Genomic DNA, 328,410 nt, shown 5'->3' on the forward strand with positions numbered 1-328,410 from the left:
TAATGATTCGTCATCATCAAGCTAGGTCGGCCATATTACTCTCTTTAAAAAGAAAGTCAACTAGTAATTCGAAATATTTTTAACTTATTTAATAATCATTCAATTCAGCACTTTGTGCTAACTTCCTGTTTATCAACAAGTTTTATTTCTCATCACCGCCGATGGATGTGCATTCTACAGCATTTCTAAACCAATACAATACCTTTTTTAAAGTATTTTCATTATTTTGCAACAAGTGAGTATTTTTTCATCAATTCAACCTATTTTTTGATGTTTTTCCTTTTAAACAAGCAAACTCAGGCGTTTTGTGTGTGATTTTAAACCTCTTTTTTTCATTTTTTTCTTGCCACTTCAGTGGGCGACAATCAGCATAGATACAAAAACCTGCTTTTCCTTGTTGTTCTTCGCCATTTATATGCACGCGATATTGAAAACTCCCCACAAATTCATTCCCTACCCCAGCTTTAAAATCACCTCTTGTATTTGCATTTAAATGTATTTGCTGTTTTTTATCTTCAAAACTCCAAACAAACTCTCGCGGCAAATACATCTCACCACCATTTTTACTTTTTATTTTTGGATAAACACGTAAAATATTCAAAATCACCTGATCTGTAAAACACTGTATATTTTCACCAATGTTAATAATAAGCTTACTTTGCATGATTTGATTAAATTGATTTCGAATCTGGATAAAGGTATATCTCGTTGAATCAAGTTCAATCATGCTAAAAAAGTAGAAATGACAGTGTAGGAATGGAAAATCCATCATTTTGCTGTAATACAACACCGCAGGTGCGGATAGGGTATATGTATTTTTTTTATAGTTTAGCTCACCTTTAATTTCACCTAAAATTTGCCATTTTTGATATATACCTACATTAAAAGAATGCAGTTTATGTATAGAAGATGAAAGTTGAAAGGTAAATTCAAGCGTAATCTCACGTTGATGACTACCAAAAAGTAATTGCGCTCCAACTTGTTCGAATAAAACGTGATTCAAACACGTTAAAATTTTGTCTTTGAGTTCACAATCGTCTTGTATTGATAAGTTTTGCAAGCCATCTGAATGTTGCGCACTGGTCGCAATTAAAATTTTAAAACTGTCCGATGTTGTAGTTTCAACATGACTGGTTCTAAAAATTGGGATATTGGGCGTTCCAATAAGAATTTGAACATTTAGAAAGTGAAAAGGCTCAGGTAAATTGAGCAGTATGAAATTCCAATGCAAGATGGAATGGTATGGCGTGGGCACCCACGTAAATTGAATGCCCGTTGAAAGTTGCAGTTTAGGTTTGCGAAGCGCTTTCCATACCATTGCAACCTCCAATTTTTCCTTTTTATTCGGTATTTTTTCTTGCTAAGAATGTAGTAACAAATCCAGATAAAACATACAACACCGAAATAGTTAAAATACCAATTGGAATATTATAAGTGATTGCCGCTAAAATAAGCACAACGGGTAACATGAAAACGAATGGCACACGTTTACGATCCATTTGTTTAAATGAATAATATTTCATGTTTGAGATCATCAGCAAGCCAACAATCACCATAAACGCAGCATAGAAAATTTCAACCGCATGGTCTGTTTTTGGAAAGATGTAGTTGTAGTCTCGACTCACCCAAACCATACAAATCACTAAAATTGCCGCTAATGGACTTGCGATACCAATAAAATAACGCTTATCGACCACGCCAATTTGTACATTAAAACGCGCTAAACGGAATGCTGCACATGCGGTATATACAAAGCAACACGCTAAGCCAATACGCCCAAGTCCATGCACACTCCAACTATACATTAAAATTGCAGGTGCCAAACCAAATGCAATTAAATCTGATAAAGAGTCAAATTGTTCACCAAAAGCACTTTGTGCACCAATGGCACGTGCAACGCGACCATCCAAACCATCTAACAATGCCGCCACGAAAATGGCATAAATCGCATGTAGATATTGACCGTCCATACTCGAAATAATCGAGTAAAAACCTGACAACAAAGCTGCCGTTGTAATAAGGTTTGGCCACAAATAAATACCACGGCGTTTCACACGTTGCCCTTCATGGGTATGTTCTTCTTCAACCACTTCAAACGTAATACCATCGTAAGCGTCGTCTAAACCATCTCCGTCATGCTTGGGGATATGGGTCATATTTGACTCCTCAGATTCTTTGATTTATAGATGATTATTCGCCAACAGTCCATTTTACTGCAATTGAGCCGCCATTTTCCTGCATTTTTAAATGAGGAAGCAACCAAGATAATGCTTGTTTAGCGTCTTCTGCAAATTTCCAAGGTGGATTAATCACCAATAAGCCACAACCATTTAGACCGACTGGGGTATCGTCAGGCCAAACACAAATTTCACAGACCAATTGACGACGAATGCCCGTTTTTGCCATTTTTTTGTAAAAACGATCGACCATAACGCGGTCTTTAATTGGATACCAGACTGCAAAAATACCTGTTGGCCATTTTATATAGGCATTCACCAAAAGCTCGACTAACTGTGGAAAGTCCTTACGCTCAATTTCGTAAGGTGGATCAATCATCACCAAACCACGTTTTTCTTTTGGTGGAATCACCCCGAGCAAACCTTCATAAGCATCGCGCTCATGTAAACCTGCACGGCGGTCACGAATATTCATATAAAGTTGCTGAAATACTTCGGGCTGCATTTCAAAAATAGTGGCTTTATCGGCTTCACGCATACCTTCTAAAGCAAACCAAGGCGAACCTGGATAGGCACCTTTTCCTGAAACAGCACGCATGTCTTCAACAATTTTTAAATATTGTTTAATCGCTTCAGGCGCATTTTTTTTCTCTGAAGCAGGCAAATTAATTAAACGATGAATGCCCGAAAGATATTCACCCGATTTTTGCGCAGCGGCTTGAGAAAGATCATATTTTCCTGCACCACCATGCGTGTCGATATAGCGATAGACTTTATCTTTTGCATTGAGACGGGTCAAAAGTTGCAGGAGCAAAACATGCTTCATAACATCTGCAAAGTTACCTGCATGAAAATGATGACGGTAGTTCATGTGATCTAAAATTCCTTAAATTAGCCCTTATCTTAACATGAAATGCCAATTCTTGATGTTGTCTGGCGGCGTGTTGCTTTAAAATAGCCAAATCTTTGCTTAAGCATTTTTATAAATCGAGCTGATATGTCAACTCTTGTTCATCCGCAGTGGGACTTAAATTTTATCATCGATGCCTTAGATCAACAGGGTTTTTGCTTGCTTGATGATGTTTATCCTACGGAATATTTTGATGCCGTACGTCAAGAATGTTTAGCCCAATTACATCAATTTAAACAGGCAGCAGTCCAAAATGGCGTGGTTTCAAGTATTCGCAGCGATCATATTTTGTGGATAAATTCAGATTTACCCACAGCAGAACAACATCGTCACCGATTACTTGATTTAGGCCAACAATTGAATCAAACCTTTTTCTTTGGCATAAAAGAAGTTGAAGCACATTTTGCTTGCTATAACGCAGGCGAGTTTTATGCACTCCACCGCGATAATCCACAGCAAAAAAATCATCGCGTGTTATCTAGTGTGTTTTATTTGCATGAACAATGGCAAGCAGACTGGGGTGGACAATTACGCTTACAAGATAAACACGGAAACTGGCATATTATTGAGCCTCGTCCAAATCGCTTGGCGCTATTTCAAAGCGATTTACTTCATGAAGTATTGGCAGCAAAACAACAACGCTTGTCAATTACTGCATGGTTACGCAGTCGTGCCGAACCCTTTATTTAAACATTGCAACGCTGCATTGCTATTTTAAACCCTTTAATATTCAACAAATGACCTGATATCGTCATACATGTTTTTGAGGATAAGCTCATGTTCAATACAAATACACAGATTATCGAACGCCTTGGTGCGACAGATCAACTTTATCTAACTGGAAACTCTCCTGAGCTTGCGTTAGAACGTGGCGATTTGCGCCTACAGCTGATTGCTGCTAGTAAAATGCGCCAAGAAAAATTGTATTTTTTGCATGAAGCAATTGCAATTTTAGAGTCGGGACGGGTTGAGTTTGAAGAAATGCCACAATCGCTTTATACAAATTTGTCGCTACATTTAGCCAAAGCGTATATGGTCTATTTTGAGCTCACACAGGAAAATAAATTTGCCACTATCACGCAGCAAATTTTAAAAACATTGGCATATTTGAACCATGCCGATATTTATTTCTTTTTAGCGTATGCCTGTGCAGCGAAACAAGAGCCAGCACTGACCCAACATTGGCTCAAGAAATACAGTAAAACTGAGGGCTTTGATAGCAAATTATTATCTGAGCATCCTACATTTACTGCATTTCATAGCCAAATATGGTTTCAGACATTACTGTAAAAACCAGTAAAACTTAAACACTTTTGAATCCCTTGCTCCACAAGGGATTTTTTATGGGCGTAATAACTCATTGAGTTGATCAATCACAAGTGACCATTCATCATCTTTTTCCCAATGGCTATGTAAAAACTGACGTTGTGCATCATTCCAAAATGGTGCTTGGTGCAAGAGTACATCCGCATTGAGTGAATGGTTTTGAAGGAATTGTTCAATTGCTGCCTCATCTGCATCTAAACCTAATTGCTCAAAGAGTAAAGCTAAGGTTGGGTGTCGTTCAAACATCGTTACACTCCTTATTTTGGTTATTTTATCACCACATCTTAATATAACCAAAATCTAGATGACTGTCAGTCAGTTCCGTTTATTTTTCTTATACACATAAAAAAGGCACTTCAAAAGAAGTGCCTTTTTTAACTTAAAGTCGCCGATCTTATTTGATCATGTCTGCAATCGCAGCACGTTCTTCTTCAAGTTCATTTAAAGTGAAGTTGATACGTTCACGGCTGAACTCATCAATTTCTAAACCTTGAACGATTTTGTACTCACCATTTTCAGTGGTTACAGGGAAACCGAACATCACACCTTCAGGAATACCATAAGATCCATCAGAAGGAATACCCATTGTTACCCATTTGCCATTTGTACCTAATGCCCAATCGCGCATGTGGTCAATTGCAGCATTGGCAGCAGAAGCCGCTGAAGATAAACCACGTGCTTCAATAATTGCTGCACCACGTTTACCTACAGTTGGTAAGAACACATCTTTGTTCCAAGCTGCATCATTGATTTTGTCTTTTAAGCTTTCGCCATTTACGTGTGCAAAACGGTAGTCTGCATACATCGTTGGAGAGTGGTTACCCCAAACAGTCATGTTTTCGATGTCAGCAACTGCAACACCTGCTTTTTGCGCAATTTGCGTTAAAGCACGGTTGTGGTCAAGACGTAACATTGCAGTGAAGTTTTTCGCTGGTAAATCTGGTGCAGATTTCATTGCGATATATGCGTTAGTGTTCGCAGGGTTACCTACAACCAAAACTTTAACATCACGGCTTGCAACTTCGTTAAGTGCTTGACCTTGACCAATGAAGATTTCACCATTTACTTTTAATAAGTCAGCACGTTCCATACCTGGACCACGTGGACGAGAACCGACTAATAATGCGTAGTCTGCATCTTTAAATGCAACTTTTGGATCATCTGTTCCAACCATGCCTTCCAACAAAGGGAATGCACAGTCGTCAAGTTCCATCATAACGCCTTTAAGCGCTTGTTGAGCTTTCTCAACTGGAATTTCAAGCAATTGCAAAATAACTGGTTGATCTTTCCCTAACATTTCACCGCTTGCGATACGGAATAGTAAGCTATATCCAATTTGACCTGCAGCACCAGTAACGGCAACACGAACAGCTTGTTTCATGTAATTATCTCCAATTGAGCACGTTAATATGATTAAACAGTTGTTCTATTTAATCCTTTAATCATAAACGGCCACAATTGTACTCCAATCGCATTAAATCTGCATGAAAAAGAGCGGCTTCTGCAACAAAAGTCTGATAGAGAGTTTCGGTTTTTATTCTACTTTTTGACTAAAAAAACGATTAAAGCGCATTTTTTCTATTTAAACTTAGTAAATCCCTTGAATGGTCAAATTACTCGGACAGTTTGAAACTAGTTTTGTTGTACAAGACTTGTAATCGCCATTATTTTTATAACAAATGCTGACATGGGTCAGTAACGTGGCTTTATGATTACTTTGACAGGTCAACACCATACCATCTATGGGTAAGCGTGGATTTAGACGTGAAATTTGTTGAATTAAAGCAGCCTTGCTCATCAAATGTGAACTTGGATCGTTCATCACAGTGGGAATTTTTAATTCTTGAGCATAATTTACAATGGTACGGAAATATTGTGCGGCGCTCATGGGTACACAACCACCGATACTTTTCCAAAGCTGAATACGTTCAGCTTCATCTGGAAGAATACGCGCCACCACTTTAGCTTGCAAAGGAGACAGAATTGCCGAAGTATTCGTTTCACAGCGATTATGTAGCGTCTCAGGCATTAAACCCGCCACTGTTAAAGCATAACCTTCTAAACATTTGCGTTGTTTTTTCCGCGCAGAATCCAAACTACAAACCGCAGGTGTCATTTGAATATGCAGAATATATCCTGTATTCACGATATTCTCTGCAAAAGCCGCACGCGTTGCAACCAAGCAAAATCCCAACAAACAGCCGCATGTAAGTAAGGAAAAGAGGCGTTGTATCTGTTCTATATCCATTCGCATAGTGTAAAACCAAATCACTATTTTTCGTTTGTACTTATAGATGGGTCGATACGTGTAGGAATATTCTGCATCCATTTTCCTATAGATTGAAATCCTTGTCCTAGTACCACCGCGTAATGAGTCGCATTGGTCATGACATTTTTGACATAATCTCGTGTTTCAGTGAGCGGTATACTTTCAACATATTGATCTGCTGGTAATAACTGCGCATCTGGTTGCCATCTTTTAGCACGATTGGGCCCTGCATTATATCCCGCTGTTGCAAGCACCGCATTACCACTCAACTGACTTTGAATCATGGACAAATAATAGGTTCCATAACGAATATTGGTATTCATGTCACTGAGTGCGGCAGGATTATACGATTCTCCCATTTGTTTTGCGACTAATTTTGCAGTATTTGGCATAATTTGCATTAAACCGCCCGCGCCTACGTTTGAACGTGCATGCGTCACAAAACGACTTTCTTGGCGCATTAAACCATACGCCCAAGCGGGATCAAGCCTAACCGTTTGGCTATGACTCACGACATTGTCTTTATGTGGGGTTAAATAACGCAAATTATCATTGTGCTGTTTAACAGTACGATCCGCTGCGTAAATCGCGCGATCATACCATCCCATATTCGCGGCCTTTTGTGCAGCAGCTAGAATCAAGCCATCATCTTGTTTTAAATAGGCTTGGCGTACCGCCCAATTCCACTCTCGATTGGTATAACTGTCTGGTGCTTGAATATTTTTTAACGCAAAGGCGCGTCTAAAATAAATATTTTGATCAAGTCTCTGATAATCGCTATTGGTTGGCTGTGCTTGATTGAATTTAGAATATTTTTGTCCTAAACGCTGCTGTGCCAATAAATTGTGATAACCATCACTACTGATCGCAAGCTTTTGATAAATCTGTTGTGCAATTTGCTGTGAACTGGCATCTGAACGTTGTTCGTAGGCGCGTGCCAACCAATATTGCCAACGATCATCTTGCTGCTGAGCCACACCCATGCTACCAATCGCCCGCGTCACACTCTCCCATGCACCAAAACGAATTGCTTGGCGTGCATAAATTTCAGCTTCTTCTGGGCTAAAAGCAATACCATAACTCGCATCAAAATAATTTAAAATAACGCGATTAAAATTATTTTTTAAAACCGTTGTTCCACCAATATAAGCAACAGTTCGATACAAATATTTCTTTACAGCCTCAGGTGTTCCTTCTGCCGCACGATTCACCGCACTTAAACCCGAATTTAAATCGCTATCAGTTAATCGCCCTAAAGCAAAAATTAAATAAGCATAATCGCTATCATTATTTTTTGGTGCCGACCACAAATATGTTAAAGGGTCTGCTTGAATTGAATTGAGCTGTGCTAAGGACAAATTCAACCCGAATGATTGCGCTGTGGAAAGTGCTGTGCCAATTTGACCTGCACGCAAAAAACTCCACAACCGTTGTTGTTTGTCTTGGCTACTCATAAGCGGGCTAGACAGCATCATCCGTGTTAAACCTGAGCACAGGTCAGGTAAATTACTGGTACTTAGCCAGAGGTCTTGATATTCAGCAAACACCAAAGGATCACCAGATTTTGCACGTACTTGCGCTACAGCACAGCTTTCAGCTTGATCGGGATTCGTCACATAAGGTACTACAGGTTGCGCACTGGCAAAGTCAGCTTGTTTAACTTTTTCTTCGACATAATCGGCTGCGAGCTTTTCAGCCATGGCGGACTGCGGATAGCGCTGTGCAAATTGCACAATATTGCCTGAAGGTTGTGTGCTTAAATTTAAGTTGAGTTTCCAATATTCAGGATAATAACCCAATGCATCTTGTTGCATTGCTTGGCTGTATTGATCGAGTAAAGCGCTATTGCCTTGATTGGCAGCGCGAAGCGCATCATTAAATTGTTGTTCTGCTGCATGCGAGATACTAATACAACTGGCGGTCAAAACTAAAACAACCATGTGTCGTATTTTAGATTGAGAAAATACCCGTAAATTGTCCATATCGCCCTGCTTTACTTTCAAAAACACCACCCCTATTTTAGAGATTAAGTTTAATATCTCTGCAAATTTTGAGCTGTTATGTTATGTAACACTTTGCTGAAATATCCAACATCAATAGGATGATGAAATAGCTACAAGTTTATTTTGAAACAATGCTAAAATACCGCTCCATTTCTTATTGCCGTAGTGTTTTTTAACACTTAGCCCATCTTTTTAGGAGCCTACATGACGGTTCAAACCTTCATTCCGCAACGTGCCGAAGCTGCCTCAGAAAACACTGTTCTCCAGCCTTTGCACACCTCTGCCGTTTCAGTGAAAAAGCTGTATATTGAAACGCAAGGGTGTCAAATGAATGAGTATGACAGTCACCGTATGGCCGACTTGTTGGGCGATTCGCACGGTTATGTGTTAACTAAAGACCCGAACGATGCCGATATTCTGCTGATGAATACCTGTTCGATTCGTGAAAAAGCCCAAGAAAAAGTCTTTAGTGAGCTTGGTCGTTGGCGCAAACTTAAAGAAAAAAACCCTGAATTAGTAATTGGTGTTGGCGGCTGTGTAGCATCTCAAGAAGGTGATACGATTCAAAAGCGTGCGCCTTATGTCGACATGGTCTTTGGCCCTCAAACTTTGCACCGCTTACCGCAAATGTTAGATCAACACGAAGCGCAAATTGCCAAGCCAAAACAAGACAAAATTAAATTGGTTGATATTTCATTTCCTGATATTGAAAAATTTGACTACTTGCCTGAACCTCGCGTAGAAGGCTATAAAGCCTTTGTTTCAATTATGGAAGGTTGTTCAAAATATTGTTCATTCTGTGTTGTACCGTATACGCGTGGCGAAGAGGTTTCTCGCCCATTAGATGACGTTCTTGCAGAAATTGCGACTTTGGCGGAAAAAGGCGTACGTGAAGTCAATTTGCTTGGACAAAACGTGAATGGCTACCGCGGAGAAACCTTTGAAGGTGAGATCTGTACTTTTGCCGATTTAATTCGCTTGGTTGCAGAAATTCCAGGTATTGGTCGTATTCGCTACACCACGTCACACCCACTTGAATTTTCTGAAGAACTGATTGAATGCTACCGTGACTTACCACAAATGGTGTCACATTTACACTTGCCAGTGCAAAGTGGTTCGAACGATGTTTTACAAGCGATGAAGCGCAACCACACCATCGATGTGTATATCGAAAAAATTGCCAAATTACGTAAAATTCGTCCAGACTTACATTTATCAAGCGACTTCATTATTGGTTTCCCAGGCGAAACAGATGAGAATTTTGCTGAAACCTATCAGTTTATTCAAGATTTAGATTTTGATCATTCATATAGCTTTATTTATTCAAAACGTCCAGGCACACCGGCTTCAGAACTTGAAGATCCAACCCCTGAAGATGTGAAAAAAGAGCGTTTAGCGAAAGTTCAAAAAGTCATTAAAGACTCTAGTATTGCCAAAACCGATGCCATGCAAGGTACCGTACAACGCGTGTTAATTGAAAATGTCTCTCAAAAAGATCCGAACCTTTTAGTGGGTACAGCAGACAACACTCGTTTGGTGACGTTTATTGGCGATTCAAGCTGGATTGGCCGTTTTGCCGAAATTGAAGTAACCGAGATTAAAACTTTGAATTTAGTCTATGGTGAGCTCTTGAATCTTGAGCCTGACGTGGCGTAATGTAGAGGGACACTTCCATAACACGAAAAGGAATGCCTTTGACTACAGCAATCCGACGTACAGTGTCTTTTCCTGGGATTTCAATCGCTCGTTTAAAAAGCATGCTCGGTGCTTATAACGGTCACTTGAAACAAATTGAACAACGTTTAGATGTCCAAATCAGCCATCGAGGAGATTTTTTCTATCTTGATGGGGACATCGAAGCGGTTGAGAGAGCAGAAAACTTATTACAACGGCTGCATGAAGAAGCCGAACTGTCCTCTGGAGTCACCGCAGACCAACTGCATGTGATGATTCAAGGAAGCCAAACCGAGCGAGACCTCATGGATGATGAAGGTCAGGAACATACGGGCTTGGATTGCGTCTGGTTACAAACCCCCAAAGGGCGAATTAACCCACGTGGCGCAAACCAAAAACGTTATGTACAACGTGTTTTACAAAGTGATATTTCTTTTGGGATTGGCCCTGCAGGAACAGGTAAAACCTATTTAGCGGTTGCGGCAGCAGTCGATATGCTTGAACGTAATGAAATCCAACGTATCCTCTTGGTTCGACCTGCGGTTGAAGCAGGAGAAAAATTAGGTTTCTTACCTGGGGATTTAAGCCAAAAAATCGACCCTTACCTTCGCCCGCTGTACGATGCACTATACGAGATGCTTGGCTTTGAAAAAGTCGCCAAACTGATCGAACGCCAAGTTATTGAAGTTGCCCCACTGGCCTATATGCGTGGGCGTACCTTAAACCATTCCTTTGTGATTTTAGATGAAGCACAAAACACCACCCCTGAACAAATGAAAATGTTTTTAACCCGTTTAGGTTTTGGTTCACGTGCAGTCATTACAGGTGACATCACCCAAGTCGATTTACCCCGTGGACAACAATCAGGTTTAGCGCATGCCTTACGCGTGCTTGAACCCGTGACCGAAATTCATATCACACGTTTTCACTCGCGTGATGTGGTACGCCACCAATTGGTACAAAAAATTGTCGAAGCCTATGAGGGCTGGGACAGTGAACAACAGCGTATTGGCGCAGAAGAACGTGCCGAACGCAAAGCCCGTCAAGATGCATTGGTACAAGCAAATGATCGTGCTGCCGATGCACAGCATCATGATATTTAAGGACTGTTTTTGAAACTTAATCTTTCCCTACAACAAGACGTTTTAGCACCTGAATTGGTGCTAAAACGTGCTCTGTTAAAAAAAATTATTGAAACGACACTACGCCATATCGATATGCAGCAAGACTGCGAAATTGGCGTGGCTTGTGTTGATCACGCCCAAAGCCACGAATTAAACTTACAATATCGCCAAAAAGACAAATCAACCAATGTGTTGTCTTTTCCAAGTGAAATTCCAGAAGAAGTTTTGCCGTTGCTTGATGCTTATCCACTGGGCGATTTAGTGATTTGTATCCCTGTGGTACTTGATGAAGCCAAGCAACAACAAAAACTGCCACTCGATCATTTTAGTCACATGCTCGTTCACGGCACACTACATTTGTTGGGTTATGACCATGAAACAAGTGAACAAGATGCTGAAGAAATGGAAGCGCTTGAAATCGAAATTTTAGCCAAACTAGGTTTAGATAATCCTTATCAAGATCAATAAATTTAAGGCGTGCCACTCAAATGTTTGTTGTGATTTTTAAAGCCAAAGTGGCACAACTTGATGCTGTATATGCCAAAACGGCGCAGCAACTGCGAGAAAAAGCCATAAATGAGTATGGCTGTCTCAAATTCGAATCTTTTCAAGAAAATAACCAAGAAATTGCCCTGTCTTATTGGCCAGATTTAGCCAACATTCAAGCATGGCAACGCGACAGTGAACACCTAATTGCCCAAAGAATGGGGCGAACATTATGGTATCAGCATTACAGCGTCGAAGTCTGCGAACTGTTACGCCACTACCAACACCCTTAAATTTATTTCACTTCAAATTCTGCTTCGGCAGGATCAAAACGCCATGTCCGCACAATGCGCAATTCGGAAATATCTTTCATTCCCGCATCGAAACGTCCAAACGGTGCACCACGGCGTACCGATGCTTTGGCAGCTTCATCTAACACACTAGAACCTGAACTTTGCAATAAATGGATGGCACGAATACCACCTTCGGCATTTAAAATCACCATTAAACGGACATTACCTGCCATATGTTGTTGCTTGGCTTGTTCAGGATAATAACGGTTACCATAGAGTTCGACTTTTTCACGAAATTTATTTAAATACGCCGCAGAAGCATCGCGTTTAGCTTGAATGCCATCGACCGTTTTAATTTTCTGCTGCCGACTAAACTCATGTTGGCGCTGCATATATTGGGCTTCAATACTGGCCACCATCGCAGCTTTAGCCTGATATTGACTTTGCAAATCTTGCGTGGCTTTTTGGTGTTGCTGATCTTCAGCTTGTTTTTGCCAACTGAGCACCGTCATTAAGACTTTTTCTTGAAATTTAAGTGCACGCTGCTGTTGTAAACTCTGTAATTGTTCTAACTGCTGCTCACCTGCGGTTTGTGTTGCCTCTGCCTCTCGAAGTTGGCTCGACATACGATATTGCTGATGAAACTGCCCTGATCCTTGTTGATCTGCCTGTGCTAAAAAATCCACCTCTTTAACTGGCTGTGCTGCTGGGCGTAACGTGATGGCAATTTCTTGTGGTGCATTCTCTGTATCATGTGGCATAGCAAAACGTATCGATAAAAAGATGACGTGTGCAAATAGTGCAACAATCAGCACACACATAAACAAGCGGTCTTGCCACCAAAAATCATTCAATTTACCGCGAATCAAGCGCTATACTCCCCATCATCCTTTTTCAAGGCTCAAAATTGACTAAAATACACACAATATCAATTTAAGATATGCTTTAATTCATTCATCTTTGTTATGCTCGTCATTATGGATACCAAGCATCTGTTATTTGATGTATTCATCCCCAAAATGGCTGCTCATTTTTTCTCTTATTGAATCAGATTGCAACCGAATAAGAGACTATTTTCTTTGGAATTCTTATATGCAAGCATTGATTGGTCATTTATCGCAATTTGCGCGTCAAGTTTACGAAAAAACCAGTGGATTTATTGAAGAAGAACGTGAAATTCCCGTCACAGAAGCATTTTTTAATGCAACCTTAAAACGCTATGTAACCGATAATGTTGGTCTACTCAAAGATTTACATGCCGATTTACATGAGGATTGGCTACGTTTATATGCCACAATTGATATTCAAGGCATTTATGCTGAAGTTTCTGTGGACTTAAAATTACTGCAAATGGAGCTCAATAAAAAAACGCAACTGTTAGTTTTTGAGCAAATTTCAGAGACTAAACTCATTAAAGCCGAGTTTAAGAGCAAGATGAAAAAATGGGGCGTTCATAGCGCATTGTTTTTTTATCAAAAAATCTTAAAACAAGATCCGTTGGGCAAAATTCTAGCGCATTTTAATATCGTTCAGGTTAAAGATGATTTGCTGTTTTTAGACTTAAATCGTTGGTTAGGGCAAAGTGCTTCTATTTTAGACATTTTAAATAAAGTCCATGTCAATCGCGCACAACTTGCCGAACAAAAAATGTTGGTCTTAGGTAACATTAATTTAGAAGCCATTTTTAGACGGTCACCAGACTTTGCACTTGAAGCAGCAGAAATCTCTAATGATGAAACAATAACACCGCAAAACAACGCATAATTAACGCTATAAAATACTCATGGGAGATTACAAAATAAGAAGACCAACTTCTTTTGTAAAATCTCCCCGTTAGGACACCAAATGAAAATCTTTCATTTTAATTTAAATAAACACTTGGCACTTTCAATCTGTGCAACAGCAGTAATGACGATGCTTTCAAGCCAATCTTTTGCACTCACCCCTTTTCAAGCGGCTTATCAATTTTCTTACAATGGTAAAAATTTAGGTACTGCAACACGCGCCCTCCAACAAACCGACGCTAGCCACTGGAACTATAGTTTTAGCGCTCAAGCAGGCATAATTGCCTCTGCCAATGAAAATAGCCAATTTAGTTTAAGCTCTGGACGTGTCAATTCAGCTCAGTTTAATCGTAACAGTAAAATACTGGTGCATAACAATCGCCTAAGCATTCAATTTACTCCAAGCACGAAACTAATTCACGCCCAAGAAGATGACACTGTGCGCACTTTTGCTTGGGAAACAGGTGCACTTGATGAACTTAATGCAGAAATTCAAGCTCGAGAGGACTTACAAAGCACAGGCTTAAAAAATAATTACTTGATTGCTGATGCCAAAGGTTTAGATGCGCGTAAATTTATCAAGGTCGGTACGGAAAATATCAACACACCTTATGGCACGTTTAATACCATTAAAGTTCGCTTAGACCATGGCAACTCCGATAAAAACACCATTTTCTGGCTCGCACCAAAACTTGATTATGCACCTGTCAAAGTAATGCATAATGATGGCAGTAATTCTTATGGATTACTGATCACCCAATACAAAGCAGGCAATAATTAGACGATTTGGTCAAATTTTTACTTGCATTTTTTAAGATGCTTTTTAAAATACGTCTTTGCTTAAAAAGCATCCATTCATTTGAGGTATTCTCCTGTGCAAGCTTTGGAACAGAAAATCTTAGCCGAAGGTATTGTTCTGTCTGATCGTGTTTTAAAAGTCGACTCTTTTCTCAATCATCAGATTGATCCCGTATTAATGCAGCAAGTTGGGCAAGAATTTGCACAGCGCTTCAAAGATCAAGGGATTACTAAAATTATTACCATCGAAGCATCGGGGATTGCCCCTGCGGTGATGACAGGTTTAATTTTGGGTGTGCCAGTCATTTTTGCACGTAAAACAACATCGCTCACTTTAAAAGATGATTTGTATCAAGCCAAGGTTTATTCTTTTACTAAACAAATTGAAAGCACGATTTCAATTTCAAATAAATACTTAAAAGCAGGCGATAAAGTTCTTGTAATTGATGACTTCTTAGCCAACGGTCAAGCAGCGCTTGGTTTAGCCGATTTGGCACATCAAGCACAAGCCGAAGTGGTTGGTATTGGTATTGTCATTGAAAAATCATTCCAAACCGGTCGTGAGCTATTAATTGAAAAAGGCTATCGTGTTGAATCTTTAGCACGCCTTGAATCGTTAAACGATGGCAAAGTAACATTTGTGACTGCTGAATAATTCACACAGTGCTTTGAAAGCCCAAAAGATGATTCCAAGTGAATCATCTTTTTTTTATTTAAATATCAGCCTAACTTCTGCACCATTTCAGCTAAACGCTTACCTTGTTCAAAACAAAGTGCTTTTTCCTCACTCGACAATTTTTTTTCATGCCGTGTTCCACTCACATGCGAAGCCCCATACGGCGTTCCACCCGATTGAGTATTGGATAGTGCAGGATGTGCATTGGTTAAGCCTAAGATCATCATACCATGATGAAAAAGTGGTGGTAACATACTTAGCAAGGTACTTTCTTGTCCGCCATGCATAGAACCTGATGCAGTAAATACACAAGCAGGCTTATTGTGTAAAGCACCACTTAACCAAAGTGGTGTGGTTTGATCCCAAAAATATTTTAAAGGGCTTGCCATATTGCCAAAACGGGTTGGTGAACCAACTGCCAAACCTGCACAATCAGCTAAATCTTCTAAACTACAATAAATATCGCCTTGTTCTGGAATACTGGCTGCTGCAACTTCAACCACGGTGGTAATTTCAGGTACAGTCCGAATTTTAGTTGGGATTCCGATAGCTTCTATCCCATCAGCAATCAGATGTGCCATTTCACGCGTTGCGCCAGATTTACTGTAATACAAAATAAGAATATAGGGTTGCATCACGATTCAATATTTACTTAAAACATTAACTATACGGTATTTTTACGTTTTTTTTGTTATAAAAAACCATTTACTCGCTCTAAATGCCAATTACAACTAGGATAGGCTATGCAAAATTTGCTTAAAAAACTACCTTTTTATAACAGCCAATGGTTTCAATTTATTCTTTTTCTGATTGCACGTTTTGAAAATGATCATTGTCGTGAAAAGGCAGCTTCCTTAACCTACACCACACTCTTTGCCGTTGTGCCCATGCTGACGGTATTTTTAGTGATCATCTCTTCCATTAAAGCGTTAGAACCCGCAAGGCAACAACTACAGCATTTAATTTACAGTAATTTCTTACCCCGCAGCAGTATTGCCTTTGATAAAGCCTTAAGTGCATTTACCGACAAATCGAGCAATTTAACAGTAATCGGCATTCTGTTCTTATTTGTTACCTCTGTACTGATGCTAACCAGTATTGAAAGCGTTTTTAATGGAATTTGGCGGGTTAAACGTCAACGAACAGGTATTTTGGCCTTTATGCGTTATTGGACCATTTTATCACTCGGGCCAATTCTACTGGGCAGTGCTTTTGTGATTTCATCTACAGTCGCATCGATGAATATTTTAAGCAATAACTTTGTTGGTTATGAACTAAATGGTGCATTGTTTCTCGATCTAATTTCATTCGTTTTAGTGATTTTAGGTTTCTTTATTCTATATTGGACACTACCCAATCGTACAATTCCCTTTAAATCTGCTGCAATTGCAGCACTAGTAAGCGGTAGTTTATTTGAATTACTCAAAAACTTTTTTGGCTCAATCATGGCTAATTTCACAAGCTATGAGCTGATTTATGGCGCCTTTGCTGCTGTACCTATTTTCTTACTGTGGATTTATTTGTCTTGGAATATTATTTTACTTGGAGTGGAACTCAGCTTTGCCATCACCTCTTTTGGCGCAGAAAATTCCCAAAAACGCCATCCAATGATTATGCTCTTAGATGTACTTGAACTTTTTTATCAAAAACAGAAACTTGGGACAACCGTACAAGAAAAAGAAGTACTCAAAATTTTGGGACGTGGTGAAATTGGACGTTGGCCCAGCTACGTTGAAATTCTAGAACAGCAACATCTGATTAAACGTACCCAACATGATGACGAATATGTATTAGTCCGAAATTTAAATGAAATTGATTTTTGGCAATTTTATAATGCAGTGCCTTTTACATTACCGTTACGACGTGACATTGAAAACATCCACAAAGATGACTTATGGGTCGACTATCTTGCACCCTATATTTTAGATGCCGACAATTACCTTAAAGCACATCTTGCGATTCCTTTAGCAGATATTTTTGAAGATAAACAAAATACAACACAAAGATAAGTCCAGTAAGGTTCCTAGATTTGAGATTGTAACAATCTAGGAACTAAGTAAGGTGATCATGCGATAGATCTACTTCTCTTAGCACAGTATCAATACTATATCTTGCAAATGCAGAAATCTGCTCAATAAAGGAATTCAATTGTGGTGATAAATACCGATCAATTTTTATAAACAAACCACTTCGCCAATAAAAAACCGATGTATCTAACATCGGTTTTTTATTTCAAGACTCAAATTTAGTCTGCTTGCACAAATGTCGTCCAAACAAAGTCTTGAGTTTTACCATTTAAAGTTAACGTAAGTTGATCATCACTATGTAACGCGCCTACACCTACAGGAGTTCCTGTCATCACTACATCGCCCGCGTCTAAAGTAAACGCTTGGCTCATATCACAGAGCATTTCAGCAATATTAAATAATAAGTAAGCAGTATCACCTTTTTGGCGAATTTCATCATTTACTGCAAAGGTATAGGTCGTATGCGTCCAATCTTCAATTTCAGCGACATCAATCCAATCACCCAGCATACATGAGCCATCAAACGCTTTAGCACGCTCCCACGGCTGACCTTTGTTTTTGAGTTCATTTTGCACATCACGTAAGGTCAAATCTAAGCCCAAAGTCACTGCACCAATCGCTTGTAAAGCTTTTACAGGGTCGGTTTCATTTTTAAGTGGCTGATCTATTCGTAATGACAATTCGCATTCATAATGGCAACTGCCCAACGCCTTGTTCCATGTAATGCCTTCGTGTAACCCAATTAAACTGCTAGATGGCTTAATGAATAACACAGGGCGATCAGGTACAGCATTGCCTAATTCTTTGGCATGGTCTGCATAACTACGCCCGACACACACAATTTTCGATGGACGATGGTTCATATTACTTCCTCTGTTTGTTGTTATTTCATTTTCAATTATTTTTTAAAGCTATGTTCGAATAAACGTTGCTGATCAATATTGGCAAAAGCACGTTTTGGCACAACAACCACATTGCGCGTTTTAAATTCCAACATATAACTGAGTTTACCTTCGGCAAAATGTTGGACTTCACTATAAGCGTAACGCTGCTGCCGTGCATTTGACCATAAATCAAAATGCTGCTGGTACAAGTCAAAGCCTTGCTCACTTTTTCCCAACTGATATTTTACAAATTGACGTTTAAATAACGTCGGCAACAACCAGTAACGCATTAATCCTTGCAACAACAAGAAAAATAATCCCAAGCCAATATAGTAACGCCCAACACCTGTTGCCCCAATGTAAAAGCCATACACCACCACCAACACACTAATCATTGGAGTTAAAAAACGTGTAATTTGCTTTTTACCAAAGGTCGCAAGTGCAAAACCGTCTTGAGATTCTTCTAAATTAAGCGAATAACGGACAGATAAAGCAGGCTTTTGATCAGTCATGTCAGGCGATACCATATTAAATTGAGCTGTATTAGACCACAAACGTCTCAAGATTTAAAAGGCATAGTATTTGGATTTAGCTGTCGAATTTAAATACAAATATATGTTATAGAAAGATTGGCAAATTTCAGACACAAAAAAACCGCAATTAAGCGGTTAATTCTTCAAGTGGTGCGCTCAGAGAGATTCGAACTCCCGACCCCTTAGTTCGTAGCCAAGTGCTCTATCCAGCTGAGCTATGAGCGCGTACTTGATGGAGCGCATTATACGTGATTTTTACATCTTGGCTAGTATTTTTAGAAAAATTAAATTCAAGTGCCCACTTATTAAACAAATATGCATTTAAATCACATTTTCACCTATCATCTCGCTCCATTGATAATACTTTTTATCTGCAAGATTGAGCATCGCCACATCGCTTGGGCTAGCCATGGCGCAAGATGTACAACGCCTATTATTTTTTGCGTAGAAGTAAAGAAAATGTTAGAGACACAGCAAAACTATCTTCAGAGGTAATCGTATGATCAAAATCAAAAAGCGCTAAGTTCAGTTCATGATAAGTGTCTATATTATTTTTCTACATTTTAGGCACAAAAAAACCGCAATTAAGCGGTTAATTCTTCAAGTTGGTGCGCTCAGAGAGATTCGAACTCCCGACCCCTTAGTTCGTAGCCAAGTGCTCTATCCAGCTGAGCTATGAGCGCATTACTTGTGTGCTTTGCAGCGTGTTACTTTTGCAACATATTTACTTACTTGGTGCGCTCAGAGAGATTCGAACTCCCGACCCCTTAGTTCGTAGCCAAGTGCTCTATCCAGCTGAGCTATGAGCGCGCATAAGTAAAATGGCGGTGAGAGAGGGATTCGAACCCTCGGTACAGTTACCCGTACGCATCCTTAGCAGGGATGTGGTTTCAGCCACTCACCCATCTCACCGTAACAGGACGCAATAATACAAGCTTCGCTAAAACTCATCAAGTCATGAACCAACTTTTTTTCACTTTTTTGATTCATTTACCTATTTTTTAAGCAATTTTGCAGATTTAAGCGCTATTTTGTACTGAACTATTGCTAAAATAGCCACTTGAATTCTCTCTTGATGTCTATATAGACTGAAAATCACACAATCTTGCAATGATTCTCGTGCAGTCTTTGTCTGCATGACTTATGCTTAACTCTATCTGCTGATAAGAAGCCAATCGATATGATGAAAAACTGGGTCGATCCTGAAGCGAATGCTGAAGCTGAACGTTATGACAACCCGATTCCAAGCCGTACACTCATTACCAGTACACTTGAACAACTACAACAACCACAATCGCATGCCGAATTGGTTGACCATTTTAATTTACAAGATCAAAAAAGTATTGATGCCCTAAGCCATCGTTTAAGCGCAATGGTGCGCGATGGTCAATTGGGTAAAGATAATTTCAAATTTAAACTCATTGCCGACCAACCGACTTTTGATGCAACGGTATATATCAATAATAAAGGTTTTGGTTCAGCCCATATTGATGGGCAAAATGATGTTTTGCTGCCAGAACGTGAATTACGTTTAGTCTTTAATGGCGACCGCGTTAAAGTCCGTCAAACCTCTGTAGACCGCAAAGGTAAACAATGGGGCGTGATTACCGAAGTGGTGCAGCACCGTGTGAAGCAACTGATTGGTCAAGTGGCAGAACATGAAGGTGAATACTTTATTCAACCTGCCACGCCAAATCAGCACCAACCAATTACACTTGAAAAAGAGTTGATTGCTCACGCCAAAGCCAATGTGGGCGAAATGTTCCGCATCAGCATCGACACCTATCCAACGCGTGAAGAATTTGCCACAGGTCATATCGTGCAATCGATGGCAGATAAAGCCGACACCGAAATCATCATCCCACAAACCATTTTAGAATTTGGTTTACCGTATGAATTTCCTGAAGATGTCGTTGCAGACGCTGAAAGCTTTAAAGAACCGTCAGCTAAAGACCGTAAAGGGCGCATCGACCTGCGTGATTTGCCTTTAGTCACCATTGATGGTGAAGATGCACGAGACTTTGACGATGCCGTTTATGCAGAAAAGCGTCCCGGTGGTGGTTATCGTGTGGTGGTTGCCATTGCCGATGTCAGCCATTATGTGCGTTTAGAAAAACCGCTTGATGATGAAGCACAAGAACGTGGTACTTCGGTGTATTTCCCACATTTTGTTTTACCGATGCTGCCTGAAGCACTTTCAAATGGATTGTGTTCGTTAAATCCACATGTTGACCGTTTATGTATGGTCTGTGATTTAACCTTGTCTCGTGCAGGGCGTGTTACAGGTTTTGAGTTTTACCCTTCGGTGATGCATTCAAAAGCGCGTTTAACCTACACCCAAGTTGGCGACTACCTTGAAGGCAATTCTCAAGCGATTCCTGAAGATCGCGAGATTCGTAAATCGGTCAATACCTTATTCCAATTGTATCAAACCTTAAAAGATTTACGCGCCAAACGTCATGCGATGGAGTTTGAAACTGTCGAAACCTACATGACTTTTGATGAATTGGGCGGTATTCAAGAAATTTTACCGCGTACACGCAATGACGCACATAAACTGATTGAAGAATGTATGTTACTTGCCAACGTGGCAGCGGCAGAATATGCACTTAAAAATGATATTCCAATGCTGTACCGTGTACATGAAGCACCTGAGTTTTCACGTATTCAGAAAGTCAAAGACTTTGTGAAACTGTTGGGTCTTCCCTTCCCTGACCAACCGACACAAGCCGATTATCAAAAAGTCATTGATGCCACCAAAGATCGTGTCGATGCACCGACCATTCATGCAGTGCTGTTACGCTCGATGATGCAGGCCTATTATGGCGCGAAAAATTTAGGTCACTATGGTTTGGCTTATGAAGCGTATACGCACTTTACATCGCCAATTCGTCGTTACCCTGACTTGTTGTTGCATCGTGCTATCAAAGCACATTTAGAACAGAAAAAATCACCGCTTTCTGGTGCAGCCCTCGATGATGCAGGTGAGCAATTCTCTAAAACCGAACGCCGTGCCGATGAAGCATCGCGTAGCGTGACCTCGTGGTTAAAATGCCACTACATGCAACAGCATTTAGGTGAGGAATTTATTGGCCAAATTAGTGCAGTTGCCGAATTTGGTTTGTTTGTTACGCTCAAAGATTTTTATATCGACGGCATGATTCATATTAGCCAATTAGGTGATGATTTCTTTGTTTACGATATTGCAAGCCAAACCTTAATTGGTCAAAACCGTGGGCAAATTTTTGGTTTAGGTGATGAACTGAAAATTAAAGTTGCAGGTGTGAATTTAGCAGAACGTAAAATCGATTTTGAATTGCTTAGCCAAGTCACGCATGCAGGCCGCCCTGTACGCAGTCGTGCGCCACGCGTTACCAAAGCACAAGCAGTTGAAGAAATCGTTTCAAATACTACGTCAAAACAAGAGGGTGAAAAACCACCGCGTAAAAAAGAAAAGCGTAAAGATAAGTCAAACGCTTATGCCAAGAAGCCCAATAAAAAGGCCTCAGCAAAAGCAACCGATAAATCTGAAAAAGCCAAGAAAAAAACAAAAGTGAAAAAGAAAAAGTCCAATGCCAAGGCAAAGAGTGACTAACCTTTTAATCAAAATAAAGAGAGCTTCGGCTCTCTTTATTTTTATGCAATAAACTTTAAATTACTAAATTATGACTAGAAAGACCATGCAATAAGGTCTCAATCCATTTTAGACTTGATTTCTACTGATACAAGACGCACATTAAAGTTAATCTTTTTAAAATTTCTGGCAATACGATGACTTTAAGCGCAGCAACACTTCCAATTCCACAATTTGACCAAATTAAACTTGAACAACTCAAGCAAGACATTGAAACCAGCATAGCTCAAGGTCAAGAGTTTTTAGCCACACTGACCCAAGCCCCTAGCGAATTTCAGCAACAACTACATATTTTGACCCAAATGGATACGCTCGAAAACAATATGAGTGAAGCATGGGGAATTTTATCGCATCTAAATTCAGTGATGAGTAATGCGCAAACCCGCGAACTTTATCAATCGTTATTGCCGGCGTTAAGCGAGTATTACACCCAATTGGGGCAACACACTGCGTTGTATCAAACCTACCAACACGTTCACGACAGTGCTGAATTTTCAAGCCTGAGTGAGGCACAGCAAAGTGCAATTTCGCTGGCTTTACGTGACTTTAAATTGTCGGGTGTGGCTTTAGAAGGTACAGCCAAAAAACGCTATGCTGAAATTTCAGCGCGTTTATCGCAACTGTCCTCTGAGTTTTCGAATCATGTATTAGATGCCACACAAGCCTATTTTAAACCATTAAGCGATGAAGAACTTACAGGCTTGCCACAAAGCAGCGTGGAATTGCTCAAGCAATATGGTCAACAGCGTGAATTAGAGCAACCTGTTGCGACGCTCGATTTTCCTTCGTATTTGGCGATTATGACCTATGCAGCACATCGACCACTACGTGAAGAAATTTATACAGCTTATACCACCCGCGCTTCAGAGCAATCTGCGCATATCGAATACGACAATACGCCTTTGATGGAAGAAATTTTAAGCTTACGTCAAGAAATGGCAATCTTGCTTGGCTTTGCCAATTTTGCTGAATATTCATTGGCAAGTAAAATGGCACCCAATGTGACAACGGTACATCAATTTTTGGTCGATTTAGCCGAACATGCACGTGCACCTGCAAAGCAAGAACTTGCTGAGCTTAAAGCAATTGCGCAAGCTGATGGCATTGATAATTTAAAACCGTGGGACAGTAGCTATTATTCAGAAAAGTTGAAACAGCAACAATTTAATTTATCTGAAGAAACGTTGAAAGCGTACTTCCCTGCACCAAAAATTGTAGATGGCTTATTTCAAATTGCACAGCGTCTATATGGTATTGAAATTATCGAACGTCAAGCGCCTGTATGGCAAGAGGATGTCCGTTATTTTGAAATTATGGAACAAGGCAAAGTATTGGGCGGATTTTATCTCGATTTATATGCCCGCACAGGTAAACGTGGTGGTGCATGGATGAGCGGCTTCCGTTCACGTATGCAAACCCAAAATGGACTCCAACTTCCCATTTGCTATTTAGTCTGTAATTTCACACCACCTGTGGCCAAACAAGCGGCGCTGCTTACGCACGATGAAGTACTCACCTTATTCCATGAATTTGGTCACGGTTTACATCACTTGCTTACCGAAGTTGATAATATTTCTGTGGCGGGCACACATGGTGTGGCATGGGATGCAGTTGAATTGCCGAGCCAATTCATGGAGTTTTGGACATGGGACAAAGAAAGTCTTGATTTACTCAGCTCACACATCGAAAACCAAAGTGCTTTACCACAAGATTTACTCAATGCCCTATTAGCTGCACGGTTCTTCCAATCAGGCATGCAAACGCTGCGCCAAGTCGAATTTGCATTATTCGATTTAGAAATTCATAGCCATACACCTGCACTGAATGCAAAAGGCATTCAAAACACCTTAGATTCTATTCGTCAAAAATATGCTGTTATGCCAGCCACAGCAAGCAACCGCTTCCAGCATAGCTTTAGCCATATTTTCGCAGGTGGCTATGCCGCAGGCTATTATTCGTATAAATGGGCGGAAGTCTTGGCAAGCGATGCATTTGATCGTTTCGAACAAGAAGGTATTTTTAATACCAAAACAGGGAGCGAATTTAGAAAAGCTATTTTAGCTGTTGGTGGGAAAAATTCCGCTTTAGATGCTTTTGTGCAATTTCGTGGTCGAGAACCAAAAATTGATGCCTTATTGCGTCACCAAGGTTGGACGAATGCTTAAAAAAGCTTAAACTAGCGGGGTTTTAGCTTATGCTCGGAGCAGACCACATGAAAAAACGTTTTATCGCAGGTGCAAAATGCCCAAAATGTGATGCGCTTGATCGCGTGGTCATGCTTACCGAACATGAGCATGAATGGATTGAATGTATTGAATGCGGCTATAATGAAAATCGACCGACCAAAGTTGATCTTGCAGCTGCACAAAGTGCCGTACCCGATGAAATCGGTGTCATTCAATTTCGTCCTCGTTCACCTCAATAGAATTCGCGAAAACATGCCAAATCATAAAAAACCCAATCGTTTATTATTTTGGATTGTCATTGCGATTTTAGTTGCAATGTGTGCAGCACTCTTTTTATGGCGAAGCTTTGCTACATCGAAGAGTAATACGCCAGCAACTCAAACACCACCACCTGCGGAAATTACAGCAGCACCAAAAGTAGTAGAAGCATCGGTACCTGTAGATCAGTCTGCATCAGTACCAGACAGTAGTGCCTCTATGCCTCAAAGCACAGCTGCTTTAGTCGATGATGGTATCGTAACGCAAGCTATGCCAAAGAATCAGTCACTTGTTCAAGAAGAGACAGACAAACTCAAAGATATTGAGAAACAACTTAAAACGCAGCAACAAACGTTACAAGCTCAGCATCAAGATGCCGACAAGCTGATTCAGTTAAAAGAAGAACAAATTAAGTTACTCGAACAACAATTGGCACAGCAAAAATAAACTTACCAACGTCCGTTAAAATTTAATCACCCCTTCTCGGCATCGAGAAGGGAAAATCATTTTAATTCAATTTCAAATTTTGAGTATGTAATTGCGCTAAAGTTTTTAAAATTTTCCATTGAGCTAAATCAAGCTGATCTTGCCAAATCACACTCGGTTTTTGCCGAGCATCTGTCCAATACAAAACCACATATAAACGATGATCAATCACTTGCTTCAATTGACCTGTAGTTGTCTGTGCTTGACCAATGAATTTTAATGTCCAATCCGTCCCATCTAAATATGCACACTCATCCAATTTAGGAAAAGTTCGGATAAACCCATACAGCGTCAATACAAACAACATAGTTAAAATCACAATTTGCCACCAAGGCATCAACTGAACGGCCGCATAAATCAAGATTAAACCAATGCCCATTTGAAAAAACCAAGCAATTTTGCTTGGTTTTAATTTAAATATGTGCCGATTGATAGACATCGTCTTTAAGCTTTTGAATCAGTTGTTTGAGTTCTTCACGTGGTGATTCACCAACCTCCATAAACCAATCCAATAAATCAGGGTCTTCTTGCTCGACCAACTCAGCAAATAATGCTTTTTCTGCTGCATTGGCACTCAAATAATTATTTTTTACATAAGGATCAAAATAAATGTCAATTTCCTTCAAGCCACGACGAGCGCGGTAAATGACTTTACGTTCCTCTAGGGTTAACTGTTCTGTTTCGCTCATGACCCATCCACATTATTGTAAAAATCATTGAATCAGTTTAGCAAGATTGTTTAAAAACACCATGCTTATTGTTTTATCTTAAGTATTTTCCATAAAAAAGGTCGGTTTAAAAAACCGACCTTTTTTGAATAACTGTTAATTATTCTGCAGAAGCGTTAACTTCACGATCTACTAGCTCAACGTAAGCCATCGGTGCAGCATCACCTGCACGAAAGCCCGCTTTAAGAACACGTAGATAACCGCCGTTACGTGATTTGTAACGAGGGCCAAGAACGGTAAATAATTTACCAACAGTTGCAGCTGAACGAGTACGAGCAAACGCTAAGCGACGGTTTGCTACAGTATCGTTTTTAGCTAAAGTGATTAAAGGCTCAGCAACACGACGAAGTTCTTTCGCCTTAGGAACCGTTGTTTTAATTAACTCGTGCTCTACTAAAGCATTTGTTAAGTTTTGAAACAACGCCTTACGGTGGCTGCTTGTACGGCCTAATTTCACACCACTATTACGATGACGCATGGTGATAGTCCTACTTAATTAACGGCTACGATAGGCGAAACGATCGTCCATGCGTAAACTAGCTGGTGGCCAGTTTTCTAAACGCATGCCGAGTTGCAAGCCTTTCGAAGCTAAAACATCTTTAATCTCAGTCAACGATTTTTTACCTAAGTTAGGAGTTTTTAACAACTCAACTTCAGTACGTTGCACAAGATCACCAATGTAGTAAATATTTTCTGCTTTCAAACAGTTAGCAGAACGAACAGTAAGCTCGAGATCATCTACTGGACGAAGCAAAATTGGATCAACTTCTTCACGTGGCTCTTGAGCTACTGGTGCTTGATCTTTCTGAAGATCAACAAAAATTGCAATTTGTTGTTGCAAAATTGTTGCTGCTTTGCGAATCGCTTCTTCAGGATCAACAGTACCGTTAGTTTCAAGATCAATGACGAGCTTATCAAGGTCAGTACGTTGTTCTACACGTGCATTTTCTACAGTGTAAGACACACGTTTGATCGGGCTATAAGATGCATCTAACTGTAGGCGACCTACAGGACGAGTTTCACCTTCAGGGAAACGCGAATCAGATGTTTCATAACCACGGCCTTGAGAAACTTTCAAGCGCATTTTTAATGAGCCAGAAGCACTTAAAGTACCAATCAAATGTTCAGGGTTAACCAACTCTACATTATGAGGTAAACGAAGGTCAGCAGCAGTAACATCGCCTGGACCTTGTTTTTCTAATGTAAGGTATGCTTCGTTTTGATCGAACAGCTTAATCGACAATCCTTTTAGGTTCAGCAAGAGCTCGACGATGTCCTGCTGCAAGCCTTCTAAAGTACTGTACTCGTGCTCGACGCCTTCTATCTCTACTTCAACCACAGCAGCGCCAGGTAAAGAAGACAATAGAATGCGACGTAAAGCATTACCAAGAGTATGGCCAAAACCACGCTCTAACGGTTCAAGAATCACTTTTGCCGAGGTCCCGCTCACCGCTTCGACCTTGATCGCTTGCGGAGTTAGAAACTCGTTTGCAGTACGCGTCATTTATTGCTACCTCAAGGATTATTTAGAATACAACTCTACGATTAAGCTTTCGTTGATTTCAGCAGGTAGATCTGAACGATCTGGTGCAGCTTTAAACGTACCTTCAAACTTAGAATGGTCAATTTCCATCCAAGAAGGAATGCCACGTTGAGTTGCTAATTCAATTGCGTTTTTAATACGTAATTGTGTTTTAGCACCTTCATGTACAGCAATCACATCACCAGCTTTTACTTGAATAGACGCAATGTTAACACGACGGCCATTTAAAGTAATAGAACGGTGAGAAACTAGCTGACGAGCTTCTGCACGTGTAGAACCGAAACCCATACGATAAACAACGTTATCAAGACGGCTTTCAAGCAATTTCAACAAGTTTTCACCTGTTGCGCCTTTAACACGAGCTGCTTCTTTATAGTAGTTACTAAATTGACGCTCTAACACACCGTACATACGACGTACTTTTTGTTTTTCACGTAATTGTAGTGAATACTCAGATTGCTTACCGCGAGCTTGGCCATGTTGACCAGGCGCTTTAGCATGCTTTTTAGTTTTGACGTCAAACGGTTTAACGCCAGATTTTAATTGCAGGTCTGTCCCTTCGCGGCGAGAGAGTTTGCATTTTGGACCAATATAACGAGCCATGAATGTTTCTCCTTACACGCGACGTTTTTTAGGTGGACGGCAACCGTTGTGAGGAATTGGTGTCACATCGGTAATGCTGTTGATCTTATAACCCACTGCGCCTAATGCACGAACCGCAGACTCACGACCTGGACCAGGACCTTTTACAAGGACGTCTAGGTTTTTCAAACCGTAATCCAAAGCTGCTTTACCAGCAACTTCAGCAGCTACCTGAGCAGCAAACGGAGTTGATTTACGTGAACCACGGAAGCCTTGTCCACCTGAGGTGGCCCAAGCCAATGCATTACCTTGACGATCGGTAATCGTTACAATGGTGTTATTAAAAGACGCGTGAATGTGTGCAACACCTTCAGAGACGGTACGAGTGACCTTCTTGCGTGTGCGAGTATCTTTAGCCATCTTTTAGCTTCCAGAAAATCTTACTTTTTAATCGGTTTGCGCGGACCTTTACGGGTACGTGCGTTAGTTTTGGTGCGTTGACCGCGGACAGGCAAGCTACGACGATGACGAAGACCACGGTAGCAGCCTAAATCCATTAAACGTTTAATGTTCATGGAAATTTCGCGGCGTAAGTCACCTTCGGTCGGAACCTTAGCAACTTCTGCACGAATCGCATCAAGCTGTGCATCGTCCAACTCACGTACTTTAGTAGTAGTGGCGATACCAACAGCAGCTAAGATGTTCTTAGCAGTGTGGCGACCAACACCAAAAATATACGTAAGGGAGATAACAGCATGCTTGTTATCCGGAATGTTTACACCGGCAATACGAGCCATTCACTTTCTCCAAAAAGGCAGCAGAGATAATCAACCGCCCCACAAAAATCTTGAGGGGCGGATAGTAACCTAATTTGCCTACTGAAATCAACAGGTCTAGGTTAAATAATTAACCTTGACGCTGCTTATGACGAGGTTCAGCGCTGCAAATTACGCGAATCACCCCATTACGACGGATAACTTTACAGCTACCACAAATTTTCTTTACAGAAGCTTGTACTTTCATGATGAAACCTCTAAGTACGCTTATCCCTTCGGATGAGCGGTCGTTTTTCTCATGAGCGTTTGATTGTCATATTGGTGTGAGGTTAAATGTGCCTGTAATTGGGCCATAAAATCCATCACTACGACAACAACAATTAACAATGATGTACCACCAACGTTTACCGTCATATTAAATGAACTTTGTAAGATCATTGGCATTAGGCAGATCAGTGTAATATAAATTGCCCCAATAAACGTCAAACGATTGAGAATATGATCTAAATAACGAGCCGTTTGCTCACCTGGACGAATACCAGGCACATACGCTCCGCTGCGTTTTAAATTCTCAGCTACTTCTTTCGGGCTAAATACAAGCGCGGTATAAAAATAACAGAAAAATATAATTAACGCACCGAAAAGCACCAAATACAAAGTGTGCCCAGGCGACAATACCAGTGCCAATTCTTGTAATGAACGCTTCAAGAATCCTGCATCTTTGTCAGCACCACCAACCCACTGTCCTAAACTTGCTGGAAACAGCAGTAAAGAACTCGCAAAGATTGCTGGAATTACCCCTGCCATATTAATTTTTAATGGCAAATGAGTTTGCTGAGCGGTAAAAATGCGACGACCTTGTTGCTTTTGGGCATAGTTAACAGTAATGCGACGCTGTGCCTTTTCAATATAGACAATTGCCACAAGAACTGCCAATGAGATCAAACCCATTACAGCTAAACCAATTACGCTTGTTTGACTATTTTCAACTGCCGAAACTTGTTGCAACACCATATTTGGTAAATTTGCTACAATCCCTGCAAAAATAATCATCGAGATACCATTACCAATCCCACGTTCGGTAATTTGCTCGCCAAGCCACATCAAGAACATCGTACCTGCAACCAATGAACTCACCGCAGGAATATAGAATGCTAAGCCATTGGTGAGGGTAATCCCTTGACCAATTAAACCTGCACACATACCTGTCGCTTGAACAAGAGCCAAGATTAATGTGCCCTGACGCGTATATTGATTAATTTTACGCTTTCCTTGCTCACCCTCTTTTTTCAAAGCTTCGAGTGATGGAATTACTGTAGACATTAGCTGCACAATAATTGATGCAGAAATATACGGCATAATCCCCAAGGCAAGAATTGACATTCGTTGTAATGCACCACCTGAGAACATGTTAAACAAACCAAGGATTGTACCTTGGTTTGCATTAAACAATTGCTCAAGCGCAGCATTATTAATGCCTGGTACTGGAATATGCGATCCTAGTCGAAAGACCAACAATGCGCCGATGAGAAACATCATACGACGAATAATTTCACGGTATTTCACATGAAACGGTTGACCTTTCATCATGTTCACATGACCTGAAGAACTAGGAGACATAGACACTCGTATTACTCCTCGACTTTACCGCCAGCAGCTTCGATTGCAGCTTTAGCGCCTTTAGTCAATGCAACACCTTGAACAGTGAATGCACGAGTAATTTCACCAGAAAGCACAACACGCGCACGAGTTTGGTCGCGACGTACAACGTTTGCAGCTTTTAAAGTTTCTAGGCTAACAATGTCGCCTTCCACTTTAGTCAACTCAGACAAACGTACTTCAGCAGTTTTCAAAGCGATTTGGCTAGTAAAGCCGAATTTAGGCAAACGACGATAAATCGCTGTTTGACCGCCTTCAAAACCTGGACGCGTACCACCACTTTTACGTGAGTTTTGGCCTTTAACACCACGGCCACCAGTCTTACCAACGCCAGAACCGATACCACGGCCTAGACGACGATTTTCACGTTTAGCACCTTCTGCAGGCGCAAGTTCATTTAAACGCAGAGTCATGGCTTATTCCTCTACACTAACCATATAGTAGACTTTATTGATCATACCACGGTTAGAAGGAGTATCTTGCACTTCTACAGTATGACCGATGCGACGCAGACCTAAACCTTGAAGGCAAAGTTTGTGATTTTTCAAACGATGCGAAGAAGATTTAGTCTGGGTAACTTTAATCGTTTTCATGATTGATTACCCTTGAATTTGTGCTACTGAAAGACCACGTTTCGCAGCGACTTTCTCAGGAGAAGTCATATCACGCAAACCTTTGAAAGTTGCGTTTACTACGTTAGCAGCATTTGTAGAACCGTAACATTTAGCAAGTACGTTATGTACACCAGCAGCTTCAAGAACAGCACGCATTGCGCCACCAGCGATTACGCCAGTACCTTCTGAAGCAGGTTGCATATATACACGGCTTGCACCATGACGAGCATTCACAGGATGCTGTAGAGTTGTACCAGCCAAATCTACAGTGATCATGTTGCGACGAGCAGCTTCAAGTGCTTTAGAAATAGCAGCTGGAACTTCACGTGCTTTACCACGACCAAAACCTACGCGACCATTACCATCACCCACAACAGTTAATGCTGTGAAAGAGAAGATACGACCACCCTTAACAACTTTGGCTACACGATCAACGGCAACCAGCTTTTCAACAAGACCTTCGTTTTGTTCAACTTTAGCCATGATTAGAACTCCAAGCCGTTTTCACGAGCAGCATCAGCCAAGGCTTTGATACGACCATGATATTTAAAACCAGAACGGTCAAATGCAACTTTCGTTACACCAGCAGCTTTCGCGCGTTCTGCGATTAAAGCACCTACTTTAGTAGCTGCATCTACGTTACCTGTAGAACCAGCACGTAAAGAGGCATCTAAAGTAGAAGCTTGCGCTAATACTTTGCCACCATCTGCTGAGATAACTTGCGCATAGATGTGACGCGGCGTGCGGTTTACACACAAACGAGTCGCACCCAATGCACGAATGTGCAAGCGTGTGCTTTTCGCACGACGCAAACGGGTTTGTTTCTTTTCGTTCATAAGAACCTCGCGCCTTATTTCTTCTTAGCTTCTTTACGAAGAACAACTTCATCCGAATAACGAACACCTTTACCTTTATACGGTTCAGGAGCACGGTAAGAACGGATATTTGCAGCTACTTGACCCAACATCTGTTTGTTTGCAGATTTCAAAACAATTTCAGTTGCAGTTGGAGTTTCAGCAGTTACACCTTCAGGCAATGTGTAGTCGATTGGATGCGAGAAACCAAGGTTCAAATGAACAATGTTTCCTTTAACCGCAGCTTTATAACCAACACCGATAAGTTGTAACTTACGTTCAAAGCCTTCGTTAACACCTTTTACAAGGTTGTTTAATACAGCGCGAGCAGTACCTGCCTGCATCCAAGCATCTTTCGACTCTTGAACCGGAGCAAGTTGAAGTTTACCTTCTTCCTGTTTTAGCTCGACCAGCGCATGCAGGTTGAAAGACAAAGTACCTTTGCTGCCTTTCACTTCGACCTGCCGGCCGTTCTGAGTAACTGTAACACCAGCGGGTACAGTTACTGGGGCTTTAGCCACACGAGACATGAGGAATCACCTATTAAGAAACAAAAGCAATAACTTCACCACCAACGCCTGCAGCACGTGCAGCGCGATCAGTCATGATGCCTTTGCTTGTAGAAACAATTGCAATACCTAAACCTTGCTTAACGCTTGGTAGTTTATCTTTACCGCGATATTGGCGTAGACCTGGACGGCTTACACGCTTCACAGTTTCGATAACTGGTTTGCCTTCGAAATATTTTAAAGTTAAAGTCAAAGTTGCTTTGGCTTCTTCTTGAGAAACTTCAACACCAGAGATATAACCTTCTTGCTCTAATACGTTTGCAATAGCAACTTTGAGCTTAGAGTTTGGCATAGAAACAGTTTGTTTTTTTGCCATTTGTGCGTTACGAACACGAGTTAACATGTCGGCAACGGTATCTTGCATACTCATTTATAGTGCTCCTTACCAGCTTGCCTTAACAACGCCAGGTACATCACCTTGCATTACGGTATCACGTAATTTGTTACGGCTTAAGCCGAACTTACGGAAGAAACCATGCGGACGACCAGTTAAACCACAACGGTTACGTAGACGTACAGGAGATGCATTGCGTGGTAACGCTTGTAACTTCATCATCGCATCGAAACGCTCTTCGTCGCTAGCATTTACATTTGCAATAACAGCTTTTAATTCAGCACGTTTTGCAGCAAATTTAGCAACAGTAGCTTCGCGTTTCAATTCGCGATTAATCATACTTTTCTTAGCCATATCGACCTCTTATTTGAACGGGAAGCCGAATGCACGCATAAGCGCACGGCCTTCGTCATCGGTGCGAGCAGTCGTAGTGATGGTAATATCCATACCACGAATACGATCAATCTTATCAAAATCGATTTCAGGGAACATGATTTGTTCCTTAAGACCCACTGAGTAGTTACCACGACCGTCAAATGATTTCGAAGAGAAACCACGGAAGTCACGGATACGAGGGATCGCGATTGAGATCAAACGGTCTAAGAATTCGTACATGCGTTCGCCGCGTAAAGTAACTTTACAACCGATCGGCCAACCATCACGGATTTTGAAACCAGCGATTGATTTACGAGCAAGCGTAAGAACTGGTTTTTGACCAGCAATTGCTTGCATATCAGCTAGAGCACCATCAAGGAGTTTTTTGTCAGCAGCAGCTGCGCCAACACCCATGTTGATCGTGATTTTTGTGATGCGAGGAATATCCATCACATTCTCAAGACCCAATACTTCTTTTAATTGAGCCTTAAGTTCGTCGTTGTAACGTGTTTTAAGTCTGGCCATTGCCTTTTTCAACCTATTACTTCGCTACCGCCACTGATTCACCATTTGATTTGTAAACGCGAGTTTTCACGCCTTCAATCACTTGGTAACCAACACGGTCAGCCTTTTGGGTTGTAGCATTAAAAACTGCCACGTTTGAGATATGAAGCGAAGCTTCTTGAGTAATGATAGCGCCTTCAGCACCCGTTGCACGGTTTGCTTTCTGGTGCTTCTTCACTAAGTTAAGGCCTTCAACCTTAACACGGTCTTCAGAAACAGACAAAACAACACCTTGTTTGCCTTTTTCTTTACCTGCGATCACGATAACCGTATCGCCTTTTTTAATCTTAGCCATGATTGCCTCTTATAGAACTTCAGGAGCCAATGAAATAATCTTCATAAACTGTTCAGTACGAAGTTCACGAGTCACTGGTCCAAAAATACGAGTTGCAATCGGTGCTTTGTTGTTGTTTAACAATACAGCAGCATTGTCATCAAAACGGATTACAGAACCGTCTGGACGACGAATACCAAACTTTGTACGTACTACAACTGCATTCATCACGTCGCCCTTTTTAACACGGCCACGTGGAATTGCTTCTTTTACAGTAACTTTAATAATGTCGCCAACAGAAGCATAACGACGATGTGAACCACCTAGTACTTTGATACATTGTACGCGGCGAGCACCACTATTGTCTGCTACGTCTAGCATACTTTCGGTTTGAATCATTGCCCTACTCCAAAACCGAGCATCACCGGTCGCAATTTCAAAGGCACAAAGAATACCCGAAATTGACCGATGATGCAACAGATACGTCTAATTACTCAGCAGCAGCTTCAACTACTTCCACTAAAGTCCAAGCTTTAGTTTTAGAAATTGGGCGGCTTTCTTTGATGGTTACGATATCGCCAGCTTTAGCGGTATTGTTCTCATCATGAGCGTGTAATTTTGTTGAACGGCGGATTGATTTGCCATACAACGGGTGTTGAACGCGGCGTTCAATAAGCACAACAATAGACTTGTCCATTTTGTCGCTTACGACTTTGCCGGTTAACGTGCGGACTGTTTTTTCACTCATTGCCCGTTCCCCTGTTTTTCGGTTAGGAGTGTCTTGATACGAGCAATTGCCTTACGAGCAACTTGCACTTCGTGCGATTTGCCCAATTGACCAGTTGCTTTTGCCATACGAAGACGGAATTGGTTAAGCTGTTGCTCATCAAGCAAAGCTTTCAACTCTTCTACCGACTTTTCACGTAGATCTTTAGTTTTCATTACATTACCGTCCGAGTCACGATAGTGGTTTTAAACGGAAGTTTAGCAGCAGCAAGCTTGAACGCTTCTGCAGCCAACTCATCGCTAACACCTTCAATTTCGTACAGGATCTTACCTGGTTGGATTTGACAAACCCAGTATTCCACTGAACCCTTACCTTTACCCATACGAACTTCTAATGGTTTTTCAGTAATTGGTTTGTCTGGGAATACGCGGATAAAGATCTTACCACCACGTTTAATACGACGGCTAATGGTACGACGCGCAGCTTCGATCTGACGCGCAGTCATACGACCACGTTCAGTCGCTTTAATTGCGATTGTACCAAATGATACTGTACTACCACGATGTGCTAGACCAGTGTTACGGCCTTTTTGCACTTTACGGAATTTGGTACGTTTAGGTTGCAACATGGATTATTCTCCCTTGTCAGCAGCACGGTCTGAACGACGACCACGACGCTCTTGACCTTCACCACGACCACGACCGCGTTTAGCTGGACGTTCTTCAGCAGGAGCAGGGTTCATGACTTGTTTCATGCCACCTAAGATCTCACCACGGAAAATCCAAACTTTAACACCAATCGTACCGTAAGTAGTTTCTGCACGCATAGTCGCGTAGTCGATGTCTGCACGAAGTGTATGCAAAGGTACACGACCTTCACGATACCACTCAGTACGCGCAATCTCTGCACCACCAAGACGACCTGAAACTTCAACTTTAATACCTTTCGCGCCAGCACGCATGGTGTTTTGAACCGCACGCTTCATAGCACGACGGAACATTACACGCTTTTCTAATTGAGAAGCGATTGCTTCAGCAACTAAACGCGCATCTAAGTCTGGACGATCGATTTCGTTGATGCTTACTTGCGCAGGAACACCCATAATAGTGGTAAGTTCACGCTGTAATTTCTCAATGTCTTCGCCTTTTTTACCGATAACGATACCAGGACGAGCAGTGCTAATTGTTACTTTAGCAGCGCCGGTAGGACGTTCGATAAGAATATTGCTGATCATCGCGTTTTTAAGTTTTTTAGTTAAAAACTCACGAACTTGAAGATCTTTAAGCAAGTATTCAGCGTATTGTTTCGGACTCGCATACCAGTTAGCGTTATGACGTTTCACAACACCTAGGCGGATACCGATTGGATGAACCTTCTGACCCATATCAAACCCCTACCTTAACGGTGATGTGACAAGTACGCTTAGTAATACGATCTGCACGGCCTTTAGCACGTGGCATAATACGTTTAAGGCTTACACCTTCATCAACGTAAATCGTAGAAACTTTAAGATCATCTACATCTAAACTGTTGTTATGTTCAGCGTTTGCAATCGCAGATTCTAAAGCTTTTTTAACAATCGCCGCAGCTTTTTTATTGCTGAAGTTCAAGATATTAAGCGCGTGAGCAACAGATTTGCCACGGATAAGATCTGCAACCAAACGTACCTTTTGTGCCGAGATAGCGGCACCGCGTAATTTAGCAGTTACTTCCATCAGGACACCTATTAACGTTTAGATTTCTTGTCAACACCGTGACCACGATAGGTACGAGTTGGCGCGAATTCACCGAGTTTATGACCAACCATATGCTCAGAAATAATTACTGGAACATGGTTACGACCATTGTGAACAGAAATTGTTAAACCAACAAAATCTGGAAGGATCATCGAGCGACGAGACCACGTTTTGATCGGCTTACGGTTGTTAGCAGCAATAGCAGCTTCAACTTTAGCGAACAAATGCGCGTCGACGAACGGACCTTTTTTTAATGAACGAGGCATTATTTAGATTCCTTACTTGACGCGACGATCGCGGATAATCATCTTAGTCGTACGCTTATTGGTACGAGTCTTGTACCCTTTCGCTTTTTGACCCCATGGGCTTACAGGTTGAATACCTTTGCTACGCCCTTCACCACCACCGTGTGGATGGTCTACTGGGTTCATCGCCATACCACGAACGGTAGGACGAACACCACGCCAGCGCGCAGCACCAGCTTTACCCAATGAACGAAGGTTGTTTTCTTGGTTAGAAACTTCACCAATTACAGCACGGCATTCAACATGGACTTTACGCATTTCGCCTGAACGTAGACGAACAATCGCGTAAGAACCATCACGACCCAACAACTGAACCGAAGTACCAGCAGAACGAGCTAATTGCGCGCCTTTACCGATTTTAAGTTCAAGGTTGTGAAGTGTAGAACCGATTGGCATGTTGCGAAGTGGCAAGCAGTTACCTGGACGAATTGGAGCATCGTTACCAGATTGTACTTTATCGCCAGCACGCAAGCCTTTAGGTGCGATGATATAACGACGCTCACCATCAGCATACAATACAAGTGCAATGTGTGCAGTACGGTTAGGATCGTATTCGATACGCTCTACAGTTGCAGGAATACCATCTTTGTTACGTTTAAAGTCAACAATACGGTAGTTCTGCTTATGACCGCCACCAACGTGACGAGTCGTAATATGACCGTTGTTATTACGGCCACCAGTACGTTTTTTAGCTTCTACCAACGCTGCAAAAGGCTTACCTTTGTGAAGGTGGCTATGAACCACTTTTTCAACAAAGCGACGTCCTGGAGACGTTGGCTTACATTTTTGAATAGGCATTAACTTCGTCCTTATTCCGCTGCGCTTTCAGCGGTATCGCCCAAGTCAGCCATTTCAACATCTTGGCCAGCTTTCAGGGTGACGTATGCTTTTTTAACATCAGAACGACGTCCTAATGTTTTACCAAAGCGCTTAGATTTACCTTTTGTAATAGTTGTGTTTACTTTTAACACATCTACACCAAAAAGCTGCTCAACTGCTTTTTTGATTTCAAGTTTAGTTGCATTGATGTCAACTTTGAAAACTTGAACGTTTGCAGTTTCGCCTAAAACTTGTGCTTTTTCTGAGAATACTGGTCCGCGTAGGACTTGATAGATACGTTCGTTGTTCATCCGAGTTCTACCTCAATTTTCTTAGCAGCAGCTACAGACATAACAACTTTATCAAACGCGATCAAGCTAACTGGATCAATTGCAGTAGCATCAACCACATCTACATGTGGAATGTTACGCGCTGCAAGATATAAGTTCTCATCTACAGCATCAGTTACGATCAATGCACGAGCAGCATTTAAGCCGTTAAGCTTAGCAAGCAATTCTTTAGTTTTAGGAGCTGCAACAGCAAACTCTTCAACTAATACAAGACGATCTTGGCGAACAAGTTCAGCTAAGATACATTGCATTGCACCACGGTACATTTTACGGTTTACTTTTTGAGACCAGTCTTGTGGACGTGCAGCAAAAGTTTTACCACCGCCAACCCAGATTGGGCTACGAATAGAACCAGCACGCGCACGGCCAGTACCTTTTTGACGGAATGGCTTACGACCACCACCAGATACTTCGCCACGTGATTTTTGTGCTTTAGAACCTTGACGACCGCCAGCTAAGTAAGCTGTAACTACTTGGTGTACAAGAGCTTCGTTGAATTCACGACCGAAAGCAACTTCAGACAATTCAACAGCAGAGCCAGAAACAGTATTTAAATTCATGCTATTTCCCCTCAAGCCTTGATAGTAGGACGAACGATAACGTCGCCACCTGTTGCACCAGGAATCGCACCTTTAACAACAAGAACTGAACGCTCTGTGTCGATAGAAACGATTTCAAGACCCTGTACAGTTACGCGTTCAGCACCTAAATGGCCAGCCATTTTTTTGCCCTTGAACACGCGACCAGGAGTCTGGTTTTGACCAGTAGAACCTAGAACACGGTGAGATACAGAGTTACCGTGAGTTGCATCTTGCGTACGGAAGTTCCAACGCTTAACACCACCTTGGAAACCTTTACCTTTAGATTGACCAGTTACGTCAACAACTTGACCCACTGTGAACAATTCAACGGTAAGCGTACCACCAACTTCACGACCTTCAAGATCAGCTTCTGTAGCACGGAATTCTTGAACTAAACGACCAGCAGCAACACCCGCTTTCGCGAAGTGACCTTTCTGAGCGTTAGTCACGCGAGATTCGCGACGTTCACCAGTAGTGATTTGAATCGCTTGATAACCATCAGTTTCAAGCGTTTTGATTTGAGTGATGCGGTTTGGATCAACCTCAATCACTGTTACAGGTACAGAAACACCAGCATCTGTAAAGATACGGGTCATACCGCACTTGCGACCGACTAAACCAATAGCCATGTGCATAAACCTCTAAAAAAGCGGCCGAATTAACGTGAGTGCGTTAATTAACCGAAAGCCTTAACCCAATGCGATCTGAACATCAACACCAGCTGCAAGATCTAACTTCATCAATGCATCAACAGTTTTATCTGTAGGTTGAACGATGTCGATCAAACGTTTGTAAGTACGGATCTCGTATTGGTCACGAGCATCTTTATTTACGTGTGGTGATGTTAAAACGTTAAAACGTTCGATGCGAGTAGGCATCGGGATTGGACCACACACTTGTGCGCCAGTACGTTTTGCAGTTTCTACGATTTCTTGAGCAGATTGATCAATTAAACGGTGATCAAAAGACTTCAAACGGATACGAATTCTCTGGTTAGACATACCAGTAAACTCCAAGCCAAATATATAAAGAATCACCCATGACGCATCTCACCATTTAAAAAGCAAGTGTCAAGGGCAGTGAAAATCACCAAGGTCGTGATCGATGCCACGACTGTAACGATTAATTACTCACGTGTTTCAGGAGTAATTGCTCTCTTATTGAGAGGTCGCTCATTATAAACATTGTTTAATGATTATGCAAACATCTTTTCCTATTTTATAGCATTTCAATCGATTTAATCACACTATAATTGAGTAATATTTGTTCTCACCCCTATACCCTACTATGACTTAAATCAAGTTAACCTACTCAGTCCCAAATGAAGTTATGCCTTTAATACAAATTGAATCGCACGATTTAAAAGGTCATTCCCCTGCATAAATTTCTGCAATCCTGAGGTTTTTAAGCTTTCAATACTATGAACACGCTCACCATCAAACAACGCCAATTCATCATCATTTTCTAGAAATAATTGTAAAACTTCAGGTGTCATTTCAGGGTGAAACTGAAAACCTAAAACGTTATCGCCCATTTGATAAATTTGATTACGACACACCTGCGTTTGCGCTAAATGCACTGCGCCTTTAGGTAAATCAAACGATTCCCGATGCCATTCTAAAACACTAAAGTGATCAGGCAATTCAAAGCATGATGCTGGTACATCATTCGTGCGATACACCGTTGTCCAACCAAGCTCTTGCTGCTGATTACAACTGACGGTCGCACCTAAAGCATTGGCAATCAACTGCCCACCCAAACACAGCCCAATGACAGGCTTTCCTGTTGCCAAATATCGACGCAACCACCGCTTTTCAATTTTCAACCAAGGATAATTGGCTTCATCATTAACACTCATGGTTCCACCCATAATAATTAATAAATCCACATCTTCCACCTGAGGTAGCGCCTCTATTTCAAGCGCAGTTTCGGCAGGTAATGCAAAAAATTCAGTTGCGGTAATTTTTGCCTGATGCTGTTTTAAAAATGTATAACAACTGCCAAATCCTTCGCCGGCAATGTGCTGAAAATAATGAACACGTAAATGGGGCTTCATATTTTTTATCCTATTCTCGCCTGCATATCACTTTGTATTTAGCAAGAATGAAGCCAATATTTTTACTTACTCTAATGCTTTAACATTTTTTTATAATCAGTTACTGTCCAAACACCATTCACACTCTTCTTTGTCCTATTTGAGTGCTTCATAATGAAAAAATCCTCTCAAACAGCACGTATCCACGCACCAAGACGTGCACCACAATATATTGAAACCATACAACCTCCTCTTTATCGCGCATCAAGTATCTTTTTTAAAAATACACAACAGCTTTATGAGCGAAAATGGAGCGACCCCTATGATTATAGTTATGGCACACACGGTACGCCCACAACCTACACGCTAGCCGACCAAATTGCTCAACTTGAACATGGTAAATTTTGCCTACTTGCACCCAGTGGCTTATCTGCCATTCAATTGGTCAATGCCACCTTTTTAACCAGCCATGACGAAGTTTGGATCCCCGATAATCTTTATGGCCCCAATGTAGAATATTTAAATTATTTACACAGCGCATTTACCATTGATGTTCGAATTTATAATCCGACTGATCTTCACAGCTTTCAGCCCTCTAAAAAAGCCAAGTTGCTTTGGATGGAAGCCGCAGGTTCAGTCACACTTGAATTCCCCGATCTTATTGGCTTAGTCAAAAAAGCGCAGCAACATCAAGTTTTAACGGTGTTAGATAACACTTGGGGCGCGGGACTGGCGTTTAATCCATTTGATTTTTCCGAGCAGCATCTTGCTGTTGATGTTTCGGTACACGCGCTGACAAAATACCCAAGCGGCGGCGGTGATATTTTAATGGGCAGTGTAGTTACGCAAGATCACGCATTGCATCTAAAATTGTTAAGAATGCATGCTTTACAAGGCATTTCTATTTCAGGCGATGATGCCGCGCAAATTATGCGAAGTTTGCCCCACATGCAATTACGCTACGAGCAGCAATCTCGTTCGGCGATACAAATCTTAGCATGGTTAAAACAACAACCTCATTTTACTCAAATATTACATCCTAGCGATGCTGAATCACCCGGACATCAACACTGGCAGCAAGTGTGCACGACACAACAAAGTGCAGGTTTGATCAGCATGATTTTTAACAAAAAGTATAGCTTTTCAGAAATCTGTCGCTTTTGTGATCAACTCAAGTTGTTTAAACTAGGCTTTAGCTGGGGAGGCCCAATCAGCCTAGTGATGCTTTACGATATTAAGAATATACGCCAACTGCCCACACCACACCTAAGCGAAGGTTATTTAGTTCGCTTGTGTATTGGCCTTGAAAGCACAGATGATCTGATACACGACATTCAACAGGCATTACAATCACTCGAATAATTGATATAAAGGACAAAAAATGGGAACAACAATTACAATTGCCAAAAATACAGCCAACATTCAAGAAGACATTGTATTGTATTCACAATTTGTCAATCGACATGGTTTAATTGCGGGTGCAACCGGTACCGGAAAAACGGTTACCCTAAAAGTATTGGCGGAACAATTCTCTAATATTGGCGTACCAGTGTTGTTGGCGGATGCCAAAGGTGACGTATCTAGCATTGCTAAAGCTGGCAGCACATCGGAAAAATTTGAGGCGCGCATACATACACTGGGTATAGACCATGTTGATTTTCAGGCATTTCCTGTCATCTTTTGGGATGTATTTGGTCAGCAAGGCCACCCTATTCGAGCCACCATTTCAGAAATTGGCCCACTTTTGCTCGCACAGATGCTGAACTTAAATGAAACCCAAGAAGGTGTGCTATCTGCTGTATTTCGTATTGCAGACGATCAAGGTTTGCTTTTAATTGATTTCAAAGATTTAAAAGCCATGCTCACCTACGTGACAGAAAATACTGCCGACTTTAAAGCCGAATATGGCAACCTTTCGCCGGCAAGTCTAGGCGCAATTCAACGTAATCTTTTAGCACTTGGCGATCAAGGCGCAGAACAATTCTTTGGAGAACCCAGTTTAAACATTCTCGATTTTATTCAAACTGACAGCGCAGGCAAAGGATATATCAACCTACTTGCAGCAGATCAACTCATGAATACCCCCAAGCTCTATGCAACCTTTTTGCTGTGGATGTTATCGGAACTATTTGAAAAACTGCCTGAAGTTGGCGATTTAGATAAACCCAAACTCGTGTTTTTCTTCGATGAAGCACATTTACTGTTTGACAACGCCAGCGATGCCTTACAAGAAAAAATTCAGCAAGTCATCCGCCTTATTCGATCCAAAGGAGTTGGCATTTATTTTATTAGCCAAAGCCCATTAGACATTCCTGAAAAAGTTTTAGGCCAACTAGGAAACCGCATTCAACATGCATTACGCGCATTCACGCCAAAAGATCAAAAAGCTGTTAAAACAGCAGCAGATACATTTCGTGCCAATCCTAATCTTCAGGTGAGTGATGTCATCACACAGCTTGGCGTAGGCGAAGCATTAATTAGCTGCCTAGACGAACAAGGCACGCCGCAAGTGGTCGCTCGCGGTTGGATCATGCCACCGCAATCCTCTTTTAGCCCACTCAGCCCTGAAGAACGCAAAACTTTAATAAGCCAAAGTATTGTTGCGGGTGCCTACGAAAATGCAGCCGATCGCGACAGTGCCTATGAAATGTTACAACGCAAAGTTAACGAAAGTGCGCAGCAACAGCAAATGCAAGTGGAGTCGGAACAACAAAGCAAAGAACAAGAGCGTTTAGCGCGTGAGCAGCAAAAAGCCCAAGAAAAAGCTCAGCGCGAGCGAGAAAAACTCACTCAAGATGTGATTGGTACTTTTGCAAAAAGCGCGGCACGCACCTTAGGTGGGCCAACAGGTCAAAAACTAGTTCGGGGATTACTGGGTTCATTATTCGGCAAAAAATAGCAACATAATTGATTGTAAATTAAGGGATAAACCACTATCCCTTAATTTTTTTATGGTTTTTCTAAATATATATTGCAAATACACCTTATAAAATGTATTTTAAATATATCTTATAAGTAATAGCCAAGAGAGATCAACCATGACTCCACAGCAAATTGACCTAGTAAAAGCAACTGTTCCTGTATTACGTGAAAATGGCGTTGCACTGACTGGTTATTTTTATAATCGTATGTTAGGCAATCATCCTGAATTAAAAGAAACCTTCAACTTAGGTCATCAACGTAGCGGAGCACAGGCCCAAGCATTAGCAGGTGCGGTTTTGGCTTATGCAGAAAATATCGAAGATCCTTCTGTGCTGTTGCCTGTGGTAGAAATGATTGCGCATAAGCATGTGAGCTTAAATATTCAATCGCCCGACTACGGCATCGTTGGTGAAAACCTGCTACATTCGATTAGTGAAGTCCTAAATATTTCAATGGAAGATCCATTGATTGGTGCATGGGCTGCTGCTTATGGTCAATTGGCCAATCTCTTTATTAGCACTGAAAAAGCCATTTATGATCAACATGAACAGACAAAAGGCAGCTGGTTAGGCTGGAGAAATTTCAAAATTGCCAAAAAAGTTGTTGAAAGTAATGAAATTACTTCATTCTATTTAACTCCTGTAGATGGCGGTGAATTACCAAAATATGAAGCGGGTCAATATATTTCCGTCCGCGTATTTGTACCCGAACTGAATTTAAGACAACCTCGCCAATACACACTTTCAACTAGCCCCCAAGCAGATTACCTACGCATCTCAGTCAAACGTGAAGATGAAAAAGCTGATTTGGCTAGTGGCTGGGTATCTAGTACGTTGCATAGTTTGGCCGAAGGTTCAGAAATTGAAGTGTCTGCACCAACAGGTAACTTCTATTTAATTGACAGCAGCAAACGTAATGTATTTATTAGTGGTGGTGTAGGTTTAACACCAATGATTGCGATGCTCAATCAATTAGTGACTCTAGATATGCCACAACCCGTCAACTTTATTCATGCCTGCCGTAGTAGCCAAGTGCATGCCATGAAAAAACATATACAAGAAACCAAAACCAAATATCCACGTTTAAGCACATTCACTGCTTATGAATTCCCACATCAAGATGACGTGTTAGGTCAAGATTATGATGCGATTGGCCGCTTAGATTTAGCATCAATAGATGCTGCATTCTTGCCAAGCAATGCCGACTATTATCTATGTGGACCAATGCCATTCATGGCAGCACAACATCAGGCTCTTGTTGCACGAGGTATTCCTGCGGCTAACATTCACAGCGAGGCCTTTGGTACAGGTGGTGTAAAACTCAGCTAATCAGTGCTGCGTTTTGCATAGGGCTAGTCTATGTTAGACTAGCTCTTTCTATTTACAGCATTAGATTGAGTGAAACTCATGCAACTCAATAAGTTTACAGATTATGCACTCAGAATTCTGATGTATGTTGCTCGCCCGAACGATGTACCTTATACGATTGCAGATATCGCTCAAGACTTGCATGTATCCCAAAATCACTTAGTCAAAATAGTTCATTTTATGGCTAAACAAGAATGGATTATCACCACACGTGGTAAAGGCGGTGGCTTAAAACTCAATCCCAAAACCCTAGATTTTAAATTAGGCACCATTGTTCGTATCTTACAAGGCGACCATCAGATTGTAGAATGTCATACTCCACCGTGCGTCTTACGTGCACATTGCGGTCTAAAAGGTATTTTAGATCAAGCACTTCAACAATTTTATCAATCTCTAGATCAATACCGACTTAAAGATGTTTTAAATACCCCTGCATCCCATTCAGCAATTGCCTTTCTCACACTGTAAATAAATCTAAAATATCCGATTCGCTTGATGTGACGACTTCCTTTATAATGCTCTGTGTATTTATTGATTAAAAAGTTAAGCTCTATGCATCGCTATGCGAAATCAAAAGACACCAAAGCCAAATTAGCGCCTAAAACCAAGATTAGCTATGAAAGAAAGGTGAATCCTGCGTTAACTGACTATGCGGTGCAAAGTCTAAACTGGCTGCGTCGAGCTGAGTTTTTAATGAGTGCGCCAAAACTTTCATTGTGCGTAGAAGACACAGGCTATGAAATTGCTTTTGCTGGTCGTTCTAATGCAGGTAAATCCAGTGCCATCAATGCCTTAACCAATCAAAAACAATTGGCACGTGCGTCTAAAAAACCGGGCCGCACCCAAATGATTAACTTCTTCAGCTTGGGCAACCCCGACCAACGCTTGGTTGACTTACCGGGTTATGGCTATGCTGCTGTACCTGAAGCAATGAAAATTGTTTGGCAAAAAGAGTTAGAGAATTATTTAATTCACCGTAAAAGCTTACAAGGCTTGGTGTTATTGATGGACATTCGCCATCCTTTACAACACTTCGACTTGATGATGCTAGAGTGGGCGCATTCACGTAATCTATTTGTGCACGTCTTACTCACCAAAGCTGACAAATTAAACCGTGGCCCTGCGAACCAAGTGTTAATTGAAGTTAAACAAGCTTTGAAAAAAATGAAGTTACAATTTTCAATGCAACTGTTTTCATCATTAAATAAACAAGGTTTGGAAGAACTCGCCTCGGTGATGGCAGGACGCTTACACTACACTTTAGATGACAACAACCAAGTTATCCCCCTACAAAACGATGCCATGGGAAATGATTTACTTGCAGGCATTGATCTTGATGCTATCCCAATCATCAGTGAAGAAGATGATCATATGCCCGAAGGAATCAATATGGATGATATTCCTGAAGCCAGCGCATTAGATGATGATTCATCAACCGACGAAAATCATTAAAGACAAAAAAGGCATGTTTTAAAACATGCCTTTTTATTATTCAATTCAAATGGCTTAGAACACGACAGTTTTATTGCCTTCTACAATAATACGGTCTTCTAAATGCCATTTTACCGCACGTGCCAACACATTACGCTCGACATCTTCACCCAACTCACGTAATTGCTCAACGCTGTAGTCATGGCTTACACGCTCTACATCTTGCTCAATGATTGGACCTTGGTCTAGCTCAGCAGTCACATAATGTGCCGTTGCACCAATCAATTTCACGCCTTTTTCATAAGCTTGTTTGTACGGATTAGCCCCCACAAACGCAGGCAAGAATGAATGATGAATGTTGATAATTTTCATTGGCCAATTTGCCACGAAATCTTCACTCAAAATTTGCATATAACGTGCAAGTACCAATAAGTCGTTGTCTTTCATCAATTCATGGATTTGTGCATAAGCTTCGGCTTTATTGTCTTTGCTGACTTTAATCACGGTAAATGGAATACCGAAGTTTTCAACCGACTCACGTAAATCTTCATGGTTAGAAATAACATGGGTAATTTCACATGCTAAACCACCACGCGCATGACGCCATAAAAGTTCAAGTAAAGCATGGTCAACTTTAGAGACCAAAATACCGACTTTTTTCACATCGCCCACAAAAGCCAAACGCCATTGCATTTCATAACGCGCAGCAACATTTTGCTCGAAGGTTTGAATTAAAGTATCTTTACGTGATTGCAAATGCTCAAGTTCAAATTCAACGCGCATGAAATAGCGTCCACCTTGCGCCTCTGTAGCGTATTGATCAAGTGCAGTAATATTTGCCCCTTGATGATACAAAAAACTCGATACAGCTTGCACAATACCCGGCTTGTCTTCACAAGTAATAAGTAAACGTGCAGTATTGGCAGTGGTCATATTCATGTCGCTATCAATCACTCGTCATTGAAAAATTTAGCAGAGCATTCTACCGCCTTTTTTCAAGAAGCACACTTATTTTTCATTCACATGCCATCCAAGTCCTATGCAAGTGGAAAAGCCACCCCTTGCTCAACATTTGCCAACAAGTTTTCGTAAACCACTCGACTTTCACCCATGAGGTAAGGTCCTTCCAAACACACCAATTGCCTTAATGCCTGTAAGCGCCATTTTTCATCTAAATGGTTTTGATCATCCAAATGCCCCGACATAAATAAGAAGTTAGTCCAATTAGTTAATACAATCCAAATATTAATAATCAAAGCTTCCGCTTCACTTGCATTCAAATGCATTAATCCAACTTCAACAAAGGCATGATAGATTTTTTTGACTTGTTGCATAACTTGCTGTGAATAGTCGGCATATAAACTTTTAAAGCTTTGATCATTTTCAACCAAATGAAAAATATCACGATGAATAAAGCGATAACGCCAAAGTTGACTACTCATGACATGAAAATAATGAATTTTATCATTCGGACTCACTGCTCGCCCTTCGGGTAATGCAAGCATTTGTAGCGTTTCTTGCTGATATTGCATAGTAATAGCTTTAATAATTTCTTGCTTATTTGAAAAATGATAATACAAATTCCCCGGACTCATATTTAACGCCGCAGCAATGTGATTGGTTGTCACCGCCCGCTCACCTTTTTCATTAAATAAGTTTAAGCTTAGCTCCAAAATACGTTGCTTGGTTTTACTTGCTTTTGGCTGTATCATTTTCCCTTACCACCCCATTATTTAGAGCAAAAACTCTAATTTATTTTAAATCATTTATTACCTTGCGGTAAAGTCCATTTCATTATCTAAACATGCAATTTATAACAAGCCTAAAAATATGCTAAAATCTGTGCTGCGTTCAAATATGCAAGTATGATTTAAGCTATCAATTCAGCGCTCAAACACAGGTAAAATACCGCCCTTTGAGCGATGAAAAAGCGTATTTTCACGACTAAAACAAGGTGCTTTTAGTCCAAAGTTAGATTTAAGCGAAATGTTTTCTCAAAGCGAAGCTTTAAAACGATCAAGGCATGAGCTATCACACAATTTAGCATGCGCTTTTGTGTAAATTCGCTTGTCTTTTAATCGTATTTTTGGTATAAAACGCCCCTTGAATAAATTCAATCTGTTTGTATTATGACTGGCCACAGGTTTGCTGTTGGCTAAATCAATGGAGTTCCACCATGTCTAAGGTTTGCCAAGTTACCGGCAAGCGTCCAGTCGTTGGTAACAACGTCTCACACGCAAACAACAAAACTAAACGCCGGTTCGAGCCGAACCTGCATCATCACCGTTTTTGGTTAGAAAGCGAAAAGCGTTTTGTACGTCTTCGTTTAACCACTAAAGGTATGCGTATTATCGACAAATTGGGCATTGAAAAGGTTGTTACTGATCTTCGTGCTCAAGGCCAAAAGATCTAAGGAGACCTTGCAATGCGTGACAAGATTCGCTTAGTTTCTTCAGCTGGTACTGGTTATTTCTACACTACCACTAAGAACAAACGTACTATGCCGGAAAAAATGGAAATCAAAAAATTTGATCCAAAAATCCGTCAACACGTGATTTTCAAAGAAGCTAAAATCAAATAATTTTAGCTTTTGGAAAGAACGACTCCTTTTGGGGTCGTTTTTTTTGCCTTTTTTTTATGCTTATTGTTAAGATCACCTATTACAATAAATTTTTCTGACACTGACCAAAACCTCCATTTAAGGAATGTGCCCGTGCCACATAATGTTGACCTGATTGTTCTTTTAGCCGTTGGCTTTGGGATTGCCTTATTCTTTGGTTATATCGCGGCTCGCCTGCGCCTGCCACCTTTGGTGGGCTATTTAATTGCAGGCATTATTATTAGCCCAAATACGCCGGGCGTAGTGGCCGACTTACAATTGGCGAATCAGTTGGCCGAACTCGGGGTGATGTTTTTAATGTTCGGCGTTGGTATGCATTTTTCTTTATCGGACTTATTACAAGTCCGTAGAATTGCAGTACCTGGCGCCATCTTACAAATTACAGCAGCCACCGTATTGGGTTTAGGCGTTGCTATGCTATGGGGATGGTCATTTGGTTCAGCGCTTGTTTTTGGTTTAAGTTTGTCTTGTGCCAGTACCGTTGTTTTACTTAAAGCCTTAGGTGATCGCGGCTTACTGGACTCAGTCAACGGTAAAATTGCCGTGGGTTGGTTGTTGGTTGAAGACCTTGTGATGGTTTTAGGCTTGGTCATTTTACCTGCAACTGCGGTGTTGTTAGGTGGTAAAGCACCTGAACATGGCGCAGCCGTTAGCCAAAATATTTGGCTCACTTTGGGATTAACCTTACTTAAAGTGGGTGGCTTTATTGCCTTCATGCTGATTATTGGCAAACGTCTTGTGCCGTTAATTATGCAATTTGTGGCACGTTTAGGTTCACGTGAACTCTTCACCTTAACTGTCGTTGCCTGCGCTGTGTCGATTGCCTATGGCTCGTATGCGGTTTTTGGTGTATCGATGGCACTCGGAGCCTTTTTTGCCGGGATGGTGGTCAAAGAATCTGACTTTAGCCACCGCGCTGAAGAAGAAACCCTGCCCTTACGCGAAGTTTTTTCGATTTTATTTTTCGTATCGGTGGGTATGCTGTTCGACCCACACATTTTAATTGAACAACCTTGGCATATTTTAGCGGTGGTTGGCATTATTATGCTCGGTAAAACAATTGCCGCAATTGCACTGGTATTGTTCTTCCGTTACCCCATTAATACCGCACTAACCGTTGGTGCAAGTTTAGCCCAAATTGGCGAGTTTTCATTTATTTTAGCCACACTGGGCATTTCTTTAGGATTACTCACCACAGAAGCGCAAAACCTGATTTTAGCAGGCGCTTTATTTTCGATTACCCTCAATTCATTTATCTTTTCTGCGATTGAACCAATACAACGTTGGATTCGTGAGCGCTCACATTTGGCACGCTTACTCGAACGCAGTGGCGATCCATTGGCCATGCTGCCCGATGAAGTCGATCAAAACTACTTGCGCGACCAAGTGGTCATGGTTGGTTATGGTGAAGTTGGGCGTCGAATTACCACATCACTGATGGCACAAAATATTAAAGTGGTGATTGCTGAAGAAAACCGCGAAATTGTTGAAAAACTGCGTGAAAAAGAAATTCCAGCCGTAAGTGGGATTGCAACTGAGCCAAGTGTACTGATCCAAGCGCATATTATGCATGCACGCATGCTGATTTTATCGCCCATGGATATTTTAGATATTCATCGAATTGTCGATATTGCTACGCAGCTTAATCCACATATTCAAGTTTTGATGTGTGCTGAAAGCAAACAAGAAGCTGATGCAATTCGCGATGAAGACATTGGAGAGGTATTTTATGCCAAAGAAGAAATGGCCAAAAACATGAGTACGCATATTTTAACCCATATTGAACAAGCGCATCAAAAAACCACACACTAAAGCAAAATCATCTTCATGCAACATACTGGACGTAAGTTGCATGATGTTTTAATTAACTTAAATATTGTGGTTGCTCATCGACCACTTCGGCATGCCATGCATTGGCTTGTTTTTCGAGTAATCCCAATAATGCCGCTTGTACCATTTGCTGTGCGACCATTGTGGTATTTTCACCCAATAAGTCACGCACTTCTTCATTAAACTGAATAGTCAGCAAAGGGGCTTTTTCCGATGCTGCACTACGCAATGCCACATCACCATTTTCAAGCTGCACAAGTTCTAGTGTTGCTTCTTGATTGCCAAATAACGCTTTGAGCTGTTGTATAGACATAAGACCTCCACAGATTGAAAAGCACGATATGCGCTCAATTCAGATTATCGTATATCGGTATCAGATTGCAAAATTTCAAGCTATTTTTCAGACTTTTGTATCAAAATTCTACCATTTCATTACGAAACCCATCGATCAATTGACTTAAATCTTTATGCCAGTCACGTAAAATTTTTACATCGGGTAACCACGATTGCGGCCCTTGCGTCACTTTAATAATTAAATTTGATGACGTTTCATCTTCAGGCGTAGGCGCAGTAGGCTCAGGCGCATACTGACACATTCTATAGGCATGTTTTAGTTCAGCAATGAAACCATCACGTGCCAATTGCTGCATCACCGCAACTTCAGGCGATACTTGACCTTTTTCTGCCATTTTATCTTCAATGGATTTTAACGTTGGCTGCGTGTCGCTTAAGCGATAATAACGCACCAATTCTTGTAAAAACGCCAAAATTGCACCATGGAGATGAAAAACCGCCGTTTCACGATAGGCTTGGACTTGTTGCACTGCATCTACTTGTTCAGCTTGCTGACAGGCTAAACGAGCAAAGTATAATTTTTGATTGGTTCGATCGGCATGGTAACGTGCAACACGAGTCATATTAATTCCCTAATTTCGCGTTAAGAACAGGTCGTTTTTTGCAGCTTAATACATAAATCATTTTTCAGCACTTCTTTTATATAAAACCTGCTGATTTTTAAAATATTTATATAAAAAGAAGAGAGCCAATGCTCTCTTCTATTCTGGTTATTCTGCGGCTTTAACGCGAATGCCAGCACCTTTCACCTTAAAGGTATTTAAAGCTTTAATGGCTTTAATTGCCTCACGCGGATTTGTCATTTCAACGAAACCAAAACCTTTGGATTTTCCGGTTGCTGCATCGGTTACAATCACACATGACTCAATAGCGCCATATGGTTTAAACAGTGCATTTAACTCTGCTTCGGTCACACTGCGCTCAAGATTACGAACTAAAATTTTCATCTAAAAAACCTGTATATCAAATAAGAAAATCCCAACACTTGATTGTGTTGAGTCTGTTTAATCAAAATCTAAACCAAATGTAATGCGTGTCGTGAGCTTTTTGTGTTGAAAGTTCGACCCAGATGCCATCGGCACGCGTTTATGTACCCTGACATCCACCAGCGTTGTCGGTAAATCATTTAAAAAATAGCTGCTGATTTTACGCCCTTGCTCATCGGTTTGTTCGTATGCCCAGCTATTTAAATCTTGCTTGGTTAAAATTAGCTCGTTTTGTGCCCGTGTAAACGCCACATACAACACACGGCGCTCTTCTTCAACGGCATCAAAGTCACCTTGCGCCCGCGCATGTGGATATTGATTCACCGTCACGTGCGGCACATAACACACCTGTTGCTCTGCACCTTTGGCTGAATGCACAGTAATTAAGGTGACAACATCTTGGTCTTTGGCACGCTCAACTTCAGAAATCGAAATCGGCTCTAAGACATATTCTTCTAAAAACTCGCCCAGACCAACATGTTTTTGTGCCAATTGTTTAACCAACTCAAAATCTTTGACGCGGCGTGACCAATCTTGATTTTTATAATTTTGTGAAAGCTGCTCGGTTAATGCATCTATCGCCAAATGAATACAGGCTTGCACTTCATTTTGCAGTACGGCCAATTGTTTTAAGATTAAAATGGCTTTCGGTGTCACTTTACCATGTTGTTCTAAACGATTACAGCGGGCATCCACGCTCTCTAAAAGCATCAGTTCGGCGGATAAACGACTTGCACCAACATCACCCACACCATCCCATAAAGTCAAAAAACGCATCCACGCCAAATCATCTTGCGGATTGGATGAAATTCGTAGCAAACTGAGCAAATCTTTGACATGTGCCGACTCAAGCAGTTTCGTGCCACCAATAAAACGATACGGAATATTAGATTTAATGAACGCACCTTCAATATGCCGCGCGGCATAAGATGAGCGTACCAAGACCATGTGCTTGTTCCACGGCGTATCTTGTTGATGGCGTTGCTGTAAATCTTGTGCAATCCAATTGGCTTCTTCAAACTCATTTGGAAAAATATTCAGACTGGGTTTTATTCCTGTTCCACGATATGCCGTGAGCTGTTTATTGTAGTCAATTGGACTGACTCGTAATAACCAGTTGGATAAATCCAAAATTTCTTGGGTAGAACGATAATTTTCTTGTAAGGTCAGCACTTCGGCATCGGGAACACGTTCTTTAAAATGATGTACATTTTCAAAATCTGCGCCGCGAAAACCATAAATCGACTGCGCATCATCACCAACACAAAATAATTCGACTCGACCAAGTAACGGTTCTAGAAGCGACCATTGCAACGGATTGGTGTCTTGCATTTCATCAACCAACATGACTGAACATAAACGAGCCACCCAATCGACCAACTCGGGCGATTGCTGCAAATTCACCGCAACAATCGACAAAATATCATCATAATCTAAATAATTGCGTTCTTGCTTGCGCTGTTCATATTGGCGCATGACTTCACTAATTTCAGTCTTAAACGGCAAAACTTCGGGTAGTACCTGAATAATGGCATCGGATAATTTAACTTGGGTGTTGCGCGCGAAGGAATAAATATCACAGAGCTGTGCTGCTTTGGGCAAATTACTTTCACGACCTTTTCCACGTAACAAGCGGAACATGAGCAACTGATCATCTCGATCAATAATACTAAATTGAGTTAAACCAAATGCTTGCGGATTACGCTTTAACAAATACATGCAAAAAGTATGAAAGGTCGAAGCACGTAAGCCTTTTGCCATGACACCCAAATGTTGCTCGACCCGAGTCACAATTTCGCTGGCAGCACGACGAGTGAAGGTTAAAATCTGAATCTGTTGTGCAGGTATGCCTTGATCAATTAAATAAGCAGCACGTGCCACAATGGTTTTGGTTTTGCCACACCCTGCCCCAGCCAAGATTAAACAATTTTGTGCCGTTGTGGTTGCCGCTTGTTTTTGCTGAGGGTTAAGTTCATCAATTAAGGTGTTTAGACTCATTCAATATCAAAATTCGATCAAATATAAGCACAGTTTAGCAAACTGACTTTGATCTTGCTGAAAAGTTAATTTAAAGCGCGCAATTGAACGTGGATAACTTAAAAGTTATCCACAATTAACGCAGCCACCCAATTTCTAGGGCTGTCGCTTGATTCATTTTAACTTGAGCTAATCCGTCTGCCATTTTGCTTTTTTGTGCAGAAATAGGAATATGCCCTGTCATAATTTCTGCATACTGCTGCGGATAAAGCGGTTGTTGCTGTGGGTTGACATAACCGACGGGGAAAATGGGCTGCCCTGTTGTGAGATCATATTTATCGCTTGCGCCAAAGGCATGTAATAATTCATGCGTAATCACAATTTGGTTTTGCTGCGCTTGTGTGTTCGATGCAAATACATTGACTGAACCAATCCGTCCTTTTTCTAGTGCAGTCGAGTGGATTAAAGTACTGGTATATTTGGGATCGTAATAGTTTAAATATAGCGTAACAGTTGCTGCACCATCTAAAGCCTGATGTTGTCGCCACGCATAAAAACGAAACTTTAAACTCCACCAGATGACCTGAAAAATATTGGCTTGCTCTGGCACAACTGGCGCTAAAGTTTGTAAAGTTCGCCCAAGCTGAAAATAAAAATAGACAGGTTGCTGCCGATAATGCCGTGCCGATTGGTCTAAGAATTGTCGTGCTTCGGCAAAGTCTGAGCTTTTAAGTTGTGCAATATAGCTTGCCGTAGTCGCTCGCCCATCGGCATTCACTGGATGCAATAAAACAAAAATCGGTTGCTTCCAATTTTGGTTTTGGTCACGCCACGCATTGATTGCGACTATCAATAAAATGATGAGTAGAATTAATACGCGAAGCGATTTCCATGAAATTTGTGCAGGATAATTAGGCATCTAAAGTAATTTTCAAAAGTTCAAATGGCTGTCGATCTATAAAGTTTTTCCAAACATGATCATATAATTTTCGCTGGCCTGAAAAACTGACCAAAGTTTTCGCTTCCTCAAGCGTACACCAACGATATTCCGTATGTTCATGATTTAAAGTCACGATTTGATCTTCTTGGCAAAAAACAACAAAGACAGGTACCAATTCAATATTGTTATTATTCGGCTCATAAAATTGCTCTATATAATCTGCACTATACATTTGCGTTACAACAATTGCCGTTTCCTCAAAACACTCTCGCACAATGGTTTGCTGTGCTGTTTCTTGGGCCTCAACTTTACCCGTAATATGCGACCAAAAGCCTTCCTTTGCTCTTTTCATTAGCAGTATTTTTGTTTCATGACCTATTTTTGCCAATGCAACGCCTGATACAGCAATTGAACGTACGGGAATCATGTAAAGCTCCTATTTTTTCATAAAAAATGCTAGCCTGAGCTAGCATTTAAAATTTTGAAATTTATTTCACATCGACCCATTTTCCATCTTGATAGACCAAACTCCACTTAGTTTGTTTACCTTCTGGTGTTTCTGAACCAATATATTGCACCTGATTTTTACGGCTAAACTTAATGAGCGTTGGATTGCCTTCAGGATCAACATCGGGTGCTTGCAATAAATATTGATACTTCGGATCAAGCTGTTCGGCCACACTACGTAACTCTGCCACTTTCGGTGCGCGTGTTTCACGAATTTTAGGGAACTTACTCGCAGCTAAAAATAATCCTGCTGCACCATCACGTAAAACGAAATAATCATCGTGCTTGGTCGAACGTAAATGTTCCATTTTAATTGGGTCTACACGTGGCGGCGCAGGCTGGCCACTTTTTAAAACTTTACGGGTATTGTCACAACTGGTGCAGGCAAAATAAGGCCCGAAACGCCCTGTTTTAAGCTGCATTTCGCCATCACACTTATCGCATGGAATACTCGGCCCGTCATAGCCCTTAATTTTAAATTCGCCTGCTTCGACCTCATAGCCATCACAATCAGGGTTATTACCACACACATGTAACTTACGCTGACCATCAAGTACGTAACTGTCCATTGCAGTGGCACATTTTGGACAACGATGCTTCGACATTAAGTCTGCGGTTTCTGCACCATCATCGTCAGACAGCATCGCCAACGATTCAACAGGTGCTAAATTTAAAGTGCCTTTACAGCGTTCTTTAGGTGGTAAGTTATAGCCTGAACAACCTAAAAACACCCCTGTTGTACCCGTGCGAATTTGCATTGGTCGGCTGCATTCAGGGCAGTGAACATTCGGCACTTCCACAGGCTGATTACGGCGCATGCCCGTTTCACCCTGTGCGGTATTCAAACGTTTTTTGAAATCGCCATAGAAATTATCCAGCAGTTTTTTCCAGTTCTGTTCGCCTGTTGCAACTTGGTCAAGCTGTCCCTCTAAATCTGCGGTAAAGGCATAATTCATCAGGTTATTAAAGCTTTCATCCAAACGGTCAGTGACAATCTCACCCATTTTTTCGGCAAATAAACGACGGTTTTCAAGCTTTACGTAACCACGGTCTTGAATGGTTGAAATAATCGCAGCATAGGTCGATGGACGACCAATCCCGCGTTTTTCAAGCTCTTTAACCAATGATGCTTCGGTAAAACGTGCAGGTGGTTTGGTAAAGTGCTGGCTTGGATCTAGCTTTTCAAGTTTCAGAATTTCCCCAACTTGAATAGCAGGCAATAAAACGTCATCGTCCGATTTATTTGCGCCACGAACACGGGTAAAACCATCAAACACCAAAGTACGGCCTTTGGCTTTTAGCTCTACGTCACCTGCGGTTACAGTTAACGTTGAAGATAAATATTCGGCAGGCATCATCTGACATGCCACAAACTGACGCCAAATCAAATCATACAAACGCTGTGCATCACGCTCTGTACCAACCAATTGGTCGCCTGTTAAAGCAACATTCGATGGACGAATTGCTTCATGCGCTTCTTGTGCACCCGCTTTGTTACCATAACGGTTCGGTTTAGTCGGGATATATTTTTCACCAAACTGCTGCTCAATATGGCTACGAACCATATTTACAGCATCATCACTTAAAAAAGTCGAGTCAGTACGCATATAGGTAATGAAACCACCTTCATACAAACGCTGCGCAAGCATCATGGTTTTTTTCACAGAAAAACCTAAACGCGTACTCGCCGCTTGCTGTAAGGTCGAGGTGATATAGGGCGCACTTGGATTGACCTTCGTCGGCTTATCTTCGCGCTGTGCAACTTTATATTCTGCATGGTTGAGAATATTCAAAACAGCATCAGTTTCAGCTTGGTTTTTTAGCTTTAATGTTTTGCCCGCTTGCTTGACCGCTTCTAAACGAATCTGATCTTTTTGTGCTTGGGTATCTGCAAAAATCTGCCAATATTCTTCAGGAATAAATGCCCGAATATCACGCTCACGTTCACAAACCAATTTCACCGCAACCGATTGCACCCGACCTGCCGATAAACCACGGGCAATTTTTTCCCACAGTAATGGCGAAATCATAAAGCCCACGACACGGTCTAAGAAACGGCGTGCTTGCTGTGCATTGACACGATCGATGTCTAAACGGGTTGGATGTTTAAAGGCTTCCTGAATGGCATTTTTGGTAATTTCGTTAAATACCACACGTTGATAACGGCTCTCATCACCACCAATCACTTCACGCAAATGCCAAGCAATTGCTTCCCCTTCACGGTCCAAATCCGTTGCAAGGTAAATTTCATCGACTTGAGACGCCAGCTTTTTGAGTTCTGCAACCACATGTTCTTTGCCCGGTAGCACTTCATAATGCGCCTTCCAGTCATGTTCAGGGTCAACCCCCATGCGGTTAATCAGTGCATTTTGAGCTTTTAATTCTTTTTCTTCGGCAGTTAATTTCGTACGCGTGGTCGTGGTCTTTTTTTCTGTCGATTTATTGCCACCACCTGTTGGCAAGTCACGTACGTGCCCCACCGATGATTTTACAATGTATTCATTGCCCAAATATTTATTAATGGTTTTGGCTTTAGCAGGTGACTCCACAATCACAAGTGCGCGTTTTTTCGCGCTACTTGGTGCTGTTTCTGTAGTCGTTTTTGCGCTAGACCGAGGAGCATTCGCCATATGGTATACGTTTCCTAATTAAATTTTAAAGCTGTGCTAAAGACGTGAGGTAGCTTTTCATTTCTTCAAGTTGGGTGGCATGAAGATCTGCATGTTCATCCCAATACACACCCACACAGTTTGCCTGCATATCAATAGCATAAATCCCCTTTAATGCAATGGGATAATCTTTAAATTTATCATCCCCATGCACCAATTCAAAACGATTGTCTTGAATTCGCGCACGCATCAGCGCTAATTTCGCCTCAGGGAGTAACACACTATAATAAGCAACCATACTGGCACGTGTTTCGGTGGCTTTTGGAATTTTAGTCCATTCGGGTGCGGCAATTAAACGTGGGTGCAAACCCATCTTACGTGCTTTATCACGCATAATACCCAATGCCTTTTCTCGTGGATTGACTCTCAGTCCTAACACTGACCCAAGTACAAACACCACAATAATTAGGGCAACCCAAAATCCCGTATGTTCCATAACATCACCTTTACTCTCTTTTTATAGATTTGCACAGGCAATGCTTAAAAGGCAAGTTATCGCGTGAAATTAATCAAATAACACAACAATCTTCAATTTCTCAATAATGTGGTGGACGATTGGTTAAAGGATCAAACGCTGCAATTCCTTCCGATAAATCAGCCGCTTCCACCCGTTGATATAAAAATTGCATTTGCTTTTTCAAAGCATCAATTTCTTGCCCTTGCACGACCAGTTGCTCATTTAATTGTTCAACTAAATCATCTAAAAACGCAATTCGGACTTGCAAATCTTCAATGGGTGCGGAAAATGACGCATAATCATCGTTATCTGTTGGTTTAGTCATTTAACTCTCTCATTTGGGATTTTGGAAAACATTATGGCCTATATTACTTTAAGGGATGTCCAACTGGCGTTTGGTGGACCCGCCCTGCTCGACGGCGCGAGCTTTGCACTAGATCGTGGCGAACGAGTGTGTTTAATCGGTCGTAATGGCGAAGGTAAGTCTACTTTACTTAAGCTGATTGAGGGAAGTCTATTGCCCGATCGTGGCGAAGTTTCTATTCAAAATGGTTTAACTGTATCGATGCTGGCTCAAGATGTGCCAATGGATTCGGGCAAAGTCGCCGATATTGTTGCCGATGGCGCAGGTGAAGCTGCAACGGTTCTTAGAGCCTACCATGAAGCCAGCGATGCGTGTGTACTGGGCGATATGGATGCCTGCGACCGCATGGGGAATTTACAGCATAAGCTTGACCAACTTGATGGCTGGGCTTTAGAAACCAAAGTCAACTCTATTTTAAGCAAAATGGGCTTAGACCCTGAAGCCGACTTGGCCGATTTATCGGGTGGTCGTAAACGCCGTGTACTTTTAGCGCGTGCTTTATTAACTCAACCTGATGTGCTTTTGCTTGACGAACCAACCAACCATTTAGATGTCGAAAGCATTGAATGGTTAGAAAAATTCTTGCTTGATCAAAACAATTTAACTTTGTTGTTTATTTCGCATGACCGTTCATTTGTCGATAGCATTGCAACGCGTATTGTCGAACTTGACCGTGGTACTTTGCGTAGTTACGAAGGCAACTATTCACGTTACCTCGAACTCAAAGCCATGCAAATGGAAGCCGAAGAAAAGCAAAATGCGCTGTTCGACAAACGCTTAGCCGAAGAAGAAGTGTGGATTCGCCAAGGCATTAAAGCCCGCCGTACCCGTAACGAAGGTCGTGTGCGTGCCTTAAAAGCCTTACGTGAAGAATCAAAAGCGCGCCGTTCGCAGCAAGGCAAAGTCAATATGTCGACCCAAGAAGCGCAGCGTTCGGGCAAGTTGGTGTTTGAAATTGACAATGTTAGCGTCAGCTACGATGATAAAAAGCTGATCAACAACTTCTCTGCTGTGGTCATGCGTGGCGACCGTATTGGTTTGGTGGGCGATAACGGTGTCGGTAAAACCACCTTAATTAAAGCCATTTTGGGTGAAATTGCCCATCAAGGTTCGGTTAAAACCGGTACACAATTAGAAGTAGCTTATTTTGACCAATTGCGTAATGCACTCGACTTAGAAAAGTCTGTGAAAGATAACGTTTCTGAAGGTTCAGACTTTGTCGATGTCAACGGTGGTCGCCGTCATATCTACAGCTACTTACAAGACTTTTTATTCTCGCCTGAACGTGCACGTACGCCTGTAAAAGCTTTGTCGGGTGGTGAGCGTAATCGCATTTTACTAGCAAAACTTTTGCTAAAACCATCCAACTTAATTGTGATGGACGAACCGACCAACGACTTAGATATGGTGACTTTAGAGTTGCTTGAAGAAATGTTGGGCGGCTATGGCGGCACATTGTTACTGATTAGCCATGACCGTGCCTTTATGGACAACGTGGTGACATCAACGTGGGTGTTCGATGGTAAAGGCGGTATTGCAGAATACATCGGCGGTTATCAAGATTACTTAATGCAACGCCCTGACGATAAAGTTGTTGACCAAAAGTCTGATGTAAAAAAAGCACAAGCCAAAGCGGAAGCACAAAAGCTAGCGGCGCAAGCAGCACCGAAAAAAGTCAAACTGAGCTTTAAAGATCAGCGTGAACTTGAGCAATTGCCTGCCGAAATTGAAACATTAGAAGCAGAACAATCAGAATTATCTGACAAACTTGCCGATGGCTCGTGGTTTGTAAAAGATGCCGATGCAGCAACCCAAGCCAGTCAGCGTTTAGCTGAAATTGAAGAGTTGTTGCTTGAAAAACTTGAGCGTTGGGATGTGCTTGAGAATATGAGCAAAGGTAACTAAACCCCGATTTATTGCCATTATCATTAAAAAACCACGCGCTTGCGTGGTTTTTTATTTCTTGCAGAATTAGCGAAATTTCTTATGCCCTTCGTCACGGATTTTATCGATGTTTGGCACCACTTGCGCCTGTGCTTGGGCTAAATTTCCCGCTTTAACCAAATCCATCGCTTGATTAATTTCACCTAGTAAATGGTCAAATGTTTGCTGATAATCTTGCATTTGCGGGCTATTGTCTGGCTGTCCAATCAGTTTCATAGGCACATTGGTTTTCGCATCAGTGGCCGCTTGCTGCATTTCAGTTAAAGCAGTGAGTGCAACAGGTGCTTCTTTGGCTTTTTTAAATGCACTATAGTTTTTATATAAATGCCACATATCTTGACCCAAACCTGCTGCAAAACTGCTATTCATCCAAAATGAAGCAACGAATGCGCTGGCCAATGCCCATTTAAATTTCATCGAGAGATTCCTTATTTTCGATTGTTCTTTTTGGATTATGTGGATCAAAACTTAAGCTAAGCTTTAAATCTATTTTTATAAAATAAAAAATCAATCTAGATCATTCTTCGCTAAGTCTAGGTTAAAGACACGTTCGGTTGAGGCAGGATATTGTTGCAACTTATTGGCCGGACGAATGGGGCGTTTAACTAACTCGCCCTCACAATTTGGACAAATAAAATTTAATTGTCGTTCAGCACAATTTTGGCAGAACGTACATTCAAATGAACAAATCAACGCATTCGCGGCATTGGGCGCTAAATCACAATTACAGCATTCACAGTTTGGGCGTAAGGCAAGCATGATGATTTCTTGTCCGCAACATAGTTTTATTCACATCATACAACGAATCACAAGCACGACACGCCAGAATTGTAGTAGATCGCAACAGTCTGCGCAGTTCATGTTAAACTGCTCAAAAAATTGATTTAATTATCCCAATGAGTAAACAGCAAGATTATCTTCCCGGAAAATTTGAATGGTCTTTTTTACTGCCTAAATATTGGACAGCTTGGATCAGCATTGTCTTTTTGATGTGTCTTGCCATTTTACCTTGGGCGCTTCAACGCCGTTTGGCTCATCTACTTGGCAATACATCATGGAAATTGCTGAAATCTCGCCGTAAAACCACACTGCGTAATTTAGAAGTTTGCTTTCCAGAATGGTCACAGCAAGAGCTTGAAGTGAATGCCAAACAAGTTTTTGTCGATATGATGCTAGGTGCATTTGAAACACTCAACGCATGGTATTGTCCAAAATGGTTTCAAGGCCGAGTCAGCATTGAAGGACTTGAACATATCACCCAAGCGCAGGCCGAAGGCAAAGGTGTATTGTTGTTGGGTACGCATAGCACATTACTAGATGCAGGCGGTTATCTTTGTGCGCAATATTTCGAACCTGATGTGGTCTATCGCCCACAAAATAATCCACTGCTCGATTTGCTGATTTATCGTGGTCGCGATACCATTTATAAACATCAAATTGACCATGATGATATGCGTGGCTTAATTCGTAAACTCAAAGATGGCGATGCGATTTGGTATAGTCCCGACCAAGACTTTGGCTTAAAACAAGGTGTCATGGCGCCGTTTTTTGGTGTGCCTGCGGCAACCGTTACCGCGCATCGCCGCCTACTTAAAATTTCAAAAGCGGTTGCGGTGCCGTTATATTTTTATCGTTATGGCGATGAAGCCAATCCACGTTATCGTGTCTTAATTGAACCTGCGCTAGACAATTTCCCATCTGAAGATGAAGTTGCAGATGCAACCCGCGTCAACACCGTTATTGAGCAACAGCTGCGCATTGCCCCGACTCAATATATGTGGTTCCATCGCCGGTTTAAAACCCGTCCTGAGGGTTATGAAAATATCTATTAAAATGAAAATTTCGAAAAAGCTTTTTTGGATCTGCCTTTTTTTCATCCTTGTGTTCGGTGGCGCATTCACCTATAAGTACTTTTTTGTGCAAAAAAAAGAGCACATTACGAGCTTAAATACAGCAGATCATCAAATAAAAGCTGCACCGCAAGCCATTAAAACCACAGCACCTACTCAAAAAACAATCACCACCACAGCCCCACCAACAATTGAAATTACGCCAAATTTATCCACTTGGGTATGGCGCGATTGGATTTCTGAAGATGGTTCATTGTTCTTAACCTTGCGCACTGGTGTTTGGAATCCGAACGGTACATTATTTTATTTAGATCGTCGCGGTGGTGTTTCCTTGGAAGGTTTTCAAAAAGGCTTAAATATTCAATTGAAGTCGTTTGATGCTGAAAAAGGCTTAGAAGCCCCGCCAGAATATAAAATTACAGGCACACTGAATCGAGAGCAAAATACTTTCAACGCCAGCATTATTCATTACCCCGATGAAACTGAACGTCAAATGCTGTTCAAACCAGCCATTGCCACAAGCAAAACACAGCCTGTATTTAAATTAAAATATTACGGCTTTGAAGACCCTGAATGGCACAATAAGAAAATTACGCAAGTGACCATCATTAACCCTAAAAATCAGACCATACAACGTTTAACAGGCTTTGAAGCGCAAGCATATTCGGTTGAATATCTCGACTTAAATTATGATGGTTATTTCGATATATTACTTGATGTAAGCAAACAGGTCGGTAATGGAGAACAACGCTATTTAGCTTTTACTTACAATCCTGAAACCGAAAAATTTGAAAAATACGACTTTATTAACAACACATTGGGGGATCTAACCCGCTATCCTCAAAAGAAGCAATTACATTTAGAGCAAGGTTTGTTTGAAATGCAAAATGGACAGTGGAAGGAAATTCCTTGTTGTTATGCAGATTAAGCGATATTTTACCAATAACTCCTTTTAAAACCGCCCTGCTGATCTTCAGCACGTTTTTTGGGTCATTTTTTAGTAGAACATAGGTTGAAAAGTACACATGAAAGTAATGCAATTATTGCCCGAATTAAATAGTGGCGGCGTAGAACGTGGCACACTTGAAATTGCGCGTGCTCTGGTTGCAGCAGGTCATCAATCTGTGGTGGTGTCGAACGGCGGGCGCTTAGTTCCTGAATTAGAAGCCGAAGGAACACAGCATATTCAACTGCCCATTCATAAAAAATCTTTGCTAAGTTTGTTGCAGGTCGGAGCTTTACGTAAAGCCATTTTGGCCGAACAACCCGATATTTTACATGTCCGTTCGCGTGTTCCAGCGTGGTTGACTCATTTTGCGTTAAAAGGTATTCCTCAACATTTACGCCCACATTTAATTAGCACGGTGCATGGCTTTTATTCGGTCAATCGTTATAGCGCGATTATGACCCAAGCCGAAAAAGTCATTGCTGTATCATCTAGCGTTGTAGATTACATCAGACAACATTATCCCGCTTGCCCACCCGAATCGATTGTGAAAATTTACCGCGGCATCGATCCAAAAGCCTTTCCACACGGTTATCAACCGCCGGCGCAGTGGTTTCATCAAGTCTTTTTAGATTATCCTGAACTTGAGAATAAATTTATTTTGTGTCTGCCGGGTCGTATTACTCGGCTAAAAGGACACGAAACTTTAATTGCACTCATGCAACAACTCAAACACTATCCGCAACTACATGCCGTGGTGGTGGGTGGGGCTGACCCAAAAAAACAGGCCTATTTAGATGAACTTGAACAAAATATTCAACAACAGCAATTAGCTGAACGCATCACTTTCGTTGGACATCGTTCAGATATTCGTGAATGGTTGGCTTTTAGCGATGTCGTACTGTCATTATCTAATCAAGCTGAAACTTTTGGCAGAACCGCGCTTGAAGCGTTATCAGTTGGCACACCTGTCATTGGTTGGAATCGTGGTGGGGTTGCCGAAATTTTATCGGCAATTTACCCACAAGGTTTAATTGAAGTCGACCATTCGCAACAACTTATAGAGACTGTTAAGCAACATATCGAACAACCACAGCATGTTAAAGCCGTCACACAATTTAGTTTAGAAAATATGTGTCAACGAACTTTAGCGTTGTATCAGTCAATCATCGATGAACCAAAGCGGACAACGATAGCTTAATGATAGACTTATCACTTTTGTATGTATCGAAAACAAGATATTTGATTCAAGTTTTTTAACGATTTCAGCATTGTAGTGCTTGCAGTTCAGACTACTTTTGCTACACTCGATATCCCTTTATTTTTTATCACAACACCGAGGCACAATGACATGAAAGTAGGTCTGGTCGGTTGGCGTGGGATGGTTGGTTCTGTCCTGATGCAACGTATGGTTGAAGAGAATGATTTTGCTCACTTTGAACCGTTCTATTTCTCTACCAGTAACGCAGGTGGTGAAGCGCCTGCATTTGGTGGAAAGACTGCCCCAGCACTTATGGATGCAACAGACATTAACAGTCTGAAGCAAATGGATGTCATTATTACCTGCCAAGGCGGTGATTATACCTCTGAGGTATTCCCAAAGCTCAAAGCTGAAAATTGGAATGGTTATTGGATTGATGCAGCATCGACTTTACGTATGGACGATGAAGCAATTATTGTACTTGATCCTGTTAACTTAAATGTCATTAAAGATGGTTTAGTCAACGGGACTAAAACCTTCGTTGGCGGCAACTGTACGGTTTCTTTAATGCTTATGGGCTTAGGTTCACTGTTCCAAAATAATTTGGTGGAATGGGCAACTTCTATGACCTACCAAGCCGCATCAGGTGCTGGCGCGCAAAATATGCGTGAATTGATTACTGGTATGGGGTATTTGTATAACAATACCAAAACCTTATTAGATGATCCAAAATCTGCCATTTTAGATATTGACCGTCAAATTGCAGACTTGCAACGCGGTGAAGGTTTCCCTTCTGCCAACTTTGGTGTGCCATTGGCAGGTTCTTTAATTCCATATATCGATAAACAGCTTGAAAGCGGTCAATCGAAAGAAGAATGGAAAGGCCAAGTTGAAACCAACAAAATTTTAGGCAATGCCCAAATTGTCCCAATTGATGGTCACTGTGTGCGCATTGGTGCCATGCGTTGTCACTCACAAGCAATTACGCTAAAGCTGAAAAAAGATGTGCCTTTAGACGAAATTGAAAGCATGATTGCAGCGTCAAGCCAATGGGCGAAAGTTGTGCCAAATACACGTGAAGCATCTATGACCGATTTAACGCCTGTGGCGGTAACAGGGACTTTAACCGTGCCTGTTGGACGCTTACGTAAGCTTAATATGGGCAAAGAGTACCTCGGTGCATTCACCGTAGGTGACCAATTGCTTTGGGGTGCAGCAGAACCGCTACGTCGTATGCTTCGTATTCTTATTGAATACAAAAATGCTTAATTATAACGTTATTACCAACCTGCCTCTCTGCGTTTGTTAATAACAAAATTAAAAAAGCAAGCTGAAAAATGTCAAAATAAAGCCGATCAATAATGATTGGCTTTATTTTTCCTTTTAAATTTTACAATACATGCACATATCGCTACATTATAATAAACACTGTCAGCGGCATGCCTTCATAAATAACATGATCAAATACAATAAGCTTTCTTGCTTTATTCTATTCAGCTTAGCGTCTCAATTTGGACACAGCTTAAGTTTTGATAGTGCTAATATTCAATCAACTCAGGGGCAACTGCTGTATGCAGAAATTCCTTATCGGAATGCCAATGGTAGTCAGCCTGTTCAAGTCAGTTTTGCATCCACTGATGACCTTAGCAATTTAGGTACAACAACAGCACCTGACGATAATTTAAATATTTTTGTGCGTCCAACCAGTGCCAGTACAGGTGTCATTGTCATTACTTCTAATCGCCCAATGACTAATGATCAAATCAATGTTGCCGTAAAAGTACAAGATGCGGATGGTACGTATATCCAACAGGTAAATAAAAACTTTTCATCTCTCAATATTAAAGCGATGCTGCCTACTGCACGCTCCGACCAACCGCTCATTCCACAATTGGTCACAGAAAAAGAAATTGCCCTAAACTTGCCAACCAGTACACGCTATAACCAAGCTGAAAGCGTACAAACCGCCACAAATGCAGATCAAGCTCTTGCGATACAAACAACATCGTTACCAAAGCCACAGGCATCGCAACCAATAAGCACAAATTCAACCAGCGTTTCCCCTCATACGGTTCAGGCTGTAGCAACAACACCGTCAAATCAAGCTCTAGCACAAAAGACTAAAAACGACTCGCCCGACCCAGCAGCTGCGAAAAAAACACAAAAAAAACCAGCAGCTTCAACAGAGAAACACTACACGGTAAAACACCAAGATTCTCTTTGGACAATTGCATCGAGGATTTCTGCTCAAACACATCAACCCATTCCTGTGGTCATGAAACAAATTCAAGCGCTCAATGAACATGCTTTTGTCTCAGGCAATATCAATCGAATCAAGCAAGGAACGCAGCTTAATTTAGATCTGCAACATACACCAGCGCCAACTAAAATTGCTCATCCAACCACACAAGCAGTCAATACCAAATACCGTCTCGATCAAGCACAAATGAGTTTAATCACCAATCAACCTGATCAACTCAGCAATCAATCGGCTGCGCAACAAGCACATCAACGTGCAGCCTTAGAACGTTCAATTGAGCATTTGAGTCTGACCCGACAAAAAACTTTAACCTTACAAAAACAAGTTTCACAACTCGACTTTGCTTTACAGCAAAAAGATCATAAACTCCAATTATTAAATGCACGTTTGGCACAGTTACAGCAACAGCTACAACAACGCCAAATGGCAAAAAAGCTACAACATCACTAAAGAGTCAGTCGCCTGAATGGCGAATACTCGATGCAAGGATAACAAAATGTTGATCTACATTATTCCATTTGTGCTTTTACTTGTGGTCGCAATTGTGCTGAAAAAACGTGAGTCAACTCAGCAACAGAACGAAAGCAAGAAACCACAAACTTTAAAGGGGAAAAAGAAAGCGAAGTCTGCCAAGGGGAGCAGCGCTTCGACTTCAAACGCAGTGAAAACAGCGGCAGCAGAAACACCTGTAACCGCTGAAGCTAGCCCAACCGCACCTGCGGAGATTAGTCCTGAGTTTCGTAGCCAAATTGAAGGCCTCATTCAGACACAAAATTTTGGAACAGCTGAGGCACTGATTAATCAGCAACTTAATCAAAATAAAGATCAATATGAGCTTTATTTCTTACTTGCTAATGTGCATATTGCCCAACAAGATACATTCGCTCTTGATCAATTACGTTCGCATCTACGAGCACTACAATTATCAGATGTTGTTCAATATATTGAAGACACCTTAAAAAAGGACAAAGACACACGAGATACAATTCAATATAAGCCTGCTCAATTATCGAATACTGCTGATTTTGAAAATAAAAGTTCTACTCAAGTAACACCAACAACTCCAGACTTAGTAAGTTTTGATGCTTTAAAACAAGATTCCTCGTCAACTGCACAAAGTTCAGAAGCTTTTGTTACGAATGAAGTAGATACAAATCTAGACCTCACATCTGAGGCTATTAAAGACACGACTACACTACCAACACTTAATTTCAGCCTTGAAACACCAAGTATTGAAACTAAAGGGCCATCATCAACCTCACCCACTAATGTGACAGCAACTGTTTTAGATTTTGATTTTGCAGATTCAAACATTCAAATTGAGCCTACAGCAAAAGAAACCAAAACAGCACAAGTTTCAGAAGATCTTGCTTCAAATCTGATGGAGTTTAACTTTCAATTAGAACCATCAGCCACAGAAACCAAAAGTGATGTACTTGTTTCTACACCAGAGCCTGAGCCTGCGTTATCGACCTTTAAACTTGAGCCATCAAGCAAAGAAATCATCATTGAACAAAGTGTAGAAGATTCCTTGACTGCACCATTTGCAGAGTTCAAATTTGAATTCGAAACGGCAGAAACCATTGCTCAAACGCAAGTTGATGTTGTTACTGAAGAAAAAGAAACAAAAGTTGAAGCACCCGCTTTAGATTTTGCGTTTGAACCTTTAGGTGAGCCAATTGTCACTGCTGTAACAGAAGTGCCTGCTGTGGAATTTGAAGCAACAGTGCCTACAGTTGAAGATGAAGTTGTGACAACAACACCTATTTTGGTGGAAAATATTGCAGCACATATTGATCCAATTTTACAACAGTTCCCTGAACTTGCAGCAATGAAGAGCACTGAACTTGATTTACGTTTGGCCGAGCAATATATCAAATTGGGTGCAACGGATGCTGCACGTGATTTATTAGCTGCCCAACCGCATTTTGATGCAGATGAGGCAGAACAAGCAAAAAATTTGCTAAATCAAATAGCTTCTTAATTCACTTCGTTCTACCATAAGCAGTCAAGTTTTGGCTGCTTTTTTATTTATGAAAACTATTGCTTTAATTTATATGGGTGGGACGTTTGGCTGTGTTGGCGAACCGTTAAGCCCAATGCCTGATCAAACCTTTTTACCACGTCTGCAAGCCACTTTGCCTGCAAATATCCAAACACAATGTTTTGCCGCACCTGTGATTAAAGACAGTAGTGCTTATACAGCAGCAGACTGGTTAGCACTGGTTCAATTTATTCAAAGCTTACAGTCACAATTTGAACATTTTGTGGTGATCCACGGTACCGACACTTTAAGCTATGCCAGCGCAGTTTTAGCACGTTTCTTAGGCACAAGTTGCAAGGTGATTTTAACCGGTAGCCAATTTCCATTGCTTAACACTGAAGCAACTGCTGTACGTTCTGAAACGGATGCCAAAGATAATTTAGACTTTGCACTTGAACAAGTCACTCAAGTGGCTTCGGGGGTCTATTTAGCTTTTCATCAGCAATTATTGCATGGACGTAGCGGATTAAAGGCACATACAACGCATTTAAATGCTTTCCAAGGCATCCCTGCAACAACTGAAATTATCCGTAGCGAAACAGCAACATTGGTTCAAAGCCAACATATTGAAAAAGCAAAAACATTAAATATTCTTAATTTAATGATGCAACCCATTACATTTGATGCACTTCAACAGAATCTGCAACTGATCTTAAAACAACCTCCACACTTTTTAGTGTTACAAGGTTTTGGCACAGGTAACCTAGTCACCAATCCTGAGATTGTGGCATTAATTAAACAATTGACTACACAAGGCTGCGTCCCTGTTTTAACCACTCAAGTGTCATTTGGTGGTATTGACCAACGTTATGCCGTGAGTGCTTGGGTGAAAGATGCCCGAATGATTGTGACCGACACGCTTGGCCATGCCGACCTATATGCCAAAGCCTTACAGCTCTACTTAAATTATGACCATGCTGAGGACTGGTTCAGTCATTGGCACGACTTAACGGTTTAAGGACAATTTATGCAACGATATGCAATTGGAATTGAATTTTGCGGTACTCGTTTTAAAGGTTGGCAAACCCAACAAGCAGGTGTTCGTAGCATTCAAGAAACCTTAGAAACGGTACTGAGTAAAATTGCGGACGAACCGATTATTGTACATGGTGCAGGACGAACCGATGCAGGGGTACATGCCACCAACATGGTTGCGCATTTTGAGACCAATGCTATTCGCCCTGAACGTGGTTGGCTGATGGGTGCAAATAGCCAATTGACTAAAGATATTGCACTGACATGGATTCAACCTGTAGGGCAAGATTTTCATGCTCGCTTTAAAGCCATTGCACGGCGTTATCGCTATGTGATTTACCATGCACCTATGCGCCCTGCTTTGCTATATAAGCAAGTAACACATGCGTATTATCCACTTGATATTGCCAAGATGATGCAAGCCGCGCAAAAGTTTGAAGGCACACATAACTTTGAAAGCTTCCGCGCAGCAGCATGCCAATCAAATCAACCTGTACGACATGTCAAACATTGCCGTTTAACTCAGCATGGCCCATTTTTAATTTTAGACATTCAAGCCGATGGTTTTTTACACCACATGGTACGCAACATTGTCGGCTGTTTGCTTGAGATTGGACAAGGACAATATGAGGTTGATCATATTGATAGCATTTTTGCTGCCCAAAATCGTAAGGCGGCAGGAATCACTGCCCCTGCCGATGGCTTGTATTTTATCCAAGCGTATTATCCTGAAGAGCTGCAAAACCAACTACCAAAAATCACACTAGGGCCGCAATGGCTAAATTGGCCTGAATAAGTACCTAACGTGATTGTTTACGTTTCCGATATTCTACGGGTGTTTGATTGGTCCACCGCTTAAACGCCCGATAGAAGGTACTCGGTTCAGAAAAACCAGTTAAATACACAATACGCTCAATACTTTCATGGGTATTGGATAATAATTTTTTTGCAAGCCGACAACGATAATCCGACAAAATATGTTGAAAGCTAGTGTGAGCATCACTTAGCTGCGAACGCAACCGTCGCGGAGTTAAACCTAATTGTAGAGCAACGGTTTCAAGCGTGGTTTCGCCTTGTTCTAAGGTTGCGCCTATCGCACGGCGTACATCACCAATTAAGTCATAACGCTCTAATTCTTGTAATTTTTCTAATGCCAATTGCTCATGCAATTGCAACAAGTCTGGGTCAGCTTGCCAAAGTGGATGATTTAAGATTTCAGCGTCAAAATATAAACGTGTTTCTTTTTGTCCTAAACTGACAGGACATTCATAGACACGCAAATATTCATCAATAGGTGCACCTTGACTAAAATCAAAATCGATAAAAATGGGTTGAAACGCACCTTCGGTTAAAAATTTAAAAAATCGTAAAATCCCCGAAACTGCACATTCTGAAAATTGGCGATTCACCACGCTATTGGCATTTTTTTGAATACCATTGCTTAAATAACACCGCCCTTCTTCAATCACCAATTTGGCATGAAATGCATCACTAATTAAGCGCTGATACGCCAAGGCACGCTTTAAACCATCACCAAAATTTTCACTACTCAAAAATAAATGTTCAATCACTTGCCCACGGTATAAGGGCAAGTGCTCTCCTAAATGCAAACCAATGTCCGGGTCTTGGCTGACTTCTGCTGCTGCTTGCCAAAAGGCATGCTGTGCGCTTATAGGCGTTCTTTGATTATTTTCAAGTTGATTGAGTGCTACACCTGCTTTGGTTAGAATTTTTTCGGGTGATAAACCCGCACGGCGCATCGCTTGATAGCCGAATCGTAACACCACTGAAGCATCGGTTAGCTGACCCACAAATTATTCATCCTTGTATGTTATTCATTTTGACTTAAAAATCTATTTTTAGATTAACCATGATTGACCAAACTGACAACGCCGATTCAGTAATTTTTGTGATAAAAGTTTAAGCGGCAGTTTTATTTTATGATGTTTAGCACACGACAACACCTCGTACTGACTTGTTTTTTCCAAGCTTTTGTATATAATTTGCACCTTCTCATTTTTATTCATTTAGGTAGGCTATGGCCAATAAAGAGGAACTGATAGAGTTCGAAGGCGTTGTCACCGAGACGCTTCCTAATACTATGTTTCGCGTACGTTTAGAAAACGGACACGAAGTGATTGCGCATATTTCAGGCAAAATGCGTAAACACTATATCCGTATTTTAACGGGCGATAATGTAAAGGTTGAAATGACCCCTTACGATTTAAGCAAAGGTCGTATTACTTACCGTGCACGTTAAGTATTAGAAGCAAAAAAAGCCACATCAGAATGTGGCTTTTTTTATGGCTTTTAATACATCAATTCAGTGCTGATGTTTTGCATCCGATGGTTTTACATTCACGTAAGCGTTCTTGTAGCCAATGGTTACGCTCTTGGGTTCGATGCAGATTACATTCCACATAAACCGTTTTTTCACCTTCATCAGAGCATTGCGAATCACGGGCTTTAATCCAAGCCACTTGCGAACGTTTTAAAATGGTTTTTTGCTGCGTATTGAGTTTACTGCGTAACAATTGATAATTTTTATTTAAATCTGCATCAGCACTCGCATAAATCTTATCGCTGCAATAAACGCTATCATATACATTGCGTGTTTTATCACAATTATCCGCCATTGCCCAAGATGACATCGCCGTAAGACAGCTCGCAATTAGTACTTTTTTCATTATTTTTTCTCTATAAAAAATCACACATCCACGGTAAGCGAATGTGTGATCAATGTCAATTTTTAATCAAATGGTCAAGTTAACTGGCTTGTAATGCACGCACAACAGCCGCACCCATTTCGCTTGTACCAACTTTGTTCATGCCATCCGACATAATATCGGCAGTACGTAATCCTTGGTCTAAAACACGGCCTACGGCATCTTCAATGGCTTTGGCAGCGACTTCTTCACGGAAGGTATAACGTAGCATCATTGCCACCGATAAAATAGTTGCTAATGGATTTGCCACATTCTGCCCTGCAATATCAGGTGCTGAACCATGGCACGGCTCATACATGCCTTTACCGTTTTCATCTAGCGATGCCGATGGCAACATCCCAATCGAACCTGTCAGCATTGCGGCTTCGTCCGATAAAATATCGCCAAACAAATTCCCCGTTACAATCACATCAAACTGTTTTGGCGCACGTACCAATTGCATCGCGGCATTGTCTACATACATATGCGATAAATTGATATTTGGATATTCGGCAGCTTTTAAATCGGTTACTGTTTGCTTCCAAAGCTCAGTCACTTCTAATACATTGGCTTTATCGACAGAACAGACTTTTCCACCACGTAAACTTGCCATTTCAAATGCAACTTTGGCAATACGCTTAATTTCAGACTCTGAGTAAACGTCGGTGTTGTAACCTTGCTTTTCGCCATTTTCAAGTTCGCGAATACCACGCGGTTGACCAAAATAAATGCCACCCGTCAGTTCACGTACAATCAAAATATCTAAGCCTGCAACCACTTCTGCTTTTAAACTTGAGGCATCGGCTAGTTGTGGATATAAAATTGCAGGGCGCAAATTTGCAAACAAACTTAATTCACTACGGATTTTTAATAGACCACGTTCAGGACGAATCGAACGTTCAATCGCATCCCATTTTGGCCCGCCAACCGCGCCTAATAAAATTGCATCGGCTTGTTTGGCTTGATTTGATGTCACTTCAGGATAAGGCGAACCATGCGCATCAATTGCAGCACCACCAAGTAACCCATGTTCCCATGTCAACCCAAGTTGGTACTGATTGTTCACCGCAGTTAAAACAGTTTCGGCTGCGTTGATAATTTCAGGGCCAATTCCATCACCGGCCAAAATTAAAATTTGCTTTGACATTATTTGTTCCATCAACATTTTCAAGTATTAAATTTCAGTGCAACTGCCATTAAATGCGTTGTTCTACAAATTCGCCCAAACCAGTTAAGACATTATATGGTTTACAAAACCGTCGTACCGCACGTTGATCTTCTAACAAGACCACACAAAGTGGATCGGGTACAGACACATTCAATAAGCTGCCCGAAGCGCTTCTATTACGGTTACGATACATGCTAAAGGTATAGTTATGATTCGCTTTAAAGTTATGAATCACAATAATTTTTTCAGCACGATCTTTTGAAATAGGATAAAATCGAATCGCCACTTCATGTTGCTGATCTGGTACTGTTAAGTACAACGCATTGGCATAGCCTATGGTTTTGGTATTTAAACGCACATAACCTTTTTTAATGGCTTCGTGACTCACCAAATGCGTGCTATCGTCCACAATTGGCGTATTTCCAAAACGCTCAAACTCACAGTCATGGGTACCATTACAATAAATTTTAACACTCGCTGCTTTTTGCTCAGGTGAAATATATTTAATTGCAATCGTATCAACGGCTTGCTGTGTATGTTGACATGCGCTTAATAAGACTACGCACATGCCCAATAAAACATTTCGAATGCTTTTGTTCTGCATATCTATCGCCCAACAATGCCCCATCAGATTCAATTGATGATTCAATAAACCGCCATGTTAGCAAGTGTTGAGCGATCACGCCATGTTCTACTGCAATTCTAAAGCATCCACTTAAAGTGCATTAAACACCCATGAACGGCTCTTTTGGCTCTTTTTCTCGTATTCACGAATTAAATCAGCATCTTGCAAAGTTAAGCCAATATCATCTAAACCATTTAACAAGCAATGCTTACGAAATGGATCGACCTCAAACTTAAAAACACTGCCCGCAGGTGTACGCACTTCTTGTGCAGCTAAATCTACCGTTAACTGATAGCCTTCTTCTGCAACACATTCTTTAAATAATTGATCAACTTCAACTTCAGTTAAAATTACAGGCAACATGCCATTTTTAAATGAGTTATTAAAGAAAATATCGGCATAACTTGGTGCAATCACGGTGCGAAAGCCATATTCATTCAATGCCCAAGGCGCATGCTCACGGCTCGAGCCACAACCAAAATTGGCACGCGCCAATAAAATGCTTGAGCCTTGATAACGCGGTTGATTCAATACGAATTCTGGATTTTTTGGGCGTTTAGTAATGTCTTGTCCCAAATAACCTTCATCTAAATAACGTAATTCATCAAATAAGTTATCACCAAAACCTGTGCGTTTAATCGACTTTAAAAATTGTTTTGGAATAATTAAGTCAGTGTCGACATTGGCACGATCTAAAGGTGCAACAATACCGTGTTCAACTGTATATTTTTTCATGCTTTTTATCCCTTAGAATGAACGTACATCAACAAAATGACCAGCAATTGCAGCCGCTGCTGCCATTGCTGGACTGACCAAATGGGTTCGTCCGCCGTTCCCTTGGCGACCTTCAAAGTTACGGTTTGAAGTCGAAGCACAATGCTCGCCCGGTTGTAATTTATCTGCGTTCATAGCCAAACACATCGAACAACCCGGTTCACGCCACTCAAAACCAGCAGCCAAAAATACTTGATCTAAACCTTCTTGTTCAGCTTGTTGTTTCACTAAGCCTGAGCCCGGCACAATCATGGCTTGCTTAATGGTATTGGCAACTTTACGCCCTTTAATCACTTCGGCAGCAGCACGAATATCTTCAATACGTGAGTTGGTACATGAACCAATAAAGACACGGTCAATTTGAATGTCTGCCAAGGCTTGACCGGCGTGTAACCCCATATATTGATAGGCACGTGTCCAATCGTTACGCTGCACTTCATCTTTAGCTTGTTCTAAGGTAGGTACAGCTTGCGATACGGGAATCACCATTTCAGGCGAGGTTCCCCACGACACTTGCGGCTCAATCTCTTCACCCTTTAACACCACAACCGTATCGAAATGTGCATCGACATCTGAATGCAACGTATTCCAATATTCTACCGCAGCATCCCATTGTTCGCCTTTTGGTGCATACGGACGGTTTTTAACATAGTCAATTGTGGTGTTATCTACCGCGACCATGCCAACACGTGCGCCTGCTTCAATGGCCATATTACACACGGTCATACGCCCTTCAATCGACATATCACGGAAGACTTGACCACCAAACTCAATTGCATGTCCCGTACCGCCAGCCGTACCAATTTGACCAATAATCGCTAAAACCACATCTTTAGATGTTACGCCTTGACCCAAAACGCCATCAACCCGCACCAACATATTCTTCATTTTCTTTTGAACCAAGCATTGGGTTGCCAATACATGCTCAACTTCTGATGTACCAATACCATGTGCTAAGCAACCAAATGCGCCATGCGTTGCAGTATGTGAATCACCGCACACCACCGTCATGCCCGGCAAAGTCAAACCTTGTTCAGGCCCAACCACATGTGCAATCCCTTGGCGAATATCATTGATGTCGAACTGCACCACATTAAAGGTTTTACAGTTGTCATCTAAGGTTTGTACTTGAATGCGTGAGGTAGCATCTTCAATGCCTGAAATCCCTTGTTCACGCTCTTGTTTAGAGGTTGGCACATTATGGTCAGGTGTTGCCACATTGGCACTTAAACGCCAAGGTTGACGCCCCGCAAGCTGCAAGCCTTCAAAGGCTTGTGGACTAGTCACTTCATGCAATAAATGGCGGTCGATATAAATCAAACTCGAACCATCATCACGTTGTTTTACCAAGTGATCGTCCCACAATTTGTCATATAAAGTCTTGCCTGCCATGTCGTCGCTCTCCATCGTGCTTGCCATTGGACTGGGTATTTTTGTCATTAAAATGATTATAACGCGCTTTAAACATAAAACTAATTTATCATTTTTATGAATTAAAAAACTTATAGGAATGAATTAAATTCCGTCTTCTCATCATTTTATACTGATGACCTTAACACATTATATGCTTTAAACCGCAAGTGATTGTCGAGCAAAAAATACATAGCTCTCACCCCAAACCCTCTTAGTTGATCAAAGCAATTCACAATCAAATACATCATTCACTTTGATTAATATTTAAAATTTATTAATAATACAAAATCAATAAAATTTGGTTATCGGTGCTGTTCAATGAATCTTGCTGCTTTTGATGCATTTATTAAAGTAATGGAAACAGGTTCAATTTCTTTGGCCGCCGATCAACTATTTATTACCCAACCTGCGGTTACCAAGCGGATTCACAGTTTAGAAGAATACTTTGGTACAACTTTATTTGAGTCGGCAGGACGTGGCATTCAACCCACCCACAGCGCACATTTGTTATTGCCCAAAATTAAAATGTGGATGAATGAACTAGGCGACATGCACCACACCTTAAGTCACCAACAACAAAAAGTACAAGGACGACTTAAAATTGGGACGAGTCACCACTTAGGTTTGCACTATTTACCGCACTATTTAAAACAGTATGTGCAAAATTATCCCGATGTGACCTTAGATGTGCATTTTGTTGATTCAGAACAAGCCCATGAACAAGTACTTGCGGGCGACTTAGAGTTTGCATTTTTGACTTTACCACCGATAGGTGATGAACGACTTCAATATCAGCAAATCTGGATTGATCCTTTAGTGTTTGTGGTTGCGCCCTTTCATCCATTGGCGCAGCAACCACAGTTACAATTGCAAGATTTAATGGCCTATCCTAGTCTATTGCCTGCTGCTAAAACCTATACCAGTCAAATCACCCTTGCGGCTTTTGAAAAACAGGGGCTTAAACCCAAAATCACCATGAGTAATAATCCTTTAGAATCCATTCGGATGTTGGTATCTATTGGCTTAGGTTGGTCGGTTTTACCTAAAACTTTGGTCAATCAAGACTTAGTGGTGTTGAACTTAGATTTACAATTACAACGCGAATTAGGCATGGTGTGGCATCCTGCACGCACGCAATCCCGTGCTATGCAAGCTTTAATTGATTTAATGATGCCATCAACTTGATGGCATTAGCAGTTTAAATTGACCAATCTTGAATTGCCCAATCCTGTTGTTTGGCTAATTCAGCTAAGCGCTCATCAGGATTCACAGCAATGGCATGGTCGGCATATTCCAATAAAAAGCGATCATTAATCGAATCTGAATAAGCCCAAGATTCAGCAACCGCACGACCCGCTAACCATTCATTTAAACGGACTAATTTACCTTGTTGATAACACGGTAAACCTGCTACTTTACCTGTGTAATGCCCATCCTTCATTTCAGCACGAGTCGCAATCACGTCATCAATACCAAAAGCTTTAAAAATTGGGGCAGTGATAAAATCGCTGGTTGCGGTAATTCCCACCAATTGATGACCTAACGCTTTGTGCTGTTCAATCGCTTTGAATCCTTCGGGGCGCATTTGCGGACGAATCACTTTTTGCATAAATAAATCATGCAATTGTTGTAAACGCTCATTTGAATTTTGAGTTAAGAATTCAAAAACAAATTCATTATATGCAATTGGATTTAATTGCCCTGCTTTATAATCTTCATAAAATTGATCATTGATTTGGCGATGACGTAACGCATCAACCAAGCCTTCATTGACTAAAAATTCACCCCAAGAATGGTCTGAGTCGGTATTTAACAAGGTGTGATCAAGATCAAATAAAGCCAATTTCATGAAAATTCTCGTTCAAACTGAAAATAAAGAAAAAAAATGTAAATCTATTCCCGCTAACGGCAAGAAATTCGTTAAGATCATAGCAATTTTTACCAATATTCTTCGCGCTTTTTTTGTGTTGGACGAACAAAATTTATAAGTCCCCAAAATCAAAGCCAGTAAGAGCAACAATTTAGGTAGCCAAATGATCGACTCTGAAGGTTTCCGACCCAATGTCGGGATCATTTTGGCAAACGATAACGGACAGGTTCTATGGGCAAAACGCATTGGTCACAATGCTTGGCAGTTTCCGCAAGGAGGAATCCAATACGGCGAAACCCCAGAGCAGGCGCTCTTCCGCGAACTCAAAGAAGAGATCGGTTTATCGCCTGAACATGTCCAAATTGTTGCGCAAACCACAGGTTGGTTGCGCTATCGTTTGCCAAACCGATACATTCGTTCAGGAAGTGAACCAGTATGTATTGGCCAAAAGCAAAAATGGTTTTTATTACGCTTGATTGTGCCTGCTCGGCATATTCAACTAGACCTGTCCGACCCTGCCGAATTCGACCAATGGCAGTGGGTCAGCTATTGGTATCCACTTGGGCAAGTGGTGAGTTTCAAACGCGATGTTTATCGCCGAGCAATGGCAGAATTATGTCCATATTTGCCCGCTTAACAACTTTCTTAAAAAAGACATTTTTAGTGAATGCTTTTCAGCTTTGGGACTGTTATAACTAAAGCTCCAAAATCTAAAATATAATGCTTGGGAGTATGCATTTATGTCGAACATGCAATTAGACACCCTCAGACGGATTGTTCAGGAAATCAATGCGTCTGCGAGTTTGCATGAATCTCTAGACATCATGGTCAATCAGGTTTCTGAGGCGATGGATGTCGATGTATGTTCGATTTATTTACTTGATGAACGTAATCAACGTTATATTTTAATGGCGACCAAAGGCTTAAATGCCGAAGCAGTCGGCACTGTGTCGTTACAAGTTGGCGAAGGCTTAGTGGGTTTGGTTGGACAACGTGAAGAAATTGTCAACTTAGACAACGCCGCGCAACATGAACGCTATGCGTATTTCCCCGAAACAGGCGAAGAACTTTATAATTCCTTTATGGGCGTTCCCGTCATGTATCGCCGTAAAGTAATGGGTGTTTTAGTCGTACAAAACCGTGAACCACAAGACTTTAGCGAAGCCGCCGAATCCTTTTTAGTGACGCTATGCGCACAATTATCGGGCGTGATTGCCCATGCCCATGCAGTCGGCAATATTGAAGTCTTTCGCAAACCCAACAGTTTATCGAACTACAAAACCTATCAAGGAGTTGCAGGTTCAGGCGGCATTGCTTTAGGTCGTGCAGTGGTACTCTATCCACCTGCCGACTTAGCTGCTGTTCCCGACCGTGATGCTGAAGACATTAGCGAAGAGCTCGAATTACTCGACCATGCCATTCACAGCGTACGTGAAGAAATTCAATCGCTTGACCACAAAATGCAAGACTCATTAATGTCGGAAGAACGCGCCCTGTTTAGCGTATTTTTGCGTATGTTAGATGAAAATGCATTACCTGCCGAAATTAAAGAAATTATTCGTGAGGGGCATTGGGCACAAGGTGCGGTGCGCCGTGTACTCGACAAACATATTGCTGTGTTTGCACAAATGGAAGATGACTATTTACGCGAACGCGTGTCTGACCTTAAAGATTTAGGTCGGCGTATTTTAGCATCTTTACAAGAAGCAGATTCAGGGCATCGCGAGCTTAGTTCAGACAGTATTTTAATTGGCGAAGAAATTAGTACAGCCGCATTGGTTGAATTACCTGTCGATAAAATTGCAGCGATTGTTACGACTGAAGGTGCAGCAAATTCACACATGGTGATTGTTGCCCGTGCACTCGGCATTCCAACAGTGGTGGGCGTCACTGAATTACCCATCACCACACTTGATGATGTCGAAATGATTGTCGATGCCTATCAAGGTCGGGTGTTTATTCATCCACCACGGCGTTTGCGTCAGCGTTATAAAGAGATTCAAAAAGAAGAAGAACAAATCGCCAAAGATTTAAAACAGTACGAAACCAAAGATGCTATTACCCCCGATGGTGTTGAAGTCAAACTTTTGGTCAATACAGGCTTGATGATTGACGTGGTTCGTGGTGTGCAACGTGGTGCGAAAGGCGTTGGTTTATATCGCAGTGAAATTCCATTTATGCTGCGTGACCGCTTCCCTGGCGAAGAAGAACAGCGTGCCATTTATCGTCAACAACTCAGTCATTTTGCCAATAAACCTGTCACAATGCGCACGCTGGATATTGGTGCGGACAAAGACTTGCCATATTTTAGTATTGAAGAAGAAAACTCGGCACTCGGTTGGCGTGGTTTACGCTTTACGCTTGATCATCCTGAAATTTTTTCGTCTCAAATCCGTGCCATGCTCAAAGCCAGCATTGGCTTAAATAATTTACATATTTTACTGCCGATGGTCACAAGCGTCAGTGAAGTTGAGGAAGTCTTATACCTCCTTGAACGCGACTGGGTTGCGGTACAAGAAGAAGAACAAGTCAAAATTAATAAGCCTAAAATTGGGATTATGGTCGAAGTGCCAAGTGTGTTGCTGCAAATTGATGAATTTGCACCCTTGGTCGACTTTTTCTCGGTGGGCTCAAACGACTTAATTCAATATTTATTGGCAGTCGATCGAAACAATCCACGGGTTTCAAGTGTCTATTCACACTTTCATCCTTCGGTTTTGCGTTCATTACAAAAACTTGTGAAAGATTGTCACCGTAATGACCGTCCTGTTAGTATTTGTGGTGAAATGGCAGGAGATCCATTGTCGGCAATTTTACTTATGGCGATGGGTTTTAATACCTTATCAATGAGTTCAAGTAATATTTTACGGGTGCGTAAAGCCATTTGTTTAACGCCAATGAGCGATGCCGAGGCCCTGCTTGAACATGTTGTTCATTTAAATAATCCGTTATTAATCAAAAGTTGGTTAGAGCATTATTTTAAAAATCATGGCTTAGCCGATATGGTCAAAAGTAACCGCATGGTGACAGCTTAAGGCAGTTAAGCCCATCCAATAGGTATAAAAAAAGAGCGATCTTCGCAAGAATATCGCTCTTTTTTGTGCTTGGTTTTACCTCGCTTTGAGTCTTTCTTTCGATCTACAAAAACATGACTCCGTTGAAACTCATACATATTTTTCGCCACCAAATTACGCATAATTTGCGTTTGCGGCGACTGTTTGTGATTCTTCATCAAACACCTCAAGCCAATTACAATCAATCTCTATTTTCAAGTTCAATTTGAAGTTAGAGTAAAAATTATACGCCTTTTATTTAGGGATGCAAATAACGCCAGTTCCATTTGACATAAAATGATGGTTATTGCCAAAAACAATCACAAATAGAGAATTAATCAATTTGATTAATAATAATCCACATTTTATGCTTAACCATATTGATGATGAAACATCCAGCGCCAGTACCTTATTTTTTCAATATAAATACCAGCTGTTAGGAGAACAAGATGTCTGAACAAGCAAAATGCCCTTTTTCGGGTAAACACACTCAACATGCAGCAGGTGAAGGCACAACCAATCAAGATTGGTGGCCCAATCACTTAAGAGTTGATTTACTTAGCCAACATTCCAATAAAACCAATCCGCTTCATTCAAATTTCAACTATAGCGAAGCGTTTAACAGCCTTGACTTAAATGCACTTAAACAAGATTTACACGCGCTCATGACCGATTCGCAAGATTGGTGGCCAGCAGATTTTGGCCACTATGGGCCACTCTTTATTCGTATGGCATGGCATAGTGCAGGGACATACAGAATTGAAGACGGTCGTGGTGGTGCGGGGCGTGGACAACAACGCTTTGCTCCTCTAAACAGTTGGCCCGATAATGTCAGCTTAGACAAAGCACGTCGTCTTTTGTGGCCAATTAAACAAAAATATGGTCAGCAAATTTCTTGGGCCGATTTAATGATTCTGACAGGAAATGTAGCCTTAGAATCTATGGGTTTTAAAACCTTTGGCTTTGCAGGTGGCCGTGAAGATGTTTGGGCACCTGATGAAGACGTGTATTGGGGTTCAGAAACGACATGGCTTGGTAGCGACAAACGCTTTTCAAGCAATCGCGACTTAGAAAAACCATTAGCTGCAACTCATATGGGCTTAATTTATGTGAATCCAGAAGGCCCCGAAGGTATTCCTGACCCTGTTGCAGCAGCACATGATATTCGTGAAACTTTTGCACGTATGGCAATGGATGATGAAGAAACTGTGGCATTGATTGTTGGCGGTCACACCTTCGGCAAAACACATGGTGCAGCACCTGATAGCCATGTTGCTACCAATCCAGAAGCGGCAGAGCTAGAAGCACAAGGTTTAGGCTGGCACAATAATTTTGGTACAGGCAAAGGTGCAGATACCATTACCAGTGGGCTTGAAGTCACTTGGACTTCTACGCCAACCCAATGGAGTCATGGTTTTTTAAATAATTTATTTGGTTACGAATGGGAACTCACCAAAAGCCCTGCGGGTGCACACCAATGGCAACCTAAAGACAATGCAGGTGCAGGTACTGTTCCCCATGCACACGACCCCAATAAGCGCATTGCCCCTGCCATGTTGACCACTGATTTATCACTACGTTTCGACCCTGCATATGAAAAAATTGCACGGCGTTTTCTTGAACAGCCCGAACAGTTAAAAGATGCATTTGCACGGGCATGGTTTAAATTGACCCATCGGGACATGGGGCCAAAATCACGCTATTTAGGCCCAGAAATACCAAGTGAAGATCTGATTTGGCAAGACCCATTGCCTAAAGCTAACCATCCTTTAATTGATGCAACCGATATTCACGCATTGAAACAACAAATTATCGACTCAGGACTTTCAATTTCAGAACGTGTTGCTACGGCTTGGGCATCAGCTTCGACCTTCAGAGGTTCAGACAAACGTGGTGGTGCAAATGGCGCACGTATTCGTCTTGCACCGCAAAAAGATTGGGAAGTGAATCAACCTGAACAGCTCAGCCGTGTTCTTGCAACTTTAGAACACATTCAACAGCAATTTAATGCCGCACATACAGATAAACAAGTCTCAATCGCCGATTTGATTATTTTGGCAGGCAATAGTGCTGTTGAACAAGCTGCACAGAATGCAGGTGTATCGATTGAGGTAAAATTCCATGCTGGCCGTACGGATGCAACCCAAGAACAAACTGATGTTGCATCTTTTGCACCGCTTGAACCAAGTGTCGACGGTTTCCGCAACTATGAAAAAACGGTATATCCAATTCCTGCTGAAGCTCTATTGATTGACCGTGCGCAATTACTCACGCTTACTGCACCAGAACTTACGGTATTGATTGGTGGATTGCGTGTTTTAAATATCAGCCATGAACAGCATGGCGTCTTTACCAAGCAAAAAGACATGTTAAGCAATGACTTCTTCGTAAATTTGCTTGATATGGATACCACATGGCAAGCGACGAGTCCGAAACGCCAAATTTTCAATGGCTATAATCGCAATACAGGCGAGCTCAAATGGACTGCAACACGTAGCGACTTGGTTTTTGGCTCAAATTCAATCTTACGTTCACTTGCAGAAGTGTATGCCAGTGACGATGCCAAAGAAAAATTCGTACATGATTTTGTTGATGCTTGGGGCAAAGTCACTGAACTTGACCGCTTTGATCTAAATAACTAAACAGCAACATAAGAAATGGGCGAATATTTTCGCCCATTTTTTTAAACCTTAAGCTTATGCCCTTCTTTAATACAATAAAAAGGGTTCATTAATTTTGAGGAATGTTTCATTGCATCATCTAACGCCCGTTCAGGTGCATCTTGTGCCTCATCGGTCAGTTGGAATGTTCGATAATGAATCGCAATTGAACGCTGTGCATGCAAATCTTGATGTGCCCGAAAAGCCTCTTGTGGATTCATATGCACATAACGCATTAATTCACGCGGTTCATAAGCTCCTATTGGAAGCAGTGCAAAGCGTGGTGCACCAAACCGTGAGTGAATCTCTTTAAAATGATTGGCATAAGCAGTATCACCCGCAAAGAATCCGTATTGCGAACCCAGTTTTATACAAAAACCGCCCCACAACGCTAAGTTTTGGTCACGCAGCCCACGCCCTGAACCATGCTGTGCAGGTGTGTAAACAATTTCGAAACCATGACACTCTGCTACTTGCCACCAATCCAGTTCAATCACATTCCAAGACTTCGGCAAATAAGCCCGATTACCCAGCCCTGTATAAATGGGCATGGCAAATTTTTTCTGCAACCATGTTAATGTTGCCAAATCCATATGGTCATAATGATTATGACTGAGTAATACCGCATGAATTTGCGGTAACTGCTCAAGTGCAAGACCCGCAGGGCACATGCGTCGTGGTCCAAATCCTTGTTTTGGCCCCGCATATTCAGCCCAAACGGGGTCTGTTAAAAAGTTAAATGGCCCAATTTGAATTAAAACTGTAGCGTGACCAATAAACCAAACCTTCCAATCATTTAAATCGGCATTTGGACGCGCTTGTGGAATTTCATGTACTAAAGCTTGCTGACGGGCAAAAATCTGTTCGCGATCAACAGCCCAGCTTGCATGCTTACGTGACAAAATCCACTTTAGCAGGCTCCATGTAAACCCTTGTGGCTTATTTGAAAATCCATTATGAAAACGTCCCGCATTAAATTGTGCTGAATAGACAAAATTGGTTTTTGGCTGTGTCACAACATGCGTCCAACAATTTTTGCTGGGTAATTGGTAATGTAATGTGGTTTTTTTCGGATCCATATTCAAATAATATCGTCTGTTTTATCACTAAAAGTTTTGCTAGCAAATGGTGCAGCCAATTTTGGCTAGAAACATGCAGCAACAATGCCAACTTGCAGCATTGTGCAAATTATCTGTGTCAATATGACGAAAAATAAAAACAAAAACATTAATGCTTTGGTAATTTTTTAATTCTTGTTCTTTTCAAGCTGAATTTCGTGTTTGGGACTATGCGTAGGTATGGTTTCGATTATACTTATGCTTCGATAAATCTTAAGTTTGTGTTGGATCGGTTTAATGGAACTACGCCACCTTCGATATTTTATAACAGTTGCAGAAGAACTTAATTTTAGTCGTGCTGCACTAAAGCTTTACACAGCTCAGCCCTCCTTAAGCCAACAAATTAAAGATTTAGAAGATGAAATTGGAGTTCGTCTTTTAAATCGAACTAAACGTAAAGTCGAACTCACAGAAGAAGGTGCAGTTTTTCTTGAACAAGCGCGCCTGACGTTAATGCAAGCAGAAAAAGCGGTACAAATGGCACGCCAAATTCATCTAAGAAAGCAAAAAACGTTACGAATTGGGTTTATTGCCACAGCAGAAGTGCGAGTGTTTCCAAAAGTTTTGCCACAACTTCGCTTACAAATACCAGATATTCATGTGGAGCTAGAACTCTTACAAGAACAGCGACAAGAACAGGAGCAACTTAAAGCACTCAAACGTGGTGATTTTGATATTATTTTTTCACGAGACAAACTCAGTGGCGATGACGATTTAATGAGTCATGTTGTCTTTAATGATACGCTTGCCATTATGTTAGCAGAGAATCATCCCCTTTCAGAATTAGATACGATTTCATTAGCACAATTGCAACAGCAAGACTTAATCATCGTCAATGCACCTTCGTATGTTGTGTTAAATCAAACCATTCTTCAATTTTTAGCGCGTAATAAACTAACCCCCAAAATAAATAAGAAGTATGAAACACTGAATGAAATCATTAGTGCGATCAAACGAGGGGAAGGCAGCTCAATTTTACCTGAATATCTTGACCCACTGATTAAGCTTGACCATATTGCCGTGCGTCAACTCGACTGCGAGCTACCAACGATAGACCTTTATGTCAATTATCGTAAACACAATAATAATATTGCAGTAGATAAGTTTTTATCGGTTTTAGCACAACAATTTGAACTTAAACTCGCAAAAGAAATGGGCTAAATTCGCCCATTTCCATCATCATTCAACGGTTATCTGACCGTTTAAAAACTGATGTAACGCTGCAATATCATCCACAATAGTCAGAGGTTGATATTGTTCTAGCGTTAAAGACGGATGTACACCATAACTCACCCCTACGCGCGGCATTGCAATATGCTGCGCCATTTGTAAGTCATAACTGGTGTCACCAACCATAATCGCATTCTGAGCCAGCACGCCCGTATGCGCTAAAATTTCTTGCAACATTTGTGGATGAGGCTTGGACTGTGTCTCACTTGCGGCCCGCGTAATCTCGAATAAATCGTGACTTTGAGTTTTCGTCAACACGCGATCTAAACCACGACGACTTTTTCCCGTAGCCACTGCTAACTTTACACCTTGCTGTTTTAAGTCGTGTAGCATTTCAGCTACACCATCAAACCAATGGTCATTCTTGGAATGCTCAACATAATGGCTCGCATAGGCATCCAAAATAGATTGATGCAACTCAGGCACATTCGGAAATAAACTTTGCATAACCTCAGGCAAGCCCAAACCGATAATATTTTTTGCAGCATCTTTCGTTAAAGGCTGAGAAAACTTAGCCGCAGCATGCATCAGGCTATGGACGATTTGCCCGACCGAATCAAATAAAGTGCCATCCCAATCAAAAATCAGCAGTTGTACAGGTGCAATTTTCATTTTTTAAGCTCAGCCAATACCTGTTGCATATCTTCAGGTAACGGCGCTTCAATTATTGGATAATCAGGAATTTCTAAACGCATTGCATGCAAACATAAGCGGCGCGCTGCGGGGCCTGCATAAGGGGTAGTATGCCCATATTTATCATCACCAATTAAGGGGTGACCAATACTTAAACCATGCACACGAATTTGATGTGTCCGCCCCGACAAAGGCGATGCATATACCAAAGTTGCTTGTTTAAAGCGTTTTGCAACTTTCCATTCAGTTTGGCTCGGCTTACCTTCTTTAGAAACACGAACACGACGCTCGCCATTGGCAAGTTCGTAGCGGTGTAGTGGTGCATCAATTAACTGTTGATCTAAACTGACCTGCCCTTTCACAATGGCCGCATAGGTTTTACGAATTTTATGCTCACGCAATAAATCTTGTAGATGTTTCAGCGTGCTACGTTTTTTACTGATCATCACCAAACCTGAGGTGTCACGGTCAATTCGATGAATCAGCTCTAAATATTTTTTACCTGTTGCCGCACGTAAGGCCTCAATCAGACCATAAGCCACACCGCTACCACCATGCACGGCAATTCCAGAAGGTTTATTGATCACTAACAAACCTTCATCTTCATAAACCACACGGCTGAGCAAGCTTTTGGCGACGCTGTCACTTACAGGTGCGGCTGTTTCATCTTTTTGCTCGTAACGGATGGGCGCTACGCGAATTTGGTCGCCAATATTTAAACGTGTTTCTGCTTTAATTCTTTTTTTATTGACCCGCACTTGGCTTTCACGGATCAGGCGATAAATTCGACTTTTTGGCACGCCTTTTAAACGTGTAAATAAAAAATTATCGATTCGCTGTCCGGCTTGATGCTCATCAACCTCAAACCATGTCACACTTTGCCACTGCTGGTCGCTATTCATACAACTTATTCAACCTTAAATTTGAATGATTTGGGCAAAATTTAATCACTTAGCCCTATTTTTTCACAATAATCTTCTGTTTAGCCCATAGGCAGATGCCATAAGGTTTGATATAGTCAGCGCACGGATACCGCCGTATGTGGATAAATTATCAGCCAATTCAAAATCATGAATGGTTAAGATCAAGATTATCCACCTTAAAGCTCGGAAAGGTCCCAAAAGAATATGCCGACGCCGAAGGCTTATTATATCGGCAAATTTGTAAGCTGTTGCGTAAATTTGCACTTTTGCATGCAAAACAGCTTACCCCAAACACATGTTGCTAGTTTAGGCTAGCTTTTTAATTGTAAACTGAAAACACATCGAACAAGTCTTTCCTGACCCCAACTACAGGCAAAAGCACAAGATGTATTGCCCCTGTTGCCATTAGATTTCGATACGATGAACATTCCGTATCGAACCTTTAAAAAATCTGTGGCACAGCATACACCGCGTTCGCCTCTAGGTCATCAGGACATTGTCGGGTAAGGATTAAAGCGCTGTTTTAAATCGAATCAAGTACCACGAACCAACGGTTACGTTGGAAAGTAAATCATATATGCCACCAAATGCATAAGAGTTACCCCGTCTTACTTGAGATTTACAGCGTAATAATAGACTTGTCGTTGTGCTTCAACGATTAGGTATATACCCATGAAACGTATGCTGATTAATGCAACACATGCCGAAGAAGTTCGTGTTGCACTTATCACAGGTCACCGCCTTTATGACTTTGACCTTGAAAACCGTACCCGTGAACAAAAAAAATCAAATATCTATAAAGGTCATGTCACCCGCGTAGAACCTTCTTTAGAAGCTGTCTTTGTTGAATATGGTGCACAGCGTCAAGGCTTTTTGTCGATGCGCGAAATTGCCCGCAACTACTTTAGCGCCGACCCACGCGAAACCACCAATATTCGTGAACTCATCACAGAAGGCACTGAGCTTTTAGTCCAAGTTGAAAAAGAAGAGCGTGGCAACAAAGGTGCTGCACTTTCAACGTATATTTCGCTTGCAGGCCGCTACTTGGTGCTCATGCCAAATAATCCGAAAGGCGGTGGCATTAGCCGTCAAATTTCAGGTTCGGTGCGTGAAGAACTCAAAGAAATGTTGGCGTCACTTAATGTTCCTCGTGGCATGAGCGTAATTGTGCGTACCGCAGGCATTGGTCGTAGCCAAGAAGAATTGCAACTCGACTTACAACACTTGTTGGATCTTTGGGCACAAATTCAAAACAGTGCCAATACAGGTCCATCGCCAATGTTGGTACATCAAGAAGCCGGTGTCGTAACACGCGCGATTCGTGACTATTTACGTGACGATGTTGCTGAAATTTTAATTGATAGCGAGCAAGCGTTTAACGAAGCCTATAACTTTGTTAAAGCAGTCATGCCAAATCAATTAGATAAACTTAAAACCTATACACTCAACGAACCGTTGTTTGCACACTTTGGTATTGAAAGCCAAATTCAAACTGCTTACGAACGTGAAGTAAAACTGCCTTCTGGTGGTTCAATTGTAATTGACCAAACCGAAGCTTTGGTTTCAATTGATATTAACTCGGCAAAATCGACCCGTGGTCATGATGTTGAAGAAACAGCATTAAATACCAACTTAGAAGCAGCCGAAGAAATTGCACGCCAATTACGTTTACGTGATATTGGCGGCTTGGTCGTGATCGACTTTATCGACATGAGCAAAGAACGCAACCAACGTATGGTTGAAGCCAAATTACGCGAAGCAACCCAAAGTGACCGCGCACGTATTCAGTTTGGTCAATTGTCACGTTTTGGTTTAATGGAAATGAGCCGCCAACGCTTACGCCCTTCTTTAGAAGAAGCAACAGGCTATGTTTGCCCACGTTGCCATGGCACAGGTATGGTACGTGATGTACGTTCATTGTCGTTATCGATTATGCGTAAAGTCGAAGAAATTGCACTACGTGAACGTCATGGCGAAGTGCAAGTTGAAGTTCCTGTTGAAATTGCAGCCTTCTTACTCAATGAAAAACGCCATAGTTTGGTGTATTTAGAACAAACGTCGAATGTACGTGTGACTGTACTGCCACATCCACATTTAGAAACACCACATTACGAAATTCAATATAACCCTGAAGGTTTTGCACCAACAAGTTATGAACGCACAGAAGCAACCCGTTCAAGCGAAAAAGAATTGGGTTATGAAGCCTCTGAATGGCATATTGAAGAACACGAAGCGCCTGCTGTAAATACACAGCAAAACCGTAACGTGAAAAAATCAGCACCAACTGCCGAAAAAGAAACGGTTGCGACAAATGCTCCTGTGGTCGCGAAACAAGCTGCTGCCACTCAGCCAAATAGCCCATGTGCATGGCTTGAAAACTTGTTTGTACAAAAACAAGCTCAAACCATCGATCAATCTCGCAGTGCAAACAATGCCGCAGCAGCCATTGAACAAATGGTGAATAACGGTGCAGTAAGCCGTGGACAATTTGGACAAGTCCCTACAACAACGGCTGTGGCACAACCACAACAGATTGAAGCACCACGTGCAGCACAGCAAAATGCCAACAACGCTTATCTTTCAGCGTCTTCTGTTGCGGTAAAAACAGAAAAACGTGATGAGAAAGACGATAAAAACCAACGTCAAAACAAAAAGCGTAACAACAAGCAACACCACCGTGAAAACCGTGAAGTTCAAACAGAACAAACCCACCAAGTTCACGAAGAAGTTGTGCAATTGTCACGCCATGAAATGCGTGAGTTAAAGCGTCAACAAAAACGTCAACAACCAGAAGTACCACAGTCTGAACAAAATCAAAACCATCAGACACAAACCGAAGCTGTTGCTGTACCACGTCGTGACCGTAATCAACAACGTCCACAACGTCCAAATCGCCACCGTGACCCAAGCGTGTTGCAAAACAATAATGAAGCAGCAACTGTTACTGCTCCAACGATTGAAGCACCTGTAACAGCTATCGCTGCGCCAGCGCCTGCCGCTATTAAAGTGGAATTGGTTGATGTGCCGCGTAATAGCGAAATGGCAACAGCATTAATTGTCAATGCTGACCAAGCAACACGTGAAATTGTTGCCTTAGCACCATCTGCACCGACACAACGTGAACGTCCTGCCAAAAAAGAGCAGCCAAAAGTGAACGCTGTAGCAGAAGAAACAGTGGTGGAAGCAAAACCTGAGCAAGTGAAACCAACTGCACCTGTGGAACAAGCACAAGTTGCGCAAGCGCCAAAACGTGCTGCAAATGATCCGCGTAGTCGCCGCCGTAACAAGCAGGCAGCACAACAAGCACCTGCTGTTGCCAACATTCGCCCAAGCCAAATTCCAGCTTTGGCAAATTACACAGTCGGCAGCCTGATCCGTCATGCCTATGGCGAAGATTGTTCGGTACTGATTGAGCAATTTGGCTTAATTCCAACCTTCAACCGCGCATTGGCAAAATTTAGTGCCAACTATGCAGCTGAAGCGGCAACATCACCTATCGCTCAAGCGGAAAAAGCACCTGTAACACGCGATTCTGTTGTACCAACCAAAGTTACAATTGAAGCAGAACCTGCACCTGTACTTGCTTTAACACCACCGCAAGAACCACAGGTACGTGTTGCGAACGACCCTCGTGAACGCCGCCGTTTAGCTAAACTTGCTGCCGAACAAGCGCATGAACAAGCCAAAGCACAGCATTTAAAAGATGAAGCGGCTCAAGCTCAGGCAACAACTGTTGAACCAAGCACAGCAGCAGTTTCTGTAGAAACAACACCTGCTGCCATCGTTGAAACGCCAACAACGCCTGTTGAGGTCGCAGCCGAACAGACTGTGGTGAATACAGATGCTGAATCAGAACAAGAAGTAAAAGTGGCTGACACCGCAGACAAACCTGCTCGTCCACGTCGTCCGCGTGGTCGCCCACCAAAAAAAGCAACTGCAACACCAACTGAATAATTTTCGGTTGCTGTAAAAAAACCGTCTTAGTCAAACTAAGACGGTTTTTTATTGGCTCACACCCTTCTCCTACACCCACCTGCTTCTCTAAAAAATCTCTAATCTTGCCGATATTTTAGACTAAAAGAACTATTTTGCATCTTTTATATACAGTTATTGCATTGTGATTGATTTTTTACTTGTCATTTTTTAATATCTTGCTACAATACGCACCATCAAGACGATATGGGTCGTTAGCTCAGCTGGTAGAGCAGCGGACTTTTAATCCGTTGGTCCCGCGTTCGAATCGCGGACGACCCACCATTTATTGTTTTGACCTGCTAAGGAAATTAAGGTTAATTAAAAATCTTAAATCAAGTAAAACATGGTTTTACTCTTCCTGACTCAGGGTCGTTAGCTCAGCTGGTAGAGCAGCGGACTTTTAATCCGTTGGTCCCGCGTTCGAATCGCGGACGACCCACCATATTTTAAAAACCCTCTTATTAGAGGGTTTTTTTATGGCTAAAATTCTTAATTTCTCCATATTATTACATCACTTAACATTTTTTCGAAAAATTCCCCTTTAAATCTATCCCTTCTTGCCCCAAATTAAATTAGAGAAAATTAAAATTAATGCTAATCTTTTAATTTAAGGAGAAGTTTATGTCCCAAGCAGGTTTATATCGCTCACGCCGTCAGCATGTCATTGCAGGGGTAATGGGTGGGATTGCCGAGCGTTTTGGGTGGAATGCCAATATCCTACGCATTTTGTTTGTACTCGTTTCAGTGATGAGTGCTGCATTTCCAGGAATTTTGGTCTATTTAATTTTATGGATGCTGATGCCAAAACAAAATATCAAAGTAGCAGCCGAACAGGTACAAGGCTACACACATCCTATTCGTACAGTCTATGAACGCCAATAAAACAGTAAAGTTTTAAAAATACGTTTTTTATAAAGGTTTTATATATGGTGTAGCATGGTCAATGCTCACCATATTGCTTGCGTTTATTTCTTACTCTCCATCACAGAACCTTTGCCACACCTCGCCAAAATCCTTATACTTAATACCAATTTTTTCGCATAAATTATGGATGCACCATGAGTCGCGCCATCTCTCATATTGATACATTTCAAGGCTTAATTCTTGCCTTACAAAACTACTGGGCTGAACAAGGTTGCGTCATTTTACAACCTTACGACATGGAAATGGGTGCAGGTACATTCCACACTGCAACCTTCCTCCGTGCACTTGGCCCTGAAACATGGAATGCTGCCTATGTGCAACCCTCACGCCGTCCTAAAGATGGGCGTTATGGTGAAAACCCAAACCGTTTACAGCACTATTATCAATTCCAAGTGGTGTTAAAACCAAATCCAGATAACATCCAACAGTTGTATTTGGATTCTTTAAAAGCGATTGGTATTGATACCTTAACTCACGATATTCGCTTTGTGGAAGACAACTGGGAATCACCAACATTAGGCGCATGGGGCTTAGGTTGGGAAGTTTGGTTAAATGGTATGGAAGTGACGCAGTTTACTTACTTCCAACAAGTCGGTGGTGTTGAGTGTTACCCTGTCACAGGTGAAATCACTTACGGTTTAGAACGTCTTGCGATGTATTTGCAAGGGGTTGATTCGGTATATGATTTGGTTTGGACGAAAGGTCAGTTTGGTACCGTGACCTATGGCGATGTGTTCCATCAAAATGAAGTGGAACAATCGACCTATAACTTTGAATATGCCAATGTCGAAAAACTATTTGAATTATTCGACTTTTATGAAGCTGAAGCAACCCGCTTAATTGAGGCGAAACTACCACTGCCTGCGTATGAGCAAGTGGTGAAAGCATCACATAGCTTTAACTTGTTAGATGCACGTGGTGCAATTTCAGTCACAGAACGTCAGCGTTATATTTTACGTGTGCGTACCCTTGCGCGTGCTATTGCACAAAGCTATGTACAAGCGCGTGCGGAACTCGGTTTCCCAATGGCTGAACCTGCGTTACGTGATGAAGTTTTGGCACAGCTCAAAGCACAAGTTGAAAGCGATGCAAAAGCGGAGAAAAACTAATGACCCAACATACCGTATTATTTGAATTGGGCTGTGAAGAACTTCCGCCTAAAAGCTTAAAAACCTTACGTGATGCCCTACAAGCAGAAACAGTAAAAGGTTTAAAAGATGCAGGCTTAAACTTTGCATCAATCGAAGCTTATGCTGCACCACGCCGTTTAGCGCTTAAAATTATTGATGTAGATGGCGCACAAGCCGATACACAAAAACGTTTTGACGGTCCTGCTGTGCAAACCGCTTACGATGCCGAAGGCAAGCCAACCAAAGCGCTTGAAGGCTTTATGCGTGGTCAAGGCATTACAGCCGATCAAGTATCGACGTTTCAAGCGGGTAAAGTTGAAAAAGTTTGCTATTTAAAAGATGTACAAGGTCAAAGCCTTGATGCGTTATTGCCACAAATTTTACAAACAGCTTTAGACAATTTACCGATTGCAAAACGTATGCGTTCTGCGGCAAGCCGTACCGAATTTGTACGTCCTGTAAAATGGGTGTTGTTACTGAAAGATGATCAAGTTGTCAATGCAACGATTCAAGATCATCAAGCATCTAACTTGAGCTATGGTCATCGTTTCCATGCCCCTAAAGCTATTCAAATCAGCCATCCTGATCAATATTTAGATGCGCTACGCAATGCTAAAGTTGTGGCGAATTTTGAAGAACGTCAAACCATCATCGACCAACAAGTCAAAGCGTTGGCAGATGAAGTGAATGCTATTGCGATTGTACCAAGCGACTTACGTGATGAAGTGACTGCATTGGTGGAATGGCCTGTTGCACTGCGTGCCAGTTTTGAAGAACGCTTCCTTGCTGTTCCGCAAGAAGCGTTAATTACCACCATGCAAGACAACCAAAAATATTTCTGCTTGGTGAACAGCGAGAATAAATTACAGCCGTATTTTATTACCGTGTCGAATATTGAATCGAAAGACCCTGCACAAATTATTGAAGGCAACGAAAAAGTGGTGCGTCCACGTTTGTCGGATGCTGAATTCTTCTTCTTGCAAGACCAAAAGCAACCACTGGCATCACGCTCAGAGAAGCTTGCCAATATGGTCTTCCAAGCGCAATTGGGTACACTTTGGGATAAATCACAGCGTATTGCCAAACTTGCGATTGCGTTGTCTTCAATCACTGGTGCAAATCCTGCTGATGCTGAAAAAGCAGCTTTACTAGCAAAATGCGATTTAACCTCTGAATTGGTCGGTGAATTTCCAGAACTTCAAGGCATTGCAGGAACTTACTATGCACGTCTTGAAGGTGAAAATGCTGAAGTCAGCGAAGCTTTAGGCGAGCAATATTTACCTAAATTTGCAGGCGATTTTTTGCCAAAAAGCAAAACAGGTACCACGCTTGCCCTTGCCGACCGTTTAGATACATTGGTCGGTATTTTTGGGATTGGACAAGCGCCTACAGGTTCAAAAGACCCGTTTGCTCTGCGCCGTTCTGCGATTGGTATTTTACGTTTGATCATTGAAAATGAATTGGACGTGACCATCGAAGCACTGGTGAATCTTGCACTTCAAGGTTATGGCGAGATCGTGAAAGATCACGACAAAACCCGTGCTGATGCGGTGACATTCCTAGAAGGTCGTTACCGTGCCAAGTATGAAGATCAAGGCGTTGCGGTAGATGTTTTACAAGCTGTGCAAGCACTTGCACCAAAATCGCCACTTGATTTTGACAAGCGTGTCAATGCTGTTAACCACTTCCGTACATTACCTGAAGCGGCTGCGCTTGCTGCTGCAAATAAACGTGTTGCGAATATTTTGGCAAAAGAAACATTGCCAGAAGGTGCTGTAGTTGAAGCCAATTTAGTTGAAGATGCTGAAAAAGCATTATTTGCTGAATTGTCTGCGGTCACACCTGTGGTAGAACCATTATTGGCAGCCAAAGATTATACGGCTGCGCTGTCTAAACTTGCTACATTGCGTGCGCCAATTGATGCCTTCTTTGAAGGTGTAATGGTGATGGCAGATGATGCAGAGTTGAAAGCCAATCGTTTACGCTTGTTGGCTCAGTTGCGTGCGTTGTTTATTGCTGTTGCTGATGTGAGTGTGTTGCAGGGTTAAACTTTGTAATTCATTGAATGAATTTAGAAACCCTGCTAATAATAGTGGGGTTTTCTTTATCTTAATTACCGTGAAAAAATGTCAAGATTATCACTACCACAACGAATGATTGAAATTTTAAAATCACAACCTAATAAGAAATTTATAGCTAGAGACTTAACATTAGAACTAATCCAGAAATTTCCTAATATTTATGCCGAAAAAAGAAACAACCCACGATTTAACAATGATCAGGATTTTATCCAGCAAGTTATTGCCGAATTAGGAAATGATCGTTTTGCTATGCTGAAATACTGTGAATACGTCCATTGGCAAGATCAACCTCGTCCACGGTTATTTTGGTACGATTCTTCAAAAATGAATGAGAATTTATCAACAACTCAAACAATAGATGAAACTGAAAAACTCGCAGAATTAACAAGCACTTGTTTAACATCAAACACTTATTCTGAACACAGTTTATATCCTCTGCTTGTCGAGTTTCTAAAATCAGAACTCAATTTATATTGTCTTAGAATTGATGAAAAACGCTCTAAAAATTCTCGAGGACAAAATGGTAATCAATGGTTACATCCTGATATTGTTGCCATGCAACCTTTAGACAAGCACTGGAATGATCTAGTTAAAAGTTGTGTTAAGCATAGTTCAGGACAAAATGTCCGCTTATGGTCATTTGAAGTCAAAAAAGAACTTAATAGTTCCAATATTCGTAGTAGCTTTTTCCAAGCGGTAAGTAATTCAAGCTGGGCAAACGAGGGATATTTAGTTGCTACCTCAATTTCTACGAGCGAAGTTGAAGATGAACTCCGCATGTTATCTGCATTACATGGTATTGGCGTCATATTATTAACCCCAGATAACCCAACTGAAAGTGAAATTCTATTACCAGCACGCAGACGCACCGAAGTTGATTGGCAATCCATTAATCGTATTGTGAATGAAAATGCGGACTTCAAAAACTTTATTGAGCTTGTATCGATATATTATCAAACGGGTCGTATTCGTACACAGGATTGGAATCATTAAGAATAGGGGATCTTTTATAGATCCCTTTATTTTTAACTTAAACCAACGCTTTAATTTCTTCTAAACTTTTCAATGCATCAAACCAAGCTTGTGCATTTATACTCTTTCGCTTTCAGCATCTTCTGAGGGAAAACTAGCCAAGCTACAATACTGCCAATAACGGCAAATAACATATCCTTATGTGCATCCCACATGTCGCCTTGTTGCCCATTATATTTCTCGGCTTCTTCGGCAGACATGCCAATTGCAATCCACCATTCTAGTAATTCATATAACATACTGCTTGCCATCACCCACATCATGCACACCAAAACTGTTTTTTTGTAGTGCTGTAGTGGCTTTAACCAAGCTTCAAAGACCTGATAAAAAAATGGAAAAAGCAACAAACCATAAGAAAAATGCACCAAGCGATCAAACATATTGCGTTGCCAACCAAAAACTTCATCAATATTGACCTTAAATAAAGTCTCCGTCCAAAGTTGGTAAGGCACATAGGAATACAAATAATGAGCCGCTAAAACATGCACAGCCAAGAACGCACAATACAGATTAAAAGCAAGCGTACTGATTTTAATCTTAGCATTCGCATAAAATAAACCGATCAGCATGACAAATGTTCCAAGCTGATGCAGTAAATAGGAGTGCATCTCGAGTGGATTAACAGATGCAATGCCAATCAGCAATAACAGCACACATATCGCAATCCATTTATTTTTATTCATATCATTCGGCTCTAGATTGTTAAAATTAAAATAATGCTTTTAGCTCATCCAACGCCTTTGATGGCTCAAACCGCATAAAATCATAATCAGCGAGATCATGCACATAAAATGGATCATTTTTCATGATTGCTTCAGCTTCTTGAATCGAGTTGCTCAATACTAAAATGACACCACCAACACGGTTTTCTCTACGTCCCGATGCTAAAAATTTCTTTTGGGCATAATAGGCATCTAAAAATGCAAGATGTGCGTTCAGTTGTGCATCTATTTCGGTCAATGGTTTTTTATAAGTGAGGGTGACAATAATCATTTTGGGTTCCTAATTTATTAGTTATGTTTTAAAAACTAGAGTATATAATTGTTTATCCTAAATTTTTATCCTATACAGCAAATATGCAATCTGCAATAAAAACACCCTCGAAAGGGTGTATTCATCAATACAGCTTTTATGCTAAAGGTGCGGTCATTTGCGCAAGCCATGCTTTGGCATCATCCACCACATGTGGCGACAATTTCTCCCAAACCAATGCATGATAGTCATTTAGCCATGCCAATTCAGATGCGCTCAACATCGTTAAATCAATACAACGATAATCGAATGGGCATAAGGTTAAGTTTTCAAAATACAAGAAATTACCATAGCCTGTGTTGGCATTTGGCATCGGCTGATTCACCACCAAGTTTTCGAGGCGAATGCCCCATTGCCCTTCACGGTACAATCCTGGTTCATTCGAAGTAATCATGCCTACTTTCATGCCTGAATGTGCAGTAATTGGGGCATAGTAAGACAATACCTGTGGCCCTTCATGTACGTTCAAAGCAAAACCAACTCCATGCCCTGTCCCGTGTCGATAATCTAATTGTGCCTGCCACAATTCTTTGCGGCAAATACTGTCTAGCAAGGGCGCAGCAATGCCTTCGGGGAATACCGTTTGTGCCAAAGCAATATGAGCTTTTAACACCAAGGTATAATCGCTGCGCTGTGCAGCCGTTGGCTCGCCAATGGGTATCACACGAGTAATGTCAGTCGTGCCTGTTTGATACTGCCCGCCTGAATCAATCAGCAATAACCCTTGCTCTTCAATCTGTGCAAAGGCATCGTTTGTGGCACGATAATGTGGCAATGCACCATTTTCATTAAAACCGGCAATGGTTGCAAAACTTAAACCTAAAAAGCCGTTTTGCTGCGCCCGATATGCCGTTAAGCGCTCATCAATGGTGAGTTCATTTATCCTTTCTTTAGCCGCCAAAGCCTGTTCTAACCATGCGAAAAACTGTGCCAACGCAATACCATCTTGCAACATGGTTTGGCGCATATTTTCAATTTCAAGTTCGCTCTTTTGCGACTTAAATAGCGTGGTTGGATTCACTTCACGCATGATATTGACTGTACTTGGGCAGGCTTGTAAATGTGCAATTGAAACCTTCGCCGCATCAATCCACAAGCTTGTAATATCTAATGTTTTTAAGATGTCTTTGCTTACATCATACGGCAAAATTTGAATACCATCTGCGGCTAAAGCTGCTTGAAGCTGTGCATCGAGTTTATCCACATCGACAAATAAAATTGCGGTTTGTGCCGTATCTAAATAAAAATGCGCCAAAAATACAGGATTAAATTCGACATCTGCCCCACGTAAATTGAGTAACCATGCAATGTCATCAAGCGCCGAAATAAAATGCCCCTGCATATTTTTTTGCTTTAAAGCATGGCGTAATTGGGCGAGCTTTTCATGGCGTGGGGTCGCAATTGCTTGTGAAGCCAAACTGTAAATAGTGGCTTTGGGCAATGCAGGACGATCTGACCAAATTAGATGAATTAAATCGAGGTCACAACGGAGTTGATAATTTGCAGAGAATTGTGCTGTTAGCTGCGTATAGAGCTGTGCCGAAATAACATCACCATCCATCGCAATCGTTGAATGTTGCGGTAAATTTTGGCTTAACCATGCCAAATAGGTGCTATTTGGGTCATGGGTTTGCTTTTGTAATTCAATGCCTGTCCCTGCAAGTTGTTTCGCGGCTTGTACCCAGTAGCGTCCATCTACCCAAAGTCCCGCTTCGGTTTGTGTGACCACTAAAGTACCGACAGAACCAGTAAAACCCGACAGCCAGCAGCGGCTTTGCCAGTATTCAGGTAAATATTCTGACATGTGTGGGTCGGCACTTGGAATAATGTAGGCATCAATGCCATTTTTTTGCATTTGTTCGCGTAGTTGTGCCAAGCGATCGACTGCATTAGCTTGTAAATTATGCATTGAATTAGCCTTGTTCATCTTGTGGATGTTGCATTAAACGTAACATAGGTTTGCGTAACAGTGCCAATATCACCGCACTAATCAGTAAGATGATGACGCATTTAAGAAATAAGGGTGGCAATTGGTTTAGTTGGCTACCCGAAACATGGCCGCCAATCCAACCTGCAACCAAGTTGCCTACCGCAGATGCGGTACACCAAATTCCCATCATCTGCCCGCTTAAACCTTTTGGTGCTAGTTTAGTCATGGCAGATAATCCAACAGGACTTAAACATAATTCACCAAAGGTCATTAACAATAAACAGCCCACCAACCATAAAGGTGAAACTAATCCACCATGAGTTAGAATTTGTTGCGCTGCTAAAATCATCACCAAAAAGCCGAGCGCACCAAAAACCAATGCAATACTAAATTTTGCTAAATAGCTTGGCTCACGGTTACGGCGTGCAAGGTACATCCATAGCCCCGCAATAATTGGCGAAAAACCAATAATAAAAATGGCATTAATCGACTGAAACCAAACGGTTGGAATTTCAAAACCACCGATATGTCGATTGGTATAATCTTGCGCAAATAGGTTTAATGAGGTTGGCTGTTGTTCAAATACCGCCCAAAACAAACTTGCCGCCGCAAATAAAATAAAGCACAGCAAAATTTGGTTTTTTTCGGTACGATTTAAACCTTTCAAGAAAAATAAATAGCCAAAATAAAGGGCGACAATACTAATAATCACCATCGCAAAATATTCAACAATGACAACAGGATTTAAGATGAACCAACCTTGATATACGGCTGTAATCAACACAGCTAAACCAAGCAATCCAACCATAACCCCACGTTTGATGTTTTGAGCTTGCTTCGGTGTGGCACGCTCATGCAACTGTTCATGGAACTGATGTGCTTTTAGGTATTCCACTTGCGGCATGGCAATGCTACGAAAAATGACAAGGGCAATTAACATGCCTATACCACCAATGCCAAAGCCCACATGCCAACCATATACTGGCAATAATGCACCTGTAATTAAGGGCGCAAAAAAAGCACCTGTATTGACCCCCATATAAAAAATAGAGAAGCCTGCATCACGGCGTTGGTCTTGTGCGTGGTACAAACTGCCCACCATCACAGAAATACAGGTTTTAAAAAGCCCCGAGCCAAGGACCAATAAAACTAAGCCAAAATAGAAGAAAGCATTACTAAAGACAGCAGAAAGTGCAATAGATAAATGCCCCAATGCCATAATAATCGAACCATACCAAACTGCACGTTCTTGACCCAGCCAACGGTCAGACAACCAGCCGCCAACTAACGTGAATAAATAAATACACCCTGCAAATAAACCTAAAATTGCCGATGCATTGGCACGGTCTAAGCCTAGACCACCTTGACTGACCATTGCAGTCATATATAAAACCAATAAAGGACGAATGCCGTAATAGGAAAAACGTTCCCATAATTCCGTGAGAAATAAACCTTGTAACGGTTTCGGATGCCCAAAAAAGCCTTGGTCTAATGATTTAATATCCTTATGCATTTTCTGCACCCTCAAATTCTGTATGCTTTAGCAGAAAAAGAGATTAGCATATCGAATTAAACGCTAAGCTTAATTTTGACTATTCAGTCTATCTATTTAATTGAATTTTAGTATAAAAAATAAACATTCAATTTTTTTAAAGTGCAATAATTCACCTTTAGGTTAAAATTTGGTTTTAAAAAATAAGAAGAACCCACCCAATCAGTCATTAAAACCAAGGTTGAATTGACGATTTTCGTTCATAAATCGTATTGTTTTGCATCTATAGCGACTTGAGTGTTCAAGAAGCTTTAAAATAGCTTTTTCAATCAAAATTCAGATGCTTCCAACATGAATAAAAAATATTTCGCGACCTTTTTAGCTACAGGCTTAATGTACTTAGCAACGCCTGCTTTTGCCGAAACAGCACATGTACCGCAAGTTGAAGCTAAAAATCAACTTCCCGACAATCCAAGCTTAGGACGTGTATTACTTTATAAAACAGGCAAAACCATTACCCGTATTGGCGATGCCACACAGCGCGGTGCTGAGAAAACTTCAAATGCGATTCAACGAAAATGGGATGATTCAAAAGTCTTAGGTAATGAGGCAGGACAAGCCATTGAGCAAAAAAGCCAACAAGTGCAAGATGCAACTGCACAGAAATGGCAACAAACCAAAGAAGTGGTCACGAGTACGCGCCCTGCAGGGACAAACGTACCCATTGAGCAAGGCAGCTTAAGTCAATAATGATTGTTTTAGTTCACTTGGCGTAAGCGTTCACCAGCTAAAAAAGCCGCTGCATTTTCAGCAAGCTGCTGCACAATTTTTTGTCGTGCCTGCACACTGCCCCATGCCGAATGTGGGGTAATGATTAAATTTGGCAAATGTTGTAGCAGCACATTGCCATTCTTAGGTGGCTCAATCGTTAACACATCGGTGGCAGCAGCAGCAATCGTGCCTTGCGTCAAAGCTTCATACAGCGCGGTTTCATTCACAACACCACCCCGTGCTACATTAATTAAAAACGCATTCGGTTTCATTTTTTTAAACTCGGCTGTATCAATTAAATTACGCGTTGCCTCGGTTAATGGGCAATGTAAACTCAGCACATCCGCTTGTGCCAACAATTCATCTAAAGCTAAACGATTTGGCTGCTCAGGACGATTCGGTAAGTTACCCACCACCACCTTCATGCCTAATGCTGTGGCAAGTCGCGCTACTTCCTGCCCCAATTCGCCATATCCCAAAATCCCCAAGGTTTTCCCCGACAACTCTATAATTGGATAATCTAAAAAGCAGAATTGTTCCGATTGCTGCCAACGCCCTTGCTGCACTGCATTGTGATAACGAACTACATTGGTAGCCAACGCCAACATTAATGCAATGGTATGCTGTGCCACCGAATTTGTACCGTAGCCCTGACAATTACACACCACAATACCCTGCTGCTTGGCCGTAGCTAAGTCAACATTATTGGTCCCCGTTGCAGAAATTAAAATCAATTTTAATTGTGGCAATTGTGCCAAAATGCTTTGGCTTAAATTTACTTTGTTCACAATCGCAATGGTGGCATCGCGTAAACGTTCCACCACCTGCTCGGCAGAAGTTACTGAATAAACTGTGATGTTCGGCAAAATTGTCTGTAATGGACTAAAATCTAAATCATGCTGATCTAAACTGGCATAATCTAAAAAAACAGCTTGATCGGTCATTATTGAGCATCCTTTATTGTTTCAGTATTTTTATTTACCATACAAGATTTTCAAATTTTTAAGTAAAAAAAAATAGAAGCATATTGCTTCTATTTTTATGTCTATTTCTACTGTGTGAGCGAAAGAGAAATTTAGACAATTTTAAATTTTTCTTGGTCTTGCAGTGGTGAGTCAACAAAATAACATAAGCCTAAGTCATCGCTGCTCAAGTTTTGCTGTTTATAACTAATCACATAATCATCGCTATATTTTTTTAAGATAATCGGGCTTAAATCTGAAGATAACGCATCGTCTTCTTTGATTAGTTTCATAACATTACGATCATTCATCGCCACCATATAACGCTCACCATTTAACTCAACTTTCAAAATACACGTGGCTTTGGTGAGTAATGGAATCAGATACTTATGGTTCAGTTGAATTGCATCTTGCGGATAACTTTCGATTTTATGACTAATTAAATTGAACACCAAAAAATTACCGTAATGATCTTGCAGCTGTGCACGCGCCGTATCAACGGGTAAATTCACTTTAATCCCAAGCTTTTGTAAATCCTGCTCAGTCACTTGACGTTTGCTTAGCATAATCCGCGTGATCATTTGCTTTAAGTTGGCATCAAAGTATTGATCGTCTAATTGCAAATTATTACTGCGTAAAATCCGCCCCAATGCGGCACTATGTCTGCCCAATAAGTTACGCACCACAGTGCGATAATAAAACTTACTGTTCTTTTTAACTCGGCGCATTTCTTGGTAGAAATAATTTTTATCCCAAGGATGACGAATAAAATCATTAAGTAAACTTGAACTTGCCAATACCGATAATGCATCGTGCCCTGTAAATGGCAAGTGTAAGGTATGTACACAGCCAAGCTGTGCTTTAATTTTTAAATAATGTTCACGGTCTTCGGCATAATACGGATCGTACACCATGATATATTCACTGTCTGGCAAAATATCATCGGCGGTAATTTGCATATCACGATGCAAAGCGACATCAAAAAACTCAGCATAACGACGGTCTTCGACTTGTTGCGGGTCAATGCTATATTGCGGCACAAAAGCAATAATGCGGTTCATTTTTAGCAATTTAGAATATTTAATTGCCGCATAGCCCCCCATAGAGCCGCCATAACCAATCACCTGCTCAAATTGGGCTAAAATGGGCTGTACCGCATCCATCATGTTATGCATGCTACTACTTGGAAACCAAGATTTTTGCTTTGGCATAATCCCAATGACGTTATATTCATATTTGACTAATGATTTTTCAGCATTAATGCTTAACCCTTTAGCGCGGGTAATCAGATCGCCAAACGAAAAAATCAATTCTTTGGAATTACCTTGCAAGAAAATAACTCTGATTTGTTCGTCTTCAAAAATAATTTGTTTATCCATTACCGTACCGAAAAATCAAAATGGGCGGTGCTGCAAGCCAAACTTGCACGAAACCGAAAATATGCCAAACGCTCTATTTTATAAAGCCTGTTCAGATTAAACAGGGCAAAAGATGACAGATTTGTCTAATTCAATCGGGCTATTGTTCATCAAAGCATAAAATAAGTCTATGCTTTATCGGTATGATTTGCGCTTGATGCCTGATTTTTCAAGACCATAAATCATACCTTTTCCAAGCCTTAAGTTAAAATTTACCTGTGGCTTACATGCGCTGTTCATAAAAATGTCATATTGCTTGGTTTGAATAATGCCATTCATTTTGTCCGCATTAGGATTTGGGAAATGGCTTATATTAAAACAACACTTGGAAGCACGGCCTTAGCACAGCGCGATCCACGACTTTCTTCCAAACAACGCCAATTGCTGTTTCTAATTGGCACCGAAGATTTTGGCAAATTAGCCCAACACTCTCAACAACGCCTTTTTAATGCCGAACTCATCCAAAGCTTAGAAGCATTAGGCTTTATTCAAAGCAACAACGCCGCATCTAATACCGTCATAAATCGCATTACGGAATCGTCTAATACTGAAATCCAAATCAGTCAAGTTGAAACCGAAGATTTAACGGACGTCAAAGAAGAAACTAAAACCGTATCGGTTCACTTTGCAACGCAACTTGAATTAAACGATGTACAAAATATGATGATCACCACCTTACAACAATATAGTGGTTTACTCGCACATAGTTTGATTCAACAAATTCAGCAGTGTCAAAACAAAGCTGAATTAAAAAGGTATCAAATGCCTTGGCTAACCTTATTACAAGAAACCCGCTTGCCTGCACAAGAATTACATCTGCAAATGAAACAACTACAATTTTTCTTTCAGCTACAGCCCAGTTGAGTCAACTTAAAAACTGATCTACAGTAACAAACCAATCTTTTGATTATGGGTGGTCAGATGTCAACTTTATGGCTCAAGCTCACAATTCTCATTGGCTGCACATTTACGCTTTGCAGTTGTATTGTCGTGCCTGAAAGTACCCAACAAAGTCAGTCCACAACACGTATTTATGTAAATGAGCGCGCAACTCAAACTCAGGTGGAAATTAACCGCCCACAAGTGATTGTGATACAACCGACATATTATCCACCACAGCCTTATCCACCTGCGCCCAAACCACGCTGTCATATGCAAAGCAATGGCTTATCCATGCCACCATTCCCTGTGGTGTGTGACTAAAACTTACGTTTAGATGTTAGTTTCTAATCATGCTTTAATTGCTCGAATAAATTTCACGACCCTATAAAGAAGATTTTAATATGCGTTATTTGCTTATTTCATGCAGCTTCGTTGTCAGTGTTGCCCTATTATCAGGCTGTCATAAAACCCCTGAATCACACGGCTCAGCAAATCCCACTGACACAACTGCATCAGCCCCCCAAACCAGTCATTTAGCAAGTTTTGCCATTACTCAAAATGATCCTTGGGATATTGCACAATTTGAGCAGTTTAATCAAACCTTTAACAGCATGTCACAAGACATGAAAACTGAACTTGAACAACTGAAACAACAAAATAAACTCAGCCCTGAGTTTTTGGCACAGCGCAAACGTGATCGGGTTTTATCGGCGTTAAATATGCTCAAAGATTTAGAACTAAAAACGGAACAAGGACGTTATATACAAGGCTTAATGGCAAGCTTTTGGGAACAAAAACGCCAAGCACTCGAGTCGAATACAACTGCCCCCAACACCGATTTAATGCTTCAAGCCGAACAACAGCTTGACGCATGGAAAGCCAAACAACCCAATCAGCCTTAAATACAGCAAATAAGACGACCTGTGCCAAAGGAAGCCCCTTTCGGCACAGATGAATCACACTGTAAATGATAAAAATTTGCCTTAGAAATCTTGAATAAATTCATCACTCGTGACACATCATCTAACTATAATGCGGCAAGACTCAAAGAAATAAAGAGACCTGAGACTAAAATAAAACATCCTATCGGTAAAATTAAAAACCAGAATATAGCCGCTCGATTTAAGCTAAAAAGTGTAGTAACACCTCGATAACTCACCCAACACGATAAAAATAAAGAAATTAAAAATATCCCTGAAATTGTGATCGACGCTGCATTATAAGCAGCTAAATATGTTGGGTAAAAAAGTGTTTGTACCATCGTTGTCACAATCACAGGAATTGCATACACCAAGTTTTGCAACACCATTACTTTTCGTGCGAGCACTTTATCTACATTCTTTGCACCAGACCATCGCAGGCGAATGCTGTACCACCAACCATATACCATCCATGCAATTGCACCGCAAATTACCCCTATTAATAGGACACTCAGCCAATACGCAGACCAAGACTCGGCAATCCTGCTCATCAGTTCATTATTTTTTCCCGATATTTCTAAATTCATCAACTTCTGATCGATACGGTCCATCGCCGTAAAAACACCCAATAAATACCCCGAAAAAACAATGCTCCATTGCGGATAATTCACTGATAAAGCAAAGAATTTTTTCGGCTGAAAAAACAAAGCGAAAAGATTTTTGGGCAAAAATGGATTAGTAACGTCTTGCTGATTGGGTTCGATACGCATGAAAACTCTTTATCAATATAAATTAAACAATTAAATTATGTTGTCACCCTCATCCTAGCGTTATCTCACCAACAATAAGGGATAAATGACTTTTATTTGTTTAAAAATTAGCATTATAAGACACTATGATCAACCCACTGAATCGAATCGACACGGAATAATTTGCATGCACCATCGCCAATATTGTAGTCATTGAGTGCTGAACGCCATACTAAATTATGGTCTTTAACTTCAACTAAATCACCTTTGAGTCGGACTAAATCACCACGTTTCACCTGTTGAATTTGCAATGCAATATCAGGATTGGCAGGAATAATGTGCATATTCGACACCATTGCCACCGCTTGCTGTGCAGGAACAGGTAATGTTTTCATCTTCCAATTTAAAAAACGGTCATATTGTCGAACATCAATTTGTCGGGCAATGTTTGGATCCGTAAACAGTCCTTTGGTTACGGCATAATCTATAGGGGAAAATTTGGCTTGTGCATCGTATTGATAGGTTTTTGCCGCCAAAATGCGAAACTCACCCTGATAGGGTTTGAGTACCTCAATAGATTGCCCTTGTGCTTTTGGCGCAAGTCCATTGGCAATATTGTATTCAACAGCATACTGATTCGAAGCAAAACTGCTAACGGCACTCAAGCTGAGTACAGCACCCAACAACATGCGATGTATTTTGGTCATCGGCATGTACTCCATTTAAATTCATGTTTTATTTTAAATGGATTCGTATTCAAACAATGCCAAAACACGTAACAGCAAAGCGTATCGTTGTTATATTTTTGTACTTAACTTAATCCTCATCCCAATCAATGCGGATGGTTTCAAAACGGACGCGTCCTTGTTGAATGGCTTGCGCAATTGCTTGCTGACCTTTACTTAAACGTGCTTGTCCACTTTTAATGTCAATTAAAACCAGCTCTAAATCTTGTGCTTTGGCATTGCCTTCTCGAAATTCACTATATCCATTAAACACCACGTAATCGACAGGATCACCCAAAAACTTGGCATCGCTTGGTAAATAGTTAAATCCGGGCAATACTGGCGCAAATTGTTCTGCCATTTTTCCTTTTAAAACTGCACGACTGGTATTGACACTTTTTTTCTGCGCCTCTTTTAGTGCATGTTGATGTGCCAATTGTAATTCAGCAATTTTCTGCTCATATTCCGCTTTGGTTTTGCCACTTCTTAAATTCGACAATAAAAAGGTCATCAGCAGCGCCCCCAAAATACCGCCAATCAACATTGCCACCCAAATCGACATGACATCTTCCATATTTTGGTTTATGCATGCATTTAAACAAGCTTCACCATTTTTGTCATGTTCGAGGTTGATGAAAAGTGCTACATTAAATCAAATGCCTACTCAAAGATTCTAAAAAACTGCTCATGAAAACGATTTTAATTGCAAACCAAAAAGGTGGATGTGGCAAAACCAATACCGCAATTAGTTTAGCAAGTGCTCTTGCTAGCAAAGGCTATAAGGTCGCCCTTGCCGATGCTGACAATCAAAAATCTGCCCTACAATGGTTAAAACAACGTCCAACGACCGCAGCACCAATTCAAAGTTTAGATTGGCGCAATGAAAAATCAATTGGGGATGTCCCTAAAAACATCGAATATTTAATTATTGATGCTCCGGGTGCATTATCTGGTGAGCATGCCGAACATTTAATTAGTGAAAGCCATGCCATTATTACCCCACTGCAACCCTCTTTTTTTGATATTGACAGTACTCGACGTTTCTTAAAGCATTTACAAGACATTAAACGCATTCGTAAAGGCAAAGTTGAAATTTTCTTATTGGCAAATCGGGTCAAAGCTAGTGCCGCAAGTCAAAAAGAATTACACGACTTCTTTAGCAAAATTGAACAACAACCTTTAGCGTGGATTTCTGAACGTAGCGCCTATGGTCAAATGGCTGTACAAGGTTTAAGTGTGTTTGATAAGAATCAAAAAGCCTATTTAAACATTCAACAACAATGGCAACCTTTGCTCAATGCTGTGATTGATGACCCAAGCGATTGGTTTTAAGTTAAAGGTTAGACAATGAAGTGTGCTTTACTGATTATTGATATGCAAATGTTTATTCAAGAACGAATAGACAGTGGACAAATTTTTTTATCCAACAAATACCATCGCAAATATGATTACTCCTGTAGAACATTTTAGGAAAAAATAATCATGCAGTGATTCATATTATGCATCAAACAGAAGCTTTAGAAAGTACACTGCATCCACATGCAAAATCCTATTCCATGCTGGATGCAACAAAAAATTTGCCAAGTCACACTCAAACTTTTAAAAACCGATTTTGCAGAGATAATATGTTGTGAAGTATTATAACGTTGCTGCTTGAAACAGGCATATCTCTCTAGAAATACAGATTTACTTGTATCCTTCAATTTTTCAATTAAGATGAAAAGAATAAAATTGAATCGATTTGAGGACGGACGTGCCAAGATCTGCCCCGCTTGAACTGCATCGTGTTTTACTTTTTATCCTATTTTTCATTTTATTGTATTTAAGTTTTAGTGTACTTAAATACTTTATGATTCCTGTGGTTTGGGCCATGATTATTACTTATATGACATGGCCCATCTATCAATGGATTTTACGTCAATGTGGTAGCACACGGCATAACCTTGCAGCCATGCTCATGCTGTGTCTGATTACCTTTATGATTGGTATGCCACTCGTTTTTGCCATTATGGTCTTGCAAGATGAAGGACGACATCTATATCTCCAATTACAACAACAGCTCTTTTCGGGTAATTTTACCCTACCTGAACTCATCACCGAGTTACCGCTTGTAGGACAAAACTTACAGCAAATGGTCAATGAAGTTAACAATCATCCTCAAGTTTTCACCCAGAATATTAGCGCGTGGATTCAGTCACATTTAAGTTATGGGCGTTTCGTATTAAGTGAAATTAGTCGTAATTTAATCAAACTCTCTTTGGTTTTATTTTCACTATTTTTCTTTTACCGCGATGGACGCAGTATTTTAGAACAAGTCCGTACAGCACTTGAAAAAGTGATTGGCCCACGCGTACATCACTATTTAAACACCATTTCAGAAACTACCCGTGCTGTGGTTTATGGTTTTGGTCTAACTGCCGTGGCACAAGCACTGCTTGCAGGTTTAAGTTATTTCGTTGCTGATGTTCCAAATCCAATGTTACTCACCCTCATCACTTTTTTATTGGCGCTCATTCCATTTGGTACCCCTATTTCTTACTGTGCTGTCGCACTTTGGCTATTTTCTCAGGGCAATATTATGGCTGCGGTTGGGGTACTGGCTTGGGGGGTATGTATTGTTAGCACATCTGACAATGTCATTCGGCCAATGGTAATTTCAGGGGCAACCCAAATTCCATTTTTAATTATTATGTTTGGGGTATTGGGGGGAATTGCCAGTTTTGGCTTGGTTGGTTTATTTATGGGGCCAGTCATTCTCGCTATTTTACTGGCAATTTGGCGTGAGTGGATTCATTCGGTTGGCAACAAAACCCAAGCAGCACCGAACGATTAAAAAATCGCGTGCCAAATGCATGATCCTATGCTCGCACAGGATCATGCACCAACATCACAAAACCGATCAATTTTTAATATGCTCTTATGGACAACTAAAATGTTATCCACAATACAGCCTAAAAAACCATTCCTCATGGTGTATATGGATTCCTCACAGAACAATTGACAGCACAGCAAAAAAAAGTCAGTCTTTTCACATCATTTGCCTGCATAAAAATAATATCGTGAGTAGCATTCTAACTACCTTTAAAAAATACCAATCCAATGCATTAATTATTTATTGCGTGCAAATGTTTATTGTCTTGTCCGGCACGACGCTCGGACTTTTTTATGCAGGCTTAGTGCATTTTATTGTTCCCATTACACTGGGCGCGATTGCTGCATCTCTAACAGACTTCGATGATCGTTTAAGCATTCGTTTAAGAAATTTTTTATATGTTGCCATTCTATTTTTCGCAACAAGTAGCATTTTAGAATATCTCGCACCACATAAACTTCTGTTTATTCTTTATTTATCAGTTTCAAGCATGCTATTGGTATTATTGGGCGGCTTAGGACAACGCTACGCCACAATCTCTTTTGGCACAATTTTACTCTCAATTTACAGTATGTTTGGCTTAGGAGAATATTCACCTTGGTATTTCCAACCGCTGTGCTTTGTTGCAGGTGCGCTGTGGTATAGCTTAAGTTCAATTATTTTTTATTTACTCAAACCAACGCTTGCGGTACAAGACACCTTAGCTAAAACTTTTGACCAACTTGCACAGCTACTTCAACAAAAAACCCAATTGTTTGACCCCGACAATAGCCCACAAACAGAAAAACTCCTGTTTGAATTATCGATTAAAAGTGGTGTGGTGGTACAACATCTCAATATGAGCAAGGCGTCATTACTGACACGTTTAAAGGCTTCACGTGCCAACAAGCACACTATTTATTGGCTACACCTATACTTTTTAGCCCAAGATATTCACGAAAAAGCCCTTTCAACTTATTTACACTACGAACACTTACAACAAAATTTTAGCCGCAGTGATTTAATTTTTCGGATTCAAAAAAATGTAAAATTTTTAGCTCGTGCATGCCAAGATTTATCACTGTGTATTTTACAACGTCAGCCGTATCAACCACGTGCAGAAGACCAACTTGCATTAGCTCAACTTGAAATCTCAGTACACGACTGGATTTCCCAACATCCCAACAACTTAGAAGTACGCAATTTACAACTTATTTTAAAAAATTTGCATAATTTTCACGAACAACTTAATGGACTGAATCAGCTACAACAGCAAAATACGTCCCTGACTCACAACAGCAATGATAACTTCAACTTACTTGACGATGATGTCCAAGATTGGCATGACTTGGTACTCAAATTTAGGGCACATTTAAGCCCTCAATCCGCATTATTCCGCCATGCGGTTCGCATTGCTTTTATTTTTATTGTCGGTTATGCCGTGTCGCTGCTGCCTTTTTCACAAAATGGCTATTGGATTTTACTGACAGGTTTATTTGTCTGCCAAAGTAGTTATTTTGCCACCAAAAGTCGTTTAAAAATGCGAACTTTGGGGACACTCCTTGGGGTACTCATTGGCATTCCATTGCTGTATTTTATTCCAAGTGTGGAAGGTCAGCTGATGCTCACCGTTATTTGTGGGGTCTATTTTTATTATTTAAGAGTCAAAAAATATTCAATTGCCACATTAATGGCAACCTTAATGGTCTTGCTCATTTTTAATATGAAAGGTGCAGGTTATGCGATCATTTTACCTAGAATCATCGACACACTGTTGGGCTGTGGCATTGCATGGTTAGCGGTCAGCTTTATTTGGCCCGACTGGAATTTTCGCAATATCTCGAAAAATATTGAAAATAATACCCAAGCAACCATTCACTATTTCAATGAAGTGGTACAGCAATACCAACATGGTAAAAATAACAGTGTGAATTATCGGATTGCACGGCGCAAAGCACACAATAAACAAACTGAATTGGCCAGTATGATTTCGAGTTTAAGTACTGAGCCACACCCCAACCCAGACCTAATTCATACTGCTTTTCGTTATTTGGTTTATAGCCATAGCCAACTCAGTTATATTTCTGCGCTTGGGGTACATCGTGACTATCTGCAAGACCCTGATATTTTAGCAGTGATGCAATGGTGTCAAACCACACTCAATGTCGTATTAATTCAGCAACAACCATTATCTGTATTTCAAATTCAACAAAAATGTGCAGACATTCAAATACTCAGCCAAGCTGCTAATCTATCTGACCAAGGCTTACTCATTTTAAAACAGATTAGTTTATTGCTTGAAACCTTGCCCGAACTGCTCAGCTTACGCAAGCAACTACTCGCCCAAGAAATTAGATAAAGGATCTGCTTTATGTTCAAAAATTACTTACAAGTCATCGTCATGGGTAGCATGATGGGGGCATTCACCAGTCAGGTACATGCCTTGAATCAAACCGAATTGAATCAAATGATTGAATGCAAAGCCAGTCATCAGCAATTTTCTAATTTAGGCGTTGACTATGAAAAACAATTGAAAAAATTGGGCTGGATGAGAATCACACTTCCCGATCAGCCATTCATTTATGTTTATAAAAATGCCAAACCCGTTACGCTATTTCATCGTCCAACCCATGAAATTGCACTCTCAGGCAATGCCATTTTGGCACTTTATCGGGATGAAAACGTTCAACAATTGGCTCAAGAGTTTAAGATTCCTGAATACACCGAATATGGAAAATTGCCTTTTTTCCGTGGCGTTAAAAAGTTACGTACCGAAGCGGGTGGAGATGGTGATATCAGTTATCACATCAATTTGAATCTTTCAGAAATGCAAGGGAAGAGCTCGTTTATCTTGCTTGGTTGTAGCTATGAACCCGACCGTGAAGAAATGGAGCGATTGCTCAATTCAAAATAACACCACCACCTAATGCAAAAAAAAACCGAGCAACATGGCTCGGTTTTTTACATCAAGAAAATTTAGAAGGTTCCCGCTTCACGGCGCTCTTTCATGACCTGCATTAAAAAAACGCGTGGATACAACAACCAAATCGCCAAAAATGCCAAACAACTGCATGCAAATGCCATTAAATGCCACTGCATATATAACCAACGTCCAACTTCAATAAACACAAAGAAGCTGAACATAATAAGCATTGAAAGTGAGGCCGCGACAGTACCTTTCGATACGTCCGATGACATTAATGCAAAACGATACAGCACAGAGAAGCACAAACCTTCACCGAAGCTAATAATGGTCATGCCAATTAAAATTAAAGCTAAAGCATGTGCAGGAACAAAAACCGCCGCCAGTAAAAATAATGCGCCAAAACACATCATTGGCACACCCACCAAAACAGTACGCCCCAATTCAAAACGATCCATAATTTTAATCAGGACGATATTACCGGCAATCAAACCAATAAATACGGGAAATTGTGACAAGCCATAGGCAAAGCTACTGAGCTTGAGTTCATCCACAAGCATGACAGGTGAAAGTGCAATCCAAAGCATCAGTGGCATATTTCCTAACGGCAATGCCAAACCTAAAGCTAAGAATTTTTTATTCGAAAATACCTGTTTAAAATCTTGGAATAACGTATTAAATGGTTTTTTAGTCACACTTTGTTGCTGCTTTGGCATGCTCTTATTTAAGCCAAACCAAGCAATTAACGTTACCACTGCAATACCAATAAAGCCCCAATGCCACGACACATAGTCAATTAAAAATGCGCCAACAACGGGCCCAAGCAAAGGTGCAAGTAAAGAAATGTTCGACATTAACGCCATCACTTTAATGGCATCGCGTTCGGCAAAGCTTTCCTGAATGGCTGCATACCCCACCGCAGAAACTACCGTTAGTCCAATGCCTTGTACAAGGCGCATGGTTAAAAACTGTTGCATATTTTGGGTGAATAAAATCAGAATACAGCACAGCGCAAAGAACAATGCGCCTGTTAGCAAGACACGGCGGCGACCAATTCGGTCAGACAATGGCCCAAGTAGCCATGCAACACATGCACCGCCAAATAAATAAAACGACATGGCAGATGGTGCCAAATTCGCGCCCACCCCAAAATCACGGGTAATTGCCAGCATGGCGGGCTGAATTAGGTCATTGCCCATATAAACGGCAAATTCAAATAAAACTAAAGCAAGAGGGAACATTAAAGTCGAACGACTTAATGTTTGTGGAGCTGGTGACATGAGGTCTTCTTCAATAGCAATAGCTACCGCGCTGTGTAAAACAGCCGATAACATAAAAGATAAAATTAAATCAATAAGATGGGCGATTTAAAAATCGTAAAGGATTTTAAATGGCAAAATGAATCTATCAGATGCCTGTAGCATAGCATTTTTTTAATCAGGGGTCGAATTCATGATCATTCTTCAATTAAGGGCAAAGTGCAGTCTGAAACTTCCCTGCTGTATTGCCACGTACGCATTGATAGGTTTGTTGCTTACTGTCTAGTTTCCACTGTGCTTCTTTGCGCTTAAATACATAATCGGTGCGAATTGCGCTCACCGAATCATCCATTAAACCCGTTTCTAAAACCTGAACATTGGCTATTGTTGGCGCTTCAGCAGCATTAAAACTTTGCTGAATCGAAACAGGATATAATTCATCTCCTTTGAATAAGTCAGGTTGCAATTTCAGTAGCTGTTGTAATGGTGCATCGGTTCTTGTTTGTTGATCTACAGAATAAAGTGTGCTGCAACCTGTGAGCAATACAACAGCAAATCCGCCCATAACATATAAAAATCGCATACTGACACCTAATAAAATAAAAAAGGTATCGCTTATAATGCGATACCTTTTAGATTTAAACCATAGTAATCATGTAGTCACATGCAATCATTAATCAAATAATTTACCCGGATTCATAATACCATTTGGGTCAAAAACCTGTTTCAACGCCTTCATATATTCAATTTCTTCTGGTGAACGAGAATAATCTAAATATGGCTTTTTGGTCATGCCTACGCCATGTTCTGCCGAAATTGAACCATCGTATTTTTTGACTGTTTCAAACACGTATTTGTTGACGACCTGACATTTGGCAAAGAATTCATCTTTACTTAAGTTTTCAGGTTTTAAGATATTTAAGTGCAAGTTACCGTCACCAATATGTCCAAACCAGCAAATTTCAAAGTCAGGATAATTTTGGGTCACAATCGCATCAATTTCGGCAATAAATGCAGGAACGTGGGTAATTAACACTGAAATGTCATTTTTGTATGGCGTGAATGGTGCGATTGACTCAGAAATATCTTCACGTAACCGCCATAAATTTTGTACTTGCTCTAGGCTTTGGCTTAACACCCCATCATAGACCCAACCTTGTTCCATGCAATGCTCAAAAATTTCCATTGCCTTGTCCATAATTGGCTCGTACGGCGCTTCAAATTCGAGTAATACATAAAATGGGCATTCGGTTTCAAACGGACGTTGTACATGACCATGATCCAACACTTTTTGCATGGCCAAGTCGCCAAAAAACTCAAATGCAGTCAAATCAATTTTGCTTTGGAAGGCATGTAAAATCGGCATAATTGCGTCAAAATCAGGTACACCCAACACCATGACTTGTAAGTCTTGTGGTTGACGCTCTAGCTTAATTTCAGCTTCAGTGACTAAACCTAATGTACCTTCGCCACCAATAAATAAATGCTGCATAGCATAACCAGTGGCATTTTTAATCATGCCTTTATTTAATCGAATCACATCGCCTTTACCTGTCACAACGGTGAGGCCTAAAATCCAATTACGAGTCATGCCGTATTTAATTACTTTAATACCGCCGGCATTGGTGGCAATATTACCCCCCATTTGGCTTGAACCTGCCGATGCAAAATCGACAGGATAGTACATCCCCTGTTGTTCGGCATAGTTTTGCAGTTGTTCAGTCACCACACCTGCTTGCACACGCACCATACGGTCTGCTGGGAAAAATTCCAAAATTTGGTTCATTTTATCCATGCTAACCACAATTTCACCATTGCTCGCTACGGCCCCTGCCGAAAGCCCTGTACGTCCACCGCTTGGTGTAATTGCAATATTAAATTGGTTGGCTAATTTCACAATCGCCTGAACTTGTTCGGTACTTGATGGGAAAAGAACCACCGACGGATTTGGATCAAAATGCTTAGTATGATCACGTCCCCAATTTTGGAGGCTATCTGCATCGGTTTTTATACGGTTTTCACCAACAATAGCAGTGAATTGGTTCAGTAACTCAGGTGTTAAAGCGATTGGAGCATTCATCGTTTACAGGCCTAGCAGAAATAAACAAGTTGGAGATATTGGCGCACGCCATTAAAGACATTACAGCATCAATATCGTGCAGCATTTTAGGAATACGCTGCAATTTAAACATTTTACATTGAACTCTGTGCAGGATAAAGCTTAACACTGCGCTAAAATGACGCTCATTTTTAAATCACCCCTAGATTAACCCATAAATAATTTGCCAATTCCCATACAATTCGTCTATGTTTAGGCACGATCAATTCTGATCGCCTCAGGTGCTAAGAAAATAAACAGCTTAGCTGACCTGTGCTATTCTATTGTGACTAAATTTGACCCTTGTAGCGGAGTCGTAATGAGCCAACATCTTTCACTACCTAAAGATAAAATTCGTTTCTTATTGTTAGAAGGCGTCCACCAAAATGCCATAGACACGCTAAACGCTGCGGGTTATACCAATATTGATGCACATAAAACTGCTTTAGAAGGCGAAGCCCTCAAAGAAGCAGTAAAAGATGCACATTTTATTGGCATTCGTTCGCGTACCCAACTGACCGAAGAAATCTTTGCATCGGCACAAAAACTGATTGCTGTGGGTTGCTTCTGTATTGGAACCAACCAAGTCGATTTAAATGCAGCAATGCTACGTGGTATTCCTGTATTTAACGCGCCATATTCAAACACCCGTTCAGTTGCAGAGTTAGTGCTTGCCGAAACTATTTTATTATTACGCGGCGTACCTGAAAAATCGGCAAGCTGTCATCGTGGTGGTTGGAACAAATCAGCAGTCGGTTCATTTGAAACTCGCGGCAAAACTTTAGGTATTGTAGGTTACGGCTCAATTGGTTCACAACTTTCTGTACTTGCAGAAAGCTTAGGTATGCACGTTATCTATTATGATGCAGTTACAAAATTACCGATGGGGAATGCGCGTCAAGTCGGTTCATTAGACGAATTATTAGCAACCGCAGATGTGGTATCTTTACACGTACCTGATGTTCCATCTACACGTAATTTCTTTAAGAAAGAACAGTTTGCCAAAATGAAAGCAGGTTCAATTTTCTTAAATGCAGCACGTGGAACTTGCGTGGTAATTGAAGATTTAGCCGATGCGATTAAATCAGGTCATATTGCAGGTGCAGCAGTTGACGTTTTCCCGAAAGAGCCAAAAGCCAATGGTGAAGAATTTGTGTCTGCGCTACGTGGTTTAGATAACGTCATCTTAACCCCTCACGTGGGTGGTTCAACCATGGAAGCGCAAGCCAACATTGGTTTAGAAGTTGCAGAGAAATTTGTTGCCTATTCAGATAAAGGTATGACTTTATCTGCGGTGAACTTCCCTGAAATTGCCTTGCCATTGACTGAAGGTAAGCATCGTTTACTGCATATTCACAAAAACATTCCAGGTGTGTTATCTAAAATTAATAACCTGTTTGCAGAACAAAATATTAATATTTCAGGTCAAAGCTTAATGACTAAAGGTGATGTAGGTTACTTGGTCATGGATGTAGATGCGTCAGCTTCTCAAGAAGCACTAGATATGATTGGTAATGTAGACGGAACCATTCGCGTTCGCGTCTTGTTCTAAGTCTATGCCACAAAAAGCCACACCTTCGGGTTGTGGCTTTTTTATTTTTCTGCCACGCTAAAACAACAAAGCCAAGATTCAATTAAAATGCTTAAAAACAATACCACTTTACAATCGTTATGCTTGCTGCTACTGGCGATGATTTGCGTACAAAGTAGTGCTTCTCTTGCTAAAAGTTTATTTAGCGTTTTTCCTGTACTGACCGTTTCGGCGCTACGCTTATTTTTAGGTTTTAGCTTATTGGCTATTTTCTTTCGCATTTGGACTGTTAATTTCCGTGCAATTCGCTGGAAAACCATTATTAGCTATGGTACTGCACTTGCAGGAATGAATGCAATTTTTTACTTATCATTGCAACGTCTACCATTAGGGATTGCCGTATCCTTTGAATTTATTGGCCCTTTAAGCGTAGCACTGTTTCATGCCAAAACGCGTTTCGACTTTGTTTGGGTGATTCTTGCCATTTTAGGCATTATCTTGATGTTTCCATTTAACCAAGTCGATGCTTCGCTTGACCTATTTGGCGTTGCTTTAGCAGTTTTGGCAGGCGCATGTTGGGCTTTTTATATTTTATCGGGGCAGAAAAGTTCAGGGATTTCAGGGCAACATACCGTTTGCCTTGGTATGTTTGTTGGCTCATGTATATTAATGCCTATTGCATTAGGACTTGGCATGCCAAGTCAGGTCTTAGACCTCCCTTATGCCTTATATTTTATTTTGTTAGCACTCTTGGCAAGCGCCTTACCCTTTTCTTTTGAAATGGTCGCACTTAAACATTTATCGCCGCTTTCTTTTGGCACACTCATGAGCCTTGAACCCGTCATGGCAGCACTTTCAGGCATTTTATTTTTATCCGAACATTTACTTTGGACACAATGGTTGGCCTTAGCCATGATTATTTTGGCATCATTAGGATGTACCTATACCACCCATCAAGCCAAACAGCGCCTTGAAAAAAAATTAGCAGAAAAAAAGCATCCTTAAATTTCAGGATGCTTTTTTAAAGCAAGAATCATCAAATTAAAAAAACATTTGATAACCAATACGGCAAATTAAAATACTCACCAACACCAAGAAAATTTTACGAATAAAACCACTACCGTATTTTAAAGCTGTGCGTACGCCAACCACTGAGCCAATTACATTGGCAACCGCCATCATTAAACCAACGCCTAACCACACATGCCCAGTTGGAATTAAAAAACTTAACGCGGCAAAATTGGTCATGAAGTTGCCAATTTTAGACAGCGCGGACGCATGTAAAAAATCGACCCCTAAAAAGCGAATAAAAAAGAAAATGAAGAAACTGCCAGTACCCGGGCCAAAAATTCCGTCATAAAAACCAATCGCTAAACTGCCGATTGCCGCTAAAATTAAAACTTTAGGTGTAATTCGTAATTCAGTATGCACTTGCCCAAAATCTTTTTTCATTAAAGTATAAATGGCAATTACAATCAGCATGAAAAAAACAAAAGGACGCAGTACCGATTGTGGAATCATCGACAAACATGCCGCCCCTGCAAAAGAGCTGATTAAGGCACAAATGGCAATCACGATCAGTAATTTCCATTGTAATTTGACTTTACGAGCAAAAGTATACGCTGCCGATGCCGTCCCACAAATCGACGACATTTTGTTGGTTCCAATCACCGTTGCGGTTTGCATATGTGGGAAAGTACTCATCAAACCAGGGATTTGAATTAATCCACCACCACCGACTGCGGCATCAATCGCCCCTGCTGTAAAAGCAAACCCAATTAAACTAAGGGCGGTCAGAATACTTATATCCATATTAATATCACTTATTTAAATGAAGAACCCGTTTCGGAACTAAACGTTTTTTATCGGTAATTTCAGCCAAACCTAAACAAGTTTCGGCATCAAACACCAGTACTTGTGCTGCCGCAGCATGCTCAATATTGCTTTCCATGCCATTACAAAAATAGTCACGGCGACCTTCAGGAATTTGTACTTTGGGGAAATGATCAACAGGTGCATAAGCCGGCAATAACAATGCTTCTCGCTCGGCTTCGGTTAATGTTTCTAAATAGTCGATGGTATATTCAGGAATTAAATCAAACGCGCCTGTACCAATACGGTGTAACTGTGTTAAATGTCCGCCACAGCCCAAAGCCTGTCCAATATCTTCACCCAAAACCCGAATATAAGTGCCTTTTGAACAAGTCACATCTAAAGTGATGCTGTCTGAACTAAATTCAAGTAAATCAAGTTGATAAATCGTAATTGGGCGTGCTTCACGTTCCACTTCAATACCTTGACGTGCCAACTCATATAGCGGTTTCCCTTGACGTTTAAGTGCCGAATACATGGGTGGAATTTGCTGAATATCGCCACGAAATTTCGCCAAAACTTGCTCAATTTTTTCAGCAGTCAAAACAGGCACTTGTTTTTGTTCTAAGATATCGCCTTCGACATCGCCTGTTGCCGTGGTTATGCCCAAGCGCACGGTGGTTTGGTAGCGCTTGACTGAATCTAATAAATAATGTGAAAACTTGGTTGCTTCACCCAAACAAATGGGTAATAAACCTGTTGCCAGTGGATCGAGTGCACCTGTATGTCCTGCTTTTTCAGCCCGAAATAACCAACGTACTTTTTGTAATGCAGCATTTGAGCTAATCTCTAACGGTTTATTTAGTAGAAAAACACCACTAATGGGACGGCGAACAATTTTTTGTTTAGCGGCAGACATACTTCAACTTTACATTCTCACGGCATTGCATTCTAACAATACCCAAACAAAATGACAACTTATAAACATTTTGTTAAGTTTAAAACAAAATGCACATATCTTATGTCCTTCAATAAAAACTGTATTTATTTTTTCCCTTAATAATTCATTCATTTAGATTAAAAATAGTGCATTTGCACTAATTAGTTCAGTTTAAAAATCGTCCATCAATTAAAACATCAATATAATTAGAAAATTGAAGTAAATGAAAAAGGACTTTTGAATGCCAAAAAAGCAGAGTAGCAAAACTTGGCTAATGCTATTTATCCTAATTATCTTATTGATTGGAATATTGTTTTGGGTTTTATCTAACAGAACCAGTACAACTGCTACGAACAGTCCATCAGCACAAGGTGGTCTGTTACAACAAAATTCCTCTATGCAAAATAATGGCATTACGCCAAGTTCATCAGCATTGGCGGCAAGCAAAAGTATCAGTCAAGCAGATACCCAAGTGAACTGCCAGCTTAAGCTAAATTTTAGAAATAAATTAATTGTGAATGAACAAACTCGTGATTGTTATGAGTATTTTCTAACTCAATATGGCGAGAAAAAATTACCCCAAATCGATCAAGACTTCAAAAATTATATTCAAAGTAGTTTTCCAGCCCCCGCCATTGGCGAAATCATTGATTTATGGTCGCGCTATTTAAAATATCGCGAAGCATTGGGGCAGTTGTCTGTGCCAAGCGCGAATCCTAACGACAGTAGCTATTATCAAAATGTCTTAACGGCAACCCAGACTTTACAACAAAAGTTTTTTTCAAGCAGCGAGATTACCGGCTTATTTGGCAATGAAGATTTATATAATGGCTATACAATAAAGCGTATGGAAATTTTGCAAAACGCCCAACTATCGAGTGCAGAAAAAGCCGCACGCCTCAAAAGCTTACTGGAAGATTTACCAAAAAGTTGGCGCGAGCAAATTAAACAACAAACCGTAGTACAAGATTTACATCAACTCACCGCAGAACTTAAAGCTCAACATGCCACGCCTGAACAAATTCAGGACATGCGCATTAATTTGGTTGGTCGCGAAGCAGCACAACGTCTTGAAACCCTCGATCAGAACCGACAAGCATGGAATAGCCGTGTCAACCAGTACTTAACTGAGCGGGACAGCATTCTAAAAAGTAATGATAGCGATCAAAGTAAGCAACAACAAATTCAACAATTACAACAGCAGCAATTTCAAACTCAACAAGAGCATATTCGCTTAAAAGCCTTTGAAACAACACATGATCAAGGCAGTAATTCACTCCTGAATTAAATTCACCCATACCATAGATTGGATCTATGATTATCATCTAAAAGGACAGACCTATGAAAAAAATCGCGTTACTTGTTAGTCTTGGTTTATGTTTTGGCATCAGTATGTCAAGCTCGGCAAACTTGCAATATCCGAGTGTCACCGCAAATAACCATTACGCCACCACGCGTTATCCCATTGTTTTTGTGCATGGTATGTTCGGCTTTACTCGCCTAGGTACCAGTAGCTTTGGCATGGATTACTTCTACCAAGTACTTCCCGATTTAGCACGTAATGGTGCAAATGTATTTGCAACTCAGCTTTCTCCACTTGAGTCAACCGAAGTGCGGGGCGAACAGCTCTTGCAACAAATTGAAGAAGTTAGAGCCATTACGGGGCAAGATAAAGTCAACTTAATTGGGCATAGTCACGGTGGGCCGACCATTCGTTATATCGAAATTGTTAAACCTGAATATGTCGCTTCGCTGACAGGTGTGGGTGGCACATTCCGTGGCTCTAAAGTTGCCGATACGGTTTTATCGAGCAATCCACTGCATTCGGTGATGAATTTGGTGGGCAACCATATTTTAAGCCCGACCATTCAGTGGGCAGAAGGTAATTCCAATTTACCCATCAGCACCACACGCTCTTTACAGTCAATTAGCCAAGCGGGTTCGGCTGAGTTTAACCGCAAATATCCAAGTGCTGCGCTCGCGGCATCGTGCGCTCAAAATGGAGCCAGCTATAACAATGGCATTTATTACTACTCTTGGACCGGTACAGGGCAAATTACCAATCTGCTTGATGTCACCGACAGTGCAATTGCCAGTATTGGCCCATTGGTTTATTTAAATCGGGATAATGATGGATTGGTCGATCGTTGTAGTACGCATTTTGGAAAAGTGATTCGAGATAATTATAATTACAGCCATTTAGATGAAATTAACCAAATCCTTGGTATGCGCAGTATTTTCTCGCCAGATCCTGTTGCACTCTATCGACAACATGCCAACCGATTAAAACTACAAGGTTTATAAAGCTGTAATCATCACCCATAAAAAATGCGCCAAAATTGGCGCATTTTCTGTATCGTATAAAACTTAAAATTAAGCTTTAACTTTACGCGCTGGTAATTTCTCACGGATACGTGCAGCTTTACCAGACAATTCACGAAGGTAGTACAATTTAGCACGACGAACGTCACCACGACGTTTCACTTCGATACCGGCAACGATTGGAGAGTGAGTTTGGAATACACGCTCAACACCAACACCGCTAGAAATTTTACGTACTGTGAACGCAGAGTTCAAACCACGGTTTTTCTTCGCAATTACAACACCTTCAAATGCTTGAAGACGCTCACGATCACCCTCTTTAACTTTAACTTGAACGACAACAGTGTCACCCGGAGCAAAAGCTGGGATATCAGATTTTAATTGTGAATTTTCAATTGCTTGAACTAAAGGATGCTTACCACTCATGTGGGATACTCCGTAATTGCGGGTTCAGAGAGGTCTGAATAACCGCTGGGGATAGAGGCTTAATCGCATATCGACCCGTTTGCTTTCCCCCTACGCTTTTTTATCTAGATAAAAAAGCAATAAGAGGCCTGAATAATCTTAAATTGATGAATCATCGATTTAAGATTTTAAAAACTTGTAGAAGCAAAGCTTCTTGTTTTACGGTTCAATCTACATACGCAATGCAGATTTATTTTTGCTCTTTTAACCATTTTTTTTGCTGCTTGCTCAATTCGACTTTTTCAACCAACTCAGGTCGACGTGCTAAAGTTCGTTGATAACGCTGCAAAAAACGCCATTTTTCAATATTGGCATGATGTCCCGATTTAAGTACCTCAGGCACATCTAGCCCTTCAAAATGGTCAGGCTTGGTATATTGTGGACAATCAAGCAGACCATCTACAAAAGAATCTTGGATATGCGATTGTTCATCTGACATCGCTTCGGGTAAGCGCCGAATTATGCTGTCTAGCAGCACCATTGCAGGCAGTTCTCCACCCGATAAAACGTAATCACCAATCGACCATTCTTGATCGACATATTTTTGGATTAAACGTTCATCTACCCCTTCATAACGCCCACACAGTACAATTAAACCGTCATATTCGACAAATTGTTGTACGGCAGGTTCACTGAGGGTTTTACCTTGCGGCGACATATAAATCACAGGACTGTTTTGGCAGCCTACTTGCAGCGCAAGTTGTTTGGCATGGATAATTGCTTTTGCCAATGGCTCAGCCATCATCACCATACCTGGGCCACCACCACAGGGACGTTCATCCACCCGTTTGTAGTTGCCCTCAGCAAAATCTCGCGGATTAATACAATGCACTTGTACCAATTCACGTTTTGCTGCACGTCCGCTAATCCCATGCGCGGTTATCGCATCAAACATTTCAGGAAACAGTGTAATGACTGCAAAAAACATCGCAGGCTCCTATTTTCCTACTGCGTTTGGCTAATCGAAAAGATTAGTAATCTACGCCCCAATTGACGTAAATACGATTCGCTTCAAGATCAACACGTTGTACCACATCTTTATGCCATGGAATCATGCGTTCTTCAGCGTCAATACTGTCTAGCGTAGCATGTACAACCATGACATCATTAGCACCGGTTTCGAACATTTCATGAATTTTCCCAAGGTTCACTTCTTGCTCATCATCATTTAGCCCTAACACCGTTAAGCCTTTTAAATCTGACCAGTAATACTCATCCATTTCAGGCTGAGGAAGCTGACTTTTAGAAATCCAAAGCGTTGCGCCAACCAAAGCATCTGCTGCGGTGCGATCATCTACACCTTTTATTGCAGCGACCAAGCCTTTGCCATGTGGTTTCCAACGCTTAACGCTGGCAGTTTGCCATCCGTCCTTGGTTTGGATATACCAAGGCAGATAGTCAAACACATTGCTCATGGGTTCTGTATTGGAATACACCCAGAGCCACCCATTCAAGCCATACGCTGAACGTAGCTGTCCAATCTGAATCCGATCTTCAGGAACATTCTGTGCTGGAGTCATGGGCGTTCTCTACTTATGCAGCAGAAGCAGCTTTTTTAGCTTGAGCAGCTAAAGAAGCAACACGTTCAGAAGGTTGAGCACCTTGAGAAACCCAGTGAGCAAAACGATCTGCGTCTAAACGAAGTTTTTCAGCTTGACCTTGAGCAGTTGGGTTAAAGAAGCCAATACGTTCGATGAAACGACCATCACGTGCATTGCGGCTATCAGTCACAACGATTTGATAGAATGGACGTTTTTTTGCACCACCGCGCGCTAAACGAATAACAACCATGATAAAAACCTTATAATTCTTACGGATTATCCCTGTTATCGACCACCGATAACGCTTCAAACCCCTTTCATAGAGGGCAATATTTTACGTGAAAACTGCGCTGAAGGAAAGATGCTTTTTTGACTAATCTGTAAACTTAGTTGCCATCCCAAGTGGAACTATTCGATAACACACACGCTGTTGCGCCTTTTGTCCAAAATTTTTGCCCATCTTGGTTTAAACAGACAATACCATTCCCCGCTTGTGTTGTTGTTTCGACAGGTGTTGCAGTGAGTGTATAGCCTTGATGGTCTGCATCAACAACCAAAGCGACCGTATAATAAGCTGTACCTGTAGCCGGATAATTAGCTGTACCACCCACGCCTGTAAGCGCTGCTCCATTGTAGCTATTATTTGCCAATTTATAACTTTGCAAGCTTCCTGTAACACGCATGAGTTCACTTTGCACATCAGCACGATTGGTTCGCACTTTATAACTGCTATATGAAGGATAAGCAATGGCAGCTAAAACGCCAATGATCGCAACAACGATCATAAGCTCAACCAACGTAAAACCCACTTGTCGTTTATTCATTACCAATTCTCCGAACCACTTGAACCACACTGATTAAACTCGGTGAATGTGGTTTTATTTTTACAACGGACACCTGTACTTGTAAGCAATAAGGTATAGTTTTTAGGATCATCGGTTGTAGCTTTGATTGACCAACTTTGCCCCGTTCCACTGGCTAGCGCTACTGCTGTTGTCGTTGAACCTCCATCCACAACCGAAATTGTGTACGGATACTTTGTCTTATCAGCAACAGTCGTTTGAATTGTAGCAAAGCCCTTATAGCTAAAATTACGCGCCTTAAAACGGTCAAGCAGCACTGCTAAGCGCTGCATTTCCTCCTCAGCCTGTGCTGTACGAGAATGCCGTGCATATTCTTGATAACTTGGTATAGCAATTGCAGCGAGAATCGCCACAATTACCACAACCACCATGAGTTCAATTAAAGTGAAACCTCTAATAGAAGATATATTTTTCATGTAATCTCCTATTTATTCATCTCGTACCAGCGCAGAGTTTTAATCGACCCATTACTAGAGAAAGTTTGACATTCGATATTGTTCTTCATTTCAGGATCTTTACAATTTGTGCTAGATGTCACACTACTTTTAATCTCATTTCCTTTCTCATTTGCAGCACCTAAAGTAGAACCGAGCAAACCTGCACCAAGTTTAATACGATCAGCCCCACCAGCTGCTGTGTTTAATGATGACTGGAAACGGTCACACTTACCTGTAGGTAAACAGAAACGGTATAAGAACGAATCACCTTTAACGCCTGCACCACATGAACTGCCAATCCCCTGTCCATCACGATAATATACATTGGCATATAAAATACTATCTACAGCATAAAGGCCATTCATACCTTTATAAACACCAGCGCCTGAACCAAAACGATATATCCAACCATCATTTCCTGTAACAGGAACACCATTGATATGGTTTTCATTGAGTGACTTCAACTGCACGTTTTGGGTTCTCAATCCTTTAGTCGGGTCAGTGTTCATGGCGTACAAATCACTACGACCGACATCTTTATCATAAATGACAAATACACCATCTTCAGCACTTGCGGTTAATTGGCTATTATTAACACTCACACCAGCAAGTGGATTACTACGATTGCCAGAGGTTAAAGCCACAGCAACAAATAAATGGCCTTGTTCATCTTTTTGCACAGATATACTTGGTATTTCATAAAAACGAGGACTAATTCCATTATCAGCATGTTGACTATTTAATAAAACGACACGCGCATCAATTGCATGGTCACTTTTTGATAATGCATTATTCAAGTCAATACGAAATACTTGCCCGCCCAAATCACCAAAATATAAGTTATCAACAAAACCATCACCATCACGATCAAGCGCATTAATTTGACTGACAACACTGTATTTCAAATTATTGTTTTGGGTAAAAGCTTGCGCCCCCATGGCAGCTGTAGCATTTGCACTTGTCCACCATAAGAGGTCGCCATTTTCGGCATCAAACATATAAATGCCCGCACCTTTTTGATTGGTTTGATTATAATTATCGGCTTCATATCCTACATCATACCCGCCACCAACAATCATGACTAACTTAGATACACCGCCAAACTTCACGCGGGCAATTGTAGGTTTAGACCAACTTTGCCCCATATAATTAAGTGCATCAACATTATTCGATTTAGTCGAATTCACAATATTTGAAGCAGTATCTTTTGGATTAATATGAAATTTCAAAACTGGCTTCTCAATATCAGCCAAGTCTAAAGCATAATAGCTTTGCCCACCCATGCGTAAACCACCATACACATATTGCGTACCATGAATATCTTGGCTGCGGTCAGACGTTCCAACAGTCAAAGATCCATCTTGATTTGCAACATATTTTGTATATGCCACCCAAGGTGCATCTATTCCATAGAACAACTGATTACGTCCACCTGTACTCATCGCTGGGTTCATAAAGGCTTTACGTTGTTGACTACTTTCCATCATTTCGTTTGGTACAAACGCAAAAACCTCTTTGCCATCTTTATCTATAACGTGCAATAGACCTTGGGTTGTACCAAAAAGCAAATAATCTTCACGGTTCTTCGTGCTTAAGTCAGACTCGATTTTCCCGCCTTGGGTTAATAAAATTGGAGTTGAATGCATATCCGCACCTAACTGGCGTAAGGTTGCCGTTTTGGTCGCAAAAAGATCTAATGAATCTGTATTATCTTCAGCAATATCATACCCGAGCAAACTCAACCAATAATTTCGCTGAGGATCATTTTTTAAAGCTCCACCATCTAAAGTCACCGCATTTAGCGTCGAAACTTCAGCTGGATTACTACCAATGCTACGATTAGTATACAGTGTACGATTGAGCAAGGATGTACTACTCATACCCAAATTCAACTGCCCTTTAACACCACCCAACCAAAGACCCGCAGCGCCTGTATTTAGCGTACCATCTGAAAATAGTTTACTCGTGCCATCTGCCCCATATAACTGCCCCTCAATCAATTTATATTTATTTAAATTCCCCAACCAAAGCTGAGTACTATCCTGAGGTGTTGGGGTAAATGATGCGTAATAACCATAAGGTAAAGCACGTATTGGATTTAATGCATCTTGAGGAAGTGTTGGAACACCTGTAGAGATTGGGTCAAATGTAGGCTTCACATCATCTACAAATTTAACGATACTTGTGATTACATCATCTGTAGATTGTGCCGAGTAAAAACCACCTTCGCCATATCCACCAACTCCAGGCAAATTAGGATGCGATTTTGCACCCCAATTACACGCATTTTTCGCATCTACTTGTGCAGCTGGAATTTTTGAACAGTCGTAGTAATCTCGCATTTCTCCCGTTGTAACACCACTATTATTAATATAAGGCAAACGTTTAATTACCGCACTGCGGTCAATATTAAATTCTGAACCAAAACCAACTACAGCGGTTTTAATAGGAATTCCTAATGGGTTACGTTTGGAATCATTTAAAGCTTTTGCAAACTCGCCAATTGCAGTGATGCTGTTTCCTGCTTCAGCGCCGTTAGGTAACCCCCCCTGACTTGGCACACTAAATAGTGAACCTTTATTCCCCAAAGCAGCTTGCATTAAAGGAACAGGATAAGGAGCACTATTTGGGCGACCATCTGTTAAAAAGTATATACCCTGTCCATTACATTGTGCATTGGTTGTATCTAATGGACTCTGATACTCATTTTGATTATTTTGTTTTTTAGATTCGCGAACAGAGTTTAAAAAACCACTATAGCCAATCTCTGCAGCACTACCTGATGCCGGTTCAAGCAGACAAGTCGTACCCTTTGAGTAAAACGCACAAGGTTGTGTAGGTGCACCTTGAGTACCATATAACAAACCACTATTTGCCTGCCAATACGTACAATACAAACCCGACCATTGGGTACATTTGCCAAATTCAGGATACCCCCTCCAATAACCCCCTGTACTCACATAAGCTTCTCGCATGCCTTGAATATTGGCAGTTGTATTTGTCCCCAACATATATGCTGCTACTTCAGCATAGGCATTGGCTGTGGGTGTACCATTTGCTCCATCTAATCGAGCAATTGCATTTTTAATCGCTAAACGCTGAGCATCATTTAAAGGACCTGCAGGCACCAATATTCTACCACTAGAGCCATCAGCAGAAATCTGATTTCCCTTCCTCGTTTGTGTTGAAAACTGACCTAATCCAATCGAAACAGTGTTTGAGTCTAATTGCTGATTATCCATTAAGGTAAACACAGCATCTTTCAAGCGTGTGATACGATTATAATATTTTTTTTGTGGCTTATCGTAGTAATAACAATAATAGCGAGTATAGCGAGGGTTCGTATCTGAATCTTCCTTATCATAACCTACAAGTTTTTCATCATAACTACTAGAAATATCACAAGCTCTACCCGCCATACTTCCTGAAGTATCTAGCATTAAGGTAATTGTAGTTTTTCCACCTGTGGCATTACTATAAATAGAGATGTCACTTGCTTTAACCGTAGTTTGGCAAAGCATTGCCACCATCAAAGCCGACACCGTAAAAGAAAGTATTTTTCCTTGAAACTCTTTTTTCATCACGAATCCCCAATCCATTACGATGTTTTTAAAGTTGGTGCGGCACTTACTGTGTAATCTGCACGCTGAATGTTATATGGAACATTAAGTTGTTTAAAACATGCTCCCACATCATCTTGATTCTTCTTAAAACAGCCTTCTAAATTTGCGTTTGTAACAGCAGTAAGACCTGGTAATACAGAAATCACAGTTACTGTGATTTGTCTTGCAGCAGCAGTAGCATTCGCATTATTGGTTTGCCCTGTACTGGTTCCTACAGTCAAATTAATTAAAGGCTGTGTTGCACCACTCACAAGGCTTAAATAGACTTGTGATACAATTGCAGACCGGCCTGTTGTATAAGATGTCGCTTTACAGAATCCTGCATCACTACCTTGAATTTTAGTATTATCTGAAGAAATTACACTCGCATTTTGCAAGTTAAAGAAATTGGCATTAGCATCTTGATAACAAAAGACTAGTTGATTTTGTGCGTGATCCGCAGAATCAAAATAAGCAAACATGCCATTCGCTGCTAATTGTTTTTCTACTTGAGTCGGATCTTCCACACGAAATAATGCCGTATCAGAGTTTTCAAACATCAGCTGCTGGGCTTGCCCCGCAGTGGCAATATTTAACGACACCAGACTTTGTCGAACCGCTAACGTACCAATAATAATGATCAATAATAAAATCATCAAAACAACAATCAAAGTTGCTCCTTGCTCAGAACGCCGATAAATAATCATGAACGACCTCCTAAAGCATTTCGCATAGCAACAGACTGTATAAGGACTTGGCGTAGGTTTTTCACGCTTGAATTTTGTATTGTAGTATTTAAATTCACAGCCTGATCTAGAACATTAAATGCTTTTTTATTCTTGGCATCTATATTTGAGTCTGCACCAACCGACTGACTTGAACGAGCAAGTATTCCAAACTTTACTCCTAAAATACGTAAAGAGTCTGATTGTTTTTGGAAGTTTTCAATCGTCATATCTTGCAACTGACCCGCTGCATTTTGAACTACGAGCAACACATGAAAATAATCCACGCGTTTCATTATAATTTGACCATTTGCTTTATTAAAAATCGCAACATTATTTGAACGCCCCGCAGCACAAGCCAAACCCAAAGCATTCTCCGCTGTTTCATTCGCTGCTCGATTATTGTCAGCACGAACAAAATATCGTTCTATGACATAAGTTGAAGTATCTTCAACTTTGGTCCCTTCACAATCATATAACCCATTAGTAATTTGTCGTTGGGTTGGCTGATACTGAATAACAAGCTGATCACTACCAACATTTACATTAGATGTATTAGCCACTGCACTCAAACTAATATGATCTTTATCAATACCATGTAAATTGCTATCAGTCAGAACAATACCACCATTGGGTAAAGTATTCGTCATCATTGCAGAGGGATTATTCAAGTTTGCCATTCGAATATTTTTAGTCATATAGTTTAAAGCAAAATTGGCATTATCCTGAATATCAGCTGAGCCTTGTTGTAAAGCTAAACTTTTTTGCCCTGAAAGAAATAACATGGTTGCTGCAGCAATAATAATGAGTCCTAAAACCAAAGACACCATTAGCTCAATAAGCGTAAATCCCAGTTGTGACTTCTGCATGTTAATAAGCCTCCATCACAATACAAGTTGAATTATCCTCATAAGAAAAACTAGAACCAGTACTTCTTGTGCAGGCACTAGTGCTGTCACTCACCGTTGTATCGGTAGGCTGTGTTTTTCCCCACGCCACATAAATACACTGTCGTCCACTCTTAGTTGCAGGACAGTCAATCATATTTAAAGTCATTCCGGCCTGATTCGCCTGTTGAAAAGATTCTCGTACATCAGATCGCGCCTTCTCAGCAGGAGCACAACTTGATGTGTAGCATGTACCACCCGTACTGTTTGCCTGACTCGTTGCTGTATTATTTCTTAATATATCTTGATAAGCCGAGAGAGCATCTGCGTTATTATTCATTCTAATTTTTTCAGCCAAATCACGTGCAACATTCATCGCCTGAATTCGATTAAATCCTTCTGAGGTTGCTTCTACAGCACGCAATTGCAGTGCCACAAAGCCAAGTACAGCAATTGAAAGTAACATAAGCGCAACAAGAACTTCTAATAAGCCAACACCTTGCTGAGTTTTAATTTGCATGACACCCCCCCTCAACTAAAACACCTTGTTGGATTGTTCCTAAGCGTGAAAGTGTAATCGCTTGTGAATACATCGCCTTTGATTGTTCTTGATCGCACAAGACTAGGATCTCATCCTGTGGTAAGACTTGATTAGTATTATTTGGGTCTTGTATCAAACCATCTTGTCCAAATGTAATATTATTTACCTTTGATATTAAAACTGTTTTCCCTACTGGCAACCAGTTCTTACTTGTAGAGCCAAGATCAACCTCTACAGAATTACGATGTAGAATTGCATCTACGCGTGCATCACTCAAGGCAATCGCCAACTCACGGGTACTTTTATTTAAGTTTTGACGTAAAATCATACGAGAGAATGACGGAGCAGCCATCGCAGCAATAATTGCCAGCACCACAATCGTGACCATTAGCTCAATTAATGTAAAACCCCGCAATAGGCGCATTCCCTTTTCCCCAACTTTATATTTTAAAAATTATACTACGTAGCCTAACAATAACGATACAAGACAGATAAAAGGTACAAAAAAGCGGATAATAATAAATCCGCTTTTCTAATCATCTTAAATATTAAGCTTGGGTGACTTGAATTCTCAGCTCTTTAGGTAAACTGAATGTAATATTTTCTTCGCGTCCATCTAATTCTTTCGGCAATTGCGCACCCCAATCTTGTAAGCGCTGAATCACTTGTTTAATTAAAATTTCAGGGGCAGATGCGCCAGCGGTTACCCCAATGCGACTGTCTTTTTTAAACCATTCGAATTGAAGTTGGTCGGCATTATCAACCAAATAAGCATGCTTACCCATACGTTCAGCCAGTTCACGTAATCGATTTGAATTTGACGAATTCGGTGAACCGACCACCAATACCACATCACATTGTGCAGCCAAATCACGCACTGCATCTTGACGGTTTTGCGTTGCATAACAAATATCGTCTTTGCGTGGGCCTTGAATATTGGGATATTTAGCACGCAAGGCATCAATCACTTTGGCTGTATCATCAATCGACAAAGTTGTTTGAGTGACAAAGGCAACTTTTTCAGGGTGCTTTACACTTAATGCAGCTACATCAGCTTCATCTTCTACCAAATAAATTGCACCGCCATTAGACAAATCATATTGCCCCATTGTGCCTTCTACTTCAGGATGACCATGATGCCCAATTAAAATTGCCTCAACGCCTTCTCGTGCATAACGCGTCACTTCAATGTGCACTTTGGTCACTAAAGGACAGGTTGCATCAAAGACTTTTAAACCACGCCGAGTCGCTTCTTGCTGGACTGCTTTAGAAACCCCATGCGCGCTAAAAATCACAATGTTATCGTCAGGCACTTCATCTAATTCTTCAACAAAAACTGCACCACGTTGACGTAAGTCATCGACCACAAATTTATTGTGCACGACTTCATGGCGAACATAAATTGGGGGATTAAAACATTCAAGCGCACGATTGACAATTGCAATTGCTCGGTCTACGCCTGCACAAAAACCACGGGGATTAGCCAATACAATGTCCATAAGGTCCTCAATTTTACACTTGAAAGCAATTTATCTGAAATTCTTGTATCTTCGTGACACAAAGTATTCAGTTTAGACGCACTCTACTTTAAAATAGAGCCGATATTTTATCATATCAGGAAAAATATCATGTCGGGTCTATTGTTTGTCGTTTCTGCTGCGTCAGGAACAGGCAAAACATCACTGGTAAAAGCCCTTCTTGAGCGTGTGAGCAATTTACATGTTTCAGTTTCTCATACCACACGGGGTCAGCGTCCAGGCGAACTCGACGGGGTACATTATCATTTTACCAGTAAAGAAAGCTTTCTTGAGCAAGTCAATCAAGGCGGTTTTATTGAATATGCCGAAGTGTTTGGCAATTATTACGGCACATCTCAAGCCACAGTAAAACAACAATTAGCCAAAGGTCACGACGTCTTATTAGAAATTGATTGGCAAGGCGCAGAACAGGTTCGTAAATTATTTCCTGAATCTATTCAAATTTTCATTCTACCACCAAGCCAATTTGACTTACGTCAGCGTTTGTCTAATCGTGGTACAGATGCAGTTGAAGTCATTGAGCATCGTTTAAGCTGTGCTGTTGCAGATATGCAGCAATACTCAAACTTCGACTATGTGATTATTAATGATGATTTTAATAAGGCGCTTCACGATTTAGATTCTGTCGTGAATGCTAATCGTTTAAGTACCTCACAACAAGCCAATCGTCATCAAAGCTTAATTGCACAATTGTTAAAGCCTGAAAGTTGATTAAAACTTGAGTCTACCTGCAAAGCATTCTATACTTTGCAGTCTAGTTAAATTTAACTGATAAGAGATTTGTTATGGCACGCGTAACTGTTGAAGATTGTTTAGACCACGTAGACAACCGTTTTGAATTGGTTCTTGTGGCAAGTAAACGTGCGCGCCAATTAGCCCGTCAGGGTATTGAGCCAACTGTAGAGTGGGACAATGACAAGCCTACAGTTGTTGCGTTACGTGAAATTGCAATTGGGCACGTCAGTAAAGATATCTTGAAACAACGTGATCAAGACTATCAAACTTCAAGCCTTGACCTTGCACTTTCTGCAAATAGCTTAAACTTAGAAGGCTTTACTTTCTAATTTTTATTGCTACACCAAAAAGCCTAGTTCGTCCAACTAGGCTTTTTTCTTTGCCCGATTGTGATATGCAATAGGCAAAAACAATCTACTTTATTGAAAAATTCTGCGCTTTTGATCATAGAAAATTTGACAATGTAGACAGAATGCTTTTCATTAGAGGATAAGTTCATTTGTTCTTTTATATTTAAAGGTGGTCTATGTCAGGCGAAGACGTCAGCCAAGCCAAGCAACAGCTTAAACTTATTATCGATGAATACTTAAGCCCAAGTGTCGTCGAGCAGGTGCTTGCAGCTTGTGATTTTGCTGACCTCGCCCACAGCGGCGTCACGCGCAAAAGTGGTGAACCCTATATTATTCATCCAATTGCCGTGAGCTGTATTTTGGCACGCATGCGCTTAGACCATGAAACACTCATGGCTGCATTATTGCATGATGTCATTGAAGATACTGAGTTTACCAAAGACGAAATCACCCAAACTTTTAATAAAACCATTGCAGAACTGGTTGATGGTGTTACCAAACTCACCCACTCTAGCGATAAACAAGTGAATAAAGCCGCTTCTTTTCGTAAAATTCTGCAAGCCACTTTACAAGACCCACGTGTCATTATTATTAAACTGGCCGACCGTTACCATAATATGACCACGCTTGATGCACTACGCCCCGACAAACGCGCCCGTATTGCTCAAGAGACTTTTGATATTTTTGTGCCTATGGCGCGCATTGTCGGCATGAACGAGATGGCAGACAACTTAGAATATCTGTGTTATCAAAATCTAGATTTGGACATGTTCAACCAAATTCAGAGCGCGCTTTTAGAAACACGCCCAGCACGCTGCGAGTATCAACAAATCTGGGAACAGAATCTCGCACATTTATTACAGCAATATTTAATTACAGGTCGAATTAAAAAGAAAAACAATAATATCGAACTAATTCGCCGCTTTATTAAAAATCGTATCGACTTACATGACTTAACCCGCAGCCATTCTTTTGACATTATCTTAAATAGTATTGCCGATTGTGATCGTTTAATTGATATCCTCAAAGAAAGTTTTAGCGTTTTACTCTATGAAGACCATATTCGCCGTCCACTACCCGGTGGCAATCAATCACTCAAAATGATTTTAAAAGGTGAAGAAACTTTTCTATCCTTAACTATTCAAACTGAACTTATGCGTAAAGCCGCACGTTTTGGTGTGGTATTAGGGGAAAATGCACCTCAGGCTTGCCGTTCCGCTATTCAAGCATCTATGAAGAATTTAGATACGTTAATGGATGGTGAATGTGCAAAAACCACATTTAATGATCTGCTTGATTACTTGCACCAAGAAAAAATTTGGGTTTACACCCCACATGGGCAATTACACGAATTGCCACAAGGTGCAACGGTAATTGACTTTGCTTACGCAGCAAGCCTGTTCTTAGGCAACCATGCTATTGGGGCAAAAATTGATGGTGAAACTAAACCACTTTCAACCCCACTTAATAACGGGCAAGTGGTTGAAGTCATCACCGATGTATTGGCAACTCCAAATCCTGACTGGCTCAGTTTTATTAATACACAAAAAGCCCGCCGCGCCATCCAAAATATTTTGCGAGAACAAGATATTGATGAACAGCGCATGGTGGGTGAACAAGCGCTCAACCGTGCTTTAAAATTGTTCCATATCTCATCACGTGAACTTTCTAATGAAGACTGGCAAAATATTCTAACGTGGCGTCATGTGCCAAATAAAAATGATCTGTTTGAGCAAATAGCGATAGGTGATTTACTTCCACAATTGGTCGCCAATCATTTATTTGCGCTTGAAACGCATAGCAGCAAAGATAGCCATGCATCACATCGCCTCATTCAAGGCACAGATGGTATAGATGTCAAATATGCACGTTGCTGTAACCCCGTGCTTGGCGACCCAATTCAAGGGCATTTATCGCGCCGTGGTTTAATTGTACATCGGGCGCGCTGCCATAATTTGTTGCATGAACAACATTTGCATCCTGAAAATATCATGCTGCTACAATGGAATACCGAAGACACAGAAGATGTCAGTTTTACTGCATATTTATCGATTGATATGGATCTTAATGATGAGCAAATCTCTGAGTTGATTTACCAATGCCGTAAAGCCAAAACAGGTGTGGAAATGGTGCATGCACAAGACAACAAAACCTATGTCAATATTGTGGTCAATAACCGTCTGCAAATTGCCGAAATCATTCGTGAGCTACGCATGCTATTCGGTTTCCCTCGTATTTTACGCCTTGATACTGCTGTTCAAATGAATCAGACCAGCCCTGTCATCTAATGTGAATAATTTACTCTGCTTGCATAAATTTATGTTATATATAGACAAAGCCTCTAATATTTAAACCCAAAAAGCGATCAAAATTCTGATTGCCCCTTTACGTTGTTTAAGTATTTTGGACCCTCTATTTATAAGGAGTTTGATTATGTCACGCCAAGTGATTCATACTGAAAATGCACCTGCTGCAATTGGAACCTACTCTCAAGCTATTCTTGCAGGCAATACACTCTATTTGTCTGGGCAAATTGGCTTAGATCCATATAGTATGGAATTGGTTGATGGCATTGAAGCCCAAATTCGCCGCGTTTTTGATAACGTCAAAGCCGTTTGTGAAGCTGCGAATGGATCACTTGCAGATATTGTCAAACTGAATATCTTTTTAACTGATCTTTCACATTTTCAATTGGTCAACCAAATTATGGGTGAATATTTCGCTCAGCCTTACCCTGCGCGAGCTGCTCTTGGCGTTGCAAGCTTACCTAAAGGTGCTTTGGTTGAAATGGATGGCATTGTTGTTATCTGATTTAATTGATGTTTTTAAAACCACCGATTAGGTGGTTTTTTTTCATTCAAAAACTCAATCAACAATCCTTGTTTTTGAAAATGATTTTAATTGACAAACGATAACAATTATCACTAATATCAATCATCGTATTTATTTTATCCAAAGGTACATCTATGTACGTTTGCTTATGTCGTGGCATTACCGACCAAGATATTAAAGATGCTATTGCCAATGGTGCAGAAAGTTTTCGTGACGTCCGTGAATTGCTTGACTTGGGCACTTGTTGCGGCCGCTGTGCACCGGAAGCACGCGACATTATTCATGAAGAACTTGCACAAATTGCAGCACGAATTTCTTTTGCAGCCTAAATTTTAATTTAAGCTTATTGCGGTCGCAGTGATTTGCTCAGTTCTTTTCAATCTTCCACCCATAACAACTTCTCTTGTTTTACGATCAAAATCAAATATATAAAATAGTGTATGTGATTGTGATTTTCATTTGCCGTTCTATAAACTTCTCGCAGATTTGAACCGAATTCGTTAAGATAACCGCTTAATTGGTCAGTAGATTTATTTTGGCGGAGATATCGGCAATGAAAGGCAATCGTGAAGTTATTCAACAGCTCAATCAAGTGCTGTATCACCACCTCACCGCAATTAACCAATATTTTTTACATTCACGTATGTTCAATGATTGGGGCATTGAAAAATTAGGCTCGGCTGAATACAAAGAGTCGATTCGCCAAATGAAACATGCCGATAAAATTATCGAACGTATTTTATTTTTAGAAGGTTTACCAAATTTACAACATTTGGGTAAGCTTTATATTGGGCAACATACCCTTGAAGTGTTGAATTGTGATGTGCGTAAAGTCAATGAAAATATTGAAGCACTCCAAGCAGCAGTAACACTTGCAGAACAACAGCAAGATTATGTCAGCCGTGATTTAGTTCAAGAAATTTTAGAGTCTGAAGAAGAATATTTAGACTGGGCAAGTACCCAAATTGACTTGGCTGCAACCGTTGGCACTGAAAACTTTATTCAAAGCAATATTGAAAAATAATTCTGTTTAGCAACAAAAAAAGCAGTTCATTAGAGCTGCTTTTTTTATTGCCCAATTAATTTTAATGTACCAGCGCTGCCCCGCTTACAGCCACCAAAGGTAAGGCTTTACCATTATGATCTTTATTTTCTAATAAATCGCTTGCGCTATGCTCGACATGATATAAACCACGAATCAGTTGCAGTTGATGCATCGCTTCTGACATTTTTCCATTAAAAGCCAAGAGCTGTGCATATTTATACAAATCATAATACGTTGGGGTAATTACCACCGCACGATGATAATCGGCAATTTGTGCATCAGATAAATGACTAAAACGATTTAAGGTATACCACTCGGCGCGGTGGGTAAACTGATCGAGTATATAAACAGACTGTGCTTGTTGAAGAACTAAACCTTGATCTGAATGTTTATGTGCGACATTTAATACATCAATTGCTTTTAAGTAATCGCGCCAAATCAGACCATACAGTAAAATTCCAATAACCAGAACAGTTGTGGTCAACCCCGATTTAATTTCAATGCTTGCCAATTTATAATTCGGTGCTTGTGCTAGTCCAAGTAAAAAACCAACAGGCAATAAGAAATAGGCATAATTTTGTGGAAATTCAAACATGGCATGAATGAGCACACAACCTACAGTTGCAAGCGCAACAACTGACTCTAAACTGCGTTGTTTAGCAAGCTGATACAACCACCAAACTGCATAAGCAACAATGGCCGCCCCAATAACAACACCATTCCATACCAACATTTCAAGCACCCAATTATGTGCGCTATTGGTACGTTCGTTATGCGTTAAAAAATCTGCACCTGCAAGTTGCGCCACACTGGTTTGATTCCAACCATAACCAACCCATGGATGCTGCTTAATCGCATAGATCATTTGCATCCAAATATTAAAGCGTGAGTGACTTGAACTTGCACGCTCAATCACATCACCCATTGTTGAATGCGATAGTCCCCACTGTACCAAAACCCCATTTAAAATAGGAACAAGTAGTAAACAGGCAATGTATCCAATGACCCAAGCAAACAAGTGCGTTAGCTTAAAGCGCTTTAAACTATGCCGCTTCCAAATAAAATAGGCACTAAGTACGACACATGCGACCCATGGTGTACGTGATTGACTTAAGGCAATGGTAAAAATGAGTAATGCTGCACCCAATCCAAGCAACCACGTGGGTAAACGGCGCTGTTCAAATAAATATAAACAACCCATCAAGCTCATCATTAAAAAAGTCGCCATGTTGTTTGGCTGGGCAAAGTTAGCATACGGACGGTTGCCACGTAATTGCATCATCCACTGCGAAAAAGCAGCATCTAAATGTAGCCACTGTAAAAAAGCGATCCCAACTGAAATTAAGCCCACTAAAAAAGTGAGTAAGCAAAAGCCCGACATGATTTTCTGACGTTGCTGAGGCGACTGACTCAAGTTGTAACCTAAAATTACCATACTCATAAACGCAAAGAGATATACGCAAGATAACAGAGCTTTATTCCAATATAATTCGATGCCAAAACCCCATTGCAATAATGGAATGAAGCTCATCAACAATAACGGCAATTGCTGTTTAGGAAACCTTAACGGTTGCTCTATATAAGCTCCCAATAAGCATAAAGCTGCGGCATAAGCCAACAATTCACTTGAAAAAGTTAGCCACGGCGTATAGTGAAATGGGGAAAGCCAAGACAAGCCCAATAAAAATGCGGCAATCAGCAATAGATATCGTTGCATGGAAAATGCACAAACAGAAAAATAAAGCGCATAGTATAAAGGATCAAAATTAAATCAGCACCGAGTTTTATTGCGATATCGTGACCTTTGACAAAGCTTGTAAAACTGGTTACAAAATAATAAGCCGTATAGCAGACTAAATAAAAATGAGGAGAGCAGAATGATCAATATATCGACCGCCCCCACTACACCCTTACAAGAAATTCCATTACGTGTTGCAGAAATTGGACGTGGCACAACCATTAAACGTGCCTTACCATCACGCCAAAAAAGAATGATCGGTGCATGGTGCTTTTTAGATCATGCTGGCCCTGCTCAGTTCGAACCAGGACAAGGCTTAGATGTTGGGCCACACCCTCATATTGGGCTGCAAACCTTCACTTGGATGATTGAAGGTACGCTCATGCACCATGACAGTATTGGTTCAGAACAACTGATTCGCCCCAAACAAGTCAATTTAATGACTGCAGGACACGGTATTTCACATACCGAAGTTGCACCTAGCGATGAAACAAAATTACATGCTGCACAGCTTTGGATTGCTCTGCCTGCACATTTAAGAAATATGCCACCTCAATTTCAACATTATCCGAAATTGCCAACCCAATTACATGACCAACTCTTATTTAGTATTTTGGTCGGAGAATTTTTAGGAGAAACATCACCTGTAGAAGTGCATAGCCCACTGCTTGCCGTCGATATTCATTCAACCCAAAATGCTATAACCACCTTAACGCTAAAACCCGATTTTGAATATGCACTACTATTGCTTGAAGGCTCTGCAAAAGTGAATGGACAAGTGCTCCATATGGAAAATATGTTTGTACGTCCAATCGGCGACCAAGCTTTACAGCTTGAACTTGCAGACAACAGCCGTGTACTTTTGATTGGCGGCGAACCTTTTGAAAAACCTGTATTACTTTGGTGGAATTTAGTCGGTATAACCGAAGATGAACTCAAACAAGCCAATCAAGACTGGATCGATCAACACCCACGTTTTGGCAGTATTCCAAGTTATTCTGGGGCGCGTTTAACAGCACCACCTTTTCCTGCACATATTAAGGAGTCTACGTAATGAAAATTGGTCGTAGCATCATTGAATCAACAACACAGCAATGGACAGGCTTAATTCATGCGGGAAAATCAAAACATCAACTGATCATTGACGAACCACTGCATCTTGACGGTCAAGACCAAGGTCCCGCACCTTATGATTTACTGTGTTCCGCTTTAGCCTCTTGCACCATGATTACCTTACGCATGTACGCTAAACACAAAGCAATTGACCTTGGAAAATTTTGGGTTGAAGCCAGTTTTCAAATCGATCAGCAACAACACGAATCTATTCAGCGTTTATTACAATTTGAAAATGAACCAAACGATGAACTGAAACAAAAACTACTGGCCATTTGTGAAAAAACACCTGTAACCAAAACGTTATTACGCAGTGTCGATATTCATACCGAATTTAAGTTGGCATAAACAGGAATAACAATGAAATTACAGATTATTGTCGGCAGTGTTCGCGAAGGTAGAACCACCATTAAAGTTGCCACATGGGCGAAAAACTATTTAGATCAGCTAAATTATGCACAACTTGAAACCCAAGTTGTTGATTTAGGCAAAGAATGGCAAGGTAAGGCAGTTGGTTTTATCAGTTATGGTTCAAGCCAAGGTTCAAATTCTTTAGCCAAATTCGACAAGTCTGCCTGTCCTTAAACATGATCGATAGCAATGCGGTGGTGGCGATCCGAGATATTTTTAGCCGCAACAAAACTGAACATTTCAAAGCTAATCAATATGATGAAAAAGCATTAAAATCATGTATCGAGAAACTCTTACGCTATACAGAACCAACTTAAAGACATGCCTATTATGATGAAAAAAAAGTTCATATTCGTCCTTGCAAGCACCGCTTGTATGCTTTCAGCCTGTCAGCTTAACCCGACACAGCACCATGAAAACTTAAGCTTAGAAAAAGATCAACTCAGTTCATATTTATGGCAATACCAGCCAAATCAAAAAATTGCAGCCTTACAGCTCAATTTTGATAAAGCTGGTGGTTTGTTTATTCAAACCCCATGCAATAACCAATCAGGTACATGGCAACAACAAGATGCTACACATTTTAGCACCTCAAATTTAGCGTCTACCATGAAAATGTGTGCACCTGAACAAATGCAATTAGAACGCTGGTCGGCACAATTATTGAGTAACCAAAAACTCAAATATGCTGTTGCAGGTTCAAAAGATGCAGCAACACTGACTTTAACTGACAGTAAAGGCCAACAGTATCAATTCAAAGGGCAACTAAAGCCTGAAATTCAATATCAAAGCCAAGCTCAAACGGTATTCTTTGAAATCTCACCTAAAGCTGTGCAAAATTCAAATGATCTACAGGTGCGAGAGATTCGCTATGATGCAAATGGTTTAAAACAGCCCATCACAGATACATGGCATGTACTTAAACAGCCAATTCAAGGATATCAGCACGACCCTAAATTGGCGCAAATTATTCGAGTAAAAAAATATACTTCGGCTCAAGGTGATGTTTTTATTTATGACATGACCGTTGAACAGTCAATGACAACGCCTTAAATCAAAATAAAATGCCTCTATTCAATAGAGGCATTTTGCTTTGGTCAAAAGGAATAGAATTTAAATCTATCTCTAATCAAGATTAATTCATCTCACCAAACTGACCATTATTAAAGTCTTGGAACGCTTGCATAATTTCTTGCTGAGTGTTCATCACAAATGGGCCATAACCTTGTATCGGCTCATTTAATGGTTCACCCGTTAAAATCACAAATTTAGCTTCAGCGTTAGCATGCATGACAAAAGCTTGCTCATCGTGACGGTCAAATAAAATGATTGAGTTTGCTTGAACGGTTTGCATACCATTCACTTCAACTTCTCCCGATAATACAACCAACAAGGTAGTATGTCCTTGCGGTGCTTGAAACGCATGTTGTTGATGCGGAGTTAACACGCCATCCCACATATTGACTGGACTAAATGTACGTGCTGGTCCTACATTTCCAATATATTCACCTGCCACTACACGCAAATAACTACCCGCATCATCCAGTTTAATCACTGGAATATCAGCAGCACGAATCGCTTGATATTTTCCTTCTGTCATTTTGTCTTTGGCAGGCAAGTTCACCCAAAACTGTACCATTTCAAGCTCACCACCTTGAACCGAAAATGCTTCTGAATGAAATTCTTCATGCAAAAGCCCTGCACCTGCGGTCATCCACTGCACATCACCCGTTTGAATGGTTCCACCGCCACCACGTGAGTCTTTATGTGCAACTTCCCCTTTATAGGCCAAAGTTACGGTTTCAAAACCACGATGCGGATGCGAGCCTACACCACGGGGTGTTTTAGTCGGACTAAAATATTCAGGAGCAGCATAATCTAGCAACAAAAATGGACTTAAACTTTGCCCAAGTTGAGAATAAGAAAATAATGTTCTTACATGAAAGCCATCGCCTACCCAATGTTGTTGTTGGGTATGATACATCCCAATGATTTTTTTCATGTTTCAAACTCCTACTTGATACAGCTATAGCTCATATTTTATCGTTCTAAATACTTTAAATGAAGTCAGCTATCGCAACAGTCTATCTTAAAAATAGAACAGTTTTTTGTATGGTATACACAACCACCCCAAAAAAAAATGACAGCATTTATACCAAAAATATCCCCTTTTCTACGATGGCTGTTTTAAACTAATCTTTTCTTATATTCTTTTTATAATCAATGTCTAAACTTGCCGCACTTGACTATTTATTACAACGCTATAAAACCTTAACGTATCATCAAGATAGTGTCTTATTTCAACGTTTACAAGACGTACAACAGTGGCAAAAAGCCCGTTTAAAGGCATCACATCAGGCATTATTTGCAGAAAAAAACAACCAACTGATGGCGGCTTATTTTGTTGATCGTTTATATGGCGGGCCTGATTTTGACGTACTAGCACAACAAATTGAGCGTTTAGTCAAATATGCCCACAAAGCTGAACCACTCATTCCTGAACACGCGATTAAAACAGGGACACACGGCATTGAATTATCTATTTTAGCAGTTGAATTAGACGAGCAAGTCGCCAAACAAATTTTAAAAGACTATCCCGTTGATCAGCCCTTAAATGATGAGATCATGCGCCAAGCCTATTTACAACTTGATCAAGCGGCTGCCCGTCTGAATCAACTTTCTATGGCAGACGAATTTGGACGCTATTTAGACCAACATTTACGGTCTTTCATTGTGCAAACGGCATTTAAAATGTGTAAATCGGTGGCGTATAAACATCAATTTCAACCGATGTATGATTTTATGCAACAGGGTTTTGCCGCGCTTAAACCGTTAAAATCGGCAGAAAATTTTGTGAAAAGTTTTAGTCAGCAAGAACGCCAAGTAATTGAAAAAGTGCATACAGGTCACCCACATCCTTTTCAAAACAATTAAGCAACGCGGATAAACATCCACAAGATTCGGTTTTTTCTGTATATTATGCTCACGATGCCAAATGTTAAACGCCCTCATTTGGCTATTTTAAATTCATTGTAACGGGTGATGAGGAGAGACTCATGTCAAATGAACAACAAACACCAAATACCGTGAATGAGTCGACACAAGCATCCACAAAAGTCAGCCCATTCTTAACTACGCCATTGCCTGAAGGTACAGCACAAGGACAACAACAAACGCTGAATCAACTGCACAATCGCCCAAGTAATACCAATGTTCCAAAATATAATTTGCCACGTGGCGCGGGCAATACGGGTAATGTTGGCGAAACCACGCATTTTGGTTATGCAACAGTTAAATCTGAAGATAAAGCGCAAAAAGTCGCTGAAGTCTTTCATTCGGTTGCAAGCAAATACGACATTATGAATGATGTGATGTCTTTCGGTATTCACCGTTTATGGAAGCGTTTTGCAATTAATATGTCGGGCGTACGTCGTGGACAGCATGTACTCGACATTGCAGGTGGTACAGGCGACCTTGCTAAAGTCTTTAGCCGTGAAGTCGGCCCACAAGGTCATGTGGTGTTGTCGGACATTAACGAGTCGATGTTAAACGTAGGTCGTGACCGTCTGCTTGATGCAGGCTGCACCAATGTTGACTTTGTGCTTGCGAATGCTGAAACCTTAGAGCCTTTTGCCGACAATAGCTTTGATTTAGTCACCATTAGCTTTGGTTTACGCAACGTAACTGACAAAGATGCCGCACTTGAAGCGATGTACCGTGTCCTTAAGCCAGGTGGTCGTTTACTGATTCTTGAATTTTCAAAACCGGTGTTTGAACCACTCTCAAAACTTTATGATTTGTATTCATTCACTGCCTTACCGTTGATGGGTAAAGTCATCGCCAACGATTCAGAAAGCTATAAATACCTTGCTGAATCAATTCGTATGCACCCCGACCAACGTACACTAAAAGGTATGATGGAAAACGCAGGCTTCCAAAATTGTGACTATCACAATTTAACTGCGGGTATCGTTGCTGTTCACCGTGGTTTTAAACTTTAATAAGGCACGCCAATGTGGTCGATTCTTGCTTTAGGCGCAGCCGAGCGCCTGATTAATCAAACGATTGATTTAGATGCTATTACCCGTCAGCAATTGAACCAATTACAGGGGAAATTGCTGCGCGTGTGTATTGACACGCCTCAATTATCGGTCGATGTATTTTTTGATGTCGATCGGATTCGCCTAGAGCCGACGGCCACAGGTCAAGCTGAGCAAGCCTCTATTTTTGAACAACGCCCATTTGATGCACAGCAACAAGTCGAGGAAGCAACTGCGACTTTACGGGTTAAAAATATGGTGGAATTGGCGAAATTAATGTCTGCCAAACAGGTGGGCAATATTTCGCTTTCGGGCGATTATCGCCTGTTGCAAAACATTCAGCAGCTAATACAGCAGTTAGAACCTGACATTGCTGCACATCTTACACCGTGGATTGGCAGTACCGCTGCCCATGAAGTCGGCAAAATTCAACAACTGCCACAGCTAATTAAACGCAGCTTACAAAGCAAATTATTTTTTGCTGAAGATGCGTTAAAAGAAGACAGCCAACTGCTCGCTCCACGTTGGCAGATGGATCACATCCAACAACAAACCCGACAATTTCAGCAAAACCTTGACCGCCTCAATGCGCGGATTCAAGCCCTACAAAAACACATTTCTCCCAATCAAACTTAGGTGACTGCTTTAATGATTCCGCACATTTCCCGTTTACTCGAACTTTGGCGCATTGCTGCGCACTATAGACTCGACACGTTGGTCGCTGCGGAAGATGTGCCAATTAAAGCTCGCCCCTTACTTAAACTCATTCACCTGCATCCTGCGGCGTGGTCGAGTCGTGAACGTAAAAATCCTTTAAAGCTCAAGCAAGCTTTAGAAGATATGGGACCTTTGGCAATTAAGTTGGGACAATTGCTGTCTACCCGTCGTGATTTAATTGCACCTGAAATTTTAGAACAACTGACACTGTTACAAGATCGGGTCAAACCGTTTGACAGCGATGTTGCAAAAATGCGAATTCAACAATCGCTAAAAGCCGACATAAACAGTTTGTTCTCACGTTTTGATGAACAACCGCTTGCGGCTGCATCAATTGCACAAGTGCATACCGCCGCCCTGCATGATGGGAAAGAGGTGGTGGTGAAAGTCACCCGCCCCAATATTCGTGCGCAAATTATTCAAGACTTTGAAATTCTCACGTGGCTTGGACATTTTCTTGAAAATCGCCTAGAAGCTGCTCGTGCGCTACATTTGTCGGAAATTATTCAGAATTATCGCCAAACCATTTTAAACGAGCTTGATTTAACCCTAGAAGCCGATAACACCCGCCGTATGCGACATCATTTTACTGGCTCAAGCATGATGTATGTGCCTGATGTGTATATGGACAGTACCGATGTTATGGTGGCAGAACGCATTACAGGCGTCCCTATTTCTGACACCGCAACGTTTGATCGCTTAGATATGGATCGGGCAGATTTGGCTGAAAAAGGCTTGACCATTTTCTTTACCCAAGTGTTCCGCGACAACTTTTTCCATGCCGATATGCATCCTGGCAATGTCTTTGTCGAAACTTTAAATCCAAGTCAGCCGCGCTATATTGCACTTGACTGCGCCATTATGGGCGAGTTATCTAAAAGTGACCAAATGACGGTAGCGCGGATGCTACTTGCAGTCATGAACAATAACTTCCTGCAATTGATTCAAATTGTGCATCAAGCAGGATGGATTCCACCGGGGACAGATCAAGATAGTCTTGCACGAGAAATGCGCCGAACCGTAGGGCCAATGGTGTCAAAACCGATGGACCAACTCGATTTTGCAGGTATTTTATTGCAAGTGATGGACATTGCACGACGTTTCCATTTAGAAATTCCACCACAGCTCATGCTGCTGCTGAAAACTTTGGTGCATGTTGAAGGCTTAGGTACAGACCTCTATCCACAACTGGATATTTGGAAACTGGCAAAACCAATTTTGACCGAGTGGGTCAAAACCAACATGAATCCTGTAAAAAATATCAAAGAATTAGGTCAACAGATTCCAGATTTGTTGCTAGGCGCACAGGACATTCCAAGCTTAATTGTCGACAGTTTAAATGGGTTAAAAAACCAATCGGCTTGGCAAGACAAACAACTCAAAGAAATTCAACATTTGCGCTTGCAAATGCAGCAGCAACAACGCCGCAGTTGGATTTTTGGCAGTCTCTTAGCCATTTTGCTCAGCATTGCAGTCATTTCACCGTGGTATGTCGCAGCACCTTTAATTATATGTGCAAGCTTAATCGCACTATTGCGTGTGATGAAATAAAGGATAGCGGCGTAGTGAGCTACGCCGCATCTTCAGTATATTTTTCTAAAAATAAGTTCTGACCACTATGACCTATATCTTAAAAAAGCATCCTCCTGCACTCAATTTTCGTGCTGGTCATTTAGCCAAACAACATCTGCAACAACACGGTTTAAATGCATCTGATGTAGATATCATTCCCGGTGCGGCAGGCGGCCCGAAAGGGATTGGCTTGATGGGCTTAGACCAAGCCATTTTTGCCGATTTTTTACCACAAGCACCCAAACGACGCTTCTTAGTTGGTTCATCCGTCGGTGCTTGGCGTTTTGCAGGCATGATTGCCCAAGGTGCAAAACGTGGCTCGGAAGTTTTAGCTGAACAATATATTCATTTACCTTTTCATAACAAAATGACCATCCAAGACATCGAACTGATTTCTCGTGAGATGTTGGCCAACATTTTAGGACAAGGCACGCAAAATTTAATCGACCACCCCGATTATCACCTCACCATTATTGCGGCCAAAGCAGAAAAAATATTCCAAAGTGATCATAAATTGGCATTGTACGGCGCGCTTGTTGGCATTGTCGCAGCCAATACCCTGTCACGCGATCACCTCAGTCATTTTATGCAACGCGTGATTGTACAACCTGCTAATTTCACACAATTTAATATTGCAACAGATGCTTTTAAAACCCATTATCTGAACTTTAACCAAAACAATGTGCGGGACTGGTTAATGGCTTCTGGGTCAATTCCAAGCGTCACCCCTGCGGTGAAAAATATCAGCAATGCACCGCAAGGTGCGTATCGTGATGGCGGATTAATTGATTATCACATTGACCTGCCCTTTCAAAGTCAAGGCATTGTTTTATATCCTCATTTTAGCGACAGCATTACTCCAGGCTGGTTCGATAAAATGTTTAAGTCACGCAAAGCCAATCCAAATCATCAAGCGCGTACTTTACTGATCTCACCTTCAAGCAGTTATTTACAATCGTTACCGTTAGGACGTTTACCCGACCGTAAAGACTTTGTGCTCAAAGGTTTAGATGATAAAACCCGCATCCAAATGTGGACACAATCGGTGGCTGAAAGTCAGCGCTTGGGGGATGAGTTTTTAGAAATGGTTGAAAAACAGAATTTTGCCGAATATCTGCAAGATTTTTAATCGATATAATATTGTGTATGGAAAATGGCGACAATGCCGTACACTAAAGCGTGCTTAAAAGCACGCCTGTATTTTTAGACTTAACCCATTTGGTGAAATGATATGAACAATCTGCAATGGCTCGATGAAGTAAAATTTAACGAACAAGGCTTAGTGCCTGCGATTGCTCAGCATCATCACACTGGGCGTATTTTAATGGTCGCGTGGATGAACCGCGAAGCCTTGCAACTGACCACAGAAAAAAACCAAGCGGTGTATTATTCACGTTCACGCCAAAAATTGTGGCACAAAGGCGAAGAATCTGGGCATTTTCAAACTGTGCATGAAATCCGTTTAGATTGCGATGCCGACGTGATTACCCTACACATTGAACAACACGGTGGTATTGCTTGTCATACAGGACGTGAGTCATGTTTTTATCGCAAATTGACGGCAAATGGTTGGGAAATTGTCGATGCACAGCTTAAAGATCCAAACCAAATTTATGGACATGCAACCTCGACCAATCCACATACTTTAGCCATGAATGCTTCAAATGCACAGGCTGAACAAGTCGATGTACTGACCTACTTAGGCAAAATGATGGCAGAGCGCAAACAAGCCGACCCTGAAAGCTCGTATGTGGCAAAACTTTATGCCAAAGGCTTAAATAAAATTGCAGAAAAAGTCGGGGAAGAAAGCCTAGAAACTATTTTGGCAGCCAAAGATTTTGCGCACGATGCATCTGAAGACAACAAAAATGATTTCATTTATGAAGTGGCAGATTTATGGTTCCATAGTATTATGCTGCTCGGCTTTTTCGACCTCGACCCACAATTGGTGCTGAATGAATTGGCACGCCGTCAAGGTTTATCTGGATTGGTTGAAAAAGCCAATCGCCAACATTAAGTTTATTTATGCAAAAACCACTGCTACACGCCACCTACGAACAATCCGTTGCCATCGATAATGCCCGTTTAGGGCAATCGTTTAAAGTGGTGGCATATGCAGGCACAGGTAAAACCACAACTTTACAAATGATTAGCGATGCCATGCCCGAACGGCGTGGCATGTATTTGGCATTTAACAAAGCCATTGCCAGTGAAGCACAGCAAAAATTTCATCGCAATATCGACAGCCGTACCTTTCACTCACTGGCTTACCGCAGTGTTCCACGTGAAATCACCGACAAACTACGACTACCGCGTTTAAGCCCAAGTTTTGTGGCCAAAGAATATCGACTAGAGCCGATCACCCTGCGTCGTTTAATGGGCGGACGTTATGAAAAATACACGCTGTTGCCAAGCCGACTCGCCAGTATTGTGGTGAATGCCGTCGGCTATTATTGCTCGACCAATTCGCAGTACCCTGCACCACGGCATATTCAAGCGCCAAGTTGGTTGCATAATGATGATATTACTGCACTACAACAGCATTTGTACCCAGCCCTAGAACGGCGTTGGCTCGACTCTATCAATCCTCAGCATCAAGCAGGGATTGGACACGATATTTACTTAAAACTCTGGGCACTGTCAGAACCTTATATTCCCGCCGATTATGTGTTATTTGATGAAGCACAAGATGCCGACCCACTCATGCTTGGTATTTTACTCAAACAACAACAAACCCAAGTCATTTATGTGGGCGATGCACATCAACAAATTTACGCATGGCGTGGGGCAGTCAATGCCATGCAAAAACTCCCCTTACCCGAATCACGTTTAACCACGTCTTTTCGTTTTGGCGATGAAATTGCAGAGGTTGCCAATGCTTTACTTGGTGGGCTAAATGAGACCGTGCCACTGCATGGCAATCCTGCACAAAAATCGAGTGTGTATAACAAACCACACACTAAAAAACGCGATGCCATTTTGTGCAGAACCAACGCCCGTGCGATGGAATTATTACTTTCTGGTTTAGTAAATGGCGATAAGGTCAGCCTACAAGCCGACCATGCCCGTATTAGCAAATTTATTGATGCTGCAAGCATGTTAAAACAAGGCAAGCGTGTCACCGATGTACCTGAATTGGCATGGTTTAATTCGTGGCACGACGTGCATGAATATTGCGAAACCCACGAAGGTAGCGACATTAAACCGTTGGTTAAATTAGTCGATGATCATGGCACAAGTCCGCTTAAAAAGGCCTTAGACAAAATTACGCCCATTGCCGAAGCCGACTATGTCATTTCTACCGCACATAAAGCCAAAGGCTTAGAATGGGAACGGGTGCATTTAGAAGATGATTACCAGTTTAAGGTTAATCCACATGAACATAAAATTAGTGACGAAGAACTCCGTTTACTGTATGTCGCGGCAACCCGTGCCAAAAGCAGTTTAAATATCCATCATATTTATGATTTAGTGCAACAACTTAAAATTAAAATGCCTGCATCATTACGTGCAGACCCAAGTTCTCATAAAGTGGAATAATCACGCCCGTTATTCACACAGATCACCCATTATTTTCTATTAAAATGTGAATAAAAATAGACCATGTTCGCGTCTTGCTACACAATGTAAAAAGCCTAGCAGGATTGAAGACTTATTGTATAATCAAAATACGGCTACAGCATTCTGCCGATCTATACATCTTTGATTTTCCTTTCTACTCAACGTCGGCTTTTAAAATTTGAATTTTTGGATTGCTCTTTGACATCCTGTAAATTTTAAAAGAAATATAACATTTAGGGATCATCCCTAACCTAACTCAGGATATATGTGTGCTAGCAATTATCATACTGTTACCTCTGCTTTTAGGTACTGGCTTAATTTCATGCTTATGGCATGCGCCGCGCAAACTTAGCCTTGGGGTTGCGGTCAGTATTAGTCTTACTTGCTTTGGTTTATTGCTGAGTCAGTCAGCACCCATTTTAGCAGGTCAAACCCCCATCCAAACGTGGTCATGGATCCCTCAAATTGGGATAGACCTAAGCTTCCGACTTGATGCCTTAGCTTGGTTATTTGGATTGCTGATTAGCGGTATCGGCACGCTGATTTTTATATATGCCTATTTTTATTTAAGTCAAAAAAACTCGCTCAGTAAGCTCTACCTGCTGCTGTTATTATTTATGTCTGCCATGTTAGGTATCTCCCTATCTAACAACCTGATTATTTTACTCAGCTTTTGGGAGCTGACCAGTATTTCATCTTTTTTATTGGTGGGCTATTGGAGTCATTACGATGCAGCCCAACGCGGTTCACGCATGGCACTCACCATTACAGGCATGGGCGGTTTAAGCATGCTCGGTGGTTTTTTATTGCTCGGGCATATTGCAGGAAGTTATCAAATTGACCAACTGTTAACTCTTGGCAGCCATTTACAACAACAGCCCTTATTTATTCCTGCCATGCTGATGATATTGGTGGGTGCTTTTACCAAAAGTGCGCAGTTTCCATTCCATTTTTGGCTACCCAATGCCATGGCGGCACCTACCCCTGTTTCGGCCTATTTACATTCGGCGACCATGGTTAAAGCTGGGATTTTTTTAGTCGCACGCTTACTGCCTATTTTTGCAGGGGTTGTACTGTTTCATCAACTGGTGACCACAATTGGTTTAATCACCCTATGTCTTGGGGCATTTTTTGCTATTTTTAAAGAAGACTTAAAAGGTTTACTTGCCTACTCTACCATTAGCCATTTAGGCTTGATTATGGCATTGCTTGGCTTAGGTTCTCCACTTGCCGTTGCTGCGGCAATTTTCCATATTATCAACCATGCTACTTTTAAAGCTGCATTGTTTATGATTGCAGGCATTATTGACCATGAGACAGAAACCCGTAGCCTAAAAAAACTCAAAGGCATTTGGCAATTGTTGCCGTTTACAGGTACCTTAACCATGATCACCGCTGCTGCAATGGCAGGTGTGCCACTCACCAATGGCTTTATTTCTAAAGAAATGTTTTTTACCCAACTGTTACATCAGCTTTCGGGTTATCCACTTATTTTTGCAATTTTAGTGGCCACCGCATCAGGCGTATTTGCTGTCGCTTATTCCGTGCGTTTGGTGCATGGCGTGTTTTTTGATGGTGCTTTAGGGCAAGAAATTCCCAACCCAAATGCACATGAGCCAGCGCTTGGCATGCGCTTGCCTGCAACGTTACTTGCGGTGTTCTGTATTCTAGTTGGTATTTTTCCTGCTTTTTTTGCAGAGAAGATTGTCAATGCGACAACCATTGCTAGCACTCAAAATTTCGACTTTGTAGGCGAACACTTGGCCTTTTGGCATGGCTTTAATTTACCACTAATGATGAGCATTGCAGCACTTGTAGGTGGATTAAGTCTTTATTTTGTCTTGGCACGCGATGGCTTAATTCGCCATATTCATTTAGAACAAGTTTTTGGAAAGTTTCAAGGCAAAGTCATTTTTGAAATCGCCCTTACCAAACTTACGCTCTATAGTCGAAATCTCAAACTTGTTACAGAAACAGGAAAATTACAACACTACTTACTGTGGATTATCAGTTTTAGTATTATTTTAAGCACCATTCCTTTTATTTCCGCGCCATTTATCGGTGCAGGTAGTCGCATCCCAACCCATGCGCCATGGATTGCTATTATACTGTGGTTACTGCTGTTTAGTGCCTGTTGGATGATGCTCTGGTTTCATCACGAACGGATTAAAGCCGTACTCATTAGTGGTGCGATTGGCTTGGTCATATCACTAATTTTTGTAAGCTTGTCTGCACCCGATTTAGCCTTAACCCAGATTACCGTCGATGTGGTCACCACCGTTCTCTTGCTCATGAGCTTGTCGTTGCTGCCACAGCTCACCCCTTACGAATCGACCATCAGTCAACGTTGGCGCGATGCATGTATTGCAATTGTTGCAGGCGGTGGAATGGGTTGGATCAGCTGGCTCATGCTCACCCGCGAGCATCAATCTATTTCATGGTTCTTTGCTCAACAATCGCTGCCTTTAGGTGGTGGTTCCAATATCGTCAACGTTATCTTAGTCGACTTCCGTGGCTTCGATACCTTTGGTGAAATTACTGTGCTTGGCATCGCCGCAATTGGCACTTTATGTTTGATGGATGGCATGCGGATTCATGGCACATCCATTACCCAAGGACTGACCTATCGCTTCAACCCTTCTCCACTTTTGGTACGCACCACTGCATCGTGGGTATTGCCAATTGCTCTTGTGGTCAGCCTATATATTTTTATGCGTGGACACAATTATCCAGGCGGAGGCTTTATTGCAGGTTTAATCACAGCAATGGCATTGATTATGCAATATATCGCGCTTGGGCAAGACTATACCGAACAATTGCTCAAAGCAAAGTCAGGACGGTTATATGAAATTTGGATTGGTTCAGGCCTAAGTATTGCAGGCATCACAGGTATTTTGGCGTGGATATGGTCACGCCCATTTCTTACTAGTGCACATATTTATGTTTATTTACCTGTACTTGGAAAACTACATTGGGCATCGGCAGCACTTTTCGACTTAGGCGTCTATCTGACCGTTGTTGGTGCCACCATGTTGATGATCTCAGTTTTAGGCGATGCACGCCACTCGACCATGTCTGGTCCTGTACCCAAGGAGTAACCCATGATTAGTTTAGAATTACTCATTGCTTCAGGCATTGGTCTTTTGGTTGCAAGTGGGGTGTATTTATTACTGCGTGCACGGACATTTCCTGTGGTGTTGGGATTAATGATGATTGGCTATGCCGTCAATTTATTTTTATTTTCAACTGGCAGTATTAAAGTCAATGCACCTGCCATTTTAACCGAAGCCACCCACATTACCGACCCATTGCCACAAGCATTGGTACTGACCGCAATTGTGATTGGTTTTGCTACCACAGCTTTTATGGTGCAACTGGCACTGCGTAGCCGTTATGAATCGGGCAGTGACCATGTCGACTCAAAAGAAATTACCGAACTTGCCAATGACCCAAGCGAGGATAAAGTCCAATGAGCCTTGTATTTGATTTTTGGCAACAACATAGCCCTATTTTTAGTATTTTAATTCCTGCATTTACGGGCTTTTTTTTGTTATTACTGGGCAATCCTGGTGGTGACATTTTAGCTCAAGATTGGCGACAACCTTGGCGACGTGCCATTAGCTTAACTGCAACCGTATTGGGTTTTGCCACAGCCATTAGCTATCTTCACCTTGCAAGCCAAGGCCAAATCAGCATTTATCAACTTAGTGAATGGACAGCACCTTTTGGCATTGTGTTGGTATTAGATCGACTATCCGCTTTTATGTTGGTTTTGACCTATGTTTTAGCACTGCCCTTACTGTGGTATGCCAGCAAAGACTGGGATTTACGCGGTCGTTATTTCCATGCATTGTTTCAATTTTTATTGATGGGACTATGCGGTGCATTTTTAACAGGTGACTTATTTAACTTATTTGTATTTTTCGAAATTTTGTTAATGTCATCCTATGTACTGCTCATTTACGGGCAAGGTAAAGCACGCTTTCAAATTGGAGTGCATTATGTCAGCATCAATTTACTTGCCAGTGCATTTTTCTTACTTGGATTAGGTTTAATTTACAGCAGTGTTGGCAGCTTAAATATGACCGATGTTGCACGCCTACTGCCAACATTAAGCCCCGACCAACGTCAACTTGCCATACTGGGCAGTTATTTACTCTTTCTTGTTTTTGCAATTAAAGCTGCACTGTTACCACTGGGTTTTTGGCTTCCAAAAACCTATGCAATTGCCAGCACTCCCATTGCTGCACTTTTTACCATTATGACTAAAGTTGGCTTATATGCCATTTTAAGGGTCAACTCGTTACTATTTTTTCCCAACCAAGATCCATTTTTATTTAATTTACTGCTCATTCTTGGCTGTGCATCATCTCTTTATGGTGTGATTGGTGCTTTAGGTGCCATTCGTTTCCGCCGTTTTGTTGGCTTTATGATTTTATCCTCGCTCGGTACCATCTGTATTGGGCTTGGCTTACATCAACCTCAAGCATGGACAGGTGCACTGTATTATCTGTTTCATAGTACTTTAATTGGCGCTGCATGTTACCTCCTTTGTGGTTGGATTACAGCACAACGTGGCGAATTTAAAGACCACTTAAAAATTTCGCCACGCATGAAACAACATACCTTACTAAGCTTATGTTTTTTCATGGTTGCACTGATTATGGCGGGTTTACCGCCTTTTAGTGGTTTTATTGGCAAAGTCTTAATTTTACAAGCCAGCCTCAATCATCCACATGCGCTCTGGATTATCATCCTTGTTCTTTTGGTGAGTTTGCTTAGTATTTTGGCATTTGTTCGTGCAGGATTTATTTTATTCTGGCAAGCAAGTAATCCACCGGAACAATGCGATAACATTGAATATCAAAATTATTTAGCCCTACCCAACCGCGCGCCTGCACGTAACAATGTGGTGATTTACACCTTTTTAACCAGTTTAATCTTATTGGTAATTTTTGCAGCCCCTATTCACAGCTACCTCACGGCAACCGCCACACAACTTGCCGACCAAACTCACTATCAACAACGTATTCTAAAAACCGACCGTCATGGCAACTATATTAGCGTCGAACCTTTCGACAACAGTTATGTACCCGAAACCAAATATAGTGGTGAAAATCTTGACCCAAATGCACATTTTATTCCAAGCTTAATTGCCCCAAAAACATTAAATGGGCCTCATATCTCTGAATATAAATGGCAACAAATTCACGAACAGCAACAAGCATTACCTCAGTCAACACCAAACCAAACAGCGTCACAACTTAAACTCAGTACGGTGGAGGGGCATTAAATGTCAAAACGAAATTGGATGAAAATCGTTTTTCCACACCCTTTTGTTTCCATAATTACTGGAATGAGTTGGCTCATGCTGTCGCACAGCACTGCCGCAAGCGATGTCTTCATTGCAGTTGTATTGGCTTTCACCATTCCCAAGCTGCTGCGCCGCTTTATCACACGAACGCCTAATATTGATTGGTTAAGTGCAATACGGCTGTTTTTTGTTGTGCTGTGGGATATTTTTATCTCTAATTTTGTGGTTGCAAAATTAGTCCTTGGACCACAAAAAAACTTAAATCCACAATGGTTTCGTGTTCCCTTAGAAACGCAACATGAACAAGTCAATTCACTGTTAGCGATGATTATTACCACGACGCCCGGAACAGTCAGTGCAGGAATCGACCAAGATCGACGTGATATTTTGGTTCATGCTCTCAGCACGCATGATACCGATGCCGACATTCAATTGATCAAACAACGCTATGAAACTGCACTCATGCAAATTTTCCACGTCACTGCGGAGGACCCACAATGATCATCTTGCCGTATGTACTTGGAATCTGTTTATTTAGCATGAGCATTTCAATGTTTTTATGTTTAATACGTTTGGTGTTCGGCCCCTCTATTGTCGATCGCTTGTTAGCACTCGACACCCTTTTTCTAAATAGCACCTGTTTTTTGATTGTACTTGGCATTTACTGGACTTCAACGCATTTATTTGAAGCAGCATTGCTGATTATTATGCTTGGATTTATTTCCACCATGGCATTGGCACGTTACTTTACCACGGGGCATGTAATTGATTAGGAGATTCTCATGCAGCAACAATTGATTATGGAACTATTGGTCTCTTTTTTTCTGTTGATTGGTAGCTTTTTCGTGTTGGTTGGTGGAATTGGCATGGTACGCCTACCCGACTTATTTACCCGACTACATGCCCCTACAAAAGCCAGCACACTTGGCTTAGGTAGTTTTCTGATTGCCGCTATGATTTTTTGGGCTTTTCATAGCCGCTATGGTTTTGCTGAACTGCTTTTGACTATTCTTGCATTTGTGACAGCACCTGTTTCGGCAAATTTAATGGCACAAGCCGCCTTACATTTAAAATTACGCTCGTTAAGTGGTGAAGTACCAGAAAGTATTGAGCGTCCTTTACCGTGGAACCGTTATCGTTTTAGAGAAGACTTTAACCACAGAAAAGAAAAATAAGACCCATAAAAAAGCCACCCGAAGGTGGCTTTTTTATTATTCGTCTTTTGACTCTGGCAAATCTTTAACTGCTTCGGCAATTAAGCCAAACATATAGTTGCCATAAGCATTGGTTTTGTCGTAGTGGAAACGTAAACGTGGTGTAATACGCGTCTTAATCCGACGGCTCAGTTCATGGCGTAAAAAACCAGATGCTTTATTTAACACATCTAAGGTTTCTTTATTTGCCGCTTCACTTTGCTCATCGCCAAGTTCACGTCCCATCACGGTCACATACACTTCGGCATAGCCTAAATCTGGGCTAACTTTCACTGCAGAGATGGTCACAAGACCACCTAAGCGTGGATCTTTCAGCTCTTGACGAATCAGTTCAGACAACTCGCGCTGAACTGTATCTGCCATACGCTTTAGACGTTGACTACCCGCCATTAAAGACTCCGTTTCACAATTTGTACATCGTACACTTCGATCTTATCAAGCGCTTTGATGTCTTTATAGCCTTTCACCGCAAGACCACATTCCATACCCGCACGTACTTCTTCAACCACTTCTTTATAACGACGTAAAGATTCAAGTTCACCTTGGAAAATTACCACGTCATCACGTAATACACGAATTGGTTTGTTACGATGTAAAACACCTTCAAGAACCATACAGCCTGCAGCTGCACCAAACTTACTTGAATGGAACACTTCACGCACTTGTGCAACACCTAGAATTGTCTCACGATGTTCTGGTGCAAGTTTACCGCTCATTGCTGCTTTTACGTCATCAATTAATTGATAAATCACAGAGTAGTAACGAATGTCGATACCATCTTGATCGGCTTTTTGACGTGCCGTGTTATCGGCACGAACGTTAAAGCCAAGTAAAACTGCTTCTGAAGATTCAGCAAGTGTTACATCAGACTCAGTGATTGCACCCACGCCTGAACCAATAATACGAACTTTTACTTCGTCAGTTGCAAGGTCAGCTAATGCCACGTGCAAGGCTTCTAAAGTACCACGTACGTCAGTTTTCAAGACCACATTAACAATCGGCACATCTTTTTTGCCCATTGATGCCATCAAGTTTTCAAGACGCATTGCAGATTGACGCTCAAGACGTTTTTGACGCTCGCGATCAGTACGTGCATCAGCAACTTCACGGGCTTTTTTCTCATCGTTTACAACAAGAACTTCGTCACCCGCCATTGGCGCTTCAGGTAAACCTAAAATTTCAACCGGAATAGAAGGACCTGCCGACTGAATACGTTTACCATTTTCATCTGTCATCGCACGAACACGACCGTAAGATGAACCTGCAAGAACCAAGTCACCTACGTTTAATGTACCGTTTTGTACCAGAATTGACGTTACCGCACCACGGCTGTTGTCTACACGTGCTTCAATTACAACACCTTGTGCAGCACCTTCTTCAGACGCTTTCAATTCTAACAATTCTGCTTGAATCGAAATTAAGTCAAGAAGATCATCAATACCCGCACCAGAATGTGCAGACACCATTGCTACAGGAACGTCACCGCCCCATTGCTCAGGTACGATTTCTTTGGTGGTTAATTCATTCAGTACGCGATCTGGATCAGCAGATTCTTTATCCATTTTGTTAATAGCAACAATAATTGGCGTACCCGCTGCACGTGCATGGTCAATTGCTTCGGCAGTTTGTGGCATTACACCATCATCTGCTGCAACAACCAATACCACGATATCCGTCGCTTTTGCACCACGTGAACGCATTGCTGTAAATGCTGCGTGTCCCGGTGTGTCAAGGAAGGTAATAATGCCTTTGTCAGTTTCGACATGATATGCACCAATGTGCTGCGTAATACCGCCTGCTTCGCCTTGTGCCACTTTTGCACGACGAATACGGTCAAGTAACGAAGTTTTACCATGGTCAACGTGACCCATAATAGTAACGACTGGCGCACGTGTAGTTTGCGCACCACGTGCTTCTTCAGCAGCTTCAAGTAAGTTATCTTCAGCTTGCGTATCCGATACTAGAACTGGATTATGGCCCATTTCTTCAACTACAAGTACCGCAGTATCTTGGTCAATGGCTTGGTTTTGTGTAACCAATTCACCCATTTTCATGAGCGATTTAATTACTTCGCGTACTTTAATCGCCATTTTCGCGGCTAAATCGGCAACAATAATTTTCTCGCCAATTTCAACATCATAAATTTGTTTTTTAACAGGTTTTTCAAAACCATGTTTGTTAGCTTGGCTAGTTTTCAAACCACGTTTATGATGGTTCTTACTGAAGTTTTGCTCAGATTGATCGCCACCACGACCGCCTTTTTTGCCCGCACGTGGGTTCGCTGTAGCGCCACCACGTTTGATTTCACGGTCTTCTTTGTTGAAAGAATCTTCATAAGCTTGACCTACAAGGCCTGCCGCTAAAGGTGAATCATCAATCACGCGAATTGTTGTGGTTGCATCATCATTTGAATATTTTGATGCCATTTTACGCATTTGTTCAAGCGTACGTTGCTGCGCTTCTTCAGCCGCTTTACGACGTGCAGTTTCTTCCACAGCTTTAAGTTTTGCAGATTCAGCTTCACGTGCTTTACGTTGTTCAGCCGTTTCAACCTGTTTTACATTTACAGGCTTAATTGGCTTATTGGTTGACTTACGTTTAACAACAACACCTGTTGTAGATGTTGTAGTTTTTGCAGTCTCTTTTTGCTGCGCTGCACGCATTGCATCTAACGCTGCTTGTGCTTTATTTTCAACTTCTACACGTGGTTGCTCAGCTGCTGGTTTTGCCGCAGTTTGAGGACGTGTTTTTTGCTCAGCTTCTTGACGCGCTTTTGCTTCAGCGGCAATCTGCTCTGGATTTGGCTTGGTAAAAGTATGCTTCTTACGTACTTCTACATTAATCGTTTTTGCTTTACCTGAGGTACTTGCAACTTTTGCGGTACTGGTTGTTTTACGTTTCAACGTGATTTTTCCTGCATTGCTGCTTTCTTGACCATGAATTTTCTTCAAATGGTTCACTAAAGCATCTTGCTGTTCTGTAGTAAGCATATCATCGGCGTGATGTTGAGGAAGCCCTGCATCACGAATTTGCTCTAGGAGCTTCTCGACGGGACGCCCAACCGTTTCTGCCAGTTCTTTAATCGACTTATCCGTCATTGTTTACCTCCTAGTTAAACCATGATTCGCGTGCTTTCATAATGAGTTGACCCGCAGCTTCGGCAGTCACACCGTCAATCTCTAAAAGATCGTCAGTCGCTTGGTCTGCTAAATCGTCAATTGTCACCACACCGCGGCTAGCAAGTGCATACGCAAGTTCATGCGTCATACCTGCCATATTTAATAATTCTGCGCTTGGCTCTTGTACATTTTCTTGCTGTATTAACGCATCTGCAAGTGCTGCTTCTTTGGCACGGCCTTGCAACATTACAACAACGTCATCATCCAATTCAATTTCATTGAATGTTTCAGCAGGAACGTAAGCAATTTCTTCTAAAGAAGTAAAGCCCATTTCTACAAGCGCCATCGCTAAATCTTCTTCAATATCAAGACGTGTTACAAACATGTCTAAATATTGCTGCGCTTCATTTTGTTGACGCGCACGATATTCATCTTCAAGCATCATATTCAATTTAAAGCCTGTTAATTCAGACGCTAAACGAACGTTTTGCCCTTGTGAACCAATCGCACGTGCCAATTGATCGCTAGTTGCGAAAATAATATCTGCCGTGTTGGCATCTTCATCAATCACAATACCTGACACATCTGCAGGCTCAAGCGCACTTGCGATGTACTGTGCAGGATCGTCAGACCACACCACAACATCAATACGCTCACCATTTAACTCTTGCTGTACTGCTTGGATACGTGTACCACGCATACCAATACATGCACCCACAGGGTCAATACGATGATCGTTGGTTTTCACAGCAATTTTAGCACGAACGCCAGGTTGACGTGCGGCTGCTTTAATTTCGATGATTTCTTCAGAAATTTCTGGAATTTCTTTTTTCATCAACGCAATCAGCATGTCAGGTTTTGCACGAGACAACAATAATTGTGCGCCACGACCTTCACGGTTTACTTCAAACAAAATCGCATTCATGCGTTGTTTTGGACGCAACATTTCTTTTGGAATGGTTTCATCACGCGACAAATACGCTTCAGCATTATCACCTAAGTCAATAATAAAGCCGTCTTTGGTTTGCTTTTTCACTTCACCGTAAACTAACTCACCTACTTTAGAGGCATAAGCATCGGCAATTAATGCACGTTCAGCTTCACGGATTTTTTGAACAATCACTTGTTTGGCAATTTGTGCAGCAATACGACCAAACTCAATCGACTCAACTTCAAGCTCACGAATATCGCCAATCGACCACTTTGCAGGATCAACATCAGAAATCGCATCTTGACATGCTGGCATTTCATGGTCTTCATCTGCAACCACTTCCCATTGACGGAAAGTACGGTAATCACCTGTTTTACGGTCAATTTCAACGCGTAACGCTGCTTCTTCAGCATGCGTACCTTCGTAATATTTTTTGCGCGTTGCGGCAACAAGTGCTTGCTCAAGTGCTTGGAAGATGGCTTCGCGGCTCACACCCTTTTCATTACTAACCGTTTCTGCAACGGTAAGAATCTCACGACCCATAAGTCACCTATATTTCAGATTTTATTAATGATTTAGTCTTGATAAACCAGATTTGCCTTGTCGATATTATGACTATCGATTTCAAGTACTTGTTGCTTTTCTACTTCGACCTGAATGGTTTCTGCTTCTAAATCTACCGCAACCAATTTCGCCTGAAACTTACGACGATTATCAACCGCACTAATTAAACGCAGCGCCACTTGATGCCCAATATAATCAGGCATTTGTGACAATTCAAAGAAAGGACGATCCCAACCTGGCGAAGACACTTCTAATGCATACTCACCCGAAATTGGGTCATGTACATCGAGCATTGCGCCCACTTGTTGCGTTACACGTACACAGTCTTGTACGCCAACACCACGACCAAGCTCTTCTTCGCCATCTTCATTCACAACAGGTGCGGCATTGGCATCTACTGCTTTGTCGATATAAATACGCAATAAAGAACGTTTGCCTTGTGGTAAAAATTCGATACCCCAAAGATTAACCTCGCATGCTGCTACAGCAGGGGCGATTAAGTCTTGTAAGGCTTGGGTTTTATTTGATAGTTTCATGTACTCTCGTCATTTTTGTGCAATACAACAATCGGTCTAAACCGATAACCTTTGTAGTGAAGCACGTCTATTTGACCAATTGATGTCTACACTACACGAACAGCCAATAAAAAAGGGCGTAATCGCCCCAATTCTGCACAGTATTTCAAAGCCCACTGTGCAAAAAGGCCCACCTGTTTGTGAGCCTTTTAACGAATTTTGGTAGCTGAATTAGAAAACTCTAAAACGTTTAATATGAATAATTGTTGTTTCATATTTGCCACACTAAATCTTGGTAGCGGGAGCTGGATTTGAACCAACGACCTTCGGGTTATGAGCCCGACGAGCTACCAGACTGCTCCATCCCGCATTAACGATGCAATATTTTAACTAAAAATTATACGAAATTCAATTTTTAGTTCAATAAAGTTGCATACTTTATTGAATTGGTAGCGGGAGCTGGATTTGAACCAACGACCTTCGGGTTATGAGCCCGACGAGCTACCAGACTGCTCCATCCCGCAACAACAACTTAACTTTCTGGTGTAAAGTAAGTTTTACTATCGACCTTAACCGATGGGCGCATTGTATAGAAAGGTGAATCTATACGCAAGATGTTTTATTACTTTTGTTGCATTTATAGATCAATCACTCAATTTTCGCACAATTTTACTTATTTTCAGTATCAATTTGTTCAATTTGCACATATTTAGACCTGTGATGTACGCTATTTCTTACATTATATATTGCTTTTAACGACTACTTCCTTTGCTTGTTCAGTTTTAATATAGCTTCATCAGCAAATGGAGATGAACAAAGGATTTGTTCTACATGGATGAAGCTGATGGTGTCACGGATTTGACCCAACATGGATAAAATGGATGTACCCTTCAAGATATTAAACCCGAACCTTGGTTCGGGTTTTATCTTTTTAAATACTGTATCATTTCTACCTAATATGACTCCAATTAAAATACCAAAAAGACAAATTTAGATGTGTTATTTAGCTTTTTCCAAAAAAAAGCGCATCAGAAGATGCGCTTTTTTTTAATTTTATCAGCTTGCAGCTGTTACTGTCGCTTTATAAACACACGATTTGCCAACAAACTTCTCATCAACATCCGACTCACAAGTCCATGTACCGTTAGCATCGCGATGCCATTGAACATGTTTATCTTTAATACCTGGATTACCCGTAGTAAAAGTTAAAACAATATTACCAGCACCATTAGTACCTTTTTGTAAAGCAATTGTACCGAATGTTGGCGTTACAATACCCAAAGCGGCAGGAGTTTGCCCAGTAACAGCTGCAACATAACCTTCTTGTCCTGCCGTACCTTTTGCTTCTGCTGCTGCTGTAGTACCATCAGGAAATGCACCATTCTCCATAACAAAAGATTCAACACCTGTTTTGTTTGCTGCAACCGTTTGTACTGCTGCTGCAACATTAGAGCGACCTACATAGTTTTGATATTGCGGAATTGCAATCGCTGCCAAAATACCGATAATCGCAACCACGATCATCAATTCAATTCATTCCATAAATAGATTCATATGGACAAACACCAAACCCTTATAGAATCAAGCTTTCCTTAAAGAGCCACTTTGTCCATATGGACATAACTTTAAATGGACAAATATTTTAATTATGTCCATATTTCAATAAATGCTAAAATATAGAGCTTAAATTAGAAGCTTTCTATTAAATGCTTTTCTATAATTCAGGTAAGACTCACTAAATTCGATTCAAGCAATAAAAAAAAGTGACAAAATTTGTCAATTTGTGACACTTAAGGTACTCATAAAAATTCAAATTTATGAAAAACAAATTTAAATATATGATTTTATTTTGTTTATTAAAACTGGCATAATTCCTGCTTCTATCAATATGAAATAAATGTATAATCAAGATTATACATAAAATTACATTTTTTAAAATTTGGAGAAATTCTATGAAAAAAGTTCAACAGGGCTTTACGCTCATCGAGCTTATGATAGTTGTGGCAATTATTGGTATTTTAGCTGCGATTGCGATTCCTGCTTATCAGAACTATACAGTACGTGCAAAAGTTACAGAATTATTAAGTGCTGGCGCCACAGCTAAAACAGCTGTAGCAGAAGGTTATCAAAGCAATGGTATGACGGGAGTGACAGCCGCTGCAACTCAGTTATCAGGAGAGAGTGTGTCTTCTAAATATGTAAGTTCTGTAAGTATTGCAAGTACAACAGGTATTATTACGATCACATCTGCAACGGTTGCAAACAAAAGCACATCTGGCTTACCAGAAGATGCTTCAAATCAGACACTAGTCCTTACACCTTTCATTGGTTCGACTGCCCTAGCATCTGCGACAGTTGGTGGTACTATTGATTGGGTTTGTTCTTCTGCAAGTAATGCAACAGCTAAAGGACGATTTGCTACTGCAGGAACTGGTTCTATGCCAGCTAAATATGTTCCTGCTGAATGTAAATAAAGTTTAGTTATAATAGAAAACGTCCACTTATGCTGGGCGTTTTTTTCTAATTAACATGGTAAAACTGATAATATCACTAACTCTACCAAAAAAAGCGCATTGTGTGAAAATACGAATATATGAAGGATATAGTATATGAAGGCATATAGTAGGATGAATATATTCCTTAAATATTTACTTATATCAACTTTCATGTTTTTCATTACTATGATTACTGTTAATTTTATTTGGTATCCATATCCACTTAATAAAATACTCGAATTAAATCATATATTATTAATAATGTTTCTAGTAAATATTATTTTAGGCCCTATTTTAATTTTAGTAATATACAAAAAAGATAGAAAGAAACTTTTAATAGACTTAATTATAATTTTCAGCCTTCAAATGATGGGATTAATATATGGCGTATATACTATTGCCAAGGTTAGACCCGTATGGATTGTATTTAGTGTAGATCGCTTTGAATTAGTTCGGGCAAATGAAGTTATTGAAAATAAAAATATTGAAATAAAACCAGAGTATAAAGAAAAAAATTGGCTAGGACCCAAATATGTTGCAATTCAACTTTCAAAAAATAAACAGCAGAGATTAAGTGATATTTTTAATGCAATAAATGGCATGACGGTAGCAAAACAACCCCATAGATATATTAATATAGAGAACATTAAAAAAGATATTCAACATGCAGCTTTGCCAATAAAATGTTTAGAGAACTATAACCCAAAAAATAAAATAAAAGAGATAATTTCTACCTATCCAAAGGCTGATTCATGGTTACCTTTAGAGTCATCAATTAATGATGGTGTTGTGTTAATAAACAAAGATTCATTAACTATTATTTCTATTGTAAACTTAAAGCCTTGGAAGTAATTTTATTAGGTAAACACTGTATGATATCCAGTTTTAAAATGTCGAAAAAAACCAAGTGTGGTATGTTGCTTTTTTTATTAATATTAACAATATTTACTTACATGCAAGTTCTAAATAACGGCTATGTATGGGATGATAATATTTTTTTTCAGGAAAGAGAAAATATTAAAAATGCAGTTCTAAGTTGGAAAACCATTTCTCATACAGTCTTACCAAATGCATCATACTTTAGACCTTTAGTTTTTCTAACATATATTTTAGAAATAAAAATCTTTGGACTTAATCCAGTATATATGCATCTAGATAATTTAATTATACATTTGATTAATATTCTTCTTGCTTATAGACTTTCTGAGATCCTAACTCAGGATAATGATAAAAACTTAGTTGCAATACCTTTTATAACAGCCTCTGTTTTTGCATTACATCCAATACAAATAGAAACAATTACGTGGATTGCAGGACGATTTGATTTATTAGCAACAACTTTTAGCTTCTTAACTTTAATTACTCTATTAGGGGAAAATAAAAATAAAATAATTCTAGGTGGTATTTCTTTCTTTATGGCTTTATTATCAAAGGAATCAGCAGTACTCTTAATCCCTATTTACCTAACAGCAATCTCATTCAACAAGAAAAACATCTCGATTAAGGAGATATTTGAAAATATAAAAAACCATTCCAAAGAGATAGCATTCTTATTAACTATATTTTTTGTTTATTTTTTGATAAGATCATTATCACTGGATCATACTATAATTCAATCCGATGAATTCAAATACATTAACAATGGTTTTTTTAATAAAATTTGGTATGGTTTTTACATTACAACTGAATATATATTTATTTTATTAAACCCATTCTCAAATATTGGACCAGTACATCCACAAATGAAGGATTTAACACATAGTCTTACTTGGTATCTCTATCCTATTATCTCATTAACACTAACTTTTTATTATCTCTACAATCTAATTAAAAATAATGACAGTACAAGTAAATTATTTATTTTATTTATAATTTCAATCTCATTATTCACGCAAATTTTTGTAACATTGTTTTTAGCTCAAAATACAATTGCTGATCGTTACATGTATTTTCCATTATTTTTTTTCATTTCATTTATTTTAATTAAATTTTTTAAGCTATTAAAACCATCACTTATTTTATTAATTATATCTATATATATTTCAATTAGCATCTTTACAATTAAGACAACGCTTCCCATGTGGAAAGATGACTTAACCTTATGGTTTTGGCAATACAACAAATATCCAAATTCTTTTGCTAAGGAGCTGTATTTTCATGAATTAATTAGACTGAATAGACTAGATATTTTAGATAAAGAGTTTAAAAATATAAAAAATGAGCCAACAGAGAACTTGAATAATAATGGCGATATTGACCTAATGATAAATCAACTATATGCAGAGTATTTAATTAGAAAAAATGATCCAAACTCAGTAATTTTTTTAGAAAAACTTATTAATATTTTTCCAAGTAATATCAGTAAAGAAAATAATGTTAAAAAAATCACACTTAAAAGAGCCTATATTTCATGTCTTATACAATTATCTCAAGCTTTTTATTACATAAATCATGACTACAAGAATGCTAGTAAAGCTCTTAACCTAGCAAAGGAATATGGGCATGATCAATATGATGTAATTGAGTGGAGTCAAGTGCTAGATAAAAAAAGATAAAATTAGCTACACCTTGTTTATGCAAGTAAAAAATATAAACAAGGTGTAGCTTCATTATAAAAACTTACTAAATAAGGATGTACTCACTTAATAGAAAACCAATTCCGACTCCCAGAAAAATTCCCACTAATATTTCTGCCCGGCTATGTCCTATACGCTCTCTCAATTTCATATTATGATAGTTTTTAAGTTGATTAATTGCTTGAGCATGCTTACCAATTTGTTTACGTAAACTGCTTGCGTCTAGTATCACTATAAATGCAAATGTTAAGGCAGAACCAAAAACGGGAGTATCTATACCTTCTTTGAAAGCAATCAAACTAGCCATACTGCTAACAATAGTACTATGGTTACTCGGCATTCCCCCATAACCAATTAAATCAAAAGCTAATCGTCTTTCCTTTAAACAATTTACTACAAACTTTGTTATTCCACAGATCAACCATGCGACAAATGGAGTGATTAAATAAATATAATAATTCATACGAAACCCTAAACATTAGGTTGGAAGTAAAACCCAAATACAACATCCCACCCAGAGTAATATAGTCAGTAATACTTGTTTATCTTGAATAATCACGTCTGTTGGAGATTCACCACCTTTTAAAGTTTCAACTATATACCAATATCGGAACAAGCCAAAAATGACTAAGGGGACAGTAATAACCAACTTTGGCTGAACCTCCATAACATAAAGACTATAAAAGACCACGGCTGTAACGGCTGACATTTCAGCAAAGCGATCGATTAAAGTTACTGAATAATAGGCAAGAACTCCTCGACTTTGTGACCCACCTTGTAATAATTCTTGACGCCTTTTTATTGAAGCTAAATACAATGAAATACTGAGAGTTGTAATAAACATCCAATCAGAAACATAGACAGTAAGCGCCATTGCACCCGCATAAACTCGTAGTACAAAACCAAAAGCCACAATAAAAATTTCGATGACAGGTTCATGTTTTAATTTGAATGTATAAGCCCAATTTAAAGCTAAATAAATGAAAATTACATAAATGACGTTTGGGATTATGCCCCAAAAACTGATAAGCACAATATAGAGTAATATCAATAAAATAATTGCACTTTGAGAGCTAACTTGGCCAGAAGCTAAGGGTCTCTTCTTAGACTTTTCTGAATGTAGACGATCTTTTTCTATATCTTTAAGATCGTTTACTATATAGACAGCAGATGCAGCCAAGCAAAATAAAAATGCTGCTAACAATGTAGAGTAAATGGAGTCAAGGTATAAAAACTTACTCGCAAAAATCAAAGGCGCAAAAACAAAACCATTTTTGACCCATTGCTTTGGCCTGACCAACCTAATCAGCCCTTTGACTTCCCCTAGAAATGTTCTTTTTTGTGCTATATCATACATTTAATTTACAACACTATTACAATTTAAAATGATTGATTCGTTTAGACTGGCAATGCTCTACATGGCCTTTGCTATCGTTGCTACGCTATGTAACATCTTAACACAATATGTTTGTAGTTATTTGTACTCTGGTGATTTTTCAATCTTAATTTCAATCATCATTGGTACAGGCTTTGGGCTTGTCGTCAAATATATTTTAGATAAAAAATATATTTTTCAATATAAAACAAAAAATGTTGGACATAATCGACATATCTTTTTCCTGTATACTGTTATGGGAATTCTTACCACTTTTATTTTTTGGGGTTTCGAATTTGGATTTCATTATATTTTTGAAACAAAAGAAATGCGCTATTTAGGTGGTATCTTAGGTCTAATGATTGGCTACATTTTTAAATATTATTTAGATAAACGCTATGTATTCAAAGTGGTATAAATCAATATATGATGAAAGTACAGGCTTGGGGACGACTCTCTAATACAGAACACAACTTAATTAACTTTCATACTCCTGCTCAGGCGATTCAGCAATTAAAAAACTCTTCCTCTGGTTTAGCACATGGTATGGGACGCAGTTATGGTGATGTCGCCTTAAATACCTCAGGCAGTCTGTGGCATACAATTGCATTAAATCACCTAATATCATTTAATATTGAAACGGGGGTATTACATTGTGAGGCTGGTGTAACTTTACAAGACATTCATCGTACACTTGTTCCACAGGGATGGATGTTGCCCGTGACGCCTGGTACACAAATGATCACTGTCGGTGGTGCAATCAGTAATGATGTTCATGGAAAGAATCATCATGCTTTTGGTTCTTTCGGTGATCACGTTTTATCTATAACACTGTTACGGACTGGTGGTGAAATTATAGAATGCTCACATTATGAAAAGTCTGAATGGTTCTATGCTACCTTGGGCGGTATTGGATTAACGGGCTTGATCTTAGAAGTAAAATTACAATTGCGATCAGTCAATGGGCCTTGGATACAATCAGAAACTATCCCTTATTATAGCCTGCAAGAATTTTTTCACTTAGCTGATTCATCTGAAGCTAACTGGGAACATACCGTATCTTGGATTGATTGCATCAATAGCTCATCAACAAAAGGGCTTTTTATTCGTGGTAATTTGGCACAAGAACAAAATCAATCTGTGTTAAAATCCAAGGATAAAACTTTCCCTTTTACACCACCAATTTCTTTAGTCAATAAAATTAGCCTTCCTCTATTTAACTTTGCTTATTTTCATAAAACTGCTTTAAAAAAGCGTAATCAATTAGTGCATTACGAACATTTTTCTTATCCATTAGATTCATTTCATGAATGGAACAAAATATATGGTCCTCACGGGTTCTATCAGTATCAAAGTGTTCTACCACATGAGGTGGGGCTGGAAGCAACTCAAGAAATGCTAAAAATGATTAAAAAATTTGGTGAAGGATCTTTCCTAGCTGTATTAAAAACATTTGGAAATCATGTGTCGGGGGGGCTATTAAGCTTTCCTCAACCAGGAGTCACCCTCGCTTTAGATTTTCCTAATCGTGGTGAAAGAACATTAAAGTTATTCAATGAATTAGATCATATTATCTATGAAGCACGAGGGCGACTTTATTTAGCTAAAGATGCTCGTATGCCTAAAACTTTGTTTGAAGCGGGATACCCACGTATTCAAGAATTCATAAAATATCGAGATCCAGGTATCAGCTCAAATATGTCTCGTCGTCTGTTAGGTATATAATAAATGTCAAATAAATTAAGAATTCTGATTGTAGGTGGAACCTCTACTATTGCTGAATCTTGTGCAAAATTTTGGTTAAAATACCAATCATGTGACCTGATTCTTTTAGGCCGTGATTCTGAAAAATTACAGCGTGTCATCAACGACCTTAAAGTTCGTCATCCAGATGCAAATATTGAAATGCAACTTGTAAATTTTTTAGATGCTCAAGCAATTCAAGCCTGTATCCAAAAATTGAATCAACAAGCAGCCATAGATATCGCACTTATTGCACATGGAAATCTACCTAATCAAGACCAATGTCAAATTGATCTTGTACAATGTAAACAGGCGATAGAAGTAAATGCGATATCACCTGTTTTATTTACTGAAGCAATTGTTCAATACATGATTGAGCGTAATCATGGGAAACTTGCCGTTATTGGGTCAGTTGCAGGTGATCGTGGGCGAAAATCCAATTATATATATGGCGCATCAAAAGCATTTATAGATACGTATGTAGAAGGTTTACAACATCGTTTGGCTTTAACTAAATCTAAGGTAAACACAACCTTGATTAAACCTGGGCCGACGGCAACACCTATGACAGCGGGAATAATAGGAAAAGGAAAACTCGCATCTCCAGAACAGGTAGCTCAAGACATCATCCATGCTATTGAAAAGGGGAAAAAAACTGTTTATACACCTAAAAAATGGGCAATTATTATGATGATTATCAGAAATTTACCATTTTTTCTTTTCAAGAAGATGGATATATAAGGTTTGAGTATCAATGTCTGAAGCATTAATTGAACAATTTAAAAAAGATTTTCCTCATTTCTCACCACTATGGATAAACGTTAATCAAGAAACTATTATTAAGGCTCTAGAACAAAAATATTGCTCTTTTAATGAGAATATAATTCAAAATGGGCTTATTGTATATAAAATATGTTTTGAGTTACTGTGGGAAATCATTGATTTTCCTGAATGCTACGATATCGAATGCTTTTGGGAGACTAATGATAATATTGAGCGCGCCGGTTTAGGGCATGATGATTATAAAATTGCCAGGGTCATTGATGCATGGTCAAATAAAAAATCTCTATCGCCAATTTGCATGATATATGACCGAAATGCTGATCAAAAAAATCAGTTAAAACTATCTATTGTTGATGGCAATCATCGTTTCTCAGTATTACGTTACTTACATTATCAAACACAAAAGCCTATTGAGGTCCTGATAATGGTTGATACAGAAACCGCACGCCTTATTGATCAAAAGTTTCAGAACAATCAAGACGTATATAAAATGTTTGATTTTAAGGCATCTAATAAATAGAATCTTTAATGTCCTATATATGTATAGGACATTTTCAATATATGAGGCTGTAAATAAAACTGCATTTACACAGAATTATTTACACCTTCCAAGATAACTTAACTTTAATTTCTTAACTCAAAATTCTCCAATAATAAAGAATTAAATTTCTCCAATAACCTTTCGTAGTCCTCTTTTAATTGCTCATAATCACTTCTAACAGCCTTAGTTTTATTCTTGGCTTGTTCAATTTTCTGAGCGGACGAAGGCATATTTTGTCCTGCATTATTTGCTGCTTGCTCAATTGCTTCAACAAGCGCTGCATGGCGGCTCTTTTTAATTGACCCTCGCTTGCGTCCTGCTTCAAGGGCTACGGTGTCATTATTAATTGCCGAACCTTTTGGTAACACACTTGGTTTGTTGGCTTTTAAGCGTTCTAACGCAGCATAATAATCATTTAATGCACTCATATTCTAACCCTCAAGATTAATGGTTTGAATTTTTCGAATCATCGTACTTAATGCCATAATTTCGTTATCCATTTGCTTATAAATCAAACTATCCTGTGGTTCAGCATCTCGTAATTGTCTTAGACTTGGCAGTTCGTTTTGCATTTTACTTGCACTTTCAGCATCAAAAATCGCATGAGCACAACTTAAACAGCTAGTGATTGCAGTAAAAGAAATTTTATCGCAAGAATCTGGATTAGTGCATGCTCCGAAAAGACTCGGTTTATATGCAATTTCGCCTTTTTTCATACGTTTAATTGTTTCCTCACGGTTTGGAAAGATCTTTAGTAATTTGCCACGCTCTTTTTGTAGCTGTAAATAAGTTCCAGCCCCGCCATGTAAATGACTGGAACTATTAATTACACCTTCTTCGAATTGAGTATAGGAATGTACCAAACGTTGATACTCTAGCTCTTGAATAAACTCTTTTTGACTATCACCGATTAAAATATTTGGTGCAAAAACTGAGTTATTTCGATAATACAATGTCATAGCCTCTGTTAAATGCTTATATTGAACAGACAATGCACCTAGTCCAATGATGCCTGAACGCGCTCCATAAACTGCTAGTGAGCGTCTAAACTGATGGGTACAAATATTCCAATATTCACCAAGTTGACAGTCTTTTTCTTCTCGCCAGTTACGAAAACCATCAAATGCTTCTAGCTCTACTAAATCGCTTTCTGTGATCCGTAATTCATCACCTAAAGTCTCTAATATATTGTTTCTATAAATATTAAAGTTAGACTGAGTCCGAGTCGGAGCACCTGTGAAGTTAGATATAAACGTAGTTTTACTTTTAATGTTCTGATATCTAATTTTTTGTGAGTATAAAGTTGGAAATAATGGATATTCAGCAGGATTTGACATGTCATAATGAGGGTTGAGCAGGGCGTAAATTTGACCGATACGTTGTGCTGCATACACCCCAAGCTGAATATCTTCAAACGTAATCCAATAGGTAGATTTATTTCCACCACCGTGTAATTTTGAAGTAAAGCCAATTATCAAATGTACAAGATGCTCATTACTCTGAACTGTTTGATAGCAGTCAGAAGACAGTTGATTGACTTCGTTATCCCGCATACCCGTGAATAGATGAATCAATAATTTTGCCATGCCTTGAATTAACGTCATATACTTTGTGAGATTGGCATGTTTATGAATATTATTATTTTCAAACAGTTCCGTTAAACCAAGCGAATCTCTCGCATCAATAAAGCTGACAGCCTTCTTGTAATTACGAAACTTACGTGGCATACATGCAAAAGTTTTATCTTTTTGAATAAGCTGAAACCATTTACCCAAAGCAGGCGCATTTTTATTAAACTCACTTAACTTTTTAATTAAAGAATTAATAAGAGCAATATAAATTCTAGAAGGTATCAATTTAGTTTGCGGGCCGACTTTTCTCGACTGCAATTTGAATTGAGCAATCAATTGTGTTAAATGCTCAATCGGTTTATATGTACTAAATGCAGGAATAAGCAAAAGGTGCTGCTGTTGAATAGAGAAACAATCCTTTAGAAATGCTTTTATATGTATTATTTTTTCATAGCTTACATTTATATAAGCATTATTCACTTTTGAAATATAAGCAACATCGCCAAAAAGCTGTTGCAATGTACAGCCACTGCGATAAGCAATAGCAGCAAACTGGCGCAAAATACTATGCTTCTGCTCTATACTTTTAATAATCGATTTTCCTGATTTTATGTAAAGCAGTGCAAAAATGATTTTTTTCATTTCTGCTCGAATTTGGCAGAAAAGGAAATCATCTTCATTATTATTTTTAAGCCAACTATCAAAATTCAGGCGACAATGACACTTTGGTAAATATAGAGAAAAATCCCAAGTGTTGTCTGAATAAACTGACAATATCTCACCAGTCTTCATTCGAGACAATACAAAAGTATTTGGAACATTTAACTGATTATTTTGTAAATTGTAATCGTCAGGTAAAAACTGCTCAGCCACGCCAGTGGCATATAAATACGAACTAAATGAACTCATACTATCCACCCCAATTTGATTAATCTTTCAAAATGCTTCAACCAATAAGCATCTAAGTCACCGTTTTCTACTTCTTCTTGAATTAAAAAAATACGGTCACGAAGATTTGCATAAGTACTTGATAAATCATTAATAACTTCGTCAATTCGGTGTAGTACAACACCGAACTGCTGTTCCCATTTGATCAAATCCGTGGCTTTTTGTTTGATATGACCTAATAGAAATTTTAATGATAAAAGTTTACGCACATCCGTATCGTCAGCATGAATTGCATAATGCTGGCAAAAAAGACAGTGTTCAAATTGCTGACAGTTAGGCGAAGGAGCTTGTGAGGTAAAACCAAGTGCTTTTTCAGGCTGTGGCGTTGCTGTCACACATGCACCAACAGGTGATATCTGGGCATCGGCAGCCTCATCCAAAATCTGTATATTAATGTGTTCAACAGTTCGCGTTTTTTCTACAGCAACGTCCCGCAACTCATGAAAAAATTTTGAAATTTGTTTTCCTGCATCTTTAAATGAAGTACGACTGTAGTTTTTGCGGGCTGTATCGAGAGAGTGCCCCATTTTTTCAGCTTCAAGTAGAAGATCTCCATCGCTCAATTGCACATATTGACTACTGACGTGCTTACGCCATTGTTGCGGTGTAATCCAAATCATTTTTGGAAAAATACGCTGTAAAAATCGTTTAATGTTTTGCAATTTGCTACACCCAATAGGGACAAGTTGAGAGAGTTCATTTCGCTGTAAAAAAATGAAATCACAGCTGTCATCTTGGATATACCACTTCCGAAGTTGCAAAATTTTCCGAAAAATAGGTTCAAATTGAACACCAAATTCAGGATATACCATCTTTCCGCCAGCTCTGCTTTTTGTGCCCGAAAACCTACGTCCTTGGGTACTCTGTAGAATTTCCATTGTATCGAGTTGTAATTGTTGAGCAGTGTCTAAGTTTGCCCCTGTTTGAGCAATAAACAGTAACATGCCAATACACAAACCATGTGATGCAAGCCGTTTTCGCTCTATGTGCCATTTCTCTTTATTACGCTCTTCAAATTTCCGAATTACTTGATTACGATTTTCACGTAAGCGTTTTCGATACTCACTATCCTCTGCAAGCCCAAAATCCACCAACATTTTCGAAAAAGCAGGAATAGCCGAATATTTAGATAAATAGCTTTGTACATCAAACTGAATATGTTTTTTTTCAGTCTGATGATGGAAACCTGAATAAAAATAAAAATTCTCGTCATCAATAGACTGGAAGTGTGCAGGAAAATCTGCCTCATTCACTACGATCCGATGAATTTCGAGAAAGACATTCAATAAAGTTGCATACGTCTTTTGATGATCTTGTTCTAGCATAGGCAAGACTGGAATGTCATAACGTTGAGACTGTACTTTGACCGCCTGAGTTGAAATATCAATTTCATGGCAGTCAAATGCGTATGCTATTAATTTAGCGACATTTCGCTGATATTGTTTTGCTGTATGCGCAGCCAAATGAGCGTCATCAGTGTCAGCAAGTAAAGTGCGATCAACTAAATATTTACTGTAGCGACGATATGCGTCGATCACGCTGTCTTTATTTGATAAATCAAAAATTTTCTTTTGCTGATCTACCCAGTCTAAAAATAATTTAATAGTGTAATAAAACAATGACTTTGACAGCTCTGATCCACTCATTTGCAATAGATAATCAGCAAAGCATTTTAAAAAATAACGTCTTTTTTCATCAAAAGATGCAGATAACTGCTGTTCTGACAAAATCTCACTAGACAGTCTTTTTCGATAAAACAGTGTCCCAATATCTAATGTTTTAAAACTAAAAGAAGAAGTTTTATCGTTGCAGACGAAAATAAGACGTTCATGCTCAGTAATCTGTTTGTCAATATTAGACAGATGAACCAATAATGGGACACGTACAAAACTCATGATAAGTCACCTGCTGAATCCATAGAAGATTTGACATATTTCATCAAACTAGACTCATATTCATGCTTAATCTTACTGCGCCATTGCAGTCGTGATTTATAGTTTAAGTACTGTAAAGTCGTACTGATATTGCCATGCCCCATCCGCGCTTGTACATATTCAACCGCTATCATAGCTGAATGCCCTTCAGGCAGGTGTTGCAACTGGCTTTCAAGCAAATTCATCCCAAAACTGGCACGTAAATCATGGAATTTAAAGCTTGAAAATTGCGGATCAATCAAGCGAATTTCGGGTAATAGCACGACTTTTAAGTAACTACGCACCGCTTCACCTTCATATAGTTTAAGCCTAGTTCCAAATGAGTCAGAAGCTTTGATCTTCTCGATTAGCTCTTGCTGCTCAGCTTTGCTGGTGTAGAAAGGTGTACCCAATTTGGTGAGAAATACATAATTTTCATCCAAGTCGCCATAGCTAGACTTCCGTCTACGCTGTTGCGCTTGTGCGCTATTAATATAAATTTTAAGGTCTTGTGCTAACCAATTCGGGATTAGTAGTGTCATGGGCTTTTGAAATTTCGTATCAATGCCTGTACCCGCCCCAACTGGCAGACGGATAAAACCCTGACTATCAGGTTCACGACCAATTAAGTTTTTGATTCGTAGAGTGCAAATCGTTTGTAAACGCGCACCTGTAAACAATGCAAGATAAAACATCAGCTGATATTCTCTTGATGATTTTTGCAGTGCTTTTAATATGACCGTTTGTGATTCAACACTGAGTGGGCTTAATTCACCACCATCCACAATCGCTTCAGAATTCGGTGCTTTGGCTGGAACATGAATCGCAAGATCATGCGACTTAATAGCCATTTTTCTACGTGCGCCAAATTCATTATCTACTGCAACATATTTATATACATCTTGAAAGGGTAAACCGTAGCGTTGATGATCAACCAAATCTTCTGTGACAAGAAAGCGATAAAAATTCACCACCGCATTAATTCGATGACTTGCCGAACTCACTGAAATTAGACCTGCATTTACATGTTCAATCAGACGAGTACGATATTTAAAAATCGCATTGAACTGTTTGAGTTTATGAAATTTTAAGCAATCAAGCTTTTCATCTTCTAAAAAACGCTGAAAATCAACAAGCTGATTAGAAATAGATGCGAAGGTTTTAAAATCATACTGTATTGTTCGCTGTAATTTTTTTAGCAAATACAGATTAAGGATTTCTGATGGATGACCATCCCCTTGAATAATAATGGGAAAATTCAGGTAAACATCGCCATTTTTTTCAAACTCTGTAGATTTCAAACAAAGAGTTATATTTACAACCTTTAACAACTGGAATTTTGAAAGGGTCACTACCTTGGCTTCAGACTGATAGCGTGACTGACCACTTTTAAGCTTAGTACTCATTAGAGTCTCCTGTTTCTAAAAAAACAGGCAAAAAGCCACTTTGAGATAGGATTGACAAAAATGCCCCTATTCATCAAAATGTAATTGTCTGGACACCAATCAAGACAATCTATAAGAGCTCATGTTACAGCATGGGCTTTTATACTTTTCGCCGAATAAAAAGTTAATTCAATTTTTTAGTTGACTCTCTGCGTTTTGCTTAAATTGAGTTAGAATAAAATTCACTTGTGAATTTAATGATCTATTTTGCAGCAAAGCTTCTTCTTTCAACCAATTTTTTAATACTGGTGAAATACGTAACTTGAGTTGTGACGAAGATATTGATAATTTCATATGAACCAACTTGGTTTAAAAAATTAATATTAAAAAAACCGCAATTCAATTAGATTTCATCACTGTAATTTAGTCAATAATGGAATGTATTAGTTATGTTAATATCTCAAGATGCTCAACTTAAAATCCGCCTCCCAAGTGACCTAAAACAAAAAATTGAAGAAGTTGCAAGTCAAGAAAAACGCTCAATGAATGCAGAGATAGTTGATCGCTTGGAAAAAAGTTTTCACTTTTTTACTCCCGATGAAGCAAATCCAAAAAATTTAAAACTCGCACACTATCAAATAATTGATCGAAAAGTAGAAGTTGCTGAAAGACTTGCTCATAGCCTAAATTTAATTAATAGCTTCAAAATGAATGTAGTAAGATACTCACACATTGCGAGAATGTGTGGGTATGAAAATGCTGAAGTTTTTCTAAATTGGCTACAAGCTAAACAAGAACCTTCTTTTACTGAGTTAGAGAAAATAGCAGCATATTTATATGTTAATCCTGATTGGTTAATACATGGAGATGGGCATCCCATTCCATCCTCTAAGTGGCAGATCGAAAATAATGTAGATTCAAACATTAATTTTCTATTCTCTTATATTGACCTTATTTCCAAACAGGAGACTGAGGCTCAGAGAATCATTTTTGTTCGAAATATCTCTGAAAAAGGTGATCTCCTCATCATTAAAGTATTAGAGGAGTGGCGTGTCGAAGTACTAACTACTAATATTCATGTTTCTACACGCAATGGAGTGGGTGGACAAAATATGCTCGAAAGCTTTGCTCGTGTATGTGAGCAACTATACAAATCCACCAAATACCTAACAAAAACAGAATCATACTTAATTAATAATGAATTATTTGAAAAAATTTTAATGCGGGAAGAGCACCCATTAGCCCTATTAAAAGAAGAGCACATAAGTATTTGGTGGGAAGCTTTTTGGGATGCAACTGACTCTAATAATGTTCGACATGACTTTTTGGACGTTTGGCGTGACTGGAATCAAACATCCTCTATAGCTATTAATGCTCTTTCTAAAAAATTATAGGTGAAGGGCTAATTTATCAAATTAACACATCACCCTATGTGGTGATGTGTTAGCCATTAGTATATTCAAACAAGTCTTGCATGGTGCAATTAAAATATTTACACAAGGTATCTGCAACCGAAAGTTCTATCCGAATCGCACGGTCATAATACAGACTTGTCAGGGTATTACGGTTAATACCAGTGGCATGCGCTACATCACTTAACTTCAAAATTTTGCGTTCGCCCATCAAAGCTGACAACCTACATTTAATCATAAAAACCTACGAAATAACATATAAACCCATAGCAGGTTATTTTAACTTGATAAAGCACTATAATCATGCTAGATTCAACCTACAGCAGGTCACTTTACATATTAAAGAAGCAAATTAACCTTCTTAAATATCATTATATATTATTTCTAAGGAGTCTTAGTGATGAATAACTACTTTTCCCCTAAATTCTCTGTTTCAGAGGAAGTCCGTTCGACTGCCGTTGCACTCATCAAAGAGTTTAATATTGGTCGTACATTTGATTTAGCTTTGTTTCTAAATGTAAATCCCAATTTAAATGATCAAGATGCCGTTTTAGCTTGGGTGAATCATTTTTCCAAAATTCAAAATAATTTTAATGATTTCAACCAAGTTCGTCGCCATTTCATGAAGAATTTTCCTAAAATCATGTTTTCAAACTTTAGTGAATAAAACAAAGGGAGATATAAAATGTCTCCCTTAATTTTTTATAGCAATTCGCTCATGGTAATCTCAATTAAAAATGAAAGTAATTTAATTGGTTATAAAAATATGGAATCATCAGCAAAAGCAGGTCATATTGAGTCATTAGTCATTGCTTTTGACGTATTTGGTACACTTATAAAAATAGGGGCCAGACGTTCCCCATATAGAAAATTAATGAAATGGCTAAAAGAAAATGGGCGACAACCTAAGCCTGATGATGCCAAATTTATTATGTCCCACAATTTAAATTTAGTAGAGCTTGCAAAGCGATTAGCAGTAAATATTCCAGACCAATTTTTGCAAGAACTTGAGCATGATTTAGATGAAGAATTACGTTCTATTACACTGTATGAAGATACCTTATCTACTTTGGAAGAGTTAAAGAAATTGGGGGTTAAATTGGCACTATGCTCAAATTTAGCTATGCCATATGGAAAAATTGTTTCTTCATTATTACCGCCCCTTGATGCTTATGCTTGGAGTTATGAAGTTGCTGCAATTAAACCTGAGTCGAAAATCTATCAATCACTCATTGACCAACTAGGTTGCCAAGCTTCAGAAGTCCTATTCATTGGAGATACAGCACTTGCAGATTTTACAGGGCCGACAGCATTTGGTATGTCTGCTAGATTGATCAATCGTAACAATGGTCAAACACTGGCAGAAGTTTTAAATGACATACTTTAACAACTCGTGGACATTCCCCTGATAGTGAACACTCACAGCTCCTCATCCTTCCATTTTTTAAATTCTATAATTCGTTCATCAAGCTCCAGAACCCATGCTGGTTTTATATGTGGTACATCTAGACGTTCAACACCTTGATGATCAAAAAACTTATACACCATTGCTGCTAACTCAATAAACGCTTGTTCAAACGTATCTGCCCAAACATCTAAACGATAGTCATGATAATGCTCTTTGTATAAATTTCCGCCATCTTCTGCTTTATTGAGATGTGAGCCAGTCTCTAAATAAATCACTAATTTCCCATCATCTTCATCGCTATATGCACCGTGATTCACATTTTGGCAATGCCCCCATGTATTCCAGTGCCATGATGGTAAGTCTCCAGTTACCGTCCAAAAAGCTGGGTGTGTATCAATAAAATGATAAGCAGTTAAAAAGTCCGTTGGATTTGCGAGATATGCTTGCTCATTTTCAAAGGCAGTCTGTAAAGCAGATTGTAAATGCTCAAATTTATTTTGATCGGTATAGGAAAACAAACTACTTGAAAGATGCTCAGAGGATTTAAAAAATAGGCAACCATTCTCTTTATCTTCACCAAAATATTGATAAACCTCTGGTAAAATCTGTAAATCTGTCAGTTTGACATGATGGATCTGGTGTTGTACGTCTTTTAGGCTCTCGTGAATTGCTTCCGCACCATCAGGGTAAGTGACGACAAGTTTCGTATCTCGAAGTGATAAAATTGCTGGTTCAGTCATTTGGGGTAACTGCTGTAATAACCAGTCGGGTAACTTTTTGAATTCGTTCGGTTTCATTCTTGATATCCCATTTTTAATAATCTCAAGTTATTTATAGCATTGGAAATATAACACCCGTACCATCTACTGAATAAAAATGAATATCTAGAATATTGTAAAGCATCACCATAAATATTTTAAAAAATAGAAAAAAGTGTTTTAAAACTATTAAGGTCGAGATGGTTCATTGAGCCAATATGAATTTTTCCACTTTCGCTGTCACATAGTCAATATTTTTAATTCACGCTGCTGAGCAAAAATTTGAACGTCAGGGTTTAACAGCTTTTGAAGTTATGTTTGAATTTTTTGATTTGAAACAGTTTGAGTAAGTGATCAAATATCTGTGTATTGAACTAATGCTAACGATTGTGCATAAATCAATGTAGGGGAAAATGAACACTAAAGAGATATTTCTGATTAATAGCAGGAGTGGAACTGCCTAATGTCCATATAGACTTACTTATGGATTTTTAATTTTATATGGACACTTATGGAGTATCAATTAAAGTAAAACCTTTTTGCTGGTTCATGTAGTTTCTCCAAATTACAAACTGTAGTTTTATGTATAAATTGTATTATACATTTTATTTCATAAAGATATTAGCATAAAGCATGCCAAGATATAATTTTATTTAAAATCAAAATCTTATTGTTTTCTTGTCAAAACTTAAAAGTACACAAAATTACAATTATCGTCACTGAGTGACAATTTTTGTCATAAACTTCAAAATTATTCCTATTTTTTCAAATCCACACTACAACATCACAGGTAAATCGCTCAACTCGTTATTATCATCGTTTTGTTGCAAATAAAATTTCTGCAACAACACACCAATTTGCTGAACCCCACACAACACCGCTTGACGATGCTGCTGTTGTTTCAGTAAAACCAACATACTGTCACAAATATGTTGCCATACGGCTTGCTCAACCAAAGCGTCAATGCCACGGTCTACCACAATCTCAACTTGGCGTTCGCATAAGTTTAAGTACAACAAAACACCACTATTGGCAGCCGTATCCCATACCCCTAAACTTGCAAATAAATTCTGTGCACGTTGTTGCGTGTTTTGTTGGTAAGCAACTGCACAAGGAATATGCCCTTCTATCACCACCTGAATTTCACCTGCATGGCCTTGTTCCGCTTGCTGTACAGCAAGACCGATTACCTGTTGGTCAGTTTTATTAAAATACTGACGACTTGATGATAAATAGCAAAAATGTTTGAGCCAACGCTTTAAACTGGGTTGACCATGCTTTACACGGCAAGCTGTTGTGACAACAGTTTGATCAATAATATTTACCATGAGCCAGATGCACCTCCACCGCCAAAGCCACCTCCACCGCCGCCATAACCACTACTACCACCGCCAGAGCCACCACCACCCGAACTCGACAAAATAAGTTGTAAAATGAGCTGTGCCAATGAGGTAATCAAGAGAAAAAATACAATAACGCCAAGCAACAGACTCGTTAAAATTCCCGCACCACTTACAACACCCGCAGTTATAGCAGCCACACCTGCGGTTGCAGCACTGACTCTATTACCCACCAAAAAAGACGCAAAAATACCAACGACTAAAATAATTAAAGTGTAGATCCACATTTGCTCACGTGCTTGCTTCTCAGCTAAGGCTTGTTCATGTTGCTGCTTTAAGTCTTGTGCGGCATTTTTAGCAATTTCAGGGTCTTGATTTAAAATCTCAGCTAATGCAGCAAGCCCAGAATCTAGACCTTGTGCAAATTGGTTTTGCTTAAAATACGGGGTGATGTTATTACGAATAATTCGGCTACTCACTACATCAGGCAAAACACCTTCAAGCCCATAGCCTGTTAAAATTTGAATATGCCGATCATTCACAGCAATCGCAATCAGTAAACCATTATCACGCTTGCTCGAACCTAATTTCCACTGCTCCGCCACCCGCATTGCATAATCAAAAATGTCTTCTTGCCCCGTAGTTGGCACAATAATAATGCCTATTTGTGCTTTTCCCTGCCGATACAAAGTCTGAATTTTCTGACTTAAGGCTTGTTTTTGGGCATTTGACAAAACATTGGCTTGATCTACTATCGGCTGATTCAGATTTGGCAAGATACGCAATGCTTGCCCTTGCATATCATCTGCAACAGTTAGTGCTTCGCTTGTTGTGACAGCCGAGGCTACTTTTTGCCCTGTCTTTTGCTGCTGTTGGATAATTTTGGTTGCAACAACCGTATCAGCATCGTTCGCTTGTACCGTTGCTGTCTCAGCCCATCCTAAATGTGCTGTAATAAGGCAACATACTGCCACAAATGCAATCCAATACTGTCGGCACATTTTATTAAAATCCAATGGCAAGCGCATATTGGTCTGCCCAGTTTATTCAAATGAGACTTTAGGTGCTTTTTCCGCCCCTGCTTCGGCACTAAAATTGGCTTTTGGTTTCATGCCAATGACTTTTGCAGTAATGGTTTGCGGGAACTGGCGTACATAAGTATTATAGTCTTGCACGGTAGAAATATAACGATTACGCGACACTGCGATTCGGTTTTCAGTGCCTTCAAGTTGGGCTTGCAAGTCTAAAAATTGCTGATTGGCTTTTAAGTCGGGATAATTTTCAGAGACCGCAATTAAACGCGACAATGCACCTGTGAGCTGACTTTGTGCTTGCTGATACTTCTGTAATAAGGCTGGGTCTTCTAGCACTTGTTTGTCAATTTTCAAGCCTGCAACATTCGAGCGAGCTTCGGTGACTTGGGTTAAAACAGTTTGCTCATGTTTGGCATAGCCTTTCACCACATTCACCAAATTAGGCACTAAGTCTGCGCGGCGTTGGTATTGGTTTTCGACATCTGACCATGCAGCGGTGACCGCTTCATCTTTTGCTTGCAATGCATTATAACCACAGCCTGTAAACAATAAGCTGCTACTCAATACCGCAATCGCAACACTTTTTTTAATGAAACCCATATTATCCTCATTTTTTATAATCTGTTTTACCTAGTTTAGTTTAATTTTAACCGCGTATTGTTATTTTATTTAACAAAAAAGCGCCGAGTTTGCACCAAGCGCTTTTTTGAATTTAAAAAGATTCTTAAATTTCTAAATAGTCCAAGATGCCCTCTGCTGCTTGGCGACCTTCCCAAATTGCCGTTACAACAAGGTCAGAGCCACGTACCATATCGCCACCTGCAAAAATTTTCGGGTTCGATGTTTGGAACTTATATTGTTGCTGTTCTGCGGCAACCACACGCCCCGAACCATCTAAGCCAATATTGGCGCTGCCAAACCAATCGGCAGGGCTTGGGCGGAAACCAAACGCAAGTAACACAGCATCGGCAGGTAAAATTTCTTCTGAGTTTGGCACAGGTTCAGGGCTACGGCGGCCACGGCTATCAGGTTCACCCAATTGCGTAGTCACAACTTTTACACCTGTCACTTTGCCATTTTCACCCACAACTTCAATCGGTTGGCGGTTAAAAAGGAAATTTACACCTTCTTCACGTGCATTGGTCACTTCACGGCGTGAACCCGGCATATTTTCTTCATCACGACGATAAGCACATGTGACTTCGGCAGCACCCTGACGAATAGCAGTACGGTTACAGTCCATCGCAGTATCACCACCGCCAAGAACAATCACCTTTTTGCCTTCCATGCTAATAAATTCGTTTGCGTCTTTTTCCCAACCTTGGCAACGGTTGACGTTCGCAATTAAATAGTCAAGTGCATCATGTACACCATCTAATTCCTCGCCTGCAAACCCACCCTTCATATAAGTATAGGTTCCCATGCCCATAAACACGGCATCGTAATCGGCAAGTAATTGTTCAATAGTAATATCTGTACCAATTTCAACATTTAAACGGAATTCCACACCCATGCCCGTGAAAATTTCACGGCGGCGTTTCATTACATCTTTTTCCATTTTAAATTCTGGAATACCAAAGGTGAGCAAACCACCAATTTCAGGGCGTTTGTCAAAGACCACAGGCTTTACACCGCTACGCACTAAAATATCGGCACATCCCAAACCTGCTGGGCCTGCACCAATAATCGCCACTTTTTTATCTGTCCATTGCACAGACGACATATCAGGACGCCAGCCCAAGGCAAATGCTGTATCGTTAATGTATTTTTCAGCATTACCAATGGTCACTGCACCAAAACCATCGTTTAAGGTACAAGCGCCTTCACACAAACGGTCTTGCGGACAAACGCGACCACACACTTCAGGTAAAGTGTTGGTTTGATGGCACAATTCTGCCGCTTGGAAAATACGACCTTCCGCAATTAACTTTAACCAGTTTGGAATGTAGTTATGTACTGGACATTTCCATTCGCAATACGGGTTACCACAACCTAAACAGCGATGCGTCTGATTTTTTGCGACATCGGCGGTAAAAGGCTTATAAATTTCAACAAACTCTGCTTTACGAACCTGAACTTCTTTTTTTTCTGGATCTTGGCGAGCTACATCTAGAAACTGAAAGTCATTATTAAGGCGTTCTGCCATGTTTCTCTCCGTGGGTAAGTATGGAAGGGTTTCACCTCCATTCCATACCTGCCTATCAATTTTTTTGAGTCTTCAATTACTGTGGGTCGGCTTGGGTTGCTTTAAGCAAGGTCAATAAATTCGCAGCTTTCGGTTTGACTAGCCAGAATTTACGGCTATAAAAGTCAAATTCGTTACGAATTTTATATGCCCAAGCACTTCCTGTTTCTTTGATGTGTTCATCTAGAATACGTAATAAGAACTCTTGATGATCTTCCATGGACTCGGTCGAAATACGGGTTAAGTCAATTAACTCATGGTTGTAATAATCCACAAAGTTATTTTCTAAATCTAGCACATAAGCAAAACCACCGGTCATGCCTGCACCGAAGTTATGCCCCACTTTACCAAGTACAGTGACAATACCACCCGTCATATATTCACAGCAATGGTCGCCTGCACCTTCAATGACTGCAAATGCGCCAGAGTTACGTACTGCAAAACGCTCACCTGCTGTGCCCGCAGCAAAGACTTTACCGCCTGTTGCACCATATAAACAGGTGTTACCAATAATGGCAGTTTCTTGTGTTTGGAACGGTGAACCTTTTGGTGGGAAAATTGAAATTCGACCACCCGCCATGCCTTTACCAACATAGTCGTTGGCATCGCCTTCAAGTTTAATGTGCAGACCACCGGCGTTCCACACACCCAAAGACTGACCTGCTGTACCATTTAAATTCACAACTAATGGATTGGCTTCCATATTTAAGTCGCCATGACGACGTGCAATTTCACCCGAAATACGTGCACCAATTGAGCGGTTACAGTTGCCAATTTTATAACTAAATTCACCACCTGTTTGCGCTTCAATGCTTGGTAACATATCGCTAATCATTTGCTCGGCAAGTTCACCTTTATCGAACGGTGCATTGCCTTGCACTTGGCAATATTGTGCCTTGCCTTCGGCAGATGGATGCGATTGTAGCAATGGTGTTAAGTCTAAATGTGCATGTTTGGCTGTTTCACCCGGTAATACTTCAAGTAAATCAACCCGACCAATCAAGTCTCTTAAACTTGCCACGCCAAGCGCTGCCAACCATTCACGAGTTTCTTCTGCAATAAAGCGGAAGAAGTTAATCAGCATTTCAGGCTCGCCAATGTAATGGTCTTGGCGCAGTTTGTCTTGCTGAGTCGCCACACCTGTTGCACAGTTGTTTAAATGGCAAATACGCAAATATTTACAACCCAATGCAATCATTGGCGTTGAACCAAAACCGAAGCTTTCTGCACCTAAAATAGCTGCTTTTACTACATCTAAACCTGTTTTCAAACCACCATCGGTTTGTACCCGCACTTTGCCACGCAAGTCATTTACACGTAAGGCCTGATGTGCTTCGCTTAAACCTAATTCCCACGGTGAACCGGCATGGTGAATCGACGACAATGGTGAAGCTGCTGTACCACCGTCATAACCCGAAATGGTAATGAAGTCGGCATAGGCTTTAGCAACACCGGCAGCAATGGTACCCACGCCCGGTTCAGACACCAATTTGACTGACACCATGGCTTGTGGATTGACTTGTTTTAAGTCAAAAATCAATTGCGATAAATCTTCAATCGAATAAATATCGTGGTGTGGTGGTGGTGAAATTAAAGTTACCCCCGGTACAGCATAACGTAAACGTGCAATTAAGCTGTTGACTTTACCGCCCGGTAACTGACCGCCTTCGCCCGGTTTTGCCCCTTGTGCCACTTTAATTTGCAATACTTCTGCCGAGGTTAAATAAGCAGGTGTAACACCAAAACGACCAGAGGCAATTTGCTTAATTTTCGAGTTACGAATCGTGCCGTAACGTGCAGGGTCTTCACCACCCTCGCCCGAGTTTGAACGTCCACCCATGGTGTTCATGGCTGTTGCAATCGCTTCGTGGGCTTCTGGCGACAATGCTCCGATTGACATGCCTGCCGAGTCAAAACGTGGCAGAATCGTTTCAATCGCTTCAACATCTGCCAACGGAATTGAATTGTCAGTTTTTAGTTTAAATAAGTCACGGATGGTGGCGATCGGACGCTTATTGACGAGCTCTGCATATTCTTTAAAGTCGGCATAATCACCTGAGCGTACCGATTTATGCAACGCGTTAATTACGTCTGGGTTAAAGGCATGATATTCCTTACCAAACACAAATTTAAGCATTCCACCTTGATCAATCGGCTTGCGATTTTTCCACGCCAAATCAGCCAATTGAATTTGGTCTTGCTCTAAATCGTCAAAGGTTGCGCCTTGAATACGACTTGGTACACCCAAGAAGCATTTATCAACGACTTCGCTCGACAAACCAACTGCTTCAAATAACTGACCACCACGGTACGATGCAACCGTTGAAATCCCCATTTTAGATAAGACTTTGAGTAAGCCTTTTTCAATGCCTTTACGGAAATTGGCTTGCGCATGAATTGGATCACCCAATAATTCGCCTTTTGCAACCAAATCATTAATCACGTCATAAGCAAGATATGGGTAAATTGCAGTTGCACCAAAACCTAAAATTACCGCAAATTGATGTGGGTCACGTGCAAGTGCAGTTTCTACAATAATATTGGCATCGGCACGCAAGCCAGTTTGAATTAAATGATGATGAATTGCACCGGTTGCCAAAATTGCACTGGCAGGTAAATAACCTTCACGGATTTTTTTATCCGAAATGACCAATAGCGTTTTGCCATCACGAATCGCTTGTGCAGATTCTTCGCAAATACGGGTAATCGCAGCTTGCAAACCTTCTGCTGCGACATAATTTAAGTCGATGTCGGCAATTTCATAGCCTTTACGCCCCAAAGTACGAATTTGGTGCATTTTGGAATTTGATAAAACAGGGCTTGAAATAATCAACCGGTCGGCATGTTCTGGGCTTTGATCAAAAACGTTTTGCTCACGTCCCATACAGGTTTCAAGCGACATCACAATCGACTCACGTAATGGGTCGATTGGTGGATTAGTCACTTGTGCAAATTGCTGACGGAAATAGTCAGACACGTTACGCACCTGACGTGACAACACTGCCATTGGGGTATCATCCCCCATCGAACCGACTGCTTCTTGTCCACTTTCTGCAATTGGACGCAAAATTTGGTCACGTTCTTCAAAGGTTACGTTAAACATTTTTTGAGCAGATTTAAGCTGATCGCCTTTTAAACCTTGATCAATTAAATGTTCTTCTAATTCAGGGCTACCTTGTAGACGCACTGAATTTTCACGTAACCATTGACGATATGGACGCATTTTTTTCAGATGGTTGTTTACATCTTGGGTATCAAGCACTTTACCCGTAAAGGTATCGACCACGAGCATTTGCCCCGGCCCAACACGCCCCTTAGAAATCACATCTTCAGGTTTGTAGTCCCAAACCCCAATTTCAGAAGCAAGGGTAATATAATCATTTTTAGTAATCACCCAACGTGCAGGACGCAAACCGTTACGGTCAAGCATACAAATGGCATGACGACCATCTTGAATCACGAGACCCGCAGGGCCATCCCATGCTTCCATGTGCTTCGAGTTAAACTCATAAAAAGCACGTAAGTCGGCATCTAAGGTTTCTACGTTTTGCCAAGCTGGTGGCACAAGCATACGCAGTGCACGGAAGAAATCCATGCCACCACCGACTAAAATTTCAAGCATATTGTCCAAGCTTGAAGAGTCTGAACCTGTACGGTTCACCAATGGTGTTAACTCAGTTAAACCCGGTAATAATGGATTTTCAAACTTAGAAGTACGCGACATTGCCCAGTTACGGTTTGCCGTGATGGTGTTAATTTCACCATTGTGTGCGAGGTAACGGAATGGCTGCGCCAAAGGCCAACGCGGTAAAGTGTTGGTCGAGAAACGCTGATGGAACACCACAATATGCGATGCTAAACGCTCATCGGCAAGGTCGGTATAAAAGTCGGCAATTGCCGCAGGCATCATTAAACCTTTATAGCTAATGACGGTTGAACATAATGTAGTGACGTAAAACTCAGGATCATTTTTGAGTTGTTGTTCCGCACGGCGGCGTGCTAAAAACAATTTACGGTTAAACTCAACTTCCGTCACACCCATTGGACAGTTGACAAAAACTTGCTCAAAGGCAGGCAGTGACTGTAATGCAATTTCACCTAAAGCATCGTTATTGGTTGGGACAACGCGCCATGCAATAACACGTAAGCCTTCGGCTTCAAGTTCTTTAGTCAGAATATTTTTTGAATGCTGAGCAATGGCAGGATCAAGACTTAAAAAGATGGTTCCCACAGCAAAGATTTCGCTTAAGGTAATATCACTGAGTCGTTTGGCTTCTTCACGAAAAAAAGCCTTTGGCATAGCCAATAATAAACCACAACCGTCTCCGGTTTTACCATCGGCGGCAATTCCGCCACGGTGTGTCATGCAACTTAAGCTGTGCATGGCGGTTTGCACAAGATGATGGCTCGCATCCCCTTGCATGTGGGCAATTAACCCAAAACCACAGTTATCTTTAAACTCATCAGGCTGATATAAACCTTGAGCGGGAGCTACAGTATTTGGCGATGGCATGTGCATAGCGTACCCTTCTTTTACATTGCTCGTTCGAGCATCACACTTTCATAACATCCTTTGGCAATTGACAGTTGTTTTGTACAAAGCCGTGCTTTTCGACCAAGCATAGACCAAAAAATCTTCACTTGTATAGACTTAAAATCAATCAAGGAGAAATAATGCACTTTTTTGTAGCAAAGACAGCTGCTGCCTTGCATCCGCATTGAATCATTTGGCAGCAAAATAGCCACACAAACTCAACTCATGCACTAATAAAGCAAAAAATATGCCATATAACAAAAAATATACAAAACATACGGTAATTAAAGCGTTTTAAATCGTAAATGAGCGCGAAGGGATATGAGAATACAACTAAGAATGAACCAAAATAGTGCAAAATTAAAATAAAATCCCAACTTGCGCCTTATTTTGGTTCTATTTTCAGCAAAGTAATGCAGTGTTTATTTTTGAATTTGCAACATATTAAGGCACTTTTACCATTGGGGTAGAACTATCAGAAGGTGTAATATTCGTTGTTGCATGATCTTGCGGCGTTATAGCAACAGCTTCTGGAACTCTGCGGATAATTGGAGCAGGCACAGCAGCAGGTTTTAATTTGACCGCATATAAGGTTTGACTCACATTTAATTCTTCCATGCCCATATCATTCACGAAGGGTACATAATCCTTAAGCTCGACCACTTTAGGGCGTACTGATCGCGGTAATTTTAAATTGAGCCGTACCAATTGATCTTCTGCTACTTGCCGACTGCTATATATTCCATAATTCAGCGTATAATGTTCCGGCTGATGTGCCGCAACCAAACGAAAATACATAAAATCACGACGGCTTTTTTGTTGTGCTAAAAAATTGCGTACAATATCTTCTTTACTCACCCGCATCAGCTCAATGCTATATTGGTCTTGATTGGCTAATAAAAATTTCGTACCACGAAATTCAAGCCCATGATCTCCCGATGCAACAACTCGAGTGGTTTGTTGCAGTGGGCGTACCTCATCTGTCAGTACACCCAAATTGGCTGTTGCTGCCACTTGTTCAGCCTGAAACTGCGGTTGTACATCTTCTACAGGTGCAGATTTCGGGGCTTCGTCTAGTGGCTTCATCCCTGTTATGAGCCAAAATACCCATGCGAAAAACAAACTGACAATTCCAACGCCAAGCAATAGAATTTGTTGAAATGTTTTTTTAGTTTGATTTCGCATACGCGTTATGCACCTTGTTGATTGGCTAAAATTGCCTGTTTCATTTTTTCCACATCAAACTCACGGGTAATACAGGCTTGACCCAATTGTTTTAATAGCACTAAACGGAATTGCCCATTTAATACTTTTTTGTCATGCGCCATAAAACCTAAAAACTCATCCAGTGGAATTTGTGGACATACAATCGGCAGCCCTGCCCGTTGTAGAATCTGTTTAGTGCGGGTTAAATCATCTAAACTTATCCATCCCATACGCCATGATAAATCTGCGGCCATTACCATACCAGTTGCAACGGCTTCGCCATGCAACCACACACCATAACCTAAATACGATTCAATGGCATGACCAAAGGTATGACCCAAATTAAGTAAGGCGCGATCACCTTGCTCTTTTTCATCACTCGCTACAATACGTGCTTTATGTGCACACGAACGGTAAACTGCTTCTGCCAATAACTGTTCATCGCCAGTCAACAATTGTTCAATATGCTGCTCTAACCATAGCAAAAAGTTTAGATCGCCAAGCAGCGCATATTTAATGACTTCGGCAAGTCCTGCCGAAAGTTCACGTGGTGGTAAAGTTTTAAGCTGTGCCATATCGGCAAGTACAACTTCTGGTTGCTTGAATGCACCAATCATATTTTTGCCTAAAGGATGATTAATCCCAGTCTTGCCACCGACACTCGAGTCAACTTGAGACAACAATGTCGTTGGCACTTGCACAAAATATACGCCACGTTGAAAACTTGCCGCTGCAAAGCCTGCCATATCGCCAATAACACCACCACCTAAAGCCAAAACCGTGCAATCACGATTAAAACCTGCGCCAAGCAACGCATCAAAAATTAAATTCAAATGTTCAATGTTTTTATACTTTTCACCATCAGGCAAAATACATACTGCAACATCTTTACCTAAATTTTCAAGCGCCTGACGGTAGTGCTGCAAATATAAAGGTGCTACCGTGTCATTGGTCACAACCATTACTTGTTTACCCTGCACATATGGTGCAAGTAACTGTTCAGGGTTTAATTGACTGCCAATAAAAATAGGGTAACGGCGATCGCCTAATTCAACAAATAACGTTTGCATGTTCAAACCAATGACAATGGATTAATGGGACAAATCAGCAGAGATTTCCTTCAAGATTTTTTGTGCCAATTCACGTGCAGCACCTTGATGAGTATCAATAATATAATGGGCAATTTCTCGATAAAGCGGATCACGCATGGCAAGTAAATCTTGCAAACGCTTTTCAGGATTTTCAACTTGAAGAAGGGGGCGATTTTTATCGCGATAAGTACGCTGTAGCTGAACGTCAACAGGTGCATATAAATAAATGACAATACCACGCTGCTTTAAAGCATGGCGATTTGCCAATTGCATGACCACGCCACCACCTGTCGCAAGCACCAGATTTTCACGTTGCGTCAGTTCATCAATGACCATACACTCTCGCTGACGAAAGCCAATTTCACCTTCTTTTTCAAAGATCCATGGAATTGAAGCACCTGTTTTACGTTCAATTTCATGGTCACTATCCACAAATTCTCGTTCTAAAAGGTCAGCAAGATGTCGACCTACCGTCGTTTTCCCAGCCCCCATAGGCCCTACCAAATAAATATTCGGTAGGGGGGTGAATGCTTTATTTGGCAAGAGCCACCTATTCTATTCGCGCAACCGTTTTATCTTAATGATTTCTCGAAACTGTGTCATCAACTATTCGAGGGGTAATAAAGATTAATAGTTCACGTTTCGAATCAGATCTTTGCGAATTTTTAAATAAGTTACCAATTACAGGAATGTCTCCAAGTAATGGAACCTTTTTCACTGAATTTGTGACTTCATCTTCATACAAACCACCTAAAACAATGGTTTCGCCATCGGCAACAAGAACATTGGTTTGTAGTTTGTTTACGTTAATTGCATAGCCTGCATCAGTGAGTTGTGAACCTAAAGTATCTTTAGAAATATCGAGTTTCATCTGTACTTTATTGTCAGGGGTAATACTCGGCACGACTTTCAACTCAAGTACGGCTTCTTGGAATGTTGTGGTTGTTCCAGAATTTGCACTCGTAGTTGAATATGGAATTTTCATTCCTGAACGAATTAGAGCTTCTTGCTTATCGCCCGTCATTACTTTTGGTGTCGATAATACTTCACTCTTGCCATCACTTTGCGATGCTGCAAGTTGTAAGTCTAAAATGCTAGAACCTAATCTTAATAAACCTAAAGATAATGTTCCATACGCAGTAGACGCACCTAAATCAACATTTAAACCACCAGAACTATTATATTTACCTTGATCCCAACTCGAAGCGCTCGTCGGCTTAACTAAGCCCCATTTCACCCCTAATTCATGCGCTAAATCAAGTTGCGTCCGAACAATTCGTGCCTCAATCATGACTTGTTTCACGGGTAAATCAATTTGCTTAATAATATTTCTAAGCTGTTCAATTTTCGCCGCAGTATCATTCATAATGACCGTATTGGTTCGTGTATCAATCACAATTGAACCACGACTACTCATCAACGAACGCATACCTTCTTCTGAAGAATTTGTACCGCCACCCACTTTAGTTGCAGCATCATCAATCATCTTTTTAACATCAGCAGCCTTCACATAATTAAGCACCATGGTTTCAGTCTGCAATGGCGAAAGCTTAATGCTTTGTGCATACGCTTTGGCTTCATCTTCTTCCGATTTCAATAATTCAGCGGTTGGTGCAACCCAAATCACATTACCACTATTCCGCTTCCCTAAACTCTTGGTTTTCATGATGATATCAAGTGCTTGATCCCACGGCACATCTTTTAAGCGTAAGGTGATATTCCCTTGCACCGTATCTGAAGCAACAATATTGGTTCCTGTGAAATCAGCCAACAATTGCAATACTCGGCGCACTTCAATGTCTTGAAAATCTAGAGAAATCTTTTTACCTGAATAGGCTTTATTTGTATGCGTGCGATTTGCAGCACTTACTGCTTCTTCTTTCTTAGCAACACTAATAGTCAACGCTTTTTCAGCCTGATAGGCCATATAGTCAAAGCCACCATTAGCATTAATGCTAATCACACCGTTATGTCCATCATTATAAGCTTCAACAGTAGACACGGGTGTTGCAAAATCATTTACATTCAATCGCTTAATTAAGTACGCAGGCAATTTATTCCCTAAAAAGCGTACTAAAATTTTACTGCCTTGCTGTTTTACATCTACAGGGGTACTTGGATCATTTAAATTAATAACAACCTGACCTTCACCTTTGTTGCCACGTTGAAAGTCAATTTTATTCACACCCTGCTGGCTTGATACCACTGCTTTTTGGGGAGTTGTTGGTATTGCTGTTGCTGAATTAATTTTTAAAATAAACGTATTGCCTTCAACACGGGTGGTAAATGCACCTGCATTGGCTAAGTTGACAGTTAGGCGTGAACGGGTTGCATCTGAACTTAAATCTACCGAACGTGCTTCTGACGTTGCCACAGGAATACTACTTTGCTTTAAATTCTGTGTTGCTTGATTAAAATCCAACACTAGACGAGAAGGTTGCTCAAGCTGATATGCCTGAGGCTGTGGTGGTAAACCACTAAAAAGCACTCGAATCTCTGTTCCCTGACCAGGAACCTGTAATGGAACAATATTAGTAATTGCAACTTCAGCATGAACCGCTTGAAAAACAGCTAAAGTGATGCTTGCCAATGCAAATTGGCGAATGAATGGATTCATAAGGCGACTTTCCCCAAAACCGAATTTCTTGACCGCGTTTGTCATTATTATTCCCCTAATTTATGATGCTGGACCAATCAACACTAGACTTCTAGGTCGCTCAACATAACCATCATGTCCATCTGAAATGATTTCAACCAATTCAATTGCAGTCGGTGTAATTTTGGTAATACGGCCTTGATTGAGCCCCATATAGTTCCCCACTTGCACTCGGCTAATATCCCCATCAGGCGTTTGAATCAGTGCAATAACCTGACCATGAATATCCTTCATACTGCCCTTCATGTTTAAAGTTTCTAAGGCATAACTTTCAAGTGGCTGTGCCTGTCGAGAAAGGTCAGGATACACGCGTTTACCCGCCATAACTTTTAATTCTGTATACAAAGAACTTGGCAGGAATGGGCTTCTTAAATTTTGTGCACTATAATTAAATAAAGGAACTGCCTCAAATGTTGGTGGCGGTTCTATCGGTAATGGCGGCTGATTGCGAATATCAGCCATTTGCTTGGTCACATCATCTACTCTCGCATTACAGCCCGAAAGTAAAATTACAACTAAAGCGAGCGCATTAAAAATCTTATAATTCATTTATTTACGCCCTCTTTTCACTCTCGCATTTCCATGATTATTTCCATCAGGCGTATCAGCTTCATTCTGACTAGTAATATTTTCTGTAGGCGTGCTCACAGCATCACCGACATAACGATACGTTTTTGCTTTAATGGTATAAGTAATAACAGGAATTTCTGATTTCTTATCAGTCGGTTGATTGGCTGTGATTGTAAAATCATGCAAAGTGACAATACGTGGCAATCCTGCAATTACACTGCTAAATTGACCAAAAGCATGATAATCACCCGTTGCCTCAATTAAAATTGGCTGCTCAATAAAGAAGTCATGGGTAACTTCACGATCCAAACTAATATTTTTAAATTTCAATCCTGATTTCACACCAGTAATGTTGATATCCTCAACTAAACCTGGAATTTCAGACTCTTTTGGCAATTGCTGTAATTGCTGGTTAAAATCTTGCTGCATTTGCACCAATTGTTTTTTATATTGCTCTAAATTACGTAATTTCGACTCTTTATCACGATAATCATTTAACAAATTAGCTTCTTGTGCCTTAGCTGTAGAAATTGCATCCATTTGCCCGCTAATCAATGCAAAATATCCAACAAAACATACCAGTAAGACAATAAATAGCCAACATGTCAACTTAACCGCAACAGGCCATCCACCATAATTACTCGGATCTAGCGCATTAAATTGCTGAATAAAACCATCTAAAGAAAGTTTTTTCTTTGCTGGCTGACCCTTTTCATCATTCAAATCTTCAAGCTGCTGCTGACTCATGGTTTAGCCCCTTGCTGTTGATTTGCTGGCGGTGGAGTAGGTTGATCCGATACGTTCTGTTCTGAGCTTTGTGCGATTTGCCCTAAATCGGCGGTAACTACAAAACTTCCATAGTTCGTTTCAACTCGAGGTACAACCGAACTTGGCTGAGCATTGCCTTTATCATCGGCAGCAACAAATGAACTCATAAATACATTGCGATACCAAGCAGAAGCACCCAATTTACGCATAAATTCGGCCACAGCATTTGGACTTTCAGCTTTTCCTTCAATGCTAAATTGATCGCCTTGGCGTACTACTTTGGTTAAATACAAGTTATCTGGAATCACACGGGTAAGTTCATCAACTAAACGTACGGTAATCGGTCTTTGTGCTTGTAAACCTTGAATGAGCTTCATACGATCGATAATCGCATTACGTTGATCTTGTAAGCCTTTTAATGCTTCTAGTTTCTGATCCAACTGCTGATTATTATCGGTAATCATTTGATTCGCATGTTGTTGATCATTTAGTTGTTGTTCAAAGAAACTCCAGACTGCAAATACAATTAAGAACCCCACTACTGCAGAAACGATAGAAAATACAATAAATTTTTTCTTACGCTGTTCTTTTCGCTCTTCACGCCAAGGAAGTAAATTAATCTTCGCCATTAATCAAAACTCCTTAATGCTAGACCGCATGCCACCATCAAAGAGGAAGCATCATCTTCTATTTTTTTAATATTGACTTGAGGAGAAAAACCCATTTGTAAGAATGGATTGGCAACAGTTACACGATACCCCAATGCCTGCTGCAATACTTTTGCAAGTCCAGGTAAATTCGCCGTCCCACCTGCCAATAAAATATGATCAATATCATTAAATTGAGAAGAAGAAAAAAATAACTGCAATGAACGCTGTGCTTGCTGTGCAACACTGTCCATAAAAGGTAATAACACTTCAGCATCATAATCATCAGGCAAGCTACGGTCTTTTTTAGAGCGCCCTGCGTCAGCAAAAGACATACCATAACGCTGTTGGATATCTTGGGTGAGTTGACGCCCACCAAACACATGCTCACGGGTATAAATAATTTTACCGTCATGCATAACCGATAATGTTGTCATCGAATGGCCAATATCGAGTAATGCAATAACCCGTGCACCCATCGGTAAAGTATTCGAAAACACGGTTAAAGCACGCTCCATAGCATAGCTTTCAACATCCGCAATTTTCGGTACTAGACCTGCATAGGTCAATGTATCCATACGACTTTCTACGTTTTCAGTCCGTGTAGCGACAAGCAATACATTCACGCGACCTGTACGCCCAGTAGATTCAGGAAGAACTTCAAAATCAAGGCTAACATCATCTAAAGCGAAAGGAATATATTGCTCTGCATCCATCCTAATCTGGACTTCACGCTCATCATCATTCATATCCTGATCCATCTCGATGATTTTATGAATCACCGTCGACGTTGGAACAGCAAATGCAACATTGACATTTGATGGATTGCCAATTTCTAAGGCTTTTTCTATTGCTTCTGCAACCGCCTCAGGATTAACAATATTTTTTTCCACCACCGCACCTTCTGCGACGGGAACCAATGCATAACTTTCGACCCAATATCGGTCATTCTTAACAGAGAGCTCAAGTACTTTAACCGAAGTTGAACTAATATCTACCCCAATCAACCCTTTTCTGGCTTTACGATTTGCCCCAAACACCATATGTTTTCCTGTTATTATTTATGTAAAACAGCGATATGTGCCGTATATTCCGAGAGTTTATCAAACTACGTTCACACAATAGTTGCATATAATACGCCTGAATAAAGTTTTTCTAGGCTATACTCAATCTCGGTCACCCCACTGTATATTAAATATCACTTGTTATGAAAAAGCTATCTTGTTCGGGTCGAATTCATCCAATTTTTTTATTTTTCCTGATGATTATTGCACTCATTCCAATGGGTTTTTATGGCATGTACCTTTATATTGCGCCATCATTACCAGAGATGAGCAGCTTAAAAAAAGCACCGCTATTAAAACCGATTCAAATCTACACCTCAGATCATCAACTGATTGGTGAATACGGCGGGAAACTGTCCGTTCCTGTTGAATATAAGCAAATTCCCACCCATTTTATTCAAGCTTTTTTAGCGGCAGAAGATTCTTCTTTTTTTGAACATAGTGGCATTAGCTTTAAAGGCTTAGGGCGTGCGTTAAGTGAAAGTGTTACGGGTTCAGATGTACAAACAGGTGGTTCAACCATCACCATGCAAGTGGCTAAAAACTATTATTTAAGCCCAGAACGTACCCTAAAAAGAAAACTGACTGAAATCTTTTTAGCACGCAAAATTGAAGAAAATCTGACTAAACAAGATATTTTAAGCTTATATGTAAATAAAATTTTTCTGGGCAAAAATGCCTATGGAATTGCTGCGGCTGCCAAAATTTATTACAACAAAAACTTAAATGATTTAAGCATTGCCCAAATGGCAATGATTGCCGGATTACCTAAAGCACCTTCTAAATACAACCCGGTTGCTAATCCAGAACGCGCACTCGAACGCCGTAATTGGATTTTAGGACGTATGTTACAACTCGGCTATATTCAGCAAAATGAATATAAAGCTGCTGTCGCTGAGCCACTTAACTTAAATATGCCAGACCGTGGTGTTTCCAATCGTTTTCCGTATATCACAGAAATGGTTCGAGCCGAGATTGTCGATAAATTCGGCCCTCAAGCTGTCGATTCAGGAATGAAGATTTACACCACCATCGACAGTAAACGTCAAGCTTATGCCGAAGAATCGGTTCAAGCGGGTCTGGAAGATTATGACCGCCGCCATGGTTGGCGCGGTGCCGAAGCACACGATAAACCCTTAAGTCAATTTGCGGCCTATGCCAATACTTTCCCCGCAAAAGTAATTAAGGTTGAAGTAAATACATTTGAAGCTGTCTTTGCCGATGGTAAAACGGTTACTGTAAATTGGGCAGGCATGGCTTGGGCACATCCCTACTTAAACGCCAACAGTGTTGGCCCTGCTCCATCACGTGCCTCACAAATTGTGAAAGTCGATGATATTATTCGCCTGCGTCCAAATGAAAATAAAACAGCATGGTCATTGGTTCAAATTCCAAAAGCCCAAGGACAATTGATTGCACTTAATCCAAATAACGGTGCAATAGAAGCCGTAGTTGGTGGCTATAGCTATTATCAATCAACGTTTAACCGTGCTGTGCAAGGCTGGCGACAACCGGGTTCTACCATTAAGCCCTTTATTTATGCGCTTGCACTTGAACGTGGCATGACTCCTTATACCATTGTCGATGACAGTCCAATTACCATTGGCAAATGGTCACCGAAGAACTCCGATGGGCGCTATTTAGGAGAAATTCCTTTACGACGTGCATTGTATTTATCACGTAACACAGTATCTGTGCGTCTATTACAAAGTGTTGGCGTAGAACGTGCACGACAGTTGCTCATGGATTTTGGTTTACAAGAAAATCATATCCCAAATAACTTCACTATTGCCTTAGGTACGCCTCAAGTACTTCCTGTACAAATGGCAACAGGCTATGCCACATTTGCCAATGGTGGTTATCGGGTTGAACCTTATTTTATTGACCATATTGAAGATGCCTACGGCAAACAGATTTATAAGGCCAATCCCGAATATGCTTGTATCTCATGTATTCAAAATGAGAATAGCAATGATAAAAATACGCAGCCTGCGGCAACACCTGATGATGAAGCATTCCACTCATCTCCTAACCTTTCTTCTAAACCAACATCAACCAACAAAAGTGATTATCGCCAAGCACAGCGAATTATTAAATCAAGCTCTGCCTATGATATGGCCAACATTTTGCACGATGTGATTGAAGTCGGTACAGGACGTGCTGCCTTAAAAATTGGCCGTGATGATTTAGGTGGTAAAACAGGAACCACCAATGATGCCAAAGATGCTTGGTTTGCAGGCTTTAATGGTAAACTAGTAACGGTTACATGGGTCGGGTTTGACCAGCCTGCAACGCTAGGCCGACGTGAATATGGTGGCGTTGCAGCTTTACCGCTGTGGACGAACTTTATGGGCAAAGCATTAGCAGGTACACCATCGGCATGGGTTAGTTTTGATAAAGATGCCAAAGCGCCAACGCTTCATGCTCCAACTACAACAGAAGTCAATGTGCAAGAAAATCGGGTAACACCGCCATTGGCACATCCTGCATTCCGTCCTGCACCTGTTGCGCCAGTACGGAAACATGAACAAGACTTCGATGATTTACCTGGTGAAGAAATATTATTACCATCCAATCAGTCCCCACCAAAAATAGGAACCGAAAGCGTAGATCAAAAGAATACTAAGCCCACCACACATAAAGCAGATGCGATGGAACAACTCATTCATCAAGTTGATTAATATCAAGAACCAGCAGCGATGCTGGTTTTTTTATCATTAAAATTTAAAGCTGTAATAACTGCCAAGTTGAACGTGACCGATCTGCATTTTTAGCTTGGTACATCACTTGATCTGCTTTCTCAAGCATCGCTTCGGCAGCTAACGTGATTGGATATGTTTCAATACAAACAACGCCAATACTGACGCTCACTGTGGTCGACTTCCATTGTGCAATACGTACAGCAACTTGAGATGCTCTAACGGAGTTCATATTTGAAATTAACCAAACAAATTCATCGCCACCCATCCGTGCAATCACATCATCATGACGACAAATACTCATTAAATGCTGAGCAAAATCTTTTAGCAGTAAGTCACCTTGATGATGCCCCTGAACATCATTAATCGCCTTAAAACCATTTAAATCCATATAAAATAAACTTAATGGCATAGATTCGGCTTGGGCATTTTCAATTTCTAAACGCAAGCGCTGCACAAAATAACGGCGATTCCATAAATTGGTTAAAGCATCTTTATTGGAAAGTTCATAAAGCTGTTTGGTACGCTCTTCAACTAAAGTTTTGAGTCTTTTTTCATTCGATCTTGCTTGATCATGCGCAATTCTGACATCTAACAGCATATTATAAAAATAAGTATCAAAAACCAGCTGTTCATCAAAACAGAGTAGCTTATCTAAGGCATATTTGACCCGTTTAAACTGCTGGGCATCTTGAAGATGTTGTTCTAATAAATCAAAAATATAGTGTTTCAACAGAATAAGGGCAGATAAATACATATTTGGGGAAACATTGACCCGCTTATGCACCAAGCCAATTCTGAGACGGCTATTCACATAATCAAGGTCATACGTGCCTTGAAAGAGCTGTTGAATATAGCCACGCAAACTCAGTTTAAGTTTATTTAGCGTGCCAATATCTCCAACAATAATCGATAGGCTCGGTGTTTGTAGTAAGTTTTGATAAAAAAATTCAGTGATAGGTTCTAAATTTTCATCAATATAATCAGCAACAGTCATCAAGATCTGTTCATTTTCAGGGGTAAATTGCAGTAATTCTTTACGATGCAAAATCTCAAATTCACCAATTTCTAACTGTTCGGCTAAGGTTTGATGTGCCATTCGTCTTAACATAACCACATCCTCATCATGCTTATACAGCATCAATTCGATTATTAATAATCATATCATGCTGTACGTGATCACTTAAAATGAGCATAAAGTGCAAATCAGATGTATCACGCAATCGCTGCATCATTTTGCCTTATTTACAGCCCTATAAAAGTACAACACAGCATATATTTATTTTATTTTGATAACTCAATCAAACTTTTAATTAAAATAATATGGCGCTGAATAGTTATTTACGTATCTTTTCCCACAAAAAAACGGACATAACGTCCGTTTAAAGAAAAAATGTAAGCTTACTTAAGGTTGTTTTAAATAAGGCCATGCTGCACGCAAATAAATAAACATCGACCATAATGTCAGAATAACCGCAGTATATAACAACAGATAAGCCAACAAGTTTAATGGCGGCCAATTCAATAAGAATACGCTAATCGCCACCATCTGAAAGGCCGTTTTATATTTACCTACGGTGGAAACGGCCACATTGGTTCTTGCCCCAAGCTCAGCCATCCATTCTCGTAAGGCTGAAACCGTAATTTCACGTGAAATAATTACAATTGCAGCAAAAGCCATGGTAATTGTGGGTTTCCACTGCACCAAAACAACCAATGCAGCAGCCACCATGAGTTTATCGGCAACAGGATCTAAAAAACGCCCAAATGCAGAAGTTTGATTCAGTGCTCGTGCCAAATAACCATCTAACCAATCGGTTACCGCAGCTAAAATAAAAATTGAGGTCAGTAAAACATGCCGAAAGACGCTGCCCTCATGACCTGCAACACCAATTGCAGGAGGCCAATAAGCAATCAGCAAAAATACTGGAATCAGTACAATGCGTGAGATGGTTAAAAGATTTGGAATATTCAGGATTCGCCCTGTTGTCATAGACACCGCCAGTTTAGCCCCTGCATCCACAAACTGCGTGTGGATTTCACTGTATTTTAAAAAATCTCTGCCAACTTTATACGAAATGGCGTGCAGTGTCGACTACAGAACCCGACATCTTCTGCATTAAAAGCGTGCAATATACTATGAGAATGACGCGTAGTAGATTGAATAGCTATTCATGTAAAACTTTATAAATGGTTTTTGCCATCACTTCACCAAAACCCGGCACTCGCGTTAATTCCTTTTCGGACGCATTGAGTACGCCTTGAATTCCACCAAAATGGCTCAGTAAGTCACGGCGGCGTTTAGGGCCCAAGCCAGGAATCACTTCTAATACTGAACCTGCACGGCGTTTATCTCGTTTAGCACGATGCTTGGTAATGGCAAAGCGGTGCGCTTCGTCTCGCACCTGTTGAATTAAATGCAGTGCTTTATGATCTTCTGAAAGCTGTATTTTATGTCCATCGGTAAAGTGTAGCGTTTCTAAGCCTGCTTTTCGTCCTTCGCCTTTCGACACGCCCATCATAAACGCATCCAACCTCAATTCTTGCATGACTTGCATCGCCATGTGTAATTGCCCTTTACCACCATCAATCAGCAATAAATCGGGCAACATGGCTTTTTTATAGCGGCGAGTTAATGCCTGACGCATCGCGGCATAATCATCGCCCGCTTGAATGTCTTGAATTGCAAATTGTCGATAATCACGTTTACGTGCACCGCCTTGGTCAAATACAACACATGATGCAATGGTGGCTTCGCCCATCGTATGGCTAATGTCAAAACATTCAATTCGGTCTATTGAGCGACCCGTCACCTCCGCCAATTGGCTAAATCGTTGTTGTAATTCAACATGATTACTGAGCTGTCTTTTAATCGCATGTTGGACATTCATTTGTGCCAGTTCCAACCATTCTGCCCGTGTTTCACGGACATTGGCTTTAATCTGAATCTTTTTTTCAAATTGCTGACTCAATGCTTGCTCAAGCTGTGCGCGATCAGAAAAATCAAGATTAATAATAATTTCGGTTGGCACTTCATCGGCTACTTGAAAGTAAAAGTTAGCAATAAAATCGCTGAGCAATTGCCCTAAATCATCCCCGATCATATCGGGAAAATAGCTTTTGCCACCTAGCATTTGCCCATTACGGACATACAACATTTGTACACAAGTCACACCTGCTTGATGTGCTATTGCTAAAATATCTGCCTCGCCTTTAAGGGTATAAACGGCCTGCTGCGCAGTCATTTCACGCAGCAAACTTAAACGGTCGCGGTAAAACATAGCTTGTTCAAATTCAAGTTTTGCTGCGGCTTGTTCCATTTTCTCAATCAATTCCTGATTCAATGCAGGTGTATCACCCTTTAAAAATTGAATCGAGTTTTGCACATCTTGGGCATACGCTTCTGGGCTAATGAGTCCGACACAGGGTGCACTACAACGCTTAATTTGATATTGCAAGCACGGACGTTTTCGCTGCGAAAAATAGCTATTTTCACATTGGCGCACATTAAATAATTTTTCTAAAATGACCAATGTTTCTTTGGCACTGGCGGCACTAGGATAAGGCCCAAAAAACTTTCCTGCCTGATGCCGACCTTTGCCACGGCCACTGGCAATTCGTGGATAAGACTGATCTGCCGATATAAAAATGTAGACATACGATTTATCATCGCGCAACATAATATTGTACGGCGGACGATGCAGTTTAATTAAATTTTGTTCTAATAATAATGCTTCAGTTTCGGAACGAACAATCAACGTTTCAATGTCGTAAATACGTGCCACTAAAGCTTGGGTCTTGGGATGTTCAATGGTTTTAGCAAAATAGCTATTGACCCGATTTTTTAGGTTTTTTGCCTTACCCACATAAAGCAGCTCGCCCGATTTGCCCAACATTTTATAGACCCCAGGCAATTGAGTCATGTTGGCTAACAAGGCAATAAGATGTTCACGAGCGTTTGAGTTCACAGGCTTTTAAACACAAAAAAGGTTCACTTTAATGTGATGCTTTCAAACTATATTTTCAAGCCCCATTAAAGCTCTAGACGATAATAGCTATATTTAACGTCTTTTTCTTTATAGACGGCATAATTCTTTTGGCGAAAGTCAGATACCCATCCATCGCTCGTATAACCTGCAATATGACCATAAATATGATCGCCCGTGCGCTGAATAATATAAATGTCGCCTTCTTGTGGACTATTAAACTTTGGGCTAATTTTATGATAACCATTTTTTTCTAAGGTTCTGCCCCAATCCGATGCAGCAATCGGATGCTGATTCACATTTGCCCCTGCAACTTCTAAGGCAATTCTGACATGCTGTGCACACTTTTCAGTACTATACGGCGCAGAAATACTTTGCAGTTTGCTCGCAAATTTATGTACATCAATATCACTATTCGATTTTTGCACTGTCATTTTTTTAGCATGGTGTCGCCCTTTAACCGATGACTTTTTAGTATCGGTATCGTCTGATACCAAATGCTTTTTGGTCTTGGTATCATCTGATGCCGCATGCTTTTTCGTTACATGTGGCTTTTCATGCGAACGTACGCGTGCATGAAGCGTCTGATGCGCTGGTGCGACCTGTGTATGAACTGGATGATGGTGAGCATGAATCATGATAAGAAAACCTATTTCTGTTAAGCCCGCTGCAAAAGCCGCTCAATTCTAAAGATCAAATCTTTAATCGCAAATTAATAGTTGTAACAGATTCTTATTCCTTTTTACTTTATCTGAAATACTGTTGTAATTTCGGCAACTTAAATCACAAATTACAGCAGCAAAAAATTTGTATCTGTAATGTCTTTATACCTTAAAAGGTCAATAAACCATTGTGACAAAACACAACAGCTTTCCTAGCAAAATTGACCTAATTGACATAAACCATTCAAAAATATGCTGCATTCGATGAAACAGACATCATTTTCTACTATAACCATGATTTAAAACAAAATATAAACATGATTAATTACTTTTCTTTGTCATTATCATTTAAAGAATGAATCTTTTTATCGAGATTCAACTTAAAATATATGACCATTGCGTCACAGCTTGATACAACCTAGCAAACTATTTTTAGCTATAGTGACGGTAAGATTTAAAAGTAGCGTATCTTGCCAATTTAGGTGATACCCATTCTTTGACATACAATCCTCCAAAATAAAGGAGATCAGGGCATGATCCACGCAGGTAACGCGATTTCAATTTTCATGCTAGAAAATGAAATTGCAGAATTCCGCTTTGACTTACAAGGTGAGTCAGTTAATAAATTTAATAAAGCCACAATTGAGGATTTCCAAGCGGCGATTGCGGCCGTAAAAGCGCATCCTGAAATTAAAGGATTATTGGTCACTTCTGCAAAACCGACCTTTATTGTCGGTGCAGACATTACCGAATTTGGTGCCAGTTTTGCCTTAGGTGAAACCGCCATTAAAGACTGGCTGCTCAGCATTCACGACATTTTTAACAGTTTTGAAGATTTAGATATTCCAAAAGTAGTTGCCATTAATGGTACAGCTTTAGGCGGTGGCTTTGAGATGTGCTTGGTCTGTGACTATCGGGTGATGGCACAATCGGCACAAGTCGGCTTACCTGAAATTAAACTGGGGATTTTCCCAGGCTTTGGTGGCACGGTCCGTTTAAGCCGTTTAATTGGTACCGACAACGCCATCGAATGGATGGCATTGGCAGCACCGAAAAAAGCCGCGGCTGCACTTAAAGATGGTGCAGTCGATGCGGTTGTTAGTGATGATAAACTGCGTGATGCTGCGCTTGATTTAATTCAACAAGCCATGTCGGGGCGTTTAGACTGGAAAGCCAAACGCCAAGAAAAATTGGTGCCAATTAAGTTAAACCCACTTGAACAAATGATGACCTTCAACACCGCCAAAGGCATGGTGTTAGCAAAGGCACCACCTGCGCAATATCCTGCGCCAAAGTTCATGTTGGACTCACTCCAAACATCGGTGACGTTAACCCGTGACGAAGCGGTAAAAGTTGAAGCGGAAGGCTTTGCCAAAGCAGCAGTAACCCCGCAAGCCGAAGCCTTAATTGGTTTATTCATTAACGACCAAGTCGTTAAGAAAATGGCGAAAAAACACGAGAAAGGTGCACATCCTGTAAATCAAGCTGCGGTGCTTGGCGCAGGTATTATGGGCGGTGGTATTGCGTATCAAGCGGCAAGCAAAGGCACGCCAATCATCATGAAAGATATTGGTAATCCACAACTTGCACTGGGTATGAGCGAGGCCAATAAATTACTGACCAAACAAGTTGAACGCAAAAAAATGACCCCAGTAAAAATGGGTGAAACTTTGGCACGTATTCGTCCATCTTTAAGTTATGACGAATTTAAAGACGTCGATATTGTGATTGAAGCGGTGACTGAAAATCCAAAAGTTAAAGAAGCGGTACTTGCCGACACCGAAAGCAAAGTCCGTGACAACACTATTTTGGCTTCAAATACCTCAACCATTTCAATTACACGTTTAGCCAAAGCGTTGAAGCGTCCTGAAAACTTTGTTGGCATGCATTTCTTCAACCCTGTACACATGATGCCACTGGTTGAAGTCATTCGTGGTGAGCATACCTCTGAAGAAGCTGTGGCAACCACCGTGGTCTTGGCTCAAAAAATGGGTAAAACCCCGATTGTGGTGAATGACTGCCCAGGGTTCTTGGTCAACCGTGTGCTGTTCCCTTACTTTGGCGCATTCGACTTATTACTCAAAGATGGCGCAGATTTCCAACAAATTGACAAAGTCATGGAAAAATTTGGCTGGCCAATGGGGCCTGCGTACCTTATGGACGTCGTGGGTATTGACACCGGCGTACATGGTGCAGAAGTGATGGCGGAAGGTTTCCCTGACCGCATGAAGCCTGATTTTAAAGGCTCAATTCAAAGCATGTATGAAGCCAATCGTTTAGGTCAAAAAAATGATCTTGGTTTTTACAAATATGCCTTAGACAAAAAAGGCAAAAAAGCAAAAACCATCGACCCAACAGCGTATGACATAATTGCCCCTGTGGTTACAAGTGAAAAACGTGAGTTTGATGCACAAGAAATTATCGACCGGATGATGATTGCGCTGTGCAACGAAACCGTACGTTGTTTAGAAGACAACATTGTTGCCACGCCAAATGAAGCCGATATGGCCATGATTATGGGCATTGGCTTCCCGCCATTTCGTGGTGGGCCATGTCGCTATGTCGACCAAACAGGTGTGGCGGAATATGTAGCACTTTGCAACCAATACGCCCACTTAGGCAAGGCTTATGAAGCGCCACAATTGTTGCGTGACATGGCAGACAACAACCAGAAATTCTACGGTTAAGGAGCAACGTAATGACGACTTTAAACCCACGTGACGTTGTAATTGTAGACGGCGTACGCTCAGCAATGGGTAAAACCAAAAATGGCATGTTCCGCAATGTGCGTGCTGATAATTTATCTGCTGAACTGATTCGCGCGCTAGTTAACCGTAACGATTTCGACCCCAATGAGGTTGAAGATGTGATTTGGGGTTGTGTCAACCAAACCTTAGAACAAGGTTGGAATATTGCCCGTAATGCCAGTCTTTTAGCTGACTTACCAAAAACAGTTGCAGGTCAAACCGTAAACCGTCTTTGTGGTTCATCGATGCAAGCCATTCACACGGCAGCAGGTCAAATTGCAACCAACCAAGGTGATATTTTCATTATTGGTGGTGTTGAGCACATGGGCCATGTGTCGATGATGCACGGTGTAGATATTAATCCTGAAGCATCGAAACATTATGCCAAAGCCTCTAACATGATGGGCTTAACCGCTGAAATGTTGGGCCGCATGAACGGCATTACCCGCGAAGAACAAGATGCCTTTGGTGTGGAATCGCACCGCCGCGCTTGGGCTGCTACCCAAGCAGGCCGTTTCAAAAATGAAATTGTGGGCATTGAAGGTCACAATGCAGACGGCTTTAAAATTTTATGTGATGTCGATGAAGTGATTCGTGCCGATGCCAACTTAGAAGCCTTTAAAGCTTTGCGTCCTGTATTTGATCCTAAAGGTGGCACAGTCACTGCTGCAACGTCTTCGGCATTGTCGGATGGTGCATCTGCCATGCTGTTAATGTCGGCTGAACGTGCCCAAGCTTTAGGTTTAAAACCACGCGCTGTGATTCGTTCAATGGCCGTTGCAGGCTGTGACGCAGCCATTATGGGTTATGGCCCTGTGCCTGCAACGCAAAAAGCGTTAAAACGAGCAGGTTTAAGCATTGGTGACATTCAAACTTTTGAATTAAACGAAGCGTTTGCGGCACAAGGTTTATCAGTGATGAAAGGCTTAGGCATTTACGACAAACAAGACCAAATTAACTTAAATGGTGGTGCAATTGCACTGGGGCATCCACTAGGTTGTTCTGGCGCACGAATTACCACCAGTTTGTTAAACGTGATGGAACAGCAAAATACCCAATTGGGCTTAGCGACCATGTGTATTGGTTTAGGTCAAGGCATTGCGACCATTATTGAGCGTATCTAGTTTTTAATTGCTTGCTTAAAAAATCCTCGCTTCGGCGGGGATTTTTGCATAAAGCAGGTTGTGCTTTTACTCTAACTCACAGATGACTTTCAATTTAAGTGCACCATCCTTATCATGTAAGACAATTAAAGTTAAATTGAGATTCCCATGCGCGTAGATATTTGGTCAGATGTAGTCTGCCCGTTTTGCTATATTGGTAAAAAACGTTTAGAACATGTTGCAGCAGAAGCAGGCATTGAGCTTGAAATTTACTGGCATAGCTTTGAATTAGACCCCGATGCCCCTGCCGTTCATACCACCTCCAACACAGAACGTCTTGCACAAAAATATGGTCGTACCACAGCACAAGTGGAAGAAATGGAACGTCAAGTTGCAGCGATGGCAGCCGATGAAGGCATTGACTTTCAATGGCAAAAAGCCAATTCAGGCAATACCTTTAATGCACACCGTATTATTCACTTAGCACAAAGCCGTGGTTTAGGTAATGAAGCGAAAGAAGCTTTTTTTTATAGCTACATGACCCAAGGTTTAAATATTGGTGAACGTGAAACTTTAGAAGATGTAGCATCTAGAATTGGTTTAAACCCTGTTGAAGTCGATGATGTACTCGATTCAGATGAATTTGCCGAATTTGTCCGCCACGATGAAAAAATTGCCCACGAGCAACTTAAAGTCACAGGCGTACCATTTTTTGTATTTGATCAAAGAATTGCTTTAGCAGGGGCACAACCACGCGATGTTTTCTTACATGTACTTGAGCAAGCACAAGAAAAACGTGAAATAACCGATACCGAAACAACTGCTGCGAGTTGTACAGTATCCAATTGTGATTCGCCAGAATAAACCTTAGTCCTAAAGCAGTTATAATACTATTTGTAGATATAACTGCTTTAAATTCAAAGTAGATAAAGTATTTTGCTTTATTTTTTATCCAAATATTTTTTAAGTATTTTTCTTGGACTATAATCAATTATTCAGTTCTGTAACAATACACCATCATGCAACAACTACAACCATTTCTAAAAGATGAAATTAGTCTAGATGATCTCGATTTAGAGCAACTCATCGCACAGGTGCAACAGCTACCTGAGCCAGACTCAGAAGCTTATCGTATGCTTGAGCTCACTCTAAATCAGGCTTTAACACAATATCTTGACCGTGCAAAAAAATATATTAACAAGTAATGACTTATGAATTTATTAGAAAAAGCCCTACTGATTCAAGATATTAAAAAAAATATTCAGATTATTGAAACTCTGCATTTACCATTATTTGAGCGCGCCAAAGCGACTCATCGGCTTAAAGAAATTTTCCAGTTTTGTGAAAAACCTATTGTGCAAAAACGCTATCAAGGGTTAGCCCAATATTATACGCCTCAACAAATTAGCCACGAATGTGTAAAAAAAAGTGATTTTCAGAACAGTTATCGTGGTTTATTTAGTGAATCGTCATTATTACTTCAAGAACTAAATAAAAATCCGATGCTGGGTTGGGCCATTTTATATGAGCAAACGCAAAAACAATGGCAAATTTGGGTGATTCCACAAGCAAAAAAAGGCGTCATTCATAGCAGTTGGAAAGAACATTTAGATGAGGCTTATCTGTGGTTATCGCAACAACAAAAATTATTGCACTGTTTGATTTCAGATCGTGAGTTATCCTTACCAACAACAGCAGTCACCTCTACACGTCCTGAAACAACGCAGGAAACTTATCAAAAGAGTCATTCAATAACTCCAACCGAACCAGCCACGTTATTTAATACACAACAACTTCACCTTGAAGTTTTGAATGACAATAAATTTTCACTGCAACTTGGCAACTTAGCTACCATCTTTACCCCTATTCAAGTGCCTACTTTTTCTCAGTTAAATTTTGCTGTACAGGTTGAACAACTGGCACATTTAGATCCTCTTTTTTTATATTTAAGTCTATCTGATCAGGTTTCAGAGCTTTTAAATACACCTATTTTGGTGGCTGAACGGCTCAATGAAGCACAGCAACTGATGGGCTATGTGGTAATTTTTGGCGCTAGTCAAAGTAATGCGGCACAGCAATTGGCTGTGCAATATTGCTATACTTTACAACAACGACTGGGTACGATTAAGCGATTTTCTTGGACAGATTGGCAAAAAAATGCAGATAATTTAGAAGTATTTTTTGAAGATTATTTACAAAAAAGTGTGCTTTGGCAACCCAAACAAAAGTACCTGCTAATTCCTGAAGCATTGCTATTAACACAGCGTTTTATCCCCTTTGAAGAAACAGCAGCCGACTTAGATACGCCACTGATTTTAATCAAAGAACGAGCAAAATATCGTGTGATCCATGGCGCATCTCGTTTAAACTATCCATCCGATGCTTTAGGTTATCCGTGTATTGTTTTATCACGACAAATGGGCCTTTCATTACAAATCATGCGCCAAATCATTGATACGCTCAAACCACCAATTTCGGTGACGATGTTGCATGACGCTATTCAACAGTATGTAAAAAAATAAACATTTAAGTTTTATTTAATCTTTTAAAATCAAAATAAGTGGCTTAAACACCACTTATTTTATATTTGATCGCTGTGACACCCTACTCTTATGAAATATTTTGCATTTCCATTGCTCTTGGTTACAGCGAGTGTTTTAGCGCAAAATTTCTTACGACTGCCAGTTTTCTCTAATCCTTGGGCAGAAAGCAAAAGTAGTTGTAAAACATTAAGAAAATCTATTCATCGATACCGTTATCCACATCCAAAGTCTCAGCCAAACCCTTATCCTTACGCACCAATTTTTGACCCATATTCACCTGCTCTCGCGGCGGAATTAATGGCTGTGTTTGGACATGACTCCCTTGCAGATCGCACACAACGTTTTTATAACACTCATCAGGTGAAACGAAAATTTGGGATGCAAAAAGCCGCCAGTAAAGCGAAAACGGCCAAAGCACAACGAGCAACGATTCAATCTATTATTTCAAATTTATCTAAACAGCTGCCTTTTCAAAGTGATCTGAATTTAGGTTCCAATTCCGATACCGATGTATACGTTGAAGTTAATGCCAGTAAAGATTGGCAACTGAATCCAAGTTTAGATTTTAATACCCAACAAACCTTCCGTTATGGTGCACAAAGCCGCAACTACTCCGAAACCAACTTTAATTTCACGCAAAAACAACAACATCAGGCAATTGCCTCAAGTGCCCTTTCAGTCACAAAAACCTATGATGATACCTACAATTGGGAAAACCATTTATTTCGCAAACAAAAAATCAACCATGATCAAAGCCTGACGTATGGTCTTTATTCGAATGGCATTTATAACAAAGAAAAACGCGACATCGAGCTACAAAACTGGGGGCCGTATGTAGCATGGCGGCGACCACTCTGGCGTACGTGGCTATATCTGGAAAATGAACTGTCGTATTATCAAGATCGTACCAATGATAATAAAGGTGAATTTAGCACCAACATTCAATTTGAAATGGCATTTTAATAAAGCTTTAACTTTGTAACTACGCGCGAACTGACAGACGTAGATAAATCACGTAAACTGATTTTTCCTTCTGCGCAGAACTTGCCCGTCATGCACAAACACCATTTTGATGACACCCACGAAGACGATTTAATTCAGCCTGAACAACGTGCCAAAGCCGCAAGCCAAACCACATGGGTGAGTGTAATGGTGAATGTGTGCCTCTCGATTGTACAAATTCTAATTGGCTTATTTTCCAAATCTCAAGGTTTAATTGCTGATGGCATACATTCTTTAAGTGATTTAGTTGCCGACTTTATTGTGCTATTTGCCAATCATTTTAGTCAAAAAGATGCCGATGATAACCATCCTTTTGGGCATTATCGTTTTGAAAATGCAGCTTCTTTTATGCTTGGACTGATTTTAGTTATTGTTGGAATTGGTATGTCCATTTCAGCGATTGAAAAAATCATGCATCACCAAGATATTCCACAAGTGCATGGGATTGCGATTTATGTCGCCATGGCAGCTTTAGTGTCCAAAGAACTGTTGTTCCGCTACATGCTACGCATTGCCAAACAAGTTAAATCGAGTATGTTGGTTGCCAATGCATGGCACGCCCGTTCTGATGCAGCTTCGTCTTTTGTGGTGATGATTGGGATTTTAGGTAACTTAATGGGCTATCCTATTTTAGACCCTATTGCAGCACTTTTAGTAGCGTGCATGATTATTAAGATGGGAACTGAGTTTGGGTGGGAAGCATTAAGTGACTTAATGGATCGCGCTGCAGATGAACAAGATGTACAAGCCATTCAAGCAACAATTTTAGCAACAACAGGCATTCAAGGCGTGCATCAAATTCGCACCCGAAAAATGGGTGATATGATTATTATTGATGCTCACATTGAAGTAGATGGTGATTTAAATATACGGGAAGGCCATGATATTGCAGTCAATGTACGCAATCAAGTCATGCAAAAACATCGTGTCATTGATGTGATTACCCATATCGATCCTGTATAGAACTCACATCTGGTTATATAAAAAAACCGAGTGCAGATCACTCGGTTTTTTAGATTAGGTAGGATGTTTATTTCAACAATAAGTTATTGATCCGTTTGACATAAGCAGCTGGGTCTTCAGGTAAGCCACCTTCGGCAATCACCGCCTGATCAAAAATCACATTGGCTAGATCTTCAAAATGCGTTGAACTATCTAATTTTTGTACCAATGGATGCTCAGGGTTAATTTCCAAAATTGGTTTTAACTCAGGTACAGGCTGCCCTGCTTGTTTAAGCATACGAATCAGCTGTGGCGACAACTCACCTTCTGCGGTCACTAAGCAAGCTGGTGAGTCCACCAAACGCGTGGTCACACGCACTTCTTGGGTTTTGTCTTTTAAGGTATCAGAGAGTTTTTCAACCACAGGTTTAAATGCTTCTGCAGCTTGCTCGAGGGCTTTTTTCTCTTCTGCATCTTGCAAGTCGCCTAAATCTACTGCACCTTTCGATACATTTTGTAGCGGCATGCCATCAAAGTCATTGACGAAATTCATCGCCCACTCATCGACACGTTCAGACATTAATAGAACTTCAATGCCTTTTTTCTTGAATAATTCAAGCTGTGGAGAGTTTTTAGCAGCCGTTAAGCTATCCGCCGTCACGTAATAAATGGCTTTTTGCCCGTCTTTCATACGTGCTTTGTAATCGGCTAATGACGTGCTTACATCATCATTGATTGATGTTGCATAACGTAATAATTTTAAGATGCGCTCGCGATTACCAACGTCTTCACCTAAACCTTCTTTAATCACTGAACCAAATTCAGCATAGAAGGTTTTGAAGTTAGCTTGCTCTTTTTCATCGTCCGATTTAGCCAAACCATCAAGCAAAGTTAAAATACGGCGTGCGTTACCTTCACGAATGGTTTTCACATCGCGGCTTTCTTGCAGTAATTCACGGCTTACATTCAGTGGTAAATCGGCGCTGTCGACTACACCTTGCACAAAACGCAAATAATTTGGAATCAGATTATCTGCATCATCCATAATAAAGACGCGTTTTACATACAGTTTAATGCCCGCTTTGGCTTCACGGGTAAAAATGTCTTGTGCGGCTTTGCTTGGAACATACAACAACTGGGTATATTCAGTATTGCCTTCAACACGGTTATGCGTCCATGCCAATGGTGCTGCAAAGTCATGGCTTAGGTTTTTATAAAACTCGATATATTGCTCTTCACTCACTTCCGATTTATTGCGTGACCATAGTGCACTTGCCGAGTTAATCGCTTCCCACTCGTCAGTTTTAACATATTCACCAGCTTTAGGTTCTTCGCCTTCTGCAACTTCTTCTTGCTGCCAAACCTCTTTTTGCATTTCAATTGGCAAGCTAATATGGTCTGAATACTTGTTAATAATTTGCTTCACTTTATGCGCGTCTAAATAGTCCAACGCATCATCACGCAAATGCAGAATAATGTCTGTTCCACGTGAAACTTTACTGACGGTTTGAACTTCAAAATCACCCGTACCGCCGCTAATCCAACGTACAGCTTGCGCTGCATTTTCCCCTGCACGGCGTGACTCTACAGTAATTTTTTCCGCAACAATAAAGCCTGAATAAAAACCAACACCAAATTGACCAATCAATTGTGCATCTGATTTTTGATCGCCCGTAAGCTTCGACATAAAGTCTTTCGTGCCTGATTTGGCAATTGTTCCTAAATTATCAATCGCTTCTTGTTCAGTTAAACCAATCCCATTGTCTGAAATGGTAATGGTTTTTTGGTCTTTATCTAAACTTACACGTACACGTAAATCAGGCGCATCTTCAAATAATTCTGGCTGATTAATACCTTCGAAACGTAGTTTATCGCAGGCATCTGACGCATTTGAGATCAGTTCGCGGAGGAAAATATCAGGGTTTGAATATAATGAGTGAGTAACCAAATGCAATAATTGGGCAACTTCTGCTTGGAAGCTATGTTTTTGTGCAACATTCTGTTCGCTCATGTGTCACTCCTTTTTATGATATCAATATGAACTATAACGATGCAGTTATTGATGGAGATGATTCACAGAATTTCAATCCTAAAATTCAGAGCAACTTGCATAGCAAATAGGCAATCAAATTTTCAACACAAATTCTCTTTAAAAAGGCCCTTGGCTTAAAATCCGTGATTGAACAATATCATCTAGCTGCTGCTGACGTTGCTGATAAAGCTGAGTTAAACAGCGTTGCTGTTTACCACACGTATGCCGCTGCTTTAACCACTGTGCTTGCACACTTTTCTGTTGCTCTCGCCCACCCATAGGTAAGGCATGTAATACAAGCGCATAAGTCGTTGCCATTTTGACATCTGCATCATTTAAATGGCGTACTTGGCAAATGGTTTTCTCATCTGGCTGCATTGCCTGATTACAAGAAAAACTAGCCGCATGTAATGAAAAACTACTACTCAAACCGATTAAACATATACTCACATAAAACTTAATCTGCATGGCTTACTCCTTATATTAAGTCAACATTCCACCGTATAAGATACCCTCTTTATTTTGAACCACGTGGAACTTGGAAATGCTTACAAAACCTCAACTCTTAGACTTTAACCTTGTCTACATCAAGGCAATAGCAATTTTGATATGCGTTTCGTAAGCATTTTTACCGCAATAAAAAACCTCATTGCAATGAATGAGGTTTCCTCTTCTAACTCTGTTGCATAGAGACTTAGAAACGGTAGCTATAACCAATCGTGTAGACCCATGGATTCACATCCAATGTTCCAATTTTTTCACCATTGAGTTTTAGATCAGAACTTACATCAGCATAGCGTACATCAGCAAAAACACCCCAATTTTTGGCATCAGCAGGTTGGAAATTAAAGCCAACTTGTCCTGCAACACCATAAGCATTATCCGCCTTTAATTTAGCACCCTCAATTGCACCTTTGGTCTCTTCACCCCAAATAATTACAGCAGTTGCACCCACACCAACATAAGGTGTAAAGCCTGTTGAATTTTTAAAGTTATATTTAACGGTCAATGTTGGTGGTAAATGTTTAAATGATGCAATTTTTTCAGAATTACCACCGGCAACACTTGCCGTTACATCATGCTTAAATGGCGTTGCTAATAATAGTTCTGTAGAGATACCACTTTCCCCAAAGAAATACTCTACAGATGGGGTGAAACTAAAAGCATGATCCGCTTTTGCATTCGTGACCAGACCATTAGCCAAAGTATTGTCATCTTTTGAAGGTGCTAAAACACTGCCTCCCACCTTAACTTGCCAATTCCCAGCAAATGTTGCTGAAGACGCTGCTAATAATGATAAAACCAATAATTTTTTCAACATTTTTTATTTACCCCTCATCGGATAAATATAATCATAGAAGCTACTTTTACATTATGCAATCCGCTTTAAACACATAATTTAAATATTATTTACAAAACATTGATATATAATAATATTTATTTAAATCCAATCATTTTAATCAGATTTAATTTTCATAAAAAATATTATAATTTCGATTTAATTCCAATTAAAATACTCGGAATTATAGAATAAGTTAAGCTTCTCAATTTATAATACTTTCCAACCCAATAAAAGTTGTAAAAAAGAAAAGAGTTCTTAAAAATTCACTCTATTTTTGCTTTGACCACAGTTCCAATAAGACCCACTATCGAAAGTTAAAAATACGTTATGAACCTCAATATCAATCACAATTTTTTTAAAACAAATTAATTTTACCTAGAAACCAAAGAATTTTTTAATCGAACCTGTGCTTGTCTTTTTATGCTTCTTTCGATCATGCTCGCAACAAGCTATTTAACACGATAGTACACCCCATACTTATATTACGTGATTTTTCATATGATTTAGTGTTAGCTAAAAATGAGATTAACGACACAATATTCAGTAATATTTTGTTGAAATTGCGTACAGAACATTGATCATTTTACTTTTTTATGGGATTTTTGACGCATTCTATCGGCTAGTTTTAGCTTCATTTTTTTATTGGAGTGACTCATGCGTAATTTATCTCTTGTTATTGGTTTAAGTCTTGGCGTATTGAGCGCGACGACAGCATTTGCTGAACCGGCAGTACAACCGGGTACAACACTTGAAAGTCTCTCTCAAGCAACGATAAGCACAACTGTAAATGGGCAACCAGGCTCACTCAAAGAATTGCTACAAAGTGGTAAGTTCTTGCCCGTAACGCCTGAAACCGCAACTACAGATACGCCTGCACCAACAGATCAACCACCTGCTGCAACCCATACCACCCCAACAGCACAGTAAAAGTGCTAAAAAAACCAAGGCATCGTCCTTGGTTTTTTATTGCTAAAACAATTCTTTAAATTTCAATCTGACTGCCTAGCTCAACCACACGGTTGGTTGGTATTTGATAATAGTCACTTACAGGACTAGTATTACGATACATCGAAATAAACAGCTTTTCACGCCAAGGCGACATTCCCTCACCCACCGTATGAATCAGGCGATCACGCGAAATAAAGAAACTCAGTTGCATCATATCTAATTCAAACCCCAAAGAAGCATAGGCCTGCACCAAGGCTTTGGGCACATTCGGTTGGTCTTTAAAACCATAATAAAGAAAAATACGATAAAACCGATCATCCAATTTTTCAATAAATAAGCGTTCATCATCAGTGACATAAGGAATATCTTGCGTGATGACCGTGACCATCACATTACGCTCATGCAAGACTTTATTATGTTTAATGTTATGCAACATTGCATGAGGCACAATATTTGGCGTACCTGTTAAAAAGATGGCTTCGCCAGGAACATATTTGGTTTCATCACTCATCCCTACGCTTTTAATGAATAAATCTAACGGCAGTGCATCCTTTTCCAAACGAGCAAAGACAATTTCACGCCCACGCTTCCATGTCATTAAAATTGTAAATGCAGCTGCACCAATCACGATTGGTACCCATCCACCTGAAACAATTTTTAATGCAGTTGAGGCAACAAATACGCCATCAAGGGCTAAAAATGGGATCGCAAACAGGGCGACTTTCCACCACGGCCAACGCCATGACCCATAAGCCAAAACTGAAATTAAAATTGTGACACAAAGCATGGTCATGGTGACAGCTACGCCATAGGCACTTGCAAGATTACCGCTACTTTTAAATAAAATAATAAGAATAAAAACAGAGATATAGAGTACCCAGTTAATAAAGGGTACATAAATCTGTCCTTGCTCAATATCAGAAGTATGATTAATGGTTAAACGTGGCAAATAGCGTAATTGAATGGCCTGATTGACCATTGAAAAGACGCCTGTAATCACTGCTTGCGATGCAATCACCGCAGCAGCAGTTGCCAAGCCAATCGTTGGATATAACGCCCAATCAGGAACCATTAAATAAAATGGATGCGTCACCGCAGATGCATCGCGCAGCAATAGTGCACCTTGTCCAGCATAATTGAGTAATAAGCATGGACAAACCACAATAAACCACGCCAAACGAATTGGGAGTCGTCCAAAATGCCCCATATCGGCGTATAAAGCTTCGCCTCCTGTTAAGGTCAATACCACTGAACCCATCGCAATAAATGCTACAAAAGGTTGATGAATCGCAAATTCAACCGCCCAATATGGATTTACAAAATGCAAAATATGTGGCGTTTGGATAATGCTCCAAAGACCAAATAAACCAATTGAGATAAACCATACCAAGGTAATTGGACCAAAGAATTTACCCATCGTCGCAGTACCGTGACGCTGTACCATAAATAAAGCAGTCAGAATCCCAAGTGCAATTGGCATCAACCATTTATCAAAAGCAGGGGTGGCGAGACTTAAACCTTCAATCGCTGATAACACTGAGATGGCTGGGGTAATAATGCCATCTCCAAAAAAGAGCGATGCCCCAACAAAGCCAAGCGCAATCAAATAAATTTTTTTCTGATCGACAATACGTTTGGTACGCAGCAACAACGCCAATAGCGACATAATACCGCCTTCGCCATTGTTATCGGCACGCATAATAATCGAAACATATTTAAAGCTGATAGATAAAGTAATACACCAAAAAATCAGGGATAAAATACCAAATACAGTCGCTTCCGAAATTTGAACATGTGCACTCGAAAACGTCTGTGCAAACGCATATAACGGACTTGTTCCAATATCACCAAATACAACCCCTAGTGCTGCAAGGGTGATGGCAGGTAATGCAGGCTTTTTTGCGGTTTGTTGCATAAAAAAACGGCTATCATCAATTGTGATTGAGCGATTTTACCACTGTGCGAATGCTTTTGCTCAAAATCTATGTTTGCAACTTGGCAGGCTGATTTTTTTTCGGTATGATCGCGCGAATTGGTGAAGTGTCCGAGTGGCTGAAGGAGCACGCCTGGAAAGTGTGTATACGTTTATAGCGTATCGTGGGTTCGAATCCCACCTTCACCGCCAAATTGTAAAGAAGTAGCATAAAACTTAAAAACGAAAAGCTTAACGTAAATAACCAAAGTTCTGAATATCACTACTCAACAATCATAAATTTCTGAAAATAAATAATTAAATTTATAAGTCTTACCATTTTATACTACATGATAAAACTGCATTTCGACCTTCACCAATATTTACAAAAGTGCTGTTAGAGGCCCAATATTTTTTATTGAAGATATTATTAATATTCGCATTTAAAACGATATCTTGCTGAGCAATCGTGAAACTATAAGACAATCCAGCATTAACAAGAGCATATGCTGGTATTTCCAAGATATTGCTATTCGTTGCATACGATTTTCCATTATATCTTACATTACCATGTAGGCTTAATCCCTGAAGACTATTTAATAAATATTCTGCATTCAAAGTGCCGATATATTTTGGAACGCTTTCTGGACGATTACCCGTTAATTCAGCACTAGATTGACTTTTTTTATCAATTTTAGCATCTAAATACATCATACCTGCGCCTATGGTCAGCGAATCAATAGGCTTAAAAGATGCATTCAGCTCAAGACCACGATAATAGGTGAGACCATCTTGGCTAAGCTCATTATTTTCATTCTCAATAATCGCGGTACGCTGTATTTTAAACAAAGCTGCTGTTGCAAAAAATTGTGTTGTATCGTATTTAATCCCTAATTCATGTTGCTTACTTCTGGTCGCATTCAGCACTTCACCTGCATTTTTATAAATAGAACTCACACGCTGCCCTTCTTCAAGACTTTCTACATAATTCAAATACACCGTCATATTCGTTAATGGCTTATAGATCAAAGCCAATGTTGGGGTAGCTGCCTGAGTACTGTATCCTGAGTTAGATGTTGCATGATGAGTAGAATCTTCAGCATCATAAGACGTATAGCGCAAACCTAAAATAGTCTGAAATTGGTCATTAATTTGCACTTTATCACTCAAGAAAGCATAAGACTGTTCTACTACTGAGCGCGTAGCATTAAGTGAAAAATCTGGATGATGAGCAATAAGATAATTTTGTTTTTGGTATAAATTATCAACATAATCATCTAATCTAGGGCTTTTGTCTGAATAATAACTAGATGTTTTTAACCAACTTTTTGTATTACCGAATCCCATATGCAGATGATGTTGAACATTTTCTGTTGAAAGATTCCCTGAAAGCATCAATTGGTGGGCAAAACTTTTTTCAAGATATGCAAATTGTGTCAGGAAACCATTGTAATCTCCTGCTGCATTAACTAAAGAATTAAAGACAAAATTAAATTGATGCAATTTTTGCGTGTAGCCAAGTTGATATTTAAGCGACCAATCTGGGCTAAATTGCCAGTTCATAGCTGTATTTGCAGTAAATAATTGACTCTTATAAAAAGAATTATCTACAAGAAAATCATCATAAGCATAAGTTGGTTTTGGCAAACCAACAGTTAAGTTACCTAACAAAAAAATAGGTGGTTCATGTAATGTTTTCTTATTTTCATAAGAAAAATTTGTTGTCCAATTAACATTATCTGAAATTTTTTTATCTAAAGCGAACGAGCCAATATAACGGTTTTGTCCACTGCCATTATAAGCTTCGCCTTGTGTTGTACCCAAAATAAATCGATATCTCATATCCACTGTATGAAGATAATCACTTTGATCGATTAAAATATTCATTACACTCGGATTACGATAGCCAAATGTGATTTTAGTTTCAGGAGTACTTTTAGGACGCTTTAACTGATAGTCAATCGCACCACCTGGTGCTCCAAAACCATACATATACCCCGTTAAGCCCTTGAGTACTGTTATATTTTCGGTAAATTCTGTTGGATAATCCCCAAGCCATTCCGGTGGTGCTGGTATTTCATCAATATAAAAATTTCTTACTGGTAAACCTCTTATCATCACTCCCCACCAATTCGTCGACATCGTTGTACTTTGGCTATAAATTGCGGGATCTTTGATAAAAACTTGACCTAGTGTATCTGCTCCACGTTTTACTATATCTGCATCATCAATCGCAGTCATAGAAAATGGAGTATTCAGCACAGAGGAATGGCCAAGCACGCCTACTGTCATTTGTTTATTTAAATCTGAAACTGGAGCTTCAGCAGTAACTCGAATGGTTGCTAATTGCTCAAAAATACCTGTATTCAGATCAACATCCGTACTTGTTGAATTTTCAGCAAAAATACTCTGAAAAGAGCTACAACCTGTCAAAAAGGCAACAAAATATTTAACACTTAATTTAATTATATTATTCATCATTATAATTGACCAAAAATGCGTCACATGTCACATAGTATCACAATAATGTATAAAAATTATACTTTTAAATTCTATATATAAATGAATAACATAATTTTAAAGAAATATGAATTTACACAAATTTATGTATGATTCTGATATTTCGGATTAAAATTTTAAAATCCCTAGTATCAGGGATACAACAACAACAATAACTCAGTAAAAATAGGATTAAATATATGAATACTTTGAGTGTCTTAATGCCAAACTCTGATTTTGTCTTACCCGTGCCTATTTTAGTCCTTGAAGATGAACCATTGATTCAAAAACGCTTAGAACGGATCTTACTGAATATCGGATATTCTCAAGAAAATATTATTTTTGCACAAACACTGACTCAAGCACGAACGCAGCTTGAGAAACACTCGACCTCTTTTGCATTGGTTGATCTTGGCTTACCCGATGGTAGTGGTATCTCTTTTATCCAACATCTTAAAAATTATGACCCCTGCATTCCAATTTTGGTTATTTCAGCCTGGAGTACAGAAGATATGATTTTAGAAGCACTCATCACTGGTGCAACAGGTTATGTACTCAAAGAACGTGATGATCTCGAAATTACACTTTCTATTCGTAGTGTTCTTCGTGGTGGTGCACCAATTGACCCGTTTATTGCCCAAAAAATTCTTAATAAACTTCCCAATCCAAATTTAAATCCATCTAAAAATGAATCAGAGCAGCAAATTGAATCGGTGCTTTCTAAAAGAGAACACCAAATTTTATTCTTAGTTGCACAAGGTTTAAGCAATAAAGAAATTGCAGATCAATTAAACATTTCTCGAAATACAGTTGAGTCCCATATTAAACATATTTATCGGAAACTTTCGGTATGTACACGAATCAAAGCCGTTGGTGCTGCAAAATCACTTGGTTTACTCGACTAAAAAAATATGGTTTTTTTATTATTTTTTGGGGAAGTTTTTCTCAAGTTTATGCTTCTAATTTTAGTCATTTAGTTCTTACTCCTCAGGAGTTTAACTGTGAAATTAAAATAAAAAAAATAGATGCTATTCAGGCCTCTGCTAAGCAGCAATTAAGCAGCATTGCATCTTCTAAAAACTGGACGCCAGTTAGCTTGCCAGACTATTGGGAAAAGCGTTGGCGACACTATTCTGGCGTAGTGTGGTATAGAATTATTTGGTCAAAATACTGCTCTGACTCACACAATGAGCCACTTGCTTTAAATATTGAAAGCATCAATATGGCAGGTGAAGTTTACTTAAATCAAAATTTAATTTGGCGTGATCAAAATTTAGTAGAGCCTCTCAGTCGCAGTTGGAATATGCCACGCTATTGGCCACTGTCTTCATCCGATATTCTTGAAGGGGAAAATACTTTTTTTATTAAGGTAATTGGTGTTAGTACTCAAAATCCTGGTTTAGGAAAAACCTATATTGGCAACTTAAGTTCTATTATTAAAAAAAATAATGAATATTTATTTGAACATCGTACTTTATATTTTATTAATTTAATCATGTCTTTAACACTCGGGTTTATTGTTTTCTTTATTTGGTTAATGCGAAAAAAAGAGTCTGCTTACGGTTGGTATGCACTAACCTCCTTATTCTGGGGACTCTTTATTATTAATATATTAAATACAGAAACCTATCCTTTTACAGACAGTTTACAAATTGCCAAAGCTAATATTATTTTTTTAATTGGATATGTTCTTTCATTTAACTTATTCATTTGGCGATTTGCAGGAAAGAAAAATAATTTATTTGAAGGTATTATTCTTTCAATTTCTATTTTAGGAATCTTAGGATTAATAATTATTCCTATTCAATATTTAGGACTCATACTTTTATTTTTATTTTTATTTTGCCTTATTCTATTTATAATTTCTTGTCTTGCATACCAATGGTTCATATATAAAAGTGAAAGAATGGATACACGTATATTAGCATTAGTTTTATTATGCTTTATTCTAATTTCATGCAATGATTCATATCTGTTTTTTACGAAAAATATGGATCAACCTTATATTACCCCCTTTGCTGCACCATTAATGACCTTAGCAATTTCAGTCATCATCGCTTGGCGTATTGCACATGATGTAAATAAAATTCAAGAGTTTAATAAGACACTCGCCCAAACAGTAGAGCAGGTCACTACCGATTTAAACCAATCCTTAGCAAAAAAACATTTACTTGAACTTGAAAATATACGCTTGCAGGAGCGATTAAATCTTGCACATGATTTACATGATGGCTTAGGTGGATCTCTCGTTCGATCGATGATTTTAGTAGATAAAAGTCATCATATTGATAAATCTCATTTTTTATCAATCTTAAAATTATTACGCAGTGACTTACGCCAAGTCATCGACAGTGGTTCTAGCATAGGTGCTGAAGTACCAAATACTCCAACGCTTTGGGCAGCATCAATACGTCGAAGATTTGTAGAATTATTTGAAGAGATTGAACTTCAATCTACATGGAATATTCCTCAATTTTGGCAGACTACACCAACCTCTTTACAATGTATTACCCTGAGTCGAATTTTGGAGGAGATGCTGACGAATGTGCTTAAGCACAGCCAAGCGAATAATGTTGAAATTTCACTCACACAAGATGATGCACAATTATGTTTAATCATTGAAGATAATGGTATTGGCTTTGATCCTCAACAAGTACAACAAGGCTTACATGTAGGATTACATAGTATGCAGATTCGCGTGCAACGTTTAGGTGGAAACTTAAATATTTTATCGCGACATGGTCAAACCAGAATTTTGGTAACCTTACCTAAAACATCCTAAATTAAGGGAATCATTTTTTTAATTTATTTTAAAACAACTTACACGTAACTTATCACCTTTAATTTCAGAATAAAATTTAACGATTATAAATTAACTTTATAAAATCTTAATAGCTCTAGCTTTAAGCGATTATTAAATTCAAATCGGCAAGGCCTTTAATATAATTTATGAGGACTCTAGTGCAGGATACATTTATAAAAACCGACTTTAAAATCACCAGTTTCAGGTATTGAATAAAATATTAAAAAAACCTAAAGTTAAAAATTTTACATTTAAAACAATAGTTTAGAAAACAAAATTTCACATAAAACATATTAAAAATAACCAATTTCAGTGATTTTTAAACACTCATTCGGCTGTTAACTTAATACTACTGGGTTAGTTAATTAAAGCAGGAATGCTCAGTACTAATTCGGAAATTATAAATGAAATGGAGAGAGACAATGAAATTATTCACTCAATGTGTATTTACTGCACTGGTACTCGGTTCTGGTATAACAACAGCATTTGCAGATGATGTCAGTGCTGATCTTGCTAAATTTAGTTGGAGTGGCTGTACAACAACGGAAGGTTGTAGTTTAGAAATTCCAATTAAACTGGTCGTAGATAAAAAATGTGAAGTCACTGGTGGTGGTGCTATCGACCTTAAATCAACTGGTGGATCAGTTTCAAAAGACTATACCGTGACAACAAATACACCTTATATTTTAAATATTAGTACAGCAAATGCAGGAACTAAAAGTAGTACCTTTGTAAAACACAATACAGATCCATCAAAAACCATTAGTACAACCATCACCACAAGTGGCCCAAAGGGATTACTAGCATGGGGCAACACCAACATGGTTGGCTCTTCTTCTGACAAATATACGGTCACTGTCGCAAATAATGCGGTATCTGCAACTCAACTTGCTGGTACATATACAGATACCTATAAAGTTAACGTTAGTTACTAATCTAGCTCATCCATGCTAATTAATTTCGATTAATTAGCATTTTTCTTTTAAATCAAAGTGATATCGATGGTGAAACTTATGAAAAAATTACTTTTATCTTGCCTATTTTTATCAGCAACATCATCTTATGCCGGTATTGCTTTAGAACCTGTACAACTGTATATCCAAGATACAGCCCGTCAACGCAGCACAACCCTGTCAATTACCTCAACTGATACCGATCAAAAACGTATTTTTGAGGCACATATCTATAAATGGACACAAGATGAAAAAGGGGAAAATGTACTCACAGAGGATCCAAGTATCATCATTAATCCGAAAAGTTTTATTATTCAAGCGCAAGGTAAACAAGCGCTACGCATTGGTTTTAAGCAACCAATTGATTCAATTGTCCCTAAAGGTCAAGAAGGGACTTGGCGTTTAATTCTGAATGAACTTCCACAAGAAGCAAGCCCTGGAGCAAAAGTTGGTTTTTTATTAAATTTTAATATGCCTGTATTTGTCGGTGCTCAAGATGGGTTGAAGTTAGATACCCAATTTAAAAATAATACAATTGAAATTAAAAACTTAGCTCAATCTCATGTGCAAATCAGTCATTTACAGCTCCTAGATGTCAATAAAAAAGTTGTCTATGAAAATAAAGAAATGAAATACATTTTAGCCAATAAAACAGGCGCTTATCCAATCAATATGCCATTGAATAATACTCAACAGTACAGTATTGCGTTACAGACTGATAAAAGCCCAGAACAACAAATTTTAAAGTTTAATCCATAAAGTCCCAAGTATGCGTTTGGGGGAGCATTCAGATGAATAAAAAAACCATGTTATGCTTACTTATTCAGACCTGTATTGCGACCAAAATTTATGCAGAAATCCCTTCTGAAGAGATTCTCGCAAGCATCTGGATTAATCAATTAAACATGAATCAAGACATTGTCGTTTTGAAACAAAATGACCGCTACTATATTGATTGCCAAATCTTAGCTGACCGTGATGTCGATCTTAGCAAACTAGATCGTTCAGCAAGTAATGCTCATTTCTGTGCAGTATCTAACGAACAAAAAGACATTACGGCACAATTCGATGAATCTAGCCAATCTTTAAAAGTCGATATTGCCACCAATCTTTTTAAACATCAAAATGCAAGTGATACCCAACAAAAAGTCACGCCTGCAAATTTTGGTGGCTTTATTAATTATGAATTATTTTATAATTATCAAGATAACAATCAAAACACCAATCAAAGTTATAACACACTCATTCAATTGGGCTTGTTTAAAGATTATTGGTTATTTAATAATACTTTTGCTTACTATAATGAAGCAGATTTAAACAAAACTGTACGCGTCAACACAACATTACAATTTGATTTTCCAGAAAAACTCACCAACTTAGTCATTGGTGATGCAACCACACCTTATAATCCATTAATCAACTCATTACGCTTTGGTGGCATTAGTTGGGGAACCAATTATCAATCTCGCCCAGGCTTTGTTTATTGGAATGTACCAAGTTTACAAGGCAGCGCCAAAGTTCCATCAACGGTTGACCTCTATATTAATGGCGTTAGCGTCTACCAACAACAAGTGACGCCGGGTGACTATAACTTACAAGTCGGTGCTAATTTACAACAAACAGGCAATGCACAAATTGTTGTTGAAGATATTTTAGGCAATCGTAGTGTGCAGTCTTTTCCAGTACTGCTTAGCAATCAGTTATTAAGACCGGGGTTAAATGACTACAATATTTCACTGGGTAAACTGCGTTACAACTATAATTTAGATAGCAGTGATTACCGTAATTTTTTCACCAGTGGCTTTTTTCGCCGAGGAATTAGTCAAAATATATCTTTAGGTTTTAATGCCGCTTACTCACAAGACATTCAAAACCTAGGCATAATGTGGACTCAAGCAGTGGCCCATAGTGTTGTCGTCGATTTATTGGCCATGAGTTCTTATGACAAAAAAAGCCACCTTAGCTCGGCCTATGGATTTTCAACGAGCAAAGAATTTAAACGAGTTAGTTTAGGATTAAGCAGTCGTTACCAAGAACGCAATTATAAATTTATTGGAGATGAACTAACCGATAGTTTTGCGCCGATTAAATTTGAAAATTTAGTTTATCTCAGTTTTAGCAAAATTCCTTGGCTTGATAATATTAATCTAAATTATGCTGAGCAGCGTTATTATACTTCGAACAATCCAAGCTCTCGTAATCAGGATAATAAAGTTTTTACCCTTGGATTTACACGTCGAGTCACCCCAAAACTAGACCTTCAGGTTAATTATTTTAATGCCTTCGGTGCAACGAAAAATTCTGGTGCAGTTCTCGCACTAACCTATCGTTTTGACCAAAACAAAGCCATTCATGCAGCACAATCAACCAATAACGAATCTAACCTACAATTTGCTCAATATTCTAATCAGCAAACAGGTTTAGATTATAGTGTTGGGGTTAATCGTAGAAACAATCAAAATGTTTATAGCTTCGATGGTCGTTATAAAACCAATGTCGGTGACTTAGACTTTCAATATTATAAAACCCATAGCGGCAATCAAGCACAACTTAACTTTAGTGGCTCGATGGTATGGCTCGCCAATCAATTTGCCTTTACTAAATCGGTTAACAATGCTTTCGCTTTAGTGAAAGTTGACCAATATCCAAATATTGATTTGTATTTAACAAATTCTTTGGTCAATAAAACCAATAAAAATGGTTACGCATTTATCCACAATATTATTCCTTATGTCCCTTCAGAAATTAATTTGAACCAAGACCAATTACCTGTAGACGATAAAATTCTGTCTTCAAGTTATGTATTAACAGGGCTAAACCAGCGTGGCTATGTGATTAATTATCCAATTTATCATGCCCAAAATATTACAGTTCGCCCATTAACAACAGATCACAAACCTTTTGCCAAAGGCTCAGAACTTCATATCAATAATCCTGAAAAAGATATATATCCAATTGGTTCTGACGGCACAGCGACACTATATAGCTTAATTCCAGGGCAGTATCAGCTCGATATTTTTTCAAGCTCGCCCAATCAGTGTCGTACACAACTGACTGTTTCCGATCAAATCAAAGAAGATCAGGTTCTCGACCTGATTTGTCAATAATATGAGGATAAGACCATGAACAGATATTTTTTTGGTATTTTGCTCGCAATGGTGATTTTTCCGAACCAAACCGTCAATGCAATGCCAAGCTGTGGTATTAGCAGTGTCAGTCTGAATCAACTTTATTTAAAATATAATAATGGCAACGCTACGGCTACAGCGTTAGAAATACAGTGTGCTCAAAAATATAATATTATTTTTGATGCAAAGAATTTAAATAATATAAATGGCGCTAGTCGTCTGATCGATCGTCAAGGTCATCAAATTCATACTAAAATGACGATTGACGGTGCAACAAGAAATCTTTGGAGAACACCAATTTCACCAATCAATTATGAAAAACAAAAGTTTATTGTCCGTGTCATGCTGAATGAACGCCCAAATGCCTTCCAAGCTGCGGGCGAATATGAAGATCAACTGCGTGTCTCGATTGTTTTTTAAATTAAATCAGGTCAGTTAAATTGCACTTTAATTGATCAAAATAATATCTCGACATCCAACGTTAGAAAAAGTTTATGTAATATCGGCATGATAATTTAAACGCGTAAAGCCCAACTTTACTTATTCTGTAATTGCCTTAAACCTTTCTCAAGTAAATCAAAAAAGGCTTGATCGGTACATTGTGCAATATTAAAACGCATAAATTTTTGGGCAGTTTGAGTATGGCTAAAATTAGTACCTGCCGCCAAAATCACGCGATCTTGTTTGCATATCCGCACTAAATCTTCGGCAATAATCCCTTCAGGTAACTGACACCACAAAAACATTCCTGCTTTAGGAATCGTCCACACTACAATGTCCAAAGCTTCTAAACGTGCAACCACAAAACGCCGTGTTTCATTCAACCGCTGATGCACACTATCCATGTGTCGCCGATACTGCGCATTTTTTAAGGTGTGATAGACCAATAAACTATTTAGTTGATTACAGCTAAAACTGGTCGCAATCTTTACTTTCACCAATAAATCAATATATTCCGATTTTGCCGCAATATAGCCACAGCGAAAAGCCGCAGACAAAGACTTAGAAAAACTACTGACTTGAATCACGCGTTCAAAATTAGACAATGCTGCATAGCGTGGCGCAGGGATACTTTCAAAATCGGCATAAACATCGTCTTCAACAATCAGCATATTGCCCTGCTCTGCCATTTTCAAAACTTGATACGCCACGGCAATATTTAAGCTTGCACCTGTTGGATTATGTGGGCCAGAATTGGTGATATATAACTTTGGTGACGCTTGCATCGCTTCTAAAAAAGCAGGTAAGTCGGGGCCATTTGGAGTCAATGGAATCGCAATGACCCGTACTTGCAACAACTCTAACAAAGTGAAAAAGTTAAAATAACAAGGGTCATCGACTAGCACCACATCACCCGGCTTTAACCATGTTCGACAAATTAAATCGAGCGCATGTGTGCCATTTTCGGTCAACAAAATCTGATCGGGATGTAGATTAACCCCATAATATTGAATACGTTGACTAATTAAATCACGTAAAGGCTCAAATCCAAGCACAGGACTATAACTTAATAAATCTTCAGGCTTGGCTTGCAAAGCAACCCGCAACGACTTCCGTACCAAACTTTCAGGCATCCAACTTGCAGGTAACCAACCACAACCGGGCGTATATTTAGCATCGTGGGCAATTAAGGCTTGATGTGCAACCCAAAATGGATGTGTTGCCATTTCAGCTTGGGTTTTGGGCAAGTCAATTCCCATATCATCTTTTTGATTTAAAACAAAATACCCCGAGCCACGACGCACTTCAATTTGATGATCGGCAATTAAACGCTCATAGGCTTCTAATACAGTAGAAACTGAAACGCCCAAACTTTGCGCCAATTTACGTAAAGAAGGCAATTTACTACCAACCAATAACTGACGTGTTGCAATACGGGTCAGAATATCATCCATGACCTGCTGAATCTTTGTTGCTTGATATGCCTTGACCATAACAGTTGATCTTTTGTGACCCAAACAGTTTCATTGCATTCTAGTCTGCTGTTACTACTTTTGCCAGTTCAGGCATGGCATAAAGATGAATCACTTTTTATCGGATGACTGTGGTGTTTATTGCACAAAGCCTTCTTGAACAACATTTTTTATGGGGTGTGCTACTGCTGTGTTTTGCTGCACTGATTGCAGGCTATATTGATGCAGTTGCAGGTGGTGCAGGCTTACTGCTTATTCCTGCCATGATGATGGCAGGTGTGCCGACGCAAGTCGCATTAGGACAAGAAAAATTGGTCAGTATGGTCGGAACTTTAGCCGCCATTCGCAATTTCATGCGTAGCCGCGCCATTATTTGGCAAGTCGTACCACTTGGCGTAGTTATGGCACTGATTGGGGCATATTTAGGTGCAAAATGTATTTTAATTTTACCCAGCACCATCATGACCCTTTTAGTCATTTGCTTATTACCGATTGGTTTAATCATCACACTCTGTAAAAGCCGTTTACTCAGCCAAAGTAATGACCGAGTGAATGGTGAGTTTGCAAGCTCTAAATTGCTGCTCAGCCTTGTGTGTGTAAGCGTTGGTTTTTACGATGGTTTTTTTGGCCCAGGTACTGGTAGCTTATTTATTATTGCCCTGTTTTTAATTAATAAATTTACCCTATTAAACGCCTCAGCAACGGCAAAAATATTTAATTTCTGTTCTAACTTTGGCGCACTCATTGCATTTGTGATGGCAGGTAAATTATTGTTTTTAATTAGCCTACCCATGATTGCCGCCAATATTATTGGCAACCATTTTGGTAGCCAACACACCATTACAAGTAATGGTCGTATTGTACAGAAGGTGTTAATTATGAGTGTTGGATTGCTCATGATGAGTCTGATTTTTCATGTCTTATAAATCAAAAGGAACCGCTATGTTGGCTTTGGTTACAGGTGCATCTTCAGGATTTGGCTATGCGATTAGCCAAGCATTGATTCAACAAGGTTATCGTGTGATTGGTGCCGCACGGCGCTTAGATAAATTACAGCAGATGCAAGCAGAACTTGGTACAGCATTTTTCCCGCTATGCTTAGATGTCACAGCATCACATCAACAATTAGCAACAGCCTTAAACACACTGCCGCCTGAATTTAGCTTAAGTCATGTTTCAGTGTTGGTGAACAATGCAGGGCTTGCTTTAGGGCTTGATGCTGCCGACACAGCCAATTTGGACGAATGGCAAACCATGCTCGACACCAATATTAAAGGGCTAATGAACATGAGCCGTTTGGTCTTGCCACATATGGTCGAAAAGAAAACTGGCATCATCATTAATTTAGGTTCAATCGCAGGTACTTATCCGTATCCAGGTGGGAATGTATATGGTGCAACCAAAGCCTTTGTGGCACAGTTTAGTTTAAATTTGCGTGCAGATTTGGCGGGCACAGGCGTGCGTGTCACCAATATTGAGCCGGGGCTTTGTGGCGGTACTGAATTTTCAGTGGTGCGTTTTCATGGCAATGCCGACAAAGCACAGCAGTTATATCAAAACACTGCACCTTTGTTACCTGAGGACATTGCCAATACGGTGGCGTGGATTGTGTCACAACCTGCGCATGTCAATATTAATCGAATTGAATTGATGCCAACGTCACAGTCGTTTAACCCATTAAAAGTGACGCCAACAGCATCTCACTAATATCACACTTTCCATGTCTTTCTAAGCAAATGAGGTGAGCACCACCTTATTTGCTTTGTGTTCTTAAAACAAAAAACCTCACTTTTACAGCTAAAATGTCGCCAAAGTTGTGGTGTAAATAAGGTTTCATATTCCTCCCTAAAACATCATGCATATGTCAATTTCATGATAAAAAGATGACAATTTAAATACCGTTAGCACCCAAATACATCAACAAAATTAGATTAAAACCAGAAACAATTCACATATAAGCCCTATTTTTTATTAGACAGTGTCATCGGACTGTCATATTAAAGTTTCAGTATTTAGCCACTTTCATTTAACTACATCAGCAATCGCATGAATCATCAGGCCTCGGCTGTTTCAACTTCTGCACCCATTCCCCAATATACTCCGATCAAAAATAGCACTAATGTCCATGCACCAAGCCCAACATGGTTCAAATATATTTTTACAACTATTGTTCTTGGCGCATTGATATATATTGGTATGCAACTCAAATTTGACTTATCACACGTACCACCACTGAGTGCATTTTCATTTATGATGCTTGGGCTTGCATTGGTCATTGCCCTAAGTTTTGAATTTGTAAATGGTTTTCACGACACAGCCAATGCAGTTGCGACCGTCATTTATACCAACGCTATGCCTGCACCAGTTGCGGTGATGTGGTCAGGCTTTTTTAATTTTTTAGGGGTACTGACTGCTAGTGGTGCTGTCGCTTACGGCATTATTGCCTTACTTCCTGTCGAGCTGATTTTACATGTGAACAGCGGTGCAGGCTTTGCTATGGTATTTGCCCTGCTCATTGCTGCAATTATTTGGAATTTGGGTACATGGTTCTTTGGCATACCCGCATCTAGTTCACATAGTATGATCGGTTCTATTTTAGGTGTAGGACTGATGAATCAGTTACTCCATTCGGCAGGCAATGGTGTAAGTGGAATTGACTTAGAACAAGTGATGAAAGTGGCGAAAGCGTTATTTTTCTCACCTTTAATTGGCTTTGGTTTAGCTGCGGTTGCCTTTATTTTATTGAAATTGGTGCTTAAAAAACGTAACAGCGAAGTCTTTGAAGCACCTAAAGGCACTGCACCACCTTCATTTTTAGTCCGTACTTTACTCATCTTAACCTGTACCGGTGTTAGCTTCGCGCATGGCTCTAACGATGGGCAAAAAGGTATGGGCTTAATTATGCTCATTTTAATTGGCATTATCCCATTGGCTTATTCACTCAATAAAACCATGGATGCCAATCAAGTCGAATCTTTCGCGGCATTATCAGAAAAATCAGCGCATATTTTGACGATTCATCCTGATACAATGCCAGAGTCAAAAGCCCGTACGGTACTGACACAATTCATTCAAAACCATCAAAATACGCCAGAGGTGATTCCTGCGGTTGCAGCATTGTCGAATCATATTGGTGAAGCAGTGGCAAGTTATGGCAGCATTGCTAAAGTCCCAGAACAAGCCAGCATTAACTTACGTAATGACATGTATTTAAGCAGTACCAGCTTGAAACAACTCGACAAAGGTCATCATTTAGACCAATTCAATGCAGCACAAAAAGCGACTATTTCAGACTACCGTGGCAACCTCGATCAAGCAACCCAATATATTCCAACATGGGTTAAAGTTGCCGTTGCTTTGGCGCTTGGCTTAGGAACAATGGTGGGTTGGAAACGGATTGTTGTGACTGTGGGCGAACGCATTGGTAAAACCCATTTAACCTATGGTCAAGGCATGTCTGCCGAATTAGTAGCCATGGGAACTATTATTGCCGCAGATAAATTTGGCTTACCTGTTAGCACTACGCATGTTTTAAACAGCGCCGTTGCAGGGACTATGACAGCCAACAAATCAGGCTTACAATGGTCAACCGTGAAAAGTATTTTAATGGCTTGGGTCTTAACCTTGCCTTGTGCTATGCTGATTTCGGCGAGTCTATATTGGTTGTTCTTAAAATTTGTTTAACCGTTATTGATGTATTAAGGGATCATTTCGATCCCTTTTTTTATGCGTCATCTAACACATCTATAAATTTCGCTTCTAAAATTTGCGCCAAATCTTGCGGTTTTAAGCCAATATCTAAGCCACGTTTCCCACCACTGACATATATTTTTGCCAATGCTTCTGCACTGGCATCGACCACGGTTTTTAACCGCTTTTTTTGCCCAAGTGGGCTAATACCACCCACCAAGTAACCCGTTAAACGTTCGGCATTTTTTGGGTCGGCCATGTGCAATTTTTTACAGCCAAATGCAGTGGCAACTTTCTTTAAATTTAAGTGATGCTGCACTGGTAAAATCGCAACATAGTGCTGTTTATCATCGGTTACCAGTAAGGTTTTAAACACCTCATGCACCGCTAAATTGAGCTTCTCTGCGGCTTCTAAGCCAAAGCTTTTGGCTTGTGGATCATGCTCATATTCATGCACGCTAAACTCAATTTTTTTAGCTTTTAATAATCGACATGCAGGAGTCATTTACGTTTCCCTTTTACAATTTTTTAAATAATAAAATATTTGTGGTGATACAAGGATAATATTCTACGCTAAGATAAAAATGTGATTCATTTTAAACCATTTTCATTTAAACCAGATGGAACCTGTTGTATATTGCCTAATCACTTCTTTTTATTGAACTATAAAAAGAAATAAATCGAACAAAGACAAGAAGTCATTGTTTTAATTTGGATCTACATAACACGGATGGACACAATTTAATATCTTCACAAAAAAGCCCAAGGATGACTAAAAAAAGACTGATTTTCGAGACAAATCCGAGTAAAATTCGGCTTTTATTTTTCTCCAGAAAGGCACCGCCTCAATTCAAATTATGATGTTTTTCAAGGAATTTTTATGATCGCGCTAGATATACAACATGTTCGCATGAATCAACATGCTGTAGATAAAGCACAGGCGTTGCAATGTCTAGTGAATATTTTGGTTGAAGATCAACTGGTCACACCTGAATATCTACAAGGTTTAACCGCTCGTGAACAGCAAAGTGCTACCTATTTAGGTCAAGGAATTGCGATTCCACATGGTACGCCTCAATCTCGCCAATACATTTTAAAAACAGGTGTGCGTTTGGCGCATTTCCCTGAAGGTGTGGTCTGGGATGGAGAAAATAAAATTTATTTGGCTGTGGTGATTGCCGCTAAGTCAGATGAACATTTACAAGTGTTACAGATTTTAACCCGTGCTTTAATTGACGATGTTTCAGAACAAGTCAAAAATGCCCAATCTGCCGAACAAATTATTGAGTTATTACATGCACAGCCGCCGTCACTTGCGCTACATGAAAACTTAATTGCCACCCAAGTTGCAGCAGAAGACGTTGAAGACTTAATCTGGCACGGCACACAATTGCTTAAACAACAAAAATTGGTTGAATGCGGTTTCTTATCAGCATTAAATCCAAAACAGATGATTCACTTAGGTGAAGGCATTTGGTCAATCACCGCCAATCAACATGTATTAAGCCCTGCGGTAAGCATTATTAAATCGGAACAACCAATTCGCCATCAAGATAAAGAATTGAGCAGCTTACTTTGCGTTGCCAGCAACGATCAGTTAGACATGCCACAGTTCAATCGTCTAATGGATATTTTGTTCGATCCTGCACAGCTCAGTAAAATTCACCACGAACAAAACAGCCACCAAATTGCACAGCTGATTGGTGCTGAGGTGATTCCTGACTGGCCAGCGCGCAAAATTATTTTAGCCAATGCCCATGGCTTACATGCCCGACCTGCAACTCAATTGGTGAATATCACTAAAAATTTCCAAGGTGAAATTCAAGTTGCCGCCGATGATGGTGCATTTGTTTCGGCAAAAAGCTTAACTAAATTATTGTCAATTGGTTGTCGCCGTGGTCAAACGCTCACGTTTATTGCTGAACCAGAAACCGATGCAGTTGCAGGCTTAGATGCTGTGATTGAAGCGGTTAAAGCAGGTTTAGGCGAAGAAGTTGAACCGATTGATGAGTTTGCAGCACCGATTACACAAGCCCCTGAAGTGCTGACCTTTGAACAGCCAAATGACGGCAGCAAAGGAATTGCAGCATCAGCAGGTTTAGCTTTTGGCCCTGCACACGTGATTAAACCACGTCAATTCCAGTACGACCGTTTTGGTCATAGCTTAAAACAAGAAACTGAACGCCTTGACATTGCCATTCGCCAAGTCAAAAACAGCATTCGTCAATTTATTGCCCAAACCCCGTCTAGTGCGATTAAGCAAATTTTCTTGGCACATTTAGAAATGCTGGACGACCCAGATTTAATCCAAAATGTAAAACGAGGCTTAAAGCAAAACTTATCTGCGGCTGCGGCATGGCATGACTATATTGAAGCTGCGGCTAAAGCCCAAGAAGCCTTAAAAGATCGCTTACTTGCCGAACGTGCTGCCGATTTACGTGACATTGGAGAACGTGTTCTAGCAGTATTATGTGATGCACCTGAAATTTCTGAGCCTGAACAGCCGTACATTTTAATCATGCACGATGTCGGCCCAAGCGATGTCGCACGTTTAAATAAAGACCGTGTTGCAGGAATTCTAACAGCAGTAGGCGGTGCAAGTGCGCATAGTGCTATTGTGGCACGTGCTTTAGGTATTCCTGCGGTGGTCGGTGCAGGTGCAGATGTCCTCAAAATTGACAACAACACTACTGTATTGATTAACGGCGACAATGGCGAATTTGTGATTGAGCCTGAACAAAGCTTAATTGACCACGCGATTGCTGAACGGGCTAGACAACAACAATTACGCATAGAAGCTGAACAACATTGTTTAGATGCTGCGGTCACGCTCGATCAGCATCACGTTGAAATTGCAGCCAATATTGGTAAAGTCCAATCTACAGCGCAAGCGGTAAAATACGGTGCCGAAGCGATTGGTTTATTGCGTACCGAATTGGTGTTTATGTCGCATAACAGCGCACCGAGTGAAGCAGCTCAAGAAGCTGATTACCGTGTCGTCTTAGATGCTTTAGCTGGTCGTCCACTGGTGGTACGTACCTTAGACGTGGGTGGCGACAAACCATTGCCTTACTTACCACTTGCACATGAAGAAAACCCATTCCTTGGCGTGCGTGGTATTCGCCTAACTTTACGTAAACCTGAATTGTTACGCCAACAATTGGCTGCTTTATTAAAAGCTGCCGATAATCGCCCACTCCGAATTATGTTCCCAATGATTGGACGTGTCGAAGAATGGCGTGCAGCAAAGGCCATTTTAGACGAAGTTCGTGCTGAATATCCTTGCGACAACTTACAAGTTGGGGTAATGATTGAAGTCCCTGCTGCGGCATTATTAGCACCAATTTTAGCCCAAGAAGTTGACTTCTTTAGTATTGGAACCAATGACTTAACCCAATACACCATGGCAATTGACCGTGGTCATCCACTGCTTTCTGCCGAAGCTGATGGCTTGCATCCAAGTGTATTATTACTCATTGATCAAGCGGTACGTTCAGCACATCAATACGGCAAATGGGTCGGTGTTTGTGGTGAGTTGGCAGCAGACCCTAAAGCAGTACCTGTATTACTTGGCTTGGGTGTCGATGAACTGAGTATGTCGAGCGCGAGTATTCCATTGGTGAAAGCACAAATTCGTACCTTAAATTATGCCCATTGCCAACAATTGGCCCAACACGCCTTACGCTGTGAAAGCGCAATGGCTGTACGCGATTTGGTGGAATAAGTCATGGCGAAAATTTTAACCATTACCCTTAACCCTGCCATTGATATTACCGTGCAGTTAGACAACTTACGTGTCGGCGAAGTCAATCGCCAGCAAACTGCACAAAGTCATGCTGCGGGTAAAGGCTTAAATGTGGCTCAAGTCCTCAAAGACTTAGGTCACGAGCTGATTGTGAGTGGCTTTTTAGGTCAAGATAACCGTCAAGTGTTCGAACAACATTTTCAAACCCAACAATTTGACAATCAATTTGTTTATGTTGCAGGTGAAACCCGTCAAAACATTAAAATTGCTGAACAATCTGGTCGCATGACTGACATTAACGGCAAAGGTTTTTGGGTCGATGCAGCAGCAAAACAGCAGTTAAACACCCAACTCACCCAGTTACTCGACCAAGTCGAAGTGATTGTCGTTGCAGGCAGCTTGCCGCAAGGCTTTAGTGCACAAGAATTGCAACAATTGATTGAATGGTTACAACAACAAGGTAAGAAAGTTGCGGTTGACACCAGTGGTGCAGCTTTAGAGGCGGCCATTGCAGCGAATCCGTGGTTGATTAAACCCAATACCGATGAGCTTACCGAAACCTATCACTGTGCTGCCGACACTGTTGAACAGCAACAACAATTGTTTAAAGATTTACCCAATATGCAGATTGAACATATTGTGGTATCGATGGGTGAACATGGCGTGAACTGGTTGCATCCACAGCATCCTTTACATGCTTCTGCGCCACGCGTCACTGTACAAAGCACCGTTGGGGCGGGCGACTCATTGGTTGCAGGTATGATTCATGGTTTGGTCAACCAAACTAGTGCTGAAGAAACGCTCACTACTGCCACCGCCATTGCGAGCCATGCCGTCACTCAAATTGGCTTCCATGTACCCAATTTAGACGTAATTGATGCTTTGAAGCAACAAATCGTCATCAATTCATTGAGTTAATATGATGTCAGAGAACCAGAACATTTTATTTGTCCCACATCACCCTGAACAAGCTGTCAATGCATTGATTTTGGCGAGAAAGCTAACACAAGCTGCGTCTGTTTTGGGTTATAACGCGACACTTGCTGCATCGGCTGATGCAGTTGAAAATACCAATGCCAACTTGGTGATTGTAGTTGGGCAAGCCCTTGCAAGCCTTAAACTGAGCGATCAGCAAAAAGTTGCAGTGATTGGACTTGAACAGGCCAATGACGACATTGAGCACACCCTTCAACATGCTTTAAGCCAAGCGCAAGATGCAACAATCGCAGCAGCAAGCAGTACGGCAACACGTTTTGTGGCGATTACCGCGTGCCCAACGGGCGTGGCGCATACCTTTATGGCAGCCGAAGCCTTACAACAAGGCGCTGCCAAACTTGGTTATCAGATTGATGTTGAAACCCAAGGTTCAGTTGGGGCAAAAAATATTTTATCTGCCGAGGCTATTGCCGCAGCTGATATTGTCATTTTAGCCACCGATATTGAAGTCAATACTGACCGTTTTATTGGTAAGCGAGTATATCGTTGTGGTACAGGCTTTGCTTTAAAACAAACCGAGAAAGCCTTTGCAGCGGCAATGACCGATGCCAAAGTGTTGGATTCAGGCAAACAAAGTGCCTCAGCTGATACTAGCGAAAAGAAAGAAAAATCAGGCATCTATAAACATCTACTTACAGGTGTATCCTTTATGCTGCCAATGGTGGTGGCAGGTGGCTTGCTCATCGCTTTATCTTTCTGTTTTGGTATTGAAGCCTTTAAAGAAGCAGGTACTTTGGCTGCTGCACTCAAGCAAGTCGGTGATGCTGCCTTCTTACTGATGGTTCCAATGTTGTCAGGCTATATTGCTTACTCCATTGCCGATCGTCCCGGCTTAGCACCGGGCTTAATTGGTGGTGTACTGGCAAGCCAATTACAAGCAGGTTTCTTAGGTGGAATTATCTCTGGCTTTTTAGCGGGCTATTTGGCCTTATTTATTGCCAAAAGATTAAAACTTCCAACCAGTTTAGAAGCACTTAAACCCATTTTAATTATTCCATTATTGGGTAGTTTAATCATTGGTTTACTGATGATTTATGTGGTTGGTCAGCCTGTTGCCCATATTTTTGAGATGATGCAACACTTCTTAAATCAAATGGGTACAACCAATGCAATTTTGATGGGTATGATCCTTGGTGGCATGATGTGTGTCGATTTAGGTGGCCCAATCAACAAAGCTGCTTATGCCTTTACTGTTGGACTATTAACCACACATACCTATTTGCCAATGGCCATTACTATGGCCGCAGGCATGGTTCCGCCAATTGGTATGGCAATCGCAACCCTACTGGCTAAGGCTAAATTTGAGCAAACTGAACGTGATGCAGGTAAAGCTGCTTTTGTTCTAGGTTTATGCTTTATTTCAGAAGGTGCTATTCCTTTTGCCGCCAAAGATCCAATTCGTGTAATTCCATGTACGATTGCAGGCGGCGCATTGACAGGTGCATTGGTCGCATTATTCCAATGTGAATTAATGGCACCACATGGTGGTATCTTTGTCTTGTTAATTCCAGGTGCAATTCACCCTGCTGGACTCTATTTACTCGCAATCGCGATTGGTAGTGTCGTTACAGGCGTAGCGTATGCACTCATTAAACAAAAAATGATACAACCTGAAAAAGCAGTTACCGTTTAATTGCTCAAGACTGCAATAAAAAACTGAGCCTTAAGGCTCAGTTTTTTTATCTGTGTTTAGGTATTTTCTAACAGCGACAAAACTTCTTGTGCCGAAATGGCTTCACCACATAAAAAACCTTGACCATAATCACAGCCAACATTTAAAAGCATTTCTTTTTGTTGGGTGGTTTCAATCCCTTCTGCCACCACTTCAAGTGCAAAACTTGGCGCAAGCTGACACAAGACTTTTACTATGGCAAATATAGCAGGATCGGCTTCCATTTTTTGGACAAATTGACAATCAATTTTTAAATAATCCACTGCATAATCACGTAAATGCGTTAGCGAAGAATAGCCTGTGCCAAAATCATCTAATGCAATTTTAATTCCTTTTTCGCGCAATAAGCTTAAAGCACGCGTCACAAAATCACGACCGTGGTGCAAAAAAATATGCTCGGTAATTTCAACTTGTATCCATTCAGGTGCAACCTGATACTGCCTAAGACGTGCCAACAATCGTTCGGCACAATCATCTCTTAAAAACTCAATTGGGGCGATATTAATCGAAACAGGTACAACTTTACGCCCTGCCTGCTGCCACTTGGTAATATCTTATGCTGCATGACATGGCTAATTTTAGTGGCCAATTCATAATGTTGAAAGCTTTCTACAATCTGTGCCGGATATTGGAGCTGCCCTGAACAATCTTTCCAACGCAATAAGGCTTCAAACCCGATAATTCTCCCCTAATTTTAAACAAAATTTAGGTTGATACTGCGGAAAAATACAATCATCACGTAAAATGGCATAACCACCAACATTTGTGGCACGTGATTGAGTCTCTTCCAACGTAAATACGATATACGATAGAGGATGATACTGCTGATAAGGTAACAGACTCTGTCATATTGACCCTTTTTTCCACAACGCAGAATACGCCATGATGACACAGAATTTATTCATCGGCTATTAACCGATTCACGTAATATAGCCACGTAGATTGAATCTTTTTCACACATAAAATGCTTTAAATTTAATGCATTAAATATCTTTGATCTAATTTTTTGCAGGCGACAAAAGCCACCTAATCACAAAGTATGATCACTTTAGCATTATGTGCAAAAAAGTTGATTTATGTCAAAATTTAAACAAGCGTAGAGCACATAAAATAATGATCAAGATGTAAATGATAACCAATTGAAAATAAATGCAAATAATTTTTCCCCCACTATTTATAGATCTAAACGATAAGAAATAAAATTCAAGATTAAATAAAAGTTATAACCTTTCCTATTTATTTGCATCTTATTTTTATAAATATAAAGTGATGATAATTAAAAATTTTAATCAAAAAATAATCAAATTTTAATGCTAAAGCAAAAGAACATGCTGGACTTTATCTATTCATCACAACTTACAATTGTTATACTAAAGTCTTAATAAACACGACTCTCTCTCGTTTCATCAATACGTTGTAACGCTTAAACGTATTGTTTTACTTGATCTAGTGTTAGGTCTATAGATCTAGATTTAAGTCAGTCATTTCATTTAAGGCAATTGGATGCATAAATTTCTAAAAGGCGGATTAGTGCTGCTGATAGCACTCATCGTTGTAGCCATTCTATTCTTGTTTAGACCGATTGCGTCTAAGCCAATTCAAACCGAAAATGGTGAACCTGTGGTAGATGTGGTTCTCATTGGCGGTGGTATCATGAGTGCAACACTTGGTACTTACCTAAACGAATTACAGCCAAACTGGCAAATTCGTATGTATGAACGTCTAGACAAAGTCGCACAAGAAAGCTCAAATGGCTTTAATAATGCAGGAACTGGGCATTCAGGCTTTATGGAAATGAATTATACCGAAGAAAAAGACGGTAAAATGGACATTTCAAAAGCAGAAAAAGTTGCTTCTCAGTTTGAAGTTGCAAAACAGTTCTGGTCATACCAAGTTAAACAAAGTGTTTTGGGTCAACCAAGCTCTTTCATTAATCCGGTTCCTCACCATGCCTTTGTTATGGACGATAACGTTAAATTTTTAGAAAAACGTTATGCTGCTATGATCAAAAGCCCATTATTCCAAGGCATGAAATTTACTGAAGACCCAAATCAAATTAAGCAATGGGCACCTTTAGTCATGGAAGGACGTGATCCGAAGCAAAAAGTTGCTGCGACACGTATGGAGATTGGTTCGGACGTTAACTATGGTTCGATCACAACCCAACTGGTTGGTCACCTTGAAAAAGATCAAAACTTTAAATTGCAAACATCAACTGAAGTGACTGCAATTAGTCCAAATGCAGATAAAACTTGGTCAGTTGCATTTAAAGATTTAAAAACAGGTAAAACAAGCCATGTGAAAACCCGTTTTGTCTTTATTGGTGCAGGCGGTGCAGCAATTAAAATGTTGCAAATGACTGGCTTACCAGAAGCAAAACAATATGCTGGCTTCCCTGTTGGCGGTGAATTCTTAATTACCGACAACCCTAAAGTTGCTGCTGAACATACTGCAAAATTGTATGGCCGTGCAGACTTTGGTGCGCCACCAATGTCGGTTCCACATATCGATACACGTTATATCGATGGTAAAAAATATACATTATTTGGTCCTTTTGCAACGTACTCAAACAAGTTCCTTAAAAATGGTTCTCAGCTTGATTTAATTGCAAATACAAATAAAAACAACGTCTTGCCAATGACTGTTGTGGGCATGGAAAACTTAGACCTCGTTAAATATTTAATTGGTCAAGTGATGATGTCAGATCAAGACCGCTTCAATGAATTAAAACGTTACTATCCAAATGCAAATCCAAAAGATTGGCATTTAAGCCAAGGTGGTCAACGTGTTCAAATCATTAAGAAAGAACCTGGCAAACCTGCAAAACTACAGTTTGGTACTGAAGTCTTCGTATCACAAGATCATGCTGTTGCAGCGTTAATGGGCGCATCTCCTGGTGCATCAACATCGCCATACATTATTTTGAGCGTGCTTGAAAAAGCATTCCCAGAGCAAACCAAAGGTGAATGGAATGCGAAATTGCATGAAATCATCCCATCTTATAAGCAAGATTTAATTACAGATCCTGTCTTGTTAGATAAAGTACGTCAGTACACAAGTTCAACGCTTGGCTTACATTACACACCTGTTCACCCAACTGCACCAGCAGCTGTGGCAACAGTCAAATAATCTAAAGCTTTGATTTAAAAAAGGATGAACTTCGGTTCATCCTTTTTATTCTCTTCCTATTTTTTCTTTTTTATTATCTATGTCATCTGCAAACTCATTTTTAGCGTCTCTTGCTGTATTCAGATGTCGAGATTTTTCATTATTGACACTGAATCAATGTTGCTTAACCCAAGCCATTTTAATTCAGGAAATCTTAATTGCTTATTCACTTTATCAACTGACTCAAAATCCGCTCAGCCTAGGTTTAGTTGGTTTAATCGAATTTATTCCTTTTGTAATATTGTCATTATGGGGGGGCTATGTAGCCGATCGCTTTAATCGTCAGCGTATTTTACAATGGTGTTTTAGCTGTTCTATTCCATTGGCAATGCTACTGTGGCTCAGTTTTCACTTACATTCACAACAATATATTTCAACCTCACTATTCTTATGGGTTACTTACAGCATTTTATTCTTATTTGGCTGTATTCGCGGTATTTATAGTCCCTGTTTTAATTCCTTACGTCCATTTTTAATCCCTCAAAATCAGTATGCCCAAGCTGCAACATGGACTGCTTTGTGCTGGCAAATTAATGCTGTACTTGCCCCACTTTTTGCAGGTTTACTGATTGCCCATGCAGGCATTCACAGCACATTCGCCTGTACAGTGAGTTTGTTTATTTTAGGAAGTTTGGCTTTATGGCACTTAGAACCACGCCAGTTCCCTACCCTGCAACAGCACGCTGTACTAATCAATTTAAAAGAAGCCATCACCTTTATTTACCAAAGCCCGATTTTATTTTGGTCAATTTTTCTAGATTTAGCCTCGGTATTTTTTGGCGGTATTATTGCGCTATTACCAATTTTTGCCCAAGATATTTTACATCTACAAGCTGATGGTTTTGGCATGCTGCGTGCTGCACCCGCCATTGGTGCATTCTTTATGATGAGCGGCTTAGTATGGTTTCCGCCGCAAAAACACGTTTGGCGAACCCTAATGATTGCCATGTTTGGCTTTGCCTGTTGTACCTTAATATTCACCCAAATTCGGCATCTCTATAGCGCAATGGCCTTATTAATGCTCATGGGTGCATTTGACAGTATCAGTATTGTGATTCGGCAAACGTTACTGCAATGGATTCCACCTAAACACATGCTTGGACGGATTTCTGCAATTAATGGGATTTTTGTAACCTCAAGTAATGAGCTAGGTGCATTACAATCGAGTATCATGGCGCGCTATTTTACGGTATTGCCTGCTATGCTAATTGGTGGCAGCTTATCCTTATTAAGCATTGCAATCACTTTTATGCGTACCCGCAACTTACTGCAATTTAAACTTCAATCTGATACAGATTCATCGCCTTAATTTTTGGTAGCAGTGTTATGTCTTCTCGATTCTTCCGCTTGAGCAACATATTCATTCATTTAGGATTCTGCCTTGTCTTTTTCTCGGCTACGCATCTTGTTATGATTGGGGGTACAGGACTTTTCTTTGCACTCATCTCTGGCTTATGGTGTCTATATAGCCTCACTCAAATCCGGATTTATTCTATCTTTTATTATGGTTGTTGGGGACTCATTACGCTAGCAAGTTTATATGCTTTACGTGCACAGCCACATTTATTATGGATCGTATTATTAAACCCAATTGTATTATTCATTTTTATCGCTAAATACAAACATCATCAGCCGAGTTATTTCACAATGCTTGGCTTGTTATTACTTGGGCTCATCGCATTTAGTAATGCCGAACAGCGCAACTTAATGGCGCTAAAACAACAATATGCCCAATTTGAAACAGGCGACACGTGGCAGAAATTAGGTGCGCTTTAAAATTTTTAATGAATGCTATTTTACAATTTATTCATTAGATAGTTGAAAAACAACATTAACCTAAGAATGACTTTTCTTTATACTCCTAGCCAAAATTGTACAATTGGATGTAAAGCAATGAAAATTCTAGATGGTGGTGTAGGTCGTGAACTTGCGCGTCGTGGTGCGCCGTTTCGTCAACCTGAATGGTCGGCATTGGCGCTATGGGAAGCGCCTGAAATTGTAAAGGATGTACATCTCGACTTTATTCACGCAGGTGCAGAAGTCATTACCACCAATAACTATGCCGTTGTGCCCTTTCATATTGGCGAGCAGCGCTTTGCTGAGCAAGCACGTGAACTCGTCCAAGTTGCGGTCGATCAAGCCAAACTTGCAGTTCAAGAAAGTGGCAAAGCGGTGAAAATTGCAGGCTGTTTACCGCCTTTATTTGGCTCGTACCGTGCCGATTTATTCCAAGAAGATCATGTCAAAGAGTTGGCCTTGCCAATTATTGAAACACTAACAGGCCAAATTGATTTTTGGCTTGCAGAAACTCAATCTAGCTTGATTGAAGTTGAAATGGTACATGGCTTATTGCCTAAAGATGGCAAGGCTTATTGGGTGTCGTTCACTTTAAACGATGTCCTACAACAAGAACGTGCCACCTTACGTTCAGGCGAAAACCTTGAACAAGCCGTTGCAGTACTACGCCGCATTGGTGCAGAAGCAGTTTTATTTAACTGCTGCCAACCTGAAGTCATTTTACAAGCAGTACAAGAAATTAAACGACTTGCACCAGAACTCACTATTGGTGCTTATGCCAATGCATTCCCACCACAAGATGAAAATGCCACTGCAAACGATGGCTTAGACGATGTACGCCCAGATTTAACACCTGAATCGTATTTAAGCTTTGCCAAACAATGGCAAGATGCAGGTGCAAGTTTAATTGGCGGCTGCTGTGGTATTACCCCTGCCCATATTGCTCAACTTTCAGCCTTTTTTAAAGAATAACCTGCCATGTCCTCTACAAAAATTGGTTTACTGTCTTTAACCGCCCTCGTCTTTAGTTCGATGGTCGGTTCAGGGGTATTTAGCTTACCCCAAAATATGGCTGCGGTCGCAAATGGCTCTGCACTGCTGATTGCATGGCTAATTACTGGCGTGGGAATCTTATTTTTAGCATTTTCCTTGCTGTATTTGTCGCGTGAATATCCTGAACTTGATGGCGGGATTTATAACTATGCCCGTGCAGGCTTTGGCGAACTGATTGGCTTTTGCTCGGCATGGGGCTATTGGCTGTGTACCACTATTGGTATTGTAGGCTATGTCGTTATTGCTTTTTCAAGTCTAGGCATGTTTACCGATCGCCCCGACCATATTATTTTTGGTGAAGGCAATACGCTGTATGCACTGATTGGCTCTTCTATTTTTGTATGGCTCGTGCATTGGTTGGTCAGCCGTGGCATTAAAGAAGCAGCGATCGTCAATTTAATTGCGACAGTCGCTAAAATTGTGCCGATGGTGGTCTTTATCATCTTCAGCTTCATCGCTTTTAAGCTCGACTTATTCAATAAAAACCTACTCGACTTTTCACTAAAAGTTCCAGTGTGGCAACAAGTCAAAGACTTAATGCTCATCACGCTTTGGGTTTTCACAGGGATTGAAGGTGCAGTGGTGTTATCCTCACGTGCCGAACGCCGCCACGACATTGGTAAAGCAACGGTGTTAGGAGTTTTGGTTGCCTTGGCTTTTTATGTGATGGTCACCGTTTTATCTTATGGCGTCAGCAGCCGTGCTGATATTGCTGCCATGCATAATCCATCTATGGCAACCATTTTAACCCAACTGATTGGTTTACCAGGCACCATTATTATTACGGTTGGTTTGATTATTTCAGTGTCATCTTCGTATTTAAGTTGGACATTATTTGCCACCGAAATTCCGTTTTTAGCTGCAAAAAATGGGGCATTCCCTGCGGTATTTTTAAAGACCAATGCCAATAATGTGCCGATTTCATCACTTTGGTTAACATCAGTTGTGGTACAAATTTCATTAATTGCGGTATGTTTTTTTAATAAAAACTATACCCAATTATTGCTAATTTCATCGGTGATGATTCTGTTGCCTTACTTTTTGGTATCCGCATTTTATTTAAAGGAAGCCACTAAAAAGCGCCAAGTTAAGCATATCACGATTGCCTTAGTCGCAACGATTTATGCACTTTGGTTATTATATGCAGCAGGATTATCTTTACTGGGGTTATCCGCAGTTCTGTATGCAGCAGGCTTAATTATTTTCTTTTATAGCTATGCGCGCCATAAAAGAAATATGGCTTAATCCACCATTTTTAGTCGCTAAATACGTATAAAAAAACGGCTCATCAGAGCCGTTTTTTTATACTTGCCATCTTATTTAAAAGAGGCTTCGTACGCTGCTGCTTTTTCAGTATCAAATTGTTTTTGCCATTTGCTAATGACCAATACTGCCAAGGCATTCCCCACCACATTTAATGCCGTACGTGCCATATCTAAAATACGGTCAACCCCTGCAATAAATGCTAAGCCTTCTAATGGAATACCCACAGAACCTAAAGTTGCAAGCAATACCACGAATGATACACCTGGTACACCTGCAATACCTTTAGAAGTCACCATTAAGGTTAATACCAATAATATTTCTTGGCTTAACGATAATTCGATGCCGTAAAGCTGTGCTATAAAAATAGCAGCAATACTTTGATATAATGTTGAACCATCTAAGTTAAATGAATAACCAGTAGGTACCACAAAACTCGAAATTGCTTTTGGCGCACCATAAGCTTCCATTTTTTCCATAATACGTGGTAAAACGGTTTCTGAACTTGCGGTTGAATACGCTAAAATTAATTCATCTTTCAATATTTTAAATAAGGTAAAAATATTGAAACCACAAATCTTAGCAACACCACCTAAAACAACAATTGCAAAGAATAAAATCGCACCATAAACCAATAACACTAATTTTGCTAAAGGTAATAATGAGCTAAAACCAAAGGTTGTGACTGTCGCAGCAATCAGTGCAAATACACCCACAGGGGCATAAAGCATAATCATATGCGTCACTTTAAACATGGTTTCAGACACAGCTTTTAAAATGTCGAGCAATGGCTGTTTTGTTTCTGCAGGAAGTGCAGCTAAGCCTGTACCAAAAATTACCGAGAAGAAAATAATTGGCAACATTGAACCACTTGCCATCGCACTGAAAATGTTCGATGGAATGAGTGATAAAATGGTCTGCATAAATCCATGCGAACTAGCCTTCACTTCTTCGGTTGTATGCTCATATTGAGAAATATCCACTTTGTGCAACAATGACATATCAATGCCTGCACCCGGATGAAAAACATTGGCCGCTAAAATACCAATCACAATCGCAACAGTGGTAATAATTTCAAAATAAACAATGGTTTTAAACCCTAAAGCACCTAGCTTTTTCGAGTCCCCAACCCCTGCAATCCCTAAAATTAAGGTTGAAATGACAATCGGAACGACAATCATCTTAATCAAATTAATAAAAATTTGACCTGCAGGTTTTAAAATATTTCCAACAACGTAAGCTTGATAGTCTGGTTCATTGTGTAAAACTGTACCTACAACAATACCCAAAATCAAGGCAATGAGAATTTGCCAAGCAAGCGTAATCTTTACTTTTTTCATAGGCTAAAACCTTATATGATCTCGTTACTGACTGACATGATCAGTGGACAACAACAGGAGAGAAAAAGAGAAAATAAAGCATATAGGTCGAAATCCAATTTCGAGGCCGCTCCATTAAAAACGGGACTAATTTACCCACAGGCTATTCTTTCGTCAACAAGAAATTCTATTTTCCTATAAGTTGTTTTTTTAATTTCTATATTTGTTATTTTATTTCAAAAACTTACTTTTAACTTTATATTACTTCACACTAATTTTTTATATAAAAAACTGCACAGTTCATACTGATATGACAATCTAAATGGATATTTCCTATTGCATCACACCCTTAAGCGACAATATATAGCCTGCTTTTAAAAAACAAATCGTTATTGTAAGTACCATAAATATGCTTTGCTTGCACAAATTAAAATCGATTAGATTTTCACGTCGAATCCCTATAATTCACATTGACCCTCGCTATAATAGGATACTCTATAGCCTTTTAAATGATCATGATGACAATGCTGACTTGCTTTAAAGCCTACGATATTCGTGGCAAACTAGAAACAGAACTAAATGAAGAAATCGCTTATAAAATTGGTCGTGCCTACGGACAAATCTACCAACCCCAAACAGTTGTGGTCGGTTGCGATATTCGCCTAAGTAGCGAAAGCCTAAAACAAGCCACCATTCAAGGGCTAAATGATGCAGGCGTAAATGTGCTTGACCTTGGCATGACAGGTACTGAAGAAGTCTATTTTGCTGCATTCCATTTAGATGTTCAGGGTGGGATTGAAATCACTGCAAGTCATAACCCAATGGACTATAACGGCATGAAATTAGTGCGTGAGAACGCCCGACCAATTAGTGCTGATACTGGTTTAAAAGAAATTCAAGCCTTAGCCGAAACTAACCAATTTGTTAATGTTTCAGTTAAAGGAACCACTCAAAGCTATAACATTTTGCCTGAATTTGTAGAACATCTTTTGGGCTATATCCAACCTGAAAAAATCCGTCCACTTAAGTTGGTGGTTAATGCAGGAAATGGTGCCGCAGGTCATGTTATTGACGCCTTAGAACAACGTTTTGAGACACTCAATATTCCTGTGCAATTTGTTAAAATTCACCATGAAGCTGATGGTACTTTCCCAAATGGTATTCCGAATCCATTATTGGTTGAAAACCGTGACAGCACTCGCCAAGCAGTATTTGAACATGGTGCAGATATGGGCATTGCATGGGATGGTGACTTTGACCGTTGTTTCTTATTCGATGAAAAAGGTCAATTCATTGAAGGCTATTATATTGTAGGTTTACTGGCACAAGCCTTTTTGCTACAACATCCAAATGAAAAAATTGTGCATGACCCACGTTTAGTCTGGAACACTGAACAAGTAGTCAAAACCAATAATGGCACAACGGTACAATCTAAATCTGGCCATGCTTTTATTAAACAAGTCATGCGTGAAGAAAATGCCATTTATGGCGGCGAGATGAGTGCACATCATTACTTCCGCGACTTTGCATATTGTGACAGCGGAATGATTCCATGGTTGCTTACTACTGCTTTATTATCTGAAACCAAACAATCACTTTCTAGTTTAGTTGAAGAAATGATTGAAAATTTCCCTTGTAGCGGCGAAATTAATTTTAAAGTTGCAGACAGCCAAGCCACTATTCAGCGCATTTTCCATCATTATGCCAATCAAAATCCTACAATTGACCGTACTGATGGCGTTAGTTTAGATTTTGGTGCTTGGCGTGTAAATGTACGCTCTTCAAATACTGAGCCATTATTACGTTTAAATATTGAAAGCCGCCGTGATCACAATCCACGTCCTATGCAAAGCTATGTCGATGAGTTAACACAGTTAATTCAGGCATAACCTGCTAAGTTTAAAACAAAAAACTCGGTACACGCCGAGTTTTTTGTTTGTCCAAGAATAATTTAGTGATAGCCTTGTGGATTTTGTTTTTGCCAATGCCAACTATCGCGGAGCATATCAGCCAAACCAAACTTAGGCGTCCACCCCAGTTCAGCTACGGCACGCTGATTATCAGCAAAACAGGTTGCAACATCGCCCGCACGGCGTGGTGCAAATTCAAAAGGAATTGCCACACCATTGACCTGCTCAAAGCTATTTTTAATTTCTAATACCGAATAGCCCTGCCCAGTTCCAATATTCCATGCTCGGCAACCAGTATTTTGCAAACGATTATTTAAAGCGCATAAATGCGCATCGGCTAAATCCACTACATGAATATAGTCTCGCACACCAGTGCCATCTACTGTGGCATAATCTTGCCCAAAAATAGATAATTTTTCACGCTGCCCCACAGCAACTTGGGTCACATAAGGCATTAAATTATTGGGAATGCCTTGTGGGTCTTCGCCAATACGGCCACTTGGGTGCGCCCCAACAGGATTAAAATAACGTAATAATGCAATCGACCACCGTGGTTCAGCCGCTGCTAATTTTTCAAGCATCTGCTCGATAATTAACTTGGTATAGCCATAATTATTGGTCGGCATACCTGTGGGTAAATTTTCGTGTAATGGCGATGGATGATCATCACCATAAACCGTAGCAGATGAACTAAAAACTAAATTAAACACTTCAGCACGTTGCATGGCTTTAAACAATTGAATGCTGCCCGCTAAATTGTGCTCAAAATAATGTAGCGGAAATTGTTGACTCTCCCCCACTGCTTTTAAACCTGCAAAATGAACAACAGCATCGATTTTATGTGTAGTAAAAATCTGATTTAAACTGGCTTCATCACGAATATCTGCCTCAATAAAGGTGAGAGATTTTGCGGTGAGTTGTTGCACGCGCGCCAATGATTCGGCACTACTATTGCTTAAATTATCTACCACAACCACATCATGGTTGGCTTCCAATAATGCCACACAGGTATGTGAACCAATAAAACCCGCACCACCCGTAACCAAAATTTTAGCCATGGTCTTTTCCTAATAAAATTTTTAATAAGCCTTGGGTCGATGAATCAAGTCCCGACCAATCCGCTTGCTCACCATTTAAAATGGGTAACAGTTGATTTGCAATTTCTTTGCCTTTTTCAACGCCCCATTGATCAAACGGGTTAATATTCCAAATCACCGATTGCACAAAAACTTTATGTTCATAACAAGCAATCAACATCCCTAAACTATACGGATTAAGCTCATCAATTAATAACATTGAACTACTTTGATTGCCTTCGTACTGCTTATAATTCGGCAAATTTTCAAGCTCATCTGCGGCCAAAGCCTGATTACCAAAGGCCAATAAACGTGACTGTGCCAAACAGTTTGACAGTGCTAAGTGATGCTGTTCAATTAATGCTTGGGCATTTTGCACATAGGTAAATTGTGCCGCGTTATAACGTTTTACAGGCGCAATAAAGTCACAGCTTACAGCATGTGTGCCTTGGTGTAATAATTGATAAAACGCATGTTGGGCATTTGGGCCAACTTCCCCCCAAAGAATTGGGCAAGTTTTCATTTCAACACTTTGCCCACTACGTTGAATCGATTTACCATTCGACTCCATTTCAAGTTGTTGTAAATACGAGGCAAAATATTTTAAGCGACCATCATAAGGCAGCACAGCATGGGTTTGAACATCTAAAAAGTTCGTATTCCAAACACCCAGTAATCCCATCAGAACGGGGATATTTTGTGAAAATGGTGCCTGTTGAAAATGTTGGTCAACCGCATAAGCACCTGAAAGGAATTGTTTAAAGCCATCCACGCCAATACTTAATGCAATCGGAAAACCAATGCATGACCATAGCGAATAACGCCCACCGACCCAATCCCACAGCAGTAATTGCTTATCTTCAGCAATTCCCCATTCCGACATTTTTTCAGCTTTAGTCGAAACACCAACAAAATGATTTTTTAAAATTTTGTCTTGCACACCTAAAGCTTTCTCAAGCCACAAGCGCGCTGTTTGTGCATTCGATAAAGTATCAATAGTACCAAATGATTTTGATGAAATAACAAACAATGTCGTTTCAGGACGAAGCTTGTGCAATAAATCAGATAACTGGCTACCATCCATCGTAGACACAAAATGTACCTGTAGCGGTTTTGCTGTAGGTACTTTAAAGTCCGACAATGCTTGAGTCACCATGAGTGGTCCTAAATCTGACCCCCCAACGCCAATATTCACTACATCTTGAATCACTTCACCCGTTGCGCCACGGCACTGACCCGCATGGATTTTCTCAACCAAAGCATACATGCGTTGCAACTGCTGTTGTACTTGTACCGCAAGTTCGGAGTGTTGCTGATTTTTTAGAGGTAATCGTAATGCCCAATGCATAGCAGCACGCTGCTCAGTATAATTTATTTCTTCCGTTGAAAATAAACGCTGAATCCACTGTTCTAACTGTTGTTGTTCAGCCAATTCAACTAACTGTTGCAAAACTTCAGACTTGATTCTTTGCTTGCTATAATCAAAAAATAACTGCTGAAAACGTAATGAAAACTGTTCAAAACGATTGGTATTTTGGGAAAATAACTGCGTTAGCGGCTGTTGCTTTAAATCTTCAGCCCAATGATTCAAACGCTGGTTTGGTTTAGCTTTGCTACTAAAATAAATTGGTTCCATTATTTACGCCCTACCCCTTCATACGCAAAACCCTGTGCTTTTACATAAGTAGGATCATAGACATTACGTCCATCTAAAATTAAAGGATGCTGCATCGCTTGCTGTAATTGTTTATAATCTAAACTTAAATATTGTTTCCATGCAGTTAATAAACACAGCGCTGATGCACCTTGCACTGCTTCATATTGGTCTTCGCATAAAATTAAATCATCACGCTGACCATATTGCTTGGCAATTAAAGGTAAAGCTTGAGGGTCGTGTAATTGTACAATCGCCCCTTGTGCCCATAATGCTTTAAGCATGGCGTGAATTGGAGAAAAGTGAGTGCGCGGGGTATTTTCTTTAAAAGATGCGCCCCAAATTGCAATAATTTTTCCTTTTAAATCACATTGATAATAATTCCACAGCTTTCTAAATAAAACTTCTTTTTGCTGTTCATTAATCTCTAAAACTTGCTCAAGCAATTGGCTTTTAACACCTGTATCGGCCAGAGTTTGCGACAAAGTCATGACATCATGCGAGAAGTTTTCTCCTCCAAACCCAACACCTGTGGCTAAATAACTACCACCAATACGGGTATCTGCTCCAACGCCTAAACGAACATTGGCAATATCAATCCCTAATTTTTCGGCTGCCTGTGCTAAATCATTCATATAGCTAATACGTGTTGCCAACATGCCTGAAATACTGAGTTTAGTAAATTCAGCATCTAAAATCGGCATAAATACATAATCATGATTGGCACGATAAAATGGACGTAGAACCTCTTTGATTTGAGCATTTGCATCAGAATGATCAACACCAATCACGACATAATTCACATTTAGAACACTTTGAATGGCATTACCCTCTTGCACCATATCGGGCAAATAACACCAATGATCCTGCGATAATTTTTGCTGTAATTGAGTTGTACCATTTAGCCCAAAGCTTGAACCATTAATCATGAGTTTAGGGTGAATAATCGGTTGCTGTTGTAAATTATCTAAAATAAAATCAAGTTGTTGCTGTTCATTCGAATTAAAGGCAAAAAAGTAGGCATCTATGGTGAGTGGGACTTCATTCAAGGCGCAAATGATTAATCGTTTACTTTGAGCTTGTAGAGAGATTAATTGATTAATCGTTTTATCTTGATATTGAATGTCGCTAGCTTCAGCATCTTTTGCATATGGACACCAGAACACGCTATGCCCATATTCTGCAAACAATCCCGCCATAACACCCGCATTTAATGTGGCTCCATAAACTGCGATTTTCATGGCGTCTCCTTTATAATTTCAGCTCTTTAATCAACTCAATAAATTCTGCACCCAATTTTGGATGTGTCACACCATAGTGCAATACCGCTTTTAAATACCCCAGCTTACTACCACAGTCAAAAGTTTGACCACACATCCGATAAGCTTCTACTACATCAGTCTGCTGCAACATGGCAATCGCATCAGTCAATTGAATTTCATTACCCGCGCCACGTGGCGTTTTTTCCAATAAGTGCATAATTTTAGCAGGCAATACATAACGACCAATCACCGATAAATTACTTGGTGCAGTTCCAACTGCAGGTTTTTCAACAATTCCCTGCATCACTTGGCTTTGGCCTTGTTCAGGACTCACCGCCACATCTACAATCCCGTATTGGTCAACCAAATCATCAGGTACAGCTTCAACCATAATTTGTGCGGCATTTGAACGCTCGAATTGCACGATCATTTGCGCTAAGTCATTTTCTTCACTCTGATTTTTGACCAATACATCAGGCAAAAGTACAGCAAATGGCTCATTCCCCACAATATCTTTAGCACATAGTACAGCATGACCTAAGCCTAATGGTTGTGGCTGACGCACACTCACTACGCTCACATGTTCAGGTAAAATTTGGGTAATTTCAGCCAACAAATCCAACTTCTTTTTTTGTTCTAATGTCGTTTCTAATTCGAAATTACGATCAAAATAGTTTTCAATTGATGCTTTTGAACTATGTGTGACTAAAATAATTTGCTCAATGCCCGCAGCAATCGCTTCTTTTACCACATACTCAATTGCGGGGCGATCAACAACTGTAACCATCTCTTTAGGGATGGATTTACTTGCAGGTAAAAACCGTGTACCTAAACCTGCAACAGGTAAAATTGCTTTTTTGATCATGATATTCAACTTTAAAGCATTAAATTAAGATTTCGCTTCTTCATTTTGGCTTTGTATACCATTGCCTTTAAAAAATGAGGGACCCACATGACCTGGTGCATTAATTCCTTCTTTTTTCGACATCACCACTACTGTTTTAAACATAATTTTAAAATCGACAAACACATTATGGTTATCAACATACCATACGTCATGTTTAAAACGCTCTTCATATTCCAATTCATTACGACCGCTAATTTGGGCAAGACCAGTCATGCCTGGGCGCACTTCTAAACGGCGTGCTTGTTCAGGCGTATAATGTTCAACAAACTCTTTTAGCATGGGGCGTGGCCCAACAACACTCATATCGCCTTTAATGACATTTAAAAGCTGAGGCATTTCATCTAAACTGGTGGAACGTAATTTCTGTCCAAAAGGCGTAATCCGTTCTTCATCTGGCAAAGGATGGCCTTGAGCATCTAAACCATCTTTCATCGATCGAAACTTCATCATTTTAAAAAGTTTACCATTTTTACCGGGGCGTTCTTGATAAAAAAAGATGGGCGAACCAAGATTTTTTTTGACTTTGAATGCAACGTATAAAAAGATAGGCAATAAGATTGTAAATGCAATCGATGCAATAATGATATCGACTAAACGTTTAAGCATATTTTGTTCCACAAAACTGAGTAAGACAACTAAATATGTTTACTCTTTCCTAGTTCTAAAATACATGTTTGGTTTAGCTTCTGCTTTATAGGGTCATGTATCCACCCCCACTTATTAAAATATTGTATCGCACTTTTGAGGTGAACTTTTAAAAGTTTTTTATTTTTATATGAGCCTTGACTATGAACATGTGTGACTTGAGCCAATGGATAATATAAACCACCAAATTTCTCTACACATCTCCTAGATAAATCGATATCCTCCATGTACATAAAAAACTGCTCATCAAAACCACCCAAGTCTATTAATGGCCTCGATCTAAAAAACATGAAACAACCAGATAGGTTTGGAACAGGGCATGGCAAAGAAGTATCATAATCTTTTAACAAATATTTTCGATCTAACATATTTGAGATAAAAGGAATAAAGCGTCGTGCAAACAAATTTATAGGAGAGGGTAGCAGTCTTGCTCCAAATTGATTTGTACCATTTGGATAAATGATCTTAGGTAAAAATAATCCTACATCTTTATTTTTCACAGCAAAATTAACTAACAAGTTAAAATCTGTCTGATCAAAATAGATATCTGGATTACAAATCAAGAAAAATTCACATTCATGTGCAAATTTTTTAATGGCAAGATTATGTGCATAACCAAAACCATTATTTTTTTCTGATTTCATATAAAAAATCCGAGGGTCCTTTAAACTTTCAACCCAATCACATTCATCATTATCAATGATAATTAAACGGTTCAAATATGGACTACAAAGTAAGCTATCTATTACCTCAGAAACATCTTTATAAACATGCTGATAAATTACTAATGATACATTAATTATTTTATTAATCATTTTTATCACCACTCTTCACTATTCCAAAAAAATTCGCCTTCACTAGCATTTTTAACATATCCCACTTTGAGCGGCTATTCAGGACAAGAACAAGTTGATAAAAAATGTTTTTCGCAATCTCTCTCATACCTAAAACCCATGGAGTATGAGTACATTTAGCAAGCCAATATGCATTACGAATTCGAAAAAAAACTCTATTTTTTGAATAGATTGGAATTCTAAAAGAAGCAAAAGAAATAAAATGATCTCCTATACTATGCTTTAAAATAGAACTTTGTGAAATAAAGTTACGATATCCTTTATGAATTGCTCTTAGACACCACTCAGTATCTATATAATCAATAAAATATGCTTCGTTCATACGACCCACATCTTTTAGTACCTTAGTTTCGACCAAACAACCAGATGAAATAACTAAAGAAGTTTCTATTGGAGCGTGTTGGCTCTGGCTAACTAATGCAAGTCGCTTACCCCAGTTGTTAATTTTAATCGGCTTGTAATAATGCTTATCTTTAACATCAAAGACTGTTGGGCCTAATACGCCCAAATTGATATTTTTCTTTTTAAGAGACGCATAATCAGCAACCATACTCTGAACGTATATTTCATCTACAGCACTGTCTTGGTCAAAAAATAAAATTATATCTGCATCATAGAGTATCGCTTGCTCAATTCCATAGTTCTGAGCAGTTGCTAATCCTTTGTTTTCTTCTAATTGAGTAAAAGTGCTTATCTTTGAAAGTTTATTTGCTAAACCCTCTTTTTTTTGAGAACAATTATCAACTACAAAAATAAAATTTACACAGCCTTTTATAGTCTCCACCAAATCTAATAAAATAGATTCTATCGGGTTATAAGTCACAATAACGACAGCTATTTTCATTCACTTACTAAAATAAATTCTTTTAGAAATTATACCCGTTTTAGCTCCAAATAGCACTTTTAAAAAATAACAGATCATAGTAATAATAGATGCTGTTTTCTGATAAAATTCAGACAATCGAATATGCAACTTAAATTTGAAAATGTTCTATAAGTCCACATTTCATGAATTTATTCATGCTTTTAAGCACCCACATCAATGGCTTCTTCTCGCATGGTTTGACATCAAACAACGCTATCGCCGTTCGGTTTTAGGTCCATTTTGGATCACTATTAGTACAGCAATTCTGATTTCTGCTTTAGGCTTACTCTGGTCCACACTATTTAAAATGGCTTTAGCAGAATATTTACCTTACTTTGCTATTGGAAATATTTTATGGGTATTTATTTCAACGCAATTTAATGAATCTACAACAGGATTCATTAATTTCACCCATATTATTAAACAACATAGACTCCCCTATCCAAGTTACATACTCAGACAACTTTCACAAAACATTATTATTTTTCTGCATAATTTTATTTTAATTTTTATTATCATTAGCTTTTCAATTTATGATTGGAGCTGGAAAACATTAATTGCAATCCCTGGTTTTGTATTGTTAGCCGCTGTTACTTTTTTTTGCTCATTTATCTTTGCTATTCTTAGTACAAGATACCGTGATTTAGCACCTATTATTCAAAATATGATTATGGTTGCTTATTTTATGACACCCATTATGTGGCAGGAAAAAACTTTACCAGAAAAATACCATTGGATTATTCATTTTAATCCTTTTGCACACCTAATTAGTTTAGTTCGTCAACCTTTACTCGGAAGTGCCCCATCTTTACTGAACTGGCTAGTTTCTATCTTTCTTCTTCTCTTAACAATGCTTATTTCATATTCTTTATTAAATAAATCTAGAAATCGTATTGCATATTGGTTATAAATTATGTCTGATGCTCATATTATTCTAAATCATGTCTCGGTGGCTTTTCCAATTTACAATACGTCTAATCGTTCACTCAAAAAACGTGTTTTAAATGCTGCAACCGGCGGAAAAATTGCTTCTGATTCCAGTAAAAAGGTCGTTATCCAGTCGTTAACTGACATTAATTTAAATATCCAAAAAGGGGATAAAATTGGCTTAATTGGCCACAATGGTGCAGGAAAATCTACTCTATTGCGTGTTTTTTCAGGTGTTTATTCGCCATCTTCAGGCAGTATTGACGTACAAGGAAAAGTCGTCTCCTTACTTGATATTAGTGTCGGGTTAGATGGTGAATCTACAGGCTTTGAAAATATTATGCTTCGTGGCGTGCTTTTAGGTTTTTCCCCTAAAGAAATCGAACAAAAAATAAATGATATTGCCGAGTTTAGTGAACTTGGCGATTTCTTAAACATGCCTATCCGCACCTACTCTAGTGGTATGGTTATGCGCTTAGCCTTTTCTATTATTACAAGTTTTCCTGCGGATATTATTTTAATGGATGAATGGCTTTCTGTAGGTGATGCTAATTTTAGCCAAAAAGCCAAAAAACGATTAGAAGAAATGGTCGCACAATCTTCTATTTTAATTATTGCCTCACACGACCCAGATATGATTAATCAGCTATGCAACAAAGTGATTACACTTGAGCATGGAGCAATTAAAAATATTAACATTGTTTCTAACAACTTCAAATAAAGGCAATTTGGTTAACGCTATGCTTATATCTATCGGAATGATTACTTTCAACAACCCTAAAGAAGAGATATTTAAATGTTTAAATAGTATACGCTATCAAACATATTCAAATGAAAAAATTGAAATTATAATTAGAAATCAAGGGCTATCTGAAACTATTAACTACATTAAAGAATATCTCTCTCAACATAAAAATATTAAAATTACAGTTTATCAGGGTGAGAATATTGGCTTTGGTCGAGGACATAATGATATATTTTCAAAAATCTCCAACGAATCTTCAGCTTATTTATGTTTAAATCCTGATGGTGTTTTACATAATGAAACAATAGAAAAACTAGTAAACAGAGCTATTAAAAATGACTGGAACGGAATTTTTGAAGCTATCCAAGAACCCATAATGCATCCTAAAAAATATAATCCCAACACAGGTAATACAGAATGGTGTTCTGGGGCATGTTTACTTATTCCAAATGATATTTATAAAAAAATTTCTGGTTTTGATGAAGATTTTTTCCTCTACTGTGAAGATGTCGATTTATCTTGGAGAGTAAAATCTCATGGTTATCAATGTATAACCTGCCCTGATGCGTTGTTTTTCCACTATGCCGTAGATCGAAAATCTAGAGAAATAGAAATATGGAGGTCTGCACTATTACTCGCGCATAAATGGAGAGCTGAAGCATTTAAGACCTTCGCCTTAAATAATTTATTATCTTTAGTTGATATTAATAAAAAAGATATTTTAGAAAATATTTCAAAGTACTCAGAACACCCACTAGATGATGTCTACAAAGCTAACCCAAACTTTAAGCATGGTCTAACATTCTCTGAAAAAATGTGGAATTAATTAATAATGAACAACAATGCCCTTTCAATTATTATTCGAACTATGCCTGGTCGAGAAAAGTTCCTAGATAAATGTTTATTTTTACTTACGTGCCAAACCTATTCCGAGATAGAACCAATCATTGTTATTCAAAAGAAGCAAGATAGTGATTCAACGAATCATCTAACCCAAACCATTCAAGTATGGAAAAATAGCTTCCCCAAGTTACAAGTTATCACTCACACCGCAGATTATGATGCACGAGCATTAAGCCTTAATTTAGGAAAAAAGGCAGCAACTGGGCGATTCCTCGCCTTTCTTGATGATGATGATAAAGTATACCCCGAGCATTATTCAAAACTAATTGACCCATTATTAACAAAAGAATATGTGTGGGCTTATAGTGATATAATACAAGCATATTATAATGAATACGGGCAACTTACTGCTAGAAACACTCCATTTAAAAGAGATCATTATTCTTTTCTAAACCATCTAAAAGGAAATTTTATTCCTATCCACTCTTTTGTTCTAGATTTAACGAAAGTCGATTCAAATTTACTGGTAGATGAATCATTTACCAAGCATGAAGACTACGACTTCTTACTACGGCTAGCATTCAAACATGAACCATTATATATTCCATCCTTTACGGCTGAGTACTGTATTCGTACTGATGGATCTAATACGATTATGGATGGTACATCCGACACAGTAACAAGATTAAAAAAACTTCAAGGTTGGATGCACTCACATGAGCAATTAGAACAGAAAAAAGTAACAGAATTCGGTTGGTGGGTTAAAGAGTTCGACTCTCTTCAGATCAATGCACCTTTTAACACCTCTAGCCAGAACTTTTCATATAGACAAGCCTTAGCGGACTACTATAATTCTTCATCATGGAGAATGACTCGCTTACTCCGAAATCTAATCCGCTCATTTAAAAACATGCCAAAAGAACAGATATGTATTCCTCATACTGAAGTTGAAGCAAAGGCAGAACTGGACAAACTATTAAGATCAACTTCCTGGGAAATTACTGCACCTCTGCGATTATTCAGTCGAGTCATACTTAGAAAAAAGTAGCTTAAACTAGTTTTTTAAAAAGGCGTCGAAAGAATGGTATATATAAAATATATGCCATTTTTTTTATTACGCTATAGCTAAAAAGAGAAAAAGTAATTTTGACCAATTCTAGCTTTAAAATATAAGTTTTAGGAACAAATTTATTATTTTTCACCAAGGTAATATATGAAGAAAATATTGATAAGATTTCATCTTTTTCTTTACTATTTGCATCCGAATATTTAATAATATCATGTATAAATGATTTACCAAATCTTGGGATTAAATAATCCTTTAGGTAGAATCTACCTCTTAATGGCTCATCCTGAAAACTATTTACAAGTTTCAAAAAATATCTATAACGACTTCTACTCATTTTTATTGAATATGATGTACTATTAGAATGAATACACCAAACATACACTGCATCTTCGATATAATAATGATTATAACCAGCTCTAAAAATTCTTAGAAATAAATCATCATCCTCATACCCCATAAACTGTTCATCAAAACCAGATACTGACGAATATGCTTTTTTACAAATTAATGAAGCAGATGGTAAGATAAACATATCACTTTCAATAAAATCAAAAATATTTAGCTTAGGATGTTTAGAATGCTCATTAATCATCTGACCAAGAACAATACATCCGTTTTCATCTGCTTCTTTACAATCACCATAAACAAAACCAAATAAAGTATCATTTGCAGGAATTGCATCGTATAAAAGCTCTATATGCTGGGGTAAGTAAAAATCATCTTGATCTAAAAAACAAATATAATCTGATTGTGAATGAGTTACACCAAAATTCCTTGCAGACCCCTGCCCACCATTCTCTTTATCTAAAATAGTAAAAGTATATTTTTTTTGTAGAGTATATAATGCATCTTTTTCTTCGGGCGTAGAGCCATCATTAACAACAATGACTTCATTTGCCAAATAAGTCTGCTCAAAAATACTTTTTAAAGCCCGCTCAATCCATTTAGCACCATTATAATAAGCAATGATGACTGCAACAGAAGGTTTTTTAGTTTGCATAATTAACGTCATTAAAAAATCTTATTCTCTTCTTTCATCATTTGAAATGTTGCAGCTAACTTATCTTTATCCGTCAACTTCAACTCCAAACCATTTTCAATCGGCCATTCAATCGCAATATCTGCATCATCCCAAACTATGCTTCTTTCACATTCTTTAGAGTAATAATTTGTGGTTTTATACAAAAACTGCGTATTGTCTTCAAGCGCAATAAAACCATGCGCAAAACCAGCAGGAATCCAAAACTGCTTATGATTTTCACCGGTCAGCTCAACCCCAACCCACTGCCCAAAAGTTTCAGAGTCTTGACGAATATCAACAGCCACATCCCAAGCTCGACCTTGTACCACTCGCACTAGTTTGCCTTGTGCATGCGGATTCAACTGATAGTGCAAACCACGCAATACCCCTTTTTGTGAATAGGAATGATTGTCTTGCACAAACTTCGGAACATCTAAGCCACGTTCAGTTAATGCATTTTCAAAATTCTGTTGGTTAAAACTTTCCATAAACCAACCACGGTCATCTGCAAAAACACGTGGCTCTAGAATCAACAAACCTTTTATTTTAGTTTCAATAATATTCATGACAACAACTCAATCTTAGACGTTATAAAGCACTTTTCTGACATCATTCCAAAAAGGTGCTCACGATATTTAGCTTAATCGCAATCTTAGGCTTTTTCCAAATGCTCTTGGTGTAGCTTCAGTAAATACTGACCATAACCAGTCTTTTTGTAGTATTCACCTTGTGCTTTTAATTGATCCGCATCAATCCAACCATTGTTAAAAGCAATCTCTTCTAAGCTTGCCACTTTTAAACCTTGACGGTGTTCAATGGTTTGTACAAATTGACTGGCTTCAAGCAGTGAGTCATGCGTACCGGTATCTAACCAAGCAAAACCACGCCCAAGTACTTCAACATTTAAACGTTGTTGCTCAAGGTAAACGTTATTTACATCAGTAATTTCTAACTCACCACGGTGTGAGGGTTTAATGTTCTTGGCAATCTCAACTACGCTATTGTCATAGAAATATAAGCCGGTTACAGCATAATTTGATTTCGGTTGCTCAGGTTTTTCTTCAATGCTGAGTGCCTTACCTGAAGCATCAAAGTCAACGACACCAAAACGCTCAGGGTCATTCACATAATAACCAAATACTGTGGCACCAGACTCTTGAGCTGCTGCACGCTTGAGTTGCTGGCCAAAACTTTGACCATAGAAAATATTATCGCCTAATATTAGCGTGACATTGTCTTGACCAATAAATTCTTCACCCAAAATAAAGGCTTGTGCCAAACCATCCGGTGATGGTTGTACTTTATAAGACAGTTTAATGCCAAGCTTTTCACCTGTACCCAATAACTTTTCAAAGTTCGGCAAATCTTCAGGCGTTGAAATAATCAGAATTTCATGAATCCCCGCCAACATCAAAACCGACAATGGATAATAAATCATTGGCTTATCATAAATCGGCAGTAACTGTTTTGAGGTACCCATGGTAATTGGGTATAGGCGTGTACCCGAACCACCAGCGAGAATAATCCCTTTACGGTTTACTTGAGTCATTGAATAATTTCCTCTAAAGCTTGAGTCACACCCACTTTCCAATCCGGCAAATGGAGTTGAAAATTGTGTTGTAATTTATGGGTATTTAAACGTGAATTAAGTGGGCGTTTGGCAGGGGTTGGATAAGCGGTGGTTGCAATCGGATTAACCTGCTTCACCAACAAATCTTGCCCTTTTTGTTGCACAGATGCAAAAATAAACTGTGCATACTCATACCACGAGGTTTCACCTTGCGGTGCAAGGTGATAATGCCCATGCAGTTGTTGCTGTGCTTCACGACTTTGTAATAGGTAAAAACGTAAGGCTTGAGCTGTGACATCCGCAATCAAGGCTGCACCAGTCGGCACCCCTATTTGATCTGCAATAATATTTAACTCTTCACGTGACTGAGCAAGCTTGAGCATGGTTTTAATAAAGTTATGCCCACGGGATGCATAGACCCAACAGGTTCTAAAGTTCAGAAAATCGACGTTGCTTTGCTCGATGGCCACTTCACCCGCACGCTTGGTTTGGGCATAAACACCTATCGGTGCAGTTTGGTCGTCTTCTTGCCAAGCCGTTGTGCCTTCACCACTAAATACATAATCAGTTGAATAATGCACCAACAATGCCTGATGTTTGTGGCATTGCATCGCTAAATGCTTCACAGCCAAATGATTAATTAAATCAGCTTGCTCAACATCAGACTCTGCCTGATCAACCGCAGTATATGCCGTAGCATTTACCACAATATTGGGCTGAATTTGTGCTATAGCCGTTGAAATAGCATCAAAATTTGTAACATCACCACACAAACCAGTGAGCGAATCAATATGCCGATCCAGTGCGATCACGTCACCTAAGGGCTGTAATGCACGTTGCAACTCCCAACCCACTTGGCCATTTTTACCGAGTAATAGTATTTTCATAAATAACTCGGATTACGCCTGTTCTGACTGATATTGTTGCGCGACCCAATTTTGGTATTCACCACTTTGTACGTTGGCCACCCAATCTTGGTGATCTAAATACCATTGCACGGTTTTACGCAAACCGGTTGCAAAGGTTTCTTGTGGCACCCAACCCAAGTCTTGTTTAATTTTAGTTGCATCAATGGCATAACGTAAATCATGCCCTGGACGGTCGGTGACATAGGTAATCAAGTCTTTATACTGTGCCACGCCTTCTGGTTTATTTGGCGCAAGTTCTTCCAGTAACTCACAAATCGCATGCACCACATCTATATTTTGTTGTTCGTTATGCCCACCAATATTATAGGTTTCACCTACTGCTGCTTCAGTCACCACTTGGTATAGTGCACGAGCATGGTCTTCGACATAGAGCCAGTCACGAATCTGCGCACCATTGCCATAAACAGGTAAAGCTTTGCCAGCCAAAGCATTTAAAATCACCAGTGGAATCAATTTTTCTGGGAAATGGTAAGGGCCATAGTTGTTTGAACAATTGGTAATAATGGTCGGTAAACCATAGGTCCGATTCCATGCACGCACTAAATGATCCGAACTGGCTTTACTGGCCGAATAAGGTGAACTTGGCGCATATGGCGTAGTTTCTAAAAATAAATCCTCTGTGCCCTCTAAGTCACCATAAACTTCATCGGTTGAAATATGGTGAAAGCGAAATGCTGTTTTTTTATTTTCTGGGAGTGCATTCCAATAGTGACGAGTCGCTTCTAACAATTGATAAGTACCAATAATATTGGTTTCAACAAAGGCTGCCGAACCAGTAATCGAACGGTCTACATGTGACTCCGCTGCCAAATGCATGATAAGGTCAGGTTGAAAATCAGTGAAAATTTGGTCAAGTGCAGCACGGTCACAAATATCAGTATGTGAAAATTGGTAGTTAGGATTTTTTTCAATCAGTGATAAGGATTCTAAATTACCTGCATAGGTGAGCTTATCGACATTCAATACACTGTTTTGTGTATTTTGAATAATGTGGCGAATAACAGCTGAACCAATAAAACCAGCACCGCCTGTAACTAAAATTTTCATACTTAACTGCACTTATATATTTTATAAAATAACATTTATCTTAAAAGACTTAGAGAAGTCTTTAAGTAAATTCTGAAAGAGTTATATTTTACATAATTTCATGGACCATAGCATATCCTCATTCACCTTTTTCACATCATATTTATCTAATATGATCTGACGCGATGCAGTCGCCATTGTCGTAATCTTACTTGGCTTAGCTATTAAAGCTTGCATAGCTCTTACTAATCCATTCACATCTTCAATCGGCACTTTCAACCCATTATGCCCCTCAACTACAGTTTCCTTACAACCGGGCGCATTGGTCGTAATAATTGCACGTCCCATCGACATCGCTTCTAACACAGAACGCGGAATACCCTCTCGGTATGAAGGCAACACAAAAATATTGGCCTGTTCGATCACAACACGAACATCGTCTAGTTTGCCCCAGTAATGAATCACGCCTTCAGCAATCCATGCATCAAGTTCAGCTTGGCTAATAGCTTTAGGATTTGCATCAATAAAGCCCACCAAATGAAACTCGGCGGCAGGGTACTGCTGTTTGACTTGCCGTGCAGCTGCAATATATTCAAGGATGCCTTTATCTTTTAATAAGCGAGCCACCATTAAAAAAATAGGCTTGGGTTGCTGCTGTTCATCTAAAATTAATGGCACAACTGCAAATTTTTCAACATCCACCCCTGAACCATTCACCACCGCTGTTGGAATATTATTTAAATGACCCAAGCTTTGGATTAAAGCCAAATCATCTGGATTTTGAAAAATAACACGAGAGGCTTTACTTAAAGCAAAATGGAATACTTGATCAAAAATTCTTTTAATATATTTAAAACCACCTTCACGGTTCTCTTGCTGAAAAGCGAATCCTAAACCACTCAATAATAGATAACGTTCAGGCACTTTGGCAAAATAAGCCGCGATGCTGCCATACATTACCGGCTTAATGGTGTAACTAAGCACTTTTTGCGGCTGAATTTGTTTTAAAATTCGGTATAAATCTAAAATTGTTTTCGTGTCTGCAATAGGATTAGTGCCCATTTTTTGCATTGAAAAGGCATGTAATTGAAAGCCCAGTTTTTGAAAATGTGCTTGATCTTTAGGAAAATCTGCAATATTCGGCGCAAGAATATGTACGGCATAACCTTGTGCGGCAATCTCATTTAACAGATCACCACGGAAATTTCTTACGCTATGTAAATCATTCGAAATAATACAAAATTTCATGAATTATTTTGCCGCACCTTGTAAATGTTGCACATACCAAGGCATCGCTTGCGCAATACCTTGGGCAATATCAAAGGCAGGTGCATAACCCAATAAAGTGGCAATTTTAGAAATATCTGCTTGAGAATGACGCACATCACCGGCACGAAAATCACGGTAAACCGCATTTTGGGTATAGGTGACTGCATTTTTTGCCAAAGTGTCTGTTAACATCGCAAATAACTGATTTAAATTGGTTCTTCCACCAACGGCCACATTATAAATTTGATTGAGCGCTGCACTATTTTCTGTGGTTGCAGCCAATAAATTGGCCTGTACTGCATTGTCGATATAGTTAAAGTCACGACTGGTTGAACCATCACCATTAATATAGACAGTTTGATTTTGAATCATCGCCGCAGTCCACTTTGGAATCACCGCAGCATAAGCACCATCTGGCGTTTGGCGTTTACCAAAAATATTAAAGTAACGTAGCCCTATCGAATTAAAGCCATAACAACGCTGAAATACATTGGCATACAGTTCATTAACGTACTTTGTCACCGCATAAGGCGACAGTGGATTACCAATGTTCGGTTCTTGTTTAGGTAATGCAGGATGATCGCCATAGGTCGAACTACTCGCTGCATAAACAAAGTTTTGGACTTTGGCATCTTTGGCTGCAACGAGCATATTTAAAAAGCCATCAATATTTGAGGCATTGGTGGCAATTGGGTCTTCAATTGAACGCGGTACCGAACCAAGTGCGGCTTGATGCAGTACATAATTCACGTCGGTACAGGCAGTTTTGCAATCCTCTAAATTTCGAATATCCCCTTGGATAAATTTAAAATTTTGCCATTGTTCAGGCGCTACACTCGCCTGCACTTCATCTAAGTTGTGCTGAAAACCAGTGGAAAAGTTGTCTAAACCAACCACTTTTTGATTTAATTTTAATAAAGTTTCAAGTAAATTTGAGCCAATAAAACCCGCCACGCCTGTAATTAACCACGTTTTTGGTTGGCGTTGCAGTTGCTCACAACACTGTTGATATTGGCTCATGTTTAACTTCTCTACTTTGCTTGACGATACAATGCTAACCACTGCTGTAACATCTGTTGCATCGAATACTGTGCAATGATGCGCTGTCGATTTTGCTTACCCAATTGGGCACTTTGATCTTTAGATAATTGTAACGCTTTTTCAAGGCTGCTGCTGAGCATTTCAGTATTTTGTACCTCGACCAACCATTCAGGTTGTGCCAAGACTTCTTTAACACCACCACAGTCAGTTGCCACCACCACACGTTCACAGCTCATGGCTTCAGCTACAACGAGACCAAAACCTTCCCAAGCCGATGCTAAAACAAACACATCTGCCATCGACAACAGTTCTGCCACATCTTGTCTTGCACCCAAAAAGTGAATGTTCGACGCTAACCCCAATTGCTGAGCCTGTTGTTGTAATTGGCTACGCTGTTCGCCATCTCCCACAATAAACAATTGTGCTTGCGAAAATTTTGTTTGCAACAAAGCAAATGCCGCAATTAAATTCGGATAATCTTTGGCTGCCATTAAGCGCCCCACCGCCATCAACACAGGTGTATCATCTGTAAGTGAAAAACTGTGGCGTAATTGCTGCCGCGCAAGCGCAGAAAATTGAAATTTTTGCGTATCAATACCGTTACTTACCGCGATTGATTTTTTAGCAGAAAATGCTTTTTGCGCAATAAAAAAAGCGGTCGCTTCTTCACTCACATTGGTGTTGATATCACTCAAACGGTCGGTCATGCGATATAAAAATTGACGTAATTGACCACCAATGGCTTTACTGTGTGCGGTAGAAATTAAATACGGAATTTGCAGATTAGTTCTTAATAACCGCGCAAATATAATGGCATGAAACATATGCGCATGGACGACATCGGGTTGAAAGCGTTGTAACAACTGCTTCATTGCTTGCCGACTGTGCATCACATTGGCAATACCATGAAAACCTAAATCAATCAGTTCAATTGCGCTTTGTTCAGGTCGAACAATCACCTCGCCTTTTAAATAGGCAATTTTAACTTGATGCCCCGCCAAAAAAAGTTGATCCGCCAAATTGGTCACTACTTTTTCTGCCCCACCCAAGCCTAAACCTGTAATTAAAAATAGAATTTTCATATTTTTCTCTTAGGTCTGTGCAAATAACTGCTGCCATTGTTGCACAATATTTTGGGCTGAATAATCTGCAACATGCCGTTGGTTTTCTTGTGCAATTTCGGCATAAGTAAGGCGATTTAAGCCCATCATCTGCTCTAAGCCTGCTGCCAACGCCAAACTCTTTTCAGGCTCAATCAATACATTTTGGCTACCTTTTAAAATCTCACGCGGGCCAATCGGGCAATCAAAGCTCACAATCGGCAAACCAAAACTTAAGGCTTCAAGTAGCACCATGCCAAACCCTTCAAAACGTGAGCTTAAACAATAAATGGTTGCACGTTGGTATTCTTTAGCAATTTCAGGCGTTGCCGCTACCCATTCAACACTGTGAGCTATCTTTAAATCAATGGCTTGTTGTTTTAAGGCATATTCTTGTGTGCCACTCCCCACAATCTTTAAAGTCCAATCAGGATAAGACGTTAGAACCTGTTGCCATGCGGTTAATAATAAATCAAAGCCTTTTTCAGGACGCAAGCGCCCTACTGCAAGCACAGTTTTCGCTGCTTGAGTTGGCAAAGTCGCTGCAACAGCAAAAGGCGATGGATTGGCGATAGCTAGCAGTTTCGCCTGAATTTTTGCCATGCCCTGTTGCCATAATTGCACATCTTGCTCGGTTAAGGTCACAACTGCATCACAATAACGCGCCGCTAAACTTCGCCCGAGACGGCGCAACTTTAGCCCTAAATCAACATTAAAGTTAAAATGTTCCCAACAAATATGCTGCACCTTTAAACCAATTAATGCAGGCACAGTAAAAACGCAGGAAATACTATCGACCACCACCAAATGTTGAATATGATGCTGTTTTACAAATTGGCGAGTTTTAACCATGGTGGCAAGAAAGTGCCGTTTCATCGACACAGCATGTGGATGCAAAGCATAATTCTCAACCCGTTCATCTAAAGCAAAAAATGGCTTTTCACCTTGCGCTAAATTTAAAATACAGACTTGCTCGCCGTGTTCTACCAATGTATTGGCCACTAAAGTGGTGACACGTTCTGTTCCACCCGATAGGTTTAAGTTACCAATCAAAAAGCAAATTTTGCCACTCATTTTTTTAAACCTAAACGGCGCACGCTACGGTCAAACAATAAAAACCACACGCCATACTTTAAAAATAAACGATTACCCCGATTCCGTAGTACATCCGCTTGAATTTTTTGCTGTTGAATTTGCGTTTTTAATGCACCCCAACGGCGCTGTGCCGCGGCAACACCATCGACATTCAGCACATCCATAATGTGCGACTGACTAATTGCAATTAAACTTGCAGCAAGCTCGGGGTGCTGTGCCAAGTGTTTTAAATAAAATACAGGAACACCGCCCAAGTCATCAATATTTTTGCGCGACTTGGTTGCGGTAATGCCTGTTGGATTAATGCGATAATTGATTAAAACTTCAGGGCTAAAATATGCAGTTTGTGCTGCAAAAAATAGAAACGGCGTGGTGTAAGCATCTTCATAATTTTTGCCAACAGGAAAGCGAATATGCCCAAACAAACTCGTTTTATAGACCCGCAGCCATGCAAACCACGCCGAACGATTCGAAAGCTCAAGCAAAATATCACGGTCGATTCCATGCAAACCTTGCTTTGACATCGGGTGCAGAAAAGGAATTTTGTTGCCTGCATCATCTACCCGCTGCACGGCAAATTGAATAATGTCGGCGTTACTTTCAATCCCTTGAAAAATTTGGGCAAAATAATTTTGGTTAAGGTAATCATCCGAATCTAAAAAGGCAACATATTCACCTTTGGCCTCTGCAATGCCCGTATTACGTGCGCCACTTAAGCCCTGATTTTTTTGCTGAACCACTTTAAATTGGCGACGTACATCATCGGGCTGCTGCTGTAAAAAGCGCTTGGCTTTGGCAATCGCTTGATCGGGACTACCATCATCAACAATAATAATTTCGACATTTTTATACGGTAACTGCTGACAAATACTCGCTAAGCATTGCTCGATATAGCGTTCAACATTATAAACAGGGATGATCAAGCTTAGCTTCATCGGCATTTTCTCAGCGTTTGAAATAGGTGGACGGTTTAAAAATACGAATATGCGTATCTAAAATTAAACCGCGCTTATAAAAGTAATTAAATAGGGTTAAAGATAAAATTTCAGTGGCTAAAATGGCAAAAATTGCCCCATATAATGCAAAATAATGAATCGCTAAAAAGGTTATCACCACATTGAATGCCACCAAGAGCATGGTTTTATGATGTAAATAATCATAAGCATTAAATTTGATTAAATACTTTTCCGCCACGGTCGACATACCCGAGAACAAGGTCACAAACACAGCAATCACCAGTAAATCATTGACTTGCTGATAAGCTGCACCATATAGCCACGCAATAATCCAATGCCCAAACAGTGCAAAAAACACCGCTGCGCTCGATGCGATCACAATTACCATTAAATTTAAGCGTGCCACCATATTTTGGCTGCGTTCAAAATCTTTTTCGGCATAAATTTGGGTTAAAAAAGACGAAATAAAGGCATTCAACACAAAATAAAAACTACTGCCCAGCGTCATCGCCACCGAATAAATGCCTAAATCGTGCTGCGACTTCATGCCTAAAAATAGCTGTGAAGTTTTGGTAAAAATCGCAATCGATAAGGTATATAACACCAATTTACGCCCAACTCTCAGTACATAGCCACGGTAATGGGCTAATTTTGCGCCCATTTTTTGTGGATTGGACAGTTGTTTGCGCTGAAAAATGACGCGGCGCATTAAAAAGGGTACTAAGGCAACCAACACAATCGGTAAGCTTAAATAGCTGACAGGAAGCTGTAATTTTGCAATCAAGAATCGCACCGTTAAGCTGACTAAAATCGCCACCACATTACACATGGTGTTAAATTTTGACTGTAACGTGGCATTAAAATATAGGCTATAGGCAGTATCGTGCAGGGAAAAATAGACGCCAATACACGCTGCCACCGAAAAAATAAAGGTCAGTGCATCAACCGTTAAATATAAATACAGCAACACCGCACTGGCAAAAAAGGCAAAAAAGACATTACGTAACGCACGGCTGGCATAAATTAAATGCTCACCTGTTTTACGGTTCTGACTGGTTTTTTGAAAAATTAAATTGTCTGAACCAAATAACGCTAGTGTTTGCACAATCGCAAAAATGGAGGTGGCAAAGGTAAGCTTACCAAAATTGGCTGGGCCGATATAACGCGCCACAAACGAGGTCACAAAGATTAAACCAAAAATGGACAACAGCTTTTCAGCCATCATCCATAGTGAGTTAAAATAAACTTTTTTAGACATAGTACAGCTTACAAGCGAATATCAACGCTGTCTTTATCGAGCACATATTTTAAATCATATAACACAAAATTGGCTTTACAGAGTTTGGCAATATCTTCCCGGCTTAACGCTTTAAATTGATGATGTGCCACAGCCAACACCACTGCATCGTAATAATGCTGTTTTAATTCAGTGCTTAATTCCAAATTATATTCGTGTTTAACTTCGGCAGCATCCACCCACGGATCATAAATATCGGCTTGAATGTGATATTCCTGCAACTCGTGAATGATGTCGATAATACGGGTATTACGAATATCAGGGCAGTTTTCTTTAAAGCTTAAGCCCAATACCAAAACTTTTGCGCCTTCAACCTGAATGCGTTTTTTCAGCATGGTTTTGACCAATTGAGTCACCACGTAGGCACCCATGCCATCATTTAAACGGCGGCCTGCCAAAATAATTTCAGGATGATAACCAATCGCTTGCGCTTTATGGGTTAAATAGTACGGGTCAACCCCAATACAATGCCCGCCAACCAAGCCCGGACGAAACGGTAAAAAGTTCCATTTGGTACCTGCCGCTTTTAATACATCTTCGGTATCGATGCCCATTTTATTAAAAATCAGCGCCAACTCATTAATTAAGGCAATGTTGACATCACGCTGCGTGTTTTCAATCACTTTGGCTGCTTCAGCAACTTTAATACTTGGCGCTTTATGCGTGCCTGCAACAATAATCCGTTGATACACCGCATCGACAAAGTCGGCAATTTCAGGGGTTGAGCCTGAGGTAATTTTTAAAATATTGGTGACACGATGTTCTTTATCACCCGGATTAATCCGTTCTGGGCTATAACCTGCATAAAAATCTTGGTTAAAGACCAAGCCTGATTTTTTTTCAAGCACAGGAATACAAACTTCTTCCGTTGCCCCTGGGTACACGGTCGACTCATACACCACGATATCGCCTTTTTTTAATACTTTAGCGATGCTTTCAGATGCTTTAATTAATGGCGTTAAATCGGGTTGTTTTGAGTCATCAATTGGTGTTGGAACAGTCACAACAAAGAAATTACACGCTTTTAAATCCTCAATTTGGGTGGTGTAACTTAAATGCTGCGCTTGTTGTAATTCTTCAGCTGAGGTTTCAAGGGTATGATCTTGACCATTTTTGAGCTCATCAATGCGTTTTTGCTGAATATCAAAACCAACCGTTGCAATCGTTTTACCAAATTCGACCGCAAGTGGCAGTCCCACATAGCCTAAACCGACAATCGCGATTTTAAGTTGATCTTGTTGCAACATAAACAGTCCGACCCTAAACAATGAATAAAAAAAGGCACAATCAATCTGTTTAATCATAACAGAAATGGCTATTTTTGTTCGGATAAAAACAGACAAAGCGACACGCAACTTTTACATGCGTTACAGTTTTAAAACATGTTTTATCTCTTTCATCTACAGCTTTGTCTGAAAATATTTGAAGGTTTGGTTACAATACGTTATATGCTAATCAATGCAGTTGTAGGCTATACCTACAGCTTATTTTTACGATAAATTAATTTGGACATCTCGACCCATGAGTAAAGCGTTACCCGTTGCGATTGCGGTTATTTTAGGTGGTGCAGCCCTTGTTCCTATCTATTATGCCACTCAACACCCTGCTTCAAGCGATAAAAAAGAGCTTTCAACCAAACCTGTTGATGTGATCAGCTATGTAGAAGGCTATAAAGTTGGTGCACAAATGCCAGCAGATGTCGCAACGGATCATTTTGCTGATGGTGTCCGTGACGGTCAAAAACACGACAAACCTGCGTATAACGATGAACAATTGAAACAAGCATTTATTGCCTACCAAAAAGAAATGCAAAACAAAACCAATTCTTTACAAGAGTTGAATAAAACCTTCTTGGCAAATAATGCAAAAAAACCGGGCATTAAAACCACTGCTTCAGGCCTACAATATCAAGTGTTAAAAGAAGGTACAGGCAAACAGCCTACAGTTAATTCGACTGTAAAAGTGAATTACGAAGGTAAATTAGCCGATGGCACTGTTTTTGACAGCAGCTTTAAACGTAATGAGCCAGTTGAATTCCCATTACAAAATGTCATTCCTGGTTGGAAAGAAGGCATTCCACTGATGAAAGAAGGTGGCAGTATCATGTTATATGTGCCTGCAAACCTTGCTTATGGTGAACAAGGCAATCAAGCCATTCCACCAAACAGTGTGCTGATTTTTAAAGTTGACTTGCTTCAAGTTAAATAAAATGAGCATTATGGCGCGCTTAAAAACGCGCCATAATGCATTTTAAGGATAATGCATAATGAAAAGAATACTTGGACTATCCTCGCTGCTGATTTGCTCTAGCCTTTGGGCAACACCACAAAGCCATGACGCTCACACCACGACTGCTCTATCGCCTGTTCAAGTCAATGCAATAAGTGGCGCAAAATTTCTTGCCCGAAATGCACATAATCCCAATATCAAGACCACTCCATCAGGTTTACAGTATCAAATTTTAAAACAAGGTACAGGTAAAAAACCAACGCTCAATTCGACCATCACAGTTGACTATGAAGGAAAATTAATCGATGGTACGGTTTTTGACAGCAGCTTTAAACGGCATGAGCCAATTGAATTTCCACTCAAAAATGTGATTACAGGTTGGCAAGAAGGTATCCCTTTGATTAAAGAAGGTGGCAGTATCATGCTGTATATCCCTGCAAAATTGGCTTATGGTGCAGAAGACAATGTGTCTATTCCGCCAAACAGCGTTTTAATTTTTAAAGTCAATTTACTTCGTGTCAAATAAATCCCTATAGTATAGAAACTGTTAATCCCCCATTATTTAGGATCGCGATAATGAAAAAAACGCTTAGCTTAAGCCTTGCCCTAGTTTGTTTCACATCAACTGCGTGGGCCGCACCAAGCATTAATTCAAAAAGCTCAATGAACGATCAAGCCAGTTATAGTTTTGGTTTTTTATTGGGTAAAAATAATATCGATGCGATTAAAGGACTCAATTTAGAGGCCTTCACCCAAGGGCTAGGTGCTGCTGCGAGTAATCAAACCCCAGCACTGTCTGAACAACAAATGGGCAATGCCTTAACTGAATATAAAAAACAAGCTGAAGCCCGCGATTTACAAAGCCATCAGCAACAAGCACAAGTCAATGCCAAAGATGGCGCAGCATTCTTAGCTGAAAATGCAAAAAAACCGGGTGTCATTACCACAGCTTCAGGCTTACAGTACCAAGTATTAAAAGCAGGTACAGGCAAAAGCCCGAAAAAAACCAATAATGTAACCGTAAATTATGAAGGTCGCCTGATTGATGGTACAGTTTTTGACAGTTCTTTTGCACGCCAGCAACCCGCAGATTTTGGTGTAAGCCAAGTGGTAGCAGGCTTTGCTGAAGGCTTACAAACCATGAAAGAAGGTGGCACAACGCGTTTCTTTATTCCCGCAAAATTAGGCTATGGTGAAATTGGTGCAGGTGATGCGATTGGCCCCAATAGCACCTTAATTTTTGATGTAGAACTGCTGAAAGTTAAATAAGCGATTCTTCTCTCAAATTTCTTGCTTAAACGAGCAAAAAATAGAAAACTCTTGCGATAAAAAAAGCCTCTGATGAGGCTTTTTATTTATTCGTGTTTTAAATGACGTGGTCTAAAGCCCGTTAACAACAAGCCAATACCATAAGCAATTGCACCAACCACACACAATCCAACTAATTCAATAATTTTCATCCATGTCGAAAGTTCGGCATTGTATAAATGTAAGCCATACGCCAAGGCTGCCACCATACACAGATTCGCAATTGCATACTGTACAAAAATTTTCTTCCAATGTGCACCAAAACGGTAAATATCACGTTTATGCAAGTAGTAATACAACATGCCCGCATTAACAAAAGCTGAACCTGAAGATGCAATTCCCAGTGCCATGTGCTGTGCATCCCAATGAATAAGCTTAAAGAAGCTAATAAAAATAACGTTTAAAATGGCATTGGCAGCAACCGCCATTAAACCCACACGTACCGGTGTTTTGGTGTCTTGCTGCGCATAAAATCCCGGTGCAAAAACCTTAATCAGCATAAAGGCCAGCACGCCACCACTCATACATTGCAGCGCCAAAGCCGTCATGTGGGTATCTTCAGCACTAAACTCACCACGTTGAAACAAGGTTTGAATAATGGGTGTAGACAGCATAAAGAGTGCTAGACTCGCAGGCACACCCACTAAAATAATCACGCGCGCGGCCCAATCAATCATGCCACGAAAACGTGTTAAATCTTGCTCGGCATGACGTGCCGAAAGCGAAGGTAAAATCACCGTACCAATCGCAACACCAATTAAACCTAGTGGCAACTCTGTCATACGTTCGGCACTATATAACCACGACACCGAACCACTTTGCATGAACGATGCCCAAATGGTATTAAGTAGCAAATTAATTTGCGTCACCGATACCCCGAATAAAGCAGGCAGCATCAATTTTAAAATTCGCTCAACCCCTTCGTGCTTGAAGTCGATGCGAGGTGGTATCAGCAATTTTTTACGCCAAAGTTCAGGGATTTGTAAGGCAAGTTGAATTACCCCTGCGGCAAGCACTGCCCAGCCTAATGCCATAATGGGTTGTGCCATATATGGCGTGAGCCACCATGCGCCTGCAATCATAATCACATTGAGTAAAACAGGTGAAAATGCAGGGCTTAAAAATGAACCATAACTATTTAAAATACTGCTTGCAAATGCCGTTAACGACATAAACATTAAATAAGGAATTGTTAGACGAAACATCTGCACGGCTTGGTCAAATTTGGCAGGATCGCCATGAAAGCCGGGTGCGTAGATGTAAACAATGGCCGGAGCAATAATCATCGCCAATAAGGTAATGCTCGACATCACCGCAAGCAAACAGCCAAACACGCGGCTAATTAAAATTTGCACTTCGGCATGCACGCGCCCCGAACGATATTCGGTTAAAACAGGAATAAATGCTTGTGAAAATGCGCCTTCGGCAAATAAACGCCGAAAGAAATTCGGAATCCGAAAGGCCACCACAAAGACGTCAAATTCCTTGCCAGCACCAAATACATTGAGCAATACCATATCTCGAACTAAGCCGAGCACTCGAGACAACATGGTCATTGCACTCACGATAAAAGTCGATCGCCACAGCGCCATCGCTTACACCTAAGTCAAACTTGAAGTGGCTAGTTTAAAGAAAACTAAACTTAATTTCGTTAATTATTCTTCAATTTATGTTTTTTCTTTGTTGAGCAGGCCTCGAAAGTAATTCCAATCAAAGTACACACCAGGGTCGGTCTTACGTTGAGGCGCAATATCCGAATGACCTGTAATGTGCTGTAAAATGCTTGGGTAGGTTTGCTGTAATGCGGCAACTACGCTTGCAAGTGATTGATATTGAATCTCTGTAAAGGCTTGATCATCTGATCCTTCAAGCTCAATCCCAATCGAATAATCATTACATTCAGGCTTACCCAAATAACTCGAACGCCCTGCATGCCATGCCCGATCATTCAAATTTACAAATTGCAGCACTTCACCGGTACGTAAAATTAAAACATGTGCCGACACTTGCATGCCTTCAATGGTTTTAAAATACGGATGTGCGTTCCAATCCAGCTGATTTTGAAAAAATTGCTGAATATAACCACCACCAAATTGATTCGGCGGTAAACTAATATTATGAATCACCACCAATTGAATTACGGTTTCTTTGGGACGTTGGTTAAAATTGGGCGATGGTATAAATTGAGCACCCAATAACATGCCTTGTTGTACGCTAAATACCGATTTTTCGGGCATGTTTTGCTCCATTAAATAATCATTCTAAGCAATTATAGCCTTGTTCATTCGGCTACAGTGTTGCTTTGCATGTACTTACATTATTTTTTCAAGACAGTTTTTACTTTTACAGCCACAACGATTAACATGCCCATTCACTCGACTGCATGATCATCGTTATGGATCAATATTCTCCATTTAAAGGCAAAACTGGATTGCAACGCATTTTGAATGCGACAGGTTATTCGATGGCAGGCTTTAAATCTGCGTTTCGTCACGAAGCCGCATTTCGTCAAATTGTTTTGCTTAATATTGTGTTGTTGCCCATTAATTTATATTTAAATTTAACTAAAATTGAACATTTACTGTTAATTTTAGTCGGCTTATTGGCGCTGATTGTTGAATTATTTAACTCTGCCATTGAGGCAGTGGTCGATCGAGTTTCTTTAGAAAAACATCCTTTAGCTAAAAATGCCAAAGATATGGGCAGTGCGGCACAATTTGTTGCTTTAAGCATCATTGCCATCACTTGGGCTATGATTTTACTGTTTTAAAAATAGAAAAAGGCTTTCTAAAAAGCCTTTTTCACATTTTTCAAGCAATTTTGTTGTGAATTTACCAACCGAGTGCTTGCTGCTGTTTTGTAATTAATTCTTTAATGCCTTTTTCTGCCAGTGCTAACATGGCATCGTTTTGGCTACGGGTAAACGGTTTGTCTTCGGCTGTACCTTGGATTTCAATAAATTCGCCGGCTTGCGTCATCACCACGTTTAAATCGGTTTGGCAGTTTGAATCTTCTTCATAGCACAAATCAAGCAACGCTTCATCTTGATAAATTCCAACCGAAATTGCCGCAACCAAGCCTTTTAACGGATCTTGTTTAATTTTCTTTTGTTCAAGCAACACGTTCATTGCATCAATTAATGCAACCGCCGCGCCAGTAATAGACGCTGTACGTGTACCGCCATCGGCTTGAATCACATCACAATCCAAAGTAATGGTGTTTTCACCCAATTTTTTTAAATCGACCATGGCACGTAAGCTACGACCAATTAAACGCTGAATTTCTTGGGTACGCCCTGTTTGTTTACCACGTGCCGCTTCACGGTCACAACGTGAATGGGTTGAACGTGGCAACATACCATATTCAGCTGTCACCCACCCTTGGCCTTTACCTTTTAAAAAGCGCGGTACACTGTTGTCGATACTTGCCGTACATAACACTTTGGTATGGCCAAATTCAACTAAAACAGAACCTTCTGCATAACGGGTATAGTTACGGGTAATCTTAATTTCACGTAATTGGTCTAATGCTCGTTGGTCAAGACGCATAAATTTTTCTCGTGGGTGACTGCAAATTGCGGCCAATTATAGCAGAAAAGCACAGCGCTTGCGGGCAAGCTGGCATTTCGTCACTAGCATCGTTAAATCAGGCTAGGTACACTAAACCCCTCTATTGATGGTCGAGATCGCCCATGTCGATTCGTGCCGAACGAAAACTACAAAGTCAGCATGCCATACTCGAAACAGTACTCAGCCTAAATTATGCTGGGCAGAATTTCAGCAGTATGAGTTTGCGCCAATTGGCACGCGATGTCGGTATTGTACCGAGTGCGTTGTATCGCTATTTTCAAAATAAAGAGGCTTTAGCTGCGGCCTTAATTGACCATGTCGCTTTTGTGATTAAAAGTGATTTAAATTTAATGATCAATTGTTGCAATGAAACGCCATCCAATACTGCAATAGACCGTTTTTTTCAACAAGCCTCACAGCATGCACGCTATTGGCACTTTTTTATTGCCGAGCGTTGGGGTGGTTTTACGGTATTACAGGAAAAAATTGAACAAGAAATTACCGATTTAACCGACAATTTTGCCCAAAGGTTAATGCGGAAAATGACTTTTCCTACACAGCAGACACCGCATACTTTAGCAGCCGTACTCATCCCCTTATTTTTTACATGGATTATGCAATGGCTCACCTGCCAAAAAAAAGTAATGTCCGAAATTGCACAAAAAAACTACTTAGACCAAGTAAAATCACAACTCATTTTGTTAATTGCAGTCACAGAAGGTTAATTGATGCAAAAAATAAATGAAAAAACACCAGAACAAGAACAACAAAAAGAACCCGAAGGCTGCTTAGCTTCATTGTTCAGTTGCATATTAGAAGCGGTAATTACCATCTTTCTGACGGGTAGCATTTATGGACTATACCTAATGATAGGGATGGCAGCGGCATGGTTACTGCTGCCCTATTTAGCCTTCATTTATTATTTTTTTGGCGGCAAAAAGTAAAAAAGGAGCAAATGCTCCTTCTTTATTATCACCACACTTATTTTGCTTTACGTTCTTGATTCACCAAGTAATTTAAAACTTGGGTCACTTTACCGTCTTCCCCTTGAATTAAATATTTACCATTCACAACAACAGCAGGAACACCTGTTAATTGGTACTGCGCCGCGAGTTTATTTGACTCAGCCACTTTGGTGCTTACTGCAAATGAATTGTAGGCTGCGTTAAATTTACTTTCAGGCACACCATATTTGGTAAAGAACTGTGCCGCAGAAGCTTGGTCAAAAATTTGTTGATTTTGTAAATGAATCGCATCGAACAAAGCCAAATGAGTACGTTTGCGTACACCTAATTGCTCAGATGCGTAATAGGTACGCGCGCCAGATTCCCAAACAGGATTCATTGCCGCAGGTGAACGTACAAAATTCACATCTTTTGGCATAGCTTTTAACCATGTTTGCATATAAGGTTCTAATTTAAAGCAATGCGGGCAGCCGTACCAAAAAAACTCACGCACTTCGACTTTGCCTGGTGTCGTGATTTTGGTTGGATTTTTTAAAATCGTATAATCTTTGCCAGCCACAAAGTTCTCTGCCATTGCGCTTGCAGAACATGCCATGATTGCCGCTGCCAAACCGTGCATTACAAGTTTTTTCATGGATTTGATATCCTGATTAAAAATTTTTGATTATCTTATCGCAACACTATAAATCATCCATAGAAAAAGCGTCTGTTTTATGTGAACTTTTTTACAGCTTTTATCGCTTTTTTTGTAGGAACAGCTACACTAACCGCTATTGAAAAAAACAACGCTATATTGGGTGAAAGTCATGTCACAGTTGAATGTTGATCCACAAGAAATTGCAAAATTTGAAGCACTGGCAGAAAAATGGTGGGATCTGCATTCAGAATTTAAGCCATTGCATCAAATCAATCCATTACGTTTAAATTGGATTGACGAACATGTGGGCGGCTTAACTGGCAAAAAAGTGTTGGATGTCGGCTGTGGCGGCGGCATTTTAGCCGAAAGCATGGCGCGCCGAGGTGCAGATGTGCTTGGCATTGATATGGGGGCAGCACCACTTGCTGTGGCAACATTACACGCCCAACAGCATGAAATTGCAAATATTCAATACCAACAAATTCCAGTCGAGCAATTAGCCGAACAACACGCGGGTCAATACGATGTAGTGACTTGCATGGAAATGTTAGAACATGTGCCCGATCCTGCTTCGATTATTCAAGCCTGCCAACGCTTAGTCAAACCGAATGGTCATGTTTTCTTCTCTACCATTAACCGTAATCCTAAAGCTTATTTATTTGCCATTGTTGGCGCAGAATATGTGCTGCGCATGTTGCCTAAAGGTACGCACGACTACCATAAATTCATTCGTCCCTCGGAACTTGCACACGACATTCGCACAGCAGGTTTAAAACTTGAAGCTATGACCGGTTTACATTACAACCCGCTCACCAAACATTATTGGCTGGCACCAAATGTCGATGTTAATTACATGGTATATACCCGCAATTGAGGTTTGAAATGAAAGCGGTTTTATTTGATTTAGATGGTACGCTCATTGACACTGCTGCTGATTTTATTCGGATTATTCAACAAATGTGCCGCGATGAACAACGCGATGTGGTTGATGCCGAGCAAATTCGCATGCAAGTGTCTGAAGGCGCACGCGCGATGGTTAAATTGGTTTATCCTGAGCTGAATATGGACGATGCAACTTTTTTAGCACATCGACAGCGCTTTTTAGATTTGTATCAACAAAATATTGTGGTCGATACCGACCTATTTGCAGGGATGTATCCACTGCTTGAAATGCTCGAACAACAGCAAATTCCATGGGGAATTGTCACCAACAAACCGCGTGGTCTAACCGAATTGTTGTTGGATAAGCTGAATTTAACTGAACGCTGTGCCGTTTTGGTCTGCCCTGAAGATGTCACCCATACTAAACCCGCCCCTGAACCGATGTTTTTGGCGGCAAAACAATTAAACCTTGCCGCAGAAGAGATTATTTATGTCGGTGATCACCCTCGGGATATCGATGCAGGACGACATGCGAAGATGTATACTATCTTAGCGGCTTACGGTTATTTACCTACCGAACATCGACATGACCTCAATACATGGCAAGCGGATTGCATTATTGAGACTGTGCCACAATTACAACAAGTGCTGGCACACAAACTGTCATAATTAAGAGCAATAAATCGAAAAAACAGGAGGTTTTAAAAATGAAGTATTCAGAATATCAACCTCGTCCTGATTTATTAAAGGACAAAATTATTCTCATTACTGGGGCGGGCGATGGTATCGGACGGGCTGCTGCCATCAGCTATGCCTTACATGGTGCAACTGTGGTCTTACATGGTCGCAGCTTAAATAAACTTGAAGTCATTTACGATGAAATTGAAAGTTTAGGCGCGCCAAAACCTGCCATTTTACCACTACAACTTTCAACCGCATCTTCACGCGAATATGAACATTTGGTCGATATGCTTGAGCGCCAGTTTGGTCGCTTAGATGGCATTTTACACAATGCCGGTGTGCTTGGTGAACGCGTTGCCCTTGCCGATTATCCGCTTGAAGCATGGGATGAAGTGATGGCCGTGAATTTACGTGCCCCGTTTGTGATGACGCAAGCACTGTTGCCATTACTGAAAAAATCTGCAAGCGCCTCGGTTATTTTTGCAAGTTCTGGCGTTGGACGTGAAGCACGGGCACTTTGGGGCGCATATTCCATTTCAAAAATTGCACTTGAAGGCATGAACCAAATTTTTGCTGCCGAAAACAGTTTTCCCAATATTCGCTATAACTGTATTAATCCAGGTGCAACCCGTACCGCGATGCGTGCCAAAGCCTTCCCTCAAGAAGACCCACTCAGCCTACCAACAGCAGAGAAACTCATGCCTGCTTATTTATATTTAATGGGCGATGACAGCTTAAATATGAATGGCGCGAGCATTAATGCACAAGATTAATCCCTAGCCCCACCCAAATTGATGCTGCAATTTGGGCACCTAGAAGGAATAAATCTCCATATAAACATCATTCAACACCTTCCGACTGATTCTATGTTTGTTTTAAAAAATACTGTCATGATCTTCACTGTTTCTCTGCATTTATTTTATACAGTATTACCACCCCATTTATGCAGGGTTAAAACCTTTGAAGGTGTCGAATGAAGCAATTTCTGATTTTAATCCTCATGAGCTTCAGTACATATTTATTTTGCTCGGTTGCACAGGCAGAGCCACCAGCTCAGGGAAATTTTTCCCCTAATTTTGCTCATAGATTTGATGCAGATGATACGATACATGGCCCCGATAACATACGACCCAATTTTCATAATAATTTGTTTGAAAATTTGCAAGAACGACGTCGCCAACGCGAAGAGCTTGGTTTTCGGCGCTTAAAAGAAATGAAGTGGCAAAAGGGCTATACCATGCCACAACATTATCGTGGTGATAGCTACAAAGTTGACTATACCAACTACAACTTACCTCGTCCTGAACGTAATCAGCAGTGGTACAAAGTCAATAACGATTATTTACTGATCGACTCTAGCAACAACACCATTGTAGACAGCAAATAAAAAGCACCCGAAGGTGCTTTTCTATTTTATATGCTATTTATAAAAGCTGAATGCTTTGCTGCCCCGCAGGCGTTACTTTAAAGATTTCAACTTCAAAGCTAATATTTTTACCTGCCAATGGATGATTAAAATCCACCTCGGTAATATCCGCATCGACACTTTTTACCACGCCAAATAAACTGGCTTTGGCTTTATCTTCAAATTCGATCATATGCCCAACGACAGGCAATTGCTCAAATTTGATTGTATCAAATTTTTGGATATTTTCAGGGTTCCACTCACCAAAGGCTTCTTCAGGTGGTAAATGTACGGTACGACGATCACCCGCACGCAGACCAAATAACGCTTTCTCAAAACCAAGTAATAAATTTCCATCACCAATGGTTAAGCTAACAGGTGCTTCACGACTACGGGTGTTATCAATTTCCACACCATTTTCAATGGCAACAGAAAAATGTAACGCGACCGTTGAACCGTCACTAATCCGAATTTCTTCGGTAGGATGAATGATATCAAGCATCTTAATTTTTCACCGCGGCTTTACGCTTTTTTTCCAAAAAGAAAGTATCTATCAACAATAAAATTGTTCCTAAAGTAATCGCACTATCAGCTAAATTAAATGCAGGAAAATTATGATTTTGATAGTAAACATGAATGAAATCGACCACATAACCTAAAGTTACACGGTCAATTAAATTACCTAAAGCGCCACCTAGAATTAAAGCAATTGCCATTGGCAGTACACGTAGTGTTTTTGGCATTTTCATTAACCAAAAAATAAATACCAACGACACCACACCTGCCAGTCCCGTAAACAGATATTTCTGCCAACCACCAGCATCCGACAAGAAACTAAACGCTGCACCAAAATTATGTAACAGCGTCCAATTCAAAAATGGCAACACGTGCAAAGGTTCAGCATAATTTAAATGGGTGCTGGCAATATGTTTCGTCCATTGATCCAGCACAATGGCAAGGACAGAAAGTCCAAGCCAAATTAAATTGTGTGCATAAAAAACCGCGCCTTTTGCATTAGGATTAGGCATATTTTCTCACTTCGCCACTGCCTGTGACGTTCACAATACAACGTGCGCATAAACCTGTATGGCCTGCATGCGTATTGACGTCAGGTAGAACGTGCCAACAACGTACACATTTTTCACCTTCAGCCGCAGAAACACGAACACGTAAGCCGTCAAGCTCTGTAGTTTCGCCTTGTTCTGCGTAGTCAGATACCGTCACTTGCGAGGTAATCAAGACAAAACGTAATTCATCAGCCAACTGGTTTAATACCGATTGAAGTTCATCCTTCGCCCAAATTTCAACTTTGGCAGAAAGATTACTCCCTACAAGTTTGGCATTACGTGCTGCTTCAATCTGTTTATTTACTGCTGACTTTACGCTAATTAATGTTTGCCAATCGGCTTCAGAAATTAGGTTCGCTGTTGAAGCAACAGGAATGTCATACCATTCAGTCGTAAATACATATTGCTCAGTTTGCTCAGGAATTAACGGCCACGCTTCTTGTGCAGTAAAGCTTAAAATTGGTGCCATCCAACGAACAAAGGCTTGTACCAAATGATACAACGCAGTTTGTGCCGAATGACGTGCTGCCGAATCCGCTTTAGTGGTGTATTGACGATCTTTGATGATGTCTAAGTAGAAACCACCTAAATCATTAATACAGAAACCTGTTAAAGCATTGGCAACGATATGGAAGTTCATATCTTCATAAGCTTGCTGAATGGTCTTTTGCACATCCGCAGCACGTTGCAAAATGTATTGATCAAGCGCAATTAATTGATCAACAGGCAATGCATCGGTTGATGGTTTAAAGCCATTTAAGTTGGCAAGCAAGAAACGTAAAGTGTTACGAATACGACGATAACCATCTGATGCACGACTAAAGATTTCTTTACCTGCGGTCATTTCATAACGATAGTCGGCTGATGCAATCCAGAAACGTAAACCGTCTGCACCCATATCTTTAATAATATCTTGAGGCGTGATGATGTTGCCCAAAGATTTTGACATCTTGCGGCCTTTTTCATCCACCACAAAACCATGCGTAAGCAGACCTTTGTACGGCGCACGTTCATTAATCGCAATCGAAGTTAATAATGACGATTGGAACCAACCACGGTGTTGGTCTGAACCTTCCAAATATAAATCGGCAGGATCAGTCAATTCTTCACGTTCACGCAATACCGCATAATGGGTTGTGCCTGAGTCGAACCAGACATCTAAAGTGTCACGGACGGCATTGTATCGTTCAGCATCGGCACCAATAAAGTCTTTGGCTTCACGGTTAAACCATGCGTCAATGCCTTCTTGCTCAATCAGTTTTGCAACTTCTTCGATCAGTTCAGCTGTGCGAGGATGTAACTCGTTGGTATCTTTATGCACAAAGAATGGAATTGGCACGCCCCACGTGCGTTGACGTGAAATACACCAATCTGGACGACCTTCAATCATCGACTCAATACGATTCTTGCCCCAATCAGGCACAAAGCTAATGTCATTTTCAATCGCGTTTAAAGCAGTTTGACGTAAGCCTTTGGCATCCATGCTAATAAACCATTGTGGTGTTGCACGGAAGATAATTGGGGTTTTATGACGCCAGCAATGTGGATAGCTATGTTTGATTGGAACATGCGCCCATAATTTATTGGCTTCACTCAGTGCAGCAATAATTTGTGGATTGGCTTTGTAAATATGCTCGCCTGCAAAGATCGGTGCAGTTGGCAAATACACACCATTGCCACCGACAGGATTATCCACTTTTAAGTTATACAATAAGCCAACCTTATAGTCGTCCACACCATGACCTGGGGCAGTATGTACCGCACCTGTACCACTGGTTGCAATCACGTGTTCGCCTAAGATAATTGGCACTTGGCGCTCTGCAATTAAAGGATGCTGTAAACTTAATAATTCAAGTACCGCGCCTTTAAAGTCGGCCAAAACGATAGGATTTTCAAGTTTGTAACGTTCAATTGCTGACTCAACTAAATCTTTAGCTAAGATAAAGTTTTGTGCACCGCGCTCGGTTTGGACTTGTACCAACTGGTAATCAATTTCGGCATGTAAAGACACCGCTTGGTTAGCAGGCATCGTCCACGGTGTTGTTGTCCAAATCACAATATCGGTTGGATCTTTAACGTCAACATTTAAACGCGTGCTTAAATCGTTTAAATCGACTACGCCAAAACCGACATCAATCGCGTCAGATTTTTTATCTTCATATTCAACTTCAGCTTCAGCCAATGCTGAACCACAGTCGAGACACCAGTTGACAGGTTTTAAACCCGGTTCAATATGACCTGCTTTTTGAATTTCACCCAATGAACGAACAATATTTGCTTCTTGTTTAAAGTTCATGGTGAGGTATGGGTTTTGCCAATCACCAAATACGCCCATACGAATAAAGTCTTTACGCTGTAAATCGACCTGACTTAACGCATACTCACGGCAGGCTTTACGGAAGGTTGACGCATCAACTTTAACACCAACTTTACCGACTTTCTCTTCAACTTTTAGTTCAATCGGTAAACCATGACAGTCCCAACCCGGCACATACGGCGCGTCAAAGCCATCCATAACACGGCTTTTCACAATAATATCTTTTAAGACTTTATTGACCGCATGACCCAAATGAATTTGGCCATTGGCATATGGAGGGCCATCGTGCAAAACATATTTTTTCTTGCCAATACGCGATTCACGAATCTTCTGATAAATATTGTCGGCATACCATTCTTCTAACCATTTGGCTTCACGTACTGCCAAGTTTGCCTTCATGGCAAATTCAGTACCCGGTAGGTTTAATGTGGCTTTATAATCTACCGCATTTTCAGGAGTTTGCTTATCGCTCATGCAAGTTACGTCCAATTCTTTATCAGCGCTGTGTCTGATGCGTTGTTCAATCAAATCAATTTAAAAAGGAAAACTGCTGTGCTGGGTGCGAAAGGCACACAATTGCACAACATCTTCATGAATACCTGCTTTTAATGCCTCAAGCGAAGGATAGTTTCGCTCTCCATGCAAGTAATTTAAAAAGGTTACTCGCATAAATAAGCCATAGAGATTAGCAGAAACTTCAGGAAAGTGTACTTCTAACCGCCATTCGGGGTGCTGTTGGTCAATAGCAGGACGTGTCCCGACATGACCTGCGCCAAACAGACTATCATGTTGATAACCCAATATCCCATGTTTATAAGGATGTTCACGCACTTTATCAAGCAAAGAAGTACTTTCACACACCACATCAACCCCATAAATGCCATTCAAACACGGTTTATGCCGATTCAAACGTACATTAATGGTGGGAAAATCAAGCGTACGCCCAAGTTTATCGCCATGCTGTACACGTCCCGTAATACTATAAGGTCGCCCTAATAACTTAGCAGCCAAAGCCAAATTACCTTGTTGTAAAGTGTGCCGAATACGAGTCGAGCTGACACGCTCGCCCTCTAGCACCACCGTATGCACATTATTCACTTTAAAACCGTAACGTTGCAAAAACTGGCTATTGCCCTGACGGTTCTTTCCAAAATGAAAGTCGTCTCCAAGTACCAAATGCTGTGCATTGAGTCGGTTTTTGAGTAAGTCAGCAAAAGTGTGAGGTTCTTGGTTACGAAAAGCATCGTCAAATTTAGCAACCGCAATATAATCCACTCCAAGCTGTTGCAAATATTCAACTTTTTCGCGCAGTGAGTTAATCCGTGGCGGTGCTGCATTACCTTTAAAAAATTCTAAGGGCTGGGGTTCAAAAACAATCACCAGTGTTTTGAGCTGCTCGGCTTCGGCAACTTGTTTTAGTTTTTGAATCATTGCCTGATGCCCAAGATGAACACCATCAAAATTACCAATTGTGACTGCTGTTTTTGGTAACTCTAGATCAGAGGCTAACGCATGCAAACGAAGTAGCTTCATAGGTGAGTTAAATCTAACCAATTTTTGACGTATGCTTATTTTGCCATATTCTCAAGCATTCGTCTTGCTTGTTATTTTTGGATCAATCAGTTTTTAAGATTTTAGCTAAAAATCTGAATTATTTTTTGAGGGTAAGTCCTATGATTGTGCTGTCTTAACATTCAATAAAGTCTCTATTTCAGACACATCTAACCTACTTTGCAATTAAAATTCAGCCAAAATTTTAGCAAAAGTATCCGTAGTTTTTGCCCCCAAAGGTTTCAAAAACTACTCATTATTCCAAACTATTGCGGCAATTACTCAGTTTTAGGTAATTGCACTTTTTCCGTCAAACAACCATTCAACAATAAAGCCACACTATGGTCGACTGCGCGTTGATGAAAACTGCGATTACGCAAGGTTTTACCTGTGAGTGCTTCTAATTGAATATCAAAATCAGCATAGCTTTGGGTTATTGCCCATAAATTTAAAATAAAAATTTCAGGTTCAATTGCAGCTGCAATTTTGCCTTGGGCCTGCCATTGCTGTACAACTTTTACTTTGCGCTTAAAGTGCTTTTTAATCGAACCCTTCAACACACTATGAATATAAGGTGCACCTTGAATAATTTCTAAAGCAAATAGTTTAGACGCTTTCGGGTTGGCCTTTGAATATTCAATCTTTTTCAGCATATATTCTGATAAAACTTCAGCTGGCTCACACTCGGCACTAAACAATTGCAAAGGCTCAAGCCATTTTTGCAATACAGACATGAGTACTTCAATATAAAGTGCTTCTTTATTTTCGTAATAATAAAAAATATTGGACTTGTGCATTTGGGCCAATTGGGCAATTTCATCTAAACTTGCACCACTAAAACCATAAACCGAAAAGACATCCAAAGCAGCATTGAGTAACTGATTTCTTTTTTGTGTACTTTTTTTGAGTTCCATTGCCAATTCAATACAAACCTAAACCAATGTAACCGACAATTGTAGATGAATCACACAACTTTGTGCAGTTCAAGTTCAGATTTTTCCGCTTCACTTGCAGATAAAAATCAAAAATTGCCCGAATAAAATCCAAAGTTATTGGATCTTTTTCTTAAAAACCAAAGAATTTCGTTGATAGTTATACAATGCTTGTCTTGCACTTGGTAAATCATCTACCGTTGCGGCACTAAACCCATGCTCTAAAAACCAATGCGCTGTGCGTGTAGTCAGCACAAATAATTGCTGAATTCCTTGTTCACTTGCCTGCGCCTCCAAAAATTGTAAAATTTGGCTGCCTCGATTGGATTTACGATAGCCAGGATGTACTGCTACACATGCAATTTCTGCCGATACGATTTCATTGGCTTGATGTGGAATTGGGTATAACGCTGCACACGCCAAAATCGTGCCGTCACGTTCAATCACAGCAAATTGATTAATTTCATTTTCTAAACGCTCACGTGAGCGATACACCAAAATACCTTGTTCTTCTAGCGGGCGTAATAGACTCATTAAACCGCCTACATCATGAATATTCGCCATACGAACTTCTTCATAATGGGCATCGGTAACCATCGAACCAACACCATCACGGGTAAACAACTCTTGAATAAGTGCACCATCATAAGCAAACGGCAATAGATGTACCCGTTGCACACCATTTAGTGCAGCATTTTTTGCCCCAACCAAATGCAAAGCGTGAATTGGATTGGTTTGTTGCATATTCAAAATATAATCATCTAATTGATTCGGATTTATTTCGCGTAATAATTTACCCTGTTGATTTAAAATACCCTGTTGTTGCCCTAAAAAAATCAGCTTATCGGCTTTAAGTGCAATTGCCGTTCGAGTCGCCACTTCTTCAGCCAATAAATTAAAGACTTCGCCTGTAGTTGAATAACCTGTTGGACCTAAAATGACAATGTTGTGCTGTGCTAATAAACGATGCATCGAATCGGCATCGACACTACGCACTTCACCCGTTAACTGAAAGTCAACACCATCGTGAATACCATAAGGCTTAGCGGTCACTAAATTTCCTGAAACAACTTCAATTCTTGCACCATACATCGGCGAATTGGCAAGCCCCATCGACAATAATGCTTCAACTTGCATGCGTACCGAACCTACAGCACCTAACACACAAGGTAAGGCTTCCCGTGTCGTCACACGCCGATGTGCATGAAACGGCGTGCTGAGTTGCTGCGCTTGTAAATGCAGATTAATTTGCGGACGCGCCCCATACACCAACACCAAATGAATACCCAATGAATGTAACAAGGCAATATCATGAATAATATGCTGAAAATTTTCATGCAACATTGCTTCGCCTTCAAACATAATCACAAAGGTTTTACCACGATGTGCATTAATATACGGCGCTGAATTACGAAACCAATGCAGATAGTCTGAGGTGTGAGTGGACTCGGTGATTGATGCTCTATCTTGCATAACTTTTCGCTCTTAAACTCTACACTACGTTATCTTACAACGCTGATTAATCATTGACTCAGATTGTCACATACCTATCTGCGAAATAGATCTATCTAATAGTGACAGCCACAATTTTGCTTTAATTTAACAAAATTTTATCTGGCTTACATGATAAACGCTTATTTTATTCTTATGCTCTTACTCGCAAGATGATGCTAATAGTGAACACAGTAGTTGCTAAATCGTGACGTTCATTTAATTCCAAATTACCAATAACCGAATTGGATCTGCTCCCAGTAGCTCCAACTTTATCAATGCGAAATCTTTAAAAATAGTCCCAGTACGGGTAGTGTTTCAAAAACCCATCCGTTTACTTAACACCATTAAAAAATAAAAAATCATATATTTTTCAAAAAATTAAATGAAACAAAGCATCATTTGCAACATAAATCTCATCTAAATTGGCTCTCTTGTTTTACATCAAAATGGCTCTCGTTTCTTGATAATGAAAGCGACAAATTAAGGTCATTAGAAGTATGCATACGGACGTGTTAAAGCCTTTTTAGATGAGATCTTGAACAAGATCACGTTGCGGTTTTAACAATAAATTAAAATGGTGTGGCGATTGTCTGATTCAACATCAAATAGTCTTGCTCTCCTATAAATTAAGGAAAATGATATGGCGACACATACAAATAATGAAGCCAATCTGTCTCAAGGTTTAAAAAACCGCCATGTCACCATGCTCTCAATAGCAGGTGCAATTGGAGCAGGATTATTCGTAGGTTCTGGACACGCGATTGCATCGGCAGGACCAGCAGCCTTAATTGCTTATGTAATTGCAGGGGCACTCGTAGTTTTGGTAATGCGCATGCTTGGCGAAATGGCTGTGGCTCAACCAGACAGTGGCTCTTTTTCCACTTATGCAGACCGTGCGATTGGCAAATGGGCAGGCTTTACCATTGGCTGGCTATATTGGTGGTTTTGGGTGTTGGTCATTCCATTTGAAGCCAACGCTGCGGCGGCAATTATGCATTCATGGATGCCAGATGCGCCAATTTGGTTATTGGCCTTTTTAATTACCGCTGCGTTAACCGTCACCAATTTATTTAGTGTGAAAAACTACGGCGAATTTGAATTTTGGTTTGCTTTAATTAAAGTCGTTGCAATTATTGCCTTTATTGCTTTTGGTTGTGCTGCCATTTTTGGTTTCTCACCAAATCCTGCTGTGAGCGGTGTAAAACACCTTTGGGATCACGGTGGTTTTGTGCCAAATGGTTGGGGCCCTGTAATTGCCGCTTTACTCACGACCATGTTCTCGTTCATGGGTTCAGAAATTGTCACTATTGCGGCCAGCGAATCGAAAGATCCAGAACGTCAAATTACCAAAGCCACCAATTCAGTGGTATGGCGAATCGCATTATTCTATTTCGTTTCCATTTTTATTGTGATTGGTTTAGTTCCTTGGAATGATCCACGTTTACCTGAAATGGGTTCATATCAAACCGTTTTAAGTATTTTAAACGTGCCACATGCCAAAATGATTGTGGACATTGTGGTGTTAACGTCAGTTGCAAGCTGCTTAAACTCAGCACTCTATACTGCGTCACGCATGGTCTATTCATTGGCACAACGCGGTGATGCACCTGCCTTTGCCAAGAAAGTGAATAAATCTAAAACGCCTGTGTATGCGGTATTACTCTCTACAGCAATTGCATTTATTTGTACTTTTGCCAACTATGCAGCACCTGCCGAAGTATTTAGTTTCTTGCTCGACAGCTCAGGTGCAATTGCCCTATTGGTGTACTTAGTGATTGCATGCTCACAACTTAAAATGCGTAAGAAGTTGCTACAAGAAGGCAAACCCTTAGGCATGAAAATGTGGTGCTTCCCTTACCTGACTTGGGCGGTGATTGTCTTTATTATTGGTGCACTCACCATTATGGGATTTGACCCGAAACACACCCATGAAATTACCTCTACAGGCATCTTAAGTATCATTGTGGTGGTTTCAGGTTTAATTGTCACCAAACGCCGCCAACAAAGCAGCACAGTGGTTCACTCACACATAGAAGCCAAATAAAATTTATTTAGACCATAAAAAGGAGATCAAATGATCTCCTTTTTTAATTTTAAGTATTTAATGTGGGAATACCCGCTTCTCTTAAACATTGTAACAAAGCGCCAAAAGCCATCATCATGTCTTTTTCATTGACGCAGGCAAAGCCCATGAGTAAGCCTTTTTGTGCGCGTGCGTGGGCATGTAAATAATATTGCGACAATGGACGCACTTTCACATCACGAGCAAGTGCAGCCGAAGCAATTGCCACATCATCTGCATCTGTCGGGAGCTTTAATACCAAATGTAAGCCTGCGGCATTGTCATATTCATGCACATAATCTGCACCTAAATAACGCTGAATCAGCTCAATTAAAAAAGCACGACGTTTGCCATACAGTAAGCGCATACGCCGAATATGTGCAGCATAGTGCCCGTCCTGAATAAACTCAGCCAAGGCTTTTTGCAACAATAAATGCCCGCCGCGGTATAACTCTGCCGAAACCACCCGTAACGGCGAAAACAGTTCTCGAGGTACGACCAAATAACCTAAACGCAAAGCAGGATAAATGGTTTTACTAAACGTACCCATATAAATAACAGGCGCATTGGGTTCTAGTCCCTGCAAAGCAGGATATGGCTGCCCTGAAAAACGGAACTCACTGTCATAATCATCTTCGACAATCCAACTGCCGTGCTTGCGTGCAATTTCAAGCAGTTGTTTACGCCGCGCCAAACTTAAATGTGACCCAAGTGGATATTGATGTGAGGGCGTGACAAAAATCAGTTTTGGAACAGTTTTGGCAGCATCAGGCATAATGCCTTCGGCATCGACAGGAACGGGCTGTAAATCTAAGCCATTTATACGCAAAATATTACGCATGCCCCAATAAGATGGATCTTCAACCCACACTTTATCGCCAATATCACTTAAAGCACGTGAAACCAAATCAATGGCTTGATGAATGCCTTCGGTAATAATAATTTGATCGGCATCACACTGTACCGAACGTGCTACACGTAAATAGTCAGCTAAAGCCTGACGCAACTCTAAACAACCACCTGCGTTGCTATAGATAAGACGCTTTACATCAGGCTCACGCGATAACTTAGACTGAATACGACTAAAAATATGATGTGGAAATTCAGTAACATCAGGTGCACCTGGTACAAAAGCCCCCCACTGATGCGGTGATGCGGCAGCATAACCTACTAAACTTGAACCGCGCTGCGACAAGGCATAGCTATTTTTATCTTTCTTTTTCTTTATTACCGTTTTTGACTGATCTTTATGACTATTTAAAAAGGCTTCGGGCAAATGTTCTGCCACCCATGTGCCATGTCCTGTACGTGCTTCGACATAGCCTTCGGCTTGTAATTGGTCGTAAGCCGTTAAAATTGTGTTACGCGATACTTGTAATTCTTGTGCCAAATCACGTGATGCAGGCAAACGTGTTTTCGGTGCAAGTACACCCGTTAAAATGGCACTACGCAAACATCGAAATACTCGCTGATGCAGTGGGCCATCGGCTTCTTGTTGTAAGCGTTGCAACACATGATCGCCCAATAAACTACGCAATTGGCTCTCTCCTTAATTTATAAATGGCTCTCGTCAGTTGCCACCTAACGCGCGAAATTACAGGTATCAAAAGATATTGTAAAGCATCCTAAAAGTGAATGATGCGCTGCTAGACAATCTTGGAATAAATGATTAAAAAATGAGGGAAATCGCATGAGCACTCAACATTCTGCACTGAACGAACGTAAACAACAAGCCACGCCACGCGGTGTAGGTGTGATGTGTCAATGGTATGCCGAACGTGCAGAAAATGCGACGCTTTGGGACAAAGAAGGCAATGCTTATATTGACTTTGCAGGCGGTATTGCTGTGCTCAATACAGGTCATCGCCATCCAAAAGTGATTGAAGCTGTTACCGAACAATTAAGCAAATTTACCCATACCGCGTACCAAGTTGTGCCTTACGAAAGTTATATTTCATTGGCAGAACGTATTAACGAACGTGCGCCAATTGCAGGTGCGGCTAAAACTAGCTTTTTCTCGACGGGTGCAGAAGCGGTTGAAAACGCGGTGAAAATTGCCCGTTCTTATACAGGTCGCCACGGCATTATTACTTTTGGTAATGGCTTCCACGGTCGTTCATTTATGACCATGGCAATGACAGGTAAAACTGCACCTTACAAACGTGACTTTGGTGTGATGCCAGCGGGCGTATTCCATGCGCGTTATCCTGTGCCTGAAAAAGGTATTTCTGTTGATGCAGCAATTGCAAGTATTGAAGATATTTTTAGTGAAGATATTGCGGCACATGACGTTGCTGCAATTGTACTTGAACCTGTTCAAGGCGAAGGTGGTTTCCACGTTGTTCCGGCTGACTTTTTAAAACGTGTGCGTGCACTGTGCGACCGTCATGGCATTTTACTGATTGCCGATGAAGTGCAGTCTGGTTTTGCCCGTACAGGCAAACTATTTGCCATGAACCATTACGACACCAAAGCAGACCTGATCACCATGGCAAAAAGCTTAGGTGGCGGCTTCCCAATTTCAGGCGTGGTTGGTCGTAGCGAAGTGATGGATGCACCCAACCCAGGCGGTTTAGGTGGCACTTATGCAGGTAGCCCAATTGCAGTTGCTGCGGCTCATGCGGTGATTGATGTCATTGAAAGCGAAAACTTATGTGAACGTGCGAATGAGTTAGGTGCAGAATTGGTTGCGCACTTAAATGCCATTAAAGCTGCAAATGGCGACATCGTGACAGATATCCGTGCGCTAGGTTCTATGGTTGCAGTTGAACTTGAAACCGCAGAACAAGCCAAAACAGTACAAAACTTTGCAATGGACAATGGTTTGCTCATCTTAACCTGTGGTAAATATGGCAACGTGATTCGTTTCTTATATCCACTGACTATTCCTAGCGAGCAATTCCGTCAAGGTTTAGAAATCTTGCAACAAGGTTTTGCCACGCTAAAAGTCAATGCAGCGGAGCATTCTGCATGATTGCACAGAACTTACAATATTTATTGAACCATCCTGATATTGCTTTTGCAGCACCTGCAAGCAATGACTATATTCAGGTCGATGATGCGGCAACAGGTGAAGCCTTAGCGTGGGTCAAAAGTCATGACCGTGCAACGGTTGAAGCTGCGATTGCACGTTCAGCCACCGCACAAAATGCATGGAAAAAATATACGGCCCTTGCCCGTGCAGACATTTTGTGGGCATGGTACAACCTCATGCTTGAGCACAAAGAAAACCTTGCACAGATTTTAACAGCCGAGCAAGGCAAGCCTTTGGCAGAAGCACGCGGTGAAATTGGTTATGCAGCATCATTCATTCGTTGGTTTGCAGAACAAGCCCGTCGTGTCGATGGTGAAGTGCTTGCACCAACGTTGCCCAACCAACGCCTATTGGTTTTAAAACAACCCATTGGTGTAACCGCGGCAATTACGCCGTGGAACTTCCCTGCGGCCATGATTACCCGTAAAGCTGCGCCGGCATTGGCTGCGGGTTGTTCAATGTTGGTTAAACCTGCCGAGCAAACCCCGTTAACCGCCTATGCCCTTGAAGTTTTAGCATTACAAGCAGGCTTGCCGCAAAACTTACTCATCCATATAAGCGGTGATTCGATTGAAGTCGGCAAAGCCCTTTGCGAAAGCGATGTTGTGCGTAAACTGAGCTTTACAGGTTCAACCCAAGTGGGTCGAATTTTAATGCAGCAATGTGCACCAAGCATCAAAAAACTATCATTAGAATTAGGCGGAAACGCACCAGTTTTGGTCTTTGACGATGCCAATTTAGAACAAGCCGTACAAGGCATTATGGCCAGCAAATACCGCAACAGCGGTCAAACTTGCGTCTGTGCCAACCGCATTTATGTTCAAGATGGCATTTACGATGCCCTTGCAGAGCGCCTAGTCGAAGCGGTTGCCAAACTCCAAGTTGGCGATGGTCGTGTGGAAGGCTCAACCCAAGGCCCACTGATTGATGAAGCTGCGGTCGAAAAAGTGCAATCGCACATCGCTGATGCCGTTGCCAAAGGCGCAAGCGTGAAAATTGGGGGCAAACGTGCAGCGATTGGCTCAACCTTCTTTGAACCAACGGTATTAACCAATGTCAGCCAAGACATGAAAGTGGCCAAAGAAGAAACCTTTGGCCCGCTTGCACCATTGTTCCGTTTTAAAACTGAAGATGAAGCCGTGAATATGGCTAACGACACCGAGTTTGGATTGGCCGCCTACTTATTTACAACCAGCACAGCACGTCAATGGCGTGTGGGCGAAGCACTTGAATATGGCATGGTGGGGATTAATACAGGCGCAATCTCGAATGAAGTTGCGCCATTTGGTGGCGTGAAACAATCTGGCCTTGGCCGTGAAGGCTCTAAATTCGGCATCGAAGAATATACCGAGATGAAATATCTGTGTCTCGATTTATCTGAATAAGCCGTTTTTCCGTTTTAAAGAACCAACCTTGCCCATTCAAGGTTGGTTTTTTATTTTCAGCCATATTCAAAAATATATGTTAGTTTTAAATCTGAGCATCACTTTAAAAGCCATAAAAATGCAAGAAGCAACGCTACATGACATTCCTCAACTTCTCGAACTTATCAACCTTGCCTATCGTTCAAAAGCCCATCAAGGTTGGACATCGGAAACGCATCTTGTTGCAGGCAATCGGGTACAAGAAGAGCATCTAAAGACAATGATCTGCAACCCTCATTCAAAGCTCTTTATTCAGCAACAAGACACAGTAATTATGGGTTGCGTATATCTAGAATTTCAAAACCAGAGTGCTTATATCGGCATGCTCACCACACATCCCATGCTTCAAAATCAGGGGCTTGGGAAAATCATGTTAAATTATGCAGAAAATTTTGCGCTTACTGACCCTTCCATACAAAAAATTGAACTTTCTGTGTTATCAGCGCGCCCTGAATTACTGGCATTTTACCAACGACGTGGTTATTGCTTGTCGACACACACAGATGCGTACCCAATTCATGCAAATGTCGGCGTGCCAATGATTGAAAATTTAAAAGTACTACATCTTTATAAAAACAGAACTTAATCAATGCTCAAGATTGTCTGACCATACTCGTTGTACCCCCACAGCATCCATCGCCTGCCACGCGTTAGCCAACGAACCGTTTAAATCAATTGCAGCGGTGGCATCTTCAATCACAAAAGTTTTAAAACCCAACTTTGCCGCATCTATGGCTGTCCATGCCACACAAAAGTCGGTGGCGATCCCCACCACATATACCGTATCAATCCCGCATGCAGTTAAGTAGCCATGTAAACCTGTTGTGGTTTTTTGATCGGCTTCTAAAAAGGCAGAATAGCTATCAATGTTCGGATGCGTGCCTTTACGAATAATCAGTCGTGCATGAGAAATATTTAAATTGGGATGAAAATCGGCGTCAAGCGTGCCTTGCACACAATGGCTTGGCCATAAAACTTGCGTACCATAATCAAGTTCAATGCTGTCAAAGGCGTGTTTATCTGCGTGATTTTGTGCAAATGAAATATGATTTTGAGGATGCCAATCTTGCGTTAAAACCACATGTTCAAACTTTAATGCCAATTGATTAATCAGTGGAATAATTTGATCCGCCGCGGTAACTGCTAAATTACCGCCCGGTGTGAAGCCATTTTGCACATCCACCACAATCAATGCAGTCCGTTGTTGATCAATCATCACGCATTCACTTCTTTATTAAAATCATCACTATCCCAACACAGTAACACGATTTTTTCTAGGCAGTACTGATCTTTCCAACAATTTTATAAATTCAAAAAATGATTAAAAAACAATAAAAAACTTTGCATAAGGGCGACAAAAGGATATTGTTCTTCATAACATGTTCAGTCATAATTTGAACAAGTTAAATGCAAGATTACTTTCATTTCATTGCATTTTCGCTTAAATTCAAAACTACAGTCACCATTCGTTTTCTTTTCCGCTGTGAATGGTCAAATAGGATAATTTTTTAAAATGACTCAGCTAGCTCAGAATCTTCAAGGCTCAATTGTCGCACTTGTCACCCCAATGTTTAAAGATGGCAGCGTTGATTGGAAGGCACTTGAAAAGCTCGTTGAGTGGCACGTCGAACAAGGCACGAATGCAATTGTTGCCGTTGGTACAACAGGCGAACCCTCTACCCTTAGCCCATCTGAACATATCCAAGTGATTCAAGAAATCATTCGTGTAGTAGATAAACGTATTCCTGTGATTGCAGGTACAGGGGCAAACTCAACGCATGAAGCCATTGAACTGACTCAAGCTGCAAAAGAACTTGGTGCAGATGCTGCGCTTTTAGTGACCCCGTATTATAATAAACCCACCCAAGAAGGTTTATATCAACACTTTAAAACTGTTGCTGAAGCAGTTGATTTACCTATTGTTTTATATAACGTACCGGGACGTACTGGCGTTGATATGCAAAACGATACCATTGTTCGTCTTGCCGATGTTGCAGGAATTATTGCTGTTAAAGATGCCACTGGCGATGTTGCACGTGGTCAAGCATTAATTGACGCATTGCATGGTCGCATTTCAGTTTTTTCAGGTGATGATGAAACTGCGGTTGAACTGATTGCTGTTGGTGCAAAAGGTAATATTTCGGTAACAGCCAATGTTGCGCCAAAAATTATGAGCGAAATGTGTGCTGCTGCTTTAGCGCAAAATCAATCCGTTGCACAAGAAATAAATCAAAAGATTGCAAATTTAAACAATATTTTATTTTGCGAATCGAACCCAATTCCTGTGAAATGGGCACTTCATGAAATGGGCTTAATTGGTTCAGGAATTCGCTTGCCATTAACCCCACTCGCAGAACAATATCGCGCACCTGTGCGTGAAGCCCTAAAAGCCGTGGGTATTATTTAAAGAGCACATATTATGCAGTTACGTTTAGGTTTAACCCTCGCACTTTCAGTTTTCAGCTTAGCGGGCTGTAATATGCTAAGCATTAACAATGGTTCTTTGAACTACAAAAAACCAGACTCCACCGAAGCCCTCAAATACCCTGAAGGCGCTACGGTTAGACCTGCAACGCCTTTGTATCCTGCACCAATTATTGACCCGTTAGCACTACAACACGCGCCTGATTATGAAAATAAAAAAGGCAACCGTTTTGTCATGCCTCGCCCAGGCGAAGTTGTACCCAACCGCGCCTTAGCAAGTGCTGACGACAATTATCCAAAACCTGTTGTTATTGTTGATGGAAATCAAAATCCTTTACTGAAAGTTAACGGTAAGTCTGATACAATTTGGCAGTACACGCTTGCAACACTGAGCAGTCTAAACTACAGCATTGTCAGTCAAAGTCAGACGCGTTATGAAGCGACCATTAAAGTCGGTGAGCAAAGCTATGTCTTAAAATTGGCGGCTGTTGGTAAAACCAATACCCTCGTTTTATTTAATCCTGACAACAGCTTTGCTGATCAGGCAAAAGCGAAAGCATTGTTAGACCAGATTTCTCAAAATTGGCCAGCCTAGTCATCCTAGGTATATTTTTGAAAATAGGTTCATCCCATGTTAAAACAAACCTTGCTCTATACCGGTAAAGCCAAATCTGTTTATGAAACAGAAAGTCCAGACCACTTAATTTTAGTCTTTCGTGACGATGCTTCGGCGTTCAACGGCGAAAAAATTGCTCAGCTCGATCGTAAAGGCAAGGTGAACAACCGCTTTAATGCCTTTATTATGGAAAAACTAGCAGCAGCAGGCATTGAAACCCATTTTGAAGAATTACTTAGCCCAACAGAAGTACTTGTTAAAAAACTTAGCATGATTCCTGTTGAATGTGTAATTCGTAACTATGCAGCGGGTTCTTTATGCCGCCGTTTAGGGGTTGAAGAAGGTAAAGAGTTAGTTCCACCAACATTTGAATTGTTCTTTAAAGATGATGCTTTGGGCGATCCAATGGTGAACGAATCTCAAGCGATTGCTTTAGGTTGGGCGACTGCTGAACAGCTTGCAAAAATGAAAGAACTCACTTACCAAGTGAATGATGTATTAAAAGCCTTATTTGATGCAGGTAACATGTTATTGGTGGACTTCAAACTTGAGTTTGGCGTGTTCCACGACCGTATTGTATTAGGCGATGAATTCTCTCCAGATGGTTGCCGTTTGTGGGATAAAGACACCAAGAAAAAATTAGACAAAGACCGTTTCCGCCAAGGTTTAGGCGATGTGGTTGAAGCTTATGAAGAAGTTGCAGCGCGTTTAGGCGTAGATTTAAGCAATATCTAAGCTTAATTTAAAATAAAAAACCGAGCCATTGTGCTCGGTTTTTTATGCGTTTTAATTGAGCAATACCATTCTTCTTTATCTTGATAAATTGCTTCCATCCATCTAAATCACAAGTGAATTATTGCCAAATATTTGTTCACATTAAGTCACGATAAAAATTTCTTCTGAGAATTTATATGTTATAAATTATGAAGACATAAATGATAAATTTGACTTTAATACAAATACGCTCAATCTGATTGGAATCTCGCCATGTTCACTTTAAAAAAAAGTTTAACGCTTAGCGTTGTTATTGGAATGTTTGCTGGACTTACTCATGCTGATGTCCCTTTGCCACTGTCTGCTTATGTGAATGCAACCAGCCCAGAATTTTCACGTACCGTCATTACCTCTCAGCTTAAAAACCCACATAATATTGTTTGGGGTGCAGACAATAACTTATGGTTAACCGAGCAACAAACAGGCAATATTATTCGCGTTAATCCAGAAACAGGAAAAGCCACAACGGTATTTACAGTACCTGATATGGTATATGACGAAGACACCCAGAATGGATTACTGGGTATCGCTTTAGATCCTAAATTTGGACAAATGAATCATAATTTTATTTATCTATCGGTAAGTATCAAAAATCCAAATGCAACCGACAAAAACTATCCTAACCAAACAGTCGTACGACGTTATAGCTACGATAAAAAACAAGATACGCTTACACAACCAACCAATCTTCTCACAGGATTACCATCATCACACGATCATCAAGGACAACGCCTAGTCATCGGCCCAGATAATAAGATCTATTTTAGTGTAGGTGACCAAGGAGCCAATCAATTAGGCTATTTATTTGCACCAAACCAAGCACAAGTTCTCCCAACAGCGAGTCAAATTCAACAACACGACTTTCATGCGTATGCAGGGAAAATTTTACGTTTGAATCTTGATGGTTCTATTCCTAAAGATAACCCGAACCTAAACGGCGTGGTCAGCCATATTTATACGCTCGGACACAGGAACCCTCAAGGACTCACTTTTACGCCAAATGGTAAGCTGCTTTCTTCAGAACAAAGTGCCAATTCAGACGATGAACTGAATCTGATTATTAAAGGCGGCAACTATGGCTGGCCAAACGTATCGGGCTATAAAGATAACAATGGTTATGCCTATGCCAATTATTCCGCTGCAACGGGCGATAAAAGCCAAATTAAAGACCCTGCACAAAATGGTTTAAAAGTTCCTGCAGGCGTGCCAGTCAGCCAAGAATCTGATTTTAATGATCCAAATTTTATTCAGCCATTAAAAACCCTTTTCACTGTATCGAATGATTATAATTTTAATGATTCTACCTGTGGCAAATTAAATTATATTTGCTGGCCAACTGTTGCAGCATCTGCTGTCACCTTCTATCAAGGTGGAAGCAATCCAATTCCTGGTTGGAAAGATTCAGTACTTATTCCTGCACTAAAGCGTGGCGTAATTTTCCGCGTTCAATTAGATGAAACACATACCGTCACCAAAGGCGATGCCATTCCAATGTTCCGCTCGGTAGACCGTTATCGCGATATCGTAGTCAATCCAAATGGAAAAGTTTTATATGCCATTACAGACTCATCAGGGTCAGTACAACTCGATGATGGCTCGGTTTCAACCAAGGTTGCGCATCCTGGTTCAATTATTAAGTTCACCTATATTGGCAAAAAATAAACTCCAACATATTGAATTTATGATGATTTAAATACCATTTCTATGTATCAGAACGATCCATTGATGGATCGTTCTGATTTTTGTTTGCCTTGCGCCAATCAACTTAAGCTTTTTTATTGGATTAGATTGCAAATCTTATGATTTAAATATCTAAAGCAAACCGAGTAATTTAAGCAGATGCTTAAATTTTAGGTTCCCGCTCATGTCAATTTATAAAGTCACAACGCTTCTGAGTACCCTTGCAATTGTTACAAGCTTAACTGCATGTCAAAAACAACCTGAAAATCAGTCTAGTACATCCGCAACAACCGAAATTAAAACGCTATCGATTGGTTACCAAAAAGCCGCGCTGAAACTGATTGTGGCGCAAAAAAATAAGATCTTTGAACAAGAATTTCCAACCACCAAAATTGAATGGAAAGAATTCCCTGCCGGCCCGCAAACACTCGAAGCATTATCGGTGGGTGCCATAGATGTGGGCTATACCGGAGATACTCCAGTGATTTTTGCACGTGCGGCAGGTAAAGCGGTGAACTATTTGGGCTATGAAAAATCATCGCAATTTGCCCATGCCCTGTTAGTAGGCGTAAATAGTCCGATTAAAAACTTACATGATTTAAAAGGCAAACGGATTGCTCTCACCAAAGGTTCAAGTGCGCATAATTTTTTATCTGAACTATTAAAAAAAGCAGGACTGAATTGGTCAGACATCCAACCGATTTGGCTCAGCCCTGCTGATGCGCGTGCAGCATTAGATAAACAGTCTGTTGATGCTTGGGCAATTTGGGACCCTTATGCCAGCGCTGCCGAAATTCAAGGCAATGCCAAAGTATTAATTGATTCTAAAGATCTACCTCAAGCCTATTCTTTTTATTTAAGTTCACCACAGTTTTTAAAAACACATGCCAATGATGCCAATAAAATTATTGCAGGACTCAATAAAGCCGAAGAATGGATTAACGCACATCCTGATCAAACCGCAAAGATTTTAGCCGACAGCACAGGCTTAGATGTCAACGTCACACAACGCGTGATTGATAAGAAACCCAAACCTGCAATCGTAAGTTATTTATCAGCCGATGTGATTCAATCACAACAGAAAATTGCCGACTTTTTCTATAACGCAAAGTTAATTCCACAGTCAGTAAATATTAAAGATGCTGTTTGGGAGGGTAAATAAAAATCAATGATCGAATCCAACTAGACTAAGACGTTAACCGATACTCGTCCCCAATTCCCCTTTTTAGGGGAGCTTGGGTTGGGATTGAGGGGATCCCCAATTTTGGAACGATTACTGCTGCTGTTGTTGCATTTGCTGCCAACGGCGTTGTTGTAAGCGTTCCGCTTCGACTTCACGTTTATTACGTGCTGGCGTATATAACTGTGTGCCTTTTAATTCAGGTGGCAAATACTCTTGTTCGACAAAATGTTCAGAATAATCATGTGGATATAGATAATCCACTCCATAACCCTGTTGCTTCATCAATTGAGTCGGCGCATTACGCAAATGCAATGGTACAGCCAAATTCGAGGTTTTGTCGGCTAATTCTAAGGCTTTGTTAATTGCCAAATAGGTGCTATTACTTTTGGCACTGGTCGCCAAATATACCGCACATTGTCCAAGTACAATTCGAGCTTCAGGCATACCCAAAACTTGCACGGTTCTAAAGCATTCACCTGCCAGTAACAACGCATTCGGGTTCGAATTACCAATATCTTCTGAAGCAGCAATAAGCATACGCCGAGCAATAAATACAGGGTCTTCCCCCCCTTTAAGCATGCGTGCCATCCAATACAAAGCAGCATCGGGGTCACTACCACGAATCGATTTAATAAAAGCAGAAATTAGGTCGTAATGCTGCTCGCCAGATTTGTCATAGCGGGCAATATTTTGCTGTGCAACTTTTACCACCACAGCATTAGTAATATGGTTTTCTTGGTCGGCATCAAATGTGCTCGCAACTAAGTCGAGTAAATTAAGTGCCTTACGTGCATCACCCGCTGAAAACTGAAAAAAGGCATCGTATTCATCAATAAAAAGCTGACGTTTAGACAGCACGCTATCTTTTTCAATCGCTCGCATTAATAGGTTCTGAATCGCATCGGCATCTAAAGCATGTAAGCGATATACCTGACAACGTGACAATAATGCACTATTTACTTCAAAAGATGGATTTTCAGTGGTCGCACCAATTAAAGTGATTTTTCCTTTTTCAACCGCACCCAACAGTGCATCTTGCTGTGACTTATTAAAGCGATGAATTTCATCAATAAAAACCACAGGTGTGAGTAAATCGCCACTTTCGGCAATCACTTCACGTAATTCTTTTACCCCTGTATTTAACGCAGATAAGCTAACAAAAGGACGATCAACCGCTTGTGCCAACAACAACGCAATTGTGGTTTTCCCGACCCCTGGTGGCCCCCAAAAAATAATCGATGGCAAATGCCCTTGATCAATCATTTGACGTAAGGGCGCTTCGCTTCCCAATAAATGTGCTTGCCCAATAATTTCCGATAAATCTCGCGGACGTAAACGTTCAGGTAAAGGAATCTGCGTTTCTGACATAATGTGCTTTCATGATTAAACCAAGTTCATAGTTTACTATGTAATACACATTCGGCTGAAATGAAACTGCTAGTACGATTATTTTTATCCAATTTAACGCACCCAATTCACAATATATTCATCAATATCGTCTTCTTGAATTTCTGCTTCAGAAATGCAGCGCCCTGCTACAGATTTTTTGGCTTTAATTACACTTTTACGTGAACCCGTATTTAAATAATGCCACGAAGGTAAATTCTTACCTTCATATATCCGCCGATACGCACAACTAGAAGGTAACCAATGTAATTGAGGTAAATTTTCAAGCGTTAACTGAATACAATCAGGTACATGTTGTTGACGTTCAACATAATTCTGGCATTGCCCTGTTTGACAATCCATCAGCTTACACGCAACTTTGGTATAGGCGACTTCATGGGTTTCATCATCTTCTAATTTCACTAAACAGCATAAGCCACAACCATCACAGAGTGCCTCCCATTCGGCAGTCGTAAATTGTTCTAAAGGCACTGTTTTCCAAAATTGGGGACGTAAAGACATCGGCTACGATAAAATAAAAAATGAACCTACAGTATAGCATGGGCATTTTTAGCATCACGAACCAAAAACAACACGAACATTTTTTGAACAAAAAGAAACACTCGTCTATATGACATCGCGTTAGGCTGAAATCAAATACTCAAGGAAAGGAGAAGTGAGATGTTCCGTTGGGCGATTATTTTTGCCGTTATTGCACTGATTGCAAGCCTACTCGGTTTTGGTGGTGTTGCAGGCTTATCCAAACAATTTGCTATCATTTTATTAATGGTTGCCGTTGTTTTAGCTGTCATCGGACTATTTTCACGCGGACGTTAATTATTTTGCAACCTAAAGAAGGCGATAATGCCTTCTTTTTCTATTCAATTGATACTGCCAAGTAAAAGATAGCTATGGTATGTTGATGGAATCATCCCTTCATCTCCATTCAAGACTTAGGCATATTTAACTTAGCTCTTTATTTATACAAGATAAAAATTTAGTTCAGGATAGACACATGACCAATCATTCATTAATTACACGTGAAATTAACTATACCACTGCTGATGGTAAGACCTATGTCGGTTTTTTTGTTGCACCCAAATCAACAACACCACTTGCAGCCGTTTTAGTTGGGCCAGAATGGTGGGGTCGCAATGACTATGTGGCACAACGTGCAACAGAGCTTGCCGAACATGGCTATGCTGCCTTTGCAATCGATATGTATGGTGATAAGAAAACCACAGAACTTGCAGCTCAAGCGGGTGAGTGGATGCATGAAACCTTTGCAATGCCTAACAGCATTGTCGAGCGTGCACAGGCAGCCTTTGACGCTTTATGTCAACAACCTGAGGTTGATGCCAACCGTATTGCAGGCGTTGGCTTTTGTTATGGTGGTAAAGTTTTACTTGACCTTGCACGTGCAGGTGCTCCAATTAAAGCAGTTGCCGCATTTCATGCATCTTTAGGTAGCCAAACACCTGCTCAGGTCGGCAAAGTACAAGCTGAACTATTAGTTTTACATGGCGCAGCCGACAGTATGGTCAGCTTAGAAGATGTTGCACAGTTCGAACAAGAAATGACGACTGCTCAAGTAAAGCATGAAGTGATGATTCTAGCAGATGCAAAACATGGCTTTACTAATCCACTTGCCGATCAGCGTGCAAAAGCCAATAATATCGATCTTGGTTATAATGCCCAAGCTGAAAAAATAGGTATGCAGGCCATGTATCGTCTTTTTGAACAAAAACTTAACTAATCATAAACTTAATAAATAACAACCACTTTTTTAAGGGGAATAACCATGAGCAACCCATGTATTTATTGTAATGTTGATGACTATGACATTATTGCAAAAAATGATTTTGGTACCGTCTTTCCTGAACCTAAGCCATTATCAAAAGGGCATGTGGTAATTGTGCCTGTTCGACATATTAGCTCTTTTTTCGAAATTAGCGATAAAGAGCGCAAAAGCCTTTTATCATTACTTGAGCAAGCTCGTAATGAATTAAAAATTTTGCATCATCCTGAAGGCTTTCATATTGGCTTTAACGATGGTGATGTATTTGGTCAATCTGCCGAACATTTGCATATTCATGTGATTCCACGCTATAAAAATCAAAAGCTTGAACTTGATGAGCGCTGGGGAATCATGAACGAAGCAGAATAACCCACATCTACAGATCAAAGTGGCACGTTCACTTTGGTCTTTTTATTACATTTCTTGTTTTAAGTTCTCTTCGCTTATACTAGCGCGCTAATTTTTGGCGTGATGCATATGTCGACATTCTCCTTTTCTGATGCCCTACTCACATGGTTTGATCAATATGGTCGCCACGATCTACCATGGCAAGTCGCAGATGACCCATACAAAGTCTGGGTATCTGAAATTATGCTTCAGCAAACCCAAGTCAAAACCGTCCTACAATACTTCGAACTGTTTATACAACGCTTCCCAACAGTTGATGCTTTGGCACAAGTCGAGTGGGATGATGTTGCACCATATTGGGCAGGTTTGGGTTACTACGCACGAGCGCGTAATTTGCATAAAGCGGCCAAAATTGTGGCGCATAATAAACAATTTCCCCAAACTTTAGCACAATGGATTGAACTTCCTGGAATTGGACGTTCCACCGCAGGTGCGTTAATGTCGTTGGGATTACGACAATACGGCGTTATTTTAGATGGCAATGTGAAACGCGTTTTGGCACGTTTTTTAGCCATTGACGATGATTTAACTAAGCCTACTCATGAAAAGAAAATTTGGGAAATTGCCGAGCAACTATGCCCGAGTGAGCGTAATCACGACTATACCCAAGCGATTATGGATTTAGGTGCAACAATTTGCACACCGAAAAAACCCTTATGTTTATATTGCCCTATGCAGAGTCATTGTCAGGCACGCTTACAAGGTTTGGAAACTGAATTACCCTACAAAAAACCGAAAAAAGCTGTCCCAACTAGAACAGGAGAAGTACTGCTATTGGAATGCCAAGAACAATGGCTGTGGCAGCAACGTCCAAGTTTAGGTTTGTGGGGTGGCTTATGGAGCTTGCCTATTTTTGATGATATTACAGCCTTACAACAACAACTTAACCATTTAGGACTAAATAGCTCAGTGCAAAATTGTGGCACGATTCGACATAGCTTTACCCATTTTACATGGGAACTAAACATTCAATACGTTAAAATTGCTGCCGACCAGATGGAACGTATTCCAGTAGAATTGACAGATGCGTGGCTGAGTGTTGAACAAGTTCAAGCCAAAGGAATTCCAACTGCCATGAAAAAAGTGATTCAGCACATAGATGTTCATTAAGCCGCACAAACATGTTACGCAGTAAAATTGTCAAGTGAACGGAACTGTGCCATAGTGACAAAAGCATGATAACAGGTATTTAAAACCAAGAAGGTTGCCTCGTGTTTCGTTCCGCTTTTATCATTTTTATCACACTCAATCTTATATTGTTGGCTGCATGTAGTACCACACCACGTCGATCAACACAGCCACAACTACCCGCTCAAGTCGTTTTAAAGCTTAAAGCAATGCCTTTGAACACTCATTTACCTATTCCAGTAAAAGGAATATCGACCAATCAACTTCAAGATACTTGGGGCAATGCTCGCAGTATGGGGCGAACACATGAAGGCATTGATATTTTGGCTCCACGTGGAACACCTGTGACCAGTGCCACTGAAGGGATGATTGCAAGTTTACAAGGCAATACTTTAGGTGGAACAGTGATTTGGATTATAGGCCCCGCAGGGAGTTGGCATTATTATGCCCATTTAGAAAAACAAAAACGCGGGCTGAAAGTGGGCGATATTGTGCATGTGGGTGAAGTCATTGGCTATGTTGGCAATAGTGGCAATGCACGGCATACTGTCACCCATTTACATTATGGTATTTATTTAGCGGGTAAAGGACGTGGTGCGACCAATCCTTATCCATATTTACGTTAGTAGGATCAATACATGTCGGAAGCACTTATCGAGCGCCTGATTCAATTTGCAGAATCAGGCAATCAACAACGCATTCAAGTTCAAGGACAACTCCATCAAGGTTGGATTATGGAAATTGGAGATGATGCGCTACTTATTAGCACAGGATATAACGACAAACAGGGCAAAGATGTCTGGATTACATTCCATGATTTAAGCCAAGCGGAGTTATCTTTTTGGGATATTAAAAATAACATCTGGCAAAGCTTTAGTTTATAAAATAGATTGTTCTCACATGATCTATTCGCGTCTGTATTTCCTTTATTCAAGAAAATACATCGCTTGATCAGTGCCATTTTTAACATTTAAAGGAGATCATCATGTCCCATCTTCAACGTTGCAACTGGTGTTCTGATGATCCTCTTTATATGGCCTACCACGACCACGAATGGGGGAAACCCCTGTTTGATGAAGCTGCCTTATTTGAGTTGCTATGTTTAGAAGGACAACAAGCCGGATTATCATGGATTACGGTACTTAAAAAACGTGAGGCCTATCGGCAACATTTTTTCCAATATTCAATTCAACAAATTGCCGAACTATCTGATATCGAACTCGCTGCCAAACTACAAGATGCAGGACTGATTCGACATCTTGGAAAATTAAAAGCAATTCGTAGCAATGCCCAAGCATGGCTGAAACTTAAAGCTGAATTTGGCAATGTGGTGGATTGGTTATGGCAGATTGTCGAACATCACCCAATCATCAATACTGTGCCATGTTATAAAACTGCTCCTGCCCAAACTGCACTTAGCCAACAACTGTCTAAAACATTAAAACAACGTGGTTTTAAGTTTGTCGGCCCCACCATTTGCTATGCTTTTATGCAAGCATCTGGCATGGTCAACGACCATGAAAATGATTGTTTTTGTAAATAAAAACCACAAGAGGAATTTTAAATGAGTAGTAATCAAATTCAAAGTTATGCCGCTCTCGGTGCTAAACAAGAACTCGAACCACATACCTTTGACGCTGGCGAATTACAACCACATCAAATTGAAATCAAAGTTGAATATTGTGGTTTATGCCACTCCGATATTTCAATGATTGATAACGATTGGGGTATTTCTCAATATCCGTTAGTGGCAGGCCATGAAGTGATTGGGACAATTATCCGTTTAGGTTCTGAAGCCAAAGGCTTAAAACTAGGGCAACGGGTTGGCATTGGTTGGACAGCAGAAAGTTGCCAAGCTTGCGACTACTGTATTGGTGGGCAACAAGTATTGTGTACAGGCGAATCTAAAGCAACAATTGTCGGACATGCCGGTGGCTTTGCCGATAAAATCCGTGCAGGTTGGCAATGGGCAATTCCACTACCTGACGACTTAGACCCTGAAAGTGCAGGTCCCTTACTGTGTGGTGGAATTACCGTTTTTGATCCGCTGTTAAAACATCAAATTCAAGCACGTCATCATGTGGGTGTAATTGGTATTGGTGGTTTAGGTCATATGGCCATTAAATTGCTTAAAGCTTGGGGCTGTGAAATTACGGCGTTTAGCTCGAGTCTAAACAAGACCGAAGAATTAAAAGCAATGGGTGCAGATCATGTGGTGAATAGCCGTGACAGTGCTGCGTTAAAAGCGGAACAAGGAAAATTCGATCTAATTTTAAGTACCGTCAATGTCACTTTAGATTGGGCAGCATATTTAAATGCACTTGCACCAAATGGCACAATTCATGTTTTGGGAATTCCACTAGAACCAATTGCAACCCCTGCAAGCCTACTGGTTGGTGGAGCAAAGGCTATTACAGGCTCACCAACAGGTTCACCTGAAGCTTTGCGTACTTTATTAAAATTTGCAGCACGCAAAAAAATTGCACCGCAAATTGAGCTCTTCCCAATGTCACAAATTAATGATGCGATTGCACATTTGCATTCAGGAAATGTACGCTACCGCGTCGTATTAAAAGCAGACTTTTAGTAAATCAAACACCTTCCATCTTCACTTTATTTAAGGCGGAAGGTGTTTTTAAATTAACAACATGCTGCAAAGCCATCTTTTAAACGTTCAGCAATAAAATCAATAAATAAACGTACCCGTTTCGGTAAATGTGCTTGCTGGTAATACACCGCATGAATGTGCTGTTCACGTCGTTCAATTTGATCTTCAAACAAAGCAACCAAACGCCCTTCGGCAATATCCTGCCACACCATAAATTCAGATAAACAGGCAATTCCTTGCCCACGTAATGCCAAATGGCGCACTGTTTCACCATTTGAGGCTTTAACTTTAGCTTTGGCAATAAAGTGAGCCTCACTAATTTTGAGTGGCCAGTGATTTAAATGTAATACGCGGCTAAAACCAATCAAATGATGCTGTGCTAAATCCACCACCTGAGTCGGATGTCCATATTTCACTAGATATTCAGGGCTAGCCACAATATACAGTCGACTTTTGCAGACCAATTTCGCATGTAAAGTTGAATCATTAAGTTCGCCAAAGCGAAAAGCAACATCCGTTTTTTGTTCTAATAGATCAATAATCTGATCATTACTATTTAGTTCAATTTCAATTAAAGGATACTGCTGCTGAAACGTTTGTACTAAGGGGGCAATCACATGAAGAATGAACGGTGTGGCAGAATCAATGCGAATTGTGCCTGTCAGGTCTTGGTCTGCCTTTAACACCGCATCTTCGGCTTCGGCTAAATCATGCAAAATTTGGCGTGCTTTGGTTAAAAATACCTCGCCTTCTTGGCTGAGTTTGATTTTACGTGTGGTGCGTTCAATTAAAGTCACATGTAATTTTTGTTCTAGACGACTTAAACTCCGACTAACACCCGAAGAGGTTTGACCCAGTAATTCGGCTGCCGCGACGATACTGCCCGTATCGACAATCGCAATAAAACGTTGTAATTCTTCAATACTCGATTTCACAGCCAACACTCTTGATTTTTACTCAATAATATATTGCCTGTATCGATATTTTTCAGCAACAATAAATCCTGCATGATACTTCCATCTTGAAATTAACGCCTTGGAATCACACATGCATATCCCCAAATTTGGTCTAGGAACGTTTCGCTTAAAAGATCAAGTTGTCATTGACTCAGTTAAAACAGCCCTTGATGTGGGTTATCGTGCCATCGACACGGCACAAATTTATGAAAATGAAGCTGAAATTGGTCAAGCAATTGCAGACAGTGGTATTTCAGCAGATGAATTATTTATTACCACTAAAATTTGGACAGAAAATTGCACACCTGAGTGCTTAATTCCGAGTTTAAAAGAAAGTTTGCATAAATTAAGACTAGATCGGGTTAATTTAACGCTCTTGCATTGGCCTGCCCCAAAACTCGGGTTAAATATTGCAGAAAGTATGCAAGCCTTGCTTGAAGCCAAACAGCAAGGGTTGACAGCGCAAATTGGCGTGTCGAACTTTAATATTGCTCAAACTCAGCAAGCCATTGATAGTGTTGGTGTAGAGCACATTGCAACCAACCAAATTGAATTAAGCCCTTATTTGCAAAACTCAAAACTCGTCGAATTTCTAAATGCACATGCTATTGATGTGACCTCGTACATGACCCTAGCCTATGGCAAAGTGCTACAAGATCCTGTATTGACAAAAATTGCAACGAATCATCAAGCATCGACTGCGCAAATTGCCTTGGCATGGGCATTACAACGTGGTTTCTCGGTGATTCCATCCTCGACCAAACGTGAAAACTTAATTGCAAATTTAAAAGCACAACAGATTCAATTGAGTGCAGATGACATGCAGAAAATTGAATTGCTTGAGCGTAACGGACGTGAAGTGAATCCTGAACAACTTGCACCAGTATGGGACGAATAGCATTTTATGAAAATGAACTTTCCACTGCTTGCACTGGCTGTTGGTGCATTTGCGATTGGTACAACTGAATTTTCACCTATGGGACTCCTGCCAAATATTGCCATAGATTTAGGGGTGAGTATTCCACATGCGGGTATGTTGATTACGGGTTATGCACTCGGTGTAATGATTGGTGCACCGATGATGACGTTATGGTTTACCCGTTTCTCACAACGCAAAGCCTTAATTTTGCTTATGCTGATTTTTACGCTGGGGAATTTATGGGCTGCATGCTCACCAAGCTATTCGAGTCTAATGCTTGCACGCTTGCTCACCAGTTTAAATCACGGAGCATTTTTTGGTATTGGTTCTGTGGTTGCCGCCAGTCTAGTCGCGAAAAATCAGCAGGCGAGTGCCATCGCGACGATGTTTATGGGGCTCACCATTGCCAATATTGGCGGTGTGCCACTCGCGACATGGGTCGGACAACATATTGGCTGGCGCAGTTCTTTTGCCGCGATTACCTTGCTCGGTTTAATCACCATGGCAGCGTTATATAAAGCTTTACCTCAAGGCAGTGTAGGGCAAAAACCTAATATTCGACATGAACTGAGTGTACTGACTCGCCCGATGGTGGTTTTAGCATTACTGACCACGGTGTTCGGTTCGGGGGCAATGTTTGCACTATATACCTATATTGCACCAAGCTTACATGCCTATAACCAAGCCACACCGCTGTTCATCACCTGTATGTTAGTGTTGATTGGAATAGGGTTTTCTTTAGGTAATTACCTTGGTGGAAAGTTTTCAGATCTATCCCTCAATAAAACCTTAATTATCTTTTTAATGGTACTGATTACGATGATGATGCTGTTTCCCATATTGGCAAAAACCCAAGTAGGTACAGCGATTGCTTTGGTCATCTGGGGCGCAGCATCATTCGGGTTGGTTCCACCCTTACAAATGCGGGTGATGTCAGTTGCACACGAAGCATCAGGTTTGGCTTCTTCGGTCAATATTGGCGCGTTTAATTTAGGCAATGCACTAGGTGCTGCCACAGGTGGCATGGTGCTGAGTTTAAATTGGGGCTATATGGCTGTGCCGATCAGTGGTGCAGTCTTGGCAAGTGTGGCTTTAGTTTTAGTAATTGTCCAAATACGGATCAAATCCACAACATAATTGACAGATCCTGCGCTTTAAAAAGCACAGGACTGTTTAATCTCAATTTTCAAACATAAATGAATGCGATTTACCCCTTCTCCTTTATGGGAGAAGCTGAAAATGAGGGAGGATATAAGCTTAGATTTTATTTAAATCGAGTACATCTTTCATGTCGTATTGTTTGGCATCGCGCCCAACCACCCATGCAGCTGCACGTACTGCACCTGAAGCAAAGTTCATACGGTTGGTCGCTTTATGGGTGACTTCAACACGTTCACCTTCACCAATAAACATTACGGTATGTTCACCCACAATGTCGCCACCACGAATGGTTTGAAAACCAATGCTTTGACGCTCACGCGCGCCTGTATGCCCTTCACGGCAATACACTGCATCTTGTTTTAAATCACGTCCTAAAGTTTGGGCAACGGCTTCACCCATCATCAAGGCTGTACCAGAAGGTGCATCGACTTTATGACGATGATGTGCTTCAATAACCTCAATATCGACTGTATCACCAAATACTTTTGCAGCCAGTTCCAATAGTTTAATTGAAACATTCACCCCAACCGAATAATTGGCGGCATACACCACAGGAATGTGCTGTGCGGTTTCAGTTAATAATTGTTTTTGTGCATCTGAAAACCCTGTCGTACCAATCACCATCGCAACGCCCGCTTCGCGGCACAGCTTTAAATGCTGTTCGGTTGCAGCAGGTGCTGTAAAGTCAATTACCACGTCACACGCTGCTAAAACTTCAGTTAGACTACCTGAAATTTGCACACCAATATGACCAATTCCTGCCAATTCGCCTGCGTCCGTACCAACCAAACTGCTCTCAGGGCGTTCTACAGCTGCCGCAAGTTGATAACCTGCTTGCTGCACTGCTTGGATTAAAATACGTCCCATACGGCCGCCCGCACCCAAAATACCAATACGTGGTGATGTCGACATGTTGTTCATTCCTGAATCTTTAAAAATTGCAGTTACTATAACAAAACTTCGCTGTTTGATTAAAAATCTTGCATAAAAAAACCTGCCGTTGTTATAGGCAGGCTTTTTGTTTGGCGCTTGGCTTAATCAAACAAACGGTCGAAGAATGATTTTTTCTTCTCGCTTGAGTGTTGATCATTGCCTTCCATGGTTGATTGCAGTTCTTTTAACAATTCACGTTGACGTGAGGTTAAATTCACTGGCGTTTCTACCACAATACGACACATTAAATCGCCAATCATACTGCTACGCACAGGACGAACACCTTTACCACGTAAACGGAACACTTTACCATTTTGTGTCCCTTCAGGAATTTTGAGGCTCACGCGACCATCTAAGGTTGGAATCTGAATTTCTTTACCTAAAGCAGCATCTGCCATGCTTACAGGAACATCCATATATAAATCTGCGCCGTCACGTTGGAAAATGTCATGCTCACGCACAGCAATTTCAACATATAAATCGCCCGCTTGGCCATCACGAATTGCTTCGCCTTTGCCTGTTAAACGAACGCGGTCGCCATTATCAACCCCAGGTGGAATCGTTACTTCAAGCGTTTGCTGACGCTCATGCACACCCGAACCATGACATTTTTGACATGGATTTTTAATCATTCTGCCTTGACCACGGCAAGTACCACAAGTTTGCTGCACAGAGAAGAAACCCTGCTGCATGCGTACCTGACCTGCACCATGGCATGTCTTACACGTTTCAACGTCATTTGGCGTTTGCGACCCTTTACCATCACACACATCACATGGTGCAGGTGCAGTAAAAGTAATGTTTTTTTTCACCCCTTGAATTGCTTCTTCAAGGCTTAAATCCATTACATAACGTAAGTCCGCGCCACGGCGTTGACGTTGCTGTGAGCGACCACCGCCACCAAAAGCACCACCAAAAATATCACCAAATTGGCTAAAAATATCTTCAGCGCTAAAACCACCGCCACCGAAGCCACCACCACCGCCAAAACCGCCTTCAAAAGCGCTATGTCCCATACGGTCATAAGCACTACGCTTTTCTGCTGTGCTTAAAATTTCATAGGCTTCTGCGGCTTCTTTAAACTTTTCTTCCGCCTCAGCGTTATCTGGGTTACGGTCTGGATGATATTTCATCGCCAACTTGCGATAGGCTTTTTTAATTTCATCATCACTTGCGGTTTTAGCGACACCTAAAACCTCATAATAATCACGTTTAGCCATGACAGGCGATGCTCCTCACGGATTTTTTAAAATACGACAACATCCGTGTTAAATGGGGATGTTTATAGAATCTTCAAGGGAAGTTTGCTGAAAAAATAATAGACTTAGAAAACAGGCTTTTGCTTAAAATATTTCGATACGCCACTCAAAAAGCAATTGAAGAAATACATCCACGCAATAAAGCTAAAAACCACGCCTGCAACGACACAGCCCGTTACCCAATGAAAAGCATCCCACGGGTAAAACAGCAATGGAATAAACCACAATGCAGCAAAAGCACTCATTAGCACATACAATAAGACGCTACGCATAACCCACACACTATGAGTTTGTAACCACACTTCAATTTCAGCGGAGCGTGAAACTTTTGCAGCCAAGGCATAAGAAATTAAACCTGTGACAATCGTCAATAATGCAAAAAACATAAACACATAGGCAATCGAGATATACCGTTTTTGCTGTGCCAGACTGTCCTTTGCCATATTTTTAACCTCGATGCAGTGCCAATGGCATGCACATATCACTGCTCTATTGCACGTGTTTTTGTGTTGAAATTTATGTTGCTACTATATTGAATTTTTTGATTCTTCGCACCCTTTTCTTCTGCAAAAATCATCACGATTGCGCTTTTTTATGCAAAAAAGTGCTGTAAAGATGGGTCTTGATGCAACAGCTTTATCTTCTACCGCCGTATATGGATATTTTTACCACAAGAGGTACTCAAAATATCAATCAAAAATATTTGCCAATAAATCTATATTTTCAATAAATAACTGCTTTTGCACAGAATTTATCCATCATACAAGACCATTGGCTAAGAGTTTTTCGTGATTTTTTTGTTATGGTTAAAGCAACTTACATCATTATCTTTGATACAAGCACTTGTTCACCTTATAAGGAAATTAACATGGCACAACATATCGATGCCCCATTACGTGAAGATGTCCGTTTACTGGGTAATCTTTTAGGTGAAACTTTAAAAGCACATGCTGGAGATGCACTGTTTGAGCGAGTCGAACAAATTCGAGTCTTAGCCAAAGGCGCACGTGATGGGCAAGTCGAAGCAGAAAAGCAATTAGAACAGCTATTTTTAAATTTAGAAGATCGAGAAATTTTACCACTTACCCGCGCCTTCACTCATTTTTTGCATTATGCCAATATTGCCGAGCAATACCATGTGGTGCGCAATCGCCGTGCGAGTGAATTTGATTCAAATCGTCCATCACCGAACCCTTTAGATGCACTATTTGAAAAATTTAAACAAAAAAATATTTCAGCCGATCAGCTGTATCAGCAAATTTGTGATTTAAGCATTGAATTGGTACTTACGGCACACCCAACCGAAGTGAGCCGCCGTACTTTAATTCAAAAATACGACAATATTAATCGTTGCCTAGAACAGCTTGATCAACAAAAACTCACACCAAAACAACGTGAATCGGTATTACTCAAACTCAAACAACTGATTGGCTCGGCATGGCAAACCGATGAAATTCGTCAGCAAAAGCCAACACCAATTGATGAAGCCAAATGGGGCTTTACCATCATTGAACAAACTTTATGGCATGCCATTCCAAAGTTTTTCCGTGAACTCAACGAATTAACTGTAGAACATTGTGGCAAAACCTTACCTACAGATATTACCCCTGTACGTTTTGCCTCGTGGATGGGTGGTGACCGTGATGGTAACCCAAATGTGACCCATAAAGTGACCCAAGAAGTATTGTGGTTTTCACGTTGGCAAGCGACTGAACTGTACTTAAAAGATCTTGAAAGTTTACGTTGGGAACTGTCTATTCAAGATGCTACAGATGAGTTACGCAGCAAATTAGGGAAAAATCAGCACGAGCCGTACCGCGAATATTTACGCGCAACACGCCACCGTTTACAGGCGACACAGCAATGGCTAGCCGATAAATTACAAGGCAAAGATACCCCTGACAATCCATTAGTCATTCATACAAAAGCCGATTTATTAGAGCCGTTGATGCTCTGTCATCGTTCGTTAATTGCCTGTAATTTATCGGAAATTGCTAATGGTAACTTGCTTGATCTGATTTATCGCGTGCAATGTTTTGGCATTGAATTATTAAAGTTAGATATTCGCCAAGAATCGGGAAGACATCGTCAGGCCATTTCAGCCATTACCGAATATTTAGGTTTAGGTAATTTTGAAACATGGACAGAACAAGCACGACAAAACTTTTTAATCAATGAATTACAAAGTAAACGTCCACTACTACCTAAAAACTTTAATGAACCAAGTGAAAGTTTAATTAACCATCCCGATGTGCAAGAAGTTTTTGCCACTATGCGTACGCTTGCAGCTCAGCCAACGGAGTGTTTAGGGGCGTATATTATTTCAATGGCTGAATACCCAAGTGATGTTTTGGCAGTTTTACTCTTGCAAAAAGAAGCAGGAATTCAGCAGCCTTTACGTGTTGTACCACTGTTTGAAACACTCAAAGATTTAGATGGTGCATCTAGTACCATGAATACTCTGTTTAGCCTAGATTGGTACAAACAGCATATTCAAGGCAAGCATGAAGTAATGATTGGCTATTCAGACTCTGCCAAAGATGCGGGCTTTATGTCGGCCAACTGGGCGCAGTACCGTGCTCAGGAAGAATTAGCCGCCGTTGCGAAACGACATGGCGTACAGCTTACTCTGTTTCATGGTCGTGGTGGATCAATTAGTCGTGGTGGTGCACCAACCCAACAAGCGCTATTCTCACAACCACCTGGGTCTATTTCAGGTGCAATTCGTGTGACCGAACAAGGCGAAATGATCCGCTTTAAATTTGGGATTGAAGGCGTTGCCTTGCAAAACCTAGAGGTTTATACCGCTGCAACCCTTGAAGCAACTTTATTACCACCGCCTGAGCCTCGCGCTGAATGGCGTACGCTCATGAACCAAATGACTGAAACTTCAGTCAAGCTATATCGACAAACCGTACGTGAAAACCCGCATTTTGTAGAATACCTACGCACAGTTACACCTGAGCTTGAATTACAAATGTTGCCACTTGGTTCACGCCCTGCCAAACGCCGCGTTAGTGGCGGGATTGAGTCATTACGTGCTATTCCGTGGGTATTTGCATGGACACAAATTCGCTTAATGTTGCCTGCTTGGCTTGGCACAGGTGCTGCAATTGATGAAATTTTGCAGCAGCAACAAAAAGGCAAACTTGATGAAATGTTGGCTGAATGGCCGTATTTCCAAACTTTAATTGATATGTTGGAAATGGTCTTATCAAAAGCCGATGCCGATATCGCATGGTATTACGAAAATCATTTAACCCAAAGTGAGCACTTACGCGAACTCGGAACAGAACTTCGCCAACGTTTGCAAGATGCAATTGACACCTTATTAAGCCTCAAAGGTGAATCAGAATTATTAAGTCAAAATGAAGTGCTCGATCAAGCAATGCGGGTTCGTACCACTTATTTATTACCGTTACATTTACTCCAAGCTGAGCTAATGAAACGCCGCCGCCATTATTTACAACAACATCAAGCAGAGCATACACCTGTCGACCAAGCATTAATGGTAAGTATTGCAGGGATTGCCGCAGGCTTACGCAACACAGGCTAAAAAATTCACACAAGGCAAAACCAGTTTTGCCTTGTGTGCCTCCTCTTTTTTTGTATTTTTCTTGCCAATCTAAACCGATCCAACTGAAAAATTGTGCTTATTTTCAACAGCAGACAGCGTATGATGTGCTTAATTTTGTTCATCTTCTCGAGAATGCTATGGCATGGTTTCCCAAATGGCAGCCTTATCAAGGTCAAATCGATCATCGACCTGTTGCAACCAATGAATATTTACCCCCTCTGCAAAGTACCATTTTAGGCATTCAACATGCCTTTGCCATGTTTGGTGCAACTGTTCTTGCACCACTTCTCATGGGCTTCAATCCCAATTTAGCGATTTTAATGTCGGGTATATGTACTATTTTATTTTTTATAATGACTGGAGGTCGTGTTCCGAGTTATTTGGGTTCAAGCTTTGCCTTTATTGGTGTGGTAGCCGCTGCAACAGGACATTTAACTGGTTCTGGCCTTAATCCCAATTTATCCATTGCGCTAGGGGGCATTGTCACTTGTGGTGTTTTATATGCACTCATTGGACTATTGGTGATGGTAACAGGAACCCGTTGGATTGAAAATTTGATGCCACCTGTCGTAACAGGTGCGGTGGTGATGATTATTGGTTTGAACCTTGCGCCTGTCACTATTAAAAATGTAGCCGGACATCCTTTTGAAATGTGGATGGCACTTCTTACCGTGCTATGCATGGGTTCAGTAGCGGTCTTTACTAAAGGTCTAATTCAACGCCTATTATTATTGATTGGCTTGTTACTGTCATATTTTACTTATGCCCTCCTGACCAATGGTTTAGGTTTCGGCACTGCTATTGATTTTTCACAAATCGCAGCGGCAGCATGGTTTGGCTTACCAAGCTTTACTCATCCGACCTTCCAAGCCAATGCCATGCTCATTATTGCACCCGTCGCACTCATTTTAGTGGCCGAAAATTTAGGTCACATTAAGGCAGTTGGTGCAATGACAGGGGAAAATCTGACGCCTCAACTCGGTAAAGCTTTTATTGCCGATGGATTAGCAACGACACTTTCTGGCAGTGTTGGTGCGCCAGGAATGACAACCTATGGTGAAAATATTGGCGTTATGGCAGTAACACGTATTTATTCAACCATTGTCTTTGTTATTGCAGGCGTATTTGCCATTTTCTTAGGATTATCACCTAAATTTGGTGCAATTATTGGTACTATTCCAACAGCTGTTTTAACAGGAGCTTCCATTGTGGTCTTTGGCTTAATTACCATTGCAGGAGCTAAAATTTGGATTGAAAACAAAGTCGATTTTTCTAAAAATCATAATTTAATTATTGCAGCAGTCACCTTAATTATGGGTGCAGGCAACTTTGAACTGGGCTTTGGCAGCTTCAATTTAGGTGGCATTGGCACTGCAACATTTGTCGCAATTGCACTCAATGGATTTTTCAAACTAAGACCAACGCCTTAAATCCTGAATTTTTTGATGTGGATGCCATAATATCCACATCAAATTCACTTAAAAATAATTTTACAGCTATTAAATTATGTTGATATTTTCTGGATTAATTCTAACCATATATAAAAATCATTTTTAATACCAATAAGTTAGATAACCATCAATTCCATCAAGAAATCTGTAAAAATAAAATTTATTTATGGTTTGTATTGGAAAATGCACGATTATTTTTCAATTCACTGCTCAGTTTTAATATTACAGTCACAGATAAATCACTCTAAAACAGCAATGGATTTCGCCATTTCATTACAAATTTGACATCATCACAATGCAAGATTCAGGACTAATTTAATCAGAAGGAGCATCTCAACTCATCGACAAATAATTAGGCATTTTCTCAATGCGTTTACACCATGCCTGAATATTAGGATAACAATTTAAATCAAAACCACCTTCATCAGCAACATGGGTATAGGCATATAAAGCAATATCTGCCAAACTCGGCCCATATCCAAGTAAATAATGATTATGGATTAATGCATGTTCCATGATCGCTAAAGCCTTATGTCCTTTTGGTTGTAAACGTTGATATTCCTCCAGACGTGCTTCAGGCAAACCTAAGTATTTGTTAATAAAGCGTGCAACAGCAATGCATGGCTCATGGCTATATTGCTCAAAGAACATCCACTCATACATTTTTGCTTTAGCATAACGATGGGAAGGAATAAAGCCTGTATTTTCAGCAAAATAACCTAAAATTGCATTCGACTCTGTCAAAATACGACCATCATCTAAAACCACAACAGGAATTTTTCCATTCGGATTCATTTCTAAAAATTCAGGCGTTTGTGTTTCTGCATTTACTATATTAACATGTAACCATTCATGCTCAATTTGCAAAAATGACAATAGTAATTTAACTTTATAACAATTGCCAGATTGCATATCTCCGTACACTTTCACTATTATTTTCCTGATTGATATTTAAATTGCATATTTTTATAGCATAAGCCTGCTGTTTTAGCATTAATTGTTTATTTTCATTCTATTTTTTTAGCATAAAAAAACACCCCCAACTGTTGTTGAGGGTGTTTAGAATAATGAGCTGGCGATGACTTACTCTCACATGGGTAACCCCACACTACCATCAGCGCTAAGAGGTTTCACTTCTGAGTTCGGGAAGGGATCAGGTGGTTCACTCTTGCTATTGTCGCCAGCACAACTTGTATGCTTACTCGTTTGGTCTTATTTGAATGCCGAACTTTCGTCAAATGAGTTATTAACAGATTGAATTTGTGTCTGAATTGTATGTTCTAGCGTTAACTAAATCAAGTATTTGTATCGAATTTATCTTGATACAACAACCGTTTGGGTGTTGTATAGTCAAGCCTCACGAGCAATTAGTATTGGTCAGCTTCACATATCACTATGCTTCCACATCCAACCTATCAACGTCGTAGTCTTCAACGGCTCTTTAGGTGACATAAAGTCACGGGGAAATCTTATCTTGAGGTAGGCTTCCCGCTTAGATGCTTTCAGCGGTTATCCCTTCCGAACATAGCTACCCGGCGATGCGACTGGCGTCACAACCGGTACACCAGAGGTTCGTCCACTCTGGTCCTCTCGTACTAGGAGCAGATCCTCTCAAATTTCCAGCGCCCACGGTAGATAGGGACCGAACTGTCTCACGACGTTCTAAACCCAGCTCGCGTACCTCTTTAAATGGCGAACAGCCATACCCTTGGG

At 40.2% G+C, this 328,410-nt stretch carries 316 protein-coding genes, 9 tRNA genes, 2 rRNA genes and 5 pseudogenes; 153 read left to right on the forward strand and 179 right to left on the reverse strand.

Annotated features, from left to right (window positions below; genetic code table 11):
* Positions 1–250: 250 nt before the first annotated feature.
* From FXN70_RS04945 to FXN70_RS04955, 3 genes are read right to left on the reverse strand one after another with little or no spacing between them, the layout of a single operon-like run.
* Entirely contained in the window at positions 251–1,318 is a 1,068-nt protein-coding gene (locus FXN70_RS04945; protein ID WP_324646386.1) for a DUF6670 family protein, read from the reverse strand.
* A gap of 22 nt (positions 1,319–1,340) precedes the next feature.
* On the reverse strand, positions 1,341–2,156 hold the full coding sequence (pssA, locus tag FXN70_RS04950) for a CDP-diacylglycerol--serine O-phosphatidyltransferase (protein ID WP_324646387.1): 816 nt from the start codon (positions 2,154–2,156) through the stop codon (positions 1,341–1,343).
* Positions 2,157–2,190: 34 nt separating this feature from the next.
* Positions 2,191–3,048: a 23S rRNA (adenine(2030)-N(6))-methyltransferase RlmJ gene (locus tag FXN70_RS04955; protein ID WP_324646388.1), complete on the reverse strand. Its 858-nt coding sequence runs from the start codon at positions 3,046–3,048 to the stop codon at positions 2,191–2,193.
* A 126-nt stretch (positions 3,049–3,174) separates the two neighbouring features.
* Here FXN70_RS04955 and FXN70_RS04960 point away from each other — a divergent pair, with 126 nt between their 5' ends.
* Together FXN70_RS04960 and FXN70_RS04965 are read left to right on the forward strand one after the other, a co-directional pair.
* A complete protein-coding gene (locus FXN70_RS04960; RefSeq protein ID WP_324646389.1) occupies positions 3,175–3,777 on the forward strand; it encodes a 2OG-Fe(II) oxygenase in 603 nt (200 codons plus the stop codon).
* Positions 3,778–3,864: 87 nt separating this feature from the next.
* On the forward strand, positions 3,865–4,377 hold the full coding sequence (locus tag FXN70_RS04965; protein ID WP_324646390.1) for a hypothetical protein: 513 nt from the start codon (positions 3,865–3,867) through the stop codon (positions 4,375–4,377).
* Positions 4,378–4,428: 51 nt separating this feature from the next.
* Here FXN70_RS04965 and FXN70_RS04970 read toward each other — a convergent pair whose 3' ends face one another.
* From FXN70_RS04970 to FXN70_RS04985, 4 genes are all read right to left on the reverse strand, one after another.
* Positions 4,429–4,659, reverse strand: coding sequence for a DUF2789 family protein (locus tag FXN70_RS04970; protein WP_324646391.1), 231 nt, complete (start codon positions 4,657–4,659; stop codon positions 4,429–4,431).
* Positions 4,660–4,807: 148 nt separating this feature from the next.
* A complete protein-coding gene (locus tag FXN70_RS04975) occupies positions 4,808–5,794 on the reverse strand; it encodes a malate dehydrogenase (protein WP_324646392.1) in 987 nt (328 codons plus the stop codon).
* 207 nt (positions 5,795–6,001) lie between these two features.
* On the reverse strand, positions 6,002–6,667 hold the full coding sequence (locus tag FXN70_RS04980) for a ribonuclease I (protein WP_324646393.1): 666 nt from the start codon (positions 6,665–6,667) through the stop codon (positions 6,002–6,004).
* A gap of 17 nt (positions 6,668–6,684) precedes the next feature.
* Positions 6,685–8,622 (reverse strand): lytic transglycosylase domain-containing protein, encoded by a 1,938-nt coding sequence (locus FXN70_RS04985; RefSeq protein ID WP_324646673.1) that lies wholly within the window; start codon positions 8,620–8,622, stop codon positions 6,685–6,687.
* A gap of 267 nt (positions 8,623–8,889) precedes the next feature.
* Between FXN70_RS04985 and miaB the strand changes: the two genes are divergently transcribed.
* From miaB to FXN70_RS05005, 4 genes are read left to right on the forward strand one after another with little or no spacing between them, the layout of a single operon-like run.
* The gene (miaB, locus tag FXN70_RS04990) at positions 8,890–10,341 is read left to right on the forward strand and encodes a tRNA (N6-isopentenyl adenosine(37)-C2)-methylthiotransferase MiaB (RefSeq protein ID WP_324646394.1); all 1,452 of its coding nucleotides are present in this window, start codon (positions 8,890–8,892) and stop codon (positions 10,339–10,341) included.
* A gap of 38 nt (positions 10,342–10,379) precedes the next feature.
* Positions 10,380–11,462, forward strand: coding sequence for a PhoH family protein (locus FXN70_RS04995; protein WP_324646395.1), 1,083 nt, complete (start codon positions 10,380–10,382; stop codon positions 11,460–11,462).
* A gap of 9 nt (positions 11,463–11,471) precedes the next feature.
* Positions 11,472–11,951 (forward strand): rRNA maturation RNase YbeY, encoded by a 480-nt coding sequence (gene ybeY, locus FXN70_RS05000; RefSeq protein ID WP_324646396.1) that lies wholly within the window; start codon positions 11,472–11,474, stop codon positions 11,949–11,951.
* A 20-nt stretch (positions 11,952–11,971) separates the two neighbouring features.
* Entirely contained in the window at positions 11,972–12,262 is a 291-nt protein-coding gene (locus tag FXN70_RS05005) for an antibiotic biosynthesis monooxygenase (RefSeq protein WP_324646397.1), read from the forward strand.
* Between the two features lie 2 nt (positions 12,263–12,264).
* Here the strand turns inward: FXN70_RS05005 and FXN70_RS05010 are convergent, their stop codons facing one another.
* On the reverse strand, positions 12,265–13,083 hold the full coding sequence (locus FXN70_RS05010) for a TonB family protein (protein WP_324646674.1): 819 nt from the start codon (positions 13,081–13,083) through the stop codon (positions 12,265–12,267).
* Between the two features lie 271 nt (positions 13,084–13,354).
* Here FXN70_RS05010 and FXN70_RS05015 point away from each other — a divergent pair, with 271 nt between their 5' ends.
* From FXN70_RS05015 to FXN70_RS05025, 3 genes are all read left to right on the forward strand, one after another.
* Positions 13,355–14,026, forward strand: coding sequence for a hypothetical protein (locus FXN70_RS05015; RefSeq protein WP_324646398.1), 672 nt, complete (start codon positions 13,355–13,357; stop codon positions 14,024–14,026).
* 81 nt (positions 14,027–14,107) lie between these two features.
* Positions 14,108–14,827, forward strand: a complete 720-nt coding sequence (locus FXN70_RS05020; protein WP_420714373.1) for a DUF3108 domain-containing protein — start codon at positions 14,108–14,110, stop codon at positions 14,825–14,827.
* A gap of 93 nt (positions 14,828–14,920) precedes the next feature.
* Entirely contained in the window at positions 14,921–15,499 is a 579-nt protein-coding gene (locus FXN70_RS05025) for a xanthine phosphoribosyltransferase (protein ID WP_324646399.1), read from the forward strand.
* Between the two features lie 65 nt (positions 15,500–15,564).
* Here FXN70_RS05025 and wrbA read toward each other — a convergent pair whose 3' ends face one another.
* Positions 15,565–16,155, reverse strand: coding sequence for an NAD(P)H:quinone oxidoreductase (gene wrbA, locus FXN70_RS05030; RefSeq protein WP_324646400.1), 591 nt, complete (start codon positions 16,153–16,155; stop codon positions 15,565–15,567).
* Positions 16,156–16,263: 108 nt separating this feature from the next.
* Here wrbA and FXN70_RS05035 point away from each other — a divergent pair, with 108 nt between their 5' ends.
* Positions 16,264–17,529: a YihY family inner membrane protein gene (locus FXN70_RS05035; protein ID WP_324646401.1), complete on the forward strand. Its 1,266-nt coding sequence runs from the start codon at positions 16,264–16,266 to the stop codon at positions 17,527–17,529.
* Positions 17,530–17,765: 236 nt separating this feature from the next.
* Here the strand turns inward: FXN70_RS05035 and FXN70_RS05040 are convergent, their stop codons facing one another.
* From FXN70_RS05040 to FXN70_RS05065, 6 genes are all read right to left on the reverse strand, one after another.
* Positions 17,766–18,410, reverse strand: a complete 645-nt coding sequence (locus FXN70_RS05040) for a fumarylacetoacetate hydrolase family protein (RefSeq protein ID WP_324646402.1) — start codon at positions 18,408–18,410, stop codon at positions 17,766–17,768.
* Between the two features lie 35 nt (positions 18,411–18,445).
* Positions 18,446–18,943 carry a YcxB family protein gene (locus FXN70_RS05045; RefSeq protein WP_324646403.1) on the reverse strand — a complete coding sequence of 166 codons (498 nt, stop codon included), beginning with the start codon at positions 18,941–18,943 and terminating at the stop codon, positions 18,446–18,448.
* Positions 18,944–19,112: 169 nt separating this feature from the next.
* Positions 19,113–19,189 (reverse strand) — tRNA-Arg (locus tag FXN70_RS05050).
* 381 nt (positions 19,190–19,570) lie between these two features.
* Positions 19,571–19,647 (reverse strand) — tRNA-Arg (locus FXN70_RS05055).
* A 50-nt stretch (positions 19,648–19,697) separates the two neighbouring features.
* Positions 19,698–19,774 (reverse strand) — tRNA-Arg (locus FXN70_RS05060).
* Between the two features lie 12 nt (positions 19,775–19,786).
* A tRNA-Ser gene (locus FXN70_RS05065) sits at positions 19,787–19,876 on the reverse strand.
* A gap of 268 nt (positions 19,877–20,144) precedes the next feature.
* Between FXN70_RS05065 and rnr the strand changes: the two genes are divergently transcribed.
* The 4 genes from rnr to FXN70_RS05085 all read left to right on the forward strand — a co-directional run bounded on the left by rnr (position 20,145) and on the right by FXN70_RS05085 (position 25,489).
* Entirely contained in the window at positions 20,145–22,559 is a 2,415-nt protein-coding gene (gene rnr / locus FXN70_RS05070; protein ID WP_324646404.1) for a ribonuclease R, read from the forward strand.
* Between the two features lie 176 nt (positions 22,560–22,735).
* Positions 22,736–24,763 carry a M3 family metallopeptidase gene (locus FXN70_RS05075; RefSeq protein WP_324646405.1) on the forward strand — a complete coding sequence of 676 codons (2,028 nt, stop codon included), beginning with the start codon at positions 22,736–22,738 and terminating at the stop codon, positions 24,761–24,763.
* A gap of 47 nt (positions 24,764–24,810) precedes the next feature.
* Positions 24,811–25,023, forward strand: a complete 213-nt coding sequence (locus FXN70_RS05080; protein ID WP_324646406.1) for a YheV family putative zinc ribbon protein — start codon at positions 24,811–24,813, stop codon at positions 25,021–25,023.
* A gap of 13 nt (positions 25,024–25,036) precedes the next feature.
* Positions 25,037–25,489, forward strand: coding sequence for a hypothetical protein (locus FXN70_RS05085; protein WP_324646407.1), 453 nt, complete (start codon positions 25,037–25,039; stop codon positions 25,487–25,489).
* 61 nt (positions 25,490–25,550) lie between these two features.
* On the opposite strand, the gene FXN70_RS05090 is transcribed toward FXN70_RS05085, so the two are convergent.
* The 31 genes and pseudogenes from FXN70_RS05090 to FXN70_RS05240 all read right to left on the reverse strand — a co-directional run bounded on the left by FXN70_RS05090 (position 25,551) and on the right by FXN70_RS05240 (position 40,974).
* Complete coding sequence (locus tag FXN70_RS05090) at positions 25,551–25,967, reverse strand: hypothetical protein (RefSeq protein ID WP_324646408.1); 417 nt, start codon at positions 25,965–25,967, stop codon at positions 25,551–25,553.
* Entirely contained in the window at positions 25,942–26,217 is a 276-nt protein-coding gene (locus FXN70_RS05095; protein WP_324646409.1) for a succinate dehydrogenase assembly factor 2, read from the reverse strand. Before FXN70_RS05095 ends, FXN70_RS05090 begins: the two co-directional genes overlap by 26 nt.
* Before the next feature lie 139 nt (positions 26,218–26,356).
* Entirely contained in the window at positions 26,357–26,734 is a 378-nt protein-coding gene (gene rplQ / locus FXN70_RS05100) for a 50S ribosomal protein L17 (protein WP_324646410.1), read from the reverse strand.
* A gap of 18 nt (positions 26,735–26,752) precedes the next feature.
* Positions 26,753–27,760 carry a DNA-directed RNA polymerase subunit alpha gene (locus tag FXN70_RS05105; protein ID WP_324646411.1) on the reverse strand — a complete coding sequence of 336 codons (1,008 nt, stop codon included), beginning with the start codon at positions 27,758–27,760 and terminating at the stop codon, positions 26,753–26,755.
* Between the two features lie 18 nt (positions 27,761–27,778).
* Positions 27,779–28,402 (reverse strand): 30S ribosomal protein S4, encoded by a 624-nt coding sequence (gene rpsD, locus FXN70_RS05110; protein ID WP_324625251.1) that lies wholly within the window; start codon positions 28,400–28,402, stop codon positions 27,779–27,781.
* Positions 28,403–28,414: 12 nt separating this feature from the next.
* Positions 28,415–28,801 carry a 30S ribosomal protein S11 gene (rpsK, locus tag FXN70_RS05115; RefSeq protein ID WP_001040166.1) on the reverse strand — a complete coding sequence of 129 codons (387 nt, stop codon included), beginning with the start codon at positions 28,799–28,801 and terminating at the stop codon, positions 28,415–28,417.
* Positions 28,802–28,821: 20 nt separating this feature from the next.
* Positions 28,822–29,178, reverse strand: coding sequence for a 30S ribosomal protein S13 (gene rpsM, locus FXN70_RS05120; RefSeq protein ID WP_004754218.1), 357 nt, complete (start codon positions 29,176–29,178; stop codon positions 28,822–28,824).
* A 109-nt stretch (positions 29,179–29,287) separates the two neighbouring features.
* A complete protein-coding gene (gene rpmJ, locus FXN70_RS05125) occupies positions 29,288–29,404 on the reverse strand; it encodes a 50S ribosomal protein L36 (RefSeq protein ID WP_000867907.1) in 117 nt (38 codons plus the stop codon).
* A gap of 20 nt (positions 29,405–29,424) precedes the next feature.
* On the reverse strand, positions 29,425–30,744 hold the full coding sequence (gene secY, locus FXN70_RS05130; protein WP_324646676.1) for a preprotein translocase subunit SecY: 1,320 nt from the start codon (positions 30,742–30,744) through the stop codon (positions 29,425–29,427).
* A 44-nt stretch (positions 30,745–30,788) separates the two neighbouring features.
* Positions 30,789–31,229, reverse strand: a complete 441-nt coding sequence (rplO, locus tag FXN70_RS05135) for a 50S ribosomal protein L15 (RefSeq protein ID WP_324646412.1) — start codon at positions 31,227–31,229, stop codon at positions 30,789–30,791.
* Between the two features lie 3 nt (positions 31,230–31,232).
* Complete coding sequence (gene rpmD, locus FXN70_RS05140; protein WP_000849088.1) at positions 31,233–31,409, reverse strand: 50S ribosomal protein L30; 177 nt, start codon at positions 31,407–31,409, stop codon at positions 31,233–31,235.
* Between the two features lie 6 nt (positions 31,410–31,415).
* A complete protein-coding gene (rpsE, locus tag FXN70_RS05145; protein ID WP_004650472.1) occupies positions 31,416–31,913 on the reverse strand; it encodes a 30S ribosomal protein S5 in 498 nt (165 codons plus the stop codon).
* A gap of 2 nt (positions 31,914–31,915) precedes the next feature.
* Positions 31,916–32,266 carry a 50S ribosomal protein L18 gene (gene rplR, locus FXN70_RS05150; RefSeq protein ID WP_324646413.1) on the reverse strand — a complete coding sequence of 117 codons (351 nt, stop codon included), beginning with the start codon at positions 32,264–32,266 and terminating at the stop codon, positions 31,916–31,918.
* A gap of 14 nt (positions 32,267–32,280) precedes the next feature.
* Positions 32,281–32,814 (reverse strand): 50S ribosomal protein L6, encoded by a 534-nt coding sequence (gene rplF / locus FXN70_RS05155; RefSeq protein WP_324646414.1) that lies wholly within the window; start codon positions 32,812–32,814, stop codon positions 32,281–32,283.
* 13 nt (positions 32,815–32,827) lie between these two features.
* A complete protein-coding gene (rpsH, locus tag FXN70_RS05160) occupies positions 32,828–33,223 on the reverse strand; it encodes a 30S ribosomal protein S8 (RefSeq protein ID WP_324625256.1) in 396 nt (131 codons plus the stop codon).
* A 12-nt stretch (positions 33,224–33,235) separates the two neighbouring features.
* Entirely contained in the window at positions 33,236–33,541 is a 306-nt protein-coding gene (rpsN, locus tag FXN70_RS05165; RefSeq protein ID WP_324625257.1) for a 30S ribosomal protein S14, read from the reverse strand.
* A gap of 9 nt (positions 33,542–33,550) precedes the next feature.
* Entirely contained in the window at positions 33,551–34,087 is a 537-nt protein-coding gene (gene rplE, locus FXN70_RS05170; RefSeq protein ID WP_324646415.1) for a 50S ribosomal protein L5, read from the reverse strand.
* Between the two features lie 16 nt (positions 34,088–34,103).
* A complete protein-coding gene (gene rplX / locus FXN70_RS05175; RefSeq protein ID WP_324646416.1) occupies positions 34,104–34,421 on the reverse strand; it encodes a 50S ribosomal protein L24 in 318 nt (105 codons plus the stop codon).
* Between the two features lie 9 nt (positions 34,422–34,430).
* Positions 34,431–34,799, reverse strand: coding sequence for a 50S ribosomal protein L14 (rplN, locus tag FXN70_RS05180; protein WP_004924120.1), 369 nt, complete (start codon positions 34,797–34,799; stop codon positions 34,431–34,433).
* Between the two features lie 91 nt (positions 34,800–34,890).
* A complete protein-coding gene (rpsQ, locus tag FXN70_RS05185; protein ID WP_324625260.1) occupies positions 34,891–35,148 on the reverse strand; it encodes a 30S ribosomal protein S17 in 258 nt (85 codons plus the stop codon).
* Positions 35,145–35,342 carry a 50S ribosomal protein L29 gene (gene rpmC / locus FXN70_RS05190; RefSeq protein WP_004754241.1) on the reverse strand — a complete coding sequence of 66 codons (198 nt, stop codon included), beginning with the start codon at positions 35,340–35,342 and terminating at the stop codon, positions 35,145–35,147. The genes rpsQ and rpmC overlap by 4 nt, the downstream gene beginning before the upstream one ends.
* Positions 35,342–35,755 carry a 50S ribosomal protein L16 gene (gene rplP / locus FXN70_RS05195; RefSeq protein ID WP_324646417.1) on the reverse strand — a complete coding sequence of 138 codons (414 nt, stop codon included), beginning with the start codon at positions 35,753–35,755 and terminating at the stop codon, positions 35,342–35,344. Before rplP ends, rpmC begins: the two co-directional genes overlap by 1 nt.
* Positions 35,695–36,511, reverse strand: a pseudogene (rpsC, locus tag FXN70_RS05200) (30S ribosomal protein S3). Before rpsC ends, rplP begins: the two are co-directional and overlap by 61 nt.
* Position 36,512: 1 nt before the next feature.
* Complete coding sequence (gene rplV, locus FXN70_RS05205; protein ID WP_324625262.1) at positions 36,513–36,842, reverse strand: 50S ribosomal protein L22; 330 nt, start codon at positions 36,840–36,842, stop codon at positions 36,513–36,515.
* Positions 36,843–36,853: 11 nt separating this feature from the next.
* Positions 36,854–37,129 (reverse strand): 30S ribosomal protein S19, encoded by a 276-nt coding sequence (gene rpsS, locus FXN70_RS05210; protein WP_004673001.1) that lies wholly within the window; start codon positions 37,127–37,129, stop codon positions 36,854–36,856.
* Positions 37,130–37,141: 12 nt separating this feature from the next.
* Positions 37,142–37,966, reverse strand: a complete 825-nt coding sequence (gene rplB / locus FXN70_RS05215; protein WP_324646418.1) for a 50S ribosomal protein L2 — start codon at positions 37,964–37,966, stop codon at positions 37,142–37,144.
* Positions 37,967–37,977: 11 nt separating this feature from the next.
* Positions 37,978–38,298: a 50S ribosomal protein L23 gene (gene rplW / locus FXN70_RS05220; RefSeq protein WP_324625264.1), complete on the reverse strand. Its 321-nt coding sequence runs from the start codon at positions 38,296–38,298 to the stop codon at positions 37,978–37,980.
* Positions 38,295–38,897, reverse strand: coding sequence for a 50S ribosomal protein L4 (rplD, locus tag FXN70_RS05225; RefSeq protein ID WP_324646419.1), 603 nt, complete (start codon positions 38,895–38,897; stop codon positions 38,295–38,297). The genes rplW and rplD overlap by 4 nt, the downstream gene beginning before the upstream one ends.
* An 11-nt stretch (positions 38,898–38,908) precedes the next feature.
* Entirely contained in the window at positions 38,909–39,547 is a 639-nt protein-coding gene (gene rplC, locus FXN70_RS05230; protein ID WP_324625266.1) for a 50S ribosomal protein L3, read from the reverse strand.
* A gap of 60 nt (positions 39,548–39,607) precedes the next feature.
* Positions 39,608–39,919: a 30S ribosomal protein S10 gene (gene rpsJ, locus FXN70_RS05235; RefSeq protein ID WP_000070912.1), complete on the reverse strand. Its 312-nt coding sequence runs from the start codon at positions 39,917–39,919 to the stop codon at positions 39,608–39,610.
* Between the two features lie 326 nt (positions 39,920–40,245).
* Entirely contained in the window at positions 40,246–40,974 is a 729-nt protein-coding gene (locus FXN70_RS05240) for a type 1 glutamine amidotransferase (RefSeq protein WP_324646420.1), read from the reverse strand.
* 153 nt (positions 40,975–41,127) lie between these two features.
* Here FXN70_RS05240 and FXN70_RS05245 point away from each other — a divergent pair, with 153 nt between their 5' ends.
* The 5 genes from FXN70_RS05245 (at position 41,128) to yihA (ending at position 46,694) form a co-directional block, all read left to right on the forward strand.
* Complete coding sequence (locus FXN70_RS05245; protein WP_324646421.1) at positions 41,128–42,315, forward strand: PLP-dependent transferase; 1,188 nt, start codon at positions 41,128–41,130, stop codon at positions 42,313–42,315.
* A gap of 19 nt (positions 42,316–42,334) precedes the next feature.
* The gene (locus FXN70_RS05250) at positions 42,335–43,852 is read left to right on the forward strand and encodes a helicase HerA-like domain-containing protein (protein WP_324646422.1); all 1,518 of its coding nucleotides are present in this window, start codon (positions 42,335–42,337) and stop codon (positions 43,850–43,852) included.
* Between the two features lie 139 nt (positions 43,853–43,991).
* Positions 43,992–45,203 carry an NO-inducible flavohemoprotein gene (gene hmpA / locus FXN70_RS05255; protein WP_324646423.1) on the forward strand — a complete coding sequence of 404 codons (1,212 nt, stop codon included), beginning with the start codon at positions 43,992–43,994 and terminating at the stop codon, positions 45,201–45,203.
* Positions 45,204–45,281: 78 nt separating this feature from the next.
* Positions 45,282–45,710, forward strand: coding sequence for an Rrf2 family transcriptional regulator (locus FXN70_RS05260; protein WP_324646424.1), 429 nt, complete (start codon positions 45,282–45,284; stop codon positions 45,708–45,710).
* A gap of 84 nt (positions 45,711–45,794) precedes the next feature.
* A complete protein-coding gene (gene yihA, locus FXN70_RS05265; protein ID WP_324646426.1) occupies positions 45,795–46,694 on the forward strand; it encodes a ribosome biogenesis GTP-binding protein YihA/YsxC in 900 nt (299 codons plus the stop codon).
* Positions 46,695–46,748: 54 nt separating this feature from the next.
* On the opposite strand, the gene purU is transcribed toward yihA, so the two are convergent.
* Entirely contained in the window at positions 46,749–47,612 is an 864-nt protein-coding gene (gene purU, locus FXN70_RS05270) for a formyltetrahydrofolate deformylase (RefSeq protein ID WP_324646427.1), read from the reverse strand.
* Positions 47,613–47,710: 98 nt separating this feature from the next.
* Entirely contained in the window at positions 47,711–48,385 is a 675-nt protein-coding gene (locus FXN70_RS05275; RefSeq protein WP_324646428.1) for a TetR/AcrR family transcriptional regulator, read from the reverse strand.
* 464 nt (positions 48,386–48,849) lie between these two features.
* On the opposite strand from FXN70_RS05275, the gene rpmB reads away from it, so the two are divergent.
* The 3 genes from rpmB to FXN70_RS05290 all read left to right on the forward strand — a co-directional run bounded on the left by rpmB (position 48,850) and on the right by FXN70_RS05290 (position 51,105).
* Positions 48,850–49,086, forward strand: coding sequence for a 50S ribosomal protein L28 (rpmB, locus tag FXN70_RS05280; protein WP_010325866.1), 237 nt, complete (start codon positions 48,850–48,852; stop codon positions 49,084–49,086).
* Between the two features lie 12 nt (positions 49,087–49,098).
* Positions 49,099–49,254: a 50S ribosomal protein L33 gene (gene rpmG / locus FXN70_RS05285; protein WP_001205031.1), complete on the forward strand. Its 156-nt coding sequence runs from the start codon at positions 49,099–49,101 to the stop codon at positions 49,252–49,254.
* Between the two features lie 132 nt (positions 49,255–49,386).
* Positions 49,387–51,105 (forward strand): cation:proton antiporter, encoded by a 1,719-nt coding sequence (locus tag FXN70_RS05290; RefSeq protein ID WP_324646429.1) that lies wholly within the window; start codon positions 49,387–49,389, stop codon positions 51,103–51,105.
* A 52-nt stretch (positions 51,106–51,157) separates the two neighbouring features.
* Here the strand turns inward: FXN70_RS05290 and FXN70_RS05295 are convergent, their stop codons facing one another.
* From FXN70_RS05295 to FXN70_RS05335, 9 genes are all read right to left on the reverse strand, one after another.
* Positions 51,158–51,436 carry a hypothetical protein gene (locus FXN70_RS05295; protein ID WP_324646430.1) on the reverse strand — a complete coding sequence of 93 codons (279 nt, stop codon included), beginning with the start codon at positions 51,434–51,436 and terminating at the stop codon, positions 51,158–51,160.
* Between the two features lie 100 nt (positions 51,437–51,536).
* On the reverse strand, positions 51,537–52,040 hold the full coding sequence (locus FXN70_RS05300; protein WP_324646431.1) for a DUF6586 family protein: 504 nt from the start codon (positions 52,038–52,040) through the stop codon (positions 51,537–51,539).
* A 147-nt stretch (positions 52,041–52,187) separates the two neighbouring features.
* Positions 52,188–52,424, reverse strand: a complete 237-nt coding sequence (locus FXN70_RS05305) for an RNA-binding protein (protein ID WP_324646432.1) — start codon at positions 52,422–52,424, stop codon at positions 52,188–52,190.
* Positions 52,425–52,481: 57 nt separating this feature from the next.
* Positions 52,482–54,461, reverse strand: coding sequence for an ATP-dependent helicase (locus tag FXN70_RS05310; protein ID WP_324646433.1), 1,980 nt, complete (start codon positions 54,459–54,461; stop codon positions 52,482–52,484).
* Between the two features lie 115 nt (positions 54,462–54,576).
* Positions 54,577–55,359: a hypothetical protein gene (locus tag FXN70_RS05315; protein WP_324646434.1), complete on the reverse strand. Its 783-nt coding sequence runs from the start codon at positions 55,357–55,359 to the stop codon at positions 54,577–54,579.
* On the reverse strand, positions 55,352–55,807 hold the full coding sequence (locus tag FXN70_RS05320) for an NUDIX hydrolase (RefSeq protein ID WP_324646435.1): 456 nt from the start codon (positions 55,805–55,807) through the stop codon (positions 55,352–55,354). The genes FXN70_RS05315 and FXN70_RS05320 overlap by 8 nt, the downstream gene beginning before the upstream one ends.
* Positions 55,808–55,868: 61 nt before the next feature.
* On the reverse strand, positions 55,869–58,517 hold the full coding sequence (topA, locus tag FXN70_RS05325; RefSeq protein ID WP_324646436.1) for a type I DNA topoisomerase: 2,649 nt from the start codon (positions 58,515–58,517) through the stop codon (positions 55,869–55,871).
* A gap of 25 nt (positions 58,518–58,542) precedes the next feature.
* Entirely contained in the window at positions 58,543–58,992 is a 450-nt protein-coding gene (locus FXN70_RS05330) for an ammonium transporter (RefSeq protein ID WP_324646437.1), read from the reverse strand.
* Between the two features lie 100 nt (positions 58,993–59,092).
* Positions 59,093–59,338, reverse strand: coding sequence for a SlyX family protein (locus FXN70_RS05335; RefSeq protein ID WP_324646438.1), 246 nt, complete (start codon positions 59,336–59,338; stop codon positions 59,093–59,095).
* Positions 59,339–59,371: 33 nt separating this feature from the next.
* On the opposite strand from FXN70_RS05335, the gene FXN70_RS05340 reads away from it, so the two are divergent.
* On the forward strand, positions 59,372–61,282 hold the full coding sequence (locus FXN70_RS05340) for an ATP-binding cassette domain-containing protein (protein ID WP_324646439.1): 1,911 nt from the start codon (positions 59,372–59,374) through the stop codon (positions 61,280–61,282).
* 66 nt (positions 61,283–61,348) lie between these two features.
* On the opposite strand, the gene FXN70_RS05345 is transcribed toward FXN70_RS05340, so the two are convergent.
* Both FXN70_RS05345 and FXN70_RS05350 read right to left on the reverse strand, forming a co-directional pair.
* Complete coding sequence (locus FXN70_RS05345) at positions 61,349–61,738, reverse strand: cytochrome b562 (protein ID WP_324646440.1); 390 nt, start codon at positions 61,736–61,738, stop codon at positions 61,349–61,351.
* Positions 61,739–61,828: 90 nt separating this feature from the next.
* Positions 61,829–62,080 carry a DUF1272 domain-containing protein gene (locus FXN70_RS05350; RefSeq protein WP_324646441.1) on the reverse strand — a complete coding sequence of 84 codons (252 nt, stop codon included), beginning with the start codon at positions 62,078–62,080 and terminating at the stop codon, positions 61,829–61,831.
* A gap of 137 nt (positions 62,081–62,217) precedes the next feature.
* Between FXN70_RS05350 and FXN70_RS05355 the strand changes: the two genes are divergently transcribed.
* From FXN70_RS05355 to truA, 8 genes are all read left to right on the forward strand, one after another.
* A complete protein-coding gene (locus FXN70_RS05355; protein WP_324646442.1) occupies positions 62,218–63,153 on the forward strand; it encodes a lauroyl acyltransferase in 936 nt (311 codons plus the stop codon).
* Between the two features lie 85 nt (positions 63,154–63,238).
* A complete protein-coding gene (locus FXN70_RS05360) occupies positions 63,239–64,099 on the forward strand; it encodes a hypothetical protein (protein ID WP_324646443.1) in 861 nt (286 codons plus the stop codon).
* Positions 64,100–64,196: 97 nt separating this feature from the next.
* Positions 64,197–65,318: a glycosyltransferase family 4 protein gene (locus FXN70_RS05365; RefSeq protein ID WP_324646444.1), complete on the forward strand. Its 1,122-nt coding sequence runs from the start codon at positions 64,197–64,199 to the stop codon at positions 65,316–65,318.
* A gap of 150 nt (positions 65,319–65,468) precedes the next feature.
* Positions 65,469–66,587, forward strand: coding sequence for an aspartate-semialdehyde dehydrogenase (gene asd, locus FXN70_RS05370; protein WP_324646445.1), 1,119 nt, complete (start codon positions 65,469–65,471; stop codon positions 66,585–66,587).
* A gap of 187 nt (positions 66,588–66,774) precedes the next feature.
* Positions 66,775–68,028 (forward strand): hypothetical protein, encoded by a 1,254-nt coding sequence (locus tag FXN70_RS05375; RefSeq protein ID WP_324646446.1) that lies wholly within the window; start codon positions 66,775–66,777, stop codon positions 68,026–68,028.
* A 46-nt stretch (positions 68,029–68,074) separates the two neighbouring features.
* Positions 68,075–69,562 (forward strand): hypothetical protein, encoded by a 1,488-nt coding sequence (locus FXN70_RS05380; RefSeq protein ID WP_324646447.1) that lies wholly within the window; start codon positions 68,075–68,077, stop codon positions 69,560–69,562.
* Positions 69,563–69,611: 49 nt separating this feature from the next.
* A complete protein-coding gene (locus FXN70_RS05385) occupies positions 69,612–70,580 on the forward strand; it encodes an asparaginase (protein WP_324646448.1) in 969 nt (322 codons plus the stop codon).
* A 9-nt stretch (positions 70,581–70,589) separates the two neighbouring features.
* A complete protein-coding gene (gene truA / locus FXN70_RS05390; RefSeq protein ID WP_324646449.1) occupies positions 70,590–71,393 on the forward strand; it encodes a tRNA pseudouridine(38-40) synthase TruA in 804 nt (267 codons plus the stop codon).
* A gap of 4 nt (positions 71,394–71,397) precedes the next feature.
* Here truA and FXN70_RS05395 read toward each other — a convergent pair whose 3' ends face one another.
* Positions 71,398–72,408, reverse strand: a complete 1,011-nt coding sequence (locus tag FXN70_RS05395) for an AraC family transcriptional regulator (RefSeq protein WP_324646450.1) — start codon at positions 72,406–72,408, stop codon at positions 71,398–71,400.
* Positions 72,409–72,635: 227 nt separating this feature from the next.
* On the opposite strand from FXN70_RS05395, the gene infA reads away from it, so the two are divergent.
* Positions 72,636–72,857 carry a translation initiation factor IF-1 gene (gene infA / locus FXN70_RS05400; protein ID WP_004920223.1) on the forward strand — a complete coding sequence of 74 codons (222 nt, stop codon included), beginning with the start codon at positions 72,636–72,638 and terminating at the stop codon, positions 72,855–72,857.
* A 58-nt stretch (positions 72,858–72,915) separates the two neighbouring features.
* Here the strand turns inward: infA and FXN70_RS05405 are convergent, their stop codons facing one another.
* From FXN70_RS05405 to leuC, 5 genes are all read right to left on the reverse strand, one after another.
* Positions 72,916–73,284, reverse strand: coding sequence for a lysozyme inhibitor LprI family protein (locus tag FXN70_RS05405; RefSeq protein WP_324646451.1), 369 nt, complete (start codon positions 73,282–73,284; stop codon positions 72,916–72,918).
* Positions 73,285–73,363: 79 nt separating this feature from the next.
* Positions 73,364–74,449, reverse strand: a complete 1,086-nt coding sequence (leuB, locus tag FXN70_RS05410) for a 3-isopropylmalate dehydrogenase (protein WP_324646452.1) — start codon at positions 74,447–74,449, stop codon at positions 73,364–73,366.
* Between the two features lie 49 nt (positions 74,450–74,498).
* A complete protein-coding gene (locus tag FXN70_RS05415) occupies positions 74,499–75,074 on the reverse strand; it encodes a hypothetical protein (protein ID WP_324646453.1) in 576 nt (191 codons plus the stop codon).
* 111 nt (positions 75,075–75,185) lie between these two features.
* Complete coding sequence (leuD, locus tag FXN70_RS05420; RefSeq protein WP_324646454.1) at positions 75,186–75,830, reverse strand: 3-isopropylmalate dehydratase small subunit; 645 nt, start codon at positions 75,828–75,830, stop codon at positions 75,186–75,188.
* 12 nt (positions 75,831–75,842) lie between these two features.
* Complete coding sequence (leuC, locus tag FXN70_RS05425) at positions 75,843–77,261, reverse strand: 3-isopropylmalate dehydratase large subunit (protein ID WP_324646455.1); 1,419 nt, start codon at positions 77,259–77,261, stop codon at positions 75,843–75,845.
* Between the two features lie 339 nt (positions 77,262–77,600).
* Between leuC and FXN70_RS05430 the strand changes: the two genes are divergently transcribed.
* A complete protein-coding gene (locus FXN70_RS05430) occupies positions 77,601–78,467 on the forward strand; it encodes a LysR family transcriptional regulator (RefSeq protein ID WP_324646456.1) in 867 nt (288 codons plus the stop codon).
* Between the two features lie 13 nt (positions 78,468–78,480).
* Here the strand turns inward: FXN70_RS05430 and FXN70_RS05435 are convergent, their stop codons facing one another.
* The gene (locus FXN70_RS05435) at positions 78,481–79,131 is read right to left on the reverse strand and encodes an HAD family hydrolase (protein ID WP_324646457.1); all 651 of its coding nucleotides are present in this window, start codon (positions 79,129–79,131) and stop codon (positions 78,481–78,483) included.
* A 184-nt stretch (positions 79,132–79,315) separates the two neighbouring features.
* Between FXN70_RS05435 and FXN70_RS05440 the strand changes: the two genes are divergently transcribed.
* Positions 79,316–79,789, forward strand: a complete 474-nt coding sequence (locus FXN70_RS05440; protein ID WP_324646458.1) for an RNA pyrophosphohydrolase — start codon at positions 79,316–79,318, stop codon at positions 79,787–79,789.
* Positions 79,790–79,892: 103 nt separating this feature from the next.
* Positions 79,893–82,187: a phosphoenolpyruvate--protein phosphotransferase gene (gene ptsP, locus FXN70_RS05445; protein WP_324646459.1), complete on the forward strand. Its 2,295-nt coding sequence runs from the start codon at positions 79,893–79,895 to the stop codon at positions 82,185–82,187.
* A 5-nt stretch (positions 82,188–82,192) separates the two neighbouring features.
* Here the strand turns inward: ptsP (FXN70_RS05445) and FXN70_RS05450 are convergent, their stop codons facing one another.
* A complete protein-coding gene (locus tag FXN70_RS05450) occupies positions 82,193–82,384 on the reverse strand; it encodes a DUF7230 family protein (protein ID WP_324646460.1) in 192 nt (63 codons plus the stop codon).
* A gap of 270 nt (positions 82,385–82,654) precedes the next feature.
* Here FXN70_RS05450 and katG point away from each other — a divergent pair, with 270 nt between their 5' ends.
* A complete protein-coding gene (gene katG, locus FXN70_RS05455; RefSeq protein ID WP_324646461.1) occupies positions 82,655–84,847 on the forward strand; it encodes a catalase/peroxidase HPI in 2,193 nt (730 codons plus the stop codon).
* A 41-nt stretch (positions 84,848–84,888) separates the two neighbouring features.
* Here katG and FXN70_RS05460 read toward each other — a convergent pair whose 3' ends face one another.
* On the reverse strand, positions 84,889–85,944 hold the full coding sequence (locus FXN70_RS05460) for an MBL fold metallo-hydrolase (RefSeq protein WP_324646462.1): 1,056 nt from the start codon (positions 85,942–85,944) through the stop codon (positions 84,889–84,891).
* Between the two features lie 276 nt (positions 85,945–86,220).
* Here FXN70_RS05460 and FXN70_RS05465 point away from each other — a divergent pair, with 276 nt between their 5' ends.
* Entirely contained in the window at positions 86,221–87,144 is a 924-nt protein-coding gene (locus tag FXN70_RS05465) for a LysR substrate-binding domain-containing protein (RefSeq protein WP_324646463.1), read from the forward strand.
* Positions 87,145–87,162: 18 nt separating this feature from the next.
* Here FXN70_RS05465 and FXN70_RS05470 read toward each other — a convergent pair whose 3' ends face one another.
* On the reverse strand, positions 87,163–87,825 hold the full coding sequence (locus FXN70_RS05470; RefSeq protein WP_324646464.1) for an HAD-IA family hydrolase: 663 nt from the start codon (positions 87,823–87,825) through the stop codon (positions 87,163–87,165).
* Positions 87,822–88,748, reverse strand: coding sequence for an RluA family pseudouridine synthase (locus tag FXN70_RS05475; protein WP_324646465.1), 927 nt, complete (start codon positions 88,746–88,748; stop codon positions 87,822–87,824). The genes FXN70_RS05470 and FXN70_RS05475 overlap by 4 nt, the downstream gene beginning before the upstream one ends.
* A 693-nt stretch (positions 88,749–89,441) precedes the next feature.
* On the opposite strand from FXN70_RS05475, the gene FXN70_RS05480 reads away from it, so the two are divergent.
* From FXN70_RS05480 to FXN70_RS05510, 7 genes are all read left to right on the forward strand, one after another.
* Positions 89,442–92,723, forward strand: a complete 3,282-nt coding sequence (locus FXN70_RS05480) for an Rne/Rng family ribonuclease (protein ID WP_324646466.1) — start codon at positions 89,442–89,444, stop codon at positions 92,721–92,723.
* Between the two features lie 227 nt (positions 92,724–92,950).
* Positions 92,951–93,026: transfer RNA gene (locus FXN70_RS05485), tRNA-Lys, on the forward strand.
* A gap of 84 nt (positions 93,027–93,110) precedes the next feature.
* Positions 93,111–93,186, forward strand: a tRNA-Lys gene (locus FXN70_RS05490).
* A 179-nt stretch (positions 93,187–93,365) separates the two neighbouring features.
* Complete coding sequence (locus FXN70_RS05495; RefSeq protein WP_324646467.1) at positions 93,366–93,626, forward strand: PspC domain-containing protein; 261 nt, start codon at positions 93,366–93,368, stop codon at positions 93,624–93,626.
* Between the two features lie 176 nt (positions 93,627–93,802).
* The gene (gene glyQ, locus FXN70_RS05500) at positions 93,803–94,777 is read left to right on the forward strand and encodes a glycine--tRNA ligase subunit alpha (RefSeq protein WP_324646468.1); all 975 of its coding nucleotides are present in this window, start codon (positions 93,803–93,805) and stop codon (positions 94,775–94,777) included.
* A complete protein-coding gene (gene glyS / locus FXN70_RS05505; protein WP_324646469.1) occupies positions 94,777–96,846 on the forward strand; it encodes a glycine--tRNA ligase subunit beta in 2,070 nt (689 codons plus the stop codon). The genes glyQ and glyS overlap by 1 nt, the downstream gene beginning before the upstream one ends.
* Positions 96,847–96,924: 78 nt before the next feature.
* Entirely contained in the window at positions 96,925–97,872 is a 948-nt protein-coding gene (locus FXN70_RS05510) for an HrgA protein (RefSeq protein ID WP_324646470.1), read from the forward strand.
* 77 nt (positions 97,873–97,949) lie between these two features.
* Here the strand turns inward: FXN70_RS05510 and FXN70_RS05515 are convergent, their stop codons facing one another.
* The 4 genes from FXN70_RS05515 to FXN70_RS05530 all read right to left on the reverse strand — a co-directional run bounded on the left by FXN70_RS05515 (position 97,950) and on the right by FXN70_RS05530 (position 102,386).
* Positions 97,950–98,594 carry a DUF2238 domain-containing protein gene (locus FXN70_RS05515; protein ID WP_324646471.1) on the reverse strand — a complete coding sequence of 215 codons (645 nt, stop codon included), beginning with the start codon at positions 98,592–98,594 and terminating at the stop codon, positions 97,950–97,952.
* A 25-nt stretch (positions 98,595–98,619) separates the two neighbouring features.
* Positions 98,620–98,904, reverse strand: a complete 285-nt coding sequence (locus tag FXN70_RS05520; RefSeq protein WP_324646472.1) for a YciI family protein — start codon at positions 98,902–98,904, stop codon at positions 98,620–98,622.
* 136 nt (positions 98,905–99,040) lie between these two features.
* Positions 99,041–100,852, reverse strand: coding sequence for an aminopeptidase P family protein (locus tag FXN70_RS05525; RefSeq protein WP_324646473.1), 1,812 nt, complete (start codon positions 100,850–100,852; stop codon positions 99,041–99,043).
* Between the two features lie 4 nt (positions 100,853–100,856).
* The gene (locus FXN70_RS05530) at positions 100,857–102,386 is read right to left on the reverse strand and encodes an oligopeptide:H+ symporter (protein ID WP_324646474.1); all 1,530 of its coding nucleotides are present in this window, start codon (positions 102,384–102,386) and stop codon (positions 100,857–100,859) included.
* A gap of 330 nt (positions 102,387–102,716) precedes the next feature.
* Here FXN70_RS05530 and FXN70_RS05535 point away from each other — a divergent pair, with 330 nt between their 5' ends.
* On the forward strand, positions 102,717–103,115 hold the full coding sequence (locus FXN70_RS05535) for a hypothetical protein (protein ID WP_324646475.1): 399 nt from the start codon (positions 102,717–102,719) through the stop codon (positions 103,113–103,115).
* A gap of 8 nt (positions 103,116–103,123) precedes the next feature.
* Here the strand turns inward: FXN70_RS05535 and FXN70_RS05540 are convergent, their stop codons facing one another.
* Entirely contained in the window at positions 103,124–104,080 is a 957-nt protein-coding gene (locus tag FXN70_RS05540) for a 2-hydroxyacid dehydrogenase (protein WP_324646476.1), read from the reverse strand.
* A 131-nt stretch (positions 104,081–104,211) separates the two neighbouring features.
* On the reverse strand, positions 104,212–105,477 hold the full coding sequence (locus FXN70_RS05545) for a hypothetical protein (protein ID WP_324646477.1): 1,266 nt from the start codon (positions 105,475–105,477) through the stop codon (positions 104,212–104,214).
* 342 nt (positions 105,478–105,819) lie between these two features.
* Here FXN70_RS05545 and FXN70_RS05550 point away from each other — a divergent pair, with 342 nt between their 5' ends.
* The 3 genes from FXN70_RS05550 (at position 105,820) to FXN70_RS05560 (ending at position 107,300) form a co-directional block, all read left to right on the forward strand.
* Entirely contained in the window at positions 105,820–106,380 is a 561-nt protein-coding gene (locus FXN70_RS05550) for a hypothetical protein (RefSeq protein WP_324646478.1), read from the forward strand.
* Between the two features lie 57 nt (positions 106,381–106,437).
* A complete protein-coding gene (locus FXN70_RS05555) occupies positions 106,438–106,719 on the forward strand; it encodes a hypothetical protein (protein WP_324646479.1) in 282 nt (93 codons plus the stop codon).
* A gap of 80 nt (positions 106,720–106,799) precedes the next feature.
* The gene (locus FXN70_RS05560) at positions 106,800–107,300 is read left to right on the forward strand and encodes a hypothetical protein (protein ID WP_324646480.1); all 501 of its coding nucleotides are present in this window, start codon (positions 106,800–106,802) and stop codon (positions 107,298–107,300) included.
* Positions 107,301–107,425: 125 nt separating this feature from the next.
* Here FXN70_RS05560 and FXN70_RS05565 read toward each other — a convergent pair whose 3' ends face one another.
* The 3 genes from FXN70_RS05565 to FXN70_RS05575 form a co-directional block, all read right to left on the reverse strand.
* Positions 107,426–108,088, reverse strand: coding sequence for a hypothetical protein (locus FXN70_RS05565; RefSeq protein WP_324646481.1), 663 nt, complete (start codon positions 108,086–108,088; stop codon positions 107,426–107,428).
* Between the two features lie 113 nt (positions 108,089–108,201).
* Positions 108,202–108,756 carry a hypothetical protein gene (locus FXN70_RS05570; RefSeq protein ID WP_420714378.1) on the reverse strand — a complete coding sequence of 185 codons (555 nt, stop codon included), beginning with the start codon at positions 108,754–108,756 and terminating at the stop codon, positions 108,202–108,204.
* A 127-nt stretch (positions 108,757–108,883) separates the two neighbouring features.
* Positions 108,884–109,354 carry a Holliday junction resolvase-like protein gene (locus FXN70_RS05575; protein ID WP_324646483.1) on the reverse strand — a complete coding sequence of 157 codons (471 nt, stop codon included), beginning with the start codon at positions 109,352–109,354 and terminating at the stop codon, positions 108,884–108,886.
* A gap of 125 nt (positions 109,355–109,479) precedes the next feature.
* On the opposite strand from FXN70_RS05575, the gene FXN70_RS05580 reads away from it, so the two are divergent.
* The 4 genes from FXN70_RS05580 to FXN70_RS05595 all read left to right on the forward strand — a co-directional run bounded on the left by FXN70_RS05580 (position 109,480) and on the right by FXN70_RS05595 (position 114,557).
* Positions 109,480–110,124 (forward strand): ParA family protein, encoded by a 645-nt coding sequence (locus FXN70_RS05580; protein ID WP_324646484.1) that lies wholly within the window; start codon positions 109,480–109,482, stop codon positions 110,122–110,124.
* A gap of 421 nt (positions 110,125–110,545) precedes the next feature.
* Positions 110,546–111,625, forward strand: coding sequence for an AI-2E family transporter (locus tag FXN70_RS05585; protein ID WP_324646485.1), 1,080 nt, complete (start codon positions 110,546–110,548; stop codon positions 111,623–111,625).
* A 226-nt stretch (positions 111,626–111,851) separates the two neighbouring features.
* Complete coding sequence (gene yccS / locus FXN70_RS05590; protein ID WP_324646486.1) at positions 111,852–114,002, forward strand: YccS family putative transporter; 2,151 nt, start codon at positions 111,852–111,854, stop codon at positions 114,000–114,002.
* A gap of 12 nt (positions 114,003–114,014) precedes the next feature.
* Positions 114,015–114,557, forward strand: coding sequence for a hypothetical protein (locus FXN70_RS05595; protein ID WP_324646487.1), 543 nt, complete (start codon positions 114,015–114,017; stop codon positions 114,555–114,557).
* A gap of 62 nt (positions 114,558–114,619) precedes the next feature.
* Here FXN70_RS05595 and FXN70_RS05600 read toward each other — a convergent pair whose 3' ends face one another.
* The 3 genes from FXN70_RS05600 to FXN70_RS05610 all read right to left on the reverse strand — a co-directional run bounded on the left by FXN70_RS05600 (position 114,620) and on the right by FXN70_RS05610 (position 117,905).
* A complete protein-coding gene (locus tag FXN70_RS05600; RefSeq protein WP_324646489.1) occupies positions 114,620–115,846 on the reverse strand; it encodes an MFS transporter in 1,227 nt (408 codons plus the stop codon).
* A gap of 187 nt (positions 115,847–116,033) precedes the next feature.
* Positions 116,034–116,408: a hypothetical protein gene (locus FXN70_RS05605; RefSeq protein WP_324646490.1), complete on the reverse strand. Its 375-nt coding sequence runs from the start codon at positions 116,406–116,408 to the stop codon at positions 116,034–116,036.
* Positions 116,409–116,498: 90 nt separating this feature from the next.
* Positions 116,499–117,905, reverse strand: coding sequence for an FAD-binding oxidoreductase (locus FXN70_RS05610; protein ID WP_324646491.1), 1,407 nt, complete (start codon positions 117,903–117,905; stop codon positions 116,499–116,501).
* 337 nt (positions 117,906–118,242) lie between these two features.
* On the opposite strand from FXN70_RS05610, the gene serA reads away from it, so the two are divergent.
* Both serA and FXN70_RS05620 read left to right on the forward strand, forming a co-directional pair.
* Positions 118,243–119,475, forward strand: coding sequence for a phosphoglycerate dehydrogenase (gene serA, locus FXN70_RS05615; protein ID WP_324646492.1), 1,233 nt, complete (start codon positions 118,243–118,245; stop codon positions 119,473–119,475).
* An 81-nt stretch (positions 119,476–119,556) separates the two neighbouring features.
* Positions 119,557–120,459 (forward strand): EamA family transporter, encoded by a 903-nt coding sequence (locus FXN70_RS05620; RefSeq protein WP_420714379.1) that lies wholly within the window; start codon positions 119,557–119,559, stop codon positions 120,457–120,459.
* Between the two features lie 36 nt (positions 120,460–120,495).
* Here FXN70_RS05620 and FXN70_RS05625 read toward each other — a convergent pair whose 3' ends face one another.
* Positions 120,496–121,266 (reverse strand): sulfite exporter TauE/SafE family protein, encoded by a 771-nt coding sequence (locus FXN70_RS05625; RefSeq protein WP_420714374.1) that lies wholly within the window; start codon positions 121,264–121,266, stop codon positions 120,496–120,498.
* A gap of 7 nt (positions 121,267–121,273) precedes the next feature.
* Positions 121,274–122,185, reverse strand: coding sequence for a tRNA pseudouridine(55) synthase TruB (truB, locus tag FXN70_RS05630; RefSeq protein ID WP_324646494.1), 912 nt, complete (start codon positions 122,183–122,185; stop codon positions 121,274–121,276).
* A 262-nt stretch (positions 122,186–122,447) separates the two neighbouring features.
* Here truB and FXN70_RS05635 point away from each other — a divergent pair, with 262 nt between their 5' ends.
* Positions 122,448–123,494 carry a lipase secretion chaperone gene (locus FXN70_RS05635; protein WP_324646495.1) on the forward strand — a complete coding sequence of 349 codons (1,047 nt, stop codon included), beginning with the start codon at positions 122,448–122,450 and terminating at the stop codon, positions 123,492–123,494.
* Between the two features lie 53 nt (positions 123,495–123,547).
* The gene (locus FXN70_RS05640) at positions 123,548–124,510 is read left to right on the forward strand and encodes a triacylglycerol lipase (RefSeq protein WP_324646496.1); all 963 of its coding nucleotides are present in this window, start codon (positions 123,548–123,550) and stop codon (positions 124,508–124,510) included.
* 69 nt (positions 124,511–124,579) lie between these two features.
* Here the strand turns inward: FXN70_RS05640 and rplS are convergent, their stop codons facing one another.
* From rplS to ispH, 12 genes are all read right to left on the reverse strand, one after another.
* Positions 124,580–124,954: a 50S ribosomal protein L19 gene (gene rplS, locus FXN70_RS05645; RefSeq protein WP_324646497.1), complete on the reverse strand. Its 375-nt coding sequence runs from the start codon at positions 124,952–124,954 to the stop codon at positions 124,580–124,582.
* A 229-nt stretch (positions 124,955–125,183) separates the two neighbouring features.
* Positions 125,184–125,921 carry a tRNA (guanosine(37)-N1)-methyltransferase TrmD gene (gene trmD / locus FXN70_RS05650; RefSeq protein ID WP_324646498.1) on the reverse strand — a complete coding sequence of 246 codons (738 nt, stop codon included), beginning with the start codon at positions 125,919–125,921 and terminating at the stop codon, positions 125,184–125,186.
* A gap of 43 nt (positions 125,922–125,964) precedes the next feature.
* On the reverse strand, positions 125,965–126,513 hold the full coding sequence (gene rimM / locus FXN70_RS05655; RefSeq protein WP_324646499.1) for a ribosome maturation factor RimM: 549 nt from the start codon (positions 126,511–126,513) through the stop codon (positions 125,965–125,967).
* 13 nt (positions 126,514–126,526) lie between these two features.
* Positions 126,527–126,784 (reverse strand): 30S ribosomal protein S16, encoded by a 258-nt coding sequence (rpsP, locus tag FXN70_RS05660; protein ID WP_324625481.1) that lies wholly within the window; start codon positions 126,782–126,784, stop codon positions 126,527–126,529.
* A gap of 136 nt (positions 126,785–126,920) precedes the next feature.
* Entirely contained in the window at positions 126,921–127,358 is a 438-nt protein-coding gene (locus FXN70_RS05665; RefSeq protein ID WP_324646500.1) for a type IV pilin protein, read from the reverse strand.
* Positions 127,358–127,813 (reverse strand): type IV pilin protein, encoded by a 456-nt coding sequence (locus FXN70_RS05670; RefSeq protein ID WP_324646501.1) that lies wholly within the window; start codon positions 127,811–127,813, stop codon positions 127,358–127,360. Before FXN70_RS05670 ends, FXN70_RS05665 begins: the two co-directional genes overlap by 1 nt.
* An 8-nt stretch (positions 127,814–127,821) precedes the next feature.
* Positions 127,822–131,415, reverse strand: a complete 3,594-nt coding sequence (locus FXN70_RS05675) for a PilC/PilY family type IV pilus protein (protein WP_324646502.1) — start codon at positions 131,413–131,415, stop codon at positions 127,822–127,824.
* 17 nt (positions 131,416–131,432) lie between these two features.
* A complete protein-coding gene (locus tag FXN70_RS05680) occupies positions 131,433–132,143 on the reverse strand; it encodes a pilus assembly protein PilX (protein ID WP_324646503.1) in 711 nt (236 codons plus the stop codon).
* On the reverse strand, positions 132,140–133,030 hold the full coding sequence (locus FXN70_RS05685) for a PilW family protein (RefSeq protein WP_324646504.1): 891 nt from the start codon (positions 133,028–133,030) through the stop codon (positions 132,140–132,142). The genes FXN70_RS05680 and FXN70_RS05685 overlap by 4 nt, the downstream gene beginning before the upstream one ends.
* Position 133,031: 1 nt before the next feature.
* Positions 133,032–133,568: a type IV pilus modification protein PilV gene (pilV, locus tag FXN70_RS05690; protein ID WP_324646505.1), complete on the reverse strand. Its 537-nt coding sequence runs from the start codon at positions 133,566–133,568 to the stop codon at positions 133,032–133,034.
* The gene (locus FXN70_RS05695) at positions 133,558–134,013 is read right to left on the reverse strand and encodes a prepilin-type N-terminal cleavage/methylation domain-containing protein (RefSeq protein ID WP_324646506.1); all 456 of its coding nucleotides are present in this window, start codon (positions 134,011–134,013) and stop codon (positions 133,558–133,560) included. The genes pilV and FXN70_RS05695 overlap by 11 nt, the downstream gene beginning before the upstream one ends.
* Before the next feature lie 124 nt (positions 134,014–134,137).
* Positions 134,138–135,088 (reverse strand): 4-hydroxy-3-methylbut-2-enyl diphosphate reductase, encoded by a 951-nt coding sequence (gene ispH, locus FXN70_RS05700; protein WP_324646507.1) that lies wholly within the window; start codon positions 135,086–135,088, stop codon positions 134,138–134,140.
* Between the two features lie 129 nt (positions 135,089–135,217).
* Here ispH and gmk point away from each other — a divergent pair, with 129 nt between their 5' ends.
* The 6 genes from gmk to bfr all read left to right on the forward strand — a co-directional run bounded on the left by gmk (position 135,218) and on the right by bfr (position 140,068).
* On the forward strand, positions 135,218–135,838 hold the full coding sequence (gmk, locus tag FXN70_RS05705; RefSeq protein ID WP_324646508.1) for a guanylate kinase: 621 nt from the start codon (positions 135,218–135,220) through the stop codon (positions 135,836–135,838).
* A gap of 74 nt (positions 135,839–135,912) precedes the next feature.
* The gene (gene rpoZ / locus FXN70_RS05710) at positions 135,913–136,191 is read left to right on the forward strand and encodes a DNA-directed RNA polymerase subunit omega (RefSeq protein WP_324646509.1); all 279 of its coding nucleotides are present in this window, start codon (positions 135,913–135,915) and stop codon (positions 136,189–136,191) included.
* A 197-nt stretch (positions 136,192–136,388) separates the two neighbouring features.
* Positions 136,389–138,500 (forward strand): RelA/SpoT family protein, encoded by a 2,112-nt coding sequence (locus tag FXN70_RS05715; protein WP_324646510.1) that lies wholly within the window; start codon positions 136,389–136,391, stop codon positions 138,498–138,500.
* A gap of 145 nt (positions 138,501–138,645) precedes the next feature.
* A complete protein-coding gene (locus FXN70_RS05720; protein ID WP_324625469.1) occupies positions 138,646–139,023 on the forward strand; it encodes a RidA family protein in 378 nt (125 codons plus the stop codon).
* 155 nt (positions 139,024–139,178) lie between these two features.
* Positions 139,179–139,373, forward strand: coding sequence for a bacterioferritin-associated ferredoxin (locus FXN70_RS05725; protein WP_324646511.1), 195 nt, complete (start codon positions 139,179–139,181; stop codon positions 139,371–139,373).
* A gap of 224 nt (positions 139,374–139,597) precedes the next feature.
* On the forward strand, positions 139,598–140,068 hold the full coding sequence (gene bfr / locus FXN70_RS05730; RefSeq protein ID WP_324646512.1) for a heteropolymeric bacterioferritin subunit Bfr: 471 nt from the start codon (positions 139,598–139,600) through the stop codon (positions 140,066–140,068).
* Positions 140,069–140,129: 61 nt separating this feature from the next.
* Here bfr and FXN70_RS05735 read toward each other — a convergent pair whose 3' ends face one another.
* Positions 140,130–141,806 carry a PglL family O-oligosaccharyltransferase gene (locus FXN70_RS05735; protein ID WP_324646513.1) on the reverse strand — a complete coding sequence of 559 codons (1,677 nt, stop codon included), beginning with the start codon at positions 141,804–141,806 and terminating at the stop codon, positions 140,130–140,132.
* A gap of 160 nt (positions 141,807–141,966) precedes the next feature.
* Here FXN70_RS05735 and FXN70_RS05740 point away from each other — a divergent pair, with 160 nt between their 5' ends.
* From FXN70_RS05740 to FXN70_RS05755, 4 genes and pseudogenes are all read left to right on the forward strand, one after another.
* Positions 141,967–142,881, forward strand: a complete 915-nt coding sequence (locus tag FXN70_RS05740) for a pirin family protein (RefSeq protein ID WP_420714376.1) — start codon at positions 141,967–141,969, stop codon at positions 142,879–142,881.
* A complete protein-coding gene (locus FXN70_RS05745) occupies positions 142,881–143,288 on the forward strand; it encodes an OsmC family protein (protein WP_324646514.1) in 408 nt (135 codons plus the stop codon). The genes FXN70_RS05740 and FXN70_RS05745 overlap by 1 nt, the downstream gene beginning before the upstream one ends.
* Before the next feature lie 138 nt (positions 143,289–143,426).
* A pseudogene (locus tag FXN70_RS05750) lies at positions 143,427–143,668 on the forward strand (NADPH-dependent oxidoreductase); the annotation flags it as partial.
* Positions 143,669–143,681: 13 nt separating this feature from the next.
* On the forward strand, positions 143,682–144,404 hold the full coding sequence (locus tag FXN70_RS05755; RefSeq protein WP_324646515.1) for an META domain-containing protein: 723 nt from the start codon (positions 143,682–143,684) through the stop codon (positions 144,402–144,404).
* Positions 144,405–144,486: 82 nt separating this feature from the next.
* Here the strand turns inward: FXN70_RS05755 and FXN70_RS05760 are convergent, their stop codons facing one another.
* Entirely contained in the window at positions 144,487–145,353 is an 867-nt protein-coding gene (locus tag FXN70_RS05760) for a pirin family protein (protein ID WP_324646516.1), read from the reverse strand.
* 221 nt (positions 145,354–145,574) lie between these two features.
* On the opposite strand from FXN70_RS05760, the gene FXN70_RS05765 reads away from it, so the two are divergent.
* The 13 genes from FXN70_RS05765 (at position 145,575) to FXN70_RS05825 (ending at position 159,730) form a co-directional block, all read left to right on the forward strand.
* On the forward strand, positions 145,575–146,285 hold the full coding sequence (locus FXN70_RS05765) for an FFLEELY motif protein (RefSeq protein ID WP_324646517.1): 711 nt from the start codon (positions 145,575–145,577) through the stop codon (positions 146,283–146,285).
* Positions 146,286–146,407: 122 nt separating this feature from the next.
* Entirely contained in the window at positions 146,408–147,352 is a 945-nt protein-coding gene (gene ubiE, locus FXN70_RS05770; protein ID WP_324646518.1) for a bifunctional demethylmenaquinone methyltransferase/2-methoxy-6-polyprenyl-1,4-benzoquinol methylase UbiE, read from the forward strand.
* 12 nt (positions 147,353–147,364) lie between these two features.
* A complete protein-coding gene (locus tag FXN70_RS05775) occupies positions 147,365–148,027 on the forward strand; it encodes a hypothetical protein (protein WP_324646519.1) in 663 nt (220 codons plus the stop codon).
* 12 nt (positions 148,028–148,039) lie between these two features.
* Positions 148,040–149,659: an ABC1 kinase family protein gene (locus FXN70_RS05780; RefSeq protein ID WP_324646520.1), complete on the forward strand. Its 1,620-nt coding sequence runs from the start codon at positions 148,040–148,042 to the stop codon at positions 149,657–149,659.
* A gap of 67 nt (positions 149,660–149,726) precedes the next feature.
* A complete protein-coding gene (locus FXN70_RS05785) occupies positions 149,727–150,809 on the forward strand; it encodes a patatin-like phospholipase family protein (RefSeq protein WP_324646521.1) in 1,083 nt (360 codons plus the stop codon).
* A gap of 102 nt (positions 150,810–150,911) precedes the next feature.
* Positions 150,912–151,697 carry a bifunctional phosphoribosyl-AMP cyclohydrolase/phosphoribosyl-ATP diphosphatase HisIE gene (hisIE, locus tag FXN70_RS05790; RefSeq protein WP_324646522.1) on the forward strand — a complete coding sequence of 262 codons (786 nt, stop codon included), beginning with the start codon at positions 150,912–150,914 and terminating at the stop codon, positions 151,695–151,697.
* An 8-nt stretch (positions 151,698–151,705) separates the two neighbouring features.
* Entirely contained in the window at positions 151,706–153,220 is a 1,515-nt protein-coding gene (locus FXN70_RS05795) for a UvrD-helicase domain-containing protein (RefSeq protein WP_324646523.1), read from the forward strand.
* Between the two features lie 290 nt (positions 153,221–153,510).
* Positions 153,511–156,339: a monovalent cation/H+ antiporter subunit A gene (locus FXN70_RS05800; RefSeq protein WP_324646524.1), complete on the forward strand. Its 2,829-nt coding sequence runs from the start codon at positions 153,511–153,513 to the stop codon at positions 156,337–156,339.
* 3 nt (positions 156,340–156,342) lie between these two features.
* Positions 156,343–156,714, forward strand: coding sequence for a Na+/H+ antiporter subunit C (locus FXN70_RS05805; protein WP_324646525.1), 372 nt, complete (start codon positions 156,343–156,345; stop codon positions 156,712–156,714).
* The gene (locus FXN70_RS05810) at positions 156,711–158,534 is read left to right on the forward strand and encodes a monovalent cation/H+ antiporter subunit D (RefSeq protein WP_324646526.1); all 1,824 of its coding nucleotides are present in this window, start codon (positions 156,711–156,713) and stop codon (positions 158,532–158,534) included. Before FXN70_RS05805 ends, FXN70_RS05810 begins: the two co-directional genes overlap by 4 nt.
* The gene (locus FXN70_RS05815) at positions 158,535–159,056 is read left to right on the forward strand and encodes a Na+/H+ antiporter subunit E (protein WP_324646527.1); all 522 of its coding nucleotides are present in this window, start codon (positions 158,535–158,537) and stop codon (positions 159,054–159,056) included.
* Complete coding sequence (locus FXN70_RS05820) at positions 159,053–159,328, forward strand: monovalent cation/H+ antiporter subunit F (protein ID WP_324646528.1); 276 nt, start codon at positions 159,053–159,055, stop codon at positions 159,326–159,328. Before FXN70_RS05815 ends, FXN70_RS05820 begins: the two co-directional genes overlap by 4 nt.
* A 9-nt stretch (positions 159,329–159,337) precedes the next feature.
* Positions 159,338–159,730, forward strand: a complete 393-nt coding sequence (locus FXN70_RS05825) for a Na+/H+ antiporter subunit G (protein ID WP_324646529.1) — start codon at positions 159,338–159,340, stop codon at positions 159,728–159,730.
* A gap of 36 nt (positions 159,731–159,766) precedes the next feature.
* On the opposite strand, the gene FXN70_RS05830 is transcribed toward FXN70_RS05825, so the two are convergent.
* The 7 genes from FXN70_RS05830 to FXN70_RS05860 all read right to left on the reverse strand — a co-directional run bounded on the left by FXN70_RS05830 (position 159,767) and on the right by FXN70_RS05860 (position 166,422).
* Entirely contained in the window at positions 159,767–160,159 is a 393-nt protein-coding gene (locus FXN70_RS05830; protein ID WP_324646530.1) for a ribosome-binding factor A, read from the reverse strand.
* Entirely contained in the window at positions 160,159–162,867 is a 2,709-nt protein-coding gene (infB, locus tag FXN70_RS05835) for a translation initiation factor IF-2 (RefSeq protein ID WP_324646531.1), read from the reverse strand. The genes FXN70_RS05830 and infB overlap by 1 nt, the downstream gene beginning before the upstream one ends.
* A 10-nt stretch (positions 162,868–162,877) precedes the next feature.
* Positions 162,878–164,362 (reverse strand): transcription termination factor NusA, encoded by a 1,485-nt coding sequence (gene nusA, locus FXN70_RS05840; protein WP_324646532.1) that lies wholly within the window; start codon positions 164,360–164,362, stop codon positions 162,878–162,880.
* A 32-nt stretch (positions 164,363–164,394) separates the two neighbouring features.
* Positions 164,395–164,919, reverse strand: coding sequence for a ribosome maturation factor RimP (gene rimP / locus FXN70_RS05845; protein WP_324646533.1), 525 nt, complete (start codon positions 164,917–164,919; stop codon positions 164,395–164,397).
* Positions 164,920–165,191: 272 nt separating this feature from the next.
* Positions 165,192–165,268, reverse strand: a tRNA-Met gene (locus FXN70_RS05850).
* A gap of 77 nt (positions 165,269–165,345) precedes the next feature.
* Positions 165,346–165,422: transfer RNA gene (locus FXN70_RS05855), tRNA-Met, on the reverse strand.
* Positions 165,423–165,954: 532 nt separating this feature from the next.
* On the reverse strand, positions 165,955–166,422 hold the full coding sequence (locus FXN70_RS05860) for a pilin (protein WP_324646534.1): 468 nt from the start codon (positions 166,420–166,422) through the stop codon (positions 165,955–165,957).
* A gap of 428 nt (positions 166,423–166,850) precedes the next feature.
* Between FXN70_RS05860 and FXN70_RS05865 the strand changes: the two genes are divergently transcribed.
* The 3 genes from FXN70_RS05865 to FXN70_RS05875 all read left to right on the forward strand — a co-directional run bounded on the left by FXN70_RS05865 (position 166,851) and on the right by FXN70_RS05875 (position 169,948).
* A complete protein-coding gene (locus FXN70_RS05865) occupies positions 166,851–167,372 on the forward strand; it encodes a pilin (protein WP_324646535.1) in 522 nt (173 codons plus the stop codon).
* A 135-nt stretch (positions 167,373–167,507) separates the two neighbouring features.
* Positions 167,508–168,245 carry a TfpX/TfpZ family type IV pilin accessory protein gene (tfpZ, locus tag FXN70_RS05870; RefSeq protein ID WP_324646536.1) on the forward strand — a complete coding sequence of 246 codons (738 nt, stop codon included), beginning with the start codon at positions 167,508–167,510 and terminating at the stop codon, positions 168,243–168,245.
* 38 nt (positions 168,246–168,283) lie between these two features.
* Complete coding sequence (locus FXN70_RS05875; RefSeq protein WP_324646537.1) at positions 168,284–169,948, forward strand: hypothetical protein; 1,665 nt, start codon at positions 168,284–168,286, stop codon at positions 169,946–169,948.
* 67 nt (positions 169,949–170,015) lie between these two features.
* Here FXN70_RS05875 and FXN70_RS05880 read toward each other — a convergent pair whose 3' ends face one another.
* Positions 170,016–170,432, reverse strand: a complete 417-nt coding sequence (locus FXN70_RS05880; RefSeq protein ID WP_324646538.1) for a divergent PAP2 family protein — start codon at positions 170,430–170,432, stop codon at positions 170,016–170,018.
* A 15-nt stretch (positions 170,433–170,447) separates the two neighbouring features.
* A complete protein-coding gene (locus FXN70_RS05885; protein WP_324646539.1) occupies positions 170,448–171,326 on the reverse strand; it encodes a decaprenyl-phosphate phosphoribosyltransferase in 879 nt (292 codons plus the stop codon).
* 28 nt (positions 171,327–171,354) lie between these two features.
* Here FXN70_RS05885 and FXN70_RS05890 point away from each other — a divergent pair, with 28 nt between their 5' ends.
* The 4 genes from FXN70_RS05890 to FXN70_RS05905 are packed head-to-tail and all read left to right on the forward strand — an operon-like array spanning position 171,355 to position 174,390.
* Positions 171,355–171,762, forward strand: coding sequence for a GtrA family protein (locus FXN70_RS05890; RefSeq protein ID WP_324646540.1), 408 nt, complete (start codon positions 171,355–171,357; stop codon positions 171,760–171,762).
* 8 nt (positions 171,763–171,770) lie between these two features.
* Complete coding sequence (locus tag FXN70_RS05895) at positions 171,771–173,069, forward strand: FAD-binding oxidoreductase (protein WP_324646541.1); 1,299 nt, start codon at positions 171,771–171,773, stop codon at positions 173,067–173,069.
* Positions 173,070–173,072: 3 nt separating this feature from the next.
* Complete coding sequence (locus FXN70_RS05900; protein ID WP_324646542.1) at positions 173,073–173,828, forward strand: SDR family NAD(P)-dependent oxidoreductase; 756 nt, start codon at positions 173,073–173,075, stop codon at positions 173,826–173,828.
* A gap of 13 nt (positions 173,829–173,841) precedes the next feature.
* Entirely contained in the window at positions 173,842–174,390 is a 549-nt protein-coding gene (locus FXN70_RS05905; protein WP_324646543.1) for a hypothetical protein, read from the forward strand.
* Between the two features lie 104 nt (positions 174,391–174,494).
* Here FXN70_RS05905 and FXN70_RS05910 read toward each other — a convergent pair whose 3' ends face one another.
* Genes FXN70_RS05910 through FXN70_RS05925 form a run of 4 tightly spaced genes read right to left on the reverse strand, consistent with a single transcriptional unit; the run spans position 174,495 to position 180,249 of the window.
* Positions 174,495–174,839: a hypothetical protein gene (locus FXN70_RS05910; protein ID WP_324646544.1), complete on the reverse strand. Its 345-nt coding sequence runs from the start codon at positions 174,837–174,839 to the stop codon at positions 174,495–174,497.
* 3 nt (positions 174,840–174,842) lie between these two features.
* Positions 174,843–176,891 (reverse strand): hypothetical protein, encoded by a 2,049-nt coding sequence (locus FXN70_RS05915; protein WP_324646545.1) that lies wholly within the window; start codon positions 176,889–176,891, stop codon positions 174,843–174,845.
* On the reverse strand, positions 176,888–178,825 hold the full coding sequence (locus FXN70_RS05920; protein ID WP_324646546.1) for a hypothetical protein: 1,938 nt from the start codon (positions 178,823–178,825) through the stop codon (positions 176,888–176,890). The genes FXN70_RS05915 and FXN70_RS05920 overlap by 4 nt, the downstream gene beginning before the upstream one ends.
* Positions 178,822–180,249: a site-specific integrase gene (locus FXN70_RS05925; protein ID WP_324646547.1), complete on the reverse strand. Its 1,428-nt coding sequence runs from the start codon at positions 180,247–180,249 to the stop codon at positions 178,822–178,824. The genes FXN70_RS05920 and FXN70_RS05925 overlap by 4 nt, the downstream gene beginning before the upstream one ends.
* Positions 180,250–180,677: 428 nt before the next feature.
* Here FXN70_RS05925 and FXN70_RS05930 point away from each other — a divergent pair, with 428 nt between their 5' ends.
* On the forward strand, positions 180,678–181,622 hold the full coding sequence (locus tag FXN70_RS05930) for an Arc family DNA-binding protein (RefSeq protein ID WP_324646548.1): 945 nt from the start codon (positions 180,678–180,680) through the stop codon (positions 181,620–181,622).
* A gap of 49 nt (positions 181,623–181,671) precedes the next feature.
* Here FXN70_RS05930 and FXN70_RS05935 read toward each other — a convergent pair whose 3' ends face one another.
* Positions 181,672–181,878, reverse strand: coding sequence for a helix-turn-helix transcriptional regulator (locus FXN70_RS05935; RefSeq protein WP_324646549.1), 207 nt, complete (start codon positions 181,876–181,878; stop codon positions 181,672–181,674).
* Between the two features lie 162 nt (positions 181,879–182,040).
* Between FXN70_RS05935 and FXN70_RS05940 the strand changes: the two genes are divergently transcribed.
* Together FXN70_RS05940 and FXN70_RS05945 are read left to right on the forward strand one after the other, a co-directional pair.
* Positions 182,041–182,307 (forward strand): hypothetical protein, encoded by a 267-nt coding sequence (locus FXN70_RS05940; RefSeq protein ID WP_324646550.1) that lies wholly within the window; start codon positions 182,041–182,043, stop codon positions 182,305–182,307.
* Between the two features lie 99 nt (positions 182,308–182,406).
* Positions 182,407–183,027 carry an HAD family hydrolase gene (locus tag FXN70_RS05945; protein WP_324646678.1) on the forward strand — a complete coding sequence of 207 codons (621 nt, stop codon included), beginning with the start codon at positions 182,407–182,409 and terminating at the stop codon, positions 183,025–183,027.
* Between the two features lie 32 nt (positions 183,028–183,059).
* Here the strand turns inward: FXN70_RS05945 and FXN70_RS05950 are convergent, their stop codons facing one another.
* The 14 genes from FXN70_RS05950 to FXN70_RS06015 form a co-directional block, all read right to left on the reverse strand.
* Positions 183,060–183,845, reverse strand: a complete 786-nt coding sequence (locus tag FXN70_RS05950) for a hypothetical protein (protein WP_324646551.1) — start codon at positions 183,843–183,845, stop codon at positions 183,060–183,062.
* Between the two features lie 737 nt (positions 183,846–184,582).
* Positions 184,583–185,134: a TPM domain-containing protein gene (locus tag FXN70_RS05955; protein WP_324646552.1), complete on the reverse strand. Its 552-nt coding sequence runs from the start codon at positions 185,132–185,134 to the stop codon at positions 184,583–184,585.
* Entirely contained in the window at positions 185,128–186,174 is a 1,047-nt protein-coding gene (locus tag FXN70_RS05960) for a TPM domain-containing protein (protein ID WP_420714377.1), read from the reverse strand. Before FXN70_RS05960 ends, FXN70_RS05955 begins: the two co-directional genes overlap by 7 nt.
* A gap of 15 nt (positions 186,175–186,189) precedes the next feature.
* Positions 186,190–186,780 (reverse strand): LemA family protein, encoded by a 591-nt coding sequence (locus FXN70_RS05965; protein ID WP_324646554.1) that lies wholly within the window; start codon positions 186,778–186,780, stop codon positions 186,190–186,192.
* A 124-nt stretch (positions 186,781–186,904) separates the two neighbouring features.
* A complete protein-coding gene (locus FXN70_RS05970; RefSeq protein WP_324646555.1) occupies positions 186,905–188,326 on the reverse strand; it encodes an FAD-dependent oxidoreductase in 1,422 nt (473 codons plus the stop codon).
* A 76-nt stretch (positions 188,327–188,402) separates the two neighbouring features.
* A complete protein-coding gene (gene gltB, locus FXN70_RS05975) occupies positions 188,403–192,878 on the reverse strand; it encodes a glutamate synthase large subunit (RefSeq protein WP_324646556.1) in 4,476 nt (1,491 codons plus the stop codon).
* A gap of 465 nt (positions 192,879–193,343) precedes the next feature.
* On the reverse strand, positions 193,344–194,084 hold the full coding sequence (locus FXN70_RS05980) for a hypothetical protein (protein WP_324646557.1): 741 nt from the start codon (positions 194,082–194,084) through the stop codon (positions 193,344–193,346).
* Positions 194,085–194,089: 5 nt separating this feature from the next.
* A complete protein-coding gene (aroB, locus tag FXN70_RS05985) occupies positions 194,090–195,175 on the reverse strand; it encodes a 3-dehydroquinate synthase (protein ID WP_324646558.1) in 1,086 nt (361 codons plus the stop codon).
* 21 nt (positions 195,176–195,196) lie between these two features.
* Entirely contained in the window at positions 195,197–195,739 is a 543-nt protein-coding gene (gene aroK / locus FXN70_RS05990) for a shikimate kinase AroK (RefSeq protein WP_324646559.1), read from the reverse strand.
* 34 nt (positions 195,740–195,773) lie between these two features.
* On the reverse strand, positions 195,774–197,858 hold the full coding sequence (gene pilQ, locus FXN70_RS05995; RefSeq protein ID WP_324646560.1) for a type IV pilus secretin PilQ: 2,085 nt from the start codon (positions 197,856–197,858) through the stop codon (positions 195,774–195,776).
* 15 nt (positions 197,859–197,873) lie between these two features.
* Positions 197,874–198,401 (reverse strand): pilus assembly protein PilP, encoded by a 528-nt coding sequence (locus FXN70_RS06000; RefSeq protein WP_324646561.1) that lies wholly within the window; start codon positions 198,399–198,401, stop codon positions 197,874–197,876.
* On the reverse strand, positions 198,402–199,169 hold the full coding sequence (locus FXN70_RS06005; protein WP_324646562.1) for a type 4a pilus biogenesis protein PilO: 768 nt from the start codon (positions 199,167–199,169) through the stop codon (positions 198,402–198,404).
* Entirely contained in the window at positions 199,166–199,819 is a 654-nt protein-coding gene (locus FXN70_RS06010) for a PilN domain-containing protein (RefSeq protein ID WP_324646563.1), read from the reverse strand. The genes FXN70_RS06005 and FXN70_RS06010 overlap by 4 nt, the downstream gene beginning before the upstream one ends.
* Positions 199,819–200,880 carry a pilus assembly protein PilM gene (locus FXN70_RS06015; RefSeq protein ID WP_324646564.1) on the reverse strand — a complete coding sequence of 354 codons (1,062 nt, stop codon included), beginning with the start codon at positions 200,878–200,880 and terminating at the stop codon, positions 199,819–199,821. The genes FXN70_RS06010 and FXN70_RS06015 overlap by 1 nt, the downstream gene beginning before the upstream one ends.
* Before the next feature lie 164 nt (positions 200,881–201,044).
* Here FXN70_RS06015 and FXN70_RS06020 point away from each other — a divergent pair, with 164 nt between their 5' ends.
* Entirely contained in the window at positions 201,045–203,582 is a 2,538-nt protein-coding gene (locus FXN70_RS06020) for a PBP1A family penicillin-binding protein (protein ID WP_324646565.1), read from the forward strand.
* A 43-nt stretch (positions 203,583–203,625) separates the two neighbouring features.
* On the opposite strand, the gene FXN70_RS06025 is transcribed toward FXN70_RS06020, so the two are convergent.
* The 4 genes from FXN70_RS06025 to FXN70_RS06040 form a co-directional block, all read right to left on the reverse strand.
* Positions 203,626–204,711, reverse strand: coding sequence for a GGDEF domain-containing protein (locus FXN70_RS06025; RefSeq protein WP_324646566.1), 1,086 nt, complete (start codon positions 204,709–204,711; stop codon positions 203,626–203,628).
* Positions 204,712–205,005: 294 nt separating this feature from the next.
* Positions 205,006–205,593 (reverse strand): CDP-diacylglycerol--glycerol-3-phosphate 3-phosphatidyltransferase, encoded by a 588-nt coding sequence (gene pgsA / locus FXN70_RS06030; RefSeq protein ID WP_324646567.1) that lies wholly within the window; start codon positions 205,591–205,593, stop codon positions 205,006–205,008.
* Positions 205,594–205,768: 175 nt separating this feature from the next.
* Complete coding sequence (gene uvrC, locus FXN70_RS06035) at positions 205,769–207,568, reverse strand: excinuclease ABC subunit UvrC (RefSeq protein WP_324646568.1); 1,800 nt, start codon at positions 207,566–207,568, stop codon at positions 205,769–205,771.
* 65 nt (positions 207,569–207,633) lie between these two features.
* Positions 207,634–208,224, reverse strand: coding sequence for a CHAP domain-containing protein (locus FXN70_RS06040; protein ID WP_324646569.1), 591 nt, complete (start codon positions 208,222–208,224; stop codon positions 207,634–207,636).
* Positions 208,225–208,781: 557 nt separating this feature from the next.
* Between FXN70_RS06040 and fadB the strand changes: the two genes are divergently transcribed.
* The 7 genes from fadB to FXN70_RS06075 all read left to right on the forward strand — a co-directional run bounded on the left by fadB (position 208,782) and on the right by FXN70_RS06075 (position 216,606).
* Positions 208,782–210,935 (forward strand): fatty acid oxidation complex subunit alpha FadB, encoded by a 2,154-nt coding sequence (gene fadB, locus FXN70_RS06045; protein WP_324646570.1) that lies wholly within the window; start codon positions 208,782–208,784, stop codon positions 210,933–210,935.
* A gap of 11 nt (positions 210,936–210,946) precedes the next feature.
* Positions 210,947–212,119, forward strand: a complete 1,173-nt coding sequence (gene fadA / locus FXN70_RS06050; protein ID WP_324646571.1) for an acetyl-CoA C-acyltransferase FadA — start codon at positions 210,947–210,949, stop codon at positions 212,117–212,119.
* 147 nt (positions 212,120–212,266) lie between these two features.
* Positions 212,267–212,962, forward strand: coding sequence for a DsbA family oxidoreductase (locus FXN70_RS06055; RefSeq protein WP_324646572.1), 696 nt, complete (start codon positions 212,267–212,269; stop codon positions 212,960–212,962).
* 155 nt (positions 212,963–213,117) lie between these two features.
* Positions 213,118–213,303, forward strand: a complete 186-nt coding sequence (locus FXN70_RS06060) for a hypothetical protein (protein ID WP_324646573.1) — start codon at positions 213,118–213,120, stop codon at positions 213,301–213,303.
* Positions 213,304–213,309: 6 nt separating this feature from the next.
* A complete protein-coding gene (locus FXN70_RS06065; protein WP_324646574.1) occupies positions 213,310–214,620 on the forward strand; it encodes a hypothetical protein in 1,311 nt (436 codons plus the stop codon).
* A gap of 90 nt (positions 214,621–214,710) precedes the next feature.
* Positions 214,711–215,604, forward strand: a complete 894-nt coding sequence (locus FXN70_RS06070; RefSeq protein ID WP_324646575.1) for a hypothetical protein — start codon at positions 214,711–214,713, stop codon at positions 215,602–215,604.
* Positions 215,605–215,694: 90 nt separating this feature from the next.
* Entirely contained in the window at positions 215,695–216,606 is a 912-nt protein-coding gene (locus FXN70_RS06075) for a cation diffusion facilitator family transporter (RefSeq protein ID WP_324646576.1), read from the forward strand.
* Positions 216,607–216,673: 67 nt separating this feature from the next.
* On the opposite strand, the gene htpG is transcribed toward FXN70_RS06075, so the two are convergent.
* The 3 genes from htpG to FXN70_RS06090 form a co-directional block, all read right to left on the reverse strand.
* A complete protein-coding gene (gene htpG / locus FXN70_RS06080) occupies positions 216,674–218,596 on the reverse strand; it encodes a molecular chaperone HtpG (RefSeq protein WP_324646577.1) in 1,923 nt (640 codons plus the stop codon).
* A 138-nt stretch (positions 218,597–218,734) separates the two neighbouring features.
* Positions 218,735–219,085, reverse strand: a complete 351-nt coding sequence (locus tag FXN70_RS06085; RefSeq protein ID WP_324646578.1) for a hypothetical protein — start codon at positions 219,083–219,085, stop codon at positions 218,735–218,737.
* Positions 219,086–219,311: 226 nt separating this feature from the next.
* Positions 219,312–219,938: an OmpW/AlkL family protein gene (locus tag FXN70_RS06090; RefSeq protein WP_324646579.1), complete on the reverse strand. Its 627-nt coding sequence runs from the start codon at positions 219,936–219,938 to the stop codon at positions 219,312–219,314.
* A gap of 675 nt (positions 219,939–220,613) precedes the next feature.
* Between FXN70_RS06090 and FXN70_RS06095 the strand changes: the two genes are divergently transcribed.
* Complete coding sequence (locus FXN70_RS06095) at positions 220,614–220,886, forward strand: hypothetical protein (protein ID WP_324646580.1); 273 nt, start codon at positions 220,614–220,616, stop codon at positions 220,884–220,886.
* Positions 220,887–220,941: 55 nt separating this feature from the next.
* Here FXN70_RS06095 and FXN70_RS06100 read toward each other — a convergent pair whose 3' ends face one another.
* The gene (locus tag FXN70_RS06100; RefSeq protein WP_324646581.1) at positions 220,942–222,822 is read right to left on the reverse strand and encodes a potassium transporter Kup; all 1,881 of its coding nucleotides are present in this window, start codon (positions 222,820–222,822) and stop codon (positions 220,942–220,944) included.
* A gap of 119 nt (positions 222,823–222,941) precedes the next feature.
* Between FXN70_RS06100 and FXN70_RS06105 the strand changes: the two genes are divergently transcribed.
* Positions 222,942–223,032, forward strand: a tRNA-Ser gene (locus FXN70_RS06105).
* 120 nt (positions 223,033–223,152) lie between these two features.
* On the opposite strand, the gene FXN70_RS06110 is transcribed toward FXN70_RS06105, so the two are convergent.
* On the reverse strand, positions 223,153–225,300 hold the full coding sequence (locus tag FXN70_RS06110) for a TonB-dependent siderophore receptor (RefSeq protein WP_324646582.1): 2,148 nt from the start codon (positions 225,298–225,300) through the stop codon (positions 223,153–223,155).
* 218 nt (positions 225,301–225,518) lie between these two features.
* Between FXN70_RS06110 and FXN70_RS06115 the strand changes: the two genes are divergently transcribed.
* From FXN70_RS06115 to FXN70_RS06140, 6 genes are all read left to right on the forward strand, one after another.
* The gene (locus FXN70_RS06115; protein WP_324646583.1) at positions 225,519–226,223 is read left to right on the forward strand and encodes a response regulator transcription factor; all 705 of its coding nucleotides are present in this window, start codon (positions 225,519–225,521) and stop codon (positions 226,221–226,223) included.
* Positions 226,169–228,100 carry an ATP-binding protein gene (locus FXN70_RS06120; protein ID WP_324646584.1) on the forward strand — a complete coding sequence of 644 codons (1,932 nt, stop codon included), beginning with the start codon at positions 226,169–226,171 and terminating at the stop codon, positions 228,098–228,100. Before FXN70_RS06115 ends, FXN70_RS06120 begins: the two co-directional genes overlap by 55 nt.
* A gap of 443 nt (positions 228,101–228,543) precedes the next feature.
* The gene (locus tag FXN70_RS06125) at positions 228,544–229,056 is read left to right on the forward strand and encodes a hypothetical protein (RefSeq protein ID WP_324646585.1); all 513 of its coding nucleotides are present in this window, start codon (positions 228,544–228,546) and stop codon (positions 229,054–229,056) included.
* 78 nt (positions 229,057–229,134) lie between these two features.
* The gene (locus FXN70_RS06130) at positions 229,135–229,833 is read left to right on the forward strand and encodes a molecular chaperone (protein WP_324646586.1); all 699 of its coding nucleotides are present in this window, start codon (positions 229,135–229,137) and stop codon (positions 229,831–229,833) included.
* A gap of 32 nt (positions 229,834–229,865) precedes the next feature.
* Positions 229,866–232,181, forward strand: coding sequence for a fimbria/pilus outer membrane usher protein (locus FXN70_RS06135; protein WP_324646587.1), 2,316 nt, complete (start codon positions 229,866–229,868; stop codon positions 232,179–232,181).
* A 15-nt stretch (positions 232,182–232,196) separates the two neighbouring features.
* The gene (locus FXN70_RS06140; protein WP_324646588.1) at positions 232,197–232,622 is read left to right on the forward strand and encodes a hypothetical protein; all 426 of its coding nucleotides are present in this window, start codon (positions 232,197–232,199) and stop codon (positions 232,620–232,622) included.
* Positions 232,623–232,738: 116 nt separating this feature from the next.
* Here the strand turns inward: FXN70_RS06140 and FXN70_RS06145 are convergent, their stop codons facing one another.
* Complete coding sequence (locus FXN70_RS06145) at positions 232,739–234,136, reverse strand: PLP-dependent aminotransferase family protein (protein ID WP_324646589.1); 1,398 nt, start codon at positions 234,134–234,136, stop codon at positions 232,739–232,741.
* 113 nt (positions 234,137–234,249) lie between these two features.
* On the opposite strand from FXN70_RS06145, the gene FXN70_RS06150 reads away from it, so the two are divergent.
* From FXN70_RS06150 to FXN70_RS06160, 3 genes are all read left to right on the forward strand, one after another.
* Positions 234,250–235,041 carry a TSUP family transporter gene (locus FXN70_RS06150; protein ID WP_324646590.1) on the forward strand — a complete coding sequence of 264 codons (792 nt, stop codon included), beginning with the start codon at positions 234,250–234,252 and terminating at the stop codon, positions 235,039–235,041.
* A 16-nt stretch (positions 235,042–235,057) separates the two neighbouring features.
* Positions 235,058–235,822 carry an SDR family NAD(P)-dependent oxidoreductase gene (locus tag FXN70_RS06155; protein ID WP_324646679.1) on the forward strand — a complete coding sequence of 255 codons (765 nt, stop codon included), beginning with the start codon at positions 235,058–235,060 and terminating at the stop codon, positions 235,820–235,822.
* 339 nt (positions 235,823–236,161) lie between these two features.
* On the forward strand, positions 236,162–237,799 hold the full coding sequence (locus tag FXN70_RS06160) for an inorganic phosphate transporter (protein ID WP_324646591.1): 1,638 nt from the start codon (positions 236,162–236,164) through the stop codon (positions 237,797–237,799).
* Positions 237,800–237,839: 40 nt separating this feature from the next.
* Here the strand turns inward: FXN70_RS06160 and ybaK are convergent, their stop codons facing one another.
* The gene (gene ybaK / locus FXN70_RS06165) at positions 237,840–238,310 is read right to left on the reverse strand and encodes a Cys-tRNA(Pro) deacylase (RefSeq protein ID WP_324646592.1); all 471 of its coding nucleotides are present in this window, start codon (positions 238,308–238,310) and stop codon (positions 237,840–237,842) included.
* A gap of 375 nt (positions 238,311–238,685) precedes the next feature.
* Between ybaK and fruB the strand changes: the two are divergent.
* From fruB to FXN70_RS06180, 4 genes and pseudogenes are all read left to right on the forward strand, one after another.
* A pseudogene (gene fruB, locus FXN70_RS11975) lies at positions 238,686–239,813 on the forward strand (fused PTS fructose transporter subunit IIA/HPr protein); the annotation flags it as partial.
* Between the two features lie 42 nt (positions 239,814–239,855).
* A pseudogene (gene ptsP, locus FXN70_RS11980) lies at positions 239,856–241,529 on the forward strand (phosphoenolpyruvate--protein phosphotransferase); the annotation flags it as partial.
* Positions 241,530–241,532: 3 nt separating this feature from the next.
* Entirely contained in the window at positions 241,533–242,468 is a 936-nt protein-coding gene (gene pfkB / locus FXN70_RS06175; RefSeq protein WP_324646594.1) for a 1-phosphofructokinase, read from the forward strand.
* 4 nt (positions 242,469–242,472) lie between these two features.
* The gene (locus FXN70_RS06180) at positions 242,473–244,179 is read left to right on the forward strand and encodes a fructose-specific PTS transporter subunit EIIC (RefSeq protein WP_324646680.1); all 1,707 of its coding nucleotides are present in this window, start codon (positions 242,473–242,475) and stop codon (positions 244,177–244,179) included.
* A 56-nt stretch (positions 244,180–244,235) separates the two neighbouring features.
* Here FXN70_RS06180 and FXN70_RS06185 read toward each other — a convergent pair whose 3' ends face one another.
* Positions 244,236–244,769 carry an EAL domain-containing protein gene (locus FXN70_RS06185; protein ID WP_324646681.1) on the reverse strand — a complete coding sequence of 178 codons (534 nt, stop codon included), beginning with the start codon at positions 244,767–244,769 and terminating at the stop codon, positions 244,236–244,238.
* A 952-nt stretch (positions 244,770–245,721) separates the two neighbouring features.
* Here FXN70_RS06185 and mqo point away from each other — a divergent pair.
* The 5 genes from mqo to FXN70_RS06210 all read left to right on the forward strand — a co-directional run bounded on the left by mqo (position 245,722) and on the right by FXN70_RS06210 (position 251,481).
* Complete coding sequence (mqo, locus tag FXN70_RS06190) at positions 245,722–247,347, forward strand: malate dehydrogenase (quinone) (protein ID WP_324646595.1); 1,626 nt, start codon at positions 245,722–245,724, stop codon at positions 247,345–247,347.
* Positions 247,348–247,426: 79 nt separating this feature from the next.
* Entirely contained in the window at positions 247,427–248,695 is a 1,269-nt protein-coding gene (locus FXN70_RS06195; protein WP_324646596.1) for an MFS transporter, read from the forward strand.
* A gap of 101 nt (positions 248,696–248,796) precedes the next feature.
* Positions 248,797–249,162 carry a hypothetical protein gene (locus FXN70_RS06200; RefSeq protein ID WP_324646597.1) on the forward strand — a complete coding sequence of 122 codons (366 nt, stop codon included), beginning with the start codon at positions 248,797–248,799 and terminating at the stop codon, positions 249,160–249,162.
* 117 nt (positions 249,163–249,279) lie between these two features.
* The gene (locus FXN70_RS06205; protein WP_324646598.1) at positions 249,280–250,155 is read left to right on the forward strand and encodes a homocysteine S-methyltransferase family protein; all 876 of its coding nucleotides are present in this window, start codon (positions 249,280–249,282) and stop codon (positions 250,153–250,155) included.
* 6 nt (positions 250,156–250,161) lie between these two features.
* Positions 250,162–251,481 carry a basic amino acid/polyamine antiporter gene (locus FXN70_RS06210; RefSeq protein WP_324646599.1) on the forward strand — a complete coding sequence of 440 codons (1,320 nt, stop codon included), beginning with the start codon at positions 250,162–250,164 and terminating at the stop codon, positions 251,479–251,481.
* 71 nt (positions 251,482–251,552) lie between these two features.
* Here the strand turns inward: FXN70_RS06210 and gltP are convergent, their stop codons facing one another.
* Entirely contained in the window at positions 251,553–252,839 is a 1,287-nt protein-coding gene (gltP, locus tag FXN70_RS06215; RefSeq protein WP_324646600.1) for a glutamate/aspartate:proton symporter GltP, read from the reverse strand.
* Positions 252,840–253,336: 497 nt separating this feature from the next.
* On the opposite strand from gltP, the gene FXN70_RS06220 reads away from it, so the two are divergent.
* The gene (locus FXN70_RS06220; protein ID WP_324646682.1) at positions 253,337–254,707 is read left to right on the forward strand and encodes a phosphomannomutase CpsG; all 1,371 of its coding nucleotides are present in this window, start codon (positions 253,337–253,339) and stop codon (positions 254,705–254,707) included.
* A gap of 62 nt (positions 254,708–254,769) precedes the next feature.
* On the opposite strand, the gene galE is transcribed toward FXN70_RS06220, so the two are convergent.
* Genes galE through FXN70_RS06255 form a run of 7 tightly spaced genes read right to left on the reverse strand, consistent with a single transcriptional unit; the run spans position 254,770 to position 261,970 of the window.
* The gene (gene galE, locus FXN70_RS06225) at positions 254,770–255,786 is read right to left on the reverse strand and encodes a UDP-glucose 4-epimerase GalE (protein WP_324646601.1); all 1,017 of its coding nucleotides are present in this window, start codon (positions 255,784–255,786) and stop codon (positions 254,770–254,772) included.
* On the reverse strand, positions 255,779–257,440 hold the full coding sequence (gene pgi / locus FXN70_RS06230; protein ID WP_324646602.1) for a glucose-6-phosphate isomerase: 1,662 nt from the start codon (positions 257,438–257,440) through the stop codon (positions 255,779–255,781). Before pgi ends, galE begins: the two co-directional genes overlap by 8 nt.
* Positions 257,440–258,699: a UDP binding domain-containing protein gene (locus FXN70_RS06235; protein ID WP_324646603.1), complete on the reverse strand. Its 1,260-nt coding sequence runs from the start codon at positions 258,697–258,699 to the stop codon at positions 257,440–257,442. The genes pgi and FXN70_RS06235 overlap by 1 nt, the downstream gene beginning before the upstream one ends.
* 10 nt (positions 258,700–258,709) lie before the next feature.
* Entirely contained in the window at positions 258,710–259,585 is an 876-nt protein-coding gene (gene galU / locus FXN70_RS06240) for a UTP--glucose-1-phosphate uridylyltransferase GalU (protein WP_324646604.1), read from the reverse strand.
* A gap of 24 nt (positions 259,586–259,609) precedes the next feature.
* Positions 259,610–260,233 carry a sugar transferase gene (locus tag FXN70_RS06245; protein ID WP_324646605.1) on the reverse strand — a complete coding sequence of 208 codons (624 nt, stop codon included), beginning with the start codon at positions 260,231–260,233 and terminating at the stop codon, positions 259,610–259,612.
* 29 nt (positions 260,234–260,262) lie between these two features.
* Positions 260,263–261,087 (reverse strand): glycosyltransferase, encoded by an 825-nt coding sequence (locus FXN70_RS06250; RefSeq protein WP_324646606.1) that lies wholly within the window; start codon positions 261,085–261,087, stop codon positions 260,263–260,265.
* Positions 261,080–261,970: a glycosyltransferase family 2 protein gene (locus tag FXN70_RS06255; RefSeq protein WP_324646607.1), complete on the reverse strand. Its 891-nt coding sequence runs from the start codon at positions 261,968–261,970 to the stop codon at positions 261,080–261,082. The genes FXN70_RS06250 and FXN70_RS06255 overlap by 8 nt, the downstream gene beginning before the upstream one ends.
* 142 nt (positions 261,971–262,112) lie before the next feature.
* Here FXN70_RS06255 and FXN70_RS06260 point away from each other — a divergent pair, with 142 nt between their 5' ends.
* The 4 genes from FXN70_RS06260 to FXN70_RS06275 are packed head-to-tail and all read left to right on the forward strand — an operon-like array spanning position 262,113 to position 265,554.
* Positions 262,113–262,901 (forward strand): ABC transporter permease, encoded by a 789-nt coding sequence (locus tag FXN70_RS06260; protein WP_324646683.1) that lies wholly within the window; start codon positions 262,113–262,115, stop codon positions 262,899–262,901.
* A gap of 39 nt (positions 262,902–262,940) precedes the next feature.
* Entirely contained in the window at positions 262,941–263,639 is a 699-nt protein-coding gene (locus FXN70_RS06265; protein ID WP_324646608.1) for an ABC transporter ATP-binding protein, read from the forward strand.
* Positions 263,593–264,489 carry a glycosyltransferase family 2 protein gene (locus FXN70_RS06270; protein ID WP_324646609.1) on the forward strand — a complete coding sequence of 299 codons (897 nt, stop codon included), beginning with the start codon at positions 263,593–263,595 and terminating at the stop codon, positions 264,487–264,489. The genes FXN70_RS06265 and FXN70_RS06270 overlap by 47 nt, the downstream gene beginning before the upstream one ends.
* Before the next feature lie 6 nt (positions 264,490–264,495).
* Entirely contained in the window at positions 264,496–265,554 is a 1,059-nt protein-coding gene (locus FXN70_RS06275) for a glycosyltransferase family 2 protein (protein ID WP_324646610.1), read from the forward strand.
* Position 265,555: 1 nt separating this feature from the next.
* Here the strand turns inward: FXN70_RS06275 and FXN70_RS06280 are convergent, their stop codons facing one another.
* The 12 genes from FXN70_RS06280 to tviB form a co-directional block, all read right to left on the reverse strand.
* On the reverse strand, positions 265,556–266,587 hold the full coding sequence (locus tag FXN70_RS06280; RefSeq protein ID WP_324646611.1) for a glycosyltransferase family A protein: 1,032 nt from the start codon (positions 266,585–266,587) through the stop codon (positions 265,556–265,558).
* Complete coding sequence (gene rfbC / locus FXN70_RS06285; RefSeq protein WP_324646612.1) at positions 266,587–267,162, reverse strand: dTDP-4-dehydrorhamnose 3,5-epimerase; 576 nt, start codon at positions 267,160–267,162, stop codon at positions 266,587–266,589. The genes FXN70_RS06280 and rfbC overlap by 1 nt, the downstream gene beginning before the upstream one ends.
* A gap of 86 nt (positions 267,163–267,248) precedes the next feature.
* Positions 267,249–268,145, reverse strand: coding sequence for a glucose-1-phosphate thymidylyltransferase RfbA (gene rfbA / locus FXN70_RS06290; RefSeq protein WP_324646613.1), 897 nt, complete (start codon positions 268,143–268,145; stop codon positions 267,249–267,251).
* Positions 268,142–269,053 carry a dTDP-4-dehydrorhamnose reductase gene (gene rfbD / locus FXN70_RS06295; RefSeq protein ID WP_324646614.1) on the reverse strand — a complete coding sequence of 304 codons (912 nt, stop codon included), beginning with the start codon at positions 269,051–269,053 and terminating at the stop codon, positions 268,142–268,144. The genes rfbA and rfbD overlap by 4 nt, the downstream gene beginning before the upstream one ends.
* A gap of 12 nt (positions 269,054–269,065) precedes the next feature.
* The gene (rfbB, locus tag FXN70_RS06300) at positions 269,066–270,142 is read right to left on the reverse strand and encodes a dTDP-glucose 4,6-dehydratase (protein ID WP_324646615.1); all 1,077 of its coding nucleotides are present in this window, start codon (positions 270,140–270,142) and stop codon (positions 269,066–269,068) included.
* A gap of 81 nt (positions 270,143–270,223) precedes the next feature.
* Entirely contained in the window at positions 270,224–271,369 is a 1,146-nt protein-coding gene (locus FXN70_RS06305) for a glycosyltransferase family 4 protein (RefSeq protein ID WP_324646616.1), read from the reverse strand.
* 3 nt (positions 271,370–271,372) lie between these two features.
* Positions 271,373–272,410: an NAD-dependent epimerase/dehydratase family protein gene (locus FXN70_RS06310; RefSeq protein WP_324646617.1), complete on the reverse strand. Its 1,038-nt coding sequence runs from the start codon at positions 272,408–272,410 to the stop codon at positions 271,373–271,375.
* Between the two features lie 11 nt (positions 272,411–272,421).
* Positions 272,422–273,513 (reverse strand): glycosyltransferase, encoded by a 1,092-nt coding sequence (locus FXN70_RS06315; RefSeq protein WP_324646618.1) that lies wholly within the window; start codon positions 273,511–273,513, stop codon positions 272,422–272,424.
* A 9-nt stretch (positions 273,514–273,522) separates the two neighbouring features.
* Entirely contained in the window at positions 273,523–274,605 is a 1,083-nt protein-coding gene (locus tag FXN70_RS06320) for a glycosyltransferase family 4 protein (RefSeq protein ID WP_324646619.1), read from the reverse strand.
* Positions 274,602–275,561: a glycosyltransferase family A protein gene (locus FXN70_RS06325; protein WP_324646620.1), complete on the reverse strand. Its 960-nt coding sequence runs from the start codon at positions 275,559–275,561 to the stop codon at positions 274,602–274,604. Before FXN70_RS06325 ends, FXN70_RS06320 begins: the two co-directional genes overlap by 4 nt.
* A 10-nt stretch (positions 275,562–275,571) precedes the next feature.
* Entirely contained in the window at positions 275,572–276,840 is a 1,269-nt protein-coding gene (locus FXN70_RS06330) for an oligosaccharide flippase family protein (RefSeq protein ID WP_324646621.1), read from the reverse strand.
* 8 nt (positions 276,841–276,848) lie between these two features.
* On the reverse strand, positions 276,849–278,126 hold the full coding sequence (gene tviB / locus FXN70_RS06335; RefSeq protein ID WP_324646622.1) for a Vi polysaccharide biosynthesis UDP-N-acetylglucosamine C-6 dehydrogenase TviB: 1,278 nt from the start codon (positions 278,124–278,126) through the stop codon (positions 276,849–276,851).
* A gap of 274 nt (positions 278,127–278,400) precedes the next feature.
* On the opposite strand from tviB, the gene FXN70_RS06340 reads away from it, so the two are divergent.
* The 3 genes and pseudogenes from FXN70_RS06340 (at position 278,401) to FXN70_RS06350 (ending at position 280,377) form a co-directional block, all read left to right on the forward strand.
* Positions 278,401–279,087 carry an FKBP-type peptidyl-prolyl cis-trans isomerase gene (locus FXN70_RS06340; protein WP_324646623.1) on the forward strand — a complete coding sequence of 229 codons (687 nt, stop codon included), beginning with the start codon at positions 278,401–278,403 and terminating at the stop codon, positions 279,085–279,087.
* 148 nt (positions 279,088–279,235) lie between these two features.
* Positions 279,236–279,634, forward strand: a pseudogene (locus tag FXN70_RS06345) (FKBP-type peptidyl-prolyl cis-trans isomerase); the annotation flags it as partial.
* Between the two features lie 50 nt (positions 279,635–279,684).
* Positions 279,685–280,377: an FKBP-type peptidyl-prolyl cis-trans isomerase gene (locus FXN70_RS06350; protein WP_324646624.1), complete on the forward strand. Its 693-nt coding sequence runs from the start codon at positions 279,685–279,687 to the stop codon at positions 280,375–280,377.
* Positions 280,378–280,463: 86 nt separating this feature from the next.
* Here FXN70_RS06350 and murJ read toward each other — a convergent pair whose 3' ends face one another.
* Both murJ and ampD read right to left on the reverse strand, forming a co-directional pair.
* Positions 280,464–282,008, reverse strand: coding sequence for a murein biosynthesis integral membrane protein MurJ (gene murJ, locus FXN70_RS06355; protein WP_324646625.1), 1,545 nt, complete (start codon positions 282,006–282,008; stop codon positions 280,464–280,466).
* Between the two features lie 75 nt (positions 282,009–282,083).
* A complete protein-coding gene (gene ampD, locus FXN70_RS06360; RefSeq protein WP_324646626.1) occupies positions 282,084–282,653 on the reverse strand; it encodes a 1,6-anhydro-N-acetylmuramyl-L-alanine amidase AmpD in 570 nt (189 codons plus the stop codon).
* A gap of 158 nt (positions 282,654–282,811) precedes the next feature.
* Here ampD and FXN70_RS06365 point away from each other — a divergent pair, with 158 nt between their 5' ends.
* Positions 282,812–283,186 carry a diacylglycerol kinase gene (locus FXN70_RS06365; RefSeq protein WP_324646627.1) on the forward strand — a complete coding sequence of 125 codons (375 nt, stop codon included), beginning with the start codon at positions 282,812–282,814 and terminating at the stop codon, positions 283,184–283,186.
* 61 nt (positions 283,187–283,247) lie between these two features.
* On the opposite strand, the gene rph is transcribed toward FXN70_RS06365, so the two are convergent.
* Positions 283,248–283,964 carry a ribonuclease PH gene (gene rph, locus FXN70_RS06370; protein WP_324646628.1) on the reverse strand — a complete coding sequence of 239 codons (717 nt, stop codon included), beginning with the start codon at positions 283,962–283,964 and terminating at the stop codon, positions 283,248–283,250.
* Positions 283,965–284,107: 143 nt separating this feature from the next.
* Here rph and FXN70_RS06375 point away from each other — a divergent pair, with 143 nt between their 5' ends.
* Both FXN70_RS06375 and FXN70_RS06380 read left to right on the forward strand, forming a co-directional pair.
* Complete coding sequence (locus FXN70_RS06375; protein WP_324646629.1) at positions 284,108–284,710, forward strand: TetR/AcrR family transcriptional regulator; 603 nt, start codon at positions 284,108–284,110, stop codon at positions 284,708–284,710.
* A 3-nt stretch (positions 284,711–284,713) separates the two neighbouring features.
* A complete protein-coding gene (locus FXN70_RS06380) occupies positions 284,714–284,929 on the forward strand; it encodes a hypothetical protein (RefSeq protein WP_324646630.1) in 216 nt (71 codons plus the stop codon).
* Positions 284,930–284,966: 37 nt separating this feature from the next.
* Here FXN70_RS06380 and FXN70_RS06385 read toward each other — a convergent pair whose 3' ends face one another.
* Complete coding sequence (locus tag FXN70_RS06385) at positions 284,967–285,584, reverse strand: thiol:disulfide interchange protein DsbA/DsbL (RefSeq protein ID WP_324646631.1); 618 nt, start codon at positions 285,582–285,584, stop codon at positions 284,967–284,969.
* A gap of 172 nt (positions 285,585–285,756) precedes the next feature.
* Here FXN70_RS06385 and ubiG point away from each other — a divergent pair, with 172 nt between their 5' ends.
* The 4 genes from ubiG (at position 285,757) to FXN70_RS06405 (ending at position 288,537) form a co-directional block, all read left to right on the forward strand.
* On the forward strand, positions 285,757–286,461 hold the full coding sequence (gene ubiG / locus FXN70_RS06390) for a bifunctional 2-polyprenyl-6-hydroxyphenol methylase/3-demethylubiquinol 3-O-methyltransferase UbiG (protein ID WP_324646632.1): 705 nt from the start codon (positions 285,757–285,759) through the stop codon (positions 286,459–286,461).
* Between the two features lie 8 nt (positions 286,462–286,469).
* On the forward strand, positions 286,470–287,138 hold the full coding sequence (locus FXN70_RS06395) for an HAD-IA family hydrolase (protein WP_324646633.1): 669 nt from the start codon (positions 286,470–286,472) through the stop codon (positions 287,136–287,138).
* 38 nt (positions 287,139–287,176) lie between these two features.
* On the forward strand, positions 287,177–287,923 hold the full coding sequence (locus FXN70_RS06400; RefSeq protein WP_324646634.1) for a YciK family oxidoreductase: 747 nt from the start codon (positions 287,177–287,179) through the stop codon (positions 287,921–287,923).
* A gap of 200 nt (positions 287,924–288,123) precedes the next feature.
* Entirely contained in the window at positions 288,124–288,537 is a 414-nt protein-coding gene (locus FXN70_RS06405; protein ID WP_324646635.1) for an RcnB family protein, read from the forward strand.
* A 37-nt stretch (positions 288,538–288,574) separates the two neighbouring features.
* Here the strand turns inward: FXN70_RS06405 and FXN70_RS06410 are convergent, their stop codons facing one another.
* The 6 genes from FXN70_RS06410 to argA form a co-directional block, all read right to left on the reverse strand.
* Positions 288,575–289,057, reverse strand: a complete 483-nt coding sequence (locus FXN70_RS06410; RefSeq protein WP_324646636.1) for a peptidylprolyl isomerase — start codon at positions 289,055–289,057, stop codon at positions 288,575–288,577.
* A gap of 1 nt (position 289,058) precedes the next feature.
* Entirely contained in the window at positions 289,059–289,583 is a 525-nt protein-coding gene (lspA, locus tag FXN70_RS06415) for a signal peptidase II (RefSeq protein ID WP_324646637.1), read from the reverse strand.
* Complete coding sequence (gene ileS / locus FXN70_RS06420; RefSeq protein WP_324646638.1) at positions 289,576–292,413, reverse strand: isoleucine--tRNA ligase; 2,838 nt, start codon at positions 292,411–292,413, stop codon at positions 289,576–289,578. Before ileS ends, lspA begins: the two co-directional genes overlap by 8 nt.
* 60 nt (positions 292,414–292,473) lie before the next feature.
* On the reverse strand, positions 292,474–293,472 hold the full coding sequence (gene ribF / locus FXN70_RS06425; RefSeq protein WP_324646639.1) for a bifunctional riboflavin kinase/FAD synthetase: 999 nt from the start codon (positions 293,470–293,472) through the stop codon (positions 292,474–292,476).
* A 296-nt stretch (positions 293,473–293,768) separates the two neighbouring features.
* Entirely contained in the window at positions 293,769–294,404 is a 636-nt protein-coding gene (locus FXN70_RS06430; protein WP_324646640.1) for a TetR/AcrR family transcriptional regulator, read from the reverse strand.
* Positions 294,405–294,539: 135 nt separating this feature from the next.
* Positions 294,540–295,895 carry an amino-acid N-acetyltransferase gene (gene argA / locus FXN70_RS06435; RefSeq protein WP_324646641.1) on the reverse strand — a complete coding sequence of 452 codons (1,356 nt, stop codon included), beginning with the start codon at positions 295,893–295,895 and terminating at the stop codon, positions 294,540–294,542.
* Positions 295,896–296,556: 661 nt separating this feature from the next.
* Between argA and gabP the strand changes: the two genes are divergently transcribed.
* Positions 296,557–297,960 carry a GABA permease gene (gene gabP / locus FXN70_RS06440; RefSeq protein WP_324646642.1) on the forward strand — a complete coding sequence of 468 codons (1,404 nt, stop codon included), beginning with the start codon at positions 296,557–296,559 and terminating at the stop codon, positions 297,958–297,960.
* Between the two features lie 49 nt (positions 297,961–298,009).
* Here gabP and FXN70_RS06445 read toward each other — a convergent pair whose 3' ends face one another.
* Positions 298,010–299,515, reverse strand: a complete 1,506-nt coding sequence (locus FXN70_RS06445) for a PLP-dependent aminotransferase family protein (protein WP_324646643.1) — start codon at positions 299,513–299,515, stop codon at positions 298,010–298,012.
* Positions 299,516–299,668: 153 nt separating this feature from the next.
* On the opposite strand from FXN70_RS06445, the gene gabT reads away from it, so the two are divergent.
* The 3 genes from gabT to FXN70_RS06460 all read left to right on the forward strand — a co-directional run bounded on the left by gabT (position 299,669) and on the right by FXN70_RS06460 (position 303,022).
* On the forward strand, positions 299,669–300,952 hold the full coding sequence (gabT, locus tag FXN70_RS06450) for a 4-aminobutyrate--2-oxoglutarate transaminase (RefSeq protein WP_324646644.1): 1,284 nt from the start codon (positions 299,669–299,671) through the stop codon (positions 300,950–300,952).
* Positions 300,949–302,397 (forward strand): NAD-dependent succinate-semialdehyde dehydrogenase, encoded by a 1,449-nt coding sequence (locus FXN70_RS06455; RefSeq protein WP_324646645.1) that lies wholly within the window; start codon positions 300,949–300,951, stop codon positions 302,395–302,397. Before gabT ends, FXN70_RS06455 begins: the two co-directional genes overlap by 4 nt.
* Positions 302,398–302,515: 118 nt before the next feature.
* Complete coding sequence (locus FXN70_RS06460) at positions 302,516–303,022, forward strand: GNAT family N-acetyltransferase (RefSeq protein ID WP_324646646.1); 507 nt, start codon at positions 302,516–302,518, stop codon at positions 303,020–303,022.
* On the opposite strand, the gene pncA is transcribed toward FXN70_RS06460, so the two are convergent.
* Positions 303,023–303,652: a bifunctional nicotinamidase/pyrazinamidase gene (gene pncA, locus FXN70_RS06465; protein ID WP_324646647.1), complete on the reverse strand. Its 630-nt coding sequence runs from the start codon at positions 303,650–303,652 to the stop codon at positions 303,023–303,025.
* 297 nt (positions 303,653–303,949) lie between these two features.
* Between pncA and dapA the strand changes: the two genes are divergently transcribed.
* From dapA to FXN70_RS06490, 5 genes are all read left to right on the forward strand, one after another.
* Positions 303,950–304,843 carry a 4-hydroxy-tetrahydrodipicolinate synthase gene (dapA, locus tag FXN70_RS06470; RefSeq protein WP_324646648.1) on the forward strand — a complete coding sequence of 298 codons (894 nt, stop codon included), beginning with the start codon at positions 303,950–303,952 and terminating at the stop codon, positions 304,841–304,843.
* 12 nt (positions 304,844–304,855) lie between these two features.
* Positions 304,856–305,455: a lipoprotein-34 precursor (NlpB) gene (locus FXN70_RS06475; RefSeq protein WP_324646650.1), complete on the forward strand. Its 600-nt coding sequence runs from the start codon at positions 304,856–304,858 to the stop codon at positions 305,453–305,455.
* Between the two features lie 36 nt (positions 305,456–305,491).
* Entirely contained in the window at positions 305,492–306,211 is a 720-nt protein-coding gene (gene purC, locus FXN70_RS06480) for a phosphoribosylaminoimidazolesuccinocarboxamide synthase (RefSeq protein ID WP_324646651.1), read from the forward strand.
* A gap of 297 nt (positions 306,212–306,508) precedes the next feature.
* Positions 306,509–307,912, forward strand: coding sequence for a glucose/sorbosone family PQQ-dependent dehydrogenase (locus tag FXN70_RS06485; RefSeq protein ID WP_324646684.1), 1,404 nt, complete (start codon positions 306,509–306,511; stop codon positions 307,910–307,912).
* Positions 307,913–308,114: 202 nt separating this feature from the next.
* Complete coding sequence (locus FXN70_RS06490; RefSeq protein WP_324646652.1) at positions 308,115–309,092, forward strand: aliphatic sulfonate ABC transporter substrate-binding protein; 978 nt, start codon at positions 308,115–308,117, stop codon at positions 309,090–309,092.
* Positions 309,093–309,203: 111 nt separating this feature from the next.
* On the opposite strand, the gene FXN70_RS06495 is transcribed toward FXN70_RS06490, so the two are convergent.
* Complete coding sequence (locus FXN70_RS06495; protein WP_324646653.1) at positions 309,204–310,481, reverse strand: replication-associated recombination protein A; 1,278 nt, start codon at positions 310,479–310,481, stop codon at positions 309,204–309,206.
* Between the two features lie 93 nt (positions 310,482–310,574).
* Complete coding sequence (locus FXN70_RS06500; protein ID WP_324646654.1) at positions 310,575–311,021, reverse strand: YcgN family cysteine cluster protein; 447 nt, start codon at positions 311,019–311,021, stop codon at positions 310,575–310,577.
* 159 nt (positions 311,022–311,180) lie between these two features.
* Here FXN70_RS06500 and FXN70_RS06505 point away from each other — a divergent pair, with 159 nt between their 5' ends.
* From FXN70_RS06505 to ahr, 8 genes are all read left to right on the forward strand, one after another.
* Positions 311,181–311,336, forward strand: coding sequence for a DUF1328 domain-containing protein (locus tag FXN70_RS06505; protein WP_324646655.1), 156 nt, complete (start codon positions 311,181–311,183; stop codon positions 311,334–311,336).
* A gap of 178 nt (positions 311,337–311,514) precedes the next feature.
* On the forward strand, positions 311,515–312,255 hold the full coding sequence (locus tag FXN70_RS06510; RefSeq protein ID WP_324646656.1) for a dienelactone hydrolase family protein: 741 nt from the start codon (positions 311,515–311,517) through the stop codon (positions 312,253–312,255).
* A 45-nt stretch (positions 312,256–312,300) separates the two neighbouring features.
* Positions 312,301–312,666, forward strand: coding sequence for an HIT family protein (locus FXN70_RS06515; protein WP_324646657.1), 366 nt, complete (start codon positions 312,301–312,303; stop codon positions 312,664–312,666).
* A gap of 108 nt (positions 312,667–312,774) precedes the next feature.
* The gene (gene mutY, locus FXN70_RS06520; RefSeq protein ID WP_324646658.1) at positions 312,775–313,815 is read left to right on the forward strand and encodes an A/G-specific adenine glycosylase; all 1,041 of its coding nucleotides are present in this window, start codon (positions 312,775–312,777) and stop codon (positions 313,813–313,815) included.
* 101 nt (positions 313,816–313,916) lie between these two features.
* Positions 313,917–314,459, forward strand: coding sequence for a M23 family metallopeptidase (locus tag FXN70_RS06525; RefSeq protein WP_324646659.1), 543 nt, complete (start codon positions 313,917–313,919; stop codon positions 314,457–314,459).
* A 12-nt stretch (positions 314,460–314,471) separates the two neighbouring features.
* A complete protein-coding gene (locus tag FXN70_RS06530; protein WP_324646660.1) occupies positions 314,472–314,717 on the forward strand; it encodes a hypothetical protein in 246 nt (81 codons plus the stop codon).
* 101 nt (positions 314,718–314,818) lie between these two features.
* Positions 314,819–315,376, forward strand: coding sequence for a DNA-3-methyladenine glycosylase I (locus FXN70_RS06535; RefSeq protein ID WP_324646661.1), 558 nt, complete (start codon positions 314,819–314,821; stop codon positions 315,374–315,376).
* Positions 315,377–315,397: 21 nt separating this feature from the next.
* Positions 315,398–316,420: an NADPH-dependent aldehyde reductase Ahr gene (gene ahr / locus FXN70_RS06540; RefSeq protein WP_324646663.1), complete on the forward strand. Its 1,023-nt coding sequence runs from the start codon at positions 315,398–315,400 to the stop codon at positions 316,418–316,420.
* Between the two features lie 53 nt (positions 316,421–316,473).
* On the opposite strand, the gene FXN70_RS06545 is transcribed toward ahr, so the two are convergent.
* Positions 316,474–317,376, reverse strand: a complete 903-nt coding sequence (locus FXN70_RS06545; protein ID WP_324646664.1) for a LysR substrate-binding domain-containing protein — start codon at positions 317,374–317,376, stop codon at positions 316,474–316,476.
* 112 nt (positions 317,377–317,488) lie between these two features.
* On the opposite strand from FXN70_RS06545, the gene dkgB reads away from it, so the two are divergent.
* Together dkgB and FXN70_RS06555 are read left to right on the forward strand one after the other, a co-directional pair.
* The gene (dkgB, locus tag FXN70_RS06550) at positions 317,489–318,295 is read left to right on the forward strand and encodes a 2,5-didehydrogluconate reductase DkgB (RefSeq protein WP_324646665.1); all 807 of its coding nucleotides are present in this window, start codon (positions 317,489–317,491) and stop codon (positions 318,293–318,295) included.
* A gap of 6 nt (positions 318,296–318,301) precedes the next feature.
* Entirely contained in the window at positions 318,302–319,453 is a 1,152-nt protein-coding gene (locus FXN70_RS06555) for an MFS transporter (RefSeq protein ID WP_324646666.1), read from the forward strand.
* 120 nt (positions 319,454–319,573) lie between these two features.
* On the opposite strand, the gene dapB is transcribed toward FXN70_RS06555, so the two are convergent.
* The 3 genes from dapB to FXN70_RS06570 form a co-directional block, all read right to left on the reverse strand.
* Entirely contained in the window at positions 319,574–320,389 is an 816-nt protein-coding gene (gene dapB / locus FXN70_RS06560; RefSeq protein WP_324646667.1) for a 4-hydroxy-tetrahydrodipicolinate reductase, read from the reverse strand.
* Positions 320,390–320,511: 122 nt separating this feature from the next.
* The gene (gene dnaJ, locus FXN70_RS06565) at positions 320,512–321,630 is read right to left on the reverse strand and encodes a molecular chaperone DnaJ (protein ID WP_324646668.1); all 1,119 of its coding nucleotides are present in this window, start codon (positions 321,628–321,630) and stop codon (positions 320,512–320,514) included.
* Between the two features lie 104 nt (positions 321,631–321,734).
* The gene (locus tag FXN70_RS06570; RefSeq protein WP_324646669.1) at positions 321,735–322,112 is read right to left on the reverse strand and encodes a hypothetical protein; all 378 of its coding nucleotides are present in this window, start codon (positions 322,110–322,112) and stop codon (positions 321,735–321,737) included.
* 425 nt (positions 322,113–322,537) lie between these two features.
* On the opposite strand from FXN70_RS06570, the gene ppc reads away from it, so the two are divergent.
* Together ppc and FXN70_RS06580 are read left to right on the forward strand one after the other, a co-directional pair.
* Complete coding sequence (gene ppc / locus FXN70_RS06575; RefSeq protein WP_324646670.1) at positions 322,538–325,225, forward strand: phosphoenolpyruvate carboxylase; 2,688 nt, start codon at positions 322,538–322,540, stop codon at positions 325,223–325,225.
* Between the two features lie 158 nt (positions 325,226–325,383).
* Positions 325,384–326,676 (forward strand): solute carrier family 23 protein, encoded by a 1,293-nt coding sequence (locus FXN70_RS06580; protein WP_324646671.1) that lies wholly within the window; start codon positions 325,384–325,386, stop codon positions 326,674–326,676.
* Positions 326,677–327,030: 354 nt separating this feature from the next.
* On the opposite strand, the gene FXN70_RS06585 is transcribed toward FXN70_RS06580, so the two are convergent.
* The 3 genes from FXN70_RS06585 to FXN70_RS06595 form a co-directional block, all read right to left on the reverse strand.
* Positions 327,031–327,627 (reverse strand): glutathione S-transferase family protein, encoded by a 597-nt coding sequence (locus tag FXN70_RS06585; protein ID WP_324646672.1) that lies wholly within the window; start codon positions 327,625–327,627, stop codon positions 327,031–327,033.
* Positions 327,628–327,767: 140 nt separating this feature from the next.
* A 5S ribosomal RNA gene (gene rrf / locus FXN70_RS06590) occupies positions 327,768–327,882 on the reverse strand.
* A gap of 161 nt (positions 327,883–328,043) precedes the next feature.
* Positions 328,044–328,410: ribosomal RNA gene (locus tag FXN70_RS06595) — 23S ribosomal RNA — on the reverse strand; the annotation flags it as partial.

The organism is Acinetobacter sp. MD2, from assembly GCF_035615575.1.
In the GTDB taxonomy this organism is placed as follows: Bacteria; Pseudomonadota; Gammaproteobacteria; order Pseudomonadales; family Moraxellaceae; genus Acinetobacter.

Excerpts from the sequence above, each read along its gene's own strand:
- FXN70_RS04945 (WP_324646386.1), bottom strand. The coding sequence starts at position 1,318 with ATGGTATGGAAAGCGCTTCGCAAACCTAAACTGCAACTTTCAACGGGC.
- pssA (WP_324646387.1), bottom strand. The coding sequence starts at position 2,156 with ATGACCCATATCCCCAAGCATGACGGAGATGGTTTAGACGACGCTTAC.
- FXN70_RS04955 (WP_324646388.1), bottom strand. The coding sequence starts at position 3,048 with ATGAACTACCGTCATCATTTTCATGCAGGTAACTTTGCAGATGTTATG.
- FXN70_RS04960 (WP_324646389.1), top strand. The coding sequence starts at position 3,175 with ATGTCAACTCTTGTTCATCCGCAGTGGGACTTAAATTTTATCATCGAT.
- FXN70_RS04965 (WP_324646390.1), top strand. The coding sequence starts at position 3,865 with ATGTTCAATACAAATACACAGATTATCGAACGCCTTGGTGCGACAGAT.
- FXN70_RS04970 (WP_324646391.1), bottom strand. The coding sequence starts at position 4,659 with ATGTTTGAACGACACCCAACCTTAGCTTTACTCTTTGAGCAATTAGGT.
- FXN70_RS04975 (WP_324646392.1), bottom strand. The coding sequence starts at position 5,794 with ATGAAACAAGCTGTTCGTGTTGCCGTTACTGGTGCTGCAGGTCAAATT.
- FXN70_RS04980 (WP_324646393.1), bottom strand. The coding sequence starts at position 6,667 with ATGCGAATGGATATAGAACAGATACAACGCCTCTTTTCCTTACTTACA.
- FXN70_RS04985 (WP_324646673.1), bottom strand. The coding sequence starts at position 8,622 with ATGGTTGTTTTAGTTTTGACCGCCAGTTGTATTAGTATCTCGCATGCA.
- miaB (WP_324646394.1), top strand. The coding sequence starts at position 8,890 with ATGACGGTTCAAACCTTCATTCCGCAACGTGCCGAAGCTGCCTCAGAA.
- FXN70_RS05005 (WP_324646397.1), top strand. The coding sequence starts at position 11,972 with ATGTTTGTTGTGATTTTTAAAGCCAAAGTGGCACAACTTGATGCTGTA.
- FXN70_RS05010 (WP_324646674.1), bottom strand. The coding sequence starts at position 13,083 with ATGTGTGTGCTGATTGTTGCACTATTTGCACACGTCATCTTTTTATCG.
- FXN70_RS05015 (WP_324646398.1), top strand. The coding sequence starts at position 13,355 with ATGCAAGCATTGATTGGTCATTTATCGCAATTTGCGCGTCAAGTTTAC.
- FXN70_RS05020 (WP_420714373.1), top strand. The coding sequence starts at position 14,108 with ATGAAAATCTTTCATTTTAATTTAAATAAACACTTGGCACTTTCAATC.
- wrbA (WP_324646400.1), bottom strand. The coding sequence starts at position 16,155 with ATGCAACCCTATATTCTTATTTTGTATTACAGTAAATCTGGCGCAACG.
- FXN70_RS05035 (WP_324646401.1), top strand. The coding sequence starts at position 16,264 with ATGCAAAATTTGCTTAAAAAACTACCTTTTTATAACAGCCAATGGTTT.
- FXN70_RS05040 (WP_324646402.1), bottom strand. The coding sequence starts at position 18,410 with ATGAACCATCGTCCATCGAAAATTGTGTGTGTCGGGCGTAGTTATGCA.
- FXN70_RS05045 (WP_324646403.1), bottom strand. The coding sequence starts at position 18,943 with ATGACTGATCAAAAGCCTGCTTTATCTGTCCGTTATTCGCTTAATTTA.
- rnr (WP_324646404.1), top strand. The coding sequence starts at position 20,145 with ATGATGAAAAACTGGGTCGATCCTGAAGCGAATGCTGAAGCTGAACGT.
- FXN70_RS05075 (WP_324646405.1), top strand. The coding sequence starts at position 22,736 with ATGACTTTAAGCGCAGCAACACTTCCAATTCCACAATTTGACCAAATT.
- FXN70_RS05080 (WP_324646406.1), top strand. The coding sequence starts at position 24,811 with ATGAAAAAACGTTTTATCGCAGGTGCAAAATGCCCAAAATGTGATGCG.
- FXN70_RS05085 (WP_324646407.1), top strand. The coding sequence starts at position 25,037 with ATGCCAAATCATAAAAAACCCAATCGTTTATTATTTTGGATTGTCATT.
- FXN70_RS05090 (WP_324646408.1), bottom strand. The coding sequence starts at position 25,967 with ATGTCTATCAATCGGCACATATTTAAATTAAAACCAAGCAAAATTGCT.
- FXN70_RS05095 (WP_324646409.1), bottom strand. The coding sequence starts at position 26,217 with ATGAGCGAAACAGAACAGTTAACCCTAGAGGAACGTAAAGTCATTTAC.
- rplQ (WP_324646410.1), bottom strand. The coding sequence starts at position 26,734 with ATGCGTCATCGTAATAGTGGTGTGAAATTAGGCCGTACAAGCAGCCAC.
- FXN70_RS05105 (WP_324646411.1), bottom strand. The coding sequence starts at position 27,760 with ATGACGCGTACTGCAAACGAGTTTCTAACTCCGCAAGCGATCAAGGTC.
- rpsD (WP_324625251.1), bottom strand. The coding sequence starts at position 28,402 with ATGGCTCGTTATATTGGTCCAAAATGCAAACTCTCTCGCCGCGAAGGG.
- rpsK (WP_001040166.1), bottom strand. The coding sequence starts at position 28,801 with ATGGCTAAAGATACTCGCACACGCAAGAAGGTCACTCGTACCGTCTCT.
- rpsM (WP_004754218.1), bottom strand. The coding sequence starts at position 29,178 with ATGGCTCGTATTGCCGGTGTAAACATTCCGGATAACAAGCATGCTGTT.
- rpmJ (WP_000867907.1), bottom strand. The coding sequence starts at position 29,404 with ATGAAAGTACAAGCTTCTGTAAAGAAAATTTGTGGTAGCTGTAAAGTT.
- secY (WP_324646676.1), bottom strand. The coding sequence starts at position 30,744 with ATGAAAGGTCAACCGTTTCATGTGAAATACCGTGAAATTATTCGTCGT.
- rplO (WP_324646412.1), bottom strand. The coding sequence starts at position 31,229 with ATGACTCTGCGTTTAAATGAACTTGCGCCTGCAGAAGGTGCTAAACGT.
- rpmD (WP_000849088.1), bottom strand. The coding sequence starts at position 31,409 with ATGAAAACGATTAAAGTTACCCAGACTAAATCTTCTTCGCATCGTTTG.
- rpsE (WP_004650472.1), bottom strand. The coding sequence starts at position 31,913 with ATGGCTAAAGTTGAACAAAACGAAGGTCTTGTTGAAAAGCTGGTTGCC.
- rplR (WP_324646413.1), bottom strand. The coding sequence starts at position 32,266 with ATGAACGAAAAGAAACAAACCCGTTTGCGTCGTGCGAAAAGCACACGC.
- rplF (WP_324646414.1), bottom strand. The coding sequence starts at position 32,814 with ATGTCTCGTGTGGCTAAAGCCCCAGTAACTGTACCCGCTGGTGTTACA.
- rpsH (WP_324625256.1), bottom strand. The coding sequence starts at position 33,223 with ATGAGTATGCAAGATACCGTTGCCGACATGTTAACTCGTGTTCGTAAC.
- rpsN (WP_324625257.1), bottom strand. The coding sequence starts at position 33,541 with ATGGCTAAGAAAAGTATGATTAATCGCGAATTGAAACGCGAAGCTACT.
- rplE (WP_324646415.1), bottom strand. The coding sequence starts at position 34,087 with ATGGCCAGACTTAAAACACGTTACAACGACGAACTTAAGGCTCAATTA.
- rplX (WP_324646416.1), bottom strand. The coding sequence starts at position 34,421 with ATGGCTAAGATTAAAAAAGGCGATACGGTTATCGTGATCGCAGGTAAA.
- rplN (WP_004924120.1), bottom strand. The coding sequence starts at position 34,799 with ATGATTCAAACCGAAAGTATGCTAGACGTAGCAGACAATAGTGGTGCT.
- rpsQ (WP_324625260.1), bottom strand. The coding sequence starts at position 35,148 with ATGAGTGAAAAAACAGTCCGCACGTTAACCGGCAAAGTCGTAAGCGAC.
- rpmC (WP_004754241.1), bottom strand. The coding sequence starts at position 35,342 with ATGAAAACTAAAGATCTACGTGAAAAGTCGGTAGAAGAGTTGAAAGCT.
- rplP (WP_324646417.1), bottom strand. The coding sequence starts at position 35,755 with ATGTTGCAACCTAAACGTACCAAATTCCGTAAAGTGCAAAAAGGCCGT.
- rplV (WP_324625262.1), bottom strand. The coding sequence starts at position 36,842 with ATGGAAGTAACTGCTAAATTACGCGGTGCCGCTATCTCGGCACAAAAG.
- rpsS (WP_004673001.1), bottom strand. The coding sequence starts at position 37,129 with ATGCCTCGTTCATTAAAAAAAGGTCCGTTCGTCGACGCGCATTTGTTC.
- rplB (WP_324646418.1), bottom strand. The coding sequence starts at position 37,966 with ATGCCTATTCAAAAATGTAAGCCAACGTCTCCAGGACGTCGCTTTGTT.
- rplW (WP_324625264.1), bottom strand. The coding sequence starts at position 38,298 with ATGAACAACGAACGTATCTATCAAGTCCTACGCGGACCAGTATTCTCA.
- rplD (WP_324646419.1), bottom strand. The coding sequence starts at position 38,897 with ATGAATTTAAATACTGTTTCTGGCTCTGCTGTTGAATTGTCTGAAGTT.
- rplC (WP_324625266.1), bottom strand. The coding sequence starts at position 39,547 with ATGGCTATTGGTTTAGTCGGTCGCAAGTGCGGTATGACCCGTATCTTT.
- rpsJ (WP_000070912.1), bottom strand. The coding sequence starts at position 39,919 with ATGTCTAACCAGAGAATTCGTATCCGTTTGAAGTCTTTTGATCACCGT.
- FXN70_RS05240 (WP_324646420.1), bottom strand. The coding sequence starts at position 40,974 with ATGAAGCCCCATTTACGTGTTCATTATTTTCAGCACATTGCCGGCGAA.
- FXN70_RS05245 (WP_324646421.1), top strand. The coding sequence starts at position 41,128 with ATGAAAAAATCCTCTCAAACAGCACGTATCCACGCACCAAGACGTGCA.
- FXN70_RS05250 (WP_324646422.1), top strand. The coding sequence starts at position 42,335 with ATGGGAACAACAATTACAATTGCCAAAAATACAGCCAACATTCAAGAA.
- hmpA (WP_324646423.1), top strand. The coding sequence starts at position 43,992 with ATGACTCCACAGCAAATTGACCTAGTAAAAGCAACTGTTCCTGTATTA.
- FXN70_RS05260 (WP_324646424.1), top strand. The coding sequence starts at position 45,282 with ATGCAACTCAATAAGTTTACAGATTATGCACTCAGAATTCTGATGTAT.
- yihA (WP_324646426.1), top strand. The coding sequence starts at position 45,795 with ATGCATCGCTATGCGAAATCAAAAGACACCAAAGCCAAATTAGCGCCT.
- purU (WP_324646427.1), bottom strand. The coding sequence starts at position 47,612 with ATGAATATGACCACTGCCAATACTGCACGTTTACTTATTACTTGTGAA.
- FXN70_RS05275 (WP_324646428.1), bottom strand. The coding sequence starts at position 48,385 with ATGATACAGCCAAAAGCAAGTAAAACCAAGCAACGTATTTTGGAGCTA.
- rpmB (WP_010325866.1), top strand. The coding sequence starts at position 48,850 with ATGTCTAAGGTTTGCCAAGTTACCGGCAAGCGTCCAGTCGTTGGTAAC.
- rpmG (WP_001205031.1), top strand. The coding sequence starts at position 49,099 with ATGCGTGACAAGATTCGCTTAGTTTCTTCAGCTGGTACTGGTTATTTC.
- FXN70_RS05295 (WP_324646430.1), bottom strand. The coding sequence starts at position 51,436 with ATGTCTATACAACAGCTCAAAGCGTTATTTGGCAATCAAGAAGCAACA.
- FXN70_RS05300 (WP_324646431.1), bottom strand. The coding sequence starts at position 52,040 with ATGACTCGTGTTGCACGTTACCATGCCGATCGAACCAATCAAAAATTA.
- FXN70_RS05305 (WP_324646432.1), bottom strand. The coding sequence starts at position 52,424 with ATGAAAATTTTAGTTCGTAATCTTGAGCGCAGTGTGACCGAAGCAGAG.
- FXN70_RS05310 (WP_324646433.1), bottom strand. The coding sequence starts at position 54,461 with ATGAGTCTAAACACCTTAATTGATGAACTTAACCCTCAGCAAAAACAA.
- FXN70_RS05315 (WP_324646434.1), bottom strand. The coding sequence starts at position 55,359 with ATGCCTAATTATCCTGCACAAATTTCATGGAAATCGCTTCGCGTATTA.
- FXN70_RS05320 (WP_324646435.1), bottom strand. The coding sequence starts at position 55,807 with ATGATTCCCGTACGTTCAATTGCTGTATCAGGCGTTGCATTGGCAAAA.
- topA (WP_324646436.1), bottom strand. The coding sequence starts at position 58,517 with ATGGCGAATGCTCCTCGGTCTAGCGCAAAAACGACTACAGAAACAGCA.
- FXN70_RS05330 (WP_324646437.1), bottom strand. The coding sequence starts at position 58,992 with ATGGAACATACGGGATTTTGGGTTGCCCTAATTATTGTGGTGTTTGTA.
- FXN70_RS05335 (WP_324646438.1), bottom strand. The coding sequence starts at position 59,338 with ATGACTAAACCAACAGATAACGATGATTATGCGTCATTTTCCGCACCC.
- FXN70_RS05340 (WP_324646439.1), top strand. The coding sequence starts at position 59,372 with ATGGCCTATATTACTTTAAGGGATGTCCAACTGGCGTTTGGTGGACCC.
- FXN70_RS05345 (WP_324646440.1), bottom strand. The coding sequence starts at position 61,738 with ATGAAATTTAAATGGGCATTGGCCAGCGCATTCGTTGCTTCATTTTGG.
- FXN70_RS05350 (WP_324646441.1), bottom strand. The coding sequence starts at position 62,080 with ATGCTTGCCTTACGCCCAAACTGTGAATGCTGTAATTGTGATTTAGCG.
- FXN70_RS05355 (WP_324646442.1), top strand. The coding sequence starts at position 62,218 with ATGAGTAAACAGCAAGATTATCTTCCCGGAAAATTTGAATGGTCTTTT.
- FXN70_RS05365 (WP_324646444.1), top strand. The coding sequence starts at position 64,197 with ATGAAAGTAATGCAATTATTGCCCGAATTAAATAGTGGCGGCGTAGAA.
- asd (WP_324646445.1), top strand. The coding sequence starts at position 65,469 with ATGAAAGTAGGTCTGGTCGGTTGGCGTGGGATGGTTGGTTCTGTCCTG.
- FXN70_RS05375 (WP_324646446.1), top strand. The coding sequence starts at position 66,775 with ATGATCAAATACAATAAGCTTTCTTGCTTTATTCTATTCAGCTTAGCG.
- FXN70_RS05380 (WP_324646447.1), top strand. The coding sequence starts at position 68,075 with ATGTTGATCTACATTATTCCATTTGTGCTTTTACTTGTGGTCGCAATT.
- FXN70_RS05385 (WP_324646448.1), top strand. The coding sequence starts at position 69,612 with ATGAAAACTATTGCTTTAATTTATATGGGTGGGACGTTTGGCTGTGTT.
- truA (WP_324646449.1), top strand. The coding sequence starts at position 70,590 with ATGCAACGATATGCAATTGGAATTGAATTTTGCGGTACTCGTTTTAAA.
- infA (WP_004920223.1), top strand. The coding sequence starts at position 72,636 with ATGGCCAATAAAGAGGAACTGATAGAGTTCGAAGGCGTTGTCACCGAG.
- FXN70_RS05405 (WP_324646451.1), bottom strand. The coding sequence starts at position 73,284 with ATGAAAAAAGTACTAATTGCGAGCTGTCTTACGGCGATGTCATCTTGG.
- leuB (WP_324646452.1), bottom strand. The coding sequence starts at position 74,449 with ATGTCAAAGCAAATTTTAATTTTGGCCGGTGATGGAATTGGCCCTGAA.
- FXN70_RS05415 (WP_324646453.1), bottom strand. The coding sequence starts at position 75,074 with ATGCAGAACAAAAGCATTCGAAATGTTTTATTGGGCATGTGCGTAGTC.
- leuD (WP_324646454.1), bottom strand. The coding sequence starts at position 75,830 with ATGAAAAAATATACAGTTGAACACGGTATTGTTGCACCTTTAGATCGT.
- leuC (WP_324646455.1), bottom strand. The coding sequence starts at position 77,261 with ATGGCAGGCAAGACTTTATATGACAAATTGTGGGACGATCACTTGGTA.
- FXN70_RS05430 (WP_324646456.1), top strand. The coding sequence starts at position 77,601 with ATGAATCTTGCTGCTTTTGATGCATTTATTAAAGTAATGGAAACAGGT.
- FXN70_RS05435 (WP_324646457.1), bottom strand. The coding sequence starts at position 79,131 with ATGAAATTGGCTTTATTTGATCTTGATCACACCTTGTTAAATACCGAC.
- FXN70_RS05440 (WP_324646458.1), top strand. The coding sequence starts at position 79,316 with ATGATCGACTCTGAAGGTTTCCGACCCAATGTCGGGATCATTTTGGCA.
- ptsP (WP_324646459.1), top strand. The coding sequence starts at position 79,893 with ATGTCGAACATGCAATTAGACACCCTCAGACGGATTGTTCAGGAAATC.
- FXN70_RS05450 (WP_324646460.1), bottom strand. The coding sequence starts at position 82,384 with ATGAAGAATCACAAACAGTCGCCGCAAACGCAAATTATGCGTAATTTG.
- katG (WP_324646461.1), top strand. The coding sequence starts at position 82,655 with ATGTCTGAACAAGCAAAATGCCCTTTTTCGGGTAAACACACTCAACAT.
- FXN70_RS05460 (WP_324646462.1), bottom strand. The coding sequence starts at position 85,944 with ATGGATCCGAAAAAAACCACATTACATTACCAATTACCCAGCAAAAAT.
- FXN70_RS05465 (WP_324646463.1), top strand. The coding sequence starts at position 86,221 with ATGGAACTACGCCACCTTCGATATTTTATAACAGTTGCAGAAGAACTT.
- FXN70_RS05470 (WP_324646464.1), bottom strand. The coding sequence starts at position 87,825 with ATGAAAATTGCACCTGTACAACTGCTGATTTTTGATTGGGATGGCACT.
- FXN70_RS05475 (WP_324646465.1), bottom strand. The coding sequence starts at position 88,748 with ATGAATAGCGACCAGCAGTGGCAAAGTGTGACATGGTTTGAGGTTGAT.
- FXN70_RS05480 (WP_324646466.1), top strand. The coding sequence starts at position 89,442 with ATGAAACGTATGCTGATTAATGCAACACATGCCGAAGAAGTTCGTGTT.
- FXN70_RS05495 (WP_324646467.1), top strand. The coding sequence starts at position 93,366 with ATGTCCCAAGCAGGTTTATATCGCTCACGCCGTCAGCATGTCATTGCA.
- glyQ (WP_324646468.1), top strand. The coding sequence starts at position 93,803 with ATGAGTCGCGCCATCTCTCATATTGATACATTTCAAGGCTTAATTCTT.
- glyS (WP_324646469.1), top strand. The coding sequence starts at position 94,777 with ATGACCCAACATACCGTATTATTTGAATTGGGCTGTGAAGAACTTCCG.
- FXN70_RS05510 (WP_324646470.1), top strand. The coding sequence starts at position 96,925 with ATGTCAAGATTATCACTACCACAACGAATGATTGAAATTTTAAAATCA.
- FXN70_RS05515 (WP_324646471.1), bottom strand. The coding sequence starts at position 98,594 with ATGAATAAAAATAAATGGATTGCGATATGTGTGCTGTTATTGCTGATT.
- FXN70_RS05520 (WP_324646472.1), bottom strand. The coding sequence starts at position 98,904 with ATGATTATTGTCACCCTCACTTATAAAAAACCATTGACCGAAATAGAT.
- FXN70_RS05525 (WP_324646473.1), bottom strand. The coding sequence starts at position 100,852 with ATGCATAATTTACAAGCTAATGCAGTCGATCGCTTGGCACAACTACGC.
- FXN70_RS05530 (WP_324646474.1), bottom strand. The coding sequence starts at position 102,386 with ATGCATAAGGATATTAAATCATTAGACCAAGGCTTTTTTGGGCATCCG.
- FXN70_RS05535 (WP_324646475.1), top strand. The coding sequence starts at position 102,717 with ATGAATAAAAAATATTTCGCGACCTTTTTAGCTACAGGCTTAATGTAC.
- FXN70_RS05540 (WP_324646476.1), bottom strand. The coding sequence starts at position 104,080 with ATGACCGATCAAGCTGTTTTTTTAGATTATGCCAGTTTAGATCAGCAT.
- FXN70_RS05545 (WP_324646477.1), bottom strand. The coding sequence starts at position 105,477 with ATGGATAAACAAATTATTTTTGAAGACGAACAAATCAGAGTTATTTTC.
- FXN70_RS05550 (WP_324646478.1), top strand. The coding sequence starts at position 105,820 with ATGGCTTATATTAAAACAACACTTGGAAGCACGGCCTTAGCACAGCGC.
- FXN70_RS05555 (WP_324646479.1), top strand. The coding sequence starts at position 106,438 with ATGTCAACTTTATGGCTCAAGCTCACAATTCTCATTGGCTGCACATTT.
- FXN70_RS05560 (WP_324646480.1), top strand. The coding sequence starts at position 106,800 with ATGCGTTATTTGCTTATTTCATGCAGCTTCGTTGTCAGTGTTGCCCTA.
- FXN70_RS05565 (WP_324646481.1), bottom strand. The coding sequence starts at position 108,088 with ATGCGTATCGAACCCAATCAGCAAGACGTTACTAATCCATTTTTGCCC.
- FXN70_RS05570 (WP_420714378.1), bottom strand. The coding sequence starts at position 108,756 with ATGTTGTTGGGTGCTGTACTCAGCTTGAGTGCCGTTAGCAGTTTTGCT.
- FXN70_RS05575 (WP_324646483.1), bottom strand. The coding sequence starts at position 109,354 with ATGTCGATTTGGGTGGCAATGTTGATTGGCGGTATTTTGGGGGCGCTG.
- FXN70_RS05580 (WP_324646484.1), top strand. The coding sequence starts at position 109,480 with ATGAAAACGATTTTAATTGCAAACCAAAAAGGTGGATGTGGCAAAACC.
- FXN70_RS05595 (WP_324646487.1), top strand. The coding sequence starts at position 114,015 with ATGTTCAAAAATTACTTACAAGTCATCGTCATGGGTAGCATGATGGGG.
- FXN70_RS05600 (WP_324646489.1), bottom strand. The coding sequence starts at position 115,846 with ATGTCACCAGCTCCACAAACATTAAGTCGTTCGACTTTAATGTTCCCT.
- FXN70_RS05605 (WP_324646490.1), bottom strand. The coding sequence starts at position 116,408 with ATGCGATTTTTATATGTTATGGGCGGATTTGCTGTTGTATTGCTCACA.
- FXN70_RS05610 (WP_324646491.1), bottom strand. The coding sequence starts at position 117,905 with ATGAATGCTCCAATCGCTTTAACACCTGAGTTACTGAACCAATTCACT.
- serA (WP_324646492.1), top strand. The coding sequence starts at position 118,243 with ATGAGCCAACATCTTTCACTACCTAAAGATAAAATTCGTTTCTTATTG.
- FXN70_RS05625 (WP_420714374.1), bottom strand. The coding sequence starts at position 121,266 with ATGGATATAAGTATTCTGACCGCCCTTAGTTTAATTGGGTTTGCTTTT.
- truB (WP_324646494.1), bottom strand. The coding sequence starts at position 122,185 with ATGTCTGCCGCTAAACAAAAAATTGTTCGCCGTCCCATTAGTGGTGTT.
- FXN70_RS05635 (WP_324646495.1), top strand. The coding sequence starts at position 122,448 with ATGCCAAAAAAGCAGAGTAGCAAAACTTGGCTAATGCTATTTATCCTA.
- FXN70_RS05640 (WP_324646496.1), top strand. The coding sequence starts at position 123,548 with ATGAAAAAAATCGCGTTACTTGTTAGTCTTGGTTTATGTTTTGGCATC.
- rplS (WP_324646497.1), bottom strand. The coding sequence starts at position 124,954 with ATGAGTGGTAAGCATCCTTTAGTTCAAGCAATTGAAAATTCACAATTA.
- trmD (WP_324646498.1), bottom strand. The coding sequence starts at position 125,921 with ATGTTTTTTGCAGTCATTACACTGTTTCCTGAAATGTTTGATGCGATA.
- rimM (WP_324646499.1), bottom strand. The coding sequence starts at position 126,513 with ATGACTCCAGCACAGAATGTTCCTGAAGATCGGATTCAGATTGGACAG.
- rpsP (WP_324625481.1), bottom strand. The coding sequence starts at position 126,784 with ATGGTTGTTATTCGTTTAGCGCGCGGTGGTGCAAAAAAACGTCCATTC.
- FXN70_RS05665 (WP_324646500.1), bottom strand. The coding sequence starts at position 127,358 with ATGAATAAACGACAAGTGGGTTTTACGTTGGTTGAGCTTATGATCGTT.
- FXN70_RS05670 (WP_324646501.1), bottom strand. The coding sequence starts at position 127,813 with ATGAAAAATATATCTTCTATTAGAGGTTTCACTTTAATTGAACTCATG.
- FXN70_RS05675 (WP_324646502.1), bottom strand. The coding sequence starts at position 131,415 with ATGAAAAAAGAGTTTCAAGGAAAAATACTTTCTTTTACGGTGTCGGCT.
- FXN70_RS05680 (WP_324646503.1), bottom strand. The coding sequence starts at position 132,143 with ATGATTATTTATCGGCGTTCTGAGCAAGGAGCAACTTTGATTGTTGTT.
- FXN70_RS05685 (WP_324646504.1), bottom strand. The coding sequence starts at position 133,030 with ATGCAGAAGTCACAACTGGGATTTACGCTTATTGAGCTAATGGTGTCT.
- pilV (WP_324646505.1), bottom strand. The coding sequence starts at position 133,568 with ATGCAAATTAAAACTCAGCAAGGTGTTGGCTTATTAGAAGTTCTTGTT.
- FXN70_RS05695 (WP_324646506.1), bottom strand. The coding sequence starts at position 134,013 with ATGCGCCTATTGCGGGGTTTTACATTAATTGAGCTAATGGTCACGATT.
- ispH (WP_324646507.1), bottom strand. The coding sequence starts at position 135,088 with ATGGACATTGTATTGGCTAATCCCCGTGGTTTTTGTGCAGGCGTAGAC.
- gmk (WP_324646508.1), top strand. The coding sequence starts at position 135,218 with ATGTCGGGTCTATTGTTTGTCGTTTCTGCTGCGTCAGGAACAGGCAAA.
- rpoZ (WP_324646509.1), top strand. The coding sequence starts at position 135,913 with ATGGCACGCGTAACTGTTGAAGATTGTTTAGACCACGTAGACAACCGT.
- FXN70_RS05715 (WP_324646510.1), top strand. The coding sequence starts at position 136,389 with ATGTCAGGCGAAGACGTCAGCCAAGCCAAGCAACAGCTTAAACTTATT.
- FXN70_RS05720 (WP_324625469.1), top strand. The coding sequence starts at position 138,646 with ATGTCACGCCAAGTGATTCATACTGAAAATGCACCTGCTGCAATTGGA.
- FXN70_RS05725 (WP_324646511.1), top strand. The coding sequence starts at position 139,179 with ATGTACGTTTGCTTATGTCGTGGCATTACCGACCAAGATATTAAAGAT.
- bfr (WP_324646512.1), top strand. The coding sequence starts at position 139,598 with ATGAAAGGCAATCGTGAAGTTATTCAACAGCTCAATCAAGTGCTGTAT.
- FXN70_RS05735 (WP_324646513.1), bottom strand. The coding sequence starts at position 141,806 with ATGCAACGATATCTATTGCTGATTGCCGCATTTTTATTGGGCTTGTCT.
- FXN70_RS05740 (WP_420714376.1), top strand. The coding sequence starts at position 141,967 with ATGATCAATATATCGACCGCCCCCACTACACCCTTACAAGAAATTCCA.
- FXN70_RS05745 (WP_324646514.1), top strand. The coding sequence starts at position 142,881 with ATGAAAATTGGTCGTAGCATCATTGAATCAACAACACAGCAATGGACA.
- FXN70_RS05755 (WP_324646515.1), top strand. The coding sequence starts at position 143,682 with ATGATGAAAAAAAAGTTCATATTCGTCCTTGCAAGCACCGCTTGTATG.
- FXN70_RS05760 (WP_324646516.1), bottom strand. The coding sequence starts at position 145,353 with ATGAAAAAAATCATTGGGATGTATCATACCCAACAACAACATTGGGTA.
- FXN70_RS05765 (WP_324646517.1), top strand. The coding sequence starts at position 145,575 with ATGTCTAAACTTGCCGCACTTGACTATTTATTACAACGCTATAAAACC.
- ubiE (WP_324646518.1), top strand. The coding sequence starts at position 146,408 with ATGTCAAATGAACAACAAACACCAAATACCGTGAATGAGTCGACACAA.
- FXN70_RS05775 (WP_324646519.1), top strand. The coding sequence starts at position 147,365 with ATGTGGTCGATTCTTGCTTTAGGCGCAGCCGAGCGCCTGATTAATCAA.
- FXN70_RS05780 (WP_324646520.1), top strand. The coding sequence starts at position 148,040 with ATGATTCCGCACATTTCCCGTTTACTCGAACTTTGGCGCATTGCTGCG.
- FXN70_RS05785 (WP_324646521.1), top strand. The coding sequence starts at position 149,727 with ATGACCTATATCTTAAAAAAGCATCCTCCTGCACTCAATTTTCGTGCT.
- hisIE (WP_324646522.1), top strand. The coding sequence starts at position 150,912 with ATGAACAATCTGCAATGGCTCGATGAAGTAAAATTTAACGAACAAGGC.
- FXN70_RS05795 (WP_324646523.1), top strand. The coding sequence starts at position 151,706 with ATGCAAAAACCACTGCTACACGCCACCTACGAACAATCCGTTGCCATC.
- FXN70_RS05805 (WP_324646525.1), top strand. The coding sequence starts at position 156,343 with ATGATTAGTTTAGAATTACTCATTGCTTCAGGCATTGGTCTTTTGGTT.
- FXN70_RS05810 (WP_324646526.1), top strand. The coding sequence starts at position 156,711 with ATGAGCCTTGTATTTGATTTTTGGCAACAACATAGCCCTATTTTTAGT.
- FXN70_RS05815 (WP_324646527.1), top strand. The coding sequence starts at position 158,535 with ATGTCAAAACGAAATTGGATGAAAATCGTTTTTCCACACCCTTTTGTT.
- FXN70_RS05820 (WP_324646528.1), top strand. The coding sequence starts at position 159,053 with ATGATCATCTTGCCGTATGTACTTGGAATCTGTTTATTTAGCATGAGC.
- FXN70_RS05825 (WP_324646529.1), top strand. The coding sequence starts at position 159,338 with ATGCAGCAACAATTGATTATGGAACTATTGGTCTCTTTTTTTCTGTTG.
- FXN70_RS05830 (WP_324646530.1), bottom strand. The coding sequence starts at position 160,159 with ATGGCGGGTAGTCAACGTCTAAAGCGTATGGCAGATACAGTTCAGCGC.
- infB (WP_324646531.1), bottom strand. The coding sequence starts at position 162,867 with ATGACGGATAAGTCGATTAAAGAACTGGCAGAAACGGTTGGGCGTCCC.
- nusA (WP_324646532.1), bottom strand. The coding sequence starts at position 164,362 with ATGGGTCGTGAGATTCTTACCGTTGCAGAAACGGTTAGTAATGAAAAG.
- rimP (WP_324646533.1), bottom strand. The coding sequence starts at position 164,919 with ATGAAACTATCAAATAAAACCCAAGCCTTACAAGACTTAATCGCCCCT.
- FXN70_RS05860 (WP_324646534.1), bottom strand. The coding sequence starts at position 166,422 with ATGATCGTGGTTGCGATTATCGGTATTTTGGCAGCGATTGCAATTCCG.
- FXN70_RS05865 (WP_324646535.1), top strand. The coding sequence starts at position 166,851 with ATGAAAAAAGTTCAACAGGGCTTTACGCTCATCGAGCTTATGATAGTT.
- tfpZ (WP_324646536.1), top strand. The coding sequence starts at position 167,508 with ATGAAGGCATATAGTAGGATGAATATATTCCTTAAATATTTACTTATA.
- FXN70_RS05875 (WP_324646537.1), top strand. The coding sequence starts at position 168,284 with ATGTCGAAAAAAACCAAGTGTGGTATGTTGCTTTTTTTATTAATATTA.
- FXN70_RS05880 (WP_324646538.1), bottom strand. The coding sequence starts at position 170,432 with ATGAATTATTATATTTATTTAATCACTCCATTTGTCGCATGGTTGATC.
- FXN70_RS05885 (WP_324646539.1), bottom strand. The coding sequence starts at position 171,326 with ATGTATGATATAGCACAAAAAAGAACATTTCTAGGGGAAGTCAAAGGG.
- FXN70_RS05890 (WP_324646540.1), top strand. The coding sequence starts at position 171,355 with ATGATTGATTCGTTTAGACTGGCAATGCTCTACATGGCCTTTGCTATC.
- FXN70_RS05895 (WP_324646541.1), top strand. The coding sequence starts at position 171,771 with ATGATGAAAGTACAGGCTTGGGGACGACTCTCTAATACAGAACACAAC.
- FXN70_RS05900 (WP_324646542.1), top strand. The coding sequence starts at position 173,073 with ATGTCAAATAAATTAAGAATTCTGATTGTAGGTGGAACCTCTACTATT.
- FXN70_RS05905 (WP_324646543.1), top strand. The coding sequence starts at position 173,842 with ATGTCTGAAGCATTAATTGAACAATTTAAAAAAGATTTTCCTCATTTC.
- FXN70_RS05910 (WP_324646544.1), bottom strand. The coding sequence starts at position 174,839 with ATGAGTGCATTAAATGATTATTATGCTGCGTTAGAACGCTTAAAAGCC.
- FXN70_RS05915 (WP_324646545.1), bottom strand. The coding sequence starts at position 176,891 with ATGAGTTCATTTAGTTCGTATTTATATGCCACTGGCGTGGCTGAGCAG.
- FXN70_RS05920 (WP_324646546.1), bottom strand. The coding sequence starts at position 178,825 with ATGAGTTTTGTACGTGTCCCATTATTGGTTCATCTGTCTAATATTGAC.
- FXN70_RS05925 (WP_324646547.1), bottom strand. The coding sequence starts at position 180,249 with ATGAGTACTAAGCTTAAAAGTGGTCAGTCACGCTATCAGTCTGAAGCC.
- FXN70_RS05930 (WP_324646548.1), top strand. The coding sequence starts at position 180,678 with ATGTTAATATCTCAAGATGCTCAACTTAAAATCCGCCTCCCAAGTGAC.
- FXN70_RS05935 (WP_324646549.1), bottom strand. The coding sequence starts at position 181,878 with ATGATTAAATGTAGGTTGTCAGCTTTGATGGGCGAACGCAAAATTTTG.
- FXN70_RS05940 (WP_324646550.1), top strand. The coding sequence starts at position 182,041 with ATGAATAACTACTTTTCCCCTAAATTCTCTGTTTCAGAGGAAGTCCGT.
- FXN70_RS05945 (WP_324646678.1), top strand. The coding sequence starts at position 182,407 with ATGGAATCATCAGCAAAAGCAGGTCATATTGAGTCATTAGTCATTGCT.
- FXN70_RS05950 (WP_324646551.1), bottom strand. The coding sequence starts at position 183,845 with ATGAAACCGAACGAATTCAAAAAGTTACCCGACTGGTTATTACAGCAG.
- FXN70_RS05955 (WP_324646552.1), bottom strand. The coding sequence starts at position 185,134 with ATGGTAAATATTATTGATCAAACTGTTGTCACAACAGCTTGCCGTGTA.
- FXN70_RS05960 (WP_420714377.1), bottom strand. The coding sequence starts at position 186,174 with ATGCGCTTGCCATTGGATTTTAATAAAATGTGCCGACAGTATTGGATT.
- FXN70_RS05965 (WP_324646554.1), bottom strand. The coding sequence starts at position 186,780 with ATGGGTTTCATTAAAAAAAGTGTTGCGATTGCGGTATTGAGTAGCAGC.
- FXN70_RS05970 (WP_324646555.1), bottom strand. The coding sequence starts at position 188,326 with ATGGCAGAACGCCTTAATAATGACTTTCAGTTTCTAGATGTAGCTCGC.
- gltB (WP_324646556.1), bottom strand. The coding sequence starts at position 192,878 with ATGCCATCGCCAAATACTGTAGCTCCCGCTCAAGGTTTATATCAGCCT.
- FXN70_RS05980 (WP_324646557.1), bottom strand. The coding sequence starts at position 194,084 with ATGCGAAATCAAACTAAAAAAACATTTCAACAAATTCTATTGCTTGGC.
- aroB (WP_324646558.1), bottom strand. The coding sequence starts at position 195,175 with ATGCAAACGTTATTTGTTGAATTAGGCGATCGCCGTTACCCTATTTTT.
- pilQ (WP_324646560.1), bottom strand. The coding sequence starts at position 197,858 with ATGACAAACGCGGTCAAGAAATTCGGTTTTGGGGAAAGTCGCCTTATG.
- FXN70_RS06000 (WP_324646561.1), bottom strand. The coding sequence starts at position 198,401 with ATGAATTATAAGATTTTTAATGCGCTCGCTTTAGTTGTAATTTTACTT.
- FXN70_RS06005 (WP_324646562.1), bottom strand. The coding sequence starts at position 199,169 with ATGAGTCAGCAGCAGCTTGAAGATTTGAATGATGAAAAGGGTCAGCCA.
- FXN70_RS06010 (WP_324646563.1), bottom strand. The coding sequence starts at position 199,819 with ATGGCGAAGATTAATTTACTTCCTTGGCGTGAAGAGCGAAAAGAACAG.
- FXN70_RS06015 (WP_324646564.1), bottom strand. The coding sequence starts at position 200,880 with ATGGTGTTTGGGGCAAATCGTAAAGCCAGAAAAGGGTTGATTGGGGTA.
- FXN70_RS06020 (WP_324646565.1), top strand. The coding sequence starts at position 201,045 with ATGAAAAAGCTATCTTGTTCGGGTCGAATTCATCCAATTTTTTTATTT.
- FXN70_RS06025 (WP_324646566.1), bottom strand. The coding sequence starts at position 204,711 with ATGTTAAGACGAATGGCACATCAAACCTTAGCCGAACAGTTAGAAATT.
- pgsA (WP_324646567.1), bottom strand. The coding sequence starts at position 205,593 with ATGACAACAGGGCGAATCCTGAATATTCCAAATCTTTTAACCATCTCA.
- FXN70_RS06040 (WP_324646569.1), bottom strand. The coding sequence starts at position 208,224 with ATGATTCATGCTCACCATCATCCAGTTCATACACAGGTCGCACCAGCG.
- fadB (WP_324646570.1), top strand. The coding sequence starts at position 208,782 with ATGATCCACGCAGGTAACGCGATTTCAATTTTCATGCTAGAAAATGAA.
- fadA (WP_324646571.1), top strand. The coding sequence starts at position 210,947 with ATGACGACTTTAAACCCACGTGACGTTGTAATTGTAGACGGCGTACGC.
- FXN70_RS06055 (WP_324646572.1), top strand. The coding sequence starts at position 212,267 with ATGCGCGTAGATATTTGGTCAGATGTAGTCTGCCCGTTTTGCTATATT.
- FXN70_RS06060 (WP_324646573.1), top strand. The coding sequence starts at position 213,118 with ATGCAACAACTACAACCATTTCTAAAAGATGAAATTAGTCTAGATGAT.
- FXN70_RS06065 (WP_324646574.1), top strand. The coding sequence starts at position 213,310 with ATGAATTTATTAGAAAAAGCCCTACTGATTCAAGATATTAAAAAAAAT.
- FXN70_RS06070 (WP_324646575.1), top strand. The coding sequence starts at position 214,711 with ATGAAATATTTTGCATTTCCATTGCTCTTGGTTACAGCGAGTGTTTTA.
- FXN70_RS06075 (WP_324646576.1), top strand. The coding sequence starts at position 215,695 with ATGCACAAACACCATTTTGATGACACCCACGAAGACGATTTAATTCAG.
- htpG (WP_324646577.1), bottom strand. The coding sequence starts at position 218,596 with ATGAGCGAACAGAATGTTGCACAAAAACATAGCTTCCAAGCAGAAGTT.
- FXN70_RS06085 (WP_324646578.1), bottom strand. The coding sequence starts at position 219,085 with ATGCAGATTAAGTTTTATGTGAGTATATGTTTAATCGGTTTGAGTAGT.
- FXN70_RS06090 (WP_324646579.1), bottom strand. The coding sequence starts at position 219,938 with ATGTTGAAAAAATTATTGGTTTTATCATTATTAGCAGCGTCTTCAGCA.
- FXN70_RS06095 (WP_324646580.1), top strand. The coding sequence starts at position 220,614 with ATGCGTAATTTATCTCTTGTTATTGGTTTAAGTCTTGGCGTATTGAGC.
- FXN70_RS06100 (WP_324646581.1), bottom strand. The coding sequence starts at position 222,822 with ATGCAACAAACCGCAAAAAAGCCTGCATTACCTGCCATCACCCTTGCA.
- FXN70_RS06110 (WP_324646582.1), bottom strand. The coding sequence starts at position 225,300 with ATGATGAATAATATAATTAAATTAAGTGTTAAATATTTTGTTGCCTTT.
- FXN70_RS06115 (WP_324646583.1), top strand. The coding sequence starts at position 225,519 with ATGAATACTTTGAGTGTCTTAATGCCAAACTCTGATTTTGTCTTACCC.
- FXN70_RS06120 (WP_324646584.1), top strand. The coding sequence starts at position 226,169 with ATGTACACGAATCAAAGCCGTTGGTGCTGCAAAATCACTTGGTTTACT.
- FXN70_RS06125 (WP_324646585.1), top strand. The coding sequence starts at position 228,544 with ATGAAATTATTCACTCAATGTGTATTTACTGCACTGGTACTCGGTTCT.
- FXN70_RS06130 (WP_324646586.1), top strand. The coding sequence starts at position 229,135 with ATGAAAAAATTACTTTTATCTTGCCTATTTTTATCAGCAACATCATCT.
- FXN70_RS06135 (WP_324646587.1), top strand. The coding sequence starts at position 229,866 with ATGAATAAAAAAACCATGTTATGCTTACTTATTCAGACCTGTATTGCG.
- FXN70_RS06140 (WP_324646588.1), top strand. The coding sequence starts at position 232,197 with ATGAACAGATATTTTTTTGGTATTTTGCTCGCAATGGTGATTTTTCCG.
- FXN70_RS06145 (WP_324646589.1), bottom strand. The coding sequence starts at position 234,136 with ATGGTCAAGGCATATCAAGCAACAAAGATTCAGCAGGTCATGGATGAT.
- FXN70_RS06155 (WP_324646679.1), top strand. The coding sequence starts at position 235,058 with ATGTTGGCTTTGGTTACAGGTGCATCTTCAGGATTTGGCTATGCGATT.
- FXN70_RS06160 (WP_324646591.1), top strand. The coding sequence starts at position 236,162 with ATGAATCATCAGGCCTCGGCTGTTTCAACTTCTGCACCCATTCCCCAA.
- ybaK (WP_324646592.1), bottom strand. The coding sequence starts at position 238,310 with ATGACTCCTGCATGTCGATTATTAAAAGCTAAAAAAATTGAGTTTAGC.
- pfkB (WP_324646594.1), top strand. The coding sequence starts at position 241,533 with ATGGCGAAAATTTTAACCATTACCCTTAACCCTGCCATTGATATTACC.
- FXN70_RS06180 (WP_324646680.1), top strand. The coding sequence starts at position 242,473 with ATGTCAGAGAACCAGAACATTTTATTTGTCCCACATCACCCTGAACAA.
- mqo (WP_324646595.1), top strand. The coding sequence starts at position 245,722 with ATGCATAAATTTCTAAAAGGCGGATTAGTGCTGCTGATAGCACTCATC.
- FXN70_RS06195 (WP_324646596.1), top strand. The coding sequence starts at position 247,427 with ATGTCATCTGCAAACTCATTTTTAGCGTCTCTTGCTGTATTCAGATGT.
- FXN70_RS06200 (WP_324646597.1), top strand. The coding sequence starts at position 248,797 with ATGATTGGGGGTACAGGACTTTTCTTTGCACTCATCTCTGGCTTATGG.
- FXN70_RS06205 (WP_324646598.1), top strand. The coding sequence starts at position 249,280 with ATGAAAATTCTAGATGGTGGTGTAGGTCGTGAACTTGCGCGTCGTGGT.
- FXN70_RS06210 (WP_324646599.1), top strand. The coding sequence starts at position 250,162 with ATGTCCTCTACAAAAATTGGTTTACTGTCTTTAACCGCCCTCGTCTTT.
- gltP (WP_324646600.1), bottom strand. The coding sequence starts at position 252,839 with ATGAAAAAAGTAAAGATTACGCTTGCTTGGCAAATTCTCATTGCCTTG.
- FXN70_RS06220 (WP_324646682.1), top strand. The coding sequence starts at position 253,337 with ATGACAATGCTGACTTGCTTTAAAGCCTACGATATTCGTGGCAAACTA.
- galE (WP_324646601.1), bottom strand. The coding sequence starts at position 255,786 with ATGGCTAAAATTTTGGTTACGGGTGGTGCGGGTTTTATTGGTTCACAT.
- pgi (WP_324646602.1), bottom strand. The coding sequence starts at position 257,440 with ATGGAACCAATTTATTTTAGTAGCAAAGCTAAACCAAACCAGCGTTTG.
- FXN70_RS06235 (WP_324646603.1), bottom strand. The coding sequence starts at position 258,699 with ATGAAAATCGCAGTTTATGGAGCCACATTAAATGCGGGTGTTATGGCG.
- galU (WP_324646604.1), bottom strand. The coding sequence starts at position 259,585 with ATGATCAAAAAAGCAATTTTACCTGTTGCAGGTTTAGGTACACGGTTT.
- FXN70_RS06245 (WP_324646605.1), bottom strand. The coding sequence starts at position 260,233 with ATGCTTAAACGTTTAGTCGATATCATTATTGCATCGATTGCATTTACA.
- FXN70_RS06250 (WP_324646606.1), bottom strand. The coding sequence starts at position 261,087 with ATGATTAATAAAATAATTAATGTATCATTAGTAATTTATCAGCATGTT.
- FXN70_RS06255 (WP_324646607.1), bottom strand. The coding sequence starts at position 261,970 with ATGAAAATAGCTGTCGTTATTGTGACTTATAACCCGATAGAATCTATT.
- FXN70_RS06260 (WP_324646683.1), top strand. The coding sequence starts at position 262,113 with ATGTTCTATAAGTCCACATTTCATGAATTTATTCATGCTTTTAAGCAC.
- FXN70_RS06270 (WP_324646609.1), top strand. The coding sequence starts at position 263,593 with ATGGAGCAATTAAAAATATTAACATTGTTTCTAACAACTTCAAATAAA.
- FXN70_RS06275 (WP_324646610.1), top strand. The coding sequence starts at position 264,496 with ATGAACAACAATGCCCTTTCAATTATTATTCGAACTATGCCTGGTCGA.
- FXN70_RS06280 (WP_324646611.1), bottom strand. The coding sequence starts at position 266,587 with ATGACGTTAATTATGCAAACTAAAAAACCTTCTGTTGCAGTCATCATT.
- rfbC (WP_324646612.1), bottom strand. The coding sequence starts at position 267,162 with ATGAATATTATTGAAACTAAAATAAAAGGTTTGTTGATTCTAGAGCCA.
- rfbA (WP_324646613.1), bottom strand. The coding sequence starts at position 268,145 with ATGACTCAAGTAAACCGTAAAGGGATTATTCTCGCTGGTGGTTCGGGT.
- rfbD (WP_324646614.1), bottom strand. The coding sequence starts at position 269,053 with ATGAAAATACTATTACTCGGTAAAAATGGCCAAGTGGGTTGGGAGTTG.
- rfbB (WP_324646615.1), bottom strand. The coding sequence starts at position 270,142 with ATGAAAATTTTAGTTACAGGCGGTGCTGGTTTTATTGGTTCAGCTGTT.
- FXN70_RS06305 (WP_324646616.1), bottom strand. The coding sequence starts at position 271,369 with ATGAAATTTTGTATTATTTCGAATGATTTACATAGCGTAAGAAATTTC.
- FXN70_RS06310 (WP_324646617.1), bottom strand. The coding sequence starts at position 272,410 with ATGAGCCAATATCAACAGTGTTGTGAGCAACTGCAACGCCAACCAAAA.
- FXN70_RS06315 (WP_324646618.1), bottom strand. The coding sequence starts at position 273,513 with ATGAAAATTCTATTTTTAATTACAGGTTTAGGCTTGGGTGGGGCAGAA.
- FXN70_RS06320 (WP_324646619.1), bottom strand. The coding sequence starts at position 274,605 with ATGAGTGGCAAAATTTGCTTTTTGATTGGTAACTTAAACCTATCGGGT.
- FXN70_RS06325 (WP_324646620.1), bottom strand. The coding sequence starts at position 275,561 with ATGAAGCTAAGCTTGATCATCCCTGTTTATAATGTTGAACGCTATATC.
- FXN70_RS06330 (WP_324646621.1), bottom strand. The coding sequence starts at position 276,840 with ATGTCTAAAAAAGTTTATTTTAACTCACTATGGATGATGGCTGAAAAG.
- tviB (WP_324646622.1), bottom strand. The coding sequence starts at position 278,126 with ATGTTGCAACAAGATCAACTTAAAATCGCGATTGTCGGTTTAGGCTAT.
- FXN70_RS06340 (WP_324646623.1), top strand. The coding sequence starts at position 278,401 with ATGAGTAAAGCGTTACCCGTTGCGATTGCGGTTATTTTAGGTGGTGCA.
- FXN70_RS06350 (WP_324646624.1), top strand. The coding sequence starts at position 279,685 with ATGAAAAAAACGCTTAGCTTAAGCCTTGCCCTAGTTTGTTTCACATCA.
- murJ (WP_324646625.1), bottom strand. The coding sequence starts at position 282,008 with ATGGCGCTGTGGCGATCGACTTTTATCGTGAGTGCAATGACCATGTTG.
- ampD (WP_324646626.1), bottom strand. The coding sequence starts at position 282,653 with ATGCCCGAAAAATCGGTATTTAGCGTACAACAAGGCATGTTATTGGGT.
- FXN70_RS06365 (WP_324646627.1), top strand. The coding sequence starts at position 282,812 with ATGGATCAATATTCTCCATTTAAAGGCAAAACTGGATTGCAACGCATT.
- rph (WP_324646628.1), bottom strand. The coding sequence starts at position 283,964 with ATGCGTCTTGACCAACGAGCATTAGACCAATTACGTGAAATTAAGATT.
- FXN70_RS06375 (WP_324646629.1), top strand. The coding sequence starts at position 284,108 with ATGTCGATTCGTGCCGAACGAAAACTACAAAGTCAGCATGCCATACTC.
- FXN70_RS06380 (WP_324646630.1), top strand. The coding sequence starts at position 284,714 with ATGCAAAAAATAAATGAAAAAACACCAGAACAAGAACAACAAAAAGAA.
- FXN70_RS06385 (WP_324646631.1), bottom strand. The coding sequence starts at position 285,584 with ATGAAAAAACTTGTAATGCACGGTTTGGCAGCGGCAATCATGGCATGT.
- ubiG (WP_324646632.1), top strand. The coding sequence starts at position 285,757 with ATGTCACAGTTGAATGTTGATCCACAAGAAATTGCAAAATTTGAAGCA.
- FXN70_RS06395 (WP_324646633.1), top strand. The coding sequence starts at position 286,470 with ATGAAAGCGGTTTTATTTGATTTAGATGGTACGCTCATTGACACTGCT.
- FXN70_RS06400 (WP_324646634.1), top strand. The coding sequence starts at position 287,177 with ATGAAGTATTCAGAATATCAACCTCGTCCTGATTTATTAAAGGACAAA.
- FXN70_RS06405 (WP_324646635.1), top strand. The coding sequence starts at position 288,124 with ATGAAGCAATTTCTGATTTTAATCCTCATGAGCTTCAGTACATATTTA.
- FXN70_RS06410 (WP_324646636.1), bottom strand. The coding sequence starts at position 289,057 with ATGCTTGATATCATTCATCCTACCGAAGAAATTCGGATTAGTGACGGT.
- lspA (WP_324646637.1), bottom strand. The coding sequence starts at position 289,583 with ATGCCTAATCCTAATGCAAAAGGCGCGGTTTTTTATGCACACAATTTA.
- ileS (WP_324646638.1), bottom strand. The coding sequence starts at position 292,413 with ATGAGCGATAAGCAAACTCCTGAAAATGCGGTAGATTATAAAGCCACA.
- ribF (WP_324646639.1), bottom strand. The coding sequence starts at position 293,472 with ATGAAGCTACTTCGTTTGCATGCGTTAGCCTCTGATCTAGAGTTACCA.
- FXN70_RS06430 (WP_324646640.1), bottom strand. The coding sequence starts at position 294,404 with ATGGAACTCAAAAAAAGTACACAAAAAAGAAATCAGTTACTCAATGCT.
- argA (WP_324646641.1), bottom strand. The coding sequence starts at position 295,895 with ATGCAAGATAGAGCATCAATCACCGAGTCCACTCACACCTCAGACTAT.
- gabP (WP_324646642.1), top strand. The coding sequence starts at position 296,557 with ATGGCGACACATACAAATAATGAAGCCAATCTGTCTCAAGGTTTAAAA.
- gabT (WP_324646644.1), top strand. The coding sequence starts at position 299,669 with ATGAGCACTCAACATTCTGCACTGAACGAACGTAAACAACAAGCCACG.
- FXN70_RS06455 (WP_324646645.1), top strand. The coding sequence starts at position 300,949 with ATGATTGCACAGAACTTACAATATTTATTGAACCATCCTGATATTGCT.
- FXN70_RS06460 (WP_324646646.1), top strand. The coding sequence starts at position 302,516 with ATGCAAGAAGCAACGCTACATGACATTCCTCAACTTCTCGAACTTATC.
- pncA (WP_324646647.1), bottom strand. The coding sequence starts at position 303,652 with ATGATTGATCAACAACGGACTGCATTGATTGTGGTGGATGTGCAAAAT.
- dapA (WP_324646648.1), top strand. The coding sequence starts at position 303,950 with ATGACTCAGCTAGCTCAGAATCTTCAAGGCTCAATTGTCGCACTTGTC.
- FXN70_RS06475 (WP_324646650.1), top strand. The coding sequence starts at position 304,856 with ATGCAGTTACGTTTAGGTTTAACCCTCGCACTTTCAGTTTTCAGCTTA.
- purC (WP_324646651.1), top strand. The coding sequence starts at position 305,492 with ATGTTAAAACAAACCTTGCTCTATACCGGTAAAGCCAAATCTGTTTAT.
- FXN70_RS06485 (WP_324646684.1), top strand. The coding sequence starts at position 306,509 with ATGTTTGCTGGACTTACTCATGCTGATGTCCCTTTGCCACTGTCTGCT.
- FXN70_RS06490 (WP_324646652.1), top strand. The coding sequence starts at position 308,115 with ATGTCAATTTATAAAGTCACAACGCTTCTGAGTACCCTTGCAATTGTT.
- FXN70_RS06495 (WP_324646653.1), bottom strand. The coding sequence starts at position 310,481 with ATGTCAGAAACGCAGATTCCTTTACCTGAACGTTTACGTCCGCGAGAT.
- FXN70_RS06500 (WP_324646654.1), bottom strand. The coding sequence starts at position 311,021 with ATGTCTTTACGTCCCCAATTTTGGAAAACAGTGCCTTTAGAACAATTT.
- FXN70_RS06505 (WP_324646655.1), top strand. The coding sequence starts at position 311,181 with ATGTTCCGTTGGGCGATTATTTTTGCCGTTATTGCACTGATTGCAAGC.
- FXN70_RS06510 (WP_324646656.1), top strand. The coding sequence starts at position 311,515 with ATGACCAATCATTCATTAATTACACGTGAAATTAACTATACCACTGCT.
- FXN70_RS06515 (WP_324646657.1), top strand. The coding sequence starts at position 312,301 with ATGAGCAACCCATGTATTTATTGTAATGTTGATGACTATGACATTATT.
- mutY (WP_324646658.1), top strand. The coding sequence starts at position 312,775 with ATGTCGACATTCTCCTTTTCTGATGCCCTACTCACATGGTTTGATCAA.
- FXN70_RS06530 (WP_324646660.1), top strand. The coding sequence starts at position 314,472 with ATGTCGGAAGCACTTATCGAGCGCCTGATTCAATTTGCAGAATCAGGC.
- FXN70_RS06535 (WP_324646661.1), top strand. The coding sequence starts at position 314,819 with ATGTCCCATCTTCAACGTTGCAACTGGTGTTCTGATGATCCTCTTTAT.
- ahr (WP_324646663.1), top strand. The coding sequence starts at position 315,398 with ATGAGTAGTAATCAAATTCAAAGTTATGCCGCTCTCGGTGCTAAACAA.
- dkgB (WP_324646665.1), top strand. The coding sequence starts at position 317,489 with ATGCATATCCCCAAATTTGGTCTAGGAACGTTTCGCTTAAAAGATCAA.
- FXN70_RS06555 (WP_324646666.1), top strand. The coding sequence starts at position 318,302 with ATGAAAATGAACTTTCCACTGCTTGCACTGGCTGTTGGTGCATTTGCG.
- dapB (WP_324646667.1), bottom strand. The coding sequence starts at position 320,389 with ATGTCGACATCACCACGTATTGGTATTTTGGGTGCGGGCGGCCGTATG.
- dnaJ (WP_324646668.1), bottom strand. The coding sequence starts at position 321,630 with ATGGCTAAACGTGATTATTATGAGGTTTTAGGTGTCGCTAAAACCGCA.
- FXN70_RS06570 (WP_324646669.1), bottom strand. The coding sequence starts at position 322,112 with ATGGCAAAGGACAGTCTGGCACAGCAAAAACGGTATATCTCGATTGCC.
- ppc (WP_324646670.1), top strand. The coding sequence starts at position 322,538 with ATGGCACAACATATCGATGCCCCATTACGTGAAGATGTCCGTTTACTG.
- FXN70_RS06580 (WP_324646671.1), top strand. The coding sequence starts at position 325,384 with ATGGCATGGTTTCCCAAATGGCAGCCTTATCAAGGTCAAATCGATCAT.